Here is a 429,332-nt window from a genome sequence, read left to right as displayed (position 1 = left end):
CCCTGCTGAATTACGGTGGTGCTGACACCGAGGCGTTATCGGGCGCGCACGCCGGGCTCTCGGCTCCTACGGTAGGGGAAACTCAAGACATAAGGCGTTAGATGGAAATTGCGACTCTTGCTGCGAGTTGTTGAGATTTGGAGACCAGAGTGGACAAATGCTGGGCAAACTCACTTGGCGGTTGTGACTCGATGTCGGGTGAGCACATCTTCAGTAACGCCATATTTAAAGCGGGCTGTTCCTGTCCAATTGTCATCGAGGGCGTACGGCGCGTTAGAGGTGGAGAGCCGACTCATGGTGCAGAGAAATCTAACATCCTCTGCCGGCATCACAACTCTCTGCTGAGTCCGCTCGATGCAACAGCGGGACAAATTGCAAAGTTTCAGGCAGCCGCGAACGACGAGAGCTTCAATGGTTCAATCAACATTGAAGGCGAGCTCTTTGAGCGTTGGCTGTTAAAAACTGTTACAAACGTCGCTGCTGCTGGGTGGACCGGCCCAAAAAAATGGCGCCCGTCCGCTGAGATTGTGCAAGCAATTTACGGATACACCAAAGTTCCAGAACGCCTTGGCCTATACAGCGTGGATGGTGTAGACCCGAACCATCGACCGTCAGGCGGGACAACGTTTACACCGCTCCATATGTCCACACCTCAAGGAATGATGCTAGCTGGCGCATACGTGACTATTCACGGTATGCCTTTGTTGGCGGCATTTCACACTCAGCTTGCCCAAAGCCTTGAGGCAGGAGCACTTCCTGGCATGTTGACTCACTTCTCAAGCGAAGGTCTTCGGCACCTACACCATCCAGGGGCTATTGTCATGTCACGGAAGCGTGGTAACCCGGTGATCATTGGTCTGAGCTGGAATGGACTCTTGCGGTATGCGGACGGCACTACCGCTGTTTTTCCTAGGCCATAGCTCACCGGGTTGCCACCTAACAATTCAAGCCGAAGCCGCTTCGCGAGTCGGCTCAATTCAGGCGATAGACCGCTATATGCATCCTCGTTATTTCATTACCAACCATCGGCTTGTGGCTGGCTCTCCAGAGGTGTCCACCTTCGCGTTTGGACGATTCGAGAGCACCGAGCAAGCTGAAGCGGTCGCGTGCAGCAAGTATGGCCAATACGGGTCAACTGTTTTAGCTGTTCGCCAAGAAACAAAAAGCGAGGCAATTGCCTACGTCGCGGGTCGATTCGTTATCCGCACGCTTCGGCTAGTCTTTGGAGCCAGTGTTGCGCTAGCAGCGTATATCTTCCTATGGGGCCCAAATCCCCGCCTAGGTACGGTGCCTTTCGGCCAAATGACTCTAGACATGCTCTTGGGCGGGCTAGTTCGCGGCGCCATGCTCTTAGTGGCAGCCTGGCTAGCATGGTATTCCGCATTCGGCGAGGGGCCTGATGCAAAGTACAAGTAGTGGTTGGCCGCAGAGGCCTAACTGTTCATTCGAGCCGAAGCCGCTTCGCGGCTCGGCCTAATTCAGGAGTTGGACCACACTAGCAATGAACTGGACATCCCTCATGCAATTTCTACAGCAGATCTGGGCAGTCCTCAGCGACTTCGCGAACTCGGCATTTGCGAGCGCTTCCCTGTCTGCTTTAGCTGGTGCCGGTCTGGGTGTATGGGGGGCACAGAGAGTTGCAGAGCGCGGAGCTAGAGGCAAGGAGCTTCTGGAAAGTTTGAGGCAGGCAAATGCGGTAATTGTTCTAGCAACAACAATCGCTAATCACGCTTTCGCACTCAAACGGCAACACATCTCACCGCTGTCTCAGCGGTACTTCAAAGATCGTGACATAGCCCTTGCCTACCACGCCAGCATTCTTAACGGTGGATCTCCGAAGCCAATTTCATTTCAAGCGGAAATGACGAAGATCACACCCGTGACGATACCGCTAGACGCACTTAAGAACTTGGTCTACTCCGCTCAACTAATGCCAGGCCGTGCGCTTGCTCTGGTCGCAATCGTTGAACAGTCCGTATGTGAGCTAACTAACGCCATAGAGATGAGGACAGAGCAAATAGACACGTTCCGTAGCGCAGCTTTGCCTGAGCACATCTTTTTCCAAGATTACTACGGCCTACAGCGTCGCGACGGCGACACAAACTCGATGTACCACGACTCCATGGTCTCAATCACACAGTACACCGATGACTTGGGATTTTTTTCCACTGAGTTGGCAGATGAGATGCAGACCCACGCTGGACTTGTGCGCGATAAGCTTCTCAAATTTCGGAAAGACGTTCCAAAAGTGAGTACGGTTGACTTTTCTCCGGCCCGTGAGTCTGGCCTTATCCCGCCTAGAGAAAACTACGAGTCGTGGCTATCTGGCTTCAAGAAGCAGGATCAGTAGCTGCGGCCTAACGCCTGAGTTAAGCCGCTCGGAGAGTGCATAGCATGCCCAAAGATCTGTCAGCCCAGGAAGCAGCGGGCATCATTGAGTCGGCGTTTGTTCCCCTTCGCTGTGTCGCGGAGCCTTGGGACAATGACTATCGGATTCGGTTCCGCATCTTCGACAGCAATGATAAGCCTATGCTTCGTATGGACGCGGTGCTACGTCCGACGTTCCAGGACGCAAAAAGCCTCGAGTTTTTGCTCAATCAGGTCCGTGGCCGCGTGGCTCGAAAAGGCATAGAGTTGGCGCCGTGGTCGCTGCCCAGCCGGCCCGATCCCGCGGCGGCCTAATGATTCAAGCCGACGGCGCTTCGCGGCGCGACTTATCCTTACGCAGCCCTTCCATTTCAGTAATCACCTGGTCCGCGTAGCGCCAAGTCCAGGCAGCCACGTAGCGAAGCGCTGTATCGCGGATTGAGAAGTCTCGATAGTGCCGCCCACCCTCTAACCAGCGATGGGCTCCGATTACGGTTATGACCCGACCCTCTAAGGGTTGAACGGTAGCCACTGCCGAACCTTGGCCGTCCACCACGATGTTGCGGCCCGCTGGCATAGGCCGGCGGTGTTGCTTCACATGCGGCAACTGCCAGCTAAAGCGCTCGGGCAGCATCGGCAGGTCTGCAGCATCGGGCGGAACGAGGCCAGGATGCTGAGACGGACGTTCACGTCCTTTTGGGGAGGGTTGGACCTTTTGCATATCAGCCGGAATCGTACGCCGCCGCGTCACACATGGTGAGACCGTCCGGCGTATATTCCGCCTCATGTGCTACTCCGCCATGATTCAAGCCGACTACGACCGGTTCTGCCGCCTGCACGGAGCCATCATGAGCTTGGAGGACTTCGCGGCGAACGTCTGGGACGCGCCCAACCGCGAGCGAAAGCGGAAGGACCGCCGGCGTATGCCGAAAGCGATCGAGGATTGGTTCCTGCGACCGCAGCGTGAGAGCTTAGGGCAGGAGATTGGCGAGGCCATACGCGAGGCGCGGGCTCAGGAGCAGGCCGAATTAGCCAGCGACCTGGTCGACCAGGTCGAGCGCAAAGCGCTCAACGAGGCGAAGCTGGCCACTAAGCCGACCAAGACCGCGGCGGAAGAGGTGCGCAAGGCCAGCAATAAGATCACTCAGCTGGAGCGGCGCATTGCCGATGCAGAACGCGTGCAGCTGCTGCCGCGCGACTACCGATTCTTCCCGCAGTGGTGGCTCCCCGTGTTGGTGATGGAGGGCGGCCAGCTGGTGCTCAAGCCGATGCGCTACATGCTACGCAAGCCCGGTTCGCCGGCATCATCGGACTGGATCGAGGCCAAGGCCCTGGCCAATGGCAAGAAGACCCCGCGCCGGCTCAGCGGCACATATAACGCCCGCCGCGACAACCTCACACGCTGGTGGCAAGACCAGTTCGGCCACAAGCACGGCGTGGTGCTGATTGACAGCTTTTTCGAGAATGTTTCACTGCATAAGGTGGAGGGCCGGGAGCTGGCACCAGGCGAGCCCGACGTTGGCGTGGAGGTCCAGTTCACTCCCGAGCCACGCGAACCGATGCTGATAGCGTGCATCTGGGACCACTGGGAGGGGGCGGAAGAAGATCCGTTCGACAGCTTCGCCTTCATCACCGATGACCCGCCGCCGGAAGTCGCCGCCGCTGGCCACGACCGTATCCCGATCCGCTTGCAGCTCGACAACCTCATGCCATGGCTGACGCCGCAGGGCCGCACGGTCAAGGAGCTGCAAGCAATTCTGGACAGCCGGCCCGAAGCATTCTATTGCCATGAGATCTCGCGGGCAGCCTAATCCCGCAGGGTGGCCTTGGGCAGCGCCAGCGCCGACTTCGCTGGTCTGCATACAGGAGAGTCAGCGAGGGCCAACCGCCATGCCTTTAGGCCGAAATTTTGGGATGCCCATCGGAGACGGGTAACAAAGGTAATCAGGAAATCTAACTTGCACTTTTAGCCATAAATTCAATAGGTTAGATGAGTAATTAGAAGGTAATAAAAGGGTAATTTCTTGGTTACCAGATTACCTTTTGGGGAGGTAACCTTTTCCCAGAATCGAGCCCTTACGAATCAACAACATAACCTCGTGCCACCTCCGGGGTTACCTCTGATTACCTCTACGGGTTACCTCCTCTTTTGCCGTTAATTCAATGACTTAGCTACTTTTGGCCGGTGGCGATTACCAGTTACCTCCTTCCGATGGGCATCCAAAAAATCCGGGCCAGACCCGCGGGCGCTGATGGACCGTCAGAACGCATCCGAAAGTGCCCCTTTCGTGCGGGGTTCCGCAGGCTTGCGCGCAGCTCAAGGTGGCCCGCATGGGCGCGCTCTGGCACAGGCGAGCGCATGCCGCAGGGGTGCAGAAAAACCCGGCCACATAGCCCGCAGGCGTGGCGGGGCGACGACTGCGCGCGCCAGGAGCTAGAGTGACCACTAGCCTCTTTGAACGCTAAGGAATTGTTAAATGGACTGGGATGGTGCAAGACGTTTCTTCACCGCAGTGATGGGCAGTTCTGCACTGTGGGGCTTCCTGGGAGTGCTGACGGGCGGCGCGCTGACATGGTGGCAGGCGTCGCGAACTCGCGAGGCGGAACAACATCAGGATCGACAGTACGCGGCAGCGGCCTTGTCAGCCCGCCTGCAGCGCTTTGTATTGGCGTGCGCTGATGCTGCATTCGATGATGGAACGGTGTATGGACGTCCTGCCAGTGAAGACTCTTATTCGCCTCAAACCCCGACGCCGGAATTGACCTACGCCGGCATCGACATCCAGTGGCGTTCCCTACCGGCAGCGGTTGTGGACGACGCGTTCAGATTCGAAATTCGGGTGAGCGACGTTGCGACGACACTGCATGGGATCAACGAGTACGACACCCCGCCGTACGATTTGTACATGTTCGAGCGCAGGAAGCTCTACGCGACCTTAGGCATCGAAGCAGAGGAACTAGATGCTCAGATTCGCGCGGCAGTGAAGATGCCTGGGCGCAAGTCGCCCGGCTCGACATGGTCGAGGTTGAAGGCTGAATTGCATTCCCTTGAGCTAAAGGAGCAGAAGAGAAACAGCAGCCTTGATATAAATCTGCAGCAAGAGGCAGGGAGTCGCCCTTCAGCGACTCCCTAGCAATAGCTGGTTAGAGGGCAGCCAAGCGCTGGCCCGCCACTTCGACATAGTGGTCCGTCATCTCGCATCCAAGCCAGCTGTAGCCCTCCAACTGCGCAGCCACCAGCGTGGTACCGGATCCGGCGAACGGATCGAGGACTCGCCCGCCCTCCTCGCAGATCCGCACCAGTTGCCGCATGAGCGCGGTCGGCTTGCCGGTCATGTGCAGCTTGTCCGCCTTGCGCACGGGTTCACGGATGACGCCGGGCAACACGGGGGCGCGACGCTGCAGGGGCATGCTGCCCTTGCTTCCCCACACCACGTATTCGGCCTGGTTGCGGAATCGCCCGAGTTGCGGCCGCACGCCTTCGGTCTTGTCCCACACGGTGATGCCGCGCCAGGTGAAGCCAGCGCATTGCAGCGCGTCCGTGGTGAGCGGCAACTGGCGCCAGTCGGTGAACAAGCACACTGGCGCCCCTTCCTTGAGCAGACGGGCGCACTCGCTGAGCCACATCACCATCCAACGCAGGTGTGAGCGCTGGTCGCGTTCGTCGCCGGCAAAGTCAGCGTGCAGCGCGCTCTTACCGCCCTGTACGTACTTTTCTGACGGTGGCTTCTGGCGAGCCCCAGCGGTAAGCCCTCCGCTGGCATACGGCGGGTCGGTGATCAGTGCATCGAAAGAGCAGGCCTCAAGGGTCGGCAACAAGGTCAGGGCGTCGCCCTTCAACAGCTGGTTTTTCATTGGTAGAACCTTCGGTAAATCGCTCGCGGCGATCTGTCGGGAGGCTCTGGGCCTTCAAGTGATTGAGCGTGCCGCAGCGCGGGCACTTGATCTGAATCTCGTCATAGCCCTTGGCCCGGGCCAACAGCCGCGCGCACTCGCCACAACGCAGGTTGGACAGGCCGCCGGCGATCATTGCGCCACCTGTGCCAGTTCGAAGGCATCGAAGCGGATCACGTCGTGACCTACCCATTCGTTCAAGCGTTCTAGTCGCCGCTGGATGGCCGCCAGCTCGTTGAAGGCCCAAATGCTGGCCGCCTCACGGATGGAGCCGAAGCCGCCGGCATTCTGCGGCACGATGCCCAGCAACTGGGGCGGGATACGGAGTGATGCCAGCACGTCGTCACGCGTCACGCCTTTGATGCCGGTGAACTCGTCGCGCGCGGCCACTTCGCTGACCGGGATCAGTTGCATGCCATCTTTCTTGCCGTTTGGCGAGTGGAGGAACAGGTTGCGGAAGTTACCCGGCCCGCGCGCACCTTTCAGTGCCGTGCGCAGCGCGTTCACGTCGTCGTCGTTCACGCCCGGATCGTTCAGATACAGGATGAAGCCGGCGTGCGAACCGTTGTTGTAATACTTCCGGCGGAACAGCGTGGCCGACTCATTCAGCAGTGCGGACTGCAGCGCGGCCAGCCATTCGGGCAGGCCGTATATTTCCTGGTCAACGTCGGCTTCCCGCACCTGAAACACCGTCCCCGGCTCAAACGCGTGCACGTCTTTCCAGCTGCGCACCTGAAAGAACGTACCCGGCTCCACGCCGCGCCGCATGTACTTGGCCAGCGTTGGTCGCAGCACCATGGCGCTGCCGAGCATGGAATTGCGCCGCTCCAGGTAGGCCATCCCGAACGTGACCCAATCCGTGGCGAACTGCTCGAAAGCCTCGGCGGTCAGCAGGCGGTGGGGCCGGAACGTGCGCGCCAGCATGTTGACCTTGAAGCGCAGTCCCGACTGCAGGTAGACGTTGGCGCGCGTGGTCTTGGACAGGCCATCCAGCGACACCGGTGGCTCGTACCAGCGACCGTTCTGCCAGCATTCCAGGTACTCAAGGATGCCGCGCGACTCCAGTACGGGCGTCGGTTCGCCGAAGGTGAAGGCTTCCACCCGCCCCAGCGGGGTGACGGTCTCGGTCATTATGCGTAGATCTCCAAGGTGCTGCCGCTGGACTTGGCGTGCGGGCCTTCCAGCGGTTCGTTGTGCAGCGCATGCAGCAATGCCCATGCGAGGTCGGCATGGCCGGTCTCTTCGGTCCGGTTGGCCTTGTAGGTCATCTGGCGGCCACCGGCCGTCATCGTCTTCTTGATCGCCATCAGCGACTGCGTGAGATCGGTCCAGCCGGCGTCGTATTCCAGCCGGCCACTCATGATCACGTCATAGGCTTTCAGCACCAGCCGCGTCTTGACCTCGGGCGAGTAGCTGAAGGTGACCAGGTTAGGGAAGAACGTGCGCACAATCTGCGCCACGCCGGTGCCCATACCGGTGGTGTCGATGCCGATATAGGTCACCCAGTAGCGCTCGGTCACCCTACGAATGAACTCGGCCTGCGCGGCAAAGTCGCCACCCTTGAACTTGTGGCGCTCCAGCACGCGGAAGGTGCCACCCGGATTGCGCGGCGGCGCGATGACCACCAGGCCAGCGCTGTCACCGGTCTCCGCCGGGTCATAGCCCACCCACACCGGCCAGTCGCCGTAGGGGCGCTGCGCGAAGGGCTTGAACTCGCCCGCCCACGCGACCCAGCTGTCCACGCCGCAGCCCTCCAGCAGCGAGAGCGGGAACACACTGGCACTGTCGTCGACGAACTCGCACATCAGCAAGTTGGCGAACGCGTCCGGGCTGTACTCCTCGCGCAGCTCGGCAATGTCGAACAGATCGCAGCCGCGGCGCGCGGCATCCATGATGTTGACGATTTGGCGCCACACCCGGTCCTCGCACGCGCGACCGCGCTGCAGCGCGTCGTGCGAAACATCGATCGACACGCGTTGGTCGGCCGGCTTGCCCCGGTTGCGGCGCTCGCCGGTCCAGAACGAATAGGCCTGGTGCGCCATGCTGGATGGCGTGGAGAAGTAGGTCTTGCGCCACTTCTTGTGCATCGCCATGCCGCTGGCGACTTTGTTCAGCTCGTCAAAGCCGTAGGTCCAGAAGAACTCGTCGAAGTAGAAATTGCCGTGGTAGCCCTGCGCCGTGCGGGCGTTGGTGCCCAGGAAGAACAGCTCGGCGCCGTTGGGAATCACGATGCTGTCGCCACCGCTCAGATCCTTGTCCAACACCTCGCGGACGAACGACTGCATGTAGCCCCGGAACAGGAACGCCTGCGCCTTCGAGGCACTCAGGAAGATCTGATTGCGCCCGGTCTTCAGCGCGTCGATCAGCGCCTCGCGGGCGAAGTAGAACGTGGCGCCAATCTGGCGGGACTTGAGGATGGCGCGCGTGCGCAGGGTGCTGGCCTTGTACCAGTCGCGCTGATAGTCGAAGCACCCATCCAGGAAGGCCTGCTCCAGCCGCTCGATTTCGTCCTCGGTGAACTCGTTCTTGCGGGGCTTCTTCTTGGGGCCGGCGTTGCGATTGGCGATGGCCGGGTTCAGGTCCGTCTCGGTACCACCGCCCTGGTAACGCTGGATCCGCGCCTGCCGCTCCAGTTGCCGGTGCAGCAGGTCGATTTCCTTGAAGTCGCCGCCGCTTTTCTGGTCCTTGAGAATCAGCGTGACCAGCCGCTGCTCCAAGGCACCGCCAATGCGTTCCACATTGTCGGCACGGTCCCACTCGTCACGGGACTTCCAACTGTGTATGGTCTTTTCGTTTTCCCCGGTGGCCTCGGCGATCTCACAGACACGCCAGCCCATCCAATACAGGAACTTAGCCTGTCGGCGGGTATCCATCGGGAGTTGAGCGACCGCGCTATTCACCCCGATAGCGTGACGGCCGCCCTTCACTCCTGACACCCGCCGCCCGCGTATCGCAGGCATTTACATGCTGGCTGCATTGCCGCGGCTTTCCGCGCTGCCGACCATGGCGTATCGCATCCAATCGCGATGCAGCCACCAGTCGAGCAGAGGACAGCATGTCGGCCCAGCCCAAGAAGTTCCGTTCCAAGTTCTTCCGCGTTGCCGTGGAAGGCGACTCCACCGACGGCCGCGTGATTGAGCGCTCGTGGCTGAGTGACATCGCGGCGACCTACAACCCGTCCACCTATGGCGCACGCATCTGGATGGAGCACATCCGCAGCATGCTGCCGGATAGCCCGTTCCGGGCTTACGGCGATGTTCTGGCGGTGAAGACGGAAGAAGTCACCGTCAACGGCGAGAAGAAGCTCGCCCTGTTCGCTCAGATCGAGCCGACCGATGACCTGGTGAAGATGGTCAATGTCAGCAAGCAGAAGGTTTACACCAGCATCGAGATCGGCCCGAAGTTTGCCGGCACGGAAAAACCCTATCTTGTGGGTCTGGGCGTCACCGACTCGCCCGCCAGCCTCGGCACCGAGCGCCTCGCGTTCGCGGCCAAGCACCCCGAAGCCAATCTATTCGGCGAGCGCAAACAGCACGCGGACAACCTGTTCAGTGCGGCCAGTGAGGTGGCGCTGGAGTTCGAGGAAGTCACGTCCGAACCCTCCGCTTTGGATCGGCTTTTCTCGGCGCTGGGCGCCATCGCTGAGCGGTTGAACGGCAGCGCCAAGCCCGAATCCAAACCCGACCCGAAGCCAACGGACGCCGCCGACTTCTCCAGCCTGGCAACGGCGCTGACCGGCATCGCGGACCACCTCAAGACGCAGGGCGACCAGTTCGCTCAGCTGCAACGCGACGCCAGCGAACAGCGCAATCAGCTGCAGGCGCTGCAGGCCAACTACAGCGCCTTGCACACGCAACTGTCGGGCACGCCGTCGGGCACCCAGCCCACGCGCCCGCCGGTGACCGGCCAGCAGGGCAACGCTGCGCTCACCGATTGCTGATTCGTCCCGCCACCGACCTTCGCCCCTTTACGTTTTCCCGGAGACCACACCGCCATGCGCAACAACACTCGCCGCCTGTTCAACGCCTACCTGGCGCAGGTCGCCCAGCTCAACCAAGTCGATTCGGCCACCGTCGTGTTCAACGTCGATCCCGTCGTGCAGCAGAAGCTGGAACAGCGCACGCAGGAATCCAGCGAGTTCCTGAATCGGATCCAGATCATCGGCGTCGAGGAACTCAAGGGCGACAAGGTCGGCATCGGCGTCGCCGGCACCATCGCCGGCCGCACCGACACGACCGGCGCCGCGGTTCGCCAACCGCGCGACGTGGGTCAGACCGATAGCACCGGTTACGAGTGCAAACAGACCGACTTCGACACCGGGCTCAAATATTCGCTGCTCGATGCCTGGGCGCACCGACCCGAGTTCCAGACCATCCTGCGCGATGCCATCGTCAAGCGCCAGGCGTTGGATCGCCTGCTGATCGGTTTCCATGGCACCTCGGCGGCGGCCACGACCAATCGCGAAGCCAACCCGATGCTGGAAGACGTGAACATCGGCTGGCTGCAGAAGTACCGGTCCGACGCCCCGGCCCGCGTGCTGGACACCGGCAAGACGGCCGACAAAGTCATCATCGGTCCGAGCGCGGGGGCGGACTATAAGAACCTGGACGCGCTGGTGTACGACGCGGTGAGCAACCTGATCGACCCGTGGCACCGCCGCGATCCGGGCTTGGTGGTGGTGGTCGGCCGCAGCTTGCTGCACGACAAGTATTTCCCGCTGGTGAATCAAGACCAGCCGTCCACCGAGAAGCTGGCCACCGACGTGATCCTGTCGCAGCGCCGGCTCGGCGGCCTGCAGGCGGCCGAGGTGCCGTACTGCCCCGACAACGCGATCCTCATCACCTCGCTGGGCAACCTGTCGCTGTACTGGCAGATCGGCGGCCGCCGCCGCCACGTCAAAGAGGAACCGGAGAAGAACCGCGTGGCCAACTACGAGTCGTCCAACGACGCCTACGTGGTCGAGGACTATGGCCTGGGCTGCGTGATCGAGAACATCGAGATCGAGGCCTAACCCCTCATGGCCGACAGTCCCGCAAAACGGCACCGCACCCGCATCCTCGCGGCAGCGGAAGCCTTGAGGCAGCAAGCCGGCGCCCTGCGCGCCGGCGGCACCGAGTTCGAGCGGCACATGATGTTGCTGCAAGAACACCGCCTGCGTCTAAAGCAGATCCAGTCGGAGGAAGGCAAGGCCGAGTTCAAGCGCGACGCGCTGCACGAGTACAACGCCTACATCGAAGGCGTGCTGGCGGCCGATGCTGGCAGCCAGGACGAAGTGGTCACCACCGTGATGGTCTGGTGCATCGACGCGGGCCTGTACCAGCCGGCGCTGGATCTGGCCGACTACGTGCTGCGCCACCGGCTGGAAATGCCCGACCGCTTCAAGCGCACCACCGGCTGCCTGATTGCCGAGGAGATCGCCGAGGCGGCGCTCCAGACTCAGGACGGCGATTTCGATCCGGCGGTGATCGCGCGCGCCACGGCGCTGACCGCCGAGCAGGACATGCCCGACCAGGTGCGCGCCAAGCTCTACCTGGCCGCTGGCCGCGCCGTCCTGCGCAACGTGAGCGATGACACTCCTCTCTCCGGCGGCGCCCTGAGGCAGTGCGTGGCCGACCTGAAACGCGCCATCGAACTGCATGGCGCCTGCGGGGGCAAGAAGGATTTGGAGCGCGCCGAGCGCCTGCTGAAGAAACACGCCGCTGCCAGCGAGACCGGCACCCGCGGCTAACCGAGCGTCCCCGCGACCCCGCCGGCTCGGGGCTGATCCGCAACGTCATCTCTCCCGTTGCGGTGAAGCCCCGACCACCGGCGATTTATTCGAGGCTCCATGAGCGGATTCATTGCCAACGGCACCACCGCGCCGGCCACCGACATTGCCAACGGTCCCTTCTGGCCGCCGGTGAAGCCGGACGAGATCCGGGCGCGTATGCGGCTGGACGGCGCCATCGCCGCCGAGCGCCTGCGCGCGGCGGTCGTGGCGGCGATGATGATGGTCAATGATGACCTGGCCGACTGGCGCGCAACGCAGCACGCGGCCGGCTACGGCACGTTGGCCGACGTGCCCACGGAAGCCGTCGATGGCACCTCGCGCCTGGTGCAGCTGTACCAGCGCGCTATCGCCTGCTGCGCGGCGGCCGAACTGACCGAACGCTACCGCTCCTTTGATGCCAGCGACAGCGCCAACCAGCGCGCCGATGACTTGACGCCCTCCATTGATGAGCTGCGCCGCGACCAGCGCTGGGCCATCCGCGACCTGAAAGGCCAGTCGCGCGTCACCGTGGAGCTGATCTGATGCGCGTCCACGCCATGCAGGGCGACACGCTGGACCTGCTGTGCTACCGCCACCTCGGCGCGACCGCGGGCGTCGTGGAGAAGGCGTTGGAACTCAACCCCGGCCTGGCCGATTTCGGTGCAGTGCTACCGCACGGCACTGCCATCGTGCTGCCCGACCTCACCACCGCCCAGACGCCCGCCACGCGGGCGCTGGTCCAGCTATGGGACTGACCAATGGCCGAACCCACCTCCACCTCCTCTATCGCGGTGCTGGCCACCGGTATCGGTCTGGCGGCGTTGCTGCCGGGCATCGACGGCGACGCGCTGGTAGGCGCCTTCGCGGGCGGCACCTTGTTCGTCGTCTCGGCGCCGTCGCTGGGGATCTGGCTGCGCGTCATCTACCTGCTGGTGAGCGTCATCGCGGGCTACCTGGCCACGCCGGATCTGCTTCGGTTCGTGCCGCTCAAGTCGTCCGGATTGGCGGCGTTCTTCGCGTCGGCCGCCATCATCACCATCACGCTGGCGGTGATCGAGAAATGCAAGTCGCTCGATTTCAGCTGGATACGTCGCGGAGGCCCGCCCCGTGCCTGACCTCGTCACCTTCCTCACCTTCGCCGCCTGCAGCGCCATCTGCGGCCGCCTCATGACCTACCGTCGCGCGCCGGGCACGCGCTACCGCATCGGCGTGAGCGTGTGCGCCTGGGGGCTGGTCGCCTGCACGGGTGGCCAAGCGCTGCAGATCTTGCTGATCGGGGCGCGCTCGCACCCCAGCGGGTGGCAACTGGGCGTGCTGCTGGTGCTGGCCGTCCTGTCCTTTCGCGCCCGAGGCAACGTGGCGCGCATCCTCAAGGTCGATTGATGATTACCGCTCCCCTACTCGCTCACATCATGCAGTGCCCACCCGTGCGTGCCGAACGGTGGAACACCGCGCTGGCCGCCGCCATGCGCGAGTTCGGCATCAACAGCAAGCGCCGCGCGGCGCACTTCTACGCGCAGACTGGCCACGAGAGCCTGAGCCTGTCCAAGATCGAGGAAGGGCTGAACTACTCCCAGCCGCGCCTGCTGGAAGTGTTCGGCCAGCGCATCACCCCAGCGGAGGCGCCGAAGTACACGCGCAACCCGCAGGCGCTGGCGAATTTCGTCTACGCCAACCGCGAAGGCAACGGCAACGTGGCCAGCGGCGACGGATGGCGCTATCGCGGGCGAGGCCCCATACAGATCAGCCTGAAGAACCAATACATCGCCATCGGCAAGATGCTGGACCTGCCGCTGGCCGAGCAACCGGATTTGCTGTTCGAGATCACCACCGGCGCCCGTGCTGCGGCAGCGTACTGGAAGCTCAACGGGCTGAACGCACTGGCCGATGCCAACGATACGGTGGGCCTGTCCAAGAAGATCAACCTGGGCAACGCGCGCTCCAAGCGCACACCCGAAGGCCTGTCCGACCGCATCACCCGCACCAACCGCGCCCTCGCCCTGTTGGCAGCCTGACCCATGCCCTCCCCCCGCGCCATCGTGACGCTGCTGATCCTTGCCCTGATCGCTGCCCTGGTCGGCGGCGGCGTCTGGCAGCAGCACCGCATCGACGCCGCCCAGCAGGCTACGCGCGAGGCGCTGGCGCGCGTCAAGGCCGTCGAGGGCGAGCGGGACACCGCGCAGGAGGAAACGCGCCTGGCACGCGCCAACGTGCGTGTGGTGACCCAGTACGTCGACCGCGTGCAGACCGTCTACGTCCAAGGCAAGACCATCACGAAGGAGATTCCCGTCTATGTCACCCCGGAAGCTGACGCCGCTTGCGTTATTCCTGTTGGCTTCGTGCGCATCCACAACGCCGCCGCCGCCAACACCGCCGCGGAACCCTCCACCGGAGATCCTGATGCGCCCGCCCCCGGCCTTACGCTCTCTGCCATCGCCGAAACCGTCGCCGACAACTACACCCAGTACCACGCCCTCGGCGAACAGGTAATCGGCCTGCAGGACTACATCCGCGCGTCCTGCCCGGCGGCGCAGGCCGCACCATGAACAAACCGCAGTCCCTGCGCGACCACCTGAGCGCGGCCGTCGAAGACTTGCGCCGGGATCCGGAGCGCCTGCTGGTGTTCATCGAAGGCGGCAGCGTGGTGTCCACGCTGGCACCGGGCGCGTCGTTCGAGTACCGGTACACGCTCAAGCTGGTGGTGACCGATTTTGGCGGGCACCCCGATGCGCTGATGGTGCCGCTGCTGGACTGGGTCCGCGCCCACCAGTCCGAACTGTTGGCCAACGACCGCCTGCGCGAACAAATCCGCTTCGAGGCCGAGGTGCTGGCCAACGACAAGGTGGATGTGGAACTCACCCTGCCGCTGACCGAGCGGGTGGGCGTGCACCGCCACGCAGACGGTCGCGTGGAGGTGGAACACTTTCCCGAACCGCTGATCGACGGGCCGCTGCCCGCGCGGCACTGGCAGCTATACGTGATGGGCGAACTGGCCGCCGAGTGGGACGCACCGGGTGGATGAACTGCAGCAGTTGGAAGACTGGCTGGCGCCGCTGTTGGCCGACATGGCGCCGGCGGCACGTTCGCGGCTCGCCCGCCGCATCGGCACCGCCCTGCGGCAACACGAGAGCAAGCGCATCGCGCGCCAGGCCAACCCGGACGGTTCGCCCTATGTGCCGCGCAAGGTACCGCTGCGCGCGCGTACCGGCCGCATCAAGCGGGGCGTGATGTTCGCCAAGTTGCGGCAGGCCCGCCACCTCAAGGTGCGCGCCAACCCGAACGAGGTCACGGTCGGGTTCCTCGGCCGGGTGGCGCATATCGCCCGCGTGCATCAAGAGGGCCGCATGGACAGCGTGCGACCGGGTGGCCCGCGCGTGCGCTATGAGCAACGCAAGCTGCTGGGTTTCTCGCCTCACAGCCGCGAGCTGATCCGCGACCTGTTGCTGGATCACTTCGGCGACGTGTAACCCCGGCGCGCACACGCGACCCGAATGGTCGGCGCATCGCGCGCGCAAGACCCTACTCCGGTCCCCTTCCGTTACGGCCGGCATGTCCACCTTCACCGCTGTTGATCTCTCGCGCCTGCCTGCGCCCGAAGTCGTCGAGACCTTGGACTTCGAGGTCATCTTCGCGCAGATGCTGGCCCACCTGCGTCTTCTGGATCCGCAGTTCGATGCCCTGGCCGAATCCGATCCCACCTACAAGCTGCTGCAGGTGGCGGCCTACCGTGAAATGAACGTGCGCCAGCGCGCCAACGACAGCGTCCGTGCGGTGATGCTGGCCTACGCCAAAGGCGCGGATCTCGACCATCTGGGCGCTCTGCTGGGCGTGCAGCGCCACCAGTTGGATGCCGGCGACCCGTCGCAAAGCATTCCGCCCACCTACGAGAGCGACACCGACTTCCGCCGGCGAATCCAGCTGGCGCCGGAGGGCTTCTCTGTCGCCGGACCGGAAGGCGCCTACATCTTCCACGCCTTGAACTCGCATTCCGACGTGCTGGATGCCAGCGCCACCAGCCCGAGTCCCGGCGAGGTCATCGTCACGGTGTTGTCGCGACAAGGCGACGGAAGCGCCGCGCCCGCACTGATTGAGACGGTAGCCGGAGCGCTGGTGGATGACGCCGTGCGCCCGCTCACCGATCACGTCACCGTGCAAGGCGCGGAGGTGGTGAACTACCAGATCGTGGCGCGCGTATACACCTACGCCGGCCCGGACTCGGCGCTGGTGCTGGCCGAGTCCATGCGGCGCCTGGAGGCGTACATCGCCGGATCGCACCGATTGGGCCGTGACGTACCCCTGTCGGGCATCTACTCCGTCCTGCACTCCGAAGGCGTGCAGCGCGTGGAGATCGACCTGCCCGCCGCCGATGTGGTGGTCGACCGCACGCAGGCCACCTGGTGCACGTTGATCGACGTGGCGCATGGCGGCGTGGATGAATAGCCTGCTGCCGCCCAATGCGTCGAAAGCTGAGCGGGCCATCGAGCAAGCGATGGCGCGTCTTGCGGATGTCCCCATGCGTCATCGACACGTGTGGAATCCCGACGAATGCCCCATCGAACTGCTGCCCTGGCTGGCGTGGGCGTTGTCGATCGATGCTTGGCGCAGCAGCTGGCCGGAACACATCAAGCGCTCCCGCGTGCGCAACGCCATTGAGATTCAGAGACGCAAAGGCACCGCCGAGAGTGTGCGTCAGGTCGTGGCGGCCTTCGGCGGCGCGGTGCAACTGCGTGAGTGGTGGCAGCTGGAACCGCCCGGGCCGCCGCACACGTTCGAAATGGTCCTCACCCTGCAGGGCGAAGGCGGCGAGACCGCCACCGCCCAGTACGTCGAGGACGTTATTGCCGAAGTCGAGCGGACCAAACCGGTCCGCTCCCATTTCACTTTCACCCAAGGCCTGCAGGGCATCGGTGGCATCGGCGTGGGCGGTGCAGCCCGCGCGGCGGTGTATCGCCGGTTCTACCTGCAGGCCTTCGACGCCTAGGAGTACGCGTGAGCGGCTTGCCCATCATCCTCACCCCGCAGGGCCGTGCCGCCCTGGTCAATGCGGACAACACTGGCACCTCCGGCCTGCGCATTGCCCAGATTGGCGTGAGCGACTCCGCTGCTGGCGTCGCCGGAGATGTACTGCAAGGCGAGATCAAGCGCCTGGCGACATTCTCCGGCCAGGTGGTGGCCGACGATACCGTTCACGTCACCATTCGCGACGACACCAGTGCGGTCTACGGGATGCGCGCCTTTGCCTTGTACCTGGAGGACGGAACGCTGCTGGCCTGGTACGCCCAGGCCGAGGTGATCTTGGAGAAATCGGCGCAGGCCATCCTGCTGCTGTCTTGCGATATTCAGTTCGCGGGCCTGAATGCCACGGTGTTGGAATTCGGCGACACCAACTGGACCAACCCGATTGCCACTCCGTCCGTCTACGGCGTGCTGAAACTGGCGACGGCGACCGAAGCGATGGCCGGCGAAAGCGGCGTCGCAGCCATCACGCCGGCCACCCTGCGGTTGGCACTGAATGCGCGCTTTGGCGACGGTGCCCCCAGCGGGTTCGTGAAAGGCCTGCTCAACCTCGCCACAGCGGCGCTGTTGCGTGCCGCTCTGGGCCTGGGTAGCGCGTCGCTGCGTAACGAAGGTGCGGGCAATAGCCTGGACGCCGACATGCTGGACGGCCAGCACGGCGCCTATTACCACGACTTCGAAAACCTCACTAACGTTCCTGCGTTCGCGCCAGAAGTTCATGAGCACACGATAGCGAGCGTCACTGGCTTGCAGAGCGCACTGAATGCAAAGGCTGCCGTGGCGCACCAGCATAGCGCCGGTGACATCACCAGCGGCACGCTGGACCTCGCACGAATTCCGGTCATCCCCGCCATCTCGAAGGTTGACGCGATGACAGGCGGAGGCACCGGTGAATCGGCCTGGATACGGCTGAACGCCGACCGGGCCAACGGAGCGGTGGGCGGCTCGATTCGAATCGGCTCCGACGGATCCGTGTACTTCACTTTCAATGACGCCACAACGGTTCGGTTCGATACCGCCGGACAGATGACGAACGGCACCGTGCCCTGGGCGCGCCTGTCTGGCGTCCCCGCGTTTGCGTCATCGGCCCATACGCACACGACTCTGACGCGGGGAAGCTACCTCACCGGCAGCAACTACAACGGCGGCGCCTCAACGACATGGGCCGTCGATGCGACGACGACATCGAACGCTTCGAAGATCGTCGCGCGTGATGCCTCAGGCGACATTCATGCCCGGCTATTCCGTTCCGAGTATGCCTCCCTGAACGCCAATATCGGCGCCATCATGACGCAGGTGAATGCGGGCGGGGCGACGGACAACTACATTCGACCCTCTACGCCCGCACAGGTGAAGGCGGCGCTTGCAATGTCAATCGCAGACGTTGCCAACCTTCAAGCGACGCTGAATGCGAAGGCGACATTGAACGCTGCCGTGACGTTTCAAGATGTCACCGCATCGCGCGGCAACGGAACGGGCGTGATTTACTTCGGCAATGGAAGCCGCTACCTGTATTTTGACGGCAGCAAATACCAGCTCGTATCCGCCCCTTTGTTAGTTGGCGGAACGGTCACGGCGCCCGCTTTTGCGCAGTCATCGAGCCGTAGGTACAAGCGGCGCATCGAAACGATATCCGCGAGCGACGCGTTGACGCTACTGTCCGGCGTTCGTTGGGTGACGTACCGCATGAGGGCGGATGGGAGTCATGCGGCGGGGGCCATTGCGGAGGAACTGGCGGATGGGCCGCTGGATTTTGTTGTCACGCGCACCAACAACGGCGCCCCGGATGGCATCAACTATCAGCCGCTGTTCGTTCTAGCGTGCGCCGCGCTGCGCGGGTTAACTGACCGCGTCTCCGCCTTGGAGTCGAGGGCGTAACGCATGGCGAAGAATTTCACCAGTGGCGGCGTGGACTTCGATGACCTGTTCGACCCGGACATCATGGGCGACGGCCCGGCGGCGCCCTGGCTGACCAGCGGCGGCGTTGCGCTGAAATATGCGGCGCTGTCCTACGGTTCCAAACGCGCCAATGTCGGATTCACGAGTTCGACCGGCGTCGACGTGTCGAACCTATGGGCGGCGAAGGGTTCGGCGGTATACGTAATTGAAGGGCTGCACGGCAAGGGACTGCATGCCTCCGAGCAGGCGCTCACCAATCAACAAACCGTCAGCGCGCAGGTGAGTGTCGCACTCAGAAGCGACGGCACCTGGGCGGTGTTTGGCGCAACGACACGGGGGAGCTTTCCTCAGTCCGCGCCCACCTCCGGGACATGGCTTCCCTCTGGACAGAGTGCGTCGGGTTATCAAGTGCAGTTTGAGGTTGTATCTTCTGGCAGTGCGGATCGCCGGGTCACCACGTCGGCCGCCACCTACCAATCCCTGTCAGCCACCCAGACCGTTGGGTTCGTGTTGCCGGACTTTTCTGCGGTCAATGCCACCGAGCGCAGCGCTTCGGCGACGATTACGATACGGCTTCGCCGCGTATCGACGGGGACTGTTTCCACGACCGTGCTTTCCGCGTACCTGTCGACGACCGGTTACACATAAGCGCGGCCTCCTGCCGTTGAACTGCCCCAGGGCCGCGCGACTGTATAGCCGCGACCTACAACGTGCGCCCGATGCGTCAGCACGGCCAACCCCGCACCATCGTTGGCATGCAACGATCCAGCGATCTGCCGCGCACCTCCAACAATCAGATCCGCTTCGGCACCGTGTCCGACGTGGATCTGGACCGCGGGTTGTGCCGCATCGCCACCGGGGACATCCATTCCGACTTCGTGCCGTGGCTGGTGCCGCGCGCCGGTGAAACCATCGAGTGGTCCTCCCCGTCCGTGGGTGAGCAAGTCGTACTGCTGTCGCCCGGCGGTGATGTCACCGGCGCGGTCGCTCTGCGCGGCCTGTACTCGACCCAGTTTGCGCCCCCCGGCAACAGCGCAACGCTGCATCGGGTCAAGTACGCAGACGGTGCTGTCATCCAGTACGACCACGGCAACCATGAATTGGTCGCCACCCTGCCGGGCGGCGGCAAGGCCACCCTCACCGCCGACGGCGGCGTGACGGTCAATGGCCCCTTCACCGTCAACGGCGACACCACCCTCAACGGCCACACGCAGGTCAACGGCGACGCCGACGTGAGCCAGACTCTGACCGCGCAGACCGACGTGGTCGGGGGCGGCAAGAGCCTCAAGACTCACCCGCACACCAACGTCCAGCCCGGCAGCGGCGTATCGGGACCGCCGCAGTGAGAGGGATGAGCGCCATCGACGGTCGCGTGCTGGAAGGCATCGACCACTTGAGTCAATCCATCGCGGACATCCTGACCACGCCGATTGGCTCGCGTGTGATGCGCCGCGACTACGGTTCGCTGCTGCCCGAACTGATCGACGCCCCGTTCAACGGCGCCACACGGCTGATGCTTTACGGCGCCATCGCCACCGCGCTGATGCGCTGGGAGCCGCGCATCGAGCTGAGCAAGGTCGACGTGGCACCGGGCACCGAGCCCGGCGCATTCACCGTCACCGTCGAGGGGCGCCGAACCGACGTGCCGGCCTCTACCGACTACACCCGCCTGACTCTTCCCCTGACTTTCCGCGCCACCTGACCCGCCCGGAGCATTGCCATGACTGACCAGTACCACCACGGCGTTCGCGTTGTCGAAATCAACCAGGGCGTGCGCCCAATCCGCACCATCTCCACCGCCATCATCGGCCTGGTGGCCACGGGTGCCGGCGCCGACGCCACCGTATTCCCCCTCAACAAGCCAGCGCTGATCACCGACGTGAAAGGCGCCATCGGCCTGAGCGGCGCCACCGGCACGCTGGGCGCGGCCCTGCAGGGCATCGCCGATCAGGCCGACCCGCTCGTCGTCGTGGTCCGTGTGGAGGACGGCGTCGACGACGCTGCCACCACAACCAACGTCATCGGCGCCACCACCGGCGGCAACTACACCGGCCTGCAAGCGTTGCTCGCGGCGCAGGCCCAACTCGGCGTCAAGCCGCGCATCCTGGGCGCTCCCGGGTTGGACACCGAACCGGTCGCGGTCGCGCTGGCCGTGGTCGCCAAGAAGCTGCGCGCCATGGGCTACGTCAGTGCGGGCACCAGCGCCACCAAGGAAGACGCGGTGCTGTACCGCGACAGTTTCGCCGACCGCGAGTTGATGATCATCTGGCCCGACTTCGTGGCCTGGGACAGCAGCACCAGCACCGCCGCGCCCGCCTTCGCCGTGGCGCGCGCCTTGGGCCTGCGCGCAAAAATCGACGCGCAGCAGGGCTGGAACAAGACCCTGTCCAATGTGCCTGTGGCCGGCGTCACCGGCATCAGCCGCGACGTGCATTGGGATCTGCAAGACCCAAACACGGACGCTGGCTATCTGAACGCCGGCGACGTGACCACCCTGGTCAATTTCAACGGCTTCCGCTTCTGGGGCTCGCGCACCTGCAGCGCTGAGCCGCTGTTCGCCTTCGAAAGCGCCGTGCGCACCGCGCAAGTGTTGGCCGACACCATCGCCGAGGGCGTGGCGCTGTTCGTGGACAAGCCGATGCACCCCTCCACCGTCCGCGACATCATCGAGACCATCAACGCCAAGTTCCGCGAGATGAAATCGCTCGGCCTGATCATCGACGCCACCGCCTGGTACGACGAGTCGGCCAACAGCGCCACCACGTTGGCGGACGGGAAGCTGTTCATCGACTACGACTACACCCCCACCCCGCCGCTGGAGAACCTGACCTTGCGTCAGCGCGTCACCAGCCAGTACCTGGCTGACTTCGCCACCCGCGTGACGGGCTGATCACCCGCCGCGCCACGCCCCTTTTTCGGAGAACCCTGCAATGTCCCTGCCCCGCAAGCTCAAGAACTTCAACATGTTCGGCGATGGCGAGAGCTACCTCGGCCAAGTCGCCTCGGTAAAGCTGCCGGTACTGACGCGCGCCATGGAGGAGTACCGCGGCGGCGGCATGAATGGCCCGATCAAGATCGACATGGGCCAGAACGGCCTGGAGATCGAATCCAAGTTCGGCGGCTTCATGCGCTCGGTTCTCCGCCAGTACGGTGTGACGCGACACAACGGCGTGCAGCTGCGTTACGCCGGTGCCTACCAGCGTGACGACACCGGCGCCGTCGACGCCGTCGAGGTGGTCATGCGCGGCCGCCACGAGGAAATCGACATGGGCGATGCCAAGGCCGGCGACGACACCGAGTTCACCGTCAAGACCGCGTGCAGCTACTACAAGCTGAGCGTCAATGGCGTGGTCGAGATCGAGATCGACCTGGTGAACATGATCGAGATCGTCGGCGGCGTGGATCGCCTTTCCGAACAGCGCCGCGCCGTCGGCACCTGACCCCAGCGGCCCGGTCTTGCGCCGGGCCTTTCCTTCCTCCCGAGAGAGCAACCGCAATGTCCAACCAGAAAGCCAACCCCAACGCCACCGCCGCGCCCGCCGCTGACCCGAACTTCGTGGCGCTGGATGAGCCGCTCCGCCGCGGCGATCAGGAGATCACCGGCGTGACCCTGCGCAAGCCGCGTACCGGCGAGCTGCGCGGCGTGCCGCTGGCCCAGTTGCTGCAGCTGGACGTGGGCGCCCTGCAGACCGTGCTGCCGCGCATCACCACACCGACGCTGACCGCGCACGACGTGGGCAACCTCGACCCGGCCGACCTGCTCGCCGTGGCCACGGTGCTGTCGGGTTTTTTCATGACCAAGGCGGAGCGAGCGTCCCTGCCCGCGTAGAGAACGCCATGGCAGACGTGGCGGCCATCTTCCACTGGCCGCCCCCGGTGATGGACGAATGGACCTTGGATGAGCTGATGGCGTGGCGCGAGCGCGCCCGGGAACGGAGCGGAGCGGAGTAGTGGTAATGTGCGCCCATGGTCACCCTAATCCTCATTGCCGCCGTCGCCCTGCTTGTGCTGGGCGTGACGTTCGCGGCGCTGGCGCCGGTCTACCGCCGCATCGGCAACGCCGTACACGGAAAGCGCACGCGCTAATCCCGTTCGGAGCCGCCTGAGATGGGCGGCAACGAACTCAAGCTCTCCGTTGTCCTCGCCGCCATCGACAAGGCCACCGGGCCGTTCCGTCGCATCATGGCCGGCAGCAAGGGCGTGGCCAACGCCATCCGTACGCAACAAAGCGTGCTGCGCAAGCTCAACCACCAGCAGCGCGCCATGGATTCGTTCCGCTCGCTGGAAACGCAAGTGGGCGGCACCTCGCAGGCCTTGCAGGCCCAGCGCCGCCATCTGGCCGAGTTGACCGCCCAATACAACCGGACGGCCGAGCCGAGTAAGAAACTCACGCGAGAGCTGAAACACCAGGCCGCACACCTCGGCAAGCTGGTGCAGCAGGAAGACCGTCAGCGCAACGCGCTGGCCGCGCAGCGCCAGGCATTGGCCGCCTCCGGTATCGACACCCACCGCCTGGCCGTCCACCAGCACCGACTCTCCGGCGAAATCGACACCGCCAACCGCAAGCTGGGCGAACAGAAAGCGCAGCTGGGGCGCCTGCAGCGCGCCTCCGCCACGGCGGCAAAGATTCATCGGGCCGGTATGTCGACGGCGCTCCACGGGGCGGGCGCGGCGTTTGCGGGCCAGCGCGCCCTGCAAGCGGAAATGCTGCCGCTGGCCAAGGCCATGGCCTTCGAGTCGGCCATGGCCGACGTGCGCAAGGTGGTGGACTTCCCAACGCCCGAGGCCTTCCGGCAAATGGGCTGGGACGTGCAGGACCTGTCGCGTCGCTTGCCGATGCTGCCGGAGCAGATTGCGCAGATCGTGGCGGCGGCGGGCCAGGCGGGCATCGCGCGCAGCGAGTTGCTGCGCTTCGCCGAAGACGCCACCCAAATGGGCGTGGCGTTCGACACCACTGCCGAGGACGCCGGCCAGACCATGGCCACCTGGCGCACCGCGTTCCGGATGAATCAGGACGCCGTTGTGCAACTGGCCGACCGCATCAACTACCTGGGCAACACCGGCCCGGCGAACGTGCGGCAGATCAGCGAGGTGGTGAATCGCATCGGCGCGCTGGGCGAAGTTGCCGGCCTGCAGTCCGGCCCACTGGCCGCGCTGGCGTCCACCGTGGCCGGTATGGGCATCCAGTCCGAAGTCTCGGCCACGGGCATCAAGAACATGCTGCTCACGCTGGCGTCCGGATCGGCGGCGACCAAGCGCCAGCGCGCCGCGTTCAAAGCCATCGACGTGGACGCAGTGCAGATGGCCCGCTCGCTGCAGGACGATGCCGGCGGCGCGATCATGTCCGTGCTGCAGAAGCTGCGCCAGCTACCCAAGGCCGAGCAGGCCGCCACGATGACCACGCTATTCGGCCGCGAGTCGATTGGCGCCATCGCCCCTCTGCTGACCAACCTGGAACTGCTGGCTACCAACTTCGACAAGGTGGCCGATGCGCAGCAGTACGCCGGCAGCATGCAAGCCGAGTACGCCGCGCGGGTGGCCACGTCAGAAAACACGCTACAGCTGCTGAAGAACACGGCGCTGGTGATGGCGCAGTCCATCGGGCAAACGCTGATCCCGGACTTCAAGACGCTGGCCACGCGCACCAGCGAAGTCGTGGGCCGCGCGGTGGAGTGGATCCGCGCCAACCCCGAGCTGGTACGTGGCATCGCGCGCGTGGTCGTGGGTGGCACGGCCCTGGTCACCGTACTGGGCGGCCTGCTGGTCGCCGGCGGCTTCGCGGCCATGGCCTTTTCGCAGATCCACCATGCCGTGGCGATCCTGAGCGGCGGCCAAGGGTTCATGTCGCTACTGGGCACCCTGGGCCAGTTGGCCGGGCGCGTATTGCCGTGGCTGCTCAACGGCACCCGCCTGCTGCTGCCGCTGCTGGGCGGCGTCAGCGCACCGGTGCTGGCCATCGGTGCCGCCATTGCCCTCGTCGCCGCGCTGGTATGGAAGTACTGGGAACCCATCAAGGCCTTTATGGTCGGCGTGTGGCAAGGCCTGTCTGACGCCGCAGCGCCAGTGATGGCCGAGCTGCGCACCGCGCTGGCGCCACTGGCGCCGCTGTGGGACATGATCAGCGGTGCCATGGGCAAGGCGTGGAACTGGATTGAACAACTGTTCGCGCCATTTCAAGCCAGCAACGAGCAGTTGCAGGCGGCCACCGGCTACGGCCGCACGTTCGGCCAGATGCTGGGCACGGTACTGACGACCTCGATCGGCATGCTGGTGAAGGGGGTGGGCTGGATGGCCTCGGCCTTCATGACCGTGCACAGCGTGATCGTTCGCGTCATGGGCGGCATCTGGTCTTACGTCCAGGGGGCCTGGTCGCTGGTCACAGGCATCTTCTCCGGCGACGGTGTGAAGATCCGTGCCGGACTGCAGGCGATGTGGTCGGGTATCAACCAGGTCCTCGCCGGCTGGCCAGCCAAGATGATGCAGGCCGGCGTGGACATGGTCACGGGCCTCATCAACGGCATCAAATCGATGCTCGGCAAGGCCGGCGACGCGATCAGCGGTGTGGGCGGCGGCGTGATTACCCGCTTCAAGTCGCTGCTGGGCATCCGCAGTCCGTCGCGCGTGTTCGCCCAGTTCGGCCAGTTCACGATGCAAGGCTTCGCCAACGGCCTCGTGCGCGCGCAGGGCGGCCCATTGCAGGCGATGGCCGGCATGGGCCAGCGTCTGCGGCAGGCGGGCGCCGGTGTCGCGCTGGGCGCGCTGGCAGCGCCTGCGGTCGCCGTCGACCACCGCGAACCGATCACAAGCGTACGGCCGGTTGTCCAGACCGGTGGCGACACTTTCCACATCACGATTCAGGTCGGCGCAGGCGCGCCCGCGCAAGACATTGCGCTGGCGGTGCGCGCCGAGATTGAGCGATTGCAGCGGGAGAAGCAGGCCCGCACCCGCTCCCGCCTGGGCGACTACGAGGACTGAGGCATTCCACATGTTGATGGCGTTGGGCACGTTCGTGTTTTCTCTCCCGCAGCTGGCCTACCAGCAGTTGGAGCGCTCGCTGAGCTGGCGTCACGCCGCCAGTGAGCGCATCGGCGCACGCGCCGCGCACCAGTACGTCGGTCCCGGCGAGGAAACCATCGAACTCAGTGGCATCGTGGCGCCGGAATTCACCGGCAAGCCCGCCTCCCTCGCGCTGCTGCGCCAGCTGGCCGGCGAAGGCCGGCCGCTGGCGCTGGTCACCGGTACCGGCGAGGTGCTGGGCGCGTTCGTGATCACGTCCCAACGCGAGACGCAGACCCTGCAGTTCGATGACGGTACGCCGCGGCGCATCGAGTTTCAGCTCACCCTGCTGCGCACCGATGACGCACAGTCGGCCAATACGGGCGGTGGCGCGTGAGTAGCGTTGCCCCTTACGCGATACCGGCGTGGCGCGTGGTGCTGCCGGGCGTCGACCTGACCGAACGCCTCAAGCCACGGCTGCTCGATCTGACCCTCACCGAATGCCGGGGCGGCGAGGCCGACCAGTTGGAGCTTCGGCTCCACGACCACGACGGCGCGTTGGCATTGCCGCGCAAAGGCGTACTGCTGCAGGCGGCCATCGGCTGGCGGGACGCCGGCCTGGTCGACAAGGGCAGCTTCAAAGTCGATGAGGTCGAGCACAGCGGCGCGCCGGACGTGATCACCGTGCGCGCCCGCAGCGCTGATCTCACTCAACCGCTACGCACGCGCCACGAACGCAGCTGGCACGACACCACGCTGGGCGCCATCTTGCGCAATCTGGCCGGCGAACATGGCCTACAGGCGCGCATCGCCCCGGCGCTGGCCAGTATCGCTATCTCGCACCTGGACCAGACGGAAGAGAGCGATGCCAACCTCCTCACGCGGCTGGCGAAGCGGTATGACGCGGTGGCCACCGTCAAGGCCGGCGCGCTGATCTTCGCTCCCATCGGTGCAGGCACAACTCCCACCGGTAACGTGCTGCCGGGCGCGACCATCACACGCGCCAGCGGCGACCAGCACCGCTATTCAACCGCCGACCGTGATGTCTATACCGGCGTGCGCGCCTATTGGCACGACAAGGCAGAGGCGCAGCGCAAGTCCGTACTGGTCGGCCAAAGCGGCAACGCCAAGCGCCTGCGCGAGTCCTACAGCAGCGAGGCCGAGGCGCGCGAACAGGCGAACGCGGAATGGCAGCGAATCCAGCGCGGCGCCGCGAAGTTCGCCCTCATCCTGGCCCTGGGCCGCGCCGACCTGTACCCGGAACAGCGCATCACCGTGGCGGGCTTCAAAGCCGGCATCGATGGCGAATGGCTGCTGGCGCGCACGACTCACACCATCACCGGCTCGGCGGGGTTTACCACCGCTCTGGAACTGGAAACCATCGTTGGCGCGTAGGCCGGCATCAATCCAGGTGGGCGCCAACACAGTGGGCGATACTCGCTTCGCGTACCGTCCGTGAGTTGCGCGCGATGGCAGTTCGCTATTACCCTCCCTCCGGACGTTTGCCAAGGTAGGCCTGCACCTTCCCTTGGACGCATGCGGCATCACAGCCCGCCGCCGCCGGGCAACGTTTCAGGGGAAAATCGAATGTCTCGCATCAATGCGTTGCTACTAGCAACCGCAGCCACAGCCGTGCTCTGCATGGGTTGCGTACCTGTCAAATTCAAGAAGTCCCAGGTCTCTGTCAAAGGGGATATAGAGAGCACCATCGGTTCGTTGTTCGTGTGGTCAAGTGACGTTTCAGCTGCGATTGCGTATGGTCCCAAGGCCGGTCGCGGTCCCATCTGCATGCAACGTGCGATGACTGCCGGTGCGACTTCGGTTGAAGCCTCAGGGTCTCTCTCTGACGCGGCCCTTAAGCTCGCCGATCCCACGGCCAATGCTGAGGGGAAAGAGCTTGCCGGTGCCGCGCTGGCAGTGAGCAATGCGGTCATGGCCCTCAGCGTGTCCACGGAGCGCACGGCCTACTTGGACACTGGGCTGTTCTATCTCTGCCAGCTGCACGCCAATGGCGCCATGACCTCTCCAGAGTTCGCCAGCGCGGTGGAGAAGCTGATCGAAAAGAGCGCCACCATGCCAACAGCCGCTACGTCGCTGGGTCAGCTCTTCGCGCCGCAGTTGCAGCGCGGGCAGCGAGGAGAGGGAAACGAAGAGTCGTCAACTCCGGCCAAAGACGGGGCGCATGGCACGCCGAAGGCGGAGGGGCCGAAGCCCTGATCAGGCTGCCGCTACTGCCTGCGCCAGCAAGTTTTAATACGAAGGGCCGCCTCAGGGCAGCCCTTCTGCTTTTACGGCCTCGGGCCGCGCGGCTCATCGTCCGGCGGTACCGGCGCCGGTGGCCGGGAAACGTACTGCTCGGCCCGTTGCAACAGCGCACGCGCAGCGCGCTTGCGGTCCAGCAGGATCACGTTGGCGATGCGTGATGCAGGATGAGTGGCCAGAACGGCACTGTTGGCAATCGCCTCCAGCGCTTCGTCCGGGAGCTTAGAAAGCAGCGCCGCCAAGTCCTGCTCGCTCATGAGCAGGGATTGCAGGTAAGCCTCCAGCGTCGTCATCCTTAGCGCACCTGGCATTCGTTGAGGATGGGCGAACTCAGCATGAGGCCGCCACCCACGCACACCACAGCGATCTGCTGGCCCTTGCTGAGACCGGCGGCCACACTCGGATCCAGTCCGCGCGCATGGATGGAAGCAAAATCGTTGGGGGTGCGGATCTCTACGTACGCTTCGTCGGTGAAGTCTTTGCTGATGCCGGCAACGGTGCCTGACACGGCCAGTTGGTTGCCTTTGTACTTGTCGTCAGCGGCCACTTCATTGGCTTCATAGTCGGCGAACAACTTCGCCGCGGTGATCTCCAGCGGCAGCGGTTTGAGGTCAAGACCGGCCGGAGCCTCAACCGCACTTGCCGACGCCGATTCCTGCGCTGCCTTGGCACGTTCGACATAATCCTGGTAGCCGCCGCTGCCACTGATCGCGGCGGCGCCGAAGATCGCCAAGCCGATGAAATAGACGATGGGCGAGACGATGATCGATGCCAGCAACGGCAACAGGCCGCCTACCGTCTTGCCGCGAGCCATGACCACGATGGCCAGTATGAAGGCTACCAGGTTAAGCGGCCATCCAACGAACAGACCGGCGCCTGGAATCGGAATGAGGAACAGCAGCCAAGCGATGGCCAGACAGATCCATGTGGCTTTGACCGGTGCAGTGCGGCTATCTTGAGAAGTAACGGTGTTCATCGATTCCCCTTCTTTTGGTTTGGTAAAAAGCATCAAATGCCGTACCCGCGTCAGCAGGCTTGCCGGCGCGGTAGGCGATATCAGCGATACAGGCGATCAATCTCTACGGCAGCTCGAAGCGTTTGGCTGACGTAGACAATCTTGTCCAAGTGGTCGGCCCACTTGGGGTCGCCCGGATCAATCTGAGTGCGGAGTTCCTCAATCACCATCAGCGCACTTTCCAACAGCCCGCTGCGGCGGTGATTCGTTTGTGTGGCAGTCGAAAGGAGAGCATCCATATTCTTGAGTCCTTGTCGAAGAATGTGCGGCCGACTACGACCGTAGCGACGTGATTAGCGTGCGTAGCCAGTCCGGCAGGGTGGAACCAGAAGAAGGTGTGCGCATGTCGAGTTCAGCATCAATCTTTGCCAGTACTGCTTCCAGCTCGGCGATGGTGTTCTTCCGGCGCTTTGCCCAGGTGCCAGAATAGATTCGGATCACCATCCAGGCTGCGACGGCACTACCGATCAGCATGCCCAGCGAGGTCATGTCCTTGGTCACGGCATCTGCATCTGGCATGTTGGCAACTGCCTGCGGGATCAGCGACCACAGCCAAAAGACAAGAACTGCAAAGATCAGCGTCGGGATCGCTGTATGCGCGCGCCGATAGGTCAGCCGTTTGATAACGGTCTTTCTGACGTCTCTGAGCTGCTTACCATCAATTTCGGCAAGCTGTCGCGGTTGCCCTCCCACATTGATCACAAGGGTGGTGGCAGTCACGCTGCCGTAGATCACCTGACCAATGTTGGTTTCCGGGGGGAGGTTCTTACTTTCCATCTACAGTCCTTGAATGGGGAGCCGATTACATCGGCCGTCTTCCTTGAAAGTTTAGGCAGGACTCAGCGCTTCCTCTTTCTACCGACTTGAATTGTCGCACCAGACTGATCCACGTTGCCTTGGACGACTTGCGCAATGTCGCTTGCAGTGATCGTGTAGGCCGCCTGCGGCGTCGCGGGTGCAGCGGCAAGTGCTGCCATCACCACCTTCTTCACTTCGCTCGATGCCGAACGATATTTGGCGAGTAGCCGCGTCTCATCTGGATCGTGCTGCCCTGTCCGTCGCCCGGTCAGCACGTAAACGATGTCGATACCCGCCAATGAAGCGCCGGCAAGATAGCCGCCACCGGGGCATTGCTCGCCCGATTCGTACTTGAGTTGCGCACGCTTGGACACGTTGCAGACGGTCGCTAGCGCTTCCTGCGTGTATCCAAGCCGCTCCCGCTCTTCTTTCAATCGTCTGCCGAAGTCCATCCAGCCGTCTCCCTTTTTGAATTACAGTTCACCTTGACAGGTGAACAATAGTTCACCATCATTTCGCGCAACTCCACGCGATGGCCCGCGCATGTCCGACCGCAAAGCTCGCCGCAAGGCTTCACCCTTACGCACCGCAGAACAGGCTCGTGCTTGGTTACGGGACAACGGCATCAGCGCCGCACAGTTCGCCCGCGACCACAATCTGAGCCTGGACGCGGTAAAGGAAGTGCTCCTCGGTCGCAGCAAGGCCAACTACGGCAAAGCACACCTCGCCGCCGTGGCGCTCGGAATAAAGCGTAACCCCCAAATCCCCACGCTGTCACCTAAATCTACCCGGACCGGGTGAGGCATGGCTGTCTTCTCTCCGCGCCGCAAGGTCGTTTTCAGCTGCCCCGCTTGCGGTGCACACCTGATCAAGCGCACCAGCTATTTGCTTCATCAATTTCTGCGCCACGACACGTTTGTATGTGACAACCCCGTGTGTAGCGCGGCATTCAGCGGACACACCGAACTCACGCATCTGGCCAGCCCTTCCGGCATGCCGCACGCCCCGCCCTGCGAGCTGCCACGTACCCCCGGCTCACGTCGAGACAAGACGCTCGAAAAATACCGCGATGACGATCTGGCCGCGCGAAAGAGCGCACAGACCGAGATGACGCTGAGCTTGGCGGTAAACGCCGACAACACCAATGGCGGCGACCTTGACGATGATGACGTTGAGGAACCGGTTGCCGATGACCACGACGACTGAGGCCTCCTATGCAGACACGCATCACCCTGGCGGACCTTCCCCGGGAACAGCAGTTATGCCTGACCACCGCCGTGCGCTGTAACGGATTGGTCGCCCGCAAAGTCGGATGGGTTGGCGTGCACTTCCATGACAGGGAGGGTTGCGCCGTCCACCTATCCGGCCCAGTAGCCGCGCTCGTGCGCCGTGGCCTGCTGCAGATGTCGCAGGCTGGCAGCGCGGCCTCTCCGACCGACCACGGCATTGCCGTGATCAACGGCGTCGCCGTCGCGCGCGAGGTACTGGCATGACCCGTTATCGCGACCGCTACGAGATTGGCGCCCGCGTGCGTACGACGCGCGCGTCGGCCAACTTCTTCGCCAAGGGCCAGCACGGCACCGTGATCGCATCTTCTGGCGACGGTAACTACCGGGTGCGTTTCGATAGGGGCGATGCGTGGTGGCTCAATGAAGCCGAATTCAAGCGCATTCCCGAGCGGCGGGCGTCCTACGTGGAGCGGCTGGCGTTGGCTTGGCATCGCATCTTGCGCGGGAGCCGGGCATGAAGCGCCAACTGGGCAAGGTCCATCGCGACGGCTGGGCGACGGCGCAGGCGCCGCGCTTGGTGTCTGGTCAGCAGCTCCCTGACGAACTGGCAATGCCGGCGGTGAAATCCCGTCAAGCCGAGCGCCTGCGCGCCGAGGTCGAGGCGCACATCCAGGGCGGCGGCACGTACCTGGTCATCACCACGCCCACCGCGTCAACGCGGCGGGGGCGTGCATGACGCTGGTCGCTATCGCTTCGCGCCGGCACGCGTCGATGACGCACCGCCGCCAATCACCACGATTCCCCCTTGACACCTTCGCCGGTCGGAGCAACTATTCCCACGTCGCCGCAAATTCGGTGACCGGGATTGGTCTCCCGATTGAGATGCGCGCAAAAGCGCCCATATCCGATGCAGGCGCTTTTTTCATGCCCGGCCTCGGTGCCAGGGCTTGCTGCCAGCCAGTTTATGGTGGGCGGCGCGGTGGGGGCTTCGGCCCCGCCGGGTGGCGCGTCTCCCCGGTAGACCAACTCCGCGTCGTCCACCACCTCCGATTGGTCTCGGCGGTGGCGGACTCCACAACGACATGGAGTACGCGCACCATGAAACAGCACACCTCCGCCACGCCCGGCAACAGCCCGGCACGGCACATCGCCACCTACTTCGGCGCCATCGCCGACACCCTCGACTGGGAATACACCGATTGGCAGGCCCTCAGCGCCCGCCTGCAAGCCAGCGGCACGCCCATTGGCCAGCTGACGCTGCACCAGGTCCATGTGGCCATCACCGGCACCGTGCGCAGCGCGCACAAAGCGGGTGCCTGATGCGCACTCGCTATGCTGCCCAGTACGAACTGGACATCCCTGGCGCGGTCGCCGAGCTGCGCGTTGGCGCCGATGGAACCCTGCGCCTGGATTGGTTCTCCAGCACGCCGGAGCGCTTCCATGTGGCCACCGCACTGTTGGAGCGGGACGCCGTGTCGCTGGCCGGTGACACCGGCCTGAACCTCGGGCCGCTGACGCTGCTGATGCCACCCAAGCGCCTGCGTCTGCTGGCCGACGCATTACACGCGCACGGCTTCACCGGCTGCGCGTGGGCCACGACGGAGGGCGCGTAATGGGCAACGTGACCAAGCATCCCGCCAATGCCCCGCGCAAGCGCCACGATGATGGCCAAATCATCCCCGGCGACGACTACGACCGCCTGTGGCGCGCCCAGCAGGCCGCCATGCTGTTGGCCGCGATTAACAACGACGTGGCCGTGGCGGCAGGGGTCAGCCACGACGCCACCGCGGCCGTTGCCGAGTACATCCGCGACGACATGCTGGAGATTCTCAACCACTCACAGCTGACCAGCGAGTCCCTGTAACACCGCCCCGCAGGCCAGGGCGGTGCGCCAACACCGCTCAGGCCTGACCACCGACGTCAGGAGAGAGAGCCATGCAACACCCCAACACCACCGAGGCGGCAGGTTAACCACCCCATGCAAGAAGATCTGCGCCAGCAGGTAATCCAGCGGCTTGAGCGCGACTACAAGCTCAAGCTGCGTGTCGGCACGACGTACATGCGCGGCGGCACATGCCCGTCGTGCAGCAAGAAAGAGCTGTACTGCAACCATGCCAGCCCGTGGGTGGTGCGCTGCGGGCGCCAGGCCAAGTGTGGCCGCGAAATCCACGTCAAGGACGTCTACGACGATCTGTTCGACGACTGGAGCAATCGCCACCCGACGACCGACGCCAACCCGCACGCTGCGGCCGAGGCCTACCTGCAGCACGCGCGCGGCTTCGACCTGACGCGCGTGCGCGGGCTGTTCACGCAGGAGAACTACTACAACCCCAAACTCAAGGCCGGCAGCGCCACCGTGCGCTTCCCGCTGGAGCGCGGCCAATGGTGGGAGCGCCTGATCGACCGCCCGCACCGATTCGGCAAGATGAAAGCCCGGTTTGCGCCGGGCCAGAGCTTCGCCGGCACCTGGTGGGCGCCGCAGGAGGTCACCGAGCGGCTGGCCGAGGTGCAAGAACTGTGGATCGTGGAAGGCATCTTCGATGCGCTGGCGCACCTGCACCACGGCCAGGACGCCGTGTCGGCCATGTCCTCCAACCAGTTTCCGGAAGGCTCGCTGCGCAAGCTGCTGGAGCTGCGGCGCGGCAACCTGCCGACACTGATCTGGGCACCGGACAACGAGCCGACCGCACGCGACTACCTGCGCAAGCATGTGGCGCGAGCCCGCGCCATGGGCTTCCCCTGCAAGGCCGCGCTGGTCCCGCAGCGCGACCGCAAAGTGGATTGGAACGACCTGCATTTGCGTGCCCTGTCGCACGGCGACAAGGTCGACCAGGCGAAGCAGTGGGCCGACGATGTGGCCGAGGCGCGTTACCAGGGCGACCTGGTGCTGGCCAAGACGGCCAAGGACAAGGCGTTGCTGATCTTCAACCACGACGGCCGCCACGAGTTCCATCTGGAGTTCAAGGCCCGCCTGTGGTGGTTCGACTTCGACAGCAGCCGCTTCGAGAAGGTCAAGAAGGAATTTGTCGGCCAGCACGGCGAAGAGGACATCGACGAACACCTGCCCAAGCTGCAGGCCGCCGCCGCGTCGGTGCGCGAAATCGCCAACTGCTACCCGGAAGCGCTGTATTTCCAACGCAACGAGGTCACCGACGAATCCTGGTACTTCTTCCGGGTGGACTTCCCACACGAGGCGCCCAGCGTCAAGGGCACGTTTACCGCCTCGCAGACGCTCAACGCGCCCACCTTCCGCGACCGGCTGGCCAGCTTCGCGCCGGGCGCCGTGTTCGACGGCACCGCGTCGGAGTTGATCCACGTGATGAAGGACCAGCTGTTCAACATCAAGAAGGTCGACACCATCGACTTCGTCGGCTACAGCAAGGAACACCGCGCGTACCTGCTCGGTGACCTGGCCGTGCGCGATGGCGAGCTGGTGCAGGCGAACGAAGAGGACTACTTCGAGTTCGACAAGCTACGCCTGAAAACCACCCAGAAGTCGATCAAGCTGGAGATTCAGCGCGATGCCGACGGCTACCGCACCGACTGGCTGCCGTGGCTGTGGACCTGCTTCGGCACGCACGGCATGGTCGCCCTGACGTTCTGGTTTGGCTCGCTGTTTGCCGAGCAAATCCGCACGGCCCACAAGAGCTACCCGTTTCTGGAAGCCACGGGCGAGGCCGGCGCCGGCAAGACCACGCTGCTGACGTTCCTGTGGAAGCTGCTGGGCCGCAGCGACTACGAGGGTTTCGACCCGGCCAAGTCGTCGAAGGCCGGTCGCGCCCGTGCGATGGGCCAGATCTCTGGCATGCCGGTGGTGCTGCTGGAAGCCGACCGTAACGAGCCGGACAAGGCCCACGCCAAGACGTTCGAGTGGGACGAACTGAAGGACTTCTTCGGCGGCGGCACACTGGCCACACGCGGCGTGCGCAACGGCGGCAACGATACCTATGAACCACCGTTTCGGGGCACTATCGTGATCAGCCAGAACGCGGCCGTGGACGCCAGCGAAGCGATTCTGACGCGCATCGTAAAGCTGCACTTCAAGCGGCCCGAGGTCACTACGAACAGCCGCATCGCGGCCGACAACCTCAACGCACTGCCGGTCGAGTCCCTGAGCCACTTTTTGATCAAAGCGATCAAGGCCGAGCGCCTGGTGCTGGAGAAATTCGCCGAGCGCGCCCGCTTCTACGAGGCGGCGCTGCGTGAGCGCAAGGAAATCCGTGTCGAGCGCGTGATCAAGAATCACGCGCAGATGCTGGCCCTGTTCGATTGCCTGCGACTGGTGGTGGACATCCCCGTGCCGATGATCGAGGCCACGCGCGATGCGCTGGTGAACATGGCGCTGGAACGGCAGACGGCCATCAACGCCGATCACCCGCAGATCGTGGAGTTCTGGGAGGTCTACGAGTACCTGGAAGGGATGCAGGCCGGGCCGGTGGTCAACCACTCGCGTGACCCCAAGCGCATCGCCATCAACCTCAACGAGTTCTACGCCAAGGCCGCCCACCACTCCCAGCGGCTGGCCGATCTCAACATCGTGCGTGCGCTGCTGCGCAACTCGCGCCGCCACAAGTTCATCGACGCCAACACGGCCGTGAACAGTTACATCCGCGCTGGACAGCCTGATAAGCCGGCCATCGTGAAGTGCTGGGTATTCCAAGCATGAACACCGCGTCCCACCCCGCCGGCGGTTAGCCGGAGAAAGCGGGTCCGGCGGGCGGTGCGCCAACACCTCCCCTCGGGCCTTCCCCAACGAAGCTCAGGAGATGAGAGCCATGCAACAGATGTGCGGGGATGTCCCCACCACCGTTACACCTTCGCCGAGTCCAGCCACCGGACCCGGCGCGAACCCTACCACGCCGGTGGTTAATGGCGTGGATTTTGGCGCCCCCGGCGGCGATTGCCACGCCGAGGTGCACGTCCGCATCGAGCGGAACAAGGTGGTCCTTACCGGCGTGCTGCAGATGGGCGGCCGTGTGGAGGTTGTGAAGTGCTGGCAGCGCCGTGCGGGTCATGGCCGGGGCTGGATAACCAAGACTCCCGACTTCATCCAGTGCGCCGAGGCCCGGCTGAGCAAGGAGCTGGCCGAGTACCTGGACGGGCTGCGCTTTCCGTTCGAGGTGGCCAACCTGCTGCCGCGGCCGGTAACCGCTGCGGGCGTCGAGGCACGAGCGGCCGCCGCGACGGAGGTGGCCCATGCTTGATCTGGTCGCCCTGCTCGCACTAAGCGCCGCGCCAGCCGCTGGCGGTGCGCTCGTCTACCACCTGGTCACCACTCGCGCCCAGAAGCCCGCTCAGGCGGCGCTGGCGGTGGGCCAGATTCCGATGACCGTGCGCCGTCGGCGTGCGATGGCCGTGCGCCGGGAGGTGGCCCATGTCTGAGGCCTTCTGGCGCATGCGCCGAGAACTGGAAGCCGCCCACGCAATCATCGAGCTGGCCCGCTGCACGATGAGTTCCTTCGACCTGAGTCTGCTGGAACAGCGGGTACAAGACGCCAACCTGGCCGGGCGCGACGCGCTTCGCGCCCAGGACCGTACAGCCGCGCTCAGCGAGGCCGATAGCCTGGTGACGGATCGCCCGATCCTGCCTCCGCACACAGCCAGCATGCTGGGGCTGGTGGCCACCCTGATCGCACTTGGCAAGGCCGATGCCATCGCGGCCGCTGAACTTACCCGTGTTGCCAACCGCCTGCGGCGCACGGTCGCGAACTTCGGCGTAACGTTGATCGCAGACGAACGCGCACGCCAGTGCGAAATCGAGGGGTTCTCGCCGGCTGGCGACAGCGGCTACGGCGCCGAGGAGTTGGCGATGGCCGCGGCCTGCTACGCCATGCCCCTGAAGGATCCGCGCCGGACGGATGCCATGTGCTTCAACACGGCGCCCGAGGGTTGGCCGTTCGCCAAGAAGTGGTGGAAGCCGGCGCCCGTCACCAGCGACGGCCAAGGCAACGCCTACGTGGATCCGTCCGCCCGCCTGCGCGAACTGGTGAAGGCCGGCGCGCTGATTGCCGCACAGATCGATGCGCACATCGTGCGGAAGGGGTTGGCATGATCCGCATGTTCCGTCCGACCAAGACCAACGGCATCCAACAGGCCGCACGCATCGGTGCGGCCGTCATGTACTGCGGGGACAGCGAACGCATCATCGGCCAGTTGCAGCCGGTTGCAGCGGTGATCACCGACCCGCCGTATGCCGGCCGCACGCACCGTAATGCCAAGACCAACAAGAAGGGCGCGCGCGACAAGCAACTGGTGACGTTCGATGCGTTCACCGATGCGCAGTTCACGGTCGCCGCTCGCGCTTGGCTGTCGGTCGCAGAGGGCTGGTGCGTGGCGACGTGTGACATGCGCCACGGCCGGCTCCTGTACGACTGGCCCGAGTTCATCCGCCGGGGCATCTGGGTAAAGCAGAATCCCGTGCCGCAGATGACCGGTGACCGGCCTGGCCAGGGTCACGAAGAGATCGCCATCTTGCACGCGGGTAAGCGACGCAAGCGTTGGAATCGCCGTGGCGGTCCGGGGACGTGGATCACGCCGGTCTGCAATAAGGCCAGCGTGCCGACCGAGAAACCGCTGGCGCTGCTTCGCGCCCTGGTCACGGACTTCACCGCCCCTGGTGAAATCGTGTTGGACCCCTTCGCCGGCAGCGGCACCACAGGGGCCGCGTGCCTGGAGCAAGGGCGCGGCTTTATCGGCATCGAGCGCGACCCGGAACGTTTCGCCATCGCGGTGAAACGGCTGCGGGCGGCGGCAAAACAAGGAGGTCGGCCATGACTCAGCGCCAGGTCGACCACGACATGCCCTTGCCCCGCTGCCAGGCAGGGCATCTGGCGCGGCATATCCACGACTGCAGGCAGGCGACCGCTGGCGGCGGCCATTTCATCGAATGCCGGTGCGGCGCCACGAAGAAGTGCCCCGACTTCGACACGGCCCTGCAAGAGTGGAAGCGCATGCATCGCGTCCGCACACCACGACCACCGGCGGGGCCAGCTGAGAACGTGGTGCTGTTCGCCCTGTTCGGCACCGGAGGCAAAGCCCGATGACGGATACCAGCACGGAAGCCCACCGCCGCGCCTGTGAAGCGCGGACGTGGCTGCGCGAGGGCTATGTCACTGAGGCCAAGGTGGCCGAACTCATGCAACGAATCAGCGACAAGCGTGGCTGCGCTGCCGCCAACGAACTGCGCGAGGAAATGCGTCTGCAGTGGAAAAGCCGCCGCGAGTGGTGGGAGGGCGCACCGCTATGACCGAGAAGATCCTCACTTTCGCCGCACTACAGCGCATGTGTCGGCCCACGGGGCCGGCGCCCCGAGCATCCACCGTGGTGCGCTGGGCGGAGCGCCAGCACATCCGCTACAAGTACGATGGTCAGGGCGGCATCTGGACAACCATGGAGGCGCTGAACGCGGCTCTCGGTGTTTCGGCGCGACCGGTCTCCGCCAACGACGAACCGCGTATCGAGGACATGATTGCATGAGGCCTGGACGAAACAGGAAGTTCAATCCCGACATTCCAGCTCACATCGACCAGAACGCACTACCGGTGGGCATCTATTGGAGTGACAACCGATGGTTCATTTACGAACCTCACCCTGAAGGTGGCCGTCCGCGCAAGCGGACGGTGGCCTTCGCCAAGGCGCGGCTGTCGGAGTTGCACGCGATCATGGAGGTGGCTCGCGGCGGCGACAATCGAGGCTCGCTGGGCTACCTGTGCGATCAGTTCGTCAAATCCGGCGAGTTCAACTCGCTGGCCTCGGGCACTCAGAAGGACTACGCGCAGTGCGCAAGCGAGGCCAAAGGATTCGTGCTGACGGATGGGAGCAAATTGGGTGAGGTGCAGGTGGCCCGCCTGCGCGTGCCGGCCATCCAGCGCATGGTGGAGGCCATCGCAACGGGCCGGCAGGCCAGGGGCAAACTGCCGGCACTGGATCCGCGCCCTTCCAAGGCGAATCATGTCCTGCGCTACTTGCGCCGCCTGTTCGCTTGGGGTATTCGGTTCGGCCACTGCGAGCACAATCCGGCTCAAGGTGTTCGCCAGGCGCGCGAGCTGGCCGAGTTCAAGATGCCCGCCCCGGAAGTGTTCGTCGCCATGCTGGAATTCGTGCGAGTGCGAGGTAGCTTGACCGCTCACACTCGCGGGAGCGTTTCGCCCTACCTGCACGCAGTGATGCTGCTGGCGTACAACGTGCGACTGCGCGGCATTGAGGTAACTACGCTCACCGATGCCAACCACACCGAACAGGGCATCCGCACCAACCGCCGCAAAGGTTCGCGCGACAACATCACAGAGTGGAATGACGCGCTGCGCGAGGCTTGGGATTGGCTGGCCAAGTACCGCAAGGAGCGCATGAAAGCGCACGAGCGCCCTATCCCGCTGAAACCGGAACGGCGCCGCCTGCTGGTATCCCAGAGCGGAACACCGCTGACGAAATCCGCATTGGATTCAGCCTGGCAGCGCGCCATCACCATGGCGATCCGCGAGGGCGTCATCGCGGAAGAGGACCGTTTCAGCCTGCACGGCCTCAAGCACCGAGGCGTGACCGACACCGAGGGAAACTTCGGCGATCTGCAGGACAGCAGCGGCCATGTCGCTCCAGCAATGGTGAGGCGTTACGCGCACGACGTGCCGGTGGTGCAACCGCCCAAGCTGCCGAAGGCAACCGGCGATCAGTAGCCGTCACAGGCGCCCGTGGAACATCGTCACGGGCGCGAATTTTTCCGGGAATTTTTCCGGAGCCATCAAAAAAGGCACTTGGGGCTAACCTAAGTGCCTGATGCATATGGTGGGCCGTGAAGGATTCGAACCTTCGACCAAAAGATTAAAAGTCTTCTGCTCTACCGACTGAGCTAACGGCCCATGAAAACCCCGACATTGCGCCGGGGTGTGCATTCTAACCCAGCTGCGGCGCACAGCGAAATCCAGCGGGAAGCCGCCGGTTTGCGGGCGCGCTCAGGCGTAGCGGGTCGGATCCGGCACGTCGGCGTCGGCGAAGCCGGCCGCACGCAGTTGGCAGGCGTCGCAGTGGCCGCAGGCGCGGCCCTGTTCATCGGCGCGGTAGCAGGAGACCGTCTGCGCGAAATCCACCCCCAGCCGCACGCCTTCGCGCACGATATCGGCCTTGCTGAGCTTCAGCAGCGGGGCGTGGATGCGCAGACCGGCGCCTTCCACGCCGGCCTTGGTAGCCAGGTTGGCGAGCTTTTCGAACGCGTCGATGAACTCGGGCCGGCAATCCGGATAGCCGGAATAGTCGACCGCGTTGACGCCGCAGAAAATGTCCGTGGCGCCCAGCACTTCCGCCCAGCCCAACGCTACCGACAGCATGATGGTGTTGCGCGCCGGCACATAGGTCACCGGAATGCCGCCGCCGCCGGCCTCGGGGACCTCGATGTCGTCGGTCAGCGCGGAACCGCCGATGCTGCGCAGGTCCACATGCACGGTCTTGTGCGCCACCGCGCCCAGCGAATCGGCCACCCGCACGGCCGCTTCCAGTTCGGAGGTATGCCGCTGCCCGTAGCGCACGCTGAGCGCATGCACGGCATAGCCCTGCTCGCGGGCGATGGCAACGACGACGGCGGAGTCCATGCCACCGGAGAGAAGGACGACGGCTTTTTTCATGGTAGGTCGTGATTGGTGATTCGTGATTCGCGATTCGGACGAGGCATTGGCTGCCCCTGCAAATCACGAATCACCAATGACCAACCACCGGTCACCTTCCCGGCTCGTCGTCCCACAGCAGTTTGTGCAACTGCATCTGGAAACGCACCGGCAGGCGGTCGGCGACGATCCAGTCGGCCAGCTCGCGCGGCGGCAGTTCGGATTTGCTGGGCGAGAACAGCACGTCGCAGCGTTCGGCCAGGCGGTGCTGGGCGACCATGTCGCGCGCCCATTCGTAGTCGGCGCGGCCGCACAGCACGAACTTGACCTGGTCGCGCGGGGTCAGCAACGCAAGGTTCTCCAGCCGGTTGCGCGCCATTTCCTTGGAGCCGGGGGTTTTCAGGTCCAGCACCCGCGACACCCGCGCATCGACGCCGGTAATGTCGATGGCGCCGGAGGTTTCCAGCGACACGTCGTAGCCGGCATCGCAGAGCCTGCGCAGCAGCCCCAGGCAGCGCTTCTGCGACAGCGGTTCGCCGCCGGTGACGCAGACATGGCGGACGCCGTGACCGGCCACTTCGGCCAGGATGGCGTCGATGTCCCACCACTGCCCGCCATGGAAGGCGTAAGCGGTATCGCAGTACTGGCAGCGCAGCGGGCAGCCGGTCAGGCGCACGAACACGGTCGGCCAGCCGGCCGCGTTGGCCTCGCCCTGCAAGGACAGGAAGATCTCGGTGATCTTCAGCCGATCGCTGGACGACTGGACGATTTCGCTGGGGATGGACGCGGCATTCATCGGCACAGGTTACGCCGCTCGCCGGCGACGCGGTAAGGCGCGCCAATGGCGCGGATGTTCGTTTTCAGGCTGAGCCGGATGCGCCGTGGGCGCGCATGCCCGGGCTGGAATCAGCGGACCCGGCCCAACTGGATGGCGCGCAGGCGGTCATCGGCGGTACGGGCGACATCGCTGCCGGGGTACTGGCTGACCACGCTGCCCAAGGTGCGTTCGGCCCGCTCCACCTGGCCCAGTCCGTACTCGGACAGGCCCAGCTTGAGCAGCGAACCGGCGGCCTTGTCGTGGGTGGGATAGCGCTCCAGCAATGCGCGGAACTGCTGCGCGGCCAGTTCGTAATTCTGGGTGACGTAATAGCTCTCGCCCAACCAGTACAACGCGTTGGGGGCATAGACGCCGTTGGGGTACAACTCGAGGAAACTGGTGAACAACTGTGCCGAATCGACATAGTCGCCGGCCTTGAGCTTGTCGAACGCCACGTTGTAGGCGGTGCGCTCGTCGCCGGCCTGGGCCAGCGCGCCAACATCGCCATGCACGCGCGGAGCGGCGTCCGCGACTGCGGTGGCGGCAACCGGCACCGTTGGGGCAACCGGCGCTGCGGCAGTCCCGCCAGAAGGCACCGCCACCGGCGGAACCGCCCCGGGTACCCCGCCCTCCAGCCGGTTGAGCCGGCCGTCGAGGTCAAGGTACTGGTCGCGGTTGCGCTGCTTGATTTGTTCCAGTTCGTTCTGCAGCAGTTCGATCTGCTCGCGCAGCTGGCGCAGTTCGTTTTCCTGCTGGGTCACCCGGTTCAACAAATCCATGTTGCCCTGGTTGTTGTTGGCCTGGATCTCCAATGCGCTGACGCGGTCGGCCAGGCTTTGGCGTTGCGCATGCGCGGGTGCGGCGGCCACCAGGGCCGCCGCAAGTACCAGCATCGACTGTTTCGTCAGTGCCATCGCTTAAAGATCAGCGGGCGGTGTAGACGATTTCGACGCGGCGATTCTGCGACCAGCAGGATTCGCCGGACTCGGTGCAGACCGGACGCTCTTCGCCGTAGCTGACGACGGTCAGCTGCGAACCGGAACCGCCGTTGGCCTGCAGTGCCGAAGACACCGAGTTGCCGCGGCGTTCGCCCAGACCCAGGTTGTATTCGCGGCTGCCGCGCTCGTCGGCATGGCCTTCCAGGGTGATGCGCGAGGACGGACGGTCACGCAGGTACTTGGCATGGCAACCCATGATGGCCTGGAATTCCGGCTTCACCAGATCGCGGTCCAGATCGAAGTAGACCACGCGCTGGCGCAGGCAGGCATCGGTATCCAGATCGTTGGGGCCGTAGACGCCGGAGGTGGTCGGGCCGGTCGGCGTGGTCGGGGTGGTGACGGTGTCGGTCGGCTGGGTTTCCTTGACGGCTTTCTTACAGCCGGCCAGGACGGCCACGGACAGCAGGGACAGCATCAAGATACGGGCAGTGTTGTTCATGGTCATTCCTTGGGCTTATCGCGGGGAGTGGTGTGGGGACGAGAATTGTAGACGTAATTTTAACGTTTTGTGCGGTAGGGCGACCATGCCGGCTCACGTACATCGCCATCGGCCAGCACCAGGCGCTGGCGGACCCGGCCGTCGGCCGAGACAGCGTACAACACGCCGCGGCCGCCCTCACGCGCCGCATACAACAGCATGCTGGCATTGGGGGCGAAACTGGGCGATTCGTCCAGCGACCCCGGCGACAGCGACGACCAGCGCGGCGAACCCAGGCTGCTGTCCATCAGCGCAATACGGTAGGTGTTGCCGCTGCCCTGCGCCACGGCGATCTTCTTGCCATCGAAGGACACGGTGGGGGTGGCGTTGTAGCTGCCCTGGAAGGTCACCCGGGTCGCCGACCCGCCAGCGGCCGGCACCTGGTAGATCTGCGGACGCCCGCCGCGGTCGGAGGTGAAATAGATGGTGCTGCCGTCGGCGCTCCAGGTCGGTTCGGTGTCGATGCTGGAGGTGTTGGTCAGCTGGCGCAGCTGCTTGCTGGCGATGTCCATCACGTAGATTTCCGGGTTGCCGCTGCGCGACAGCGTCAGCGCCAGCCGGCTGCCGTCCGGCGAGAACGACGGCGCGCCGTTGATGCCGCGGAAACCGGCAACCTTTTCGCGCGCGCCGGTGACGATGTTCTGGATGAAGATGGCCGAGTTGCCGCCTTCGAAGCTCACGTACGCCAGGCGGCTGCCGTCCGGGCTCCAGGCCGGCGACACCAGCGGCTCGGCCGAGCGCACGATGGTCTGCGGGTTGTAGCCATCCGAATCGGCCACCATCAGCGCGTAGCGGGTGTTGTTGCCGCGGCCGGTGGCGGTGACGTAGGCGATGCGGGTCCAGAACGCACCCGGGATGCCCATGATCTTCTCGTAGATGGCATCGGCCATCTGGTGGGCGACATCGCGCATCGCATTGGCGCGCGCGGTCATCGCCAGCCCCAGCAGGCGCTCCTGCTTGGCGACGTCGAACAGCTCGTACTCGACCCGATAGGCGCCCTCGCCACCGTCGACCACCCGGCCGACGACGATGTAGTCCTGGCGCAGCGCGCGCCAGGTGGGGTACTGGATTTCGCTGCCGCGCAGCGGCCGTTCGACGATGCTGGCTTCCGGCAGCGTGCGGAACGCGCCGGAGCGCTCCAGGTCCGCGCGCACCACGCTGGACACATCGGTCGGCGGAGCGGCGGCCGAACCCTGGTACGGCATCGGCACCACGGTGATCGGCAATGCCGAGGCATTGCCGCCGACGATGTCGATTTCCAGCCCCTGCTGCTGCGCCGAGGCGGCGAAAGACAGCATCAGGAGCGTCAATGCGGCGATCAGGCCGGGGATTCTCTTCATCATGGGCAGGTTGTGCAGGGTCGGTTCATTGGGGGTACAAGGGATAGCAGCTTCCGCGTGAACGTTTTCGCAATTATGAACAAAATCGCGGCGCTCAGCGGTCCTGGGCCTGGAAATTGAAGTTCAGGGTGCGCTGGAACACCGATTCGAAACCCCGATACGGCAGCGGCTGGGCGCGCAGCACCGCCGCCTCCACCGAGCGGCGGCCGGCGGCGTCGTAGGGACAGCTGGGATCGACTTCGGCGCTGACCACTTCGCCCCCCGGCAGTTGGCGGATGGTGATGCGGCAGCGCTGGCCCAACGGTACCGAATCCGGCCGCACCCATTGCCGCAGCACCGCTTCCTGGATGGCGGCCGCGTACTGGGCGGTCAGATTGGCATCCGTGCCACCTTGTCCGGGCGTGCCGGGCGATGTGGTGCTGGCGGTGGTCGCCGGCGCGGGCGTGGCGCGCTCGCGGGCGTCGGCCAGCTGGCGCAGCTTCTGTTCGGCCAGTTGCGCCTCGCGCTGGGCCTGCGCACGCTGGCGGCGGATTTCATCGAGCTTCTTCTGCCGGTCCTCTTCTTCCTGCTGCTTGGCCAGCCGCTGCTTGCGTTCGGCCTCCAGCTGGCGCTCGCGCTCGGTCAGGTCGATCTGCTCCTGCCGGCGTTTTTCTTCCTGCTCCTGGCGGGCCTTTTCCTGCGAGATGGCCAGCGCGCTGGCGCGGTCCTGTTCGGTGGTGTCGGGGACCGGAATCCGCTCCTGCGCCTGCTGTTGCTGCTGCACCGGCGAATCCTGCGGCCGCGGCTCGGGAATCGGCTGCGGCGGCGGCACGGTTTCCTCCTCGGCAATCTCCTGCACCGGCGCCGGCAGCGGTTCGGGCTTGGGCGCATCGCGCATGGCCTGTTCGGCCGAACGGATGTCGGCGGTGGAGATCATCAAGGCCGCTTCGACCATCGGCGAACCGGCTGCCGGCTGCATGCTGCGCGACGGCGACCACCACCAGGCCAGCAGGAACAGCAGCGCGACCAGCAGGTGCACGCCGACGGCCAGCAGGACCGGCCGCCACAGATCGTCCTGGCCCAGCGGGGCCTGGCGGGGGAAGGCCTCAGCGTGCATTGCCGCCCGGCTGGCTCATCAGGCCGACTTTCTTCACCCCGGACTGCTGCAGCATGACCATGGTGTCCATCACCCGCTGGTACTCCGAGGCACCGGGGGCGGCGACGAACACCGGGGTATCCGGATTCTGCCCGACGAATGCGCGCAGCTTGGCCTGCAGCATCTCGGCGTCGATGGCTTCGGGCTTGCCGCTTTCCAGCGTCAGCGTGTAGCGGCCGCTGGCGTCGACGGTGACGATCACCGGATCCTTCTGGCTTTCGACCGAACGGGCGGTGGAATCGGGCAGGTCGACGTCCACGCTGAGGGTCAGCAGCGGTGCGGTCACCATGAAGATGATCAGCAGCACCAGCATCACGTCGATGTACGGGACGACGTTGATCTCGGACTTGAGCTTGCGGCGCTTGCGGTGCGGGGCAAAGGCGGCGGTCATGGCGGACTCCGCTTATTCGTCGGCCGAGGACTGGCGCTGCAGGATCGAGCTGAACTCCTCGGCGAAGGTTTCGTAGCGCACCGACAGCCGCTCGACCCGGGTGGTGAAGCGGTTGTAGGCCCAGACCGCCGGAATGGCCACGAACAGGCCGATGGCGGTGGCGAACAGGGCTTCGGAAATGCCCGGCGCCACCGAGGCGATGCCGGCCTGCTCGCCGCTGTTGAGCATGTCGTGCATGGTCACCATGATGCCGAACACGGTGCCGACCAGACCCACGTAGGGCGCGGTGGAACCGATGTTGGCCAGCAGCTCCAGGTTGCGTTCCAGTTGCCCGACCTCGCGCGCATAGGTGGCGCGCATCGCGCGCTGGGCGCCTTCCAACTGGATCCGGCCGTCGAGCTTGCGCTTGTCGCGCAAGCGGGCGAACTCGCGGAAGCCGGCTTCGAAGATGGCTTCCAGCCCGGTCACCACGCGATTGCGATCGGCCGCGCCAGCGTACAGCTTGCTCAGCTCAGCGCCGGACCAGAAGCGGTTCTCGAACTCGTCGGCGCCACGGTCGGCATTCTTGTAGATGCGCGCCTTGCGGAAAATGATCACCCAGCTGATCAGCGAGCCGGCCAGCAGCAACAGCACGATCAGCTTGACCGGCAGGCTGGCCTTGAGCATCAGATCGAAATAGTTGATACCGCTGTTGACGGTGCTGGCGGTGGCTTCGGCGGCGGCGGCGACCGCTTCTTCCGGCAGCGCTTCCACCACGGTGTCCTGAAAGGCCAGGAGCATTGCAATCATCCGTTGTTCCTCAAGGTTTTCGGATTGTCGGTATCGGTTGTGCCAGGGGGCAGTTCGAGCGATTTGAATGCCTGATACAACGCGTCAGGCAGCGCCTGGGGTTTGAATCCCGACGCGGTCAGCGCTGCCACCCGCACCGCGGCGGTCAGCAGAACCTCTTCGCCGCGCCGGATCGACTGGGCAAAGACCACGCTGGCGCGCTTGCACTGGCGCACTTCGACCGTTACCTGCAGCAGGTCGTCCAGCCGCGCCGGACGCAGGAAATCCAGTTCCATCGCACGCACCGCAAACAGCAGATCGTGATCCCGGCGCAAACGCTCCTGGCTCTGATCGTGCGCGCGCAGCCATTCGGTGCGCGCCCGCTCCAGAAAGGCGACATATTGCGCGTGATAGACCACGCCGCCAGCGTCGGTATCTTCCCAGTAGATTCGTGTCGGCCAACTGAATAGCCGTGAACCGGGAATAGGGAACGGGGAATCGGAAGTCAAGGGCAAGGCTCCTGCGGCCGGCTCATTATCGGGAAAAGCGCTGTGTTGGCAGCGGGGTCAGAACAGCTCCTGCGGTTCTCCGTTCCCGATTCCCGGTTCCCGCTTCGGCTGCAAGCCGAGGTGCCGGTAGGCCTTGGAGGTGGCCATGCGGCCGCGCGCGGTACGCACCAGGAACCCCTGCTGGATCAGGTAGGGCTCGACCACATCTTCCAGCGTGCCGCGTTCTTCCGACAGCGCGGCCGACAGCGATTCCACCCCGACCGGGCCGCCGTCGAAGTTGTCGATGATGGTGCGCAGCATGCGCCGGTCCAGCTCGTCGAAGCCCTCCGGGTCGACGTTGAGCATCTTCATCGCCGCGCGCGCGACGTCATGGTCGATCTGCCCGTCCGCCCGCACCTGCGCATAGTCGCGCACCCGCCGCAGCAGCCGGTTGGCGATGCGCGGGGTGCCGCGCGCGCGGTTGGCGATCTCGGCGGCGCCTTCGGCCACGCAATCGATGCCGAGGATTCTGGCCGAACGGCGCACGATCCGGGTCAGCTCCTCGGGCGTATAGAACTCCAACCGCTGCACGATGCCGAAACGATCGCGCAGCGGCGCAGTCAGCAGGCCGGCCCGGGTGGTGGCGCCGATCAGCGTGAACGGCGGCAGGTCCAGCTTGATCGAGCGCGCGGCCGGGCCATCGCCGATCATGATGTCGATCTGGAAATCCTCCATCGCCGGGTACAGCACTTCCTCGACCGCTGGCGACAGCCGGTGGATCTCGTCGATGAACAGCACATCGTGCGGTTGCAGATTGGTCAGCAGCGCCGCCAGATCGCCGGCCTTTTCGATCACCGGGCCGGAGGTGACGCGCAGGCTGACCCCCAGTTCGTTGGCGATGACATGGCTCAGCGTGGTCTTGCCCAGGCCGGGCGGGCCGAAGATCAGCACATGATCCATGGCTTCGCCACGGCCCTTGGCGGCCTGGATATAGATGGACATCTGGTCGCGGACCGGCACCTGGCCCAGGTATTCGTCCAGCCGCCGCGGCCGGATGCTGGCCTCGATGGCGTCGTCCTCGCGGGTGGCGCCGGCGGCGATGATGCGGTCTTCGGTCATACCGCCATTATGCAGGCAAGCGGCGGCGGGCCGTACCGGCACGGCCCCTTTTACCCGCGCATCGGCGATGCGTGGCACAATCCGCGGCCTTTGGCGCAGCCTGCGCAACGGGAACCCCACTTGGCCGCAAGCGGTCTCCAACATCCAGCCAGACTGATACCGCTGGCATTCCTGGCCGTCATCGTCCTGGGAACGCTGTTGCTGATGCTGCCGCTGGCGCGCGCGGACGCCGGCTCGGCGCCGCTGCTGACGGCATTGTTCACCTCGGTATCGGCAGTCTGCGTGACCGGGCTGAGTACTGTCGATACGCCGGTGTACTGGTCTGGCTTTGGTCAGGTGGTGATCCTGGGGCTGTTCCAGGTCGGCGGCTTCGGCATCATGACCGGCGCCACCTTGCTGGGCATGCTGGTCATGCGGCGGTTGCGGCTGGGCACACGGCTGGTTGCGCAGGCCGAGACCCGCAGCCTTGGCCTGGGCGATGTGATGGCGGTGCTGCGGCTGATTCTGACCGTGACCGTGGCGGTGGAAGCGGTGGTGGCCGCGGTGCTGGCGCTGCGGCTGCACTACGGCTATGGCGAAAGCTGGGGCCAGGCGCTGTGGAACGGGATCTTCCAGTCCGTTTCGGCGTTCAACAACGCCGGCTTCTCGACCTATTCGGACAGCCTGATGGGCTTTGTCGCCGACCCGCTGGTGGTGGTGCCGATCATGCTGGCCATCGTGCTGGGGGGGCTCGGTTTTCCGGTGCTGTTCGAACTCAGGCGCGAACACAGGCGCTGGGTGCGCTGGTCGGTACACACCAAGATCACCCTGCTCGGCAGCGCAATACTGATCTTCGGCGGCGCCGCGATGATCCTGCTCTACGAATACGGCAACCCCGGCACGCTGGGACCGCTGGAAGGCGGCGGCAAGCTGCTGGGCGCGCTGTTCCACTCGGTCACCGCACGCACCGCCGGCTTCAACACGGTCGATGTCGGCAGCATGCGGGTGGAGACGCTGGCGGTGAACTACGTGCTGATGTTCATCGGCGGCGGCAGCGCCGGCACCGCCGGCGGCATCAAGGTCACCACGTTCTTCCTGCTGGGCTTCGTGGTCTGGGCCGAGATCCACGCCGGCCGCGATACCACCGCCTTCCGCCGCCGCATCTCGGTCGAAACCCAGCGCCAGGCGCTGACGGTCGTCCTGTTGGGGGTGACCGTGCTGGCCGTGGCCACATTGCTGCTGCTCAGCGTCTCCGAGTTTCCGCTGCACATGCTGATGTTCGAAAGCATTTCGGCCTTCGCCACCGTCGGCCTTTCCACCGGCATCACCGCGGAGCTGCCGCCGGTGGGACAATCGATCCTGATCGTGCTGATGTTCGTCGGCCGCGTCGGCACCATCACCGTGGCCACCGCGCTGGCCCTGCGCAGCAGGCAGACCGCATACCGCTACCCGGAGGAACGCCCCATTGTCGGCTAAGAAATCCACTACTGAAAATGCAGACAGCGTGGTCGTGATCGGTCTGGGCCGCTTCGGCGGCTCGGTCGCCAGTTCGCTGGTGCGGCTGGGCCACGAGGTGCTGGGCATCGACGAAAACGCCGAAACCGTACAACACTGGGCCGATCAGCTGACCCACGTCGTGCAGGCCGATACCACCAACAGCGATGTGCTGCGCCAGCTGGGCATCAAGGATTTCGCGCGCGCCGTGGTCGGCATCGGCAGCGATCTGGAAGCCAGCGTGCTGACCGTGCTGGCGCTGGAGGAACTGGGCGTGCCCGACATCTGGGCCAAGGCGACCAGCGTCAAGCACGGCCGCATCCTGGAGCGCACCGGCGCCCATCATGTGGTCTACCCCGAGGCGGCGATGGGCGAACGCGTCGCCCACCTGGTCACCGGCAAGATGACCGATTTCATCGAGTTCGACGACGGTTTCGCCATCGCCAAAACCGGCGCGCCGAAGGAAGCCTGGGGCAAGACGCTGAGCGAGTCGGCGCTGCGCAGCAAGTACGGAGTGACCGTGATCGCGCTCAAGCAGACCCGCGCCGATCTGACCTATGCCAAGGCCGACACCATCGTCGAACCCGGCGATCAGCTGATCGTCGCCGGCACCGCGGCGCTGGTGGAGACTTTTGCCGCGCTGACCTGAGCCTGGCGGCCCGGACTGTCAATCGGAAGGCAACTGGCTCCAGGGGCAACCGCAAATCCCCCTTTGTAAAAGGCTCTTCTCCCAAGTGCGGGGAACACCTATGTGGAATCCGATAGCCAGGACAGTGCGGGACACGCCGTAAACACCCGCTGCGCGGGCCCGGCCCGCCATCGCAGATGGCGGGCGTTCGGCTGCGCGCGAAGCGGTGCTTCGCAAACGCTTGCCTCACCCTTGTGGGCTCTTCCGCGGCATCCATGCCGCGGACGGTCCCGCACTGCCCTGACCACCGGCTCCTGGACACCGTGGTCGGCGCTCGAAGAACAGCCATCCGAAGTCGCGAGCTGCCATCTGACCAAGGCGACGGCCGGTGGGCTGGGGGTGCGGAGAGCAGGCCAGGGGTGAGTCAAGGCGGTTTGCGCGGCACTGCCGTGCGCCTTGGCGAACGCCCGGCGCGCAGCGCCGGGCCGGTTCGGGCCGCGAAGCGGAACGAGACTGCGGCCCGACGTAAAGACACGAGGTCGTCAGGAGGGCGGAGCACCCCCAGCCTGACGACCGGCGACTCCCGCCGAGGCCAACATCCCCGGAAACGGGAGAAGGACCTTATAAAGGGGGTAGAGCCGAGCCTTTTCCGAATCCCGAGTCCCGAGTCCCGAGTCCCGAGTTTCCCGCCTAGATTTCCACCTGCGAGCCCAGCTCGACCAGCCGGTTGCCCGGAATGCGGAAGAATCCCGTGGCCGGAGCCGCATTGCGGTGCATCAGCGCAAACAGCTTGTCGCGCCAGATCGGCATGCCGCGGCGGCGGCTGGCAACCACGGTCTCGCGGCTGGCGAAATACGTGGTATCCATCGGATCGAAATAGATGCCGCCGCCGTCGCAGCTACGCATCAGCGCGGCCGGCACGTCCGGGGTTTCCATGAAGCCGAAGCGGACGATGACCCGGTAGAACCCGTCGCCGATTTCGTCCATGCGCAGGCGCTTGTGCGAATACGGCACGCTCAGCGTCTCCACGGTCAGGAACACGTTGCGCTCGTGCAGCACCTTGTTGTGCTTGAGGTTGTGCAGCATCGCATGCGGCACCACCCCGGTCTGCGCGGTCAGGAATACCGCCGTGCCCTGCACGCGCACCGGCGGCGCCAGCATCAGGCCGGGCAGGAAGGTATCCAGCCTGATGCCTTCCTTCTGGATTTCGGCGCTGAGCAGTTCGCGCCCGCGCCGCCAGGTGCGCAGCAGGGTGAACACCAGCACCGCGAGTGCCACCGGCACCCATGCGCCATCCAGGAATTTGACGCCGTTGGCAACCAGGAACGACACGTCGATGATGAAGAAGACCACGCACAAAGGAACCACCCACGTCCGCGCCTTCAGCCAGGTGGCCCGGGCCACCAGCGCCAGCAGCAGGGTATCGATCAACATGGTGCCCGAAACGGTAACGCCGTAAGCCGACGCAAGCGCAGTGGAGCTGCGGAACGTCAGCACCAACGCCAACACCGCCCCCATCAGCAGCCAGTTGATTCCGGGAATATAGATCTGGCCGATGGTTTCGTAGGAGGTGTGCTTGATCGCCATGCGCGGCAGATAGCCCAGCTGCATGGCCTGCCGCGCCACCGAGAACGTACCGGTAATCACCGCCTGCGAAGCGATCACGGTCGCAGCGGTGGCCAGCGCGATCATCGGATAACGGGCCCATTCCGGTACGCCGATATAGAACGGATTTCTGACCGCCGAGGGATCTTCCAGCACCAGCGCGCCTTGTCCCAGGTAATTCAGCATCAGCGACGGCAGCACGAAGAAATACCAGGCGTAACGGATCGGGCGGGTGCCGAAATGGCCCATGTCGGCATACAACGCCTCGCCGCCGGTCACCGCCAGCACTACCGCACCCAGGATGAAGATCGAGTGCGAGCCATGGGTCAGGAAAAACCGGAAAGCCCAGATCGGATTGATGGCCTGCAACACCTCCGGGTTGTGGCCGATATTGAAGATGCCGATAGCCGAAAGCGACAGGAACCAGACCGTCGTCACCGGACCGAATACTCGCCCTACCTTGGCGGTGCCGAAGCGCTGGGTGGCGAACAGCGCCAGCAATACCAGCACCGCGAGCGGCACGATCCAGTTGTGCAGCCGCGGCGCGGTCACCTCCAGTCCCTCGATCGCCGACAGCACCGAGATGGCGGGCGTGATGACGCTGTCGCCGAAGAACAAGGAAGCGCCGAAGATGCCCAAGATGCCCACCGCGTACGCCGACCAGGAACCTCTCTGCAGCGTGCGCTGGGCCAGCGCCATCAGGGCCATGATGCCGCCCTCGCCCTCGTTGTCGGCGCGGATGATGATGGTGACGTACTTCAGCGTCACCACGATCATCAACGCCCAGAAGATCAACGACAGCACCCCCAGCACGGTGTCGTGATCGGCAACGAGGCCGTAATGGCCGGAGAACGCCTCCTTGATGGTATAGAGCGGACTGGTACCGATGTCGCCGAAGACGACGCCGATGGCGCCGACGACCAGCCCTGCAAGGCCTGCCTTGCCGTGACCATGGCCGCCGGCGTGGCCAGCTTTTGCTTGTGGGGATTGGGTGGCGGACATGGCTGCCTAGCGTAGCGCGGAGGTTGTGAGAAGGAGCTCTAGATCGGCGTGCGCGTCAGCGCAGCGCCGACTGCAGCGCCTTGCGGATGATCAGGGCGGCATCGTCGCCGTCGGCGACCGCCTCGCGCGCCATGCGCGCCGCTTCGGCCGGCTTGTAGCCCAGCTGCTGCAGGGCGATGACGGCTTCGGACTGCGGATCGTTGGGCAGGCTGGCGCGGCCGGGAAGGCCGCCGGCCAGATCCGCGGCGCGGTCGCGCAGCTCCACCACCATCCGCTCGGCCGTCTTCTTGCCGATACCGGGGATGCGGGTCAGCGCGGTGACATCGCTGGTCTGCACCAGCCGCGCGAATTCGTCCACGCTGACGCCGGACAGCACGGCCAGCGCGATTTTCGCGCCGATACCGCTGACCTTCTGCACGTCGCGGAACAGCCGGCGTTCGCTTTCGTGCAGAAAGCCGTACAGCGATACGCTGTCCTCCTTCTGCGCATAGTGGGTGAACAGCGACACCTCGCGGCCGACATCGGGCAGGTCGTAGAACGTGCTCATCGGCGCTTCCAGCTCGTAGCCGACGCCGCCGACGTCGATCACCAGCCACGGCGGCGACTTGTAGGCAAGGATGCCGCGGAGGCGGCCGATCATGGCTGTACTCCGGGACCGGGGACCGGGGACCGGGGACCGGGGAAAGGCAAAAGCATCGGCAGGTACCGCTGTTGCATAGGTATCGGATCGCATGCGCCGCAGGGCCGGTGGAAGTATTGATTCCGGGTCCCCGGTCCCCGGTCCCCGGTCCCGTCATGCTTCTTCATTTCCTGCTCCACGCTTGGCGTACGTTGACGCCAAGACGATTGGCGGTGGCGCGCACATGCGCATGGGTCAATGCGATCGCCAGCGCATCGGCGGCGTCGGCCTGCAGTTTGCCCTGCAGGCCCAGCATGATACCGACCATATGCTGGATCTGCTGCTTTTCGGCGCCGCCGCGGCCGACCACGGCCAGCTTCACTTCCTTGGCCGCGTATTCGTGCACCGGCAGATCGCGCATCACCACCGCGCAGATCGCCGCACCGCGCGCCTGTCCCAGCTTCAGCGCCGAATCGGGGTTGCGGGCCATGAAGACCTTCTCGATCGCCACTTCCTGCGGCTGCCAGGTTCGGATGATCTCCGCCAGGCCGTTGAGCAGGATCTTCAACCGTTGCGGAAAGTCGTCGGCCCCCAGCAGCACCAGCGCCGTGTGAAAGGCATGCGTCGTCCTGCCCGCCGCATCCACGTCGATGATGCCCACACCGGTGCGCTGCGAGCCGGGATCGATACCGAGGATGCGGATGGAGCCGGGACCGGGAACCGGGGGCCGGGGGCCGGCGGAGGTGGGATGCTGGTAACTGGAGGCCACGACGGGAAATTCGCTGATGGCTCAGGCACGGGCGCGCATGCACGGACCGAATGCCCCGGTCCCTGGTCCCCACTGCCTGGTCCCGGCTTCACGCATATGCATCAGCGCCCAGCTCGGCATTCGAGTAGACGTCCTGCACGTCGTCCAGGTCTTCCAGCATGTCCAGCAGCTTGACCACCTGTTTGGCGGTATCGCCTTCCACTGCAATCTGGTTGTCGGCGCGCAGGGTGACTTCGGCCTGGTCGGCGGCCAGGCCGGCCGTTTCCATCGCGTCCTTGACCGACTGGAAATTCTCCGGCGCGACGATCACATCTATCGAACCATCGTCGGGGTAGACGACGACATCGTCGGCACCGGCCTCGATGGCGGCTTCGGTGATTCGGCTTTCAAACGATGACGCCTCGCCGGCGCCGGGCGCATAGCTCAGCACGCCCAGGCGCTTGAACATGAAGGCCACCGAGCCTTCCGTGCCCATGTTGCCGCCGCACTTGCTGAAGGCGTGGCGGACATCGGCCACGGTGCGCACGCGGTTGTCGGTCAGGCAGTCGACGATCACCGCGACCCCGCCAGGCGCGTAGCCTTCATAGCGGATTTCCTCGTACACCACCCCTTCCAGCTCGCCGGTTGCCTTCTTGATGGCGCGCTCGATCACATCCTTGGACATGTTGGCCGACAGGCCCTTGTCCATCGCCGTGCGCAGACGCGGGTTGTTGGCCGGGTCGCCGCCACCGGCGCGCGCCGCCACACCGATTTCGCGGATGATCTTGGTGAAAATCTTGCCGCGCTTGGCATCTGACGCATTCTTGCGCGCTTCGATCGACGGGCCTCTACCCATGGGTGTTTCCGGACTTGTTAAGAATACAAGAGCGCAATTTTACTCGATTGCGCCGTCCGCGCCGGTTCGCTCGGGGTCTGGCGGCTCAGGGAGCGAGCCCAAGGGCCCGTTCGCTGGCAAGGATGCCGCCGGGCTTACGATTCGCCATTGCGGGCAAAACGCCCTTGCCGCAGGAAATGCCCGGCCTGGTCGGCAGCGGGGCGCGAAAACACCAGTCCGGTATGGCTGGCCGGCACCAGGCAATGGTCGGCCAGGCCGGGCAATCGGGTCTCGGCGACCGCCACGGTACCGTCGGAGGGGCCGTCGAACCGGGTCAGCAGGCGGCCGATACCGCGCGCCACGGTGCCGGCCACCATGCCGATCTCGGTCCTGCCCTGCCAGGGCTGGCAGCCGGTCTGCAGGAACAGCGAGCTGCGTCCCAGCACCTGCGAGGTCCAGCGCCGGCGGCCCAGGCTGCGGGCGGCATCGCTGCCGCACAACGGCGATCCCAGGCAGACCATGCGCGGCACCGGCAACTCCGGCTGCTGCCGCAGCGCCTCCAGGCCGATCAGGCCGCCTAGGCTGTGCCCCACCAGATTCAACGGCGGCGAACCGGACAGACGGCGAATCAACCGCTCGATGGCGATCTCCGGCCCGCCGAACACGCTGGGATAGCCGAACAGTTCGACCTCGAAACCCTGCGTCCGCAACCGCCTGGCCAGCGGCGCCAGCCAGGTTTTGGCGTTCCAGATACCGTGAAGGACAAGTACATGCCGGGGCGGCGCGGAATCTTCGGATGTCATGCCCACAGTCTGTCCGAATCCAAGCTGCCGGGCCAACTTTATCTGTGGGAGCGGCATCTCGCCGTGGGCTTTGGGGCTTTTCGGCACGGCCGCAAGCGCGCGCGGCGGGACCCGCTGCTACGTCCCCTTCGGTGCCGGCTTGGCGGTCACCTGCGCGCCGCTTTCCAGCAGCGCGTTGGGCGCCAGCACCACCAGTTCGCCGGCGGCGATGCCCTCGAGGATTTCGACCTCCGCGCCAAGATTGCGGCCCAGCCGGACCGTACGGAACTCCAGCCGCGAGTCGCCGCCCAGTCGCGCCACCCGCGCACCGCCGGCGCCGGCCATCACTGCCGACAGCGGCACGATCACCGCGGGCGCCGCGCGCGGCACCTGCAGGCTCACCTCGCCGACCATGCCCGCCGGGATGCGTCCTTGCGGGTTGGACAGGCTCAGTTCGACCCGCATGCCGCCGGCATCGGCGGAAATGCTCTGCGCGGCGCGCACCACTTCGGCCTGGAAGTTTTCGCCCGCCAGTTCCGGGAAGCGGACATCGGCCCGCAGCCCGGGCCGCACCTGCAGCACCGCGCCCTGCGGCACGTCCACCAGCACCCGCAACGGGTCCAGTGCGTTGATCTCGAACAACGGGACGGCCGTGGCCGCATCGCCGACCACGCGGTCGCCGCGCTCGAGATTGCGGGCGGCCACCACGCCGGCGAACGGCGCCCGCACCACCTGGAAGGCCTGCCGTTCGCGCGCACTGGACAGGCGTGCCTCGGCCGCCGCCAGCGCCGCTTCGGCGGCATCGCGGTTGGCGCTGCGATCGCTGTACATCTCGCCAGAGACCGCGCCCGACCTGACCAGCACCGCGGCACGCTCGTAGTTGACCCTGGCCAGTTGCAGCGCGGCACGCATCCGGCCCACTTCGGCGGTGGCTTCGCGGACCGATTGATCCACTTCCGGCGCCGAGATTACCGCCAGCACCTGGCCGGCTTCGACCCGGTCGCCCAGATCGACGCGCCGTTCGCTGACGTACCCGGTGGCGCGCGGATACAGCTGCGCCGATTCGCCGGCGACGGCGCGCGCGGGCAGCCGCAATTCGTAATCGTCGGCGGCCGCCCGCGCCGGCACCGTCAATACCTCGGGCACCGCTGCGTCCGCCTGTTCGGCGGCGCTGCGGCTGCAGCCGGCCAGCGCCAGCAGCACGGCGGCAACGAAAATGCCCGCCATCGTCCGGGCCATGGGTAGGGTCTTCTTCATGCTACGGCTCCTGCGCCTGTGGCCTGATCGCCGGCGCTTTCGGTTTGCTGCGCGAAACGCCGGTTATGGCGGCGCCCCAGCACGGCAAGAATGGATGGCACCAGCACCAGCGTGGCCGGAGTGCCGAACAACAGCCCGCCGATCACCGCCCGGCCCAACGGCGCGTTCTGTTCGCCGCCCTCGCCCAGGCCCAGCGCCATCGGCACGATCCCCAGCACCATTGCGCTGGCGGTCATCAGCACCGGACGCAGACGCACCGCGGCGGCCTCGTAGGCGGCCAGTTCCTGGTCGTGCCCGGCGGCGATCAGATTGCGGGCGAAGCTGGTCACCAGCACGCTGTTGGCGGTGGATACGCCGATCACCATCATCACCCCCATCAGCGCCGGCACGCTGAGCGGCGTGCCGGTGACGAACAAGCCGACCGCCGCGCCGGCGATGGCGATCGGCAAACCGGACATCGCCACCAGCGGTTGCAGCCAGGACTGGAAGTTGACCACCAGCACCAGGAACACCAGCACCGCCGCCATCAGCAGGCCGCCGGCCAGTTCACCGTAGGCGCTCTGCATCTCGCCGGCCTGGCCGACGATTTCGATGCGGTTGGCCGGTTTCAGCTGCCGCTGCACATCGGCCACGATTGCGGTCAGGTCCGCGTAGACCGACCCCAGGTCGGTACCCTGCACATTGGCCAGCACGCTGACCGTCGGCGCCATCATCGTACGGCCCACGCTGGCCGGCACGCTGCGCGGCGTTGCCGTGGCGATATTGCGCAACAGCACCGTGCGCCCGTCCTCGCCAATCCGCAATGGCGTGTTGAGCAGGGTGTCGATGCCGGCCAGATCGTTGGGCTGGGCCTGCACCTGCACGGTGTAGGAATTGGCGGTGGCCTGCTCGACCCAGAACACCGGACTGACCGTGCCCGACGAACCCAGCACCGCCAGCACCGCACGGCTGGCGTCCTGCGCGCTGACACCCAGTTGCGCGGCGCGGCTGCGGTCGATGGCGATGTAGTACTCGGGCAGATCCAGCACCTGGCGCAGCATCACGTCCACCGCACCATGCGCATCGCGCAGCCGAGTTTCGATCTGGCGCGCGATGGCCAGATTGCCGGCGGCATCGCGACCGTTGACCCGTACTTCCAGCGCGCCCACCGCCGAGCCGGCCAGCGTCCGGCTGGTGGCATCGGGCGGACGCTCGAACAGTTTCACGTCGGGGAACTTCTCCGCCACCCGCTGGCGGATGGCCGCCAGGTAGCCGGCGCTGGAGCCATGCGGCGTGCGCAGCTGCACCATCACCTCGGCTTCGAACGAGCCGACCACCGCGCTGTCCACCCAGGCCAGGTTGATCGCGTCGGGAATGCCGATCTGCTCGTACACCGTCTGCAGTTCTTCGGCCGGAACGATGCTGCGGATCTCGCGCTGGATTTCCGCCAGCCGCTGCGCGGTCTGCTCCAGCCGGGTGCCGGTGGGCAGGCGCACCTGCAACCGGATCTGGCCGGCATCGACATTGGGGAAATACTCCCGGCCCAGCGACAACGCCGAGACCGCGCCCAGCGCCACCAGCAACAACGACGCCAGCGCCAGCACGCCACCGTGATGGCCCAGCTTCAACAGCAGCGCATGGTGGCGCCCGCGCAAGCCGTCCAGCGTGTGTTCGACCCTGTGGTTGGCCGCCAGCAACCAGCGCTCCATGCGCCAGCGCGGCTGCCCGCGGCTGCGGATGTCGGCCGGCAGCAGCAGATAGCAAAGGACCGGAATCAGCGTGCGCGAAAGCAGGAACGAGGATGCCATTGCGAAGATCACCGCCAGCGCCAGCGGCGTGAATACCCACGCCGACAGCCCGGTCATCAGCAGGATCGGCGTCAGCACGATGCAGATGGCCACGGTGGAGACGAATTCGGGGAACACCACCTCGCGCGCGCTGTCCAGGATCGCGGTGCGCACATCCTTGCCCATCGCCAGGTTGCGGTTGGTGTTTTCCACGTCCACCACCGCGTTGTCGACCAGGATGCCGATGGCCAGCGCCAATCCGCCCAGGGTCATCACGTTGAAGGTATAGCCCAGCAGTTGCAGCAGCGTCACCGATGACAGCAGCGCCAGCGGAATCGCCGACAGCACGATCAGGCTGGAGCGCCAGGAGCCGATGAACACCAGCACCACCAGCGCCACCAGTACGCCCACCAGCAGCGCTTCATGCCGGATCGAGGCAATGGCGTTGTCGACGAACACCGACTGGTCGAAGATCGGTTCGATGCGCATGCCCGGCGGCGCCGAGGCGGCGATCTCCGGCAGCCGCCCGCGGACCGAACGCACGATTTCCACCGCCGAGGCGCCGCCCATCTTGATCAGCGCCACCGACACCGCGCTGGCGCCGTCCATCCGCGCAACATTGGTCTGCAGCGCGCCGCCATCGCGCACCGACGCGACATCGCGCACGTAGATGACGTTGCCGCCGCGGGTGGCGATGGGCAGGTCGAGAAAGCCGGCAGCGGTTTCCGGGCTGGTTTCCAGCGCGATCTGCAGCTCGCGTGCGCCTTCGCGGATGGTGCCTGACGGCAGGGTCGGACTGCCGCGCTCCAGCGCGCCGGTGACCTGGGCCGGGGTCAGGCCATGGGTCTGCAGCGCACGCGGATCCAGATCCACCATGATCTGCCGCGCTGCGCCGCCATAGGGCAGGGTCATGCGGATGCCGGGGATGGACTGGATCTGCGAGCGCAACTGCAGGCGCGCATAGTCGTACAGCTGCGCTTCGCTCAGCGAATCCGAAGACAGCACCAGTTGCAGCACCGGCGTGCTGGATACGTTGTTGCGGATCACCAGCGGCGGCGAGGTGCCCGGCGGCATCCGCCGCAGAATGGTTTGGGAAACGGCGGTGATCTGCGCCAGCGCACGCTCCAGATTGACCCCCGGCTGGAAATCGACCCGCACGATACCGATGCCGTTGAGGCTCTCCGAACGCACTTCCTTGATGTCGTCGACATTGTTGAGGACCGCGATCTCCGAGAACGAGGTCAGCTTGGCCGCCATCTCCGCTGCCGGCAGCCCGCTGTAGGTCCAGATCAGGTTGACCGACGGAATCCCGACCTCGGGCAGGATGTCGGTGGGCATCCTGCGCGCGGACTGGATGCCGAACAGCAGGATCAGGATGGCCAGCACCCCGATGGTGTAGCGGCGGGACAGCGCGTATTGGACGATCCACATGGCGGACGTTTCCTGGAAACGGGGGAGCGGCGGAACCGCGACTCAGCGGTTGAGCTGGGCCATCGACGCGGCGGGATAGCGCGCGCCGACTACCGGCTGTTGCGCCATGACCTCTTCGATCTGGCTGCGTTCCTCGTCGCGCAGCGCGATCGCGGTGGCGGCAACGTTTTCCTGCAATCGTTCAATCCGGCGCGTGCCCGGGATCGGCACCACATCCGGGCCGCGATCCAGCAGCCAGGCCAGCGCCAGTTGCGCCGGCGTACAGCCGCGTGCCTCGGCAATCATCCGCAGCGCGCCGGCCAGGTTGCGGTTGTGCACCATCGCCTCGCCCTGGAACCGCGGCATGCGCCGGCGGAAGTCGTCCCCGGCCAGGTCGTCAACCTGCTGGACCGCACCGGCCAGGAAACCGCGCCCGAGCGGACTGTAAGCAACCAGGCCAGTACCCAGTTCGCGGCAGGCCGGCAGGATTTCCGCTTCGATATCGCGCGTCCACAGCGAGTATTCGCTTTGCAGCGCGGCAATCGGGTACACCGCGGCGGCGCGGCGCAAGGTCGCGGCGGCCGCTTCCGACAGCCCCAGGTAGCGCACCTTGCCGGCTCGGACCAGGCCCGCCATCGCGCCGACGGTGTCCTCGATCGGCACCTGCGGGTCGACCCGGTGCTGGTAGTACAGATCGATGTGGTCCACGCCCAACCGCTTCAGGCTGGCGTCGGCGGCCTGCCTGACGTATTGCGGCCGGCCATCGACAGCGCGCGCCGAAGCGTCATGCGGATCGCGGACAATGCCGAACTTGGTCGCCAGCACCACCTCGTCGCGGCGGCTGGCCAGCAGTTGCGACAGCAGCCGCTCGTTGGCGCCGCTGCCGTACATGTCGGCGGTGTCGAGGAAATTCACGCCGATGTCGAGCGCGTGGTGCAACACGGCCAGCGACTGCGCCTGATCGGCCGGGCCATAGAACTCGGACATGCCCATGCAGCCAAGGCCGATGGCCGACACGGACAGGCCGGAAGCGCCGAGCCGACGGCGCGGAACTGCGGATGCGGAAGGCATCGCGTACTCCGGAGGTTGGGGGAGGAGTACCGGTAAGGTAGATTCCGCGCTGTCGTCGGCGTTAGCTCATTGCTGCGACAAACTTGCCTAATTCTGCAAATCGTCCCCTGCGCGCGTGCCGAAGCCGGCCCGGATGCCGATAATCGGTTCGCACGACTCCCCCCGGACCGGACGCGCAAAGCCATGAGTCCTATGAGTTCCCCCAACCCGATCGCGCGCTATCCGCTGAATGCGCCGCAGACCGAACTGGCCGACCGGATTGCCCGTTTGAGTCCGCACGACGGCGTCCACGACACTCCCCTGCGGCAGTTGCAGACCATCCGCAGGAGCGCACCGACGCCGTGCTTCCCCAGCGTCTACGAGCCGCGGCTGTGCATCGTCGTGCAGGGCAGCAAGATCGCCATGCTCGGCGAGCAGACCTACCGCTACGACCCGCTGCACTACCTGGTCGTATCGATGCCGTTGCCGATGCTGGCCCAGGTGACCGATGCCAGTCCGGAAAAGCCCTACCTGTGCCTGCGCCTGGACATCGAACCGGAACTGATTGCGGATCTGATGCTGGATACTGCCGTCGGCATCGGCAGCGACCCGGCGGCCTGCGCGGCCTACGCCGCACAGATGACGCCGTCGTTGCTGGACGCGGTGCTGCGGATGATGCGTCTGCTCGATACGCCGGAGGATCTGAACGTACTGGCGCCAATGGCGCTGCGCGAGATCTTCTACCGGGTTTTGCTGGGTGATCTGGGCCATCACCTGCGCGACCTGGCGGTCCGCGACAGCCGCCCGCAGCGGATCGCCCAGGCTGTCCAGCTGCTGCGCCAGCACTATCTGGAACCATTGCGGATCGAAGCGCTGGCGCGTGCCGTGCACATGAGCGTGTCGTCGCTGCATCACCACTTCAAGCACGCCACCACGCTGTCGCCGCTGCAATACCAGAAGCAGCTGCGTCTGCACGAGGCGCGCCGGCTGATGCTGGCCGAAGGCCTGGAAGCGGCCGCAGCGGCGCACCGCGTCGGTTACGAAAGCCCGTCGCAGTTCAGCCGCGAATACAAGCGCCTGTTCGGCGCCCCGCCGCGCACGGAAATAGGGCAGCTGCGCGAGGCCTGAGCCGCAATCTCAACGCCGGCGTGGCCGCCGCAGGATGAATTCGTGGTCGCGGGTATTGCCGACCGGGAATTCGTAATCGCCCACCTTCTCGAAGCCGTAGCGCGCGTAGAAGCGCTGCGCGCCCAGGTTCTGCGACCACACGCCGATCCACAGCGTACGCGGACCGCCGCGCTCCAGCCACGCCAGCGCGGCATCGAACAACCGCGCGCCCCAGCCGCCGTTCTGGTGCGATGCCAGCACGTACAGGCGTTTGAGCTCGCCATCGCCGGGCGCTACCTGCGGATGCGGCAGACCGCAGGGACCGGCGGCAGCGTGGCCGACGGCTACGCCGTCCTCTTCCAGTAGCCAGACCGCGTAGTCCGGGTGCGACAGGATGGTGCGCTGCTTGTCGACCGTGTAGGCGTCGGCCAGAAAGGCCTGCAAATCCTCCGCCGGATACAGATGGCCAAAGGTTTCGGTGAACGTGCGCGCGGCCAGGTCGGACAGGACCTGGGCGTCTTCGATGGTGGCGCGGCGGATGGCGAGCATGGCGGAAACCAAATATGGGAGGTAAAAACGGCACGGTGCCCAACAACATAACAACTTCTTCGCCCACGCCCGGGGATGTCGACTTCGGCGGGAGTCGCCGGCCGTCAGGCTGGGGGTGCTCCGCCCTCCTGACGACGTCGTGTCTTTGCGTCGGCCGCAGGCTCGTTCCGCTTCGCGGCCCGAACCGGCCCGGCGCAGCGCGCCGGGCGTTCGCCAAGGCGCGCGGCAGTGCCGCGCAAGCCGCCTTGGCTCACCCATGGCCTGCTCTGCGCACCCCCAGCCCGCCGGCCGCCGCCTTCAGCGCCGGCTTCGGAAAAAGTGGAGATTCCTCAGGCTCAAGCCCCGCGTACAGCAGCTTATTCCTCTTCGTCCTCATCTTCCTCTTCGAGGTCCTCGTCTTCCTCATCCTCTTCTTCTTCGTCGTACTCGTAATCGTCTTCGCCGAAGTCTTCCCCATCCCAGCGGCCCTGGCCGTCGGGGACGAAGGTGACGGCCATTGCGTTCGGCGTGGCGCCCACGCGTACCAGCCAACCACCGAACACACGGGCACGTTCGGTCACCAGGCCGGCGTCCGAACCTTCATTGCCCAATTTTTCCCACTGCAGTGCAAAAGCGAACTCGGTCATGAGACAACTCCGAAAGTGAGACCCCTTGTTGCAAGGGGGCGGCGGGAGCCGCGGAGAATGGGAGACAACACCGGGAGCCGCCATTTCGCGCCTGCGAAATGACGGCGGCATGACCGCCGCTACGGCTGCGCCTTTTCCCGGACCCGGATGTGCACCTCGGCCAGTTGCTCATCCGGAATCGGCGATGGCGCGCCGGTCATCAGGCATTGCGCGGTGGTGGTCTTCGGGAACGGGATCACATCGCGTATCGACTCGGTGCCGGCCATCAGCGCGGCGATGCGGTCGATGCCGAAGGCGATGCCGCCGTGCGGCGGTGCGCCGTACTTCAGCGCGTCCAGCAGGAAGCCGAACTTGGCTTCCGCCTCTTCCGCACCGATGCCCAGCAGTTCGAACACCGCGCTCTGCATTTCCGGCCGGTGGATACGGATCGAGCCACCGCCGATCTCGTTGCCGTTGAGCACCATGTCGTAGCCGCGCGACACCGCCGTCCTGGCATTGGCACGCAGGTCGGCGATGTCGTCCACCGCCGGCGCGGTGAAGGGGTGATGCAGCGCCACGTAACGCTGGGCTTCCTCGTCCCACTCGAACATCGGGAAGTCGGTGACCCACAGCGGCGCCCAGCCGTCCCGCACCAGATTGAAGTCCTTGCCGGCCTTCAGCCGCAACGCGCCCATGAAGTCGGACACCTTGTTGTAGCCGCCGGCGCCGAAGAACACGATGTCGCCATTGCCGGCGCCGACGTGCCTGAGCAGTGCGGCAAAAGCTTCCTCGCTGAAGAACTTGGCGATGGGCGAACTGATCTCGCCGTTCTCGCCAAGCTTGACGTAGGCCAGGCCCTTGGCGCCGAACTTGGCCGCGTGCGCGGCGTATTCGTCGATCTGCTTTCTGGACAGGCTTGCGCCGCCGGGAATGCGCAGCGCGGCCACACGGCCGTCCGGATCGCCGGCGGCGGCGGTGAATACGGCGAACTCGCTGGCCTTGACCAGTTCGGCCACGTCCACCAGTTCCAGATCGATGCGCAGATCCGGCTTGTCCGAACCGTAGCGGCGCATCGCCTCGGCCCAGGTCATGCGCGGGAACTGCGCGTCCAGCTGGACGTCCATCACTTCCTTGAAGATGTCGCGGATCATGCCTTCCACGGTGTCCTGCACGTCGCGTTCGCGCACGAAGGCGAACTCCATGTCCAACTGGGTGAATTCCAGCTGGCGGTCGGCCCGCAGCGCTTCATCGCGGAAGCAGCGTGCGATCTGGTAGTAGCGGTCGAAACCGGCCACCATCAGGATCTGCTTGAACAGCTGCGGCGACTGCGGCAGCGCGTAGAACTCGCCCGGATGCATGCGCGCCGGCACCAGGAAGTCGCGCGCGCCTTCGGGCGTGGCCTTGGTCAGGATTGGCGTCTCGATGTCCTGGAAATCGCGGGCGTCCAACCAGCGGCGCAGCGCCTGCACCAGCTTGATGCGGGTGCGCTGCTTGCGCTGCATATCCGGCGTGCGCAGATCCAGGTAGCGGTACTTCAGGCGGATTTCTTCGCCCGCGTTCTCGTGCGCATGGAACGGCAGCGGCTCGGCCTTGTTGAGCACTTCGATGCGGGTGGCGATGATTTCCACCTTGCCGGTGCGGATCTTGTCGTTGACGCTCTGGCGCGCGCGCACCACGCCTTCGACCTGCAGCACGTCCTCATAGCCGAGGCTGGCGGCCACCTCGAACACCGGTGCGTTGTCCGGCTCCACCGTCACCTGCACGATGCCTTCGTGATCGCGCAGGTCGATGAAACAGACCCCGCCAAGATTGCGTGCAACGTCGGTCCAGCCGCACAGGGTGACGGTCCGGCCGATCATGGCCTCATCGATGAGGCCGCAGAAATGGGTACGCATGGAAGCTCCGCATGTATCGTCCGGCCGCTGCCGGAAGGGTTTAAAACAGCCGCAGGCTGGTCAGGTCCGCCTGCCGCCGCAGGCTGGTCAGGTCCGCCTGCCGCCGCAGGCTGGTCAGGCCCGCTTGCCGCCGCTGGCTGGTCAAGCCGGCTAGTTTACCCTGTGGAACGGTATCCGGCCGCCGTCGGCATGCTTGCGCGGCGTTAACGCAGCCGGACTAAGCTGGCCGCTCCGAGAGGGAGAGCGCCATGAAGATGCCGTTGATGCAGTTCATTCTTGCACTGTCGCTGGCTTTCATGGCCGGCACAGCGTCCGCCCAGGCCCAGCAACGCGCCTACGCGCCGGAAAACCTCCGCAGCCTGAGCGTTGCCGACCAGACCCGGGTCATCAGCCTGGAGTACTCCGAACAATCCAATGGCCGCCGGATTCCGGACGACCAGTTGCGCTTCTATCTGGACCAGATCAGGCAGTCCAACTGGACCTTCAGCCGCATCAAGCAGGACATCGCCACCTCGCTGGGCGGCAACCAGGGCGGCTGGAATCCCGGTTCCGCCGGTTCGGTGCTATGCCAGAGCGACAACAACCGCTATCGCGAATGCCGCACCAACTTCCGCGGCCCGGCGGTGCTGAGCCAGAACGTCTCGCAGACCCGCTGCGTGGAAGGCCAGAACTGGGGCAGCCGCGCCGGCATCGTCTGGGTCGACCGCGGCTGCAAGGGCCGTTTTGTCGAGGGCGCCGGCGGCGGCGGCCAGGCTTTCCGCTGCGAAAGCGACAACGGCCGCTATCGCGAGTGCCGCACCGGTTCCCGTGGCAATGTACGTTTGACCCGGCAGCTGTCCAGTACCCGCTGCATCGAGGGCAGCACCTGGGGCCAGCGCCAGGGACTGGTCTGGGTCAATGGCGGCTGCCGCGGCGAGTTCGTCCAGGCCGGCGGCGGCGGCTGGAATCCCGGCGCCGGCGACTACAGCGTCACCTGCAGCAGCCAGGGCGGCCGCCGCAGCACCTGCGCCTGGAACAGCCGCTATGGCCGGCCGCAGCTGATCCAGCAACTGTCCAGCGACAGCTGCCGCGAAGGCAGCAGTTGGGGTTACGTGGACAACCAGATCTGGGTGGACCGCGGCTGCCGCGCACGTTTCGGCGCCCGGCGCTGAATACGCAACCGGCCGCGGCCAGTTTGATCCGGCTCCGCAGAACCGCGTTTTCTGCGGGAGCGGCCGGCCAGGAAACGGCTCGCTGCCGGCCGCGGGTTCAACTGCCGGCCGGGGTGGCCGGGGTGGCGGCGTCCCCGTCGGCGCTGCCCCACGGCGCAGGCGGCAGCGGCACCTGCGTGGCCAGGTCGAATTCGACCTTGAACAAGCGTCCGCCCGGCCGACTGAGTTCGTAGACAAAACGCCGGTCCGGCTCGATTTCCATCGCCCAGACATTGGTCAGCGAAGCGGTAAGCCCTTCGCGCTCGAACAGGGCGACGGACTCGGCATCGACCGGGAACTCCTGCCGTTGCGCGGTGCCGGCCACGGTGGTCTCGCCACCGTACATCGTCAGCGCGTCTTCGCTGCCGTCCTCGTGGCGATGATCGTGCTTCAACCGCAGACCATCGGCGGTGCGGGTCAGTACCCAGGTACGCGAACGGTCGTCGCCGACATGGAAAGGAACCCGGAGTTCGCGCGTGGGCTCGTCGCAGCCGCGCACATGCATGACCAGCGCCCGGCCTTCGAACGCATCCGGCGTGGTCGGCCGGGGTTCGTTGGCGACGATGCGTCCCGCGAACGCCTGTCCGCAGTGCTGCGCCAGCGCGGCCAGGAACCGGTCCGCAGGCGCCGGCGCATCCTGGGCTGGCGGCGCGGTCGCGGCATCCGGCGGTGAAGAAGGCTTGCAGGCCGCCAGCAGCAGGCTGGCGGCAAACAGGGTCGGGAAGATTGCAATCGGATGACGGTTCATGGCGCCACCCTAACCGCAGCACAACAACGGTATCAAGTCGCCGCTGTGGAGGCCGCTGCGGGCTTGCTTTCCGGTTTGCTTTCTGCCTTCGCCGTCGCTGGCGCCGCTTCGGCCGGCTTGGCATCGCCGCCGGACTTGCTGGCGCCTTCTCCGCCATCGGCCAGGTTGCGCTTCTTGTCGCCGTCCTTCTTGAAGTCGGTTTCGTACCAGCCGCTGCCGGCCAGCCGGAACGCCGGCGCGGTCACCTGCCGCTTGACCGCGGCCTTGCCGCATTCCGGGCAGTTGTCCGGATCGGGATCGGAAAGTTTCTGCAGGCGGTCGAAGGAATGACCGCAGTCGGTGCATTCGAAAGCGTAGATAGGCATCGGAGGGCTCTGAAAGGCTGTAGCGGGCGGCGCGAAAGCGCCATCGCAAAGCGATGGTTCGCATTATTGGGGGCGGGCGGTACGGCTTCAAGATGCGGGACGGCCGACCCGCCCCCGCCGCCGAAAATTTTCTTCATTCCAATCAATATGTTATGATTTCGCCGTGGGAATCCATTCTTCTCCAAGGGGGTCGCGATCCTGTTGCGACTGACGGCCTTGCTGATGGGCGTGGCGCTGCTTCTGACCGGCAGCGGGCTTCTGGGTACCCTGCTGGCGGTGCGCGGCAGCCGCGAGGGCTTTGACGAACAGACCCTTGGGCTGATCATGTCCGGCTACTTCGCCGGCTTCTTCGTCGGCACGTTCTTCGCCCCGCGGCTGATTCGCCGCATCGGCCACATCCGCGCGTTCGCGTTCTACGCCTCGCTCGCGGCGATCGCCGTGATGCTGCATTCGATGTGGCTCAATCCCTGGGCCTGGGGCGGGTTGCGGGTGGTCACCGGCATCGCCCTGGTCGGGCTGTACACGACCATCGAAAGCTGGCTCAACGCCGAGCCCGATGCGCTGCGGCGCAGCCGGGTGTTTTCCGCCTACATGGCGGTCAATCTGTCGGCGCTGGCGCTGGGACAATTGCTGCTGCGTTGGGGCAATGCCGAAGGCGCCAGCCTGTTTGGCATCGCCGCCATCCTGGTCTGCGCCGCCGTGCTGCCGGTCAGCACGACGCGATTGGCGCAACCGGAAGTGCCCGACGTGCCGCACCTGCGTCCTAGCCGGCTGTACCGGCTGGCGCCAGTCGCCACCTTGGCCGCGGCCCTGTCCGGACTGGCGATGGGCGCATTCTGGGGTCTGACGCCGGTGTATGCCGATCGCGTGGGCATGGACGCCGACGGCGTGGCGATGTTCATGCTGACCGCCATCCTGGGCGGCGCGCTGCTGCAATGGCCGATCGGCTGCATCAGCGACGGCCATGACCGCCGGATCGGGTTAGCCATCGCCAGTCTGTTGGCCGCCGCCGTGGCGATGGCAACCTTGCTGCCCGCGGTGCAGGCGCACCGGCCGATGCTGTTTGCGCTGTTCTTCTGCTTCGGCGGGCTGGCGTTTTCGCTGTACCCGTTCGCGGTGGCGCACATGCTGGACTATCTGCCGCGCGAACAGTTGCTGTCGGGCTGCAGCAGCCTGCTGCTGGTGCATGGCATCGGCGCGGCGATCGGCCCGGGTCTGGCCGGCGCCGCGATGCAGCGGCTGGGTCCGCAGGCGCTGCCGCTGTATTTCGCAGCCGTGTTGTCGCTGCTGACGCTGTTCACGCTGACCCGGCTGGTGCGCTTCCGTCGCCTTCGCATCCACCCGGCCACGTTCCGTCCGATGCTGCGCACCACCCCGTCGGCGCTGGAACTGATGCCCGAAACCGAATCACCGTCCACTCAACAGAAGGAAGATCATTGACTGTTTCGAATATCACAACTCATACCTCATCCCCCCGCTCCACCGATACTCTCATCGAGCCACGCCTGATCCTGGCGACCGATCTGGACGGCACCTTCCTTGCCGGCTCTTCCGAAGACCGCTACCGGTTGTACCGCCTGGTCGACCAGCATCCCGAAATCCGCCTGATCTGGATCACCGGGCGCGGCCTGGAAGCGGTGATGCCGCTGCTGACCGACCCGTCCCTTCCCCGTCCCGACTACCTGGTGTGCGACGTTGGCGCCACCGTGGTCGACGGCAAAACGCTGCAACCGCTGCAACCTTTGCAATCGACCATCGATGCACGCTGGCCCGGCGACCAGACCGTGGCCGCGGTCATGCGCCGCTTTCCTGAACTGCAGCGCCAGGACGTGCCGCAGGAGCGGCGCTGCTCCTATTTCTGCGACCCGCAAACCCTGGAGCCACTGCGTTCGGAGATCGAGCAAACCGCGCAGGAACTGGGTTGCGCGGTTCTGTATTCGGCCGATCGCTACCTCGACATCCTGCCGCCCAAGACCGACAAGGGACGCACCTTGACCGCGCTGGCGCGCATGCTGGGCCTGCCGCGCGAGCGCGTGCTGGTGGCGGGCGATACGCTCAACGATCTGTCGATGTACGTGGCCGGCTTCCGCGGCGTCTGCGTCGGCGAATCGGAGCCCGCGCTGACCGATGCCACCGGCTCGCTGTCGGATGTGCTGCACGCCGAAGCGCCCGGCTGCGGCGGCATCCTGCAGGCCATCGGGCATTTCAAGCTGCTGGCCGAAGACGACCCGCACCTGACCGGCATGCCCGAACCGCGCAAGGGCGGCGCCGAACTGGTGATGGTCTATCACCGCCTGCCCTATGAGGAAGTCTTCGAAGACGGCGAAGTGAAGCGTCGCCAGCCGCGCTCGCCCAACGGCATCATTCCGTCGTTGCTGGGCTTCTTCCAGGGTGGGCAGAAGGGCTCGTGGGTCGCCTGGAGCATCGACGATCCCAGGCGCGGCCCGTTCGTCACCCATACCGAGGTCGATGCCCGACGCTACCCCACCCTGACAGCCGCGCGGGTGCCGCTGAGCAAGAGCGAAGTCGACATCTTCTACAAGCGCTTCTCGAAGGAAGCGTTCTGGCCGATGCTGCATGCCTTCTGGGAACGCGCGCGTTTCCGCGAAGACGACTGGAAGGTCTACCTGAAGGTCAACCGCAAGTTCGCCGAAGCCACCGCCGCCGAGGCCGCGCACGGCGCGACCATCTGGATCCACGACTACAACCTGTGGATGGTGCCGGCCTACCTGCGCGAGCTGCGGCCGGATCTGAAGATCGCCTTCTTCCACCATACCTACTTTCCGTCGGCGGACGTGTTCAACGTGGTGCCGTGGCGGCGCGAAATCATCGGCAGCCTGCTGTGCTGCGACTACGTCGGGTTCCACATTCCCCGCCAGGTGGAGAATTTCGTCGATGTGGTGCGCGGTGCGATGCCGGTGGAAGCGGTGTCGAAGGAGAACTGCGCGCCGCGTTTCCTGACCTACGGCTGCGCGGTCGGACTGGATACCATGACCACCTGCCTGAAGGTCGGCGACCGCAAGGTCGGACTGGGCGCGCATCCGGTCGGCACCGATCTGCGCCGGATCCGCGAAACGCTGGCCAATCCCGAGGTGCGCAACAACATCTTCAAGCTGCGCCGCGAAATCGGCGCGCGCAAGCTGGTGCTGTCGATCGAACGGCTGGACTACACCAAGGGCACGCTGGCCAAGCTGGAGGCCTTCGAACGCCTGCTGGAAGCGCAACCGCAACAGCAGGGCAAGGTGACGTTGTTGATGGTATGCGTGCCGGCCGCACGCGAGATGACCGTCTACCGGCAGTTGCAGACCCAGATCGAACAGGCGGTGGGCCGCATCAACGGGCGTTTTTCGCGGCTGGACTGGACGCCGGTGCGCTTCTTCGCCCAGGCGCTTCCGTTCGAGGATGTGGTGGCGCACTACGCTGCCGCCCAGGTGATGTGGATCACGCCGTTGCGCGATGGCCTGAACCTGGTCGCCAAGGAATTCATCGCCACCCAGGGTCTTGAGGGCGGCAATGGCGCGCTGGTGCTGTCCGAGTTCGCTGGCGCCGCGGCCGAGCTCAAGGGCGCGGTGCTGACCAATCCGCACGACCAGGCGGATCTGACCGCCGCCCTGGACCAGGCGCTGTCGATGCCCGAGGAGGAAGCCACCGGCCGCATGCGCCAGCTCTATGGCATCGTCGAGTACCACGATATCGACCGTTGGGGCCAGGAATTCCTGGCCGCGGTAGCCGGCTCAGACCAGATGCTTCACCAGAACGACAGTACCAGCGCCGCAGTGAGCAAGGCGCAGACCGCCATGCCCACGCGCAGCGGCACGGCGATCCTCCAGGAAGCTTCCTGACGTACCGCCGCCAGGCGATCCGGTTCGGGCGCACCGCCGAACCGGATCTGCCAGGCGGCCATCGCCAGACAGCTGAGCGCGAACAGCACGCCGGCCACGATGGTGAAATGCAGCGTCAGCCAGCCCAACTGCGAGCCGACGAACCACAGCAGGCTCAAGACGTGGCCGCTGACCGTGCCGTACAGCGCCGCGCGCGCGCCGATGCGCCGGTTCCACATCGCCATCGCGAATACCGCCACCAGTGGCGGCGTCACATAGGCGAAGGTCTGCTGCAGATAGGCGAACAGGCCCGGGAAGCGGTCGATCTGCGGCGCCCACAGCGCCGCCAGCGCCATCAATCCCAGCGTCAGCATGCGCCCCAGCCGCGCCAGCGCGCGCGTGTCCATGTGCGGACGGCGCGGTTGCACGAAATCGATGGCGATCAACGTGGAGGCCGAGTTCAAGGCCGAATCCACGCTGGACATGATGGCCGCCAGCAGGCCGGCCAGGATCAGACCGGCCACACCGGCCGGCGCATAACGGGAAACCAACTGGGCGAATACTTCATCGCCGCGCTGCAGATCCGGCAGCAGCGCCACCGCCATCGCCCCGGGCAGCACCATCAGGAACAGCGGCAGCAGCTTCAGTGCCGCCGCCAGCAGCGAGCCTCCCGCCGCCGCGTCGATGCTGCGAGCGCCAAGCAGGCGCTGCGACACGTACTGGTTCATCGTCCAGTAGTAGAAACCCAGAATCGGCAGGCCTATCAGCGTACCGAGCCAGGGCAGATCGGGATCGTCGAGCGGGCGGATCAGCGACAGGTGATCGGCCGGCACTGCCGCCACCATCGCCTGCCACGAAAAGTCGAACTCGGAAAACACCATGCCCGCAAGCAACGCCGAACCAGCCAGCAGCACCACGCTCTGCAACGCATCGGTATAGACCACCGCGCGCAGCCCGCCAGCGGCGGTGTAGATGCCGGCGAACAGCGCAATGCCGGCAATGGTCGGCGCCAGCGGCAACTGCGGGAAGAACACCTGCAGCACTACCGCACCGGCATACAGGCTGCCGGCGGTATCCAGCACGATCGCAAGGAATACCGTCACCGCCGACAGGTACTTGCGCATGCGCGCATCGAAACGCTTTTCCAGCAGTTCCGGCACCGTGACCAGCCGGTTGCCCAGCAACACCGGCACCACGAAACGCGCCGCGAACAGCAACACCAGCGCCGCCATCCACTCGTAATTGGCGACCGCAATGCCCGACGACCACGCTGCACCCGGCAGCCCGATCAACGTGGTCGATGAGATGTTGGAGGCGAACAGCGACAATCCCACCATGCCCGCACCCAACGAACGGCCGGCCAGGAACAGATCCTCGCTGTCGGGACTGCGCCGGGACACCCGCACGCAGACCACGACAAGTATTACGACATAGGTCAATAGAACGACGTAGTCGAGCGTGTGCAGCGCTCCCATCTTCCCCGCATCGATTGGATTCCCTTTCCAGGGAAACATGATTCCTCGTGCGGTTCAACCCGCAACACGGCTCCATTTCATGCGAGCATGCCACTCCGTGTCATCAAGTCGCAGGCGTGCGTGCCGAACTCCGGCCTGGATCATCCTGGGGTTGCCATCGCGCTGTGAAGCAAGCGCAGACGCCGCGGAACCGCCTTCGACACCGGCGGTCCATGTGCAGAACTTTCCTGCCGTCAGCGCAATCGCTGAGTTGCGGTATCGTCCGGTCCGACTTCCAACGGAACCCGGTCGCGAACAGCCACAGGCATAGAAGCCACGTCTCCGGCTGGCCCAGCGCTGCCTGGATCCTTGTCGTCGGCCGCATCGGCTGCGGTTTCCGGGATGACATCGGAGTCCGCATCAGCCGCGCTTCCGGCAATTGTCTGCGGGCCTCCGTTTCGCGCGCTCAACCATGCCATCAGCGAAACCGCCTTGGGCGCCTTGGACTTGGCAACTCCGCCGCAGTCCGGGCAATCATCGCTGGCATCATCGATGCCTGACATCCGCAACCGCTCTGATTGATGACCGCGCGGCCAAAAAGAGATATCGGCAACATAGCGCAGACGCGGGATGGCGGCCCTGCCTGGAGTAGTGCGGCGAACGCCCTGATTCGAATCCGCCATGCCTCCCGCCCCGGCCATCATCGACAGAGTCCCCAAGGAGGCGGCAACGCGTGCGGGACTGCCGGGATAGACGAAACCGGACATGCACGCACCGTTCTTGCATGCATAGAACGAGGGCCGGGAAACCACCCGATAGTTGGAATAGGACGGTGCCTGGCCCGGTGGCGGCGCGTACATGGTCTGCGTATAGATTTCCTCAATGCCGTAGTAGCGGTCCATCGTCTTGAGCAGCGGCTTGAAATAGCGAATCCTGCTGGCGCAACCGGAGGCTCCCTGGTTGAAGGCTTCAACGCAACTGCCGACATAACGCGATCCGCTCGAAAACTGGCCGGTTATGCGACGGTCATAGATGCCATCGTTGCTGATTGTCCAGTTGAGCGGGAAAGTCGTTACCGGCAGGCCATGGGTCCTGCTCTCCTCGGTTCCGCTGCCGTTGGAATCGCGAAACAACAGGTACTCGAAGGGACGAAACGTGTAGGTGGGAGCGCCCGATGCGCTGTAGCCGGACTGCCAGTCGCCCACCGCCGCGTCTGCAGGCAGGCTGTCGATGGCTTCGACCATGGTCAGGCTCATGCCAACCATGGTCTGAACTGCGCCTGTGTCATCTCTCCCGCTCGCCAGGTAAAGAACCGGCCCCAGCGAGCGGTATTGTCCCGCAAGGCGCCAGAACGAAGTGTCGGTCTGCGCGTTGACAATGCGCAGCACGCCTTGCGCGGCATCCAACGACCAAGTGAAATCCTCGGTTCCGAAGGCAACCTGCGGCTGCATCTGCTCATCCACGCTCCAGCCGTGCTCCACCGTGTAGCTGGCGGGAAAGCTGTTGATGGCATGCTTGACATAATCGCATTCGGCAAGGCTGGAAGACTGCGACAACCCGCCTACCTGCATGCACATCCATGGCAGCGTTCGGCGCAGCCCAGGAGTACCCGGCCATCCATCGCTACGCGACCAGGCTGCAAGCGCGGTGGAGGACAGGGTACGGTATTCGGTCAACGTCACCGGCGTTGCGCCAGGATTCCAGAGATCAACATCTCTCCACACCGACCGGACGGCCCAGATACTGACATCCTGCCCCAGCGTCAACCGGCGCAGGCTATGGCCCAGAGAAGTTCTCTGGATGATGCCGGGCGATGGCGCGGTCCGGTCATAGGTCCGGACTCCGGCGCCATTGGGCTGAAGGCCGACGACGCCGTCGCTATCCAAGCCGATCGCATAGTTGGGATCGACCAGTGGCTTATTTTCGTGCAAGTCGACGCTGCCATCGGCCTTGCGATGCAGCAGGAACAGATTGCCCGCGGTAAGCGGCATCTCGGCGTAGGGAACGCCGTCGATCATGACCAGCCGGTCGGGGATTTCGGAGATCGACTTCACCGGCGCCGCATCCTGCTGGGCAAAAAGATAGCCTTGGGACGCCAGCTGAAAACCGGATTGCTCGACATAGTTGCGGAAGGCATCCCGCGCCTGCAGCAACTGATAGCCATTGCTGAATCCTGCCGGCAGCGGCCATTCGCCGCTGGCCGCCGCCGACAATGCATACGCGACTGTCTCCAGATCGCGATTGGCGGCCGAACGCATGGCCTGCTCGAACTCGGCGACACTGGCCGCGTCACGCCCGCCCAGCGCAAACCTTACCAACCAGGACAAAGCGGTGCTGTAAGGCGATACCCGCAGCGACGAATGTTCGGCCACCACCACCTGCGAATCGCTGCCAGCCAGCATCCTCAACCGATCCGCGCTGCCGAGCACCGAACGGTAGTGCACGCGAGTGGCCTTGGCCTCGACGATCACCATGTCCAGCGGCGACGGCCGGCCGATATTTGCGGAGTATTTGTTGCCCTGCACCGTGGCCAGATAAGTCTGGCCGCCCACCGTCACGGTGACAGCCAGTCCAGTCGACTGCGGCGCCAGGCCGACGACTTCGCCGGACAATTTCAGTGCCGCGATCGGAATCCTTGGCTGTGAGCCGTTAACGCGAATCGCGGCGGCAGGCGTCGCCGCCGGTACCGGCTGCGATGAGCCGGATATGCGTGTAGACGCCGGAATCCCGCGGAATTCCGGCATCAGCGCTGCGGCAAACGCAGCCACAGAAGCCATGGCCACGACGGCCATCCCTGCCTTGGCAAATCTCATCTTGTTCCCCTGAACGCCATCCGGTCAGGCGACCCGCAATGGCGTTTCCTTTGCCCCCGGAAACGCCGCGGCACACCCCGGCCGGAAGAATCTACACGCAGGCATGGACGGCGTCGATAGCCTCGCTCGCGCTTGGGGGATGCAGCCCGGTTATCCGTGAACCGCCTCCGGCCCGGAGCATGGCTGCCAGCCCGTGCCAGGATTCGAAAAAGGGGCTGCAGCCTGATTCAGGTCGCATCCTCGTACAGCGCCGACCAGGCCTGTTCGGCCTGCTGCAGTTGCTGTTGCAGGGTTTCGCGCTCGCGGCCCAGTTGCGTGAGCCGGTCGGCATCGGAGAACACCGCCGGGCTGGCGAGCGCGGCGTCGGTTTCGGCCAGCCTGGCTTCCAGTTCGGCCACTCGCGCTTCGGCCTGGGCCAGCTTGTGCGGGTTGGGCGGCTTGCGCGCCGGCATCGGCTTGGCCGGCGGCGGTGGCGTGGGAACGGCTTCGGCCAGCTTCTGCTTGGTGCCCTGCGCGGCGGGGCGGCTGCGCAACCAGGCGGCATATTCGTCCAGATCGCCGGCGAACGGTTCGACCACGCCGTCGGCCACGCGCCAATAGCTGTCGCAGACCAGGCCGATCAAGTGGCGATCATGGGAAACCATGACAATCGCACCCTCGAAATCGCTCAGCGCCTCGGCCAGCGCTTCGCGCATTTCCAGATCAAGGTGATTGGTCGGCTCGTCCAGCAACAGCACGTTGGGCTGCTGCCAGGCCAGCAGCGCCAGCGCCAGACGCGCGCGCTCGCCCCCGGAAAAACCATCGACCACTTCGAAGGCGCGATCGCCCGGGAAATTCCATTTGCCAAGGAAGTCGCGGAACGCCTGGTTCGAGGCATCCGGCGAGAGGTCGCGGAAATGATCGACCGGCGATTGTCCTTCGTGCAGCGATTCCACGGTGTGCTGGGCGAAGTAGCCGATGCGCAGATCCGGATGGGCGCTGCGCTCGCCGGCAAGCGGGGCCAGTTCGCCGACCAGGGTCCTGACCAGCGTGGTCTTGCCGGCGCCGTTGGGACCGAGCAGGCCAATGCGATCGCCGGCTTCCAGGCCAAAGCCGACATCGCGCAGAATCACCGCGTCCTGGCCGTAACCTGCCTGCACCTGATTGAGCCGGATCAGCGAGAACGGCAGCCGGTTGGGCTGGGCGAATTCGATACGGAACTCGCGTTCGGCGCGCACCGCCTCGGTGCCGGTCATCTTGGCCAGCCGCTTCATCCGGCTCTGCGCCTGGCTGGCCTTGCTGGCCTGGGCCTTGAAGCGGTCGATGAAGCTCTGCAGATGGGCGCGCTCGGCCTGTTCCTTCTCGTGCGCGATCTGCTGCTGGCGCAGCTGTTCGGCGCGCTGGCGTTCGAAGTCGGTATAGCCGCCGACATAGAGCTTGGCGCCGCCGCCGTGCAGGTGCAGCGTGTGGGTGGCGACGTTGTCCAGAAACTCGCGGTCGTGCGATATCAGCAGCAGCGTGCCGGGGTACTTCAGCAGCCACTGTTCCAGCCACAGCACCGCGTCCAGATCCAGGTGGTTGGTGGGCTCGTCGAGCAGCAGCAGGTCCGACGGCATCATCAGCGCGCGGGCCAGGTTCAGGCGTACGCGCCAGCCGCCGGAGAACGCCGACACCGCACGCTGGTGGGTATCGGCCGGAAAGCCCAGGCCGTGCAGCAGCTTGCCGGCGCGCGCCTCGGCGTTGTAGCCGTCGATCTCGGCCAGGCGCTGGTGCGCGGCCGCCACCGCTTCCCAGTCTTCGCGTGCGGTGGCCTCGGCCTCTTCGCGCAAGACCGCGGCCACCACATCGTCGCCGCCAAGCACGAACTCGATGGCCGGGTCCGGCAGCGACGGGGTTTCCTGGGCGACGCTGGCGATGCGGACCTTGCCGGGCAAATCCACATCGCCCTTGTCGGCTTCCAGTTCGCCGCGCACGGCGGCGAAAAGGCTGGATTTGCCGGTGCCGTTGCGGCCCACCACGCCGACCCGGTAGCCGGCATGCATCGTCAGATCGACGTTGGACAACAACAGCCGTTCGCCACGGCGGAGGGCGAAATTGCGAAGGGAAATCAAGAAAGAACCTGCGGGAAGTGGCTGAAATCAGCGCATTAGTTTATCGGTAGCGGGCCATCACAGGTTTGTTAATAAATTGTTGACTTTCCTGTCATATGCAGGTAATTCAACCATGCTGCGGCGCAAAATTCGATGGGGTGACGCCCCTCGCTGCGCGCAACCGCTCGCTTCCACACCCTCTGGAGTAGCCATGACCCGCAAGCCGTCTCCCCTCGCCATCGCTGTCGTAATGGCGCTGGCCGCTTCCCCCGCACTGGCCCAGGAAGGCGCCAAGACGCTGGATACGCTGATCGTCACCGGCACCCGCGTCTCCGACCGCACCGTCGCCGAATCCACCGCTCCGATCGACATCATTACGCCGGAAAACCTGGCCTCGACCGGCACCGTCGAACTGGCGACCGCATTGTCGCGTGCCGTGCCCTCGCTCAATTTCCCGCGTGCCGCCATCAACGACGGCACCGACGCCATGCGTCCGGCGCAGCTGCGCGGACTGGCGCCGGACCACACCCTGGTGCTGGTCAACGGCAAGCGCTACCACCCCGGCGCCTTGGTCAACGTCAACGGCAGTCAGGGCCGCAGTTCCTCTCCAGTGGATTTGAATTCCATCCCGATTTCGGCCATCGAACGCGTGGAAGTGCTGCGCGACGGCGCGTCGGCGCAATACGGTTCCGACGCCATTGCCGGCGTCATCAACATCGTGCTCAAAGGTTCGGACCAGGGCGGCAGCCTGTCGGCCACCTACGGCCAGTACAGCGCCGGCGACGGCGCCCAGTACCAGTTGCTGGGCGACGCCGGCTTCAAGCTCGGCGAGGTCGGCAAGGTGCATATCGCCGTGCAGGGCGGCCACCAGGACCAGACCGATCGCGCGCGGCCCTTCCTGGGCACGGTAACGCCGACCAGCGCGCCGGCCGGCAAGGTCGTGCAGCGCTATGGCGACCCGGAAGTCGACAATGGTTCGTTTCTCTACAACGGTGAAGTCGGCATCACCGACTACCTGACGTTCTACTCCTACGGCCTGTACACCAAGCGCGAAACGCTCTCCAACGGCTTCTTCCGCCCGGCTGGCGATGCACGCAACATTCCGGAGATCTATCCGGACGGCTTCCTGCCGCAGATCTTCAACACTTCCACCGACGTCAGCGTCTCCAGCGGCATCAGGACCTACACCGACGGCGGCACCAACATCGACATCAGCTACACCTTCGGCTCCAGCGAGCTCGAATTCGACATCCGCAATACGCTCAACCGCAGCCTGGGGCCGACGTCGCCGACCCAGTTCTACGCCGGCGCGCTGGAATTCAAGCAGCATGTGCTGAACTTCGATTTCAACAAACCGCTCGACTGGGGACTGGCCTATCCGCTGACGCTGTCCTACGGCGCGGAGTGGCGCGGCGAGAAGTTCACCATAACGCCCGGTGAGCCTGGTTCCTACATCAATGGCGGCGCGACGTTGCCCACCACTCCCCCCACTCCCACCGCGGCCGGCGCGCAGGTGTTTCCCGGTTTCCGGCCCAGCGACAGCGGCAGCTTCGACCGCAACAACATCTCGGTCTACGCGGGTCTGGAAGGCGACCTGACCGACAAGCTCTCCGCCGGCGTGGCGGTGCGCTATGAGGACTACAGCGACTTCGGCGACACCACCACCGGCAAGCTCACCGGCCGCTACGCCTTCAATGATGCGGTCGCGCTGCGCGCCACCGTGTCCACCGGCTTTCACGCGCCCTCGTTGCAGCAGCAGTACTACCAGACCACCTCCACCAACTTCATCGGCGGCGAGCCGTTCGATCTGGTGACCTTCCGGGTGACCAACCCGGCCGGTATCGCGCTGGGCGCCGAACCGCTGAAGGCGGAGAAGTCCGACAACCTCAGCCTGGGTCTGGTACTGACGCCGATGGAGAACCTCTACGTCACCATTGATGGGTACCGGATCAAGGTCAAGGACAGGATTACGCTGTCGGAGAACCTGATCAGCGCGCCCGTCCGGGAGTACCTCAACGAAAACGGCTTCCCCACAGTAAGCGGTGGACGCTATTTCACCAACGCATTGGACACCACCACCACCGGTGTGGACATCATCGGCACCTATACCTGGAACCTGGCTGCCAGCAAGCTGGACTTCACCACCGGCTACAACTACAACAAGACCGAGATCGATCGCGTCGCCGAAAATCCTGCAGCGTTGGAAGCCATCGATCCTGATGCGCTGCGTTTTGGCCGCGTCGAGCTGGGACGCTTCGAAGTGGGGGCGCCGCGCGACAAGTTCTTCCTCAACAGCATCTGGACCAAGGGCGGCTTCAGCGTCAGCGCCACTGCCACGCGCTATGGCGAATTCACCATACGCAACTCCAACCCGGCGCTGGACCAGACCTTCGAACCGAAGTGGCTGCTGGATCTGTCGTTCAATTACAAGCTCGACAACTGGGACTTCACCCTGGGCGGCGACAATGTGCTCAACGAATATCCGGACGAGAACATCTTCGCAACCTCCACCTCCGGTCAGCTGCCGTATCCGTCGCAGAGTCCGTTCGGCTTCAACGGCGCTTACGCCTACGCCCGCATCGGCTACAAATGGTGATGCGCTGACGCAACTACGCGCGGCTTACTAAAGAAGCCCCGGAAAGCCAGTCTTTCCGGGGTTTTTCTTTGCAAGCGCGGCAAGTTCAACGGCACCGCGGAAACGCGAATCGCATCACGGATACGCATTTTCGACGAGCCATTGCCATCTGCCTGCAAGAAACCGGTGTCAGCGGCCGCGATGCTCGATAGCGCAATAGCCGTTGCAGCAAGCGTCCTGCAAACCGGCAGCCACGAGCGACGCCAAGGCGGCGAATGCGAATCGTTCCGCGCATATCGCCGTGCTAGCGTCGCCATGCCGTCAGCAGCGCTGGCGGCTTGGAGCGCGCTGCGGTCCTGCAGCAACGGCGATGGCGCGCCCCATCCACTCATCCTTTCATTGACGACGGAGTTGGGCATCGATGGCTTACAAAAAGCGTTTGGGGATTCTTGCAAGTGCGGTGGTGTCGATACTGGGCGTGTCTTTCGCTGCACAGGCGGGCGGACGGCCCGACCTGGTGGTCAACGGCCTGAAGGCCGGCCGGCCGCATGTGGCCGGCGAGTTGCTGGTGAAGTATCGCGACGGCGCCAGCACCGCCGGCCGTGAAGCGGTGCAGCACGGTCTGGGCGCGCAAAAGCTGGAAACGCTGCGCGGCGGTACCGCCAGGAAAGGCGAACTGGCGCTGTTGCGGGTGCAACCCGGCCTGGATCTGGCGGCCGCGGTGCAGGCCATCAGCGACGACCCCGCGGTGGAATATGCCGAACCCAACTGGATCTACACCGTCGGTGCGGTCTCCAACGACACCTACTACAGCAACGGGTCGCTGTGGGGCATGTACGGCGATGCCAGCAGCCCGGCCAACCAGTACGGTTCGCAGGCCGCCGACGCCTGGGCCAGCGGGCATACCGACTGCAGCAATGTGATCGTTGGCGTGATCGACGAAGGCATCTACTACGAGCACGAAGATCTGGCCGCCAACATCTGGTCCAATCCCTACGACCCCGTCGACGGCGTCGACAATGACGGCAACGGCTATATCGACGACGTCCGCGGCTGGGACTTCGACGGCGGCAGCAACAACATCAATTCCGGCGGCGCCAACGACGACCACGGCACGCATGTGGCCGGCACCATCGGTGGCGTTGGCGGCAACGGCAAGGGCGTGGCGGGCGTTTGCTGGACCGGCGTGAAGATGATCAGCGCCAAATTCCTCGGACGCCGCGGCGGCACCACCGCCAATGCGGTCAAAGCGGTGGATTACTTCACCGACCTGAAGGTGCGCCACGGCCTGAACATCGTGGCCACCAACAATTCCTGGGGCGGCGGCGGCTTCTCGCAGGCGCTGCAGGACGCAATCGCCCGCGCCGGCAACGCCGAGATCCTGTTTATCGCCGCCGCCGGCAACGATGCCTACGACAACGACGCCACCGCCAGCTATCCGTCCAACTATCCGAACGCCAACATCATCGCGGTGGCGTCGACGACCAGCACCGGCGGCCTGTCCAGTTTCTCGCAATGGGGCAGGACCACCGTGGATCTGGGCGCTCCCGGTTCGGCCATCTATTCGACCGTGCCCAAAACGTCCAAGGGCAAGCTGGTTTCCGGTTACGCCAGTTACAGCGGCACCTCGATGGCAACGCCCCATGTAACCGGCGCGGCGGCGCTGTACGCCTCGACTCGTCCCGGCGCTACCGCCGCCAACATCAAGGCAGCGATCCTCAACAGCACCGTGCCGACTCCGGCGCTGCAGGGCAAGACGGTCACCGGCGGCCGTTTGAACGTAAGCGATTTCTGACCGGCACGCGAGCCGGACCGATGCACTTGGAAAACCCCGGGTCCACCGGGGTTTTTCTTTTCAGCGGCGGTGATGGCCGCAATCCCCGGGCCGGCGCCCACGTTCGCCGTGCCGGTCTCCGCCGTCACGCTGCAAGACTGCCGGAACGCCGGAACGCCGGAACGCAGCATTCGATGGCGCGCTGGCGCCGTTCGCAGTACAACGGTCGCGGTATATCGCACGGCGGCGGCGTGCAGGACTGAACGCGCGGCTCAGCTTCGGATTGCCTCGCCTTTCGGCCATCGGCGACACTGGCATTTCACACCACTGAACGCAGGACCCGATGCAACACGACACCAGCCTCATCGACATCATCGCCGTCGGCCTTGCGGTCGCCTTCGTGCTGGGCGCGCTGGCCAACAGGCTGAAGTTGTCGCCGCTGGTGGGGTATCTGATCGCCGGCATGCTGGTGGGACCGTTCACGCCCGGCTTTGTGGCCGATCAGGATCTGGCCATGCAGCTGTCCGAACTGGGCGTGATGCTGCTGATGTTCGGCGTGGGCCTGCATTTTTCGCTGGAAGACCTGCTGGAAGTCAAAGCCATCGCCATCCCCGGCGCCGTGGCGCAGATCGCGGTCGCCACGCTGCTGGGCTGGGGCCTGGCCTGGGGCATGGGCTGGTCGCCGCTCAACGGCTTCGTGTTCGGCCTTGCCTTGTCGGTGGCCAGCACCGTGGTACTGCTGCGCGCGCTGGAAGACCGGCGCCTGCTGGATACCAGCCGCGGCCGCATCGCCATTGGCTGGCTGATCGTCGAAGACCTGGCGATGGTGCTGGCGCTGGTACTGCTGCCGGCGCTGGCCGGGGTGATGGGCGAAGCCGGCCAGAGCGATGGCGGAGTCGGCAGCGTCGCAGCGGCACTGGGCTGGACCCTGGTCAAGGTCAGCGCCTTCGTCGCCTTCATGCTGCTGGTGGGGCGCCGGGTGATTCCGTGGGTCCTGGAGCGTATTGCGGCGACCGGTTCGCGCGAGCTGTTCACACTGGCGGTGCTGGCCATCGCGCTGGGCGTGGCGTTCGGGTCGGCCAAGCTGTTCGGGGTGTCGTTCGCGCTGGGCGCATTCTTCGCCGGCATGCTGCTCAACGAGTCCGAACTCAGCCACAAGGCCGCCAGCGATTCGCTGCCGCTGCGCGACGCGTTCGCGGTGCTGTTCTTCGTTTCGGTCGGCATGCTGTTCGACCCCGGCATCCTGCTGACCTACCCGCTGCAGGTGCTGGCGACCTTCTTCATCATCGTGGTCGGCAAGTCGCTGGCCGCGTTCGCCATCGTGCGCCTGTTCGGCCACCCCAAGGACACCGCGCTGACCATTTCCGTCAGCCTGGCGCAGATCGGCGAGTTTTCCTTCATCCTGGCCGGGCTGGGCCTGAGCCTGAAGATCCTGCCGCAGGAAGGCCACGATCTGATCCTGGCCGGCGCGCTGCTGTCGATCGTCGCCAACCCGTTCCTGTTCTCGTGGCTGGGAAGGTGGCAGGCCAGAAGGGACGCCGGCATCGCTATCGCGCCGGAGCCCGAACTGCCGCCGGGCCCGTCGCTGGATGTTGCCGATCACGCCATCATCATCGGCTACGGCCGGGTCGGCAGCGAGTTGGCCAACGTGCTGCGCGACCGCGGCGTTCCGCTGATCGTCATCGACGACAACGCCGACCACGTCGCCCGTGCGCACGCCAAAGGCATCCCCGGCATCCGCGGCAGCGCCGCCGCCGACAAGGTGCTGGCCGAAGCGCATCCGGAGAACGCAAAGATTGCGGTACTGGCCATTCCGCAGCCATTGGAGGCCGGCGAGACATTGGCCAAGCTGCGGGCAATCAACCCATCGCTGACCCTGCTGGCGCGCGCGCACAGCGATGCCGAGGTCAAGCACCTGCTCGAACACGGCGCCGACGGCGCGATCCTGGCCGAACGCGAACTGGCGTTCTCGCTGGCCGAGATGGTGCTGTCCACACCGCCCTACCGCGCATTGCGGGTCAAGCCGGTCTAGCGACCGCCGGCCGCGTTGGCTCAACTGGCATTCGACAACCGCTGGACATCCGCCGCGGCGGCCAGCACCTCGGAAAGCGGTTGCGGGGCGGCGTACAGATAGCCCTGCACCCAATGCACGCCGAGCTCGCGCAGGCAGTCTTCGATCTCCGCGTTTTCCACAAACTCGGCCACCGTCGCGGCGCCGAACGCTTCGGCCACCGCCACCGACGCCTGCACCAGCGCATAGTCCTTGCCGCGCGCGGCCACATTGCGGATGAAGGAGCCGTCGATCTTGATGATATCCACCGGCAGTTCCTTCAACCGCGCAAAACTCTGCATGCCGGTGCCGAAATCGTCGATGGCGATGCGGCAACCGCGGCTGCGCAAATCGCCCAGCATCAGGTTGGCCGAGGCCGTGCTGGAAATGGCCGCGGTCTCGGTGATCTCGAAACACAATGCCGACAACGGCAACGGCGAATCGTCCAGCAAGGCGCGCAGCTCCATCCGGAAACTCGTCGATGCCAGGCTCTGCCCGGTCAGATTGACGGCAATCTGCCGGCAATGCGGCAACGCCTCGGGATACTTGCGCAACTGCCGGAACAGCGCCTTCAGCACCGCCAGGTCCAGCTCCGTGCCGCGCCCGGCCGCTTCGATCGGCCCCATGAAACGGGCCGGCGGAATCAGTTCCCCGTGTTCGTTGCGCAGACGGCACAGGACCTCACCGCGCAATTCGCCCGGCTGCGGCCGCACGCCGTCGGGTTGCAGGCGCAGGATCGGCTGGAAGTACAGCACGACGCGTTCGTTGCGCAGGCAGGCCAGCGCCTCGGTCGCATCCTGCATCTGCTGGCGCCGCGAGTGGCGCGACAACGCATCGCCGATTTCGCTGTAGCGCGGGCGGATTTCGCCATGCTGGCGCGCCTCGAAAGCCAGATGCGACGCGGCCAGCAATGCCGCTTCCATCGGTTCCGGCCGCCAATCGGCCAAGGCCGCCACACCCAGATAGGGCAGCAGCCGCAGCGCTTGGCCATCGGCGTCTATTTCGGTGTGCTCCACCAGCGCCACCACGCGTTCCCATAGATCCGCATCGCCATTGCGCGGCAACAGCGCGAACTGGCCGGTGCCCACGCAATAGGTATCGACCAGGCTCTGCAGTCGCCGCGACACCGCCTTCATCGCTGCGGCCTGCGTATCCAGGCCGAAACCGGTCACCAGCGAATCGGTCTGATCCAGCAGCAGGTAGCCCAGCTCCGCACGTTCGGCCGGCGGCTGCCCGGCGCGCTGGCGCAATGCTTTCAGGTTGGGAAGTCCGGTAACGGTGTCGCGCAGGGTTTCCTCCGACAGCCGTCCGGCCAACTCCAGCCGGTCGCGATTGATCGCCCACAGATAGAGCATGGCCACGACCAGCACGCTGACTTCCAGTGCGATATGCAGCAGGTTGAGAAATCCCAGCGCGCTGCTGCCGTAACCGGCGGTACCGGCAGTGGCCCAGACCAGCAGGAAGGCGCTGGCCGACAACAGCGTCATCGCATGGCGCGTCGGCAGCCGCAACACGCACCAGCCCAACACTGCGATCAGCGCGAACCGGTAGTCCATCAGCACCACGGTCGCCTCGACGGCGCCGAAGTGCGAATCGCGCAGCAACAGGGTTGCCCAGACGCTCAGCGCCAGGCCTATGCAAAGCAGAAGCGGCAGCCAGACTCCCCGAATCGGCAGCGGCGGCACCGCCGGGCGCCCACGCTCGCCCCATGCCGCCGCCAGCGGCAACGCGACCACCGCCATCCCGAAGTGCTTGGCAAAGAACGTCTGGAACACCGCATTGAGCGCGACCGCCGGGTTGGACACCACGATGATGCTGGCGCTCAGTGCCGCCACTCCTAGCGGAAACACCAGCAGTCCGATGACGGCCAACCGCAGCACCCCCTGCCGCTGCAGGCGGCCATCGGCCGGCCATCCGATCAGGCGCGCACAGAACAGCGTCCATGCCCATGACAACAGCCACGCACCGCCGCTCCATGCCAGCACCGACGCCGAACCGCCGCCGATGCTCCACTGCCGCACCATCCAGGCCACATAGGCGATGAACGTGACGCCGGCGAAAACGGCGCGGTCGCGCGACAGCAGCGCTATCGCAAACAGCAGACCAGCATGCAAATGAATCAACGAGGCCGGCAGGCGCACGCCCATGAAGGCGATTTCGTAGCTGGCGGGGATCTGTTGCAGCAGCACGCAGAGCGATCCCAACAGGATCAGCCTGCCGTATCGGCCGCGGAACCACGGACTCTCAAGGAATCGAGCGATGGGCATGCATTGGATACAGGCGTGCTTCCCCCAGCACGCCGCTATCCTGACATGAAACCGCCTGAAACCAACAACGGTCGCATCGTTTCAACCGACTGGTTCACAAAAAACGGAACTCCGTCACGGACGCCCCGACGCGGCAGGCCCGGCAGTTTGCCGGACCTGTCCTTTTGCGCGGCGCCCCAACGCCGCAGGCGGACTCAGGAACGCTTGCGGAACTGCAGATGCCCGCCTTCGGCATCGACCTGGATCGCATCGCCGGCACCGAACTCGCCGGCCAGTATCTTCTGCGCCAGCGGGTTTTCCAGCTGCGCCTGGATGGCGCGCTTGAGCGGCCTGGCCCCGTAGACCGGATCGAAGCCGACATTGCCCAGCAGCGCCAGCGCGGCGTCGCTGATCTCCATCGCAATCTGGCGTTCGGCCAGGCGCTTGGCCAGGTAGCGGGTCTGGATACGGGCAATCTCGCGGATCTGCGCCTTATCCAGCGGGTGGAACACGACGATGTCGTCCAGCCGGTTGATGAATTCCGGACGGAAGTGCGCCTGCACCACGCCCATCACCGCGGCCTTCATCTGCGTGTAACTCTCCGGGGTGTCGCCGGAAAGCTCCTGGATCAGGTTCGAGCCCAGGTTGGAGGTCATCACGATGACCGCGTTGCGGAAATCCACCGTGCGGCCCTGGCCGTCGGTCAGGCGGCCATCGTCCAGCACCTGCAACAGGATGTTGAACACGTCCGGATGCGCCTTTTCCACTTCGTCCAGCAGGATCACGCTGTACGGCCGGCGGCGCACCGCCTCGGTCAGGTAACCGCCCTCTTCATAGCCGACATAGCCCGGTGGCGCCCCGATCAGACGCGCCACCGAGTGCTTCTCCATGAACTCGCTCATGTCGATGCGGACCATGGCATCGTTGCTGTCGAACAGGAATTCGGCCAGTGCCTTGCACAGCTCGGTCTTGCCCACGCCGGTCGGGCCCAGGAACAGGAACGAACCGCTGGGCCGGTTGGGATCGCTCAGCCCGGCGCGCGAACGCCGCACCGCGTCGGAGACGACCTTGATCGCCTCTTCCTGGCCGATGACCCGGCCATGCAGGGCGTCTTCCATCTTCAGCAGCTTCTCGCGCTCGCCTTCCAGCATCTTGCTGACCGGGATGCCGGTCCAGCGCGAGACCACCTCGGCAATCTCCTCATCGGTGACCTTGTCCTGCAGCAGGCGGAAGCCTTTCTGCTCCACTTCCTGCGCGTCGCCCAGCTGCTTTTCCAGCGCCGGCAGTTGGCCGTACTGGATTTCGCTCATGCGCGCGTAGTCCTGCCGGCGCTGTGCGGCCTCCAATTCCAGCTTGGCGCGCTCGATCTGTTCCTTGATCCGGGTGGCGCCGGTCAGCGTGGCTTTTTCGGCCTTCCAGATTTCCTCCAGATCGCTGAATTCCTTCTGCAGGCTTTCGATTTCCGATTCCAGATCGGCCAGGCGTTGCTTCGATTGCGCGTCCTTTTCCTTCTTCAGCGCCTCACGCTGGATCTTCAGCTGGATCAAGCGCCGCTCCATCCGGTCCATCTCTTCGGGCTTGGAGTCGATCTCCATGCGGATGCGCGATGCGGCCTCGTCCATCAGATCGATGGCCTTGTCCGGCAACTGCCGGTCGGCGATGTAGCGATGGCTCAGCGTGGCCGCGGCGACGATGGCCGGATCGGTGATTTCCACGCCATGGTGCACGGCGTACTTTTCCTTCAATCCGCGCAGGATGGCGATGGTGTCCTCGACGCTGGGTTCGCCGACGAACACCTTCTGGAAGCGGCGCTCCAGCGCGGCGTCCTTCTCGACGTACTTGCGGTATTCGTCCAGCGTGGTGGCGCCGATGCAATGCAGTTCGCCGCGGGCCAAGGCGGGCTTGAGCATGTTGCCGGCGTCCATCGAGCCCTCGGCCTTGCCGGCGCCGACCATCGTATGCAACTCATCGATGAACAGGATGATCTGGCCTTCGTTCTTGGACAGATCGCTCAGCACCGCCTTCAGCCGTTCCTCGAATTCGCCGCGGAACTTGGCGCCGGCAATCAGCGCGCCCATGTCCAGCGACAGCACCCGCTTGCCGCGCAGTCCCTCGGGCACTTCGCCGTTGACGATGCGCTGGGCCAGGCCCTCGACGATCGCGGTCTTGCCCACGCCCGGCTCGCCGATCAGCACCGGGTTGTTCTTGGTCCGGCGCTGCAGGACCTGGATGGTGCGGCGGATTTCCTCATCGCGGCCGATCACCGGATCCAGCTTGCCGGACTCGGCGCGTTCGGTCAGATCGATGGTGTACTTCTCCAGCGCCTGGCGCTGGTCTTCGGCATTCTCCGATTGCACGCTCTCGCCGCCGCGGATCTTTTCGATGGCCGCTTCCAGCTTGGCCTTGTTGGCGCCCGAATCCTTCAGCGCCTTGCCGGCCGCGCCACTGTCGTCCAGCGCAGCCAGCACAAACCACTCGCTGGCGATGTACTGATCGCCGCGCTGCTGGGCCAGCTTGTCGGTGACATTGAGCAAGCGGCCCAGATCGTTGCCGATGGACAGATTGCCGGCCTGGCCGGAAACCTTGGGCAGCTTGTCCAGCGCCTCGGTCAGCCGCTCGCGCAGCACCGGGATGTTGACTCCGGCCTGGACCAGCAGCGGCCGCGTGCTGCCGCCGGACTGGTCCAGCAACGCGGTCAGCACATGCACCGGTTCGATCAGGTTGTGGTCGCGGCCCACGGCCAGCGACTGCGCGTCGGCCAGCGCCTGCTGGAAACGCGAGGTGAGCTTGTCCATCCGCATCGGGAAAACCTCGGCAAGAAGAGGCCGGCAAGCGCCGGCAGATGCTACCCAGATGCGGCTATGCGGCAGCGTTTCAAGGGGCTCCGGAGACGGGCGGTCAGCCGCAGGCCGGGTCGCGCCCCGTCATTTCCACGCCGGTCCCAGCGACGCCGTCGCTCGAAACGGCTCCTCCAACCCGAATCCATGCGGCGGACAGCCAGGGCTCCACGCCGCGCTAGAACGACACCTCCACCGCCTGCTGCGACCACAGCACCGACTGGTGCTTGGTCGCCTGCTTCCATGCCAGCCGGATCGCCTCGATATCGGCCCGGCGCAGCGGCGTATCCTCGTGCAGGATCACCAGCACCTTCGAATTCAACCGCTCCGGCCCCTGCGCCCCGCGGAACAGCCATTGCCCGTAAGCATCGAACACCGTCAGTCCGTCCGGGAAGCGCGGCGTCACCTCCTTGTCCAGGAATGCGCGCCATTGCGCTTCGCCAATGGCCGAATCGGCGTCGCCCTCGATGCCGACCCCAAAATACAGCTCGCTGCGGATCCAGCCCTGCGCCTGCTGCGGACGAGCGTCATCGCCCTGCAGCGATGAAGCGGCCGCATGCGCGGCGGGCTGACGCGCATGGCTGGCGCAGCCGGCGACCGCCAGGAATGTCGTCAACAACAAGGTTCGCAAGACCATATGGCATTCTCTCCGAAGCGGAATCAAAGCAGGTGCGATCGACGTCATTCCTACAAGGGTTGGTCGAGGAATCTGGCGCGTTGCGCTTCGGTGGGCACATGGCAAACGGTGGTCCCGAACCAGCGGTATCGGTTGCGCGCCACCCGGCGATACAGCCTATCGCGCAGCCATTTCGGCAGCAGCCTCATCGCCGCCGCGCCCCTCCATGGGCCGCCCAGATCGCCCAGGACACGGACGATGGCATCGGTATCGGTCCAAGCGCGGCCGTTTTCCACCAGCAGGAACGAGGCCGGCTCATCGGGGTCCAGGCCATGCGCCGCCAGCAGTGCCCGGCCGGCATCGGTCTGCATGGCGGCAAAGCGATAGCGCTGCCGGTGGTCGCGCTTCAACAGGAAGCGCACCCAGCCATTGCACAGCACGCAGATGCCGTCGAACACGATGATGGGGCCCGCATCGGCCAACCCGGCGCCGTCAGCCGACATCCAGCCAGCCTCGGTAATGGACCAGCAATCCAACGCCCGGTAGCACCGCGCGCACATCGAAACGGTAACGGCCATCCTGCTCGGATTCCCGCGCCCGCACCTCGCCGAACCAGCTCAGGGGTAGCGGAATGCCCAGCGCGTGCACGCGCGCGACCCGCCACGCCAGGGCCCCGCCTTCGACGTCCAGGCGAAAACCGAACCGCGCCAGCCCCAACTGCTCGCACAACAGGCCATCCCGAAACCACAAGCGCGATGGCATGCGGCGGCCACCGATGTGGCGCACCCAGCGCTCGCCCCGGGCATCGGCATCGATCTCGACCAGCAGCGGCCCCCGGCCCGCAGGCGGCAGCCGGGTCGCGGCGGCAAACAGCCGTGCGAGCCAGCCTTTGCCGCGTTCGACCTCCACCTGGCCGGCGTAGCGCTGGCGCCCTTGCCGCAGGTGCAATGCCCGCACGGACGGCGGCAGGTCCGCAAATCCGTCGCCGGCCGCGCGCGGGAACAACGGTCCGCCTATGGCTGCATCCATACCACCGTCGCCATGCGGCCGGTGCGGGCGTCGCGCCGGTACGAATAGAAGCGTTGCGGATCGGAAATGGTGCAGAGGCCGCCACCGGAAACCCGGGTGACGCCGGCCTCAGCCAGGCGCTGGCGCGCGAGTCCGTACAGGTCCGCATTCCAGTGGCCCGGGCGGGTGGCGGTGAAAGCGGACGCCGCGCGAGCGTCGCGCGAAACGAAGGCATCGAACATGTCCTCTCCGACTTCGTAAGCCTGTGGCCCGGCCGCCGGTCCCAGCCAGGCGACGATGCGTTCCGGAGCGACGTCCATGGCCGCCACGGTGTTTTCCAGCACCCCGCCCGCCAACCCGCGCCAGCCGGCATGTGCCGCACCGACTGCGGAGCCATCCTCGGCGGCGAACACCACCGGCAGGCAGTCCGCGGTGAGTATGGCCAGGACCACGCCGGGGGTGGAAGTGACCGAAGCGTCGGCAACGGGTTCGGCCCCCTCCCCTGCTGGCGTAGGAGCGGGGGTGGGGGCGGCAGCGTCAAACCGCAGCACTCCGGTGCCATGCACCTGCTGCAACCAGTGTGGCGACGATGGCAGCGCGAAATGCTGTTCCAGTGCGGTGCGGTTACGCGCCGCTGTCTGTGGGTCATCGCCACAGCGCGCGCCCAGGTTGAAGCTGTCCAACGGCGGCAGCGACCCGCCCAGACCGTGGCGCAGCGTGGTGAAGGCGCGTACACGGGGCGGTACAGGCCAATCCGCCCACAGCGCCGGGCTCATCGTTTGTGCGCCTGGCTGTCGGCGCGCAGGGCCGCCATCAGCGCCAGCATGTCGGCCGGCACCGGCGCGGATACCCGTACCGGCTGCCCGGAAGCCGGGTGGTTGAACTCCAGCGTCTCGGCGTGCAGCGCCTGCCGCTTGAAGCCGCGCAGTGCGGCGACCAGTTCCTCGCTGGCCCCCTTGGGCAGCCGCAGCGGGCCGCCGTACAGCGGATCGCCGACGATGGGGTACTTGATATGCGCCATGTGCACGCGGATCTGATGGGTGCGGCCGGTTTCCAGCCGACACTCCAGCGCGGTGTGCGCGCGGAAACGTTCGCGCAGCCGGTAGTGGGTGACCGCATCGCGGCCATCCTCGCGTACCGCCATCTTCAAGCGGTCGCGCGGGTGGCGGTCGATGGCGGCGTTGGCGGTGCCGCCGGACACCATCGCCCCCACCACCACCGCCAGGTACTGGCGGTGCACCTCGCGCGAGGCCAACTGCGCCACCAGCGAGGTATGCGCCGGCAGCGTGCGCGCCACCACCATGACCCCGGAGGTGTCCTTGTCCAGCCGGTGCACGATGCCGGCGCGCGGCAGCATCTCCAGCGACGGGTCCCGGTGCAGCAGCGCATTGACCAGGGTGCCGGTGGGGTTGCCGGCCCCCGGGTGCACGACCAGGCCAGCCGGCTTGTTCAGCACGAACACCTCGGCATCCTCATACAGGATGTCCAGCGGGATGTCCTCGGGCAGCGCATGGGTCTGGGTTTCCAGCACCGCGTCCAGGCTGGCGACCTGGCCGCCCTGGACGATATCGCGCGGGCGCACCACGGCGCCGTCCAGGCGGGCGTCGCCGGACTTGATCCACTCGGCCAGCCGGGAACGCGAGAATTCGGGGAAAAGCTCCGCCAGCACCGCGTCGAAGCGGCGGCCGGAGGCGTTGTCCGGCACCGTGGCGGTGCGCGGGGAGTCGTGTTCAGGGGTATCTGTCATGCGGGGAGGGCGGCACGTTGGCCGATTGTTCATGGCTTGGGCGGCGCCTAGGCTATCATCGACGCCTTGTTTCCCTGCCGCGGCCCGCCGCCAGCCCATGACCCAGCGCGTCTCTACCCGTTTCACCGCCCCCGCCCGCCTGCTTGCCCTGATGCTGGTCATCGCCGTCACCGGCACCGGCTGCGGCAAGATTTTCAAGCGCGACAAGTCGGCCGAGGAGAATCTGCCGGTCGAGGCCATCTACGAAAAAGCCCATGCCTCAATGATGAACGGCAACTGGGATCGCGCCGAAATCAACTTCCGCCGGCTGATTGCCCAGTACCCCTATGGGCCGTACACCGAGCAGGCGCTGATGGAAACCGCCTACGCGCAGTACAAGGCCGGCAAGCTGGATGACACGGTGTCGACCATCGACCGTTTCATCCGCACCTACCCCACCCACCGCAACATCCCCTACATGTACTACCTGCGCGGGCTGGCCAATTCCGGCCGCGACACGGTGTTCCTGCAGCGGGTATGGCGCCTGGACCCCAGCCGCCGCGATCTGGCCACGCCGATGCAGGGCTACAACGACCTGAGCATCGTCGCCGAACGCTATCCCAACAGCCGCTATGCCGGCGACGCTCGCCAGCGCATGGTGGCGCTGCGCAACCAGTTCGCCCAGCATGATCTGGACACCGCCGTCTACTACCTGCGCCGCGGCGCCTGGGTGTCGGCCGCTACCCGCGCCCGCTACCTGCTGGAAACCTATCCGCAGAGCGCCCACCAGAACGACGCGGTTGCGGTGCTGGCCGAGACCTATACCCACCTGGGCAACGATACGCTGGCCGCCGACGCGCGCCGGGTGCTGCAACTCAACGATCCGCAGCACCCATGGCTGGCCGGCAAGTGGCCGGACTATCCCTGGCAGGTGCGCAAGCTCAATCCGTTCGCCGGCGAGCGTTCGATCAACACCACCGACCGGCGCCGCGACGACTGAGCCGAAGCGCTTGCTGTCGAATGAAGAAAAAGGGCCGCAAGGCCCTTTTCTTTTTCCTTGCTCTTGTAGGAGCGAGGTGAGTCGCGATGAGGCGTTACCGGTTGGCGCGACTTCTCCACAACAATCTTCCCAGCGGCGTCAGAGCGCGTATTTGTTGGTGATCGGATAGCGGCGCTCGCGGCCGAAGGCGCGCTTGGAGATTTTCGGCCCAGGCGCGGCCTGGTGGCGTTTCCACTCGTTGATGCGCACCAGGCGCAGCATCCGGTCGACCACGCCGGCTTCGAAACCGGCCGCGACGATCTCGTCGCGCGACTGTTCCAGATCGACGTAGCGGTACAGGATGGCATCCAGTACGTCGTAAGGCGGCAGCGAATCCTGGTCGGTCTGGTTTTCGCGCAGCTCGGCCGAGGGGGGCCGGGTAATCACCGCATCCGGGATCACCGGCGCGCCGCCAACCGTGTTGCGCCAGCGCGCCAGCGCGAACACCTCGGTCTTGTACAGATCCTTGATCGGCGCATAGCCGCCGCACATGTCGCCGTAGATGGTGGCGTAGCCGACCGCGTATTCGCTTTTGTTGCCGGTGGTCAGCAGCAACCCGCCGAACTTGTTGGAAAGCGCCATCAGGATCACGCCGCGGCTGCGCGATTGCAGGTTTTCCTCGGTGGTGTCGGCGTCGCGGCCGGCGAACAGCGGCGCCAAGGCCTCCATGAAGCCCTTGAACGGCGCCTCGATGGAGACCGTTTCCAGCCTGACTCCCAGTGCCCGGCACTGTTCGGCGGCCAGGTCATTGGACAGGCCGGCGGTGTAGCGCGACGGCAGCCGCACCGCGGTGACGTTGTCCGCGCCCATCGCATCGGCCGCCAGCGCCAGCACCAGCGCCGAGTCGATGCCGCCGGACAGGCCCAGCCAGACCTTCTGGAATCCGTTCTTGGCGCAATAGTCGCGCAGCCCGCGCACGATGGCGCGCCAGGCCAACGCGTCGCGGCTCTCGTCGCCATCGTCCATCCACCGCACGGCGTTGAACCGACGGGACCCGGCATCGAAGTCCACCACCAGCCATTGATCGGTGAAGGCCGCCGCCGCCGGATGCACGACGCCGTCGCCGTCGGAAACGACCGATGCGCCATCGAACACCAGCGCATCCTGGCCGCCGACCACATTGAGATAGGCCAGCGCCACCCCGCTTTCCTTGACCCGTTGCGCGATCAGCGCATCGCGCTCGGCGTGCTTGTCGCGTTCGAACGGCGAGGCGTTGGGCACCAGCAGCAGTTCGGCGCCGGCTTTCGCGGTGCCAGCCAACGGCTCGGCGAACCAGAGATCCTCGCAAATCAACAGGCCGACCTGCACGCCATTGACTTCGAACACGCAGTCGCCGCCGTCGGGGTCGGCATCGAAATAGCGGCGCTCGTCGAACACCGCGTAGTTGGGCAGTTCGCGCTTGCGGTAGGTAGTTTGCAGATAGCCGTCACGCAGCACGCTGGCCGAGTTGTAGACCACGCTGCCGGCCGACTCCGGCCAGCCCACCACGGCGACGATGCCATGCGTGGTGGCCGCCAGCTCATGCAGCGCGTTCTCGCAATCGGAAAGAAAGCGCGGTCGCAGCAGCAGATCTTCCGGCGGGTAGCCGCTGATGGCCAGTTCCGGAAACAGCACGATGTCGGCGCCGTATTCGTCGCGCGCCTCGGCAATCATCGCCTTGATGCGCTCCAGGTTCTGCGCCACTGCGCCGACGGGGAAATCGAACTGGGCCAGGGCGATGCGGAGGGATCGGGACATGTCAGCCTTTCAACCTTCTGGTTCTGCCCCTTCCCCCGCTTGCGGGGGAAGGCTGGGATGGGGGCGAGCGTCCATGGGCCGGCAAAGGAGCCGCGCATGAACGCCTTCAAGATTCGCCATGCTCTCATTATTCCAGAAGCGCAGTACATGGAATCCCTTCCAGACTCCCGAACTCCGCTTGGCCCGCCATCCTGCCCAAACAGAAAGCCGCCCGAAGGCGGCTTTCTGTCGTAGCGAAAGGCGGTAGGACTTATTTCAGCCGTGCCGCAATCGCCGCACCCAGGTCGCCCGGCGAACGGACGATGGTGACGCCAGCCGCTTCCATCGCGGCGAACTTGCCTTCCGCGGTGCCCTTACCGCCCGAGGCGATGGCACCGGCATGGCCCATGCGCTTGCCGGCCGGGGCCGAAGCGCCGGCGATGAAGCCGACCACCGGCTTCTTGACGTGCTTGGCGATGTATTCGGCGCCCTCTTCCTCGGCGCTGCCGCCGATCTCGCCGACCATGATGATGCCTTCGGTCTGCGGGTCTTCGTTGAACAGCTTCAGGCAATCGACGAAGTTCAGGCCGTTGATCGGATCGCCGCCGATGCCGATGCAGGTGCTCTGGCCCAGGCCCACGTCGGTGGTCTGCTTGACCGCTTCATAGGTCAGCGTACCCGAGCGCGAGACGATGCCGATCTTGCCCGGCTTGTGGATGTGGCCCGGCATGATGCCGATCTTGCACTCGCCCGGAGTGATGATGCCCGGGCAGTTGGGCCCGATCAGGGTCACATCCGGGTATCCCTTCAGCGTGTTCTTCACCCGCAGCATGTCCAGCACCGGGATGCCTTCGGTGATGCAGACGATGACCTTGATGCCGGCGTCGGCCGCTTCCAGGATGGCGTCGGCGGCGAACGGCGGCGGCACGTAAATGACCGACGCGTCGGCGCCGGTGGCCTGGACCGCCTCACGCACGGTGTTGAACACCGGCAGTTCGATATGGGTGGTTCCGCCCTTGCCCGGGGTGACGCCACCGACGACCTGGGTGCCGTACTCCACCATCTGGGTGGCGTGGAAGGTGCCCTGCTGGCCGGTGAAGCCCTGCACGATGACCTTGGTGTTCTTGTTGACCAAAACGCTCATGTTGTTTCCTAGTCTCGTCCGGGGCTCAGGCAGCAGCGACGGCCGCAACGGCCTTCTTCGCGCCATCGTTGATGTCGTCGGCCGGCAGGATGGCCAGACCGGATTCGGCCAGCAGCTTCTTGCCCGCTTCCACGTTGGTGCCTTCCAGGCGCACGATCACCGGCACCTTGACGCCCACGTCCTTGACCGCGGCGATGATGCCTTCGGCAATCATGTCGCAGCGGACGATGCCGCCGAAGATGTTGACGAAGATCGCCTTGACCTTGTCGGACGACAGGATAAGCTTGAATGCCGTGGTCACGCGCTCCTTGGTGGCGCCACCGCCCACATCCAGGAAGTTGGCCGGTTCGCCGCCACTGAGCTTGATGACGTCCATCGTGGCCATGGCCAGGCCGGCGCCGTTGACCATGCAGCCGATGTTGCCGTCCATGGTCACGTAGTTGAGGTCATGCTCGGAGGCCAGCACTTCGGTCTCGTCTTCCTGCGCCTTGTCGCGCATGGCGACCAGGTCGGCATGGCGGAAGCTGGCGTTGTCGTCGGAATTGACCTTGCCGTCCAGCACGGCCAGATCGCCATTGGTCAGGATGGCCAGCGGATTCAGCTCGACCAGGGCCAGGTCCTTTTCGTTGAACAGCTTGTACAGGCCCATCATGATCTTGGTCAGCTGGCCCACCTGCTTGGCGTTCAGGCCCAGCTTGAAGCCGATTTCGCGGCACTGGTAGGGCTGCAGGCCCTGCACGAAGTTCACGTCCAGCTGATGGATCAGCTCCGGCGTTTCGGCGGCGACCTTCTCGATTTCCACGCCGCCCTCGGAGGAGGTGATGAAGGTGACGGCCTTGCTGGCGCGGTCGACCAGCACCGACAGGTACAGTTCCTTGGCGATGTCGGTGCCCTCGGAGATCAGCACCGCATCGATGGGCAGGGCAACGCCGGCCGACTGGTAGGTGGCCATGCGGGTGCCCAGCATGGCGGTGGCGTACTGCTTGACCTCGTCCAGGGTCTTGGCCAGCTTGACGCCGCCTGCCTTGCCGCGGCCGCCCGCGTGGATCTGGGCTTTGACCACCCAGAGATCGCCCGGAATGGACTTGGCGGCTTCGACCGCTTCTTCCGGCGTGCGCGCGACGCGCCCGGCCGGGACTGCAATGCCGTATTCGGCAAACAGTTGTTTTGCCTGGTATTCGTGGAAGTTCATGCGTCACCGTGGGTAGGGAACAGAAGTAAAGCAAGACACATCGCCCGAGCCCGGAACCCGTGGAAACACGGCCGGCGGCTCAGGCGAGCCCCCTATTGTCGCCGACCGGGGCGGGAGGCGCAAAACCAGGCGCTCGCGCCCCCTGCCAGCGGCAGGCCGGGTCGCGGACCTGTCTATACTGTGGCCCTCGTTCCGCGGGAAGCACGGGTTTGCGCCAATCGTTGATCCCACGCATCGAATCGGCGCCCGCCCGGGAGCTGTACTTCTTCGCCTTGTACCGGGTGCTGGAAGCCGGCCTGCTGGCGGCGCTGCTGTTCAGCCCGCTGGCCACCATGCTGGGCGAACCCCGCCATCCCATGCTCGGCACCGCGGTCGCCATCGGCTACCTGAGCGCCACCCTGCTGTTCCTGCTGCTGGCCCGGCAGCACCAGTGGCTGACGGTTCTGGTCTTCGTCAGCACCTGCGTCGACATCGCTGCCGCAGTGCTGATTACCCACGCCCTGCCCAGCGCCACCGCCGGCATCGCGATGATGCTGCTGTTCAACATCTCAGCGGCCTCGCTGCTGCTGACCTCGCGCTACCTGGCGCTGGCGGTGACGCTGCTGGCGGTCGGTGGCCTGTTCGGCGAGTTCCTTTGGGCCACCGTCAACGATGCGACCGACCGCTCGCTGGCCGAAGTCATGATGTTCGCCGCGGGCTACCTGGCGGTGGCCTACCTGGCCTTCCAGATTGGCCAGCGCGCGCGCAGCAGCCAGGCGCTGGCGGAAAAACGCGGGGCGGAAGTCGCCAACCTGTTCGAAATCAACGAGTTGATCATCCGGCGCATGCGTACCGGCGTACTGGTGGTCGATGCCGACAACCGCATCAAGCTGGCCAACGAGGCCGCCAGCGGGCTGTTGGGCGACAGCGGCGAAGGCCAGCACGGCGATCAGGCAACGCTGCTGACCAAGGCCGCGCCGGAACTGGCGCGCCGCCTGCAGCTGTGGCGCAACGGCTGGCAAGGCGAAGAACTGCCGCTGCAGCTGTCGCCGGAGCAGCCGGAAGTGCAGCCGCGCTTCGCCCGCCTGCTGGCCGACAGCGAAACGTCGATCATTTTCCTGGACGACGCCACCGTGGTGTCGCGGCGTGCCGAATCGCTGACCCTGGCAGCGCTGGGCCGGTTTTCCGCCAGCCTGGCGCACGAAATCCGCAACCCGCTGGCGGCGATCAACTACGCCGTGCAGTTGCTGGAGGAATCGGACAGCATCGTCGATGGCGACCGCCGGCTGCTGCAGATCATCCACCAGCAATGCCAGCGCACCAACGGCATCGTCGAAAGCGTGCTGGGCCTGGCCCGGCGCGAACGCGCCGTCCCGGAGCATGTGGATCTCAATGCCTTCGTGCGGCGCTTCGTCGACGAATACCAGCAGACGCTGTCCATCGAAACCGACAGCCTGGTGGCGGTGGTCGGCGCCAAGCCGGTCCAGGCGCTGATCGATGCCCGCCACCTGCAGCAGGTGGTGACGGTGCTGGTGCAGAACGCGCTCAATTATGGCCGGCTGCCAGGCGAACCGGCGCGAGTGCGGGTGCGCGTGTTCCAGGCAGAACAGCGGCCGACGATCGACGTGCTCGACCGCGGCCCGGGAATTCCCGAGGGCGTTGTCGCGCAACTGTTCCGGCCGTTCTTCACCACCTCCGAACACGGTACCGGCCTGGGCCTGTATATTGCGCGCGAACTGTGCCGCGCCAACCAGGCCTCGCTGGAATACGTCGCCGTTCCGGGCGGCGGCAGTTGCTTCCGGATAACCATGCCCGGTCCGCACTCACTGCTGCCGGCATGAATCGAACGGCCGCCATCAGCGCGCCCAGGCCGATGCGAACCACGTCACGTCAAACCGGGCTGGCCCTAGCAACGTTTCGCATTCAGCCGTTACACTCAACGCACAGGGGCTGAAGGGGGATTCATGAGCCAAGACCGTAGTGCCCTTATCGTTGACGACGAACGCGACATCCGCGAGCTGCTGGTATTGACGCTGGGCCGGATGGGCCTGCGCATCGATACCGCCGCCAATCTGGGCGAGGCCCGCGAGCTGCTTTCGCGCAACCGCTACGACCTTTGTTTCACCGATATGCGCCTGCCCGACGGCAACGGCATCGATCTGGTCGGCGAAATATCCCGTCAGTACCCGAGCACCCCGGTTGCGATGATCACCGCATTCGGCAATATCGAACTGGCGGTCGAAGCATTGAAAGCCGGCGCTTTCGATTTCGTCAGCAAGCCGGTGGATCTGACCGTACTGCGCGGGCTAGTCAAGCACGCGTTGGAACTGAACAATGCCGAGCGCGCCCCGCCCGTGCCGCCGCCGGAACAGGCCAGCCGCCTGCTAGGCGATTCGGTCGCCATGGCCACGCTGCGCGAAACCATCGGCAAGGTCTCCCGCAGCCAGGCACCGGTTTACATCCTGGGCGAATCCGGCACCGGCAAGGAGCTGGTCGCACGCACCATCCATGAGCAGGGCGCGCGCGCCGCCGGTCCGTTCGTTCCGGTCAATTGCGGGGCGATTCCGGCCGAACTGATGGAAAGCGAATTCTTCGGCCACAAGAAAGGCAGCTTCACCGGCGCCCACGCCGACAAGCAGGGCCTGTTCCAGGCCGCCAGCGGCGGCACGCTGTTCCTGGACGAGGTAGCCGAGCTGCCGCTGCCGATGCAGGTCAAGCTGCTTCGCGCGATACAGGAAAAAGCGGTGCGCCCGGTCGGCGCCTCGTCGGAGGTGCAGGTCGACGTGCGCATCCTGTCGGCCACCCACAAGGATCTGGGCGAACTGGCCAACGATGGCCGTTTCCGCCATGACCTGTACTACCGCATCAACGTCATCGAACTGCGCGTGCCGCCGCTGCGCGAACGCACCGGCGACCTGCTGCAGTTGACCCACGCCATCCTCGATCGCCTGGCCGAGCAGCACGGCCGCAACCCGCCGTCGGTGTCGCCCGACGCGATGGCGGCGCTGGGCCGCTACGGCTTTCCCGGCAATGTGCGCGAGCTGGAAAACATCCTCGAACGCGCGCTGGCCATGGCCGACGGCCACAGCATCGAAGTGGACGATCTGTACCTGCCGCAGAGCAGCAGCGCGGCGAAGAAGTTCAGCGAAGACTTCGACGATGGCGCCGATCCCGGCGGCACGCCGCTGGACGCCGACGCCGCCGGCGCCCTGCCCTCCTACATCGAGCAGCTGGAGCGCGCCGCCATCCAGAAGGCGCTGGAAGACAACCGCTGGAACAAGACCAAGGCGGCCGCGCAACTGGGCATCACCTTCCGCGCGCTGCGCTACAAGCTCAAGAAGCTGGGAATGGAATAGCGGCGTCGCCGCATGCCGGGCGCAGCAGCATCGCGAACAGCTTCTCAGCGGCCGGCAATGGCGATCACATCGTCCAGCAATGCCGCTGCGGTGACGTCGGCGCCCGCACCCGGCCCTTGGATCAGCAGCGGCTGCTCGCGGTAGCGGTCGCTGAAGATGGCCACGCGGTTATCGGTACCGCCGCCGCCGCACAACGGGTGCTCCGGCGCCAGCGCCTGCAGTCCCACGCCCGCACCATCGCGGTCGAAACGGCCAATGAAACGCAGTCTGGCGTTGTCGCGCTGGGCCAGGCCTAGCCGCCCGGCCAGCGGAATATCCAGTTGCTCCAGTGCCGCGTCCACCTGCTCCAGCGGCAGCGCTGCCAGCGTCGCGGGCACCAGCGATTCGACCTGCACCTGCTCGGCCTGCCACGGCAACCCCGCCGCGCGCGCCAGGATCGACAGCTTGCGGCGCACGTCCTCGCCGGACAGGTCGATGCGCGGATCCGGTTCGGTGTAGCCGGCATCGCGCGCCAGACGGACCAGTTGCGAAAACGGCCTCGAGCCGTCGTAGCGGTTGAACAGCCACGCCAGCGAACCGGACAGCACGCCTTCGACGCGATGGATGCGGTCGCCGCCGGCCACCAGTGCGCGCAGGCTGGACAGCAGCGGCAGGCCCGCGCCAACGGTGGCGCTGTCGCCATAGCGCGCACCGGCTGCCTCCAGCGAATGCTGGATCGCCTGCGCGCGCAGGGCACTGGCGCCGGTACCCAGCTTGTTGGCGGTCACCACATGCACCCCGCGCGCAAGCCACTCCGGATGCCAGTCGGCCACGGTCTCGCTGGCGGTGGCATCGACGACGATATCGCCGCCGCGCAGGCCTTCGTTCTCCGCCCATGGCGGCAGCGTCTGGCTGCGGACGGGGGCGGCGACGGCCTGGCCCAGGGCCTGGGCAGGATCTTCCCCGCAGCGATGCAAAGCCCGCGAATTGGCCAACCAGCCGAACGCCGGCAGGCGGACGCCGCGTTCGGTCAGTTGCCGGTAGCGCGCCACGAACGCGCTGCCGACCACGCCGGTGCCCAGCAACGCCAGCCGCGGCGCTGCCGCCACCGGCGCGTCGGCCAGTCGGACGACGGCGCTCATGCGTCGGCGAGTTTGCGTTTGGATTCGGCGGCGGCCAGTTCCGCGCGTGCCAGCGCACGGGACAGGTCCGCCAGCAGGTCCTCGGTCGCCTCGATGCCGACCGAAAGCCGCAGCAGCCCGCCGGAAATGCCGGCCTTGGCGCGGGCCTCGGCCGTCATTGCCGCATGCGTCATCGACGCCGGATGCGCGACCAGGCTTTCCACGCCGCCCAGCGATTCGGCCAGGGTGAAGTAGCGCAGGCCATCGACGAACGCACGCACCGCCGCCTCGCCGCCATCCAGCTCGACGCTCAGCATCGCGCCAAAGCCCTTCTGCTGGCGCGCGGCCAGCGCGTGGCCCGGATGCGAGGCCAGCCCCGGGAAATACACCTGCGACACCGCTGGATGCTGGTCCAGCAGCGCGGCGATGGCATCGGCGTTTTCCTGGTGCACGCGCAGGCGCGCATCCAGCGTACGCAGACCGCGCAGGGTCAGAAAACTGTCGAACGGCGAACCGGTCAGGCCCAGCGCATTGGCCCACCACACCAATTGCTGGTGCAATTCGGCATCGCGCGCCACTACCGCGCCGCCGACCACATCGCTGTGGCCGTTGATGTACTTGGTGGTCGAATGAATGACCAGATCGGCGCCGAATTCGATCGGCTTCTGCAAGGCCGGCGACAGGAAGGTGTTGTCGACCACCGTGATCGCCCCAGCCTTGTGCGCGGCATCGATGACGAAGCGCAGATCGGTGATGCGCAGCAGCGGATTGGACGGGGTTTCGATCAGCACCAGCTTCGGCGATTGCGCCAGCGCATCGGCCAGCGAGCGCGGGTCGGTCAGGTCGGCGGTGATCAGGTCGAAGTGGCCCTTCTTGGCCAGCGCATTGAACAGCCGCCAGCTGCCGCCGTAGGCATCGTGCGGCACCACCAGTTTCTCGCCCGGCTGCAGCAGCGCGTTGAGCACCAGGTTGATGGCGCCCATGCCGGTGGAGGTGACCACGCCGCCGGCGCCGCCTTCCAGTTCGGCCAGCGCCTCGCCCAGCAGGTCGCGGGTGGGATTGCCGCTGCGGGTGTAGTCGTACTCGCGCTTGTTGCCGAAACCGTCGAAGCTGAAATTCGACGACAGCACGATGGGCGGGGTTACCGCGCCGTAGGCGGTGTCGCGGTCGATGCCGGCGCGCACGGCGGCGGTAGCGGCACGACACGGGACTTCTTCGGCGGTTTCGGCAGCCTCGCTGTGGAACTGGCTGGTTTGAAGCTGGCTCATGCGGTTTCTCCGGTGCGCAGGGCGCTGGCGAGGATCGCGTCGATGCGATCGGTTTCTTTCAGGAAGGCGTCGTGGCCGTACGGCGAGCGCAGCACGCGCAGCTGGCCGAGCGTACCCAGCCCTTCGACCAGCGCCACCGAATCGGACAGCGGCACCAGGCGGTCGCCTTCCACCGCGACCACGGTGGTGGGCACGCCGATGGCGGCGGGATCGATGCGGTGCAGATCGATGGATTCGGACAGGCGCACGTAGGCGTTGATGGGGGTACGGGCGACGTATTGCGCGCCGGCAGCGTCCAGGTAATCCTCGGCAGCGCAGCGCACACGGCCGTTGACGATCTCCGGCGCCGCGTCGAAGCGCTCGTCGAACTCCTCCGGCGTGCGGTAGCTCAGCATCGCGAACTGGCGCGCCAGCGACAGGCCCTGTGCATCGGCGCATTGCAATTGGCCCAGCAGCACCGCACGCCGCTGCAACGCGCGCCAGGCCGCCGCGTAAGGATGCGCGCGGTGGGCGCCGCTGACGGCGACCAGATGCTGCAGCCGGGATGGGTGCCGCGCGGCCAGTTGCAGACCCACCAGTGCGCCGTAGGAGTAGCCGACAAAGGCATGCAGCTGGCCGATCGCCAGCGCATCCAGCAGATGGGCGATGGCGTCGGCCTGATCGGCGGTTTCGATGGGGACGTCCAGATGGCCGTCGGCGCCGATGAAGTCGATTGCCAGCAGGCGACGGCGACTTGGGTCGAGCGCGCGGCCGGTGCCGACCAGCGCATTCAGCCAGCCGGATTCGGGGAAGACATCGTTGGCGGCCAGATGGCGGTGCGCGGAAATGCCGCCGGCGACGAACACCACCGGCGCATCGGCCGGGCCATGCAATTCGTAGCGCAGGCGCACCGTCCGGGTGCCGGCGTGCCGCATCGCCAGGTCCAGGACGATCTCGCCGCGGCGCGCGGATGCGTCGTCGTCGCGCTGATACGACAGCGCATCAGCGACGGGCGAGACAGCGGTCGTGGCGGATTGCAGGGCGGTGTTGACGAAGCTCATGGCGGTATCCAATGGGAGTGGCCGTTCGCCTGGTCCAACCTGGCGAAAGGACTACAACCATCGAGCTTCGCGGAGCTCGCGTTCGCCGTGCAGAGGCACGGATCGAACCATCTTTCGGCGGACGCTCGCTTCTGGAAAAAGCGAAATCCCCGCAGGATTTGGCACCTACCACGGCGCTTGCGCGTCGCTGGCTGCCCCGGCATCAAAGGGCCTGTCCCTCCGCCGGTCTCGATGGTGAGGCCAGCTTGCCAGCGCAAAACCGGGATGTCAATCGCTTTATTCGGATAAAGCGATAGAGTTTTGGCCGCCTCCCTCCCGGAGACGGCGGCCATGCCGCATAATTTCCACATGACAAGGAAATTCCTGCCCGGCGCCCTGTGCGCCGCCCTGCTGTCCGCCTGCGCCACCGCCCCTGCTCCCAATGCCTCCCGCCCGCCCGCCCCGAGCGCTGTGACCGCGGCGGACGCGGTGCTGCCGGAAGCCTGGATTTCCGCGCCCGTCGCCGGGGACGAACTGGATTCGGTTGCCGCCTGGCCCACCGAGGACGGCGGGGTCTGGCTGATCGCCACCGCCAAGTCCAGCCACCGCTTGGCCGTCTACGACGGCGACAGCGGTCAGCGCCTGCGCACCTTCGGCGAACCCGGACACGGCCCCGGCCAGTTCAAGCGGCCCAACGGCATTGCCGTGTTCGGCGACGCCGTGTTCGTGGTCGAGCGCGACAACCGCCGCGTGCAGGTGTTCGAACTGCCCGATTTCATCCCGCGCGGCAGCTTCGGCGAGGAGCAGCTGCAGGTGCCCTACGGGCTTTGGCTGCACGAAACCGGGCCCGGCGAGCTGGAAGTGCTGGTTACCGACAGTTTCATGGCCGATTTCAAGACCGGTCTGTTGCCGCCAATGGCGGAACTGGACCAGCGGGTCAAGCGCTTCCGGGTCACCCTGGAAGGCGCCGGCGTGCAGGCCGACTACCTGGGCGCGTTCGGCGACACCGGCGAGGACGGGGCGCTGCGGATGGTGGAATCGATCGCCGGCGACCCGGTGCACGACCGCTTGCTGATTGCCGAGGAAGACCGCCGCGTCGGTTCGACCTTGCGCGAGTACTCGCTGAACGGACCCTACCGCGGCCGCAGCCTGCCTCCTTTCGACGCCGATGCCGAAGGCATTGCGCTGTGGGCCTGCTCGTTCGAGGATGGCTATTGGGTGGCCGTGGATCAGGTCAGTCCCACGCTGTTCCGGCTTTTCGATCGCGCCACGCTGGAGCCCCGCGGCGTCTTCGCCGGCGAGCAGGTCGCCAATACCGACGGCGAGACGGTGCATGCTTCGCCCACCGCCCGCTTCCCGGCCGGCGCGCTGTTCGCGCTGCACAACGATCAGTCGCTGGCGGCGTTCGATCTGCGCGACATCGTACGCGCCCTGCAACTGCGGGACGACTGCGGACGCTGAGCATGGCGATGCGAACCGCTGCAACCATCGCACTGTCCCTGATCCTGCTCTGCACGGGCCTGGCGCCGGCCGAGGCCGCCCGCCTGTACCGCTGGAAGGACAAGCAGGGATATACCCAGTACGGCGATCGTCCGCCGGAGGCCGGCGATCTGGCCGCCGACGGAGTGGATGTGATCCGCTTCCGCAATCCGCCCAGCGCGCTGGTCCGCCTGCGCCTGGAGAACAAGGGATTGCGCTACCAGGCCTGGGCCGACAATCTGATGCATGGCCCGGTCGAGGTGCAGTTGCGGTTCAAGCGCGACCGCAACGTGGTCGGCCGGCCGGCGTTGCCGGCGCGGGCGACGGTCCCGGCGCGCAGCAGCGTGCTGGTGGCCGACATCGTGGTGACCGACCCGATGCGCGGCGGCGATTTCGAATTGCTGCTGGATGCCCTGCCCGGCGACCCGGCCGCCCATCCCCAGGACTACGACTACCGGCTGCCGTTCGACTACGGCCGCGTGCGTGTCGATCAAGGCCCGGGCGGCAGCTTCAGCCACAGCGATGCGCAGAACCTGCATGCGATCGATTTCGCGGTGCCGGAGGGGACCTCGATAGTCGCTGTCCGCGAAGGCGTGGTGATGCAGGTCGAATCGGATTTCGACAAGGCAGGGCTGAATCGCGAGAAATTCGGCGGTCGCGCCAACTTCATCCGCATTCTGCATGCCGACGGCACGATGGCGGTGTATGCCCACCTCAAGCCCGAGGGGGTACAGGTGCGGGTCGGCCAGTATGTGCGCAAGGGCCAGTACATCGGCCTGTCCGGCAACACCGGTTTTTCCACCGCGCCGCACCTGCATTTCGCCATCCAGGTCAACCGCGGCATGCGGCTGGAGTCGATTCCGTTCCGCATGTTCGGCCCGCTCGGGCAGCTGAAGTTCCCCAGCCAGGAGCCGCCGGCGCCGGCGGCAGCCCCGCGGGCGCTATAATCGCCAGCTTCCCGTTCTCCAGTCGCGCCCGCGCGGGCGCCATCGCCATGTCCGCTGCTCCGATGTCAGCTGCTCCAATGCCAGGTGTCCCCGCCGAAGCCGCGCGCCGCCGCACCTTCGCCATCATTTCCCACCCCGACGCCGGCAAGACCACCTTGACCGAAAAGCTGCTGCTGTTCGGCGGCGCCATCCAGATGGCCGGCTCGGTCAAGGGCCGCAAGGCCGCGCGCCATGCGACCTCGGACTGGATGGCGCTGGAAAAGGAGCGCGGCATCTCGGTGACCTCGTCGGTGATGCAGTTCCCCTACGAAGGCAAGATCGTCAACCTGCTGGACACGCCCGGCCACGCCGACTTCGGCGAGGACACCTACCGGGTGCTGACCGCGGTCGACTCGGCGCTGATGGTGATCGACGTGGCCAAGGGCGTGGAAGAGCGCACCATCAAGCTGATGGAAGTGTGCCGCCTGCGCGATACGCCCATCATGACCTTCATCAACAAGCTGGACCGCGAAGGCCGCGACCCGATCGAGCTGCTGGACGAAGTGGAAAGCGTGCTGGGCATCCAGTGCGCACCGGTGACCTGGCCGATCGGCATGGGCAGCCGCCTGAAGGGCGTCGTGCACCTGGTCAGTGGCGAAGTGCATTTGTACGAACCCGGCCGCAACTTCACCCGCCAGGATTCGACCATCTTCGCCTCGCTGGACGATCCCGGCCTGGAAGCCAAGATCGGCGCCGAGATGCTGGCCCATCTGCGCGATGAGCTGGAACTGGTGCAGGGCGCTTCGCATCCCTTCGACCTGGACGCCTATCGCGCCGGCCGGCAGACGCCGGTGTTCTTCGGCTCGGCGGTCAACAACTTCGGCGTGCAGCCGCTGCTGGATTTCTTCGTCCAGCACGCGCCACCGCCGCAGCCGCGTGCGACCACCACGCGCAGCGTGCAGCCGGTGGAGGAAAAGCTGACCGGCTTCGTGTTCAAGATCCAGGCCAACATGGACCCGCAGCACCGCGACCGGGTCGCCTTCATGCGGGTGTGTTCGGGCCGGTTCACTGCCGGCATGAAGACCTTTCACGTACGCAGCGGCAAGGAAATGAAACTGGCCAATGCGCTGACCTTCATGGCCAGCGACCGCGAAATCGCCGCCGAGGCCTGGCCGGGCGATGTCATCGGCATCCACAACCACGGCACCATTTCCATCGGCGACACCTTTACCGAAGGCGAAGCCATCAGCTTCACCGGCATCCCCAACTTCGCGCCGGAACTGTTCCGCCGCGCGCGCCTGCGCGATCCGCTCAAGCTCAAGCAGTTGCAGAAGGGCTTGGCGCAGCTGTCCGAAGAAGGCGCCACCCAGTTCTTCCGGCCGTTGATGAGCAACGATCTGATCCTGGGCGCGGTCGGTACGCTGCAGTTCGACGTGGTCGCCTACCGGCTCAAGGACGAATACGGCGTGGAAGCCAGCTTCGAGCCCATCGGCGTGGTCACCGCGCGCTGGGTGCGCAGCGGCAACGCGAAGAAGTTCGAGGAATTCCGCGACAAGAACGCGATGAACCTGGCGCTGGATGCGGCCGGCCAACTGGTCTACCTGGCGCCCACGCGCGTCAATTTGCAACTGGCGCAGGAACGGGCGCCGGAGGTCAGCTTCCACGCCACCCGCGAACATGCCCACACCGTGGCCATCGATTGAGCTGGCCGCCCTCCTCGTCTTCCTCTCCTCATGTCTGCCGTGGGAGCGACGTAAGTCGCGATGAAGCGTTACCGATAATGCTTCATCGCGCTTACGTCGCTCCCACAATGGGATCGCCCCGCCCGTTGCGGCCGACTCCCGGCTGAAAGCCCCGCCAGGGTGCGGATGCGGGAAATGATGCAATGCGGTAACGTCGCCGCATGAGCCCCGACTCCTCGCCCGCCATGAACTCCCACGACCCCCATGCCGTCCGCCGGGCGGAGATCCGCGACGAAATCGCCAGCGCGTTGACCCACGGCCTGGGCGCGGCGGCAGCGCTGGCCGGCGGCGCGGTGCTGATCACGCTGACGGCGCTGCATGGCGATGCCTGGCAATTGGGCGCGGCCATCGTATTCGGCGTGACCTTGCTGCTGCTGTACACCGCCTCCACGCTGTACCACGCCATCCAGCACCCCATCGCCAAGGCGCGGCTGAAGGTGTTCGACCATTGCGCCATCTACCTGCTGATCGCCGGCACCTATACGCCTTTCACGCTGATCGGCCTGCGCGGGCCATGGGGCTGGAGCCTGTTCGCCGCGATTTGGACGCTTGCCGTGGCCGGGGTGGTTTTCAAGCTGTTCTATACCGGCCGCTTCAAGCTGCTGTCGACCATCATCTACATTGCGATGGGCTGGCTGGTGATCGTGGCGATCAAACCGCTGCTGACCTCGCTGGATGGCTGGACGCTGGGCTGGCTGCTGGCCGGCGGCGTGTTCTACACCCTGGGTACGTTCTTCTACCATCGCGAATCGATCCGCTACTCGCACGCCATCTGGCACCTGTTTGTCATTGCGGGCAGCGTCTGCCATTACGTGGCCGTCACCGAACAGGTGTTGCGGCCCCGGCTGCAGGGCGGCTGAACGGTACCAGCCTCGTAACTGAACCGTCGTTGCCGCTCACCCTGATGCGTTGACGCGGCTTTCGCAGGCCCTGAACGCCGGCCTTCTATATTGGCCGCATGGACAGCACGCGTTCCAGCAAGACGCGTTTTCTGCGCAGACCTCCTTCCCGGCGGGCTCTCCTGCTGCTGGCACTGGGCGCCGCGGCGCTGATTGCGTTGTGGGTCCTGTTCGACTGGAACTGGTTCAAGGGCCCGCTGGAAAGCCGGGTCAGCGCGCAGACGCAGCGCGAGTTCCGTATAGCGGGCAATCTGGACGTGGATCTGGGCCGCGTGACCACGGTTCGGGCCGGGCAACTGCGTTTCGGCAATGCGGCCTGGTCCAAGGAGCCGGTGATGGCGGCCGCCGAACATGCCGAGCTGGACATCGAAATCTGGCCGCTGATCTTTCGCCGCTCCGTGCGCATTCCGGAAATCCGCCTGGTCAAACCCTTGCTGCGGCTGGAAACCGGACCCGAAGGCAAGGGCAACTGGATCTTCGGCGACGATGATGGCAGCGGCACGCCGCCGACTTTTCGCAAAATATGGATCGAACAGGGAGCGCTGCGCTTTGTCGATGACAGGCGGAACACCGACATCCGCATCGACGTCAACAGCCTGCCTCCGCGCAGCAACGACAGCGCACCGGCCGTCACGCTGAAAGGCGGCGGCCGGTGGGCCAACAATCGTTTCACCGTATCCGGTCGCGCCGAATCGCCGCTGGAACTGCGCAACAGCGACAAGCCCTACCGCATCGATCTGCGCGCCAGCGCCGGCGCCACCCACGCCCACGCGCGTGGCGAGCTGGTCGATCCGTTCCGCTTGCGCGACTTCGATCTGCGCATGGCGCTGTCCGGGCAGAACATGGAAGATCTGTACCCGCTGTTCGGGCTGGCCATTCCCGCAACCCCGCCGTACCGCTTCGATGGGCGCTTCCGCCGCGATGGCCAGATCTGGCGCTATGACCGCTTCAATGGCGTTGTCGGCGACAGCGACCTGGGAGGAACCGCCATCATCGATACCAGTGGCGACCGCCTGCTGCTGAAGGCCGATCTGGCATCCAAACGCCTGGATTTCGACGACCTGGCCGGTTTCGTCGGCGCGCCGCCGCAGAGCGGCGGCGGCGAAACCAGCAATGACGAACTCCGCGCGCAGGCAGCACGCGCGGCCGCGGACACCCGCGTGCTGCCGGATACGCCATACGATCTGACCAAGCTGCGTTCGATGGACGCCGATGTCCGCCTGCGTGCGCAGCGCATCCTGGCGCCATCGCTGCCGCTGGACGACATGGACGCCCATCTGCGGCTCGAAGCGGGTCTGCTGCGGTTGGAGCCGCTGAATTTCGGCGTCGCCGGCGGCGATATCCGCTCCAACATCCGCATGGACGCACGCAAGCAGACCATCCAGACGCACGCGCAAGTGGCATTGCGCGGGCTGGATCTGGGCAAGCTGTTTCCCGACGCCGAGCTCACCCGCGACGCGGTGGGCCGCATCGGCGGCGATATCGCCATCCGCGGCACGGGCAATTCGGTCGCTGCCATCCTCGGCAGCGCCGACGGCGATATCGCTCTAGGCATGGGCCGCGGGCAGATCAGCAACCTGCTGATGGAACTGGCCGGGCTGGATATCGCCGAAGCGCTGAAGTTCCTGCTTACCAAGGACCGCGTCATCCCCGTCCGCTGCGCCTTCGGCGATTTCGCGGTCGACGACGGTCTGATGCGGGCCCGTGCGCTGGCGTTCGATTCGACCGACACCATCATCGTCGGCGAGGGCAGCATCAATCTGAAGGACGAATCGCTGGACCTGTTGCTGCGCCCGCGCCCGAAGGACCGCAGCATCCTGTCGCTGCGCTCGCCGCTGGTGGTCAGCGGCACGTTCAAGAATCCGTCGTTCCGTCCGGACTTCAAGCGCCTGGGCCTGCGCGGCGCGGCGGCGCTGGCGCTGACCACTATCGCACCGCCGGCGGCGCTGCTGGCGACCATCGAAACCGGGCCCGGCGAAGACAGCGGTTGCGGCGGCAGCTACGCGAAATAGTCCGGCCGGCGCCTTGGGCAAGGCCGGTCAGCTGGCGATATAGCGCTGCAGCTGTTCCAGTTCGACCTGCTGATCCTCGATCACCGCCTTGACCAGGTCGCCGATCGAAACCACGCCAACCACCTTTCCGGATTCGATCACCGGCAGATGACGGATCCGGTTTTCGGTGACGATTTGCATGCAACGGTCGACAGTATCGTTGAGACCCACCGTCACCACCCGCGCGGTCATGATGTCGCGCACCGCCGTGTCTGCCGACGAGCGGCCATGCAGGACGATCTTGCGGGCGTAGTCGCGTTCGGAAACGATGCCGGCCAGCTGCGCGCCCTGCATCGCCAGCACTGCGCCAATCCCTTTCTCCGCCATCAGCTTGATCGCCGTCAACACCGAATCATCCGGGCTGACCGCGAAGACCTCAGGGGGTTTGCCTTCCAACAGCTGACTTACCGTGCGCATGGGAGCCTCCGTCCGAACTGGGCTGTTGCCCAGAGGATACTCCTCCGGCAGCCGGTTGCCATACGTCGACCAGGTACAGCGGGCGCTGCTTGGATTCCTCGTACAACCGGCCCAGGTATTCGCCGATCAGACCCAGCGCAACCAGCTGCACGCCGCCCAGGAACAGGATCACGCTCATCATGGTCGGCCAGCCGGCCACCGCATCGCCCCACAGCATCGCCTTGATCACGATCCACAGCGCAAACGCGAAGGCGACCAGTGCCGTCAACACCCCAAGATAGGTGGCCGCGCGCAGCGGCGCGGTGGAAAAGCTGGTGATGCCTTCCAGGGCGAAGTTCCACAGCCGCCAAAAGCCGAAGTTGCTGCGGCCGGCCAGCCGCGCCTGGCGCCGGTACGGAATGGCGATCTGATTGAAACCGACCCAGCCGAACAACCCCTTCATGAAACGGTGGCGTTCCCGCAGTTGTTTCAATGCGCTCAGCGAACGCGGCGACAGCAGGCGGAAATCGCCGGTGTCGGCCGGTATCGGCGTTTTCGACAGCCGACCGATGAAGCGGTAGAACCCATGCGCGGTCGCCCGTTTCAGCCAGCCCTCGCCTTCGCGCTGGATGCGTGTGCCGTGCACATCGTCGTAGCCTTCGCGCCAGCGTGCGACGAACTGCGGAATCAGCTCCGGCGGGTCCTGTCCGTCGGCGTCCAGAATCATCGCCGCCCCCGCTTCCACCTGGTCCAGACCGGCGGTCAGCGCCGCCTCCTTGCCGAAGTTGCGCGACAGCCTCAGCAATGCCACCCGGCTATCGGCCTGGGCGATCCGCTGCAGCACGGCCCAACTTGCGTCGGTGCTGCCATCGTCCACATACAGGACGCGGCCTTCGATGCCGTCCAGTTGTTCCAGCGCCGCGGCGATCCGCGGATGCAGTACCGGCAGTGCCTGGGCCTCGTTGTGCGCGGCAATGACCACGGTCAGGCGTTGATTCGTCATGGCTCGGTCATTCCAGGGTTTCGAGATAGCCGGTGCCGCCGATCTGCCGGGCCTGCCGCTGTATCCACTGGCTGCGCCGTTGCACGTAGGGACCGGGGTTCCGGGCATCGTACCGGCGCGGAGACGGCAGCACCGCCGCCAGCCGCGCGCTTTCGGCGGCGGACAGGGCGGCGGCGTCCTTGCCCCAGAAGTGCCGGGCGGCCGCCTGCGCACCGTAAACGCCATCGCCGAACTCGGCGACATTGGCATAGACCTCCAGAATCCTGGTCTTCGGCCACAGCAGTTCGATCAGCAGCGCATACCAGGCTTCCAGTCCCTTGCGCACCCAACTGCGGCCCTGCCACAGGAACAGGTTCTTGGCCACCTGCTGGGTGATGGTGCTGGCGCCGCGGACTTTGCGCCCTTTGGCGTTGTTGATGCGGGCCTTCTCGATGGCCTGAAGGTCGAAACCATGGTGGTGGGCGAAATTCTGGTCCTCGGCCGCCACCATCGACAGCGGCAGGTGGGGCGAGATTCGCTCCAGATCCCGCCATTGGTAGGCTACCCGGAACGACCGCTGCCCCTGCCCCCAGGCCTCGGCCTGACGGGCCAGCATGAACGCCGTGAACGGCGGATCGACGAACCGCAGCACCGCAACCTGCAGCGCGCTGGCGGCGGCGAAAAGGAAGGGCAACGCCAGCAGCCAGCGCAGCCAGCGGCGAAGGCGCCCGGAACCTCCCGCGTTTCTCCGCGCGTTCATGCCTTCCCCGGCTTGAGGCGGGCATCGTTCGTCCCCATGCTATTGGCCTTCGTCGTTGCGCATCGGCGTCATTATGCCGATGCCATCGCTTATCCCGCATACCCAACCCCGGATTTCCCGTGACCGCGCCCCCGACCGATCGTCTGACCCGATTCCTGCTGCCCCAGGCAGGCGTCCGCGGCGTCAGCGTGCATCTGCACGACACCTGGCAGACCATTCTTGCCCGCGCCGACTACCCGGCCGCCGCCACTGAACTGCTGGGCGAGGCCTGTGCAGCGGCCGCGTTGTTCACCGGGCATACCAAGGTGGACGGCCGGCTGTCGGTGCAACTGCGCAGCCACGGCGCGTTGCGCACGCTGTTTGCCGAATGCACCGCCGCCGGGACCATCCGTGGCATCGTCCAGCTGACGCAAGGCCAGGATGCGCCGCGCGACCTGCGCCGTCTCGGTCAGGACGCGCTGCTGGCCATCACCATCGAAAACCCGGGACTGGACCCGCGCGAGCCGCAGCGCTACCAGAGCCTGGTGGCGCTGCAGGCGGGCAGGCTGGCGGAAGCGTTCGAAGACTACTTCCGCCAGTCCGAACAGTTGCCCACTCGCCTGCTGCTGGCCGCCAACGGCCAGCGCGCAGCCGGCCTGATGCTGCAGAAGCTGCCCGGCGACGAAGGCGACGCCGACGGCTGGATCCGTACCGGGGCGCTGTTCGACACGCTCGGCGAAGTGGAGTTGCTGGACACCCCCCCGGCTCTGCTGCTGCACCGGCTGTTCCACGAAGAATTGCCGCAAATCCTGACCGAGCGCCCAGTTCGCTTTGCCTGCTCTTGCTCACGCGAACGGGTAGCCGGCATGCTGCAATCGCTGGGGCAAGAGGAAGCCACAGCAGCCCTGTCCGATGGCATGGCCGAGGTGCGTTGTGAATTCTGTGGACAGCGCTACCTGTTCTCCGCTGAAGACATCGGGGAACTCTTTGCCCTACCGCCGGTCGGAATTTCTGCTCCTGACCGGCTTCAGTAGCCGTCGCACAGGGGATTGCGACACCCCGGGGACTTGTTAAGGAAACATAAATCGCATAGCATCGGTTCCCCTTCAGCAGGGGAACTCCGCCCGTCAAACGGAGTCTGAAGCCAGCCATGAACCTGCGTTGCCTCCGATTGCCATTCGCTGTGTTGCTCGCCTTGGGCGTGGCGGCGGGCGCGCATGCGCAATCCAGGACCCAGGCCAAGCCTGCTTCCGCCCGCAACGCCACCGCACTGCCTGTCTGGAACAACACCAGCGGCGAAGTCGAAGCGGTGCTGCTGCTGGAACCCACCGGCGAATCCACCGCAGGCGCCCGCTGGCGCTTCGGCAGCAACACGCTGACCACCGCCTTTGGCCTTAGTGCTGGCGACGAACTGGGCCTGGTCTGCAATCGCCAGAGCGGCATTGTGGGCAGCATCGGCAATCTCGCCAGCCATTGCATGCTGGCCACCCTGGGCGACGGCGACGACAACAACCCGCTCAGCCAGCGCGCCAGCGCTGGCGCGGCGCTGGCGCGCCCTGGCGGCCGGCTGGGGCTGTCGGTCGGCACCGGCCGCGACACGCTGCCCGCCTGGTTGTCGTCGGGCCGCAATGCCGGCAACCGCATCGAACAGAGCGATCTGGCCGTGTTCGGCCAGAAGGACATCGGCACCGAAGGCTTCGTTTCCATCGGCGGCACCGTCGCCCGTGCCCGGTTGGTTTCGCCCGCCGATGTCCCCGCCCTGGCCGACAACTGGAACAGCAAGAGTCTGAGCATCGGCGGCGGCTACGGCCCATTCAGCGCCAACATCATCGGCCGTGTCGTCGATGTCCCCGGCCAACCCGGCAAATGGGAAGGCCTGGGCCTGGGCGTCACCTGGCGCACCCCCTGGAGCGGCCAACTCACCGTGGGCGCCGAAAACGTCGTCACCCGCGGCAAGAATCCATTCTCACTGAATAATGAGAATGTCGACGAAGGCACCGTGCCTTACGTTCGGTACGAGCAGGACCTCTGAGGCGGGACATACCCTGCCGTAGGGTCGGAGCACCCGCTGCCTTCTCGTTGGCGTCGTAGCGCAGCATTGCAGGCATCCCCATTGGGTTAACTCGACCCCGCGGCCGCGGTGTCAAATTTACGTCGTTATTCTTAAATCTTTACAAGACTTTAATTCCTCTCCGAATCCGACTAGTATCCGGTCACCCCTCACTTTGCAGCTTTCAACGTTTGGTTGTGCTGAGGGCTACCTAAGTGTTCACCCCTATTCGGGAGAGAGAGAATGAACTGCAACACCACCAAACTCCGTGACGCGATTACCTTCGCGCTTGCGGTCGGAACAGTTTCGTCCGCAGGTATTGGCGCTGCCATTGCCCAGGAAGCAACGGAAACAACCACGCTGGACCGCATTGAAGTTACCGGCAGCCGCATCCGCCAGGTCGAACTTGAGAACGCGCAGCCGGTCCTGACGATCAGTCGCGAAGATATCCAGGCCGGTGGCTTCAACACCGTTGCCGACATCCTGCAAAACATCAGTTCCGCGGGCAATCCAACCTTCAGTCGCACCTCGCCGCTGACGGCCAACCAGGAAGCCGGTGGCCAATACATCGACCTGCGCAACCTCGGGGCTCAGCGCACCTTGGTGCTGCTCAATGGCAAGCGATTGGGCATCAGCCCCGATGGTTTCCAAGACGTTTCCACCATACCGTCTGTCGTGGTTGAGCGCATCGATGTCCTGAAGGACGGCGCTTCCTCTATCTATGGCTCCGATGCCATGGCCGGTGTGATCAACATCATCACTCGCCGGAACTTTGAAGGCGCCGAAGCCAATGTCTACTTTGGCCAGTACGACGAGGGCGATGGGCAGAAACAGACCTACGACTTCATGATCGGCATGGCAGGCGATCGCGGTTCGCTCACCATCGGGGCCGAGTACCACAAGGAAGACGGTGTCTGGGCTCGCGACCGCTGGTTTACCAACGACAGCTATCCGGGCTACCCGCAGTACAGCACCACGGTCGTCGGCCAGTGGGGCAATTGGCGCGTCGGCAGCACCGGCCCCTGGCAGGTCGCCGATCGTGGCAGCGATGCGCTGGGTCCCGGTGGTTGGCACAACCAGACGGCGGATGACACCAGCAAGCCGAGCGACCAGATGCATACGCTCACTCCGCTCGAACGCCGTTCACTGTTCGTCAGCGCAAACTACGATTTGACGGATAAGGTCCGTTTCGTTACCGACCTGGGCTACACCAAACGCCAGTCGTTCCGTCAGATCGCCGGTTATCCGACCCAGTCCCAAGCTGCCGCCATCCAGGCCCCAATGTCCGCCGCCAGCTATTTCAACCCGACTGGCGGTACCGACCCGGTCAACTGGCGTCGCCGTGGATGGGAAGTGCCGCGCACCACGGACACCAATCAGACCACTTGGCGCTTCACCGCGGCTTTGGAAGGCTCGTTCAACATCGGTGACCGGTATTTCGACTGGGATGCCGGCTACATGTACAACGAGAACGACCTCCAGATCATCAACAACGGCAACCTGTATATCCCCAACATCCGCCTGGCGGTGGGTCCGTCGTTCATGAATTCTCAGGGCCAGATCGTCTGCGGTACCCAGGGCCAGAACGGGGCGCCGGACAGCGTCATCGCCGGTTGTGTGCCGTGGAACCCGTTTGCCGGCTTCGGCACTGGCGCAGTGGCCAACTCGCTGGAGGATCCAGCAGTGCAGGCGTTCCTGTACAAGCAGGAACACGCGCTGGGCAAAACCGAGACCAACAACTACTTCGCCAACTTGACGGGTTCGCTGTGGACGCTGCCGGCCGGCGACCTGGCCTTCGCGGTGGGTGTCGAACACCGCAAGGAAGAAGGTGGCTTCACTCCGGACGCCATTGCGCAGTCGGGCAACTCCACCAACTTAGCTTCTGGTCCGACCTATGGTTCATACTCGCTGGATGAAGTCTATGCCGAGTTGAACATCCCGATTCTGGCCGACCTCAGCTTCGCCAAGGAACTGTCCCTGAGCGTGGCCACCCGTTACTCGGATTTCGACACCTTCGGCGACACCACCAATAACAAGTTCGGCCTGAAGTGGCGTCCGATCGACGATCTGCTGGTCCGGGCTACTTGGTCCGAGGGCTTCCGCGCCCCGACCATCGGCGACCTGTACGGCGGCACTACGGACACCTTTACCACGGGCTTCCGTGACCCTTGCGACAGCGTTTTTGGAGACGCCGCCGGTTCGCCCCGCTGTCTCCAGGACGTGCCTGCCGACTACCGCCAGCTGAAGCAGGGCTTCGAAGTCACCGACACACCCGCCGCCCAGACTCCGGTACCATTCCGCTCGGGTTCCAACCCCTTCCTGGAACCGGAATTCTCCAAGTCGAAGACCGTCGGCTTCGTGTACAGCCCCAGCTTTGCACAGGGCCTGACCGTTGCACTGGACTGGTGGAACATCAGGATCAACAACACGGTCGTTTCCGATCACCCGAACGACATTCTGAGCGACTGCTACGTGGCGCTGATCGAAAGCCGTTGCGGCCTGTTCTCGCGTGATCCGGCCCTCGGCAACATCGTCACCAACTTGTCGTATGGTGGCCGCAATGCCGGCTACACCGAGACCGAAGGTTACGACCTGGATCTGAACTACGTTCTGGATACCGACTACGGTCGATTCAACGCGAAGTGGTCAACGACCTACGTCAGCCTCTACGAACTCAAGTCGACCAATGATGCAGACACCGTCCCGGAACAGAGCAACGGCATCGCGGACAACAACGGCGTCAATTTCCGCATCCGCTCCAACCTGAACCTGGGTTGGACTCTCAACGATTTCGGCGTCACCTGGGGCATGCGCTATAATTCCGGCGCCAAGGAAGAGTGCTTTTTCGACGAGCATTGCTCGCACCCGAATTACCAGGCCCCATGGACTCAGGGCTCAGTCGTTCCAATGAACCGTGTTGGCTCGGTCACCTTCCACGACCTGCAGGTAAGCTGGTCTGCCCCATGGAACGCACGGATCGCGATCGGCGCCAACAACGTATTCGGCAAGGATCCACCGATCTTCTTCACCAGCCCGGCTTCTGGCTTTTCGTTCTACGGCGGTCACGACCTGGGTCGCTTCCTCTACGCCCGTTACCAGCAGAAGTTCTGATCCTGCTATAGCATCAGAGGTTGTTTGCATCGACTACAGCCCCGCAAGGGGCTGTAGTTTTTTGCCGCCAGAAAAGAAGCCAGCCACGTGCTCTCAACACCGGTGAAGTCCCGGGTTAGGCGCAGTGCGAGTTCGAATGCGACCTTGGGTTCGATCTGCCGCGGCCAGTGTTTGGCACAATGCGGGAAGCATGCATGACTCATCACACGGCCGATGCCCGCATGACAGTCCTCAGTGGATGCGATTCAACGACTACAGGAATTCATCAGATGCATCCGGATATTCAGCAGGCGATCGTCGCCCTGCAGCAGTGCCGCTGGGAACAAGCCGGAGCGTTGGCAGCCAGAGTACTGGACAGCTCGCCGCAGGATCCTGACGCGCATTACATTGCCGGCGTGTCACTGCTAGAGCGCAATGAAAACCTCTCAGCGTTGGGCCACCTGAAACGGGCAGCGGCACTGGACGGCTCTCGCATGGAATTCAGACTGCTCCTAGCCCGGACCCATGCTTCGCTACAGGACTATGGCGCAGCGCTGCAGGAAGCCGAGCGCGCAATGGAAAGGGTGGCCCCCGGAGACGCCCTGGCTCACGACACTCTTGGCGTGATCTTCAGCCAATGCCATGCTCACGCCAACGCATTGATTGCATTCCAGCGTGCGGTCGGCATCACGCCGACGAACGATGGATTCAGATTCAACCTGGGTACGACCCTGACATTCTTCGGCAGACTGGAGGAAGCCGAACACGAACTCGAAGCCTGTCTGGCCATCAACCCTCATCATTGGAGGGCACATCATTCTCTGGCACAAATCCGCAAGCAAACCATTGCCTCCAATCATATCCCGAGGCTTTCCAGGCTCATTGCCGGTGTAGTCGGCAGAGTGACCGCCACAACTTACTTGAACATGGCCTTGGCCAAAGAATTGGAAGACATAGGGGAGTACGAAAAAGCCTTCAACCACTACTCCATTGGCAAGCATACGCCAAAATCTCTGCTGGGATATTCGAGGGAGCGAGAGAACGCGTTATTCAACGCGCTGGCCTGCAACTTCCCATGGGCAGAAGCAGCCTTGTCTCCCACAGGTTGCAGCGAGGAAGGGCCGATCTTCATAGTCGGCATGCCCCGTAGCGGTACCACGCTGGTGGATAGGATCCTGTCCAGCCATCCGCTTGTACATTCAGCCGGCGAACTGCACTGCTTTCCCTCCGCCTGGAAAAGGGCACTAGGTGGGCCAGGATTCGAGATGTTCAATCCCGAACACATTTCCAAAGCCACGGATATTGACTGGGAGAGATTGGGAGCAGCCTACTTGGCCAGCACCAAGCCACTAGTGGGCTCGTCCCCATTCTTCACCGACAAGCTTCCGCACAACTTCATGTACCTGGGGTACATCGCCATGTCGCTGCCAAACGCGAAAATCGTGTGCGTGAGGCGCAATCCCATGGACACTTGCCTAAGCAATTTCAGACAGCTATTCGCACCCGAATCTCCGTATTTCGACTATTCCTACGATCTAATGGACACGGGCAACTACTACATTCTGTTCGATCGGCTGATGGCGCATTGGGACCAAGCCCTCCCCGGCAGGATATTGCAAGTTCGCTACGAATCTCTGGTCGAGGAGCAGGAGGCAAACATCAGGAAATTACTTTCCCATTGCAACCTACCTTGGGATGAGGCCTGTCGACGCTTCGAGAAAAACGCCGCACCAGTTGCCACCGCCAGTGCCGTACAGGTACGCGAAGGTATCTACCGTTCAGCCCTGGGCAGATGGAAGCGCTACGGCACGCAGATGGACGGCCTCAAACAGATGCTGATGGATTCGGGCATCTCTTGTGAATGAAGCTCTCGAACGACATCACCAGTCTTCCATAGAGTCGCAACGGGCGTTTTGACTTTCGATTCACATGGCGATTGAATCACGTCGAATCCAGCGTTCATCGAGCACGCCTACGATCTGTCGGACGAGGATGTCTGCGTGCGCTGGTTGGAGAACCCGTACTGGCAGCTCTTCACCGGGTGGTGTTCCAGACGAAGCTACCGTGCAACCCGAGTTCGCTCACGCGCTGGCGTCAGCGGCTGGGCGAGGTAGGGATGGAAGAGTTGCTGGCGCAGACGATTGCTGCGGCACGGTCGATGAAGGCGGTCGATACCCGGGAACCGTCGCGGGTGATGGTGGATACCACGGTACAGGAGGAAGGCCATCACCCACCCGACCGATAGCCGGCTGCTGGAAATGGCGCGCAAGAAGCTGGCACTGCTGAGCCGGCGCAACGGGATAAGGCTGGGCAGGCCTACGACCGTGAAGCTTCCGGTCTGGCCAGGAAGGCCGGGCGGCACGCGCACGCGCGCCGGTTCAAGCGGATGCGTCGGGCGTTGCGCGCCAGCGCACACTGCTGGGCCGAGTGACCCGGGATATCGGGCGGCAGTTGGACACCCTCGATGCAACCACCCTCGACCAGATGCAGGTCTGGCTGGAGCAGGCTGAGCGGGTCCGGAGCCAGCGTCCGAAGGACAGCGGCAAGCTGTATGCGCTGCACGCGCCGGAGGTGAAGTGCATCGGCAAAGGCAAGGCGCGCAAGCCGTACGAGTTCGGTGAAGGTGGGCATTGCCGTGCCCCGCCGGAAGGGGCTGGTGGTCGGCGCACGGAGGTTTGCAGGCACCCCATGCGACGGCCACATGCTGGAAGAACAGCTTGAGCAGCTCGGGCTCGTTAGCGGGCAGAAGCCGAAGACGGCGGTCGTGGATCCTGGCTATCGCGGCCGCGAGGTCGAAGGGGTCACCATCCTGCACCGGGGCAAGCCGAAACCGCCGCGAAAGCGTGCCGCGGGACCAGGCCGTGAAGCTGAATGGGTAATTGGCCGCCAGACGAGCTTGTCACGGGCAGGATCGAGGTCTGCCAGACAGACGCAGCACGCTCCGAGCCAGACTTGACCGGGCCTGCGAATCAAACCATGAGTCGCACCAGCGAATGTGCACCAGCACCGCGGCGTCGGCAGTTCGATCGAATCCTCCAATAGCGGGCAGGTCGCGAGTCCGCCTGTTCGGCTCGTCTGGCCACAGACCTCATCCGTCACAACCCCGGTCCCAGGCATTCCAGCATCGCGCTGCGCTGCAGCAGGCCCCTGCTCCAGCTATCAAGCCCCGCCGTTGAATCACCATACCCTTGACCATGACACCCTCCCGCCGCCGAGCTAAAGAGTGCAGCCTAGCTTGGCCAGCGACCGGCCTGATCTTTTGCATGGGCAATCTTCTGGGGCCACGCGGTGCGCCAACCTAATCGCTTTTACTCCCTGAACGGTTCGGGTTCATAAAATCGGGAATGAGTGCTCAAATGCTATGAATTATGGAGATTAACGACACTTTAATTCTTCTGAAACCAAGTCTATGATTGGGAAACCTGGCTTCTTGGCGGCTGCATTTGGACTGCCGGCCAGGCATCCCTAGGCACTAGACTCACTCGGAGAGAGAATGAACCAGAAGACCACAAAGCTGCGCGAGGCGATCAGCTTCGCCCTAGCTGTGAGTACGGCCAGCATCGCCAGTACGGGGGCCGTATTCGCACAGGAAGCCAGCAACGAAGCGAAGACTCTGGACACCATCGAGGTTACCGGTTCACGCATCAAGCGCGCAGACATGGAAACCTCCAGCCCAGTGTTCACGATTGATCGCCAGACTATCGAGAATTCCGGTGCTGCAACCGTAGGCGAATTCCTGCAGCGCAGTCCAGCCATCTCTGGCGCAGCTACCAATCCACAGGTGAACAACGGTGGCGGCGCGGGTGCGGCCACCGTAGATCTGCGTGGCTTGGGCGTGAACCGGACCTTGGTCCTAGTAGATGGCAGGCGTTGGATCGGTACCGTTTCCAATGCCAACGGTGCTGTCGATATCAACTCCATCCCGATGGGCCTAATCGAACGTGTTGAGATTCTGAAGGACGGTGCTTCGGCGATTTATGGATCAGACGCCATCGGCGGCGTAGTCAACTTTATCCTTCGCAAGAATTTTGATGGGCTGGAAGCCAGCGCTTTCTATGGTGTTTCTTCACGTGGCGACGCCAATACGGAACGCTATGACGCCATCTTCGGCATGACGGGTGAGCGCGGGCGACTGATGCTCGGTGCCAGTTACGACCAAGAAGATTCAGTCAGCGCCGCTGACCGCGCCTATTCCAGCCAACCCTACCAGCTGTATGCCGGTGAGCATGGCATTGGCGGTACCAGCCGCATCCTGACCGGCCGCTATGTCGTGCCGCGCTCCGCCGCCACTGGCGTGGATCTTACCGATCCAAATTGCGGAGCCGGATCCAATGTAGTATTGACCCGCATCGATGGCAGTCCCGGCTCGTCGCAATCGGACTTCCGCTGTTTCAATCCCTCCGCTGATGTCTACAACTTCCAGGCTGACGGCAACCTCAACCTGACGCCGCAGGAGCGCACTGCGCTGTTCTTGAGCGGAAACTATCAGATCTCGGACAACGTAGAGGCCTTCCTACTCGGCTCCTGGTTGCGCACGGACTCTGCTTTCTTTATCGCACCACTGCCGTTCGATGGCCGTGCCGCTGTAGATAATGTGCCGATCAGCGCGGACAGCATCTACAACCCCTTCGGTGTAGACATCACCGACGCCCGCCTGCGCCTGCGCGACTTCATTCCGACTCGTACCACACGTTTCGAGACAGAAACGTACCAGATCACGGCCGGCCTTCGTGGAGCATTCGGCGATAGTAGCTGGACGTGGGACGCGTCGTATGGCTACGGTCGCACTCCTCAGTCTTCGACGGTACGTGGTTACCTGTACAGCCCCGCCTTGACCGAGGCTCTGGGGCCTTCCATGATTGACCCTGCAACCGGCAACCCGATCTGCGTCCGTACTCCAGGTGACGCCGCAACAGCCATTCCGGGTTGTTTGCCCGTTAACTTTATGGGACCTGCACCGGATCCGAACACGCCCGCTGGCCAGGCGCAGTTGGCCGCGCTGGATTTGATCAATCCGACCATCCACAACACGAATGAGAATGTGCTGAAGGTCTTCAGCGCAAACGTCACCGGCGATTTGTTTGAACTTCCCGCTGGCATGATGTCATTGGCTGTCGGGGTGGAGAGGCGAGAGGAATCAGCAAGTTCCTCCAGCGATTTCCTGACCATCATTCCGCCGGGCGAAACAGTCTGTAAGATCACCCAGGAAGCTTGCACCTTCGGCGACATCAACGGTTCGTTCGACGTCAACGAAATTTATGCCGAAGCGCTGATTCCTGTGCTCTCTGACATGCCTTTCGCCGAGAAGCTGAACGTATCTCTGGGCACCCGCTATTCGGATTATTCCAACTTCGGTGATACGACCAATTCCAAGATCGGCGTGGAATGGAAGCCGGTTTCCGATCTATTGGTTCGCGCCACGTATGCAGACGTATTCCGCGCTCCGACCATTGGCGACTTGTTTGCACCTACCGTCCCCAGCGCAAATACCTACACCGACCCTTGCAACGGTTACACCGGTCAAGCGACGGCGGACCCTCGTGCTTGTGCCGGGGTACCCACCGACGGCTCCTTCCGCCAGAGCAACAGCCAAGTCACCTCGTTCCAAGTTGCCAATCCCAATCTGCAGCCTGAGCAGGGTGACGTGCTGACCTACGGTTTCGTCTACAGCCCAAGTTGGCTTGAAGGCTTCAGCGTGACGGTCGACTACTGGCGTGTGAAGCTGGATGACTTCATCACCAACTTGCCCGAAAACGTAATGCTGAACCAGTGCTATAGCTTCGGCCGGTTCTGCGATACCTTCGTTCGCGATGATAGCGGCGATGTTGCACAGATGACCAATCTCATCGGCAACTTCGGTACGATGAAGACGAGCGGCGTCGACATTGGTCTGCGGTATCTGTTCCCGGAAACCTCATGGGGCAGGTTCAGCTGGAACTTGGACAGCACCTATCTGGCTGAGTACGACGTACGGCTATTGGCTGGTGACCCGAGCAGCGACGTAGGTGCCTTCCCGGGTATTCCGGAAAGTAGTGGACTGGCAGGAACTTTCGTCGACTCGACCTCTTCTGGATTCGGTAACTTGGCCCGCTGGCGCGCCCTCAACGACATCAGTTGGAGGCTTGGTAATGTTAGTGCCAGTTTGACGACTCGTTACGTGCATCATGTCTATGAAGCACCGGATGTGGCAGACGTTACCGAGCCTGGTTATGTGGCAAAGCGTCGCGTACCATCGTTCACTCAGACCGACTTCCAGATCGGCTATCGGTTCGAAGGTCTGAACAACAGTTCGATCCAGATCGGCGTGCGGAACCTCACCGACCGTCAGCCGCCACTGGTCTATTCTGGTTTCAACGCCTCCACCGACATGCGGACCTACGATGCCATCGGCCGGTTCTACTGGATGCGCTGGACAGCCCGTTTCTGACGGGCTGAAGAAGCAGACGACCGCTGCGGTAGATGCCGCAGCGGTTATGTCCAGTGCACCGACGCTGCGGCATTTTGTCCGCTGCTATGACGACAATCTGCCGGCGGACCTTTGCCGCCGGCTGATCGACTCATTTAATACGCTGGCGCGCTTCCAGGTACGCAATGGTCGCGGCGTGCGTCCGGGACTGGAGAACAGTGCCTGGACTGAACTGGATGTCAGTCGTTTGTCCGATAATGCGTTCCTGGCTTTCTTTCGATCGCAGATCAGCGAACAACTGAAGCGCTACAATCAGGACGTCGGGCTGCCGATTCCTGTGCCGGACAGCCCATTGCTTAGTCCGCTAATTCTTAAACGCTACAACGCGGATGGTGAAGAACAATTCCAGACCCACTTTGATTCGATCAACGAAGTTTGCGACCGCTATCTAGTGTTCCTCTGGTATCTCAACGATGTGGAGGATGGCGGCCAGACGTGGTTTCCTGGATTGGACATCAGCGTGTCGCCACGTGCCGGACGGCTACTGATGTTTCCACCGTACTGGATGTACGCGCATCAAGGCCTGCCTTCTCCAAGCCAGGACAAATACATCCTGTCCACTTACCTACGTTTCCCGCAGCATCATTCCAGGCTATAGCCGTAGCGCTCCGCCCAAGGACGCAACAGGCCGAGCGTACGTTCGCCGAAATATCGCCGGTAGCGCTGCCAGCGGCCGATCGCTGACGAATTGACTGGCTGTATCACCTGCGAATAGCTGGGGGTATTAATTCGTCGATCGCGATGAGCCGCCTTCATGCTGAAGTCATCCTGCGTAGCTGTCCGCGCAAGTGACAAAAAGGCCATCACACGGTCCAACTGACCGTGAAAATCCGTCACCAGATCCTCGTAGCGCAATGTATGCACCGGCATGGGCGTTCTTGATATCTGCGATTCCCAATGCTCCATTGCGGCCGCATATGCCTCGGCCGTTGTTTCAATGGTTCGAAAAACAAGCGCCCCACCATTCATTCCAAATGCCTGCATATGGCAGCTGAGTACGCAATCACAGGGGTGGCGTAGCAGCAGCAACCAGACGCTTCTGGGAAACAGCCGCGCTACGTACGGCACTCGCGTCAAATAGAGTGGGTACTTGTCCACCAGCCTTCCATGCGGCACGACATGCCGCTCCACCTCCCGCCAGTAGATGCTCCGGGCAGTATGAAGTACTGCGGGATCGAGGCCATCCAATGCATCAGACAGGCTCTGGTCGCGCCAGCGGGGCAACCGCCACAACTCGGCAATGGCAGCCTCCAGCGCTGGCCGTTCGTCCAGCACACTCAGGGCTGGATGGGCATCAAGTACGCGCTCAAGCAACGTCGTGCCAGAGCGCGGAAATCCGACCAGGAATACTGGGTCTTGTGCAGTCCCATCCTCGATAGGCATCTGCCAAGCTACGGGCGCATCATGTTCGACCCGCTCTTTCAGCCATCCTAGAACGTCGTAGCGCGACACATTTGGAAAGCGCTGTTGGAACGCCACTTCCGCCTGCTCGTGCGCAATAGCAAGCGCGGCCATGCAAGCGTCAGGTTGGTCCGTACCGTCATAGCACTTGGCCAACTCAAAGTGGATCTGGGCCATCATTGCGCCTCCCGATGCAAGCGCTCTCCCCTGCTCCAGCAACACGGCAGCACCTGCACCGTCTCCCAATCTTCGTCGCAGCCTTCCCAGCGCCAATGCCTTCATGGCATCGATAGGTGCCTGGGCGACCGATTTGTGCAGTAGCAGCGCTTCAGCTTTGTCAAGGCGATTCAGCCGTTCGAATAACAGCCCCAACTTTATCCGTGACTCCACATCATCTGCATCCGCAATGAGCAAACGTTGGTATGCAGCTACGGCTCGTTCATCATCGCCTGCCTGCGCCAACAGCCATGCCAACACTCGCCGTTGCTCCTGTGTCAGCGCATCCTCTTTCAAGGACCCAACAAGTCCCTCTATCCGGTCGAAGTATTCCAGTTCGGCCAAGCATTGCGCGTACGCCAGACGCACGTCCACTGCATCAGGCTCCAGCGCATGCGCCTCAGCCAGCAGTTCTCGTGCCTGATCGAACTTCGCGCAGGCGAGCAAAGCCAAACCATATCCAAGCAAGTAGGCGGTCCCCTCTGCACCCATTGAATGTGCCCGCTCGAATGCTTCGACGGCTGCCTGTGGATCTCCCACCTCAAGACAGGCGTTACCAAGATTGAGCAAGTGCACCGGTTCGTGCGCCTGCTGCCGGGCAAGTCTCGCGAATATCTCCCGCGCCTCCTGTGGGCGTGCCTGTGCCGCAAGGCTGAAGGCAAGCAGGCTCAGCCACGAAGCGCCCACATCCCCATTCTGCATGTCCGCTAGCGCTTTTCGCGCCAGCATTTCGACCTGGCTGTACCGCCCCTCGTGAAATAGCGCCTCTACTCCTTCGATTTTCACACCTCGACTCCCCGTATCCCGAATGGAGACATCCTTTACTCCGTCAACTGCATTCTGTTGGCCAGCAAACGAGCGTGCGTTGAAGCTATCCGATACGCATTTCCGACAACATTCGTAATCTCATGAACATGACCGTAGCTGGAGCATTTTCATTTCAAGTATTGATTCGTCGCCCTCGCCAGGCCGGATTCCTTCGAAACAACACGCCTTTCCCTTCTCCCTTTGGGAGAAGGTGACGGACAGGGACGGATGAAAGAAGAAAATGTCCGCTTGCAAAAAACGCGAATAGTGAATCAATGCCATTCCCTCATCCACCCTTTGGACTCCTTGCCCCAAAGGGAAGGGGGCGGCTCCAGACGATATGTTATGGCCTGAAACGAAAATGCTCTAGCGCTACCAGGATAGCGGGGAACGGTCTATAGAGATGCTACTCCACCCGCACCTCCGCATTCCCCGAAAATGTGGTCACGCTGATGTCGCCGTCGCCGCTGCCGTAGCGGGTCTGGAAGCTGGAACCGGGGCCGCGGCGCTTTTCGATGGTGACGCCGGTCGCCTTGAGCCGGCCGCTGAAGCTTTCGCCGCGCACCTGTGCGGATGCGTCGCTGGGCAGGCGCAGGGTCAGGTTTCCGCTGACCGATTCCATCTTGATTTTGCCGTTGGTCGCCAGCCCCGTGGAGACGTTCGCGCTGCCGCTGACGGTGCTGGCGCTCAGTTCCTTGACGCGCTCGCCGTTGACGGCGACCAGGATGCTGCCGGAGACGGTTTCGGTGCTGATGTCGCCGTTGAGGCGGCCTTGCAGGCGGATGTCGCCGCTGACGGTTTCGGCAACGACGTCGCCGCTGTTGAGGGTCAGATTGAGGCTGCCGCTGACCGCCTCGATATCGGCCTTGGCTGGTGCGCCAATGGCGATCACATCGCCGCTGACCGTGTCGATGGAAAGCTGGCGCGGGGCGACGCCCGAAACGTCGACGTTGGCGGATACCGATTCGATGTCCAGTTCGGCCCGGACCGGCACGGTCAGGCGCAGATCGGTGGAGCCGGCTTGCCTGCCGCCCCAGCCGCTGCCCCTGGGGTACTGCACCCGTACCAGCAGATGCCGGCGGTCGCCCTCGACCACCAGCTTTTCGACGCCTTCGCCCAGCGTGCCGGTGATTTTCACTTCATCGCGGTCCCAGGCGCGGACTTCGATGCGGCCTTTGACGTTGTCGATATCGATACGCCCGCGTGCATCCAGTGGGCGGGTCTGGTCGATGGCACTCTGCGCGATGGCATCGGGGGCCAATGCGGTTGCGGTCAGCGCCGCGGCAACAAGCAGGGAACGGAACATGGTGGAGTCCTCAAGTCATCACGGCGCGCTGGGTCAGCGCCAGGCGCCGCGCGTAGGTGCGCCGCAACTGGTCCAGCAGGAATCGGGCATTGGGATCTGCATCGATGGCGCTGCGGATCTGGGCGGCGCTGCGATCCAGCGCCGCCAGCGCGGGGGCGATTTCCGGTGGCGTTCCGGCACTTTCCAGTTCGGCCACGGCGCCCTGGTAGTCGCGCGTCAGTGAAGCGGCTTCGCGTTGGAGCAACGGTTCGGCATGCGGTTTCATCACCCCCAATTGCCAGGCCAGACCCAGCGCCAGCAGCGCGGAGGCCGCCATCGCCCAGGGCATGATGCGATGGGACCGGGTGATCGGTTCCACCGGCTGGATGGGCGACTGCGGCGCCTCGGCGATACGGGCCGCGATATCCGGCCATAGATCGCGGGAAGGCGCCATGTCCTCGCGCATTGCCCGTAGGCGCCAGCGCAGCGATTCGTCTTGCGTGTTCATGCTTCTACTCCCAAACGTTCGCGCAGCAGGTGGCGTGCGCGGTGCAACTGGGCCTTGGAACTGCCCACCGCCATGCCCAGCTCGCCGGCAATCTCTTCGTGTTTCCACCCTTCCACGTCGTACAGCACCAGCACCGCGCGGGCGCGCGGCGGCAGCGCCGCGACAGCGCGCTCCAGGTCCAGCGACAGCGCAGTACCCTGCCCGGCCGAGTCGGGCGTACCGAAATCATCCAGCGCTTCATCATCGTCATCGAAACGAGGCAGGCTGCGCCGGCTTCGCAGTTCCATCAGCGCGGTGTTGACCGCCAGCCGGTGCAGCCAGGTCGCGAACGCGCTTTCGAAACGGAATTTCGGCAGCGCCTGCCAGGCGCGCACGAAGGCTTCCTGGGTCAGGTCCTCGGCGCGCACGCCCTGCCCGCCCACCAGCCGCACGATCACGCCATGCACCCGGCCGGCGTGACGGCGATATAGGCGCTCGAAAGCCGGGACATCGCCGGCCGCCGCCGAACGCGCCAGCGCGGCATCGGTTTCGGCGGCCGCCTCGGCGGCGGTCGTATCGGTCATGAAGTCGCTCACGGCTGGGTTCAGCATAACGACTTGGATGTCGCTGCGGGCCGCGTGGTTTAAACGGTCATCCGGATTTCGGCGCGGGAATGGACCGGTTCCGGTAATGCCTCTTCCGGCAGGCCGGCGCCGCACCGCCCACCGAAACAGCGCCAGGGAAACGGTCCCCGACCTGCGGCTATCGCGGCGGTCCGGACCGCGATAGCCGGGCGCGCTTCAACCAGCCAGCAGGGCGGCGATGCGCCGCTGTTCGTCCTTCAGCGCCTGCGGGGTGCGCGCGCCGAACTCGGCCAGGAATTGGCCGATACCGTCGAACTCCGCCCGCCAACCTTCCTGGTCGAACCAGAACAGCTTGACCCGGGCTTCGTCGGACAGCGACAGGTCCTGCAGATTGAGCGTATCGGCGTCGGGCAGGTAGCCGATGGGGGTTTCCACCGCTTCGGCCTGCCCCTTGACCCGTTTGATCATCCATTCCAGTACGCGCAGGTTGTCGCCGAAACCCGGCCACAGGAACTGGCCGTCGTCGCCCTTGCGGAACCAGTTGACGTGGAAGATCTTCGGCAGCTTGGCGCCGGCCTGGTCGAACGACAGCCAGTGCGCGAAATAGTCGGCGAAGTTGTAGCCGCAGAAAGGCTTCATCGCCATCGGGTCGCGGCGCATCACGCCAACCGCGCCGGTGGCAGCAGCGGTGGTTTCCGAGCCCATCGCCGCCCCCACCAGCACCCCGTGGGTCCAGTCGCGCGCCTCAAACACCAGTGGCACCAGCGAGGCGCGGCGGCCGCCGAACACGATGGCCGAAATCGGCACGCCCTGGGGATCTTCGGCTCGCGGCGAATAGCTGGGGCATTGCCTGGCCGAAACGGTGAAGCGCGAGTTGGGATGCGCGGCCGGGCCGTTGACCGGGTCGAACGAGCGGCCCTGCCAATCCCGCTTGGGCGTGCGCTTGTCCAGGCCTTCCCACCACGGCTGGTTGTCTTCGGTCACCGCGACATTGGTGAAGATGGTGTCACGGCCGATACTGGCCAGCGCGTTGGGATTGGACTTTTGCGAAGTGCCCGGCGCCACGCCGAAAAAGCCTGCTTCCGGGTTGATCGCATACAGACGGCCGTCGGCACCGGGGCGCATCCAGCAGATGTCATCGCCTATCGTCCATACCTTCCAACCGGCCTGGCGATAGCCTTCCGGCGGAATCAGCATGGCCAGGTTGGTCTTGCCGCAGGCCGACGGGAACGCCGCGGCGATGTAATGGGTCTCGCCCTGCGGGTTCTCGATGCCGACGATCAGCATGTGCTCGGCCAACCAGCCTTCGCTACGGGCCTGGTGCGAGGCGATGCGCAGCGCATGGCACTTCTTGCCCAACAAGGCATTCCCGCCATAGCCGGAGCCGTAGCTCTTGATGGTCAGTTCCCCGGGGAAATGCATGATGAAGCGGCGGTCCGGATCCAGCTCGCCGATGGAATGCAGGCCCTTCACGAACGCGCCGCCAGCCTCGCCCTCCCGCTCGATGCGCGCCAGCGCCGCAGCGCCCATGCGGGTCATGATGCGCATGTTGGCGACCACATAGGGCGAGTCGGTAATCTCCACGCCGCAGCGCGCCAGCGGCGAATCGATGGGCCCCATGCAATAAGGCACCACGTACAGGGTCCGGCCGCGCATGCAACCGGCGAACAGCGCATCCATCTTCGCATGCGCCTCGGCCGGGGCCATCCAGTGGTTGTTGGGGCCGGCGTCTTCCTGCTGGGGTGTGCAGACGAAGGTCAGATGTTCGACCCGCGCCACATCGCTGGGACTGGAGCGGTGCAGCCAGCTGTTGGGATGGGTGTCGGCATTGAGCGGCAACAGACTGCCATCGGCCTGCATCTGCCGGACCAGCGCGGCGTTTTCGGTGTCGCTGCCATCGCACCAGTGGATGCGGTCGGGCTGGGTCAGTGCGGCGACTTCGGCCACCCAGGCATTCAGGGCCTCCAGCCGACTGCCCTGGGAATCCGTCTTGAATAGGTCGACCGCTGCGTTCATGCCTTGCCCTCGAAGGTGAGACCAAAATGATACCAATGTCCCAAGCCAATAACGAGGACAACGATGAACGGCCAGTCAGCAGGTCACCTCGAGTAGGGGGAAAGGGCGCCGCTAGGAGATCTATTGCTGCCGTGGCCGGCGATACGGCTGGAACAGCTGCAACAGCCACGGCTTCTGCGCCAGCACCAGGCTGACGCCGATGCGTTCTTCGGCCGGCAGCGTGGCGTCGCGCGCCAGCAATGCATCGAACTCGCGGGCCACTTCCTCCAGCCGCTGCCGCACATGCCTGACCCCTTCGATGCTCAGCGCGCCGCTGAGCAACAGCAACGCGTCCTGCTCGCCATCGAACGGGTCAGCGAAGTAGTCGGTCAGCAGCGTGTGGCGGAAATAGCGCTCCATCGGGCCATCGGCACGCCAGCGGAAATTGCGTGCGGTCAGCGCCCTTCCGCGATTGCCCGGCATCAGTTCGATGATGCCCAGCCGGTCCAGCTTGACCAGCAATGCGGTCCATTGCGCCGGGGTGAAGCCGAAATGCGCCAGCGCATCGGCCTGTCGCCAGCGGTTGAGGGTCAGGAACAATGCCAGCAGCAGCGCTGGTTCGCCAACCAGCGCCTGCTCCTGGGCCTCGCTGAGCTGGGCCATGGCCTTGCGACCGCGGCTGGCCTCGGCGCTCAACTCGGCCAGGCCCACGTCCAGCGCATCGCAGATCTGTTCCAGCCGCTGCAGGCTCATCGCCCGTCGCGAAAACATCCGCTTGACCGCCGCTTCGCTAAGCCGGATCTGCGCCGCCAGATCCCGATAGGTCATGTCCTGCGCACGCAGACAGCGCTTCAACGCATCGATCAGATCGACAGAGACCGCCATGGGTATCGTATTCCTATACTGGTTGTTGCATCAGAGCTTACCTCGTCGACGCTCGTTGCAAGCAGATGACACCGGCCCCCATTCTGCGGCGTCCAAGGAGGAACCCGTATGGCCAGCACGACATCCCGTCCCGTTCCATTGCTGCTCGCCTTCGCCGGCTGCCTGTTGACAGGCTGGTCGGCCCCGGCCGCCAGCGTCCCGCAATCCGATGGCGCCAGCCGCCATTCGCAAGCGAGCCTCGCCGCGTCGGTGGAGGTGCCAGTGGCCATCGTGCATGCGCTGGGGCATGGCGCTTCGGCGGTGGTGTCCGGCATCGGCGCAGCGGCCGGCAGCGTGGCGGTCACGATCTCAGTGGCCGGCGCGGGTGCCTCGTTCGTGGTCTACCTGTCGGTGGACGCCGTGCGCCGGCTGGGCATCGCGGTCGGCACCGCGGTCAGCGTCGCTGCAGTGGCGACGGGCTGGATCATCAGCGCGGCCGGCGAAGCGCTGTGCTTTATCGCCAACGACAGCGTGCGCCCGCATATCCACAGCCATCGCTACGGCGGGTGAGCCATGGCACGCACTTGCTCCGCGATGCTGCTGTCGGGTCTGTTGCTGATGGCTGCGGCAGCCAACGCAGGCAACGGCTGCCAGCAGCAGGAAGTCGCGCCGCACAAGCTGGAGGCTGCGGCACGCACCGCATTGCTGGCGGCGGCGGCACTGGATGAGGTCGATGCGCCGGTCGCATTGATCGCACGCGTCGGTACCGACCTGTCCAAACAAGGCCTGGTCTACAGCCATGCCGGCTTCGTCGTGCGCGACCACGCGCATGGCCGCTGGACGGTGGTGCACCTGCTCAACGAATGCGGCAGCGACCGCTCCGGGCTCTATGCGCAGGGACTGGTGAACTTCTTCTCCGATGATCTGGTGAACCAGGATCTGCGCATCGTCTGGTTCAAGCCGCACGCGGCGGAACGCCTGAGCGAACGCCTGAAGCAGATGCCGCGCCACAGCCTGCACCATCCGCGCTACAACCTGATCGCACGTCCCGGCAGCGGCGACTATCAGAATTCCACCGCCTGGCTCGTCGAGATGATGGCGTCCGCACTGGCCGACCGCGCCGTGTACGACCGCGCCACCGCCTACGCTTTCGCCCGCAGCGACGGTTTCCTACCGGACACGATTCACATCCCCTATTCCAGGCGCGTACTGGGCGGATTGCTCTCGGCAAATGCCGATTTCACCGACCATCCGGTCGTCACCCGGCTATCGGGTGACTACCCCGTCATCACCGTGCGTTCAATCTTCCGCTACCTGGATCGGGCCGGATATGTGGAACGGCAGGAAGAATGGCGCGGCGGCAAACGACAAGCGCAACCAGGACCCGCGTAGCTCCGACCTCTTTCCTGACCTGTGGACACCCCATGTTCCTGACCCTGCTCGCCGTCACCCTGCTGTTGTCCGCCACCGTCGCCTGGGCGGTCAGTCGCGCATTCTCGCAATCCATCGAACGCATTCTCAGCCGCATCATCGCCGACAGCATCAGTGCGGCCTGGCTGCAGTACATGAAGTTCGCAATCCTGGTGGTCGGCATCTCCTCCGGCGTGCGCATCCATGAGCTGGAGCGCTATATCACCGCCCCGCAATGGGCGGAGAAAGCGAAGATTATCGCGTTGACTCCGGAACGCTGGGTGCTGGAGGTCTACCGTACGGTGATCGAGACTTTGCAGGGTATCGCCTGGATGCTGCTGGCGTTCTTCGTGGTGGCCCTGCTGGCTTACGTGGTGGCGAGGCTGTCTGAACTGAAGCGCGGCGGCGGTGCGGTGGTTCCCGCGCTCAACGGAACGCCCGACCTGCCGTCATGAACAAGCCGGCGTTGCGCGATGGCTAGGCCGGAATCAACGTCGAGATCACATGTTCCAGGTAAGCCTCGAATTCCTCATGCGTCATGCGCGGCTGCTGCAACTGCAGCGACAGCTGCAGGAAGCCTACGTAGGCTGCATAGGTCAGCCGCGCGCGATGGTAGGCATCGGTCCTGCCCAGGCCGGCCTGCCGGAACGACGCGATCAGATAGTCCATGCGACGCTGCGAAACGCGGTCGATCACCGGCTGCACCGCAGGGTGGTCCAGCGCCTTCAGCAGTTCGCTGTAGATGATATGCGGCTTCACTTCGTGACCGACCAGTTGGAACAGCGCACGCAGGCGCTCACGCGGGTCGGGGACTTTTTCCAGGCTTCCGAACACGCTTTCCTGTTCCACCACCTCCCAGCGCTCCAGCGCCGCCTGCAGCAAGGCGTCGCGCGACGGGAAATGCCAGTAGAAGCTGCCCTTGGTCACGCCCAGCCGGCGCGCCAGCGGCTCCACTGCCACCGCCGATACGCCTTGTTCCGCGATCAGATCCAGCGCGGCTTGCGCCCAATCCTCCGCGCTCAGGCGCGCGGTGCGGGGGGAGGTCGGTTGGTCTTCACGGGCGGCAGGCGTGCTCATAACCGCATTTAACCATACGGCGAGGTTTGTTGCGGTACGTTTGCTGCAACGCAACACAAAATCTTCAAAATCAAATGCTTGCGTTGCTTCACTGGGCAATAAACCGATTGACTACTCTAAATCCGGATGCCCATACTAGACCGTATGGTGACATCCCTTCCTCCTGCTGAGCTCCTGGCCAATTCGACACCGGCAACCAGCGTTCCGCGCACCGGCCTGATCGGCGCCGATGGCTTGAAGCTGTCTGCAGGAACATTCCCGGCGGCCATTCCGCTGCAGCCGCAAACCCGCCTGCTCTATGCCCATGGCTTCGGCCAGACCCGCAACGCCTGGCAACGAACCGGTAGCGCACTGGCCGCGAAGGGATACTCAGGGCTGGCTTACGACGCGCGTGGCCATGGCGAATCGCAGCGCAACGCGCCGGATCAGCCCTACAGCGGCGACCAGTTCGCCGACGATCTGATCATCGTGGCAGGCGAATGCTCACCGGCCCCGGTACTGGTCGGCGCTTCGATGGGCGGCCTGTTCGGACTCATCGCCGAAGCGCGCTGGCCGGGCCTGTTCAGCGCCATGGTGCTGGTGGATATCACCCCTCGCTGGGAATCGGCCGGCATGCAGCGCATTCTCGGCTTCATGACCGCCTTCCCGGAAGGCTTCGATTCTCTGCAGCACGCCAGCGACGCCATTGCCGCCTATTTGCCGCACCGGCGCACGCGCAAGTCGCCCGAAGAACTGCGCGAACTGTTGCGCGAAGGCGATGACGGACGTTGGCGCTGGCATTGGGACCCGCGCCTGGTCGACGAACTGGCGCGCGACAGCGAACAGCACCAGGACGCCATCGCGGAAGCCGCACGCGGTATCCGCTGCCCGATACTGCTGATCAGCGGCGGCCGCAGCGATCTGGTCTCGGAGCAGACCGTCGAGGAATTCAGGACGCTGGCACCGCATGCGCGCCACGTCCATCTGCCGCAGGCCACTCATATGGTGGCCGGCGACGACAACGATGCGTTTACCGCCACCGTGCTGGAATATCTGGCGGATCTGCGCACAACCAGCGCCACCATCGAATCCGGCTTCACCGAACCCGCTGCCACCGAATCCGTCCCCGGAGCAAGTCCATGAGCATTGTCGCCCCTTTTATCGCCTTCCTGCTGGTCGGCGCCTTTGCCGCCTACCACCGTCTGCGGCTGGCGTACTGGGCGGCCATCACCGCAACTCTGCTGGTCGCCTGCTGGCTGGTGGGCGCCAACCCGATCGCCACGGCCATCGCCGCAATCTTCGTGGCATTGATTGCGGTGCCGCTGCTGATTCCGGCCATCCGCAAGCCACTGATCACTTCGCCACTGCTGAAGTTCTTCCGCAAGGTGCTGCCGCCGCTGTCGCAGACCGAGCGCATTGCGCTGGAAACCGGTTCGGTTGGGTTCGAGGGAGAACTGTTCACCGGCGACCCGGATTGGAACAAGCTGCTGAACTATCCCAAGCCGCAGCTCACCGCCGAAGAACAGGCGTTCCTGGACGGCCCGGTCGAAGAGCTGTGCCGGATGACCAACGACTGGGAAATCACCCACGTCCACGCCGACCTGCCGCCGGAACTGTGGGACTTCATCAAGAAGAACAAGTTCTTCGGCATGATCATCCCTAAGGCGTACGGCGGCCTGGGTTTCTCGGCGCTGGCGCATCACAAGGTGATCCAGAAGATCGCCTCGGTTTCCAGCGTGGTCAGCTCCACCGTCGGCGTGCCCAACTCGCTGGGCCCGGGCGAGCTGCTGAACCACTACGGCACCCAGGAGCAGAAGGACTACTACCTGCCGCGCCTGGCCAGCGGTCAGGAAGTACCCTGCTTCGGCCTGACCGGACCGTTCGCCGGTTCCGATGCCACCTCGATTCCCGACTACGGCATCGTCTGCAAGGGCGACTGGAACGGCGCCAACGTGCTGGGCGTCAAGCTGACCTTCGACAAGCGCTACATCACGCTGGCGCCGGTCGCCTCGCTGATCGGCCTGGCCTTCCGCATGTACGACCCGGATGGCCTGATCGGCGATACCCAGGACATCGGCATCTCGCTGGCGCTGCTGCCGCGCGACACCCCAGGCGTGGAGATCGGCCGCCGCCATTTCCCGCTCAACTCGCCGTTCCAGAATGGTCCCATCCACGGCCGCGAGGTGTTCATCCCGCTGAGCCAGTTGATCGGCGGCGTGGAGATGGCCGGCAAGGGCTGGAACATGCTCAACGAATGCCTGGCCGTGGGTCGCTCCATCACCCTGCCTTCCACCGCCAGCGGTGGCGCCAAGGCCGGTGCGGTGGTGACCGGTGCCTATGCGCGCATTCGCAAGCAGTTCGGCCTGTCGGTCGGCCGCTTCGAAGGCGTGGAGGAAGCGCTGGCCCGCATCGGCGGCAAGGCCTACGCGATCAGCGCGCTGTCGCAGGCCACGGCGGCGGCGGTGGACCGCGGCGACGTGCCATCGGTGCCGTCGGCGATCGCCAAGTACCACTGCACCACCATGAGCCGCGAAGTCATCAGCGATGTGATGGATGTGATCGGCGGCAAGGGCATCATCCTGGGGCCGCGCAATTTCGCCGGCCGCAGCTGGCAGGCCGCGCCAATCGCCATCACCGTGGAAGGCGCCAACATCATGACCCGCAGCCTGCTGATCTTCGGTCAGGGCGCGATACTCTGCCATCCATGGGTGATGAAGGAAATGAAGGCCGCGCAGAACCCGGACTTCAAGGCCGGCGTGGAAGAGTTCGACCGCAACCTGTTCGGCCATATCGGCTTTGCGATCTCCAACGCGGTGCGCTCGTTCTGGTTCGGCCTGACCGGCGCCAAGATCGGTTCGGCGCCGGGCGACGACTACACCCGCCGCTACTTCCGCAAGCTGGATCGCTATTCGGCCAACCTGGCGCTGATGGCCGACGTATCGATGCTGACGCTGGGCGGCAAGCTGAAGTTCAAGGAGTCGCTGTCCGGCCGCCTGGGCGATGTGCTGAGCCACATCTACATGACCAGCGCCATGCTCAAGCGCTACCACGACGAAGGCGCGCCACAGGCCGATCAGCCGCTGTTGGCCTGGGCCTTCCACGACAGTGTGCACAAGATCGAACTGGCGCTGTCGGCCGCGCTGCGCAACTTCCCGATCCGTCCGGTGGGTTGGCTGATGTGGGCGCTGATCTTCCCATGGGGCCGTCGCGCCGAAGCGCCCGGCGACCGCCTGGGTCACCGCGTGGCGGCGCTGCTGATGGCGCCCAACGAAGCACGCGAACGCCTGGCCCATGGTGTGTTTCTGACCCCGTGCGCCAACAACCCGGGTGGCCGCATCGCCAGCTATCTGGCTACCGCCATCGCCGCCGAGCCGGTGGAGCGCAAGTTCCTGAAGGCGCTGAAGACCAAGGGCATCGAGGCGTTGGACTACGGCGCGCAACTGGACGAAGGCGTGCGCGAAGGCTGGATCACCGTGGAGGAGCGCAAGCAGTTGGAAGAGCTGCGCGCCATCACGCTGGAAACCATCACCGTGGATGATTTCGACGTGCATGAACTGCGTGCTGCCAGCTACTACGATCTGCCGCAGCACAAGCGCCAGCCGCGCGAAGCGGCCTGATCGCCGCTCCCCTTGCGAAGCAGGGGGAAGGTCGGGAAAGGGCAAGCCGGAGCCAGGCGTGTTTCCGAAAGGAAGCCGCATCGGCTGCGGCGTCCGCTTCGCATGCTCGATGGATATTCCATTTCGGCCGGGAACAATCCCGCCCCCGGACTCAACCCCTTCCCCCTCCCCTGCTGCGCAAGGGAGGGGCCTGAAAGCGAGCCTCCGATGAGCGCCAACGTCCTGAAGATCTACCGCAAGCTCAGCCGCAAGCCGTTCGGCAACTGGATGTTCTCGCGCCTGATCTGCTTCAAGGCACCGTACTTCGCCAGCATCCGGCCGCGCATGATGCTGTTGGAACCCGGTCGCGGCGAGGCGGCCATCGCGCATCGCCGCAGCGTCACCAACCACCTCGGCACCGTGCACGCCATCGCCTTGTGCAACCTGGCCGAATTCATCGGCGGGCTGACCACCGATGTCAGCATTCCGGCCTCGATGCGCTGGATTCCCAAGGGCATGACAGTGGAGTACCTGAAAAAGGCGGTCGGCACGATGCGCGCCGTCGCCACGCCGGAGTTCGTACCGCAGGACTCTTCCGAGGGCTACGAACTGCCGATGCTCGTGTCGATCAGCAACCCGCAGGATGAGATAGTGTTCCGCGCCCGCATTTCGATGTGGGTGTCGCCGAAACCGCGTGCCAGTTGAGGCGCTCCGAACGGTCGGAGGGCCGGCATGTCCAAACAACTGTTGATCCAGCTGGCGGGACTACACAGCTTTGGCTTCGCGCTGTTCCATCTGGCGTTCTGGAAGCTGTTCCAATGGCCTCGCGCTCTTTCTGAAACCAATGTCGCCACCCGCGCAGTCACCCAGATTCTCAATCTGCGGCTGATTTACGTTTTTGCCGGCGCCGGCGCCGCATGCCTCGTTTTTACCGATGATCTGCTACGCACGCCGCTAGGCAATGCGCTGCTGGGGTTCATGTCGCTGTTCTGGGTTGGCCGCACCATCGAACAGTTCGTATTCCTGCGCATCAATAGACCGTTGGTGCACATACTGACCGCGCTGTTCGTACTGGGCGCGTTGCTGTTCGCGCTGCCGCTGTTGTCCGGGTAGCGACTCCGCCATGCCGGGCAGGCAAGTCGCTGTGGGCTCTGCTGACGGACTGTTGCGACTGACATCACTCCTACAAGAGCGGGCTGGTTCAAAAGGCCACCAGCACAGCCGCCATTGCCGCAATGGCCGGGACGCCCTGTACGAAAAAGATGCGCTTGTTGACGCTGTATGCGCCATAGAGCGCAGCGACGATCACGCAGCCCAGGAAGAACAGCACCACGTTCCACTGCGCTGTGACCAGGCCCCATACCAGGCCGGCGGCCAGAAAGCCGTTGTAAAGGCCCTGATTGGCGGCCAATACGCGGGTGATTTCCGCTTTGTCCGGTGTGTTGCGGAAGGTCTTCAGCCCCAGCGGCTTGGTCCAGAAAAACATTTCCAGCACCAGGAAGTACAGGTGCAGCAGCGCGACCAGCAGCACCAGTGCACAGGCAAGCAAACTCATGCGAATCTCCCCACGCGGATTTGCGGCAAGCATAGCGCCAGTGGGCGGCGGCGCCCAGAAACCTGCTCGCATATCTGCGTCCCGGCGGCTTTCAACCGCAGGAATGGCTACCGCAAACCCTCCATATGGAAACCCGGACCTTTCCTGGCATGGCTCGATGGCAGGCACCGCACCGCGGGAACGCCACGGCTCTCGTACCCCGCCGCAGATCGCGTTGCTACGGCTTGGCGCTCGCATGCCAGGCTTTCAGCACCTCGGCCTCGCGTTCGGGGGAAATACCGGCCTTGGGTTTGGCGCGGCGTTCTTCCGGCAACGATAGCCACCATTGCAGCGTGTCGCGTACGGTGGCTTCCAGCGGCCGGTACTTCAGCCCCGCCGCCTGCGCGCGGACCGTGCTGCGCAGGCCGAATGCCGCGTATTCGCCGGTCGGCGGAATCCAGGCTGGCATGTCCTGCCAGGCGCTGACCTGTTGCTGTTCAAGGAAACCGGCCGGCACCCAGGTCACGCTGGAGCTGGCTGCTGCCGGCTGCTCGCAAGGCGCACGCACGCACTGGATCCGGTTGGCCTCCGTAGCGGCCTTCTGGCAGGCCGCCAGCACGGCGCCCATCGTCAGCTTGCCGGCCGGCGCATCGGCATTGAAGACATCGAAGTTGCGGGTCTCGAACAGATGGACGAGGAATTCGGCCAGATCGCGCACGTCGATGACCTGGGTTGGATTATCGGCCGCACCTGGCGCAAGAATCTCGCCACCGCGCGCCGCGCGCGCCGGCCAGTAGGTGAAGCGGTCGGTGGTATCGCCGGGGCCGACGATCAGGCCGGGCCGGACCACGGTGGTACGGCCGGGCAAGGCCGCTTCTGCCGCCTGTTCGCACAATGCCTTCAGGCCGCCATAGGTTTCGCCGGTGATCTCGGTGACGGTAGGGTCCGCCAGCGTGGCCACCGCCGCGGTTTCGTCGGCATGGGGCGTGCTGTTGTCGGCATAGACCGAAATGGACGAGATGATGAGGTACTGGCCCACGCGCGGGGCCAGCAGTTCGGCCGAGCGCTTGACATCGGCCGGCAGGTAGGCGGACGTATCCAGTACCGCATCCCAGCGCCGCTCGCCTTCCAGCGCCGCCAGATCGCTCTTGCGGTCGCCCCTGAGTTGCTCGATGTCCTGGAACTCCTCGCCGCTGAAGCGGGTGGGATTGCTTTTGCCGCGGTTGAACAGGGTCAGCTTGTGGCCGCGGTTGCGCGCGGCCTCGACGAAATGCGGGCCAAGGAAACCGGTACCGCCCAGGATCAGAATGTCCAGCGGTCCGGCGGATTTCCGGCCAACGGCACGGGCGGCGCCGGGCAACGCCATCCAGGCGGCGGCAACGGAACCGGCGGCCAGGAAGTCGCGGCGTGAAGTCATAAGAAACTCCGGTAGGCGCCGCTCAGGCGGCGCGTTCGGAAGGCAGCTTGGACTCCTCGCGCAGCAGCCGCCATGCGCCGAAAGTCATGCCGGCGGCGATCAGCAGGCCGGCCCCGAACACCACGTTGGAACCGAACGCCGACAGCAGCTTGTGCAGCCAGACGAAGCTCAGGTCGCCGCCCCGGTAGACGACCGTATCGATCGCCGCGCCGGCCTTGTAGCGCCACTCGCGGCCAACACGGGTATAGATGGTTTCACGCGCCGGCTTGGCCAGGCAGAACTCGCTGCTGCGCGTGACCACCTGGACGATGGCCACGATCATCGGCAGCGGCGAGGCCGACAGCACCGCATAGCCCAGTATGATTGCAGCGCCGGGAATCAACAGGGCTGGGGCGATGCCGAAGCGCGACATCAGCCATCGGGTCACCAGCAACTGCACGGTCAGCGTCAGCGCGTTCACCGCAAGATCGATGCTGGCGTAGTAGGCGGTCGCGGCCTGCGCATCGGGATAGAACTTGCGCACGATCGCTGCCTGTTCGTTGTAGAGCAGCGTGCCCACGCCCACGCCCATCACCACCAGCACCGCCATCCAGCGCAGCAATGGCTCGCGCGCTACCAGCTTGAGGCCGGCCAGGATCTCGCCGCCCATCGGGACCTCGCCGCTGGCGGTGCGGCGCTCCTGCTCGCGTGCCACCGCCCACAGACGCAGGCGCAACAGGCAGACGATGCAGGCGAAAAGAAAGCCGGCCGACACCAGCATCAGGTTCGCAATGCCGATGCGTTCGACGAAGGTGCGGGTGAGGATGGGACCGAGAATGGCGCCAATGGTCCCTGCCGCGCCGATGTAGCCGTAATACCTGCGCGCCTCGGCGTTGCTGTACACATCGGCCATGAAACTCCAGAAAACCGCCACCGCGAACAGATTGAATACGGTAATCCACAGGAAGAACGCCATGCCGCGACCCGGCACCCCGCTGTCGAACAACACATAGAACACCAGCAGGGTGGCAATGAAGAAGCCGTATACCGCCGGCAGAAACACGCGCCGCGGGTAGCGGCTGACCAGCCAACCGTAGGCCGGCTGCAGCAGCAGCATGATGATGAAGGTGCAGGTGAACAGCACCTGCAGGGTGAAGTCCTTCAGCGCCATCCCGCGCGCGGCGAAGAACTCGATCATGGCCGGCGGGAAGATCGCCTGCACGTCGGCCGAGGCTCCCATCGCCTCGCGCACCGGCCGCAGTACGTAATAGCCGCTGAGCAGGCAGAAAAAATACAGGAACGACCAGAACAGCGGTGGCGACTCGCGCAACGCGGCGCGGAACCGTTCCAGCGCGTGCGGTGTGCCGGCTGAAGCGTTCAAGCGGGCACCCTGCCCCTGTTTTGGTGATTGTCAGCCCACATTCGCGCGCAACCTCGCCGTCGTTACGCGCGCACGGTATCCGATGCACTGCAACATCGCCAGCGGTTTCATGGCCCGCCGTGTTCCAGAACCATGCGTTTGCGGCGGTTCGAATGCGTACGGCATCGCGCCGAGCATTTGCTCTACCCCCGCCGGCTAGCTTCGGCCGGTCTTCGGAACAGGTTGCTGCGTGTACGACATCATCATCATCGGCGCCGGTTCGGCCGGCTGCGTGCTGGCCAACCGCCTGTCCGAAGACCCGAATTGCCGTGTGCTGCTGCTGGAAGCCGGCCCGCGCGACTGGCACCCGTTCATCCACATGCCGGCCGGGCTGGCCAAGCTGGTGGGGCAGAAAGGGGTGAACTGGAATTACGACACCGCACCGGAGCCGCAACTGGGCAACCGCCGCCTGTGGTGGCCGCGCGGCAAGGTACTGGGCGGTTCCAGCTCGATCAATGCGATGTGCTATATCCGCGGCGTTCCCGCCGACTACGACGACTGGGCCGGCAACGGCGCCGAGGGCTGGGGCTGGAACAGCGCGCTGCCGTACTTCAAGCGCTCCGAGCGCAACGCGCGGGGAGCCGATGCGCTGCATGGCGGCGATGGCCCGTTGTACGTCTCGGACCTGCGTTACACCAATCCGTTGTCGGCGGCGTTCGTCGAGGCCGGAGCGCAGGCGGGCTACGCGCGCAACGATGATTTCAACGGCCCCCACCAGGCCGGTTTCGGCTTCTATCAGGTCACCCAGAAGGACGGTGCGCGCTGCTCCAGTGCGGTGGCCTATCTCAATCCTGCCCGCGGCCGGCCCAATCTGCATATCGTCACAGGCGCGCTGGTGCGGCGCGTGCTGCTGGAAAACGGCCGTGCCATCGGCGTGGCCTATGCCCGCCGCGGCCGCGAGATCCAGGTCCGTGCCGAACGCGAGGTGCTGCTGTGCGGCGGCACGATCAATTCGCCGCAGCTGTTGATGCTTTCGGGCATCGGCCCGGCTGCCCAGCTGCGCCAACATGGCATAGGCGTGCAGGTGGACGCGCCGCAGGTCGGGCAGAACCTGCAGGACCACCTGGACATCTGCACCTTGCAGCACTGCACCCGACCCGTCAGCTACGACCGCACCAGCGAAATCAGGACCGCCCTGGACTACTTCCTGCGCGGGCACCGCGGCCCGGGCAGCAGCAACATCGCCGAGGCTGGCGCGTTCGTGCGCTCGCCGCTGGCGCCGGACGGGCGAGCCGACATCCAGCTGCATTTCGTCCCGGCGATGCTGGACGACCATGGCCGCAATCGCCTGGCCGGCGACGGCTATACGCTGCACGCATGCTTCCTGCGCCCGCGCAGCCGCGGGCGGATAACCCTCGACAGCGCCGATCCGCGCGCTGCGGCCCGTATCGAGGCGAACTATCTGAGCGATCCGGAGGGCTTCGACCTGAAGATGATGGTCGAATGCGCCCGGTTGTCGCGCGAGCTGTTCGCGCAAGCGGCCTTCGACGATTATCGCGGCGCGCCGATTTTTCCGGCGCGCATGGACCTGTCCGATGCCGAACTGGCCGACTTCGTTCGCGCCAAGGCCGAGACCGTCTACCACCCTGTGGGCACCTGTCGGATGGGCAGCGACGACGGCTCGGTGGTGGATGCCCAACTGCGGGTGCGCGGCGTCGATGGCCTGCGCGTTGTCGACGCTTCGGTGATGCCGGCGCTGATCGGTGGCAATACCAACGCCCCGGTCATCATGATCGCCGAGCGCGCCGCGGATCTGATCCGCGGCAGGACGCCGCTGTAGGGCTCAGGACGGCTGACTGTAGGAACGAAGTAAGTCGCGATGGGCTTTCCCATGAGAGCTTCATCGCGACTTACGTCGCTCCTACAAAGGGGGGGCGACGCTCAGCCTAGCTCCGCTCCAGCATGGCCGGCAGCGGGCAGTGCAGCACGCCGCAGATGGTACGCAACAGCTCGGCCTCGGCCACACTGACGCGGCCATCGTGGCTGACGGCGGCGGTAATGGCTTCCACCATCACCTGCTTGGCCAGCGGGTCCAGCGCGTCCAGCGGCTCCCACACCTCATCCAGCGCCTGCACGCCCTGGCCAGGCGGCGCATACGGCATATGATCGCGCGGCAATATCCGTTGCAATCCGGCCAGGTAGGCGCGTTGTGCTTCTGCCGGTTCCGCATGACCGGCCTGCGCCACCACCGCCAGCAGAATCGCGAACTCGCGCTTGACGTTGCCCGGCTTGCGCCGTCCGAAACTGGCATAGCGCGCCGGGTCCAGCGATTCGCGCAGTTGCACCTGCAACAGCCGCGCCAGGCAGTATTCGAACAGCGACACCTGGCCATCGGCATGCACCACCGCTTCCACCGTGTCCAGGAACGTTTCCAGTTGCGGGCGCGGGCGCATCCGCAGGACCGGAAACACCAGTGCGGCCAGCGGCAGCCGCAGCATCGGATGCAATGCCTGCAGTTGTTGCTGGCGCAGCTCCGCGGCCTGGCGGGCGATGGCCTCGCCCATTCGCGACGTGATTTCGACGCGCTGTTTGCCGGCGATTCCCTCGCCATCGTCCAGCAGCAGCGCCAGCAACAGCGGCATCGCCTGATCGCGCTGGCGGGCCAGCGTGCGCAGCGCCGGGGTCAGCGTTTCCACCAGCGTGTGGGCACGGCGATAGTCGTCCTGGGCCGGCGTGGCCACCTGCGCGGCCACCATTGGCGGGGTGATGTCGAGCGAGTGCATGGTCGCCGGCAGCGGCTGCGGCATCGCTACCGGCCGCGATGAAGGCTGGGCCGGGGCGAATCCCATCGCGATGTCTTCCTGCAGCCCGTCAGGCGGCGCCACCGACCAGCGCCGCGACAGCTCCTGCAACTGCTGCGGGTTGAACAGCGGGTCAAGCTTGCGGATGCGCTCGATCAGCGGCGGATGGGTGGCGAACAGGCTGGAGAACGCCACGCCTTCGCCGAACAGCATATGGCTGACCTCCTCGGCCTTGCCCTTGTCGCTGAGCTGCGAACCCTCGTGCAGGCCGCCGATCTTCTTCAGTGCGCCCGCCAGGCCGACGGTCTGGCGGGTGAACTGCACCGCCGAGGCATCGGCCAGCATTTCGCGCTGGCGGCTGACACCGGCCTTGATCATGCGGCCGAAGAACAGGCCGATGCCGCCGACAATCATCGCCACCAACGCGACGATCAATACCGCCTGGCCTTCCCGGCCGCGTCCGGCGCGGCCGTAGATCAGTACGCGCTGGCCGATGATGCTGAGCATCATGATGCCGAACAGCACGCCCATCAGGCGGATGTTCAGGCGCATGTCGCCGTTGAGGATATGACTGAATTCGTGGGCGATGACGCCCTGCAGTTCGTCGCGGTTGAGCCGTTCCAGCGCCCCGCGGGTCACCGCCACCGCCGCATCGGAGGGCGAATAGCCGGCGGCGAAGGCGTTGATGGCGCTCTCATGCTCCAACACATACAGCTTGGGCGCGGGAACCCCGGAGGCGATGGCGATCTCCTCGACGATGTTGCGCAGCCGGCGCAGCTGCGGGTCGGAGGTGTTTTCCGGCACCTCGCTGCCGCCCATCTGCAGGGCCACCGTCTCGCCGCCGCCGCGCAGCGACGCCAGCCGGTACAGCGAGCCCAGGCCGATGACGGCCACCGTGGCCAGCGTGGCGAACGCCAGCAGGCCCACCATCGAGCCGCCGCTGGCGCCGCGCAGGCCGCCGAACACCACCACCACGGCCACGTCCACCGCCACCACGATGCCCAGCACCGCCAGCGCGAACAGCACGATCATCCGCGTGGAACTGCGGCGCGCGGCCGCCTGGTGCTCGAAGAAGTTCATCGGAAAGCCGGGAGTGGAGAATCGGGAGTCGGGAATCGGGAGGAGGCCGGTGCCATGGATGGTTCAGGGCAATCCCGAAGCGCGGCCGAAGCCAGCCAGGTGCTCCGCCGATTCCCCATTCCCGATTCCCGGTCGCTCAGAACTGCACTTTCGGCGCTTCGCGCACTTCCGCCTTGTCGGCCGGAATGTCCAGCAGCGCGGCCGGGGTGAAGTTGAAGGCGCCGGCGATCAGGCTGGCCGGAAATACCTCGCGCTTGATGTTGTAGGCCATCACCGCGTCGTTGTAGGCCTGGCGGGCGAACGCGACCTTGTTCTCGGTGCTGGTCAGCTCTTCGGTGAGCTGCATCATGTTCTGGTTGGCCTTCAGATCCGGGTAGGCCTCGGCGATGGCCAGCAGCCGCCCCAGGCCCGCATTCAGCTGGCCCTGGGCGGCGGCCAGTTGCGCCATGGCCGCCGGATCGCCCGGATTGGCCTTGGCCGCGGCCAGGCCGGACTGCGCCGCCGACCGCGCGGCAACCACCGCTTCCAGCGTCTGCCGCTCATGGCTCATGTAGGCCTTGGCGGTTTCGACCAGATTGGGAATCAGGTCGAAACGGCGCTGAAGCTGAACGTCGATCTGGGCGAAGGCGTTCTTGAAGGCGTTGCGGGCCGTAATCAGGCCGTTGTAGATGCCGACGCCCCACAAACCGACGACCACGGCCAACCCAATGACAATCATCAACAAGATGAACAAGATGGACATGGAACTTCTCCCCGTTTGTGCAATCAGAAAGTGCGGAGCTATTATCCGGACAGCTACAGCTTACGCAGGCCACGCGCACGATGAAAGACAAGCTTATCCGGTGCAGGCTGCAATCGGTGCGCATGGGACTGGCGGGCATGCTGCTGCCGCTGGCGCTGTCGTCCACCGCACAGACGCCGTCCAACTGGAATCCCTCGCCGGTCGCTTCCGCGCCGCACTACGAATCGCCGACCCAACCGCGCGCCTACCAGGTTGCGCTGAGCCAGCAACGCGTGCTGCCGCCGGCGCAGGGATTCGATGTGCGCATGTTCGAGGCGATGGCCGAGGAGCTGACCTACGGCCACCGCGTACCGGGCCTGGCGATGGCGATCGTGCAGAACGGCCGCGTGCTGAGCGCCCGTGGTTACGGCGTGACCGATGTGGTCAATCCGCAGCCGGTGGATTCGCATACCGTGTTCCGGCTCGCGTCGCTGTCCAAGGCCTTCGCCGGCACCATGACCGGACTGCTGGTTTCCGACGGTTCGCTGCGCTGGGACAGCAAGGTCAGCGATTACGTGCCCGGCTTCCAGCTCAGCGACCCATGGGCGACGCGGCGAGTCACCGTTGCGGATCTGCTGAGCCATCGGGTCGGGCTGAAGAACTACAACGCCTTCGACAGGGATATCGAGGCCAATGCCGAGTACTACCACGTTTCGCAGAAGCTGTCCTCCGCGCCGCTGACCTGCGCGCCGGGGCAGTGCTATGCCTACCAGAACGTCGCCTTCAGCCTGATCAGCGACGTGGTGTTCGCCGCCAGCGGCAGCTTCTACGAACAGGCCGTCGAGCGCAGGCTGTTCAAGCCGCTGGGCATGAACGATGCCAGCATGGGTCTGGCCGGCATCCAGAGCAGCGCGAGTTGGGCGCGCCCGCATGTGCGCAGCCGCAACGGCTGGGTATCGCTGACGCCCAAGCCCACCTACTACCGGCTGGCGCCCGCCGCCGGCGTCAACGCCAGCGCCAGCGACATGGCGCAATGGCTGCTGGCGCAGACCGGCCATCGCCCCGACGTACTGCCGGCGCCGCTGCTGGCCACGCTGCATGCGCCAATCATCGCCACCCCCAGCGAAATGCGCGCCGGCTGGCGGCGGGAGCGGATCTATTCGGCCAGCTATGCGCTGGGTTGGCGCGTGTTCGACTACGGCGGACAGAAGGTGGTTTTCCATGCCGGCGCGGTGCAGGGCTACCGCGGCCTGGTCGCGATGGTGCCGGAACGGGACCTGGGCGTGGCAATCCTGTGGAACGGCGACAGCAACGTCCCTTCCGGACTGTTGCCGACCATCCTCGACAAGGCCCTGGGGCTTCCGCTTCAGCCGTGGCTGGATACGCCGCTGACCGATGAGCTGCTGATGGCCGGGCCCGCCGCGCCGGTCAACGACAGCGGCAGATCAGCAACCCGCGCCGCCGCCTCTCCCGATTGAATCGAGCTGCCGGCACCGGCAGCCTGGTTCATCGCGGTTCGCTTTCCAGCAGCGCTTTCAGCTTCGCCAGGCCTTTTTCGTAGTCGCCACCCACCATCTTTTCGAACAGCAGCCCCATCCAGCGCGCGAACGGGTTGAAACCGTGTTCGGTATCGAAACTCCACGTCAGCCGGGTGGCGCTGCCCTCCGGGACCAGCGCATAGCTGGCGGTGGACGCATCCCCGCCGAACTCCAGCGCCACCACGATACGGCTGTGGGGAACGCTTTCGCGGATGGTCTGGCTGCCGCTGCCGACCGAACGGTCGCCAACCCAGCTCATCTTCGCGCCCACGCCATGGCTTGGACCCTCGAATGTGTAGGCCGCGTCCGGGTCGTACTCTGCCCACGGCGACCATTGATTGAAGCGCTGGAACGAGTCGAGCACGGCAAACACCTCCGCCGGCGGCCGCTCGATGACGGTGGTCCGTTCGACATGCGTACTGGCCGGAAGCAACAGGCCGCCAGCCACCAGCAACAGGCCCAGCAGCAACAGAATTCCCAGCAACCATTTCAACAGTTTCATCGCTCCGCCCCTTGCGGCCTGCCCGTAGAACCTGCGGCAAGGCTACACCGCCGGCCATAAAAAAACTCCCTCCCCGCTGGGCACGGGGAGAGAGTCTGATGGATACGGCTAATCGGGGCTGGCTTAGATCAGCGGAGCCGGGGTTGCCGGCAGCGCGACCGGGGCCGCTTTCTTTCGGGCTTTCTTGGCAGGCTTCTTGGCGGCCTTCTTCGCAGCCTTCTTGGCTGGCTTCTTCTTGGCTACTTTCTTGGCAGCCTTCTTGGCGGTTTTCTTGGCAGCCTTTTTGGCGACCTTCTTGGCTGGCTTCTTCTTGGCTACTTTCTTGGCAGCCTTCTTGACCGACTTCTTGGCGGCCTTCTTCGCCGGCTTCTTGGCTACTTTCTTGGCAGCCTTCTTGGCGACCTTTCTCACCGCCTTCTTGGCCTTGGCGACCTTCTTGGCGACCTTCTTGGCGGCCTTCTTCACTGCCTTCTTGGCTGCCGATTTCTTGGCGACCTTCTTGGCGGCTTTCTTGGCGGCCGGTTTTTTCTTCGCAGCTTTCTTCGTTGCCATGTGATGGCTCCTCGTCAATGAACTATGGATTGTTACGTCTGCTTACAGCATTTCTGCCCGGAGGCAGGCCCAGTTGCAAGAGCGCCGCGGGAGTCGGACCCGCAGGCAGCCGCCGGCACGCCAGGCGCACCGGTACGGATTGGATAGGGGCCGGCACCGCCGAATCATGGCCCCTCACATATACGAAAACACCCGCGTCGCAGAGCGGCACGGGTGCGTTGTCGGAAGCGAAATGCGTTTTCTCGGGGGAAGCGAGGCCTGCGTCCACCATGGCTTTGGCTTGGACGGTTGGCGCTATTGTCTCTCGCGCTGTCGTGTTGATCCGGCTCACTCGCTTTCGCAGGCATCTTCTGCTGGGCGAAACCTAATCACGCTTTTTCAAGGTGTCAACTGTTTTGCGAAACTTTTTTTTACCGCGTCGACGGCAGCTACCGGTCGTCCGCCCATGGCGAAGGCGCGCTGCGCGTGCGCCTTCGCCGAACGCGGCCGCACCCGCATCTTCGCGCAGAAAAAAAACACCTATAAAACTAGGCGTTTTTTATTTTCCTTTCGGCACAACGCGCCTTGCCTACGGCTGGCGCTTGCTTGTGCCGCTACTTCGCCAGGCCGCTTCGGCGTCCTAAACGGCAGCTAAAAAAAAAGTGATTTCCGATTGCCGATTTCGCGTCGCACAAGCCCGATTGCGCGAATTTGCGCGAACTTTTTTGCCTTCGCGCGGCACTGCCGGCAGGTATCGATGCGCGCGAGTCGCATCCCGATCCGCATCGGCGGCGGCGGCGGCGACACGCCGGCGCGAGTTTTTTGACGCCCGCAAACCGGGCGTCGCATTCGCTACCGGCGCTGTTCGACGCTGGCGGGTTGAACCATGCCGTCCGCAAACGCCCGGCTCCGATGCGAGCCATTCGCATGCGCGCAAAGCCGACGCCAAGGCGGCATCGAGGCATGCGGCGCAAACCGGTGGCTCAACGGCAGCCGGATGCATTCGCCTACCGTTCGTCGGCAGGCACGGCGCCGCCGTGGGCAGGATTCGGAAAGCGGCCATCGCCGGCATACGCCGCAAAGCAAACCGGCCGCACAAGGCGGCCGGTCGTGGCGCAGGAAGACCCTGGGATTTCAGTCTTCGTCTTCGAGCAACTCGGCGTAGTCGTCCGGCCCCAGCAGATCGTTGATCTGGTCCGGGTCCTCGATTTCCAGCACAAAGATCCAGCCTTCGCCATAGGCGTCTTCGTTGATGGTTTCCGGCTTGTCGGCGAGCGCGGTGTTGACCTCGACCACGGTGCCGGTGAGCGGGCTGTAGACGTCGGAAGCGGCCTTGACCGACTCGACCACCGCGCTGGCGTTGCCGGCTTCGATGCGGTCGCCGACGTTGGGCAGTTCGACGTAGACCAGGTCGCCCAGCAGGCCTTGCGCATGGTCGGAGATGCCGACCGTGACGCGGCCGTTGCCTTCAACGCGGGCCCATTCGTGGGATTTGAGGAATTTGAGATCGCCGGGAATCTCGCTCATGTTGGCACTCCGGTTTTTGCGTGTGGGCGGGGAACGGGTGGGTAGTTTAGCGGAGTAAATCGCCGGGGGAAGGCGGCAACGGATTTCAGTGGGCGCGGTAAGGGGGGCGGGCGCTCTGCAGCGCCTGCCCGAGCATCTCGATGCGGTCCTGTCCCCAGAACGCTTCGCCGGCCAGCACGTAGCCGGGCACGCCGGGCAGATCCGCGGCAGCGGCCGCTTCGGTATTGGCGCGGTAGGCGGCCTGCACCGCTTCGCCCGATGCCAGCGCCAGCACGGCGTCGGCATCATGGCCGGCCCTGGCCAGCAGTTCGGCAATCGTTTGCCGGTCGGCCAGGTTGCGTTCGTCCACCCACACCGCACGGAACGCATCGCGGATATAAGTTTCGGGATCGCGCTGCAGCCGGGTCAGCGCGATCGCCGCGCAGTCGGCCAGCGAACCGTCGACCGGAAAGAATGCCGGATGCAGGTTCAGCGGCAGTCCGCGGGCCTGCCGCCAGCGCTGCAGTTCCAGCAACCGGTAGCGCTGGCGCGAAGGCGTCCGTTGCCCCAGCGGCACTCCGCCAGCGGCAGCGAAGACTTCCAGCAGGCGCACCGGCCGGTAGGCCACCGTCGCACCGTGGCGATGCGCCAGGTCAAGAAAGGCCGCATGGCCCAGATAGGCGTACGGCGATACCAGGCTGAAGTAATAGTCGACTTGCGCGCCCGCACTCACTCAAGCACTCCCGGTTGCGGCTGGCCCTCGCGGACGAACGGGAACTTGACCACGCGTACCGGCACTTCCCTGCCGCGGATGTCCACCCGCACGTCGCCGGGAGCGCCGGCCGGCACGCGCGCGAACGCGATCGCCTTGCCCAGCGTCGGCGAGAAGGTACCCGACAGGATCTCGCCCTCGCCATTGGCGGTCAGCACTTTCTGGCCATGCCGCAGCACGCCTTTTTCGTCCATCACCAGACCGATCAACTGGCGCGGCGCACCGGCAGCCTTCTGCCGTTCCAGCACGCTGCGACCGATGAAGTCGCGGCCTTCGTCCAGCGCGACCGTCCACGCCAGCGCCGCTTCGTAGGGCGTCGCCGATTCATCCATGTCCTGGCCGTACAGGTTCATGCCGGCTTCCAGCCGCAGCGTGTCGCGCGCGCCCAGGCCGGCCGGTTTGACGCCGGCTTCCAGCAACGCATTCCAGAACGCCACCGCACTGGCCTGGGGCAATACGATCTCGAAGCCGTCCTCGCCGGTGTAGCCGGTACGGGCCAGGAACAGCGGCACGCCATCGCCGGTGACCGCTTCGATGGCGGCGAAGCGGCCGAGCTTGCCGGCGGCTGCGCGGTCGGATTCGCGTAGCAGCGTCTGCACCTTGGCGCGCGCGTTGGGGCCCTGTACCGCGATCATCGCAAAATCCGACCGTTCGCCGACCTCGACTTCGAAGGCGGCCGCCTGCTGCCGGATCCAGGCCAGGTCCTTTTCGCGGGTGGCGGCATTGACCACCAACCGGAAGAAGTCGTCGGCCATGAAATAGACGATCAGATCGTCGATGACTCCGCCCCGCTCGTCCAGCATGCAGGTATACAAGGCCTTGCCCGGACTCTTCAGCTTGTCCACCGAGTTGGCCAGCAGCCGGCGCAGGAACTCGCGCGTGCGCGCCCCGCGCAGATCGACCACGGTCATGTGGCTGACGTCGAACATGCCGGCATCGCGACGTACCTGGTGGTGCTCTTCGATCTGGGACCCGTAGTTGATCGGCATGTCCCAGCCGCCGAAGTCGACCATCTTGGCGCCGAGCGCGCGGTGGGTGTCGTTGAGGATGGTCTTCTGGATCATGACGGGTTCCCGGCTCAAAGACCGGCATTATCCCAGATGGCGCAGGCGCGCGCCGCAGCGCCGCGTCAAAGGCCGAAGTAGGCTTCGTTGATGCAGTCCACCTTGCCCGCCGCCGGCACGAATTTGCCGCTGGCCAGATCCAGCCGGCGCGCCCAGGCGACCTCGGTCAGGAACTCGTGTGCCGGGTCCTGGCGCACGACCGCCGCCAGCATGCCGTCGTCATGGCCATCGACGCGGCAAGTGCCGGTCTGCAGATGGAACTGCTCGCCGACCTTGGGATAGGGCTGGGCATCGGTGATCTCCCACAACGCCTGCTGGCCGTCGCGGCCGGCCAGGCGGGCGGCGACGATGTAGCGCGGCGCCGGTTCGGCATCGGCGTCGTCCGCCGCCTCGGCCAGCAACCCGATCGAATAATCGCAAACGCGATCATAGTCGCTGGAATCGGACAGGCAGCTGCCGCCGATGTCCTGCAGTCCGTCCGGATACGGCGGTACGGTGCGGCCAACCAGCCCGCTGGCCCATCCGGTCGCCGGCACCGCGGCGAGCAACCACCACAGGCACCAACGCATCTAGGCCTCCTGCACCTTCAGCGTCATCCCATCCACGGCGATAACCCGCACCGGCGTGCCTGCCGGCAGATCGGGACCCTGCACCACCCAGTACGCATCGCCCAGCTTGACCCGACCGCGGCCGCCAGCGATCGCCTGATCCAGCGGCGCGACCAGGCCGATCAACTGTTCGGCGCGGCGGTTGAGCAGCGGCTTGTCGCTCTGCCGCGCATGCGCGCGGAACCATTTACGGTAGATCTGGATCGAGACGAAGCTCAGCACGACGAAAGCCGCCACCTGCGCCAGCAGCGGGATTCCCGGGATCAGCAGCACGCCCAGGAACAGCGCGACCGCGGCAAAACCCATCCACAGCATGAACGCGCCCGGTGCCAGCGCCTCGGCCGCAAACAACAGCAGCGCTATCGCCGCCCAGCTGACCACATCCCAGCGCATGGCTCAGCCTCCCGCCCGCGGCGGCACGCGCGGCGGCGCGGCCTGCTGCTTGCCCAGCGCCTCCTTGGCCAGTTCGGCAATGCCCGCGATGGAACCGATGATGCCGCTGCTTTCCATCGGCATCAGCACGAACTTCTGGTTGGGTGCGGTGGCCAGTTCCTTGAAGGCCTCCACGTACTTCTGCGCAATGAAGTAGTTGATCGCCTGCACATCGCCCTTGGCGATCGCGTCGGACACCATCTCGGTCGCCTTGGCCTCGGCCTGGGCCAGGCGCTCGCGCGCCTCGGCATCGCGGAACGCGGCTTCCTTGCGACCCTCGGCTTCCAGCACTGCGGCCTGCTTCTCGCCGTCGGCGCGCAGGATTTCCGATTGCCGGGACCCTTCGGCTTCCAGGATCTGCGCGCGCTTTTCGCGCTCGGCCTTCATCTGCCGGGCCATCGAGTCGATCAGATCGCGTGGCGGCTGGATGTCGCGGATTTCGATGCGGTTGACCTTGATGCCCCACGGGTTGCTGGCCTGGTCGACCACGTTGAGCAGCTGCGCGTTGATGGTTTCGCGGTTGCTGAGCGACTCGTCCAGGTCCATCGAACCGATCACGGTACGGATATTGGTCTGCACCAGCGCAATGGTCGCAATCTCCAGGTTGGACACTTCATAGGCGGCCTTGGCCGCATCGAGCACCTGGAAGAACACCACGCCATCCACTTTCACCACCGCGTTGTCCTTGGTGATGACCTCCTGGCTGGGCACGTCCAGCACCTGCTCCATCACGTTGACCTTGCGGCCGACCCCATAGACCACCGGGATCAGGAAGTGCAGGCCCGGGGTCATCGTGTGGGTGTACTTGCCGAAGCGCTCCACCGTCCACTCATAGCCCTGCGGCACCATCCGCACCGCCTTGAACAGCACGATTACCCCGGCGAACAGGATGATGAGCGCCAGAAAACTTGTCTCGAACATGCCAACTACCCCTTCCTTTCCCTAGATATGGAGCGAGTATAGACGTACGCCAGCGGCCGGGATCCGGTCCGGACGCCGACGGTTGCGACGGTTTTGCCCGGTGCCGCATCCAGAGAGATACATGCCGCCCGTCTCCAGCTTCGCCATCGATGTACCCGACACCCTGCTCGACCGCGCCCGCGGCGGGCGGCAGGACGCGTTCGAGCAGATTTACCGCCGCTTCGAACGCCCGGTCTTCACCCTGGCGCTGCGCATCTGCGGCGACCGCGAAGAGGCTGCTGAAGTACTGCAGGACACCATGTTGAAACTGTTCCATCACATCGGCGACTACCGCGGCGGCAGCCCGTTCTGGGGCTGGCTGCGCCAGATCGCGGTCAACGAGGCGCTGATGCGGTTGCGGCGCCAGCGCCGGCTGGTGGCGGAAATCAACGTCGAAGAAGACGAGTTGCCCGGCGACAGCGGTCCCCTGCCGCCAGCCGCGGCCGATGCCGCACTGCTGCAGCGCGCGCTGGCGAAGCTGCCGGCCACCACTCGCAGCGTGCTGTGGCTGTATCACGCCGAGGGCTATACCCATGAGGAGATTGCCGGCCTGATGCAGCGCACGCCCAGTTTTTCCAAATCGCAACTCGCGCGCGGCACTCGCCGCCTGCGCACACTGCTGCAAATCGAGGAACCCGCCCATGCCTGATGCCAATGCCCCTATCGATGTCCCCGGCGACTGGCAGCAGGCGCTGGCCGCACTGCCGCTGGAGTCGCCGCCGCCCGGCGGCTGGGACCGCATCGCCGGCCGGTTGCCGCCGGTGCGACGCCGCCACCGGCGCTGGCCGGTTGCGATGGCGGCTGCCGCAACGCTGGCAACCCTGGCCGTCGTGCCGCTGCTGTGGTGGAGGGCTTCGCCACCGGCACCCACTGCGCCGGTGGCGACAAACCCGGCCGGCCCGCGGCCGGCAACCGAGACCGCCGCCGTTGCCGCCATGCCGGAACCGGCGGCCGAACCAGCATCAGCGTTGTCGCCGGCGACTGCGACGGAACGATTGGCGGATTCCCGCGGCAATCCGCCCGCGGCTGGCGCGACCGCCACGCCGGCGCCGCAGCGGACTACGGACCGGCCGGCGCGCGCCGCCGCGGCCGCCGATGCGCCGGCCACCGGCGACAGGGCGGTGGCCGGCACCGAACCGGCGCTGGAGGCGCTGTACCTGGAGTCCGCGCATCTGGAATCCCTGTTGGCCCAGATGCAGGACGAGCGTGTCGCCAGCGGACCGGCGATGGCGATGACCGTGGCGCTGCAGGACCGCATTGCCGTCATCGATCACGCACTGTCGCAGCCAGGCAGCGACGTTCCGCAGCGCGAACTCTGGCAGCAACGCGTCGATGCACTGCGGCAACTCGCCGGCCTGGAGGGGACCCAGCGCTGGCTGGCCGCCAGCGGCAATGCCGGCAGCGACAGCCTGCATATCTATTGAACCGAAAGCGCACCAGTCATGAGGTCAGCATGAAACTTCGCCACTCCTTTCTTTCCGTCTCGCTGCTGTCGGCCAGTCTGCTGTCGGCGGGCCTGTTGCTGGCGCCGGCCGTGCGCAGCCAGGACACCGCCGACGCCACGCGCCGGCAGGAGCTGGCCGCCGCCCGCGCCGAACTGCAGCGCGCCGCCAAACGGGTCGCCGAACTGTCGGGCGGCGCCGGCCGGCGCGGCGCGGCGATGGCGTTCGAGCGCAGCATCGAACGCAAGCCGGTCATCGGCGTATTGCTGGCGCCCGACCCCGAGGCGGGCGTCCGCGTCACCGGGGTGACGCCGGACAGCGGCGCGGCCAAAGCCGGCCTAAAGGCCGGCGATCAGCTGCTGCGTATCGGCGGCAAGGCCATCCAGGGCGATAGCGGCGAGCAGCGCAGCGAACGCGCACGCGCCGAACTGGCCGACCTGAAAGCCGGCTCGCCGATTTCGCTGACCTATCGCCGCGATGGCCGCGAGCGCACCGTCCAGGTCGTGCCGGAAATCGGCCAGCCGGTGATGGTGTTCAACTTCGGCAATGATGCAGTGGCTGCGCTGGATGCGCAGGCGCTGGCAGAGCAGGTCCGCGGCAGCCTGGCCTCGCTCGACGAACTGGACATCGACATCCCTGCGCTGACGCTGGGCATCGTCCCGGAAGTGCAGCAGGAGCTGCAACGCCTCGGCAACCCCGCCTGCAATGGCAAGGACTGCCTGCTGCCGGCGCTGACCGAAGCGTTCCGCTGGAACGGACTCAATCTGGCGTCGCTGGATCCGCAGCTGGGCCGCTACTTCGGCGCCGACCGCGGCGTGCTGGTGCTGTCGACCGGTCCGGAACTGGAAGGACTGCAACCTGGCGATGTGATCCGCAAGGTCGATGGCAAGCCGGTATCCACACCGCGCGAGGTGATGAATGCCTTGCGCGGCCGTCCGGCCGACAGCCAGTTGGGAGTCGAATACCTGCGCGACCGCCGCGCCGGCAATGTGCGCATCACCATTCCCAAGGCAATGCCATTGCGGATTCCATTGCCTGCTGTCCCGCCCGCGCCGCCTGCACCGCCGGCACCACCGGTTGCGCCGAAGCCGGCGGCGGCGCCAAGCGCGGGCTCGCTGCCATCCGCTCGCATCACCCAACGGATGTCGATTGCCGCTGGCAGAGCGCTTTGAACAGAGCCGGAACGATCAGAAGCGAACAACCAGAAAGCTGTCCATTCCCCTACTCCCCCGCGGCCCGCGGGGGCTTTTTTTTTTGGGGGGGGGGCTCCTCCAGCGAGAAAAGTCTTTACGAGGAGGTCGGTGGCCATCGGTTCCTGGACAGGTTTCCGGGTTCGGGAAAGAAATTCCGAAGCCTAAAAAATTTTTGTGGGAGCGAGGTAAGTCGCGATGAGGCTATACCGGGAAAGCTTCATCGCGACTTACGTCGCTCCCACAGGGAGGCTCTACTTCCCCTCACCCTCAAGAAAGGCGATTCCTTCCGAAGAGCAGGCTCGAAGCGCGTCAGCGCGCCGCCGACGCCGCCGGCGCAGGTTCGACCCATTGTTCGAACACGGCAGCGATGTCGGCATCGGCGACCGATTTGCCGGCCTGCACATCGCCGGCCTGGGTGAACAACGGAACGATCATCGCCATGCCGTCGACCTTGGTCTTCAGGTGCACGCCTGGGGCCTGATCCAGGTAACGGTCCCAGTGGCCGCGCACCTTGGCCCAGTAGTCCCGGGTCGCATTCCAGTAATCGTAGGCGGGCCTGAAGTCGGTTTCGCTGGTCTTCTGGTAGTCGTTGAAACCGAACTCGCGCGCGATCTCCTCGTGGCTGCCATCCGGCTTGCGCAGCACCTTGGTGTTGAACTGCTCGTGGGTCCATCCGTTGGGCGTCAGGGTGTGCCGGTTGACCACCGACAGCGCGTTGTAGTCGCTGCGCTTGGTGTATTCGCGCCGCGGCAACGGCCGCCAGCTCGGGTCGCTGGTCCAACTGGCGATGCCGTTGGCGTATTCCCAGCGCCCGCTGCCGCAGTAGCGCGGCGCATCGCTGACTTCATAGACGCACTGGGTCCAGGCACCGTCGGCGAGGCCGGCCGGAATGGCGCGCACCTGCCAGGTCTGATCGGCGGTGAACTCGAAGCGTTGCCGCGCCTGATACGTCCAGTCCTGCCGCCAATGCTTGGTGACATGGCCGCTCTTGGGATCGACCAGAATGTGCTGCAGCACGATTTTCTTCGGTACGCCGTCGACCGATGAATCCTCGACGACGATGACGGTCTCGTCGCCGCCGCTGCGCATCGCCGGCTGGCGCTGGTAACCGGGCTTCAGCAGCACGGTTTCGTCGAACGCGAAGTCGACCAGGTATTCGCCCTGCATCGCCAAGATCGACCGGCGATCGCGGGCAGCATCGTCCGCCCCGGGCGATGCGGCAAGGACGGGCGAACAGATGCCCAGCAGGGCGGACATGGCTAGCGGCAGTTTCATGGTTGCGTTCTCTGGTTGGGGATGACCCAGGTGCCGGCGTTGCCAGCATCGGGAGTTGAGGTTGTTCGCGCGGATGCCGTACGCGCCGCAGCGCCTGCGCAACAGCAGTCGTCCACCGGCAGTTCCCCTTCGGAGCCTTCGGCCAGCAGGATGCGGCGGGCGGTGGTCGCGCCCAACGGCGATATCCGCGCAGGGCTGGCGGCCAGCGCCCACGGCCCGGCCGGGTTGTGCAACAGATGCAGACGCAATGCGGACGCGCGCCATTTCTCGCCGAGCAGGCGACCGGCCAGCCTTCGCCACAGGCGCTCGCCTATGCCGCCGGCCGCTTCCGCTTCGCGGCAAGGCGGCAGCGTCGCCAGCAACCTGTCCCAGGCCAGAAAGTCGCTGTCCGGCAACAGGTACAGGCGCCAGCAACAACGGCCTTCGCCATCGAAGAACAGCAGGCTTTCGCACAGGCCGTCGCTGTCGACGCCGGCGCGCACCTCCGCACGTACCGCCTGCGTCCAGCCGCTCAGTTCACCGCCATGCTGGGGCCGGTACAGGCACAGCACCGTGCCCAGTGCGGCCAGCAGCTGCGGTTTCGGCAAGTCCGGCGGCGTCTTGGCGGCGGCGCCGGACGCCTCTGCCCGCAACACGCCGGCCATCGCCGCTACCACTCCACCGACAGGCTGGCGGACAGGTTGCGGCCGGGGCTGCTGTAGCGATCCAGCACGGCACTGCCGGCGCTGACCAAGGCGATGTCGCCGGCATCGAAGTACTTGCGGTCGGCCAGATTGAAAACGCCAACGTTGAAGCGTGCGCCGGGGGCGAAGTTCCAGTGCGCGAACAGATCCAGCACCGCATAGCCGCCCTGGCGGTAATACTGCTCCGCGTCGGAAACCCGACGCTTGCGGTCGACGAAGCGGCCGGCCAGTTCCGCACCCCAGACGCCGCGCCCGTACGCCAGTCCCAGCGTCGCGGTCAGCGGATCCACACTGTCCAGCGGCACGTCATCGGTCTTGTCCTGCCCGCGCGACCAGGCCGCCGCGCCGCGCAGCGACCAGCCATCCCAGGTTTCGGACAGCCTGCCCAGATCGACGCCGGCTTTCAGTTCGGCGCCGTAGATTTCCGCCTCGGCGATGTTCTGCGACTGGTAGACCCACAATCCGTCCGCGTTGCGTCCGATCAATCGCATCGAGTCGATGAAGTCGTCGTAGCGGTTGTAGTAGCCGGCCAGGCTGGCGTAGACCGCTCCGCCCGAGAAGCGCAGGCCAAGTTCCACCCCGTCGCTGGTTTCCGGCTTCAGATCCGGGTTGGCGATGGCGGTGTAGCCGAACATGACATTGGTGAAGCCGATGTTGACATCGTTGTACGGCGGCGAGCGGAAGCCGCGCGCATAGCCGCCGAACAGCGACCAGTCGCCGTTGAAGTGCCAGACCATGCCCAGCTTGGGCGACACGCTGGTCTCGCTGACATCGCTGGCGGCGACGCCGGGATTGTCCTCGGCGAAGATGTTGTCGACCTCCGGCTTCAGCCGGTAATGATCCACGCGCACGCCCGGCACCAGGCGCAGGCGGCCGTCGGCGAATGCGATTTCGTCCTGCACGTACAGCGCCGCGGTGGTGGTCTTGCTGATCGGGAAGTCGCGTACCGGAAACACGTCCGGCAGCATCGCAGGCGTGCTCGCGCCGGTCAGCGGGAAGGTGCGCAGGCCGTCGCGCTTCTGCCGCGTTTCGGCCCGGGCGACGTCCAGTCCATAGGCCAGATCGTGCTGCGCGCTGCCGGTGGAAAAGCCCTTGCGGACGTTGGCCTGCAGGCCGTATGTGCGCTGGTCGAAGTTGAATTCGCGCTCCCTGATGTCCCGCAGGGTCGGTGCCGGCAGGGTGCGCTCCTCGCGCGTGTACTGGGTGGTCTCGCTGTCCTGGCGGTAGATTTGCCAATCCAGGCTGTCGGCGAAACCGGCTCCGACCGCATCCATCTCGTGCGCGAACGATGCGCGGGCGCGTGTCTGGCGGTCGCGCGCGGTCTGCGAGTCCACCCACGCGGTGGCCGCGGGCTGCTCGGCGCGGTTGGTATGTGCGGTCAGCACATCCGTGTCGGTGCTGTCCTCGTTGCCTTCCACGGTCAGCTTGAACCGCTGGCTTTCGCTGGGCGCGAACACCAGCTTGGTCAGCAGGCTGCGGCCATCGCGCTCCTGCGGGTTGGGCCGGGTGCGCGCGGCGCCGACGCCGCCGACATCGCCCTGGTTCTCGGTTGCCTTGCCCTGGCGGTGGCCGACCGCCACCAGACCGCTCCAGCGCTCGCCGCCGAAGGCTGCGGTAGCGCCGCCGAACAAACCGTCCCAGCTGCCTTCGTAGCCCAGCTTGAAACCGAAGTAGGCGTCCTTGCCGTCCTTCAGGTAGTCCGAAGGATCCTTGCTGATGAACGAGACCACGCCGCCCAACGCATCGGAGCCATACAGCGAACTGGTCGGCCCGCGCACGATTTCCACGCGCTTGAGCGTATCCAGATCGACGAAGTTGCGGTTGGCGTTGGAAAAACTGCCGATGGAGAACGCGTCCGATACCGGGATGCCGTCGGTCTGGATACGTACCCGGTTGCCTTCCAGCCCGCGGATGCGGAAACCGCCCAGACCGAAGCGGCCGAAGCTGGAGGTCACCGACACGCCCGGCTCGTAGCGGACCAGGTCCTTGATGTTGCGGATCAGCCGGTCGTCCATCTGCTCGCGGTCGATCACATCGACCGTGTTGGGCACATCGGCGACGGCGCGTTCGGTGCGGGTGGCGGTGACCTGCACGCGGTCGAATTCGTGCATTGGCGCGTCGGCGGCATCGGCAGCGGTATCGGCCCGCGCAGTCGCGGCCAGCGCCAGCCACAGGGCCGACGTCAAAAGGGTATAGCGCATCGCTTTCACGGTTCCTTGGCAGATTGCCTGGCGGGCTGGCGTGACGATGGCTGGCGCCCAGGGGGAGAGATGACTTGGCCGGTCGCACCTGGACCGACGACTGCGGTCTTTGCCGCAGTCGGTGGTGTGGCGACCTGCCGGACCTACTTGGTCAGAATGAGCTTGTCGTTGCTGGTGTGGCGCAGCCGGTAAACCCGGTCGCCGTGGCGGATCAGGATCTCGCGGCGGCCCTTGAGCAGGCTGTCGCTGTCCAGGGCCTCATCGGCGGGTTGCGGTTGCGGCGCGCTGCGGGCGCGCAGCGACAGGGTTTCGGCAGTGGGCAGATGGGTGATGCGTGCGGTCATCCGGGTAGCTCCGTGGCGGAACGGATTCAGATGATAATGATTCTCATTACTTAGTCAATAGTCGCCCAGCGGCAGCCCGGCAGGCGGCAACTCAGCCGACCGCCGCTTCCAGCCGCGCCCAGACGGCATCGTCATAGCGCTGCACCAGATCCAGCGCCGACAGGTTTTCCAGCAGTTGCGGCAAGCGGCTGGCGCCCAGCACGACGGTCGACACGTTCGGATTGCGCAGGCACCAGGCGATCGCCAGCGGGGCCGGGCGTTCGCCGACCTCTGCGGCCACCGCGGCAAAACCGCGGGCGCGCTCGAGCCGGCGTTGGCCGCTGTCGCCGACGACCAGCTTCTGCAGCCAGCCGTGTTCCGGTTCGCCGAGCCGGGTCTGCGTACCGAAATCCTGGTCGTACTTGCCGGTCAGCAGCCCCGAGGCCAACGGCGACCAGGTGGTCGTACCCAATCCCAGTTCGGCGTACAGCGGGGCGTATTCCAGTTCCACCCGCTGCCGGTGCAGCAGGTTGTACTGCGGCTGCTCCATCGTCGGCCGGTGCAGATGATGGGCACGGGCGATCCTGGCCGCTTCGCGGATCTGCGCCGCCGGCCATTCCGACGTGCCCCAGTACAGCACCTTGCCCTGCCGGATCAGATCGTCCATCGCCCATACCGTTTCCTCGATGGGCGTGTCCGGGTCCGGACGGTGGCAGAAATACAGATCCAGATAGTCCACCCGCAGCCGCTTCAACGCCGCGTGGCAGGCTTCGACCACATGCTTGCGCGACAGCCCGCGCTGGGTTGGCGCCGGGCGATCGACCGCGCCGAAATAGACCTTGCTGGAGACGCAGTAGCTATCGCGCGGCATGCGCAGTTCATGAAGGGCATCGCCCATGACCCGCTCGGCCTCGCCATGCGCATAGGTTTCGGCATTGTCGAAAAAATTGACGCCGTGGTCGCGCGCGGCGGCGATCAGTTCGCGCGCCCGTTCGCGGTCCACCCGGTGGCCCAGGGTCATCCAGGCGCCGAACGACAGTGCGGACAATGGCAAACCGGACGAACCCAGGCGGCGGTACTGCATGGCGGACTCCACGGCCGGCGGCGGCGCGTCACGATGGAATGAGAAGAGTTTACCCACGCCTGCAGCCGGGCTTGTACAATGCGCGCTCTTCCTTCCGGGGAGTAGCCCATCCGTTGCGTGCGGGACCGTGCGTCAACATACTTGGCCATCGCCATGGCGTACGGGATCGAAGCGTAAAGCTTCCATCGGGCAAGACCGAAGGCAGACGCTGCGTGTCCCGGGCCGGGCTGCGCGGCGTTTGCCTTCGCTTACGCGAATGCCCGGCCCCGGAGCTGTTGATGCTTTCCCTGCAAGCCTTGCTGGTTTCCACCGGCACGGTCGCGTTGGCCGAAATCGGCGACAAGACCCAGTTGCTGGCGCTGCTGCTGGCCGCGCGCTTCCGCAAACCCTGGCCGATCGCGCTGGGCATCCTGGCGGCAACGCTGATCAATCACGCCATTTCCGCCTGGCTGGGCGCCGGCCTGTCGCGCTGGCTGTCGCCCGAATGGCTGCGCTGGGGCGTGGTGGCCAGCTTCCTGGCGGTGGCCGTCTGGACACTGAAACCGGACAAACTGGACGAAAAGGACGCCGCGCTGCCGGCCTTCGGCGCATTCACCGCAACCTGCCTGGCGTTCTTCCTGGCCGAAATCGGCGACAAGACCCAGGTGGCAACGGTGTTGCTGGCGACCCGCTACGAGCCGCTGTGGCAGATCGTCGCCGGCACCACGCTGGGCATGCTGTTGGCCAATGTGCCGGTGGTATGGCTGGGTCATCGTTTTGCCGACCGGCTGCCGCTGCGGCTGGCCCACGCGGTGGCGGCGCTGGTCTTCCTGGCGCTGGCGATCTGGGTCGGCTGGAATGGCGTCTAGAGCCGGCACGCAATTGCTTGATTGTTCGGCCCGCAAGCGCCGCGCCGCCGTTCAGGAAGGGCGGCCGGCGCGGCCTGCTAGACTGCGACGCTTCGAATAACAACAACGCGCTGCGGGGAATCCATGCTGGAAGTTTTGGGGCGGATTGGCTTCGGTCTGTTCGGGCTGGCGGTGCTGCTTGCCATTGTCTGGCTGTTTTCCAGCAACCGCCGTGCGGTCGACTGGAAGCTGGTGCTGACCGGGGTGGCGTTGCAGATCGTCATCGCCTGCTTCGTGCTGCTGACGCCTTTCGGCGCCGCGGTGTTCGACGCGCTCAGCGCCGGCTTCGTCAAGCTGCTCGGCTTCACCCTGCAGGGCAGCCGGCTGATCTTCGGTTCGCTGGCCGATCAGACGCTGGTCGGGCAGACCTTTGCGGTAGGCGCCGGCGATACCGAACCGGGGGCCTACAAGAAGTACGGTTTCATCTTCGCCTTCCAGGTGCTGCCGACCATCATCTTCTTCGCCTCGTTCATGAGCGTGCTCTACCACCTGGGCATCATGCAGGCGGTGGTCAAGGGCATGGCCTGGGGCATCACCAAGGTGATGCGGGTCTCCGGCGCGGAAACCCTGAGCGTCTGCGCCAACGCCTTCATCGGCCAGACCGAGGCGCCGCTGGTGGTCAAGCCGTACATCGCGGGCATGACCCGCTCCGAGCTGCTGACCCTGATGGTCGGCGGCATGGCCACGATTGCCGGCGGCGTGCTGGGCGCCTACGTCTCGATGCTGGGCGGCGGCGACCCGGTGCAGCAGGCCTATTTCGCCAAGCATCTGCTGACCGCCAGCATCATGGCGGCACCGGCAACGATGGTGATGTCCAAGATTCTGATGCCGGAAACCGGTACGCCGCTGACCCTGGGCAAGGTCGACGTTCCGGTGGAAAGGACCACCACCAACGTGATCGACGCAGCCGCTTCCGGCGCGGCCGACGGTCTGAAGCTGGCGCTGAACGTCGGCGCGATGCTGCTGGCGTTCACCGCCCTGATCGCGCTGATCAACGCGCCGGTCGGCTGGCTGGGCGAGATTACCGGCGTCAACGCCAACCTGGGCCGCGAACTGGATCTGTCGGTGATCCTGGGCTACGTGCTGGCGCCGCTGGCCTGGGTGATCGGCGTGCCGTGGTCCGATGCCATCGATGTCGGCGGCCTGATCGGCACCAAGGTGGTGTTGAACGAGTTCTTCGCCTATGCGCAGTTGTCCGGCATCCAGGGCGGAATGGAGCGCAACTCGGTGCTGATCGCCACCTATGCGCTGTGCGGCTTCGCCAATTTCAGCTCCATCGCCATCCAGATCGGCGGCATCGGCGGACTGGCGCCGGAGCGCCGCCACGACCTTGCCAGCCTGGGGCTGCGCGCGGTCCTGGGCGGCACCATCGCCACGCTGATGACCGCCACGATCGCCGGCGTGCTGTCGCATCCGGTCTGATGTTCTGTTGCCTCTACCTGTCAGGAAATTCTGAGTGATGAGTTCGGTCGTCGTCGTAGGTTCTTTCAATGTTGATCATGTCTGGCGCTGCGATTCGCTGCCGGCGCCTGGCGCAACCATCATCGGCCGCTACAGCACCGGCCCGGGCGGCAAGGGGTTCAACCAGGCGGTCGCCGCGGCCCGCTCGGGCGCAGCCACCACGTTCCTGTGCGCGTTGGGCGAAGACGCCGGCGGCGCAATGGCGCGCGCGCTGGCCGGTGAGGATGGCTTCCAGCTGACCGCCGAAGGCAGCGACCAGCCAACCGGCTCCGGCGGCATCTATGTCGACGCGCATGGCCGCAACACCATCGTGATCGGCCCCGGCGCCAATGCCGCGCTGAGCGTGGATTTCATCCAGCAGCAGCGCGCCGCCATCGGTGCTGCGGCAGTGCTGCTGGCGCAGTTGGAGTCGCCGGTGGAAACCATCGAGGCGGCGTTGATCAGCGCGCGCGAGGCCGGCGTGCTGACCGTCCTCAACGCCGCTCCCGCCAACGCGCCCAGCACCATCGGCGTACTCAAGCATGCCAACATCCTGACCCCCAACGAAACCGAATTCGCCGCCCTGCTGGCGCGCCACGTCGGCGAGCGTATCGAGGCCGACGACGTGGCCACGCTGGATGGCGGCAGCCTGCATGCGCTGTGCCGCAAGCTGCTGCCTGATGGCACGGTGGTGGTGACGCTGGGAGCGGTGGGCGTCTACGTTTCGCACGCCGACGATGCGCTGCGCGGCGATAGCCAGGCTTACTACCGGATCGCCGCCGAGCAGGTGCAGACCGTCGACACCACCGGCGCCGGCGATGCCTTCAATGGCGCCCTGGCGGCTGCGCTGGCGGACAACCCGGCGGCCGCGTTCGCCCAGCATGTGCGCTTCGCCAACCGCTACGCGGCCCTGTCCACCGAACTGCCCGGCGCCGCCCAGTCCATGCCCCGGGCCGCCGATGTGGCCGCGCGCTTCGGCGGCTAGGCCGCAACGTGTCAGGTCGTAGCAGATCCGCCATCCCGGCGCAGGCCCGGACCGGGCGCCCTGCGTTCCGGACGGCAGTGGGTTCGACCAACCATTCGGCTGTCAAAGGCCGACAGCCGAATGGCTGGTCATGCCGGTGGATTATCGATTTCGCGTAAGCGTCGAAACGAAGATGCCCTGGTTATTGTCGGGGGGAGCGTGAGCGGCCGGGAAGAAGCGCAAAGCGCACATCCAGCCGCTGAAAGGCGGTTTCAAGGCCGTTCTGACGAGGATTAGGGATTTCCGCAGCTTGGTGGATGCATCACAGCTGGCGACCCGTTAATTTGATAACGATTCTCGTTTACAATGGCGCGGTCTCTTTATCGACCCTTCGTTGCCATGACCGCCCCGCTTCCCCGCCTGCTCACCGTCGCCATCGCCGCCCTTCTGGCCCAGAACGCTTCCGCGCAGTCCCCGAGCGATGCGACGCAGCTCGACCGCGTCACCGTCTCGGCCAGCACCAGCCGCGTTCCCGATTCCGAAGCCGCGCTGCCCAACACCATCACCATCATCGACCGCGCGCAGCTGGAGCAGCAGCTGGCGCTGACCCAGGACCTGTCGCAGGTGCTGGCCAACCTGATTCCCTCCTTCACCCCCTCCCGCCAGAAGCTGACCAACGCCGGCGAGACCCTGCGCGGCCGCAAGCCGCTCTACCTGGTCGACGGGGTACCGCAATCCACCCCGCTGCGCGAAGGCGGCCGCGATGGCCACACCATCGACGCGGCGATGATCGAGCGTATCGAAGTGATCCACGGCGCCAACGCGCTGCAGGGCCTGGGCGCTTCGGGCGGCATCATCAACATCATCACCAAGCGCGCACCGCGCAGGGACGGCGAAAGCTTCCAGGAAGTGCACCTGTCGGCCAGCGCCGCGCTGCCCAACGAAAGCGACAGCGCCGGCTATCGCGCTTCGTACCTGTTCGGCACCCGTCGCGGCGCATTCGATTTCGTCGGCGGCGCGTCCTATGCCAGCGAAGGCCTGTACTACGACGGCGACGGCAACCCGCTGGCGATCAACGCGGTACAGGGCGATCTGATGGATTCGCGCAGCCACAACCTGTTCGCCAAAGGCGGGTGGAACCTGACCGACGACCGCCGCCTGCAGCTGACCGCCAGCCGCTACCAGTTGCAGGGCAACAACGACTACGTGGTGGTCGACGGCAACGCCGCTGCCGGCGTTCCGGCGACCTCCCGGCGCGGCGATCCGGAAGGCGAAGGCCCGCGCAACCGCACCACGTCTGTGGTGCTGGACTACGCCGACAGGTCGCTCGGCGGCGGCTACCTGCAGGCGCAGGCGTACTGGGTCGACTTTTCGGCGCTGTACGGCGGCAGCGACTGGGAGGACTTCTGGGGCGACGGCCGCGACCCGAACTGGTACGACCAGTCGCAGAATACGTCCGAAAAACTCGGCGGCAAATTCAGCTGGTCGCGCGGCGATCTGTTCGGTCTGCGCCTGCGCGCCACGCTGGGCCTGGACCTGGCCCGCGACACCACCTCGCAGGAACTGGTCCGCGCCGACCTGAACTGGGTGCCGGAAACCACCTACGAGTCCTGGTCGCCGTTCGTGCAGGCCGAGTGGTGGCTGACCGACACGGTGATGCTGACCGGCGGGCTGCGCTATGAGCACGGCAAGCTCGAGGTCGACGACTACACCACCATCCCGGCCAACAACGGCGGCAGCCAGTTCGTGCAGGGCGGCTCGCCGACCACCAGCGAAACCCTGCCCAACGTCGGCCTGGTCTGGGAAGCCACCGATGCGCTGAAGCTGTACGCCTCCTACGCCGAAGGCTATACCGTGGCCGATATCGGCCGCGTACTGCGTGCCGTGACCGCTGCGGGCAGCAGCGTCGACAACCTGGTCGACCTGTCGCCGGTCATCGCCGACAACCAGGAAATCGGCCTGGACTACGACGACGGCCGCTGGCTGGTGCACCTGGCCGTGTACCGGTCGGATTCGGATCTGGGTTCGCGGCTTGATTTCGATGCCGCCACCCGGACCTACAACGTCGCCCGAGAACGCACCGAGATAAAAGGCCTCGACGGCAGCGTGGCCTATCAGGTGCAGGACGACATGCGGGTAGGCCTTGCCTATGCCCGCACCCGCGGCCGCTATGACAGCAACAAGGACGGTCGCGTCGACAGCGACCTGCCGGGCATCAATGTCAGCCCCGACCGCGTGACGGCCTTCTGGGAACTGGCGTTTTCGCCTGCGGCCAACCTGCGCCTGCAGGCCAGCAAGGCGTATGACCGGGACTTCGATACGCTCAATTCGCAGACCGGACTCGTCCGCAGGACGGCCAGCTTCGACGGCTATACCACAGTGGATCTGCTGGGCCGCTTCAGATTGCCGCTAGGGACATTGAGCGTCGGCGTCGAAAACCTGTTCGGCGAGCAATACGTCAACTACTACTCGCAGGTCACGCCGCCGCGCAACGACACCTACACCGCCGGCCGCGGCCGGGTGCTGACAGTGGGCTGGTCGCACCGGTTCTGATCGCAGTCCACCAATGCCCCGCATGTTCCAACGCCAGGCCAGCCACATCATTCCAGCGCGTCGCCGTTTCCGCGCCGCGCTGAAGTGGCTGCACCTGTGGGTGGGCCTGGTTGCCGGGCTGGTATTCGCAGCGGTGGCGCTGACCGGGACGGTGATGGCATTCCAGCGCGAGCTGCTGCTGTCCGCGCAGCCGCAATGGACACAGCAGCCGGTTCCGTCGCTTGCCGTACAAGGCGCCGCGTTCTCCCGCATCGTGGCCGAATGGGAACCGCAGGGACTACGCTCGGCGGACCTTCCCTCGCAGAAGCTGCCGGTCTGGCAGGCGTATTTCCCCGAGGGAGTACGCCGCTACTTCGATCCGGCCAGCGGCGAGCTGCTGCTGACCCGCAGCACCGACAACGACTGGGTTTTGTGGCTGCGCGATCTGCATACGCACCTGCTGGCGGGCCAGGCCGGCGAACAGGCGCTGGGCGTATTCGGCCTGGTCGCGTTGTTCCTGCTGTTGTCCGGCCTGTACCTGTGGTGGCCGCGCTGGCGTGCGCTGGCGGCGAGCCTGCGCTGGTACGCGCAGCCGCCGGCACGCCGCTGGTTCAGCTGGCACCGCAGCGGCGGCGCGCTGTTGCTGCCCTTGCTGCTGCTGGTGACCGCGACCGGTGTGGCGATGGTTTATCACGATGCCGTACGCGGTTCGCTGCGCGTGATTTTCGCCGACGGCCCCGAAGCGGTGCCGCCAGCGCCGATCGCCAGGACGCAGCAGCGCATCGACTGGAGCGCGGTACTGCAAACCGCCCAGGCAGGCCTGTCCGCTGGAGAACTGCGGCGGATCGCGCTGCCGAAGGCCGGCGATGCGCTGATATCGATCCGTTACCGCGCTGCGGAAGAATGGCACCCCAACGGGCGCAGCGTGATCTGGCTGGACCCGTACCGCAACCGTGTCGTGCAACGGCATGACGCCACCACCCAGGGACTCGGCGCACGCATCGATGAAACCATGTATCCACTGCATGGCGGTTTTGTCGGCGGGCGCCTGTGGCAGTGGACGGTCGCGCTGTGTGGACTCGCGCCGCTGTTCCTGTGGCTGACCGGGCTGCTGTTCTGGCTGGCGCGCCGCCGCCGCGGCTGAACGGCGCGATTTCGCCCGAAGCGCCGGAGGGCGGATAATGGCGGCATGTCGCCCCCCGCCTTCCATATCGGTCCCTACCGCATCGACCCGCCGGTGCTGCTGGCGCCGATGGCCGGCGTCACCGACAAGCCGTTCCGGCAGCTGTGCAAGCGGCTGGGTGCCGGCCTGGCGGTGTCGGAGATGACCATCAGCGATCCGCGCTTCTGGAAAACCGAAAAATCGCTGCGGCGCATGGATCATGATGGCGAACCGGCGCCGATCAGCGTGCAGATCGCCGGCACCGAGCCGCAGCAACTGGCTGAAGCGGCCCGCTACAACGTCGATCACGGCGCGCAGATCATCGACATCAACATGGGTTGCCCGGCCAAGAAGGTCTGCAATGCCTGGGCCGGTTCGGCGCTGATGCGCGACGAGCCGATGGTGGCGCGCATCCTGGAAGCGGTGGTGAAGGCGGTCGCCGCGCCGGTCACGTTGAAAATCCGTACCGGCTGGGACTGCGATCATCGCAATGGTCCGGCCATCGCCCGCATTGCCGAGGACTGCGGCATCGCCGCGCTGGCCGTGCACGGCCGCACCCGCGATCAGCAGTACACCGGCGTGGCCGAATACGACACCATTGGCGAGATCAAGGCTGCCTTGCGCATCCCGGTCATCGCCAACGGCGATATCGATTCGCCGCAGCAGGCCGCTTACGTGCTGCGGAAAACCGGCGCCGATGCGGTGATGATCGGCCGCGCCGCGCAGGGACGGCCCTGGATCTTCCGCGAGGTCGCGCACCATCTGGCCACCGGCGAAACGCTGGCCCCGCCGCCGCTGCAGGAAATCCGCGATCTGCTGCTGGGCCATCTGCAGGCGCTGCATGCGTTCTACGGCGAACCGCAGGGCGTACGCATCGCGCGCAAGCACCTGGGCTGGTACGCCAAGGACCGTCCGGAACACACCGAAGCATTGCGGACCTCGTTCCGTGCGGTGGTCAACCGCGCCGAAAACGCAGACGCCCAGATCGCACTGACCCGCGATTATTTCGACGCATTGATCGCCGGCACCCTTCCGGGCTGGCCGATCGCCGCCTGAGCCGGAGGCCCCAATGAGCGACAACCCCACGTCCGCCGCCTATCTGCACGGTTTTTCACCGGTGGAACAGGCACGACTGATCAAACAGGCGCGGCTGCTGGAGTCCACCATCTTCAACAGCATCGACTACACCGGGGTAAAGCAACTGCTGGAAGTCGGCAGCGGCGTCGGCGCGCAGACCGAGATCCTGCTGCGGCGGTTTCCCGACCTGCGGGTCAGCTGCGTGGATCTGAACGATGCGCAACTGGAGGCGGCGCGGCAGAACCTGGCGCAGATGCCCTGGTTCGAGAATCGCTACCGCCTGCAGCAGGCCGACGCCACCAATCTGCCGTTCGCCACGCGCGAGTTCGATGCCGCATTCCTGTGCTGGGTGCTGGAGCATGTGCCCTCGCCCGCCCGCGTGCTCAACGAGGTGCGGCGCGTGCTGTCGCCTGGCTCGCCGGTCTACATCACCGAGGTGATGAATTCCTCGTTCTTCCTGGATCCGTATTCGCCCAACGTCTGGCGCTACTGGATGGCATTCAACGATTTCCAGTACGACAACGGCGGCGATCCGTTCGTCGGCGCCAAACTCGGCAACCTGCTGCTGGCCGGCGGCTACCGCGAGGTGCAGACCGAGATCAAGACCGTGCATTTCGACAACCGCGAACCGGGCCGGCGCAAGACCATGATCGCGTTCTGGGAGGAACTGCTGCTGTCGGCCGCCGAGCAACTGGTGCAGGCCGGGCGGGTGACCCAGGATGTGGTGGACGGCATGCGCCGCGAAATGAACGATGTGCAGAACGACCCGAACGCGGTGTTCTTCTATTCGTTCGTGCAGGCGCGGGCGACGGTGTATTGAATGGCGAGATGAAGGGCTAGAAACGAGGAACGAGAAACGAGTGAAAGGAAGAGCGTCTGGCTTCTCCCGCGGAAGGGACCGCTACTGCGGGTTTGATTCGGCTTGGGCGGTATCGGCGTCGCCCTCCACTGCCGGGTAACGGGATGCCACTTCGCGGGGCGGATCGACAGCAGTACGGAATGGCTGCTCGGACGGATTCCATATCCGCTGCCACATCGCCGCCAGCAACGCCCGCAACCCGCCGGCGCCGGAGACCGGCGTCGACCACGGCAACTGCAGCGGCGGGATCGCCTGCCATTTGTCCGCATGCCGCTGCGCCACCGCAAACTGGAAGCTGTAGTCCGGTTCCAGGCCCATGCGCAGGTCCGACAGCACCAGACGCTCATCCTGTACCTGCGCGCGCATGAAACCGCGGTTGAACCAGGCAAGACGCCGCACGGACGGAATGTCCCGCGCTTCCAGCAATGCCTGGGTGTTGGACGGATAGCCGCGGAACTTCATTGGCCCGCGATCGGCGACCACCGAATACTCGGCCTCCACATAGCCGCCGGGCGTCATCGCCACCACCCGCCACAGCAGCGTATTGAACGGCATCGGTACCGAGAAGCGCGGCGCGTCGGCCAGCCCCATGGCCGCCAGCGAGCGGCCGGCTTCGCGCTCGACCACGCCCTTGGCCAGCAACGACCAGCCCAGGTAGGCGCTGCTCAGTATCAGGCCCGCGACGACCGCGCGCTGCGCCAAGCGCTTTTCACCGGCAAGCCACGCCACGATGCAAGCAAGCAGCAACCACACCGTGTATGCCGGGTCGATAATGAAGACGCTGGACCACATGGTGGGCGGCGGCATCAGCGGCCACCACAGCTGGGTGCCATAGACCGTGAACGCATCCAGCAGCGGATGCGTGACCAGCGCCGCCTGGATGGCCCAGAACCAGCGCCGCGGCGACTCCGCCACCCGTCTGCCACGCAGCTTGAACAGCCACCAGATCAGCCAGCCGATGATTGGCAGCACGAACAGCGAGTGGCTGAAGCTGCGATGCACCGTCATCAGCGTTACCGGATTGTCGGTGAACAGCAGGATGGGCAGGCTGTCGAGATCGGGCAAGGTACCCAGCGCGGCACCCGCCAGCAGTGCGGCCCTGCGGTGGCGGGCGGGAGCGATGGCGGCGGCGACCGCAGCGCCGAGAACGATCTGGGAAAGGGAATCCATGCCCTAATCCTAACAGCGCTGCCTCTTCCACGGCTGTGGGAGCGACGTCAGTCGCGACCGCTGCCCCCTGTGAGCGCGTCTGGAAGGTCCACGGTCGCGGCTATGAATCTTTGCACACGGTTCAACAGGCGCGGATCTACACGGATGGAAACCATCGGGCGACTTTCGAAGGTATCCCATCATGGCAGTCGCGACTGACGTCGCTCCCACAACAGGACGCAGCATGGCCGACGCCGATCACGCCGCGCGCGGCAGCTCCGGCGCCACCAGCCGCAGCCGCGCCGGCACGACTTCCAGCACCTGCCCGGTATGCGACAGCAATTGCAGGCTGCCGTCGGCTTCTTCGCACAGCGCGGTCAGGCTTTCGACCCAGTCGCCGTCGTTGGCGTAGATCAACCCATCGCGCTGGAACAAGGCCGCGCGATGGATATGACCGCAGACGATGCCATCCAGCCCGCGGCGCTGCGCATCGTCCAGCCCGGCCTGCACGAACCGGCCGATGTAGCGTTCGGCGGCATCGCTCTGCCGCTTCAGGTACTCGGCCAGCGACCAGTAGCGCAACCCCAGCCGGCGGCGAATGCGGTTGGTGATGCGGTTGCCGGTCAGGATACGGTAGTACAGCCAGTCGCCGAAGCGTTCCTGCAAGCCGCCGAAGTGGGTGATGCCGTCGTAGTCGTCGCCGTGGGTCACCAGCAGGCGACGGCCGTCGGCGGTGGCATGGATGGCGCGGCGGCGCACCTGCATGGCCGGCAGCATCAGGCCGCAAAACCGGCGTATCGGGCGGTCGTGATTTCCCGGCACGTAAATCAGTTCTGTCCCGTTGCGCGCCAAGGCGTGCAGGTTCTCGATCACCCGATTGTGCGCGGCGTCCCATGCGGCCCGGCGCTGCGACATCCACCACAGGTCCACGATGTCGCCCACCAGGTAGAGACGGCGGCAGTGCAGGCCGGCCAGGAAGTCGGCGAACTCGGCCGCGTGGCAATGCTTGGAGCCCAGGTGGACGTCGGAAACGAAGACCGCGCGCTTCATCGGAGAGGTCGCGGTCCGGGGATTCATGCCGGCACCGCCTCGGGCGAAACCGGCCCCAGATAGCGCGCGCGCTTCCTGGGCCGGATGCGCTGCAGATCCACTTCGATCAGCCCGTCGATGGAATCGCTGAAGGCCGGATCCACGCCGAAGGCCAGGAAGCGCGCACCGCCAGGTTCGCACAGCTCGATGTACTGCTTGTAGAGCATCGGCACCGCGGCGCCGAGCGTATCCAGGTTGGCCTTCAACACGCGGAAAGCGGTCTCGGCATCCAGTTGGCCGAACGAAGGCGGTGCGGCGGTATAGCGGAACGGACGGCGCGAAACCGCCTCACCGCTGCGGTCGCCATAGTATTGCGCGTAGTAGCCGACGATCTGCTCGCGCGCGTGCAGCGGCAACGCCGCACTGATCGACACGGCGCCAAACAGGTAACGGATACGCGGATACCGGCGCAGATAGGCGCCGATGCCCTGCCACAGATAATCGATGCTGCGGCCGCCCCAGTACTCCGGCGCGACAAAACTTCGCCCCAGCTCCATTCCCTGCGCGACACGCGGCAGCGCATCGTCGGCGTAGCGGAACAGCGAAGCGGTGTACAGGCCTTTCAGACCGTGTTCGGCCAGCACCGGTGCGCCTCGTGCGACGCGATAGGCCCCGGCGATCTTCCGCGCCTGCGCATCCCACAGCACGATGTGTTCGTACCAGGCATCGTACGGGTCCACGTCCATCCGCTTGCCGGTGCCCTCGCCCACTTCGCGGAAAGTCAGCTCGCGCAGGCGGCCGATCTCGCGCAGCAGCGGCGAATCCGACGCCAGCCGGCCCACGCAGATGCGCTTGCCGTCGGCGGTGGAGCCCAGGCATTCCAGCGCCTCCACCGCGTCATTCAGCGCGGCGCGATCCACTTCGCGCACCAATGGCTCCGGACCTTCCGCCGCGGCTTCGCCGGAGCGGCCTATGGCGTACAGCGCGCGCCGCACCTGCGCGACGGCGGCATCGGCATCGGCCGCATCGTCGATGCGCATCGGCTGTCCCACGCGCAGCGCGATGCGGCGCTGGCTGCGCTTGAACATCTCGCGCGCCAGCAAGGCCGTCCCGGCCGGCTTCAGCAAGGCCGAAGCGCCGTAGAAGAAGACCGAATTGCGCGCCTGCACCCGTACCGGCAGCACCGGCGCGCCGGTATTGCGGGCAAAGCGCAGGAAGCCCTTGCGCCAGCGCGTATCGGTCACCCCGCGCGGCCCCAGCCGCGAAACCTCGCCGGCCGGGAACACGATGACGCATTGCTCGTTTTCCAGCGCCTGTTCGATGGCGCGCAGGCTTTCCGCACCGGGATTGCCGCCGAGGATGCGCACCGGCAGCAGCAGGCCGCGCAGGTTGTCGATGCCGGTCAGGAAGTCGTTGGCGACGATCTTCACGTCGCGGCGGATGCTGCCCACCAGGTGCAGCAACGCCATCGCATCCAGCGCGCCGGAAGGATGGTTGGCCACGATCAGCAACCGACCGCTGTCGGGAATGCGCCGGCGCTCGACATGGTCCACCGCGTAACGCAGGTTGAGGAAGTCCATCGCCGCTTCCAGAAACTCGAAATCGCGCAGGTGCGCGTGCGCTTCCAGGAAGCCGTAGGCGGCATCCAGTCCGGACCACCGGCCCAGCGTCTTCAGCAGCGGGCGGGCCACCCAGGCGCGGCGGCCGCGGAACCACTGCGGGTAGCGTTCGGCAATCTGTTGTTCCAGCGGGCGCATGTCGGTCGGCAAGGGCGTCGGCGGGTTTCGCCGCGCAGCCTGCGCCGGCTCGGCGACACGCCGATTGCGGTTTTGCGGCAGGCATGTGACAACGGCGGTCTGCGCCTCCAGCCCCCGGGCCTTAACTCCGCCGCAACCCTGAACGGGGCAGAATGCATGCTCCGCCCCGCGCGTGTATCATGCGCGCCCATCTTTCTATCCGAATCAAGGGATATAAGCCCGATGTCCAACTACCTCTTCACCTCCGAATCGGTCTCCGAAGGCCATCCGGACAAGGTCGCCGACCAGATTTCCGACGCCGTGCTGGACGCCATCCTGACCCAGGACAAGCGCGCGCGCGTGGCCTGCGAGACGCTGGTCAAGACCGGTGTGGCCATCGTGGCTGGCGAGATCACCACCTCGGCGTGGATCGATCTGGAGGCGCTGACCCGCAAGGTGATAGTCGACATCGGCTACGACAGCAGCGAAGTCGGCTTCGACGGCGAGACCTGCGGCGTGCTGAACCTGATCGGCAAGCAGTCGCCCGACATCAACCAGGGCGTGGACCGCAAGAAGCCGGAGGAACAGGGCGCCGGCGACCAGGGCCTGATGTTCGGCTACGCCACCAACGAGACCGCCGACTACATGCCGGCGGCGATCCACTTGTCGCATCGCCTGGTCGAACAGCAGGCCAAGGTGCGCAAGAAGAAGAACTCGCCGCTGCCGTGGCTGCGCCCGGACGCCAAGAGCCAGGTCACCCTGCGCTACGAGAACGGCAAGGCCAGCGCCATCGACGCCGTCGTGCTGTCGACCCAGCACGATCCGGGCGTCAAGCAGAAGGATCTGATCGAAGCGGTGCGCGAGGAAATCCTCAAGCCGGTGCTGCCGGCCAAGTGGCTGCACAAGGGCACCAAGTTCCACATCAACCCGACCGGCAAGTTCGTCATTGGCGGGCCGGTGGGCGACTGCGGCCTGACCGGGCGCAAGATCATCGTCGACACCTACGGCGGCTGGGCCCGCCACGGCGGCGGCGCGTTCTCCGGCAAGGACCCGTCCAAGGTCGACCGTTCCGCCGCCTACGCGGCGCGCTACGTGGCCAAGAACGTCGTGGCCGCCGGCCTGGCCGACCGCTGCGAAGTGCAGGTCTCCTATGCCATCGGCGTGGCCGAGCCGACCTCGATCTCGGTGACCACCTTCGGCACCGGCAAGATCGACGACCACAAGATCGAAAAGCTGATCCGCAAGCATTTCGACCTGCGTCCGTATGGCATCATCCAGATGCTGGACCTGATCCATCCGATGTACCAGTCCACCGCCGCCTATGGCCACTTCGGCCGCAAGCCGAAGGAATTCAGCTATACCGACGGCGCCGGCAAGCAGCACACCGCCACCGCGTTCTCGTGGGAAAAAACCGACCGCGCCGACGCGCTGCGCGCCGACGCCAAGCTGAAGTAAGCCGCGGCCCGCCCCACGGACGTAAACGAAGGGCCGCACTGCGGCCCTTTCGTTTTTTCAGCGCCCGCCGGCAATCACGGCCACGGCCCGGCATCGGAGCGCATCTGCTCGTGCAGGATGCGGCGGATCTCCAGGATCGCCTGCGGCGTCTCCTGCACGCTGTGCCAGGAGACGATTGCCTTCTCCGATTCGGCGCCATCCAGATGCGCGCTGCGGTAGGGCACCAGGCCGTCGTCCGACTCGGCCAGCGGCACCGACGGATCGCGATGTCCGACGATGGTGTGGTAGCGCACTCGCCGGGAAATCGGCAGGTCGGCGGTGGCGCGGATGAAAGGATCGGTATCGCGCAGGTTGTCGATGCTGGTGGGCGGCACGAACCTGGTGCCGTCGCCGCCCTGCTGGTCCTGGCCGGACAGGTCCTGCAGCACATCGCCGAAGCGTTCCAGCAGCGTTGCCGGCAACCGCACCAGACGCCCGACGAACCTGCCCAGCCCTCCCTCCGCCCGCGGCGTGCCGCGATGCGGCGCGGCGATGAAGATGGCGCGGTCCACCTGCGGCAGCGGCTGGAAATGCAGCACGGGCTCCAGCTTCCTGCGCACATGTTCGCCGCGTTCGCCCTGCAGGCGCGTTCGATGTTCGGCCAGCAGCGACTGCCAGATCGCCTCGCCCGAGGAAGACACCAGCAGGCGGCCGATCACCCCGCCCATGCTGTGTCCGATCAACACCATGTTGCGCGAGGCCGCAGCGTTGCCGTCGGGGTCGAAGCGATGCAGGGTGCGCGCCACCAGATCCTGGATCTCGGCGCGGTTGAACGCGATCGGCGCATTGGTCGGGTAGTACACCTGCCAGATCTGGTAGTGCCGGCGCAGCGCCTCGTCGCCCATGATCTCGTTGGCCACGTTGACCCAGGCCTCCGGGCTGCTGGCCAGGCCGTGCAGCATCAACAGGATGCGGCGGTCCGGGTCGTAGGGCTGCATCAGGTACAGATGCGCGCGGTCGATGCCGCGCTCGCGGCCCAGCATCGATCGCAGCGACTGGGCCGCAAAACCGGACTGCGCCAGCCACAGGCCATAGGCCGCGGTGAAGTTGCCGGCCAGCGGTACGCGCTGCCCGTGCAGCACCACTTCATCCTGGCGATACGGGTCGTAGGGGACCATCGTCACCGCATGGGTATGCAGCACTTCCCCCAGCGAGGCGCCTTCGAACTTGAGCAGCACCGTGGCCGGCGCATACGGCATCTCGCTGAAGGACGGCTGCCCGCGGCGCCAACGCGGCGATCCGTTGGCGGGCTGCTGCAGCGCAAGTCCGGCCGGGTCGCCCACCGCTTCGGGCGACACCTCCGCCACCAGTTCGGCGCCGAAGCCGTCGCGCCGGTAGCTGCTGCGCAGCCCGTCGAAGCGCAACGACGACGCCGCGACGATCGCCTGCGGCTGGTTGCTGCCGCCCGGCAGACGATAGGCCGATAGATCGACCCGCACCTGCCATGGCCCCACCCGCGCGCTGTCGCCATCCTGCGGGCCGGCCGTGCGCGAACGCGCGAACAGGCTCGCGACCACCTGCTGGGTGGCGTAGTTGTAGTAGTCGCGCACCTGGGTCTGACGGTCTTCGAACGCGCGTTCGCCCGGGCTGCGCTCGCTGAAGAAAAGATAGGCGTAGGCATGGCGCGCCGCTTCCAGCCACGCCTGCAGCGCGGCATCGCTCATCTGCGCCGGCTTCTTGCCGGTCAGCGCGATGGCTCTGGCCGTCCACAACTCCGACTGCGCGGCAAGCCGGCGCTCGGCGGCGACGCCCTCCACCTGGTCCAGCTGCTGAGCGCAGACGGCGCTGTCCGGCCGGCAGGTCTTCGGTTCGATACCGGCCACCCGCAACGTCTCCAGACCGCTCTGGCTGAGCTTGCCGGTACTCAGCACGTCGCCGCGCGTCATGGCGATGTAGTCGCCCGGACCGCGCGACTGCACGGTGACCATCGCGCAGCCGCCCAGCAGCATCGGCAGCGCCATCGCCGCGGTCAATGCGCTCAGGGTCTTCCGGATTGCCCGCATTCGGCTCATCGCAAGCTGCATGCCGGCCGCAAACGTGCCTGCCATGGCAAGCCATGCATGCCGCGTGTCGGGTGCAGACGCATGGGCGCTAATGGATAACCCGCCCCTGCCCGCCGGCTCCGCAGCACTTCTTGTACTTCAGGCCGCTTCCGCAGTTGCAGGGATCGTTGCGGCCCGGCTGCGGCTCGCGACGGGCAGGCTGGGGCCGCAGGTCCTCCAGCCGTTGCAGGTTCATTTCCAGCAGTATCGCCGGCAGATCCATGCAGGCCTCGAAGCGCTCCTGGAAATCCATCGGTTCCAGTTCGGGCAGATCCATTTCCAGCGCGTGGTCGCGGTCTATCACCGCCAGCGCCGCAATCAATTCCAGGTCATCGGCGATGTCCTCATGCGTCTCGGCCCATGCCGCCCAATGCTCCTGCCGCAGCGAAACGCCCTGCAGAAATCCGCTGGCCCAGCCGAACGCAAACGGGAAATCGTCGGGGATATCCGACAGGTCCGGCTCATCGGTATCCTCGCCTTCGCCATCGTCCTTCTCCGGCAGCATCAGGCAGGGTATCAACATCGCCTCGATTTCAGGGCTTTGCTCCTCGGCCGAGGCCTGCACGCGCCAGACGATGTGATTCCAGAAACGGATGATCCTTTCGAACGCGCCCTGCGCCTGTTCGACATCCTGCCACTGCCCTTTGGGCCAGATGAAGGGCAGGTACTCGCTAGGCATGACCAGCGCCGGTCCCACCACCAGGGCCGACAGGAACCCGTCCAGGATTTCCAGCGTCATGCCATCGCGCGCCTGCGCATGCTCGCCGAGGAACCAGGACAGTTCGTCCAGCTCCGCTTCGGTCATCGGTTCCATCATTGTTCTGCCACCAGCGCTGAAACTGCGGATACCCGGATGATACGTGAGTCCTGCAATGCACGGCAGGCAGCGGTGGCCCACCCGTGGCCGGATCCCGGGACAGGCCGTGAACTTTTGCGTAAGTCATCGCAAAGCCCGCAACACGCGCCAACGGCCGCATTCTTTTGGTCTACCATCGGCCGATGGGGAACCGAACCGACCGCCGACCGATCGCCGCGCGCGCCAGCGGTTGGGCGCAGAAACTCAGCGCCGCGCTGGCGCAATCGTCCATCACGCCCAACCAGATCTCGCTGCTGAGCGTTTTTTTTGCCGCCATCGGCGCAATGATGCTGGCGTGGTCGCCCAACCTGGCCGGGCTGCTGCTGTGCGCGGTGTGCGTACAGCTGCGGCTGCTGTGCAACCTGCTGGACGGCATGGTGGCGATGGAAGGCGGCAAGCAGACGGCGACCGGCGCGATCTTCAACGAGTTTCCGGACCGGGTTGCCGACTCGCTGCTGATCGTCGGCCTGGGCCACGCCGCGCAACTGCCATGGCTGGGTTGGCTGGGGGCGCTGCTGGCGGCGTTGACCGCCTATGTGCGCGTATTCGGCGGCAGCCTGGGGCTGGCGCAGGATTTCCGCGGGCCGATGGCCAAGCAGCACCGGATGGCGGTGCTGACCGCCGCCTGCGTGCTGGCCATCCTCGAGCGCTGGACCATCGGCAGCAGCTACAGCCTGCTGGTCGGCAGCATCGCCATTGCCGCCGGTTCGCTGCTGACCTGCGTCGGCCGTACCCGCGCCATCAGCGCGCAGCTCCGCTCCGGTCGCTGAGATGCTGTCGCGTCTGCTGGCGGCGACGGTCAAATTGTTCATCGGTGCCTATCCGCGCTGGCGCGGCAGCCAGCCCTCGCCGGCCCAGCGCATCTATTTCGCCAACCATGGCAGCCATCTGGACACGGTGGCGCTGTGGTCGGCGTTGCCGCCGCCGCTGCGCAGGCATACCCGGCCAGTGGCCGCTCGCGACTACTGGGGCAACGGGCTCCGCGAGATCGTCGCCCGGCGCGGCTTCAATGCGGTGCTGATAGAACGCGACCGCGACAAGTGCGATGGCGACGCCCTGCAGCCGCTGTACGACGCCCTGGATGCCGGCGATTCGCTGATTCTGTTCCCGGAAGGCACCCGCAACCATGAGCCGTTGCCGCAGCCGTTCAAGTCCGGCCTGTTCCACCTGGCCCGGCGCTATCCGCAGGTCGAGTTGATAGCGGTCTACCTGGACAACACCCGCCGTTGCCTGCCCAAGGGCAGTCCGGTGCCGGTGCCGCTGGTGTGCACGGTGCGTTTCGGCGCTCCGGTGGCGTTGCGGCCGGACGAAGACAAGGCCGCGTTCCTGCAGCGCGCCTGGCAGGCGGTGGCGGATCTGGCATGAATTTGTCGGCCGCCACCGTGCAACTGGACAGCTTTCTGCAGGCGGCCATCGCGCGCGCGCCGATGAAGTTCTGGTGGGTCATTGGCGGGGTGATCGCGCTGCTGCTGGTCGCCAGCGGCATCGGCTGGCTGCTGGGCCGGCGCAAACCCGGCGCGGTCGTCGACAACCTCAATGCGCGCATCCGCGCCTGGTGGGTGATGGCGGCGGTGCTGGTGGCCTGCTTCCTGCTGGGCAAGGTCGCCACGCTGGTGCTTTACGGCCTGCTGTCTTTCTTCGCGCTGCGCGAGTTCGTCACCCTGACCCCCACACGGCGCGGCGATCACCTGGCGCTGTGCCTGTGCTTCTACGTCGCCATCCCGCTGCAGTACTGGCTGATCGGCACCGATTGGTACGGCCTGTTCGTCATGTGCATCCCGGTCTACGGCTTTCTGCTGCTGCCGGCGGTATCGGCGCTGTCCGGCGATACCGAGCAGTTCCTGGAGCGCAACACCAAGATCCAGTGGGGGTTGATGCTGACCGTGTACTGCCTGAGCCACGCGCCGGCGCTGATGCTGCTGCGCATTCCCGGCTACGAAGGGCAGAACCTGATGCTGCTGTTCTATCTGCTGCTGGTGGTGCAGCTGAGCGACGTGCTGCAGTACGTGTTCGGCAAGCTGTTCGGCAAACGCCTGCTGGCGCCGCTGGTCAGCCCGTCGAAGACGGTGGAAGGCCTGATCGGCGGCGGCCTGTCGGCGGCCGGTATCGGCGCGGCGCTGTGGTGGATCACGCCGTTCACCCCGCTGCAATCGGCGCTGCTGTCGCTGCTGATCGTGCTGTGCGGATTCCTGGGCGGATTGGCGCTGTCGGCGGTCAAGCGCAGCCTGGGCGCCAAGGACTGGGGCGAGATGATCGAAGGCCATGGCGGTATCCTGGACCGGCTGGACTCGGTGGTGTTCGCCGCGCCGGTGTTCTTCCATGTGGTGCGTTACGGGTTCCAGTAGGGCGAAGCTTGCTCCGCTGCACCGCCGTCCGCTCCAGGCAGCGCACGCTGCAAGGGCTGCGCGCCGGGTCTGCGGGTATGCAGGCAAGGAAGAACGAGAACGTATGCGGAACACGCAACTGGGCGGTAGCGCCGCCAGGCGCGTCCGCAGGTCTGGCGCGGCGCGGTACAATGGCCCATGTCCTTGATGCAACTCCAGCGGGTCGACTTCAGTGTCGGCGGGCCGCTTCTCCTCGAACACGTCGACCTGAGCATTGAACCCAACGAGCGCATCTGCATCGTGGGGCGCAACGGCGCGGGCAAATCCACGCTGATGCGGCTGCTGGCCGGTGAACTGAAAGCCGACGACGGCGAGGTACGCCAGCAGAACGGCGTCATCGTCGCGCGGATGGCGCAGGAAGTCCCGCAGGATACTAGCGGCACGGTGTTCGACGTGGTCGCCGAAGGCCTGGGCGATCTGGGCCATCTGCTGGCGCAGTACCACCACGCGCTGCACGACGGCGATATGGACGCGATGGGCGAGGCGCAGGCGCAGATCGAGGCCCAGCACGGCTGGGATCTGGACCGTCGCGTCGAGCAGGTGCTGAGCAAGCTGGAACTGCCCGAAGACGCCGACTTCGCCGCCCTGTCCGGCGGCATGAAGCGCCGCGTGCTGCTGGCGCAAGCGCTGGTGCGCAAGCCGGACATCCTGCTGCTGGACGAGCCCACCAACCATCTGGACATCGATGCCATCGCCTGGCTGGAAGGCTTCCTGAAGCAGTTCGAGGGCAGCATCGTCTTCATCACCCACGACCGCAGCTTCCTGCGTTCGCTGGCCACCCGCATCGTCGAGATCGACCGTGGCCAGGTCACCAGCTGGCCCGGCGACTACGACAATTACCTGCGCCGCCGCGAGGAACGGCTGCATGCCGAAGCGCAGGAAAACGCCCGCTTCGACAAGCTGCTGGCGCAGGAGGAAGTCTGGATCCGCCAGGGCATCAAGGCGCGCCGCACCCGCAACGAAGGCCGAGTCACCGCACTGAAGGCGATGCGCCGCGAGCGCGCGCAGCGCCGCGAACTGTCCGGCAACGTCCGCATGGAAGTGGCCAGCGCGCAGAATTCCGGCAAGAAGGTCATCGAAGCCAAGGGCGTCACCCAGGCCTACGACGGCCGCGTGCTGCTGGACAACGTTTCGGCGACGATCCTGCGCGGCGATCGGGTCGGCATCATCGGGCCCAACGGCGCCGGCAAGTCGACGCTGCTGAAAATCCTGCTGGGCGAACTGGCCCCGCAGCAGGGCGAAGTGACGCTGGGCACCGGCCTGCAGATCGCCTACTTCGATCAGCATCGCAGCAAGCTGGATGAATCGCTGACCGCGCTGGAAAACGTCGGCGAGGGCACCGACTTCGTCGAAATCAACGGCAGCCGCAAGCACATCATCGGCTACCTGCAGGACTTCCTGTTCTCGCCCGAACGCGCGCGCGCGCCGATCACCCGGCTGTCCGGCGGCGAACGCAACCGCCTGCTGCTGGCCAAGCTGTTCGCGCAGCCGTCCAACCTGCTGGTGATGGACGAACCGACCAACGACCTGGACGTGGAAACGCTGGAACTGCTGGAAGAACTGCTGGCCGACTACAAGGGCACGCTGCTGCTGGTCAGCCACGACCGCGAGTTCATCGACAACGTGGTGACCAGCACCCTGGTGCTGGAAGGCCAGGGCCGGCTGGCGGACTACGTGGGCGGCTACAGCGACTGGGTGCGGCAACGGCCGGCGGCGCTGTTCGCGACCGAACCGGAGCCGGCGTCCAAGCCCGTCGCCGCTCCCGTGACGGCCGTCGCCGCCGCAGAACCCAGGCGCAAGCTCAGCTACAAGGACGCGCGCGAACTGGAACAGCTGCCGGCCAGGATCGAAGCGCTGGAAACCGACATCGCCCGGCGCACCGAGGCGATGAACGACCCCGCCTACTACCAGCAGGACGCCACCGCCCTGCTCAAGGCCAACGAAGCGCTGGCCGCTTTGCAGGCCGAACTGGACACCGCCTACCGCCGCTGGGGCGAACTGGACGGCTGATCGGTCTGTAGGAGCGACATCAGTCGCGAGCTCTTCCCTCCCCATCGCGATACGCGTAAAGGCTCGCGCCGGGGCGGCGCTCCTACGGGGAACGGCGCCTATGCTGTTCAATTGTTTCGGTCGCGACTGACGTCGCTCCCACAAGAAGCGCTCGGCAATACCGGCTCAGCCGGTGTTCTGCACGCCCTGCGACACGCCGTTGATGCTGGCCACCAGCACGCGCAGCAGGGTGTCGTCTTCGCGGCCGCTGTCGCGCCAGCGCTTGAGCAGATCCGCCTGCAGCACGCTGATCGGGTCGATGTAGGGATTGCGCAGCCGGATCGACAGCGCCAGCCGCTGATCGTGCTGCAGCAGCCATTCGTTGCCGTTCAACTTCATCACCCATTCCAGCGTGAGCGCGTGTTCGCGCTGGATGCGCGGGAAGAACTCGTCGTGCAGCGGGCCGGCCATGCGCGAAAACATCTGCGCGATGCTCAGGTCGCCCTTGGCCAGCACCATCGAGATATCGTCGAGGAAGGTCTTGAAGAACGGCCAGTCGCGGGCCATTTCGTGCAGGGTTTCTTCGCCGCCGGCCTCGACCACCGCCTTCAGTCCGCTGCCCACGCCGTACCAGCCCGGAATCACCGCGCGCGCCTGGCTCCAGGCGAACACCCATGGAATCGCACGCAGATTGGTCAGCGCCGCATCCTGGCCCAGCCGGCGCGAGGGCCGCGAACCCAGCGTCATCCGCTCGATCACGTCGATCGGCGTGGCATTGCGGAAATAGTCCATGAACCCCGGCGCATCGACGAAGGCGCGGTAGGCCTTGGTGCTTTCCGCAGAAACCCGGTCCATGACCTCGCGCCACGGCGCCTCGCGCGGTTCCGGCGGACGCGGACGCAGGCTGGACACCAGCACCGCACCGGTAGCCTGTTCCAGCGAGCGCAGCGCCAGCGCACGGATGCCGTACTTGCGGTGGATGACCTCGCCCTGTTCGGTGACGCGCAGCCGTCCGTCCACGCTGCCGCGCGGGGACGCATCCACCGCGCGCGTGGTCTTGCCGCCGCCGCGGCTGATGGACCCGCCGCGGCCGTGGAAGAAGGTCAGCTTGATGCCCAGTTCGTTGGCCGCCTGCAGCAGTTCCACCTGGCCGCGCTGCAGGCCCCAGCGCGAGGCCGCAATGCCGCCATCCTTGCCGCTGTCCGAATACCCCAGCATCACCATCTGCACGTTGCCGCGCGCGGCCAGGTGGGCGCGGTAGACCGGGTCGGCCATCAGGTCGCGCAGCGTGTCCGGGCCGTGCTGCAGATCGCCCACGGTTTCGAACAGCGGTGCGATATCCAGCGGCACATGGCCATCGCCATCGACCAAACCGCCGCGGCGCGCCAGCGCCAGCACGGTCAGCACGTCGGCGCGGTTGTGCGCCATGCTGATGATGTAGGCGCCCAGCGCCTCGGTGCCGTGGCGCTGGCGGGCGTCGGCCAGGGTGGCGAACACGGCATCCAGACGCCGGTTGGTCTCGTCGTCGGCCGCCGGCAACGGCTTTTCGCCGCTGGCATAGGCGCCCAGCAGCGTGCCGCGCTCCACCGCATCGCGCGATTCCCAGCCATCGTCGCCCAGCGCCGCGGCCACCGCACGCGCATGCACGCTGGATTCCTGGCGCACGTCCAGGCGCGCCAGGTGGAACCCGAAACTGCGCACGCGCCAGGCCAGCCGGCGCACCGCGAACCAGCCGGCATGGATGCCGCGGTTGGCTTCCAGGCTGCGCAGGATCAGATCGACATCGTGCGCGAATTGCTCCGGCGAGCCGTAGCCTTCCGGGCGGTCTTCCAGCGTGGCCTGCAGGCGCGCGCGCATCAGATCGTTGAGCAACCGGTACGGCATGTCGCCATGGCGCGGGCGCGACTTTGCGGCGGCTTCCGGCAACAGCGCGCGGTATTCCTCCAACCGTGCCAGCACTTCCGGCGAAACGCCGACGACAGACGTGGACTGGCTGAGCAATGAGGTCAGCTGCCACAGTTCCTTGCGGTAGCGGGCAAGAATGGCCGTGCGCTGCGCCTGCAAGGTGGCGGCAATGGTGCCGGCGTCGACATTGGGATTGCCGTCCATGTCGCCGCCCACCCAGGTGCCGAAGCGCAGCAGCCGCGGCAGATGCGTGGTGACCTCAGGCGCCGGGCCGTAGACCTCGGTAATGGCGTTTTCCAGCGTTTCATACAGCACCGGCATGACCCGGTACAGCACTTCGATCAGATAGAAGCCGACGTGCTCGCGCTCGTCCTCCACGCCCGGACGCACCGGCGAGGAATCGGAGGTCTGCCAGGCCGAGGTCAGCGCCATGCGGAAGCGCGCGATGTCGGTGGCGCGCTCGCCGGGCGTGCGCTGGCCATCCAGATCGTTGATCAGGCTGGCGACCATCAACTGTTCTTTTTCCAGCAGCGCGCGGCGCACGGCTTCGGTCGGATGGGCGGTGAACACCGGCTCGATGTCGATCCGCGGCAGCCACTGCGCCAGTTCGTCCAGGGTCACGCCCTGGGCTTTCATCTTCAGCAGCGCATCGTGCAGGCCGTCCGGCTGCGGCGTGCGGCTGCCGGTGCGCTGGTAGTCGCGGCGGCGGCGGATGCGGTGCACCCGCTCGGCAATATTGACGACCTGGAAATAGGTGCTGAAGGCGCGGATCAGCGATTCGGCTTCCGCCGGCGGCAAACCGGCCAGTTGCCCTGCCAGCGACTGCGGCGGGGCGTCGGTCTGGCGGCGGGCGATGGCGGTCGTGCGTACGCGTTCGACTTCCTCCAGGAATGCCGGCGAAACCTGTTCGGCCAGCATGTCGCCAACCAGCGCGCCGAGGCGGCGGACATCGTCGCGCAACGGCGCATCGGGCGGAGCGAACTCGAGACTGCGGGGTTCATTCATTGCGACAGACTGGCGGGCGGTCGGAGGGGATTCCGAACATAACCCAATCGGGCCGTCTTTTGTGCACCGCCACATGCGATGGCGACCGGTTTTGCCCGTTGTCCGGCAAGACAAGCCCGGGCAGCGGGAATGGTGCGCAAATGGTACGGAAACGACGCACCTGCGGCGCCGTTTCCGCGCACCGTCCGCTCAGCGCGCCACGGCGGAAGGCGCCGGCGCGGGCTGTTTCAGATAGGTCTCCAGCCAGCGATTGGACTCGGCCAGCATATGCAGGATCGATTCGCGGGCGCGGTAGCCATGCGATTCGTTGGGCAGCATCACCAACCGCGCGTTGCCGCCCAGGCCCTTGATGGCCGCATACATGCGTTCGCTCTGGATCGGGAACGTGCCCGAGTTGTTGTCCTGCTCGCCATGGATCAACAACAACGCATCCTTGATGCTGTCGGCATGGTTGAACGGCGACATCGCGCCATAGACATCGCCGGCCTGCCAGAAATTGCGTTCCTCGGCCTGGAAACCGAACGGCGTCAACGTGCGGTTGTAGGCGCCGCTGCGGGCGATGCCGGCCTTGAACAGCCGCGTATGCGCCAGCAGATTGGCGGTCATGAACGCGCCGTAGGAATGCCCGCCGACCGCGATGCGCTGGCGGTCGGCCACGCCGCGGCGCACCACTTCATCGACTGCCGCCTCGGCGCTGGCAACCAGTTGCGGCACGTAGGTGTCGTTGGGTTCCTTGTCGCCTTCGCCGACGATGGGCACCGAAAAGTCGTCCAGCACCGCATAACCCATGGCCAGGAACGCCTGCGGGCCCCAGTAGCCGACCGCGTTGAAGCGATACGGCGAGTCGGTCACCTGGCTGGCGGCCTCGGCCGATTTGAACTCGGACGGATAGGCCCACATCAGCATCGGCAGCGGACCGTCGCGCCTGGCATCGTAACCGGGCGGCAGATACAGCGTGCCGGTCAGATCGACACCATCGCCGCGCTTGTAGCGGATCTGTTCCTTGCTGACGCCTTTGAGTTGCGGCGTGGGGTGCGGGAAACGGGTCAGCGCGCGCGGCTCGGCTTGCGCCTGCTGCAGATCGCGCACGTAGAAGTTGGCCGGCTCGTCCTGCGATTCGCGCGCGGTCAACACGCGCTGACCGGCGCTGTCGAGCACGGCGTGCGGCGCTTCGTAGTACGGCGGCTGCGAATGGAACAGGCGCACGCTTGCGCCATCGCGCAGATCCACGCGGTCCAGGAACGGGCGGTCGCCTTCCGGCGATGCGCCGTCGCCGCGGCGGAAGATGCTCTCGCCATCGGCGATCAGCAGGCGGGACTGGCCGTTCTCGTCGACGACGGTGACCGGCCTGCCGGGATCGTTGTAGCGGTCCTCGTACGAGCCATCGCGTATCAGTTGCGGGTCGCGGTCGGCGTGATCCGGCGCGATTCGCCATTCCCTGACCTGGCGGGTTTTCCACCAGTATTCGCTCAGCAACGCCAGCTCGCCGCCGCCCCAGTAGATGCCGCCGTAGCGCATGCCCAGCCGCGCCAGCGTGACCGGCGGGCGCTCGAACGGCGCCGCCTGCATCAGCACCGCATCGCGGATGTCGGCGTTGCGGGCGGGATCGCCGCCGTCCTGCGCCTCGGCCCACACCAGCGTAGCCGGTGCGTCGCCGCGCCATTCGATGTCGCGTACGCCGGTCGCCACGGCGTCGTTGCCGGTGGGCAGTCCTTCCACCAGCGGCAGCTTGGCCACCTCATGCACCAGCCGCCCCTGCAAATCCAGCACTTCGATACGGCGCGGGAAACGGCGATACGGCACCAGATACGAGAATGGCCGCTCGATGCGCTGGTTCAACAGGTAGCGGCCATCCGGCGAGGCTTCCACCGACAGCGTCAGCGCCGGCACGCCGAGTCTGGCCACGTTGCCGGCCAGATCCACCAGCGCCGTCTGCGAGCGCAGGTAATGCTCGAACAGGCGCGCATCGGTTTCGTTCTTCAGCAGGTCCTGGTAGGTGCGTATCTGGGTGACGCCGTTGCCCGACTGGGTCTGCTGCGTATTGGGGCCAACGGGAATGCCGCCATCGGAAGCCGGCGCCTCGCCCTGCCCCTCCGGCAGCAGCTGCACCAGCAGGCGCTGACTGTCAGGCATCCAGCGATAGCCGCGGCCGGCCACCGTGTTCAATGGCTGCGAAATCAACCGCCGCGCACTGCGCGCTTTGACGTCGATCAGCCACAACTCGTTGCTGCCGCGCCTGGCGTCGACCTGGTTGAAGGCGATGTAGTTCTGATCCGGCGACCAGCTGGAACTGGCCACCGACAGCGGCTGTGGCAGTCCCTGGATGCGGATTTCCTTGCCTGATGCGATCTCCAGCAGCCACAAATCGCTGCCGAACGAGAAGCGGCTCTGTGCGTAGGTGCGCGGATTGATGCGCAGGCCGGCCAGCTTCAGCTCCGGCTGGGCCACCACGTCGATGCCCGGCAGCGAAGGCGTCTGCGTCAGCGACAGCAGATCGCGGCGGGGACTGATGGCCAGCTGCGGCGGCCGCGGCGCATCCACCAGCGCCTGCAGCGCCGGCGGCGGCAATTCGTAACCACCGGCAGCGGACGCAGCAGCCAGCGCCGGGGCTTCTTTTGCCGGGATGGCCGCGGACGGCAGCGCCAGAAGCAGGAACAACCACAGCAAACACCGGGAAATGGGCATGGTCAATGCTCGGCTTTCAGAGAATCGGACCGGAAGGGTAACCGCAGACCTGCCCTGCCGGCCTGGGCCAGCGGTCATACCTGGCCATCCCTTCATCCGGAACAAGCGATATAATGGCGCGCCTCGCCGAGGGGCGCTGCGACCGCGGGAACTACGCCACGGCCAGGCTCGGCAGGACTTTTTTGTAACGGCGCCCGGTCAAGAATGCGAGTCCGCTCGCCAACTTTCCGGAGCTACATATGAACGCCGTACGCCAATTCTCCGCCGAAGGCGACTACAAGGTCGCCGACATCTCCCTGGCCGAATGGGGCCGCAAGGAGATCGACATCGCCGAGCACGAAATGCCCGGCCTGATGTCCATCCGCAAGCAATACGCCGCCGCCAAGCCGCTGAAGGGCGTGCGCGTGACCGGCAGCCTGCACATGACCATCCAGACCGCCGTGCTGATCGAGACGCTGGTGGACCTGGGCGCCGACGTGCGCTGGGCCTCGTGCAACATCTTCTCCACCCAGGACCATGCCGCCGCCGCCATTGCCGCCACCGGCACCCCGGTGTTCGCCTGGAAGGGCGAAACGCTGGAGGAATACTGGGACTGCACGCTGGATGCGCTGAATTTCGGCGGCGGCAAACTCGGTCCGCAGCTGGTCGTCGACGACGGCGGCGACGTCACCCTGCTGATCCACAAGGGCTACGAGCTGGAAAACGGTAGCGACTGGGTCAACACCGCTTCCTCCAGCCACGAGGAACAGGTCATCAAGAACCTGCTCAAGCGCGTGCACAAGGAGCGTCCGGGCTACTGGACCGACGTGGTCAAGGACTGGAAGGGCGTCTCCGAAGAGACCACTACCGGCGTGCACCGCCTGTACCAGCTGGCCGAAGCCGGCACGCTGCTGGTGCCGGCCATCAACGTCAACGACTCGGTCACCAAGTCCAAGTTCGACAACCTGTACGGCTGCCGCGAATCGCTGGCCGACGGCCTGAAGCGCGCGATGGACGTGATGCTGGCCGGCAAGGTGGCCGTGGTCTGCGGCTACGGCGATGTCGGCAAGGGCTCGGCGCACAGCCTGCGCGCCTACGGCGCCCGCGTCATCGTCACCGAGATCGACCCGATCTGCGCGCTGCAGGCGGCGATGGAAGGCTTCGAGGTCAACACCGTCGAAGACACGCTTGGCCAGGCCGACATCTACGTCACCACCACCGGCAACAAGGACATCATCACCATCGACCACATGAAGGCGATGAAGGACCAGGCCATCGTCTGCAACATCGGCCACTTCGACAACGAAATCCAGGTCGATGCGCTGTACAACCTGCCGGGCGTGCAGAAGATCAACATCAAGCCGCAGGTGGACAAGTTCGTATTCGCCAACGGCAATGCGATCTTCCTGCTGGCCGAAGGCCGCCTGGTCAACCTGGGCTGCGCCACCGGCCACCCCAGCTTCGTGATGTCCAACTCGTTCTCCAACCAGACCCTGGCCCAGATCGACCTGTGGGCCAACAAGGACGTCTACGAAAAGACCGTCTACCGCCTGCCCAAGCATCTGGACGAAGAAGTCGCCCGCCTGCACCTGGAAAAGATCGGCGTCAAGCTGACCAAGCTGACCAAGGAACAGGCCGACTACCTGGGCGTGCCGGTCGAAGGCCCGTACAAGCCGGACCATTACCGCTACTGAGCGGATTGGCTGTTACGGATGAAACCGGAACGGGCGCCGAAAGGCGCCCGTTCTTTCGTTCAGCGGTAGCTCGCTTTCGACTCTGCAGCACCGCCGCCGCCATGACCGAATGCCCCACCCTCCATCGAATCGTCGACAGCTCCACGCAATCACATCCATCGCGATATAGCGATATAATTCCCGCCAATCCTGTCCGAACCGCGCCCATGCCAGCCATCAGCTTCGAGTTCTATCCCCCCAAGACCGACGAACAGCGGGCGCAGTTGGACCGCACCGCGGAGAAGCTGAAGGGGTATGCGCCGGAATACGTTTCCTGCACGTTCGGGGCCGGCGGCTCGACGCTCAGCTACACCTCCGAAACGGTGCGCCATCTCAACCAGAAGCACGGTTTCATGGCTGCGCCGCACCTGTCCTGCGTGGGCGGCAGCCGCGAGGAAATCCGCGAACTGCTCAAGCTGTACCGCGCCATCGGCTGCAAGCGCATCGTCGCGTTGCGCGGCGACCTGCCCTCGGGCATGGGCCACCCCGGCGACCTGCGCTACGCCTCGGATCTGGTGGCCTTCATCCGCGCCGAGCACGGCGACAGCTTCCACATCGAAGTGGCCTGCTATCCGGAAACCCATCCGCAGTCCGAGGATGCGCTGGCCGATCTGAAACACTTCAAGGCCAAGGTCGATGCCGGTGCCGATGGCGCCATCACCCAGTATTTCTACAATCCCGACGCCTATTTCCATTTCGTCGATGCGGTACGCAAGCTGGGGGTGGACGTGCCTATCGTCCCGGGCATCATGCCCATCGCCAACTTCACCCAGCTGCGGCGCTTCTCCGAGGCCTGCGGCGCGGAAATCCCGCGCTGGATCGGCAAGCGTATGCAGGCCTACGGCGATGATGCCGACAGCGTGCGCGAATTCGGTGCCGACGTGGTCGCCCGCCTGTGCGAACGGCTGATCGCCGGCGGCGCACCCTCACTGCACTTCTACACGCTGAACCTGGCCAAGCCCACGCAAAACGTGCTTGCCCGGCTTGGCGGGTAGCGGGCATTGCTGCGTGGCTGAACGCACGGGCACTTCCCCGCTCGTTCCGATGACGCAGGTGGCCGGCGTCGGGTAGTCTGAGCGGATGCTTCGCGTCCTGTTGCCGCTGTTCCTGCTTTGCATCTGCTCGCTTGCGCCGGGAACCGCGGCACTGGCCCAGAATCCGATCAAGCGCTGCACCACGATGACCGGCGAAACGGTCTATACCGACAAGCGCTGCGAGGACGTGGGCGCGATGGACCGCCTGCCCGATGTCGGCGCCGCCGGCGGTGCGGTGTCGGGAGGCCACCTCTACCGTGGCGGCTGCTCGCGCACGCTCAGCGACCTGGTCTATCAGATCACCGCCGCCATCGATGCGCAGGACGTCAACCGGCTGGCCGGCGTCTACCAATGGGGCGGGATCTCCAACAGCGCCGCCAACCGCATCCTGGACCGGCTGGAAGCCATCGTGCAACGGCCGCTGGTCGATATCGTGCCGGTGCGTCCCGAACCTGCCCCGATCATCGACGAACTGGGCAATGTCATCGACCAGAATAGTGATGGTTACTATCCGCAGACCCAGCCGCAGCGTCCCGTCGGCCTGCGGCTGGAGCAGACCCTGAAGAACGGCAGCACGCCCTCCAGCACCGTCCTTGGGTTGCGGCGCAGCTACAACTGCTTCTGGATCACGTTGTAGGCACGTATGGGGGCGAATGCAGGAGCGACGTGAGTCGCGATGGGCCGTTTCCGTGAAAGCTTCATCGCGACTCACGTCGCTCCTACAAGGGATTCCGGTAGTGGCACAATGGGCCGTCACCGAGGAGCGCAGCCATGCAATTTCCCGAGAAGATCTGGCACAACGGCGCCGTCAAGCCATGGGCGGAAGCCACCACCCACGTCATGGCGCACGCCATCCACTACGGCTCTTCGGTGTTCGAAGGCATCCGCGCCTACGAAACCCCGAAAGGCACGGCGATCTTCCGATTGGACGATCACAACCGGCGCCTGTTCCAGTCGGCCAAGATCTACGACATCCAGATTCCCTACACGCTGGCCGAGATCAACGCCGCATGCAAGGAAATCGTCCGCGTCAACGGCTTGCGCAGCGCCTATCTGCGGCCGGTGGTCTTCCGCGGCTATGGCGGCATCGGCATCGCCGCCGAGACCCCCATCGATGTGGCGGTGGCGGCCATGGCGTTCGGCCGCTACCTGGGCGAAGGCGCCACCGAGAACGGCATCGACGCCTGCGTTTCCAGTTGGCAGCGTTTCGCGCCCAACACGCTGCCGGCCGGCGCCAAGGCCGGCGGCAACTATCTGTCCGGACAATTGGTCACCCGCGAGGCGCGCCGGCACGGCTATGGCGAAGGCATCGCGCTGGCGTCGACCGGCCTGCTCAGCGAAGGCGCCGGCGAGAACCTGTTCCTGGTCTTCGACGGCGAACTGCATACCCCGCCAGCCAGCGCGTCCATCCTCAGCGGCATCACCCGCAACTCCATCATCCGGCTGGCGCGCGACAACGGCATCAACGTCATCGAACGCGACCTGCCGCGCGAATACCTGTACCTGTGCGACGAGCTGATGATGTGCGGCACCGCCGCCGAGATTACGCCGCTGCGTTCGGTCGACGGCAAGCCGGTCGGCGACGGCAAGCCCGGACCGGTCACCCAACGGATCCAGCAGTTGTTCTTCGGCCTGTTCGACGGCAGCACCGAGGACCGCTACGGCTGGTTGGATTATCTCTGACTGTGGAGCCGCACTTGCCAGGGGCTGTTGCCGTTTCCCAAGCAGGCCGCTCTTCGCTGTTGCGTGGGACGCGAAGCGCCGGAACCAGACAGCTTGTGGGAGCGGTGTGAGTCGCGACCGGAAACATCGATGTCGCAACTCACCGGTGTCGGCACGCCGGCGTCACTCCCACAGAATCGCTTTTCGATCCGTGCACGCCAAACAAGGAGCGGCTCCGCCATCAGAAGCGGGCATCGCTCCGACGTAGAGCCGATCTTGCCCGGCTCCTCGGCGCCCTCTGCCGACACGCGAAATTCAGCGGAGCGAAATCCGCTCCACGCATTTCAGCTTGCGCCGACAGCTTCGCCATCGGCGGAAAAGCGCAGCATCGCAACCACGCCCTTGTGTTCGCCCGGACGCACGCTGACCTGCCAGCCGTAAAGGTCGCACAGCCGGCTGACGATCGACAGGCCGATGCCGCCGCCCTGCGAATGGCCGGCATGGGTGCCGCGATAGCCGCGTTCGAACAGGCGCGCGGCGTCTTCGGCGCTCAGGCCCGGGCCGGAATCGATGACTTCCACGCCGTCGGGCAGCAGCTTCACCACCACGTCGCCTTCCATCGTGTACTTGACCGCGTTGCCGATCAGGTTGCCCAACGCCACCGACAGCACCGTTTCCGGCGCATCGACGGTCAGTTCGCTATGGCCTTCCACGCGCAGCGTCAGCGCTTTTCCGCCCAGTTGCGCGCGGTGCGCTTCCAGCAGTTGTTCGGCGACCTTGGCCACGTCGGTGTTGCCGTGGCCGCGTTCGTTGCGCGACAGCAGCAGCAGCGCGCTTATGAGGTCCGTGCACTGCTGCTCGGCGCGCTGGATGCGCTGGATGCGGGTCCTGGATTTTTCGTCCAGATCCGGGCGCGACAGCATCAGCTCGACGGATCCGCGGATGATCGCCAGCGGCGTGCGCAATTCGTGGCTGACGTCGGCGTTGAACTCGCGGTCGCGCTGGACGACTTCGGTCAGGCGGTCGGAATAATCGTCCAGCGCTTCGGCCAGCTGCCCGACTTCGTCTTCCGGAAAGTGCGGGGCCAGCGGTTGCGGGTCGCTGCTGCCGCGATAGGCGCGCAGGCGCCCCGCCAGCTCCGAAACCGGACTCATCACCCGCGATGCCGCCCACCAGCCGACCAGCAGCGACAGCAGGCTGAACAGCAGTACCGAAATATAGAGCGCACGGTTGAGCTGTTCCTGCCCGCGCAGCGTCTGGCTCATGTCGTAGGCAAGGAAGAACCAGGCATCTGGCGTCTTGCGCACCGCCAGTTTGTAGGAAAAGGAATCGCCGTTCTCGTCCACGCCGCTGAGGTTGTGGATGCCGTCCTTGAAGTCGTACCAGTCCGGCTGCTCCAGCCGCAGCCGTTCGAAACCGTCCGGCCGCACGATGCGCGCACGCATCTGCTGCACGGGCAGGTCCACGTTGTCCGGATTGATGGTGTAGCGCCGCCAGAACTCGTCGATGTTCCGGTTCATCACGTCTTCGACCAGTTGATCTTCCACGCGCTGCCTGGCGTAGTCGGTCAGATAGGCGAACAGCGCCGTCAGGCCGGTGCCCAACAGCACGAAAGACAGGATGATGCGGGTGCGGAGCCGTCGGCGGAAGCGGCGGTGGCGGCGCTGGCCGGTCGACTCAGCTGCTGGCATCTGGCGCGGCGATTCGGTATCCAATGCCATGCCGGGTCTGGATGAACGGCGTGTCGAACGGCTTGTCGACCACCGCGCGCAGGCCATGGATGTGCACGCGCAACGAATCCGAATCCGGCAGTTCCTCGCCCCAGACCCGGGTTTCCAGCTCCTGCCGGGTGACCACGGCCGGCGAGGCCTCCATCAGCGCCTGCAGGATCTTCAGCGCGGTCGGATTGAGCTGCAGCAGCTTGCCCTGGCGCCGCACTTCCAGCGTGTCCAGGTTGTATTCCAGCTCGCCCACTTCCAGCACCCGCGTCTGCACGCCCTTGCCGCGGCGCGACAACGCGTTCAGGCGGACTTCGACTTCCTGCAGCGCGAACGGCTTGATCAGGTAGTCGTCGGCGCCGGAATCGAAACCGGCCAGCTTGTTGTCCAGCGTATCGCGCGCGGTCAGCATCAGTACCGGGGTCTGTTTGCGCGCCTCGTTGCGAAGCTTGCGGCAGACCTCCAACCCGTCCATGCCCGGCAGATTCAAATCCAGCACGATGGCGTCGAACTCATGCACCACCGCCAGGTGCAGGCCGGTCACGCCGTCGGCGGCAAAATCCACCGTGTGGCCCCGTTCTTCCAGGTAGTCGCCGAGATTGGCGGCGATATCGCTGTTGTCTTCTATGACAAGAATGCGCATCAGGCCTTAGCCTCCTTTATTGTGAATGCCGGTCGGCCGCACCGTGCCCCAACGCTGGGGTTGTGCCGATGCCCGACCATGCTTGTGCGGCGATGAAGTTGCCGGAATCAACCGCCACATCGTTTCATACCTTGCAACGAATAAGGGATCGAATTTAGCCAGCGCCCGGCGCGCCAGCAAGTGCGGTATCGCCGCAGCCATTCCCGCGGCGGGCCGAAGGCAATAAAAAAGCCCAAGCGGGTGGTCGCCCGCTTGGGCCAAGTAAAGCCCCGATTACCGTAATCCTGTGCTTTCCACTGGATGCCACTGGGAGGAACGCAGAGCTGCGGTCCGGACAAGGCTACGCAGGCTTCGATTAAACGACCGTTAAAGGCGATGTTAATTTACCGTGAAATTCCGGCTCCGGTCACGCTGGAGGCTGAATCCGCCCTATTCAGCATGGGCGGCCACGTAATCCACGATGCGCCCGGCGACGTCGGTGCCGCAGACAGCCTCGATGCCCTCCAGCCCCGGGGTGGAGTTGACTTCCAGCACCAGCGGCCCGCGCCGCGACCGGATCAGATCCACCCCGGCGATGCCCAGGCCAAGCACATGGGCGGCACGCACCGCCATGGCCTGCTCATCGGCGGTGGCGGCCACCGCCTCGGCACTGCCGCCGCGGTGCAGGTTGGAACGGAAATCCCCCTCCGGTGCCTGCCGCCGCATCGATGCCACTACCTGTCCGCCCACCACGAAACAGCGCAGGTCCGCGCCTTCGGCCTCGCCGATGAACTCCTGCACAACGAAGTTGGCGTACAGGCCGCGCAACGCTTCGACCACGCCGCGCGATGCGGACGGCTTTTCGGTCAGCATCACCCCCGCCCCCTGGGCGCCTTCGGTGAGCTTGATCACATGCGGCGGCGGACCCAGCATCGACAACAGGTCCACGGTGTCGTCCGGGTAGTCGCCGAAGACCGTGACCGGCAAGTCGATGCCCTGCGCCGCCAGCAACTGATGCGCGCGCAGCTTGTCGCGCGCGCGCAGGATGGCATCGGAAGGATTGGGCGCATAGCTGCCCATCAGCTCGAACTGCCTCAACACCGCGGTACCGTAACGGGTCACCGATGCGCCGATGCGCGGGATGACCGCCGAATAGCCGGCGATGGGCCGGCCCTTGTAGTGCATGCCGAATCCGTCCGAGGCGATCCGCATGTAACAGCGCACCGGATCCAGCACCCGCACCGAATGCCCGCGTTCGCGCGCGGCCTCGACCAGCCGCCGGGTCGAATACAACTTGCTGTTGCGGGACAGGATGGCCAGTTTCATGGGCATGGCGGGGAAGTTCCAGCGACGACAGCGTGCCATACCAGCGCTGCGCCGGCATGACAGCCGGGCAACGCAACGGAAGAAATCGGGAGTGGAGCGGGTGAAGGGAATCGAACCCTCGTCAGTAGCTTGGGAAGCTACAGCTCTACCATTGAGCTACACCCGCTGGGGAGTGCGCAGTCTATTCCGCGCCCGGACCCGGACGCAATGCGGCGCCGTCGCAACGGCGCCGCAGGCTTATCCCGGCAAGGTCAGAAGCTGCCGCTGACGGTGGCGAACACGCCGGAGTTGCTGCCGCCCTTCTGGTTGACGGTGGTGTTGAGGCCGATATCGGCGTCCAGGCCGAACAGCCGGGTGCGGGCGCCCAGCACCACGGTGCCGTAATCGCGGTCCTTGTCCAGGCCCGGCACCGCGTACGGCGCCATCCCCGGCAGCGTCTGCACCTGCGCGAACACTTCCTCCGGCGGCTTCTCGAACTCGCGGTCCACGGTCAACCGCGCATACGGACGCACATGTTCGTTGATCGCATAGCTGGCCTGCCAACCGATGCTGCCGATCAGCGAATCGAAGTCCTGTTCGCCATGCACCAGCGCGGTCGAGGACGGGTTGCTCTCGGTATAGCCGTCCACCTTGATCCGCTGCGACAGCACGCTGGCCACCGGGCCGTGGCGAAGCAGGCCCTCGCCGAACTGGTAGCCGGCGCTCAGGCCGATGCTGAGGTTGCTGCCGTCCGGCGAACCGCTGTGGCGGCGCGTGGCCGTCCCCAGTTGCACGTCGCGGTCCACATCGTAGGACAGCCAGCTGTAGCTGACCTGCCCGTTGACCCAGACGTTGTCGCCATACCAGCCGGCAAAGCCGCCCAGGGTGGCATCGGACTCGTCGAAACTGCCGCGGCGCAGGCCGAAGTCCTGCTTGTTGCGGCCATAGCCGGCAAAGCCGCCGAACACCATCGCGCCGCGCGACCAGTCCACGCCGAAGGTGCCCGCCGGGCCGGCGCCGTCGAAGTCGTCGCCATGGTCGTAGCGCAGCATGTCGCCGCGCAGGTCGCCCCACCAGCGCATGCCGTCGGCCTCGGGCTTGCCGCTGACGTGGTGGGCAACGCGCTCGGCGCGGCCGCGGCCGATGACCGATGCGGCATACGGCAGCACCGCAATCTGGCGCGGCCCTTCCAGTATCGACAGCGCGTACTGCGACAGCATCCGGTGGGCGCCGGTGGTCGGGTGCACGCCGTCGGCGAACAGGTAGTTTTCCGCCGCACTCGGGACAACATAGTTGGCCGGGCTGCAGGTCAGCGAGGATTCGATGTTGCAGGCCGTGCCGGTCACGTTGACGAAGCCGTAGGTGGCCGGAGCGGCCACGACCTCGCGCAGGAAGCTGAAGGTATCCACCGGGATTACCCGCAGCCCCGCCGCCCCCAATCCGCCATAGAGCGCGTTGTTATAGGCCATCGCCAGTTGCGTTCCCGCAGCCGCGCCGGCCGCGCCCTGCGCCATGAACTGCGGGGTCTGCCCCAGGTCGGGGATATTGGGCACCAGCACGTAGCGCGCGCCGTTCTGCTGCAGCGCGCCGACGATGCCGACCTGCGTGGTCACCGCAGAAGCAATCGTCGTCAGCGGCTCGCCGCCGGCCACCGCGAACAGATCGTTGGCCCCGCCCCACACGGTGTAAAGGGCGTTCGGGTCCGCGCGGCCGCCATTGGCGGCCAGATAGGTGCTGACCTGGGTCGCCAGCGACGGCACCGGCCCGAGCGGGCTGGTGCGTTCGACATTCAAACGCGAACCGCCGACGGCGTAGTTGTCGCCGCCCTGGTTGGCGCTGGTGGCGTCGGTACCGTAGTAGTCGGCCAGGAATTCGGCCCAGACCAGACCGGGATTGGTGCTGAAGCGGCCCAGAATTGCCGCCGACGGCCCGCCGACCTGCACCAGTCCCGGCCGGAACGAGCCCGAGTCGGTCAGGCTGTCGCCGAAGAACACGGTCTTGGAATAGGGGTTGTCCTGCGCCAGCGCAGGCATTGCCGCCAGCGCCAGCGACAGGGCCAGCAACGAACGAACAGGGCTTTTCAGCGATTTCATGGTCTCTCCGGGACTTGAATGGAACAACTTGAATGGGACGCTTGGACCGGCGCGGTAGCCGCCGCGCTCTGCCGTACGGCTGCGCATGGCGGGCATGGTTTCACCAAGCTCCCCCGCATTCACGCTGCAACGCGTCAATGCGCAACGCGCCTCCGGCCGTGATGCGCGATGGCTGGCGAACGGCGACAATGGCGGCATGAACATCCAGCTCAATGGCCAATCGCGGCAGATTCCGGCCGCAAGCACGCTTTCCACCCTGCTGCTGCAGGAAGGCCTGGCCGAGCGCCGGGTCGCCGTGGAGGTCAACGGCGAAATCGTTCCGCGCGGCCTGCACGGCTCACATGCGCTTCACGAAGGCGACCGGGTCGAGATCGTCCACGCGCTGGGTGGCGGCTGAAACGCCGATGTCGCGCGGTTTTCGGCGATAATCGCCCGATGCCCCACGATACCCCTACCGACCCGCTGGTGATTGCGGGAAAAACCTACCGTTCCCGCCTGCTCACCGGCACCGGCAAGTTCAAGGATTTCGAAGAAACCCGGCTGGCCACCGAAGCCGCCGGCGCCGAAATCGTCACCGTCGCCATCCGCCGCACCAACCTGGGCCAGTCGCCCAACGAGCCCAACCTGCTCGACGTGCTGCCGCCGGACCGCTACACCATCCTGCCCAACACCGCCGGCTGCTACACCGCCGACGACGCCGTGCGCACCTGCCGGCTGGCGCGCGAACTGCTGGATGGCCACACCCTGGTCAAGCTGGAGGTGCTGGGCGACCAGAAAACCCTGTACCCGGACGTGGTGCAGACCCTGGCCGCCGCCGAGACGCTGGTCGCCGACGGCTTCCAGGTCATGGTCTACACCAGCGACGACCCCATCCTGGCGCGCCGGCTGGAGGACATCGGCTGCGTGGCGGTGATGCCGCTGGCCGCGCCGATCGGCTCGGGCCTGGGCATCCAGAACAGGTACAACCTGCTGGAAATCATCGAGAACGCCAAGGTGCCGGTGCTGGTCGATGCCGGCGTCGGCACTGCGTCCGATGCCGCCATCGCGATGGAACTGGGTTGCGACGGGGTGCTGATGAACACCGCCATCGCCGGCGCGAAGCACCCGGTCCTGATGGCCAGCGCAATGCGCAAGGCGGTCGAAGCCGGCCGCGAAGCCTTCCTGGCCGGGCGCATCCCGCGCAAGCGCAATGCCTCGGCGTCCAGCCCGATCGATGGGCTGATTGGGTGAGCCGGCGCGCTTGCGAGCCACAGGCTCCCGCGCCGGCGACCGCCCGGCCACGAATGGCCGGGCCGGATGTTCCGAAGAACGCATGGTCGCGCCAAGGATGGCGGACGCATCCTCCGCTGCGCAAAGAAAGAGATCTCAGTTGACCGACCCATTCTCCAGCCCTGGCGCCAAGACCCCGCCCAAGCCGTTCACGGTGACCGAGGGCCGGCGCGAGGTGCGCAGCTTCGTACTGCGTCAGGGCCGCTTCACCGAAGCCCAGCAGCGCGCGTTCGATACCCAGTGGCCGCGCTACGGGCTGGATTACACCGGGCAATTGCGCGATTTCGACGCGGTATTCGGCCGCCAGGCGCCGCGGGTGCTGGAGATCGGCTTCGGCAATGGCGAGGCCTTGCGCTATGCGGTGGCCAACGACGCCGGCCGCGACTACATCGGCATCGAGGTGCATGCCCCCGGTGTGGGCCGGCTGCTCAATGCGCTGGCCGAAGACGGCAGCGATCATGTGCGCCTGTACCACCATGACGCGGTGGAAGTGCTGCGCAACGAAGTGGCTGACGGCGCGCTGGACGAGGTACGCATCTACTTCCCCGACCCCTGGCACAAAAAACGCCACAACAAGCGCCGACTGATCCAGCCCGAATTCGCCGCACTGCTGGCAGCCAAGTTGCGCAACGGCGGCCGCTTGCATGCGGCCACCGACTGGCGGGACTATGCCGAACAGATGTGGGACGTGCTGGACGCCACTCCCGGCCTGCGCAATCGCGCCGGCCCGCGCGGCCATGTGCCGCGTCCGGACTGGCGCCCGCAGACCCACTTCGAGACCCGCGGCCAGAAGCTGGGCCATGGCGTGTGGGATCTGCTCTATGACAAGCAGTGATTGGTGATTGGTGATTGGTGATTGGTGATTGGTGATTGGTGATCACGATTGAAAATTAGGCACTCCATCTTTGCGCGTTTCAGTCCCGTGGCCGCTGCCATGGAAGTCCGCCGCATGCGCTTTTGCGAATCGCCAATCACCAATTACCAATCACGAACCACGAATCGCGCATCACCAATCCCCAATCACGAATCACGGCTGCCGTAATGGAAAACGCGCTGACGCTGACCAACGACATGAAGCTCGTCCTCGGGCTGGTCGGGTTCACGATGGCGATGTTCCTGTTCGAACGCATCCGCGCCGACCTGGTCGCGCTGGTGGTGCTGGTGGTGCTAGGGCTGACCGGCCTGATCGCCCCGGAGGAAATCTTCGGCGGCTTCTCCGGCAACGCGGTGATGAGCATCATCGCCACGATGATCCTGGGCGCCGGCCTGGACCGCACCGGCGCGCTGAACCGGCTGGCCTCGTGGCTGCTGCGGCGCGGCCACGGCATCGAGCAGCGGCTGATGCTGATGACCACGGCCATCGCCGGCCTCAATTCCTCGTTCATGCAGAACCCGTCGGTGATGGCGTTGTACCTGCCGGTGGCCTCGCGGCTGTCGTCGCGGACCGGGCTGTCGCTGCAGCGGCTGCTGTTCCCGATTGCGGCCGCCATCGTGATGGGCGGGGCGCTGACCATGGTCGGCAACTCGCCGCTGATCCTGCTCAACGATCTGCTGATCTCGGCCAACAACAACCTGCCGTCGGGCATGGCGACGCTGGAGCCGCTGCGGATGTTCGCGCCGCTTCCTATCGGCGTGGCGCTGCTGGCGGCGTCGCTGCTGTATTTCCGCTTCTTCGGCGACAAGAAGCTCAAGGACGATCCCGACAACGGCGTGGTGACCCCGGCGCGTACCGAAAGCTACTTCGCCAGCACCTACGGCATCGAAGGCGACGTGTTCGAACTGGTGGTCACCGCCGAGAGTCCGCTGGTGGGCATGTCGCTGGGCGAGGCCGAGGCGATGCACGACGCCCCGCTGATGCTGGCGCTGCAGACCGGCAACGACACCCGGCTGGCGCCGCCGGCGGACATGCGCATCTGGGTCGGCAGCGTGCTGGGGGTGATGGGCGCGCGCCAGGCGGTGGCCGATTTCGCGCAGAACCATTTCCTGCGCATGTCGTCGCGCCTGCGCCACTTCGGCGACCTGTTCAATCCCAGCCGCGCCGGCATTTCCGAAGCGGTGATTCCGCCGACTTCCAAGTTCATCGGCAAGACCGCCCGCGACCTGCGCCTGCGCAAGCAGAGCGGCATCAGCCTGCTGGCGATCAACCGCGACAAGAAGGTCATCCGCGAAGACGTGCGCACGGTGACCCTGCGCGCCGGCGACATGCTGGTGTTCCACAGCATCTGGCAGGATCTTGGCCAGGCGGCGGAAAGCCGCGATTTCGTGGTGGTGACCGACTACCCGAAAGGCGAGCAGCGCCCGCACAAGTTCAAGATCGCGATGAGCATCTTCGCCATCACGGTGGTAATCGCGCTGACCTCGCGGCTGCCGGTGTCGCTGACGCTGATGACCGGCGTGGCCGGCATGCTGCTGACCGGCGTGCTGCGGATGGATGAAGCCTACGCGGCGATCAACTGGAAGACCGTGTTCCTGATGGCCGGGCTGATACCGCTGGGCTGGGCGATGGACAGCAGCGGCGCCGCGGCCTGGGTCGCCGGGCACACGGTGGAGCGGCTGCCGGAAGGCATTCCGATCTGGGCGCTGGAGATCGCCATCGCGCTGCTGACCACCGCGTTTTCGCTGGTCATCAGCCATGTCGGCGCCACCATCGTGATGGTGCCGATGGCGATCAACCTGGCGCTGGCCGCCGGCGGCAATCCCACCGCGTTCGCGCTGATCGTGGCGCTGTCGGCGTCCAACAACCTGATGACCGCCTCCAACCCGGTGATCTCGATGATCACCGGCCCGGCCAACTACACCTCGCGGCAGCTGTGGCGCGTCGGCGGACCGTTGTCGCTGACCTATACGCTGGTGGTGGTGGTCGCCGTCAACATCATGTTCTGGTGGGGCGGACGGGCGGGATAATCGCGGCGCTCCTACAACAGCCGTACCTGACCATCGACCACTTCGACGGCCACCGGGCGCAGCGCATCGCCGCGGCAGGGGCCGGCCACGCAGAGGCCTGCCTCCAGTTCGAACGAAGCGCCATGCGCGGCGCAGATCAGATGGCCCTGCTTGTCCTTGAGAAACTTGCCCGGGGCCCAGTCCAGCCGCCGGCCCGCATGCGGACAGATATTGAGCCATGCGCGGACCTGCCCGCCCTGGCGGAAAAGCAGCAAGGACTCGGCATCGTCGCCAATGGTGGCTTCAATCTCGGCGAAACCGCCATCCTCGATGTCATTCAGCGCCAGCAATCGCATCGGATTTAACGAAGTTCTCACACAGTCATGTTTCTGTCACCCGATACTGCCGCACCGGCCCCGTCCGCATTCTGACACGACGTCCCCCGATGTTCGCCCGACAGTTCCATTTCAACAGCTTCCGTTCCGCCTTTGCGCCGCGCAAGCCGCGCCATCCGTTGCTGCGCCTGGCAGTGGGATTGCTGGGCCTGGCGGTGCTGTGCGTGCTGGTGTTCGTCAGTGTGTTCGTTGGCGCAGCGATGATCGCCGCCGGATTGCTGTACAAGCTGTTCCGCCAGCGCGGCAAGCCGGTGGCGCGCCAGGGCAGCGTGGTCGACGGCGAATACCGCGTCGTCCGCAAACCGGTACTGCCGCTGTCGCGATAAACCGGCCGGCCGCGCCCGCGCCCACTGAGGCCATCGGCCCTCTCAGCCGCAAACGCGTCGCAACGCGCCCGTGCGGTGAACAATGTGGTGTTGGCGTGATTTCTCCCGAAAACGCACTTCGGCCTACGCCGCGGCCATGCTTCCCCTAAACTCTGTGCCCTCGCCCGCACCGAGCCGCCCATGACCGACATCATTCCTGCCCCGCCGCAGCCGCGCGTTCCCGTCCGCGGCGGAAACGCTTTTCCGGTCCGCCGCATCTTCTGCGTCGGCCGCAACTTTGCCGATCACGCCCGCGAAATGGGCGCCAGCGCACCGGCTTCGAAGGCCGACCGCGGCCAGCCGGTGTTCTTCCACAAACCGGCCGATGCCATCGTCACCGGCAATGCCGATGTGCCCTACCCGCCCGGCACCCAGGACCTGCACCACGAAGTCGAGCTGGTGGTGGCGCTTGGCCAGGATGCGCCGGCCGGCCCGTTGTCGCGCGAGCAGGCGCAAGCGCTGGTGATCGCCTACGGCGTCGGCCTGGATCTGACCCGCCGCGATCTGCAGGCCGCGGCCAAGGCCAAGGGGCTGCCGTGGGATACCGGCAAGGGCTTCGATCATTCGGCGCCGATCAGCGAACTGGTGCCGGCCAGCGAGGTCGGCGAACTGGACGCGCGTACGCTCAGCCTCAGCGTCAACGGCGAAATCCGCCAGCACGGTTCGCTGGCCGATCTTATCTGGGACGTGCCCGACATCCTGCATGAGCTGTCGCTGCTGTACGCGCTGCGCGCCGGCGATCTGGTGTTCATGGGCACACCGGCCGGCGTGGCGGCGCTGAAGCCCGGCGACCGCTTCAACGCCCGGCTTGAAGGCGTGGCCGAACTGCTGGGCGCCATCGTCGCCTGAACCGGTTGTGCGATACGCTTGCGCCGCGGCCATCCGGCCGCGACCGTCCTCGGTTCGGAACGCGCCAGATTGCTGCGGCCGAATCCCCTTTCCGTAAAGCGGCAAGACGCCCGGACTATCATCCGGGCACCGCATCCATAAGGAGACAGGCATGGGAATGATCAGCGAGTTCAAAGAGTTCGCGATGCGCGGCAACGTCATCGATCTGGCCGTGGGCGTGGTGATTGGCGCCGCGTTCGGCAAGATCGTCACCGCGCTGGTGGACAAGATCATCATGCCGCCGATCGGCCTGCTGATCGGCGGCGTCGATTTTTCCAAGTGGGTGTGGACGCTGAAGCAGGCCGGCGTGGATGCGGCGGGCGAGGCGGTGCCGGCCGTGGCCATCGGTATCGGCGAGTTTCTCAACACGCTGATCCAGTTCGTCATCGTCGCGTTTGCGATCTTCCTGGTGGTCAAGGCCATGAACCGTCTTGCCCGCAAGCAACCGCCGCCGCCGGCCGCGCCCAGCGAAGACATCGTATTGCTGCGCGAGATCCGCGATTCGCTGAGGAAATAATTGGCACACAGCATTCCCGGACATCAACACCAACGGCACAACAACGGCGGCCGCGGGCTGCTAAGCTCGCGGCTTCGTCTTTCCGGGAACCCTTCATGCGCTTTGCTCCGCTGCTGCTCGCCCTGGGCCTGACCGGCTCCGCTTGCGCCGCCTCATCCGAAGCCGGCAAATCCGAAACCCAAGCTTCCGAAACCCATATCCCCGATGCCGCACTGACTGTCGCCGCGCAATTGCGCGAACAGGCGCTGGCCGACGGCACCGGCTGGCGGGTCGTTGAATCGCTGACCACCGAAATCGGCCCGCGCCTGGCCGGCAGCGAGGCCGACGCGCGCGCGGTGGCATGGGCGCAGGCCAAGTTCAAGGCGCTGGGCTTCGACAAGGTGTGGTTGGAGCCGGTGACGTTTCCCAAATGGGAACGCCGCAGCGAAAGCGCGGCGATCGTCGGCAAGCATCCGCAACCGCTGACCGTCACCGCGCTGGGCGGCAGTCCGGCCGGCACGGTGGAAGCGGAAATCGTGCGCTTTCCCGATCTGGCCGCGCTGGAGGCGGCGCCGGAAGGTTCGCTGGGCGGCAAGATCGCCTTTGTCGACTATCAGATGAAGGCCGCGCGCGACGGCAGCGACTACCGCAACGGCGGCGCGATCCGTTCGCGCGGTCCGTCGGCGGCGATCCGCAAGGGCGCGATCGCATTTCTGATGCGTTCGGCCGGTACCGACAACCACCGTGTCGCCCACACCGGCATCACCCGTTTCGACGACGGCCTGACGCCGGTGCCGGCGGCGTCGCTGACCATCCCCGATGCCGACCAACTGGCGCGCCTGCTGGCCCGCGGGCCGGTACGCGTGCGGCTGGCGCTGGATTGCGGCTGGGACGGCGAATACACCTCGCAGAATGTCATCGGCGAAATCACCGGCCGCGAAAAGCCCGACGAAGTCGTGCTGATCGGCGCGCATCTGGATTCCTGGGACCTGGGTACCGGGGCCATCGACGACGGCGCCGGCATCGGCATCACCATGGCCGCCGGCCACCTGATCGGCAAGCTCAAGCACGCGCCCAGGCGCAGCATCCGCGTGGTCGCCTTCGCCAACGAGGAACAGGGCCTGCATGGCGGCAAGGCCTATGCCGAAAAGCACATCGGCGCCATCGGCAAGCACCAGATCGCCGCCGAAAGCGACTTCGGCGCCGGCCGCATCTATGCCTTCAACACCGGCGCCCCGGCGCATGCGCGCAAGGCGACCGAGCAGATCGCACAGGCGCTGGCGCCGCTGGGCATCGAGTACGCGCCCGGCCAGGGCGGCGCCGGTCCGGACATCAGTCCGTTTGCCGCCAAGGGATTGGCCTGGGCCTGGCTGGCGCAGGACGGCAGCGACTATTTCCATCTGCACCACAACGCCGACGACACCCTCGACAAGATCGACCCGCAGGCGTTGGCGCAGAACGTGGCCGCCTACACGGTGTTCGCCTATCTGGCGGCGGAGGCCGATGGCGATTTCGGCAGCGCGTTGAAGGCGGATCCGGCGGCCAGCGAGTAAGCTAGGCGCACCCGCCGCTCACGACGGATCCACGATGCCAAAACGCGCACGCCAGGCCGGCAACGCGGTAACCATCCTCGATGTGGCCAGACACGCCGGCGTGTCGCCGATGACCGCGTCGCGCGTCATCAACGACAACCCCAATGTCGGCGAAGCGATGCGCGAGCGGGTGCTGGCGTCGGTCAAGACGCTGGGGTACCGGCCCAACCTGGCGGGCCGGTCGCTGCGTACTTCCAGCACCGCGCGCATCGGCGTGCTCTACAGCAATCCCAGCGCCGCCTACCTCAACCAGTTCATGCTCGGCATCCTGGAACAGAGCAGCCTGAGCGGCAGCCAGGTGCTGATCGAAAAATGCAGCGGCATCCGCAGCCAGCGCGCGGCAACCCAGCGCCTGCTGGACGCCGGCGTCGACGGCGTCATCCTGCCGCCGCCGCTGTGCGACTCGGCGCAGACCCTGCAGGAACTGGACGAGCGCCAAATCCCCACCATCGCGGTGGCGACCGGCGCGCCGCAGGAGGGCGTCGGCTCGGTGCGTATAGACGACTACCAGGGCGCGCGCGCGATGACCCGCTACCTGCTGGACCTGGGCCACCGCGATATCGGTTTCATCAAGGGCGATCCCAAGCACACTCCAAGCGCGTTGCGCGCGGCCGCCTTCTTCGACACGATGGCCGAAGCCGGCATCCAGGTGCCGGCGGAGCATGTCGCGCAGGGAATGTTCACCTACCGCTCCGGCCTGGCCGCCGCGGCCGAACTGCTCAAGCGCAAACGCCGCCCTACCGCCATTTTCTCCAGCAACGACGACATGGCCGCGGCCACCATGGCGGTCGCGCATGGCATGGGTTTGCGGGTACCCGAAGAGCTGACGGTCGTCGGCTTCGACGACACCCCCGTGGCCACTACCGTCTGGCCCGAGCTGACCACCATCCATCAACCGGTGACGGCGATGGGACGTACTGCCGTCACCCTGATGCTGGAAGAGATCCGCCGCAACCGCAGCGGCCGTCCCAAGGCGCAGGTCCACCAGGTCATGAAGTACACGCTGGTCAAGCGCCAGTCGTCGGCACCGCCGGCACGCTAGGTTTCGGCGGTTCTCCTGCCTTTCCGGACCGGCGGCATCTGCTGTCGCCGGCAATCGTGGTAACCTTACCACGACCGTCATGCAGCGGCGTGCAGCCATGGCCGGCGGCCCGTTCGGCCGCTGCCGGATCACTTACTGGAGCGAGAGTCTGATGCAAAGCGAGCCCGTTTCCGACCTGCCATCGCCAGATTTCCGTTCGCGCGATTTCCTGCTTGGCCACATCGCCGACACCATGCGTTTCTACCACCCGCGCTGCATCGACCCGCGCGGGGGCTTTTTCCACTTTTTCCGCGACGACGGCCAGATCTACGACGCGCATACGCGCCACCTGGTCAGCAGCACGCGCTTCGTCTTCAATTATTCGATGGCCTACCAGGCGTTCGGCGACGCCGCCTATCGCGACGCGGTGGCGCACGGCATCGATTTCCTGCGCCGCGTCCATCGCAACCCGGTCAGTGGCGGCTATGCCTGGGTGTTGCGCGATGGCGAGGTCGTGGACGCGACCAACCATTGCTACGGCCTGGCCTTCGTCGTACTGGCCTATGCCAAGGCGGTCGAAGCCGGCTTCGCCGAAGCGGCCGCCTATCTGGACGAGACCTGGGATCTGATGGAACGGCATTTCTGGGAGCCCGCATACGGACTGTACGCGGACGAGGCTTCAGCCGACTGGGAGCTTTCGCCGTATCGCGGCCAGAACGCCAACATGCACGCCTGCGAGGCGTGGCTGGCGGCGTACGAAGCGACCGGGCAGAAGCGCTTCCTCGAACGCGCCGCATTGCTGGCCGACAACATGACCAATCGCCAGGCCGCGCTGTCCGATGGCCTGGTCTGGGAGCACTACCGCAGCGACTGGAGCGTCGACTGGGAATACAACTTCGGCGACCGCAGCAACATCTTCCGCCCTTGGGGCTACCAGCCCGGACATCAGACCGAATGGGCCAAGCTGCTGCTGATCCTGGACCGCCACGCCCCGGCCGAATGGCGCCTGCCGCGCGCACGCGCGCTATTCGATCGGGCCATGGCGCTGTCCTGGGACGAGGCGTTCGGCGGCATGGTCTACGGAACCGACCGCGAAGGCGGCTTCTACGATGAGGACAAGTACTTCTGGGTGCAGGCCGAGTCGCTGGCCACCGCCGCGCTGCTGGCCAGCCGCACCGGCGAACTCCGCTACTGGGACTGGTACGAGCGGCTGTGGGAGTACAGCTGGCAGCATTTCGTCGACCGCCAGCACGGCGCCTGGTACCGGATACTGCACCGCGACAACAGCAAGTACAGCGACGAAAAGAGCCCGGCCGGCAAGACCGATTACCACACCATGGGCGCCTGCTACGAAGTGCTGAGAGTCCTGTAAGGGGACTGCACGCAGTAAGCCGAGCTGGTTCGCCGCCGCCTTCCTGATCGCCTCGGGCGGAGGTGTTCATCTGGCTGAAGCGCTTGCTGCGCCAGTTGTAGGCCGCCCGCCTGCGGCTAGTCCTGCCGGTACCAGAGGATGGCGTTGGCCTGGTGCTTGGATTGCCGCCGGTCGGCAGGGGTTGCCGCCGATGTCCTTGCCGTCGGTATCGGCACCGGAATAGGCGTAGTCGACGTTGACGCCGAACCCGCTCCGCCAGCCCGGCAGGAAGTCGAAAGCTGCGGGTAACGATGGCGTCGCGATCTAGCTGGCAATGCTTGGCCTTTACGGTACCTGGCCCGGCGCGGCGGCCTGCTTGCCCCTGCTTTCCAGCCATCCCATGCGCACCAGCAGGCCGTAGCCTGCGATGCATGCGTAGCAGGCCACCGGTACCAGCAGCGCCAGCGCCAAGCCGACCTGATCGGCCACCACGCCAGTCAGCAGCGGCACCACCGCGCCGCCGACGATGGCCAGGCACAGGATGCCGGAACCGCCTGCGGTGTCTTCGCCCAGTCCGTCGATGGACATGGTGAAAATGGTCGGGAACATCACCGAATTGAACAGGCCGATCGACAGGATGGCGACGGCGGCAGGCAGGCCTTCCAGCACCACGCCCGCCAGCAGTCCCAGGCAGCCGGCGCTGACGGCGCATACCGTCAGCACTACGCCGGGCGCAACGAAGCGCAGCACGTAGGAACCAATGAAGCGGCCCACCATCGCCAAGCCCCAGTACACGGAGATCAGATTGCCCGCCGCATGTTCGGAGGTGGTGGCGCCGACCATGATCAGGTAGTTGACCAGGGCGCTGCCGATAGCGACTTCGGCGCCCACGTACAGAAAGATCGACAGCGCACCCAGGCTGAGCCGCGGGTGGCCCAGCAGGCGGAAATAGTCGCCGTGCCCCACCGGACGCACCGACGGCATCGGCGAGCGCCGCACCCACCAGCACACCGCCGCCAGCAGCACCAGCACCGCGGCAATGATCATGTACGGCAGGCGCACATGGCTGGCCTGCTCCACCCGGAAGGCCTCCAGCGCCGCAGCGCTGAGTCCTGCTTCGGGTTCGGCGACACCGGCAGCGAGGATCATCGCCGAGCCGAACAACGGGCCGATCATGGTGCCTACCGAGTTGAACGCCTGGGCCAGCGTCAGCCGGCTGTGCGCGCGGGCCGGATCGCCCAGGCCCGCCGCCAGCGGATTGGCCGCGACCTGCACGATGGTGATGCCGGCGGCCAGCACGAACAGCGCTGCCAGGAACGCCGGATACCAGCCCATCGAAGCGGCTGGCGAAAACATCAGGCAACCGCCGGCCATTATCAGCAGCCCCAGCACGATGCCGCGCAGGTAGCCGATGCGGCTGATCAACAGGCCGGCCGGGATAGAGACGATGAAATAGGCCAGGAAGAAACAGAACTGGGTCAGCATGGCCTCGGCATAGCTGAGCGAGAACGTGGCCTTCAGCTTCGGAATCAGCACGTCCACCAGCACGGTGCAGAAGCCCCATGCGAAGAACAGCGTGATGACCAGCGGCAACAGCCGCGTCGAGGCGCGCCCGGTCACCGCATCGGCCGCGTTGCCGACAATACCGCCACCTTCGTGCATTGCATTCTCCAATCGTTTGCCGGGTCGTCCGCGTTGGACGACCGCCGGTTTACCGTATTCCGCGCCAGCCTGACCGGCTGGCGCAGGTTTGCGCTTGCATCAGTACATCGCCGTGAAAATCGCTGGCCAAGCCGGTTCCACGTTGCATCCGCGCAGCTTCGCCCGGCGCCGTCGGCGAAAGCTTACGGCACCTGCCCGGATGCGGAATCACAGGATTGTCTTGGTCGGCCGCTGGCAGCGGGCATTCGATCGTGGCGCGGTGCCGCTGCGCACGCGCCGAGGCTGCCGCCAGCTGGGCGGGCGATGCTGCCAACGTCGGCAGGCCGGCGGATCGGCCCTTGTTCTTCAGCATCAGACCCTCCCAAGCCCTTATGCCGCTTTATGCGCTTTGGTAACGTTACCCAATAGATCTGGCGATTACAACCGGCGGCGGCGGCGTCCCGGCATGAAGACCTGTTCATGTTCTTTCGCCATCTTTCGCAGGAGCGTGCCGGGTCTGTGGCCTGGCGTTGGCAGCCTTCCTGAACTGCTCTCGCCGGGCCTCTGCTGAGCCGTTGAAGATTGCGGTGCCGCCGCCGGTTCGCCACCCAGCCGGGGAACACGCGATCGCACCTTCGCTGTTGGGGCCGGAACTGCAGTGGCTCAGATGCTGCCGCTGCAACGCGCCGAACCGGATTGGCTGCGTGCTTCTATCGGTGGGATTGTCGCCATTGCGCCAGCAGCACCGCCGTGGCCGCGGCAACGTTGAGGCTCTCGACCGCGCCAGTGCCGGGGATGGACAGGCGCAGGTCGCAGGCGGCGGCCAGTTGCGCATCCATGCCCTCGCCTTCGGCGCCCATCACGTAGATCAACCGCTGCGGCAATGCCGTGGCGAACAAGTCGGTGCCGCCGCGTACGACCGTCGCAGCCAGCACGAAACCCGCGCCGCGCAGCTGCGCGATGGCGCCGGCCTGATCGCCCATGCGCACCAGCGGCACCTGTTCGGCGCCGCCCTCGGCCACCCGCGCCGCGGCGCCGGACAGCGCCAGCGGCGATTGCTGCGGTTGCAGGATGGCCTTGGCACCGAAATGCGCTGCCGAGCGCAGGATGGCGCCGAAATTGTGCGGATTGCCGACGCCGTCCAGCCAGATCGCCAGCGCCGGCCCTGCCGGCAGATCGCGCAGCCAGTCGGCCAGCGGCGCCGGCTCGGCTTTCAGCACCTCGGCAACCACGCCCTCGTGATGGGCGCTGGCCGCCAGCTTGTTCAGATCGGATTCCTCGACCACCCGGTAGCCGACCCGATGCTTGACGCACCAGGCCAGCAGCGGTTGCAGCTGCGGAATGCGGTAGTCGGCCAGGTACAGCTTGCGGATGGCCTGCGGCCGCCGCGCGAAGACCGCCTGCACCGCGTTGAAACCGTACAGGCGCAGCTCGTTCCTGCTCGCCGCCGCCGGCCGCGCCGGTTCATCGCTGGACAGCGGGCGCGGTTTGACCGGCGCGCGCGCGCGGCCTTCGCCGCCGGGTCTGCTGTTTTTCCAGGGGTCGTTCACGTCAGTCCCGCTTTTCCCAGAACTTCGCGTTCCTGATGCCCAGCGCCTGCGGATCGAATTCCGGTTCCTTGCCCGCCTTCTTCTGCGATTCGTAGTCCTTCAGCGCCTTCAATGCCGGCCGCTGCAGGATCAGGATGGCGATGATGTTGAGCCAGGCCATCATGCCCACGCCGATGTCGCCCAGCGACCAGGCCGTACCGACGCTGCCGATGGCCGCATAGGTCACCGCCGCCATGATGCCGATGCGCAGCAGGAACACCAGCCACGGCCGGTGCACCTTGCGGTTGATGTAGGTGATGTTGGTTTCGGCCATGTAGTAATAGGCCACGATGGTGGTGAAAGCAAAGAACAGCAGCGCCAGCGCCACGAAGATCTGGCCGAATCCGGGCAGTACCGACTCCACCGCGCTCTGCGCAAAACCCGGTCCATGCACCACCCCCTGCAATTGCTGGACCAGATATCCGGTATGCAGGCCGGTGGCCGGATCGATGGGGCTGGCCGGGTCGTAGACGTTGTACATGCCGGTGGACAGGATCAGGAACGCGGTGGCCGAGCACACCAGCAGCGTGTCCACGTAGATCGAGAACGCCTGCACATAGCCCTGCTTGGCCGGGTGCGAGACCTCGGCGGCGGCGGCGGCGTGCGGGCCGGTACCCTGCCCGGCCTCGTTGGAATAGACGCCGCGCTTGACGCCCCACTGCACCGCCAGGCCCAGCACCGCGCCGAAGCCAGCCTCCATGCCGAAGGCGCTCTTGATGATCAGCATGAAGATTTCCGGCACCTGCTGGATGTTGATGAACATCACCACCAGCGCGACCAGGATGTAGGCCAGCGCCATGAACGGCACCACGATTTCGGCGAAGCGGGCGATGCGCTTGACCCCGCCGAAGATGATGAAACCCAGCACGATCACCACGCCGGCCGCGGTCACCGCCGGTGCGATGCCAAAGGCGTTGTTGAGGCCCGAAGCGATGCTGTTGGCCTGCACGCCCGGCAGCAGGAAACCAGTGGCGATCACGGTCACCACCGCGAACAGCCAGGCGTACCACTTCAGCCCCATCGCCTTTTCGATGTAGTAGGCCGGGCCGCCGCGGTAAAGGCCCTTGTCGTCCTTTTCCTTGTAGATCTGCGCCAGCGTCGATTCCACATACGCGGTCGACGCGCCCAGGAACGCCACCATCCACATCCAGAAAACCGCACCCGGCCCGCCGAACGCGATGGCGGTGGCGACGCCGGCGATATTGCCGGTACCGACCCGGCCGGACAGCGACATCGCCAGCGCCTGGAACGAGGACACGCCGGCTGCGGAGGACTGCCCGGTGAACATCAGCCGGATCATTTCCTTGACCCCGCGTACCTGCATGAAGCGCGTGCGCAGCGAGAAGTACAGCCCGGCGCCCAGGCACAGGACGATCAGCGGCGTGCTCCAGATGATGCTGTCGAGCAGGCCGATGATGCTTTCGAAGGTCAGTTTTTCCACGCGGCGTTCTCCAGAAGCGGGGCGCATGCCGGCACGGCATGGCAGGACGAGCCCGATTGTCCCTGATCGGCGGCGGCTTGGGGACCCGGAACTGCCGGTCCCACGCTCCAGGCGGGTTTTGGCGGGACGCTCCCGCAGGTCTTCCCATGCCCTCCGAAGCCGGTTGTCTCGCTTGACCAGCCATTGGGCTGTTGAACAACGCCGAAAAGGTTCTTCTCCCGTTTCCGGGGATATCGGCTTCGGCTTCGGCCTCGGCAAGAGCCGCCGCCTGACGGGCTGGGGGTGCTCCGCCCTCCCGACGATGTCGTGTCTTTAAGTCGGGCCGCAGACTCGTTCGCGGCCCGAACCGGCCCGGCGCAGCGCGCCGGGCGTTCGCCAAGGCGCGCGGCAGTGCCGCGCAAACCGCCTTGGCTCACCCATGGCCTGCTCTCCGCACCCCCAGCCCGTCGGTCGTCGCCTTTCGCGAGATGGCAGATCGCGACTTCGATAGGCCTTGCTTCAAGCGCCAGCCAAGTGTCCAGAAGCCGGTGGCCAGGGCAGCGCGGGACCGTCCGCGGCATGGATGCCGCGGAAGAGCCTGCATGGGTGAGGCAAGCGCTTGCGAAGCACGGCTTCGCGCGCAGCCGAACGCCCGCCATCTGCGATGGCGGGCCGGCCCCGCATCGCGGGCATTCACGGCGTGTCCCGCACTGTCCTGGTCACCGGATTCCATAGCCATTCCCCACGCTTGGGCGAAGAATCTTTTTCAAAAGGGAGACAACCGGCTTCGGAACAACGTGGGGAAACCTCAGGCGGCGGTAAAGCTTCATCGCGACTCACGTCGCTCCCACACAGTCGGGAAAAAGAAAGAACTTGTTGGAAACCTCAGGATTACGCGGGCTCGTTCCGCAGCAGCCGCGAGAAGATCCTCAAATCATGCAGCCCGTCGGCCTTGCGTACGGCGGCGCGGAGGATGCCCTCAGGCTGGAAATCGTTCTTCAGCAGCACCCGCGCCGAGGCCGGGTTGCTGTCCAGCACGCTGGCCTGTAGCCGCGTCAGATTCAACGATTGCATCACCCAGGGCACGTAGGCGGCCACGATACGGCTCATCAGTCCCCGGCCCCAATGGCGCTGACCCAGCCAATAGCCCAGTTCCGCACCGTGGCTGCGCTCGCCGCGCCCGGGGTGCGCGCCTATGCCGCCGCAGGCCTGGCCGTCGATCTCGATGGCCAGCACCGGGTCGGCCAGATTCACCACCTCGCCGCGCAGAAACGCCTCGCCGTCGGCGCGGGTATAGGGATGCGGAAAGCGGGAGCTGAGCCCGCGCGGAACGCGCTCATCGTTGGCGTGCAGCAGCAGCGAATCGAGATCGTCCCCGCGCCATGGCCGCAGTACGAAGCCGTCGCCGACGATGCGCACGTCCTGCAGCGCAGGCGGCGACGCCGGCTCAGCCATGGCCGCCGACCGGAGGCGTGGCCTCTTCCAGCTTGGCCAACTCGTGCGCCACCGCCTCCGGCGAGCGCGTGAACGGCGCCAGCAGCGCGTAGAACGCCGGCACCACGAACAAGGTCAGCAGCGTCGAGAACGCCACGCCGAAGATCACCACCACACCGATGGTGGCGCGGCTGGCCGAACCCGGGCCGCCGGCCAGCACCAGCGGCACCGCGCCCATGATGGTGGCGGCGGCGGTCATCAGGATCGGACGCAGGCGCACCGCCGATGCCTCGGCGATGGCGTCATGCACACTGCGGCCGTCGTCGCGCAGCTGGTTGGCGAATTCGACGATCAGGATGCCGTTCTTGGCGGCCAGTCCGATCAGCATCACGATGCCGATCTGGCTGAACAGGTTGAGCGTGCCTCCGGTGACCCAAAGGCCCAACAGCGCGCCGAACAACGCGAACGGCACCGTCAGCATGATCACGAACGGGTGGATGAAGCTCTCGAACTGCGCGGCCAGCACCAGGTAGACGATCAGCAGCGCCAGGGTGAAGGTCAGCAGGATCGCGCCGCCGGCCTCCTGATACTCACGCGACTCGCCCTTCCAGTCGATCTGCGCGTAGTCGGGCAATTCCTCGGCAACGACCTGCCGGGTCCACGCCAGCGCCTCGCCCATCGTATAGCCTGGCGCGAGCCCGCCGCTGATGGTGATGGCGCGCAGGCGGTTGAATCGGTTGAAGCTGCCGGGTTCGGCGATCTCGCTCAGCGTCACCAGGTTGGACAGCGGGATCAGCTGATCGCCGCTGCCGCGCACATAGGTGTTCTCCAGATCCGCCGGCGAGGCGCGGTTGTCGCGGCCGGCCTGCAGCATCACATCGTATTCCTCGCCGTTGTCGACATAGGTGGTGACCTGGCGCGAACCCATCATGGTTTCCAGCGTGCGGCCGATCTCCTGCACCGATACGCCCAGGTCGGCGGCGCGGTCGCGGTCGATGTTGACCCGCATCTGCGGCCGGGTTTCCTTGTAGTCGGAGTCGATGTCGACCAGGCCGGGATTCTCCTCCATCCGCACCATCATGCGGTCGCGCCACTTGGCGATTTCCTGGTAGTCCGGCCCGCCCAGCACCAGCTGGTAGCGCTGGCCGCGGCTGCCGATCAGGCCGCCGGGCACGTTGGCGCGCGCCTGCACGCCGGGCAGCTTGGCGAATTCCCGGCGCAATTCGCTGACCACCTCTTCGGTGCTGACGTCGCGCTGATGCCAGTCCTGCAGGAACACGATGACCTGCGCGGTATGCATTTCCTCGCTGGCGCCCCAGCCGCGCGGCGCGCGCGAGTTGGCGCGCTGGACCGGCTTGTCCTCGCCGATATAACCGGCCAGCACCCCTTCGACCTGTTGCAACTGGCCAACCGTGTAGTCGAAACCGGCGCCTTCCGGTCCGTCGACCATGACGAAGAAACGGCCGCGGTCCTCGGCCGGCGCCAACTCGCTTGGCACACGCCAGACCAGCAGGATGGCCAACACCGCACAGACCGCCATCGTGGCCAACATCATCGCCAGGATGCGCCGGCCCGGCAGCGCGACCAGTCGCGAAATGCGCTGTCCATAGCCGCGGCTGATGCGGCCGAGCTGGCGGTTCATCCAGGCATTGAAGCCGGTTTCCTTGCCGTGCGGGCGCACCAGCTTGGAGCACATCATCGGGGTCAGCGTCAGTGCGATGAACGCCGACAGCGCCACCGCGCCGGCCAGCGCCACCGACAGTTCGCGGAACAGGCGGCCGCTGTTGCCTTCCATGAAGCCCACCGGCAGGAAGACCGAGACCAGTACCGCCGTGGTGGCGATGACCGCGAAGGCGACCTGGGCGGTGCCGCGGCGCGCCGCGACCAGTGGCGGCTCGCCCAGGTCGGCGCGCCGCTGCACGTTTTCAAGCACCACGATGGCATCATCGACCACCAGGCCGATGCACAGCACCAGCGCCAGCAAGGTCAACAGGTTGATCGAAAAACCGAATGCGTACAGCGCGATGAATGCCGCCACCAGGCACACCGGCACCGTCACCGCCGGAATCAGTGCCGCGCGCAGGCTGCCCAGGAACAGCCAGATCACCAGCACCACCAGCGCAATGGCTTCCAGCAGCGTCCAGTAGACCCGCTTGATGGAGGCATCGATGAAGACGGTGCTGTCGTAGGCGATGAAGATGTCGGTGCCTTCGGGCAGCGTCTGCTGGATGCGCTCGGCTTCGGCACGCGCCGCCCGCGCCACGTCCAGCGCATTGGCGGTGGACGTGCGCACGATGCCCAGGCCCACGTTGGGCACGAAGTTGCTGCGCAGATAGGCGCGCCGCTCCTGCGGACCGAGTTCGACTTCGGCCACATCGCCCAGCCGCACCACGTAGCCGTCATCGCCCTTGCGCAGCGGAATCTGCTTGAACTGCTCCGGCTGCCGGTAGCCGCGCTCCATGCGCAGGGTGAAGTCGCGGGTCAGCGATTCGATGCGTCCGGCAGGCAGTTCGATGTTCTCGGTGCGCAGCGCGGTTTCGATATCGCCGGCAGTGATGCCGCGCGCCGCCATCGCGTCGCGGTTGAGCCAGATGCGCATCGCATAGCGCTGGCCGCCGCCCAGTTGCACCCGTGCCACGCCATCCAGCGACGACAACCGGTCGACGATGTAGCGGTCGGCGTAGTCGGTCAGCTCCAGCGTGTCCATGGTGTTGGAACGCATGTTCAGCCAGACGATGACATCGGCGTCGGCTTCGACCTTGGCGATCTCGGGCGGATCGGCTTCGTCGGGCATCCGGTCCATGACCCGGCTGACCGCATCGCGCACATCGTTGGCCGCCGCTTCGATGTCGCGGGTCAGGCGGAACTCGATGGTGATGTCCGAGCGCCCGTTGCGGCTCTGCGATTGCAGGGTGTTGATGCCCTCGATGCCGGACAGCGCGTCCTCGAGGATCTGGGTGACCCGGGTTTCGGCCACCGCCGCCGATGCGCCCGGATAAGTGACCTGCACCGAGACGATGGGCGGGTCGATGTTCGGCAGCTCGCGCAGGGTCAGCCGCAGGAACGACATGATGCCCAGCACGATCAGCAGCAGGCTGATCACCACCGCCAGCACCGGCCGCTTGATCGAGATGTCGGACAGCTTCATCGCTTCAGCCCTGCCGTGCAGGCTGCGGCGCCTTGCCGGCGCCATTGCCATTGCGCGGACGGGGTTCGGCTTCGGCTACCTTGACGCCCGGCCGCAACTTGCCGGTGCCGTCGACAACGATGCGCTCGCCAACGGCGATGCCCTGGGTGATTTCCACTTTGCCCTCGCGGCGCACGCCGGCGCTGACCGGCGCCTGCTCGACGCTGCCGTCGGCCTTGACCCGGTAGACGAACAAATCGCGCCCCACCTGCACGACCGCGATTTCCGGAATCACCAACGCCTGCCGCTCGGGGCGGAACAGGCGCACGTCCATCAGCATGCCCGGCCGCAGATCGCGGTCCGGATTGGGAAATTCCGCGCGCACGGTGACCGCGCGCGTGCCCGGATCGATCCGCGCATCGATCGTCTGCACGGTACCCTCGAACTGGCGGCCGGGATAGGCGGCCGCGGTGGCGGTGACGGTATTGCCGATGCCGACCGAAGCCAGCGCCGCCTCCGGTACCTGGAAGTCGACGTACATGCGCGAGATGTCGTCCAGCGTGGCGATGACCGTGGTCGGCGTAATCAGCGAACCGGGGCTGACCTGGCGGATGCCCAGCACACCGGAGAACGGTGCGCGCACCGAACGGTCACCGATCTCGGCGCGCATCTGCCGGACCCGCGCCTCGGCCGTATTCCTCAACGCCAGTTGCGTATCCAGCGCCGAGCGCGCGACCAGTTGCTGATCGGCCAGTTCCTTCTGCCGGCGGTACAGCTGATCGGCTTCCAGATAGGTGGCCTGCGCCTGCACCAGCGCTGCCTGCTGGGCGTCGCCTTTCAGCGTGATCAGGCGCTCGCCGGCGCTGACGTCCTGGCCGCTTTCGAAGTGCACTTCCTGCACGATCTCGCTGACCTTGGCGGTCAGGGTCACCGATTCGCGCGCCTTGGCGGTGCCCAGCGCCTGCAGCGTGTCGTTCCATGCCGTGGTCTGCACCACCTGGGTGGTGACCGGGATTGCGGCGGCGGCGGCGGCGGGCTGGGCCGATCCGTTCCTGCCGCAGGCGGCAAGCGACATCGCCAGCACCACAGCACAAGCCGCGCGAATCCCGAATCCGCTGAACATGGACAACCCCGTAATTATCGTTACCCGGAGTTTACCGGTCCGGCGTGAACGCATGGATTGCCCAATGCGTTGACAGGGCCATGACTAAAGACCCTTGCGCATCACCGGACCCGCGCCGCGCACCTCGAAGCGCTGCGCCCGCGTACCGCCGCATGGCATTGTCCGCGCCGGCTGCCGGCGGCACCGACGCAACCCTGGCAGAGACGGCGCGGCGAGCATACCGCACCGTATCGCTGCGGTGGCGTGAAGATCAGCGCTTTTCCAGATCCAGCGCCTGCAGCACCTGCAAGGCCAGTTCTTCCGGGGAGTGGGCGCCGGCATCCAGGTGCAGCTCCGGCGACTCCGGCACCTCGTACGGCGAGTCGATGCCGGTGAAATTGGGAATCTGCCCCGCCCGCGCCTTGCGGTACAGCCCCTTCACATCGCGCTGCTCGGCCACGGCCAGCGGCACGTCGACGAAGATTTCCACAAACTCGTCCTGGGCGAAACGCGCGCGCGCCATCCGCCGCTCGGCGCGGAACGGCGAGATGAAGCTGACCAGGACGATCAGGCCGGCATCGGCCATCAGCCGGGCCACCTCGGCGACGCGGCGGATGTTCTCGACGCGATCCTCGTCGGTGAAGCCGAGATCGCGGTTGAGGCCATGGCGGACGTTGTCGCCATCGAGGATGAAGCTGTGGTAGCCCAGCGCGTGCAGGCGCTTGTCGACCAGATTGGCGATGGTCGACTTGCCGGCGCCGGACAGCCCGGTGAACCACAGCACCTTCGGCGTCTGCCCCTTGATGCGCGCACGCGCGGCCTTGTCCACATCCAGGTGCTGCCAGTGCACGTTGCCGGCGCGGCGCAGCGCGAAGTCCAGCGTGCCGGCGGCGACGGTCGCATTGCTCTGGCGGTCGACCAGGATGAAGCCGCCGAGCGTGCGGTTCTGCGCATACGGCGCGAACACCACCGGCTCATCCAGGCTCAGATTGCAGTAGCCGACCTCGTTGAGTTCCAGCCGCTTGGCGGCCAGATGCTCCTGCGTGTTGACGTCGATGCGATGCTTGATTTCGCTGATGCTGGCCGACACCGTGCGGGTGCCTATCTTCAGCCAGTACGGCCGCCCGGGCAGCAACGCGGCATCGTCCATCCACAGCAGATGCGCGGCGAACTGATCGGCGACTTCTGGCGGGTCGCCGGCGGCGGCGATGACATCGCCGCGGCTGATGTCGATTTCATCGGCCAGGGTCAGCGTCACCGCCTCGCCGGCACCGGCGACGGCGACTTCGCCGGCCGGTCCCAGCACCTGGGTCACCCGCGAACGGCGCGCCGATGGCAGCACCACCACCTCGTCGCCTGGCCGGACCTGGCCGGCCGCCAATGTGCCGACGAAACCGCGGAAGTTCTGGTGCGGGCGATTGACCCATTGCACCGGCAGGCGCAGGCCGCTGCCGGTTTCCGGCACCTCGATCGCCACCGTCTCCAGATGCTCCAGCAGCGCCGGTCCGTCGTACCACGGCGTGCGCGCCGAACGCTGCGACAGGTTGTCGCCCTCCAGCGCCGACAGCGGAATGCACTGCACGTTGGCGATGCCCAACTGCGCGGCCAGTTCGCGGTAGCGCTGCTCAATGTCGTCGAACACGGCCTGATCGAAGCCGACCAGATCCATCTTGTTGACCGCCAGCACCACCTGGGAGATGCCCAGCAGCGAAACGATATAGCTATGCCGGCGAGTCTGCGGCAGCAGGCCCTTGCGCGCATCGACCAGCACCACCGCCAGGTCGGCGGTGGAAGCGCCGGTGGCCATGTTGCGGGTGTACTGCTCGTGGCCGGGGCAGTCGGCAACGATGAACTTGCGCCGCTCGGTATCGAAGTAGCGGTAGGCCACATCGATGGTGATGCCCTGCTCGCGCTCGGCGGCCAGGCCGTCCAGCAGCAGCGCGTAGTCGATCTCGCCGCCGCGGGTGCCGTGGCGTTTGCTGTCCGAGGCCAGCGCGGCCAACTGGTCGTCGAACAGCCGCTTGCTGTCGTACAGCAGCCGCCCGATCAGCGTGCTCTTGCCATCGTCGACGCTGCCGCAGGTGATGAAGCGCAGTAGCGGTTTGGATTCGTGCTGCTTAAGGTAGCTGGCGATGTCGGATGATCGGGACCCGGGACCCGGGACCCGGGACCCGGAAAAACCCGGCGCTCCCCGACCGTCGCTGTCGCTGTCGCCGTCCCCCGGTCCCCGGTCCCCGGTCCCCGGTCCCGTCTTCGTCACGCCCATCAGAAATACCCCTCCAGCTTCTTCTTCTCCATCGACGCCGTGGGATCCTGGTCGATCACCCGGCCCTGCCGCTCGGACGAGGTCGTCACCAGCATCTCGGCGATGATCGCCTCCAGCGTGTCGGCCTGCGATTCGATGGCCCCGGTCAGCGGGTAGCAGCCCAGCGTGCGGAAGCGCACCTGCTTCACCATGGGCACTTCGCCGGCGCGCAGCGGCAGCCGCTCGTCGTCGACCAGGATCAGCGCGCCGTCGCGTTCCACCACCGGGCGTTCGGCGGCGAAGTACAGCGGCACCACCGGGATGTTCTCGCGATAGATGTACAGCCAGATGTCCAGCTCGGTCCAGTTGGACAGCGGGAACACGCGCACGCTTTCGCCGCTGTGGATGCGGGCGTTGTACAGATTCCACAGTTCCGGGCGCTGGTTCTTGGGATCCCAGCGGTGCTTGTCGCTGCGGAACGAGAACACCCGTTCCTTGGCGCGGGATTTCTCCTCGTCCCGCCGTGCGCCGCCTATCGCCGCGTCGAAGCGGTAGTGATCCAGCGCCTGCTTCAGGCCCTGGGTCTTCATCACGTCGGTGTGCACGGTGGCGCCGTGGCTGATCGGGCCGATGTCCTGGGCGATGCCGTCCGGGTTGATGTGGACGCGCAGATCCACGCCGGTTTCGGCGGCGCGGCGGTCGCGGAAGGCGATCATCTCGCGGAACTTCCAGCGCGTGTCCACATGCAGCAGCGGAATCGGCGGCGGCGCCGGCGCGAACGCCTTCAGCAGCAGGTGCAGCAGCACCGAGCTGTCCTTGCCCACCGAGTACAGCAGCACCGGGTTGCGGAAGCCGGCCGCGACCTCGCGCAGGATGTGGATGCTTTCAGCCTCAAGGCGGTCGAGGTGGGACAACGGGGCAGCAGCGCTCATCAAGGATGCGTCGGGAACGTCGGTAGGGGGAGATTATCAGCCAGGCCGGCCCGGGCCGCTCCGCTGAGGACGCCGAGTATTCCTGCCCGCGCCTACCTTATAGAAATAAGCGCAGGCGATAAGTCCATAACCAGATGTCCTTTCTGAACGCGTCGATGCCTCTCTAGCATCGGTGCTCCACTCTTCAGATGGACCCGGCTGATGACCGCAGCATCGCCCACGCTGGCCCCCAGTCCCCTGCCCGACGAACGCAAGGCCTTGCTGGCGCGCGTGGTCGAAGGCCTGGATGGCGCCTCGCTGTGGTGGCTGTCCGGCTATGCCGCCGGCCTGGCGCAGGCGCATGCGGCCCCGCACCTGGCGCTGCTGCAGGGCCTCCCCCAGCCCAGCGCGCCCGCCCAGGCCGGCCAGCGCCTGACCGTGGTCTACGGCAGCCAGACCGGCAATGCCAAGCGCACCGCCGAAAAGCTGGCCCACGATGCCGAAGCCGCCGGACTGGCGGTGCGGCTGCTGCGCGCCGATGCCTATCCGCAGCGCGAACTGGCCAGCGAGCGCCTGCTCTACATCGTCATCAGCACCCAGGGCGAGGGCGACCCGCCGGACGACGCCATCGGCCTGGTCGAGTACATCGCCGGCAAGCGCGCGCCCAAGTTGCCGGAGCTGAAGTACGCGGTGCTGGGGCTGGGCGATTCCAGCTACGCCGATTTCTGCGGCATCGGCCGGCGGCTGGATGCGCGCCTGGCCGAACTCGGCGGCCAGCGCCTGTTGCCGGCCGGCGAAGCGGATCTGGACATCGAAACCGTCGCCGCGCCCTGGCGCGAACAGGCCCTGGGCCATGCCCGCGAATTGCTGAAGAGCGCCGCCGCGCCGCTGGCCACGGTCACCCCGCTGCGCCCAGCCGCCGCCGCGCCGGCATGGTCGCACGACAAGCCGTTCGCGGCCGAACTGCTGCTCAACCAGCGCATCAGCGGCCGCGATTTCAAGGGCAGCCGGTTCCAGCAGTACGGGCCGGCCAGCAAGGATGTGCGCCATATCGAACTGTCGCTGGAAGGTTCCGGCCTGCACTACGAACCCGGCGATGCGCTGGGCGTGCGCCACCGCAACCCGGCATCGCTGGTGGACGCGGTGCTGCAGACGCTGCAGCTGGATGGCGATACCGCGGTGTCCGAGGCTGGCGACACGCTGCCGTTGCGCGAATGGCTGGCGGCGCGGCGCGAACTGACCAAGCTGTCGCGGCCGTTCCTGGCCAATCACGCCGCGCAATCGCGCGCCGACGAATTGAACGCGTTGCTGGCGCCGGACCGCAACGCCGAACTGGCCGCGCTGCTCAACAGCCACCAGCTGATCGACGTGCTGCGCCGCTGGCCGGCCGGCTGGGACGCGCAGGCGCTGGTCGCCGCGCTGCGTCCGCTGACCCCGCGCCTGTATTCCATCGCCTGCAGCCGCAAGCGGGTCGGCGAGGAAGTGCACCTGACCGTCGACGTGCTGGGCTACCAAGCCTTCGGCCACCCCCATACCGGCGCGGCCAGCGGATTCCTGGCGGCGCTGGAAGAAGGCGCCAGCGCGCCGGTCTACATCGAGGTCAACGAACGCTTCCGGGTACCGGCGGATGCCTCGCGCGACATCATCATGGTCGGCCCCGGCACCGGCGTGGCGCCGTTCCGCAGCTTCGTGCAGGAACGCGCCGAGACCGGCGCCAGCGGCCGCAACTGGCTGCTGTTCGGCGCCCAGCATTTCAACCGCGATTTCCTCTACCAGACCGAATGGCAGGACGCGCTGCGCAGCGGCGAACTCCACAGGCTGGATTTGGCCTTCTCGCGCGACCAGCCCGAGAAAATCTACGTGCAGGACCGCCTGCGCGAACGCGGCCGCGACGTCTACGACTGGCTGCAGAGCGGCGCGCATTTCTATGTCTGCGGCGCCATCGCGATGGGCAAGGACGTGCATGCCGCACTGACCGACATTGTGTCGCAGCACGGCGGCGTGGATGCCGATGGCGCTGCCGAGTACCTGGCTTCGCTGCAGCGGGAGGGGCGATATGCGCGCGATGTCTATTGAATGTTGGGGACCAGGGACCGGGGACCGGGGACCCGGAGAAGCGGCGACCCTTGCCGTTGCATCTGCCCTTGCTCTTCCCCGGTCCCTGGTCCCTGGTCCCTAGTCCCTGGTCCCGCAAATGAGCCATTCCGTAGAAGACATCAAATCCGAAAGCAAGCGCCTGCGCGGCAGCCTGCTGGAGAGCCTGGCCGATCCGGTCACCGGCGCGCTGCGCGAATCGGACCAGACGCTGATCAAGTACCACGGCAGCTACCAGCAGGACGACCGCGACATCCGCGACGAACGTCGCCGGCAGAAGCTGGAGCCGGCCTACCAGTTCATGATCCGCACCCGCACGCCCGGCGGCGTGGTCACGCCGGAGCAATGGCTGAAGCTGGACGCCATCGCCACCAGGTACGCCAATCATTCGCTGCGCATCACCACCCGCCAGGCGTTCCAGTTCCATGGCGTCATCAAGCGCGAACTGAAGGCCACCATGCAGGCCATCAATGCGGCGCTGATCGACACGCTGGCCGCCTGCGGCGACGTCAACCGCAACGTGCTGGTCGCCGCCAATCCGCTGGAATCGCGTGCGCATGCGCAGGTGCAGGCCTGGGCGGCCAGGCTGTCCGAGCACCTGCTGCCCAACACCCGCGCCTACTACGAGATCTGGCTGGATGAAGAGCGCGTGGCCGGCAGCGGCGAGGAGGACGAGCCGATCTACGGCGCCACCTACCTGCCGCGCAAATTCAAGATCGGCTTCGCGGTACCGCCGGTCAACGACGTGGACGTGTTCGCCAACGACCTGGGCTTTATCGCCATCCTTGAAGATGGCGAGCTGGCCGGCTTCAACCTGGTCATCGGCGGCGGCATGGGCGCCACCCATGGCGATCCCGAAACCTATCCGCGCATCGGCAACGTGGTCGGCTTCCTGACCCCGGAGCAGCTGCTGGATGTGGCCACCGCCGTGGTTACCACCCAGCGCGACTACGGCAACCGCGAACTGCGCAAGCGCGCGCGCTTCAAGTACACCATAGACGACCACGGACTGGCCTTGATCGTGCAACAGATTGAAAGCCGCGCCGGCGTCTCTCTCCAGCCGGCGCGCGCTTTCGTTTTCGAGCACAACGGCGACCGCTATGGCTGGGTCGAAGGCGAGGATGGCCGCTGGCACCTGACCCTGCACCTGTTCGCCGGCCGCATCGCCGACCGCGCCAATGCCCCGCACCTGACCGGTCTGCGCGAAATCGCCAACGTCCACCGCGGCGAATTCAGGATGACCGCCAACCAGAACCTGGTCATCGCCGGCGTGCCCGCCAGCGAGCGCGAGCGCATCGATGCGCTGGTGCACAGCCACGGCCTGGACAGCGGCCAGCACCTGGGCAGCGCGCTGGCGCGCGCGGCGGTGGCCTGCGTGGCGCTGCCGACCTGCGGCCTGGCCATGGCCGAAGCCGAGCGCTACCTGCCCGACTTCACCGCCAAGCTCGAGCCGCTGCTGGACAAGCACGGCCTGCGCGATGCCCCCATCCTGCTGCGCATCTCCGGCTGCCCCAATGGCTGCTCGCGCCCGTACCTGGGCGAAATCGCCCTGGTCGGCAAGGCGCCGGGCCGCTACAACCTGATGCTGGGCGCCGACCACCGCGGTCAGCGCCTGAACACGCTGTACCGCGAGAACATCACCGAACCGGAAATCCTTGCAGCGCTGGATCCGCTGCTGGGCCGCTACGCCGGCGAGCGCGAAACCGGCGAGGGCTTCGGCGACTTCCTGCACCGCAGCGGCATCGTCGCGCTTCCGCCCTACCCCACACACCGACAGATCGCACTGGAACTGCACGCATGAGCGCCCCCGCACCCGCCGTTACCTCACAGGACAGCGACCGCATCGCCGAGGCGAACGCGCTGCTGGAGTCGCAAACGCCGCAGCAGCGCATCGCCTGGGCGCTGGAGAATGGCGCGGCCAACCATGCGATGTCTTCCAGCTTCGGCGCGCAGGCTGCGGTGCTGCTGCACATGCTCACCCAGCAGAAGCCGGACATCCCGGTCATCCTGATCGACACCGGCTACCTGTTCCCGGAAACCTACCGCTTTGCCGACGAACTGCACGAACGGCTCAAGCTCAACCTGCAGGTGTTCCGTCCGCTGGTCAGCCGCGCCTGGATGGAAGCCCGCCACGGCCGGCTGTGGGAGCAAGGCGTGGTCGGCATCGAGCAGTACAACAGCCTGCGCAAGGTCGAGCCGATGAAGCGCGCGCTGAAGGAACTGGGCGTGCAGACCTGGTTCACCGGCCTGCGCCGCAGCCAGTCCAGCACCCGCGCCAATGCGCCGGTGCTGCAGCAGCGCGAAGGCCGGCTGAAGGTCAATCCCATCGTCGACTGGAACGATCGCGATATCTGGCAATACATGAAGCAGCACGATCTGCCCTACCACCCGCTGTGGGAAGAGGGCTATGTCTCCATCGGCGACTTCCATACCAGCAGCCGCTGGGAGCCGGGCATGCGCGAGGAAGACACCCGCTTCTTCGGCCTGAAGCGCGAGTGCGGCATCCATATCGACGTGTAGTTGGAGGCTGGGAATCGGGAATCGGGACTGGAGACCGGGGACCGGGGACCGGGGACCGGGGGAAATTTTCGCAATGGTTGTTGCGCCACCAACCGTTCGGAAAATTCCGACAGTTGGCAGGCGGGATCGCCGACAACGATTTCGGCGTTCGCCGGATAGCCGCAGGCATGGAGTTTGGCGAACCTGTGAATGCGGCATGACCCGCATTCGGCGCTCAGAGTCGCCGCCCAACCAACCATTCAAGGAAGAACTTCATGACCAGGAACGGACGCATCCGTTTTTCGCTCGCCACCGGCCTCGCGCTGCTGCTGGCAGCAACCGCGCACTCCCACGCGGCTCCGCCGCAGAGCTTTTCCGGCCCCTTCGTCGACACTTCCGCCTACCTGCAAAGCGACGCCCATATCGATGCCTGGTACGGCATGACCTGGGCGCTCAAGCGCAACTTCGATGAGATCTGCGGCGATACCTTCTGCGAGGGCGAGTTCAGCAACATCGAATCGCTGCGCTACCGCTGTTCGGTGCACCGGGTCAGCGGCCGCATCGGCAGCTGCGTCTGGGTATTTGCCGCCAGCAATGAAGAAATCGAGCCGGCCACGGGCAAGATCGGCGTGCAGGAAGGCTTCTGGCACTGCCGCACGCCGCTGCCGGCATACACCACCATCGAGGAACTGCTGACCGCGCTGGCCGGCGAGCAACCGTTGTACGCGACGCTACCCGGATCAAGCCGGTCGATCTTCGATGGCCTGATCGACTGCCTCTGATCTCCGGCGGGGCGGGCAGGCACCATTGCCTGGGTGCCTGCCCGCCGCGGCTGGCGGCTTGTCCCGGCGCCGGGCCAATGCCGCAAACCCGTCGCCCGCGCCGTTGCCTGCAATGCGTCGGCAACTGCCGCACCCACGCCGCAAGGCGCAGCGCCAGCCAGCGGAACTGCCGCGTCGTTGCCGCCGCGGCGACCGGCAAGCCATGGTTCCACACCACGGTTTATCCGCTCCATCGCCGTTTCCGGCGTTTTGTCGCTCCGGCCAACACAGCGCCGGAAGAGGCCGTTATGCTCCCCGGCATTCCAAACGCCGGTACCCGCCGTGTTCGCCAGTCTGTTCCTCGTCACCCGCATGCTGATCGCCTGGACCGTCGCCATCATCGTCGCCGGTTTCGTCTGGAGCGGTCTGTTCAGCGGCATGAATCGGGGACCGGGTTGGTTCTTCGGCCTGTTGGCGATGCTGGTGATGGTGTCGGTGCTGTTCAGTACCGTGTCGCATCTGCGCCGGGTCTGGCTGATCGCCGGCCGCCTGGACAGCGACATCCTGTCCAGCCGCCAGCGCCGCCAGATCGAAGTGCCGTTCGAGGCCGGCGAAACCTTCGATCTGCTGGATGCCGCGCTGCGCGAGCTGCCGCGCAGCGAGGAGATCGAAAGCGCCCGCGACAGCCTGCAGGTGAGCGCGCGCATCCGCCGCGTCGATCCCTATGCCAACAAGCCGCCGTCGCGCTTCAACGTGTTCGCCCGTTTTGCGGTCAAGCGCAACCAGGTGCTGGCCACGGTGACTCCGCGCGATGGCACCAGCAGCATCACCCTGATCTGCGGCCCCGATGCCGACGCCTGGACCGACCTGTTCACGCTGGACGACGGCACCAACCTGGAAAACGTCGAAGCGATCACCCGCGCCATCACCCGCCGCGTTGCCGACCGCCGCCGCGGCGAAAAAGCCGCCAGCCAACAGACGGTGACCGAAAAGGAACTGACCGTGGCCAAGCTGAGCCTGCTGCACGCCCAGGTCGAACCGCACTTTCTCTACAACACGCTGGCCAGCGCGCAGTTGCTGACCCGTACCGACCCGGCGCGCGCCGACCAGATGCTGGGGCACCTGATCCAGTACCTGCGCCGTTCGCTGCCGCGCACCGAGGACTCGCTGTCGACGCTGGGCGAGGAGCTGGAACGCGCGCGGGCCTATCTGGAAATCCTCAAGATCCGCATGGGCTCGCGGCTGAACCTGCAGATCGAAGTGCCTGACGAGCTGAAGCCATTGCCGTTCCCGTCGATGATGCTGCAGACCCTGGTGGAGAATTCCATCAAGCACGGGCTGGAGCCAAAATCCGGCGGCGGCACCGTCTGGATCCTGGCGCGCGCGCACGACGACGATGTCTCGGTCACCGTTGCCGATGACGGCCTGGGCTTCAACGCGCAGAGCAGCGGCACCGGCATCGGCCTGAAGAACGTGCGCGAACGGTTGCGCCTGGCCTATGGCGCTGCCGCCTCGTTCGCCATCGTCTCCAATTTCCCCAGCGGCGTGGCCGCGACCATCACCCTGCCCGCCGGCACCGCAGGAGCCCACAGCCATGCTTAAGTGCGTCATCGCCGAAGACGAGGAACTGCTGCGCACCGCGCTGGCGGCGACGCTGCGCGAGGTATGGCCGGAACTGGACATCGTTGCCGAATGCGAGGACGGAGCCGCGGCGCTGGAGGCCATTGCCGAGCACCAGCCCGAGGTGGCCTTCCTGGACATCCGCATGCCCGGCCTGACCGGCCTGGAAGTGGCCGGCGCGCTGGCCGAGACCAGTCCGCACACCCAGGTGGTCTTTGTCACCGCCTACGACCAGTACGCCATCGATGCCTTCGAACAGGGCGCGGTCGACTACCTGCTCAAGCCGATCGCCCGCGACCGCCTGGCCGCGACCGTGCAGCGGTTGCAGGCGCGCGCCGCGGCCGGGCAGTCCGGCGCCGGCGCGCTCGACGCGCTGTTGCGCAGGCTGTCGGCGCATCTGCCAGGTTCCGCGCGCGAGCCGCTGGTATGGATCACCGCCAGCGCCGGCCGGGAAACCCGCCTGATCATGGTGGAGGACGTGGCCTACTTCCAGGCCGACAACAAATACACCGTGGTGATGACCGCCGATGGCGAGGCGCTGCTGCGCAAACCCATCCGCGAACTGCTGGATACGCTGGACCCCACCATCTTCAAGCAGATCCACCGCTCCACCATCGTCAACCTGAAAGCCATCGCATCGATTGCGCGCGAAGACAGCGGCAAGGGCAAGGTCCGGCTGAAGACACGGCCGGAAACGCTGACCGTCAGTCAGCCGTTCATGACCCTGTTCCGCAACATGTGACGGAAGGACGTTTCGCCGGCGGGCGCCTGCGCCCGTCTTCCGAGAAACCATCGAGGTATTGGCCATGCGCATCATCGTTCCGGCAATTTCCGCCCTGCTGTCGCTGGCCGGTTGCCACGAGAAACCCAGCGTAACCAGCGAAGTCCGTTCCAGCCGCGATGGCGTGGCCACGCTGCACAGCAGGGCCACATTGAAGGACGGCTCTGCCCGCTTCCAGTGCCTGCGCAGCCAGAGCGGCCGTTGCCATTACCTGGTGTTCGCCGAAGGCTGCCCGGACGTCTCGGCGGGAGAATCGCCAACGGCCGACTGCGACGTGAAGCCGGTGGACAGTTTTTCGCTGGTACCCGGCGACGAAAAGCAGTTGCCCGGCCTATCGCGCGATTTCCGTCATTGCGTGGATGCCATGGCCATGCCGGCGGCGCCGCAGTGCCTGAACTGAAACCAAGCGCCCACCCAATCGCAGGCTTCCTTCTACGTCAGTGCGAAGGTTTTGCAGCAACCTGCAGCGTCCTGCCGCCGCACCCCATGCATTTTCGATAGATCTGTCCGCGGCGGTTCAGGCGCGGTCGCGACATCAGCCCGCCGCAGGCGCAGCGCAGCTCGCGCCCGCGCGCCCAGCGCCATAGCCGCCAGCTGGCGTGCATCGCCCAGATCATGCCGATCAGGATTGCCAGCAGGAACGACAGCGAAGCCAGCCGCGGGGAGAAGAATCCGCCGAACATGCGCTGCGTACGCGCGATCGTTTCGGCAGCGACCAGGCCGCCGACGACGATCAGCACGGCCGGAGCGTACATGCGCAGCACCATCTTCGAAATCAGCTTCATCCCACTGCCCCCACCTGCCGGCGCGCACCGACGCCCGCAGTAAAGCGCGCGCGGCGACGGGATTCAACTGGTGATGGTCTGGGTCAGCGATTCCCAGCTCGGCGGCTGCGGCCAGTCGGGGGCCTGATTGCCGTCCAGCACCCGCCGCAGGTCGCGGCGGTCCACCTGCGGCGCCAACACGTGCACCAGTTCCAGTGCGTAATCGCGCAGCACCCGTTCGCGCGGCAGCACCGCCCAGGCAATGCATTCGGCCACTTCCTTCGGCGCCGGCCAGGCGCGCAGATCGGTATCGCTGGCATTGACCGCCATCTCGGCCAGCAGCCCTACGCCCAGCCCGGTGCGCACATAGGTCTTGATCAGGTCGGCATCCAGCGCCGTCAGCGCGATGGTCGGCTCCAGGCCGACGCTGGCGAAGGCGCGTTGCAGCGAGGACTCGGGCCGGGTGGAGGATTCGTAGCTGATCAGCGGCTGCCGGGCCAGTTCGCGCATGCCCGGCACGCTGCCGGCCTTATCCAGCGCATGCCCGCGCGGCACCAGCACCAGTCGCCGCCAACGGTACAGCGGTACCGCGATGCCGGCCTGCGGCTCGTCGCCGGCGGTGCTGATCACCGCGATATCGGCATCGCCCTGGCTCAACAGGTCCAGCGCCTGGCTCTCTCCGGCCTGCTGCAGATGCACGCTGACCTGCGGATAGTCGCGCTTGATGCGGGCGATGGCTGGCGGCAGCACGAAACGCGCCTGGGTGTGGGTGGTGGCCAGGATCAACTGGCCCTGGCTTTCGCGGCGCTGGTTGGCCGCATAGGTGCGGATGTTGTTGGCTTCGGCCAGCACTGCGCGGGCGCGTTCGATCACCTCGCCGCCGGCCGGGGTAATCGCCTCCAGGCTGCGCCCTTTGCGTACGAACAACAGAAAACCCAGTTCGTCTTCCAGTTGCTTGAGTTGCTTGGACAGCCCGGGCTGGGTGGCGTGCACGCGCGCGGCCGCCAGCGTGATGTTCAGATCGGCATCCGCAATGGCGACCAGGTAGCGGAGTTGGGTCAGCGTCATCGGTAGGGAGTCTCTGGCGACGGGCGCATCGGCGTCTGCGCCGGGCGCGTCACGGGATGGTCCATGAATGTAGAGGATTTAGCCGGACCGTAGCTGCCTATCCTTATAACTGCAAGGAATATGGCAACAGGACATCGTCATTTCCTTGCCCCTGCGAGCCGGCGTTACGGTCATCGCCCCCGTCGATCATTCCTTCCATGACCGCACCGCTGTTCCCGCTATTTGCCGATCTGCGCAACCGCGCAGTGCGGGTCGTCGGCGGCGGTGCCGTGGCCGAACGCAAGGTCGAGGCGCTGCTGCGGGCCGGGGCACTGCCGCGGGTCGGCGCCCCGGTCCTCAGCGCCCGCCTGCAGGCATGGCACGACCAGGGCCGTATCGAATGGCAGGCCGGCGAATTCGGCGAAGACTGGCTGGACGGCGTCTGGCTGGTCATAGCCGCCACCGATGACGCCACCGTCAACCGGAGCGTGGCCACCGCCGCCGAGGCGCGCCGGCTGCTGGTCAACGTGGTCGACGATGCCGAGCTGTCCAGCTTCCAGGTGCCGGCGGTGGTGGACCGCGGCGCCTTGCAGATCGCCATCTCCAGCGGCGGCGGCGCGCCGATGCTGGCGCGGCACCTGCGCAAGCGACTGGAGATCCAACTGGACGACGCCTGGGGCGAGCTGGCCGCCCTGTTCGCCCGCCAGCGCGAGCGCATCCGCGCGCGCTTCCCGGATCCGGGCCAGCGCCGCCGCTTCTTCGAGCAGTTGCTGGCCGGCCCGTTGCCGCGGCTGTTCCGGCAGCGCCAGCAGGCGCAGGCCGAAGACCTTTTCGAAACCTCGCTGCGGCAGACCGCCACCGCGCCGGCGCAGGGCTCGGTCACCCTGGTCGGCGCCGGACCCGGCGATCCCGGCCTGATCACGCTGAACGCGTTGCGCGCGATGAACGAAGCCGACGTGATCCTGCATGACCGCCTGGTCAGCGACGACGTGCTGCAGCTGTCGCGCCGCGATGCCGTGCGCATCGAAGTCGGCAAGTCCGCGCAGGGCCACAGCGTGCGCCAGGAGCAGATCCACACGCTGATGCTGGAGCACGCCCGCGCCGGCAAGCGGGTGGTGCGGTTGAAGGGCGGCGATCCGTTCGTGTTCGGCCGCGGCGGCGAAGAGCTGGAATTCCTGCGTGCGCACGGCATTCCTTATGAAGTCGTACCCGGCGTCACCGCCGCGCTGGCCTGCGCCGCCTATGCCGGCATTCCGCTGACCCACCGCGATCATGCGCAGTCGCTGCGCCTGGTCACCGCGCACTGCAAGGACTCGCAAGACACTTTGGACTGGGCCGCGCTGGCGCAGGAGCGGCAGACCCTGGCGGTCTATATGGGCGTGGCCGGGCTGGACAACTTCCGCGCCCGCCTGCTCCAGGCCGGTCGCGCGCCGCAGACCCCGTTCGCGCTGATCGAAAACGGTTCGCGCGCCAACCAGCGCGTGGTCACCGGCACCCTGGCCGATCTTCCCGACACCGCGCGTTGCCACCAGGTACGGTCGCCGGCGCTGCTGATCCTGGGCGAGGTCGCCGCGTTGGCCGGCACCCTGCACTGGTTCGGCGCCGCTCCGCTGCACGCCGCACCGCCACATTCCGCCAACCTGCAGGCCCCTACACTGCCGCAGGCCGCCTGACCGCTTCCGACCCGGAGATCCGCATGGCCATCTACGACAACATCCTCGACACCATCGGCCGCACGCCCGTGGTCAAGTTGCACCGCGTGGCGCCCAGCCACGTCAGCCTGTACGCCAAGATCGAATCGTTCAATCCCGGCGGCTCGGTCAAGGACCGGCTGGCGCTGGCAATCATCCTGGACGCCGAAGCCAAGGGCCTGCTGAAGCCCGGCGACACCATCGTCGAAGCCACTTCCGGCAACACCGGCGTGGCGCTGGCGATGGTTGCCGCCGCGCGCGGCTACAAGTTCGTCGCCACCATGGTGGAGACCTTCTCGATCGAGCGCCGCAAGCTGATGCGCGCCTACGGCGCGAAAGTGATCCTGACCCCGGCCGCCGAGCGCGGCAGCGGCATGGTGCGCAAGGCCGAGGAACTGGCCGCCAAGCATGGCTGGTTCCTGGCCCGCCAGTTCGCCAACCCGGCCAATCCGGCCTACCACCGGCAGACCACCGCCGCCGAAATCCTGCGCGATTTCGCCGGGCTGCGGCTGGATCATTTCGTCACCGGCTGGGGCACCGGCGGCACCCTGACCGGGGTCGGCGAAGTGCTGCGGGTGGCGCGGCCGGAAGTGCGCATCACCGCCTCCGAGCCGGCCGGCGCCTCGCTGCTGCTGGGCAAGGAATGGCAGCCGCACAAGATCCAGGGCTGGACCCCGGATTTCGTGCCGGAAGTGCTGAACCGCGATGTGGCCGACGAGATCCTGCCGGTCACCGATGCCGACGCCATCGCCACCGCGCGCCGGCTGGCGGCCGAGGAAGGCATCTTCGTCGGCATCTCCGCCGGCGCCACCGTCGCAGCCGCGTTGCAGGTCGCCGAAAAGGCCAGCGAAGGCTCGGTGCTGCTGGCGATGCTGCCCGACACCGGCGAGCGTTATTTCTCCACGCCGCTGTTCGAAGGCGTCATCGAAGGGTCGGACGACGACTGGCTGGCATCGCTGGGCGAGGCCGCCCTGCCCTGAGACGGCGCCTGCGGAAGGCAGCTATCGCCAAGGGCTTCGCGCAGGGCGGGCCCTGGCCCGCCATCGCCATTGCCATCTTTCGGCCGCTCCCGCCAATCATCGAAACCGTTGTCGCGCGGCGGCGGTGCCAACCAGACCCGCCATCGCGTTCAGGGATAGCAGGCCAGGGCCGGCCTGCGCGCTGCGAACCAGAATCGAGCTGCTGCACATGGACGAACGCGTGCGCGATCGCAGGCACGAAGCGGCTTCCGGATCCGGGTGCAGGTAGCGCGTGGCGCAAAGCGCCTCCGGCCCGATCTGCACGCCGGTATCGGGAGAAGCCGCAAGGCGGGTCACCGTGCCGGTTTCGACGAATCTTCCGCCGGCGCGCCCGCTTCGCAGTCGCGCGTCCACGTCCATTCCAGCTTCTGGCCGGCATCGCTGCCATCGTCCACGCGCGCATGCAGGGTGTCCGCGTCCACGCGGCGATAGATCACCCGGCGCGGAAAATCGTGCGCGGGATTGGCGAAGACAATCCTGTCCGCGGCCGCGCTGTCGACCGGGAACGCTACCGCATCCTTCCCGTTGGGTTGCGCCAGGAACACCCAGCGGCCGTCCTGCCGGGCGATACGCATGAACTCGAACCCCGCTGCCCGGCCGTCGCGCGTGTCGCGATGCATGCCCAGCAGCAGATCGCCTCGCGGGGCCATCCAGGTCTCCTCGCTGAAGGTCTTGCCCTGCACGCCGCACCAGTGGCCGGCCAGCCACGCCAGTTCTTCCGCACCGGCCAACGGCGAGGCCAGCAGGAAGCATGCGGCCAATCCTGCAACGATGGTTCGCTTCATGCTTCCTCCTTGCTCCCGGTGATGCCTCAGTACATCGGCCTGCCGTCGCTGTCCGTGGTCACGGTGCAGATTTCGACGATCGTCCAGATGTACATCGGAATCCAGAGCAGCCAGCAGGACAGCACACTGATCAGCAACTGGATCAAGCCCTTCTGGTTGTAGCCGGCATAGAAATTGTGGATGCCCGGCAGGCCTATCAGACCCAGCAGCGCGCCGAACAGGATGAAGCTGGTGCGGTTCTTCCCCTGTGCCACTGCCTGCGGGAAATACCCTGTCGCCACACCGCATTGCGGGCACACCACCGCCTGGTCCACCACTGCTTGCCCGCATTGCCTGCAGAACATGTCGCTCCCCTTCGTATCGATGGCGAACGGTAGCAGGTCGCGGTACCGGAGGCGACTTTCCGTTGCCGCAATAAACTTGCGGCGAGCGGGGCAACAGGTCCGGCGCAGGATTGCCGGGCAGCCGGGACCGGTCGCGTTTCACGCCGCTGCAGGGATGCCGCTACAAAGAACGGTTCTGGCTTTGCCGCGTTGCGCCGTATGCAACGCCCCGGTATTCAGCGGCGTCCGCGCGCCGGCAACGGCAAATCGCGACTGACCGCCGGCTCGTCCACGCGCAGATATTCGATGGTATCCACCGGGCCCCAGAAGCGCAGCCGGTCTTCGCCCACGCCTTCCGAACCGTCCGGAAATTCGGCCAGCCGCCGTCCGCCGGCGTCGCGGGCCAACAGGGTCTCCTGCTTGCGCGCCTTGGCGACATCGGCCCTGCAGGCCGCGGCAATGCCCACATAGCCATTGCCGAGATCCTGGAAGCAACCCGCTTGCTCCAGCCGCTGGACGACCGGCCCGATCCGCTGCGGACAGATCGCCCGGACCGCGACCGGCTCGTCGCCGAATGCGCTGCGATCCAGCGCCCAACCGACCCAACCGGGATCGCCCGAGCGGAAGAGATCGTTACGGCTGCGCCGCTCCACCCCATAAACCGGGCTTCCCGTCGACGACAGCGGCCGCGCTTGGCAGAACCTGGCGGCGGCATCCTGCAAATTCCCGCGCAGCGGCACCAGCACCTTGTAGCCGGCCTGGTCATCGACCAGCGTGTCGAAGGCTTCCAGCAGCGCCTGTCCGGTTACCGCCGCTGCCGGCGCACCCACCGGTTCGCTGGCGTGGCGGACGCCGATCAGCGCGCCGCCTGCAAACAGGTCGGAGCCATTGGCGAAGATCCAGGTATCGGGTTGCCACTGCAACGTGTAGCGGCGCAATTCGATCGCGGCAATGGGTTCTGCCGTTATCACCCGGTAGCGCGGGTTGCTGTACCGCGAAGACAGCGGCGGCGGATTTTCTGGCGCCGGCTGCAGCAAGTGCTCGCCATAGGGAATGGCGACATGGCGAATCGGCGTGCCCTGCGCATCCAGCGGAGCGATCACCCAGATGTCCTGTTCGCTCCCGGCCGAAGCGGCATGCTTCAGCTCGACCCAGCGCTCCGACCACTCAAGCGTCGGTGACGATGGTCCGGCCTGCTGGCCGCGCGCGATCACTTTTTGCTCTTGCAGCTGGTGCCCGCCCAGTTCCAGATCCAGCGCGATGGTCGCCAGTCCGTCCAGCGCCTCTGCCTGCAACGCTGGCGGCAGCCGGAACGGGAACTGCTCGTCGCGCTCGTCCAGGTCCAGATTCTCCTGGCCGGCTGTCAGTTCGAACAGGCGGTTGGGAATGGCCTCGATATCCGGCAACGGCTCGCCATTGGCATCCAGCAGGCGGGCATTCTTCAAGCGCATGAGGAAACGTCGCGGCCACTGGCCCGCCGCAATCACGTCGTACTGCCCGGACAAATCGATCCGCGGACGCGGATGGCTTGTCTCATCGATACGGAAGATCAATCCCCCGCGGATGCGTTTCCATTCGGCTTCCGGCAGGCCGGCGATCGCCATCTGCTTCAGATGGCTGTCCAGATCCCGCAGTTCGTCGGCAGGCACCGCTTCGCCGCGGAATTCGGGCGACGCCAGCAGCACTTCGAAATGCTCCCGGTAGGCTTTCCAGTCGGCCGCATCCCATTGGGTGGCGGTCATCGCCACGGCATGCCGCTGGCTGATGGCCAGCATCCGCAGCTGCATCGGCTCGCTTTGCCCCGGCACCAGGCCGTCGGGCAGCGACAATGTCAGCCGTGCCTCCACCGGCATGCCCGAGTCACGGCGCAGCACCTGGTAGCCGGTCAGCGCGGCGCCCTCGGACGAGCTTGCCTGCATCTCCAGTTCCACCTGCTGCGCATCCAGCGCAGCAACCCGCATCGTCCACGCCAGTTCGCCCAATCCCGGGACTTTCTGCGTTTCGCGCAAGCGCTGGCCGACACTCAGCTTTTCCGGCAGCGCGAACGGGCGCACGCCGACCGCGTCGCCGATGCGCGCCAGCGCCTCGCGCACCTGCGGTCGGTGCCTGGCCAGCGCTTCCAGCGCCTGCGGGTCCGCCGCGCCCACCGAAACGACGCGGCCCGATCTGTCCAGGCGGGTCTCGATGCCGCTGCCCAGAAACGCCGCCATCGCCGCATCGTCGGCATAGTCGGCGTCGAGCTTGTAGGAATCGCCGCGCTGGCCGTAGCCGGCATCCAGTTTGAACCACACCGTGCGCGCGCGCAGGCGGCTGCCGTTGCCGTCGGAGCGCAACGTCACCGGCATCAGCGCCTGCTGGGTGATCAGCGCCTGGCCGCTGGCCGGGCCGATTTCCTGGCGGACGAAATACGCATCGTCGTAGCTGGCGGCCGCAGCGTTGCCGGCGAATCCCGACAGCGCCAACACGATGGAAAAAACATGACCCGCCGGACGGCGGAACCGGGTGCGATCCATATGCACGTTTCCCTGTAGTTGCTGCAGTGACGGTGAAAACAAAACGCCGGCACAAGGCCGGCGTTTTTTGACGCTGGGATTATCCCATCACGCCGACACGGGCATCAACCTTCCCACTTGCCCAGCGCGGCCAGGCCGTTGTCCTTGGCGCGCGCGTAGACGGTGGACTGCGCCTTGGCGAAGTTGCCCTTCAGATCCTGCGACCACAGCTTCAGTGCGGCCTGCTGCATGGCGCGGCCATACGAGAACGACAGCGGCCACGGCAGATTGCCGAGCTGGTTCATCGCATTGAGATGCGCAGTGGCATCTTCATCGCTCTGGCCGCCGGACAGGAACACGATGCCCGGCAGAATCGCCGGCACGGTGCTCTTCAGGCACATCACCGTGGCATCGGCCACTTCGTCCACGCTGGCCTGCTCTTCGCAATCCTTGCCCGGCACCACCATCGATGCCTTCAGGATGGTGCCCTCCAGCATCACGTTCTGTTCGTACAACGCGCCGAACAGCGAACGCAGCGTGGCTTCGGTGACTTCGTAGCAGGTTTCGATATCGTGGCTGCCGTCCATCAGCACTTCCGGCTCCACCATCGGCACCAGGCCCTGTTCCTGGCACAGCGCGGCATAGCGCGCCAGCGCATGGGCATTGGCCTCGATGCAGGTGCCGGAGGGGATGTCATCGCCGATGGTGATGACCGCGCGCCACTTGGCGAAGCGCGCGCCCAGCGCGTAGTACTCCTTCAGGCGCTCGCGCAGGCCGTCCAGGCCCTCGGTCACCAGCTCGCCCTGGCAACCGGCCAGCGCATGGGTGCCCTTGTCGACCTTGATGCCGGGAATGATGCCGTTGGCGGCCATGTACTTGGCGAACGGCACGCCGTCCTTGGTGGACTGGCGGATGGTTTCGTCGAACAGGATGGCGCCGGAGATGTAGTCGCTCAGCTTGGGCGTGGTCAGCAGCAGTTCGCGATAGGCGCGGCGGTTTTCCTCGGTGTTTTCGATGCCCACGCCGGCGAAACGCTTGGCGATGGTGCTGGTGGATTCGTCGATCGCGATGATGCCCTTGCCCGCGGCGACCATGGCCTGGGCGGTTTCGGCAAGCTGTTCGATGCTCATTAGGTGTCCTGACGGCGGCAGCGGGGAATACCAATTATAGCCCGCCGCGGCGTCAGCATTCCGTCAAGCGCCGGCCATAAACCGGGCCGGCATCGTTGCGGCGGTCTTCGGCACCCGGGGAAGGGCACCGAATGCCGGTGTCAGCCGACCGTGGCATACAAGCAATGGCCGGTCTGTCGTGCGCTTGCCTTCCGGTTCGGCCGGCCGCTGCCTTGAAGTCCGCTGGCCCGGGTAACGACAGCCCGCCAAAGCGGGCCGCCGGGCGGGTTACAGCTCGCCCAGCCCCTCGGGCTTGCCATCGCTGCCGATCTGCAACAGACGCAGCGTGTTGGTGGCGCCGTGCTGTTCCATGTGATCGCCGCTGGTGAAGATCACCCGGTCGCCCTCATCCAGCAGCTGGCGATCGCACAGGCAGCGCAGCGATTCGCGCGCGGCTTCGCGCGGGGCCAGCCCGCGGCTGTCGAAGGCGATCGGAAACACATCGCGCATCATCGCCATCCTGCGGCGGGCGCCGTCATGGCGCGAAAACGCATAGATCGGCGCGCTGGAGCGGAACCGCGACAGATAGCCGGCGGTGCCGCCGGATTCGGTCATCGCCACGATCGCGCGCACCCCGATGTGCTCGGAAACGAACATCGCGGCCATCGCGATGGCCTGATCGGCGCGCACCAGATTGCGCGGCGCCTTTTCGAAATCGGTATCCATCTCGAACTGCTTTTCCGCACCCAGGCAGATCCGGGCCATCGCCTCCACCGCCTTGACCGGGTAGCTGCCCGCCGCGGTTTCCGCCGACAGCATCACCGCATCGGTGCCGTCGATGACCGCGTTGGCCACGTCAAGCACTTCGGCGCGGGTGGGGATGGGGCTGTCGACCATCGACTGCAGCATCTGCGTGGCGGTGATCACCACCCGGTTGCGGGCCAGCGACTCCTTGATGATCTTCTTCTGCAGGCCGGGCAGTTCGGCATCGCCGATTTCCACGCCCAAATCGCCGCGCGCCACCATCACCACATCGCTGGCGTCGATGATCTCGGCCAGGTTGTCGATGGCCTCGGTGCGTTCGATCTTCGACACCAGCGCCGCGTCGCAGCCATGCTCGCGGGCGATGCGGCGCGCATCGTTCATGTCCTGCGCGTTGCGGCAGAACGACACGGCGATGAAATCCACGCCAATCTTGGCGACGATGCCGATCAGTTCCTTGTCGCGCTCGGTCAGCGCGCCCAGCGACAGACCGCCGCCCTGCTTGTTCAGCCCCTTGCGGTCGGACAGCGTGCCATCGTTGAGCACGGTATTGACGATGCGTTCGCCTTCCACCCGCACCACCTGCAACTGCATCAGGCCATCGTCCAGCAGCAGCACGTCGCCGGGCGCGACGTCGCCAGGCAGGCCCAGATAGCTCACCCCGACCTGCGATGCGTCGCCGGGCGGCGCATCGGCGCTGGCCACCAGATCGAAGCGGTCGCCGGCCTTCAGCTGCACCTTGCCCTCGGCGAAACGCTCGACGCGGATCTTCGGGCCTGGCAGATCCGCCAGGATGCCGACCTCGGCACCGGCGCGCTGCGCGGCGGCGCGCACCGCGGCGGCGCGCTTGGCCTGGCCGGAAGGATCGCCATGCGAGAAGTTCAGCCGCACCACGTTGACGCCTGCGCGAAACAGTTCGTCCAGCACGCCCGGCGGATCGGTGGCCGGTCCGAGGGTGGCGAGGATCTTGGTGCGGCGCTGGCGTGGTGCGGTCATGGTTTGTCCCTTGAAAACCCGGCAAAGCTACCACAACGCATCGTGACTGCGATGACCTGAAAAGAATAAAGCCGCAATCCGTTTCGCCCTGTCCAGGGACAACGACCGCACGCGTCGAAGAATCGGCAGAAAACGGCTTGTTTCCAGCGCTTTCCCGCATCCGCCGCACTGGTATTTTTTTGGTCTCGAATCGCGCGCCCGTGCTGCGGTCGCACACATGACCGGTTGCGCATCTGCGCGCTTCGCCTGTCCCGGCTGCTGGGCACCGGGCCCCGCTCCGCCAGGGCCTGCTGTTGTTCCGATGCCGCCGCCGGACCCTGGCGGGCCACCGCGTTCAGGCCGCCAGCAGCGCCGGCAGTTCCTGCGGATGCTGGGCCAGCCGTACCGCGCCTGCGGTGCGCAGCTCGGCTTCGTCGCCGAAGCCCCACAGCACGCCGATGTTGCGCATGCCGTGGTGGCGCGCGCCTTCGATGTCCATGCGCCGGTCGCCGATCATCCAGCACTGTTCCGGCGCAACCGACAACCTGCGCATGGCCTCGGCAATCAGATCCGGTTTGAAGCGGCGCTCGCCGTCGTCGCTGGCGCCGACGACGTCCTCGAAGCAGTGGCCGAACGGCAGGTGTTCGGCGATACGGCGCGCGAAACGCTCGTTCTTCGACGTCACCACCGCCACCCGGTGACCGGCCGCATGCAGGGTTTCGACCGTTTCGCCGATACCGGCATAGATCGTGTGCTCGCTCCAGCCGCGCCTGTCGTAGCGCTGCCGGTACAGCTCCAGCGCCTGCGTCACCAATGCCGGGTCGTCGAGTTGCGATTGGAAGCTGTCGCGCAGCGGCGGACCGATCCATCGCCGCAGCTGCGACGGCACCGGTCTGCCCAACTGCGAGAAGGTGTGCTCGATGCCGGCAACGATGCCCGGCTCCGAGTCGATCAGGGTACCGTCCATGTCGAAGAACAAGGTTTCCCGCATCACTGGCCGCGCGCCTGCAGCGCCGCCACCGCCGGCAACGTCTTGCCTTCCAGGAATTCCAGGAACGCGCCGCCGCCGGTGGAGATGTAGCTCACCTGGTCGGCGATGCCATACTTGTCCACCGCCGCGAGCGTGTCGCCGCCGCCGGCGATCGAGAACGCCTTCGATTCGGCGATCGCGCGCGCCAGCGTTTCGGTGCCCTTGCCGAAGGCGTCGAACTCGAACACGCCCACCGGCCCGTTCCAGACCACGGTGCCGGCGGCCTTGATCAGCTCGGCATAGCGCGCGGCGGTATCCGGGCCGATGTCCAGGATCATGTCGTCGGCGCCGACGCCGGCCACCGGCCTCACCGACGCCGGCGAATCGGCCCTGAATTCCTTCGCCACCACCACATCGGTAGGCACCGGGATGTCGGCGCCGCGCGCCTTGGCTTCGGCGTCGATTTTCCTTGCCGTATCGATCAGATCGGCTTCGTACAACGATTTTCCGACCGCATGGCCTTCGGCGGCGATGAAGGTGTTGGCGATACCGCCGCCGACGATCAGCTGGTCGACCTTGCCGACCAGGTTGGACAGCAGTTCCAGCTTGGTCGAGACCTTGCTGCCGGCCACGATGGCCAGCAGCGGCCGCGCCGGTTTCTCCAGCGCCAGCGCCAGCGCGTCCAGTTCGGCCATCAGCAGCGGGCCGCCGGCTGCGGTCTTTGCGAACTTGATGACACCGTGGGTGGACGCCTGCGCCCGATGTGCGGTACCGAACGCATCCATCACGAACACATCGCACAGCGCCGCGTACTTCTTCGCCAGTTCCTCGTCGTCCTTGCCTTCGCCGGCATTCATCCGGCAGTTTTCCAGCAGCACCAGCTGGCCCGGGGCGACATCGACCCCATCCACCCAGTCCTTGATCAGCGGCACGTCGGCGCCGAGCAGTTCCGACAGCCGCCGCGCCACCGGCGCCAGCGAATCGGCTTCGCTCCAGACCCCCTCCTTCGGCCGGCCCAGGTGCGAAGTCACCATCACCGCCGCGCCTTTTTCCAGCGCCAGCTTCAGCGTCGGCAGCGACGCGGTGATGCGCTGTTCGGAAGTGATGCGGCCCGCGTCGATCGGCACGTTGAGATCTTGCCGGATCAACACGCGCTTGCCGGACAGGTCGAGGTCGGTCATTCGGACGATGGACATGGGCATTCCTGAGGGGGAGACAGGCGCCTATTGTCCGGGCTGGGCGCGGATGCGGCAAACCCGCGATTGGGCGCCGGATGCACCGGTGGGGCGGGCCGAAAGAGGGTTCTTCCTTTCAAGTGTGTGGGGGGGGGACATCCATGTGGAATCCGATGACCAGGGCAGTGCGGGACACGCCGTAAACACCCGCTGTGCGGGGCCGGCCCGCCATCGCAGATGGCGGGCGTTCGGCTACGCGCGAAGCGGTGCTTCGCAAGCGCTTGCCTCACCCCTGTAGCTCTTCCGCGGCATCCCTGCCGCGGAAGAGCCCGCACTGCCCCGGCCACCGGCGCCTGGACACCTGGCTGGTGCTGGAAGAAAGGCTTTACGAAGTCGCGAATCTGCCAACTCGCGAAAGGCGCCGGCCGGCGGGCTGGGGGTGCGCAGAGCAGGCCACGATGGCCTGCGGCCCGACGTAAAGACACGACGTCGTCAGGAGGGCGGAGCACCCCCAGCCTGACGGCCGGCGGCTCTTTCCGGAGCCGAACTCGCCGAAACCGAGCGCTTCGGAGTGGGCGAAGAAACCTGAAAAAAGGAAGATTCAGAGGGATTTGCTTTGGGCTGTTGTGACGCCAGGTGCCGTGCAAGTTCTCCCCTCACCTCTCTTTCAGATGTTTTAACCGCCCAATGGGGTCAAGGGGAGAAGCAAACGCAGCGTCAACTGAATCCCTGAAAGAATTTGTGGGGAGACCTCAGATCTGGGCCTGCCCTGCGTCATTCGGCGGGCTTCTTCAGCAGGCTGAAGGCCAGGCCGGCCACCAGCGCGGCGCCGCCAATCAGCAGCGCCCACAACAACCAGGCCTTCCAGTCGCGCGGGGGTTCGATCGGGCGTAGCGCCGCGGCGCCGGCAAGTTCGGATCCGGCGCCCACCGTTGCAGCCGCCGGTTGCCAATCCACGCCATGCTGGCGCCGCAGCGCCTCCATCGTCCGCCCCAGCGGTGCCGGCGCGCGCACCGCGCGCGCGCTGCCGGCCACCAGCGCATACGGCGGTTGGCCCTCGGTCATGAACACCAGCACTTCCGGGCGGTATCCCAGCCGCAGCACCGGCGCCTTGCTGTCGCCGAGCGGCGCGCGCGCCGACAGCCGCCAATGGCGGTCGCGCAGGACATCGCGCAGAGGCTCGGGCATCGAACGCTCCGCACGTTCGCCGCTGCCCAGTTGGTAGGCCACCCATGGGCCGGCACGCTGCTGCCAGGGCATGTCGGCCGCATCGCGGCTTTGCAGCGTCCATTCGGCGGTGCTGTTGCCCGGCAGGACCACATCGGCGCGTTCCATCGGGAAACGCCCATCCAGTTCGAACTCGAAGTACTCGCGCCCCTGCTCGACGCTGCGGCGTCCATTCAACGCCTGCCATTGCCAATCCGGCGTGCCTTCCGGCGGCACCAGCTCCGCACGCACCGCCGTAATCGCAGGCACCGCGCCAAGCGCCAGCGGCAACAGGCGCAGGTAACGGAAGCGGCTGGCGAACTCGATCCGTCCGTGGCGCAGATTCTCGCCGCCGCGGCGCAGGTCCAGCAGCGGCGCGGCTGCCTCCAGCGTCTGCCAGCTGCGCAGATCGTCGCTGCCCTGCACGCGCAGGGTCTGTTCGATGGCCGCACCGTTGGACGCCCATTCCAGTTCCAGCGCGCGAATCGGCCGCTCCACATCCGAAGCATCGACCAGCCAGCCCGAACGCCTGGCATTGGCGGCCCCGCGCTGGCTGACTTCAGTGGTCACCCGGCGCACCGCGCCGTCGGCATCGCGCTCGGCGATCAAGGCGATATCGGCGCCGCTGCCGGCGGCGGCGGCCGGCAGCGGGAACCAGCGCAGATCGCGCAACGGCAGCGCCGGGTCCAGCGGCCGTTCGGCGCTGAACAGCGCCGCAGGCACCGGTTGCCCGCTGCCGTCGACCACATCGATATCGCCCAGATCGGCGCGCTGCACCTGGCGATAGACCGCTTCCGGAAGCGCAACCTTCTGCATGCCGCTATCGGCGTTGGCCAGTTCCAGCCGCCATTGCCACGCGTAATCCTCGCGCGCGGCCGCCAGCGCCATCAGGGGCAGCAATGCCAGCAACAGAGCGGTGGATTTCTTCATGCGGCGGTTTCCTCGGTATGCGCACGCGGCGGCGCCGGCGCCAGGTAGCCGACCACGGTGCACAGCAGGCCATAGGCGATGAACGAGGCGATGCCCAGCACGTTGCCCAGGTTACCGCGATCCACCAGCACCAGCTTGATCAGCACCACGCCCATCAGCACCGCGCCGGCCAGCCACAGGCCGCGATGCTCGCGCCGCGAACCGACCACCCAGCCCAGCACGCCCAGCACGCTCCAGACCACGGTCAGGCTGGTCTGCGCCAGGCTGGTGGACAGCAGCGACTCGTTCCAGCGCACGCCGCCCCAGTGATGGACCGTATGCAGCACGCTGGAGGTGATGAAGACGAACGACACCGCGGCCAGTTTCATCCAGCGGATCGAGCGCAGCATCCGCGGTGCCGATTCGGACCAGAACCAGCATGCCGCCAGCGCCAGGACCGACAACTGCGCCAGTTCCAGCGGATTCAGCAGCGGCAGCCACGGCAACGGCGCACTGCCGCCGCTGCTGGTCAGCGCAAACAGCCAGCCCAGCGACAGCACCAGGAAATACGCCGATTGCAGCGCGGTGCGGGCGGCGTCGAAACGCGTCCCCAGCGGCTGCGCCAGCCACGGCCAACGGAACAGCGACAGCGCGGCCACCGCCAGCCACGGCAAGCCGATGCCCAGCACGCGCCAGCCTTCGGCAAGTTCGAAGCGATCCGCCAGGTAGGCGAACAGCAGCGACAGCACGAACGGCCATACCAGCCACCAGACGAACTGCGCGGCCACCGCATACCCATCCGGATGGGCACGCAGGCTGACCAGACTGCGCAGGCCCAGTACCGCGAATGCCGCCCAGGCCAGGATGCCGGCGCCTGCAAACGGTTGCCCGTGCAGCCAGGACTGCGTCAGCGCCAGCGGCACGGCCACCGCCAGCGCGCCCAACGTGGTCATCGCCAGGACCGCGTCCGGACGGCGGCGATGCACTTCGGCGGCCAGCCAGCCGGTCACCGCGGCGAACGCCAGCAAGGCATCGGCCTGCTGGTCGCGTGCGATGAAGCGCTCGATCTCGTTGATGCCGTTGCCGAGCCACCACAGCAGGCCCCACAGATAGTAGGGCAGCGCCAGCATGTTGTTTCCGTGATCGCGGCAGGCCCACGCGCTGGCGAACGCTGCCAGCGCGATCAGCAACGCGCCCATGAACACCGGGTTGGCGATTGCGGTCGCGGCGTAACCTGCGCCTATCGCAAACGCCAGCGCGGCAGCCAGTTGCAGGCCCGCTCCGGTCAACTGCGGCAGCCAGCGCTGCTGACGCAGGCCCAGCCAGACCAGCGCGGCGCCTTCCAGCGCGAACACGCAGGCCGTGGCCTGCGCCGACAGCGCCAGCGGTACCGACAACGTCGCAAACCCCACCGCCAGCAATGCATAGGACTGGCCCAGCGCAGCGAAGTTGAGGCGGCGCAGGAAGGCCCATGCCAGCCCCGCGTACAGCGCGCCCAGCCCCAGCGCGCAGAACGCCAGCGGCAAGCGGTCGCCGCGCAGCAAACCGGCCTGCAGCGAGAAAGCGATCAGCGGCGTGCCGAACACCAGGCAGCCGTCGATGAAGTCGCGCCGGCTGGCCGGCTGCCGGCGCGCGAAGAACATCGGGATCAGCAGGTAGAACGCGAAGAACAGCAGCAGGAACGGTTCGGTGCTGGCGAACTTGCGCGGCTGGTAATCCAGCACACCCCACAGCGTGCCGATACCGAAGGTGAAGACGAAGCCCAACAGGTTCAGCACCCGCCACGAACGCCACCAGGCGATGCCCAGAATGGCCGCATTCAACACCGCGTAGTAGGAGAACAACGCGACATGGTTGCCGCTGCCGGTGGACAGCCAGATCGGCGCCAGGAAACCGGCCAGGATCGCGAACACCGCCAGCGCCTTGGCGTTCTGCAGCACCGCCAGCATGCCGGCGCCGGCGATCAGCACCACACTGAGCGCGAACGCCGCGCCGACGGGCATCATCCCGTGCATCTTGAAGGCGGCGAACACCGTCAGCAGCAGTACGCCGATCGCGCCGCCCTGCAGGCTGAGCGCAAAGATCCGGTTGCTGTCGCGCTTGCGCCAGGCAAACCCCAGCGCCGCCAGCGCCGCAGCAGCAATGCCGGCCAGCCGCAGTTCGATCGGCACCACCAGCAGGCCCTGGTCGCTGGCGTATTTCAGCAGCGCCGCCACGCCGGCGAACAGCACCAGCACGCCGATCTTGACCGGCACGTTGCCGACGGTGAACCAGCGTTTCACCGCGCGCGCGGCGCGGGTAAGGATGTCCGGCCGCGACGGCGGCACGGGCTGGCGCGGGCCTTGCTGCGGCTGCGATGGCCTTGGCGGCACCAGTGGCAGCGGAGAATGGGACGTGCCGGCCGGACCGGCCGAGGCGGCGGTTTCCGGCAGTGGCGGCGGCGAAGCCACGGTAGCTGGCGGTGGCGCGGCTGCGGACGTCGGCCGGGCAGGCTCGCGTTCCTGCGGCACCGGCACGGGAGGGATCTGCGGCGTGGCTGCGGCCTGCGGGCGCGCCGTTTCGGCGCTGCGGGCCGGTGCGGGGCGGTCGCTGGTGCGCAAGCGGTGGACTTCGGCCTCCAGCGCGGTCACGCGCCTCTTCAGTCCGCTGATCGCCACCAGTGCCGCGATCATCAGCACCGGTACCGCCAGTACCGCCAGTCCAACCAGTAACAGGATCCCCGTCAGCTCATCCATTCCATGTCTCCACTGCGTCTCCCGCTGACGGAAGCCAGCCGGCCGTTCCAATCGATTCGAAACCGGCCCGAATCGATCCCCGCCCCTGCCCTCTCCCGCGATGCGATGGGAGGAAGAGGGAGTCGCTCAGCTATTCGAAGGCCCCTTCTGCAAGCGGCAACCGAAGCAGCCTCATGCAATCCCCCCGCTTTTGCAAGATTGTTCGTGCCGGTACCGTAAAGCTGCGCCAACGGTAGCGAAATGCGATACCGGATGCCAGATACGACAGGAGCGCCGCAAGGGCGCTCCTGCCGGGACAGCGATGGTTCGGGCCGTTTACTTGCCGGCGACCACGCGCACCATTTCCAGGCACTTGGTGGTGAGCCTCACGGGGCGTCGCACCACTAGCCGGCTGCGACGACCTTCACCATTTCCAGGCACTTGGTGGTGAGCCTCACAGGGCGTCGCACCACTAGCCGGCTGCGACGACCTTCACCATTTCCAGGCACTTGGTGGAATAGCCCCATTCGTTGTCGTACCAGCTGACCAGCTTGACGAAGGTGCCGTCCAGCGCGATGCCGGCATCGGCATCGAAGATGGAGGTGCGGGTATCGCCGCGGAAATCGGTGGCGACCACCTTGTCTTCGGTATAGCCCAGCACGCCCTTCAGCGCGCCTTCGCTCTGCGCCTTCATCTCGGCGCAGATCTCGGCGTAGGTGGCCGGATTTTCCAGCTCGCAGGTCAGGTCGACCACCGACACATCGCTGGTCGGCACGCGGAACGACATGCCGGTGAGCTTCTTGTTCAATTCCGGAATGACCACGCCGACCGCCTTGGCCGCGCCGGTGCTGGACGGGATGATGTTCTCCAGGATGCCGCGGCCGCCGCGCCAGTCCTTGTTGGACGGGCCGTCGACGGTCTTCTGGGTAGCGGTGGTGGCGTGCACGGTGGTCATCAGGCCGCGCTTGATGCCCCACTTGTCGTTGAGCACCTTGGCGATCGGCGCCAGGCAGTTGGTGGTGCAGGACGCGTTGGAAATGATCGCCTCGCCCTTGTAGGTCTTGTCGTTGACGCCGTAGACGAACATCGGCGTGTCGTCCTTGGACGGCGCCGACAGGATGACTTTCTTGGCGCCGGCATCCAGGTGCTTCTGCGCGGTGGCTTTGTCCAGGAACAGACCGGTGGACTCGATGACCACTTCGGCGCCCACTTCGTCCCACTTCAGATTGGCCGGATCGCGCTCCTGGGTCAGACGGATCTTCTTGCCGTTGACGATCAGGGTATTGCCTTCGACCTTGACCTCGCCCTTGAAACGGCCATGCACGGAATCGTACTGCAGCATGTAGGCCAGGTAGTCCGGCTCCAGCAGATCGTTGATGGCGACGATCTCGATGTCGCTGCCGAAATTCTGCACGGCCGAACGCAGCACGTTGCGGCCGATGCGGCCGAAGCCATTGATACCAACCTTGATCGACATTGCTCAAAACTCCTGCGGCCGCGCAACACGCGGCGGGGTTGACGGGAACGGCATTCTAGCAGGGGCCATGCAAAGCCGCCGTCGACGCCGGGCGTGGCGGGCAGATCGGCGATTGATCCTGATCAAGGCGCCGGGCCGCGCAGGGGCGGAAACTGCGCCCAGTTCCTAACCCCGAGCCATAAAACATGAAAAAGTCCATCATCGCAGCCTCCCTTGCCGTCGCGCTGGCCGCCAGCGCCCTGCCCGCCCTGGCCCAGTCCCAGGGCGACTGGACCCTGGGCATCGGCGTCCACCAGGTCAACCCGAAATCCGACAACGGCAGCCTGGCTGGCGGCACCCTGCCGCTGGACATCGACAGCGACGTCAAGCCCACCATCACCTTCGAATACTTCCTGCGCGACAACCTGGGCCTGGAAGTGCTGGCCGCACTGCCATTCAAGCACGACATCTCCATTGACGGCGTCGGCACCGTGGGCAGCACCAAGCACCTGCCGCCGACCGTATCGCTGCAGTACCACTTCAACAGCAAGGGCACGGTCTCGCCGTTCCTCGGCGCCGGCCTGAACTACACCACCTTCTTCAGCGAGGACACCCAGGGCGCGCTGGAAGGCGTGGATCTGAAGCTGGAGGATTCCTGGGGCCTGGCCGCGCATGCGGGCATCGATTTCAAGGTCGGCGAACGTGGCGCCATCCGCGTGGACGTGCGCTGGATCGACATCGACACCGACGTCAAGGCCGATGGCGTCAAGCTGGGCACCGCCAACATCGACCCGCTGGTCTACGGCGCCGCATATGTCCTCAAGTTCTGAGTAAAGCATCCATCGTGTTGGGGGGATGGGCCATGTCGGTTAAAGTGACCGGCATGGCCCGACTCATTGCATCGCTGCTGGTTGTTTGTCTGCTGTTGCCCGCGCCGGCCCGTGCCTGGGGTCCGGTGGGGCATCGCCTGATTGCGCGGCTTGCCGAAGCCGATCTTTCGCCGCAGGCGCGCGCGCAGATTGCCGAACTGCTGGCCGGCGAAGCCGATCCCAGCCTGGCCGGCATCGCCAACTGGGCCGACGAACTGCGTGCCGACGATCCGGATCTGGGCAGGCGCAGCGCGCGCTGGCACTACGTCAATATCGGCGAACATCAATGCGGGTACGAAGCCGCACGCGACTGCCGCGGCGGCCATTGCGTGGTCGAGGCCATTCGCGAACAGGCCGCCATCCTTGGCGACCGCGGCAAAGCGAAAACGGAGCGGTTGCAGGCGCTGAAGTTCGTCGTCCACTTCGTCGGCGACGCGCATCAGCCGCTGCACGCCGGCTATGCGCGCGACAAGGGCGGCAACGACTTCCAGATCAACATCGACGGCGAAGGCAGCAATCTGCACCGGCTATGGGACAGCGGACTGCTGAAGACCGCCGGACTCGATGAAGACGCCTACCTCAAGCGGTTGCAGGCCATGCCGGCCGGTGTCGATACGGCTTTTCTGACAGCGGCCGCGCCGGTGCAGTGGGCCCAGCAATCGTGCGCCCTGGTGCTGCAACCGGGTTTCTATCCGCGCCGCGCCAAACTGGACCCGGCTTACGTACGGCATTACCGGCCGGTCGCCGAACAGCGCCTGCGGCAAGGCGGCGCGCATCTGGCGCAACTGCTCAACAGCGTGCTCGGCTCGTCCTGACGCAACTGGGAGTCAACTGTATGACTTCTCCGTTTCTCCGTTCTTTGCTCGCGGTAGCGCTGGCGCTGCTTTCGTCGGGCCTGCTCTCGTTGGGTCCGTCCGCGCCGACGGCGCAGGCTGCCGAGCGCCAGCCCGGCCTGACGGTGTTCGCTGCCGCCAGCCTGAAGGAAGCGATGGACGAAGCGGCGACCGCCTACCAGCGCAGACAGGGCGTTGCCATACGGGTGTCGTATGCGGCCAGCTCCACGCTGGCCCGGCAGATCGAACACGGCGCGCCGGCGGACGTGTTTTTCTCGGCGGACCTGGAATGGATGGACTATCTGCAGCAGCGCGGCAACGTCGATCCCGCCGCACGGCACAACCTGCTGGGCAACCGGCTGGTGTTGATAGCTCCGCGCAATCGCGCGGCAAGCGTGGACCTGCAGCGGCCCGGCGCGTTGGCGGCAGCGCTCGGGAAGGGGCGCCTGGCGGTGGGACAGACCAGCAGCGTGCCGGCCGGCAAATATGCGCGCGCCGCACTGCAATCGATTGGCGCATGGGACAGCGTGCATTCGCGATTGGCAGAATCGGACAGCGTGCGCGCCGCGCTGATGCTGGTGGCCCGCGGCGAAACCCCGCTGGGCATCGTCTACCGGTCCGACGCCAGCGCAGAACCGGCCGTACGCGTGGTGACGACGTTCCCCGCCGACAGTCATCCGGCCATCATCTATCCAGTGGCTGCGCTCAACGGAACGGGCAAGGCCGCGGCTGACGCATTCGTGGACTGGCTGTCTTCGCCGGCAGCGCGGCCGATTTTCGAACGGCGCGGCTTTGCCGTGCTGCGGCGGGACTGAACCTTGTTCGGGTTTACCCCGGAAGAACTGACCGCGGTCGCGCTGAGCCTGAAAGTGGCCACGGCCGCATCGCTGGCCAGCCTGCCGTTCGGCGTCGCGCTGGGCTGGCTGCTGGCGCGCCGGCGGTTTCCGGGCAAGGCCTTGCTGGACGCGCTGGTGCATCTGCCGTTGGTGCTGCCGCCGGTAGTGATGGGCTACGCGCTGCTGATGCTGCTCGGAACGCAGGGGCCGCTGGGCGGATGGCTCGAACAGCATCTGGGCATCGTCTTCGCGTTCCGCTGGACCGGCGCGGCCCTGGCCTGCGCCGTGATGGGTTTCCCGCTGATGGTGCGCGCTATCCGCCTTTCGCTGGAAGCCACCGATCGCCGCCTCGAACAGGCCGCCTCCACCTTGGGTGCCGGCCCCTGGCGGGTGTTCTTCACCATCACCCTGCCGCTGGCCTGGCCGGGCCTGATCGCCGGCACCGTGCTGGGGTTCGCCAAGGCGCTGGGCGAGTTCGGCGCCACCATCACCTTCGTTTCCAACATTCCTGGCGAAACCCAGACGTTGTCGTCGGCGATTTACGGGCTGATGCAGGTGCCCGGCGGCGAGTCGGGCATCTGGCGGTTGGCCGCGGTGGCGGTGGCGATCTCGCTGGCGGCGCTGCTGCTGTCCGAGTGGCTGGCGCGCCGGCATCGCGGTAGCGAGGAACACTGATGCTGCGGCTGGATATCGAACTGCGGCGCGGAAGCTTCCAGCGCCGGATACGGTTGGAGTCGGACGCGCGCGTCACCGCGCTGACCGGTCCTTCCGGCGCCGGCAAGACCACCGTGCTCAATGCCATTGCCGGCCTGGTGAAACCGCACGCCGGGCGCATCGAGGTGGATGGGCGCTGCCTGTTCGACAGCGCGCAACGCATCGACGTGCCGGTGCATCGCCGCCGCATTGGCTACGTGTTCCAGGACGCGCGGCTGTTCCCGCACCTGGATGTCCGCCGCAACCTGCTGTACGGCCGGCATGGCCACAACCCGACGCCGCAGTTCGGCTTCGATGCGGTGGTGGAACTGCTGGGCATCGGCGCCCTGCTGGCGCGGCGCACCGCCAATCTTTCCGGCGGTGAGGCACAGCGCGTGGCGATGGGCCGCGCACTGCTGTCGCAGCCGGCGCTGCTGCTGTTCGACGAACCGCTGTCGGCGCTGGACCAGGCGCGGCGCGAGGAACTGATTCCCTACCTGCAGCGCCTGCGCGACCAGACCCGGCTGCCCATCGTCTATGTCAGTCATCATCCGGAGGAAGTGCGGCGGCTGGCGGACGAGATCCACACGCTGGACTGAGCCGCTAGCCGCAGAACCGTTTTCCGTAGGAGCGACTTAAGTCGCGACCGGGGTCGCTCCCGCAAGGTTGGACGTGTCCCGGCTAGTCCGTGTCTGCGGACTCGATTGCTGTGACGGCGAATCTGCCGCCAAAGCACCCAGCCGCTGCGACAACAGACTCCGCTTTACGACACGTTCAATGCGGTGCTGAAGCGACCTTGCGCTCGCCGTTTCTGACTTCGAAGGTGAACGCATACGACAGGCTCACCGGCACGACGCGCGCTTCCGTCACAGCACCACTGCAACCCCGACCATTCCAGTCGCGGTCGCGGGTGGCGGCATCGGGATAGCTGCAGAACATGGCCGGATCGAACCGCCATTGGCGCACGCGGGCCAACGCAGCGGCATACAACGGTGCCGCTTCCTCCGCCATCGCGCAGCCGGTACCCGGTTGCGGCTCCGGCCTGCCCACCGCACCCGCCTCATCGACCACGAGGGAAATGCAGACCGTGGTCGGCGGCAGTTCCCGTCGCAGCGGATAGTCCGGCGGAAAGTCCGGTGGCGGATTGGCATGCGGTACAGGAAACACGAACGCCTGATGATCCTGCATGGCGTAGCTGGCCGCACCTTCGGGCAGGAACATCCGCTGTCCGACGGTCGTCGTACGTGTGGCGCAACCGCTGCAGGCCGTCAGCAGTAACGCAATCATGCACAGCCGGATCATTGCCGCAGCGCTGCTTTGCGGTTGCCGCAGTAAATCTGCCTGGGCGGTTGCGCGTCTGTCCGGATCGCGTCGCATTCCATTTCGCTGATATCGGCAACATCGACATCCACAACGCTCCAGTCGTAGGCATTTTCATCGATCCCCAAGGGAACGGGTGGCGCCTGCACCGGCGGCGGCGCCTGGAAATCGATAGGCACCCTTACCCATCCCTGCACCGGTTTGCCGTCCTTCAGCGCGGGCGAGAAAGTCCAGCGCCGAACCGCCTCTATCGAGGCGGCATCGAAAACGCCCGCCGGCTGCGAATTCTCCACTCGCACGTCCTTGGCCTTGCCATCCGCTCCCACCAGGATCCTCAACAGCACGCTACCGGAAATTCCCTGTCTGGCGGCGTCCGCAGGATAGTGGGGCGGCGGAAGGTGCGGCGCCGGCGTTGCGCCATCCGCGACGGCGGTCTGCAACGATGCGACGGAAAGGATCGGCGCGCCGCTGCCGGCAGGATCCTGCGCAGTCTGCAGTACGCCCTGACCTGTACCCGATGGCAGCCGAGATGGCTGTGCGGCCCACGCGATGGCAGCGGCGGTGAGGATCAACAATAAGGCCACGGACTTTCCCGCCAGCGTGCGGCGGCGGCCAGGCAAAGGACGTTTCAGCATGGCGATGCGCTCCTTGAGCGAATGACGGGTGTTCCAGTGGCATGCCAGCGGCACCACCCGCGCCGCCAGTTGGGTTTTCAGCATGGCCTCGCCGTAACCGCGGCGTTGTTGCGGAAAGCGCGCGATGACCGCCTGGTCGCAGGCCAGTTCCTGATCGTGGCGGAAGCGTTGCGCCGCCAGATGGAGAAGCGGGTTGAACCAGTACACGCAACGCAACAGGGCCAGCACCGCATTGACCTGAAGGTCGCCGCGGCGCAGATGCACGCGCTCATGTTCCAGTACCAACTGGCGTTCCTGCTCGTCGTAGCGCCAATCGAAATCCGCCGGCACGACGATGCGAGGGCGCAGCAATCCCACAACCGCAGGCAGCCCCTCGCTGACGCCTGCCTGGATCAGGCCATCGGCGCGCCGGCAGGCCGGACCCAACCAGCGGCGGAAGCGGCGCTGCTGCCAGATCTGCAGCGCAAGCACCGCCAGCACGCCTGTTATCCAGGCGCAGACAAGAACGGGTTCGTAACCAGGGTACGCGGCTACATCCGCTACCGGCGTTTGCGCCATGGCGAGTTGCGCACGCAGCGGAATCGCCTCGGCCGGGCCGACCCTGGCAGGCAGCAGCACCGCCAGTTGCGCAATGGGCACCAAAGCCCAGAGCAGGTAGACAATGCGTGCGCCAAAGCGCGACCCGATCCAGCCGCGCAAGGCCATGACCAGCACGATGGCCGCGCTGCTGGCGAGTGCGGTTTCCAGCAGGACGTGCAGGATCGCCTTACTCATCGTCCAGTTCCTCCAGCAGCTTCTTCAACTCGGCGATATCGGCGGCAGACAGCTTCCCGCGTTCGCTGAAATGCGCGACCAGCGGCGCGACGCGGCCACCGAACAGGCGCTCCAGCAGGCCTTCGCTCTGCTGCTGCACCCAGGCTTCGCGCGCCAGCACGGGCGAGTACAGGTAACGGCGGCCCTGTTTCTGCGCCCGGATGGCACCCTTGTTGAGCAGGCGGTTGAGCAGCGTCTTGACGGTCGGCTCGGCCCAGCCGGTGCGTGGGGACAGGGCGGCGACCACGTCGTCGGCAGCAAGCGGGTGGGATTGCCACAGCACTTCCATGACCAGGGCTTCTGCTTCGCTGACCGGCATAGTGATTACATCCGTAATTTTTGTTGATTACGCGCGTAATCGTTCGTCTTGTCAACCCCCGTCGTTGCCGTTGGTCGGCATGTCGGCCAACATCGTCGCCATGACTGTCCTACTGGAAAGCCTCGACGACGCCGTCGACTTCATTCTCCAGCACTCCCCGGCGACGCTGCGCATGGGCGCACCGCTGGGCATCGGCAAGCCGCACCGGCTGTTGAATGCGCTGTATGCGCGCATCGAAGCCGACGCCAGCCGACGCTGGCATCTGTACACCGCGTTGTCGCTGGATCCCCCTGCGGGCGGCAAAGGCCTGGAAGGGCGCTTTGTCGGGCCTTTCGCGGAGCGCCATTTCGGTGCCGGCTTTCCGCGCCTGGCCTATGTGCAGGCGATGAAACGCGATGCGCTGCCGGCGCATATCCAGGTCGAAGAGTTCTACATGCAATCCGGCGGCCTGATGAATTCGGCCCAGGCGCAACGCGGCTACGCCAGCCTCAACTACACGCATGTTGCGCGTGCCCTGGGCGAACGCGGCGTCAATATCATCGTGCAGAAAGTCGCACGCGAACCGGCAAGCGGCCGGCTTTCGCTGTCCTGCAACACCGATCTGACCCAGGACGCGGTCGAGGCCATCGTCGCCCGCGGCCTGCCGCGTCCGCTGCTGGTGGCCGAGATCGATCCGCTGTTACCGTGGATTGGCGGCAGCGCCGTGGTGGAAGCGGATTATTTCGACGCGGTGGTGACGCCGCCGGGGCCGTATCCGCAGCTGTTCGGCCTGCCGCGCCAGCCGGTTTCGGATACCGACTACGCCATCGGCCTGTACGCCAGCACGCTGGTGCGCGATGGCGGCACCCTGCAGATAGGCATCGGCGCGCTGGCCGACGCGCTATGTCATGCGCTGGCGCTGCGCCATACCGACAACGGCACCTACCGGCGGGTGCTGGCGGCATTGGACCCCGATATCGAGCGGCACCCCACGGTGATCGCCAGCGGCGGGCTGGAACCGTTTGCGGCCGGCCTGTACGGCTGCAGCGAAATGATCAACGAAGGCTTCAAGCGCCTGGTGGAAACCGGCGTCATCCGCCGCAAGGTGGTGGACGATGAATTGCTGATGCGCCGTATCGCCGACGGCACCGCCAACCTGGGCGACCAGGCACGGCTGGAACGCGATGGCGAATACCTGCATGGCGCGTTCTATCTGGGCTCGCCGGAGTTCTACCAATGGCTGCGGCAGTTGCCGGACGACCAGCGCCGCGCCATCGGCATGCGCCGGATCAGCGAGGTCAACCAGCTCTACGGCAGCAACGAGAACCTGGAACGGCTGCAGCGCCGCGACGCACGCTTCTTCAATTCCTGCATGATGGCGACCGCACTGGGGGCTGCGGTTTCCGACGGGCTGGAGGACGGCCGCATCGTTTCCGGCGTCGGTGGCCAGTACAACTTCGTGGCCATGGCGCATGCGCTGGACGATGCGCGCTCGGTGCTGATGTTCCGCGCGGTGCGCGACGACGCCGGCAGGCCGCAATCGAATGTGCGCTGGAACTACGGCCATACCACCATCCCCCGCCATCTGCGCGACATCTACATCAGCGAGTACGGCATCGCCGATCTGCACGGCCGCTGCGATGAGGATTGCGTGACGGCGATGGCGGCCATCACCGACACGCGCTTCCAGTCAGAGCTGCTGGATACCGCCAGGCGCTCGAAGAAACTACGTGGCGATTTCGCCGCAGCGCCCCGCTGGCGGGAAAACACGCCGCCCCACCTGAGCGCGAAGCTGGCGGCGTTCCGCCGCGACGGCACCCTGCCCGATTACCCCCTGGGCAGCGATTTCACCGGGGTGGAACAACGTTTGGTGAAGGCACTGGGTTGGTTGAAGGCCAGCACCGCAACGCCACGGACGAAGCTGGGCACCGTGCTGCGTGCGCTTTCCACTTCCAGCGACGACGCCGAAGCCATGCAACGCATGGGACTGGCCTCCCCCGCCAGGTTCGGCGAACGTCTCGAAGCCAAACTGCTGGCGTTTGGGTTGCGCGAGACTCGGCCGGGCCGGGGCAATGCGCAATAACCGGGTTTCAAAACAAAGAAGCCATGGCGCACTGTCGCGTGCCATGGCCCCTGCCTGCATCGGTTTTCGGCTTTCTGCCACCTCAGAGGATTCCGAACCCTCTGAAGGCTGCGGTCGGGGCTGACGCCCCTCCTGCAGGCGCCGGTCAGCCCAGCGCCTTCGCCGCTTCCACCACCTTGTCGACGGTGATGCCGAAGTGCTTGTACAGCGCATCGGCCGGCGCGGAAGCGCCGAAACCGGTCATGCCGATCACCGCGCCGTCCAGGCCCACGTACTTGCGCCAGAAATCGGTGATGCCGGCTTCCACCGCCACGCGCTTGCGTACCGCATTGGGCAGCACCGACTCGCGATAAGCCGCGTCCTGCCGGTCGAACACGTCGGTCGACGGCATCGACACCACCCGCGTCTTGACGCCTTCTGCATCCAGCACCGCCTTGGCCTGTACCGCCAGGCCGACTTCCGAACCGGTGGCGATCAGAATCACGTCCGGGGTGCCGTCGGCACCGGCCAGCACATAGCCGCCGCGGGCGATATCGGCCACCTGCGCCTGGCTGCGCGGCTGATGCGCCAGGTTCTGCCGCGAGAACACCAGGCAGCTGGGGCCGTCCTTGCGCTCGATGGCGGCGCGCCAGCACACCGCCGACTCCACCGCATCGCAGGGACGCCACACGTCGTTGTTGGGGATGTAGCGCAGCGAGGCCAGGTGCTCGATCGGCTGGTGGGTGGGACCGTCCTCGCCCAGGCCGATGGAATCGTGGGTATAGACGTGGATGTTGTGCGCCGGAATCAGCGCGCTCATCCGCACCGCGTTGCGCGCATAGTCGCTGAACACCAGGAAGGTGGCATCGAACGGAATGAAGCCGCCATGCAGCGCCAGGCCATTGCCGATCGCGGTCATCGCGAACTCGCGCACGCCGTAGTACACGTAGTTGGCATCCGGGTCGTCGGTTGCGACCGACTTGCTGGCCTTCCACAGGGTCAGGTTGGAATGCGCCAGGTCGGCCGAACCGCCGATCAGCTCCGGCAGCAGCGGCGCGAACGTCTCGATGGCCATCTGCGACGCCTTGCGCGAGGCGATGGTCGGGCCGTCGGCCTGCAGCTTGGCGATGTACGCATCGGCGGCGGCAGCGAAGCCTTCCGGCAGTTCGCCGTGCGAACGGCGCGAGAGTTCGGCCGCTTCCTGCGCATACTGCGCGGCGTATTTGTCGAACAGCGTGTTCCACTGATCCTCGCGCACCAGACCGCTGTTGCCGGCGCGCCAGCCGTCGTAGATTTCCTGCGGAATCTCGAACGGCCCATAAGGCCATTCCAGCGCCTTGCGGGTGGCTTCCAGTTCATCCATGCCCAGCGGCGCGCCGTGCGAGGACTCCTTGCCGGCCTTGTTGGGCGCGCCAAAACCGATCGTGGTGCGGCAGCAGATCAGCGTGGGCTTGTCGTCGGACTTCAGCGCGGTCTCGATGGCGGTCTTGATTTCGACCGGGTCATGGCCGTTGACGTTGCGCACCACCTGCCAGCCATAGGCCTCGAAACGCGCCGGCGTGTCATCGGTGAACCAGCCAGCGGTATTGCCGTCGATGGAGATCTTGTTGTCGTCCCAGAACGCGACCAGCTTGCCCAGGCCCCAAGTGCCGGCCAGCGAGGCGGCTTCGTGGGAAATGCCTTCCATCAGGCAGCCGTCGCCCATGAACACCCAGGTGCGGTGATCGACGATGGCGAACTCGGGGCGGTTGTAGCGCTGCGCCAGCAGTTTTTCGGCCAGTGCGAAACCCACGGCGTTGGCAAAGCCCTGCCCCAGCGGCCCGGTGGTGGTCTCCACGCCCGGGGTTTCATGGCGTTCCGGATGGCCGGCGGTCTTGCTGTGCAACTGGCGGAAGTTCTTCAGTTCCTCCAGCGGCAGGTCGTAGCCGCTCAGGTGCAGCAGCGCGTACTGCAGCATCGAACCATGGCCGTTGGAAAGGATGAAACGGTCGCGGTTGAACCAGTGCGGGTTGTTCGGGCTATGGCTCAGGTAGTCGTTCCACAGCACCTCGGCAATGTCGGCCATGCCCATCGGCATGCCGGGATGGCCGGACTTGGCGGCTTCGACCGCATCGGCGGCGAGGAAACGGATGGCATTGGCAAGCTGGCGGCGGCCAGGCTTATTGGAGGCAGGCGTCGTCATGGAGTGGGGCTGTTGGGAAGCGACCGCGGGAATACGGGCCGCCCATTGTCCCACAGTCATTGCTCCCGACTGAAATGGCCTTCTCCGAGCCTGGCTAGAAAAAGATCTTCTCCCGTTCCGGGGATAACGGCTTCGGAAGCAGGCGTCGTCCCGACCGGAACATGCTCCCCGGCTCGGTCAGCCATCCATGGCTGACTCGCCGCCGCAGGCCCGCTTTGCGGTCCGGCCCGGCGCAGCGCGCCGGGGGTTCGCACAGGCGCGCGGCAGTGCCGCGCAAGCCGCCTGTGCTCACCCCTGGCCTGCTGTCCGCATGCTCCGGTCGGGACGCCGCATCGGTAATTCGTTGTTGCTGTTTCTGTCGATCGTCGCCGAAGCACTGTTGGCCGACGTCAGACAGAGCCGCGTCCTGGCGACCGGGAACCGCGCAGAGCGCCACGGATGGCGCGCGCCCGAGTCAGGTCAGGGTGAGGGCGGACTGCTTGCGCGGCATCGCCGCGCGTCCGCGCGAACCCGGCGCGCTGCGCCGGGCCGGACCGCGAAGCGGCCTGATCGAGGGTAAAGCGGCTCCCGGTCGCCAGGATACGGCGGCCGTCCGGAGCCCGCACGAGCGATCCCGTAGTGCGTCCCCTCACATCGGGGAAAAACCTAAAAAACAAGAAGATTCAATCGCTTGGCCAGGAAACGGGGTTTGCTGCCGGTACCAGACTGGCGGCCGGACCGCGACAGCGTCAATGTCAATCCGCGCCGGCAGGGGCCTGGGTCGGCAACACGCCCCTTTCTCCTCGCGCAATCACCACCGCACCGACCATGTCGCCGGTGACGTTGACGGTGGTCCGGCACATGTCCAGGAAGCGGTCCACGCCCAGGATCAGGCCGATACCCTCCGGCGGAATCCCGAACATCGCCAGGATCATCGCGATCACCGGCAGCGAACCGCCCGGCACGCCGGCGGCGCCGATGCCGCCCATCACGCACAGGCCCAGAATCGTGATCTGCTGGACGATGCTCAGATCCACGCCGTAGAACTGGGCCAGGAACAACACCGTCACGCCCTCGAACAGCGCGGTGCCGTTCATGTTGGCGGTGGCACCCAAGGTGCACACGAAGCGCGACACCGAACGCGGCACGCCCAGGCTTTCCTCGGTGATCTTCAGCGTGGTGGTCAGGCTGGCGCTGGACGAAGAGGTCGAGAATGCGGTCAGGATGGCCGGCTCGGCGCGCTTGAAGAACTGCAGCGGCGACATCCGCCCCAGGAACCACAGCAGCAATGGCAGCACGATGAAGAAATGGATGCCCAGCGCCGTCACCACGGTGCCGACAAAGCGCGCCAGTTGCACCAGCACCTCGAAGCCCAGCCGCGCGGTGATGGTGAACAGCAGCGCGGCCACCGCGTACGGGGCCAGCCGGATCACCCAGCCGATCAGGGTCAGGCAGATTTCGTACATGCCCTGGCAGACATCGACAAAGCTGCGGGTCGCCTTGCTGCGGATGACGGTGGCGGCAATACCGATCATCAGCGCAAAGAACATCACCGCGATCAGGTCGCCACTGGCGGCCGCGGCTACCGGATTGCGCGGCACGATGTTGAGCAGCAACTGGATGCCCGAGGGCGCCTCCCGGCCCTTCTGCGCAATCTCGCTGCCGCGCTCCACGCCCTGCGCGATCAATGCGGCGCGCACGTCCTCCGGCAAGCCGACCCCGGGCTGGAACAGGTTGACGGTAATCAGGCCGATGGTCACCGCAAGGGTGGTCACCAACATGATCCAAAGCAGCGTCTTGACCCCGATACGGCCCAGCGACTGCGGGTTGCCGATTTCCACCACGCCCAGCACCAGCGCCGAAAAGATCAGCGGAATCACCAGCATGAACAGCAGGCGCAGGAACAACTGCCCGATCGGGTCGGTGACGTAGGTAGTCACCGTTTCCAGCCAGCCCGCATCGGCGAAGTAGAGGTTTGCGATGACCCCGGCCACTGTGCCGACCCCAAAGCCGATGGCCATTTTCCAGTGCAGGGGCATCGACTTCTTACCGGAAACCATCGATTCGGACATGCGCACGACCCGGGAAAGGAAGCCGGCAGCTTAGCAAACCGCAGGACGGTCGCCGGGCCGGCCCGGGGTTACCGCTGCGGATACAGCGGCGGCAGCGGCGAGGTTTCCGGCGCGGTCGCCGTCCGCCATACCGGCCCCTTGCGGAATGCCTCGCGGATGGCGCTGCGCGCGGCGCTGGCGTCGCCGCCGGCCCAGCAGGCGCGGCGCAGGTCCTCGATGGCATCGCGCTGCGAGGCCTGCTGCAGGCGCGCGGCCAAGGCATCCAGATCCCGGGCGGGCGGCGCCGCAAGTCCGCATAGCACCTGCCCTACCTCGACCAGATCGGCGCCGTCCAAGGCGCGCTTCAGATCGGCCAGGCTGTGGGTGGCGGCAGCAGGCGCTGCGTGCTCGCCGGCAACGGCGGCGCGGCGTGCGGGCACGATTGTCCGCCGCTGCAGCGCCCAGACCAAGGTCGCCAGCCACAGCAGCGCAAAACCTGCCGCCAGCCACCGCCAGGGGCCGGCATCGGCCGGCGACGCTTCGGGCCCCAGCACCAACGCATTGCCGGTTCCGCTGGCACCGGCTGCGGCGGCATCGGGCGAGGCGGCCGCCGGCGCGGCGAAACTTCCGCTGCCGGCGGCCACCGTCAGCTTCAAGTCGGGCAACGACGCGGTCTGGGCGCTGCCGGCGCGCACGTCCCACCAACCCAGCGACGGACCCGGGATGAGCAACGGCCCGGCCTGGTTCGGCACCACCGAATAGCGCCGGGTCAGCCTGACCTGCGGGGTCCCGCCGGCGAAGCTCTCGTCGTACTGCGGCGGCTCGGCGAACACCTGCGCACCGGGCACCGACGGCGACGGCAACTCCGGCAGCTGCGCACGGATTGCGCCGACCGCCAGCACTTCCACCGTCAGCGTCGCCGCCTCGCCGGCGCGCAGCGTCTGCGGCGCAGCAACGTAACGCATGCGCAGATCGCGCAACGGCAGCCACGGTTGCGGCGCATTGGCCGGCTGCGGGCGCACCTCGAGCGTACGCGCGCTGCCGGCGGCGCGCATTTCGCGACTGTTGCCGCCAAGAAAATCGTCCATCCAGCCGCCGGCGCCACGGCCGACGAAACGCGGCGCCGGCAACGTCATCGGACCGCTGCGGTCGGGCACCAGCAGGAAGCGCCGTTCCACCACGTTGTAGCGGCGGCCATTGATCTCGCGGCTGGACGTGATGTCATCGCCGATTTTCTGCAGCAAGGCGCCTTCGGGCGTATCCAGATCCAGCTGACCCGACGCCAGCGGCACCGCATAGTGCAGCCGCACCGACACGCCGACCGCCTGTTGCACGTACGGCTTGGCGTCATCGACGACGGTTTCCAGAAACACCCGCGCATCGCCGCCGTTGGCGGGAGATCCCGGCGCCGCCGTGACCTGCAGCGTCAATGGCGCGGTGCGCTCGCTGCCAACCCGCAACGACGGCAGCGTCAGCTCGCCCGCGCGTTTTGGCGTCAGCGTAATCGCATACAAGGTGCGGCTGGTCATCTGTCCGTTGACCAACCGCACCGAACGGCTGCTGGACTGATCGCTGAGTTCGAAATCGTCCATCAGCGGGGTCAGGTCCGGTGCCGCCGAGGCCAGTCCGGTCTCGATGTTCAGCGTCACCGCTTCGCCCAGCGCGACCTGCGGCTGTTCCAGCCATGCGCGGGTTGCCGCCTGCGCGGACGGCAGCCCCAGCCAGCACGCCGCCACAATCATGAGCGTGACGATGATGTTGCGCTTCATTGCCCTTCCCTCAACCGGCGCTCGTATTCCAGCCGGAACTTCGTTTTCAACAGCCCGCCCGGGTCATCGGGCACCCGCCGCAACCAGGCTTCCACCGCCTGGCGCTGCTCGCGTTGCTGCGGCGTTTCTGCGGCGTTGGCCGGTTCCGCTTTTGCATCGCCTTGGCCAGTCTGTCCGGCCGCCTGCGCCATGGCCTGCTGCATGCGTTCGCGTTGCGCGGCGTCGGCGGCCTGCTGGGCCTGGGCATCCTCCGGTGGCTCGGGTTCCGGCTTGGACTCGGTCGGACTGCCGGCCGGTTTGGCCGGTGCCTGGTCCGACCGCTGTCCGGATTCGGAAGGACGTTGCTGCGGTTCGGCCGGGGATGGCGGCGCGGGTTCGGTTTGCCTCTGGTCCTGGCCGGGTTGCGGTGGCGACTGGCCATCGCCCGGCGGTTTGTCTTGGCCCGGCTGCGGTGGCGGCTTCGAAGATCCGCCTCCTGGCGGTTGCCGCTTGCGCGCCGCATCGACCGCGGCGCGATTGGCGACGGCATCTTCCATGCCCGGCCGCTGCTGCAAGGCCCGGTCGTAGGCGGCAATGGCCTGGTCGTACTGGCCCTGCCTGGCCAGTGCGTTGCCCAGGTTGTACCAGCCCTCGGCGGTTTCGATGCCATTAAATGCCTGTTCGGCGGCTGCAAAATCGCCTTCGCGGTAGGCTTGCGCGCCCTGTTCCAGACGTTGATGCGCCTGCTGGTCGGGACGCTGCCACCAGTCGTTCCCGGCGGCGCTGGCCGCAGGCGCCAGCGGCAGCAGCGCGCATGCCAGCAGCACCGGCAACGCGCCGCCGCGGCGGAATGCCAGCAGCGCCAGCAGCATCAGCGGCGGCAGCAGCCAGTAGCCTTGATCCTGCCAGGCACCGCCGGTCTGTTCCGTCGCAGCGCCGGACTGCGCCTGTTGCGGTTCCAGCACGCCAAGCTCGCGCAGATCGCCGTCCTCGCTGGACAGTGGCATGTAACGGCCGCCTCCCGCCGAGGCAAGTGCGCGTAGCGAGGCCGCATCCAGGTTCGCCCGCGCAATGGCGCCCTCGCCGGTTCGGTACGGCGCGCCGGCCGCGGTCCCCAGACCCAGCGCGGAAACCCGGAATCCCTGCGCGGCAGCGGCGGCGGCGGCTTTTCGCGCATCGCCGTCGGCCTGGTCGGTCAGCAGCAGGATGTCGCCGCGTTCGAACTGCCCCTGCCGCAGCAGGCGCACCGACCAGGCGATGGCCTTGTCCGCGCGCTGCCCCTCCACCGGCATCACTTCCGGCGACAACGCGTCCAGGAACAGCGCCAGATTGGCGACATCGTCGGTCAGCGGCGCCACCGTGAAGGCCTCGCCCGCATAGGCGACCAATGCCACCTGGCCGCCGTTGCGCTGGCGCAACAGCGCGTCGATTTTCGCGCGCGCCTGCAACAACCGCGATGGCGGCAGATCCGGCGCGGTGATGCGTTGGGAAAGATCCAGCGCAATCACCAGCGGGGACTGCGGCTGCCACAGCGGTTGCGGCGCCTGCCGCCAGCTCGGCCCCGCCAGCGCGGCGACCGCCAGCAGCCAGGCCAAGCCGATCCATGGGAAATTCGAACGCAAACCCGGCGCCCGTTCCAGCAGGTGCGCCAGCAGGTGCGGGTCCACGGCTTGGCGCCAGACATTCTCGCGCCGCCGCCGCACCCGCCACAGCGCCCATAGCAGCGGCAAGGCCAACAGCGCCCACAGCCAGTGCGGACGGAGAAAATGCAATGACTGCCACCAGGCCATCATCGCTGCCGCCCCGGCCAGGCCAGGCCCAGCAAGCCCACCAGCAGCGCCAGGGCCAGCGGCCACGAATAGCGTTCCAGCTGCGGTCGTACCGCCTCGCCCGGGCGCAGTACCGGTTCCAGCCGGTCCAGTTCCGCGTAGATGCCGGCCAGCTCGGCGGTATCGCGTGCGCGGAACGAACGGCCGCCGGTCTGTTGGGCAACCTTCTTCAACGTGGCTTCATCGATTTCTTCGCCACCGCCGCCCGGCAACGGCATCGGCACACCGAAGATCGACATCATGCCGCCGTCGCTGCCGAAGGCGATGGTATGCACGCGCACGCCTTCTGCCTTGGCCAGTTCGGCAGCTTTCAACGGCTCCAGCGCACCAGCGGTGTTGACGCCGTCGGTCAGCAGGATCAGCACGCGCTGGCCTTGCGGCTGATCGCGCAGACGCTTTACCGCCAGGCCGATGGCATCGCCCAGAGCGGTTTCGCGACCGGCCAGGCCGACCACGCTGTCGCGCAGTTGTTCGCGCACCGAATCGCGATCCAGCGTCAGCGGCGTCAACGCATACGCGCGCTGACCGAACACCAGCAGGCCGACCCGGTCGCCCTGGCGCCGGTCCAGGAAGTCGGCCAGCACCGCCTTGGCGGCGGTCAGGCGGTCGACCACCGCCCCACCCAGCTCCATGTCGGCTTCGCTCATGCTGCCGGAAAGGTCCACCGCCAGCATCAGATCGCGGCCCTGCTGCGGTGGCGCTATGGCTTCGCCCCATTCCTGCGGCCGGGATATCGCCGCGCACAGCAGAAACCACAACAACCACAACCAGGCCGCGGTGCGGCCGCGCCTGCCCATACCGCCGGAACGGGTTATCGCTTCCAGTTGTCTGCCGTATGGCACCCTGAGCGCATCGGAAGAACTGCGTCGCGCCGGCAGCAACCAACGCGCCAGCCACGGCAACGGAAACATCAGCCATGCCCACGGCCAGGCGAAGCCGGCAAACGCGGGATAGATCTCATTGAACGCCGGCAGCGTCATCGGCGCCCCGCCATCAGTTGCAGGAAGCGCCTACGCGCCAGCGCGCGAAAGCGCTCAAGCGCCCCTTCATCGACGACCTGCCGCCAGTAACCGCCCTCCAGCACGATGCGGCCGGCGCCGGCCGAGAATCCGCCGGTTTGACCATCGAGAAAACGCAGCCAATCCTCGCCCTGCAACCTGTCCGCCTTCGGATCGACACGGCGCGCGGCGCGCCGTAGCAATTCGGAAATCGCCGCGATCTGCTGCACCGGCCCGGGCTGAGCGCACGCTTCCTCGAACAGCCGCTGCCAGCGCCGGCGACGGCGGCGACGCAACCACCACCAGCCGCCAAGCGCCACCAGCACCGCCAGCGCAGCGGCAAACAGCAGCCACCATCCCGGCGCCGGCGGCCATGGCGAAGGCGCCGCCGGAACCTGGACATCGCGCAGCACCAGGGTCGTGACGAACATCAGGCCACCTGCGGCTGCGCACCGCCCAACAACGGCAGCCAGGATTCGCTGGCGGCATCGGTCTGCAGCGAATAGACGCGCACGCCACGCCGCGGCAATGCCTCCAGGGCGGCTTCGAGCGGTTGCAGGAATTCGCGCTGCCAGCCCAGCCGCGCGCCCGGCTGGGCAAGATCCAGTTCGACCCGGCGGTCGCCCAGTGCGAACGGCAGCAATGCCTGCGGCGGCTCGCGCTCCAGCGGGTCGGTCAGCAGCAGCACCACGACTTCATGGTGCGCCGCCAGCGCCGGCCAGCGCGTCGGCGGAATCCGCGCGATGCTGCGCGGGTCTGCCAGCACCACCAGCCGCGACCCAGGCCGCAGCAGCCGGCCGGCATGATCCAGCGCCACCTGCAAGCCGGTGTCGTCCAGCGGCGGCCGCGCATACCAGCGCACCAGCGCATCGAGCACGCGCAGTGCGCCGCGCGGACCGGAAGCCGGAGGCACCGGCGGCTCCTGCGCACTGCCGCGCAGAATCGCCACCCGGTCGCCATCGCGGACCGCCGCCCACACCGCTACCGCGCCGGCGCGCGCGGCCTGCACCGACTTGAATCGGACACGGGTGCCGAAGTACAGCGTCGGCGCGGTATCGGCGACCACCAGCGTCAACCGTTCCCGTTCGGCCTGGAACAGCTTGGTATGGGTGCGGCCGCTGCGCGCGGTCAGCCGCCAGTCGATGTGGCGCACGTCGTCGCCGGCCACATACTCGCGCGACTCGGCGTATTCCATGCCGCGACCGCGCAGGCTGGACTGTGCAGGGCCGGCCATGTTGTGGCGGCCCTTGCGCGCCGGCGGGCGGCGCTGCGCAACCGCACGCAAGGCCACCAGTTCGGCCAGGGTGGGCTGGATGCCGTCGCCGGCGGCAACCGGCGGTAGCGCAGCGGTGAAGGTGGAGGAGGACGATACTGCCATCGTGCATCAACCTACCGAAGAGGCTGCCGCCAGCCAGGCTGGCTGAGCATGCTGGGAAGCTGCGGCTGGCGGCGGCCCATTCCCGAATCCCGAGTCCCGAATCCCGGCGTCAAGGCAGCGGAACGATATCGAGCAGCATGGCGACCAGCTTGTCGCCGTCCCAGCCCTCGGCCGTGGCCTCATAGCTGGGCAGCACGCGATGGCGCAGCACATCCGGCGCGATGGCGCGGACATCCTCGGGGGTGACGTAGTCGCGCCCGGCCAGCCAGGCGCGCGCGCGCGCGCAGCGCTCCAGCGCAATCGAGCCGCGCGGGCTGGCGCCCCAGGCGATGCGCCGCGCCAGTTGCGGGTCGTAGCGGCCGGCATCGCGCGATGCCAGCACCAGTTCGATCAGATAGCGTTCCAGTTGCGGTGCAACGTGCAGATCCAGCACCGCCGCGCGGGCGGTGAACACGTCCTCGACCGGCATGCGTTCCAGCAGTGCCGCTGCCGGTTGCAAGGCGTCGCGCGCACGTTCGCGCGCCAGTCGCAGGATTTCCGCTTCGGCATCGGCTTCCGGATAACCGATGCGCACATGCATCAGGAAGCGATCCAGCTGCGCTTCCGGCAGTGGGAAGGTGCCTTCCTGCTCGATAGGATTCTGCGTGGCCATCACCAGGAACAGCTGCGGCAATGGATAGGTATGCCGGCCGACCGTGACCTGACGCTCGCCCATGGCCTCCAGTAGCGCCGATTGCACCTTGGCCGGAGCGCGGTTGATTTCGTCGGCCAGCAGGATGGGGTGGAAGATCGGGCCGGGCTGGAACTCGAACCGCCCTTCCTGCGGCCGCCAGACCTCGGTGCCGGTCAGGTCCGCCGGCAGCAGGTCCGGGGTGAACTGCACGCGGGCAAAATCCGCCTGCAGTCGCGAGGCCAGCGCGCGAATTGCCGTGGTCTTGGCCAGCCCCGGCGCGCCTTCGACCAGCAGGTGGCCATCGGCCAGTAGCGCGATCAGCAGCCGCTCGACCAGCTCGGCCTGTCCGACGATGGTCTCGCAAAGGCCATCGCGCAGGCGCTGGAAGGCCGAATGCAGGCGCGTATCCGCCTGCGAGGATTGGGTTGCTGGAGACGCGGCCGCGGTCGGGCCGTCCATCGTGGAATCGTCTGGATTGGCGTTCATAGGCCGATTCTGACCGATGTAAGCCGATTTGGTTCATCGCGCTGCCGACAGGCCAATCTGCAGTTCAGCCGATACAAGCGCCTGGCAGGCCAGTGGAATGACGAAGATGGGCCGCAATGCGGCCCATCAAGCTACTCAAGAAAAACAAAAGTCAGCGCTTTGTCAAGGGCAAACCTGACCGATTTGCGCACGACAAGACAGCCCTCCCCCAACAGGGTATGACCCGTTGCAAAGAAGAGACACAGTACCTGCACCGCTAGTGACTATCGATTGCCCCTGCGATAAAGAACCGTTAAATCCAGGAGACTGGATATAGCATCTCGAAGTGGAACCCCCTCCCGATGCCTGTGTACATTCGACGACCGCGGGTGATTTGATTGCCGCGAAGTCCTGGTTGGAGCTGCCTGCCCTTGAAGAGGCAGTAATAGTTTGTTCTGGTGAACATGCTGTGTCATCAATCCGCGCAGAACAAGACAGAGACCCTCCCACAGGGTATGACCCGGTGCAAGAAAGAGACACGTTACCGGCACCGCTAGTGCCTATCGATTGCCCAGCCATTATAAGTCCGCTCCATCCTGGGGATTGGATAAAGCATCTCGTGTTGGTGCCTCCCGATGCCTGTGTGCAGGTAACCTTAGCAGATGACGCTACAGTCGCATTCCCTGAAGTCGAATTACCATTCCACGCCCTGGCACTAATCGTTTGAGTTGCAGCACTAGCAGTATTTGCGAAAAAGAATCCCGCAATTAGTACGAGGGATGAATAGAAAGAGACCTGACTTTTCATTATTCGCTCCTTGATTAAACAGCTTGTGTGTTGACCAGAGGTGCCGCTCCCACTCACGGACCGCGATTAACCCTTCGCTACCCGCAGCACCTTCGGCGTAACGAAGATCAGCAACTCGGCTTTTTCCTTGCTGCGGCCCTTCTTCTTGAACAGGTTGCCGAGGAACGGGATATCGCCCAGGAACGGTACCTTGGAAATGCTGCTGCGGTCAGTGAACTCGTAGACGCCGCCGATCACGACAGTCTGTCCATCGTCGACCAACACCGCTGTGTTGATCTCGCGGCGGGCCAGCTCCGGCACCTGGCCGAAGTCGCCGAGATCGATAAAGCGGATGACCTCATCCTTCTTGACGTTCAGCGACAGGAATACGCGGTTGTCGCTGGTAATGGTCGGGGTGACCTTCAGTTCCAGCAGCGCTTCCTTGAACTGCACGGTCGGCGTTGCGATGCCGGTGCCGCTGCCGGTCACGGTCAGGTAGCCGACTTCGCGACCCTGCTTGATCACCGCCTCGCGCTGGTTGGTCGTGACCAGGCGCGGATTGGAGATCACTTCGCCGCGGCCTTCTTCCTGGAGCGCCGACAATTCAAGATCCAGACTGAAATTGTTGCCAAGCAAAGTATAGGCGATTGCACCGGCCGGATTACCGCCTGACGTGAAACCACCCGCAGGCAGGCTGACATTGAGTCCTCTACTATCAAAATCACCGTTCTCGATGATTTCCTGGTTGGACCCAAGACCACCGCCGATGACCTGGGTACGATCACCGATTCTACGACCCGATACACCAAAACGAGCACCAAGATCGCGTGCAAAGCTATCGGTGGCGATAACGATGCGCCCCTCAATCAGCACCTGATCCACCGGACGATCAATCACCGCAATCAGCTCGCGCATCTGCGCGACCTTCTTCGGGATATCGCTGATCATCAGCGTATTGGTGCGCTCGTCGGCAACGATGCGGCCGCGCGAAGACAGGAAACCATTCTCGTCCTGGCTGCTACCGCTGCCGCCACTGCCGCCGCCGCCGCTGCTGCCGATACCCTTGGCTTCGGTAAGCGCCTTGAAGATGGCCGAAGCGTTGTGGTAGTTGACCTGGATGTAGTCGGTGATCAGATCGACGCGGTTCTCGATGGCGATGCGCGCGTCTTCCTTGTCCTGCTCGAACTTGGCCAGCTCCGGTTGCGGCGCCACCCAGACCACACCGCCCTCGCGGCGCTTGTCCAGGCCCTTGGCGCGCAGCACGATGTCCAGCGCCTGATCCCACGGCACGTTGACCAGACGCAGCGTCACATTGCCCTGCACCGTGTCCGACGCGACGATGTTGAGGTTGGACTCTTCGGCGATCAGCTGCAGTACGGTGCGCACCGGCACGTCCTGGAAGTTGAACGTCACCGGACGGCCGCTGTAGGGACGGGCGGCGGCCTGGACCTGGGCGGCAGCAGCGGCAATCGTCGAGCTTGCGGTGGCCGAACCGACCGCCTGTTGCGCGGCACGCGGCACGATCTCGACGACATACTCATTGCCGGTCTGATAGGCCAGCGATTCGAATGCGCCGTTGGTGCTCAGCACCAGCTGCGTGCCGTTGCCCTTGCTGTGCGCATCGACGCGCTGCACCGGGGTGGCGAAATCGACCACGTTCAGCTGCCGCTGCAACGACAGCGGCAGTTCGGCGTTGCCGACATCGACAATGACATTGTCGCCCTGGTTGCGCAGATCCGGGCTGGCGCCCTCGCCGTTGAAGCGCAATATCAGACGTCCAGCACCGTCCTCACCCCTGCGGAAGTCGATGTTGGACACCGACACCGCAGCGGACTGGCCCTGTGCCTGTCCATTGGGCGCAGCAGCCTGCGCGGGGCCGGTCGGCGAAGCGGCGCTGACGGTGCCGGCGGCAGCCAGCAGGCCGATCGCCAATCCCAGTGAGCAGAGCCGGAGCATGGCCAAAGGCCGTGCAGGCCGCAGGCGTTGGGCGTTCGAAGCGGTCATCGTGTATCCCCTAATCATTGATCTTCAAGCGCAATCGCCGCCGGACGTTCCAGCCAGCCACCCGCGCCGTCCGGCACCAGTTCCACAAGTTCTATGCCATCTTCCCGGACGGCGGTAACGCGACCGTCGCTTTGCCCCAAGTAGGCGCCCGGCCGGACCCGGTGGGTCACCTTGTCCGGCGCCATCACCAGCGCAATCAGGCCCGGCCCACGCCCCAGCGTGCCGACCATGTCCAGACTGTCCAGCGGGTACTGCTCCAGCGTTTCCTTGCGGCGGTTCGGATCCGGCCGCAATCCGCCTGCATCGCTGTTGCTCCAGGCGTTGCTGAACGGATCGCGCATCCCCTGCGCCGCATACTCGAAGGTTTCGAACTGCTGCATGACCGGCAACGGATCCAGCGGCGGCGCCGGACGCGCGCGTACATCGGCAACCCATTTCTGCAGGTTGGGAGCATCGCCCGGCGTGCTGGTGATGCCGCGCCCGCATGCGGACAGCATCAGAATCACGCACAGCGCCACGCCTGCGCGGACGAGTTCATGCTTGCCCGGATTCATGCGCCACCTCCCGCTTTCGCCGCTTCGGCAGCCTTTTTCTCCTGCTCCGCGGTCTCTTCCTCGTCCAGGTAGCGGTAGGTCTTGACCGTGCCCGACAGCTCCAGCGCACCGCGGCTGGTGATGCCGGTCTTGCTGTCCTTGGGCTTGAGCGAGATGTCATGCATGGTCAGGATGACCACGCGCGGCAGCGAGGCGACACCGCTGACGAAGGCGCCGAACTGGTGGTAGCTGCCAACCATGCGCAAGGCGATGGGCTTCTCGGCGTAGAACTCCTTCGGCGATTCCGGACCCGGCTGGAACAGCTCGTTGGCCAGGCCGCTGGACAGTGCGGTCTGCGAGATGTCGATGATCAAATCCGGCATTTCGGTCCGGCTGGGTAGCTGGCGCAGCATCTGCTGCAGCACCTGTTCCATTTGCGCCAGTTGCTGCTTCAGCGGTTCCAGGTTGGAGGCCCGCCCCTGCTTGTCCTCGAAATCGGCGCGCAGCTGGCTTTCCTGGCGCTCCAGGCCCTGCAGCTCCTCGCGCTTGCCCTTGATCAGCAGGAAATAGGCCAGTATCAGGATGAACAGACTGATGATCACGCAGAAACCGATCTTGGCGTTCTGCGGCCACGCGCCGATGTTGTTGAAGTCCAGATTCTTCAACGAAGTCTTTTTCTGGCTCATTATTCGCCCTCCGAGGCGGCCGGAGCAGTGCCAGCCGATGCCGGTGCCGTTCCTTCAGCCGCTGGCGCGGGTGCCGTGGTCGCAGGTGGTGCGGCCGCAGGCTGCGCCTCGGCAGCAGGAGCAGACTCCACCGCAGGCGTCGCCGTAGCCGGGTCGGCGGGCGCGGCGCCTTCGGCCTCGAGCAGCGGTTGCTCCCCTTCCGGCGTCGCATTCGGATTGGCCAGCAGCACCTTCAGGTTGAACATGTACGGCAGCGCGCGGCTGTCGCTGACCAGGGCATTGCTCTTGGCGTCCTTCTCATCGGCCTTGGCCTCGATGATGGACAGATCCGGACGGGTCATCCAGCCGGAACCTTCCAGGTTGCGCATGTAGGCGCTGACGCGCGCGTTGGACTGGGCGCGGCCTTCCAGGGTCAGGATTTCGCCTTCCTGCTTGATGTTGGACAGCGCCACGCCATCGGGGATGGTGCGCACCAGCGAATCGAACAGATGGACCATCTGCGAGCGGTTTGCCTGCAGTTGTTCGATGACTTTCTTGCGTGCCAGCAGGCGGTCCTTCTGCTTGTCCAGCGCCTCGATTTCCTTGATCTGGACCTCGACCTTGGCGATCTCGTCCTTCAGGAACTGGTTGCGCACATTCTGGCCGCTGATCTGCTGGTCATAGTGGAACCAGATCAGCCCGGACAACAGGAAACCGATGATCGCCGCGGCGCCCAGCATGGCGTAGAACTCGCGCTGACGCTGCTCGCGGCGCTCGGCGCGCCACGGGAGTAGGTTGATTCTTGCCATCAGTCAAAGCTCCTCAAAGCCAGGCCGGTGGCGATCATCAGGGCCGGGGCATCCTGGGCCAGGGCATGCGCCTGGACACGGGGGCCAAGGGTCATCTGGGCCAGCGGGTTGGCGACGATGGTCGGCACGCCCAGCTGCTCTTCCACCATTTCGGGCAACCCCGGCAGCGCGGCGCAACCGCCCGCCAGCACCACCTGATCGACCCGGTTGAACTCGCTGCCCGCGTAGAAGAACTGCAACAGGCGGCTGATCTGCTGGACGGTGGCTTCCTTGAACGGCTCCAGCACTTCGATTTCATAGCTTTCCGGCAGCCCGCCCTGGCGCTTGGCCAACCCGGCTTCCTCGTAGGTCAGCCCGTAGCGGCGCATCACCTCGTCGGTCAGCTGCTTGCCGCCGAACACCTGTTCGCGGCTGTACAGGCTGCGCCCGCGGCGCAGCACGTTGAGCGTGGTCATGGTGGCACCGATATCGATCAGCGCGACCACACCGTCCTGCGGGACCGGCAGGTCGTCGGCCATCAGCGCGAAGGCGTTCTCGACCGCGAAGGCCTCCACGTCCATCACCTTGGCGGTCAGCCCGCCGAGCTCCAGCGCCGACTGGCGCAGCTCGACATTCTCCGAGCGCGAGGCGGCCAGCAGCACCTGCAGCATCTCGGGGTTGTTGGGCATCGGGCCCAGCACCTCGAAATCCAGGTTCACTTCCTCGATCGGGTAGGGAATGTAGTTGACCGCCTCCAGCTCGACCTGGGCTTCCAGGTCGGCCTCGTCCAGTTCGGCCGGCATCGGGATGATCTTGGTGATCACCGCCGAACCGGCGACGGCAGCCGCGGCATGCTTGGCCTTGCTGCCGGCGCGGGTCACCGCGCGGCGTATGGCCTCGCCTACCGCCTCTACCTCGACGATGTTCTTTTCCACCACCGCGTTGGGCGGCAGCGGCTCCACCGCGTAGTGGTCCACGCGATAGCGGTTACCGACACGCGACAGCTGCAGCAGCTTGACCGCGGTCGAACTGATGTCGACGCCGATGAGCGGCGACTGGCTTTTTGGGATTAGCCCCACGGTCTTTCCCCTTCCGACGGGCACTGGACGGACTTGCGTGCGCCACATTAATAACTAAGTTTTTACGCTTGGCAACCGACGTTTTCGTGGCTGTGCTGCTTGTCACGTTTCTCGAAGGTTGTCGCCCAAGCCCCTGTTTCCCCCGGGAACGCCTTGGGCGGTCCCATCTCTAATCTATACTCTGCCATAACAAATTCTGCAATCGGAAAGCACTGGATGCCCCGTTTTCGTCGCTTATTGCGCTGGACCTTGATCACGTTTATCGCTTTTTCCCTGCTGGGCCTGGCCGGCCTGGGGGCGCTCTACTACGTGGTGGCGTCCAAAGTCCCCGATGTAGAGTCCCTGCGCAATGTCGAGCTGCAGGAACCCCTGTACGTCTACGCCAGCGACGGCAAGCTGATTGGGCTGTTCGGGGAGACCCGGCGCTACCCGGTCAGCATCCAGACCGTCCCCGAACGGGTCCGGCAGGCCTTCATCGCCGCCGAGGACGCGAACTTCTACCACCACCATGGCGTGGACCCCAAGGGCATTTCCCGCGCGGTCTGGCAGACCCTGACCAAGCGCGGGGGCCGGGTGGCCGGCGGCAGCACCATCACCCAGCAGGTGGCCCGCCAGTTCTACCTCAGCTCGGAGTACAGCTATACCCGCAAGCTGGTCGAAATGATGCTGGCCATGCAGATCGAAAAGGACCTCAGCAAGGACGAGATCCTGGAGCTATATCTCAACAAGAGCTTCTTCGGCAACCGCTCCTACGGCGTGGTGGCGGCGGCCGAGTACTACTACGGCAAGCCGCTGGATCAGCTGACGCTCGCCGAGACCGCCACCCTGGTCAGCGCGCTGAAGTTCCCTTCCAGCGGCAACCCCATCAGCAACCCGGTCCGCAACCACCAGCGCAGCGCGTACGTCATCGACCGCATGCTCGAGGACCGCTATATCAGCGCTGCCGAGGCTGCACAGGCCAAGGCCGAACCGATGCACGCCAAGCCGCATGAGCGGCCGGTCGAAGTGTATGCGCCGTACGTGGCGGAAATGGTCCGCCAGGAGATGATCGCCCGTTTCGGCGGCGACATCCTGACCAAGGGCTACCACGTCACCACCACCATCGATGGGCCGCTGCAACTGGCCGCCGACCAGGCCGTGCGCAGCGGCCTGAGCCTGTACGACCGCCGGCATGGCTGGAACGGGGTGGAACGGCACTTCGACGTGGCCGATGATGCCGATGCCAAAGCCCTTGCCTCGCACCTGAGCGGGATTCCGGCCCAGGCCGGGCTGGTTCCGACCATCGTCGCGAGGACCGGCGGCGACGGCAGCGTCACCGTGGTGCGCGCCAGCGGCGACGAACTGACCCTGCCTGCGGCGGCCAGCAAGTGGACCGGCAAAACCCCCGCGCAGTTGTTCAAGCGCGGCGACCTGGCCCGCGTCTCGGCCGGCAAGGAAGTCGGCGAATTCGTCATCGACCAGATCCCGCGCGGCCAGGCCGCGCTGGTGTCGCTGGATGCCGAAAACGGCGCGCTGCGGGCCATGATCGGCGGCTACAGCTTTGCCGGCAACAAGTTCAACCGCGCCACCCAGGCGCGCCGCCAGCCAGGCTCCAGCTTCAAGCCTTTCCTCTATGCCGCGGCGTTCGAGAAGGGTTTCAACCCGGCCTCGATCGTGCTGGATGCGCCGGTGGTGTTCCGCGACCGCCGCGGCCATATGTGGCGGCCGCAGAACGACGGCGGCGGCTTCCGCGGCCCGATGCGCCTGCGCGAGGCGCTGGTGCAGTCGCGCAACCTGGTCTCGGTGCGCCTGCTCGACGGTATCGGCGTGCCGTTCGCGCGCCAGTACATCAGCCAGTTCGGCTTCGATGAGGCCGAGCTGCCGCCCAATCTGTCGATGTCGCTGGGCACGGCCTCGCTGACGCCGATGTCGATGGCACGCGGCTATGCGGTGTTCGCCAACGGCGGTTCGCGGGTCACGCCCTGGTTCATCGACGAGGTCAAGGATCGCGAAGGCAATGTGATCTTCAAGGAGAATCCGGCGGTAGCCTGCCGCAGTTGCGGCCACAACAACGGCGCTACCGCGTCCAGCAATGCCAATGTCGTCGACGGCTTCAATTTCGGCCCCGCGCAGTCGGCCGCACCGGAGCCGCTGAAGACGTCCGAGCCGGCGCAGGCGCAGAAGCCGGCCGACCCGGATGCGGTGATCGCGCCGCGCGCGATCGACGAGCGCACCGCCTACCAGCTGGTTTCGATGATGCGCGATGTGGTGCAGCGCGGCACCGGCACCGCCGCCAGGGTGCTGGGGCGCGAGGACGTGGGCGGCAAGACCGGTTCGACCAACGAGCACCGCGACGCCTGGTTCGCCGGATTCGGCGGCACCTACGCCACCGTGGTCTGGGTCGGGCGCGACGATTTCCGTTCGCTGGGCTACCGCGAATACGGCGGCAAGGCGGCGTTGCCGATCTGGATCGACTACATGCGTGCGGCGCTGAAGGACAAGCCGGTGGCGCTGAACGAGCCGCCCGCGGGCATGGTCCAGGTCAATACCAACGGCGTGACCGAATGGGTCAAGGCGGAAGACCTGGATCGCATCCAGCAATACGATTTCGGCCTGGAAGACGCGGTGCCGGACGAATCGGCGTTCGACATCTTCTGAGGACCGGCTCAACGTCGGTCCGACCGGTGGCGGCGCGGTGCCGCGGCCACCGGTTCATGAAACTTCGTGTACATTCGGGCCAGGTTTCGACGCGGAGGCTCCCCATGCACCACGCCCGCCAGCATTCCGAAACCCGCACCCGCGAACGCCGCCAGCGGCTGGCCCATGAGGCCGCCCGGCTGATGGCCGAAGGCGGCATCCGCGACTTCCACCAGGCCAAGCTCAAGGCGGCCAGCCGGCTGGGCATCCACGACGACGCCTCGCTGCCGCGCAACCGCGAAATCGAACAGGCCCTGCGCGAATACCAGCGACTGTTCCACGGCCAGGCGCATACCGCAGGCCTGCGCACGCGCCGCGAAGCCGCCCTGCGGGCGCTGGCCTTCTTCGAAGCGTTTTCGCCGCGGCTGGTCGGCCCGGTGCTGGACGGCACCGCCGACGCCCGCTCGCCGGTGCATCTGCACCTGCACAGCGACGACCCCGAGGCGGTGGCGCGCTTCCTGGAAGAACACCGCATCCCGGCCGAGTCATCGACCCGCCGGCTGCGCATGGACCGCGAACGCGTCGCCGACCTGCCGGTATGGGTGTTCAGCGCGGAGAACCTGAGCTTCGACCTGACCGTCCTGCCGCATAACGCATTGCGCCAGGCGCCGCTGTCGAACATCGACGAGAAGCCGCTCAACCGCGCGTCGGCGGCGCAACTGCGGCAATCCCTGGCCGACGAGGAAATCGCCGGCTACGAGGCCGGCTGAACCCAACCCGCGGCCGCTGTCCGGTCGTCGCCGCCTTTTCCGGTTCAATGGCTGCAGGTTCCTGGGTGTCAACCACCCCGGGGGGGCATGTGGACGGTTCCAGCGGATACGGCCAGCGCTTGGTCCGCATCGCCCGTGAAGCGATGGAGTTCCCCGTGCTCCGGCAAATCGCGCGTCCCCTGTATCGACGCTACTTCCGGCGCCCGTACCCGCACGGGAACCTGTACTACGGCATATTCCCCAGCTATGCGCAGGCGCTGGCACAGGCGGCGGGATTCGCCTCCCCGCAACTGCCCTCGCACTACGATGTGGACGCTGCCGGACGGCTGTATCGCTCCCAGCTCCAGCAGGTGCGGATCTGCGACTACGCTGCGATGTTCTGGCTGGACCGCATGCTGGCTGCCGGGGTACGCCGGGTGTTCGATCTCGGCGGGCATATCGGACAGGCCTATTACGGGTTCGGCAGGTACCTGCGGTTTCCCGAGGATCTGGACTGGTGCGTGCACGACGTGCCCAAGGTGATGGCCAGCGGACGACAGTGGGCATCGGCCCACGACGCCGGCAAACGCCTGCGTTTCGACAGCGACGCGCTTGATGCCGACGGCACCGACCTGCTCATCAGCAGCGGTGCGCTGCAGTACCTGGACTACACGCTGCCGGAGCTGTTGGCGAAGCTGGGAAACCCGCCTGCCCATGTGATTTTCAATCTGACGCCGATGCATCCGCAGGCAGGGTTCTTCACCTTGCAGAATCTGGGTATCGCCATCTGTCCGTACCGCGTCATCGGCATACCGGAAATGACCGAACGGATGGCCGATCTCGGCTACCGGATACGCGACCGCTGGGAACTGCCCGAACGCGCGCTGCGAATCCCCTTCCATCCCGACTACACGATCGATCGCTATTACGGATTCTATTTCCAGCGAAGCGTGTAGGGTTCCGTAAGCCTTCTTCTGCCGGCGCGGGGATGTCCGGGGCGCGTTGGCGCAGGGAAGGAAACGCTCGTCGAAGCGGCAAGCCGCCACGCGCGCAAAAGGCCGCAACCGGCAGGACGGAGGCGGCCGAACCCAGGAACGGGAGCAGAAAAAAGGAAACGCCCCGCAATGCGGGGCGCCTGGTTCCCTGCGGCGACGCAACGGCTCAGCGCTGGTCGATGCCCTTGTAGTCGCGCACATCGTAGCCGGTGTAGATCTGGCGCGGACGGCCGATCTTGGCTTCCGGGTCGACCTGTTGTTCCAGCCAGTGCGCGACCCAGCCGGCGGTACGGCCTATGGCGAACATGACGGTGAACATCTCGGTCGGAATCTTCAGCGCCTTGTAGATGATGCCGCTGTAGAAATCCACGTTGGGGTACAACCTGCGCTGCACGAAGTAGTCGTCCTTCAACGCGGCTTCTTCCAGCCGCATCGCCACTTCCAGCAGCGGATCGTCCACGCCAAGTTCACCCAGCACCTTGTGGGTCATCTCGCGGATGATCTTGGCGCGCGGGTCGAAGTTCTTGTAGACGCGGTGGCCGAAGCCCATCAGGCGGAAGCCCGACTCCTTGTCCTTGGCCTTGGCCACGGCCGATGCGACGTTCTTGGCATCGCCGATCTCTTCGAGCATCTTCAGCACGGCCTCGTTGGCGCCGCCATGGGCTGGCCCCCACAGCGCGGTGATGCCGGCAGCGACCGACGCATACGGATTGGCGCCGGTGGAACCGACCAGACGCACGGTTGAGGTCGATGCGTTCTGTTCGTGATCGGCATGCAGGATGAACAGCAGGTCCAGCGCCTTGGCGACCACAGGGTTCATCTCCAGCGGTTCGCTCGGCACCTCGAACATCATGTGCAGGAAGCGCTCGACATAGGCCAGATTGTTGCGCGGGTAGCGGATCGGCCAGCCGATGGAATAGCGGTAGGCGGCGGCGGCCAGGGTCGGCATCTTGGCCAGCAGGCGGATGGCGGCCAGGCGGCGCTGTTCGGGATCGTTGAGATCCAGCGTGTCGTGATAGAACGCCGACAACGAGGCGACGGTGCCGGCCAACATCGCCATCGGGTGCGCATCGTAGTGGAAGCCGCCCAGGAAGTTCTTCAGCGACTCGTGCATCATCGTGTGATGCGTGACTTCGTGATCGAATGCGTCGAATTCGGCCTTGGTCGGCAGTTCGCCGTTCATCAGCAGGTACGCGACTTCCAGGAAGCTGGACTGCTGGGCCAGTTGCTCGATCGGGTAGCCGCGATAGAGCAGCACGCCGTTGTCGCCATCGATGTAGGTGATGGCCGACTTGCAGCTGGCGGTGGCGGTAAAGCCGGAATCGTAGGTGAAAAGACCGGTTTCCCTGGTCAGCCTGGAAATATCAACGCAGTCGTTGCCAAGCGTGGGTTTCAGGATCGGCAGATCAACCGATTTGTCGCCTGCGGTCAGCGTGACCTGGTCAAGTTCGGACACAGTGTGCGCTCCTTACATGGGAAGCGCCGGCCCGCAGGGCGGGCGGCGTGTGAGGGGAGTCCACGGCATGAACCATGGATAACCCAATTATCGCACACGCCTCTTGGAGCCGTCGCTCGAATGCAGGCCATAGCAGACCAAAGCATAAGAGCCCGGCAGGCTCGGGAATCTCGCAGACGCTCGGATCCGCAAACGCAAACGGCCGCGCCCAGGGCGCGGCCGTAGCTCTGCGCAAGGCAGAGGAAAATGCGTATCAGCGCGCGTAGCGCTTCTGGAACTTGTCGATACGGCCGCCGCTGTCGATGACCTTGTGCTTGCCCGTGTAGAACGGGTGCGAAGCCGAGGAGATTTCGATCTTGATCAGCGGGTACTCGTTGCCGTCTTCCCACTTCACGGTTTCCTTGCTGCCCAGGGTCGAGCGGGTCAGGATCTTGAAGTCGGAGGTCACATCGTGAAACACGACGGCGCGGTATTCGGGATGGATGTCGGCCTTCATGGCGGGCACACCGTGTTACGGGAAGGGAAGAGCGGCATTTTAGCCCGCCCTTCCCTGCCGGCGCAAGACCCGGCACTGACGCGGCCGGGAGCCGGTTTTCAGCCGGCCGCCAGCGCCGCCTGTATCAGGGCCTCGAACCGGGCCTGATCGTAGCGCATCAGGAGGCTGGCCTTGTCCGGGCGGCCGCCTTCCCGCCGCCAGTCGACCACGGTGGCGCCGCGGGCATGGCTGCCCTGCAGCTCAACGGCCAGCGGCCGATCCAGCAGTTCCAGCGCGCCCTGAGGTTCCAGCGCGAACGCCATCGCCAGCGCGTCGGCCGCGTACCAGTAGTCGCCGCGGCGGTCGATCGACCACAGCCGGGTCTTCTCCGAGATGCCGGCATAGAAGCGGGCGCGCGCCGAATCAGCCTTCAGCCAGTCGACCACCTTGTCGTGGTGCAGGCCATGGGCGATGGTGGCCTCCCAATCGGCCAGTTCGAAGCGTTCGAACGCCTCGAACACGATATGCGCCGCTTCCGGGTCAAAATAGATGTTGAACTCGGCCGCCGGGGTGATGTTGCCGTGGCCGGTCACCGCACCGCCCATCACCACGAAACGGGCGACCCGCTGCGGCAGGGTCGGATCCAGCTTGAGCGCCAGCGCGATATTGGTCAGCGGGCCCAGCGCCACCAGCAGCAACCGGCCGGCGTACTGGTGCGACAGCCGCAGGATGGCCAGCGCGGCGTGTTCGGCCTCGGCCTTGCGGGCCGGTGGCGGATAGCCGATGTCGCCGAACCCATCCAGCCCGTGCACATAGCCGGCATCCGGCGAAGCGTGCAGCAGCGGCACCGGGGTACCGGCGAATACGGGCACGTCCGCGTTCGCGATTTCGCACAACTTCAACGCGTTGCGGACGGTGTGCTCCAGGCCGACATTGCCGGCGGCGATGGTCAGGCCTACGACGTCGTGGCGGGCATCGTTGAACGCCATCAGCAATGCCAGGGCATCGTCCACGCCCGGGTCGGTGTCGATCAACAGCGGAATCTTGTCGCTCATCGGTGCTCTGTCTTCCTGTACTCGGCCCGCGAGTCTGGCATCGTTGCGTGGCGAGCGGAAGACGGCAGAGGCTGGAGGATTGCCGGAGCCGCGACGGATTGCCGGCAAGTCTTGTCGCGACCCGCATCGTTGCTACAGAGAAACTCCGGCCGCGCGTTATGCCGATGCATAACGCGCCGCGCCGCCGACCCAGCGTTCGACCAACCTGTCGGCAGTCGCCGGCGATTCGGCCAGCAACCGGTCGGCCAGATCCCGCACCTGCGGCAGCAGGCCGGCATCGCGCGCCAGGTCCGCAACCCGGAATGCGGCCAGTCCGGTCTGGCGCGTGCCCAGCAGTTCGCCTGGCCCGCGCAATTCCAGGTCTTTTTCGGCAATGAGGAAGCCGTCGTTGGTCTGCCGCAGCGTCTGCAAACGCTGCCTGGCCATCATCGACAACGGCGGCTGGTACAGCAGCACGCAGCTCGATGCCTTGGCGCCGCGCCCGACCCGGCCGCGCAGCTGGTGCAGTTGCGCCAGACCCAGTCGCTCGGCGTTTTCGATGATCATCAGCGAAGCGTTCGGTACATCGACGCCGACTTCGATCACGGTGGTGGCCACCAGCAAATCGGTATCGCCCTGTTTGAAGGCGCGCATCGCCGCCTGCTTTTCCGCCGCCTTCATCCGCCCATGCACCAGCGCCACGCGCAATTCCGGCAAGGCGGCCGAAAGCTGTTCGAACGTGCTTTGCGCAGCCTGCGCTTCGATGCGCGTCGTGGCGTTGCCGTTGCCGCCGGGTTTACCGTCTTCCTCGCTGTCATCGATCAGCGTGCAGACCCAGTAGGCCTGGCGGCCTTCGGCGCAGGCGCTGCGGATGCGCTCGATCAGTTCCGGACGGCGTTCGGCGCTCAGTGCCACGGTCTGCACCGGCGTGCGTCCCGGCGGCAGTTCGTCGATCGCCGAGACATCCAGATCCGCATAGGCGGCCATCGCCAGGGTGCGCGGAATCGGCGTGGCGGTCATCACCAACTGATGCGGGACTGCCAGCTTCGCCGCGCCCTTGTCGCGCAGCGCCAACCGCTGGTGCACGCCGAAGCGATGCTGTTCGTCGACGATGGCCAGCGCCAGGTCATGGAACACCACCGCTTCCTGCATCAGCGCATGGGTGCCGACCACTACCTGCGCCGCGCCGGAAGCCACTTCCTCCAGCACCCGCGCCCGCGCCTTGCCGGTCACCTTGCCGGCCAGCCAGGCCACCCGGACGCCCAGCGGCTCCAGCCAGCCGCGCAGGTTGGCCAGGTGCTGTTCGGCCAGCAGCTCGGTCGGCGCGGCCAGGGCGGCCTGCTTGCCGGCTTCCACCGCCAGCATCGCCGCCAGCGCGGCGACCACGGTCTTGCCGCTGCCGACATCGCCCTGCACCAGCCGAAGCATCGGCGAAGGCTGCTTCAGATCGGCGCGGATCTGTTTGAATACGCGCTGCTGCGCACCGGTCAACTGGAACGGCAGCGCCGCCAGCAGCTCCGCCGCAAGCCGGCCACGGCCGGCCAGCTTCGGCGCGCGATGCTGCTGCAGGGCGATGCGCTGGCGGCGCAGGCTCAGGTGGTGGGCCAGCAATTCCTCCAGCGCAAGCCGGCGCTGGGCCGGGTGCGTGCCCAGCGTCAGCGCGCCCAGATCGGCGTCGCGCGGCGGGCGATGCATCGTCAGCAGCGCATCGCGCAACGAGGGCAGGCCCAGCCCCTGCAGCATCGCCGGCGGCAGCAGTTCCAGCACGTCGGTGCCCGGCAGCTTGTCCAGCGCCTGAGCGATCAGCTTGCGGATGGTCGCCGGACCGATGCCTTCGATGCTCGGATAGACCGGATCCAGCGCCTGCCCCAGCGCGGCATCCTCGGCATCGCCGAGAACCCGATAGCTGGGGTGGACGATTTCCAGCCCATGCTGTCCCGGCTTGGGCGTGCCGTAGCAGCGGACCCGGGTGCCCACCGCGAACTGCGCCACCTGCGCGGCGCGGAAATGGAAGAAGCGCAACACCAGGGTGGAATGCGATTCGTCGCCAATGGCCACCCGCAGCACCGGCCGGTAGCGGAAACCGCGCTCGACCGCTTCCACCCGCCCTTCCACCTGCGCCGGCTGGCCCGGGCGCAACTGCCGGATCGGGGTCAGCGCAGTGCGGTCCTCGTAACGCAGCGGCAGGTGCAGCCACAGGTCCTGCAGCGTCAGCAATCCGCGCGCCGCCAGCTTCTCGGCCACGCGCGGCCCCACGCCGGGCAGGTGGCTCAGCGGTTGCAGGGAAAGTCCGACGGCGGCGCCGTCTTGTCGTATCGGCATTGCTAGGGCCTGTTAACGCTATTGGGACAGGTCACGCCGGCACTGAGTGCGTGCGGGACAAGGAAGAACGAGGAAATGTATGTCGATACACGCCCGAGTGATGACGCGGTACCGTGCGCACTCAGTGCCGGCCCCCTATCAAGTATGGCCAAGTACGGGGCAGGCTCTTCGGGTTGCTTTCCAGCGCTCGCCAGGCGGCCGCGCGCGGCTTGAACAGGCGGCCAGCCTGCCGCTGCGCCGCGCGCAATCACCTGACAACCGCTGGAAAGCAACGTGACCTGTCCCAATAGCGTTAACAGGCCCTAAGCATGCCGGGATTGGCGAAAAACAAAAAGTTTTTCTCCCAAGTGCGGGGGGAACGTCTATGTGGAATCCGGTGGCCAGGGCAGTGCGGGACTCGCCGTAAATACGTCCTTGTAAGCTCTTCCGCGGCGTCCATGCCGCGAACGGTCCCGCACTGCCCTGGCCACCGGCTTCTGGACACCTGGTCGGCGCGCGAAGTACGGCCTTCCGAAGTCGCGATCTGTCATCTGTCCAAAGGCGACGCCCGGCGCGCTGCGCCGGGCCGGTTCGGGCCGCGAAGCGGAACGAGCCTGCGGCCCGACGTAAAGACACGACGTCGTCAGGAGGGCGGCCCCCCCCCAGCCTGACGACCGGCGGCTCCCACCGAAGCCGACATCCCTGGAAACGGGAAAAGAACCAGACAAAAACCCCGACGCTGGCCGCGCCGGGGTTTCGGCTACGGGAGAAGATACCGGCGCAGCTTCTGGCAACTGATGGCGTCAGAACTTCAAGCTGACTTCCATGCCGTAGGTGCGCGGTTCGCTGACCACCGCGCCGACCGTGCCGAACGCCTCCCTGCCGTAGACGTTCAACTGGGTGACGTAGCGGTTGTCGAACACATTGTTGCCGTAGACCGCCCAGTTCCAGTGGCCGTCCGGCGATGCCCAGGCCAGGCGCACGTCGGTACGGTTCTGCGACTGACCGGTGGAAAAACCGGGGAAACTTGCGCAATCGCCCGAATCCCGGTTGTAGTCGTTGCCGCGGCAGGCGCCGCGATAGGCGTGCCGCAGCGCCAACCGCAGGTCCCCGGCAGTGCCCAGGCGCCAGTTGTAGTGGCCGCCGATGGCCGCCGACCAAGACGGCTCGCCGGTGGGCTGGCCATCCAGATCCAGCAGACCGGCGGCAGTGTCCACAGCGTAGTCCTTGTACTCCGAGTCGATGTACGCCGCATTGAAATCCAGGCCGAACGCATCGGTGACCTGCCAGCGCAGATCGAAATCCACACCGTAGGCTTCCACATCGCCGGTATCGATCACGAAGCGGGGAATGGTGCTGGTGTTGTCCAGCCGGATCGACTGGCGGTTGTCGTAGCGGTAATGGAAGACCGAGACGTTGTAGGCCAGCCGCGCCTGCGGCAGCGCGTGCTTGATGCCGACTTCCGCGTTCCACACGTCCTCGTTGTCGAATTCGCTGCCGATCTGCAGGGCGTTGAATCCGCCGGCCTTGTAGCCCTTGGCCAGCGAGGCGAAACCCATCAGATCGTCGGTGAAGTGGTAATCGACGACGAAACGCGGGCTCCAGTCGCTCCAGGAATCGCTGGCGCGATTGAGCACGCCCTTGTTCATCATCGCCGGCGGGTCGATGAAGGCCAGGTCGAACACGAACATCTCTTTCGGCACGCCCACCAGCGCGAAGAAGCCGGCTACCTCCAACGCATCGAGGGTGGCGTCCAGGGTGGGCGCGCTGCGCTGGTCGTTGAACCAGCTGAAGTCCTTTTCGTCGCGCGTGTAGCGCAGGCCGAAGGTCAGGTTGAGCTTGTCGTTGACGTGCCAGATGACATCGCCGAAGCCGGCATAGGCCTTGGTCCGCAGCGTATTGCGGAAGGTCTCGTTCCAGTCGTGCCCGAGCAGGCTGAGCGGAATGCCGTTGGCGGCCAGCACCTGCGAGAAGAAACCGAACAGGGTGCCGTCCGGCGTCGGCGCCAGACCCAGGTTGGCCACCGCGGTGTCGACCGCGGTGCTGGTGGTGTTGACTTCGCTGGTCTGGCTGGCCGCTTCCTCGTAGTAGCTGACGCCTGCCACCCAGTCGAAACGGTCGCTGGCGCCGCTGAACTTGAATTCCTGGTACTTGTTTTCGTTCGACTCGCGGTTGGTCGTGTCCAGGTACAGGTAGGGCCGGTTGGTGCCATCCTCTTCCACCCGGTTCAGCGAATCGAACTGTCGCCAGGCGGTGGTCGAGGTCAGGTTGCCCCAGCCCATGGCGTGATCGACGATCAGCGTCACCCCGTCGAAGGTGCGCCACTCGGCGCTGGCGCGGGTGTCGTTGAAAGTGCCGATTTCGCGCGGGTCCAGATAGCTCGATGGGTCGGCCGGCGCCGACGGAAGGCCCGGAGTTGGCGGCAGCGGCACGATGCCGGTGGTCGGGCGCCCGCGCTGGTCCAGGTTTTCGTGATCCCAGCTGATCAGCGCGGTGGTGTTGTCGCCCAGGCCCAATTGCCAGCCCGCGCGCGTCGCCCAGACGTTGTCGCCGCCCAGCTCCTTGCCGGTGGCCGCATCCTGCACCCAGCCATCGCTGTGGTTGATGAGCCCGGTCAGGCGCAAGGCGGAGCGATCGCCAGTGGCCACATTGGCCATCGCTTCCAGGTACTGCTTGCCGTAGTTGCCCAGGCGCAGCTTCACCGCCGCTTCGGTCTCGCTGCCGGGGCGCCGGGTGATGATCGACACCGCGCCGGCCGCCGTGTTGCGGCCGAACAAGGTGCCTTGCGGGCCCTTCAGCACTTCGATGCGCTCGACATCGGTCAACGGCAGCAGGATGCCGCCGCTGCGGCCGGTGTAGACGCCATCGATGAACACGCCGACGGCCGGATCGGTGCCGATGCCGAAGTCATCGGTGCTGATGCCGCGCAGCGCGATTTCCGGCTGGGTGGGCTGCACGCTGTTGATGCGCAGGCCCGGCACGAAACTGTCCAGGTCGCCCATGTCCTCGGCGGTGACGTCCGCGATGATCTGCTCGTTGAGCACCTGCAACGCGATCGGCACGTCCTGCAGTTCCTGCTCGCGGCTCTGCGCAGTCACCGTGATGGCGTCCAGGGTAACGGCGTCGGCCGTTGCCTGCTGGCCCCAGGCTGGTCCCGCCGCCGCCAGCAGGGTGCATCCTCCGAACAAGACACGACGCATGCCGATGATCAGATCGCGTTGCTTCAGTTCCATCACTCTCTCCCAAGAAGCGGTGTGTGCGCTGACCGCTTGCTGGCGGCCGCAGGTTTCGGTTCTCTTTCCCGTTCCGCCGACTGTTGCGCTAGCTGTCGCAGGCGCCCTGTTGCTGCTCTATCCATTGCCGGATCAGCGCCACGCCCTCGCGGTGGATCACCGAACGGCCCAGCTCGGGCATCATCACCGCCGGATCGTCGCTGTCCATGCGGAAGGCGAGGATCGATGCGTCGGCATCGCCCGGCACGATGCCGTAAAGGCGGCCGCCGGTACCCTTGCCGGCGGCGATGGGCTGCTTGCAGAACCCCAGCTTCAACCTGTCCCTGGTGGCGGCATCCAGCGACATGCCCGAGGTCAGCGCCGGGCCGGTCGGGCTATGGCAGTGGCCGCAATTGATATCCAGGTAGGCGCGCGCGCGGTCGTCCAGGCTGGCATGCGTATCGGTCCAGTCCGCGGCGCGCGGCGCCTGGCCGGCTTCCGGCGCGCCGTCCAGATAACCGCTGCGCGACCAGCGGAGCAACTGGTTCTCGCGGCCATCGGCGTAGTCGAAGTCGCGATTGAGGTGCCTGGCCTTCGGCCCGATCGGGGCAATCTGCCGCGAACGGTTGTCCGTGGCATGGCAGCCGGCGCACTGGTTCTGGTCCGGCACCTGGTAGGCCACCTCTTCGCGCTGTCCCTGCGCATCGATCAGTTGCAGCGGCAGCAATGCGCCAGCACGCTGCAGCACCGCGTCGTTCTGCTCGTCATTCCAGACGTAGGGCAATGCCAGCCAGCCCTGCTCGCGCCGCACCAGCAACCGGGTCTCGATCAGGCGCACCCGGCGCAGATCCAGCGTTTCATCCTGCAGCCCACCGTCTTCCGGCGCCTGCCGGGCCACCAAACCGCCGTCCCAGCGCGCGCCCTGCGGCAAGGCATAGTAGAAAGTCTTGCTGATGATGGTGCCGACCGGAAATTCGAAGGTTTCGTTTTCGCGGTATTGCGCCGCCTGGCCTTGCGGCATCCACACGGTGCGCAGCTTCAACGCGTAGTCGCTGAACAGCGGCGAGTTCAGGTCGTAAGGGAGCACGCCGGGATTCAGCCGCAGACGCTGGTCCTGCAGCGTCAGCAGCTGCCATTGGCTCAGCCGCTGCGGCTGGCCTTCGGCAAAAAAATGCACCTGCGGCTGCGGTCGGCAGGACGCCAGAGCCAACAGCGCCAGCATCAGCGCGACGATGCGCCTGCCGCCCTGCGCCATTGCTCAACCCCGGCCCAGGTCCACCGCCGGCAGCGGCGGCAAGCGGCAGTCGAACGCGCGCGCATCCTTGCCGGGATTCTTGTAGCCGCCGGGCCCGTCGGCATTGATCACACCGCTGACATCGTGCAGGCAGATCTGCGGGCCGCCGCCTTTCTTCTTGTCGACATAGCCGTCCCACAGCACGTCGGGAAAACGTCCGCGCAGACCGTACATCGCCACCTTCAGCGCCTTCAGATCCAGCCCGTCGGGCGATCCGCCGCCGCCGGACAGCTGGTTGCCGTGCACATGGATGCGTTCGGGATACGGATCGAAGGTCTCGGACTTGCTGGAGTCCTTGTAGCCGGTGGAATAGACGCTGGAGATGATGATGTTGGCGGTGTCGTTGTCGGCGATGCGGTTGTTGAAGATTTCGATATCGTCGTTGGAATTGACCACGATGCCCGAACCGGCCGGCACGCTGGCTACCGGGGTGCCCTTGGCGCCGAAGTTGCCGGTATTGTTTTCGAATACCTGGTTGTCGAACACGCGGATGTTGCCACCCTGCTGCGACAGCCCCGGCATGTTGAACACCAGGATGCCGCCGGTGTTCCTGGTGGCGATGTTGTCGTAGACATCGGCATTGATGGTGTTCTCGATTTCTATGCCGGCCACATTCAGCTCCGCGCGGCTGCGGCGCACGATGACGCCATCGGACTGGCCCACATAGATGCCGGCATCGGAGGCGCCAATGGCCACCGAGTCCTCGATCAATACGTTCCTGGTCAACACCGGGTAGAGGCCATAGGCGCCGTTCTTGGTACTGGGACCGCCGGTCCACTGCACCTTGACGCCGCGGATGGTGACGTTTTCGGATTCGCTGATCTTCAGCCCGTCGCCCCTGGAGTCCTCGATGGTCAGGTGCTCGATGGTGAAATCGTCGCCGTTGACCAGCAGACCCTCGGCGCCGGCCTTCTGTCCCTTGAAGCTCAGTACGCTCTTGTCCATGCCGGCGCCGCGCAGGGTGACGCCGTCGGCGCGCAGGGTCAGGCTGTGGTCGAAGGAGAAGCGTCCGGGCGGAATCTCGATAACCTCGCCCGGTTTGGCGTCCAGCAGCCGTTCGTGCAGGGTCCGCGCAAAGTCCGCCGCGCCGGCCGGCACCGCCGCCGTCTCCGCTTCGGTGCCGCTTCGCCCGCAGCCGGCCAGCGCCAGCGCCACTCCCAAACCCCAAAGCCCTCGCCGCATCTCGCGCTCCCCGGTTGGCCGGCGCCGGTACGGCCCGCCGCCTGACGACAGGCAAGTCTTGCCCCGGGGCGGCACCGCACAGGAGGGCAGGAGCGGCATACTAGGGGGGGCAAAGCGGACAAGCTGGGAGCGTGCTTCGATGCATCGCAATTCCACGGGCAACGTCGACTGGCGGCTTTCCATCGCCAACCTGCCGACCAATATGCTGTGCGGCCTGGTGCTGCTGGCGGGCGAACTGGGTGTGGGCTGCGAAGACTGGTTTGCCGGTATGCGCCTGAGCGTGAACGAAATCCACGACCCCAGCGCGCGTGTTTCCTATCGCCAGGCCAGCGAGATCATCCGGCGCGCGCTGCGCGCCTTGCCCATCGACGATGTGGGGCTGGTCGTCGGCGGCAAGCAGAATGGGGGAAATTTCGGCCTGCTGGGGCTGGCGATGAAGACCGCCCCGACCTTCGGCGAGGCGGTTTCGATCGGCCTGACCTATCAGCGCGCCAACGGTCCGTTGATGGAACTGGCGATGCTGCCGGCCGGCGAGGATGCGGTGACCATCACCGCCACCGCACCGGAGAGCAGCGCGGATCTGCTGCCGTTCCTGTGCGAGGAAATGTTCGCCAGCGTGCTGATGCTGGCGCGCGAACTGGCCGGTCCCGAGTTCAATCCGCTGCGCCTGGATTTTGCCTACCCGCCGCCGGCCTATGCGCAGCGCTACACCGAAGTGTTTCGCTGCGAAGTCCGCTTCGAGCAGCCGCGCAACGGCATGATGGTGGCGCGCAGATGGCTGGATCTGCCGTTCCAAAGCTACAACCCGGTGACCTCGCGGCAGGCGCTGGCGATGTGCCGCGCACAGCTGGAGGCCGAATCCGGCTGCGGCGAAACCACCGCCGCAGTCGAGCGGCAGTTGCGTCCGCGCCTGCACGAAAACCCGCAGATGAGCGATGTAGCCGCCTTGCTGCACCTGAGCGAACGCACCCTGCGGCGCCAGCTGGCCGCCGAAGGCACCAGCTTCACCGCCATCCACGACCGCATCCGCAGCCAGCGCGTACTGGAGCTGCTGCATACGCCGCAGCTGACCATTTCGCAGATAGGCAATCAGGTCGGCTTTACCGACGTGCGCGAATTCCGCCGCGCCTTCAAGCGCTGGACCGGTCTGACCCCGAGCGAGGCGCGGGCGCGGATGGCCTAGCGTTTCTTCAGTCGATGACCATCACCGCGTCGACTTCGAACGCGGCGCCCTTGGGCAGGCCGGCCACCTCGATGGTGGAACGGGCCGGGAACGGCGAAACGAAGTACTCCTGCATCACCGCATTGACCGCGGCGAACTCGCCCAGATCGGTCAGGTACAGGCCCAACCGGACGATACGGTCCAGCGAACCGCCGGCCGCTTCGGCCACCGCCTTCAGGTTGTCGAACGCACGCCGGGCCTGCGCGCCGATATCGCCTTCGACCAGCGCGCCGGTAGCCGGGTCCAACGGAATCTGCCCCGAGAAATAGACGGTATTGCCGGTACGGACCGCTTGCGAGTACGGGCCGATGGCGGCGGGAGCGTGGTCGGTCTGGATGATCTGGCGTGTCATGGGAATTCCTGTGTACGGCATTCCTCGCATTCTAAACTGTGGGAGCGACGTGAGTCGCGAACCGGCGCCGGAAAAGCTGTCGGAGTGGTGCCGGCATACCGGCACCGGTCGGTCGCGACCGGAAAACTTGCCGCGCACTGGCGGTCGCGACTGATGTCGCTCCTACAGGAGACTGAGTCCTGGCTTGCGCCTACTGCCGGCGCACGCCATGGACCACGTTGAGGCGGCGCAGCCGGCGCATCACTTCGGCCAGGTGATTGCGGTCGCGGACCTGGATGGAGAATCGCAACACCGCCACGTTGATGTCGCGTTCCAGGTATTCCACCCGCTCGATGTTGGACTGGCTCTTGGCCACCGCGGCGGCCACCTGCGCCAGCACGCCAGGGCGGTTTTCCACGTCGATCAGCAGCGAAGCGTCGTAGTCGCCGGTGACGCTGGCGTCCCAGGCGATCGGCACCCAGCGCTCGGGCGACTTGCGGAACTCGCTGACGTTGGGGCAGTCCAGCCGATGCACGACGATGCCCTTGCCGGCGGTGTGGTAGCCCATGATCTCGTCGCCCGGCAGCGGCTGGCAGCAGTTGGCGAAACTGACCACGCCGCGCTCGCTGCCGTTGATCAGGATCTTTTCCTGCGAATGGCGCGAATGGCCGCCGCTGCGCAGCTCGGCGAACGCGGTCAGCGCCTGCGCCGCCTGCGCCGGCATCCAGTTGCCCAGCGCCACATCGGCCAGCAACGCCTCCAGACGCGGGTAGCGGTGCTCGGTCAGGAACGCGTCCAGCCGCTGCTGCGGCAGCCGCTCCAGCGAACTGTCCAGCGCTTCCAGTGCGCGGTCGAGCATGCGATGGCCCAACTGCACCGCGTCCTCGTGCTCGAGCTGCTTGAGCTGGTGGCGGATCGACGTGCGCGCCTTGCTGGTGACCACGAATTCCAGCCACTGCGGTTTGGGCGCGGCGGACTTGGCGGTGATGATTTCCACGCTCTGGCCGCTGGCCAGCTTGGTGCGCAGCGGCACCAGTTTCCTGTCCACCCGCGAAGCCACCGCCCGGTTGCCGACGTCGGTATGCACCGCGTAGGCGAAATCGAGCGCGGTGGAATTGCGGGGCAGCGCCAGAATCTTGCCCTTGGGCGTGAACAGATAGACCTCGTCCGGAAACAGATCGACCTTGACGTTGTCCAGGAACTCCAGCGATGAGCCGGCCGCGCGCTGGTTTTCGATCAGCTCGACGATCCAGGCGTGCGCGCGGCTTTGCGCGCTGTTGGGGCTTTCGGCGCCGAACTTGTAGGTCCAGTGCGCGGCGATGCCGCGCTCGGCGATCAGGTCCATCTCGGTGGTGCGGATCTGCACTTCGATCGGCGAACCGTAGGGGCCGAACAGCACCGTGTGCAGCGACTGGTAGCCGTTGGCCTTGGGGATGGCGATGAAGTCGCGGAAGCGCCCGTCCAGCGGCTTGTACTGCGCATGCACCGCGCCGAGCGCGTGGTAGCAGGTCGGCACCGTGTCGACCACCACCCGGAAACCGAACACGTCCATCACCTGATCGAAGCTTTTACCCTCCCCGCGCATCTTGTTGTAGATGCTCCAGGGCGTCTTGATGCGGCTGACCAGCCGGTGCTCGATGCCTTCCTTGGTCAACCGCTGCGACAGATGCGCCTCGATCTGCGCCATCGATTCGCGCCGCACCACCGGCTGGCTGCGGATGTGTTTTTCGATGATGGCGTGGCGCCAGGGATGCATGGCGCGGAAACCGAGATCCTGCAGCTCGGACTTGACCAGGTTCATGCCCAGCCGCTGGGCGATGGGTGCGTAGATCTCCAGCGTTTCGCGGGCGATGCGCTGGCGCGCCTCGGCGCTCTGCGCGCCCAGCGTGCGCATGTTGTGCAGGCGGTCGGCCAGCTTGATCATGATCACGCGCAGATCGCGCGACATCGCCAGCAGCATCTTGCGGAAACTTTCGGCGGCCGCTTCCTGGCGGTCGCGGAATTTCAGCTTGTCCAGCTTGGTGACGCCTTCGACCAGCTCGGCCACCGACGCGCCGAACTCGGCGGCGATTTCCTCGCCGGTCAACGGCGTGTCCTCGATGGTGTCGTGCAGGATCGCCGCGATCAGCGTCTCGGCGTCCATGCCCAGTTCGGCCAGCACGCGGGCCACCGCCACCGGATGGGTGATGTAGGGCTCGCCCGACTTGCGGGTCTGGCCGATATGCGCGGCGGCGCCGACTTCCCACGCGCGCCGCAGCAGCGGCAGCTGTTCCGCCGGCAGGTAGCTGGCCGCCTGTTCGAACTGGCGAACATACTCCGGCGCCGTTTCGTCTTGCGGCGAAGCGGGTTTGCGGAGCGCTTTGGCGGTGCGGCCTGGGTTCATGCCGCCAGCCTATGCCAGACGCAGGACAACGGCAATTGACGGGTACGAAAAAGCCCGCTGACGCGGGCTTTTTCTCTGGCCGGTTTAGCGCCGGCTCACAGTCAGTCGTCGCCCTTGGACAGGTCGTCGTCGGCGACCACTTCAGCGGCGGCCCACTCCAGCGCCTCGCGCTCGGCGCGCTCGCGCTCGGCCTTCTCGACGCGGTCGATCAGATCGTTGTCGATCTTGCGGGCGGCGATTTCGCGCAGCGCCAGCACGGTCGGCTTGTCGGCGCTTTCGCTGTTGTCGATGGTCGGCTCGACGCCGTTGGCGAGCTGGCGGGCGCGCTTGGCGGCCATCGTAACCAGGTCGAAACGGTTGTTCACAACTTCCAGGCAATCTTCAACGGTGATGCGGGCCATACGGGCTCCCGGCGACCCGGGGGCCGCGCAGCGAATAGGGAAAGGGCCGGCGATTGTAGGTGCGCGGGGGCGAGAGCGCAAGCCGGCCTTTCAAAATCAATGACTTGGGACGGACGCAAGCCTGGAAAGCGGCTTTTCGACACGGATTGGAGCCAACCAAAGCGGAGCGGACCGAATCGAGCGGAACTGGGCAGGGGCACGGCCGGCCAAGCCCGCCCGGCTCTGCAAAGCACGACTCGAACCCAGTGGCAGCGGTGCCGGCACCGGCCAGTCGCAACATCGTACTTCCAGCGCGGCTCACGCCGCTCCCACAAGGCAGCGAGCAGCCATGGTCGCTTCCGCTCCGATCGGTCGCGAAAAAGTCTTGCTCGTCGGCCAGCGTCCGCGGACAGCTACGCCAGCAATGTCCGCAGCAACTGCTCGTGACGGATCTGCTGGGCTTCGCGGCGCAGCCGGCTGGCGATGAAGATGGCATGCATCTCGCCGACGGCCTTGTCGAACACGTCGTTGACGATGACGTAGTCGAATTCGTCGTAATGCGACATTTCCTCGCGCGCGGCGGCCAGCCGGCGCTGGATGGTCTCCTCGCTGTCCTGCCCGCGGGTCCGCATGCGCTGTTCCAGCGCGTCGCGCGATGGCGGCAGGATGAACACGCTGACCGCGTCGGGCACCTTTTCGCGCACCTGGCGCGCGCCCTGCCAGTCGATTTCCAGCAGCACGTCCTTGCCGGCGCACAGCTGCGGTTCCACCGATTGCCGCGCGGTGCCTTTCCAGTCGCCATGCACCTGTGCGTACTCGAAGAAATCGCCGGCACGGATCATGCCCTTGAACTCGTCGGCGCTGATGAAATGGTAGTGCTGGGCGTGGCGTTCGCCAGGGCGCGGCGCACGCGAGGTGAACGAAATCGACAGCGCGATGCCGGGATCGCGCTGCAGCACCGCATTGACGATGCTGCTTTTGCCGGCGCCGGACGGCGCAGCGACGATATAGAGGGTTCCGCGCATGGTCGTCAGGAACGAGTGCGAAGGAACGAGGAACGAGTGGCCATTGCCGCCTCGGTCGGATCTGTTTTCATCGCCGCACCTTCCCCACTGGTTGCTCGTTCCTCATCACTCGTTACTCGATGTTCTGCACTTGTTCGCGGATCTGATCGATCAGCACCTTCAGTTCCACCGCCAGGTTGGTGGTGCGGGTATCGACCGACTTGGAACCCAGCGTGTTGGCCTCGCGGTTGAACTCCTGCAGCAGGAAGTCCAGCCGCCGGCCGACCGGTTCGGCCTGCTTGAGCACGCGGCGGATCTCCTTGACGTGGCTGTCCAGCCGGTCCAGTTCTTCGTCCACGTCGAGCTTTTGCAGCCACAGCACCAGTTCCTGCTCGACCCGGCCGGGGTCGGCCGGCTGCGACAATTCCGCCAGCCGGGCTTCCAGTTTCTGCCTCTGCCCGCTGCGGATCAGCGGAATCAGCTCGCGCACGTCGGCCGCGCGCGCGGCGACCGCATCGACCCGCTCCAGGATCGCCTCCGCCAGCTTCTCGCCTTCGCGCTCGCGCGCGGCGACGAACTGGTCCAGCAGCGTGTCCAGCAGCGCCAGCGCCCCGGCCTGCAGCGCCACCGGATCCACCGCCTTGCTCTGCAGAACGCCCGGGAACTGCAGCAGGTCGGTCAGCTCGGTACGCAGGCCGGGGAAGCGTCCCGACAGGTCCAGCGCCAGTTCCGAAAGCTGCGCCAGCGTACCGATGTTCAGCTGCAGGCTGCCCTCGCCCTCCGGGCTGCGCAGGCGCAGGCTGAAATCGAGCTTGCCGCGCGAGACCCGGGCGGCGATGCGTTCGCGCAGCGCCGGCTCCAGCGCGCGCAGTTCCTCGGGCAGGCGCAGGCCCAGCTCCAGGAAGCGGTGGTTGACCGCGCGCAACTCGCAGGCCAGCGTGCCGCCCTCGGTGACGCGTTCGGCGGCGGCGAAGGCGGTCATGCTGCGAATCATGGGAAGTCCATAACGTACCAAAGCGCGAATGGTAACCTAGCAGCCTGCCGGACTTTGGCAGGCCGGGCTGCAAATCCGCCTGCGCGGCCCAGTTTCCGCCGATTCCCGACCAGGAGATCCCGCTCTTGGCCTGGGGATCGTCAAGAAACTGACCTCGCGCAATCGTCTTCGCCTCGACCCCCAAAGCCCGACAGGCTGCCAGCGCGTCTCCGGGAACCCAGACTGCCGGTTCCCGCCTGCCCCCACTCCTGCTCCGGATTACTCGATGTCATTGTCCCGTCCCAGCGGCCGCGCCGCCGATCAGATGCGCCCGATCAGCATCCAGCGCGGTTATACCCGCCACGCCGAAGGCTCGGTGTTGATAAGTTTTGGCGGCACCCGCGTGCTGTGCACCGCCAGCGTCGACAACAAGGTGCCGGGCTTCCTGCGCGGCAAGGGCGAAGGCTGGGTGACCGCCGAGTACGGCATGCTGCCGCGCGCCACCCACAGCCGCAGCGACCGCGAGGCCGCACGCGGCAAGCAGGGCGGCCGCACGCTGGAGATCCAGCGCCTGATCGGCCGCGCGCTGCGCGCCTGCGTGGACCGCGGTGCGCTTGGCGAGCGCACCATTACGCTGGATTGCGATGTGCTGCAGGCCGATGGCGGCACCCGCACCGCCGCCATCACCGGCGCCTATGTGGCGCTGGTCGATGCGGTGAACTGGCTGAAGGCCCGCAACGACATCAAGCCCGGTAAAGGCGGGCGCGACCCCATCCACGGCGCGGTGGCCGCGGTTTCGGCCGGCATCTACCGCGGCGTTCCGGTGCTGGACCTGGACTATGCCGAGGACAGCGACTGCGACACCGACATGAACATCGTGATGAACGATGGCGGCGGTTTCATCGAGCTGCAGGGCACCGCCGAGGGCCACGCCTTCCGCCGCGACGAACTGAACGGGCTGCTGGCGCTGGGCGAGAAGGGCATCAATGAGTTGTTCGCCGCCCAGCGCGAGGCGCTGGCGGGATGATGTCTTTCCCGTAGGAGCGACGTCAGTCGCGATAGGCCTTCTCAGTAAAGCTTCATCGCGGCTGACGTCGCTCCTACAGAAAAAACCTGCAACCGCCCTGATGCCATGAAACAGACCCTCAGCCTGATCACCCTGGTGGTCGACGACTACGACACCGCCATTGCCCACTACACCGGCGCGCTGGGCTTTGCGCTGCTGGAAGACACCGACCTGGGCGGCGGCAAGCGCTGGGTGCGGGTCGCGCCGCGCGGCAGCAGCGAAACCAGCCTGCTGCTGGCCGTGGCCGGCAACCAGGCCCAGCGCGCCCGCATCGGCGACCAGACCGGCGGGCGGGTCGGCTTTTTCCTGCAGACCGACGATTTCTGGCGCGATTACCACGCCATGCGCGCCAACGGCATCGCGTTCCTGGAAACCCCGCGCGAGGAAAGCTATGCCACGGTCGCGGTGTTCCAGGACCGCTACGGCAACCGCTGGGATCTTCTGCAACCCAAGGAACCGGCATGAAACTGGTACTGGCCTCCTCCAACCACGGCAAGCTGGAAGAACTGCGCGGCCTGCTGGCCGACGCCGACATCGAACTGATCGCCCAGTCCGACCTGGGCGTGGCCGACGCCGACGAAACCGCCACCACCTTTGTCGAGAACGCGCTGATCAAGGCGCGCCACGCCAGCCAGCTGACCGGCCTGCCGGCGCTGGCCGACGACTCGGGCATCTGCGTGGATGCGCTGAACGGCGCGCCTGGGCTGTATTCGGCCCGCTACGCGGGCGAGCACGGCAACGCCAGCCGCAACATCGACAAGCTGCTGGACGCGATGAAGGATGTGCCCGACGGGCAGCGCGGCGCGCATTTCTATTGCGTGCTGGTGCTGCTGCATCACGCCAACGACCCGCAACCGCTGATCGTCGAAGGCCAATGGCACGGCCGCATCCTGCACGCGCGCCGCGGCGATGGCGGCCACGGCTACGATCCGGTGTTCTTCGACCCGCAGCACAAGCAGTCCGCGGCCGAGATGGCGCTGGACCTGAAGAACCGGCTGAGCCACCGCGGCAAGGCGCTGGCTGCGCTGCGGCAACGGCTGCAGGCCGGCGCGCGGTAGACTGCCGGCATGTTCGCGGCGATCTGGGAATACACGGTGCGGCCGGAAGCGGCCGACGCGTTCGAGGCCCTGTACGGCCCCGGCGGCGAGTGGGTGGTGCTGTTCCGCGAACACCCCGGCTACCGCGGCACCGAATTGTTGCGCAGTGAGATCCCCGACCGCTACCTGACCATCGACCGCTGGGACAGCCAAGCCGCATACGACGCGTTCCTGGCGGCGGAAAAGCCGCGCTATGCCGCCCTCGATGCGCTCGGCGACGCGCTGACGCTGGAAGAGCGCCGCATCGGCCGCTACACCGCAGCCGGCTGACTTCATCCCATGCTGACGCCCCCGCCACTGTCGCTGTACGTCCACCTGCCCTGGTGCGTGCGCAAATGCCCCTACTGCGATTTCAACTCGCACCAGGGCAAGGGCGCGCTGCCGTTCGAGGACTACATAGACGCGCTGATTCGCGACCTGGACCTGGACCTGCCGCTGGTCTGGGGCCGTACCGTGCACAGCGTTTTCTTCGGCGGCGGCACGCCCAGCCTGTTTCCGCCGGAAGCCATCGACCGTTTCTTGCAGGCCGCCAGCAGCCGCCTGCGCTTCGCCCCCAGTTGCGAAATCACCCTGGAAACCAACCCCGGCACCGCCGAGCACGGCCGTTTCGACCGCTACCGCGCTGCCGGCGTCAACCGCATCAGTTTCGGCATCCAGAGTTTCGACGACCAAAGCCTGAAGAAACTCGGCCGCATCCACGACAGCCAGGAAGCCGAGCGCGCAGTCAAACTGGCGCAGGATGCCGGCTATGACAATTTCAACCTGGATCTGATGTATGCGTTGCCCGGGCAGACCCTGGCCATGGCCGAACGCGATCTGGAGCGCGCCTTCGCCCTGCAGCCGGCGCATATCTCGCATTACCAGCTGACCCTGGAACCGAACACGATCTTCTTCGCGCGCCCGCCGCAGGGCATTCCCGACGACGACCATGCCTGGGACATGCAGGAGCATTGCCAGGCGCTGCTGGCCGATGCCGGCTTTGGCCATTACGAGGTCAGCGCCTATGCCCGGCCCGGCCGGCAATGCGCGCACAATCTCAATTACTGGCGCTTCGGCGACTACCTGGGCATCGGCGCCGGCGCGCACGGCAAGATCACGCTGGGCGCCGAACAGGCGATCCTGCGCCGCTGGAAGGTCAAGCATCCCACCGCCTACCTGGACCGGGCCGGCACCACGGCATCCCACGGCGGCGACGAGCGCGTCGCGCCGGAACGCCGCCCGTTCGAGTACATGTTGAACCTGCTGCGCCTGCACGAAGGATTTTCGCTGAGCGCGTTCGAAGCCGCCACCGGCCTGCCGCGCGCGGCCATCGCACAGCCCCTGCAGACCGCCCTCGCCTCCGGCTGGCTGGAAACGGCCGGCGAACGGGTGCTACCGACCGCACTGGGCCGCCGCTTCACCAACGATGTGGTGGAGTTGTTCCTGCAACCCTGAGGCAAACGCGGAAGCCCCAGTTGCGCCGACGTGCGGGATGTTGCCAGCGCACAGGCATCGCGGCGGCAGTCCCGCTGCAGGGCCGCCGCCGCTGACGCGGTGAAATGCTGTGCAGACGGGCCTTGCTATGATAAACCTCGCCCATACAAGGAAAGGCTTCGCACGCAACCGATGTCCACCGCGCGACCCGCATCGCCATCCGCGTCTCCGGCCACCATCGCCAGCGCATCGCTGCCGCCGCGCGTGCGCAAGATCCTGCAGGACTTCTTCACCCATATTTCACCTGACATCATCAACGCGCTGAACGGGATGCTGCCCGCGTTCGAACAGCAGTTGTTCAAACAGGCCGAACTGGCGCGCAGCAACCATCGCCAGGCCGAGCAACTGGCCAATCTGCGTACCTTCCAGCGCAACAGCGGCGAACTGGTGCCGCATTTCATGTTCGCCCTGGAAGCCGAACTTGCGCGCATCCGCCTTCCTCCGGCCAGGCCCAGCGATGCGCACGCCCCGGTGGAGTTCCGCACGCTGACCCTGGTCGAAGATGCGGTGATGGACCGGGAAATCGTGCTGCACGACATCGGCCGCCGCCACGAGGCCCGTGCCGCTACCGCGGTGCTGCTGCTGGGCCAGCGCTTCGGCGTCCTGGCAGGAACCCCCGCCTTCGACGCCGAGCGGCTGCCGGTGGGTCCGCAGGCGCTGTGCCGCTTCTTCCTGCATGCGGCCGAAACGCTGGAACTGGATCTGGAATCGCAGTTGCTGCTGTTCCGGACGTTCGACCACAAGGTGATGTTGAACTACAACGAGTGGGCCGAAACGCTGAACCAGTACCTGTCGCAGGCCGGCGTACTGCCGGGGCTGATCTTCATGCCCCGGCGGGTCCGGGCGCAGGACAGCGCCGCCGCGCCGGCACGCCACCCCGGCAATGCGGGCGGGCCGCGCCCGTTGACCGGCTGGCAGGGCCAGGCCGTGCCGTCGTGGCATCAACTGACGCCGCAGGCGCTGCAGGCCGAATCGGCCGCAATGCCTGCCGGTGCCGGCAGCGGCCAGGCACCGCCAGAGCCGCACGCCGGCGCTTCGGTCCCCGGCCCGGGCGGCAATGAAGAGGTGGCTTCTTTCGCCTCGCTGCAGCAGTTGCTGTCGATGTACCGCGATGCCGCCGGCGGCAGCGGTGCCGGCGGCGACACCCATCCGGGCGCTGCGGTGCCGGCGGGCAGTCCCGCCGCCAGCGCCGTTGCCCGGGAACCTGGAGCCTCGACACTGGGCGGCGTGCGGCCGTCCGATTCCACCGCTGCCGACGCAACCGGTACCGCGCCGCCGGTACGCAAACTGCTGTCGACGCCGGCGGTACTGGACGCATTGAAATCGCTGCAGCAAACGCCGCAGGCGCAGGAGCCGGGACAGCCGCGGCGGCGCGTGCAGGATCTGCAGCAATCGCTGCTGCAGCAGGTGCGCAGCGAACACGGCCCGCAGGCCGCGCTGGCCAGCGCCGACGCCGACACCTTTGAGCTGCTGGGCCTGCTGTACGACCAGATCGAGCGCGAAGTGCAACAGGATGCGCCGGCCGCGGACCTGCTGGTGCAACTGCAGGTGCCGGTGGTGCAGGCGGCGCTGCGCGACCGCGAATTCTTCCTGCGCGCCCAGCATCCGGCGCGCGAGCTGCTCAATGCGGTAGCCGAATCCGGCGCCACCTGGCTGGACCCGGACGAAGTCGATCCGCAGTTGGCGCACAAGCTGCACGAAGTGATCAATGATGTCGTTGCCCGCTACGACGGCGATGATGGGGTATTCGATCAGGCCAACCAGAGCGTGCAGCAGCACCTGCGCGTAGCGGCCCGCAAGGCCGAGCTGGCCGAGCGCCGCCACGTCGAGGCCGCACGCGGCAAGGACCGCCTGGAAGTCGCCAAGCAGCGCGCCGCCGAAACCATCCAGACCGCGCTGCGCGACCACGAGCAGAAGCCGCAGAAGTTCGTGCAGGCGTTGCTCAACCAGGCCTGGGCCGATGTGCTGACCTTGACCCTGCTGCGTAATGGCGACCAGTCCGACGAGTGGCACCAGCAGTTGCAGACCACCCTGCAGATCGCCGCTGCCACTACCTCGGCCGGGCAGGCAAACCCGGATCCGGAACTGTCCACCCGCATCGAGAAGTCGCTTACCCAGGTTGGCTACCACGACGACGAAGCCGCCGCCATCGCGCGCCGCCTCTCCAGCGCCGAGGGCGACGACGAAACCACCTCGCGCACCGAATTGACCGCGCGGCTGAAGGCGCGCGCGCGGGTGGGCGAACAATCGGCGGCCAGGAAAAAACCGCCGCACCCGCGCACCGAGCGCGAACAGGAATGCTACGACTACCTGCGCACGCTGCCGTTCGGAACCTGGTTCGAGTTCGCCCGCAACCAGCAGGGCGACATGCAGCGGCAGCGCCTGTCCTGGTTCAGCCCGATCACCGGCAATGCGCTGTTCGTCAACCAGCGGGGCCAGCGCGTCGGCGAACACTCGCTGGACTACGTGGCCCACATGATGGCGCAGGGGCAGGCGCAGGTGGTCACCGAAGACAAGGGGCGGCTGATCGACCGCGCCTGGAATGCGACGCTGAAGGCGCTGCGCAGCCTGACCGGCACCGCCAGCAACGGGGCGGCACCCACGGGAGGCGCAGCATGAAGGAATTCCGCCGCGCGCGCCGCCGCAGCGTTCCCGAACCGGTGGCGGTGCTGGACACGATGACCGAACAGATCATCGGCCGGCTCGGCAACGTTTCCGAATCGGGAATGCTGCTGGTCGCCAGCAGTCCTGTCGTCGATGACGGCCTGTACCAACTGCGCTTCCACATCCACGACAGCCGCGGCCGCGAGATTCCCATCGAAGTCGGCGCGCATGTGCTGTGGTCGGCGCAGGCCAATACCCCCGGGCAGTCGTTCGCGGGACTGCGCTTCCTGACCATCGACCCGGCGCCGCTGGCGGCGTTGCGCGAATGGGTCAACGCACCGGGCGCCAGTACGCGCTGAGCGCCGCTGCCTGCGCGGCAGGCATTGCGCGAGACCCGGGAACGCGAGCGCCAGGCGGTCTTCCGCGCCCCACCACCGACGCGCCGGCCTAGCTGCCATCTTGCGCACTGCGCCGGCACACGGATTGCGGCAAAATTGGCGTTCATCCGCACGAGCCACCGCCATGAACGCAAGCATTCCCCCCGGCGTCGACGTCGCCTCCCTGTATGCCGGGCATCTGGCCACCATGAAGGCACGCGCGGACGAAGCGCTGGCGCGTGGCGGCTTCGATCACCTGGTCGTCCCCAGCGGCACCCAGCACTACCAGGTGTTCGACGACCGCGACTATCCGTATGCGGTCAACCCGCAGTTCAAGGCCTGGCTGCCGTTGACCCGGGTGCCGCACAACTGGCTGGTATACAGCCCCGGCCAGCGGCCCAAAGTCATTTTCCACCAACCTTTCGATTACTGGCATGTGGTGCCGGACGCGCCCAGCGGCTGGTGGGTGGAGCACTTCGACATCCACATCATCCGCAAGCCGGATGAAGCGCTGGCGTGGCTGCCCAAACCTTCGACCCGCTGCGCCATCCTGGGCGAACCGCAAAGCGCGCTGGGAGAATACGTCCCCAACAATCCCGAGCCCACGATCAACTACCTGGAATACCAGCGCTCGTACAAGACCGCGTACGAAATCGCGATGATGCGCCAGGCGCAGCGGCTGGCGGTGCGCGGCCATCGTGCGGCGGAGGCGGCGTTCCGCGAAGGCAAGAGCGAGTTCGCCATCCACATGGCGTATTGCGCCACGGTCGGTCAGGACCTGGGCGAACTGCCCTACAACAACATCGTGGCGTTGAACGAGCATGGTGCCGTGCTGCACTACCACGAATTTCACCGCACGGCGCCCACCCCGGTGCGCAGCTTCCTGATCGATGCCGGGGCCAGCTTCCATGGCTACGCCAGCGACATCACCCGCAGCTATGCGCAGCATGCCTCCGGCGAGTTCCAGGCCATGATCGACGCGGTCGATGCCGCCCAGATCGCCATGACTGCCCAGGTGCGCGCCGGCGTCGACTACAGGCAGTTGCACATCGATGCCCACCTGAGCCTGATGGGCATCCTGAAGGATTTCGGCGTCATCACCGTATCGCCGGAAGCCGCGCTGGCCACCGGCGTCAGCGCCGCCTTCTTCCCGCACGGCCTGGGTCATCCCATCGGCCTGCAGGTGCACGACGTGGCCGGCTTTGCCGAAAACGATCGCGGCGGCAGGATCCCGCGCCCGGACGGCCATCCCTACCTGCGCATGACCCGCATGCTGGAGCCCGGCATGGTGGTCACCATCGAGCCCGGCATCTACTTCATCGACATGCTGCTGGACGAAGTGAAAAAGAACGGCCACGCCGGCAGCGTGGACTGGGCGCGGGTGGACGCCTTCCGCCCCTACGGCGGCATCCGCATCGAAGACGACGTGCTGTGCACCGAAGGCGAAGCCGACAACCTGACCAGGCTCGCGTTTGCCGAGGCAGCCTGAGACGCCGCGCCGGATTGTCTGCCGGCGCGCCGGTTCCGCGCTGGCCGACTCGCTTCGGACATTCCCAATGGCCCGTCGGCCGGTACCATCCTTGAACTTCAGGGCAGTTCGGAGTTTTCCTTTGGCAACGGGAAGATCACCAGGATTGTCGACCGCAGCTGATCGCACCCCCAATCAGAGTCGGCGCCGTTTCCCGGCCGGCCTTGGCCACAGCAGGTTCCAATGAAACATCTCATCCAGCCGATACAACTCGATGCCAGCGCCGAAGCATTGCTTGCGGAAAATGATCTGCCCGTCTCCGACCTGCAGGGCAATTCCAGGATCGTGCTGTTTGGCTGCATCAGCGGCGCGCAGTTCTCCGGCATCGTGGGGTTGGAGCTGTATGGCGACGTCGCGCTGCTGAGGTCATTGGCGGTATCGAAAGCCGCGCGCGGCAACGGCCTTGGCAATGCCCTGGTCGCGCATGCCGAGCGGCATGCCGCGCAGCAAGGCGTGCATTCCCTCTACCTGCTCACCACCACGGCCTCCGGTTTTTTCGGCAACCTTGGCTATCGCTCCGCGGCGCGCGAAACGGCGCCCGCCGCCATTGCCGCGACACGCCAGTTTTCGAATCTCTGCCCGTCCTCGTCCGCCTTCATGGTCAAGGCGCTTGGTAGTTGACCGTACAGAGCTCCCGATGCCCAAACCTGCTCCCGTTCCCGATCTGACCCCCGGCCGCTATCGACACTACAAAGGCAACGACTATGAGGTTGTGGCCGTAGCCCGGCACAGCGAAACGCTCGAACCGGTTGTCGTCTATAAAGCGCTCCATGGAGACGGCGGCCTCTGGGTCCGCCCGTATGCCATGTTCTGCGGGGAGGTGGTCGTTGACGGCCATCCGGTCTGCAGGTTCGCTCCCATTGCACCAGACATGGCCGCAGACGGCTCCATATGACCATCACCATCGACAGCATGCGTGGGCGGACCGCGTCTGCGCTTTCGAGTGGCCCATGACGCTTGACAAACCGATGAGTCCTTCACGCAAGCTGGCCGCGATCAAGGCCTTCCATACCTTGGTTTGGGCCTTCTTCGCCGGCTGCATCCTTGCCATTCCGTTTGCGGTTTACTTCACCCGCCTGCGCATGGCGGGCGTGCTTATCGCCATCGTCTTGGTTGAGGTCATGGTGATTGCGTTCAACCGCGGCCGTTGTCCGCTCACGGCCGTTGCCGCTCGCTATACCCAGGATCGGGCGGACAATTTCGATATTTTCCTGCCGGTATGGCTGGCCAGGTACAACAAGGCCATCTTTGGTTCACTCTTCGTCGGGGCGCTGGTATATACGCTGATCGTATGGGCCCGCAACCAGGGAGTCTGACGATCCACCCGCCTTAGTGTTCCGCAGGTCATGGGGTATTGATAGGACCCCTACCCGGCAACGGCCCGAGCACCGGTCGGCCTGGTACAGGCATCAATTCAGTGGGAGCGCACTGTGTACGATTTCAAGTGGTCCGATTCCGAGAAGAAGCTGTCGCGCCGGGTGTTCGATGCAGCGCTGCAGGCGGAGCTTGCCGAGATCGTCGCGGACTTCAAGGCCAAGGCCTCGGCTATCACGACGGCGCGTGAGATGTGGCCGCTTGAGCAATTCCTTGCCCAAAGTGCCCGTGAAATAGACCGGAAGTACGATTACCGCTATTCGCGGCTTATCGGTGTCTTTGCCACGTTGCTTCGCGAGGGCCGCATCAGCGAGGAACAGCTTCAAGGCCTGTCCGAGGAAAAGCGCTGCTGCATCCGGAGGCTCGCTTCGCTGTAACCGGAGCCAGGCGCCATCGATCCGTCCCGGGAAAGCGGAGCGCGGATTGCGCAGGAGCGCTTCCGGCTGCGGCATTGCCGCCGCAACCGGTAGCGGCCTGCGCCGCCCTGCAGGACGCCGCCTTTCGACTGGCCGCTCCTGCAATCACTCGCCGGTGCCGGGTTCCACGTAGCGTTCGTGCAGTTTCACCGGCGCGCGCGCGGCGTCGGTGCTGCGCTTGCGGATCCACAGGTTGATGAGTTCCACGAACACCGAGAACGCCATCGCCGCGTAGATGTAGCCCTTGGGAATATGCTGGCCGAATCCATCCGCCATCAACACCAGCCCGATCATGATCAGGAAGCTCAGCGCCAGCACCTTGACGGTGGGATGGCGGTCGACGAATCCACCGATGGGGCGTGCGAACACGATCATGAAGCCAACCGAGATCAGCACCGCCGCCACCATCACCCAGATTTCCTTGACCATGCCGACCGCGGTGATGATGGAATCCAGCGAGAACACGATGTCCAGCAGCATGATCTGCACGATGACGCCGCCGAAGGTCGCCGCAGCCGTGGCCTTCACTTCTTCCGAGGCGCCTTCCAGCTTCTGGTGGATTTCGTGGGTGGCCTTGCCGATCAAAAACAGACCGCCGCCAATCAGGATCAGATCCCGCCAGGAAAAATCGTGGCCGAACACTGCGAACAAGGGGTTGGTCAGGCCGATGATCCAGGCGATGGAAAACAGCAGCGCGATGCGGGTGACCGCCGCCAGCAGGATGCCCAGCCGGCGCGCCTTGTCGCGCTGCTGATGCGGCAGTTTGCCCGCCAGGATGGAGATGAAGATGATGTTGTCGATGCCCAGCACCAGTTCCAGTGCGGTCAGGGTGGCCAGAGCGATCCAGATTTCCGGATTGGCGAGCGATTCGAGCATGTGACAGGGCCAGTGGTGTTGTCGGGGAAGGGAGCGGCGCAGGCGGCGGCCGCAAACGGGCCGACTATAGCGGAGAACGCCTGTTGGCGGCGGGTGCGCCATGGGCTTGCGGCGGGCATGTAATGGAACCCGTGGCAACGATGCGGGAGCGGCGTCCCCGCCACGAGCGCTTTCCCGCAGATGATGCGCCAATCCGATGAAGAGTTCGCGGCCGGAAGGCCGCTCCTACAGCCAACCGGACCGCCGTTAGAGCGTGTTATGACCTTTGGGATGAGATGCGTTGCGCGCCAGCGCCGTTGCAGCAAGGCGTCCGGCGCGGTCCTTGGGTGGTGCCCAAGGCAAGCCGGGCAACGCGGCTGCGGCGGCGCTGGCGCGCAACCCTTCGGGAAGGCCGCTGTCGCGGCGCCATGCCGCGTTGCACGCCTTGGCCAGGCCACCAGCCTGACCGGCGGCGTGCGCCTTGCCTGGCACCGCGACAGCAGCCTTCGCACTCACCCCAAAGGCCATAACACGCTCTATGCGTGGGCGGCCGCCATCTCGGCTTCGATTTCATCGGCGCTGCGCGCCAGCGCATCGGTCAGCACGCGGTGGCCGGCCTCGGTGATCAGCACGTCGTCCTCGGTGCGGATGCCGATGCCGCGCCACTGTTCGGCCACGCCGGTATCGTCGGCGGAGACGTAAAGGCCGGGCTCGATGGTGAACACCATGCCCGGTTCCAGCAACCGCGACTGACCGTCGATGCGGTAGTCGCCGACATCGTGCACGTCCAGTCCCAACCAGTGGCCGGTCTTGTGCCGGTAGAAACGCCGGTAACTGCCATCGGCGATGTTTCTTTCCAGCTTGCCTTTCAACAGGCCCAGGCGCAGCAGGCCCTCGGTCAGGGTGTGGACCGCGGCATCGTGCCCGGCCTCGTACGGCTTGCCGGGCATTGCCTGCGCCAGCGCGGCCGCCTGCGCGGCGCCGACCAGATCGTGCAGCGCGCGTTGCGCCTTGCTGAAACGGCCGTTGACCGGAAACGTGCGGGTGATGTCGGCGGCATAGCCGCGGAACTCGGCGCCGGCATCGATCAGCACCAGATCGCCGTCGCGCGCCTGCGCATTGTTGGCGCGGTAGTGCAGCACGCAGGCGTTGCCGCCGGCGCCGACGATGCTGCCGTAGGCGGGCCAGGCATCGCTGGCGCGGAAAACGCGCTCCACGTCCGCCTGCAGTTCGTATTCGTGAATTCCCGGCCGGGCCGCGCGCATCGCCGCGCGGTGCGCCTGCACGCTGATATCGGCGGCCTGTTGCATCAGCCTGATTTCGTCCCTGGATTTGAACAGGCGCAGTTCGTGCAGCAGATGGCCCAGTTCCAGGAATTCGTGCGGCGGTTGCGCACCCTGCCTGACCTGCTCGCGGACGTGCCGCACCCAGCCGATCAGCTTGAGATCGAAGTCGGCATCGCGGCCGAAGTGGTAGTAGACGCGCGAACGCCCTTCCAGCAGTCCCGGCAGGATTTCGTCCAGATCCTCGATGGGATAGGCATCGTCCATGCCGAAATCCTCGACCGCTCCCTCCTGCCCGGCACGCGGTCCATCCCAGCCTTCGCGTTCGGGATCGCGTTCGCGGCAGAACAGGATCGCCTCGCCATGCCTGCGGCCGGGGACCAGCACCAGCACCGCTTCGGGTTCGGGAAATCCGCACAGGTACCAGAAGTCCGAATCCTGCCGGTAGGGGTAGTGGGTATCCAGGCTGCGCACCCGCTCCGGTGCAGCGGGCAGCACCAGAATCGCGTCATTGCCGGCCAACCGCATCAGCTGTTTGCGGCGGCGGGCGAACTCGGTTGCGGAAATGCCGGTCAGCGCCTTCATGCAATCGACCTGGTTAGGGCCTGTTAACGCTATTGGGATAAGTCACGTTGCTTTCCAGCGGCTGCCAGGTGGTTGTGCGGGGTGCAGCGGCAGGCTGGCCGCCTGTTCCAGCCGCGCGCAGCCGCCTGGCGACCGCTGGAAAGCAACCCATGGGGCCGCCACTGAGTGCGTGCGGTACGGCGTCATCACTCGGGCATGTATCGACTATCGACATACACTTTCCTCATTCTTCCTTGTCCCGCACGCACTCAGTGGCGGCGTGACCTATCCCAACAGCGTTAACAGGCCCTAGTTCAAGCTCTGCCGGTGGCGCGGCCCCATCACGCAGTCGCCATGCAGCAACAGCGCGGCGACGCGGACGAATTCCTCGATTTCGGCCAGGGCATCTTCATCGTCTTCATCGTCGCTGCTGTCCGGCGCCGCCTGGGCCAGGCGGGCCATGTCCTGCAGCGCTTCGGCGCCTTCGTCGGACAGCGGCGGTTTGGCGCCGGCGGCAAGCCCGAACCCGCCCAGAAAACCGCGGCACCAGGCGAACACCGCCTCGGCACGCTCGTTCAACGAGGCGTCGGCCCCCGGCAGCAAAAGCTCGAAACCGAAGCTGCGATCTTCCAGTTGCGCCACCGTGGCGGCCCGCAACTGGTCCAGCGCATCGCCGCTTTGCGGTGCCGGCAGTTGCGGATCGGCCAGCACGCTGGCGGTCCAGTCCTGCGCGTCGCTGCCGCCGCCGGCCAGCCAGCCGGCCAGCGCGCCATGCAGTTCGGACGGGTCGGTACCCAGCGCCCCCTGCCGGGAAGCCTGGGCAACGTCATCAAAAGAAGGAAGCTCAGCCATGGCTCAACGCGATCCGCGCCGGAATACGGACAAGATGCGAAGTGTAGCAACGAAAACCCCGGACACGGCTTGTTGTGCGGTTGCGGCCATGCCTAAACTCGACAATCCTTGGCTATATACGCGGCCAATCGTCCTCTCCATGCCCATTGCCCTCGTCGCTGCAGTTTCCGCAACGGCCTTTCCGGCTTCGCCCTTGTGGCCGCGGCTGCCGCTCATCCTGTTGGCCGGCGCGGCGCTGTTGGCGGTGATCGCCATCGCCACCCGCCGCCACTGGCAGCCCTGGCTGAAGACGCGCCGGCAACCTGTCGAAACGCTGCGCAGCGAAGCGTTGCGCGTGCGCGACGAGCGGCTGAAGCTGGCGCTGTGGGCTTCGGGCGAACAATTCTGGGATTACGATCTGATCCAGCGCAAGCTGTACCGGATGCGTACCGAGGAAGTGTCGGCGCAGGCGGCGGACATCACCGTGTCGACCCGCCATGGCGAAGTGCCGCCGATCCACCCGGAAGATCTGCCGCTGGTGATGGAGCGCCTGCGCGTGCACCTGCAGGGGCGCACGCCGCTGTTCATGTCCGAGCACCGGATGGACCTGCACAACAACGGCCGCTGGGCCTGGATACGCGCGCGCGGGCGCGTGGTCGAACGCGACGCCGACAGCCGCCCGATCCGTATCGCCGGCACCGCCCGCGACATCACCACCAGCCGCAATGCCGAGTACGAACACCGGATTGCCGATGAGGTCATGCGCAGCATGAACGAAGCGGTCGCGGTGCTGGACTGGGCGCAACAGTACGTCACCATCAATCCCGCCTTCACCCGCATCACCGGCTACAGCGGCGACGAGATCGTCGGCCAACCGGCCAACATGCTGGACAGCGGCCAGCACGACGAGGCGTTCTTCGACCGCATGGAAGCCGAACTCCAGCACACCGGGCACTGGTCCGGCGAGGTCTGGAAGGTACGCAAGGACGGCGAGGAAATCCTTTGCCGCATCGAGACCAACGTGGTTCCGGACGCGTGCGGCGAGCGCCAGCTGTATGTGCAGGTGCTGACCGACATCACCGAACAGAAACGCGCCGAGCAGGAACTGCGCTACCTGGCCAACTACGACACTCTGACCAGCCTGCCCAACCGGTCGCTGCTGTCGGAGCGGCTGTCGCGGGCCATCGTGCGGGCGCGGCGCGAACACGGCCATGTCGCCGTGCTGTTCATCGATCTGGATCGCTTCAAGGACATCAACGATTCGCTGGGCCACGCCACCGGCGACCGCATCCTGCGCGCAGCGGCCGCGCGCGTACAGCAGACCGTCGGCGCCGAGCACACGGTGGCGCGGTTGAGCGGCGACGAGTTCACCGTGGTGCTGGAGGACCTGGATTCGGTCGGCGACGCCGAGGAGGTGGCCCAGCGCATCATCGAGGCGTTCAAGTCGCCGCTCAACTTCGGCGAACGGCTGGAGATGTCGGTGTCGCCGTCGATCGGCATCAGCCTGTACCCGCAGCACGCGCAGGTGCCGACCGAACTGCTCAAGCACGCCGACACCGCCATGTACCAGGCCAAGGCGATGGGCCGCCACACCTACAAGGTGTATTCGGAAACGATGGACGAAAAGAACCGCCACCGCGCCATCCTGGCCAGCGCGCTGCGGCGGGCGCTGGACCGCAACGAGCTGTCGCTGGCCTACCAGCCGCGGCTGGCGCTGGCGCAGAACCGCATCACCGGGGTGGAGGCGCTGCTACGCTGGCAAAGCCCGGAGTTCGGCGAGGTTTCGCCGGGCCAGTTCATCCCGTTGGCCGAAGAAACCGGGCTGATCCTGGAAATCGGCGCCTGGGCGCTGCGCGAGGCCTGCCTGACCCTCAAGCAATGGCACGCCAGCGGCCTGGAACAGCTGACCGTATCGGTCAACGTGTCGGCCAATCAGCTGCAGCGCGGCGACCTGCCCGAACTGGTCGCGCGTACGCTGGCCGAGACCGGCATCGCCCCCGCCCGGCTGGAACTGGAACTGACCGAAAGCGTGATCATGGCCGACCCCGAACAGAACGCCGACACCCTGCGCGCCTGCCGCCGGCTGGGCATTTCGCTGGCCATCGACGACTTCGGCACCGGCTATTCCTCGCTGGCCTACCTGAAGCGGCTGCCGCTGACCACGCTGAAGATCGACCAGGAATTCATCAGCGACCTGACCCACGACAGCGACGACGAAGCCATCACCAGCACCATCATCACGATGGGCCAGTCGCTGGCGCTGAGAGTGGTGGCTGAGGGCGTGGAAACCTACGACCAGTACGAATTCCTGCGCAACCACGGCTGCGACGAGGTCCAGGGCCACTGGGTCTCGCAGGCGCTGACGCCCGAGCAGTGCCTGCGTTTCATCCGCGAATACTACCCCGGCTCGGGCGTCCGGGCGGCCTCCTGAGCGGTAGACCGGCGCCATCGCTTGACCGCCTGCCGGCTGCATGCCTATCGTGGCCGCCATGAACAACGCCGACGCCATCGAACAGCTGCGCAGCCTGGCCGCGCGTATCCAGGAACTGGCCGATCGCTGCCAGCGGTTGACCGACGAGAACCGCAGCCTGCGCCATCAGCAGGAACAACTGGTCGGCGAGCGTTCACAGCTGCTGGCCAAGAATGAACAGGCACGTTCGCGGGTGGAAGCGATGATCACGCGGTTGAAATCACTGGAGCAGCATACGTGAGCGTCAACGAGCCGGTCAGCGTGCATATCCTGGACCGCGAATACACTGTAGGCGTGGAAGCCAGCGAACGTAGCAGCCTGATGGCGGCAGCCAAGCTGCTGGACAGCAAGATGCGCGAGGTGCGGGGCAGCAACCGCATGGCCGCGGTCGACCGGGTCGCGGTGCTGGCCGCGTTGAACCTGGCGCACGAACTGCAGCAACTGCGTGATGAACAGCATGCCCGCGACAGGGAGCTGACGCGCACGCTGGGCGATCTTCACCACAAGCTCGACGCCCTGCTCGACACGCCGCGCTGATCCGGCCGCAAGGCGCAAAAAGCCCGTAAAAAATGGCCTTCTCGTTGCGGCATGGCCAGCGCCAACTGAATCCCCGCCGACGAACGGGCTATGCAATTCCGGCGATGCCGCTATACTGTTTTCGCGTCCTCTGCTGTGAACGACAGCGCGCGCAAACATTCGCCTTGTCCCTTAATTGCGACCACGGGGAGGCAACGGAAGCCGGGAGTGCATGTCTGCCTAGCAGCGGAAAGCCCGATGGCCCCCAAGCCTTCCCACTTGAACCCCGGGTTCAAGGTCGTTTCGCGAGCATCGGCATGGCGGAGGACGTATTTTTTTATCTGCTGCGAGAACCGTGGGAGCGACTTGAGTCGCGACCGGAGCTCTGTTCCGCGCATTGCGTTTGATCGCGCTTTTGCCGGTTCTTTTCCCTGCTTGCCGTGGCGGCGCGTCCGGCGGCATGGCAGCACAGGAAGAATTCCGGCGCACCTCAGATCCATGGCGGTGACAGCGGCGTGAGTCGCGATGGCGCCTCACGCCAACGAGAAGCATCCGGCAAATTCGTCCGTGCCGCCGCAGCGGCCATTTCCCTGCAAATTCCCGCAAGCCGCATCGCAGCGGCAGCCGTGGCCAGACCAAACTCCCAGCCGCCATCCCGAAGACCGTAGAATGCCGCGCATGAATCCGTCCTGCGCGCCACCCCAATGACCACTGACCGGAACGCGCTGCGCCGCGATCTGCGCCAACGCCGCCGTTCGATTCCCGCCGCCGAGCGCATCGCCGCCGCCGACGCGCTGGCCGACCGCCTGCTTGCCCTGCCATTCGCGCCCCAGTCCGGTTATGTGGCCGGCTACTGGTCGATGCAGGGCGAAATCGGACTGCACAGCTGGCAGGTAAGGCTGCCGAAGCCGGTGATCTACTGCCTGCCGGTGCTGCACGAGGACAGGTGCCTGCGCTTTGCGCCGTGGCGTCCGGGCGATGCGCTGGTGACCAACCGCTACGGCATTCCCGAACCCGATGTCGCCTCTTCGTCGGCGCTGGATGCGGCCGCGATGGCGCTGGTGGCCATGCCGCTGGTGGGATTCGACGCGCACGGCCAACGGCTGGGCATGGGCGGCGGCTGGTACGATCGCAGCTTCGCGTTCCGGCAGTCGCAGGCCGCGCCACCGTGGCTGGTCGGCGTGGGCTTTTCGGCGCAGCGCATCGAGCCGCTGGCGGCCGAGGCCTGGGATGTGCCGGTGGACGCCATCTGCACCGAACGCGACACCCTGCTGTTCGCCCGCTCGCCCGCCGGATCTCCCGCATGACCGCACGCAAACGCTACTGGCTGATGAAATCCGAACCGGACACGTTCTCGATCGACAACCTGCGCAAGGTCGGCACCGAACCGTGGAACGGCGTACGCAATTACCAGGCGCGCAATTTCATGCGCGACGGCATGCAGGTCGGCGACGGCATCCTGTTCTACCACTCCAATTGCACGGTGCCTGGCATCGTCGGCATCGCCAGGGTCGCCAGTGCCGCCTATCCGGACCCGACCCAGTTCGACCGGAAGAGCGACTATTACGATCCCAAGAGCCGGCCGGAGGAACCGCGCTGGATGCTGGTGGACGTGGCATTCGAGCGCAAGCTGGCGCGGACCATCGCGCTGGAGGAAATCAAGCAACATGCCGATGCGTTGGGCGAAGGCTTCGCGCTGACCCAGCGCGGCAACCGGCTGTCGGTGATGCCGGTGACCGCGGCGCAATGGAAGTACCTCCTTTCCCTGGAATAACCCATGTCCCAGAACGAAGCCAAACGCCTGGCCGGCGAAAAAGCCATCGAATACGTCGAGGACGGCATGATCGTCGGCGTCGGCACCGGTTCCACCGTGGCCTACTTCATCGACGCGCTGGCCGGCGTCAAGGACCGCATCAAGGGCGCGGTGTCCAGTTCCGAACAAAGCACCGCACGCCTGCGCGCGCACGGCATCGAGGTGATGGAACTCAACCACACCGGCAAGCTGGCGCTGTACGTCGACGGCGCCGACGAATGCGACGGCTACAAGCGGCTGATCAAGGGCGGCGGCGCGGCGCTGACGCGCGAGAAGATCATCGCCGAAGCCAGCGAGACCTTCGTCTGCATCATCGACCCGGCCAAGCAGGTGCCGGTGCTGGGCAAGTTTCCGTTGCCGGTGGAAGTGATTCCGATGGCGCGCAGCCTGGTGGCGCGCGAAATCCTGGCCATGACCGGCGGCCAGCCGGTCTGGCGCGATGGCGTGGTCACCGACAACGGCAACTGGATCCTGGACATCCACGGCCTGTCGATCGTCGACCCGGTGGGCATGGAGCGGGATATCAACCAGATCCCCGGCGTGGTCAGCGTGGGCCTGTTCGCGCGCCGTCCGGCCGACGTGGTCATCGTCGGCGGACAGCCGCCGCGGGTGCTCTAGGCATAACCGGGGCGGCGCTGCCTGGTCGCGCCGCTGCCCCATCAGGCATGGCTTGGCGGTGGCGCGTGCGGGCGCGCTATCGTTTTCCCAGCGCCCGCACCAGTTCCCCAATCAGTTCGCGCTGTTTGACCGGCAATGCCAGAAAGGCATCGATGACCTGACGTTCGCGAGCGCCCGCCGCCGCTGCCGGCCAGGCCGCCCGCGTTTCGGCCACCCGGCGCTTGCCGGTGCCGAAACGCAGCGCATGCGGTTCCACCCCCAGCACCGCCGCCAATACCTGCAGCTTGTCCTGTTCGGGCATGGAACGGCCGCCAAGCCAGCGCGATGCCGACTGGAACGTGACCGAACGGCCGCGATAGTGCGTATTGAACAGGCGGAACAGCACGGCCGGCCGCGGCTCGTAGCCGGCCGCCTGCATCGCCTCGGCCAAGCGGCGGGAGAATTCCTGGCGTTCGTTGCTCATGGTCCGGCACGTTACGGAGCACGTTCGCCGCGAATTCACTATTTGCGCTCATTGTGATTAACTTATCGCTTCCAATCAATGGAAGCGATTGGTCCACTGCCATGGCCGCAATCCGCAAACCCTTCCTGCAGCCAGCGCCAACGGCGCCGGGCAACGCGCACGCGATGCGTCAACGCACATCTGCCGGCCAGTTGCGGATTGCGCCATCACCGGCCTGCTTCGTCAGGGACGACAGCGCGCGCGCAAAGCGCCGGCGCTCCGCGGCGAATTTCCGCTATGCCCGCCCATCTCAAGGAGAAGCGCCATGGTTCCATCGCGCCTAGCCGACGCAGCGGAAGCCTCGTACCGCCAGGAGGCCTACCGGCAAAACTATGCCGAGATCCTGCAGCAGCACCGGGACCCCGGGGTTGCCGTGGCGGAACTGTTCCTGTTCCGGTTCTGGCTGTCCGCGCACACCTGTCAGCTGTGCGCGCACCGTCGCGCGGCCGACCAGAAGGCGCTGTCGGCGCCGGCCGTTGCCACCGTGCCGCCTCCCGGCTGGCGCGCGCCCAAGACTGTGGAGGGGGTGGACGTCGAGGCGGCGCTGGGCGCCGGCATCGCCACGCTGCTGGAAAGCCGCTTCGATCTGTACGACCGCTTCTTCGCGCTGGGCCGCAATACGTCGGATCCGCTGGGGCTGAAGGCGGTCTCGCTGGCGCTGGCGTGCCAGTTGTTCGAGCAGCCGCCCCCGGCCGTTCTTGCCTACCTGACTGCGAAAGCCAGGGAGCAGTTCATCGCTGTCTCCGGCGCCTGCCAGGCGGACGATGATGACCCGGCCAGTCGTTGAACGGCAACGCCACGGCCAGGTCAACCGTGAAGCCGCCAGGGGTCGGCGCAGCCGCTCTGCGGCCGGGCGCCGGAGTCCTGGCGGCCTTGACGCGGGCCACCGCTTGACCGAAGGTGCGGCGTCGCCAATGGAGCCATCCCCATGCCGTTCATCCGCTGTCTGTTGCCCGCCCTTCTGTTGCTGCTCTGCGGCTGCGCCAGTGCCGGCGACAGCTGGGTGGAGCTGGCCGGCGAGCGCTTCCAGGTGGAAATCGCCAACGACGATGCCGCGCGCGCGCGCGGACTGATGTTCCGCGACGAGCTGGCCGCCGGTACCGGCATGCTGTTCATCCACGAACGCGAAGAACCGCAGGCGTACTGGATGAAGAACACCCGCATTCCGCTGGACATCCTGTACTTCGACAATGCGCGCAAGCTGGTGGCGCAGCAGCGCGACGTGCCGCCGTGTTCGGCCGGCAACGCCTGCCCGTCCTATCCCAGCAAGCGGCCGGCGCGTTATGTGCTGGAACTCAACGCCGGCGAAGCCAAACGGATGAAGCTCGAAAATGGCGCGGAGCTGCGCTTCGGCGGGGACATTCCAACCCCGCAAGGGCAGCCGTGAAAGACGATCCCGCATCGAACGACCGCGCGCAGCTTCACGTAAGCGGCTGATTCGCAGGGGTAGGCCGGCGACGCTGCCGGCAACGTGCAGGACGCGCTTTTCCCCACCGGCCGGCAGGGCTTGATTGTGCCCGCGATTGCCCCCAATCTTCGGCCATGGGGGCTCGAATGACATTGCCGGATTGGAATTCGCTGGCGACGCAGGCCGACGAAACCCTGCCGCTGCTGGAAACCGCGCTGCTGATTGCGCGCGACGAATACCCGCAGTTGGATGCCGACCTGTACGACACCCTGGCGCAAAGCCATGCCGAGCATCTGCGACCGGAAATCGAGGCCATCGAAGCATGGCCGTTGAAGATGGCGGCGATCAACCGCCACCTGTTCGATGAACTGGGCTATAGCGGCAACCACGACGAGTATTACGACCCGCGCAACAGCTACCTGAACGAGGTGTTCGAGCGGCGTCTGGGCAATCCGATTTCGCTGGCGATGGTGCAGATGGAAGTCGCGCGCCGGCTTGGCGTGCCGCTGGACGGGGTCTCGTTCCCCGGCCATTTCCTGGTGCGGCTGCCGGTGGACGACGGCCTGCTGGTGATGGACCCGTTCAACGGCGGCCGGCCGCTGGGCGTGGACGAGCTGCGCGAGCGCGCCAAACCGCACCTGGGCGGCGACATTCCCGACGACAACGCGCTGCTGCACATCCTGGACCCGGCTTCGCACCGCGCCATCCTGATCCGCATCCTGCGCAACCTGCACGGCGTCTACGCCGAGCGCGAGGAATGGGACCGCGCCGCGCGCAGCGCCGACCGCGTGCTGAAGCTGGCCCCGGATCAGCCCGAAGCGCTGCGCGACCGCGGCCTGGCCTATCTGCATATCGATCACCGCCACGGCGCCCGCCACGATCTGACGCGCTATCTGCAGTTGGCACCGGAAGCCCCCGATGCCCATGCCTTGCATGAGCGCCTGGTGGAACTCAACGCCGGCGGCGCCGCGCGGATGCATTGAAGCCGGTCTAAGGGCTGTTGCCGTTTCCCGAGTAAGCCGCTCGGGAAACGGCAACAGCCCTTAGTGTCCCTGTAGGAGTGGTCCCGGCATGCCGGTGCCGGTGTGTCGCGATGAGGCTCTACCGGTAACCCGTCGCGACTTACGTCGCTCCTACAACAGCAACGGAGCGGCGGCCCCCTAGTCGGCCTCGATCATCTCGAAGTCGTCCTTGGTCACGCCGCAATCCGGGCAGGTCCAGGTATCGGGGATGTCCTCCCAGCGGGTGCCGGGGGCGATGCCCTCTTCCGGCAGCCCGGCAGCCTCGTCGTAGATGAAGCCGCAGACCACGCACATCCAGGTGCGATAGGTGGTGGCGGTGGTGTCGGTCATCGGATAATACGCAGGCGGGGGACTGCCATTGTCCCACTCATCCCTTTCCACCGGAAGTTTTGCCGATGAATTCCCACTGGCCGCAGCCCGGGCCGGCGCCGCGCGGCCTTTACCTGGTCACCCCGGACCAGGCCGACACCGACCGCCTGCTGGCGCGGGTGCGGCCGCTGCTGGCCCATGCGACCTGGCTGCAATACCGCAACAAGCAGGCAGGCCGCGCCCTGCGGCACGAACAGGCGTCCGCGCTGCAGGCGCTGTGCGCGCAGGCCGGCGTGCCGTTGATCGTCAATGACGACGCGCATCTGGCCGATGCCATCGGCGCGGCCGGCGTGCACCTGGGCGAGGATGACGGCGACATCGCTGCCGCGCGCGCGCTGCTGGGGCCGCAAGCCATTGTCGGCGCGTCCTGCTATGACGAACTGGCCCGTGCGCAGCGTGCGGTAGCCGCCGGCGCCAGCTATGTGGCCTTCGGCGCTTTTTTTCCTACCCAAAGCAAGCTCACGACCCGTCGTGCCGACCCGCAGCTGCTGGCCCAAGCCGCCGCACTGGGCGTGCCGCGGGTGGCGATAGGCGGGATAACCCCGGACAATACGCCGGCATTGATCGCCGCCGGCGCGGATCTGGTGGCGGTGATCGGCGGTGTGTTCGATGCGCCGGATCCGGTGGCCGCGGCCCGCGCCTACCGCGAATGTTTCACGAAGCCATGACTGCCCTGTAGGAGCGACGTGAGTCGCGATGAAAGGTCGGTAAAGCTTCATCGCGACTCACGTCGCTCCTACAAAACGCTCTCTTGGATGGAACACTTATGAACCACGACCAGTCCCATGCCCTGTTCGCCCGCGCCCAGCAGCTGCTGCCCGGCGGCGTCAACTCGCCGGTGCGCGCGTTCAAGTCGGTCGGCGGCGAGCCGTTCTTCGTCCAGCGTGCCGACGGCGCCTGGCTGTTCGATGTGGACGGCAACCGCTATATCGACTACGTCGGCTCATGGGGGCCGATGATCGTCGGCCACAACCATCCTGCGGTGCGCGAGGCGGTGCAGGCGGCAATCCAGAACGGCCTGTCGTTCGGCGCGCCGTGCCCGGCCGAGGTGGCGATGGCCGAGACCATCACCCGGCTGGTGCCGTCATGCGAAATGGTGCGGATGGTCAACTCCGGCACCGAGGCCACGCTGTCGGCGATCCGGCTTGCGCGCGGCGCCACCGGCCGCAACCGCATCGTCAAGTTCGAAGGCTGCTACCACGGCCATGGCGATTCGTTCCTGGTCAAGGCCGGCAGCGGCATGCTGACCCTGGGCGTGCCGACCTCGCCGGGCGTGCCGGCCGGGCTGAGCGAACTGACGCTGACGCTGAGCTACAACGATGCCGACGGCGCCACGCAGTTGTTCGAACAGTACGGCAACGAGATCGCCTGCCTGATCATCGAGCCGGTGGTCGGCAACGCCAACTGCCTGCCGCCGCGCGCGGGCTATCTGCAACATCTGCGCGAATTGTGCACGCAGCACGGTGCGCTGCTGATCTTCGACGAAGTGATGACCGGTTTCCGCGTCGCCCTGGGCGGCGCGCAGGCGCTGTACGGCGTCACTCCGGATCTGACCACGTTCGGCAAGATCATCGGCGGCGGCATGCCGGTGGGCGCCTATGGCGGCCGCCGCGAACTGATGCAGCAGATTGCCCCGGCCGGCCCGATCTACCAGGCAGGCACGCTCAGCGGCAATCCGGTGGCGATGGCCGCGGGCCTGGCGATGCTGGAGCTGATCCAGGCGCCGGGTTTCCACGACCGGCTGACTGCGGCAACCCACGCGCTGTGCGATGGCATGGAAGCGGCTGCGGACGCGGCTGGTGTGGCGCTGACCACCACCCGCGTCGGCGCGATGTTCGGCCTGTTCTTCACCGACCAGCAGGTGGACACCTATGCGCAGGCGGTGGCCTGCGACACCGCCGCGTTCAACCGCTTCTTCCACGCCATGCTGGAGCGTGGCGTCTACCTGGCGCCGTCGGCGTTCGAGGCCGGCTTCATGTCGGCCGCGCACGATGAAGCGGTGCTGGCGCAGACGCTTGACGCCGCGCGCGAAGCGTTCAAGGCGGTGGCGGCCGGATGAAGCCGCGCATCCGCCAGCTGCTGTTCGACTTCGACGGCGTGCTGGCGCATTACCAGCACGAATTGCGTATCGCGCACCTGGCGGCGTTCGCCGAGTGCCAGCACGAGCGCGTACGCGAAACGCTGTTCGACTCCGGCCTGGAAACCGAGTACGACGGCGGCCTGATCGATACGGCCACGTACCTGGCGCGGCTGGGCGACGGCATCGGTACGGCGGTCGACGAGGAAATCTGGATCGGCTCGCGCATGGCCGGCAGCCGCGCCGACGAAGGCGTACTTGCGCACATCGGCGCACTGGACCCTGCCTTGCCGTTGGGCGTGCTGACCAACAACGGGCTGCTGATGGCCAACGCCATCGCGCGCATCGTCGCGCCGGTGTTCCCGCGCCTGGACGGCCGCGTGCTGTGCAGCGGCGGACTGCAACTGCGCAAGCCGGACACCGCGATCTACGCGCGTGCGCTGGAGCAGTTGGGCTGGGAGGCCGGCACTACGCTGTTCGTCGATGATGTGTTCGCCAACGTGCAGGGCGCCCGCAGCGCCGGCCTGCATGCGGAAACCGTCGGCGATGCCCGCGCGCTGGGCAGGGTGCTCAAGCGCTACGGACTGGTGTGATGCATCTGCTGCAGGAGCGACGTGAGTCGCGACCGAGCGCCGACGATAGATACGAAGCGATAGTTCGCTAACCGACGCGTAGCGGCGTGTCGATCACTGCGATGGTGTTCCTGCCGCGCGGTCGCGACTCACGTCGCTCCTACGGAGTGGACGTTCATTTCGCCGCGAAGGCGCGCAATGCGGCGTGCAGGCGCTTCAGGCCTTCGGCGATTTCCTCGTCGCTGATGTTCAGCGCGGGCACCAAGCGCAGCACGTCGGGGCCGGCCTGCAGCAGCAGCAATCCCTGCGCGGCGGCATGATCGAGGATCTCGCCGGCGCGCCCGGCGTATTCGGGCTTCAGCACCGCTCCCAGCATCAGGCCGCGGCCGCGCACCTGGGCGAACAGGTTCAGTTCCTGATTGAACGAATCCAGCCCCTGCCGCAACGCGGCGGCCTGCCGCGCCACGTTGTTGGCGATCGCCGGCGCGGCCAGCTTGCGCAACGCCACCCGCGCCACCGCCGCGGCCAGCGGATTGCCGCCGAAGGTGGTGCCGTGCGCGCCGAACTGCATGACCTCGGCGACCTTGGGCCCGGCCAGCATCGCGCCGATCGGAAAGCCTCCGCCCAGTGCCTTGGCCAGCGTCACGATGTCGGGGACGACTCCGTCCTGCCAGTGCGCGAACAAGGTGCCGGTGCGGCCCATGCCGCTCTGGATTTCGTCCAGCGCCAGCAATGCGCCGTGGCGATCGCACAGCTCGCGCACCGCGGCCAGGAATCCCGGCGCCGCCGGCATCACTCCGCCCTCGCCCTGCACCGGCTCCACCAGCACCGCGGCAACGTCGCCGCAGGACATGGCGATTTCCAGTTGGGTGAGGTCGTTGAAATCGACATAGCGGAAACCGGCGGGCAGCGGTTCGTAGCCTTCCTGATACTTCGGCTGCGCGGTGGCGGTGACCGCCGCCAGCGTCCGTCCGTGAAAGCTGCCGCGGAAGGTGACGATGACCCGGTGATCCGGCGCGCGGCCCTGGCTGGCGGCCCAGCGACGGATCAGCTTGATCGCCGCCTCGTTGGCCTCGGCGCCCGAGTTGCACAGGAACACCCGCGAGGCGAAGCGCGATGCGGTGACCAGTTCCTCGGCCAGGCGCAGCGGCGGCTCGCTGTAGAACACGTTGCTGGTGTGCCACAGCTTGCCGGCCTGCTCGGTCAGCGCGGCGACCAGATCCGGATCGTTATGGCCCAGGCCGCACACTGCGATACCGGCCGACAGATCGATGTACTCGTGGCCGTCGCGGTCCCACACCCGCGCGCCCTGGCCGCGCTCCAGAATCACATCGCGAGGCCGGTACACCGGCAGGTAGTATTTTTTTCCGGTGGCAAGCAGGTCTGGGGTGTTATCGGCGGTCATGGCGGAAGGACATCGGCGGCAGTTCGCCGGCCATTGTCGCCGATCGCGCGCCGCTATGCGGCACAATGCGGCTACGCAGCAAAGGAGACTTGTCCATGCGCCTGTTGTCGGCTCCCCAGCTCAATCCGGCCAGCGAAGACGGCTGGCGGCGGCGCTGGTTCGACATCATCTTCCGCCACGACACCCCGCCGGCGCGCAACTTCGACCTGCTGCTGGTGCTGGCCATCGTAACCAGCGTGACCGTGATCGTCGCCGACAGCGTCGCCGACATCCACGCCCGCTACGGCGGCTGGCTGTACGCGCTGGAGTGGGGGTTCACAATCCTGTTCAGCGCCGAATACGCGCTGCGGCTGGCCACGGTGAAGCGGCCGCTGCGCTATGCGCTGAGCATCTGGGGCGTGATCGACCTGCTGTCGATCCTGCCGACCTACCTGTCGCTGCTGCTGCCGGGCAGCCAGAGCCTGCTGGTGGTGCGCGTCCTGCGCATCCTGCGGCTGTTCCGCATCCTCAAGCTGACCCAGTACGTCGAGGAAAGCGGCGTGCTGCTGGGGGCGCTGTGGCGCAGCCGGCGCAAGATCCTGGTCTTCGTCAGCACCGTGCTGACGCTGGTGGTGATCTTCGGTGCGCTGATGTACCTCATCGAAGGTCCGCAGCACGGCTTCACCAGCATTCCCACCAGCATGTACTGGGCCATCGTGACGATGGCCACGGTGGGTTTTGGCGATATCGCGCCGCAGACCACGTTCGGACGGCTGGTGACCTCGGTGCTGATCCTGATCGGCTACAGCATCATCGCCGTGCCCACCGGCATCTACACCGCCGAGCTGGTCAGCAGCCTGCGCGAGGCGGAGGCCGACCGCGGCCACCTGGACCGCCGCGGCTGTCCGGACTGCGGGCTGGAAGGGCATGAGCCGGAAGCGCTGCACTGCCGCCACTGCGGCCACCCGCTACCGGCGCCGACGCCCTGACCGCATCACTCGGAAAACGCGATCTCCGCCGCTGGCAGGGCGCGGATTTGCGGTCCGAAACTGACGATCTCCGGCAGCGTGGCATTGTGGTGCGCACGGATCAGCGCCGCGCTGGCGTGCGGCTTGTCGTGGGTGGTATGCGCGTCGGCGGCCAGAATCACCGCGTAGCCGTGCGCGGCCGCGCTGCGCGTGGTGGTGTCGACGCAGAACTCGCTGGCGTAGCCGCAGATCACCAGTTGTTCCACGCCCGAAAACGCCAGCACCTCGTCCAGCCCGGTGCGCAGGAACGCATCGGGCGTGGTCTTGCGGATATGGTGATCGCCCGGCTGTACCTGCAGTTGCGGATGCAGCGCCCAGGCGGGCGAATCGGCCTCCAGGCCGCCAGCGCGTTCGTGCTGGACGAAGATCACCGGTGCGCCGGCGGCGCGTGCGCGCTGCGCCAGCTGGTTGATACGCCCGATAACCGCATCGGCATCGGCAGGACGCGGCTCGGGGTCGAACAGTCCGCATTGCACATCGATCACAACCAGGGCGGAATTCATGCTTACCTGCGGGTTGGGGAACGGGCTACCAGCTTCCGGTATTCGGCATCGAAAGCCAAGGCTCCTGCGGCGGCAAGCGGTCGCCTTTCTGCAACAGTTCGATCGAGATCAGATCCGGACTGCGCACGAATGCCATGCGCCCGTCGCGCGGCGGCCGGTTGATGAGCACGCCCTGCGATTGCAGGTGCGCGCAGATGGCGTAGATATCGTCGACTTCGAAGGCCAGATGGCCGAAGTTGCGCGCATTGCCGTAATCCTCCGGCGGCGATCCATCGGCCGGCGGCCAGTTCCAGGTCAGTTCGATCTCCGCCTCGGGATTGGCCGGCGCGCCGAAATACACCAGGGTGAACCGGCCTTCGGCATTTTCGATGCGCCGGGTCTCGGTCAGGCCCAGGCCTTCGGTGAAGAAGCGGCTAGTGGCGTCCAGGTCGTGGACGCGGATCATGGCATGCAGGTATTTCATGGCGACCTCATTGGAGTGGTGATTTGCGCGGGCGGTTCACGCGGCAACGGCGCAACCGTATCGGTGCGGACGCGCGCAAGCGGAAAGGCGGGTCCCTTTCGCACCGCGAGGAGACCGGATGCCGACATCAGCGCTGTTCCCGGCAGTATGGATGCAGTTGCGCCGCCAGATCGTCGAGCCGGGCGCGCGACGCCGGCGGCGGCAGGCCGCCCGGATAGAGGCGCAGCAATCCGTCCCGGTGCAGGCGCGGTTGCAGATGCAGATGGAAATGCGGCACCTCCTGCCCGCCCGCCTGGCCGTTGGATTGCCACAGGTTGAGTCCGGGCGGATCGAAGCAGGCGCGCAACGCCTTGGCCACACGCACGGCAAGCTGCATCACCTCCGCGGCGGTGCCCGGTTCCAGCGTATAGATGGTTTCCACATGTTGCCGCGGTATCACCAGCACATGACCGGGCACCGGCTGGCGGAGGTCAAGAAAGGCGATGGCCTGCGCGGTTTCGGCAACCAGGCTGGCCGGTGCGGTACCGGCGGCAATGGCGCAGAACGGGCAATCCGTCATCACGCGTCCACAAACAGATCCGGCAGCAATGGCTGCGAAGGATCCACGGCGTACTGCGAGAAATCGTCCATGCCAGCCTCGCGCAACACCGTCTCGTCGATCAGGAACCGGCCGAAGAACCCGGCCGCCGGCCGCACCAGCACCGCATGCGCGGCATCGGCGACGATGTCCGGCTTGCGGCAGCGCGGAATCTCCACGCCGGGAATCATGTTGAGCGCGTCGGTGGCGATGATGGTGCGCGGCCATAGCGCGTTGACCGCCACGCCCTGCGGGCCGAATTCGCCAGCCAGGCCCAGGGTGACGAAACTCATGCCCATCTTGGCCAGCGTATAGCCGGTATGCGGCGCCCACCATTTGGGATCCAGCGACGGCGGCGGCGCCAGCGTCAGGATGTGCGGGTTGGGCGCCTGCAGCAGATACGGCAGGCAGGCCTGCGCGCACAGGAAGCTGCCGCGCGCGTTGACCTGGTTCATCAGGTCGAAGCGCTTCATCGGCGTGTCCAGCGCGCCGGCCAGCCAGATGGCGCTGGCGTTGTTGACCAGGATGTCGATGCCGCCGAAGGTGTCCACGGCGGCCGCCACCGCCGCACGCACGCTGTCCTCGTCGCGGATGTCGCACTTCAGCGCCAGCCCCTGCCCGCCAGCGGCGGCGACCGCCTCGGCCGCGCTGTGGATGGTGCCGGGCAGCTTGGGATTGGGCACCGACGACTTGGCCGCGACGGCGACATTGGCGCCGTCACGCGCGGCCCGCAGCGCAATGGCCAGGCCGATGCCGCGCGAGGCGCCGGTGATGAAGAGGGTTTTGCCGTGCAGCGTCGCCATGCTGGCTCCTTTGGGGTAAACGGTGAATGGCGAAGTCGGCTGCTTCGCAGCCTGTGAAGGGAAAGCCAACAGCCAACGGGTTCAATGCCTCGCAGCGCCATCGGCGCGACTTTACTATCGACCCTTTACCGCTCAGGGTTTCGGCCCCTGCCCTTCATTGTCTTCCCACTTCAACAGCTTGCGGGTGACGAAACGGTAGACCGGCTTGCCGGTGCGGAACCAGGCATCGCGCAGCCAGGAATGGCGCTTGAGCAGGCGCCGTTCGACCGGGGTCAGCGCCTGCGGGCAGTACATGCGCTTGTGTTTGAGCAGGTGGCGCAGATCCTCGCGCGCCAGCAGCCGCATCCAGCGCGAACGCGGCCGCCCGCGCACCGCCAACTGGAAATCGATCACCGCCGGACTGCCGTCGGCCAGCACCAGCCAGTTGGCTTCCTTGGCCAGGTCGTTGTGGGCGATGCCGCGGCGGTGGATCTGCTGCAGCAGCCGGCGCGCGGCGTGGAAATAGGCGACATCGCCGCGCGGCGGCCGCTGGTACATCGCATCGCCTTCCATATAGCTGCGGTCCAGCCGCACCCCGTCCCAGCCCAGCAGTTGCGGCGTGGCCGGCTGTCCGGCCAGTTGCCGCAGCGCCAGCGCCTCGCGCCGGGCCAGCCGCCAGGCCGGCAGCCGCAGCCACCACGGCGAGGCCGTCAGGTCGCGGCGCACGAAAACCCCGCGCCCGTCGCGCATCAACGCGATGCGGCCGAAGCTGTCGGCTTTCAGGGCGGCGATTTCAATCGGTTGCGTCGATGCTTTCACCGCCACAGTTTACGCGCGCCGCCGCTGCGACGGACGGCTGCCAGTCACCCGGCCCGCCTATAATCGCCGCCAATGAATTCCTCCTGGTTCGATAACCTGCTGGCCTGGATCAGCGCGCATCCGGTGGCCGCAGGCGCGGTGATCTTCGCGATCGCATTCTGCGATGCGGTGATCGTGCTGGGAACATTGGTCCCGGCGCTGCCGCTGATGTTCGCGGTGGGCGTGCTGATTGGGCTGGGCGAACTGTCGGGACCGTACGCCTTGCTGTGCGCCGCGGTGGGCGCGTTTGCCGGCGACGCCACCAGTTTCTGGGTGGGCCACCGCTGGGGGCCGCAACTGCGCAGCCACTGGCCGTTCAGCAAGTACCCGCAGTTGCTGGGCCGCGGCGAGCTGCTGTTCCGCCGCAATGCCCTGAAAAGCATCCTGATTGCGCGTTACGTCGGTCCGATACGGCCGTTCGTGCCGGCGGTGGCCGGCATGCTTCGGATGCCGCTGCGCCGCTACGTGCCGGCCAGCGGTTTTGCCGCCCTCTCGTGGGCGGCGCTGTTCCTGCTGCCGGGCTGGATGCTGGGGCATGCCTACGATGCGGTCGCCGCGGTCGCCGGCCGGCTGGGGCTGGTGCTGGGGCTGCTGCTGATCGTGCTGGCGCTGGCCTGGGCGATGGTGCTGTACACCTACCGTTGGTTCGCCGCCCACGCCGACGCGCTGCTGGCGCGGGCGCTGCGCTGGTCGCACGCGCATCCGGTGCTGGGACGGTACTCGGAGGCGCTGTTCGATCCGCGGCGGCGCGAATCGGTGCCGCTGGCGCTGCTGGCAATCCTGCTGTTGGCCATCGTCTGGGTATGGTTCGCGTTCCTGGTGCTGGTCATCGGGCACGGCGAACCGCTGACGATAGACCTGGCGGTACACGAGCTGATGCTGGCGCTGCGCAACCCGCTGGCCGACTACCCGCTGGCGGCGGTCGCCTCGCTGGGCGACGAGCAGGTGCTGACGCCGGCCGCGCTGCTGGTGCTGCTGTACCTGGCCTGGCGCAAGCGCTGGATGGCGGCGGCGCACTGGCTGGCGGCGCTGGCGTTCGGACTGGCGCTGACCGCCTGGCTGGGCGCATCGGTGGACATTCCCAAGCCGCCTTCGGTCAGCAGCGGCTTCGGGTTTCCGTCCATTGCGGTCACCATGGCCACCATCACCTTCGGCTTTTTTGCGGTGCTGATTGCGCGCGAGCTGCCCGGCCGGACCCGGGTCTGGCCGTACCTGGTCTCCGGCGTGGTGGTGGCGCTGATCGGCTTCGCCCGCATCTATCTGGGCGCGCACTGGCTCAGCGATGTCATCGGCGGCATGTTGTTCGGCATCGTCTGGTTGCTGATCCTGGGCATCGCCTATCGCCGCCGGATGGTGCGTTCGTTCTGGATCAAGCCGCTGGCCTGGCTGTTCTATGGCGCGTTCGCCGCCGCCGCGCTGTGGCATGCGCCACGCAACATCGCGCCGATGCTGGCGCAGTTCCAGACCCCGGTCGTACTCCAGACCATGGATCTGCGGACGTGGTGGGACGATGGCTGGCAGCGATTGCCGGCGCGGCGCAATGAATTCGACGACGAGCAGCGCTGGCCGCTGGATGTGCAGGTGGCCGGCCCGCTGGCACCGCTGCAGGCCAGCCTGGAAGCCGACGGCTGGCGGGCGCAACCGCAGGCCGGCTGGGAGCAGGCACTGACGCTGCTCGATGGCGATCTGCCCGACCAGCAGCATCCGGTGCTGCCGGCCACGCTGGATACCGAGGCCGAAAGCCTGCTGATGCTGCGCAACGGCGAACGCCCGGACGAACTGTTCGCGCTGCGGTTATGGCGTTCCAACCGGTTGCTGCAGCCCGGCGCCGAACCGGTCTGGATCGGCAGCGCCCAGGTGCTCAAGCACCAGCGCGCGTTCGGCCTGTTCGGCTTGTGGCGGCCGCTGCGCGAGGCTCCCACCGCGTTGGAAGCGGTCGCCGCCGCCACTGCCGGTTTCGAACACGCGATCGCGCCGCATCCGCAGTCGCAGCTGCCGGTGCTGCGGTTGCGCACGATAGGCGAGGAACCCTCAGAACCCGTTCCCGATCCGTCGTGAGCGAAGGCAGAGCCTGTCCGGTACCTGATACGGGGCAGGCCATGGCGGAGCGGAGCAAACGCAGCGCAGCAGGAGCGTGAACAGGTTCTCAGGCGATCAGTGACAGCAAGCGATCCAGGCGCGCATGCGGATCGTCTTCCTGCAATACGCTCAGCCGCTGGGCGGCCGTTATCGGCAGCAATTCGGCCAGCCGCCAGCCGACCCAGGCGGCATGATCCATCTGCGTCGGCGTCACCGCGATGGCGGCATCGCCGATCTGTGCCAGCAGGGTCTGCAGCAGCGTCGCCAGCAGGCCGTGTTCGGGCCGCAGCACGTCGTCCGGGTCCAGCGCGCGCCACTGCACATCCGCCGTCACCAGGCCGTTGTCGCGTATGCGCGTGCGCTGCACATGGAAGCGGCGCTTGCCGCGCAGGCGCAGCGTCAGCAACCCGTCCGGTCCGGTGTCGAAATCCTCGATGACCGCCTCGGTGCCGAATGCCGCCGGCGTGGCCGGCGCGCCGGCCTCCTCGCCCTGCAGGATCAGGCAGACGCCAAAACCGCGGCCGCTGCGCCCGCAGTCGCGCACCAGATCCAGATAGCGGCGCTCGAATATCCGCAGGCTCAGCGCCGCGCCGGGCAGCAGCACGGTGTGCAACGGGAACAACGGCAGGTTTTCGTCGGAAGGCATCAGGCGCAGTTTACGGCCGCGCCCTGGTTTGTGAAGCAGACGTATTCGGCACGGCACGAACCGGCGGCCACCCTGCCGGATGGCCGCCGGTCATAACGCCAATGGCAGGACTCAGTGACCTACGGCCTTGCGCGCATTCACATGGCCGGCGCCGAACGTCTCGTCGTTGCCCGGCTTGCACAGATCGTCGGCCGAAGCGCGCAGGATCCGCGCCACTTCCGAAGGCGCTAGCTCGCCGCCATGCTTGCCGATGATCAGCGCGGCAACGCCGGAAACATGGGGCGCGGCCATGCTGGTGCCCGCGGACCAGCCGTAGCCGCCGGTGCCGGAGGTGGTGCTGAACACCATGTCCCAGACCCAACAGGCGCGAACGATTCCCTTGAAGGTGCAGTCTTCTTCGCCCGGATAATCGTAGTTGCCGCCCGGTGCGCCAAAGTCGATCGCCGACTGGCCGTAATCGCTCAGGCCAATCCATCGCGACCGATGCGGTGCGCCGGCGGCTTACCGCATCCTACGTTGGCTACGTTGGCGGCGAACCGCGCCGCATGCCGCCGGTAGGATGCGGTGAGCAAAGCGAGCCGCATCGGTCGCCGGAAGGCACCCACAAGCGCCAGCAATCTACGCGCGCGCCTGCAACTCCGCCAGAAACCGCCGCGGCGCGCCGTCGAAGCCGCCGTTGGACATGAACACCACGTGGTCGCCGGAACGGACCAGCGCCGCCAATGCGGCGATCAGCGCATCGGCGTCCGGTACCGCGCGCGCGTGGCCGCGGATCGCCGCGATGACCTTGCCGGCGTCCCAAGGCAGCTCGGGCCGTTGCAGGAACACCACCGCATCGGCGCTGTCCAGCGAAGGCGCCAGTGCGTCGGCATGCGCGCCCAGCCGCATCGAATTGCTGCGCGGCTCCATTGCCACCACGATGCGCGCGTTGCCCACTTTGGCGCGCAGGCCCTGCAACGTGGTATGGATGGCGGTCGGGTGGTGGGCAAAATCGTCGTAGACGGTGATGCCGCCGGTTTGGCCGATGACTTCCATCCGCCGCTTGACGCTGCGGAACTGCGCCAGCGCCGGCAGCACGCTCGCGATGTCGACGCCCACCGCATGCGCAGCCGCCAGTGCGGCCAGGCCGTTGAGCACGTTGTGCCGCCCCAGCAGCGGCCAATGCACCTGGCCGATTTCGTTGCCGTTGTGAAGCACGGCGAAAGCGCTGCCGTCTTCGTCGATCAGCCGCGCGCTCCATTCCAGCGCGCTATCGGACGCGCTGCCGTGAAGCCCGAACCGCTCCACCGGCGTCCAGCAGCCCATCGCCAGCACTTCGGCCAGATACGGATCCTGGCCATTGACGATCAGGCGGCCGCGCCGCGGCACCGTGCGCACCAGATGATGGAACTGGCGCTGGATGGCCGCCACATCCGGAAAGATGTCGGCGTGGTCGTATTCCAGGTTGTTGAGGATCGCCACCAGCGGCCGGTAGTGGACGAATTTGCTGCGCTTGTCGAAGAATGCGGTGTCGTATTCGTCGGCCTCGACGATGAACTCGCGCCCCTTGCCGATGCGCGCCGACACGCCGAAATCCTCGGCCACCCCGCCGATCAGAAACCCCGGTTCGCGGCCGGCCGCCTGCAGCAGGTAGGCCAGGATGGTGGTGGTGGTGGTCTTGCCGTGGGTACCGGCCACCGCCAGCGTGTCGCGGCCGGGCAGGACATGTTCGGACAGCCACTGCGCGCCGGAGGTGTACTTGCGGCCGGCATCCAGCACCGCCTCGACCGCCGGGTTGCCGCGCGACAGGGCATTGCCGACGATGACCTCGTCGCAATCGACGGCGATGTTCTGCGGCAGGTAGCCCTGGGCCAGCGCGATGCCCAGCGTTTCCAACTGGGTCGACATGGGCGGGTAGATGGCCTGGTCGCTGCCTTCCACGCCATGCCCCAGTTCGCGCGCCAGCGCCGCCACGCCGCCCATGAAGGTGCCGGCGATGCCCAGGATGTGGAGTTTCATTGAGGGCCGGGAATGGAGAGTGGGGAGTAGGGAATGGAAGGCCGCGTTGATCTGCGGCAACGGTATCTTGCGAATGTTCCGTGGGCAGAAGCGGGACAGGGCACCGATTCCACCATTCCCGATTTTCTATTCCCCATTCCCGGCTTCACCCAATCAGCCCACTTCCTTGGCCGGCGCCAGCGCTTCCACCAGCCGGCTGAATACCTCATCCAGCGAGCCGACACCGTCGACGACGGTGAGCTGGCCATGCTGGCGGTAGAACTCGATGACCGGAGCGGTCTGGTTGTCGTAGACCTTCAGGCGGGTGCGGACCGATTCCGGGCTGTCGTCGGCGCGGCCTTCGGCGGCGGCGCGGCCGGCGATGCGCTCGACCAGCAGTTCGGTCGGCACTTCCAACTGCACCGCGTAATCCATCGGCTGGCCGATCTTCTGCAGCAGCGTGTCCAGCGCATCGGCCTGGGCCAGATTGCGCGGATAGCCATCCAGGATGAAGCCATTGGCGGTGTCCGCACGGCTGACCCGCGATTCCAGCATGCCCAGCAGGATGTCGTCGGACACCAGATCGCCGCGCGCCATCACTTCCTTGGCCTGTACGCCCAGCGGGCTGCCGGCGGCGACTTCGGCGCGCAGCAGATCGCCGGTGGAAATATGCGGAACCTGCAGGTATTCCTTCAGACGCGCCGCCTGAGTGCCCTTGCCCGACCCGGGTGGGCCCAGTAGAACCAATCGCATTGTGCTACTCCCGAACTAGAATCCTGCTGGCGGCCGGCGGCGTTCAGGCTCACGCCACGCCCACGCTGCACCGCGTCATATATGTGAAGCTTACCGCATCCCCGCTACCCGGATCGAACCGAATATGGCCAACGGCACCCTACTTTATGCGCAGTCCGGCGGTGTCACCGCTGTCATCAACGCCTCCGCGGCGGCCGTCATCGGGCAGGCGCGAGCCCGCAAGGTCAAGGTACTGGCGGCCCGCAACGGCATCCTCGGCGCGCTGCGAGAGGACCTCATCGACACCTCCAAGGAATCGGCCGCCGCCATCCGCGCGCTGGCGCATACGCCCGGCGGCGCGTTCGGATCGTGCCGCTACAAGCTCAAGTCGCTGGAGGCGGACAAGGCCAAGTACGAACGGCTGCTGGAGGTCTTCAAGGCCCATGACGTACGCTGGTTCCTCTACAACGGCGGCAACGACTCGGCCGATACCGCGCTGAAGGTGTCGCAACTGGCCAAGGCCTTCGGCTATCCGCTGACCTGCATCGGCGTGCCCAAGACCGTCGACAACGATCTGGCCGTCACCGACACCTGCCCGGGCTTCGGTTCGGCCGCCAAGTACACCGCGGTGTCGGTGCGCGAGGCTGCGCTGGACGTGGCGGCGATGGCCGAAACCTCGACCAAGGTGTTCGTCTACGAAGCCATGGGCCGGCACGCCGGCTGGCTGGCCGCCGCCGCCGGCCTGGCCGGGCAGACGGCGGATCAGGCCCCGCACATCATCCTGTTCCCCGAGCGCGCCTACGACGAGGCTGCGTTCCTGGCGCAGGTCAAGCAGGTCGTCGCCAGGGTGGGCTGGTGCGTGGTGGTGGCCAGCGAAGGCATCCAGACCGCCGACGGCCGTTTCGTCGCCGATGCCGGCGGCGGCAAGGACTCGTTCGGCCATACCCAGCTCGGCGGCGTGGCCTCCTATCTGGCCGGGCGGGTCAAGGACGAGCTGGGCATGAAGGTGCACTGGACCCTGCCCGACTACCTGCAGCGTTCGGCCCGGCATATCGCCTCCAAGACCGACTGGGAACAGGCGCAGGCGGTCGGCAAGGCCGCGGTGCAGTTCGCGCTGAAGGGCCAGAACTCGGTGATGCCGGTGATCGTGCGCAGCTCCGACGCGCCGTACCGCTGGAAGATCGAAGCCGCGCCGCTGACCAAGGTGGCCAACCACGAAAAGAAGATGCCCAACGGCTTCATCCGCAAGGACGGCTACGGCATCACCGCCGCCGCGCGCAAGTACCTGCAACCGCTGATCCGCGGCGAAGCCTACCCGCCCTACGGCAGCGACGGGCTGCCCAAGTACGTGGCGCTGAAGAACGTGGCGGTGAAGAAGAAACTGCCGGCGTGGGAAGGCTGAGCGCTGCCCCGTTCGCCGCATTCACCGGGAAAGGCATGACCATTCGCATCGTCCGCCTGGGCTCGCCCCGTCTGAAAGAGGAAGGCCTGCGCATCGGCACGGTACGTCGCCCGCCGCGCGGCGTACCGAAGTCCGAGTTCGCCGCGCAGGACTGGTACGACCTGTGGTATCCCAATCTTGCCCCCAGTGCGGACCTGGTGAAACAGGCGCAGGGCGCGAAGACACCGAAGGAGTGGGCGGCTTTCGCGAAAGAGTACCGCGCCGAGATGGCCATGCCTGACAACGCGCGTACGCTGGACCTGCTGGCCGCGCTGTCGCACCAGACGAACTTCTCCGTGGGTTGCTACTGCCAGGATGAAGCGCGCTGCCACCGCTCGGTGCTGCGCGAGCTGTTGCGGGAACGCGGAGCGCGGTTGCAGTCCGAAACCTGATCGGGCAGAACCGCCGACGGACGAATCGCAACGGCCGTGCGAACGGCAGCGGCACGGGCCAGATCGCGGTTTGCCGACCGCAGCCGAGCGACGCTGCGCCGAGCGACAACAGCACCCGCTTATTCGCGCCCGTCCAATGCCGGCGAGTACGGCACCGGCAACAACAAGCGGTCTTCAATCCCGCCTACCATCGGGCCTTGCGCTCGCGTGCGGGCCTTGATGTCGGACCATTCCTGGTCGGCCATGAAAGCGGCCCACTGCTTCTCCTGCGTGGCCTGATCGGGCCATTCCAGCAGATAGACGAACTCGGTGCGGTCCTGGTGACGGGTTTCCCACATCGCCAGGATGCGGAAGCCGTGGCGGGCCATGATGCGCGCGGCGTGGTCGCGGAAGCGATCGTGGAAAGCGCCCTTGGTGTCTTCGAATATCTCGTAGATGCGCAGTTGATGGATGGGCGATGGCTGTGCCGGCTGCGCGTAGGCCCTGGCAGGATGCCAGGTGCACAGGAGCAGGACGGCGGGCAGCACCAGCATCATCGTGCGCAAAGCGGCGCGTATGCCGGGGTTGGCAATGGAGGTGGCAAACAAGCCGTGCGAGCGCATGCACGCGTCTCCTGACAGAGGGGGAGTGCCATTCTCCCTATCTTGCAACAACCGCTGCACACGCCTCGTCGCGGATGCGGCACGTTTCGCCGCGTACGCCCGCGCTTGGCAGCAGATTGCAGAATCGTCATGCCAGGCGAGTGGTACCAAGGTGGCGGTTCGGGTTGCCGGCGAGGCTTGAAGGTTGCGGAGATTCCGCTGCCTTGCACTGGCGCCCCAGTTGGCGGCGCCCCCTTTATGAGCTAGCTTTAGCGCAACGGGGAGAGGGGACAACCATGGGGCAGATACGGCTGCAGCTGGCGGCCTGCGCTTTCGGCTGGCTGATCATCGCCAACGGCATGGCGCAGGACATGGCATCGCAATCCGCCCATGTGGCGACTGAAGCGCAAAGCGCGGACGAGCGAACAGCGGAAATCGGGGCTTGCTGTCCGTTGGCCGAAGGCACACCGCTGGTGCTGGAGCTGCTGGACCCCATCAATTCCGCCAGCTCCAAGCGTGGCGACCGTTTCCGCCTGCGGCTTGCCGAAGCGGTGCTCTTCGACGACACCATTGCCTTGCCTGCCGGCATCGAGGGCGTCGGCGAGGTCGTCCATGCCGAACGTTCGCGTGGCGGCGGCAAGCCAGGCGAGCTGCTGCTGGCCGCACGCTACTTGTCCTATCGAGGCCAATCGATAAAGTTGCGCGGCCTAAAGCTCGGCGGCAGCGGCCGCGATACCAGCCACGTGGCATTGGCGGTAGCCACTGGTGCCGGACCGTTCGCACACTTCATTCGCGGCAAGGAAATCGAGATACCTGCGCAGACGCTGGCTTCAGCCAAGCTGGGGGAAATGCTGCGGTTGCCGCCTGCGGAAGAATCCGGCGGTGCGGCCATCACCGATCCGATGCAACCCGACAAAGCTGGAACGGAAACCCTTAGCGAAGATTCTTCACCGCCAACGCAACCTCAACAGGAGTAATTTGAATGCTTGTCACACTTAGCCGTTCCATTCTATGCCTTGTCCTGCTGATGCCTGCCATCGGTCTGGCCCAGCAACAAGCCGAGCCCGAAACCCCGGCGGTGGTCGGCGATGTAGCGCCCACCATCGATTCTGCTGAGCCGGAAGCGGTTGCTGACGAAGTGGCGGATGAAGCCGCAGATGCAACAGAGCAGGAAGCGGAGGTTTCATCCGGCACTGGCATGATTCCAGCACCGCCTGAGGGCAAAGGCCAGATCGTTTTCTTCCGCGAAAAGAAATTCGCTGGCGCGGCAATTCGCTACAAGGTGCGCGAGGGAGAAACCGAGTTGGGAAAACTGAGCAGCGGCACCTACTTCGTCCATGTCGCCGAGCCAGGTCCGCATGAATACACCGTCCATTCGGAAGCCAAGGACATCCTGAATCTGGAAGTGGAGCCTGGGGAAACCTATTACGTCATCGGTTCGGTCACCATGGGCTTCATGGCGGGACGGCCCAATCTTTCTCCGTCCGACGAAGCCGTCTTTTCCGCCATGTCGAAGCAGCTGAAAGTCGCCAAGTAGGCCAAGCGCCTGCCGTTCTGCCGACCATGGCGGAAAACGATCCACCTCCAGCGCAGAACCGGATCAGGTCCTGGACTTTTGGGGGAATCGTCGGTACTTGCATGAATGTCGTGGGAGCGACGTGAGTCGCGACCGGGAGTCATCATGTCGCGACTCACGTCGCTCCTACGGCGTTCAAAAATCTCTCCTGAACCCTAACTCTAGGGACAAGCCTCGCCTTCCACCGTCATCTGCGCGGCATACATCGGTATCTGCGGTTGTTGGCCGGCGGCGGCCTGCTGCTTGGCCTCTTCCAGGTAGATGCGTGCCTGACCCTGGCCGTCCAGCGCCGGCGTCGCCGTCGCCACCGGCTTGCGCCAGACGCGGACGACCGCCTGCTGGGCCGGGCAGGCGGCGCTGGGGATGCGGATCAGATCGTTGAGTTTCCAGCCGGCCGCTTCCGAGGGCTGCGCCTTGGCGAAGTCGACGAAACGCGCGCGCGGCTGGCACTGCGGGCTGATGCGCACCACCGCGAAGCGATAGGGTTCGGCGCCATCGCCGGTGAAGGCGCCTTCGATGCGCGCGCAGGCTTCCGGGATCTGGCGCACGGTGTGCACGGCGCCGACCGCCTGCGCGGTGGCCGCCGCCTCGCGCTTGATCTCCGGCACAGGCTCGGCCGCGGCCAGGGACAACGGCAACAACAGCACCAGGGCGGCGCAGACGGAAAAGGGGCGCATCGCGGGCTCTCCTTTGGGCGTTGGGGCCGCAAAGGCTGTCATGCGGCGACTGAACCCAGCCGCCACGTCTGGCGGCGCAGCCGCCTTCGGTTCATACTCGGGTCGGCTCCAGGGATTGTCTGAACAGGTCGGAACACATGCTGCCGCCATCGCAGCGGTGGGCGTACTCAATCGTTCAACAGGCTCCACCGGGATTGGGTTCCGATGTTCATGCGTTCGCTGGACAACATCCATCCACCTTGGGAGGGGTCATGCTGGAACAATACGGTTTGACGCTGGCGCTGGTCTGCGCGGCAGTGGCGATTCTTTACGGCATCATTTCGGCACGCTGGATCCTGAAGCAACCCGCCGGCAACGCGCGGATGCAGGAGATCGCCAACGCGATCCAGGAAGGCGCCAGCGCCTATCTCAACCGGCAGTACACCACCATCGCCATCGCCGGTTTCGTGTTGTTCCTGCTGGTCGGTTTCTTCCTCAGCTGGCCTACCGCGGTCGGGTTCGCGCTGGGCGCGGTGCTGTCCGGCGCAGCCGGCTACATCGGCATGAACGTGTCGGTGCGCGCCAACGTGCGTACCGCCGAAGCCGCGCACAAGGGGCTCAGCGCGGCGATGGACGTGGCCTTTCGCGGCGGCGCCATCACCGGCATGCTGGTGGTCGGGCTGGGCCTGCTGGGCGTGGCCGGCTACTACCTGGTGCTGGGCTGGATGGGCATCACCGGCGAGGATGCGCTGCATGCGCTGGTCGGACTGGCGTTCGGCAGCTCGCTGATTTCGATTTTCGCGCGCCTGGGCGGCGGCATCTTCACCAAGGGCGCCGATGTCGGCGCGGACCTGGTCGGCAAGGTCGAGGCCGGCATTCCCGAGGACGACCCACGCAACCCGGCGGTGATTGCCGACAACGTCGGCGACAACGTCGGCGACTGCGCCGGCATGGCCGCGGATCTGTTCGAGACCTATGCGGTCACCGTGATCGCGACGATGCTGCTGGGCAGCCTGATGCTGTCCGAAGTCGGCCGCAACGCGGTGCTGTACCCGCTGGTGCTGGGCGGGGCTTCGATCATCGCCTCGATCATCGGCGCATTCTTCGTGCGGGTGAAGCTTGGCGGCTCGATCATGGGCGCGCTGTACAAGGGCGTGATCGTCTCGGCGGTGCTGGCGGCGGTCGCGTTCTACCCCATCACCACCGCGCTGATGGCCGACTCGCCGTATGGCGCGATGGGCCTGTACGGCTGTGCGCTGGTCGGGCTGGTGCTGACCGGCGTGATCGTGTGGATCACCGAGTACTACACCGGCACCCAGTTCAAGCCCGTGCAGCATGTGGCCGCGGCATCGACGACCGGTCACGGCACCAACATCATCGCCGGCCTGGGCGTGTCGATGAAGTCCACTGCGCTGCCCGTGGTCGCGGTATGCGCGGCCATCCTGATCGCGTTCTGGCTGGGCGGCCTGTACGGCATCGCCATTGCCGCCACGGCGATGCTGTCGATGGCCGGCATGATCGTCGCCCTGGATGCCTACGGCCCGATCACCGACAACGCCGGCGGTATCGCCGAGATGGCCGAGCTGCCGCCGGAAATCCGCAACATCACCGATCCGCTGGACGCGGTGGGCAACACTACCAAAGCGGTGACCAAGGGCTATGCCATCGGCTCGGCGGCGCTGGCGGCGCTGGTGCTGTTCGCCGACTATACGCACAACCTGCAGACCGCCAATCCGGGCGTCAGCTTCACTTTCGACCTGTCCAATCACATGGTCATCATCGGCCTGCTGATCGGCGGGCTGATTCCTTACCTGTTCGGTGCGATGGCGATGGAAGCGGTCGGCCGCGCGGCAGGTTCGGTGGTCGAGGAAGTGCGCCGGCAGTTCCGCGAAATCCCCGGCATCATGGAAGGCACCGGCAAGCCGGACTACAGCAAGGCGGTGGATCTGCTGACCAAGTCGGCAATCAAGGAAATGATCATCCCGTCGCTGCTGCCGGTGGCGGTGCCTATCGTGGTCGGCCTGTTGCTGGGGCCGCAGGCGCTGGGCGGGTTGCTGATCGGCACCATCGTCACCGGCCTGTTCGTGGCCATTTCGATGACCACCGGCGGCGGTGCCTGGGACAACGCCAAGAAGTACATCGAGGACGGCCATCACGGCGGCAAGGGCAGCGAGGCGCACAAGGCCGCGGTCACCGGCGACACCGTCGGCGATCCGTACAAGGACACCGCCGGCCCGGCCATCAATCCGCTGATCAAGATCATCAACATCGTCGCGCTGCTGCTGGTGCCGGTGCTGCCGGTCGATGGCTGGCTGGGTTCGGCGACCGCGGCAACCACGACGCATGCGGCCGCGATGTCCGCGGATGATGCATCATTCGTCGCCGATGGCCGGCTGGGCAAGGTGTATTTCGACACCGGTTCGGCGGTGGTGCCGGCCGATACCAGCGCGCGCTTGTCCGGCGTGCTGGGAACGCTGCATGCCAACACCGATGCCCGCGCGCGCATTTCCGGCTATCACGACAGCACCGGCGATACGGCGGTCAACGAGGAACTGGCCAGGCAACGCGCGCAAGCCATCCAGCAATGGCTGGTGGTCAACGGCATTGCCGAAGCGCGCATCGATCTGGACAAACCGGCGGTCACCACCGGCGACGGCAGCGCCGACGAGGCGCGGCGGGTCGAGGTCAAGGTCGAATAGCGCGAGTCAGGTGCTGCACGTCGTACCACCGTAAACCAGATAGCGGCTTCGGAAGGAGTCGCCGCCCGGCGGGGCAGGGGTGGCTCCGCCCTCATGTCGGCCGTCCTGCCTCAAACTCGGGCCGTGGGCCCGTTCCGCTTCGCGGCTCGGACCAGCCCGGCGCAGCACGCCGGGCGTTCACCAAGGCGCGCGGCAGTGCCGCGCAAGCCGCCTTGGCTCATCCATGGCCCACTCTCCGCCCCCCCCCGCCCCGCCGGTCGTCGCCTTTCGCGGAAGTGAACGTTCGCCACTTCGAATGGTTAGTTCCTGAGCACTGGCCGCCTGTCCAGAAGCTGGTGGCCCGAGCGTTGCGGGACCGTACGCGGCATGGATGCCGCGTAAGAGCCTACATGGACGTATTTACGGCGTGTCCCGCAATGCTCGGGCCACCAACTTCCACGTAGACGTTCCCGCACTTGGAAGAAGAACCAAAAAAAAGCCGGTGGTCGCTTTTTTTAACCCCACATCGCACTCACGACAGCGCATCGGCCAGGATCTTCTGTCCGGCCGCGACCGCCGCTTCGGCTTCTATCTTCTTCTGCGCTTCCTGCGCCAGCATCGCCGGGCAGCGCGACATCATGTAGTCGACGTCGAAGTTGAGCTTCTCGACCAGGAAATCCACGAACGCGCGCACCTTCGGCGACAGCATGCGCCCGCCCGGGAACACCGCGTTGAATTCCAGGTCCGGGCCGACCCAGCCGCCCAGCACGCGGCGGACCACGCCGCTTTCCATGAACGGCTTGATGGTCACATCGCTGGCCAGCATCAGCCCTTCCCCGCACAGCAGGCCGCCGACCAGCACCGACGGATCATTGGCAACCATGATCGGATGCACGGCGAATTCGCCGTGCTCCTTGCCGTTGCACAGCTGCCAGCTGGCGCGGCCGTTATGGCGGGTATTGCTGACCACCAGCGTGCGGTGATGCTGCAGATCGTCCGGATGCAGCGGTTCGCCGTGACGCTCGATGTACTCGGGACTGGCGAAGATCTGGGTGCGGAAGGTGGCCAGCTTGCGCGCGACCAGCGCCGAATCCGACAGCGACCCCAGATGCAGCGCCAGATCCACGCCATCGCCGATCAGGTCCACCTTGTCGCTGGTCAGCACCATTTCCACCCGCACCTCCGGGTGCACGCGATGGAATTCGCCCAGCAGCGGCGCCACCCACGAAATCCCCGCCGAATACGGTACGGTGAAACGCAACCATCCGCGCGGGCCGCCCTGCAACTGGCCGACCGCGCTTTCGGCCTCTTCCAGCTCGCGCGCGATGCGCTGGCAGTGTTCGTGGTAGACCGCACCGGCCTCGGTCAGGCCCAGCCGGCGCGTGGTCCGGTGCAACAGCTGCGCGCCCAGCCGCGCTTCCAGCTCCTGCACCTTGCGGCTGACCGTGGTCTTGGGAAGGCCCAGCGCGTTGGCTGCGCCAATGAAGCTGCCCTGCTCGACCACCTTGACGAAGATCAGGGTGTCGTTGAGATCGTGGCTCATCGGGGTACTCCGACAGGGGCGGACCGAATTGGACCGCCAGCGGGATTATTATTCCCCTAAATCCGGACTAATCAAGTCCCAGTTTTGGGCATAACGTAGCGGCCTGTCATTGCTGGCCCGTCTCCCCCATGCCGCTGTCGTCATTCTATCGCCGCTTTGCCCGCGCAGAATCCTCAGCCGATTCGGCGGTTTCTTTGTGCCTCTCCTCGTCGGAACGCCGGCCGGACCTGACTGCGCGGGATCCCTCCCCCTCCCGTCGCAGCCAGGCCGGCGGCGCGCCGTGGCAAGAGCCGGTGGGTTTCGCTTACCCGGCGCTTTTCGGGATTATCCCGCCACCGGGAGTAAAAGTCCCATGAATGGGATATTGATGGCCACCCGCACCGGCGTCGCCCCGGTTCGCAACCCGCTGTCTCCCCGTGTGCACCGGCATGCTGGTGCGCGCACTGACAGCGCCGCCAGCGACAAGGCGGGGAATCGGGCAATCCAGGCGCTGAGGACGCTGCTGCGGCACGTCTTCCGGTCAAGCTGGGCAATTCCTCAAGCCGCTGCGAATACCGATGCCGGCATTGGCCCCACCGGCTCCGGCCGCGGTCTTGCGTTGGCGCTGGGCCAACCCGGCGATGGCGATGCCGAACAGGATTGTGCAATAGCCAAGCAGGATCCGGATATCGCATCGGCCGGTCACGCACGCAGACTTTCCTCCATCGCCGGTATCCCGCCCGGCAACGCCATCGAAGGAACCGCCGTGTCGATCGCCGCCCTCCCATCCCAGCTGCAGAATCCGACAGCCACCGGCCGTGCGGCCGGCTGGCGCTGGTGGCGGGCGCTGTCGCGGATGTGGCGCGGCACTACGGCAACCGAAACAACCGAGATCCGCTTCGTGCCGCCTGCGCGCCCGTTGCCATCGTTGGGATTTCGCGAGTTCACCGCACCGCGCCGCCTGCAGGGCGGTGGCGCATTGCGGCTGCGCACCAAGGCGGCCGGCCGCATCGCTGCGTTCGATGGCCTGCAATCAAAGCGGGGCCGGCAGCGATGAGCGGCGGCATCCTCCATCCCGAATCGCTGGTGCTCGGCGCCAGCGGCACGGTCGGCTTTGGCGTGGTCGGCGCATTGCTGGAAGCCGGCAGCCCGGTGCTGGCGCTGGGCCGCGACGGTCCGCGCATGCAGGCGTTGGCCCAGCATTTTGCCGAAGAGCCTGCGCTGTCGTTGATGACCTCCGGCTGCATCCAGGACGATCGCGATGCCGCTGCGCTGGTCGCCACCTTGCGCAAGCGCAAGCGGCCGCTGCGCGCGGTGTTCGCCAGTCTCGGCAGCGCGCCGGAAAGCGGGCGCCTGCTGGACCGTCCCAGCCGCCTGCTCAGCGACAAACTGGAGCGGGACCTGATTCCACACCTGGCCGCCGCCCGCCATCTGCTGCCGCTGCTGGCCGAATCCAACGAGACCGCGCACTACATACTGATCGGCGGACCGCATGCCGAACGCGGATGGGCCGGCTACGGCCATGCCTCGGTCGCCGCATCGGCGCTGCGGATGCTGGCGCAGGTGCTGCACGAAGAAGCGCAGGCGTTGGGCGTGCGCGTGCAGATGCTGTCGGTGGATCATCCGATCAGCACGCCGGCCAACGCATGCAATGCCTGCGCCGAATGGCCCAGCGCGCTGGCGGTCGGCCGCTGCGCGGTGTCGCTGCTGAGCTGTCACGAAGCGCCCAAGCCAATCGTCAGATACAACGCGGCCCGCGCTCAGCCCCCGCTCAGCACGCTGTTTTCCGACTACACGCCGGCAAGCGCGCACGGGTAGCCGCTCGGGCGACGATGCATCCGCCGCTTGACCTGAAGTTTACTTAAGGTCCCAGACTTCGCAGCCAGTTTTTGCAACCCCTCCCCTTCCCCACTACGAGATGCCTCCGATGAACCTGTCCAGATCTTTTGCGCCGCGCACGCCGCGGATTCTCGCTTTAGCCGCTTTCAGCGCGTTGGCCATCGCCGTCATCAGCGGCTGCAGCGGCCAGGCCAGCGAGGGCGGCCATCCGCCCGCGCCGGAAGTCAGCGTCGCACCGGTGCTGATCAAGGAAATCAGCCAGTGGGACGAGTTCAGCGGCCGCGTGGAAGCGGTCGAAACCGTGCAGCTGCGTCCGCGCGTGTCCGGCTACATCGACAAGGTCAACTACGTCGAAGGCCAGGAGGTGAAGAAAGGAGACGTTCTGTTCACCATCGACGACAGCAGCTATCGCACCGAACTGGCGCGCGCGCAGGCGGAACTGGCGCGCGCGCGCACCCAGGCCGAACTGGGCCGCAGCGAGGCTGCCCGCGCCAAGAAGCTGTCCGAGCTGCAGGCCATTTCCACCGAGGAGTACGAACAGCGCCGCGCCGCCGCCGACCAGGGCGGCGCCAACGTGGCCGCAGCGCAGGCCGCGGTGAACGCAGCGCGCCTGAACCTGGAATGGACCCGGGTGCGCGCGCCCATCGACGGCCGCGCCGGCCGCGCACTGGTCACCGCCGGCAATCTGGTCAGCGCCGGCGACGCCGCCAGCGTGCTGACCACGCTGGTGTCGCTGGACAAGGTGCATGTGCATTTCGACGCCGACGAGCGCAGCTTCCTGCGTTATGCGGAAATGACGCGCAACGGCGAACGCCCCAACGAGCGCGACGGCAAGGTGCCGGTGCAGGTGGGCCTGGTCAGCGAGAACGGCTTTCCGCACCAGGGCCTTGTCGACTTCCTGGACAACCAGGTCGATCGCAGCACCGGCACCATCCGCGCACGCGCCCTGCTGGACAACAGTGAGCGCCGCTTCACTCCCGGTCTGTACGCGCGCGTGCGGCTGCTCGGCAGCGGCCAGTTCAATGCCGTGCTGATCGACGACAAGGCGGTGCTGACCGATCAGGACCGCAAGTACGTCTACGTGGTCGACGACAAGGGCCAGGCGCAACGCCGCGACGTGACCCTGGGCCGCACCGCCGACGGCCTGCGCATCGTCCAGCACGGCCTGAAGTCCGGCGATCGCGTGGTGGTGAGCGGCGTGCAGAAGATCTTCTTCCCCGGCATGCCGGTCGACGCCAAGGCGGTGGCGATGGGCGGAACCGAGCCCGCACCCAAGGTAACGATGAAGTAGCGCCCCTCCCCTGCCAAGGCAGGGAAGGCCCGGGCAGGGCCGCGCGCCATGCGCAGGTTTGATGGCGCCGACCCAACCCTCTCCCAGCCCCGTATCGACTACGGGGCAGACCCTGCCCCTGCCTGCTCAGGGGCAGGTCTAGAAGCGTTTACTTTCAACTTTTCAGGAACCCCCCATGGACTTTTCCAGATTCTTCATCGATCGGCCGATCTTCGCCGCGGTGTTGTCGATCGTGATCTTCGCCGCCGGCCTGATCGCCATCCCGATACTGCCGATCGGCGAGTACCCTGATGTGGTGCCGCCATCGGTGGTGGTGCGCACGGTGTACCCGGGCGCCAATCCCAAGGTCATTTCCGAAACGGTGGCCACGCCGCTGGAAGAAGCGATCAACGGCGTGGAGGACATGATGTACGTCAAGTCCGTCGCCGGCTCCGACGGCGTGCTGCAGCTGACCGTGACCTTCCGTCCCGGCACCGACCCGGATGAAGCGGCCGTGCGCGTGCAGAACCGCGTGGCGCAGGCGCAGGCGCGCCTGCCCGAGGACGTGCGCCGGCAGGGCGTGACCACGCAGAAGCAGTCGCCGGTGTTCCTGATGGTCGTGCACCTGATATCGAAGGACGGCAAGTACGACTCGCTGTATCTGCGCAACTACATGCGCCTGCACGTCAAGGACGAGCTTGCGCGCATCCCCGGCGTGGGCGATGCGCAGCAGTTCGGCGGCGGCGACTACGCCATGCGCCTGTGGCTGGATCCGGACAAGGTGGCCGCGCGCGATCTGACCGCCAGCGACGTGCTGCGCGCCGTGCGCGAACAGAACGTGCAGGTCTCGGCCGGCCAACTGGGTGCCGAGCCGATGCCCAACGGCAGCGACTTCCTGCTGCCGATCAACGCCAAGGGCCGCCTGGAGACCGTGCAGGAGTTCGGCGACATCGTGCTCAAGAGCGGCAACGACGGCGAGATCGTGCGGCTGGCCGACGTGGCCCGTATCGAACTGGCCGCTGGCGACTACACGCTGCGCGCACGGCTGGACGGCCAGAACGCCTCGGCCATCGGCATCTTCCAGGCGCCCGGCGCCAATGCGCTGGAAATCCGCGACGCGGTGGTGGCCAAGATGGACGACATCCGCAAGACGCTGCCGCCAGGCGTGGACATCGTCTCCATCTACGACACCACCATCTTCGTTCGCGACTCCATCAAGGCGGTGATCACCACGCTGCTGGAAGCGACCCTGCTGGTGGTGCTGGTGGTGATCCTGTTCCTGCAGACCTGGCGCGCCTCGATCATTCCGCTGCTGGCGGTACCGGTGTCGGTGGTGGGCACGTTCGCCGTGCTGTACCTGCTTGGCTATTCGATCAACACGCTGACGCTGTTCGGCCTGGTGCTGGCCATCGGCATCGTGGTGGACGACGCCATCGTGGTGGTGGAGAACGTCGAACGCCATATCGAACACGGCGCCACGCCACTGGAGGCCGCGCACCTGGCGATGAAGGAAGTCTCCGGCCCGATCATCGCCATCGCGCTGGTGCTGTGCGCGGTGTTCGTGCCGATGGCCTTCCTGACCGGCGTCACCGGCCAGTTCTACCAGCAGTTCGCGGTGACCATCGCCATCTCCACGGTGATCTCGGCGATCAACTCGCTGACCCTGTCGCCAGCGTTGGCGGCCAAGCTGCTGAAGCCGCACGACGCGCCGAAGGACCGCCCTGCGCGCATCATCGACCGCCTGTTCGGCTGGCTGTTCCGTCCGTTCAACCGCTTCTTCAAGCGCAGCTCCGAGCGCTATGAAGGCGCGGTGTCGCGCGCGCTGGGCCGTCGCGGTGCGGTGTTCGCGGTCTACGCGGCGCTGCTGCTGGGCGCTGGCGTGATGTTCCAGGCGGTGCCAGCCGGTTTCATTCCGGTGCAGGACAAGCTGTACCTGATCGCTGGCGTGAAGATGCCCGAAGGCGCTTCCATCGAACGCACCGACGCGGTGCTGAAGAAGATGGCCGCCATCGCCAAGGAGATCGAAGGCGTGGAGAGCGAGGTGGCGTTCCCCGGCCTCAATCCTCTGCAGTTCACCAACACGCCCAACAACGGCGTGGTGTTCTTCACCCTCAAGCCGTTCAACGAACGCAAGAACAGCGCCGAGCAGATCACCGCCGAACTGAACCAGAAGTTCGCCAGCATCCAGGAAGGCTTCACCTTCGCCTTCATGCCGCCGCCCATCCAGGGCCTGGGCAACGGTTCGGGCTGGTCGCTGTTCATCGAGGATCGCACCCGCCTGGGCTATGGCGAACTGCAGAACGCGGTGCAGGCGTTCCAGGGCGCGGCAGCGCAGACCCCTGGCCTGGGTTATCCGATCAGCAGCTACCAGGCCAACGTGCCGCAGCTGGATGCCGAGGTCGACCGGGTGAAGGCCAAGGCGCAGGGCGTGCCGCTGACCGATCTGTTCGACACGCTGCAGACCTACCTGGGCTCGGCCTACGTCAACGACTTCAACATGTTCGGCCGCACCTGGCAGGTGATCGCGCAGGCTGACGCCTCGTTCCGCGACGATGTCGAAGACATCTCCAATCTGCGCACCCGCAACGCCAACGGCGAGATGGTGCCGATCGGCAGCATGGTGAACATCAAGCAGACCTACGGTCCGGACCCGGTGATCCGCTTCAACGGCTATCCGGCCGCCGACCTGCTGGGCGACGCCGACCCGCGCGTGCTGTCCTCCGGCGAAGCGATGGCCAAGGTGACCGAACTGGCCCAGCAGGTCCTGCCCACCGGCATGGGCATCGACTGGAGCGACCTGAGCTATCAGCAGGCCACCCAGGGCAAGGCCGCGCTGGTGGTGTTCCCGCTGGCGGTGCTGCTGGCCTTCCTGGTGCTGGCCGCGCTGTACGAAAGCTGGACCCTGCCGCTGGCCGTGATCCTGATCGTGCCGATGACGCTGCTGTCGGCGTTGCTGGGCGTGTGGGCCACCGGCGGCGACAACAACGTGTTCGTGCAGGTCGGCCTGGTGGTGCTGATGGGCCTGGCGTGCAAGAACGCGATCCTGATCGTCGAGTTCGCCCGCGAGCTGGAACTGCAGGGCAAGAGCATCGTCGAGTCGGCGCTGGAAGCCTGCCGGCTGCGCCTGCGGCCGATCATCATGACCTCGGTGGCATTCATCGCCGGCACCGTGCCGCTGGTGCTGTCCACCGGCGCTGGCGCCGAAGTGCGCTCGGTCACCGGCATCACGGTGTTCGCCGGCATGCTGGGCGTCACCCTGTTCGGCCTGTTCCTGACCCCGGTGTTCTACGTTGCGCTGCGCAAGCTGGCCAACCGGCCGCTGGTATCGCACGGTCCGGCGCCGCATGCCGCGGCCGAATCGGCCACCGCGCACGTTTGATTCTTCCCTCAAGGAGTTACCCATGAACAGTTCTTCAAAAATCGCGCTGGTCACCGGCGCCACCCGCGGCATCGGCCGCGAAACCGTACGCCAGTTGGCCGAAGCCGGCGTACACACGCTGCTGGCCGGCCGCAACCGCGAGAAGGCGGTGCAAGCCGCGCTGGATCTGCAGGCCCAGGGCCTGCCGGTGGAAGCGATCACGCTGGACGTGACCGACCCGGCCAGCATCGCCGCGGCCGCCAGCGAGGTCGAACAGCGCCATGGCCGGCTCGACATCCTGGTCAACAATGCCGGCATCCTGGTCGACGATCCGTCCAGGCAGGTGTCCGAACAGTCGCTGCAAGCGTGGCGCACCACCTTCGACACCAACGTGTTCGGCCTGATCGCAGTGACCCAGGCGTTCCTGCCGCTGCTGCGCAAGTCCGCCGCCGGCCGCATCGTCAACGTGTCCAGCGCACTGGGATCGGTGGCATTGCACAGCGACCCGTCTTCGTTCATCTACGACTTCAAGCTGCCTGCCTACAACGTGTCCAAGAGCGCGGTGAATGCATGGACGGTGCAACTGGCCTACGAGCTGAAGGACAGCGGCATCAAGGTCAACACCATCCATCCAGGCTACGTGAAAACCGATATGAACCATGTCGAAGGCGAACAGCGCGGTGAGCTGGACGTGCCCGACGGCGCCCGCACCAGCGTGAGGCTGGCGCTGATCGACAACGATGGTCCTACCGGCGGTTTCTTCTATCTGGATCAGGTGCTGCCATGGTGATGCGCACGCTGGTAGCCGCTATCGCCACGGTCTTGCTGGCCGGCTGCATGACGGTGGGACCGAACTACGCCGCACCCGAAACCGCACCCGCCGAACTGCAGAGCGTTGCCGAAGCCGGATTCGACCAGGGCCACCCCATCGCCAACTGGTGGGGCCAGTTCGACGACCCGGTGCTGGACCAACTGGTGCGCGAGTCGCTGTTGGCCAATCACGACGTACGCATTGCGGTAGCGCGGGTCAACGAAGCGCGCGCGGTGTTCAGCGAACGCCGGCTGGATCTGGCCCCGCATGTCACCGCCGCTGTCGAAGGCACCCGCAGCAAGCAGCCGGTCGAAGGCGCCGGGCGCGTCGAGACCGACACCTACACCGCCGGCTTCGACGCCGGCTGGGAACTGGATCTGTTCGGCCGGGTCAGGCGTTCGGCCGAGGCGGCGTACGCGGACCTGCAGGCGCAACGCAACGATCTGCATGCCGCCCAAGTCACCGTCGCCGCGGAAGTGGCGCGCAATTATTTCGAGTTGCGCGGCACCCAGAAGCGGCTGGACGTTTCCCGCCGCACGCTGGTCAATCTGGGCGAAACCCAGCGGCTGACCGAATCGCGCTTCGATCTGGGCGCCGGCAGCCAGCTGGACGTGCAGAACAGCCTGGCGCAGGTAAAATCGGTGGAAGCCGAAGTGCCGTTGCTGGAAGCGGCCGAAGCGCAATCGCGGCACCGGCTGGCGGTGCTGATCGGAAAGCGCCCGGGCGAACTGGACACGCTGCTGAGTGCGCCGCAGCAGGCGCCGGCCTTCGCCAAGGCCCTGCCGATCGGCGACACCACCCAGCTGCTGCGGCAACGCCCCGACGTGCGCGCGGCCGAGCGCAGACTGGCCGCCGCCACCGCCCGGGTTGGCGTGGCCACCGCGGATCTGTTTCCACGGGTCAGCCTGCGCGGCTTCATCGGTTTCCTGTCCGGCGGCTGGAGCAATCTGGTCGATGGCGACAACCGCGCCTGGTCGGTGACGCCCTCGATCAGCTGGGCCGCATTCGACATCGGCAGCGTGCGCGCACGCTTGCGTGCCAGCCAGGCGCAGGCCGACGGCGAGGCGGCTCAGTACGAGAAAGCCGTGCTGGGCGCACTGGAGGACACCGAGAACGCACTGCTGTCCTATGCCAAGCGGCAGGCACAACTGAAACTCCGGCTGGAACAATCCGTTGCCGCAACGCGCGCCGCGGAACTGGCCGAAGTCCGGTATCGTGCCGGCTCGTCGGACTTCCTGACCCTGCTGGACGCGCAACGCTCGCAACTGACCGCCGACGATGCGCTGGCGCAGGCCGAGGCCGGCGTCAATATCGGCGTAGTGGCGATCTACAAGTCGCTGGGCGGCTGGGGCGAGCAGGACGTTGTGCCGGCTCTGGCGGCTCAGCCCTGAGCTTGTGCGCAAGCCGAACCGATGAACGATAATGCGCCGTTTGCCCGATCCGGCAGCGGCGCCCGATTCCCCCTTTCCCCTCCGAGTGATGCAAGTGTTTTTGTCAGCCCCTGTTAGCCGGCCGGACGCCGGTCCTGCTCGCCTTCCCCTGTCGTTTCGTCGCCATCGCCTGGCGCGCCTGCTGATGCCGCTGGCGATGGCCTTCGCGTCGGTGCCTGCCTTCGCCCAGCAGACCGACGATTCGCGCTACAGCGCATGGTTCGTGCAGGCCGGCGTTTCCGAGAACAACCAGGCGCTGACCGTTGGCGCCACCCGCGACTGGCGCTGGCAGAAGCAGTACCGGCTGGGCCGGGTCACCGGCTACTGGGAAGGCGCGGTCGGTCGCTGGCTGGTCAATGGCCGCGGTTCGCACGATGTCACCCAGGTTGGGCTGACGCCGGTGCTGCGCCTGTATCCGCAAGCCTGGCAGCCGGGTTGGTTCATCGAAGGCGGAATCGGCGCCAACGTCATCTTCCCGACCTACGACGATGGCAAGAAACGCTTCAGCACCACTTTCCAGTTCGGCGATCATCTTGCCGTCGGCAAGCGCTTCGGACAGCAACGGCAGCATGAATGGGCGGTGCGCTTCCAGCATTTCTCCAATGCCCGCATCGAACGCCCCAACCCGGGCGAGAACTTCCTGCAGCTGCGCTATTCGCGCCAGTGGTAGGGCTGACGCCGGCGAGTGCACCGACGAAGCGGGCGCATCCACTGGATGCGCCCGCTTCACGTTCACGGTTTGCGGTCAATTAATCGGCCGAAGCGACGCTGAGCGCCGACGCATCGACCCGGGTAACGCCATCGATACCGCGGGCGACTTCGACCGCCTTGTCGATCTGGGCCTGGCTGCTCACGCTGCCGGACAGATGGACCTGGCCGTTGACGGTTTCGACCTTGATATCGAGGCCCGATACGTCCTCGGTGGCCAACAGATCGGCCTTGACCTTGGTGGTGATCCAGGTGTCGTTGACCGGTTGTTCGGATTTGCTTCCGGCCTCTTCGCTCTCCGGCGGGTTCGCCAGCGCGTTGCCAGCGGCAAACGACAGCGCCAGGGAAAGCGTGCCGACCAACAGCGGACGCGAAACCATGCGGTAGTTTTTCATGCTTGCGTACTCCTCAATGTAGGACCACGCGGGCAGTGTCTGCGCGCGCGCGTACAACACCGGTGAAGAACGCTTTAAGTTGCCGTATTGCGTACTGTGCGATTCAGCGTCATCACAGTTGGATGAAAACCCATCCTGCGCCGACTATCATGCAGGCACAGCAAGAGCATGGGCCCGGCAATGAAGACTCTCCAGGTGGCGCTGATCGGCTATGGCTTTGTCGGCAAGGTTTTTCACGCCCCGCTGATCGCGCATACCGAAGGCCTGAACCTGCATACGGTCGTATCGCGACAACCCGACGTGGTGGCCGCCGCCTTTCCGCAGGTTCGCATCGTCGCCGAGGCCGATGCCGCATTCGCGGATCCGGCGGTAGATCTGGTCGTCATTGCCGCGCCGAACAGCGCGCACGCGCCACTGGCCGAAGCTGCGCTCCGGCACGGCAAGCATGTGGTGGTGGACAAGCCGTTCACGGTGACGCTGGCGGAAGCGCAAAGCGTGCTCGCCCATGCCGAGCGTTCCGGACGCGTGCTGAGCGTGTTCCAGAACCGCCGCTGGGATGCGGACTTCCTGACCGTTCGGAAATTGATCGCCAGTGGCCGGCTGGGCGAGGTCGCCGAATTCCACTCCCATTTCGATCGTTTCCGGCCGCGGGTGGCCGACCGCTGGCGCGAGCGCGACGAGCCGGGCGGCGGGCTCTGGTTCGATCTGGGCCCGCACCTGCTGGATCAGGCGCTGCAGTTGTTCGGCATGCCGCAGGCGATCTTCGCCGACCTGGCGCAACAGCGCGCGGCGGCCAAGACGGTCGACTACTTCAACGTGCTGCTGCGCTACCCGCGCCGCCGGGTGGTGCTGCATGCCGGTTCACTGGTGCCTGCCAGCGGTCTGCGCTTTGCGGTGCATGGCACGCGCGGCAGCTACCTCAAGCACGGGCTGGACGGGCAGGAGGACCGCTTGCGCGCCGGCGGCATGCCCGGTGAGCCCGGCTGGGGAACGGATACGCAGCCGGGCCAATTGACCGTCGACGAGGGCGGCACATTGCGGACGGGGTCGGTGGCAAGCGTGCCTGGCGACTATCGCGAGTATTACCGGGGCATGCGCGCTGCGATCATGGATGGGCGGCCGCCACCGGTGACGCCGCAGGAGGCGTTGGAGGTGATGGGGTTGATTGAGATGGGCATTCAGAGTTCGCTGGAGCGCAGGGAGATTGCTCTGTAGCTTCGGTTCTCCGACGGTTTTTATCTATTTTTTCCGGATCTGATTGAGAACTATCGCTAAGTCTCTGGCGTACTGAAGATGGCCTTACATCTTTATCGCTCGACGGGGAAAACAACAGCAAAAGCTTTCGCACCTCAAGGTGCGAAAGCTTTTCAACTCGCTACGGCTCCAAGAACCTTGGCCCCGGTCCCTGCTCCCCCACCTCATCCTTCGGATTGCGCAACGGACAATTCTTCAGCGACAGGCAGCCGCAGCCGATGCAGCCGTCCATCTGGTCGCGCAGGCGGGTCAGGCGCGCGATGCGCTCGTCCAGATCCGCGCGCCAGCGCGAGGACAGCTTCTGCCAGTCCTGCGCGGTCGGCGTACGCGCCTCCGGCAACGACGACAGCGCCTGCTGGATGTCCGCCAGCGGGATGCCGGTACGCTGCGCCACCTTGATGATGGCGACCCGGCGCAATACCTCGCGCGGGTAGCGGCGCTGGTTGCCGGCGTTGCGCCAGCTGTGGATCAGCCCCTTGGATTCGTAGAAATGCAGCGTCGACACCGCCACCCCGGCGCGCGCCGCCACTTCCCCCACCGTCAGCTCCATCTTCATTCCCGTGCATGCGGCCTTGCCCATCGCCACCTCGCTTGACCTTAAGATTGGTTGAGGTTTTAACCTGCCCGCTCCCATTCCGGCAACCCCTGATTTCATGAACGACAAATTGCGACTGGCGATGATCTATGGCAGCACCCGTGAAGGCCGCTTCTGCGACATCGTGGCCGACTGGACCGCGGCGCAGATCGCCCGCCGCGACGAGTTCGATCTGGATCGCATCGATCCGGCGCTGCTGGATCTTCCCGACCGGCACGGCCGCCATGGCACTCCGGATCTGGTCAACCTGCAGCAACGCATCTGGCGAGCCGACGCATTCGTGGTGGTGACGCCGGAGTACAATCACGGCTATCCGGCGGCGTTGAAGTTCGTGATCGATTCGGTGCAGGGCCATTGGCAGGCCAAGCCGGTCGCGTTCGTTTCCTACGGCGGCAGGAGCGGCGGCCTGCGTGCGGTCGAGCAGCTGCGGCAGGTGTTTTCCGAACTGCATGCGGTCACGGTGCGCGATTCGGTCATCTTTCCGATGGCCTGGAACCGCTTCGGCGACAATGGACTGCCGCACGACGCCGAAGCCAGCGCCGCGGCCGGCGCCGGCATGCTGGCCCAGTTGGCCTGGTGGGCGCACGCGCTGCGGCAGGCACGCGCCGGATGGCCCTATCCCGCCAGCTGATTCCGCGCAGGCGTTTCCCTTCACCGCGCGCCCTTGGTGCGCAAACAGGCAATCACATGTTCCGATTCTTCGAAACGCGGGTGAACCCTTATCCGCAGGGCGAACCGACCACGCCGCCGCGGAAGCTGGCCGCGTTCCTGTACCACTACTCGCGCCCGTTGCTGCCTTGGCTGCTGCTGATGTCGGCGCTGACTGCGGCCATCTCGGTGCTGGAGATCACCTTCTTCAACTTCATGGGGCAGCTGGTCGACTGGATGGGCGCAACCGACCGCGCTGCGTTCTTCGACGTTCATGGCCGCGCGCTGGCCGGGATGGCGGTGCTGGTGCTGGTCGCGTTTCCGCTGGTGGTCCTGGGGCAGTCGCTGATCATGCACCAGACCATCTTCGGCAATTACCCGATGATTGCGCGCTGGCTGTCGCACCGCTATCTGCTGCGGCAGAGCCTGGCGTTCTTCCAGGACGAGTTCGCCGGCCGCATCTCGCAGAAGGTGATGCAGAACGCGCTGGCGGTGCGCGAAGCGGTGACCAAGCTGCTGGACGTATTCGTCTACGTGATCGTCTATTTCACCGGCACCATGCTGCTGGTCGGCAGCGCCGACCCGTGGCTGATGCTGCCATTGGGCCTGTGGCTGCTCGGCTACCTGGCGATCCTGGTCCAGTTCGTGCCGCGGCTGCAGAAAGTGGCCATGGCCCAGGCCGATGCGCGCGCGCTGATGACCGGGCGCATCGTCGACAGCTATACCAATATCCAGACCATCAAGCTGTTTGCGCATACCGACCGCGAGCAGGACTACGCGCGCGATGCGATGGACGGATTCATGCAGACCGTGCACCGGCAAATGCGGCTGGTGACGCTGCTGACGTTCACCCTGCACACTCTCAATGCGCTGCTGCTGGCCGGCATCGGCGGCATTTCGGTCTGGGCCTGGCAGCAGTCGGCCATTTCGCTGGGCTCCATCGCCGTGGCGATCGCGCTGGTGATGCGCATCCGTTCGATGTCGCAGTGGATCCTGTGGGAAGTCGCCGGCCTGTTCGAGAACATCGGCACCGTACAGGACGGCATCGGCACCATCGCCCAGCCGCTGGCCATTGCCGACGCGCGCGGCGCCGGGGAGCTGACGGTGGAACGCGGCGAAATCCGCTTCGAGCAGCTGCAGTTCCACTACGGCCGCGAGGCCAAGGTCATCGACGATCTGTCGCTGACCATACGCCCGGGCGAGAAGGTCGGCATCGTCGGCCGCTCCGGCGCAGGCAAGTCGACCCTGGTCAACCTGCTGCTGCGCTTCTACGACCTGGAGGGCGGACGCATCCTGATCGACGGCCAGGACATCTCCCGGGTCACCCAGGAATCGCTGCGCCGCAATATCGGCATGGTCACCCAGGACACTTCACTGCTGCACCGCTCGATCCGCGACAACATCCGCTACGGCCGGCCCGACGCCGACGAATCCGCGGTGATTGAGGCGGCGCAGCGCGCGCATGCCGATGGGTTCATCCGCACGCTGGCCGACCCCAAGGGCCGTACCGGCTACGACACCCAGGTCGGCGAACGCGGCGTCAAGCTGTCCGGCGGCCAGCGCCAGCGCGTGGCCATCGCGCGGGTGTTGTTGAAGGACGCGCCTATCCTGGTACTGGACGAAGCCACCTCGGCGCTGGATTCGGAGGTGGAAGCGGCCATCCAGGAGCAGTTGTACACGCTGATGGAAGGCAAGACGGTGATCGCCATAGCTCATCGGCTGTCGACCATTGCCGTGCTGGACCGGCTGGTGGTGATGGACGAAGGCCGCATCATCGAGACCGGCAGCCACGAGGAATTACTGGAACGCGATGGCCTGTACGCGGCGCTGTGGCGCAGGCAGTCCGGCGGCTTCATCGGCGTGGAGTTGGAAGAGGTTTGAACCGGGGACCGGGGACCGGGCAAGGCTCAGGCTTCACTTCCTCCTTTTCCGGCGCTCTTCAACAACCGATTGGCTGGTCAAGGGGGATGACCCACCATTCGGCGGTTGAAAAGCATTTGAGGGGGATTTGTTTTGTTCTTCAAAAGAACAAAAGCAAAACAGCAAATCCCCCACCCGATGGCGCGGGTACCTGTGTGCTTTTAAAAAGGCTCTTCTCCCAAGGCGGGGAACATCCATGTGGAATCCGATGGCCAGGGCAATGCGGGACACGCCGTAAACACCCGCTGCGCGGGCCCGGCCCACCATCGCAGATGGCGGGCGTTCGGCTGCGCGCGAAGCTGTGCTTCGCAAACGCTTGCCTCACCCCTGTGGGCTCTTACGCGGCATCCATGCCGCGTACGGTCCCGCATTGCCCTGGCCACCGGCTTCTGGACAACTGGCCGGCGCTCGAAGAAAGGCCTTCCGAAGTCGCGATCTGTCAGCTGCGCAAAGGCGACGGCCGGCGGGCTGGGGGGTGCGGAGAGCAGGCCATGGAGGGCCTGCGGCCCGACGTAAAGACACGACGTCGTCAGGAGGGCGGAGTACCCCCCAGCCTGACGGGCGGCGGCTCCTACCGAAGCCGAGCTCCCCGGAAGTGGGAGAAGAACCCTAGAAAAAGTGGCTGTCTGGCCTCGCTTCCTGACTCCAGCTTGGAAGCGGGCCATCTGGCTGCCTTTTCCTATCCCAACCAGCCGCGCGCTGCCGCCTTGCGCGAGTATCCCAACAGCAACAGCGCAATCACGATCAGCACCGCCGGCATCACCAGCCCTGCCGGACCGAAGGCCTGCCAGGCTGGCGTGAACAGGTAGGCCGAGATCATCTGCACCAGCAGGCCAAGCAGCGACACCGTAAAGAACAGCACCGCCCAACGCTTCTTCAGCAACAGGCCGAGCGCACCGAGCACGCCACCGAACACCGCCACCGCGAAGGCGATGTTCAACCAGGCCGGTGTGGCTTCGTACACCTGGCGCTGCTCGGCCGGCATCGCCGCCAGCGCTTCCGGCGTCATCATCATCTGCATGGCGAACATCGCCACGCCCAGCAGATTCCACAGCAACGCCAGCACCGCAACCACCCAGAAGCTCTTCGGACGCACGGACGAATCGACAGTAGCCATCATTTCCTCCCCAGGACGCGATTGAACCGCCGCCGAGCATACGCCTGTCGGCGCAGGCGTTTGCGTAAGCCCGGTTATCATTTTGCCCGCAGGCTTATCGCGGCGTCACCCGCCAGATCGCGTTGCCGACATCGTCGGCCACCAGCAGAGCGCCTGCGCGGTCGATGACCACCCCGACCGGCCGGCCGCGCGCATTGCCCTTGCCGTCAAGAAAGCCAGTCAGCACATCCTGCAACTGGCCCTGCGGCCGGCCATCGGCGAACGGCAGGTAGACCACCTTGTAGCCCACCGGATCCCTGCGGTTCCACGAACCATGCAGGCCGATGAAGGCACCGCCGCGGTAGCGTTGCGGCAGCAGCTCGCCGGTATGGAACGTCAGTCCCAGCGCCGCCACATGCGCGCCCAGCGCGTAGTCCGGCGCAATCGCAGTAGCCACCAGATCCGGACGCGGCGGCTTCACCCGCGCATCCACATGTTGGCCCCAGTAGCTGTAGGGCCAACCATAGAAGGCACCTTCGCGCACCGAGGTCAGGTAGTCCGGCACCAGTTGGTCGCCGATCTCGTCGCGTTCGTTGACCACCGTGTACAGCGCACCGGTCTGCGGTTCCCAGGCCAGGCCGACCGGATTGCGCAAGCCGGAAGCGAACACGCGGCGGGCGCCGGTAGCGGGATCGATTTCCAGCACCGCGGCGCGGTCGGTTTCGTTGTCCATGCCGTTTTCGCCGACGTTGCTGTTGGAGCCCACGCCCACGTACAGACGGCTGCCGTCGGCGCTGGCGACCAGGCTCTTGGTCCAGTGGTGGTTGATCGGCCCGCCCGGCAGATCGGCGACCTTCACCGGCGCGGTAGCGATGCGGGTGTCGCCCTGGCGGTAGGGAACCCGCACTACCGCATCGGCGTTGGCGATATACATCCAGTCGCCGATCAACGCCATTCCGAACGGCGAAAACAGATCCTGCAGCAACACGCTGCGCGTCTCCGCGATGCCGTCGCCGTCGGCATCGCGCAGCAGGGTGATGCGGTTGGCGCTGGGTACGGCGGCGCCGGCCTTCTTCATGGCGCGTTTCATGAACCAGCCGCGCAAACCGCCCGGTTCATCCGGTTTCGGCGGCGCATTGGTTTCGGCCACCAGCACGTCGCCGTTGGGCAGCACGTACAGCCAGCGCGGATGATCCAGATCCCGTGCGAACGCCTGCACCGCCAGGCCTTCGGCCGGCTGCGGCGCGGCGCCCTCCGGCCAGCCGACGGCAGGTGCGATGTTGACGGTGGGAATGCGCTGGCGCTTGGCGGGCGGCAGTACCGGCTCCGGTCCGGTTTCGCCGAGACCGCTGACCGGCTGTCCGGAGCAACCGGCAGAGGCAAACGCGAGTACGACGATCGCAACGATGCGATTCCAGCGGCGGCTCCAGCGTGGCATGGCGATTCCTGATGCCCGGATCGTTCATCAAGCTAACCGGGGCGGCGGTAAACACCGCGTCAACGGCGACGGCCGCGGAATTCGCGCAGTGCTGACATTAGAGCGTGTTATGAACTCTGGGATGAGATGCGTTGCGCGCCAGCGCCGTTGCAGCAAGCCGGCCGGCGCCGTCCTTGGGTGGTGCCCAAGGCCAGCCGGGCAACGCGGCTGCGGCGGTGCTGGCGCGCAACCCCCGTATCAAGTACGGGGCAGGCTCTTCGGGAAGGCCGCTGTCGCGGCGCCATGCGGCGTTGCACGCCTTGGCCAGGCCACCAGCCTGACCGGCGGCGTGCGCCTTGCCTGACACCGCGACAGCAGCCTTCGCACTCACCCCAAAGGCCATAACACGCTCTAGAGCGAATAGTTTGAAAGGAATCACTCCGGAGAACGGCATGCACGGTACCCCCAAACCCCGCGACAACCGCCAAAGCGATCCGCAGAAATCCGACACGCCCGACAAGTACCGCAACGACAAGGCGCAATGGAAAGCGCCGGATCAGCCCGACCACACCGGCACGCGCGGACGCCGCGACCCGGAAAAGGACTACCCGGGCGTCCACGACGGCAGCAAAGACCGCTGAGCCCCGGCCTTGTCCTCGCCGCTCAGGCCTCGTTTTCGGCGCTGACGCTCAGCTGCGGCGTGCCGTCCCGGTCCAGCCGCAGGCGGATCTGGATGGGGCGGCAGCAGACCTGGCAATCTTCGATATACGACTGCTCTCCGGCGGAGTCGTCGACAAAGACGGTGATCGTTTCGCCGCAGTACGGGCACACGATGTCCTCGGCAGGCAACGACGCCATCGCTACGGGCCCTGGCGCATCGCCTGTCTCAGGCCGAACCCAGCGGAAAGATGTCGCGCACCTGGTCCAGCCACAGGTAATGCGCCTGTTCGGGATGTTCCAGATCGTCCAGCCGCAGCACCGCGTTGATGCCTTCCTGGCCATCGCTGGTGCGGAAGATCTGCGCGCTGGGACGGGTGGCGACCACGCCGCGCAGGGCGCTGCCATCGTCCATCGTCAACTGCACGATGGCCTCGTCCGGCAACGCGGCGATATTGGCTTCCAGCAGGGCGACATCGGCGGCCTGGGTGAACACGCGGTCGGGTAGCTGCAACTGGCTCATGGCGGCATCTCCTGTGGGGATGCGGCGACGCTAACGCCTGAAACGTAAGAGGCCGTGAATGGCGGTGCCGGCCACACGGCGATGCGAGCCCCGCGCGCCGGGAATGCGGCAGGCCCTGCCCCACCGCGCCCTCATCGCCGCCGCAACAACACCAGCACCGCTTCGGCGGCCGCTTCCGACGAAGCCGGATTCTGGCCGGTGACCAGATGGCCGTCGGTGACCACATGGCTCTGCCAGTCGCCAGCGCGGCTGTAGTGGGCGCCGTTGTCGGCCAGCATGTCCTCCAGCAGGAACGGCACCACGTCGGTCAACCCCGCCACCGCCTCCTCGCTGTTGCTGAAGCCGGTCACATGCTTGCCCTTGACCAGCGGCTCGCCCAGCGCGCCCCGCGGATGGCGCAACACCGCCGGACCATGGCAGACCGCCGCGACCGGCTTGCCGGCGGCGAAGGTCTTCTCGATCAGCGCGATCGAATGCCGGTCTTCGCACAAATCCCATAGCGGGCCGTGCCCGCCGGGGTAGAACAGCGCATCGATGTCCTCATCCGCCACCTCGGCCAGCTTGCGCGTCTGCGCCAGCGCCGCCAGCGCTTCGGCATCGCCATTGAAGCGCACAGTGGCCGGGGTCTGCGCGTCCGGCGCCTCGCTCTTGGGATCCAGCGGCGGCTGCCCGCCCTTGGGCGAGGCCAGCACCACCTCGGCGCCGGCATCCTTGAACACGTAATACGGCGCGGCGAATTCTTCCAGCCAGAATCCGGTGGGCTTGCCGCTGTCGCCAAGCCGATCATGCGAGGTCAACACCATCAGGATTTTCATGTTCCGCTCCGTGCCGCGCAAACGCGGTCCATCCGCTTCCGATCTCCTTAGTAGCAGCCGCACCGCTAAGCTTTCGTGACCGCGCCGAAGCGGCGGCGCTGCCGGCTATCCCTGCTTGATGGCGTGGCCGCCGAATTGGTTGCGCATGGCCGCCAGCAGCTTGTCGGTGAACGAATCGTCATCGCGCGAGCGCAGCCGTTCCAGCAGCGACAGCGTGATCACCGGCGCGGCGACGTTCAGCGCGATCGCCTCGGCGGCGGTCCAGCGGCCCTCGCCGGAATCCTCCACATACGGCGCAATGCCGGCCAGGGAAGGGTTCTTCTTCAACGCATCGGAGGTCAGATCCAGCAGCCAGGAACGCACCACGCTGCCGTTGCGCCAGATTTCGGCGATCTGGTGCAGATCCAGCGCGAATTCCTGCTTGTGCTGCAGGATCGCAAAGCCCTCGGCGTAGGCCTGCATCAGCCCGTATTCGATGCCGTTGTGGATCATCTTGCTGTAATGCCCGGCGCCGCTGGGCCCCACCCGGCCCCAGCCGCTGTCCGGTGCCGGCGCCAGCGTGGCGAACAACGGGCGCAGGCGTTCGACTTCGGCTTCGCCACCGCCGATCATCAGGCTGTAGCCTTCGCTCAGTCCCCACACGCCGCCGCTGGTGCCGCAATCGACATAGGCGATGCCCGCGGCGGCCAGTTCGCCGGCGCGGCGCTGGCTGTCCTTGTAGAACGAATTGCCGCCGTCGATCACGGTATCGCCCGGCGCCAGCAACGGCAGCAGCGCGGCCAAGGTGTCATCGACGATCTGCCCGGCCGGCACCATCAGCCACACCGCGCGCGGCGCAGCCAACGCGTCCACCAGTTGCCGCAGCGATGCGGCGGCCTGGATGCCGCGCCCGGCAGCCTGTTCGCGCGCCGCCTCGCCGGGGTCGTAGCCGACAACCTGGTGCCCGCCACGGACCAGCCGCTCGGCCATATTGGCGCCCATCCGGCCCAACCCGATCATTCCCAGTTGCATATGCATTCCTCACCGATTGTGTAGGCCCGAGCCTACCCCAGAACCCGATGGCGCCGTGGCAACGCCGTGCCAAGCCGGCACATCCGGTCACTGCCCGCACCTGCCGTTCCGCACCGCCATGCGGAGTAGACTGGCGCCTGTCGACGCTCGCAATCGGTCGCGCCGCAACGGAGCCGTTGCCATGCAGGTACTTGTCACCGGAGGCAGCGGCTTCATCGGCCGCGCACTATGCCAACAGCTGTTGCAGGCCGGGCATCATCCGACCGTGCTGACCCGCGACGTCCGCGCCGCCGCCCACCGCCTGCCCGGAGTGCGGCTGATCGGCGCACTGGACGAACTGGAACGCGCCGACGCCGCGGTCAACCTGGCCGGCGAATCGCTGACCGCAGGCCGCTGGAATGCCCGCCGCAAGCAGGCGTTCCGCGATTCGCGCATCGGCACCACGCAGCGCTTGCTGGCCTGGCTGCAACAGCGGCAAACGCGGCCGGCGGTACTGGTTTCGGGATCGGCCATCGGCTACTACGGCCCGCGCGACGACACGCCGCTGGACGAAACCGCCGCACCCGGCAACGACTTTGCCGCGCGGCTATGCCGCGACTGGGAAACCGAGGCGGCCAAGGCGGCCGGACTGGGCGTACGCGTCTGCCTGCTTCGCACCGGCATCGTGCTGGGCGCCGACGGCGGCGCGCTGGGCAAGATGTTGCCGCCATTCCGGCTGGGCCTGGGCGGTCCGATGGGCAGCGGCCGCCAGTGGATGAGCTGGGTGCACCGCGCCGATCTGGTGCGGCTGATCCTGTGGCTGCTGGAAAGCCAGGATGGCAGCGGCGCCTACAACGCCACCGCGCCGCATCCGGTGACCAACCGGGAATTCGCGCAGACGCTGGGCCGGGTGTTGCGGCGGCCGGCACTGCTGACCACGCCGGCGCCGGCATTGAGATTGATGTTCGGCGAGATGGCCGACCTGCTGCTGACCGGCCAGCGCGTGGTGCCGCAGCGCGCACAGGCGCAGGGTTTCGAATTCGCTCATCCGCAGCTGGAGCAGGCGCTGCGCGATTTGTTGGCGTGACGGCCTGCGCCTTGCAGAACCAACTCGCTACCGGTCGTCCAGCAGGAAGTTGCAGATCATCCCCGCGCAGCCACCGCTGTCGAGATCCAGAATAGGCGAGTGGCCGGCATGGCCGCGCGGGAATGGCGCATGCGGAGGAAGCAGGAACACCACTGCGTTGGCACCGGACAGGCCATCGGGAATCACGAAGTCCCTCTGTATCAGATAAGCAGTGCCATGACGCGTGAACTCGTCGAACCGCTCACCGATGCGGCGCCCGCTGGCCACGGCATAACGTTGTTTCCAGCGTTCCAGGTCGCTTGATGTCGCCAGCCGTATCTCGCCGCGGCGCAGCGCTTCGGCCAGGCCGGCTGCGCCGTCGCTGCGCCGGCCCGCGATGTCTTCTGTCGGGTCCGGTTGCGCCGTCGGCCGCTCGGCATAGCGGGCCAGCAACTGGGCTTCGGTCACCGTGGGCGGCGGCAATGGGCGCGGCGCGGGCGCAACAAGCGCCGGCACTGGTGCAGGCATCGGTGTTGGGGCTGCCGCTGTAGCGGCGGGCGCGATCGTCACCGGCGCATCCGCTGGCGGAGCCGGCACAGCTTCAATCGCCGCCTCGCCATCAAGATCAAGCATGTTCCGCAGCGGCGCATAGTGGGCAACCAGACCGTAGGCAGCCGCGGCCAGCGGCACCAGCAGCAGCCAGGAGTACTGACGGCTTGATGGCGGTGGCTCCTGCGCTGGCAGCCAGCGGCCGCGCAGCGGTGGCGTTCTTTCCTTGCTCATTCTTGTTGTCCCTGACCGGCATCCTGGACAGGAAAATAGCAGAATCCGACTCTCCCAGCGGGGCGGATTGCACCGTTCTTCATCGCATGCCCACAGGCCCGTAACGTCCGCGCCGATAACTTCGGGCTCGAGCACGCTGAAGGAGAACATGTCATGGCCGCCACCAAGAAGCGCGTCAATCCGCCGCAGCGGCAACGCCGCCAACCCGGCCGCCAGAGCGCGATGCATCCGCAGCCGGAAACCATTCGCGACAGCTATCGCGGCAGCGGCAAGCTGGCCGGCAAGGTGGCGCTGATCACCGGCGGCGATAGCGGTATCGGCCGCGCGGTGGCGGTGCATTTCGCCCGCGAAGGCGCGGCGGTGGCCATCGCCTATCTGTCCGAGGACGCCGATGCCGCCGAAGCGCAGCGACTGGTGGAAGCCGAAGGCGTGCGCTGCCTGCTTGTCCGCACCGATCTGTCGACACCGGCGAATTGCCAGAAAACGGTCGACAAGACCGTCGCGAAACTGGGTGCGCTGGACGTGCTGGTCAACAATCATGCCCAGCAATACCCAGTCGAACAGGCCGAAGAACTGACGCCAGCGCGCGTGCGCAAGACCTTCGAGACCAACCTGTTCTCGTTCTTCTATCTGGTCGATGCGGCGCTTCCGCACCTGCCTGACAACGGCTGCATCATCAATACCGGCTCGATCACCGGCGTGCGCGGACACGCCACGCTGCTGGACTACGCGGCAACCAAGGGCGCCATCCACGCGATGACCTTTTCGCTGGCATCGTCGCTGGCCGATCGCGGCATCCGCGTCAACGCGGTCGCGCCGGGTCCGATCTGGACGCCGCTGATACCGGCCTCGTTCGATCGCAAACAGGTGGCCGAGTTCGGCTCCGACACGTTGATGAAGCGGCCCGGGCAGCCGTCGGAAGTCGCGCCGGCCTATGTCTTCCTGGCCAGCGACGATGCCAGCTTCATCACCGGGCAGCTGATCCACATCAACGGCGGCGGACACATCTCGGCCTGACGCGGCGACGGCCGGCGGTGGCCAGCCGCGTCACGGCAACTCGACGGTGCCGCGGCCGACATCGCGGCCGCCTTCCTGCACCAGGAAGCCGAGCTTGTCGCGCGGCAGAGTGACATCTTCGCGGCAGCGCCCGCTTATCCGATGGCTGTCGCCGGGCGAAAATGCGGAGACCGGCTGACTCATGTCCAGCACGCAGACCACCTCGGTCGGCGCAGCGTCGAACAGCAGGGTTGGCCGATAGTTGGCGGGGAAAGCCTCATGCGCGCTGCCGGCTTCGCGCGGCGCCATCGTCACCATTGCGACAAACGGCTGCTCCGCCTGCAGGATGACGGTATCGGCTTCGGTGTCTGCGGGCGCTGGGGTCGCGACCGCAGCGGCCGGCGGCGTCGGCTCGGGTGGCTGGCTGGATTCTTCGCCGCAGGCGGCGATCAAGCTCATGGCAAGGGCCAGCAAAACGGCACGGGCGGATCGATGCGCGAACATGCGGATATCCTCGGATGGAGCCGCCTGATTATCCGCATCCGCGGTGAACGCCATGTGCCGCCAGGCGGCGGGCACGGCTGTCTCCGGAGGCAGCCGCCACCGGCTAACATGCCGGCATGAACAGTGAACAGATGAAGGCGTTCTGCGCCGCGTTGCCCGGCGCCACCGCAACCCTGCATGGGCCGCCGGCCAACATCCTGACCTATGCGGTCGGCGGCAAGCGATTCGCCCACTTCAAGACCAGCGATCCGGAACGGTGGCGTTTCAGCTTCAAGGCAAGTCCGGAGCGCTTTGTCGAACTGACCGACATCCCCGGCGTCAAGCCGGCGCGCTGGCTGGGCCGCTACCGCTGGGTGACGGTGGTCGACGTGCGCACGCTGCCCGAGGCCTATCTGACCGAACTGGTGCGCTGGTCGTACGAGGCCGCGCTGGCGACGTTGGGCAAATCGCGGCAGGCGCAGATCCGCGCTGGTTGACCCGCGCCGCGCCGCGTTTGCCAGGCAAGGGGCAACCGCCGCACGGTGCGCGTCCCGGGAGCGCCCGCGCCGCCCTTGCGGCGGCGGCCCCGTCAGTTGCCGCCCAGATAATCCGACTTGCCCAGCGGAACGCCGTTGCTGCGCAGGATGGCGTAGGCGGTGGACACATGGAAATACAGGTTCGGCAGCACGAATCCGAACAGGTAACCGCGGCCATCGAAGCGCAGATCGCCGCGGCTGCGGGTGGGCAGCAGCACTTCGCGCGTTTCGCTGCCGTCGATCTGTTCGGCACTGAAGCTGCCGAGGTATTCGATCGTCCGATCCAGCCGCGCATACAGTTCATCGAATCCGGTTTCGGTATCGTCGAAACGCATCGACTCCACCCCGGCCAAGCGTGCGGGGGCGAACTTTGCCGTATCGGTCGCAATCTGCACCTGCCGCAGCAACGGCAGCATGTCCGGATACAGCCGCGACTGCAGCAATACGGCTGGGTCGTAGCCCTGCGACTGCGCATGCGTCTGGCCCTTGCGCAGGATTTCGCGCAGGTTGCGCAGCGCACGCTGCAATACCGGAACCGAGGCCTGGTACATCGAAAGCGATTCGCTCATGGGTCGTACGGATAGTGGCGGGAGCGGCAAGCTTAGCCAGTAGCGGCGGATGCGATTAGCCATGCATTTCGGGAGAGACCATCCCAAAACACCTGCGGATTTTCCGCTCCGCGCGCGGCACGCGCCGCGCGCGATGGTGCAACGGTTCGATGCCTGGTTGCGTTCCACTGACGGGAAGCTGCGTCGCCTGTCTTCGCATTTGAAACCACCGCATCGCGCCCATCTATGGCCTGCAACGATGGCTGCGCCGGCATTCCGCCGGGACCCGTCGTCGAATCCATCGCCGCTCCCTTCCCCCGCGTTGCGATGGCTGATGCAGGAGTTTGCAATCCATGAACAAGAACAACACGTTGCTGTCCACCGCTCTGATTGCCGCCCTCGCCGGCGGTGCCGTCTTTGGCGCCCAGGCAGCGGAAGACCGGGGCTTCTACGCCGGTGCCGGCGCTGGCCAGTCGCTGGTCGACGAAGGCAGCTACGACGACGAAGACACCGCGTTCTCGGTGTTCGGCGGCTATCAGTTCAACCGCTATTTTGCGCTGGAAGGCGGCTACGCCGATCTGGGCAGCCTGGAAAGCGATGGCGTCGGCCGCGATCTGGAAGCCAGCTCGGTCTATCTGACCGCGGTCGGCATCGTGCCGTTCACCGAGAAGTTTTCCGGCTACGCCAAGGCCGGTTTCCAGCGCTGGGACCTGGACGCCGGCATCCCCGCCCTTACCGGCACCGGCGATGACAGCGGCACCGACCCCACCTACGGTGTCGGCCTACAGTACCGCTTCAACGGCAACGTAGCGTTGCGCGGCGAGTACAGCCGTTTCGAGATCGAAGACGCCGATGTCGATCTGGCGCAGGTGCAGGTGCGCTTCGACTTCTGAACCGGCGCCACAGGCAGGGCAAAGGCCGCCGGTGCGCTGGCGGCTTTTGCCTGGGTGGCGCTGCGGGTTTAGCATGCCCCGACCTTCCAACGCAGTCCTGCAGCCATGTCCCGCTGGCAAGATCTGATTCGCGATGTCGCCGACTTCCCCAGGCCCGGCATCCTGTTCAAGGACATCACCCCGGTGCTGGCGGATGCGGACGGGTTCGAGGAAGCCGTGGAAGCCATGGCCGAGCCGTGGCGCGGCATGGCGCTGGATGCGGTGATTGGCGTGGAGTCGCGCGGTTTCATCCTGGGCGCGGCGCTGGCGCGCGCGCTGGGCACCGGTTTCGTGCCGGTCCGCAAGCCCGGCAAGCTGCCGGGCGCCACCCTGACCGCCGAATACGCGCTGGAATACGGCAGCGACCGCCTGCAAATCCGCACCGACGCGCTGCCGCCCGGCGCACGCGTCATCGTCGTCGACGATGTCCTTGCCACCGGCGGCACCCTGCGCGCGGCGGTGGCGCTGGCGCAACGGCAGGGCGCGCATGTGCTTGGCGCTGCAGTGCTGGTGGAACTGGGTTTCCTGCAGGCGCGCGACCGCTGGGACGCTGCATTGCCGCTGCGGGCCGCCGCGACATTCTGATTAGCGCTTGGGCCTGACCGGCGGCGTGCGCCTTGCCTGACGCCGCGACAGCAGCCTTCGCACTCACCCCAACGGCCATAATACGCTCTAGTCGCGCACCACAGTGATGTATGCACCGGTGCCGATCACGCGGAACGTATCGCTGTCCACCCGCTGCAGGGCGCTGCCGTCTTCCAGCTGGTAAACCGGCGCAGGCTGCGCTGCCGCCGCCGACGTGCGGCGCTCGTTGTCGCCTGCGCGGCGCAGCACGTTGACCTTGCAACGCGTGCCGGCCTGATCCTGGGCGAAGAAATAGTCGGTGTTCATGCCTTTCTCCTGGGCCACGGGAGGCCAAGGTACGCCGGCTTTCGTTAACTTGCCGCTAGAGGGATGTGCAGAAATCGATGCGCGGCGCGGCCGATCCGGGCTTTCCCGCGCGTTGCCAGGCGCTACGGGCTTGCGGGATTTCCCGGGCCGGAGACGCCGCCGTCCTCTTGCCGCCGCCGGCGTCCGAGCGCGTACCGGCCCGGGCCGCGGGCGCTGAAGTAGAACCCGAGCATCGCCAGCACGCTGGCCGGAAACGCCGCGCGTATGCCGGCGTGCGCGTCGACCATCGCCACCGCCACGATGAAGTTGGCGGCGCAGAAGATTCCCGCCGTGCGGAAGCCCAGGCCGGAGATGAAGGCCAGGCCGCACAGGCACTGCACCCATACCGACAACGGCGCCAGCAGGCTGGGGTACGGGAAGCGGTGATAGGCCAGAAACGCGGCGAACTCGGACATGCGCTCGGCGCTGGCGATGTTGTCGGCAACTCCCCATACCAGGAAACCGCCAACCAGTACGCGCAGCGCGGCCAGCGCCAGATCCTCCCACCATTCCATGCGCTGCCGGCCGCGCGGAAGCGATGTGGCGCTGGCGCTGATCATCGGCAAATCGTCCCCTCCGCTGCACATGGCAGACGCATTCCATCGGAGATGGCGAGTATCCCGCCGGTCGCCGGGGTTGCAATACCCGCCGCCAAAGCCGCCCATCCGTGCATATCCATCTGCCTGCTGGCGCGCAGAATCGAAAGTTAAGGATTCGTAATTTCTTCAGGCCGGCCCAGCCGCGCTTCCGTTTCCTTTTCTGGAGTCACGAATGTACAAGCTCACACTCGCCACCGCGGTCCGGAGGGCGTTGCTGACGTCCGCCAGCCTGGCGACCGCCCTGCCCGCCGCCCACGCGCTAGCGCAACAGGGCGAGCCCGGCGGCGCGAACCAGGCCACCACGCTTGACCGCATCGAAGTCACCGGCACCCGCATCCGCCAGGTCGACACCGAAACCTCGCAGCCGGTGCTGACCATCAGCCGCGGCGATATCGAAAAGCAGGGATTCGCCTCGGTGGCCGACATCCTGCAGAACATCAGCGCGGTCGGCACACCGCCGATCAGCCGCGCCCAGCCGCTGTCCTCGGGAGAAGCGGTCGGCGGTACCTTCATCAGCCTGCGCGACCTTGGCGCACAGCGCACCCTGGTGCTGCTCAACGGCAAGCGGCTGGGCATCACCACCACCGGGCTGCAGGATATTTCAACCGTGCCGGTGGCTGCGGTGGAGCGCATCGAAGTGCTGAAGGATGGCGCCTCGTCCATCTACGGGTCCGATGCCATCGCCGGCGTCATCAACATCATCACCCGTTCCGGGTTTGAAGGCGCCAGCGTCGGAGCCTACTTCGGCCAGTACGGCGAAGGCGACGGCGATACCACCATCGGCGACTTCGTGATGGGCTTCAGCGGCGACCGCGGTTCGTTGACCATCGGCGCCGAATGGGCCGACGAGAAGCGGGTGGCCGCTGCCGACCGTCCGTATTCGCGTTACCCGCGCTCGCACTACCACCCGGACGACGGTTGGACGCCGGTGGGCCAGTACGGCGGCTTCGCCGTCACCAGCGCCTTCCCGTTGCCGGGATTCGCCAACGGCCGCTATGTCCTGCGCGAAGGCGGCGATCCGCGCAACCCGGCCGACTACCGCCCGCAGAACACCAACTCGCAGCAGACCGACGACAAGACCAATACCAACCTGCAGACCGATCTGCGCACTCCGCAGGAGCGCCGCGCTCTGTTTGTCGACGGCATCTACGACATCGCCGACAACGTGCGCTTCCGCACCAACATGATGTACAGCATGCGCGACAGCCTGCGCCAGATCGCCGGCTATCCGTACCAGGCACTGGCCTTTGACACGCCGATGTCGGCCGACAGCTACTTCAATCCGCTGGGCGTGGAAATCGACAACTGGTGGCGCCGCACCTGGGAGATCCCGCGCCAGACCCGCGCCGAACTGACCACCTATCGTTTCAGCGGCGTCTTCGAGGGAAGCTTCGAACTGGCCAATCGCTTCTTCGACTGGGATGTCGGCTATCTGTACAACGAGAACAAGCTGGTGCAGACCGGCACTGGCAACATCAACCTGACCGCCCTGCGCGCGGCGGTTGGTCCGTCCTTCCTCAATAGCGACGGTGTGGTCCAGTGCGGCACGGCGGCAGCCCCCATCCCGCTTTCGCAGTGCGTGCCGTACAACCCGTTCCTGCCCTTTGGCGATACTCGCGCCGGCGGCCTGACCGGCAACCAGGCGCTGCAGGATTTCCTGTTCCCGACCTCGCACGCCACCGCCAAGACGGAAACCACCGTCATCACCGCCAACCTGGCCGGCACCCTGTTCGCACTGCCGGCCGGCGACCTGGGCTTTGCGATAGGCGCGGAAAACCGCAAAGAGGAAGGCAGGTTCAGCCCCGACTCGCTGGTGCAGAGCGGCAACACCACCGATCTGGCCAATTTCCCCACCGGCGGCAGCTATACGGTGGACGAAGTCTATGCCGAGTTGCAGATTCCGCTGCTGTCCGATCTGCCCGGCGCGCGCGAACTGAGCCTCAACGTGGCAAGCCGCTACTCCGACTACGATGCCTTCGGCGATACCGTCAACAACAAGTTCGGCTTCAAGTGGAAGCCATTGGATTCGTTGATGATCCGCGGCACCATCGCCGACGGTTTCCGCGCCCCGACCATCAATGATCTGTACGGCGGCGGTTCGCAGACCTTCGACACCTATACCGATCCCTGCGACACGGTCTATGGCGCGTCGGCCAGGAGCGCGGCGGTCCGCGCCAGCTGCGCCGCCGGACTGCCGTCCGGCGTCAATCCCGATACCTTCCGCCAACTGGCCCAGGGCTTCGTGCCGACCACCAATGCCGCTGCGCAGACGCCGGTGGCCTTCATCACCGGTTCCAACCCCGATGTGAAGCCGGAAGAATCCACGTCCAAGACCCTGGGCGCAGTCTGGAGCCCGGGCTTTGCGCAGGGCCTCAACCTGGCGCTGGACTGGTGGGAGATCCGGGTCGAGAACACCATCATCAACGACACTGCCAACCTGATCCTCAACGACTGCTACATCAGCAACATCGCCTCCCGCTGCACCGCTTTCGAGCGCGACCCGCTGACCGGCATCGTGACCAACCTGAAACGCACGCCCATCAACGCCGGCTATCGCGAAGTGGAAGGCTTCGATTTCGATGTCGCCTACCGCCTGCCCACCGACAGCTGGGGCAATTTCGCCATCCAGTGGACCAGCACCTACACCAGCCGCGACGAACTGGTCACCACCAAGGACCCGGTGACCCATCCCAATCCGTTCACCGGCGTGGGTTTCGCAAGCACGGTCACGGGCACGCACTTCCGCATCCGCTCCAATCTGAACTTGAGCTGGGAGTCAGGCGCGTGGGGCGCCAGCTGGACCGCGCGCTATTTCTCCGGGCTGAAGGAGCAATGCCTGAGCGTGACGCAGTATCCGGATGAGTGCACCGATCCGGCCTACCGCGCGCCCAACAACCAGGGCGTTTCGGTGCAGTCGGCCTACAACCGGACCGGTTCCAACACCTTCCACGATCTGCAGCTGCGCTGGAACGCGCCGTGGAACGCCACCGTCTCGGTCGGCGCCAACAATGTGTTCGACCACGTAGGACCTGTGCTGTACAGCCAGCCCAGCGCGAACGTCTCGTACTTCGGCGGCTTCGACATCGGACGTTTCATGTACATGCGCTACGTGCAGCGGTTCTGACCGCAGCCTGCTGCGTCGCAGCGCACTCGATGGTACGGTCCCGCAAGGGGCCGTACTGTCTTGCCCAGGCGCTCAGGCCAGGCCGAACGCGCTGCGCACCACCTGGCGGTAGCTGCGCCCGGTACGCAATACCGCGCCTTCGCGCAGATGCAACAGATACTGTCCGCCGCCGCCGGACTCCAGGCTGTCCACCGCATCGATGCGAACCAGCGCCGATCGGTGCACGCGCACGAACCTGGAAGGGTCCAGCCGTTCCGCCAGTTCGGCAATCGTGCCGCGCAGCAGGTAGTCGCGGCCGCCGACATGCAGTTCGACATAGTTGGCCTGCGCGCGCGCCCAGCTCAGCTCTTCCACCATGATGACCCGCGTCCGCCGACCCACCGATACCGCCAGGCGGGCGGCATAGTCCGTGCGCGGCGGCACGGCGCTGGCCGCCAGCTCGGGCGCACGCACCCGGTTCCGTACCCGTTCCAAGGCGGCATGCAGGCGATCGGCCGAGAAAGGCTTGAGCAGATAATCGGCGGCATCCTCGTCGAAGGCATGCACCGCATGTTCGGCGTAAGCGGTCACGAAGACGATCTGCGGGCGCGCGCCCGGCAGCGCCTGCAGCACATCGAAACCGTCCGCATCGGGCATACGGATATCCAGGAACACCACATCGGCGGCGGTGGACCGCAGTGCGCCGATGGTCTCGCGCGCGGATGCGCACTGCGCCACCACCTGCACCGCATCCATCTGCCCGAGCAACCGCTGCAGGCGCGCGCGCGCCAGCGGTTCGTCGTCGGCAATCACCGCTCGCAGCGGGCGATTCATGCCGCCAGTTCCAGTGCCCGGAGAGGCAGCCGGACCCGCGCGACGGTACCGTCGTCGCCGGCGGTACGGGTCAGCTCGAAGGCGTGGTTCTCGCCATACAGCGCGCGCAGCCGCGCACGCGTGTTGGCCAGCCCAATGCCGTGCCCGTTGCCGGGCTGGGCCGGATCCGCCTGGCCATCGTCATGCACTTCCAGTACGAGCTCATCGCCGCTGCGCCTGACCCCGACCACCACGCGTCCGGGCTGCAGGCGTGGCGCGATGGCGTGATGGATGGCGTTCTCCACCAGCGGCTGCAGCAGCAGACGCGGCACCGGCACCGACAGCAGGCTGCGATCGATTTCCCAGTGCATATGCAGGCGATCGCCCAGCCGCATCTTCTCCAGATCGACATAGCGCTCCAGCAGCGCCAGTTCCTCGCGCAAGGGAACCTGCTGCACGCTCGAGCGGTCCAGGCTGGCGCGCAGCAACTGGCCCAGCGATACCAGCATCCGGTCGGCGGCGGCGGGGTTGCGGTGGACCAGTTCGGACACCGAGTTCAATGCGTTGAAAAGAAAGTGCGGATTCAGCTGGGCCGACAGCGCCTGCAGCCGCGTCTGCATCAGACTGGCCTCCAGTTCGACGGCATGGCGCTCGCGCTGGTTGGAACGCTCGTAGTAAAGGAAGGCGTGGGCGACGCCGACGATCAACCAGCCAATCAGGAAGTTCTTGGCCACGCTGGCCGTCAACACCAGCGAAAACTCCGGTAATTCGGCGTACCAGCCGATCCAGCGGTTGAGCGCGTATACCGCCAGCGCACGCAACAGGATGATCGCCAGCACGGCCATGGCGTGCAGCAGCACCGGCAAGGCGATGCGGTCGCGTCCTATCGGAAAACGCTGCACCAGGGCAAGCAGGCCCACGGTCAGCGGCACCCACAGCCAGGCGCTGGCCAGCCCGGTCCGCAGCGCATGTCCGATCTCCAGGCCCGTCCCGGGCGCGGCGGCATTGCGCAGAGTGAGCGTTTCGACCGAAAGCACCACGCCGAACAGCGTCCAACCGGCAAAGACGGTCCACCACAGCAGGGACTTTCGTCGGAACATGCCGGCAGGCTAAGCAGATCGCCTTGCCGGCGCAACCGCGCTGGTGTCGTTGGTCCCTGCAGATGGACGGTTGGTCCCGGCCGGGTTGAATCCGCACATCGTCGCGATCAACGTTGGCGCATCCGAACGCAGTGGGAGCACGTATGTACTTCGACCGGCCAGCGACCGCGACGCCTGCCTGCGGCGATTTCTCCCCGGCCTACGACAACCGCCTGCCGGCCGCGGCAACGGCCATCCCGCCCGCGCTGGCGCTTCGCTATTCGCGGCTCAGGCTGGGGGAAGCGCTGTCGCCGGAAATGCGTCATCCGGATGTCCTGCATCTTGTCCATGGCAGCGAACGCGGCGCGCGGTTGCGGGTCCCGCGGGATTGGCTGTCGGTGTCGTTGCCGCTGGGCGCACAACTGCGAGTCGATGCCGAAGAGCTGGGATGGCCCATCGAGCGAGGCAGCGTGCTGGTGTGGCGGGGCGCGGTCCAGCTGGCGTCCGGAAACGGCGGGCACTGGCTCAGTCTGTGCGGGTCGCCGCAGGCCTGGCATCGGGCGGGAGCGGATGCGGGCCTGCTGGGCGAGTTGTTCGCCGACGAGGGTCGTTGCCCGCCCCTGCTGGCCCGGTTCCTGGTGCGGATGGCGCAAGCGCTGCGCAAGGCCGACGGCACCGGCGTGGCGGCGCCCGAGCTGCTGGCCGGGGCATGCGTGCTGGTACACGAACAGCAACGGCCGCTTCGCGAGCTGCTGCCACGGTGTTCGGGCCGTACGACCGCCGCCCGCAGGCGCACCCTCGCGCGCTTGCTGCGCATACAGCACCTGATCCGCAGCCAGATCGGCCGGTCGCCGGATATGGCCTGGCTGTCGCGCCAGGGCAACTACTCCACCTGGCACCTGAGCCGAATCTATCGCGCCGCGTTCGGGCATACGCCCAGCGAGTATGCCGCGCGCCTGCGCTTGCAACGCGCGCTGCACCTGGTGCGCGACACCGCCCTGCCGTTCTGCGAAATCACCGAAGCCTGCGGCTTCGAAAGCCAAAGCTCGTTCTGCCGCGCATTCAAGCAGTTTTCCGGAATGACCCCTGGCGCTGCCCGCAGCGCGGCAATCCGCTCGCGTGCCGCCGCTGGAATCCCCTGCTGAACCGGCCCGCGATCATCGCTTCTGCGGTGGTAGCGGCTTCGGCCGCGGGAGCGCCCATTCCTGCCAGACCCATCGGGCCGCTTGCCGACACGCGCTGGCTACGCGTACGCGATGCCGCCTGCGCTGCAGGTTTCGCGCTACCGGAGCGCAATGCATCCGTGCCTGTTGACCTCAACCGCGCTTGAGGCCGGAAGCTGCGCGTCCACCCAACTTCCGGAGTACCCCGCGATGTCGCCGCCGTCCGCACCACCGCAGGAGCCGATGCTCCGGTTCCGCAATCCCGCAGGCCTCTACGACCCGGTCCCCAACGGTTATTCGCACCTGGCCATCGTGCGCGCACCGGCGCAGCTGATCCTGGTCGCCGGCCAGGGCGGCGAAGACGCCAACGGCCAGCTGCCGGCCGACTTCGCCGGCCAGGTGCGGCAGGCCCTGCAGAACCTGCAGACCGCCCTGCGCGCCGCCGGTGCCGGCCTGGGCGATGTGGCCCGGATCACCGTACTCATCGTCGACCACAGCGAAGAGCGGCTGCATCAATTCGGGCAGGCGTGGCAGTCGCTGCTGGGCGACCTGCCGCCGCCGCCCTGCACGCTGATCCCGGTGCCGCGGCTGGCGCTGGATGGAATGCTGTTCGAGATCGAGGCCACCGCGGCAACCTCGCCCTGAGGCACGGCTCGTCGGCGGCAATGCCCGCCGGCGGGTTCCCGGGCCGGCCGGGAGCCGTCAGGACAGTGCCCGTTCAATATCCTGCAATGGCGAATTGGTCAGCGTCTTGGCGATCTCGCCAATCATCCGCTGCTGGGTTTGCTTGTGCAGCAGCGGCCGCATCCTGCCCAGCGTCTGCGGGTCGGCCACCAGCACCAGATGCGTGTATTCGTCCTTCAATGCGCCGTTGTTCAGGCCGATGGCCAGTTGCTTGGCGAAGGTGGCCTCGTTGATCTGCTGGCCGCTGGATTCGGTAGGCACGCTGCCGGCGGGGCCGTCATCGTCCATGTTCATCAGCTCCAGCATGTCCTGCTGCTGCAACGTCAATGTCTTGCCATCGCCGATATTGCGGAACACGCGCGCGCCCGCGCCGTCGGCCACCACAACGACGGTTCCGGCTGGAATTCTTTGCATGCTGCGTTCTCCCGTGTGAGGACTGCGCCGCATTGCCGTTCAATGCAGACGCCTGCGAGTATAGGAAGACGCTTGTTACGCCGATGATTAGGGCGTGTCGCTTGCCCGCTGCCGCGGAAGGACAAGGTATAGCGATGTCCACGGTCCGTGAAGGCAGCGCTGAAAAAGGCCGGACCCCGGTGTTGCCCTGACGCGCATCGGCACAGGTCCTATCCCAGGCGCGCCGGCGGCCCCTGGTCCGGCAGCAGCGCCCGGCGCAGCGCCGCTTGCGCGAGCAGGCGGGTGGAATCGAGCGTGGGCAACGGCGAATTGCCGTCATGCATGAGCAGCGGTATTTCGGTGCATCCGAGCACCACCGCGTCGCAGCCTTGTTCCCGCATGCGGCCGATGACGTGCTGGAAGTAGGCCACCGCGTCGGGCTCGAATACGCCGTACACCAGATCTTCCATGATGATGCGGCTGATCTCGGCACGTTCGTCGGCGCCGGGGCGCACCAGTTGCAGTCCGTGCGCGGCGAACGTTCGCGGATACACCTCGCCGTCCACCAGCCACTGCGTACCGGTCAGGCCCAACCGGGCGAAGCCGCGCGTTACCGCCTCCTCGGCCACCACTTCGGCGATATGCAGCCATGGCAGCGGCGAGCGCGGCGCCACGTAGTCCATGGCGCGATGGATGGTGTTGTCGGGGCAGATCAGGAACTCGGCGCCGGCGCGGGCCAGCTTGTGCGCCGACGACAGCATCAGCTCGCCAACAGCCTGCCAGTCGTCGCGGTCGATGCAGGCCACGTAGTCGGCCAGCGAATGCGAATGCATCGACAGTTCCGGATGCGCGTGCGGACCCAGCCGCCTGGCGCCCTCCAGGCAGACGGTGCGGTAACACAGTGCCGCGCCTTCGGCGGAACAGGCGACGATACCGATGTGCTGAGGCATGGGCTGTTCGCAGCGATGGCCTGGCCCGCATTCTTGCCGCTAGCGGCGCCGGTTGCCAAGCCTGCCGGCAGCAGCGCCCGCCATCCGATTGCCGGTTCGCAGGCGGCGGGCACCGCGGTGCCCACCGCTCCTCCGGCTGGCCGCTGCTGCGTACTATTGCGCAGCTACAGCATCCTCTTGCGCGCCTGTTCGGCGCGCGATGCGCCGATGGCGGTCTCGACATGCTTGACTTCTTCCGGCGGCGGCAGCACCGCCGGCATGCCAAGCGACTGAATCCACAGTTCCCGCGTCCAACCCTGGGTGTGGTAGAGATGATGGTCCTCATCCTGCTCCACCGCATCGAACGCGGCTTTCAGGACTTTGGCGTGCTTGCCGCCGGCCTCGGCCACCCGGCCGATCAGCGCCCAGTTCTGGTGATCCTTGATTTCGGCCAGTACGACGCACTCGGCGGCGACCAGTTCGGCCGCTGCCGGCTCGGCGTTCTCGATCGCCATCTCGATGGCGGCGACCAGCGATGCGCCGTGGTGGGCGACGACCATCCGGCCCGGGCTCTGCTCTTCGGTATCCATGCCAAGCTCCTCGAAAACCCGCGTCAGCACCTGCTCGTGGGTCCGGGTCTGCTGCAGGTATTCCTGCCATTCCTGCAGCAGGTCTTCGTTCTGCGCCGCCTGAATGGCTGCGCTGTAAACCTTGATGCCGCCACGCTCGGTTTCCAGTGCCTGCAACAGCAATTCGTGCACCTGGGGCGCGTCGGTCCGGGTCGCTCTGGCCATTGGGGGTAACTCCCTTGCGCTTGCTATGGGCTTACGGTTGTAGACCGCCATGCGCAAATTCCAAGTGAAGTTTTCGTCGCCGCCGCATGATTCCTTGCCGGCGCGACGATCCGGCAGCGGCGCCATCCGCGCCGCGGACGACGGCACGGGCCGGGTCATCCGCGTTGCGGCTGGCCCGGACGTTCTAGAATGGTCGCCAGCCCGCCCGGCGGCCGGCAGAACCGGAAAACCGATGATCAACAATGACGTGCTGCGAAGCATCCGCTACATGCTTGACCTGAGCGACAACAAGGTGGTCGAGATCACCCGTCTGGCAGATGCGGACTTCCCGCTCGAGCGCGCGGACGTGCAGGCCTATCTGAAGCGGGACGACGAGGATGGCTTTGTCGCCTGCAGCGACCGCGTGCTGGCGCACTTCCTGGACGGCCTGGTTTTCCACCACCGCGGCCGCGACGAAAGCCTGCCGCAGCGGCCGGTAGAGACCCGCATCACCAACAATGTGGTGCTGAAGAAGCTGCGGGTAGCGTTCCAGCTGAAGGACGTGGACATGCACCAGATCTTCCAGGACGCCGGCTTTCCGGTCTCCAAGCCGGAACTGTCGGCGCTGTTCCGCCAGCCCGGGCACAAGAATTTCCGGCCCTGCGGCGATCAGTTGCTGCGCAACTTCCTGAAGGGCCTGACGTTGCGCCTGCGGAACGGCAGTTGAAACCAGTCGGGCAAGGCGCCGAATGTAGAGTTCCGCGCGCCGGAAGACGCCGCTCCGCTCAACCGCCGGGCCGCTCTACCAAGGCGGCCAGTTTCTTCGGCGCCAGCAGGCAATAACTGTCGGCAACGAGATCGGCGATCTCGTCCCAATCGGTTTGCGCGTCGATCGCGATACCGGCGATATCGGGCCACCACACCGGCTTGAAGAATGGACGGCGGGTAAACCGTGGCGCATCCAGGCGTGCGCTGGAGCGGAAGGTCAGCACGGTGATTGGCCCGTCACTGCCTGCGGCGCGGGCGTAGGCCGGTGGCCAACCTTCCGCCACCACCAACACATGGGCAAAGTTGTGCTTGCGTACCATCCAGCGCGTGCCCACCCATGCCTGCTCTTCATAGGCCTGCGGAAACTCCAGGCAAATCGCCCTGAGCCTGGTCAGGATTGCTGCTGCGACGTGCATACGTTCGGACATTGCTCCCTCCCGTCGTTCTCCGTCTCCGGCGCATCATAGGGGAATCCATCCTCACCTAGGCGCCGGCACCGGAAAGCCCGGCCCGCGGCGCATCGGGAGATTCCTGAAGCGTTCCCGCGCCGCAATGGCGGCGCTCTTTCACGCTCCCTGCATCGGATCTGGCGGCAAGCTGCGCGCTCAGGCGATGCTGTCCCTCTCCGCGCTGTCGATCCGCGCCGCTCCCCATCGTCGTTGCCATGAGAGCCTGCGCCGAGCGGCTCGCCCATCTGTCAGGAGCCCATCATGTTGCAGGATCATCCCCTCTACGCCTATCTGCCCGCGAACGATGTGACGCGTGCGCGCGAGTTCTACGAAACCCGATTGGGGTTTACGCCCGAAGAGGAACAGGCCGGCGGCGTCACCTATCGTTTCGGCGAAGGCACAGCCTGCTTTCTGTATCCGACGCCCAATGCCGGCACGTCCAAGGCCAGCCAGGCCTTCTGGCAGGTCGAGGACGTCGAACGCGAAGTCGCCGAGCTGAAAGCCCGCGGTGTGGTATTCGAGCACTACGATATGCCCGGTGCTGTTGCCGGCAGCGACATCGTGACCGCCGGCGGCGCGAAGGCGGCGTGGTTCAAGGACACCGAAGGCAACATCCTTGCGCTGATCCAGCCGATCTGAAGCAACGGCGCATCTCGCGGCCGCGGGCTGCCGCGGGACAAAGAGGTATCCGCGTTCGCGGTTTTGTCCCAGGGCAATGCCGTATCTCAGGTGCGTCTTGCATGCATCATCACAATGCCAGCCGCGATACGTGGGCAGTCTTGAGGTACCCCGCGGCCTGCCGCAGGGGCGTTTGCCGCGCAGGCGGTTGGCCGATGCTATAAATCCGCTTCCATCCACCCGGGAGCCATGCCATGGAAACCGAAGAACTGCATCGCGGCCGCCTGATCGATCACATCCAGCTTGTGGTGCGCGACCTGGCCGCCAGCCAGGCCTTCTATGCCGCGGTGTTCGATGCGCTGGAGATTCCGATGGGCGGCACCGGCGACGATTATTTCTGGGCCGACGAACTGTTCGTATCCACCGCCTACAGTCCGGCCGCGCAGGGCGAACTGACCGGCCGGCATCACCTGGCCTTCCAGGCGCAGGACCGGGCCATGGTCGATGCCTTCCACAGGGCTGCGTTGGCCAGCGGCGGAACCGACAACGGCGCACCGGGCGAGCGCCCCTATCATCCCGGCTATTACGCGGCCTTTGCGCTGGACCCGGACGGCAACAACATCGAAGCCGTCTTCCACGGCCAGGCCCAGCGCAGCGCCGACTCGGTGAAGATTACGTTCTGATTTTTCGGCAGCAGCCATGCGCCAAGGCGGATGGCCCATGACTTGTTCTTTCAAGCCGCTGGTGCCTTGGGGAAAGTGGTTCAGGCCAGCAGCCAGCAACCGAACACCGGACCGGCGCTGTAGCCCTTCTCCGGTTCGATGCGGATGCGCAGGGTTTTTCCGCGCAAGGCCGTTGCGGGAATCGGGTAGTCCACATCGACGAAGGCGTTTCCGCGGTTGCCGTCGAGCGTCTCGAAGGCGATCTGCCGGCCGTTGGCCAGGATCCGGAACCGGCGCCGGTAGTCCCCGCCCCAGTAGCGCAGCCGCAGCGACAGCGGGCCCGGCGCCGAACGCAGATCGAACTCGATGTAGCCGCCGGTGCGGGCGTCGCGGCCTTTTCGGCGGCGATAGGACAGATCGTAGGAACTTTCGCTGCGCAGGCCATGCGCTTTTTCGGAAGACTCATCGCCCAACTGGATGCTGTCCAGCGCCTGCGCGTCCAGTTGCGCGGTCGCCTTGGCTTCGGCCTGCTTCGCAGCCGAAGCCTCTTGCCATCCGGCCGGGTCGAGCAGCTTGAAGTAAACCGCGCTGCGGCGATCATGCTGGGCATAGAACGGAGCGAAGCTCAGTGGGCCGGGGCGCGTCACCGTCGGTGCCAGGTAGTGCCCCGGTTCGCCTTGCGGCTGGAAACCCAGCAGCACGTCACCATCGGCGACCAGCACCGGGTCCGGCGCGTCGTAGGGCTGCGTCGATGCCCCCAGGTCGGCCGCCATAACCAGCGGTCCACGCAGGATTGCCACCGTATGCGGATCGTCGGCGGTCGCCTCCAGGCGCAGGTCCAGCGGCAGCTCAAGATTCAACGTGTCGCCCGCGCGCCAGCGTCGTTCTATGCTGGCATAGCCATCGGCCAGCTCAGCCTTGACGGCGCGCCCGTTGAGTTTCAGCATCCAGCCCGCGGCCCAAGCCGGAATCCTCAAGGCGATGCGTGTCGGCACGCGCGCCGACGTCTCCACCACCCGCAACGCGGCGGTGCCGCCCAGCGGCAAGGTGCTGTCCAGCTCCACCACCATGCCCCGCTCGGCCCAATCGAGCTTCGACGGAATGTAGAGGTTGACGAACAGCGTGTCCTGGCCCTGCCAGTAGATCGAATCGCCGAACTGCGCATGGCTCTCCATGCCGGAACCGACGCAGCACCAGAAATCGTCGAACGGCTTGGAGAAGCTGCGCGCTTGGCCCGACATCAGCGGCATCATATAGGCGAACATGCCGGTTTCCGGGTGCTGCTGCGCCATCACATGGTTGAGCAGCGCGCGTTCGTAGAAGTCGAAGTACGAGGCCTGCGGCGTCCACTGGTACAGGTGCCGGGTCAGCTTCAGCATGTTGTAGCTGTTGCAGTGTTCGCAGGTCTGCTCGGTGATGAATTCGGAGATCGAATCCGGCGTCTGGAAATATTCGCGGTCGGAATGGCCGCCGATCGCGTAGGTGTGGTGCGCGACCACGGTATGCCAGAAGAACCGCGCCGCCGCGGCCGGCTCCGGGTCGCCGGTCAGCTCAGACTGGCGGGCCATGCCGATCAGCTTCGGTATCTGGGTGTTGGCGTGCAGCCGCGCCAGCTTGTCCTGCTGGGCGACCAGCGGGTCCATGACCTCGCGATGGCGTAGGCGCTCGGCCAGTTTCAACCAACGCGCATCGCCGCTGCGGGCATGCAGCTCGGCGAAGGATTCGTTGAGTCCGCCGAATTCGCAGCTCAGCACCTGCTGCACCTGGTCGTCGTCGAGTTTCGCGAACACACCGTCGACGTAGCCACCCAGCTTTTCGGCCACCTGCAGCGCCTGCGCGTTGCCGCAATGCGCGTGGGCGTCCAGCAGTCCGGCGAACAGCTTGTGCCAGGTGTACAGCGGCGCCCAACTGCCGTTGAGGTAGAACGATGCGGGCCGGATATCGCCACCCACGATCTCGTCGAACAGCACGCGGCCGTTCTCGATCTCGCCCGCTTCGTTCTTGCGGGTGAATCCGGCGACATAGCCGTCGCCGCTGTGATCCTGGCACAGCGCCAGTTCGGCGACGATGTAGTCCGCCCGGCGCCGGCATTCTGGATCTCCGGTCTGCGCATGCATCAACGACAACGCGCTCAGGTAGTGCCCCAGCGTGTGCCCGGCGATGGTGTCCGCCTCCCAGCCGCCATACACCTGTCCCTTCGGTTCCAGGCCGGAATGGCGGCGGAAGTTGTGCAGCAACCGGTCCGGTTCGAGCGAATACAGGTAGCGGCGGTTGGTCTGCAACGAGTCCAGGAACAGCGAAGGCTTCAGGCGCACGTCGCGCAGCGCGAACGGCCTGACCCGGTGCGGCGCCGATGCGGCCGCTTCCAGCGGAAACCGGGCGAAGCCGGCTGCGGCGGCCAACGCGCTCCAGGCGATGAAACGGCGCCGCGAAAGATGGAGATTCATCGGAAAGTCTGCTCCCTTGTTGAAACGCCGCCGGCGCAGGACGCGCGCAGGCGGCGAGTGGACCCTCGGCGGGCGGGCTGCGGCGCCCGCCCAACCTGTCGGTTCATAACTTGTTCCAAGTCTGTCGCGAGCGCAGCCAGAACCTGCCCTGTACCTGATACGCGCCAGATGGCAAGCACGGTAAAACTCCGAACAGGTTCTCAGAACGTCACGGTCACCCGAGCCCACAGGTAACGGCCCAGCACGTCGTACGTGGTCACGTCGGTATTACCGTTGTTGGCGTTGTTGTTGTAGTACAAGGGCGGCTGTTTGTCGCCCAGATTGTCCACGCCCACGTCGACCCGGGTATGCCAGTCGCTGAAGTCGTAGCCGCCCTGCAGGCTGTGGTAGGTGTAGGCGCCGATTGCGCGTTCGACCGCCGGCACCGCGGAGTCGGCCGAGAGATTCTGCCGCGCATCGGTGCTGCCGATCGATGTGTGCCCGACATAACGGACGCGCCAGCCGGCACTCCAGGGCCCCTGGCTCCAGTTCAACGTGGCCAGCGCGCGTATCCGCGGGAAGTTGCCGTAGGAGTAGGTGTACTTGCCGGCGTTGTGGATCACCACGGTGCCCGGATCGCTCGGGTCGGGGTTGATGTCGTAGCGGGCGACATAGGTGCCATTGAGGCTGGCGGTGAAGCGGCCCCAGGCGGTTTCCGGCAGGCGGTAGTTGGCACCGAAGTCCACGCCCTTGGTCCACAGCTGGCCCAGGTTCACCGTCGGCTCGCCGATGTAGTAGATGGTGCCGTTGTCGTTGCGGTGGATCAGCGGGCAGAACGCGCTGGCGGAGTTGGCGTAGCACTGGTTGAGGACGGTCTGCGCCGACACCGTGGCGATGGTGTCCACCAGGTTGATGCGCCACACATCCGCGCTCAGCGACAGGCCTTCGGCCCATAGCGGATCGTAGACCACGCCGAAGTCGTAGGACTTGCCGGTTTCCGGCTTGAGGCCGTCGTAGCCGGCCACCAGTGCGCCGGACGTGCGCGCGGATACCTGCGGATCGGCCTGCTGGTAGCTGCCGTCGGTCGGCACGTTGGCGCAGGCGACGTCATTGCCGCCGGTGTAGCCGTTGCAGGGGTCGATGGCCGAGGCTGCGTCGCCGCCGATGCCCGCGTACAGTTCGCTGATGTTCGGCGCGCGGAACACCTCCGACACCGTCCCGCGCAGCAGCAGGTTCTCGATGGGCCGCCACTCCACCGCCAGCTTGCTGTTGGTGGTGCTGCCGACCGAGTCGTAGTCGGAAAAGCGCGTGCCGATGGACAGGTTGAGCGAATGCACGAAGGGTACATCGCCCAGCAGCGGGATCAGGGTTTCGGCGTAGGCTTCCTTGACGCTGAAGCTGCCGGTGAGCACCGTCGTACAGAACTCGATGATGCCGCACAGTCCTTCCAGATCGGCCACCGCCAGTTCGTCGGTACGGGTCGAGGTGCTTTCCTTGCGGTAGGACACGCCCACCGCAAGGTTGACGGTGCCGGCCGGGAGGTCGAACAGGTCGCCGTTGGCATTGGCCTCGAACTGCTTGACGGTGTAGGTGCTGGTGGCGACCGGGTTGACCACGATGGCCTGCAGGGCTTCGACGGTGGCCGGATCGTTGGTATTGAAGATGTTGATCGGCGTGCAGCCGGCGATCACGTTGCCGGCGGTGCCGCACTTGACCACGCCGTCGCTGTCCAGGAACGATGGTCCGACCGCCTGGTTGAAGGCCGCATAGTTCAGGAAGCCGTTGTTGACCGATTTCTGGCGGACCCGCCCGTAGCCGGCGTTGACGTCCCACTGCCAGGAGCTGTCGCCGAATCCACCGCGCAGGCCGGCGTTGGTCTGCAGGTTGTAGGTGTTGTACTCGTATTTGCGATTGCCTAGCGACACTAGACGGGTATTGAACGTGTTGTAGGTGGTGCCGGTGGCGCGGTCGGCGCCGAAGTTGATGCCGAACGGGTTGTAATAGCTGTCCGCCGATACCAGGAAGTTGTCACCGATGGCGAAGATCGGCACCGGCGCGATGACCGACGCCGAGTGGGTCTTGGTGAAATAGGCGCTTGCGTAGGCCTCGACGCTGTCGGTCACGCGATAGCTGCCCAGCACGAAGGCATTGGTGCGTTCCTGCGGCGTCTGGATCAGATTGAACGGTTGATAGTTGTAGGAATCGGCGGTGGCGTCGTAGCAGTGGTAGTCGCCCTGCGAAGTCGGGCCGGCGCCGGTGGCGCTGTCCAGCGTAACCCGGGAACAGCCTGCCGCGTCGGCCAGCGCCGCCGCTTCGGCGGAGCCATCGTTGAAACTGATGGTGCCGTAGGGCGTGGCCGACGAGCCCTGCTTGACGGCTTCGCCGTTGACCAGATTTAGCGCATCCCTGGAGAACGCGCGCTGCGCCGCCGACACCTCGTCAATCTTGTGGTACGACACCCCGCCAACCAGACTGGCCCGGTCCCAGGCATGGCCGGCAGTCAACGAATAGTTGCGGCGAACGCCGTCGCCGCGGGTGGTCTGGCCGTAGTCGGCGCTGGCCTGCACGCCCTCGAAGCGATCGCGCAGGATGAAATTGACCACACCGCCAATGGCGTCGGAGCCGTAGACCGCCGAAGCGCCGTCGCCCAGTACTTCGACGCGTTCGACCATCGAAGCCGGAATGCTGTTGACGTCGTTGTAGGCCAACCTCACGCCATTGACCAACACCAGCGTGCGCTTCTCGCCCAGGCCACGCAGCGAAATGGCCGAGGCGCCGGTGCCGCCGCCGTTGTTGACGTTGGGGTTGGTGGCGTTGCCGGCGATGGCCGGCAATTCCTGGATCAGATCGCCCAGCGTCGCCTTGCCTGTTGCCTCGATGGCCTCGCGGCTGATGGTGGTCACCGGGTTGGCGGTTTCGGTATCGACGCGGCGGATACGCGAGCCGGTGACGGTCACGCTGTCCAGGGTCCTGGTGGCATCGTCGGCGGCCGGCGCTTCCTGCGCTTGCGCGGCGCAGGCGGCGACCAGCGGCAGCGCGACGGCAATGGCCTGCACCAGCGGCCTGCGCGTGCGTGGAATGGCGAAAGAACGGGAAGCGCCACGATGATGCGTGGGGTTGGACGACAACAGTACTTCGGCGGACCGCATGGGTGTCTCCTCGACGACTCGGTTGGGCTGTTTTGGGATTCTTCTGGGTAAAAGGCGCCCCTGCCGGCCTGGGCCAGCACAAGAAAAACGCCTGAAATCCGCCGCACACGGCTTTTGCGATGCGGGGCAAAACTGCTGTCGCCGGCCTGCCGCGTCTTTGCGCGCGCATGGCCGCATTGCTGACCCCCGGTGGCGGGCGGCAGCGATCGAATCGCCGCGTCGCACACCTTGCGCCATCGTCGAAGACGGCCGGCACCTACGCCTGCTGCCGCTCCCGAGGGCATTGGTTGTTCGTGTCACCTCCGGCGTTCATGTTTAGGTTGGGGCCGCCATCCATGCCGGGTGCGCGATGTCACGCGTTGGTCATGGGGCCGGCTTAATCTCATCGTGCATGCGCGATGGCCCGCGCGTCTTGTCGCAAATATCGTTCCTGGGTGCGGAATACGGCATGTTTTCAGGCATGCTGCCGCGGCGTTGCTTCTCCCGGACGCCTGCGCATTCAGGCATAGAAGGCTTGCAGTTCGATGCGCGTGCCGGGGCGCCCGGCGATCGGTAACGCATCCCCGCGCCTTCCACCCGGCGTCGCTTCCACGCCGTCCACGAATGCCCTAACCAACCGCTTTCCAGTTGGAAGCCGCAGGCTGAGCCAGATGCCGTCAGGCGCGGCGGCGGGCAGATCGACATGGCCGTCGATGCGCTGGGCCTGCGCGTCGGCGCGCAAACGCAAGCCGACCTTGCCCCAGCGCGTGGGCGCGCCGGCGATGGCGATCTCCTGGCCGCTGGCCAGCCACTCGCGCGGCACCGCGCGCGCCAGGTGCAACTGCTCACCGGCACTATCTTCGAACACCAGCATCCAGCGCAGCAGCAATGGAATGGTCAGCTGCGCCGGCATGCAGAACAGCGGCATGCCGCCGGTGATGCCGCTGACCTCGCCCGCCGTCCAGCCGCCGCGCGTATGCGCGTGGTAGCGGTGCGCGTACAGGAACAGCAGGTATTCCTCGATGCGGTCCAGGCGCAGCAGCTGTTGCGCATAGCCGTAGGAAATGAAACCGAGCAGATCCCGCGATTCCGGGCTGGGCGGCGCGATGTTGGCCACCACCCCAAGGCTGGTGCCGCCGTGGCCGCGCACGCAGTCGATCACCAGGTTGGCCAGGTCCTCCGGCAACACGTCGGCCTGCAGCAGCTCGGCGTAGACGCGGTGCGGCCATCCCTGTTCGCTGGGGCTTTCCTGCAACAGCGACTGGCGGAAGGTCAGTTTGGCGCCAGGCAGCGGACCGATGTAGGGCGGCTTCAGATCGTGGCGGATATTGGCGCGTAGTGTGCGCTCGGTCTGCACGCTCAACTGCTGCGCGCGCCCATGCCAGCGCTTTGCGGTGGCCGCTGCGCCGGTACCGCCGATGCGCGGCCAGACCGGCGCGATATCCGCCAGCCCGCGCGCCGCCAACGCGCTGTTGGCGTAGTACGGCTTCCACCACAGCGTGGGATCGGGAAACAGGCAGGCATCGGATTCGTTCCAGCCGTGGATCAGGCCGTGGCCCGGCGCATTGGCTGGCAGTTTCAGGCTCTGCTCGTGCAGATCTTCCAGTATCTGCGCCGTGGCTTCGATCTTGCCGCGGTGCTTGCGCAGCAGCGCGGCATCGCCGGTGTAGCGCAGGTAGCGCGCCATCAGCGACAGAATCAGGCCGAACTGGCCGACCTCAGGCCCGCGCATGTTGGGCATGCCGTCGGCCTGCACGAAATCGTTGAAGTAGCCATCCAGCACCGCCGCGGCCTGTTCGAAGCGGCCCCACTCCAGGTTGGCGTACAGCGAGCTGGTGAAGGTGTCCTGGAAGCCGTCGTACTCGTTGCCGTAGTAGTCGCGCTCCACCGCGCCGTACTTGGGGTAGGTGCCGCCGGGGCGAACCACCAGCTCGCGCGCGAAGGCGAAGCGCGCCATGTCGTTCCAGCTGGGGTCCGGCAGGCTGGCCTGCACGGTATCGCGCAACAGCTGTTGCCAGTAACCGGCAAAGCGCAGCAGCCCGCGGTAGAAGTCTTCGGCCGTCGCGCTGCCGCGTCGCGGCGGGAATTCCGGATAGCTGTGCGTGTAGATCGTTTTGGTCGCCCTGCCGTCTTCCACCAGCACGCTGCGATGCCAGGTCTGCACGATAAAGCGGTCCTGCGCGCGCACGTCGGCGAACACCAGCAGGTCGTAGTGGCGGTTGGCCGATGTCGGCAGCACCTTGTGCACCGCCGGCATCCAGCCGCCCAGCAGCCCTTCATGGCGGCGCTTGATCAGCGGCACGTCGCCAAGTTCGGCGAAGGCATGCTCGGGCCGCCAGGTGCGGCTGCGGCCGTTGGGCAGGATCGGCATCGTGTCCAGCGCCTCGCGGGTGCCGACGAAGGTCGTCCACGGCCAGCGCCCTGCGTGGTCCTTGGGATCCAGCAGCGAGGCCGGCGGCGGCGCGGCATCGCGCACTTCCTGTTCCGACGGGTCGCCATCGCGCAGCAGATGGTCGGCCAGCAGATCGGCATCGGCCAGCGCTACCTCGGCCAGCTTCATGCCGAAATACGGCGGCTGGTCGCTGGGAAATGCGGCTTCGGTACGTTTGCCCAATGCCAGCATGCCCGCGGCACTGACGAAGCTGATCGCGCCCTGCGGCGTGCGCAGGTCTTCGTACACGGTCCAGTCGATCCCGTCCTCGCGGAATTCGCAGACGCGGGTGTGGCCGTGCAGGCCGGTTTCGTCCACGGGTTGCAGCACCGGCTTGGCCAGCACTGCAGAAGCGGCTGCCGGCGCTGGCGCAGGCGCCGCAATACCGTCGATGGCCAGGCCGGAACCGGCCGCCGCGGTGGCGGCCAGGCCATGTTGCAGGAACTGTCTTCTATCCATTGCAGCGCTCCGGTACGTTGCTTGCCAGTGCGGCCATGCTGCGGCACGCATCCGGTGGTGTCTTGTCGGTGGCCGCATACCTGCATGCGGAATTTCGCACAGAACAGCGCTTGTCCGGAGTGGCCAAGCGGGCGCCGCCATGCTCAATGGATGCCCACGGTGACCTTCAGTACATAGGGGTCGCGGCTGCGGAAGTTGAGGCCGTAGTCGGTCTCATCGCCGTTCAACCAGCGCACGGTACGCCACTTGCCGTCCACGTAATGGCCCTGCTCCACCTTCAGCAACTGTCCGTACTTGCCATCGTCCGCGTCGCGCACGAATTCCACCCGCCCCTGGAAGCCGGTGACCAGGAACACGTCCGGTTCCAGCTGCACCACCAGCACGCGGCCGGCGTGGTCGGCCGTGCCCGGCAGGATCGCCGGCGCGTCGCCCCACATCGGCGCACCAAACGACACCCGCGCCTGCCACTGGCCGAAGCGCAGGACCTGCTGCGGCGCGCCCGGCTTTTCCACCGCCGCCTGCAGGCGTCCTTCGAACGCGGCGCTGGCCAGCACGCGCTGCATCGGCGCCAGCAATCCGAAGCCGGCGGCGTGCGCGTCGATCGCCGCACGGTTCTCCGGCGTGTCCTCGTTGCCGTCGATGCCGAATACCGAAAAGCCCAATCCGCCCTTGCCCAGCACATAGAAGTGGTACGGCGCGGTGGCGGCCTCGAAGCCGGTTTCCGACACCCAGGCCGGGTTGTCCGGCCGCGCATACTGATCCACGACCTTGGTGTATTCGTTGTAGTCGTTGGTGTAGATGTCGGTGCCGATGAAATCGATGGATGGGGTGACCGCCCGCCACAGATCGAACACGTTCCAGGTCGCGCCGCCGCTGGGATAGTCCAGCCCCGGATATTTCTTGCCCTTGTAGCGCAGCCAGGTATTCACATAGAGCGGCAACGGATTCTCGGCCCTGCCCGCCGCTGCCACCTGTTCGATATAGACGGCGTTGCTGTAGGCACTGAAGGCCTCGGCGGCATCGGCGCCGAAAACATCGGTCCAGGTACCGGCCGGTTTGTTCAGCGCGCGGACCACCGCTTCTGGCACGGCACCGCGGAACGCGCGCTCGCCGGCTTCGCCGTGGTCGCGCACGGTGCCGATGGCGCCGGGCTCGTTCTGCACCTGTACCAGGATGACGGTGTGGGTGCCTTCGTCGACCTTGCGCAGGTGGCGCATCAGTGCGGCGAAGGCGCGCTTGTCCGCGTCCACGTTGGCCTGCGCATGCGGCGACAGCACGTCCACCGGCACGCCGTTGGCATCCAGCATGCGCGGATAGGTGACGCGGTCGCGCTTGATCCATTCGGGCACGTAGTGCATCTGCCCGTTCTTCCAGCTGCCGAACCACAGCAGCGCCAGGCGCAGGCCGCGCGCACGCGACTGCGCGATCAGCGCGTCGATGTTGGCGTAGTCGTAACGGCCGGGCTCGGGCTCGAACTGCTCCCAGTACACCGGCGCCTCCAGCGTATTGGCGTGCAGCGCGTCCACGTCCTCCAGCGCCTGCGGCAACACCTGCGGCCAGGCGCTGGAGTTGTGCAACTGCGCGGCCATGATGCTGTAGGGCGCGCCATCGACGAACAGCGCATGGCGGCCGTCGCGGCTGACGAAGCGCGGCATCTCGGCGGCAACGGCAAGCGCCGGCAGCAGCGCCGCAAGCAGGCAGGCAATGGCGCGCAGGAAAGACATCGGTTGCGGCGGCTTTCCGAGTGCTCCGGTTCCGGTCGACCGCCCTGGATTACAGAGACCCTCGCCTGCACTGCTCACCAAGCGCTGCCTACTCGCCATCGTCTTCCTCCAATGCCAGTTCGTCCGCACGCAACCCGGTGCGCGCGCCCCAGTGATAGATGAAGAACGCGATCGCCGACACGCTCAGCGTGTCCCAGGGATGGGCGATCCAGCCCGTGCCGCCGAAGGTGCCCAGGTAGGACACCACCAGTACCAGCGCGAAGAACACGATCAGCCACAGCGAGCACTGCACCTGGCGCAACAGCCGCGCGCGCCCCGCCGCCGCGGGCAGCTTGTAAAGCACATACAGCACGAACATCGCGATCTGCAGGCCGAGCAGCCACGACAGCGTTTTCCAGGTGGACCAGTAGACGATCAGCGCGGCGACGATGAACGACAGCGGGCCGAGCACCGCCATGCCGCGCAGGTGGAACGGTCTGGGCAGCTCCGGCGCGCTGCGGCGCAGCGCGGCCACGGTGACCGGCGCCACCGCATAGCTCAGTACCAGCGCCGCCGATACCACCTGGATCAGCGTCTCCCACGACGGGAACGGCAGGGTCCAGAATACCGACAGCGCGAAGCTCAGCCACAGCGCCGGGCGCGGGATGCCGGATTTGGCGTCGACTCGCGTCAGCACCGGCAGGAAGCCGCCGCTGCGCGCCCAGCCATAGATCACGCGCGGGGTCGCGTTCATGTAGATGTTGCCGGTGCCGCTGGGCGAGATCATCGCATCGCAAATCACCAGCGCCGCCAGCCAGCCCATGCCCAACACCAGCGCGATGTCGTGGTACGGCAGCGAGAACGTCTTGCTGATGCCGTCCCAGCCCTGCGCCAGCTGCTCGGTCGGGATGCCGCCCAGAAACGCCAGTTGCAGCAGCACGTAGATGATCGTGGACAGCACCACCGACAGGATCAGCGCGATCGGGATGTTGCGCTGCGGATCGCGCACCTCGCTGGCCACCGACACGATGGGAGTCAGCCCGAGGTAGGCGAAGATGATGCCGCCGGCCGAGATCGCCGCCGCCACGCCGGTCGCGCCCGCCGGCGCGAATCCCTGCACGTGCAGGTTCTGCGGGTTGAAATGCGCCATCAGCATCACGATCACCAGCACCGGTACCAGGAACTTGAACACGCTGACGATGTTGTTGGCGGTGGCGAAGGTCTTGACGCTGAAGTAGTTGAGCAGAAAGAACACCACCAGCAGCGCGAACTGCAGCAGCCAGCCGCCCAGGCTGGGGTGGGTGCTGGCTGCCTGGTTCAGCGACGGGAACCAGGCCGCGGCGTACTGGCGCGCCGCCTCTGCCTCGATCGCGATCAGGCTGGAGAACGCGATCAGGGTGATGAAGCCCATCATCCAGCCGAGTAGGTTGCCGTGCGAATACTCGGGGTAGCGCACCACCCCGCCTGCGCGCGGCAGCGCCGCACCCAGTTCGCAGTAGATCAGGCCCAGCAGCAGCACGGCCACGCCGCCGACGATCCAGGAAATGATGCCGGCAGGACCGGCGATCGCCGAGACGTGGCTGGCCGCGAACAGCCAGCCGGAACCGAAGATCGAACCGAGCCCGATGAAGGTCAGGTCGGTCAGGCTGAGACGCTTTTGGAACTTGCCTTGTGGAGCCATGGTTCCCCCGATGGAAAGATCGCGGTCGACAGCGCTGCAGCCGGGTGTCGCGCGTCTGCAGGAATGGGTGTTGCGGTCAGTGCGCGCCCGCTGCCGCCGGCGGCTTGCGGCGCTCGTCGATGTAGCGGTCTATGCGTTCTTCCAGTACCGGCAGCGGCACCGATCCCAGCGCCAGCACGGCGTCATGGAAGCCGCGCAGGTCGAAGCTCGCGCCCAGTTCGGCTTCGGCCTTGGCACGCGCGCGTTCGATTGCGATCTGGCCGATGTAGTACGACAACGCCTGCCCGGGCCAGGCGATGTAGCGGTCGACCTCGGTGCCGATCTCGTGCTCGCTCAAGGCGGTGTTGTCGCGCATGAAGGCCACCGCCTGCTCGCGCGTCCAGCCCTGGTGATGGATGCCGGTGTCCACCACCAGCCGGCAAGCGCGCCACATCTGGTAGGTCAGGTAGCCGAAGGTTTCGTAGGGGGTGTCGTACAGGCCCATTTCCACGCCCAGCTTCTCGCTGTAAAGAGCCCAGCCTTCGCCGTAGGCGGAGATGTAGGTGTAACGGCGGAAATCCGGCAGGCCTTCGTGCTCGGCGGCCAGCGACATCTGCAGCGAATGGCCGGGCGAGGATTCGTGCAGGGTCAGCGCCGGCAGCGTGTACAACGGCCGCGACGGCAGGTTGTAGGTGTTGAGCCAGTAGGTGTCCAGGCCGCCGCGCCCGCCGGTGTAGAACGGCGCCAGATCCGGCGGCACCGGCTGGATGCCGAAGCGCTGGCGCGGCAGCAGGCCGATGTAGCGGCCTATCTTGGCGTCGACGCGCTTGGCCAGCCAGGCCGCGCGCATCAGCAGCTCGTCGGGCGTCTTGGGATAGAACTGCGGATCGGTGCGCAGGAAATGCAGGAACTCGGCGAAGCTGCCCTTGAAGCCGGTCTGCTGGATGGTCTGCTCCATCTGCGCGCGGATCTTGGCCACCTCATCCAGACCCAGCGAATGGATCGCATCCGGCGCCATGTCCAGGGTGGTGAACTTGCGGATCTGCGCGCGGTAGTAGGCGGCGCCGTCCGGCATCGCATCGGCCGCCAGCGTGGTGCGCGACTGCGGCAGGTACTCGTCGCGGAAGAACGCCAGCAGTTTGCGGTAGGCCGGCTGCACCGAACCGGCGATGGCCTGGGCCGCCGCGGTACGCAGCCGGGCCTGTTCGGCCGCAGGAATCGTCGCCGGCATCTGCTTGAACGGCGTGTAGAACAGGTTGTCTTCCAGTTTCGAATCGGCCACTTCGGCAATCGACGTATCGCGCCCGGCCAGGGTCACCCGCGGCACGCTGAAGCCACGTGCCAAACCCGCGCGCATATTGGCGATCTGTTCGTCGAAATAGCGCGGAACGTCGGCCAGTTGCGCCAGGTAACGGCGATAGCTTTCGGCATCGTCCAACGGCCGGCGCGCGGTGAAGCCCAGGTTGGTCCAGAACGCGGTATCGCTGTTGAACGGCATCTCCCAGTCGCGCAGGCGCTGATCGGTCAGCAGGCTTTCGATCTGCTGGTGATAGACCGCGTAGTTGACCGGGTCTTCGCCGCTGAGCTCGGCGACCGGAATCGCCTCCAGCTCTTCCAGCACCTGGCTCCAATAGCGCTCGCGCTCGGCTTGCGCGGCGGCATCGACGCGCGGCAGGCGGTCGGCCGGCTTGCCCTGGCTGTCCTCGTCGTCGGCGCCGGCAAACTGGCTGCGGCGCCAATCCCATTCGCGTTGGTAAAGCGCCTTGAAGCGCTCGCCGGCGGATGCATCCGCGGCGGATGCGGAATCGGTGACAATCGCCGCGGCGATCATGAAGACGGCGAACAGGCAGCGGTTGGCGAAAGGTTTCATCGCGGCTCCGTGGCGGCCGTGGAAGGGGATGGCGGCTGGCCGGCCTGGACGGCAGCCACCCACGCCTCGACACGCCGGCTCAACAGATCCAGCGGCATCGCGCCGCCGCCGAGGACCTGGTCATGGAAGGCGCGGATATCGAAGCGCTCGCCCAGTTCGCGGCGGGCCCGTTCGCGCAGGTCCAGCAGGTGCAGTTGGCCCAGCTTGTAGCCCAGCGCCTGCCCCGGCCAGACGATGTAGCGGTCGGTTTCGGCCTGGATGCTGGGCTCGTCGTCGGAGGGATGGGCGTGGAAGAAATCGATCATCTGCTGCCGCGTCCAGCGCTTGGCATGCACGCCGGTGTCCAGCACCAGGCGGTTGGCGCGCAGCAGTTCGCCGCACAGGCGGCCGTAGTCGCTGTAAGGATCGCGGAAGAAGCCGATCTCCTTGCCAAGACGCTCGGAGTACAGCGCCCAGCCTTCGATGTAGGCGTTGTAGCCGCCCTGCTGGCGGAACGCCGGCAGCGGCAGCGTCTGGGCAAGCGAGATCTGCAGGTGATGGCCGGGCACGCCTTCGTGATAGGCGGTGGTCTCGATGTTGTTGAGCGTGCGATGGGCGAAGTCCCCGGTGTTGACCATCACGATGGCCGGACGCGAGCCTTCCGGCGTGCTCTGCCAGTACTCCGCGCCGGGCGCCCCGTTCTCGCGGAACGCGGACATCGAGCGCACCTCAAGCGGCACCTGCGGCAGCGCGCCGAACAGCTTGGGCAGTTCCGGCTGCATCGCCGCGATATAGCCGCGATAGCCATCCAGTATCTGTTCGCGCGAGCGGGCAAAGCGGGTGCGGTCGGCAGCTACTGCCGAGCGGAATGCAGCCAGATCCGAATAACCCAGCGACCTGGCGATGGCGGTCATCTCGGCTTCGATGCGCGCCACTTCCTGCAAGCCCGTCTGGTGGATCTGCTCCGGCGTTTTGTCGGTGGTGGTCTGCGTACGCACCTGGAAGCGGTAGCGGCGTTCGCCGTCGGGCAGCGACCAGACACCTTCGTTGTCGCGGCCCTGTGGCGCGTATTCCCGGTCCACGAAGTCCGCCAGCTTGCGGTAGGCCGGGCGCACCTTGTCGTCCACCGCCTCGGCGTAGGCGGCGCGCAGGCGCGCGCGCTCTGCTTCGGGGATCGCATCGGGGAATTGAGCGGCCGGTTTGGCGAACGGATTGTCCAGACCGGCCGGCGCGGCAATCGCGCGCGCCTGGTCCGGAATCTTCCGCAACAGGTAGCGCGGCTGCACCAGGCCGTCTTTCGCGCCCTGGCGCGAGGTCTCGATCAACTGGTCGATCAGCGCGGGCACCGCGTTCAGACGCGCCAGGTAGTCCTGGTAGTCCTTCAGCGTGGCGAACGGAAACGACGCCGCGTGGCCGGGCAGCGCCAGATGCACGCCGCCGACCGGCTCCAGCGGCATCTCGTGGTTCTTCAGTTCGATGGCTTCAAGACGGTCGCGCAACTGCCGCAGCATCATCTCGAGGCTGAGCCGCTCCTGCTCGCCCAGGCCTGCGGAGTCGATGGCGTCGAAGCGCTCCAGAAAGCCCTGCGTCGCCCGCCGCTCGGCTTCCACCGCCTGCAGCGAATAGTCGGTCCAGCGGTCGTTGTAGCGGGTGTCGCCGATGATGCTGGCGAACTCGGGACTGCGCCGGAGCTGGTACTCCCACTGTTCGGCCAGCAGATTGCCCAGCGCCTGGCTGCGGGCCTGCGCGCCTGCCGTCTGTCCGGCCGGCGCGGTTTGCGGTTGCTGGCAGGCGCCCAGCAGGCCGATCGCGATCAGGCCGGCGATGAGGAAGGGAATCGGCTTCATGGCGCGTTCTCCGGAATCATGTCGGTCGCGGCAAACTCATGCGAACGGCTGGTCGATGGCGGGCGATGGCGGGGTGAACCAGGCCGCGCCCTCCTCGGTGACGTGGAAGTGATCCTCCAGGCGCACGCCAAAGCGGTCCGGAACGACGATCATCGGCTCGTTGCTGCAGCACATGCCCGGTTCCAGCGCGGTGGCGTTGCCGCGCACCAGGTACGGCGCTTCGTGCACGCTCATGCCGCAGCCATGGCCGGTGCGGTGCGGCAAACCCGGCAACCGGTAATCCGGGCCCAGGCCGGCGCGTTCCAGCACATCGCGCGCGGCGCGGTCCACCGCTTCGCAGGCGACGCCGGGGCGCACCGCGGCAAAGGCGGCCTGCTGCGCGGCCTGTTCCAGATCCCAGATGCGCTGCTGGTCGGCGTCGGCACGGCCGAAGATCCACGTGCGGGTGATGTCGGACTGGTAGCCCTGCACGCTGCAACCGGTGTCGATCAGCACCAGTTCGCCTTCGCGCAGATGCTGCACGCCGGGGATGCCGTGCGGGAACGCCGTGGCGTGGCCGTACTGGACGATGCAGAACGTGGAGCCGTTGTCGGCGCCCAACGCGCGATGCGCGGTGTCGATGAAGCGCACCAGCTCATCGGTGCCGATGCCTTCGCGCGCCAGGCCAGCCGCCAGCCGGTGCACCTGCAGGGTCATGTCGCAGGCCTGCTGCATCAGCGCCAGTTCGGCCGGCGACTTGCGCATGCGGCAGCCGTCGACGATGGCGGTGGCATCGATCACCCCGGCGGCGCCCAGATGGCCGGCCAGGCCGGTGGCGATGGCGAAGGCGGCACCCGGATCCAGCGCCAGCGTGCGCGCGCCGCGTTCGCGCATGGTCTGCGCGACCAATGCATAAGGATCTTCGTGTTCTTCCCACAGCCGCTTCTCGGCCGGGATTTTCAGCACCGCATCCAGCGAACCTTCCTCGAACGCCGGGCAGACCAGCACCGGGTCGCCGGACCGGGTCAGCAGCATCGCGACCAGGCGCTCGCTGGCGCCCCAGGGCACGCCGGTGAAATAACGCAGCGACGTGCCCGCGCCTATCAGCAGCGCGTCTGCGCCTTGCGCGCGCAGCAGGCGGCGCGCGTGCTCCAGGCGCTGCTGGTACTCGTCCGGCTGGATCGGCAATGCCCGATGCGGCAATGGCGCCAGTTGCGCCATCGCCTGCTCCAGGTCGAGTCCGCCGATCTGCGAAGCAGCGCTCATGATGCCGCTCCGACGTCGGCGGTGGTCCAACCGCCATCGATCAGGCGCGGCACGCCGCCGGGATTGCGGTCGCGCAGCTCCGGCGGCAACAGCGCATCGGGCACGCCGTCATAGCTGTGCAGGGCGGCGAAGCGGCGGATCGCCGCCGGCATGCCGACCGAAGTGAAACCGGGATGGCCGGTGCTGGGGAAGGGACCGCCATGGTTCATCGCCGGGCTGACCGTCACGCCGGTCGGCATCTTGCTGGCGATCAGGCGGCCCACGCGCGGGCGCAGCGCGGCGGCGATGACCGTCCACGCCGCATCGTCGCTGCCATCGGCGGCGCGGTAGAGCGTGCCGGTCAAGTTGCCTTCGAACCCGCGCGCCAGCCTGGCCATTTCGTCGGCGCCGGATGCGCGCACCAGCAGGCTGACCGGACCGAAGACTTCGGTCTGCAATGCGCGCGGGTTGGCCAGGAAAGCGGCGGCATCCACGCACAGCAGCGTCGGCGCGTGGCGGTAGCCGGGACCTTCGACCGCATTGCCGCTGGCTAGCACCTGCGCGCCGGCATCGCGCAGTACCGACAGCCCCTGCCGCAGATGATCGAGCACGCCCTGCGAGAACACCACGCTGGGCGCGGCCGCCGCGAAGTGCGCGCTGGCGGCTGAGACAAAGGCATCGCCCACCGTACCCGCGGGCACGATCGCGATGCCCGGATTGGTGCAGAACTGGCCGCTGCCCAGCGTGCAGGAGGCAAAGAATTCCTGCGCCAGCGCCTGGCCGCGTTCAACCAGCGCGCCCGGCAGCAGGAACACCGGATTGACGCTGGACAGTTCCGCATAGCACAGCACGCCGGCCCGATCCGCCGCGGCCTTCAATGCCAAGCCGCCGCTGCGGCTGCCGGTGAAACCAATGGCGCCCAGCCGCGCGTCGCCGGCCAGCGCCAGACCCAGCGCATTGTCGAAGTGGTAGAGCATCTGCACCGCCGCGGCCGGCAGGCCGGTCTTGACCAGTGCGGCATGCGCCAGTTGCGCCAGCCGCTGGCTGGTGGCCGGATGCGAGGGATGCGCCTTGGCGATCACCGGGTTTCGCGCAGCGATGGCCGAGGCGAAATCGCTGCCGGCGATGGCGTTGAACGCGAACGGAAAATTGTTGGGTCCAAAAATCAACACCGGCTTGGACAGCGGCGCCAGGTGCGCTCGCAGGCCGGCGCTGGTGTCGATCACCGGCTGGGTCCAGCCGTAGCCGCGCACCGCCCTGGCGGCCTGCCGCAACTGGCCGCTGGTGCGCGGCAGTTCGTTGCCGCGCAGGCGGGTCGGTGCCGGCAGCGCGGTTTCCGCATGCGCCAGCGCCACCAGCGTATCGGCGTCGGCATCGATGGCGTCGGCATAGACGTCGAGGAAGGTGGCTATCTTCTCCGGCGCAGCGGCAGCCAGTTCGTCGGCCACCGCCACGGCGGCGGACAACGCGGTTTCGACGTCGGCCGGGCCGCAGACCGGGAACGACGGGCCGATCTCATCGCCGGTGCCAGGGTCGCGTGCGCGGAAGACGCCAAGCGATTCCCGCGCCGGCAGCCATTGGCCGGCGATCAGCAGCGGTTCGGCGGCCAGGCTCATCTCAACGCCCCGGGTATGCGGCGATGGCGCGATCGATGACCTTCAAGGCCGCTTCGCGTTCGTCGCCTTCCAGCACCAGCCGCGGCGCGCGCACGCGTTCGCTGCCCAGACCGACCTTTTCCTGCACCAGCTTGATCAGCTGCACGAACTTGGGCACGGTGTCCAGCCGCAGCAGCGGCAGGAACCAGTCGTAGAGTTCCTTGGCCGCCGGATAACCGCCGTCGCGCGCCAGTTCGAACAGCTTCACCGACTCCTTCGGATAGGCGTTGACCAAACCGGCAATCCAGCCCACCGCACCCATGGCCAGGCCTTCGACGATGGCATCGTCCATGCCGACCAGCAGTTCCAGCCGACCGCCGACAAGTTCCTGGATGGCGGCAAAGCGGCGCACGTCGGCCGAGGATTCCTTGACCGCCTGCAGGTTGGCGAATTCGCTGGCCAGCTCGGCGATCTGCGCGGGGCTGAAATCGGTCTTGTAAGCGACCGGATTGTTGTACAGGATCACCGGCAGATGTGTGGCGGCGATCACCGCGCGCACATGCGCGCCCATCTCGCGCCAGTCGGTGGAATACACATACGGCGGCAGCACCATCAATCCGCCGCAGCCGATCTCCTTGGCCGCCTTGGCCAACCGTACGGCCTCGTCGGTGGACAGCGCGGCGATGCCCGGTACCACCGGCGCACGGCCGTCCAGCGCCTTCACCAGCGTCTTCAGGATCGCGATCTTGTCCTCGAAGCTGAGCGTGGCCGCCTCGCCCAGCGAACCCAGCGGCACGATCGCGGTGCAGCCGGCATCGATCAGCGTGCGCGCATGCTCGGCCAGGAAGGCGTGGTCGATCTGGCCATCGGCGGCGAACGGAGTGGTGATGGCGGGCAGGACGCCGCGCCAGAAGGAGGCATTGCTCATGGAAGTACACCTTGCGAGTCGGTTGAAAAGGATTCGGCCAGCGTTGCCAGCCGCAGGGGAAACAGCGGCGGCCGGCGGCCGTCGTCGTGGTTGTCGCCAAGGGGGAAGTCGCCGGGGGAAAACAGGCCCAGCTCGGCCAGCGCCGAGCCGCAGATGCGGCCCTGGCAGGCGCCCATGCCGCAGCGCGTGGCCAGCTTGGCGTCGCGCGGGTTGGTAAAACCGTGCAGCGCCGACAGCGGGACGTCCTCGCAGCGGCAGACCAGCGTTTCCGGCGTGGCCAGCGCGCGCACGCGCGGCGCCAGCGCAAAACTGCGCTGCAGCTGGCCGGCGAAGGCGCGCGCATGCCGCCGCTGCGGTCGCAGCGCGACCGCGGCGGCGCTGGCGCCGGCGGCGTGATGACCGGCCATCCGGCCTTCGATCAGGGCGGTATCGCACCCGCCGATGCCGCAGGTCTCGCCGACGGCGTAGATGCGTTCGACGCTGGTGCGCAGCGCATCGTCCACCGCCACCTGCGCGTGCGTACCACTGCGCTCCAGGCGGCAGCCCAGCAATTGCGCCAGCTCCACATTCGGCACCAGGCCGTAGCCCACCGCCAGCTGATCGCATTCGATCCGCTCGACCCCGCGCGGACCTTCCACTTCCACCGCGGTCAACCGGTCTTCGCCCAGCGCGGCACGCACCAGCGTCCCAGTGCGGTAAGGAACGCCCAGCAGGCGCGCGCGCAGCGCCAGCGCCTGCGCTGCCTTGCCCGGCCAGCGCGGCAGGCGCGCGGCGAAAGCGAACACCTTGCGCCGTGGCGCCTGTTCCGCAATGCCCAGCACCTGTGCGCCATGCGCGCGCAAGCTCGCCGCCGCCGCCAACAGCAACGGCCCGCTGCCCGCCACCAGCACGCGTTTTCCGGCCACCGGCCAGCCCTGCTTGGCCAATGCCTGCGCACCGCCGGCCCCGGTCACGCCGGGCAGCGTCCAGCCGGGGAACGGCAGCAACAGCTCGCGCGCGCCGGTGGCCAATACCAGCGCCTCCCAGTCAAGCCAGCGCGCGCCCTGCGGGCCGTCGACCCGCAGGCTGCGCTCCTGCGCCATCAGCACCTGGGTCTGCGCCAGCCATTCGATCCCATCGGGCAGCGATTCGATCAACCTGCGCGCTGCGCGTGGCGACGGCAATGCGATGTCGCCGCGCCAGACCTGGCCGCCGGGCTGCGCCTGCGCATCGATCAGGCCCACCCGCGCGCCATGGCTGGCCGCCGCATGCGCCGCGGCAAGACCCGCCGGACCGGCGCCGATGACCAGCACGTCGTAGTGCGCGCGCGGCTCAGGCATCGGTATGCACCTGCATGCCATCGCGCGCCGGCGTGACGCACGCGCGCAGCAGATCGACGCCGTCGATGGCGACCCGGCACTCGAAACAAACGCCCATGCCGCACAACGGCGCGCGCGGCTGGCCCGTGCACGAGCGGCGAAAATGCGGCGCCACCCGAGCGATGGCGGCGGCCACATTGCTGCCGGCGGGCACTTCGACCGCCTGCCCGTCGACATGCAGGTGGATGCTGCCGGCAATACTCATGCCGCCACCCGCGCCGGTGCGTATGGCGCCGGTTCGATGGCGGTGGCGCGGCCAAGCATCAGATCCATCAACAACCGCGCGCTGCCCAGCGCAGTGGTCACGCCCAGCCCTTCATGGCCTGCGGCCACCCAGACATTGCCCCGCTCCGGCACCGCGCCCAGATAGGGCCGGCCATCGGGCGTGGCCGGACGCAGGCCGGTCCATACACGGATCGCCTGCAGATCGCGCAGCATCGGCAGGAAGGCGAAGGCGCGTTCCAGCATGCGCCGCAGCAGCGGACCCGAGACGGCGCGGTCGGTCGCATCGAACTCGCGCGAGGAACCGATCAGCAACTGTCCGGTCGGACGCGGCTGCACGTTGAAGGCCACGCTGCTGTCGGCATCGCCATGCGCGCTGTCGGCGTAGCCCAACTCCAGCAACTGGTGGCGCACCAGCGCCGGATAGCGGTCGGTGATGACCAACTGCCCTTTGCGCGAACGCATCGGCAACTCCGGCAGCAGTTGCGGCAGCGCGCATCCGGTGGCAACCAGCACCGGCCCCGAGAGACGGCTGCCGTCGTCCAGTCCGACGCCATCGCCGGCCAGCGCCACCGCACGCCGGCCGGCGAACAGCTGCGCGCCGTTGGCGCAGGCGCGCGCGACCAGGTGGCGTGCCATCCGGGGCGGATATACCACCGCTTCGGCCGGTGCCAGCATGCCGCCCGCCAAGCCTGGGACGAGTTCCGGTTCGCGCAGGTACAACTCCTGCGCATCGACGGCGCGCGCCTGCAATCCGGCCGCCTGCAGCCGCGCGATTTTCGCGGGCAGGCGCGCCATCTCAAGGTCGTTCCGCGCCACCCACAACGTGCCGCAGCGGCTGAACTCGGCTTCGGCCAGTTCGCAATAGCTGTCCCACAATCGCAGCGAATACGCCGACAGCGCCAGTTCGGCCGGGTCGTCGTCCATCGCCACCAGGTGCCCCATCGCCGCAGCGGTGGAGCCGCCGCCGATGGGGCCGGGTTCGACAATCGCCACACGCAAGCCTTCGCTGGCCGCCGCCTCGGCGCAGGCCGCGCCGACGATGCCGGCGCCGATGACGATCAGATCGTAGGTCTTCATCCCGCGTCCGCGTCGCCGGGACCGATGCCCCAGGCAAACGGATCGCCCGGTTCGATCAACAGCTGCGAGCGGGCGGTGAGATAGGCCTGCCCGGTGATGCGTGGCGCAATGCCGCGCGCGGTGGCCGTATACACGCCTTCGAATACGCTGCCCAGGATGCCTTCCTGCCGCCAGACCTGCCCTTCGGCCAGCTTGCCGTCGGCAGCCAGGCAGGCGAGCTTGGCGCTGGTGCCGGTGCCGCAGGGCGAGCGGTCATAGGCCAGGCCGGGACACAGCACGAAGTTGCGGCCATCGGCAGCATCCGCGGGCGATGGACCGTTGATTTCGATGTGGTCGATCTCGCCGCCCTCGGCACCGGCAATGCCGGCGGCTTCCAGCGCCTGCCGGATCGCTTCGGTGTAGGCGGTCAGCTCGCGCTCGCGTTCGAACAACAGCGGCACCGGCGTCCGGTCGGTGATGAAAAACCAGTTGCCGCCCCAGGCGATATCGCCGCGCACCATGCCGTAACCGGGCACTTCAACGGCAACGCCGGCGGCATGGCGGTAGCTTTCCACATTGTCGACCGAGACCCGACCATCGCCATGCAGTTCCACGCCCACCGTTCCCACCGGCGTCTCGATGCGATGCCGGCCCGGGCCGATACTGCCAAGCTCGGCCAGCGTGCGCACCACGCCGATAGTGCCGTGGCCGCACATGCCCAGGTAGCCGACATTGTTGAAGTAGATCACGCCGGTGCAGGCATCGGGATCGTCGGCCGGCAGCAGCAGCGCACCGACCATGGTGTCCGAACCGCGCGGTTCGCAGGCCAGCGCACTGCGCCAGCGATCGAACTGCAGGTGGAACCGTTGCCGGCGTTCGGCCAGCGTACCCCCGCCCAGATCCGGAAAGCCGGCCACTATCACCCGGGTCGGTTCGCCGCCGGTATGCGAGTCGATGACGTCTACAGTATGCATAGCGCATGCTCGCCGTCGGGCACCATCGCGGTCTAGCAATGGATGGTCCGCACGAATGCGGAAATTTGCATAATCGCTGGCGGTACGGAAAAACCGGAACAGGACCTGCTGGCGCACCCGGGCGAGGTAGGATATGACTGGAACGGCAGATGCGGAGCCGCTTGGAGCGTTCCGGCCGGCATCGGACAAATCGGGAAAATCGCCGATTCGTCGCGATGCCCGACGCTTGCACGGATGTGCGACACAAGGAGGATCACTACCCATTGGGCCGTCGGCCGAGCCGGCAAGGCGGCCGTACCGACAGAGACACCGGACTATGGATGTAACGATTTCCGCCGACGAACTGCAGACCTTGTTCGATGCGTTGCCGGATGTGGTGTTCTTCGCCAAGGACTGCGAGGGGCGCTACACCCATGTCAACCTGACCTTGGTCGCGCGCCTGGGCCTGAAGCATCGCGGCGATGTGGTCGGGCGCACCGCGCTGGAACTGTTTCCGCTGCGGTTGGGCGGAAGCTACATGGTGCAGGACCGGCATGTACTTTGCGGCGAAGTCATCGAGAACCAGCTAGAAGTGCATCTGTTCCCGAATCGCATCCCGGGCTGGTGCCTGACCTTCAAGCGCCCGCTGTGCGTCAACGGCGAGGTGCGCGGGCTGGTCGGCATCTCGCGCGATCTTGGCCAGCCCGACAGCCGCCACCCCACCTACGAACGCCTCAGCCGTGCGCTGGAACACATGCAAGCCCACTATGGCGAAAGCCTGCGCGTGCAGACGCTGGCCGATCTGGCGGAAGTATCGGTGTCGCAGCTGGAGCGCCATTTCCGGCGGGTATTCCAGATCACGCCGCAGCAATTGCTGACCAAGCTGCGCATCGAGGCGGCGATGCGGCTGCTGCATGGCGAGGACTCCATCGCGTCCATCGGCCTGGCCTGCGGCTTCGCCGATCAGAGCGCCTTCGCGCGCCAGTTCAAGACCATGGTGGGGATGACGCCGCGCGACTACCGGGCAATGAACCGCAGCGGCGCCACTCCGTTACCGGACTAGGGCCCACGCCGCCGCGCTATGCGATCGCGGCGGCATACGCGCCTGGTGCCGTGTCGGAAACCAGCGCGCGCGACGCGAACTGCTGCTCGTCCGCGCTCAGCGCCGTAAGAAACTCCACCTGCCCGCCGGCATAGCTGGCCACCGCAACGCCATCGCGGTACAGCACGCGCGCGCCGGGCACGCGCGACACCCGGCTGCCTGCGATCAGCGAGCCCAGCAGGTTGGCCGGATCGGCCGCAGACAGACGGACGAAGCCGCCATCGGGCGGGCGCCGCCGGACCTGGCGCATCAGGCCGACCGCATCGGGCAACGCGAACTGTTCGCCGGGAATGCCGGCGATGAAGCGGCCGCCGCGGATTTCGCCGCGCGCTTCCAGGCGCTGGTAGACCCGCACCAGATCGCGCCACGGCGGAAGCCACGCCGCCTCGCGTTCCAGCAGCCGCCAGCACACCACGCCGTAGCGGCGCAGCAGCGTGCGGGCGATATGTTCGACAGCTTCGGGCGACTTGCCGGCGCCATCGGCCGAAGCGTCGGCGCGGCGCCGGATCAGCGCCCAACGGCCGGCATCCTGGATGCCGAACAACGCCACGCGGCGGCGATGGCGCGAGGATGAGGGCGCGCGTTTCGATGCCGGCACCAGCAGCGCGCGCAGGCCCGCATAACTGTCGCAATGGATGCGGCCGCGGATCACCAGTTCCGACAACGCGTCTTCCAGTTCGGTGCGCAGCAGATGCGCGCCATCGGCAATCTCGTCGAAGAACGAGGCGCCGTGCTGCGCCAGGAAGTCGGCCACACGCTGGGCGCGCGAACTGAGGCCGCTTTCTTCGCCACAATCCGGTGCCAGCCGCGTCCACAGCGGCGCGGTCCGGCGCGGCAGCAACAGGATGGGGGTGGAGCGCAGCGAGCCGCCGCCACGTCCGCTGCTGCCTTCGCTTGCGTTGGGACGCAGGCGCGTCCACAGGGTGCGGCCGGCCGTGCACAGGTCGTCCAGCCAGCTGATCGAATAATCCTTGACGCGCGCAGGCAGCAGTTCGGTCTCCCAGATCGCCGCCGGCGCCTCGAAGCCTTCCAGTTGCGCCAGCACGCCGGCCAGCGCCTCCGGCCCGCTGACGCGTGCCGGTTCGGCCACGCGCTGCCAGTCGAACAGGAAGCGGGCGAAATCGCGCGGCTCCACCGGTTCTATCTCGCGCCGCAGGCGCTTGAGCGTATAGCGGTGGATGCGCGCCAGCAGGTGGCGTTCGCACCACTCCTGGGCCGGCGCGTCCGCGCTGAAGCGGCCCTGCATCACATAGCCTTCGCTCTGCAATGCCAGCAGCGCGGCTTCCACTTCCTCCTGCGGCAGGCGCAATGGTTCGGCGAGTCCGGCCACAGGCGTGGGGCCCAGCGCGGTCAGCCGCGAACGCAGCAATTCGCGCAGCGCGCCTTCGCGCGACCAGGCGACCCGCGCGAACTCGGCAGGCGCGGCGATTTGCGGCTGCAAGGCGGCGCCGGGATACAGCACGGCCATCTGCGGGAGTTGTTCGGCCGCCACCCACAGACCGGCGTCGCCTGCAGCCAGGAGCAATCGGGCCGCACGGCCATTTTCGGCCAGCATTCCCAGCCAAACCGGCCAATCGGGCTGGCGCGCGGCTTCCTGATCGGTGAGCACGCCGAGTCCGGTCAGCGCTTCATGCACCTCATCGGGATTGCGGGCTTGCGGCCAGGCTTCCTGGCGCACCGCCTCGATGGCTTCAGGATCCAACCGGCCCAGATCGTCGGTATTTTCCGGATCGGCGTAGCGGCGGCTCTGCACGGCCTGGGTGCGGCGCTCTTCCAGCGGCGCGTCGTCCAGGTAAGCGTACGGCCGCGCGTTCAAGGCTTCGGCGGCGAGCGGCGAAGGCGCGGGAATATCGCGCGCAATCACTTCCACTTCGCCTGCTTCCAGGCGCCGCAGCAACTGCAGCCAGCCGTCGGCGTCCATGGCCTCGTGCAGGCAATCGTGCAGCGTCTGCCCGACCAGCGGATGGTCGGGCACCTCGCGTTCGCCGACCAGGTTTTCGGCGCAGGCCACCTGGTCGGGAAATACCGTGGCCAACAGATCTTCGGACTTCATCCGCTGCAACTGCGGCGGCACCTTCTTGCCGCCGACAAAGCGCGGCAGCGCCAGCGCAGTGGTGGCGTTCCAGCGCCAGCGCACGCCGAACAGCGGCGCGTCCAGCAGCGCCTGCACCAGCACATCCTGCGCGGAGGCCGAATGCAGGTAGCGGAAGACTTCGATCAGCGGAAAGCTGTGGCTGGTGGAAAGCGACAGCACGATGGCGTCTTCGGTCGCCGCGGCCTGCAGTTCGAAATTGAACTTGCGGCAGAAGCGCTTGCGCAGCGCCAGGCCCCAGGCGCGGTTGAGACGGCTGCCGTAGGGCGAATGGATCACCAGCTGGGTGCCGCCGGATTCATCGAAAAAGCGCTCCATCACGATGCGCTGCTGGGTGGGCAAGGCGCCCAGCGCGGCGACGGCCTTGGCCAGGTAATCGGCGATCTGGCGCGCGGCTTCTTCGTCCAGGCCCACTTCGGCGGTCAGCCACCGGACCGCGGCATCGGTTCCGTGCGCGGACAGTTGCTGTTCGATGCCGGCACGCAGGCGCGACACGCCGTGCGAGAGTTCGTCGCTGCGACCGGGCGCCTCGCCCAGCCAGAACGGGATGTTCGGCGGTGCGCCCCTGGCGTCCTCCACCCGCACCCGCCCCGGTTCCACCCGCAGGATGCGGTAGCTGGCGTTGCCCAGCTGGAAGACGTCGCCGGCCAGGCTTTCCACCGCGAAATCCTCGTTGACCGTGCCGATCTTGTGCGCGTCCGGCTCCAGCACTACGGTGTAGTCGCCGGTCTCGGGAATGGTGCCGCCGGACATCAGCGCCGTCATCCGCGCACCCTTGCGCTCGCGCAGGCGGTGGTGGACCGCGTCGCGATGCACATAGCCCGCGCGCGGGCCGCGGCGGGTGGTGAAGCCTTCGGCCAGCATCTTCACCACCGCGGCGTAGTCCTCGCGCGACAGCTGCGCATACGGCCAGGCGCGGCGTACCAGCGCGAACAGCTCGTCTTCGTCCCACTCGCGGCTGGCGGTTTCGGCGACGATCTGTTGCGCCAGCACGTCCAGCGGCGCGAGCGGAATCCGCAGCGCGTCCAGTTCGCCGCGGCGCACGCAGTCCAGCAGCGCGGCGCATTCGATCAGTTCATCGCGCGACTGCGGAAACAACCGCGCTTTCGGAATGCCGCCCACCGCGTGCCCGGAGCGGCCCGCACGCTGCAGGAAGGTGGCGATGGAACGCGGCGAGCCCAACTGGCAGACCAGGTCCACATCGCCGATGTCCAGGCCAAGCTCCAGCGACGCGGTCGCCACCAGCACCTTCAGATCGCCGCGCTTCAATCGCTGTTCGGCGTCCAGACGCGCCTCGCGCGCCAGGCTGCCATGGTGCGCGGCCACCGCATCCTTGCCCAGCAACTCGCCCAGGTGGCGCGCGGCGCGCTCGGCCATGCGCCGGGTGTTGACGAACACCAGCGTGGTGCGGTGCCCGCGCACCAGTTCCGCGACACGGACATAGACCTGTTCCCACTGGTCGTTGGACATCACCGCGCCCAGCGGCGTTGGCGGCAGTTCCAGCGCCAGATCGCGCCGCTTGCCGTAGCCGATGTCGACGATTTCGCAATCGGGCCTGCCATCAGCCACCGCGCCGGCGCCAACCAGGAACCGCGCCACCTCGTCGATGGGCTTTTGCGTGGCCGACAGGCCTATCCGCGTCAGCGGCCGTCCGCACAGCGCTTGCAGGCGCTCCAGCGACAGCGCCAGGTGGCTGCCGCGCTTGCTGTCGGCCGCCGCATGGATCTCATCGACGATGACCGTGCGCACCGGCGACAGCATGGTCCGGCCGGAAACCGAGCCCAGCAGCACGTACAGCGACTCCGGCGTGGTGACCAGGATGTGCGGCGGCTTGCGCAGGTTCTGCTGGCGCTCCTTCGGCAGCGTGTCGCCGGTGCGCACGGCGGTGCGGATTTCCACATCCGGCAAACCCAGGCGCGCCAGTTCGGCGCGGATGCCGGCCAGCGGCGCTTCCAGGTTCAGGTGGATGTCGTTGGACAACGCCTTCAGCGGCGACACATAGACCACGCTGGTTTCGTCGGGCAGACCGCCGGGCTGCTGCAACCCCTGCCGCACCAGCTCGTCCAGCGCCGCCAGGAATGCGGTCAGCGTCTTGCCCGAACCGGTGGGCGCGGCCACCAGCGTATTGCGTCCGGCGCGTATCGCAGGCCACGCCGCGGCCTGCGCCGGCGTGGGGCCGGGAAACGTGCGCCGGAACCAGTCGGCGACGGCGGGATGGAAAGCGGTCAGCGGCATGAAGAGCGATGCTCTAGGAACAAGGAATGAGGAACGAGGAACGAGGAGTGAGGAGTGAGGAGTGAGGAGTGAGGAGTGAGGAGTGAGGAGTGAGTGGGAAGCGGGCCGGGGCTCGGCTGGCGGTCCTGGCTATCGGCGTCGCGTGGCGCCGGACAGAGATGAGGGTAATACGCGGCAAGCCAATTTACCGAATGTGAACATCAGCTGCGCGAATCGCTTCACCATGCTGACAGCCACCGGAACGGAACTCCCGACCGATGCGACGGCGTTCAGGGTTTGACCCTTCAGTTCTGTCGGATCGGCCGAAATGGATACCATGAGGGCAGTGGGCTGACGGGAAGGGAGGGCCATGCTGGTGCAACGGCTGCGCGCGGACTTCAAGCTTGCGGTGGTGATGCTGTTCGGCATCATCACGATACTTGGGGTAACCCCTTTCGCCATCTACCGCTTTGCCAGCGGCGCCCCGCTGGTCGGCGCCATCGATCTTGCCATCGTGCTCAGCATCAGCGTGGGTGTCGGCTATGCCTGGCGCACCGGCCGGACCGGCGGGACCACGCTGTTTCTTGCCATCATCTACACCGTCGGCTGCGTCGCCGTTGCCCACCTGATCGGAGTCGCCGGGGTGCTCTGGACCTATCCGGTGCTGCTGGCCAACTTTCTGCTGGTCCGCAGCAGCTATGCGGTGGCCGTGTCGGCACTGGCGGTGCTCGGCGTGGCCACCTGCGATCCGTTGCTGGCAAATCCCGCGCATCAGGTCGTCTTCATCGCCACCGCGTTCGTGGTCAGCCTGTTCGCCTATGTGTTCGCCTCGCGAACGGAAATGCAGCGGCTGCAACTGGAGGCCGTCGCCGCCCACGACCCGCTGACGGGCGCCTACAACCGGCGCGGGATGGGTGCCGAGCTGACCATCGCCATGGCCGGCAGCATCCGCACCCGCTCGCCGCTGGGGTTGCTGGTGTTCGATCTGGACCGCTTCAAGCTGGTCAACGACCGTTACGGACATGAAGCCGGAGACCTGGTGCTGGTGCGAATTGCCGACCTGGTGCGCGGCTCCACGCGCATCGGCGACCGGTTTTTCCGCCTGGGGGGCGAAGAGTTCGGTTTGCTGGTCCCCGGCGTGGACAGCGGTTCGCTCGCGGCGGTCGCCGAGACCTTGCGTGCCGCAGTGGAGCAGGAAATCCATTGCGGCGACCAGCCGGTGACGATTTCCATCGGAGCCACGCTGTTCATACCCGGCGAATCGGCGGCCGATCTGCTGGCGCGCGCCGACGAAGCCATGTACCAGGCCAAGCGCGAGGGCCGCAACCGGGTGGTATGCCGCATCCCCGGCGAACACTACCCGCCATCATCCGCAGCGGCCGCCGCGCACCTGCGGCACCGTCGGCATCCGGCGCAGGCGGGCACAAGCGCAGAAGCCAACGAACGCAGGATCCCGTAGGGCAGGCCTGGCCTGAGGTAGCCCCACATTTTTCCGAAGCCAGTCGTCCCCCTTGACCAGCCAGTGAGCTGTTGAAAGACGCCGAAGAGGGTTCCTCGTTCAAGTGCGGGAAACGCCTACCTGGAACTCGGTGGCCAGGGCAGTGCAGGACACGCCGTAAACACCCGCTCTGCGGGGCCGGCCCGCCATCGCAGATGGCGGGCGTTCGGCTACGCGCGAAGCGGTGCTTCGCAAGCGCTTGCCTCACCCCTGTGTGCTCTTCCGCGGCATCCATGCCGCGGACGGTCCCGCATTGCCCTGGCTACCGACTTCTGGGCACTTGGCTGGCGCTCGAAGAAAGGCGTTCCGAAGTCGCGCTCCGTCATCTGCCCCAAAAGTCGCTGGCCGGCGGGCTGGGGGCGAAGATCTGGCCAGGAGTGAGCCAAGGCGGTTTGCGCGGCACTGCCGCGCGCCTCGGCGAAGAAGAATTGGTGGGAATACCTCAGGCCTTAGCCCGACAGACAAGCCGCCATGCTTCATGACGCTTTCCCCAATCCACCGCATGGGAGCCACGACTCCGGCGGCAATGCTGCTGCGGCCCGGAAACCCAACCGCCCGGTTCTGGACAACCACGGCGGTACGGTTGTGGTGTAATCCGGCGCACCCCGGCTACCGGAGATTCCCATGCCCCAGCCACCCCGCCAAAAGGCCAGCGACTTCGACCCGGAAGTGCTGCGCCTGTTCGACCAGTACGTGCACGGCCAGATCGACCGCCGCGGTTTCCTGCTCGGCGCAGCGCGCTTTGCGGTGGGCGCCGCCGGCGCTGCCGGCCTGCTGGCCGCGCTGAATCCGCAGTTCGCCGCCGCCCAGCAGGTCAAACCCGACGATGCCCGGCTTGCGGCCGAGTACCTGGAATTCCCGTCGCCTGCCGGCTACGGCAACTCCCGCGGCTATCTGGTCAAGCCGGCGAAGGCCGACGGACCGCTGCCGGTGGTGCTGGTGGTGCACGAAAACCGCGGCCTCAATCCGCACATCGAAGACATCACGCGCCGGTTGGCGCTGGAAGGCTTCATCGCCTTCGCGCCCGATGCGCTGTTCCCGCTGGGCGGCTACCCGGGCGATGAGGACGCGGCGCGCGCGCTGTTCGGCAATCTCGACCAAGCCAGGACGCGCGAGGACTTCCTTGCCGCAGCGCAGATGCTGCGCGGAATCGCCGGCGGCAACGGCCGGCTCGGCGTGGTCGGCTTCTGCTACGGCGGCGGCATGGCCAACTTCCTCGCCACCCGCCTGCCGGATCTGCAGGCGGCCGCGCCGTTCTACGGCAACGCCGCGCCGCTGGAGGACGTGCCCAACATCAAGGCCGAACTGCTGGTGGTGCTGGCCGAACACGACGAACGCATCAACGCGGCCTGGCCGGAGTACGAAGCCGCACTGAAGCAAGCCGGCGTGCGCTACGCGCTGTTCCAGCCCGCCGGCACCCAGCACGGCTTCAACAACGACACCACGCCGCGCTACGACGAAGACGCCGCACGCGAGGCCTGGCGCCGCACGCTGGAGTTGTTCAACCGTACGCTGCGTGGCAATGCGGATCTGGGTTCGCCCGCTTAGCCGCCTGGACGGTCGCGACTTGCCGGTCAGACCGGTCAGGGAATGCATGCTCCCGTCGCAACGACGGAACGTGCAGCCCCTAGGATTTCAAGAACGCCAACAGCTCGGCATTCAGTTGTTCCTTGCTGGTGTCGCCCAAACTATGCGTTCCGCCCGGGTAGATCTTCAGCGTGGCGTTCTTGACGAGCTTCGCCGACAGCATCGCCGATGCTCCAATCGGGACGATCTGATCGTCGTCGCCATGGATGATCAACGTCGGCACGTCGAACTTCTTCAGGTCCTCGGTGAAATCCGTTTCGGAAAACGCCTTGATGCAGTCGTAGGCATTCTTGTGCCCCGACAGCATGCCCTGCATCCACCATGACTGGATCAGTCCCTGCGACACCTTGGCACCAGGGCGGTTGAACCCGAAGAAGGGGCCGCTGGCGACATCCAGGAAGAACTGCGATCGATCCGCCAGATAGGCAGCGCGGAATCCATCGAAGACTTCCATGGGCAGGCCGCCGGGATTGGCTTCGGTCTTGAGCATGATCGGCGGCACCGCACCCATCAGCACGGCTTTCTTTACCCGCTGAGTGCCATGGCGACCGATATAGCGGGCGACTTCACCGCCACCGGTGGAGTGGCCGATCAGCGTGGCGTCTTTCACGCCGAGATGGGCGAATAGTTCCGCCATGTCGTCGGCATAGGTGTCCATGTCGTTGCCATCCCACGGCTGGCTGGAGCGTCCGTGGCCTCGTCTGTCGTGGGCGATGCAGCGGTAGCCGTTGGAGGCCAGAAAAAACATCTGCGCTTCCCACGCATCGGCGCTCAACGGCCAGCCATGGCTGAAAGTGACGATGGGACCGGTGCCCCAGTCCTTGTAGTAGAGCTGGGTGCCGTCTTTGGTGGTGAAGGTGGCCACGGTCGTGTTCTCCTGCGTTCGGATTGGGGAAGGATTGTTTGCGGGCACGCGGGTAGCAGCGGCCAGAGCGTGCAGCGGAATCGCAGCGGATGCTGCCAGCGAAGCGGCGCCGATCATCAGATTGCGGCGTGTTGCGTCCATCTCGGATGGGACCTTCGACGTCTTCATCACGCCATCTCCGAGACGGCGCGCGAATCGGCCAGGCCGCGCTGCAAGCACCGCAGCCGAACCACCTGCGCAATGGCGCCTGCCAGGAAGACCACGAAAGCGATGCCAATGGCTTTCTGCAAGTTCGGATCGTCCGGACCGGTGGCCCACGGCGCGCCAACCGGCAACCGCGTGGAGGTTTCCGTGAACGCCGGAATCATGTGAAAGAACAGCGTCAGCGAGTACGAAATCGTTTCGACATACCGACCTAGCCGGCCGAACGCCCTGCTGTAGCCTGCGACCCAGGCGATGCCCAGCACCAGCAGCGTGACGACGCCCAGCGCGTGCGGCGCGCCGAAGCCGCCATGCTGGAAAATAAAGAACCCAGTCAGGCAGGTCAGCACGGTAGTGGCCACGTAGGTCTTGCCCAACCCGTTGCGTGGCGAAATCTCCCTGTCGCGGAACAGCGCAGCCAGCGCCGCGGCAACGGCGATCAGGCTGATGGCGGTATGGATGATACCCACTGTGGTCAGGCCGAGCATGGTGCTTTCCGCAAGGAGTGAAGGAATTCGTCGGTGTAACGGCTCCACCGGCACCAGGCCGCTGCGAGCGCGCGGAAGGGATTGAAGTCCGCCGGTATCGAGCGACGGGTACAGCGCCGACTGTTCAGGAGCCTGCCGCTCTTCGTGAAAAGCGGATTGCACAATCGTGCTCAACGAAACCTGTTTCGCCCAGATTTGCTCGGGGTTGAGCGATGTAGATAGCCCGGCTCCATGACCAGGGATGAGCCCCTGCCGGTCAAACGGAGTTTGTTTATGACTCCCCGGCAATTCCATGGTCACCATGCAACCGGAGCGACGATCAACCGGGCAAGATCGGCCCTATGCGAAGCGCAATGTCGGATTGGACCGCGTTCAAGTCTCGATGATGCCGCGTTTGAGCGCGATGGTTACCGCATGCGTGCGGTCGCTGGCGGCCAGTTTGGAAAGGATGCTTTTCATATGCGCCTTGACCGTTTCTTCGGAAATGCCCAGCTGGACAGCCACGCGCTTGTTGGCGTTGCCGCCGGCCACCTGCCTCAGCACCTCTATCTCGCGCGCGCTCAGCGCCTCGCTGGAGGCATATTCGGCGATCTCTTTGGCGATTTCGGCAGGAACGCGCTTTCCGCCCGCATGCACCTGCCGGATGGTGTCGACCAGTTCCTTGCGCAGCATGCTCTTGAGCAGGTAGCCGGACGCACCGGCCTTGAACGCACGCAGCGCCTGGACATCGCCGTGGTAAGTGGTCAGCACCACGATGCGTGCCGAAGGCGAACGCTCACGGATTGCGGCGATGGCATCGATGCCGTTCATCGCCGGCATCTGCAGATCCATCAGAGTGACGTCGGGGTGATGAGCGGCGAACTGCTCAACCGCCTCGATGCCGGTAGCCGCTTCCGCCACCAGTTGCATGTCCGGCTGGCCGCCGATCACCGCGGCGATGCCTTCACGCAGCAGCGGATGATCGTCGACCACCATGATGCCTATACGGTTGCCGGTCGTCTGCACAGTCGCTTCCTCATACGTTGGCAAAGCATACGCCTCGCCGCTCAATCGCGGTCACGGCGGCCGAAAAGCGCGCGCAGCCCTTTCCAGCGCGATGCTTTCAGGCAGGGCCGATAGGCGGAGTCGGCGGGTATTCTGAGTTCCACTTCGGTTCCGGCGCCGGCCCGGGACCAGATGCTCAATCGTCCGCCGATCCGGGCGGCCCTTTCGCGCATGCCCGAAAGGCCCCAGTGCCCGGGCCTGCCGCCCTCCAGCACTTTGGCGTCCACACCGCGTCCGTCGTCCACGAAGCGCAGCCGCAGTTCGTCACGGGCATAGTCGATCTCCACCTCGATGGTGCCAGCGTCGGCGTGGTGATAGGCGTTGAGCAGAGCCTCGCGCCCGATGCGGAATATCTCGTCGCGCACCAGCGGGTCCAGCGCCTGCGCCAGGCCCTTGGTCGCAATGCGGAACGTGGCCGGATGTTCCTCCGCAAGCTCTTCGGCAACCTTGGAGAACACTTCCGACATATCGCCCGAATACTGCGTGGAGGCACGCAGATCGAGTACCCGTTCGCGCCCTTCCACCAGCACCTGGTCGGCCCGATCCAGCGCACTCTCCATTGCCATGCGCGCCGGGTCGCGCGGCGGTATCGTTTCGGCGACCGCCTGAAACCGCAGGATCAGCCCATGAATGCTTTGCAACAACGTATCGTGCAATTCGCGCGCGATGCGCTCGCGTTCCATGTGGCGCTCGTGCAAACGGGTGCGGATGTGCAGGCCGAGCTGGCGCAGGCGCAGCAGGTACAGCAGCCATAGCGCGCCGGTGCCGACCAGCACGCACAACAACACGAACCATCGGCTCTGGAAGAACGTCGGCGCAATACTGAAATCCAGGCTCGCGCCCTGCTCGTTCCACACCCCATCGTTGTTCGCGGCGATGACGCGGAAGCGATAGTCGCCGGGGCCCAGGTTGGTGTAGAACGCCTGGCGGCGCGTGCCCGCGTCCTGCCAATCCGCTTCGACGCCTTCGAGCCGGTAACGGAAACGGTTGCGCTCGGCCAAGGTCAGGCTGGTGGCGGTGTAATCGATCTCAACGCGGGTGGTGCGTTCTTTCAACCTGATCGGCGCGCAGGACGCCTGCACCATGCCATCTGCCGCCAACGAACGAATGGACACCATCGGCGGCCGAGGATTGCGGTGGATGCGGGTCGGGTCTATCCACGCCGCGCCCTGGTTGGTGGCGAACCACAGCAAGCCGTTGTCCGTCCTGATGATGGTCGAAACCGCATGGGATTGCACGGCGATACCGGGCAGTCCGTCTTGCGCGTCGAACAGCGTGTAGAGCGGCTCGTATCCGGATTCGGTCACAGCCCGGCGCAGCTCCGTCGCGGCGATGCGAACAGCACCCCGGTTGCCGTTCAGCCACAGATCGCCCTCGGGCGTTTCGGCAATGCCAGTGATGCCCGTGAATTCGCTGCCCGGCTGCTGCAGCGAACGGAACCTGCCGCCGTCCAGCAACGCGATGCCTTTTTCGCCGGCTACCACCACGTTGCGCTCGCTGGCGCTGATAGCGGTGACGTTGCCGACCCGCAGGCCTTCCTGCTCGCCATAGCTGCGGCTTGCGCGCGCGTCCGAGCTCGCCACCCGGCTTCCGGCATAACCCAGCCACATGCCGCCGCGCGCACCCGCCGCCAGCACGCTCGGCAGCGCATCCGGCAGAACCTCCACCTTGTTCCAGGTTCCATTGCGGTAGCGATAGACTCCTTCGCCATCGAGCGACAGCCACGCAACACCGGTTCGGTCCGATCCCAGCGCACGGATTTCGTGCGCGGTCCGGTTCCCTGGCAATGCAATCTGCCGGCGCTGGCCGCCGTGCAATCTCCATAGCCGTTCGTATCCCACCAGCCAGAGCACGCCGTCGGCGCTTTCGTGCGCGGATGTTATGCGCGGCAGAGAGTGCATGACCGCTTGCGTGGTCCTCCCGTCGGTACGGAACAAGGTGCCACCGCCAACCAGGGCGACCGAGTCGCCGGCGCCGCTGGTCAAACCGTATCCCAGATGGGCAAACTCGGCCACTTCCGCCAGCGCAACGACGTTGTTGCGGCGAAAACGGTTGAGCCCAAGATTGGTACCCACCCATACATTGCCTTCGTTGTCCTCCAGCACCGGCACGGCCATGTCGGAAGTCAGGCCCTGGCGTTTGGAATACGCCTCCACTCCGGTTCCCCCGCCCCTGGCGCTCTGCTCCGTGGCGCCGGCAGGGAAAGGCACCCGATAGACGCCGCCGCGCTCGGCCTCCGTTCCCCACAGGCTGCCGTCGCTGTGGAACAGCATGCGCTTGGACTGCAGCGTTGCCAGTCCGGGCACCAGCCGGTACGCGGGCTTGGCGGATTCACTGGCAACCGGACGCGTTCCATGCAGGCTGTCGGAGATCCAGACGCTGCCATCCGGCGCTTCGGCCAGTACGGCGTACGGCGCGGAACTCACGCCAGTACGTGCGAACGCGCGGGCTCCTGGCCTGGCATAAACCACGGTGTCGCCCGTGGCGACCCATAGCGTGCCGCGGGAATCCACCAGCACCCAGTCCGCGTGCGTCCAAGGATAGTTCCAATCGGCGCCGACGGTATGCCAACGCCCATCGCGGAAACGCGCCAACCCGTGCACCGTCGCGATCCAGATGGTTCCGTCGTTGCCGCGGGCAATGCGGTACACCGCCCCGTCCGGCATGCCGTTGCCCGGTGGGTAGTGCACGATGCGGTCCGGCGTCATCACGCTGGCGCCGCCAGCGTAGTAGCCGATCCAGGTTTCCTCCGCGCCGACAATGGTCAGCGCGGTGATGTTGTTCGACAGCAGCTGCGCGCCAGCCGGCGGCTCCCGGCGCTCGAACCGGATTCCGTCGAATCTGAACAGCCCGCTGCCCGTGCCCAACCAGAGAAACCCGTCCGGCGCCTGAGCCAGCGCCCAGATGTCGGCAGGGGCGCCTTCGCGGATCGTCCAGGTGCTGTGGTGGAAGCTGGACAGGCCCTGATCCGGTTCGATCGCCATTGCCGGGACGCACATGGCGATGGTCAGCATACCCGCATGCAGGCACGTGAGAATCCATCGGTACGGCAACGTGAGCGAAAGCATCTGCAGCGATTTGTCCAGGTAGGCCGGGGGTGCTTCGACGGAAAGACGCGATCGGCCACCGGTTGGCTGAAGCGGTCCTTCTCCAGGACGCAATCGTACGGACTGCGCCACGCTGCGTCAGCGTACCTACCCTTATGGGGGAGCGGGTCGTCACCCGGATCGGGGTTTCGGCCAGTCGGTGGCTGCCGGCATCCTGTTTGCGCAAGCGCAGCCAACGGCACCGCAGCGTCGTGACATGCGCCGTTGGCAGCAAACGCCCAATGCCCTGTCCGATACGGGAACACATCGTGCCAGAAGCCGCCTCTTCCTCCAGTCCGGTTCAAGCGGCCGCAGCGGCTCCCTGCGCTGCCGAACCGCATACCCGGATCGCATCCCACGGCCTCAGCGCGCGTGCGCTGGAGCGGACCCTCGCCTATATCCACGAGCATCTCTGCGAAAGTTTCACGCTGGCCGATCTGGCACGCGCAGCCTGCATCAGCCGCTTCCATTTCGCGCGGATGTTCCGCGTCAGCGTCGGCAGCAGCCCGATGGAGTACGTACTGAAAACGCGCATGGAAGCGGCCAAGCGGATGCTCGTCCGCGGCGACCAGAAGATCGCCGCGACCGCCGCCGCGCTCGGCTTCTTCGACCAGAGCCACTTCACCCGCACTTTCCGCCGCTTTACCGGAGTGTCGCCGCGCGCCTTCTCGCGCCTGCATCCGCATTCGGGGTCCGAAGACCCCGCTTGCCGTTTCGGCCGCGCGTCCTTCCATCGCTAGTCGGAGCCCGCAGCGCGCACAACGCATGCGCGCGGCCAATCCGTCCGATTCCGCTAAACAATTCCTACCGCAAGGAGAAACCCCAATGGCCAAGGCCACCACCGCCGCCGCCAAGCTGCTGCTGAGCCCGCAGGACCATACGCTGATCCTGATCGACTTCCAGTCGCAGATGGCTTTTCCGCTGCGTTCGATGGATGTCGCCCTGCTGCGCAACAACGTGGCGCTGGTGGCCCAGGGTGCGGCAGGGTTCAAGGTGCCGACCGTCGTTACCACGGTGGCGGCGGCGAGTTTCTCCGGCCCGCTGTTTCCGGAGGTGCCGGCGGCGTTTCCCGACGCCACCGTGTATGACCGCACCAGCATGAATTCCTGGGAAGACAGCCAGATCACCGGCCAGGTCAATGCCATCGGCAAAGCGCGTATCGTGCTTGCCGGCCTGTGGACCAGCGTATGCATCGTCGGTCCGGCGCTCAGCGCACTGGAACAGGGCTTCGAGGTGTATGTGATCACCGACGCCTGCGGCGACGTCAGCGATGAGGCGCACGAGCGCGCGGTCACCCGCATGGTCCAGGCCGGCGCGTATCCCATCACCAGCCTGCAATACCTGCTGGAGCTGCAGCGCGACTGGGCACGCGGCGAAACCTATGGTCTGACCACGGGCATCGCCAGGAGCCACGCCGGCGGCTACGGGCTTGGCATTCAGTACGCCAAATCGATGTTCGGGGGCGAGGAAGGCCACTGATGGCGCGGTCGCGCTCTGACCATCGCATGACGGAAACCGCTGCAGGCGCTCCCGATGATCGATGACCCCAACCGTCGCCGGCTGTTGCAGGGCGTGGCGGTAGCCTTCGCTTCCGGTCTGGCAGGCCGCGGCATCGCTTCGGGCATGGAGGGCAAGATGGCCGACCTTATCGTACGCAACGCACGCGTCACCACGCTGCATCCCGAGCTTGCTTCCGCGAGCGCGCTGGCGATCGCCGACGGCAGCATCGTCGCTGTCGGCAGCGACGCCGAGGTGATGGCCTACGCGACACGCGCGTCCCAAGTAATCGATGCGCAGGGGCGGCGCCTGATTCCAGGCCTCAACGACAGCCACACCCATCTGATACGCGGCGGGCTCAACTACAACATGGAGCTGCGCTGGGACGGCGTGCGCTCGCTGGCCGACGCGATGGCAATGCTGAAACAGCAGGTCGCACGTACTCCCGCGCCGCAATGGGTGCGGGTGGTCGGCGGCTTCAGCCAGCACCAGTTCGTCGAGAAGCGGCTGCCGACGCTGGACGAGATCAACGCGATCACGCCGGACACGCCGGTATTCCTGCTGCATCTCTACGATCGCGCGCTGCTCAACCGCGCCGCGCTGCGCGCGGTGGGCTACAGCAAGGACAGTCCGGACCCGCCCGGGGGCCGGATAGAACGCGACAAGGCCGGCAATCCCACCGGTCTGCTGCTGGCCAAGCCCAACGCGCTGATTCTCTATGCAACGCTGGCAATGGGTCCGAAGCTTCCACCGGAATACCAGATCAATTCCACCCGCCATTTCATGCGCGAACTCAACCGGCTGGGCATCACCTCGGTGATCGATGCCGGCGGCGGCTTCCAGAATTATCCGGAAGACTACGAGATCATCCACAAGCTGCATGCCGACGGCGAACTGACCGTGCGCATCGCCTATAACCTGTTCACCCAGAACAAAGGCGGCGAAGTCGCCGACTTTCAGCGCTGGACGCAACTGCTGCGGCCGCGCCAGGGCGACGACATGCTGCGCCACAACGGTGCCGGCGAGATGCTGGTGTTCTCCGCCGCGGATTTCGAGGATTTCCGCGAACCGCGCCCGGACCTTCCCGACGGCATGGAGGGCGAACTGGCCGACGTGGTACGCCTGCTGGTGCAAAATCGTTGGCCTTTCCGCATCCATGCCACCTACGACGAAAGCATCTCGCGCGTGCTGGATGTCTACGAACAGGTCGACCGCGAGGTTCCATTCGACGGCCTGCATTGGATCGTCGATCATGCCGAAACCATTTCCGAACGCAACATCGACCGCGTGCGCGCGCTGAACGGCGGCATCGCCATCCAGCACCGCATGGCATTCCAGGGCGAGTTCTTCGCCGACCGCTACGGCACCGACATGCTGAAGCGCACGCCGCCGGTACGCCGCATGCTCGCCGCAGGCGTTGCGGTCGGCGCCGGAACCGATGCCACCCGCGTGGCCAGCTACAACCCCTGGATATCGTTGTATTGGCTGGTCAGCGGCCGCACCGTGGGCGGTATGCCGATGTACGGCGACGACAACCGGTTGCAGCGCGAGGAAGCGTTGCGATTGTGGACCCATGGCAGCGCCTGGTTTTCCGACGATCAGGACCGCAAAGGCCGCCTGGCGGTGGGACAACATGCGGATTTTTCGCTGCTGTCGGCCGATTTCTTCAGCGTGGAAGAGAAGGCTATCAAGGACATCACCAGCGTGCTGACCGTGGTCGGCGGAAAGATCGTGCACGGCGATGAAGATTTCTCCCCGCTGGCTCCGCAGCTGCCGGCGCCTATGCCGGATTGGTCGCCGGTCAACCGTTTCGGCGGCTACCGGGGCGGCAGCCTGGCGCAGGCCAGCGCTGCGTTCGCGTCTGCGCACCTCCATCCGCACGGCCAGACGTGCGCCATGCACGGGCATGGGCATGCCTCGCAGCGCCAAACGCCCAGCCGCGACGTGCGCGGCTTTTGGGGTGCGCTGGGCTGCTCCTGCTACGCGTTCTGACATGGGAAACCAGCCATCCGCCGCACTGCCTCCCGGCCCCTGGGCGCCGTTTTCCCAGCCAACCTTCCGCGCACTGTGGTTGGCGATCCTGGTCGGCAACATCGGCACCTGGATGCACGATGTCGCGGCCGCCTGGGTCATGGCCGAGCGGACCGGTTCTGCGCTTTGGGTCGCCGCAGTGCAATCGGCAACCACCTTGCCGGTCGTGTTGCTGGCGCTGCTGGCCGGAACGCTGGCCGATACCGTCGACCGCCGCAAATACCTGATCGCCGCCCAGCTATGGATGTTCGGCATCGCCACACTGTTGGCGTTGCTGGCGCAGGCCGATCGGCTGGAGCCGTGGTCGCTGCTTGCGCTCACCTTCGCGTTGGGCGCCGGCGCGGCCATGGCCATGCCGGCACAGGCCGCGGCCACCTCGGAACTGGTCCCGCGCGAGATGCTGGCGCCTGCGGTTGCGCTGAATTCGGTGAGCATGAATATCGCGCGTTCGGTCGGTCCTGCCCTGGGCGGTTTGGTCGTGGCGCAGTTCGGTGCGTCCTGGGCATTCGCCATCAATGCGTTGTCGTTCCTCGGCGTGGTGGTGGTGCTATGGCGCTGGAAACGCGCGCCATCGCCATCGCTGCTGCCTCCGGAACGCTTCGGGAGCGCGCTGCGCGCCGGCCTGCGCTACGCTTCGCACGCCAACGTATTCCAGTCGGTGTTGGTGAAGTCGGCCAGTTTCTTCGTGTTCGCCAGCGCCCTGCCTGCGCTGCTGCCCATCGTGGTGCGCAAGGATCTGGCCGCCGGTTCCGGAACCTATGGCTCCCTGCTGGGCTGCATCGGCGTCGGCGCCGTCCTGGGCGCACTGTTGCTGCCGAAACTGCGCATGCGGATGGATCACGACCGCCTGGTGCTGGCGGCGTCGCTGCTTTGTGCGTTGTCGCTGTTGGGCCTGGCGTGGATACGCCAACGCGAACTGCTGTTTCCGGTGATGCTGTTGAACGGGCTAGCGTGGATCAGCGTGCTGTCGTCGCTGCAGATCGCGGCGCAGACGTCGGTGCCGCCATGGGTGCGCGCGCGGGCGCTATCCCTGTACATCGTTGTGTTCGCCTCGGGCATGGCCGCCGGCAGCCTGCTGTGGGGAGCGGTGGCGCAGCGTTGGGACACGGCTTTCGCGCTTACGCTGGCGGCAATCGCAACCTTGCTTGCCTCGGGATGGGCGCTGCGCTTCCGCCTGGGCGCGGCCGATGCGCTGGACATCACGCCTTCGGCGCACTGGCCCGAACCGCTGCTGTCTATCCCGCACGACCAGGATCGCGGCCCGGTCCTGGTCACCGTGGAATACCGCATCGCGCTGGAGGACCGGGTCGCGTTCCTGGAGCGCATGCAGTGGCTGGGCCGCAGCCGCCGCCGCGATGGCGCGGTGCAATGGGGCGTGATGGAAGACACCGCGGCGCCCGGCATCTATCTGGAGTACTTCCTGGTCGCCTCTTGGCTGGAACATCTGCGCCAGCACGAACGCGTTACCGGGGAGGAGCGTCGCCTGCAGGACGTGCTGCGCCGCCTGCATATCGGCGATGCCCCACCGCAGGTCAGGCATTTCATCGGCGGCGCACCTGCGATCCACGCCCCGCTTTCCGGAACCCACTCCGACATTTAGAGCGTGCTATTCACTTTTGGATGAGATGCGCATGAACTGGAAACTGCTGCTCGGCATCGCGCTTGGTTTCGCCATAGGCTTTGGCTGTCGCGCGTCAGGCATACCGGTGCCTGCACCGCCGCTGCTGGTAGGCGCTCTGCTGGTGGTGGCGATGACATCGGGATATCTGCTGGCGGAAAGATGGCTGACGCGCCGCGCCGCTGCGCATGTCGCCGACTGCGGTGGCCCGACCGGACAAACCGCCGGTAGGGTACAGCGATGACGGTGTCGCTATTCGGCCTGTTTTTGGCGTTGCTGATCGGCATCGGTTGCAGGCTGCTGGACATTCCCTTGCCCGCGCCGCCGAAGCTGCAGGGGGCGCTGCTGGTGGTCGCAATGACGCTTGGTTTCCTCGCCGGCGATTTCGTTTTCCGCTGAGGCAGGCGCCTCCATGCCTCAGGGGCTGTTGCCGTTTCCCGAGCGGGGCCGCGTCATCGCCCGGGCGTTGACCAACGTCCGCGTCCTCACTCTTCCTTGCCTCGAACACGCGCAATTGCGGCGCGGCCGGCTCGGGAAACGGCAATAGCCCCTAGCGCAGCACGATCAGCAGCACGCCGGTGATGGCCAGTATGGCGGTCCAGATCTGACCCGGCATCGCAGCACGCGACCAGCGGCGATGCATGGCGATGCCGCGGCAGGCGCCGGCGGCGGCGATGCCGGTCATGACCAGCATCGCCGCCATATGGACACCGACTACCGCCAGCGCCAGGGCCAGCGAGCCCGACGCGGTGATCGCGCGGGCCGGATCATTGGCCAGGCACAGCGGCACCAGCGCAGGTACCAGCATCAGCCCCGCCCCGTGCGCGGTGGCCATCAGGAACGACCAAAGCGCGATGCCGGCATGGCTGGCGTGCGTGCCGGCAGGCGTGCGTTGCCTGGTGCCGGCCAGCCAGCGGTACGCAGCCACGCCAACCAGCAGCGCGCCGGCGGCGGCGTGGATCCGGCTGCGCTCCATCGATACTCCCAACGAGAAGACGTAAGCCACCAGGGCGATCGATACCGCGTGCCCGATGCCTATCGGCAGCAGCGCACGCCAGGCCTGCCTGCTGTCGCCCGTCTGCGCGCCGCGCGCGGCGGCGAACATCCAGCCGTTGACCGGGCTCAGGCCATGCGCGGCGCCGAGTCCGGCAATCGCCAACCACGGCCACAGTTCCGACATGGCGCAATCATCCGGCTCAGCGGATCGGCCGGATCAGCGCTGTCCGGCGCAGCACGAACCGGCGGCCGGTGCCGCGGCCGCAGGATCGGTCCCGTAGCGGTCGTGGTGGCGCACCCACTCCATGCCGTAGCCCAGGCCATCCTCATCGCGCCCCTTGGGCGTCAGGTCCAGCAATGCATAGGTGTGCATCATCACTTCGACCCCACGCCCATAGCGAGAGTAGGTGTGGAAGACTTCGCCCGCATCATCCTTGCAGAACACGCTGATGCCGGGCGCCTCTTCATGCGGGAACGGCTGCATGACGTAGTTGTAGTCGACCTTGCCCGAAGACATTTCGTCCTCGCTGAAGTTGACGCCGAAGTCGTGGTTGAAGTCGGTGCCATGGGAAGAGACCCATTTGAACCGCCAGCCCATGCGCTGCCGGAAGCGCTCGATATCGGCCAACGGCGCGCGCGAGATCGCCAGAAACGTAGTGTCGCGTTGCGCCAGATGCACCGTCGCACCGTCGTTGTGGTCAGCCATGTACGAACAGCTCTTGCAGCCCTGCTCCCAGCCCGGCGCGAACATGAAGTGCTGCACCAGAAGTTGGCGGCGGCCGTCGAACAGTTCGGCCAGCGTGCGGGGACCTTCCAGCGTGTCGAAGACATACAGCTTGTCCACGCGCACCCACGGCAGCGCGCGGCGCTCGCGCGCAATTCGGTCATGCAGGCGGGTCAGCTCCTTCTCACGCACCAGCAGTTTGTTGCGTTCGGCCAGCCATTGATCCTTGGACACGACCGGATGATGGGCGGTAGCAGGTTCGGAAGCGATAGCGTTCATGTTGTTTTCCTCAGTGATGGTGTTGACGGTGCGCTCTCCCACTCCGGGAGCCGCTTTGTCCGCGCACAGGCGTTGCGTGAGAGGGCGGGCACGCGCGGATTCGGTTATCAAACCGAAGACGTCCCGATCGGGGCGGTTCGCCCTGTGCCGTGGACGGAATCGGATGTGCACGGGTACTTTGGCGTCCGCCAGCCGGGCCAGCGCTTCCCGGCTGCGGCCGGCTGTCGGCAATCAGGCCGTGGTGCGTTTCGGGCGCCGCACCGCGCGAACCTTCCCGGCCCCGCCGCCGCCGCAATAGAACAGGTCCGCGCCGTCGGATTCGAGCCCGCTGACGCCAACGCCTTGCGGCATCTGCAGCCGCTCAAGCACGGCGCCGCTGTGCGGATCGATGCGGCGGATTTCGCTCTCCTCGTCCTCCCAGGTGCCGTGCCACAACTCGTCGTCGACCCAGGTCACGCCGGTGACGAAGCGATTGGATTCGATGGAGCGGATGACGGTGCCGGACTCCGGATCGACCTGGTGGATCCTGCGACCGCGGTACTGGCCCACCCACAGGCTGCCCTCGGCCCAGGCCAGCCCCGAGTCGCCGCCGTTGCCTGGCGCCGGAATCGACTTGATCACATCGCCAGTGGCCGGATCGATCTTGTCGATGCGCGTTTCGGCAATCTGATAGAGATAAGTGCCATCGAAGGCGGTGCCGGCATCGGCGGCATGTTCCAGCGTGCGAGTCGGTTCGCCGCTTTCCGGATCGAAAGCGAGCAGCTTGTCGCCGATGGCCGCCCAGACATGGCGGCCATCGTGGGTGACGCCTCCCACGCTGTCGGCGCCGGCGAACGGACCGTATTCGCGGACGATCTCGGCCGTATGCGCTGTCGCCTGGGACTTGTCTGTACTCGGGTTGCGCTTCATGGCTTGGCCTCCTTTGCGCCGGGAGCGACGCTGCAGGGCCAATCTACCCGGGCGGGAGCGCAGTGGGGAGTAACAAGATCGTCGTGAATCCCGTCAGCGGCGGCGCCAGCCAGCGCTGCGCCCGTGCGCGTCCGAACGAGCGCACCCGTCCGGCGGCTTCCAGCTCGGCCAGTGCGCGTTGCACGGTGCGCTGGCTGGCCCCCAGCGCCAGTGCCAGCGCCGATGTGGACCAGGCGGCGCCGTCGGTCAGCAAGGCTTGCAGCGACGCCTGCTCGCCGTCGATCGGCGGCACCAGGACGACGACCTCCCGGCGTACGCGCGGCACCAGCGCAAAGCCGCGGGCGGTGGCTTCGATGGTGGCCAGCGGCGCGATCAGCCTGCGCAACCGGCCAATTTCCACGCGCAAGCGCGCGCGATGGGTCTCATCCGGATGGCGGCTGCGGAAGGCGCGCATGATCAGCCCATCGCGCTCGACATCGCCGGGCCAGCCTTCGGCCAATGCGCGCGCCAGGGCGAACAGCACCGGCCTGCGCGCCAGCGGACACCACGCATCGCCTGTGCGCAGGCCGCGGTGGCAGGCATCGACAACCAGCGCACCGGCAGCGAGCCGCGCTTCGATCTCGTCCAGCCGCAACGGCCGCTCGTGGCCGCCGTGGATGTGCCGCGCCGCAGGACGTTCGAGCGCGGTGCGCGCTTCGGCGGCTTCGGCCAGCAGCGCCGGTATGCGCGCGCGCTCTGCGGCCTCGTACGCGCGGTCCAGCGCCGCGCGCGCCGGCGCGGTGCGCAGCGTCCGCAATGCGATCTCGGCTGCGGCCAGCCCCGCCACCGCCGCCAGCGCCGGCGGCAGGCCGCGCGTATCCACGCAAACCAGCGCGGCGTCGGCGTCTTCGATGCGGCCCAGCAGCAATAGCCGTCGCACTGCGATCAGCCGTGCGTGCATGGCATTGGCGCGGTCGGCGCGCGCTTCCAGCGTCGCGGCCGCGGCTGCCAGCGCGCGCGGCGAGCTGCCGAAATCGCGCATCGCCAGCGCCACCTCGGCCTCGGCCACCACGCAACGCGCGCGCGCCAGAACCCCGCGGTCGCCAAAGCCGCGCGCCGCGCGCCGAAGCAGCTCGCGCGCACGCGGGTGTTCGCCCAACTGGGCCATGGCAATGCCGCGCAGCGCAAGCGCGGGCGGGTCATCGCGCAGAGCGATGCGCTTGAGGGCGCCGAGCGGATCGCCGGCAGCGAGCGCGCGAGCGGAAGCGGCAATCAGGGAGTCCATGGCGACAGGCTAACTCGCCGCGCAGCTTCGCGCCTGTGGCGCCGTCTGGCCAGGCGCTCGCCGGAACCGCTCTCGGCAAGCGCGCATTGCCGCCGCGTACCGGACTCGGGAAGCTGCGGCCTCATGCCGTCCGGCCGCGACCCGGCGCCATCACCGCGTGGCAACGCAGACGCGCTACGCAACGCGGACGGCCGTCAGAGTCCGTGGACCGATACTTGTTCCGAAACCGCGGCTACGGCAGCGGGACAACGAAATCGCAGAGGTTCCCCGAGGTGGGGACCGGCTTGGCACCGAACGATGTGTACAGCTTGATGGCGCCGCTGTTGTCGGCGCGTACGCCCTGGAACACGAGCTCGCTGCATCCGCACTGGCGCGCCTTCGCCCGCAGCTCTTCAAGCACGACCGTGCCATAGCCTTTCGAACGATGAGAGCGGGTGATTTCGATCTTCGCAAGAACGAACCGGGAGCCCGGCTGGAACCATCCGTGCGCCCTGCCGCCCAGCCGGTTCTTGACCCAGGCCTGAATCACGTAATGGTGGCGCTCGCCGCTTCGTCCGTAATGCCAGTCTGCTTTGAGTTGTAGTGAACTGG

The 429,332-nt window shown here is 66.2% G+C and carries 388 protein-coding genes, 2 tRNA genes, 1 other RNA gene, 4 pseudogenes and 2 riboswitches (1 of these 397 running past the window's edge); of the genes and pseudogenes, 193 read left to right on the top strand and 202 right to left on the bottom strand.

Annotated elements, in window-relative coordinates; translation table 11 throughout:
• Nucleotides 1-149 precede the first annotated feature (149 nt).
• The 5 genes from CRO39_RS20880 to CRO39_RS20470 all read left to right on the top strand — a co-directional run bounded on the left by CRO39_RS20880 (nucleotide 150) and on the right by CRO39_RS20470 (nucleotide 5,501).
• Nucleotides 150-920 carry a hypothetical protein gene (locus CRO39_RS20880; RefSeq protein ID WP_162125862.1) on the top strand — a complete coding sequence of 257 codons (771 nt, stop codon included), beginning with the start codon at nucleotides 150-152 and terminating at the stop codon, nucleotides 918-920.
• A 581-nt stretch (nucleotides 921-1,501) separates the two neighbouring features.
• Nucleotides 1,502-2,350: a hypothetical protein gene (locus CRO39_RS20475; protein ID WP_141400748.1), complete on the top strand. Its 849-nt coding sequence runs from the start codon at nucleotides 1,502-1,504 to the stop codon at nucleotides 2,348-2,350.
• A 44-nt stretch (nucleotides 2,351-2,394) separates the two neighbouring features.
• On the top strand, nucleotides 2,395-2,682 hold the full coding sequence (locus tag CRO39_RS07750) for a hypothetical protein (RefSeq protein ID WP_097121283.1): 288 nt from the start codon (nucleotides 2,395-2,397) through the stop codon (nucleotides 2,680-2,682).
• Between the two features lie 485 nt (nucleotides 2,683-3,167).
• Nucleotides 3,168-4,178, top strand: coding sequence for an SOS response-associated peptidase family protein (locus CRO39_RS07745; protein WP_162125861.1), 1,011 nt, complete (start codon nucleotides 3,168-3,170; stop codon nucleotides 4,176-4,178).
• Between the two features lie 666 nt (nucleotides 4,179-4,844).
• Entirely contained in the window at nucleotides 4,845-5,501 is a 657-nt protein-coding gene (locus CRO39_RS20470) for a hypothetical protein (protein WP_141400747.1), read from the top strand.
• A gap of 10 nt (nucleotides 5,502-5,511) precedes the next feature.
• Here the strand turns inward: CRO39_RS20470 and CRO39_RS07735 are convergent, their stop codons facing one another.
• Genes CRO39_RS07735 through CRO39_RS07720 form a run of 4 tightly spaced genes read right to left on the bottom strand, consistent with a single transcriptional unit; the run spans nucleotide 5,512 to nucleotide 9,221 of the window.
• Nucleotides 5,512-6,222: a DNA-methyltransferase gene (locus CRO39_RS07735; RefSeq protein WP_097121280.1), complete on the bottom strand. Its 711-nt coding sequence runs from the start codon at nucleotides 6,220-6,222 to the stop codon at nucleotides 5,512-5,514.
• Nucleotides 6,170-6,397, bottom strand: coding sequence for a Com family DNA-binding transcriptional regulator (locus CRO39_RS07730; protein WP_097121279.1), 228 nt, complete (start codon nucleotides 6,395-6,397; stop codon nucleotides 6,170-6,172). Before CRO39_RS07730 ends, CRO39_RS07735 begins: the two co-directional genes overlap by 53 nt.
• Nucleotides 6,394-7,392, bottom strand: coding sequence for a phage portal protein (locus CRO39_RS07725; protein ID WP_097121278.1), 999 nt, complete (start codon nucleotides 7,390-7,392; stop codon nucleotides 6,394-6,396). The genes CRO39_RS07730 and CRO39_RS07725 overlap by 4 nt, the downstream gene beginning before the upstream one ends.
• Nucleotides 7,392-9,221, bottom strand: coding sequence for a terminase ATPase subunit family protein (locus CRO39_RS07720; protein ID WP_097121277.1), 1,830 nt, complete (start codon nucleotides 9,219-9,221; stop codon nucleotides 7,392-7,394). The genes CRO39_RS07725 and CRO39_RS07720 overlap by 1 nt, the downstream gene beginning before the upstream one ends.
• 95 nt (nucleotides 9,222-9,316) lie before the next feature.
• Between CRO39_RS07720 and CRO39_RS07715 the strand changes: the two genes are divergently transcribed.
• The 25 genes from CRO39_RS07715 (at nucleotide 9,317) to CRO39_RS07595 (ending at nucleotide 28,138) form a co-directional block, all read left to right on the top strand.
• The gene (locus tag CRO39_RS07715) at nucleotides 9,317-10,201 is read left to right on the top strand and encodes a GPO family capsid scaffolding protein (RefSeq protein ID WP_097121276.1); all 885 of its coding nucleotides are present in this window, start codon (nucleotides 9,317-9,319) and stop codon (nucleotides 10,199-10,201) included.
• 54 nt (nucleotides 10,202-10,255) lie between these two features.
• Nucleotides 10,256-11,272, top strand: coding sequence for a phage major capsid protein, P2 family (locus CRO39_RS07710; RefSeq protein WP_097121275.1), 1,017 nt, complete (start codon nucleotides 10,256-10,258; stop codon nucleotides 11,270-11,272).
• A gap of 6 nt (nucleotides 11,273-11,278) precedes the next feature.
• Nucleotides 11,279-11,989: a phage terminase small subunit gene (gene gpM, locus CRO39_RS07705; protein WP_097121274.1), complete on the top strand. Its 711-nt coding sequence runs from the start codon at nucleotides 11,279-11,281 to the stop codon at nucleotides 11,987-11,989.
• 99 nt (nucleotides 11,990-12,088) lie between these two features.
• Nucleotides 12,089-12,553, top strand: coding sequence for a head completion/stabilization protein (locus CRO39_RS07700; protein ID WP_097121273.1), 465 nt, complete (start codon nucleotides 12,089-12,091; stop codon nucleotides 12,551-12,553).
• A complete protein-coding gene (locus CRO39_RS07695) occupies nucleotides 12,553-12,765 on the top strand; it encodes a tail protein X (protein ID WP_097121272.1) in 213 nt (70 codons plus the stop codon). The genes CRO39_RS07700 and CRO39_RS07695 overlap by 1 nt, the downstream gene beginning before the upstream one ends.
• Nucleotides 12,766-12,768: 3 nt before the next feature.
• A complete protein-coding gene (locus CRO39_RS07690; protein WP_097121271.1) occupies nucleotides 12,769-13,125 on the top strand; it encodes a putative holin in 357 nt (118 codons plus the stop codon).
• The gene (locus tag CRO39_RS07685; RefSeq protein WP_097121270.1) at nucleotides 13,118-13,393 is read left to right on the top strand and encodes a phage holin family protein; all 276 of its coding nucleotides are present in this window, start codon (nucleotides 13,118-13,120) and stop codon (nucleotides 13,391-13,393) included. The genes CRO39_RS07690 and CRO39_RS07685 overlap by 8 nt, the downstream gene beginning before the upstream one ends.
• Nucleotides 13,393-14,025, top strand: a complete 633-nt coding sequence (locus CRO39_RS07680; RefSeq protein WP_097121269.1) for a glycoside hydrolase family 19 protein — start codon at nucleotides 13,393-13,395, stop codon at nucleotides 14,023-14,025. The genes CRO39_RS07685 and CRO39_RS07680 overlap by 1 nt, the downstream gene beginning before the upstream one ends.
• Nucleotides 14,026-14,028: 3 nt before the next feature.
• A complete protein-coding gene (locus CRO39_RS07675; RefSeq protein ID WP_425479666.1) occupies nucleotides 14,029-14,556 on the top strand; it encodes a hypothetical protein in 528 nt (175 codons plus the stop codon).
• Entirely contained in the window at nucleotides 14,553-15,032 is a 480-nt protein-coding gene (locus CRO39_RS07670) for a phage tail protein (protein ID WP_097121268.1), read from the top strand. The genes CRO39_RS07675 and CRO39_RS07670 overlap by 4 nt, the downstream gene beginning before the upstream one ends.
• Nucleotides 15,025-15,477: a phage virion morphogenesis protein gene (locus tag CRO39_RS07665; protein ID WP_097121267.1), complete on the top strand. Its 453-nt coding sequence runs from the start codon at nucleotides 15,025-15,027 to the stop codon at nucleotides 15,475-15,477. Before CRO39_RS07670 ends, CRO39_RS07665 begins: the two co-directional genes overlap by 8 nt.
• Nucleotides 15,478-15,559: 82 nt before the next feature.
• Nucleotides 15,560-16,450, top strand: coding sequence for a baseplate assembly protein (locus tag CRO39_RS07660; RefSeq protein WP_097121266.1), 891 nt, complete (start codon nucleotides 15,560-15,562; stop codon nucleotides 16,448-16,450).
• Nucleotides 16,443-16,991, top strand: a complete 549-nt coding sequence (locus CRO39_RS07655) for a phage tail protein I (protein WP_097121265.1) — start codon at nucleotides 16,443-16,445, stop codon at nucleotides 16,989-16,991. Before CRO39_RS07660 ends, CRO39_RS07655 begins: the two co-directional genes overlap by 8 nt.
• An 8-nt stretch (nucleotides 16,992-16,999) precedes the next feature.
• Complete coding sequence (locus tag CRO39_RS07650) at nucleotides 17,000-18,904, top strand: tail fiber domain-containing protein (protein ID WP_141400746.1); 1,905 nt, start codon at nucleotides 17,000-17,002, stop codon at nucleotides 18,902-18,904.
• Nucleotides 18,905-18,907: 3 nt separating this feature from the next.
• Nucleotides 18,908-19,573 carry a hypothetical protein gene (locus CRO39_RS07645; protein ID WP_097121263.1) on the top strand — a complete coding sequence of 222 codons (666 nt, stop codon included), beginning with the start codon at nucleotides 18,908-18,910 and terminating at the stop codon, nucleotides 19,571-19,573.
• Nucleotides 19,574-19,680: 107 nt separating this feature from the next.
• Nucleotides 19,681-20,271 carry a phage baseplate assembly protein V gene (locus tag CRO39_RS07640; protein WP_097121262.1) on the top strand — a complete coding sequence of 197 codons (591 nt, stop codon included), beginning with the start codon at nucleotides 19,681-19,683 and terminating at the stop codon, nucleotides 20,269-20,271.
• Nucleotides 20,268-20,627: a GPW/gp25 family protein gene (locus CRO39_RS07635; protein ID WP_097121261.1), complete on the top strand. Its 360-nt coding sequence runs from the start codon at nucleotides 20,268-20,270 to the stop codon at nucleotides 20,625-20,627. The genes CRO39_RS07640 and CRO39_RS07635 overlap by 4 nt, the downstream gene beginning before the upstream one ends.
• Before the next feature lie 18 nt (nucleotides 20,628-20,645).
• Complete coding sequence (locus CRO39_RS07630; protein WP_097121260.1) at nucleotides 20,646-21,815, top strand: phage tail sheath subtilisin-like domain-containing protein; 1,170 nt, start codon at nucleotides 20,646-20,648, stop codon at nucleotides 21,813-21,815.
• 40 nt (nucleotides 21,816-21,855) lie between these two features.
• A complete protein-coding gene (locus CRO39_RS07625) occupies nucleotides 21,856-22,365 on the top strand; it encodes a phage major tail tube protein (protein WP_097121259.1) in 510 nt (169 codons plus the stop codon).
• A 56-nt stretch (nucleotides 22,366-22,421) separates the two neighbouring features.
• The gene (locus CRO39_RS07620) at nucleotides 22,422-22,754 is read left to right on the top strand and encodes a phage tail assembly protein (protein WP_097121258.1); all 333 of its coding nucleotides are present in this window, start codon (nucleotides 22,422-22,424) and stop codon (nucleotides 22,752-22,754) included.
• A gap of 8 nt (nucleotides 22,755-22,762) precedes the next feature.
• Nucleotides 22,763-22,876: a GpE family phage tail protein gene (locus CRO39_RS07615; RefSeq protein WP_097121257.1), complete on the top strand. Its 114-nt coding sequence runs from the start codon at nucleotides 22,763-22,765 to the stop codon at nucleotides 22,874-22,876.
• 156 nt (nucleotides 22,877-23,032) lie between these two features.
• Nucleotides 23,033-25,900 carry a phage tail tape measure protein gene (locus CRO39_RS07610; RefSeq protein ID WP_097121256.1) on the top strand — a complete coding sequence of 956 codons (2,868 nt, stop codon included), beginning with the start codon at nucleotides 23,033-23,035 and terminating at the stop codon, nucleotides 25,898-25,900.
• A gap of 10 nt (nucleotides 25,901-25,910) precedes the next feature.
• A complete protein-coding gene (locus CRO39_RS07605) occupies nucleotides 25,911-26,318 on the top strand; it encodes a phage tail protein (protein WP_097121255.1) in 408 nt (135 codons plus the stop codon).
• A gap of 35 nt (nucleotides 26,319-26,353) precedes the next feature.
• On the top strand, nucleotides 26,354-27,316 hold the full coding sequence (locus CRO39_RS07600; protein ID WP_238394663.1) for a phage late control D family protein: 963 nt from the start codon (nucleotides 26,354-26,356) through the stop codon (nucleotides 27,314-27,316).
• A gap of 192 nt (nucleotides 27,317-27,508) precedes the next feature.
• A complete protein-coding gene (locus CRO39_RS07595) occupies nucleotides 27,509-28,138 on the top strand; it encodes a hypothetical protein (RefSeq protein WP_141400745.1) in 630 nt (209 codons plus the stop codon).
• Nucleotides 28,139-28,209: 71 nt separating this feature from the next.
• Here the strand turns inward: CRO39_RS07595 and CRO39_RS07590 are convergent, their stop codons facing one another.
• The 5 genes from CRO39_RS07590 to CRO39_RS07570 form a co-directional block, all read right to left on the bottom strand.
• Nucleotides 28,210-28,476, bottom strand: a complete 267-nt coding sequence (locus CRO39_RS07590; protein ID WP_097121252.1) for a hypothetical protein — start codon at nucleotides 28,474-28,476, stop codon at nucleotides 28,210-28,212.
• 2 nt (nucleotides 28,477-28,478) lie between these two features.
• Nucleotides 28,479-29,159: an OB-fold putative lipoprotein gene (locus CRO39_RS07585; RefSeq protein WP_217991840.1), complete on the bottom strand. Its 681-nt coding sequence runs from the start codon at nucleotides 29,157-29,159 to the stop codon at nucleotides 28,479-28,481.
• Nucleotides 29,160-29,239: 80 nt separating this feature from the next.
• Nucleotides 29,240-29,437 carry a hypothetical protein gene (locus CRO39_RS07580; RefSeq protein ID WP_097121251.1) on the bottom strand — a complete coding sequence of 66 codons (198 nt, stop codon included), beginning with the start codon at nucleotides 29,435-29,437 and terminating at the stop codon, nucleotides 29,240-29,242.
• A 34-nt stretch (nucleotides 29,438-29,471) separates the two neighbouring features.
• Nucleotides 29,472-29,975, bottom strand: coding sequence for a hypothetical protein (locus CRO39_RS07575; protein ID WP_097121250.1), 504 nt, complete (start codon nucleotides 29,973-29,975; stop codon nucleotides 29,472-29,474).
• A 62-nt stretch (nucleotides 29,976-30,037) separates the two neighbouring features.
• Nucleotides 30,038-30,448 (bottom strand): helix-turn-helix domain-containing protein, encoded by a 411-nt coding sequence (locus CRO39_RS07570; RefSeq protein WP_097121249.1) that lies wholly within the window; start codon nucleotides 30,446-30,448, stop codon nucleotides 30,038-30,040.
• 91 nt (nucleotides 30,449-30,539) lie between these two features.
• On the opposite strand from CRO39_RS07570, the gene CRO39_RS07565 reads away from it, so the two are divergent.
• From CRO39_RS07565 to CRO39_RS07490, 17 genes are all read left to right on the top strand, one after another.
• Nucleotides 30,540-30,797 (top strand): DNA-binding protein, encoded by a 258-nt coding sequence (locus CRO39_RS07565; RefSeq protein ID WP_097121248.1) that lies wholly within the window; start codon nucleotides 30,540-30,542, stop codon nucleotides 30,795-30,797.
• A gap of 3 nt (nucleotides 30,798-30,800) precedes the next feature.
• Nucleotides 30,801-31,202 carry an ogr/Delta-like zinc finger family protein gene (locus CRO39_RS07560; protein WP_097121247.1) on the top strand — a complete coding sequence of 134 codons (402 nt, stop codon included), beginning with the start codon at nucleotides 30,801-30,803 and terminating at the stop codon, nucleotides 31,200-31,202.
• Nucleotides 31,203-31,210: 8 nt separating this feature from the next.
• A complete protein-coding gene (locus CRO39_RS20465; RefSeq protein WP_141400744.1) occupies nucleotides 31,211-31,489 on the top strand; it encodes a hypothetical protein in 279 nt (92 codons plus the stop codon).
• Nucleotides 31,486-31,743 carry a hypothetical protein gene (locus tag CRO39_RS07555; protein WP_097121246.1) on the top strand — a complete coding sequence of 86 codons (258 nt, stop codon included), beginning with the start codon at nucleotides 31,486-31,488 and terminating at the stop codon, nucleotides 31,741-31,743. Before CRO39_RS20465 ends, CRO39_RS07555 begins: the two co-directional genes overlap by 4 nt.
• On the top strand, nucleotides 31,740-31,961 hold the full coding sequence (locus CRO39_RS07550) for a hypothetical protein (RefSeq protein WP_097121245.1): 222 nt from the start codon (nucleotides 31,740-31,742) through the stop codon (nucleotides 31,959-31,961). Before CRO39_RS07555 ends, CRO39_RS07550 begins: the two co-directional genes overlap by 4 nt.
• A gap of 362 nt (nucleotides 31,962-32,323) precedes the next feature.
• Entirely contained in the window at nucleotides 32,324-32,545 is a 222-nt protein-coding gene (locus tag CRO39_RS07545; protein WP_097121244.1) for a hypothetical protein, read from the top strand.
• Nucleotides 32,545-32,838: a hypothetical protein gene (locus CRO39_RS07540; RefSeq protein WP_097121243.1), complete on the top strand. Its 294-nt coding sequence runs from the start codon at nucleotides 32,545-32,547 to the stop codon at nucleotides 32,836-32,838. Before CRO39_RS07545 ends, CRO39_RS07540 begins: the two co-directional genes overlap by 1 nt.
• Nucleotides 32,838-33,089 carry a hypothetical protein gene (locus CRO39_RS07535; RefSeq protein WP_238394662.1) on the top strand — a complete coding sequence of 84 codons (252 nt, stop codon included), beginning with the start codon at nucleotides 32,838-32,840 and terminating at the stop codon, nucleotides 33,087-33,089. The genes CRO39_RS07540 and CRO39_RS07535 overlap by 1 nt, the downstream gene beginning before the upstream one ends.
• Before the next feature lie 114 nt (nucleotides 33,090-33,203).
• Nucleotides 33,204-35,891, top strand: a complete 2,688-nt coding sequence (locus tag CRO39_RS07530; protein ID WP_097121242.1) for a toprim domain-containing protein — start codon at nucleotides 33,204-33,206, stop codon at nucleotides 35,889-35,891.
• 109 nt (nucleotides 35,892-36,000) lie between these two features.
• The gene (locus CRO39_RS07525) at nucleotides 36,001-36,429 is read left to right on the top strand and encodes a hypothetical protein (RefSeq protein WP_238394661.1); all 429 of its coding nucleotides are present in this window, start codon (nucleotides 36,001-36,003) and stop codon (nucleotides 36,427-36,429) included.
• Nucleotides 36,422-36,607 (top strand): hypothetical protein, encoded by a 186-nt coding sequence (locus tag CRO39_RS07520; RefSeq protein ID WP_097121241.1) that lies wholly within the window; start codon nucleotides 36,422-36,424, stop codon nucleotides 36,605-36,607. Before CRO39_RS07525 ends, CRO39_RS07520 begins: the two co-directional genes overlap by 8 nt.
• Nucleotides 36,600-37,277: a hypothetical protein gene (locus CRO39_RS21080; protein ID WP_202926331.1), complete on the top strand. Its 678-nt coding sequence runs from the start codon at nucleotides 36,600-36,602 to the stop codon at nucleotides 37,275-37,277. The genes CRO39_RS07520 and CRO39_RS21080 overlap by 8 nt, the downstream gene beginning before the upstream one ends.
• Complete coding sequence (locus CRO39_RS21335; RefSeq protein WP_097121240.1) at nucleotides 37,274-37,999, top strand: DNA-methyltransferase; 726 nt, start codon at nucleotides 37,274-37,276, stop codon at nucleotides 37,997-37,999. Before CRO39_RS21080 ends, CRO39_RS21335 begins: the two co-directional genes overlap by 4 nt.
• The gene (locus CRO39_RS07505; protein ID WP_097121239.1) at nucleotides 37,996-38,268 is read left to right on the top strand and encodes a hypothetical protein; all 273 of its coding nucleotides are present in this window, start codon (nucleotides 37,996-37,998) and stop codon (nucleotides 38,266-38,268) included. Before CRO39_RS21335 ends, CRO39_RS07505 begins: the two co-directional genes overlap by 4 nt.
• Nucleotides 38,265-38,471 carry a DUF7696 family protein gene (locus tag CRO39_RS07500; RefSeq protein WP_097121238.1) on the top strand — a complete coding sequence of 69 codons (207 nt, stop codon included), beginning with the start codon at nucleotides 38,265-38,267 and terminating at the stop codon, nucleotides 38,469-38,471. Before CRO39_RS07505 ends, CRO39_RS07500 begins: the two co-directional genes overlap by 4 nt.
• On the top strand, nucleotides 38,468-38,701 hold the full coding sequence (locus CRO39_RS07495) for a hypothetical protein (protein WP_097121237.1): 234 nt from the start codon (nucleotides 38,468-38,470) through the stop codon (nucleotides 38,699-38,701). Before CRO39_RS07500 ends, CRO39_RS07495 begins: the two co-directional genes overlap by 4 nt.
• Entirely contained in the window at nucleotides 38,698-39,897 is a 1,200-nt protein-coding gene (locus CRO39_RS07490; protein ID WP_097121236.1) for a site-specific integrase, read from the top strand. Before CRO39_RS07495 ends, CRO39_RS07490 begins: the two co-directional genes overlap by 4 nt.
• A 107-nt stretch (nucleotides 39,898-40,004) precedes the next feature.
• Here CRO39_RS07490 and CRO39_RS07485 read toward each other — a convergent pair.
• The 11 genes from CRO39_RS07485 to ruvB form a co-directional block, all read right to left on the bottom strand.
• Nucleotides 40,005-40,080, bottom strand: a tRNA-Lys gene (locus CRO39_RS07485).
• Nucleotides 40,081-40,173: 93 nt separating this feature from the next.
• Nucleotides 40,174-40,866, bottom strand: coding sequence for a 7-cyano-7-deazaguanine synthase QueC (queC, locus tag CRO39_RS07480; RefSeq protein ID WP_274382267.1), 693 nt, complete (start codon nucleotides 40,864-40,866; stop codon nucleotides 40,174-40,176).
• Between the two features lie 64 nt (nucleotides 40,867-40,930).
• Nucleotides 40,931-41,614 (bottom strand): 7-carboxy-7-deazaguanine synthase QueE, encoded by a 684-nt coding sequence (queE, locus tag CRO39_RS07475; RefSeq protein ID WP_097121234.1) that lies wholly within the window; start codon nucleotides 41,612-41,614, stop codon nucleotides 40,931-40,933.
• A gap of 110 nt (nucleotides 41,615-41,724) precedes the next feature.
• Entirely contained in the window at nucleotides 41,725-42,549 is an 825-nt protein-coding gene (gene ybgF, locus CRO39_RS07470) for a tol-pal system protein YbgF (RefSeq protein ID WP_097121233.1), read from the bottom strand.
• Nucleotides 42,550-42,559: 10 nt separating this feature from the next.
• Nucleotides 42,560-43,072, bottom strand: coding sequence for a peptidoglycan-associated lipoprotein Pal (gene pal / locus CRO39_RS07465; RefSeq protein ID WP_097121232.1), 513 nt, complete (start codon nucleotides 43,070-43,072; stop codon nucleotides 42,560-42,562).
• Nucleotides 43,073-43,131: 59 nt separating this feature from the next.
• Nucleotides 43,132-44,451 (bottom strand): Tol-Pal system beta propeller repeat protein TolB, encoded by a 1,320-nt coding sequence (gene tolB, locus CRO39_RS07460; protein WP_097121336.1) that lies wholly within the window; start codon nucleotides 44,449-44,451, stop codon nucleotides 43,132-43,134.
• Nucleotides 44,452-44,545: 94 nt separating this feature from the next.
• Nucleotides 44,546-45,547: a cell envelope integrity protein TolA gene (tolA, locus tag CRO39_RS07455; protein WP_097121231.1), complete on the bottom strand. Its 1,002-nt coding sequence runs from the start codon at nucleotides 45,545-45,547 to the stop codon at nucleotides 44,546-44,548.
• Entirely contained in the window at nucleotides 45,537-45,977 is a 441-nt protein-coding gene (gene tolR / locus CRO39_RS07450) for a protein TolR (protein WP_097121230.1), read from the bottom strand. Before tolR ends, tolA begins: the two co-directional genes overlap by 11 nt.
• 12 nt (nucleotides 45,978-45,989) lie before the next feature.
• Complete coding sequence (gene tolQ / locus CRO39_RS07445) at nucleotides 45,990-46,766, bottom strand: protein TolQ (RefSeq protein WP_097121229.1); 777 nt, start codon at nucleotides 46,764-46,766, stop codon at nucleotides 45,990-45,992.
• Entirely contained in the window at nucleotides 46,763-47,254 is a 492-nt protein-coding gene (gene ybgC / locus CRO39_RS07440) for a tol-pal system-associated acyl-CoA thioesterase (protein WP_097121228.1), read from the bottom strand. Before ybgC ends, tolQ begins: the two co-directional genes overlap by 4 nt.
• 57 nt (nucleotides 47,255-47,311) lie before the next feature.
• Nucleotides 47,312-48,352, bottom strand: coding sequence for a Holliday junction branch migration DNA helicase RuvB (gene ruvB / locus CRO39_RS07435; RefSeq protein ID WP_097121227.1), 1,041 nt, complete (start codon nucleotides 48,350-48,352; stop codon nucleotides 47,312-47,314).
• A 120-nt stretch (nucleotides 48,353-48,472) separates the two neighbouring features.
• Between ruvB and CRO39_RS07430 the strand changes: the two genes are divergently transcribed.
• Nucleotides 48,473-49,807: a TrkH family potassium uptake protein gene (locus CRO39_RS07430; RefSeq protein ID WP_202926330.1), complete on the top strand. Its 1,335-nt coding sequence runs from the start codon at nucleotides 48,473-48,475 to the stop codon at nucleotides 49,805-49,807.
• Nucleotides 49,797-50,474 (top strand): potassium channel family protein, encoded by a 678-nt coding sequence (locus CRO39_RS07425; RefSeq protein ID WP_097121225.1) that lies wholly within the window; start codon nucleotides 49,797-49,799, stop codon nucleotides 50,472-50,474. The genes CRO39_RS07430 and CRO39_RS07425 overlap by 11 nt, the downstream gene beginning before the upstream one ends.
• A 669-nt stretch (nucleotides 50,475-51,143) precedes the next feature.
• Here the strand turns inward: CRO39_RS07425 and CRO39_RS07420 are convergent.
• The 8 genes from CRO39_RS07420 to CRO39_RS07385 all read right to left on the bottom strand — a co-directional run bounded on the left by CRO39_RS07420 (nucleotide 51,144) and on the right by CRO39_RS07385 (nucleotide 61,548).
• Entirely contained in the window at nucleotides 51,144-53,060 is a 1,917-nt protein-coding gene (locus CRO39_RS07420; RefSeq protein ID WP_097121224.1) for a potassium transporter Kup, read from the bottom strand.
• A 55-nt stretch (nucleotides 53,061-53,115) separates the two neighbouring features.
• Nucleotides 53,116-53,700: a Holliday junction branch migration protein RuvA gene (ruvA, locus tag CRO39_RS07415; RefSeq protein WP_097121223.1), complete on the bottom strand. Its 585-nt coding sequence runs from the start codon at nucleotides 53,698-53,700 to the stop codon at nucleotides 53,116-53,118.
• 163 nt (nucleotides 53,701-53,863) lie between these two features.
• Nucleotides 53,864-54,382 carry a crossover junction endodeoxyribonuclease RuvC gene (gene ruvC / locus CRO39_RS07410; protein ID WP_097121335.1) on the bottom strand — a complete coding sequence of 173 codons (519 nt, stop codon included), beginning with the start codon at nucleotides 54,380-54,382 and terminating at the stop codon, nucleotides 53,864-53,866.
• A gap of 154 nt (nucleotides 54,383-54,536) precedes the next feature.
• Nucleotides 54,537-55,283: a YebC/PmpR family DNA-binding transcriptional regulator gene (locus CRO39_RS07405; protein WP_097121222.1), complete on the bottom strand. Its 747-nt coding sequence runs from the start codon at nucleotides 55,281-55,283 to the stop codon at nucleotides 54,537-54,539.
• A 134-nt stretch (nucleotides 55,284-55,417) separates the two neighbouring features.
• The gene (locus CRO39_RS07400; RefSeq protein ID WP_097121221.1) at nucleotides 55,418-56,065 is read right to left on the bottom strand and encodes an esterase/lipase family protein; all 648 of its coding nucleotides are present in this window, start codon (nucleotides 56,063-56,065) and stop codon (nucleotides 55,418-55,420) included.
• Nucleotides 56,066-56,182: 117 nt separating this feature from the next.
• Nucleotides 56,183-57,301: an efflux RND transporter periplasmic adaptor subunit gene (locus CRO39_RS07395; RefSeq protein WP_097121220.1), complete on the bottom strand. Its 1,119-nt coding sequence runs from the start codon at nucleotides 57,299-57,301 to the stop codon at nucleotides 56,183-56,185.
• Nucleotides 57,298-60,498: an efflux RND transporter permease subunit gene (locus tag CRO39_RS07390; RefSeq protein WP_097121219.1), complete on the bottom strand. Its 3,201-nt coding sequence runs from the start codon at nucleotides 60,496-60,498 to the stop codon at nucleotides 57,298-57,300. The genes CRO39_RS07395 and CRO39_RS07390 overlap by 4 nt, the downstream gene beginning before the upstream one ends.
• Before the next feature lie 42 nt (nucleotides 60,499-60,540).
• The gene (locus CRO39_RS07385; RefSeq protein WP_097121218.1) at nucleotides 60,541-61,548 is read right to left on the bottom strand and encodes an aldo/keto reductase; all 1,008 of its coding nucleotides are present in this window, start codon (nucleotides 61,546-61,548) and stop codon (nucleotides 60,541-60,543) included.
• A gap of 192 nt (nucleotides 61,549-61,740) precedes the next feature.
• On the opposite strand from CRO39_RS07385, the gene CRO39_RS07380 reads away from it, so the two are divergent.
• Nucleotides 61,741-62,655 (top strand): AraC family transcriptional regulator, encoded by a 915-nt coding sequence (locus CRO39_RS07380; protein WP_097121217.1) that lies wholly within the window; start codon nucleotides 61,741-61,743, stop codon nucleotides 62,653-62,655.
• A gap of 9 nt (nucleotides 62,656-62,664) precedes the next feature.
• Here CRO39_RS07380 and CRO39_RS07375 read toward each other — a convergent pair whose 3' ends face one another.
• The 3 genes from CRO39_RS07375 to aspS all read right to left on the bottom strand — a co-directional run bounded on the left by CRO39_RS07375 (nucleotide 62,665) and on the right by aspS (nucleotide 65,683).
• On the bottom strand, nucleotides 62,665-63,183 hold the full coding sequence (locus CRO39_RS07375) for a GNAT family N-acetyltransferase (RefSeq protein WP_097121216.1): 519 nt from the start codon (nucleotides 63,181-63,183) through the stop codon (nucleotides 62,665-62,667).
• A 356-nt stretch (nucleotides 63,184-63,539) separates the two neighbouring features.
• Nucleotides 63,540-63,809, bottom strand: a complete 270-nt coding sequence (locus tag CRO39_RS07370) for a DNA primase (protein WP_097121215.1) — start codon at nucleotides 63,807-63,809, stop codon at nucleotides 63,540-63,542.
• A gap of 119 nt (nucleotides 63,810-63,928) precedes the next feature.
• Nucleotides 63,929-65,683, bottom strand: a complete 1,755-nt coding sequence (gene aspS / locus CRO39_RS07365; RefSeq protein WP_097121214.1) for an aspartate--tRNA ligase — start codon at nucleotides 65,681-65,683, stop codon at nucleotides 63,929-63,931.
• A gap of 248 nt (nucleotides 65,684-65,931) precedes the next feature.
• On the opposite strand from aspS, the gene CRO39_RS07360 reads away from it, so the two are divergent.
• Nucleotides 65,932-66,834 (top strand): DUF3011 domain-containing protein, encoded by a 903-nt coding sequence (locus tag CRO39_RS07360; protein WP_097121213.1) that lies wholly within the window; start codon nucleotides 65,932-65,934, stop codon nucleotides 66,832-66,834.
• Between the two features lie 97 nt (nucleotides 66,835-66,931).
• Here CRO39_RS07360 and CRO39_RS07355 read toward each other — a convergent pair whose 3' ends face one another.
• Together CRO39_RS07355 and CRO39_RS07350 are read right to left on the bottom strand one after the other, a co-directional pair.
• Nucleotides 66,932-67,621, bottom strand: coding sequence for a hypothetical protein (locus tag CRO39_RS07355; RefSeq protein ID WP_097121212.1), 690 nt, complete (start codon nucleotides 67,619-67,621; stop codon nucleotides 66,932-66,934).
• A gap of 32 nt (nucleotides 67,622-67,653) precedes the next feature.
• Nucleotides 67,654-67,986 carry an FmdB family zinc ribbon protein gene (locus tag CRO39_RS07350; protein WP_097121211.1) on the bottom strand — a complete coding sequence of 111 codons (333 nt, stop codon included), beginning with the start codon at nucleotides 67,984-67,986 and terminating at the stop codon, nucleotides 67,654-67,656.
• 198 nt (nucleotides 67,987-68,184) lie between these two features.
• Between CRO39_RS07350 and CRO39_RS07345 the strand changes: the two genes are divergently transcribed.
• Together CRO39_RS07345 and ggpS are read left to right on the top strand one after the other, a co-directional pair.
• Nucleotides 68,185-69,426, top strand: a complete 1,242-nt coding sequence (locus CRO39_RS07345; protein ID WP_097121210.1) for an MFS transporter — start codon at nucleotides 68,185-68,187, stop codon at nucleotides 69,424-69,426.
• 65 nt (nucleotides 69,427-69,491) lie between these two features.
• A complete protein-coding gene (gene ggpS, locus CRO39_RS07340) occupies nucleotides 69,492-71,828 on the top strand; it encodes a glucosylglycerol-phosphate synthase (protein ID WP_097121334.1) in 2,337 nt (778 codons plus the stop codon).
• Here the strand turns inward: ggpS and CRO39_RS07335 are convergent.
• The 3 genes from CRO39_RS07335 to CRO39_RS07325 all read right to left on the bottom strand — a co-directional run bounded on the left by CRO39_RS07335 (nucleotide 71,735) and on the right by CRO39_RS07325 (nucleotide 78,164).
• The gene (locus CRO39_RS07335; protein ID WP_097121209.1) at nucleotides 71,735-73,282 is read right to left on the bottom strand and encodes a sodium:solute symporter family transporter; all 1,548 of its coding nucleotides are present in this window, start codon (nucleotides 73,280-73,282) and stop codon (nucleotides 71,735-71,737) included. The two genes, ggpS and CRO39_RS07335, sit on opposite strands and share 94 nt — an antisense overlap.
• A gap of 233 nt (nucleotides 73,283-73,515) precedes the next feature.
• Nucleotides 73,516-76,074: a hypothetical protein gene (locus CRO39_RS07330; protein WP_141400743.1), complete on the bottom strand. Its 2,559-nt coding sequence runs from the start codon at nucleotides 76,072-76,074 to the stop codon at nucleotides 73,516-73,518.
• 227 nt (nucleotides 76,075-76,301) lie between these two features.
• Nucleotides 76,302-78,164: an ABC-F family ATP-binding cassette domain-containing protein gene (locus CRO39_RS07325; protein WP_097121207.1), complete on the bottom strand. Its 1,863-nt coding sequence runs from the start codon at nucleotides 78,162-78,164 to the stop codon at nucleotides 76,302-76,304.
• Nucleotides 78,165-78,354: 190 nt separating this feature from the next.
• Between CRO39_RS07325 and CRO39_RS07320 the strand changes: the two genes are divergently transcribed.
• The 3 genes from CRO39_RS07320 to ybaL all read left to right on the top strand — a co-directional run bounded on the left by CRO39_RS07320 (nucleotide 78,355) and on the right by ybaL (nucleotide 84,524).
• Nucleotides 78,355-80,739, top strand: coding sequence for a TonB-dependent receptor plug domain-containing protein (locus tag CRO39_RS07320; protein ID WP_097121206.1), 2,385 nt, complete (start codon nucleotides 78,355-78,357; stop codon nucleotides 80,737-80,739).
• Between the two features lie 418 nt (nucleotides 80,740-81,157).
• Nucleotides 81,158-82,513 (top strand): S8 family peptidase, encoded by a 1,356-nt coding sequence (locus CRO39_RS07315; RefSeq protein WP_244904255.1) that lies wholly within the window; start codon nucleotides 81,158-81,160, stop codon nucleotides 82,511-82,513.
• Nucleotides 82,514-82,835: 322 nt separating this feature from the next.
• Nucleotides 82,836-84,524, top strand: coding sequence for a YbaL family putative K(+) efflux transporter (ybaL, locus tag CRO39_RS07310; RefSeq protein WP_097121204.1), 1,689 nt, complete (start codon nucleotides 82,836-82,838; stop codon nucleotides 84,522-84,524).
• A gap of 20 nt (nucleotides 84,525-84,544) precedes the next feature.
• On the opposite strand, the gene CRO39_RS07305 is transcribed toward ybaL, so the two are convergent.
• The 7 genes from CRO39_RS07305 to rluD form a co-directional block, all read right to left on the bottom strand.
• Entirely contained in the window at nucleotides 84,545-86,809 is a 2,265-nt protein-coding gene (locus CRO39_RS07305; protein ID WP_097121203.1) for an EAL domain-containing protein, read from the bottom strand.
• 194 nt (nucleotides 86,810-87,003) lie between these two features.
• Nucleotides 87,004-89,589 carry an ATP-dependent chaperone ClpB gene (gene clpB, locus CRO39_RS07300; RefSeq protein ID WP_097121202.1) on the bottom strand — a complete coding sequence of 862 codons (2,586 nt, stop codon included), beginning with the start codon at nucleotides 89,587-89,589 and terminating at the stop codon, nucleotides 87,004-87,006.
• 214 nt (nucleotides 89,590-89,803) lie between these two features.
• A complete protein-coding gene (locus tag CRO39_RS07295) occupies nucleotides 89,804-90,262 on the bottom strand; it encodes a DUF3574 domain-containing protein (protein WP_097121201.1) in 459 nt (152 codons plus the stop codon).
• 50 nt (nucleotides 90,263-90,312) lie between these two features.
• The gene (locus tag CRO39_RS07290) at nucleotides 90,313-90,744 is read right to left on the bottom strand and encodes a thiol-disulfide oxidoreductase DCC family protein (RefSeq protein WP_162125858.1); all 432 of its coding nucleotides are present in this window, start codon (nucleotides 90,742-90,744) and stop codon (nucleotides 90,313-90,315) included.
• A complete protein-coding gene (locus CRO39_RS07285; RefSeq protein WP_097121199.1) occupies nucleotides 90,734-91,270 on the bottom strand; it encodes a DUF4166 domain-containing protein in 537 nt (178 codons plus the stop codon). Before CRO39_RS07285 ends, CRO39_RS07290 begins: the two co-directional genes overlap by 11 nt.
• Nucleotides 91,255-92,025 carry a peptidoglycan editing factor PgeF gene (gene pgeF, locus CRO39_RS07280; protein WP_097121198.1) on the bottom strand — a complete coding sequence of 257 codons (771 nt, stop codon included), beginning with the start codon at nucleotides 92,023-92,025 and terminating at the stop codon, nucleotides 91,255-91,257. Before pgeF ends, CRO39_RS07285 begins: the two co-directional genes overlap by 16 nt.
• Complete coding sequence (rluD, locus tag CRO39_RS07275; protein ID WP_097121197.1) at nucleotides 92,022-92,996, bottom strand: 23S rRNA pseudouridine(1911/1915/1917) synthase RluD; 975 nt, start codon at nucleotides 92,994-92,996, stop codon at nucleotides 92,022-92,024. The genes pgeF and rluD overlap by 4 nt, the downstream gene beginning before the upstream one ends.
• Before the next feature lie 97 nt (nucleotides 92,997-93,093).
• On the opposite strand from rluD, the gene CRO39_RS07270 reads away from it, so the two are divergent.
• Nucleotides 93,094-93,975, top strand: a complete 882-nt coding sequence (locus tag CRO39_RS07270) for an outer membrane protein assembly factor BamD (protein ID WP_097121196.1) — start codon at nucleotides 93,094-93,096, stop codon at nucleotides 93,973-93,975.
• 138 nt (nucleotides 93,976-94,113) lie between these two features.
• Here the strand turns inward: CRO39_RS07270 and CRO39_RS07265 are convergent, their stop codons facing one another.
• A complete protein-coding gene (locus tag CRO39_RS07265) occupies nucleotides 94,114-95,751 on the bottom strand; it encodes an NAD+ synthase (RefSeq protein WP_097121195.1) in 1,638 nt (545 codons plus the stop codon).
• A gap of 96 nt (nucleotides 95,752-95,847) precedes the next feature.
• Here CRO39_RS07265 and CRO39_RS20875 point away from each other — a divergent pair, with 96 nt between their 5' ends.
• Nucleotides 95,848-95,985: a hypothetical protein gene (locus tag CRO39_RS20875; RefSeq protein ID WP_162125857.1), complete on the top strand. Its 138-nt coding sequence runs from the start codon at nucleotides 95,848-95,850 to the stop codon at nucleotides 95,983-95,985.
• Nucleotides 95,986-96,001: 16 nt separating this feature from the next.
• On the opposite strand, the gene sucD is transcribed toward CRO39_RS20875, so the two are convergent.
• Together sucD and sucC are read right to left on the bottom strand one after the other, a co-directional pair.
• A complete protein-coding gene (gene sucD / locus CRO39_RS07260; RefSeq protein ID WP_097121194.1) occupies nucleotides 96,002-96,874 on the bottom strand; it encodes a succinate--CoA ligase subunit alpha in 873 nt (290 codons plus the stop codon).
• A gap of 25 nt (nucleotides 96,875-96,899) precedes the next feature.
• Nucleotides 96,900-98,066: an ADP-forming succinate--CoA ligase subunit beta gene (gene sucC, locus CRO39_RS07255; RefSeq protein ID WP_097121193.1), complete on the bottom strand. Its 1,167-nt coding sequence runs from the start codon at nucleotides 98,064-98,066 to the stop codon at nucleotides 96,900-96,902.
• 209 nt (nucleotides 98,067-98,275) lie between these two features.
• Between sucC and CRO39_RS07250 the strand changes: the two genes are divergently transcribed.
• Entirely contained in the window at nucleotides 98,276-99,886 is a 1,611-nt protein-coding gene (locus CRO39_RS07250; RefSeq protein ID WP_097121192.1) for a sensor histidine kinase, read from the top strand.
• A 123-nt stretch (nucleotides 99,887-100,009) separates the two neighbouring features.
• On the top strand, nucleotides 100,010-101,401 hold the full coding sequence (locus CRO39_RS07245; protein ID WP_097121191.1) for a sigma-54-dependent transcriptional regulator: 1,392 nt from the start codon (nucleotides 100,010-100,012) through the stop codon (nucleotides 101,399-101,401).
• A 44-nt stretch (nucleotides 101,402-101,445) separates the two neighbouring features.
• Here the strand turns inward: CRO39_RS07245 and CRO39_RS07240 are convergent, their stop codons facing one another.
• Genes CRO39_RS07240 through metX form a run of 3 tightly spaced genes read right to left on the bottom strand, consistent with a single transcriptional unit; the run spans nucleotide 101,446 to nucleotide 104,809 of the window.
• Nucleotides 101,446-102,522 carry a homoserine dehydrogenase family protein gene (locus CRO39_RS07240; protein ID WP_097121190.1) on the bottom strand — a complete coding sequence of 359 codons (1,077 nt, stop codon included), beginning with the start codon at nucleotides 102,520-102,522 and terminating at the stop codon, nucleotides 101,446-101,448.
• Nucleotides 102,519-103,769, bottom strand: coding sequence for an O-succinylhomoserine (thiol)-lyase (locus tag CRO39_RS07235; RefSeq protein ID WP_097121189.1), 1,251 nt, complete (start codon nucleotides 103,767-103,769; stop codon nucleotides 102,519-102,521). The genes CRO39_RS07240 and CRO39_RS07235 overlap by 4 nt, the downstream gene beginning before the upstream one ends.
• Nucleotides 103,766-104,809: a homoserine O-succinyltransferase MetX gene (gene metX, locus CRO39_RS07230; protein ID WP_097121333.1), complete on the bottom strand. Its 1,044-nt coding sequence runs from the start codon at nucleotides 104,807-104,809 to the stop codon at nucleotides 103,766-103,768. Before metX ends, CRO39_RS07235 begins: the two co-directional genes overlap by 4 nt.
• A 104-nt stretch (nucleotides 104,810-104,913) precedes the next feature.
• Nucleotides 104,914-105,047, bottom strand: a riboswitch (SAM riboswitch).
• Between the two features lie 110 nt (nucleotides 105,048-105,157).
• Between metX and CRO39_RS07225 the strand changes: the two genes are divergently transcribed.
• From CRO39_RS07225 to CRO39_RS07205, 5 genes are all read left to right on the top strand, one after another.
• Nucleotides 105,158-106,249 carry an NHL repeat-containing protein gene (locus CRO39_RS07225; protein ID WP_097121188.1) on the top strand — a complete coding sequence of 364 codons (1,092 nt, stop codon included), beginning with the start codon at nucleotides 105,158-105,160 and terminating at the stop codon, nucleotides 106,247-106,249.
• Between the two features lie 8 nt (nucleotides 106,250-106,257).
• Nucleotides 106,258-107,214: a peptidoglycan DD-metalloendopeptidase family protein gene (locus CRO39_RS07220; RefSeq protein ID WP_238394726.1), complete on the top strand. Its 957-nt coding sequence runs from the start codon at nucleotides 106,258-106,260 to the stop codon at nucleotides 107,212-107,214.
• 77 nt (nucleotides 107,215-107,291) lie between these two features.
• Nucleotides 107,292-108,896 carry a peptide chain release factor 3 gene (locus CRO39_RS07215; protein ID WP_097121186.1) on the top strand — a complete coding sequence of 535 codons (1,605 nt, stop codon included), beginning with the start codon at nucleotides 107,292-107,294 and terminating at the stop codon, nucleotides 108,894-108,896.
• A 200-nt stretch (nucleotides 108,897-109,096) separates the two neighbouring features.
• Nucleotides 109,097-109,795: a PAQR family membrane homeostasis protein TrhA gene (gene trhA / locus CRO39_RS07210; protein ID WP_176520168.1), complete on the top strand. Its 699-nt coding sequence runs from the start codon at nucleotides 109,097-109,099 to the stop codon at nucleotides 109,793-109,795.
• A gap of 98 nt (nucleotides 109,796-109,893) precedes the next feature.
• Nucleotides 109,894-111,846 carry an AsmA family protein gene (locus CRO39_RS07205; RefSeq protein WP_097121184.1) on the top strand — a complete coding sequence of 651 codons (1,953 nt, stop codon included), beginning with the start codon at nucleotides 109,894-109,896 and terminating at the stop codon, nucleotides 111,844-111,846.
• 27 nt (nucleotides 111,847-111,873) lie between these two features.
• On the opposite strand, the gene CRO39_RS07200 is transcribed toward CRO39_RS07205, so the two are convergent.
• From CRO39_RS07200 to mtgA, 3 genes are read right to left on the bottom strand one after another with little or no spacing between them, the layout of a single operon-like run.
• Nucleotides 111,874-112,302: a CBS domain-containing protein gene (locus CRO39_RS07200; RefSeq protein WP_097121332.1), complete on the bottom strand. Its 429-nt coding sequence runs from the start codon at nucleotides 112,300-112,302 to the stop codon at nucleotides 111,874-111,876.
• On the bottom strand, nucleotides 112,262-113,284 hold the full coding sequence (locus CRO39_RS07195) for a glycosyltransferase family 2 protein (RefSeq protein ID WP_097121183.1): 1,023 nt from the start codon (nucleotides 113,282-113,284) through the stop codon (nucleotides 112,262-112,264). Before CRO39_RS07195 ends, CRO39_RS07200 begins: the two co-directional genes overlap by 41 nt.
• A gap of 7 nt (nucleotides 113,285-113,291) precedes the next feature.
• The gene (gene mtgA, locus CRO39_RS07190) at nucleotides 113,292-114,023 is read right to left on the bottom strand and encodes a monofunctional biosynthetic peptidoglycan transglycosylase (RefSeq protein WP_097121182.1); all 732 of its coding nucleotides are present in this window, start codon (nucleotides 114,021-114,023) and stop codon (nucleotides 113,292-113,294) included.
• Between the two features lie 119 nt (nucleotides 114,024-114,142).
• On the opposite strand from mtgA, the gene hslO reads away from it, so the two are divergent.
• The 7 genes and pseudogenes from hslO (at nucleotide 114,143) to CRO39_RS07155 (ending at nucleotide 126,206) form a co-directional block, all read left to right on the top strand.
• Nucleotides 114,143-115,036, top strand: coding sequence for an Hsp33 family molecular chaperone HslO (hslO, locus tag CRO39_RS07185; RefSeq protein WP_097121181.1), 894 nt, complete (start codon nucleotides 114,143-114,145; stop codon nucleotides 115,034-115,036).
• 152 nt (nucleotides 115,037-115,188) lie between these two features.
• Entirely contained in the window at nucleotides 115,189-116,034 is an 846-nt protein-coding gene (locus tag CRO39_RS07180) for an XOO1806 family protein (protein ID WP_176520172.1), read from the top strand.
• A 261-nt stretch (nucleotides 116,035-116,295) separates the two neighbouring features.
• Entirely contained in the window at nucleotides 116,296-119,163 is a 2,868-nt protein-coding gene (locus CRO39_RS07175) for a TonB-dependent receptor domain-containing protein (protein WP_097121180.1), read from the top strand.
• 269 nt (nucleotides 119,164-119,432) lie between these two features.
• Nucleotides 119,433-121,007: a tetratricopeptide repeat-containing sulfotransferase family protein gene (locus tag CRO39_RS07170; protein WP_097121179.1), complete on the top strand. Its 1,575-nt coding sequence runs from the start codon at nucleotides 119,433-119,435 to the stop codon at nucleotides 121,005-121,007.
• Nucleotides 121,008-121,100: 93 nt separating this feature from the next.
• Nucleotides 121,101-122,032: pseudogene (locus CRO39_RS21190) on the top strand (IS5 family transposase); the annotation flags it as partial.
• A 603-nt stretch (nucleotides 122,033-122,635) separates the two neighbouring features.
• Nucleotides 122,636-125,569 carry a TonB-dependent receptor plug domain-containing protein gene (locus CRO39_RS07160; protein WP_097121177.1) on the top strand — a complete coding sequence of 978 codons (2,934 nt, stop codon included), beginning with the start codon at nucleotides 122,636-122,638 and terminating at the stop codon, nucleotides 125,567-125,569.
• Nucleotides 125,570-125,615: 46 nt separating this feature from the next.
• Nucleotides 125,616-126,206 (top strand): 2OG-Fe(II) oxygenase, encoded by a 591-nt coding sequence (locus CRO39_RS07155; RefSeq protein ID WP_097121176.1) that lies wholly within the window; start codon nucleotides 125,616-125,618, stop codon nucleotides 126,204-126,206.
• Here CRO39_RS07155 and CRO39_RS07150 read toward each other — a convergent pair.
• From CRO39_RS07150 to CRO39_RS07125, 6 genes are all read right to left on the bottom strand, one after another.
• Complete coding sequence (locus CRO39_RS07150; protein ID WP_097121175.1) at nucleotides 126,191-128,011, bottom strand: tetratricopeptide repeat-containing sulfotransferase family protein; 1,821 nt, start codon at nucleotides 128,009-128,011, stop codon at nucleotides 126,191-126,193. The two genes, CRO39_RS07155 and CRO39_RS07150, sit on opposite strands and share 16 nt — an antisense overlap.
• A 427-nt stretch (nucleotides 128,012-128,438) precedes the next feature.
• Nucleotides 128,439-129,338, bottom strand: coding sequence for a DUF4097 family beta strand repeat-containing protein (locus CRO39_RS07145; protein ID WP_097121174.1), 900 nt, complete (start codon nucleotides 129,336-129,338; stop codon nucleotides 128,439-128,441).
• Nucleotides 129,339-129,348: 10 nt separating this feature from the next.
• Nucleotides 129,349-129,825, bottom strand: coding sequence for a hypothetical protein (locus tag CRO39_RS07140; RefSeq protein WP_141400742.1), 477 nt, complete (start codon nucleotides 129,823-129,825; stop codon nucleotides 129,349-129,351).
• A complete protein-coding gene (locus CRO39_RS07135; protein ID WP_097121330.1) occupies nucleotides 129,822-130,388 on the bottom strand; it encodes an RNA polymerase sigma factor in 567 nt (188 codons plus the stop codon). Before CRO39_RS07135 ends, CRO39_RS07140 begins: the two co-directional genes overlap by 4 nt.
• 216 nt (nucleotides 130,389-130,604) lie before the next feature.
• Nucleotides 130,605-132,404, bottom strand: coding sequence for a phosphoenolpyruvate carboxykinase (GTP) (locus CRO39_RS07130; RefSeq protein ID WP_097121172.1), 1,800 nt, complete (start codon nucleotides 132,402-132,404; stop codon nucleotides 130,605-130,607).
• Nucleotides 132,405-132,524: 120 nt separating this feature from the next.
• Nucleotides 132,525-133,268, bottom strand: a complete 744-nt coding sequence (locus tag CRO39_RS07125) for a helix-turn-helix domain-containing protein (RefSeq protein WP_097121171.1) — start codon at nucleotides 133,266-133,268, stop codon at nucleotides 132,525-132,527.
• 108 nt (nucleotides 133,269-133,376) lie between these two features.
• Here CRO39_RS07125 and CRO39_RS07120 point away from each other — a divergent pair, with 108 nt between their 5' ends.
• Genes CRO39_RS07120 through CRO39_RS07110 form a run of 3 tightly spaced genes read left to right on the top strand, consistent with a single transcriptional unit; the run spans nucleotide 133,377 to nucleotide 135,112 of the window.
• Nucleotides 133,377-133,817, top strand: a complete 441-nt coding sequence (locus tag CRO39_RS07120) for a hypothetical protein (protein WP_141400741.1) — start codon at nucleotides 133,377-133,379, stop codon at nucleotides 133,815-133,817.
• Between the two features lie 3 nt (nucleotides 133,818-133,820).
• Nucleotides 133,821-134,639, top strand: a complete 819-nt coding sequence (locus CRO39_RS07115) for a DUF2145 domain-containing protein (protein WP_097121169.1) — start codon at nucleotides 133,821-133,823, stop codon at nucleotides 134,637-134,639.
• Nucleotides 134,640-134,671: 32 nt separating this feature from the next.
• Nucleotides 134,672-135,112, top strand: coding sequence for a hypothetical protein (locus tag CRO39_RS07110; RefSeq protein WP_097121168.1), 441 nt, complete (start codon nucleotides 134,672-134,674; stop codon nucleotides 135,110-135,112).
• A 22-nt stretch (nucleotides 135,113-135,134) separates the two neighbouring features.
• Here CRO39_RS07110 and CRO39_RS07105 read toward each other — a convergent pair whose 3' ends face one another.
• Nucleotides 135,135-135,734, bottom strand: coding sequence for a TetR/AcrR family transcriptional regulator (locus CRO39_RS07105; protein ID WP_097121167.1), 600 nt, complete (start codon nucleotides 135,732-135,734; stop codon nucleotides 135,135-135,137).
• 144 nt (nucleotides 135,735-135,878) lie between these two features.
• On the opposite strand from CRO39_RS07105, the gene CRO39_RS07100 reads away from it, so the two are divergent.
• From CRO39_RS07100 to CRO39_RS07085, 4 genes are all read left to right on the top strand, one after another.
• The gene (locus CRO39_RS07100; RefSeq protein ID WP_097121166.1) at nucleotides 135,879-136,856 is read left to right on the top strand and encodes an alpha/beta fold hydrolase; all 978 of its coding nucleotides are present in this window, start codon (nucleotides 135,879-135,881) and stop codon (nucleotides 136,854-136,856) included.
• Nucleotides 136,853-139,330, top strand: coding sequence for an acyl-CoA dehydrogenase (locus tag CRO39_RS07095; protein ID WP_097121165.1), 2,478 nt, complete (start codon nucleotides 136,853-136,855; stop codon nucleotides 139,328-139,330). Before CRO39_RS07100 ends, CRO39_RS07095 begins: the two co-directional genes overlap by 4 nt.
• 207 nt (nucleotides 139,331-139,537) lie before the next feature.
• Nucleotides 139,538-140,014 (top strand): hotdog fold domain-containing protein, encoded by a 477-nt coding sequence (locus tag CRO39_RS07090; protein WP_097121164.1) that lies wholly within the window; start codon nucleotides 139,538-139,540, stop codon nucleotides 140,012-140,014.
• Between the two features lie 27 nt (nucleotides 140,015-140,041).
• The gene (locus CRO39_RS07085) at nucleotides 140,042-140,422 is read left to right on the top strand and encodes a hypothetical protein (protein ID WP_097121163.1); all 381 of its coding nucleotides are present in this window, start codon (nucleotides 140,042-140,044) and stop codon (nucleotides 140,420-140,422) included.
• An 88-nt stretch (nucleotides 140,423-140,510) separates the two neighbouring features.
• Here the strand turns inward: CRO39_RS07085 and CRO39_RS07080 are convergent, their stop codons facing one another.
• The 3 genes from CRO39_RS07080 to CRO39_RS07070 form a co-directional block, all read right to left on the bottom strand.
• Nucleotides 140,511-140,864, bottom strand: a complete 354-nt coding sequence (locus CRO39_RS07080; RefSeq protein ID WP_097121162.1) for a DUF1304 domain-containing protein — start codon at nucleotides 140,862-140,864, stop codon at nucleotides 140,511-140,513.
• A gap of 217 nt (nucleotides 140,865-141,081) precedes the next feature.
• Complete coding sequence (locus tag CRO39_RS07075) at nucleotides 141,082-142,260, bottom strand: NAD-dependent epimerase/dehydratase family protein (RefSeq protein WP_141400740.1); 1,179 nt, start codon at nucleotides 142,258-142,260, stop codon at nucleotides 141,082-141,084.
• Between the two features lie 22 nt (nucleotides 142,261-142,282).
• A complete protein-coding gene (locus CRO39_RS07070) occupies nucleotides 142,283-143,620 on the bottom strand; it encodes an NTP/NDP exchange transporter (RefSeq protein WP_097121161.1) in 1,338 nt (445 codons plus the stop codon).
• Nucleotides 143,621-143,849: 229 nt separating this feature from the next.
• On the opposite strand from CRO39_RS07070, the gene CRO39_RS07065 reads away from it, so the two are divergent.
• On the top strand, nucleotides 143,850-145,439 hold the full coding sequence (locus CRO39_RS07065) for a GMC family oxidoreductase (protein ID WP_097121160.1): 1,590 nt from the start codon (nucleotides 143,850-143,852) through the stop codon (nucleotides 145,437-145,439).
• A 106-nt stretch (nucleotides 145,440-145,545) separates the two neighbouring features.
• Here the strand turns inward: CRO39_RS07065 and CRO39_RS07060 are convergent, their stop codons facing one another.
• Both CRO39_RS07060 and CRO39_RS07055 read right to left on the bottom strand, forming a co-directional pair.
• Complete coding sequence (locus tag CRO39_RS07060) at nucleotides 145,546-147,480, bottom strand: M48 family metallopeptidase (protein WP_097121159.1); 1,935 nt, start codon at nucleotides 147,478-147,480, stop codon at nucleotides 145,546-145,548.
• Between the two features lie 136 nt (nucleotides 147,481-147,616).
• Nucleotides 147,617-148,222 (bottom strand): LemA family protein, encoded by a 606-nt coding sequence (locus CRO39_RS07055; RefSeq protein ID WP_097121158.1) that lies wholly within the window; start codon nucleotides 148,220-148,222, stop codon nucleotides 147,617-147,619.
• Nucleotides 148,223-148,302: 80 nt separating this feature from the next.
• Between CRO39_RS07055 and CRO39_RS07050 the strand changes: the two genes are divergently transcribed.
• Nucleotides 148,303-149,679, top strand: coding sequence for a serine hydrolase domain-containing protein (locus tag CRO39_RS07050; RefSeq protein ID WP_097121157.1), 1,377 nt, complete (start codon nucleotides 148,303-148,305; stop codon nucleotides 149,677-149,679).
• A gap of 28 nt (nucleotides 149,680-149,707) precedes the next feature.
• Here CRO39_RS07050 and CRO39_RS07045 read toward each other — a convergent pair whose 3' ends face one another.
• The 8 genes from CRO39_RS07045 to CRO39_RS07010 form a co-directional block, all read right to left on the bottom strand.
• Nucleotides 149,708-150,241: an SRPBCC family protein gene (locus CRO39_RS07045; RefSeq protein WP_097121156.1), complete on the bottom strand. Its 534-nt coding sequence runs from the start codon at nucleotides 150,239-150,241 to the stop codon at nucleotides 149,708-149,710.
• 123 nt (nucleotides 150,242-150,364) lie between these two features.
• A complete protein-coding gene (locus CRO39_RS07040; RefSeq protein WP_097121155.1) occupies nucleotides 150,365-150,793 on the bottom strand; it encodes a histone in 429 nt (142 codons plus the stop codon).
• Between the two features lie 1,113 nt (nucleotides 150,794-151,906).
• The gene (gene gcvH / locus CRO39_RS07035; RefSeq protein ID WP_097121154.1) at nucleotides 151,907-152,299 is read right to left on the bottom strand and encodes a glycine cleavage system protein GcvH; all 393 of its coding nucleotides are present in this window, start codon (nucleotides 152,297-152,299) and stop codon (nucleotides 151,907-151,909) included.
• An 85-nt stretch (nucleotides 152,300-152,384) separates the two neighbouring features.
• On the bottom strand, nucleotides 152,385-153,011 hold the full coding sequence (locus tag CRO39_RS07030) for a 2-hydroxychromene-2-carboxylate isomerase (RefSeq protein WP_097121153.1): 627 nt from the start codon (nucleotides 153,009-153,011) through the stop codon (nucleotides 152,385-152,387).
• Nucleotides 153,008-154,114, bottom strand: coding sequence for a glycine cleavage system aminomethyltransferase GcvT (gene gcvT / locus CRO39_RS07025; protein WP_097121152.1), 1,107 nt, complete (start codon nucleotides 154,112-154,114; stop codon nucleotides 153,008-153,010). Before gcvT ends, CRO39_RS07030 begins: the two co-directional genes overlap by 4 nt.
• A gap of 65 nt (nucleotides 154,115-154,179) precedes the next feature.
• Nucleotides 154,180-154,683 (bottom strand): hypothetical protein, encoded by a 504-nt coding sequence (locus CRO39_RS07020; RefSeq protein ID WP_097121151.1) that lies wholly within the window; start codon nucleotides 154,681-154,683, stop codon nucleotides 154,180-154,182.
• The gene (locus CRO39_RS07015) at nucleotides 154,684-155,115 is read right to left on the bottom strand and encodes an NfeD family protein (RefSeq protein WP_097121150.1); all 432 of its coding nucleotides are present in this window, start codon (nucleotides 155,113-155,115) and stop codon (nucleotides 154,684-154,686) included. It lies immediately after the preceding gene.
• A 3-nt stretch (nucleotides 155,116-155,118) separates the two neighbouring features.
• On the bottom strand, nucleotides 155,119-156,075 hold the full coding sequence (locus CRO39_RS07010; RefSeq protein WP_097121149.1) for an SPFH domain-containing protein: 957 nt from the start codon (nucleotides 156,073-156,075) through the stop codon (nucleotides 155,119-155,121).
• 121 nt (nucleotides 156,076-156,196) lie between these two features.
• Between CRO39_RS07010 and CRO39_RS07005 the strand changes: the two genes are divergently transcribed.
• From CRO39_RS07005 to CRO39_RS06995, 3 genes are read left to right on the top strand one after another with little or no spacing between them, the layout of a single operon-like run.
• Nucleotides 156,197-156,763, top strand: a complete 567-nt coding sequence (locus CRO39_RS07005) for an RNA polymerase sigma factor (protein ID WP_097121148.1) — start codon at nucleotides 156,197-156,199, stop codon at nucleotides 156,761-156,763.
• Nucleotides 156,756-157,538: a hypothetical protein gene (locus CRO39_RS07000; protein ID WP_097121147.1), complete on the top strand. Its 783-nt coding sequence runs from the start codon at nucleotides 156,756-156,758 to the stop codon at nucleotides 157,536-157,538. The genes CRO39_RS07005 and CRO39_RS07000 overlap by 8 nt, the downstream gene beginning before the upstream one ends.
• A gap of 29 nt (nucleotides 157,539-157,567) precedes the next feature.
• A complete protein-coding gene (locus tag CRO39_RS06995) occupies nucleotides 157,568-158,728 on the top strand; it encodes a PDZ domain-containing protein (protein WP_097121146.1) in 1,161 nt (386 codons plus the stop codon).
• 330 nt (nucleotides 158,729-159,058) lie between these two features.
• Here the strand turns inward: CRO39_RS06995 and CRO39_RS06990 are convergent, their stop codons facing one another.
• The 5 genes from CRO39_RS06990 to CRO39_RS06970 form a co-directional block, all read right to left on the bottom strand.
• On the bottom strand, nucleotides 159,059-160,024 hold the full coding sequence (locus tag CRO39_RS06990) for a DUF6607 family protein (protein WP_097121145.1): 966 nt from the start codon (nucleotides 160,022-160,024) through the stop codon (nucleotides 159,059-159,061).
• Nucleotides 160,021-160,668 carry a ChuX/HutX family heme-like substrate-binding protein gene (locus CRO39_RS06985; RefSeq protein WP_097121144.1) on the bottom strand — a complete coding sequence of 216 codons (648 nt, stop codon included), beginning with the start codon at nucleotides 160,666-160,668 and terminating at the stop codon, nucleotides 160,021-160,023. The genes CRO39_RS06990 and CRO39_RS06985 overlap by 4 nt, the downstream gene beginning before the upstream one ends.
• A 5-nt stretch (nucleotides 160,669-160,673) precedes the next feature.
• Nucleotides 160,674-162,908: a TonB-dependent hemoglobin/transferrin/lactoferrin family receptor gene (locus CRO39_RS06980; RefSeq protein ID WP_097121143.1), complete on the bottom strand. Its 2,235-nt coding sequence runs from the start codon at nucleotides 162,906-162,908 to the stop codon at nucleotides 160,674-160,676.
• 143 nt (nucleotides 162,909-163,051) lie between these two features.
• Entirely contained in the window at nucleotides 163,052-163,252 is a 201-nt protein-coding gene (gene hemP / locus CRO39_RS06975) for a hemin uptake protein HemP (protein WP_097121142.1), read from the bottom strand.
• A gap of 91 nt (nucleotides 163,253-163,343) precedes the next feature.
• Nucleotides 163,344-164,315, bottom strand: a complete 972-nt coding sequence (locus CRO39_RS06970; RefSeq protein ID WP_097121141.1) for an aldo/keto reductase — start codon at nucleotides 164,313-164,315, stop codon at nucleotides 163,344-163,346.
• 278 nt (nucleotides 164,316-164,593) lie between these two features.
• Between CRO39_RS06970 and CRO39_RS06965 the strand changes: the two genes are divergently transcribed.
• The 7 genes from CRO39_RS06965 (at nucleotide 164,594) to CRO39_RS06935 (ending at nucleotide 173,197) form a co-directional block, all read left to right on the top strand.
• Nucleotides 164,594-165,163, top strand: a complete 570-nt coding sequence (locus tag CRO39_RS06965; protein WP_217991839.1) for a TMEM165/GDT1 family protein — start codon at nucleotides 164,594-164,596, stop codon at nucleotides 165,161-165,163.
• A 123-nt stretch (nucleotides 165,164-165,286) separates the two neighbouring features.
• Nucleotides 165,287-166,624, top strand: a complete 1,338-nt coding sequence (locus CRO39_RS06960; RefSeq protein WP_097121140.1) for a NupC/NupG family nucleoside CNT transporter — start codon at nucleotides 165,287-165,289, stop codon at nucleotides 166,622-166,624.
• Between the two features lie 37 nt (nucleotides 166,625-166,661).
• Nucleotides 166,662-167,627 carry a ribokinase gene (locus CRO39_RS06955; protein WP_097121139.1) on the top strand — a complete coding sequence of 322 codons (966 nt, stop codon included), beginning with the start codon at nucleotides 166,662-166,664 and terminating at the stop codon, nucleotides 167,625-167,627.
• A 378-nt stretch (nucleotides 167,628-168,005) separates the two neighbouring features.
• Nucleotides 168,006-170,159 (top strand): TonB-dependent receptor, encoded by a 2,154-nt coding sequence (locus tag CRO39_RS06950; protein WP_162125886.1) that lies wholly within the window; start codon nucleotides 168,006-168,008, stop codon nucleotides 170,157-170,159.
• 22 nt (nucleotides 170,160-170,181) lie between these two features.
• Nucleotides 170,182-171,282 carry a PepSY-associated TM helix domain-containing protein gene (locus CRO39_RS06945; protein ID WP_097121137.1) on the top strand — a complete coding sequence of 367 codons (1,101 nt, stop codon included), beginning with the start codon at nucleotides 170,182-170,184 and terminating at the stop codon, nucleotides 171,280-171,282.
• Nucleotides 171,283-171,327: 45 nt separating this feature from the next.
• Nucleotides 171,328-172,356 carry a tRNA dihydrouridine synthase DusB gene (gene dusB, locus CRO39_RS06940; protein ID WP_097121136.1) on the top strand — a complete coding sequence of 343 codons (1,029 nt, stop codon included), beginning with the start codon at nucleotides 171,328-171,330 and terminating at the stop codon, nucleotides 172,354-172,356.
• A gap of 13 nt (nucleotides 172,357-172,369) precedes the next feature.
• The gene (locus tag CRO39_RS06935; protein WP_097121135.1) at nucleotides 172,370-173,197 is read left to right on the top strand and encodes a class I SAM-dependent methyltransferase; all 828 of its coding nucleotides are present in this window, start codon (nucleotides 172,370-172,372) and stop codon (nucleotides 173,195-173,197) included.
• A gap of 81 nt (nucleotides 173,198-173,278) precedes the next feature.
• Here CRO39_RS06935 and CRO39_RS06930 read toward each other — a convergent pair whose 3' ends face one another.
• The 3 genes from CRO39_RS06930 to olsF form a co-directional block, all read right to left on the bottom strand.
• Nucleotides 173,279-174,406, bottom strand: a complete 1,128-nt coding sequence (locus CRO39_RS06930; RefSeq protein WP_097121134.1) for a metal-dependent hydrolase — start codon at nucleotides 174,404-174,406, stop codon at nucleotides 173,279-173,281.
• 237 nt (nucleotides 174,407-174,643) lie between these two features.
• Nucleotides 174,644-175,462: a UDP-2,3-diacylglucosamine diphosphatase gene (locus CRO39_RS06925; RefSeq protein WP_097121133.1), complete on the bottom strand. Its 819-nt coding sequence runs from the start codon at nucleotides 175,460-175,462 to the stop codon at nucleotides 174,644-174,646.
• Nucleotides 175,459-177,171 carry a bifunctional ornithine lipid synthase OlsF gene (gene olsF, locus CRO39_RS06920; RefSeq protein WP_176520171.1) on the bottom strand — a complete coding sequence of 571 codons (1,713 nt, stop codon included), beginning with the start codon at nucleotides 177,169-177,171 and terminating at the stop codon, nucleotides 175,459-175,461. The genes CRO39_RS06925 and olsF overlap by 4 nt, the downstream gene beginning before the upstream one ends.
• Before the next feature lie 222 nt (nucleotides 177,172-177,393).
• Here olsF and metK point away from each other — a divergent pair, with 222 nt between their 5' ends.
• On the top strand, nucleotides 177,394-178,605 hold the full coding sequence (gene metK / locus CRO39_RS06915) for a methionine adenosyltransferase (RefSeq protein ID WP_097121132.1): 1,212 nt from the start codon (nucleotides 177,394-177,396) through the stop codon (nucleotides 178,603-178,605).
• A gap of 74 nt (nucleotides 178,606-178,679) precedes the next feature.
• Here the strand turns inward: metK and CRO39_RS06910 are convergent, their stop codons facing one another.
• Both CRO39_RS06910 and CRO39_RS06905 read right to left on the bottom strand, forming a co-directional pair.
• Nucleotides 178,680-180,647, bottom strand: coding sequence for an esterase/lipase family protein (locus tag CRO39_RS06910; RefSeq protein ID WP_097121326.1), 1,968 nt, complete (start codon nucleotides 180,645-180,647; stop codon nucleotides 178,680-178,682).
• Between the two features lie 88 nt (nucleotides 180,648-180,735).
• On the bottom strand, nucleotides 180,736-181,491 hold the full coding sequence (locus tag CRO39_RS06905) for a UPF0149 family protein (protein WP_176520167.1): 756 nt from the start codon (nucleotides 181,489-181,491) through the stop codon (nucleotides 180,736-180,738).
• A gap of 194 nt (nucleotides 181,492-181,685) precedes the next feature.
• On the opposite strand from CRO39_RS06905, the gene CRO39_RS06900 reads away from it, so the two are divergent.
• The 4 genes from CRO39_RS06900 to CRO39_RS06885 all read left to right on the top strand — a co-directional run bounded on the left by CRO39_RS06900 (nucleotide 181,686) and on the right by CRO39_RS06885 (nucleotide 185,936).
• Nucleotides 181,686-182,312, top strand: a complete 627-nt coding sequence (locus CRO39_RS06900) for a CDP-alcohol phosphatidyltransferase family protein (RefSeq protein WP_097121130.1) — start codon at nucleotides 181,686-181,688, stop codon at nucleotides 182,310-182,312.
• 1 nt (nucleotide 182,313) lies between these two features.
• A complete protein-coding gene (locus CRO39_RS06895) occupies nucleotides 182,314-182,907 on the top strand; it encodes a lysophospholipid acyltransferase family protein (protein ID WP_097121129.1) in 594 nt (197 codons plus the stop codon).
• Nucleotides 182,908-182,969: 62 nt separating this feature from the next.
• On the top strand, nucleotides 182,970-183,887 hold the full coding sequence (locus CRO39_RS06890) for a phosphatidate cytidylyltransferase (protein ID WP_162125890.1): 918 nt from the start codon (nucleotides 182,970-182,972) through the stop codon (nucleotides 183,885-183,887).
• A gap of 177 nt (nucleotides 183,888-184,064) precedes the next feature.
• Nucleotides 184,065-185,936 carry an ATP-binding cassette domain-containing protein gene (locus CRO39_RS06885; protein ID WP_097121127.1) on the top strand — a complete coding sequence of 624 codons (1,872 nt, stop codon included), beginning with the start codon at nucleotides 184,065-184,067 and terminating at the stop codon, nucleotides 185,934-185,936.
• Between the two features lie 165 nt (nucleotides 185,937-186,101).
• Here the strand turns inward: CRO39_RS06885 and ppc are convergent, their stop codons facing one another.
• Nucleotides 186,102-188,825 (bottom strand): phosphoenolpyruvate carboxylase, encoded by a 2,724-nt coding sequence (gene ppc, locus CRO39_RS06880; protein ID WP_097121126.1) that lies wholly within the window; start codon nucleotides 188,823-188,825, stop codon nucleotides 186,102-186,104.
• 189 nt (nucleotides 188,826-189,014) lie between these two features.
• Nucleotides 189,015-191,510 (bottom strand): S9 family peptidase, encoded by a 2,496-nt coding sequence (locus tag CRO39_RS06875; protein ID WP_097121325.1) that lies wholly within the window; start codon nucleotides 191,508-191,510, stop codon nucleotides 189,015-189,017.
• Between the two features lie 122 nt (nucleotides 191,511-191,632).
• Nucleotides 191,633-191,713: riboswitch (S-adenosyl-L-homocysteine riboswitch) on the top strand.
• A 36-nt stretch (nucleotides 191,714-191,749) separates the two neighbouring features.
• Here CRO39_RS06875 and ahcY point away from each other — a divergent pair.
• From ahcY to CRO39_RS06855, 4 genes are all read left to right on the top strand, one after another.
• Nucleotides 191,750-193,183, top strand: a complete 1,434-nt coding sequence (ahcY, locus tag CRO39_RS06870; RefSeq protein ID WP_097121125.1) for an adenosylhomocysteinase — start codon at nucleotides 191,750-191,752, stop codon at nucleotides 193,181-193,183.
• 206 nt (nucleotides 193,184-193,389) lie between these two features.
• On the top strand, nucleotides 193,390-194,217 hold the full coding sequence (gene metF / locus CRO39_RS06865) for a methylenetetrahydrofolate reductase [NAD(P)H] (RefSeq protein WP_097121124.1): 828 nt from the start codon (nucleotides 193,390-193,392) through the stop codon (nucleotides 194,215-194,217).
• Nucleotides 194,218-194,302: 85 nt separating this feature from the next.
• Nucleotides 194,303-194,893, top strand: a complete 591-nt coding sequence (locus CRO39_RS06860) for a hypothetical protein (RefSeq protein ID WP_097121123.1) — start codon at nucleotides 194,303-194,305, stop codon at nucleotides 194,891-194,893.
• A gap of 134 nt (nucleotides 194,894-195,027) precedes the next feature.
• A complete protein-coding gene (locus tag CRO39_RS06855) occupies nucleotides 195,028-195,939 on the top strand; it encodes a branched-chain amino acid transaminase (RefSeq protein WP_097121122.1) in 912 nt (303 codons plus the stop codon).
• Nucleotides 195,940-196,262: 323 nt separating this feature from the next.
• On the opposite strand, the gene CRO39_RS06850 is transcribed toward CRO39_RS06855, so the two are convergent.
• From CRO39_RS06850 to CRO39_RS06830, 5 genes are all read right to left on the bottom strand, one after another.
• The gene (locus CRO39_RS06850) at nucleotides 196,263-197,609 is read right to left on the bottom strand and encodes a sensor histidine kinase (protein WP_097121324.1); all 1,347 of its coding nucleotides are present in this window, start codon (nucleotides 197,607-197,609) and stop codon (nucleotides 196,263-196,265) included.
• A complete protein-coding gene (locus tag CRO39_RS06845) occupies nucleotides 197,596-198,279 on the bottom strand; it encodes a response regulator transcription factor (protein ID WP_097121121.1) in 684 nt (227 codons plus the stop codon). Before CRO39_RS06845 ends, CRO39_RS06850 begins: the two co-directional genes overlap by 14 nt.
• A 429-nt stretch (nucleotides 198,280-198,708) precedes the next feature.
• Nucleotides 198,709-199,584 (bottom strand): 30S ribosomal protein S6--L-glutamate ligase, encoded by an 876-nt coding sequence (gene rimK / locus CRO39_RS06840; RefSeq protein WP_097121120.1) that lies wholly within the window; start codon nucleotides 199,582-199,584, stop codon nucleotides 198,709-198,711.
• A gap of 92 nt (nucleotides 199,585-199,676) precedes the next feature.
• Nucleotides 199,677-199,750 (bottom strand) — tRNA-Gly (locus tag CRO39_RS06835).
• A gap of 85 nt (nucleotides 199,751-199,835) precedes the next feature.
• Entirely contained in the window at nucleotides 199,836-201,656 is a 1,821-nt protein-coding gene (locus tag CRO39_RS06830) for an autotransporter outer membrane beta-barrel domain-containing protein (protein WP_097121119.1), read from the bottom strand.
• A gap of 196 nt (nucleotides 201,657-201,852) precedes the next feature.
• Here CRO39_RS06830 and thiS point away from each other — a divergent pair, with 196 nt between their 5' ends.
• The 4 genes from thiS (at nucleotide 201,853) to CRO39_RS06810 (ending at nucleotide 205,829) form a co-directional block, all read left to right on the top strand.
• A complete protein-coding gene (thiS, locus tag CRO39_RS06825) occupies nucleotides 201,853-202,053 on the top strand; it encodes a sulfur carrier protein ThiS (protein WP_097121323.1) in 201 nt (66 codons plus the stop codon).
• Nucleotides 202,054-202,091: 38 nt separating this feature from the next.
• A complete protein-coding gene (locus CRO39_RS06820) occupies nucleotides 202,092-202,886 on the top strand; it encodes a thiazole synthase (RefSeq protein ID WP_097121118.1) in 795 nt (264 codons plus the stop codon).
• Between the two features lie 139 nt (nucleotides 202,887-203,025).
• Nucleotides 203,026-203,760: a tRNA (guanosine(46)-N7)-methyltransferase TrmB gene (gene trmB / locus CRO39_RS06815; protein WP_097121117.1), complete on the top strand. Its 735-nt coding sequence runs from the start codon at nucleotides 203,026-203,028 to the stop codon at nucleotides 203,758-203,760.
• Between the two features lie 206 nt (nucleotides 203,761-203,966).
• Complete coding sequence (locus CRO39_RS06810; RefSeq protein WP_097121116.1) at nucleotides 203,967-205,829, top strand: SLC13 family permease; 1,863 nt, start codon at nucleotides 203,967-203,969, stop codon at nucleotides 205,827-205,829.
• Between the two features lie 11 nt (nucleotides 205,830-205,840).
• On the opposite strand, the gene CRO39_RS06805 is transcribed toward CRO39_RS06810, so the two are convergent.
• Nucleotides 205,841-206,164 (bottom strand): Rieske (2Fe-2S) protein, encoded by a 324-nt coding sequence (locus CRO39_RS06805; protein ID WP_097121115.1) that lies wholly within the window; start codon nucleotides 206,162-206,164, stop codon nucleotides 205,841-205,843.
• Between the two features lie 89 nt (nucleotides 206,165-206,253).
• Here CRO39_RS06805 and CRO39_RS06800 point away from each other — a divergent pair, with 89 nt between their 5' ends.
• The 6 genes from CRO39_RS06800 (at nucleotide 206,254) to CRO39_RS06775 (ending at nucleotide 211,937) form a co-directional block, all read left to right on the top strand.
• Nucleotides 206,254-206,529, top strand: coding sequence for a hypothetical protein (locus CRO39_RS06800; protein WP_097121114.1), 276 nt, complete (start codon nucleotides 206,254-206,256; stop codon nucleotides 206,527-206,529).
• Between the two features lie 180 nt (nucleotides 206,530-206,709).
• Nucleotides 206,710-207,417 (top strand): fumarylacetoacetate hydrolase family protein, encoded by a 708-nt coding sequence (locus tag CRO39_RS06795; RefSeq protein WP_097121113.1) that lies wholly within the window; start codon nucleotides 206,710-206,712, stop codon nucleotides 207,415-207,417.
• Nucleotides 207,418-207,568: 151 nt separating this feature from the next.
• Nucleotides 207,569-207,973 carry a large-conductance mechanosensitive channel protein MscL gene (mscL, locus tag CRO39_RS06790; protein WP_097121112.1) on the top strand — a complete coding sequence of 135 codons (405 nt, stop codon included), beginning with the start codon at nucleotides 207,569-207,571 and terminating at the stop codon, nucleotides 207,971-207,973.
• A gap of 95 nt (nucleotides 207,974-208,068) precedes the next feature.
• Nucleotides 208,069-209,505, top strand: a complete 1,437-nt coding sequence (locus tag CRO39_RS06785; protein ID WP_097121111.1) for a M28 family peptidase — start codon at nucleotides 208,069-208,071, stop codon at nucleotides 209,503-209,505.
• Nucleotides 209,506-209,539: 34 nt separating this feature from the next.
• On the top strand, nucleotides 209,540-210,586 hold the full coding sequence (locus CRO39_RS06780; protein WP_097121110.1) for a LacI family DNA-binding transcriptional regulator: 1,047 nt from the start codon (nucleotides 209,540-209,542) through the stop codon (nucleotides 210,584-210,586).
• Between the two features lie 151 nt (nucleotides 210,587-210,737).
• Complete coding sequence (locus CRO39_RS06775; RefSeq protein WP_097121322.1) at nucleotides 210,738-211,937, top strand: AGE family epimerase/isomerase; 1,200 nt, start codon at nucleotides 210,738-210,740, stop codon at nucleotides 211,935-211,937.
• Nucleotides 211,938-211,980: 43 nt separating this feature from the next.
• On the opposite strand, the pseudogene CRO39_RS21180 reads toward CRO39_RS06775, so the two are convergent.
• From CRO39_RS21180 to cysD, 10 genes and pseudogenes are all read right to left on the bottom strand, one after another.
• Nucleotides 211,981-212,216, bottom strand: a pseudogene (locus CRO39_RS21180) (hypothetical protein); the annotation flags it as partial.
• 45 nt (nucleotides 212,217-212,261) lie between these two features.
• Nucleotides 212,262-213,578 carry a sugar MFS transporter gene (locus CRO39_RS06770; RefSeq protein WP_097121109.1) on the bottom strand — a complete coding sequence of 439 codons (1,317 nt, stop codon included), beginning with the start codon at nucleotides 213,576-213,578 and terminating at the stop codon, nucleotides 212,262-212,264.
• A gap of 49 nt (nucleotides 213,579-213,627) precedes the next feature.
• Complete coding sequence (locus CRO39_RS06765; RefSeq protein WP_097121108.1) at nucleotides 213,628-213,930, bottom strand: hypothetical protein; 303 nt, start codon at nucleotides 213,928-213,930, stop codon at nucleotides 213,628-213,630.
• A 337-nt stretch (nucleotides 213,931-214,267) separates the two neighbouring features.
• The gene (locus tag CRO39_RS06760) at nucleotides 214,268-215,107 is read right to left on the bottom strand and encodes a TrmH family RNA methyltransferase (RefSeq protein ID WP_162125889.1); all 840 of its coding nucleotides are present in this window, start codon (nucleotides 215,105-215,107) and stop codon (nucleotides 214,268-214,270) included.
• 1 nt (nucleotide 215,108) lies between these two features.
• Nucleotides 215,109-216,578: an alanine/glycine:cation symporter family protein gene (locus tag CRO39_RS06755; RefSeq protein ID WP_238394685.1), complete on the bottom strand. Its 1,470-nt coding sequence runs from the start codon at nucleotides 216,576-216,578 to the stop codon at nucleotides 215,109-215,111.
• 879 nt (nucleotides 216,579-217,457) lie between these two features.
• Nucleotides 217,458-218,021 (bottom strand): GNAT family N-acetyltransferase, encoded by a 564-nt coding sequence (locus CRO39_RS06750; RefSeq protein WP_097121106.1) that lies wholly within the window; start codon nucleotides 218,019-218,021, stop codon nucleotides 217,458-217,460.
• Nucleotides 218,014-221,148, bottom strand: a complete 3,135-nt coding sequence (locus CRO39_RS06745; RefSeq protein ID WP_097121320.1) for an efflux RND transporter permease subunit — start codon at nucleotides 221,146-221,148, stop codon at nucleotides 218,014-218,016. The genes CRO39_RS06750 and CRO39_RS06745 overlap by 8 nt, the downstream gene beginning before the upstream one ends.
• 4 nt (nucleotides 221,149-221,152) lie before the next feature.
• Nucleotides 221,153-222,250: an efflux RND transporter periplasmic adaptor subunit gene (locus CRO39_RS06740; RefSeq protein ID WP_097121105.1), complete on the bottom strand. Its 1,098-nt coding sequence runs from the start codon at nucleotides 222,248-222,250 to the stop codon at nucleotides 221,153-221,155.
• Nucleotides 222,251-222,500: 250 nt separating this feature from the next.
• Nucleotides 222,501-224,489, bottom strand: coding sequence for a sulfate adenylyltransferase subunit CysN (cysN, locus tag CRO39_RS06735; protein ID WP_425479663.1), 1,989 nt, complete (start codon nucleotides 224,487-224,489; stop codon nucleotides 222,501-222,503).
• A gap of 5 nt (nucleotides 224,490-224,494) precedes the next feature.
• A complete protein-coding gene (gene cysD, locus CRO39_RS06730) occupies nucleotides 224,495-225,406 on the bottom strand; it encodes a sulfate adenylyltransferase subunit CysD (RefSeq protein WP_097121103.1) in 912 nt (303 codons plus the stop codon).
• Nucleotides 225,407-225,607: 201 nt separating this feature from the next.
• On the opposite strand from cysD, the gene CRO39_RS06725 reads away from it, so the two are divergent.
• The 7 genes from CRO39_RS06725 (at nucleotide 225,608) to CRO39_RS06695 (ending at nucleotide 233,540) form a co-directional block, all read left to right on the top strand.
• Nucleotides 225,608-227,461 (top strand): assimilatory sulfite reductase (NADPH) flavoprotein subunit, encoded by a 1,854-nt coding sequence (locus CRO39_RS06725; protein ID WP_097121102.1) that lies wholly within the window; start codon nucleotides 225,608-225,610, stop codon nucleotides 227,459-227,461.
• Between the two features lie 118 nt (nucleotides 227,462-227,579).
• On the top strand, nucleotides 227,580-229,280 hold the full coding sequence (gene cysI / locus CRO39_RS06720) for an assimilatory sulfite reductase (NADPH) hemoprotein subunit (protein ID WP_097121101.1): 1,701 nt from the start codon (nucleotides 227,580-227,582) through the stop codon (nucleotides 229,278-229,280).
• Entirely contained in the window at nucleotides 229,277-229,999 is a 723-nt protein-coding gene (locus tag CRO39_RS06715) for a phosphoadenylyl-sulfate reductase (RefSeq protein WP_097121100.1), read from the top strand. Before cysI ends, CRO39_RS06715 begins: the two co-directional genes overlap by 4 nt.
• Before the next feature lie 254 nt (nucleotides 230,000-230,253).
• Nucleotides 230,254-230,760 (top strand): hypothetical protein, encoded by a 507-nt coding sequence (locus CRO39_RS06710; RefSeq protein WP_097121099.1) that lies wholly within the window; start codon nucleotides 230,254-230,256, stop codon nucleotides 230,758-230,760.
• A gap of 321 nt (nucleotides 230,761-231,081) precedes the next feature.
• On the top strand, nucleotides 231,082-232,341 hold the full coding sequence (locus CRO39_RS06705; RefSeq protein WP_097121098.1) for a sensor histidine kinase: 1,260 nt from the start codon (nucleotides 231,082-231,084) through the stop codon (nucleotides 232,339-232,341).
• A complete protein-coding gene (locus CRO39_RS06700; RefSeq protein WP_097121097.1) occupies nucleotides 232,334-233,101 on the top strand; it encodes a LytR/AlgR family response regulator transcription factor in 768 nt (255 codons plus the stop codon). The genes CRO39_RS06705 and CRO39_RS06700 overlap by 8 nt, the downstream gene beginning before the upstream one ends.
• A gap of 64 nt (nucleotides 233,102-233,165) precedes the next feature.
• Nucleotides 233,166-233,540 (top strand): hypothetical protein, encoded by a 375-nt coding sequence (locus CRO39_RS06695; protein ID WP_097121096.1) that lies wholly within the window; start codon nucleotides 233,166-233,168, stop codon nucleotides 233,538-233,540.
• 37 nt (nucleotides 233,541-233,577) lie between these two features.
• Here CRO39_RS06695 and CRO39_RS06690 read toward each other — a convergent pair whose 3' ends face one another.
• Entirely contained in the window at nucleotides 233,578-233,925 is a 348-nt protein-coding gene (locus tag CRO39_RS06690) for a hypothetical protein (protein WP_097121095.1), read from the bottom strand.
• A gap of 63 nt (nucleotides 233,926-233,988) precedes the next feature.
• Nucleotides 233,989-234,972, bottom strand: coding sequence for a LysR family transcriptional regulator (locus tag CRO39_RS06685; protein WP_097121094.1), 984 nt, complete (start codon nucleotides 234,970-234,972; stop codon nucleotides 233,989-233,991).
• A 197-nt stretch (nucleotides 234,973-235,169) separates the two neighbouring features.
• Here CRO39_RS06685 and cysG point away from each other — a divergent pair, with 197 nt between their 5' ends.
• Together cysG and cysK are read left to right on the top strand one after the other, a co-directional pair.
• Nucleotides 235,170-236,624 carry a siroheme synthase CysG gene (gene cysG, locus CRO39_RS06680; protein ID WP_097121093.1) on the top strand — a complete coding sequence of 485 codons (1,455 nt, stop codon included), beginning with the start codon at nucleotides 235,170-235,172 and terminating at the stop codon, nucleotides 236,622-236,624.
• Between the two features lie 23 nt (nucleotides 236,625-236,647).
• Nucleotides 236,648-237,622, top strand: a complete 975-nt coding sequence (gene cysK / locus CRO39_RS06675) for a cysteine synthase A (protein WP_097121092.1) — start codon at nucleotides 236,648-236,650, stop codon at nucleotides 237,620-237,622.
• Nucleotides 237,623-237,718: 96 nt separating this feature from the next.
• Here the strand turns inward: cysK and CRO39_RS06670 are convergent, their stop codons facing one another.
• The 11 genes from CRO39_RS06670 to gap form a co-directional block, all read right to left on the bottom strand.
• Nucleotides 237,719-237,958 (bottom strand): hypothetical protein, encoded by a 240-nt coding sequence (locus CRO39_RS06670; RefSeq protein WP_097121091.1) that lies wholly within the window; start codon nucleotides 237,956-237,958, stop codon nucleotides 237,719-237,721.
• Nucleotides 237,955-238,446 carry a DUF6265 family protein gene (locus CRO39_RS06665; RefSeq protein ID WP_097121090.1) on the bottom strand — a complete coding sequence of 164 codons (492 nt, stop codon included), beginning with the start codon at nucleotides 238,444-238,446 and terminating at the stop codon, nucleotides 237,955-237,957. Before CRO39_RS06665 ends, CRO39_RS06670 begins: the two co-directional genes overlap by 4 nt.
• Before the next feature lie 26 nt (nucleotides 238,447-238,472).
• On the bottom strand, nucleotides 238,473-238,790 hold the full coding sequence (locus CRO39_RS06660) for a TM2 domain-containing protein (protein ID WP_097121089.1): 318 nt from the start codon (nucleotides 238,788-238,790) through the stop codon (nucleotides 238,473-238,475).
• A gap of 215 nt (nucleotides 238,791-239,005) precedes the next feature.
• Nucleotides 239,006-241,282 (bottom strand): hypothetical protein, encoded by a 2,277-nt coding sequence (locus CRO39_RS06655; protein WP_097121088.1) that lies wholly within the window; start codon nucleotides 241,280-241,282, stop codon nucleotides 239,006-239,008.
• Nucleotides 241,283-241,386: 104 nt separating this feature from the next.
• Complete coding sequence (locus CRO39_RS06650; protein WP_097121087.1) at nucleotides 241,387-242,391, bottom strand: class I fructose-bisphosphate aldolase; 1,005 nt, start codon at nucleotides 242,389-242,391, stop codon at nucleotides 241,387-241,389.
• A gap of 267 nt (nucleotides 242,392-242,658) precedes the next feature.
• On the bottom strand, nucleotides 242,659-244,128 hold the full coding sequence (gene pyk, locus CRO39_RS06645) for a pyruvate kinase (RefSeq protein WP_097121086.1): 1,470 nt from the start codon (nucleotides 244,126-244,128) through the stop codon (nucleotides 242,659-242,661).
• Nucleotides 244,129-244,462: 334 nt separating this feature from the next.
• On the bottom strand, nucleotides 244,463-245,101 hold the full coding sequence (locus CRO39_RS06640) for an HAD family hydrolase (RefSeq protein WP_097121085.1): 639 nt from the start codon (nucleotides 245,099-245,101) through the stop codon (nucleotides 244,463-244,465).
• Complete coding sequence (locus tag CRO39_RS06635; RefSeq protein ID WP_097121084.1) at nucleotides 245,098-246,273, bottom strand: phosphoglycerate kinase; 1,176 nt, start codon at nucleotides 246,271-246,273, stop codon at nucleotides 245,098-245,100. The genes CRO39_RS06640 and CRO39_RS06635 overlap by 4 nt, the downstream gene beginning before the upstream one ends.
• 753 nt (nucleotides 246,274-247,026) lie before the next feature.
• A complete protein-coding gene (locus CRO39_RS06630) occupies nucleotides 247,027-248,388 on the bottom strand; it encodes a DUF3999 domain-containing protein (protein ID WP_097121083.1) in 1,362 nt (453 codons plus the stop codon).
• Complete coding sequence (locus CRO39_RS06625; RefSeq protein ID WP_097121319.1) at nucleotides 248,385-251,093, bottom strand: DUF2339 domain-containing protein; 2,709 nt, start codon at nucleotides 251,091-251,093, stop codon at nucleotides 248,385-248,387. The genes CRO39_RS06630 and CRO39_RS06625 overlap by 4 nt, the downstream gene beginning before the upstream one ends.
• Before the next feature lie 460 nt (nucleotides 251,094-251,553).
• Nucleotides 251,554-252,558 (bottom strand): type I glyceraldehyde-3-phosphate dehydrogenase, encoded by a 1,005-nt coding sequence (gene gap / locus CRO39_RS06620; RefSeq protein ID WP_097121082.1) that lies wholly within the window; start codon nucleotides 252,556-252,558, stop codon nucleotides 251,554-251,556.
• Nucleotides 252,559-252,743: 185 nt separating this feature from the next.
• Between gap and CRO39_RS06615 the strand changes: the two genes are divergently transcribed.
• The 5 genes from CRO39_RS06615 to modC are packed head-to-tail and all read left to right on the top strand — an operon-like array spanning nucleotide 252,744 to nucleotide 256,367.
• Entirely contained in the window at nucleotides 252,744-253,367 is a 624-nt protein-coding gene (locus CRO39_RS06615) for an OmpW/AlkL family protein (protein ID WP_097121081.1), read from the top strand.
• A 53-nt stretch (nucleotides 253,368-253,420) separates the two neighbouring features.
• Nucleotides 253,421-254,221 (top strand): S1/P1 nuclease, encoded by an 801-nt coding sequence (locus tag CRO39_RS06610; protein ID WP_097121318.1) that lies wholly within the window; start codon nucleotides 253,421-253,423, stop codon nucleotides 254,219-254,221.
• Nucleotides 254,222-254,241: 20 nt separating this feature from the next.
• Entirely contained in the window at nucleotides 254,242-255,054 is an 813-nt protein-coding gene (gene modA / locus CRO39_RS06605; RefSeq protein WP_097121080.1) for a molybdate ABC transporter substrate-binding protein, read from the top strand.
• 3 nt (nucleotides 255,055-255,057) lie between these two features.
• On the top strand, nucleotides 255,058-255,750 hold the full coding sequence (modB, locus tag CRO39_RS06600) for a molybdate ABC transporter permease subunit (RefSeq protein WP_097121079.1): 693 nt from the start codon (nucleotides 255,058-255,060) through the stop codon (nucleotides 255,748-255,750).
• Complete coding sequence (modC, locus tag CRO39_RS06595) at nucleotides 255,750-256,367, top strand: molybdenum ABC transporter ATP-binding protein (protein ID WP_097121078.1); 618 nt, start codon at nucleotides 255,750-255,752, stop codon at nucleotides 256,365-256,367. Before modB ends, modC begins: the two co-directional genes overlap by 1 nt.
• Before the next feature lie 175 nt (nucleotides 256,368-256,542).
• Here the strand turns inward: modC and CRO39_RS06590 are convergent, their stop codons facing one another.
• Genes CRO39_RS06590 through CRO39_RS06580 form a run of 3 tightly spaced genes read right to left on the bottom strand, consistent with a single transcriptional unit; the run spans nucleotide 256,543 to nucleotide 258,855 of the window.
• On the bottom strand, nucleotides 256,543-257,055 hold the full coding sequence (locus tag CRO39_RS06590; protein WP_141400739.1) for a hypothetical protein: 513 nt from the start codon (nucleotides 257,053-257,055) through the stop codon (nucleotides 256,543-256,545).
• An 11-nt stretch (nucleotides 257,056-257,066) separates the two neighbouring features.
• A complete protein-coding gene (locus tag CRO39_RS06585) occupies nucleotides 257,067-258,497 on the bottom strand; it encodes a TonB family protein (RefSeq protein ID WP_097121076.1) in 1,431 nt (476 codons plus the stop codon).
• On the bottom strand, nucleotides 258,490-258,855 hold the full coding sequence (locus CRO39_RS06580) for a BlaI/MecI/CopY family transcriptional regulator (RefSeq protein ID WP_097121075.1): 366 nt from the start codon (nucleotides 258,853-258,855) through the stop codon (nucleotides 258,490-258,492). Before CRO39_RS06580 ends, CRO39_RS06585 begins: the two co-directional genes overlap by 8 nt.
• A gap of 100 nt (nucleotides 258,856-258,955) precedes the next feature.
• Here CRO39_RS06580 and CRO39_RS06575 point away from each other — a divergent pair, with 100 nt between their 5' ends.
• Nucleotides 258,956-260,917, top strand: coding sequence for an acetyl-CoA hydrolase/transferase C-terminal domain-containing protein (locus tag CRO39_RS06575; RefSeq protein ID WP_097121317.1), 1,962 nt, complete (start codon nucleotides 258,956-258,958; stop codon nucleotides 260,915-260,917).
• A 145-nt stretch (nucleotides 260,918-261,062) separates the two neighbouring features.
• Here CRO39_RS06575 and tkt read toward each other — a convergent pair whose 3' ends face one another.
• The 13 genes from tkt to CRO39_RS06510 form a co-directional block, all read right to left on the bottom strand.
• On the bottom strand, nucleotides 261,063-263,078 hold the full coding sequence (tkt, locus tag CRO39_RS06570) for a transketolase (protein WP_097121074.1): 2,016 nt from the start codon (nucleotides 263,076-263,078) through the stop codon (nucleotides 261,063-261,065).
• Between the two features lie 734 nt (nucleotides 263,079-263,812).
• The gene (locus tag CRO39_RS06565) at nucleotides 263,813-265,129 is read right to left on the bottom strand and encodes a dicarboxylate/amino acid:cation symporter (protein WP_176520166.1); all 1,317 of its coding nucleotides are present in this window, start codon (nucleotides 265,127-265,129) and stop codon (nucleotides 263,813-263,815) included.
• A 68-nt stretch (nucleotides 265,130-265,197) separates the two neighbouring features.
• Nucleotides 265,198-266,877: a BatD family protein gene (locus tag CRO39_RS06560; RefSeq protein WP_238394486.1), complete on the bottom strand. Its 1,680-nt coding sequence runs from the start codon at nucleotides 266,875-266,877 to the stop codon at nucleotides 265,198-265,200.
• Nucleotides 266,874-268,649, bottom strand: coding sequence for a VWA domain-containing protein (locus CRO39_RS06555; protein WP_097121073.1), 1,776 nt, complete (start codon nucleotides 268,647-268,649; stop codon nucleotides 266,874-266,876). Before CRO39_RS06555 ends, CRO39_RS06560 begins: the two co-directional genes overlap by 4 nt.
• A complete protein-coding gene (locus tag CRO39_RS06550) occupies nucleotides 268,646-269,665 on the bottom strand; it encodes a vWA domain-containing protein (RefSeq protein ID WP_097121072.1) in 1,020 nt (339 codons plus the stop codon). The genes CRO39_RS06555 and CRO39_RS06550 overlap by 4 nt, the downstream gene beginning before the upstream one ends.
• Nucleotides 269,662-270,114: a DUF4381 family protein gene (locus CRO39_RS06545; protein WP_097121071.1), complete on the bottom strand. Its 453-nt coding sequence runs from the start codon at nucleotides 270,112-270,114 to the stop codon at nucleotides 269,662-269,664. The genes CRO39_RS06550 and CRO39_RS06545 overlap by 4 nt, the downstream gene beginning before the upstream one ends.
• Nucleotides 270,114-271,061, bottom strand: a complete 948-nt coding sequence (locus CRO39_RS06540; RefSeq protein WP_097121070.1) for a DUF58 domain-containing protein — start codon at nucleotides 271,059-271,061, stop codon at nucleotides 270,114-270,116. The genes CRO39_RS06545 and CRO39_RS06540 overlap by 1 nt, the downstream gene beginning before the upstream one ends.
• A gap of 109 nt (nucleotides 271,062-271,170) precedes the next feature.
• Entirely contained in the window at nucleotides 271,171-272,220 is a 1,050-nt protein-coding gene (locus CRO39_RS06535) for an AAA family ATPase (protein ID WP_097121069.1), read from the bottom strand.
• 852 nt (nucleotides 272,221-273,072) lie between these two features.
• Nucleotides 273,073-274,989, bottom strand: coding sequence for a type IV pilus secretin PilQ (locus tag CRO39_RS06530; protein ID WP_097121068.1), 1,917 nt, complete (start codon nucleotides 274,987-274,989; stop codon nucleotides 273,073-273,075).
• 14 nt (nucleotides 274,990-275,003) lie between these two features.
• Nucleotides 275,004-275,543 carry a pilus assembly protein PilP gene (locus CRO39_RS06525; protein ID WP_097121067.1) on the bottom strand — a complete coding sequence of 180 codons (540 nt, stop codon included), beginning with the start codon at nucleotides 275,541-275,543 and terminating at the stop codon, nucleotides 275,004-275,006.
• The gene (locus CRO39_RS06520; protein WP_097121066.1) at nucleotides 275,540-276,208 is read right to left on the bottom strand and encodes a type IV pilus inner membrane component PilO; all 669 of its coding nucleotides are present in this window, start codon (nucleotides 276,206-276,208) and stop codon (nucleotides 275,540-275,542) included. The genes CRO39_RS06525 and CRO39_RS06520 overlap by 4 nt, the downstream gene beginning before the upstream one ends.
• Nucleotides 276,208-276,996 (bottom strand): PilN domain-containing protein, encoded by a 789-nt coding sequence (locus tag CRO39_RS06515; RefSeq protein ID WP_097121065.1) that lies wholly within the window; start codon nucleotides 276,994-276,996, stop codon nucleotides 276,208-276,210. The genes CRO39_RS06520 and CRO39_RS06515 overlap by 1 nt, the downstream gene beginning before the upstream one ends.
• Nucleotides 276,996-278,054, bottom strand: coding sequence for a pilus assembly protein PilM (locus CRO39_RS06510; protein WP_097121064.1), 1,059 nt, complete (start codon nucleotides 278,052-278,054; stop codon nucleotides 276,996-276,998). The genes CRO39_RS06515 and CRO39_RS06510 overlap by 1 nt, the downstream gene beginning before the upstream one ends.
• Before the next feature lie 216 nt (nucleotides 278,055-278,270).
• On the opposite strand from CRO39_RS06510, the gene CRO39_RS06505 reads away from it, so the two are divergent.
• From CRO39_RS06505 to CRO39_RS06495, 3 genes are all read left to right on the top strand, one after another.
• Complete coding sequence (locus tag CRO39_RS06505) at nucleotides 278,271-280,691, top strand: penicillin-binding protein 1A (protein WP_097121063.1); 2,421 nt, start codon at nucleotides 278,271-278,273, stop codon at nucleotides 280,689-280,691.
• A gap of 104 nt (nucleotides 280,692-280,795) precedes the next feature.
• Complete coding sequence (locus CRO39_RS06500; RefSeq protein ID WP_097121062.1) at nucleotides 280,796-281,440, top strand: hypothetical protein; 645 nt, start codon at nucleotides 280,796-280,798, stop codon at nucleotides 281,438-281,440.
• 155 nt (nucleotides 281,441-281,595) lie between these two features.
• Entirely contained in the window at nucleotides 281,596-282,375 is a 780-nt protein-coding gene (locus CRO39_RS06495; protein WP_162125632.1) for a methyltransferase, TIGR04325 family, read from the top strand.
• A 205-nt stretch (nucleotides 282,376-282,580) separates the two neighbouring features.
• Here CRO39_RS06495 and CRO39_RS06490 read toward each other — a convergent pair whose 3' ends face one another.
• The 7 genes from CRO39_RS06490 to CRO39_RS06460 all read right to left on the bottom strand — a co-directional run bounded on the left by CRO39_RS06490 (nucleotide 282,581) and on the right by CRO39_RS06460 (nucleotide 293,368).
• Nucleotides 282,581-283,870, bottom strand: a complete 1,290-nt coding sequence (locus tag CRO39_RS06490) for a citrate synthase (protein WP_097121060.1) — start codon at nucleotides 283,868-283,870, stop codon at nucleotides 282,581-282,583.
• A gap of 253 nt (nucleotides 283,871-284,123) precedes the next feature.
• Nucleotides 284,124-284,366: a type B 50S ribosomal protein L31 gene (locus CRO39_RS06485; protein WP_097121059.1), complete on the bottom strand. Its 243-nt coding sequence runs from the start codon at nucleotides 284,364-284,366 to the stop codon at nucleotides 284,124-284,126.
• Between the two features lie 98 nt (nucleotides 284,367-284,464).
• Entirely contained in the window at nucleotides 284,465-285,400 is a 936-nt protein-coding gene (locus CRO39_RS06480; RefSeq protein ID WP_097121058.1) for a nucleoside hydrolase, read from the bottom strand.
• Between the two features lie 156 nt (nucleotides 285,401-285,556).
• The gene (recG, locus tag CRO39_RS06475) at nucleotides 285,557-287,701 is read right to left on the bottom strand and encodes an ATP-dependent DNA helicase RecG (RefSeq protein ID WP_097121057.1); all 2,145 of its coding nucleotides are present in this window, start codon (nucleotides 287,699-287,701) and stop codon (nucleotides 285,557-285,559) included.
• A gap of 782 nt (nucleotides 287,702-288,483) precedes the next feature.
• Nucleotides 288,484-290,913 (bottom strand): TonB-dependent receptor, encoded by a 2,430-nt coding sequence (locus CRO39_RS06470; RefSeq protein ID WP_097121056.1) that lies wholly within the window; start codon nucleotides 290,911-290,913, stop codon nucleotides 288,484-288,486.
• A gap of 88 nt (nucleotides 290,914-291,001) precedes the next feature.
• Nucleotides 291,002-292,147, bottom strand: coding sequence for an SO2930 family diheme c-type cytochrome (locus CRO39_RS06465; RefSeq protein WP_097121055.1), 1,146 nt, complete (start codon nucleotides 292,145-292,147; stop codon nucleotides 291,002-291,004).
• A 3-nt stretch (nucleotides 292,148-292,150) separates the two neighbouring features.
• Nucleotides 292,151-293,368: a parallel beta-helix domain-containing protein gene (locus CRO39_RS06460; protein ID WP_097121054.1), complete on the bottom strand. Its 1,218-nt coding sequence runs from the start codon at nucleotides 293,366-293,368 to the stop codon at nucleotides 292,151-292,153.
• Between the two features lie 139 nt (nucleotides 293,369-293,507).
• Here CRO39_RS06460 and CRO39_RS06455 point away from each other — a divergent pair, with 139 nt between their 5' ends.
• Complete coding sequence (locus tag CRO39_RS06455) at nucleotides 293,508-294,551, top strand: AraC family transcriptional regulator (protein WP_097121053.1); 1,044 nt, start codon at nucleotides 293,508-293,510, stop codon at nucleotides 294,549-294,551.
• Between the two features lie 7 nt (nucleotides 294,552-294,558).
• On the opposite strand, the gene CRO39_RS06450 is transcribed toward CRO39_RS06455, so the two are convergent.
• From CRO39_RS06450 to CRO39_RS06430, 5 genes are all read right to left on the bottom strand, one after another.
• A complete protein-coding gene (locus CRO39_RS06450) occupies nucleotides 294,559-294,942 on the bottom strand; it encodes a RidA family protein (protein WP_097121052.1) in 384 nt (127 codons plus the stop codon).
• Nucleotides 294,943-295,132: 190 nt separating this feature from the next.
• Nucleotides 295,133-297,304: a RelA/SpoT family protein gene (locus CRO39_RS06445; protein WP_097121051.1), complete on the bottom strand. Its 2,172-nt coding sequence runs from the start codon at nucleotides 297,302-297,304 to the stop codon at nucleotides 295,133-295,135.
• Between the two features lie 101 nt (nucleotides 297,305-297,405).
• Nucleotides 297,406-297,705: a DNA-directed RNA polymerase subunit omega gene (gene rpoZ, locus CRO39_RS06440; RefSeq protein WP_097121050.1), complete on the bottom strand. Its 300-nt coding sequence runs from the start codon at nucleotides 297,703-297,705 to the stop codon at nucleotides 297,406-297,408.
• 392 nt (nucleotides 297,706-298,097) lie between these two features.
• Entirely contained in the window at nucleotides 298,098-298,709 is a 612-nt protein-coding gene (gene gmk / locus CRO39_RS06435; protein ID WP_097121049.1) for a guanylate kinase, read from the bottom strand.
• A gap of 112 nt (nucleotides 298,710-298,821) precedes the next feature.
• A complete protein-coding gene (locus CRO39_RS06430; protein WP_097121048.1) occupies nucleotides 298,822-299,682 on the bottom strand; it encodes a YicC/YloC family endoribonuclease in 861 nt (286 codons plus the stop codon).
• 265 nt (nucleotides 299,683-299,947) lie between these two features.
• Between CRO39_RS06430 and rph the strand changes: the two genes are divergently transcribed.
• The 12 genes from rph to CRO39_RS06370 all read left to right on the top strand — a co-directional run bounded on the left by rph (nucleotide 299,948) and on the right by CRO39_RS06370 (nucleotide 309,557).
• A complete protein-coding gene (gene rph / locus CRO39_RS06425; RefSeq protein ID WP_097121047.1) occupies nucleotides 299,948-300,688 on the top strand; it encodes a ribonuclease PH in 741 nt (246 codons plus the stop codon).
• Nucleotides 300,689-300,793: 105 nt separating this feature from the next.
• Nucleotides 300,794-301,192: a VOC family protein gene (locus CRO39_RS06420; RefSeq protein ID WP_097121046.1), complete on the top strand. Its 399-nt coding sequence runs from the start codon at nucleotides 300,794-300,796 to the stop codon at nucleotides 301,190-301,192.
• A complete protein-coding gene (rdgB, locus tag CRO39_RS06415) occupies nucleotides 301,189-301,785 on the top strand; it encodes an RdgB/HAM1 family non-canonical purine NTP pyrophosphatase (RefSeq protein WP_097121045.1) in 597 nt (198 codons plus the stop codon). Before CRO39_RS06420 ends, rdgB begins: the two co-directional genes overlap by 4 nt.
• A 9-nt stretch (nucleotides 301,786-301,794) precedes the next feature.
• A complete protein-coding gene (locus CRO39_RS06410; protein ID WP_097121044.1) occupies nucleotides 301,795-302,094 on the top strand; it encodes an antibiotic biosynthesis monooxygenase family protein in 300 nt (99 codons plus the stop codon).
• A 9-nt stretch (nucleotides 302,095-302,103) separates the two neighbouring features.
• Nucleotides 302,104-303,258: a radical SAM family heme chaperone HemW gene (hemW, locus tag CRO39_RS06405; protein ID WP_097121043.1), complete on the top strand. Its 1,155-nt coding sequence runs from the start codon at nucleotides 302,104-302,106 to the stop codon at nucleotides 303,256-303,258.
• 171 nt (nucleotides 303,259-303,429) lie between these two features.
• Nucleotides 303,430-305,916, top strand: a complete 2,487-nt coding sequence (locus tag CRO39_RS06400) for a DUF1631 domain-containing protein (RefSeq protein ID WP_097121042.1) — start codon at nucleotides 303,430-303,432, stop codon at nucleotides 305,914-305,916.
• Nucleotides 305,913-306,260: a PilZ domain-containing protein gene (locus CRO39_RS06395; protein WP_097121041.1), complete on the top strand. Its 348-nt coding sequence runs from the start codon at nucleotides 305,913-305,915 to the stop codon at nucleotides 306,258-306,260. The genes CRO39_RS06400 and CRO39_RS06395 overlap by 4 nt, the downstream gene beginning before the upstream one ends.
• A 163-nt stretch (nucleotides 306,261-306,423) precedes the next feature.
• Nucleotides 306,424-307,767 carry a Xaa-Pro dipeptidase gene (gene pepQ / locus CRO39_RS06390; protein ID WP_097121040.1) on the top strand — a complete coding sequence of 448 codons (1,344 nt, stop codon included), beginning with the start codon at nucleotides 306,424-306,426 and terminating at the stop codon, nucleotides 307,765-307,767.
• Nucleotides 307,768-307,989: 222 nt separating this feature from the next.
• Nucleotides 307,990-308,427 carry an arsenic resistance N-acetyltransferase ArsN2 gene (gene arsN2 / locus CRO39_RS06385; protein WP_097121039.1) on the top strand — a complete coding sequence of 146 codons (438 nt, stop codon included), beginning with the start codon at nucleotides 307,990-307,992 and terminating at the stop codon, nucleotides 308,425-308,427.
• Between the two features lie 16 nt (nucleotides 308,428-308,443).
• Entirely contained in the window at nucleotides 308,444-308,701 is a 258-nt protein-coding gene (locus tag CRO39_RS06380; protein ID WP_097121038.1) for a DUF1653 domain-containing protein, read from the top strand.
• A gap of 55 nt (nucleotides 308,702-308,756) precedes the next feature.
• The gene (locus CRO39_RS06375; RefSeq protein ID WP_097121037.1) at nucleotides 308,757-309,122 is read left to right on the top strand and encodes a hypothetical protein; all 366 of its coding nucleotides are present in this window, start codon (nucleotides 308,757-308,759) and stop codon (nucleotides 309,120-309,122) included.
• A gap of 114 nt (nucleotides 309,123-309,236) precedes the next feature.
• Nucleotides 309,237-309,557 (top strand): hypothetical protein, encoded by a 321-nt coding sequence (locus CRO39_RS06370; RefSeq protein WP_097121036.1) that lies wholly within the window; start codon nucleotides 309,237-309,239, stop codon nucleotides 309,555-309,557.
• 144 nt (nucleotides 309,558-309,701) lie between these two features.
• Here the strand turns inward: CRO39_RS06370 and CRO39_RS06365 are convergent, their stop codons facing one another.
• The 3 genes from CRO39_RS06365 to CRO39_RS06355 all read right to left on the bottom strand — a co-directional run bounded on the left by CRO39_RS06365 (nucleotide 309,702) and on the right by CRO39_RS06355 (nucleotide 313,150).
• Nucleotides 309,702-310,472: a TerC family protein gene (locus CRO39_RS06365; protein ID WP_097121035.1), complete on the bottom strand. Its 771-nt coding sequence runs from the start codon at nucleotides 310,470-310,472 to the stop codon at nucleotides 309,702-309,704.
• Between the two features lie 515 nt (nucleotides 310,473-310,987).
• Nucleotides 310,988-312,319 (bottom strand): aminopeptidase P N-terminal domain-containing protein, encoded by a 1,332-nt coding sequence (locus CRO39_RS06360; RefSeq protein WP_097121034.1) that lies wholly within the window; start codon nucleotides 312,317-312,319, stop codon nucleotides 310,988-310,990.
• A 288-nt stretch (nucleotides 312,320-312,607) separates the two neighbouring features.
• Entirely contained in the window at nucleotides 312,608-313,150 is a 543-nt protein-coding gene (locus CRO39_RS06355; RefSeq protein WP_097121033.1) for a UPF0149 family protein, read from the bottom strand.
• A gap of 139 nt (nucleotides 313,151-313,289) precedes the next feature.
• On the opposite strand from CRO39_RS06355, the gene CRO39_RS06350 reads away from it, so the two are divergent.
• From CRO39_RS06350 to rpiA, 7 genes are all read left to right on the top strand, one after another.
• Complete coding sequence (locus CRO39_RS06350) at nucleotides 313,290-315,560, top strand: putative bifunctional diguanylate cyclase/phosphodiesterase (RefSeq protein ID WP_097121032.1); 2,271 nt, start codon at nucleotides 313,290-313,292, stop codon at nucleotides 315,558-315,560.
• Between the two features lie 58 nt (nucleotides 315,561-315,618).
• The gene (locus CRO39_RS06345) at nucleotides 315,619-315,840 is read left to right on the top strand and encodes a TIGR02449 family protein (protein WP_097121314.1); all 222 of its coding nucleotides are present in this window, start codon (nucleotides 315,619-315,621) and stop codon (nucleotides 315,838-315,840) included.
• On the top strand, nucleotides 315,837-316,136 hold the full coding sequence (locus CRO39_RS06340; RefSeq protein WP_097121031.1) for a cell division protein ZapA: 300 nt from the start codon (nucleotides 315,837-315,839) through the stop codon (nucleotides 316,134-316,136). The genes CRO39_RS06345 and CRO39_RS06340 overlap by 4 nt, the downstream gene beginning before the upstream one ends.
• Before the next feature lie 124 nt (nucleotides 316,137-316,260).
• Nucleotides 316,261-316,446, top strand: a non-coding RNA gene (ssrS, locus tag CRO39_RS06335) — 6S RNA.
• Between the two features lie 373 nt (nucleotides 316,447-316,819).
• Nucleotides 316,820-317,422: a 5-formyltetrahydrofolate cyclo-ligase gene (locus CRO39_RS06330; RefSeq protein WP_097121030.1), complete on the top strand. Its 603-nt coding sequence runs from the start codon at nucleotides 316,820-316,822 to the stop codon at nucleotides 317,420-317,422.
• Nucleotides 317,419-317,889 (top strand): EVE domain-containing protein, encoded by a 471-nt coding sequence (locus CRO39_RS06325; RefSeq protein ID WP_097121029.1) that lies wholly within the window; start codon nucleotides 317,419-317,421, stop codon nucleotides 317,887-317,889. Before CRO39_RS06330 ends, CRO39_RS06325 begins: the two co-directional genes overlap by 4 nt.
• 3 nt (nucleotides 317,890-317,892) lie before the next feature.
• Complete coding sequence (gene rpiA, locus CRO39_RS06320; RefSeq protein WP_097121028.1) at nucleotides 317,893-318,546, top strand: ribose-5-phosphate isomerase RpiA; 654 nt, start codon at nucleotides 317,893-317,895, stop codon at nucleotides 318,544-318,546.
• Between the two features lie 76 nt (nucleotides 318,547-318,622).
• Here the strand turns inward: rpiA and CRO39_RS06315 are convergent, their stop codons facing one another.
• Nucleotides 318,623-319,009: a transcriptional regulator gene (locus CRO39_RS06315; protein ID WP_097121027.1), complete on the bottom strand. Its 387-nt coding sequence runs from the start codon at nucleotides 319,007-319,009 to the stop codon at nucleotides 318,623-318,625.
• A 304-nt stretch (nucleotides 319,010-319,313) separates the two neighbouring features.
• Here CRO39_RS06315 and CRO39_RS06310 point away from each other — a divergent pair, with 304 nt between their 5' ends.
• From CRO39_RS06310 to CRO39_RS06300, 3 genes are all read left to right on the top strand, one after another.
• Nucleotides 319,314-319,835 (top strand): hypothetical protein, encoded by a 522-nt coding sequence (locus CRO39_RS06310; protein ID WP_097121026.1) that lies wholly within the window; start codon nucleotides 319,314-319,316, stop codon nucleotides 319,833-319,835.
• A gap of 141 nt (nucleotides 319,836-319,976) precedes the next feature.
• Nucleotides 319,977-320,435, top strand: a complete 459-nt coding sequence (locus CRO39_RS06305; protein ID WP_097121025.1) for a DUF192 domain-containing protein — start codon at nucleotides 319,977-319,979, stop codon at nucleotides 320,433-320,435.
• A gap of 155 nt (nucleotides 320,436-320,590) precedes the next feature.
• Nucleotides 320,591-321,439 (top strand): SirB1 family protein, encoded by an 849-nt coding sequence (locus tag CRO39_RS06300; protein ID WP_097121024.1) that lies wholly within the window; start codon nucleotides 320,591-320,593, stop codon nucleotides 321,437-321,439.
• Nucleotides 321,440-321,616: 177 nt separating this feature from the next.
• Here the strand turns inward: CRO39_RS06300 and CRO39_RS06295 are convergent, their stop codons facing one another.
• The gene (locus tag CRO39_RS06295) at nucleotides 321,617-321,808 is read right to left on the bottom strand and encodes a rubredoxin (RefSeq protein ID WP_097121023.1); all 192 of its coding nucleotides are present in this window, start codon (nucleotides 321,806-321,808) and stop codon (nucleotides 321,617-321,619) included.
• Between the two features lie 65 nt (nucleotides 321,809-321,873).
• Here CRO39_RS06295 and thiE point away from each other — a divergent pair, with 65 nt between their 5' ends.
• From thiE to CRO39_RS06280, 3 genes are all read left to right on the top strand, one after another.
• Nucleotides 321,874-322,515, top strand: coding sequence for a thiamine phosphate synthase (gene thiE, locus CRO39_RS06290; protein ID WP_097121022.1), 642 nt, complete (start codon nucleotides 321,874-321,876; stop codon nucleotides 322,513-322,515).
• A 98-nt stretch (nucleotides 322,516-322,613) separates the two neighbouring features.
• Nucleotides 322,614-323,906, top strand: a complete 1,293-nt coding sequence (gene hemL, locus CRO39_RS06285) for a glutamate-1-semialdehyde 2,1-aminomutase (RefSeq protein WP_097121021.1) — start codon at nucleotides 322,614-322,616, stop codon at nucleotides 323,904-323,906.
• Entirely contained in the window at nucleotides 323,903-324,517 is a 615-nt protein-coding gene (locus CRO39_RS06280) for an HAD-IA family hydrolase (protein ID WP_097121020.1), read from the top strand. The genes hemL and CRO39_RS06280 overlap by 4 nt, the downstream gene beginning before the upstream one ends.
• A gap of 154 nt (nucleotides 324,518-324,671) precedes the next feature.
• Here the strand turns inward: CRO39_RS06280 and CRO39_RS06275 are convergent, their stop codons facing one another.
• The gene (locus tag CRO39_RS06275; RefSeq protein ID WP_097121019.1) at nucleotides 324,672-325,901 is read right to left on the bottom strand and encodes an acetylornithine transaminase; all 1,230 of its coding nucleotides are present in this window, start codon (nucleotides 325,899-325,901) and stop codon (nucleotides 324,672-324,674) included.
• A gap of 95 nt (nucleotides 325,902-325,996) precedes the next feature.
• Here CRO39_RS06275 and CRO39_RS06270 point away from each other — a divergent pair, with 95 nt between their 5' ends.
• On the top strand, nucleotides 325,997-326,869 hold the full coding sequence (locus tag CRO39_RS06270; RefSeq protein ID WP_097121018.1) for an ion transporter: 873 nt from the start codon (nucleotides 325,997-325,999) through the stop codon (nucleotides 326,867-326,869).
• Between the two features lie 5 nt (nucleotides 326,870-326,874).
• Here CRO39_RS06270 and CRO39_RS06265 read toward each other — a convergent pair whose 3' ends face one another.
• From CRO39_RS06265 to CRO39_RS06245, 5 genes are all read right to left on the bottom strand, one after another.
• Nucleotides 326,875-327,411 carry a cysteine hydrolase family protein gene (locus CRO39_RS06265; protein ID WP_097121017.1) on the bottom strand — a complete coding sequence of 179 codons (537 nt, stop codon included), beginning with the start codon at nucleotides 327,409-327,411 and terminating at the stop codon, nucleotides 326,875-326,877.
• A gap of 25 nt (nucleotides 327,412-327,436) precedes the next feature.
• The gene (locus CRO39_RS06260) at nucleotides 327,437-327,874 is read right to left on the bottom strand and encodes a VOC family protein (RefSeq protein ID WP_097121016.1); all 438 of its coding nucleotides are present in this window, start codon (nucleotides 327,872-327,874) and stop codon (nucleotides 327,437-327,439) included.
• A gap of 127 nt (nucleotides 327,875-328,001) precedes the next feature.
• Complete coding sequence (locus CRO39_RS06255; RefSeq protein ID WP_097121015.1) at nucleotides 328,002-328,433, bottom strand: HIT family protein; 432 nt, start codon at nucleotides 328,431-328,433, stop codon at nucleotides 328,002-328,004.
• On the bottom strand, nucleotides 328,433-329,254 hold the full coding sequence (locus CRO39_RS06250; protein WP_097121014.1) for an SDR family oxidoreductase: 822 nt from the start codon (nucleotides 329,252-329,254) through the stop codon (nucleotides 328,433-328,435). Before CRO39_RS06250 ends, CRO39_RS06255 begins: the two co-directional genes overlap by 1 nt.
• Before the next feature lie 132 nt (nucleotides 329,255-329,386).
• Entirely contained in the window at nucleotides 329,387-330,052 is a 666-nt protein-coding gene (locus CRO39_RS06245; protein WP_274382245.1) for a protein kinase family protein, read from the bottom strand.
• 72 nt (nucleotides 330,053-330,124) lie between these two features.
• Here CRO39_RS06245 and CRO39_RS06240 point away from each other — a divergent pair, with 72 nt between their 5' ends.
• Complete coding sequence (locus CRO39_RS06240) at nucleotides 330,125-332,149, top strand: bifunctional DedA family/phosphatase PAP2 family protein (protein WP_097121013.1); 2,025 nt, start codon at nucleotides 330,125-330,127, stop codon at nucleotides 332,147-332,149.
• Between the two features lie 88 nt (nucleotides 332,150-332,237).
• On the opposite strand, the gene CRO39_RS06235 is transcribed toward CRO39_RS06240, so the two are convergent.
• From CRO39_RS06235 to CRO39_RS06220, 4 genes are all read right to left on the bottom strand, one after another.
• A complete protein-coding gene (locus CRO39_RS06235) occupies nucleotides 332,238-332,816 on the bottom strand; it encodes an LON peptidase substrate-binding domain-containing protein (protein WP_097121012.1) in 579 nt (192 codons plus the stop codon).
• Nucleotides 332,817-332,927: 111 nt separating this feature from the next.
• Nucleotides 332,928-333,281, bottom strand: coding sequence for a S8 family serine peptidase (locus CRO39_RS06230; protein ID WP_274382248.1), 354 nt, complete (start codon nucleotides 333,279-333,281; stop codon nucleotides 332,928-332,930).
• A gap of 153 nt (nucleotides 333,282-333,434) precedes the next feature.
• Nucleotides 333,435-334,814 carry a UDP-N-acetylmuramate:L-alanyl-gamma-D-glutamyl-meso-diaminopimelate ligase gene (mpl, locus tag CRO39_RS06225; RefSeq protein WP_097121010.1) on the bottom strand — a complete coding sequence of 460 codons (1,380 nt, stop codon included), beginning with the start codon at nucleotides 334,812-334,814 and terminating at the stop codon, nucleotides 333,435-333,437.
• 153 nt (nucleotides 334,815-334,967) lie between these two features.
• Entirely contained in the window at nucleotides 334,968-335,546 is a 579-nt protein-coding gene (locus CRO39_RS06220) for an adenylate kinase (RefSeq protein ID WP_097121009.1), read from the bottom strand.
• Between the two features lie 124 nt (nucleotides 335,547-335,670).
• Here CRO39_RS06220 and CRO39_RS06215 point away from each other — a divergent pair, with 124 nt between their 5' ends.
• Nucleotides 335,671-336,927: a 6-phosphofructokinase gene (locus CRO39_RS06215; protein ID WP_097121008.1), complete on the top strand. Its 1,257-nt coding sequence runs from the start codon at nucleotides 335,671-335,673 to the stop codon at nucleotides 336,925-336,927.
• A gap of 35 nt (nucleotides 336,928-336,962) precedes the next feature.
• Entirely contained in the window at nucleotides 336,963-337,358 is a 396-nt protein-coding gene (locus tag CRO39_RS06210; protein ID WP_097121007.1) for a DUF488 domain-containing protein, read from the top strand.
• A gap of 119 nt (nucleotides 337,359-337,477) precedes the next feature.
• Here CRO39_RS06210 and CRO39_RS06205 read toward each other — a convergent pair whose 3' ends face one another.
• Nucleotides 337,478-337,960, bottom strand: a complete 483-nt coding sequence (locus CRO39_RS06205) for an NIPSNAP family protein (RefSeq protein ID WP_238394487.1) — start codon at nucleotides 337,958-337,960, stop codon at nucleotides 337,478-337,480.
• A 203-nt stretch (nucleotides 337,961-338,163) separates the two neighbouring features.
• Between CRO39_RS06205 and CRO39_RS06200 the strand changes: the two genes are divergently transcribed.
• Both CRO39_RS06200 and CRO39_RS06195 read left to right on the top strand, forming a co-directional pair.
• On the top strand, nucleotides 338,164-338,916 hold the full coding sequence (locus CRO39_RS06200) for a hypothetical protein (protein WP_141400738.1): 753 nt from the start codon (nucleotides 338,164-338,166) through the stop codon (nucleotides 338,914-338,916).
• A gap of 5 nt (nucleotides 338,917-338,921) precedes the next feature.
• On the top strand, nucleotides 338,922-339,476 hold the full coding sequence (locus tag CRO39_RS06195; protein ID WP_141400737.1) for a hypothetical protein: 555 nt from the start codon (nucleotides 338,922-338,924) through the stop codon (nucleotides 339,474-339,476).
• A gap of 200 nt (nucleotides 339,477-339,676) precedes the next feature.
• Here the strand turns inward: CRO39_RS06195 and CRO39_RS06190 are convergent, their stop codons facing one another.
• Entirely contained in the window at nucleotides 339,677-340,192 is a 516-nt protein-coding gene (locus tag CRO39_RS06190) for a hypothetical protein (RefSeq protein ID WP_097121004.1), read from the bottom strand.
• Between the two features lie 251 nt (nucleotides 340,193-340,443).
• On the opposite strand from CRO39_RS06190, the pseudogene CRO39_RS06185 reads away from it, so the two are divergent.
• Together CRO39_RS06185 and CRO39_RS21175 are read left to right on the top strand one after the other, a co-directional pair.
• A pseudogene (locus tag CRO39_RS06185) lies at nucleotides 340,444-342,468 on the top strand (sodium-translocating pyrophosphatase); the annotation flags it as partial.
• Nucleotides 342,469-342,525: 57 nt separating this feature from the next.
• Nucleotides 342,526-342,870 carry an OmpA family protein gene (locus tag CRO39_RS21175; protein ID WP_238394501.1) on the top strand — a complete coding sequence of 115 codons (345 nt, stop codon included), beginning with the start codon at nucleotides 342,526-342,528 and terminating at the stop codon, nucleotides 342,868-342,870.
• Between the two features lie 511 nt (nucleotides 342,871-343,381).
• Here the strand turns inward: CRO39_RS21175 and CRO39_RS06180 are convergent.
• The gene (locus CRO39_RS06180) at nucleotides 343,382-344,392 is read right to left on the bottom strand and encodes a LysR family transcriptional regulator (RefSeq protein ID WP_097121002.1); all 1,011 of its coding nucleotides are present in this window, start codon (nucleotides 344,390-344,392) and stop codon (nucleotides 343,382-343,384) included.
• Nucleotides 344,393-344,744: 352 nt separating this feature from the next.
• Between CRO39_RS06180 and CRO39_RS06175 the strand changes: the two genes are divergently transcribed.
• From CRO39_RS06175 to CRO39_RS06145, 7 genes are all read left to right on the top strand, one after another.
• The gene (locus CRO39_RS06175; RefSeq protein ID WP_141400736.1) at nucleotides 344,745-345,428 is read left to right on the top strand and encodes a hypothetical protein; all 684 of its coding nucleotides are present in this window, start codon (nucleotides 344,745-344,747) and stop codon (nucleotides 345,426-345,428) included.
• Nucleotides 345,425-346,189: an SDR family oxidoreductase gene (locus CRO39_RS06170; protein ID WP_097121000.1), complete on the top strand. Its 765-nt coding sequence runs from the start codon at nucleotides 345,425-345,427 to the stop codon at nucleotides 346,187-346,189. Before CRO39_RS06175 ends, CRO39_RS06170 begins: the two co-directional genes overlap by 4 nt.
• A 109-nt stretch (nucleotides 346,190-346,298) precedes the next feature.
• The gene (locus CRO39_RS06165) at nucleotides 346,299-347,501 is read left to right on the top strand and encodes an efflux RND transporter periplasmic adaptor subunit (RefSeq protein WP_097120999.1); all 1,203 of its coding nucleotides are present in this window, start codon (nucleotides 346,299-346,301) and stop codon (nucleotides 347,499-347,501) included.
• 175 nt (nucleotides 347,502-347,676) lie between these two features.
• Nucleotides 347,677-350,859: an efflux RND transporter permease subunit gene (locus CRO39_RS06160; protein ID WP_097120998.1), complete on the top strand. Its 3,183-nt coding sequence runs from the start codon at nucleotides 347,677-347,679 to the stop codon at nucleotides 350,857-350,859.
• A gap of 22 nt (nucleotides 350,860-350,881) precedes the next feature.
• Complete coding sequence (locus tag CRO39_RS06155; RefSeq protein WP_097120997.1) at nucleotides 350,882-351,628, top strand: SDR family oxidoreductase; 747 nt, start codon at nucleotides 350,882-350,884, stop codon at nucleotides 351,626-351,628.
• Nucleotides 351,622-353,040, top strand: coding sequence for an efflux transporter outer membrane subunit (locus CRO39_RS06150; RefSeq protein WP_097120996.1), 1,419 nt, complete (start codon nucleotides 351,622-351,624; stop codon nucleotides 353,038-353,040). The genes CRO39_RS06155 and CRO39_RS06150 overlap by 7 nt, the downstream gene beginning before the upstream one ends.
• Before the next feature lie 100 nt (nucleotides 353,041-353,140).
• On the top strand, nucleotides 353,141-353,749 hold the full coding sequence (locus tag CRO39_RS06145) for an acyloxyacyl hydrolase (RefSeq protein WP_217991838.1): 609 nt from the start codon (nucleotides 353,141-353,143) through the stop codon (nucleotides 353,747-353,749).
• A gap of 79 nt (nucleotides 353,750-353,828) precedes the next feature.
• On the opposite strand, the gene CRO39_RS06140 is transcribed toward CRO39_RS06145, so the two are convergent.
• Nucleotides 353,829-354,182, bottom strand: coding sequence for a BON domain-containing protein (locus tag CRO39_RS06140; protein ID WP_097120994.1), 354 nt, complete (start codon nucleotides 354,180-354,182; stop codon nucleotides 353,829-353,831).
• Between the two features lie 180 nt (nucleotides 354,183-354,362).
• Here CRO39_RS06140 and CRO39_RS06135 point away from each other — a divergent pair, with 180 nt between their 5' ends.
• The gene (locus tag CRO39_RS06135; protein ID WP_097121311.1) at nucleotides 354,363-355,397 is read left to right on the top strand and encodes an oxidoreductase; all 1,035 of its coding nucleotides are present in this window, start codon (nucleotides 354,363-354,365) and stop codon (nucleotides 355,395-355,397) included.
• Between the two features lie 160 nt (nucleotides 355,398-355,557).
• On the opposite strand, the gene soxR is transcribed toward CRO39_RS06135, so the two are convergent.
• The gene (gene soxR, locus CRO39_RS06130) at nucleotides 355,558-355,992 is read right to left on the bottom strand and encodes a redox-sensitive transcriptional activator SoxR (RefSeq protein ID WP_202926236.1); all 435 of its coding nucleotides are present in this window, start codon (nucleotides 355,990-355,992) and stop codon (nucleotides 355,558-355,560) included.
• 97 nt (nucleotides 355,993-356,089) lie between these two features.
• On the opposite strand from soxR, the gene CRO39_RS06125 reads away from it, so the two are divergent.
• On the top strand, nucleotides 356,090-356,662 hold the full coding sequence (locus CRO39_RS06125; RefSeq protein ID WP_097120992.1) for an NADPH-dependent FMN reductase: 573 nt from the start codon (nucleotides 356,090-356,092) through the stop codon (nucleotides 356,660-356,662).
• A gap of 56 nt (nucleotides 356,663-356,718) precedes the next feature.
• Entirely contained in the window at nucleotides 356,719-358,560 is a 1,842-nt protein-coding gene (locus CRO39_RS06120; RefSeq protein WP_097120991.1) for an ABC transporter ATP-binding protein, read from the top strand.
• 718 nt (nucleotides 358,561-359,278) lie between these two features.
• Here CRO39_RS06120 and CRO39_RS06115 read toward each other — a convergent pair.
• Both CRO39_RS06115 and CRO39_RS06110 read right to left on the bottom strand, forming a co-directional pair.
• Complete coding sequence (locus CRO39_RS06115; protein ID WP_141400735.1) at nucleotides 359,279-359,716, bottom strand: hypothetical protein; 438 nt, start codon at nucleotides 359,714-359,716, stop codon at nucleotides 359,279-359,281.
• A 94-nt stretch (nucleotides 359,717-359,810) separates the two neighbouring features.
• Entirely contained in the window at nucleotides 359,811-361,154 is a 1,344-nt protein-coding gene (locus CRO39_RS06110; protein WP_425479668.1) for a PQQ-dependent sugar dehydrogenase, read from the bottom strand.
• A 410-nt stretch (nucleotides 361,155-361,564) separates the two neighbouring features.
• On the opposite strand from CRO39_RS06110, the gene CRO39_RS06105 reads away from it, so the two are divergent.
• Nucleotides 361,565-361,753 (top strand): hypothetical protein, encoded by a 189-nt coding sequence (locus CRO39_RS06105; protein ID WP_097120988.1) that lies wholly within the window; start codon nucleotides 361,565-361,567, stop codon nucleotides 361,751-361,753.
• Nucleotides 361,754-361,775: 22 nt separating this feature from the next.
• Here the strand turns inward: CRO39_RS06105 and CRO39_RS06100 are convergent, their stop codons facing one another.
• The 4 genes from CRO39_RS06100 to gnd all read right to left on the bottom strand — a co-directional run bounded on the left by CRO39_RS06100 (nucleotide 361,776) and on the right by gnd (nucleotide 364,118).
• On the bottom strand, nucleotides 361,776-361,970 hold the full coding sequence (locus CRO39_RS06100) for a CPXCG motif-containing cysteine-rich protein (RefSeq protein ID WP_097120987.1): 195 nt from the start codon (nucleotides 361,968-361,970) through the stop codon (nucleotides 361,776-361,778).
• Between the two features lie 28 nt (nucleotides 361,971-361,998).
• Nucleotides 361,999-362,292, bottom strand: coding sequence for a DUF3247 family protein (locus CRO39_RS06095; RefSeq protein ID WP_097120986.1), 294 nt, complete (start codon nucleotides 362,290-362,292; stop codon nucleotides 361,999-362,001).
• A gap of 131 nt (nucleotides 362,293-362,423) precedes the next feature.
• Entirely contained in the window at nucleotides 362,424-363,107 is a 684-nt protein-coding gene (locus tag CRO39_RS06090) for a type 1 glutamine amidotransferase domain-containing protein (protein ID WP_097120985.1), read from the bottom strand.
• 105 nt (nucleotides 363,108-363,212) lie between these two features.
• Nucleotides 363,213-364,118: a phosphogluconate dehydrogenase (NAD(+)-dependent, decarboxylating) gene (gene gnd / locus CRO39_RS06085; protein WP_097120984.1), complete on the bottom strand. Its 906-nt coding sequence runs from the start codon at nucleotides 364,116-364,118 to the stop codon at nucleotides 363,213-363,215.
• A gap of 181 nt (nucleotides 364,119-364,299) precedes the next feature.
• On the opposite strand from gnd, the gene CRO39_RS06080 reads away from it, so the two are divergent.
• On the top strand, nucleotides 364,300-365,184 hold the full coding sequence (locus tag CRO39_RS06080) for a TIGR01777 family oxidoreductase (protein ID WP_097120983.1): 885 nt from the start codon (nucleotides 364,300-364,302) through the stop codon (nucleotides 365,182-365,184).
• 27 nt (nucleotides 365,185-365,211) lie between these two features.
• On the opposite strand, the gene CRO39_RS06075 is transcribed toward CRO39_RS06080, so the two are convergent.
• On the bottom strand, nucleotides 365,212-366,096 hold the full coding sequence (locus CRO39_RS06075; RefSeq protein ID WP_141400734.1) for a hypothetical protein: 885 nt from the start codon (nucleotides 366,094-366,096) through the stop codon (nucleotides 365,212-365,214).
• 3 nt (nucleotides 366,097-366,099) lie between these two features.
• Here CRO39_RS06075 and CRO39_RS06070 point away from each other — a divergent pair, with 3 nt between their 5' ends.
• Nucleotides 366,100-366,963 carry an SDR family oxidoreductase gene (locus CRO39_RS06070; RefSeq protein WP_097120981.1) on the top strand — a complete coding sequence of 288 codons (864 nt, stop codon included), beginning with the start codon at nucleotides 366,100-366,102 and terminating at the stop codon, nucleotides 366,961-366,963.
• A 30-nt stretch (nucleotides 366,964-366,993) separates the two neighbouring features.
• On the opposite strand, the gene CRO39_RS06065 is transcribed toward CRO39_RS06070, so the two are convergent.
• Nucleotides 366,994-367,500 carry a hypothetical protein gene (locus CRO39_RS06065; protein ID WP_097120980.1) on the bottom strand — a complete coding sequence of 169 codons (507 nt, stop codon included), beginning with the start codon at nucleotides 367,498-367,500 and terminating at the stop codon, nucleotides 366,994-366,996.
• Nucleotides 367,501-367,562: 62 nt separating this feature from the next.
• Here CRO39_RS06065 and CRO39_RS06060 point away from each other — a divergent pair, with 62 nt between their 5' ends.
• Nucleotides 367,563-367,922 (top strand): MmcQ/YjbR family DNA-binding protein, encoded by a 360-nt coding sequence (locus tag CRO39_RS06060; protein WP_097120979.1) that lies wholly within the window; start codon nucleotides 367,563-367,565, stop codon nucleotides 367,920-367,922.
• 92 nt (nucleotides 367,923-368,014) lie between these two features.
• Here the strand turns inward: CRO39_RS06060 and CRO39_RS06055 are convergent, their stop codons facing one another.
• Nucleotides 368,015-368,530 (bottom strand): DUF1993 domain-containing protein, encoded by a 516-nt coding sequence (locus CRO39_RS06055; RefSeq protein ID WP_238394488.1) that lies wholly within the window; start codon nucleotides 368,528-368,530, stop codon nucleotides 368,015-368,017.
• A gap of 332 nt (nucleotides 368,531-368,862) precedes the next feature.
• Here CRO39_RS06055 and CRO39_RS06050 point away from each other — a divergent pair, with 332 nt between their 5' ends.
• Together CRO39_RS06050 and CRO39_RS06045 are read left to right on the top strand one after the other, a co-directional pair.
• Nucleotides 368,863-369,402 carry an outer membrane beta-barrel protein gene (locus tag CRO39_RS06050; protein WP_097120978.1) on the top strand — a complete coding sequence of 180 codons (540 nt, stop codon included), beginning with the start codon at nucleotides 368,863-368,865 and terminating at the stop codon, nucleotides 369,400-369,402.
• A 105-nt stretch (nucleotides 369,403-369,507) separates the two neighbouring features.
• Nucleotides 369,508-370,026 carry an adenine phosphoribosyltransferase gene (locus tag CRO39_RS06045; RefSeq protein ID WP_097120977.1) on the top strand — a complete coding sequence of 173 codons (519 nt, stop codon included), beginning with the start codon at nucleotides 369,508-369,510 and terminating at the stop codon, nucleotides 370,024-370,026.
• 87 nt (nucleotides 370,027-370,113) lie between these two features.
• Here the strand turns inward: CRO39_RS06045 and CRO39_RS06040 are convergent, their stop codons facing one another.
• On the bottom strand, nucleotides 370,114-370,332 hold the full coding sequence (locus CRO39_RS06040) for a hypothetical protein (protein ID WP_097120976.1): 219 nt from the start codon (nucleotides 370,330-370,332) through the stop codon (nucleotides 370,114-370,116).
• Between the two features lie 122 nt (nucleotides 370,333-370,454).
• Nucleotides 370,455-370,931: a DoxX family protein gene (locus tag CRO39_RS06035; protein WP_162125637.1), complete on the bottom strand. Its 477-nt coding sequence runs from the start codon at nucleotides 370,929-370,931 to the stop codon at nucleotides 370,455-370,457.
• A 211-nt stretch (nucleotides 370,932-371,142) separates the two neighbouring features.
• On the opposite strand from CRO39_RS06035, the gene CRO39_RS06030 reads away from it, so the two are divergent.
• Complete coding sequence (locus CRO39_RS06030; RefSeq protein ID WP_097120974.1) at nucleotides 371,143-374,094, top strand: TonB-dependent receptor plug domain-containing protein; 2,952 nt, start codon at nucleotides 371,143-371,145, stop codon at nucleotides 374,092-374,094.
• 72 nt (nucleotides 374,095-374,166) lie between these two features.
• On the opposite strand, the gene CRO39_RS06025 is transcribed toward CRO39_RS06030, so the two are convergent.
• Together CRO39_RS06025 and CRO39_RS06020 are read right to left on the bottom strand one after the other, a co-directional pair.
• Nucleotides 374,167-374,907, bottom strand: a complete 741-nt coding sequence (locus CRO39_RS06025; RefSeq protein ID WP_097120973.1) for a LytR/AlgR family response regulator transcription factor — start codon at nucleotides 374,905-374,907, stop codon at nucleotides 374,167-374,169.
• The gene (locus CRO39_RS06020; RefSeq protein ID WP_097120972.1) at nucleotides 374,904-375,986 is read right to left on the bottom strand and encodes a sensor histidine kinase; all 1,083 of its coding nucleotides are present in this window, start codon (nucleotides 375,984-375,986) and stop codon (nucleotides 374,904-374,906) included. The genes CRO39_RS06025 and CRO39_RS06020 overlap by 4 nt, the downstream gene beginning before the upstream one ends.
• 143 nt (nucleotides 375,987-376,129) lie before the next feature.
• Between CRO39_RS06020 and CRO39_RS06015 the strand changes: the two genes are divergently transcribed.
• Both CRO39_RS06015 and CRO39_RS06010 read left to right on the top strand, forming a co-directional pair.
• Complete coding sequence (locus CRO39_RS06015; protein ID WP_097120971.1) at nucleotides 376,130-377,110, top strand: helix-turn-helix transcriptional regulator; 981 nt, start codon at nucleotides 376,130-376,132, stop codon at nucleotides 377,108-377,110.
• A gap of 261 nt (nucleotides 377,111-377,371) precedes the next feature.
• Nucleotides 377,372-377,773, top strand: a complete 402-nt coding sequence (locus tag CRO39_RS06010) for a RidA family protein (RefSeq protein ID WP_244904254.1) — start codon at nucleotides 377,372-377,374, stop codon at nucleotides 377,771-377,773.
• A 57-nt stretch (nucleotides 377,774-377,830) separates the two neighbouring features.
• Here the strand turns inward: CRO39_RS06010 and CRO39_RS06005 are convergent, their stop codons facing one another.
• From CRO39_RS06005 to CRO39_RS05995, 3 genes are all read right to left on the bottom strand, one after another.
• Nucleotides 377,831-378,226 carry a host attachment family protein gene (locus tag CRO39_RS06005; protein WP_097120970.1) on the bottom strand — a complete coding sequence of 132 codons (396 nt, stop codon included), beginning with the start codon at nucleotides 378,224-378,226 and terminating at the stop codon, nucleotides 377,831-377,833.
• Between the two features lie 209 nt (nucleotides 378,227-378,435).
• Entirely contained in the window at nucleotides 378,436-379,155 is a 720-nt protein-coding gene (locus CRO39_RS06000) for an aspartate/glutamate racemase family protein (RefSeq protein ID WP_097120969.1), read from the bottom strand.
• Between the two features lie 164 nt (nucleotides 379,156-379,319).
• Entirely contained in the window at nucleotides 379,320-380,054 is a 735-nt protein-coding gene (locus CRO39_RS05995; protein WP_217991837.1) for a hypothetical protein, read from the bottom strand.
• Between the two features lie 106 nt (nucleotides 380,055-380,160).
• Here CRO39_RS05995 and CRO39_RS05990 point away from each other — a divergent pair, with 106 nt between their 5' ends.
• Nucleotides 380,161-380,634, top strand: coding sequence for a YehS family protein (locus CRO39_RS05990; RefSeq protein ID WP_097121308.1), 474 nt, complete (start codon nucleotides 380,161-380,163; stop codon nucleotides 380,632-380,634).
• Nucleotides 380,635-380,692: 58 nt separating this feature from the next.
• Here CRO39_RS05990 and CRO39_RS05985 read toward each other — a convergent pair whose 3' ends face one another.
• On the bottom strand, nucleotides 380,693-381,103 hold the full coding sequence (locus CRO39_RS05985; RefSeq protein ID WP_097120967.1) for a hypothetical protein: 411 nt from the start codon (nucleotides 381,101-381,103) through the stop codon (nucleotides 380,693-380,695).
• A gap of 282 nt (nucleotides 381,104-381,385) precedes the next feature.
• Here CRO39_RS05985 and CRO39_RS05980 point away from each other — a divergent pair, with 282 nt between their 5' ends.
• A complete protein-coding gene (locus tag CRO39_RS05980; protein ID WP_097120966.1) occupies nucleotides 381,386-381,763 on the top strand; it encodes a VOC family protein in 378 nt (125 codons plus the stop codon).
• 233 nt (nucleotides 381,764-381,996) lie between these two features.
• Nucleotides 381,997-382,425, top strand: coding sequence for a VOC family protein (locus tag CRO39_RS05975; RefSeq protein WP_097120965.1), 429 nt, complete (start codon nucleotides 381,997-381,999; stop codon nucleotides 382,423-382,425).
• A gap of 80 nt (nucleotides 382,426-382,505) precedes the next feature.
• On the opposite strand, the gene CRO39_RS05970 is transcribed toward CRO39_RS05975, so the two are convergent.
• The 14 genes from CRO39_RS05970 to CRO39_RS05905 all read right to left on the bottom strand — a co-directional run bounded on the left by CRO39_RS05970 (nucleotide 382,506) and on the right by CRO39_RS05905 (nucleotide 405,267).
• Nucleotides 382,506-384,851 (bottom strand): glycoside hydrolase family 127 protein, encoded by a 2,346-nt coding sequence (locus tag CRO39_RS05970; protein ID WP_097120964.1) that lies wholly within the window; start codon nucleotides 384,849-384,851, stop codon nucleotides 382,506-382,508.
• Between the two features lie 200 nt (nucleotides 384,852-385,051).
• Nucleotides 385,052-387,979 carry a TonB-dependent receptor gene (locus CRO39_RS05965; protein ID WP_097120963.1) on the bottom strand — a complete coding sequence of 976 codons (2,928 nt, stop codon included), beginning with the start codon at nucleotides 387,977-387,979 and terminating at the stop codon, nucleotides 385,052-385,054.
• A 499-nt stretch (nucleotides 387,980-388,478) separates the two neighbouring features.
• Nucleotides 388,479-390,848 (bottom strand): Tat pathway signal protein, encoded by a 2,370-nt coding sequence (locus tag CRO39_RS05960; RefSeq protein WP_097120962.1) that lies wholly within the window; start codon nucleotides 390,846-390,848, stop codon nucleotides 388,479-388,481.
• Between the two features lie 143 nt (nucleotides 390,849-390,991).
• Nucleotides 390,992-392,572, bottom strand: a complete 1,581-nt coding sequence (locus CRO39_RS05955) for a DUF5597 domain-containing protein (protein ID WP_141400733.1) — start codon at nucleotides 392,570-392,572, stop codon at nucleotides 390,992-390,994.
• An 88-nt stretch (nucleotides 392,573-392,660) separates the two neighbouring features.
• Entirely contained in the window at nucleotides 392,661-394,232 is a 1,572-nt protein-coding gene (locus CRO39_RS05950) for an APC family permease (RefSeq protein ID WP_097120961.1), read from the bottom strand.
• 76 nt (nucleotides 394,233-394,308) lie between these two features.
• Nucleotides 394,309-396,042: a DUF885 domain-containing protein gene (locus CRO39_RS05945; RefSeq protein ID WP_238394502.1), complete on the bottom strand. Its 1,734-nt coding sequence runs from the start codon at nucleotides 396,040-396,042 to the stop codon at nucleotides 394,309-394,311.
• 35 nt (nucleotides 396,043-396,077) lie between these two features.
• Nucleotides 396,078-397,907: a DUF885 domain-containing protein gene (locus CRO39_RS05940; protein WP_097120959.1), complete on the bottom strand. Its 1,830-nt coding sequence runs from the start codon at nucleotides 397,905-397,907 to the stop codon at nucleotides 396,078-396,080.
• Nucleotides 397,908-397,943: 36 nt separating this feature from the next.
• Nucleotides 397,944-399,152, bottom strand: a complete 1,209-nt coding sequence (locus CRO39_RS05935; protein WP_097120958.1) for a M24 family metallopeptidase — start codon at nucleotides 399,150-399,152, stop codon at nucleotides 397,944-397,946.
• Nucleotides 399,149-400,747, bottom strand: coding sequence for an aldehyde dehydrogenase family protein (locus CRO39_RS05930; RefSeq protein WP_097120957.1), 1,599 nt, complete (start codon nucleotides 400,745-400,747; stop codon nucleotides 399,149-399,151). Before CRO39_RS05930 ends, CRO39_RS05935 begins: the two co-directional genes overlap by 4 nt.
• Before the next feature lies 1 nt (nucleotide 400,748).
• Nucleotides 400,749-401,654, bottom strand: a complete 906-nt coding sequence (locus CRO39_RS05925; protein ID WP_097120956.1) for a dihydrodipicolinate synthase family protein — start codon at nucleotides 401,652-401,654, stop codon at nucleotides 400,749-400,751.
• Nucleotides 401,651-402,973 carry an FAD-dependent oxidoreductase gene (locus CRO39_RS05920; RefSeq protein ID WP_425479662.1) on the bottom strand — a complete coding sequence of 441 codons (1,323 nt, stop codon included), beginning with the start codon at nucleotides 402,971-402,973 and terminating at the stop codon, nucleotides 401,651-401,653. Before CRO39_RS05920 ends, CRO39_RS05925 begins: the two co-directional genes overlap by 4 nt.
• Nucleotides 402,966-403,217, bottom strand: coding sequence for a (2Fe-2S)-binding protein (locus tag CRO39_RS05915; RefSeq protein ID WP_097120954.1), 252 nt, complete (start codon nucleotides 403,215-403,217; stop codon nucleotides 402,966-402,968). Before CRO39_RS05915 ends, CRO39_RS05920 begins: the two co-directional genes overlap by 8 nt.
• Nucleotides 403,214-404,314 carry an NAD(P)/FAD-dependent oxidoreductase gene (locus tag CRO39_RS05910; protein WP_097120953.1) on the bottom strand — a complete coding sequence of 367 codons (1,101 nt, stop codon included), beginning with the start codon at nucleotides 404,312-404,314 and terminating at the stop codon, nucleotides 403,214-403,216. The genes CRO39_RS05915 and CRO39_RS05910 overlap by 4 nt, the downstream gene beginning before the upstream one ends.
• Nucleotides 404,311-405,267, bottom strand: a complete 957-nt coding sequence (locus tag CRO39_RS05905) for a proline racemase family protein (protein WP_097120952.1) — start codon at nucleotides 405,265-405,267, stop codon at nucleotides 404,311-404,313. Before CRO39_RS05905 ends, CRO39_RS05910 begins: the two co-directional genes overlap by 4 nt.
• A gap of 316 nt (nucleotides 405,268-405,583) precedes the next feature.
• Here CRO39_RS05905 and CRO39_RS05900 point away from each other — a divergent pair, with 316 nt between their 5' ends.
• Nucleotides 405,584-406,309 carry an AraC family transcriptional regulator gene (locus CRO39_RS05900; RefSeq protein ID WP_097120951.1) on the top strand — a complete coding sequence of 242 codons (726 nt, stop codon included), beginning with the start codon at nucleotides 405,584-405,586 and terminating at the stop codon, nucleotides 406,307-406,309.
• Between the two features lie 16 nt (nucleotides 406,310-406,325).
• On the opposite strand, the gene CRO39_RS05895 is transcribed toward CRO39_RS05900, so the two are convergent.
• Nucleotides 406,326-410,675 carry a DEAD/DEAH box helicase gene (locus CRO39_RS05895; RefSeq protein WP_097120950.1) on the bottom strand — a complete coding sequence of 1,450 codons (4,350 nt, stop codon included), beginning with the start codon at nucleotides 410,673-410,675 and terminating at the stop codon, nucleotides 406,326-406,328.
• A 349-nt stretch (nucleotides 410,676-411,024) separates the two neighbouring features.
• On the opposite strand from CRO39_RS05895, the gene CRO39_RS05890 reads away from it, so the two are divergent.
• Both CRO39_RS05890 and CRO39_RS05885 read left to right on the top strand, forming a co-directional pair.
• Nucleotides 411,025-412,113: a GGDEF domain-containing protein gene (locus CRO39_RS05890; protein WP_097120949.1), complete on the top strand. Its 1,089-nt coding sequence runs from the start codon at nucleotides 411,025-411,027 to the stop codon at nucleotides 412,111-412,113.
• A 663-nt stretch (nucleotides 412,114-412,776) separates the two neighbouring features.
• Nucleotides 412,777-413,700, top strand: a complete 924-nt coding sequence (locus CRO39_RS05885; RefSeq protein ID WP_097120948.1) for a dienelactone hydrolase family protein — start codon at nucleotides 412,777-412,779, stop codon at nucleotides 413,698-413,700.
• Nucleotides 413,701-413,779: 79 nt separating this feature from the next.
• Here CRO39_RS05885 and CRO39_RS05880 read toward each other — a convergent pair whose 3' ends face one another.
• From CRO39_RS05880 to CRO39_RS05865, 4 genes are all read right to left on the bottom strand, one after another.
• Entirely contained in the window at nucleotides 413,780-414,772 is a 993-nt protein-coding gene (locus CRO39_RS05880; RefSeq protein WP_425479661.1) for an alpha/beta fold hydrolase, read from the bottom strand.
• Complete coding sequence (locus CRO39_RS21070; protein WP_202926238.1) at nucleotides 414,772-415,596, bottom strand: DUF2306 domain-containing protein; 825 nt, start codon at nucleotides 415,594-415,596, stop codon at nucleotides 414,772-414,774. The genes CRO39_RS05880 and CRO39_RS21070 overlap by 1 nt, the downstream gene beginning before the upstream one ends.
• A gap of 69 nt (nucleotides 415,597-415,665) precedes the next feature.
• Entirely contained in the window at nucleotides 415,666-416,268 is a 603-nt protein-coding gene (locus CRO39_RS05870) for a response regulator (protein WP_097121305.1), read from the bottom strand.
• A 71-nt stretch (nucleotides 416,269-416,339) separates the two neighbouring features.
• Complete coding sequence (locus tag CRO39_RS05865) at nucleotides 416,340-419,351, bottom strand: sensor histidine kinase (protein WP_162125639.1); 3,012 nt, start codon at nucleotides 419,349-419,351, stop codon at nucleotides 416,340-416,342.
• A gap of 251 nt (nucleotides 419,352-419,602) precedes the next feature.
• Here CRO39_RS05865 and CRO39_RS05860 point away from each other — a divergent pair, with 251 nt between their 5' ends.
• The 6 genes and pseudogenes from CRO39_RS05860 to CRO39_RS20235 all read left to right on the top strand — a co-directional run bounded on the left by CRO39_RS05860 (nucleotide 419,603) and on the right by CRO39_RS20235 (nucleotide 424,968).
• Nucleotides 419,603-420,163: a helix-turn-helix transcriptional regulator gene (locus CRO39_RS05860; RefSeq protein WP_162125640.1), complete on the top strand. Its 561-nt coding sequence runs from the start codon at nucleotides 419,603-419,605 to the stop codon at nucleotides 420,161-420,163.
• An 85-nt stretch (nucleotides 420,164-420,248) separates the two neighbouring features.
• Nucleotides 420,249-420,902 carry a hydrolase gene (locus tag CRO39_RS05855; protein ID WP_097120944.1) on the top strand — a complete coding sequence of 218 codons (654 nt, stop codon included), beginning with the start codon at nucleotides 420,249-420,251 and terminating at the stop codon, nucleotides 420,900-420,902.
• Nucleotides 420,903-421,058: 156 nt separating this feature from the next.
• On the top strand, nucleotides 421,059-422,912 hold the full coding sequence (locus tag CRO39_RS05850) for an amidohydrolase (RefSeq protein ID WP_097121304.1): 1,854 nt from the start codon (nucleotides 421,059-421,061) through the stop codon (nucleotides 422,910-422,912).
• 1 nt (nucleotide 422,913) lies between these two features.
• Entirely contained in the window at nucleotides 422,914-424,551 is a 1,638-nt protein-coding gene (locus tag CRO39_RS05845; RefSeq protein WP_102047687.1) for an MFS transporter, read from the top strand.
• A gap of 31 nt (nucleotides 424,552-424,582) precedes the next feature.
• Nucleotides 424,583-424,744, top strand: a pseudogene (locus tag CRO39_RS20240) (DUF1427 family protein); the annotation flags it as partial.
• A gap of 65 nt (nucleotides 424,745-424,809) precedes the next feature.
• On the top strand, nucleotides 424,810-424,968 hold the full coding sequence (locus tag CRO39_RS20235) for a DUF1427 family protein (protein WP_102047686.1): 159 nt from the start codon (nucleotides 424,810-424,812) through the stop codon (nucleotides 424,966-424,968).
• Between the two features lie 151 nt (nucleotides 424,969-425,119).
• On the opposite strand, the gene CRO39_RS05840 is transcribed toward CRO39_RS20235, so the two are convergent.
• The 5 genes from CRO39_RS05840 to CRO39_RS05820 all read right to left on the bottom strand — a co-directional run.
• The gene (locus CRO39_RS05840; protein ID WP_097120943.1) at nucleotides 425,120-425,749 is read right to left on the bottom strand and encodes a hypothetical protein; all 630 of its coding nucleotides are present in this window, start codon (nucleotides 425,747-425,749) and stop codon (nucleotides 425,120-425,122) included.
• A gap of 33 nt (nucleotides 425,750-425,782) precedes the next feature.
• A complete protein-coding gene (locus CRO39_RS05835) occupies nucleotides 425,783-426,568 on the bottom strand; it encodes a DUF899 domain-containing protein (RefSeq protein WP_097121303.1) in 786 nt (261 codons plus the stop codon).
• 231 nt (nucleotides 426,569-426,799) lie between these two features.
• Nucleotides 426,800-427,477: an NHL repeat-containing protein gene (locus tag CRO39_RS05830; RefSeq protein WP_097120942.1), complete on the bottom strand. Its 678-nt coding sequence runs from the start codon at nucleotides 427,475-427,477 to the stop codon at nucleotides 426,800-426,802.
• A gap of 43 nt (nucleotides 427,478-427,520) precedes the next feature.
• A complete protein-coding gene (locus CRO39_RS05825; RefSeq protein WP_097120941.1) occupies nucleotides 427,521-428,741 on the bottom strand; it encodes a helix-turn-helix domain-containing protein in 1,221 nt (406 codons plus the stop codon).
• Nucleotides 428,742-428,973: 232 nt separating this feature from the next.
• On the bottom strand, nucleotides 428,974-429,332 hold the 3' portion of the coding sequence (locus CRO39_RS05820; protein ID WP_162125641.1) for a GNAT family N-acetyltransferase. 73 nt of this gene lie beyond the right edge of the window; 359 of the gene's 432 nt are visible here — the last part of the coding sequence; its start codon lies beyond the right edge, outside the window — the gene reads right to left on this strand; the stop codon is at nucleotides 428,974-428,976.

Origin of the sequence: Pseudoxanthomonas wuyuanensis (assembly GCF_900215535.1) — a bacterium.
Classification (GTDB): Bacteria; Pseudomonadota; Gammaproteobacteria; order Xanthomonadales; family Xanthomonadaceae; genus Pseudoxanthomonas_A; species Pseudoxanthomonas_A wuyuanensis.
This window is presented reverse-complemented; position numbering and strand designations above follow the sequence as displayed.

Bases quoted from the DNA above. Each gene is read 5' to 3' on its own strand.
- CRO39_RS06210 (WP_097121007.1), top strand. From the start codon at position 336,963: ATGACCATTCGCATCGTCCGCCTGGGCTCGCCCCGTCTGAAAGAGGAA.
- gcvH (WP_097121154.1), bottom strand. From the start codon at position 152,299: ATGAGCGAGATTCCCGGCGATCTCAAATTCCTCAAATCCCACGAATGG.
- CRO39_RS07675 (WP_425479666.1), top strand. From the start codon at position 14,029: ATGCCCTCCCCCCGCGCCATCGTGACGCTGCTGATCCTTGCCCTGATC.
- CRO39_RS07630 (WP_097121260.1), top strand. From the start codon at position 20,646: ATGACTGACCAGTACCACCACGGCGTTCGCGTTGTCGAAATCAACCAG.
- CRO39_RS06770 (WP_097121109.1), bottom strand. From the start codon at position 213,578: ATGCACGAAGGTGGCGGTATTGTCGGCAACGCGGCCGATGCGGTGACC.
- CRO39_RS07220 (WP_238394726.1), top strand. From the start codon at position 106,258: ATGCGAACCGCTGCAACCATCGCACTGTCCCTGATCCTGCTCTGCACG.
- CRO39_RS06395 (WP_097121041.1), top strand. From the start codon at position 305,913: ATGAAGGAATTCCGCCGCGCGCGCCGCCGCAGCGTTCCCGAACCGGTG.
- CRO39_RS06295 (WP_097121023.1), bottom strand. From the start codon at position 321,808: ATGACCGACACCACCGCCACCACCTATCGCACCTGGATGTGCGTGGTC.
- CRO39_RS05845 (WP_102047687.1), top strand. From the start codon at position 422,914: ATGGGAAACCAGCCATCCGCCGCACTGCCTCCCGGCCCCTGGGCGCCG.
- CRO39_RS06530 (WP_097121068.1), bottom strand. From the start codon at position 274,989: ATGACCGCTTCGAACGCCCAACGCCTGCGGCCTGCACGGCCTTTGGCC.
- CRO39_RS07420 (WP_097121224.1), bottom strand. From the start codon at position 53,060: ATGTCCGCCACCCAATCCCCACAAGCAAAAGCTGGCCACGCCGGCGGC.
- CRO39_RS06565 (WP_176520166.1), bottom strand. From the start codon at position 265,129: ATGTCCGAATCGATGGTTTCCGGTAAGAAGTCGATGCCCCTGCACTGG.
- CRO39_RS06960 (WP_097121140.1), top strand. From the start codon at position 165,287: ATGCTGGAAGTTTTGGGGCGGATTGGCTTCGGTCTGTTCGGGCTGGCG.
- CRO39_RS06310 (WP_097121026.1), top strand. From the start codon at position 319,314: ATGGTTCCATCGCGCCTAGCCGACGCAGCGGAAGCCTCGTACCGCCAG.
- sucC (WP_097121193.1), bottom strand. From the start codon at position 98,066: ATGAACTTCCACGAATACCAGGCAAAACAACTGTTTGCCGAATACGGC.
- CRO39_RS07175 (WP_097121180.1), top strand. From the start codon at position 116,296: ATGAACTGCAACACCACCAAACTCCGTGACGCGATTACCTTCGCGCTT.
- CRO39_RS06035 (WP_162125637.1), bottom strand. From the start codon at position 370,931: ATGATCAGCGCCAGCGCCACATCGCTTCCGCGCGGCCGGCAGCGCATG.
- trhA (WP_176520168.1), top strand. From the start codon at position 109,097: ATGAGCCCCGACTCCTCGCCCGCCATGAACTCCCACGACCCCCATGCC.
- CRO39_RS06325 (WP_097121029.1), top strand. From the start codon at position 317,419: ATGACCGCACGCAAACGCTACTGGCTGATGAAATCCGAACCGGACACG.
- CRO39_RS07075 (WP_141400740.1), bottom strand. From the start codon at position 142,260: ATGACTTCACGCCGCGACTTCCTGGCCGCCGGTTCCGTTGCCGCCGCC.
- metK (WP_097121132.1), top strand. From the start codon at position 177,394: ATGTCCAACTACCTCTTCACCTCCGAATCGGTCTCCGAAGGCCATCCG.
- CRO39_RS06400 (WP_097121042.1), top strand. From the start codon at position 303,430: ATGTCCACCGCGCGACCCGCATCGCCATCCGCGTCTCCGGCCACCATC.
- CRO39_RS06540 (WP_097121070.1), bottom strand. From the start codon at position 271,061: ATGGCAGTATCGTCCTCCTCCACCTTCACCGCTGCGCTACCGCCGGTT.
- CRO39_RS05890 (WP_097120949.1), top strand. From the start codon at position 411,025: ATGCTGGTGCAACGGCTGCGCGCGGACTTCAAGCTTGCGGTGGTGATG.
- CRO39_RS06550 (WP_097121072.1), bottom strand. From the start codon at position 269,665: ATGACGCTGCCGGCGTTCAATGAGATCTATCCCGCGTTTGCCGGCTTC.
- CRO39_RS07580 (WP_097121251.1), bottom strand. From the start codon at position 29,437: ATGGATGCTCTCCTTTCGACTGCCACACAAACGAATCACCGCCGCAGC.
- CRO39_RS06165 (WP_097120999.1), top strand. From the start codon at position 346,299: ATGAACCTGTCCAGATCTTTTGCGCCGCGCACGCCGCGGATTCTCGCT.
- arsN2 (WP_097121039.1), top strand. From the start codon at position 307,990: ATGAAACATCTCATCCAGCCGATACAACTCGATGCCAGCGCCGAAGCA.
- CRO39_RS07375 (WP_097121216.1), bottom strand. From the start codon at position 63,183: ATGCTCGCCATCCGCCGCGCCACCATCGAAGACGCCCAGGTCCTGTCC.
- CRO39_RS07020 (WP_097121151.1), bottom strand. From the start codon at position 154,683: ATGCGTTGGTGCCTGTGGTGGTTGCTCGCCGCGGTGCCGGCGACCGGA.
- CRO39_RS21335 (WP_097121240.1), top strand. From the start codon at position 37,274: ATGATCCGCATGTTCCGTCCGACCAAGACCAACGGCATCCAACAGGCC.
- CRO39_RS06990 (WP_097121145.1), bottom strand. From the start codon at position 160,024: ATGAAACTGCCGCTAGCCATGTCCGCCCTGCTGGGCATCTGTTCGCCC.
- CRO39_RS07700 (WP_097121273.1), top strand. From the start codon at position 12,089: ATGAGCGGATTCATTGCCAACGGCACCACCGCGCCGGCCACCGACATT.
- CRO39_RS06955 (WP_097121139.1), top strand. From the start codon at position 166,662: ATGAGTTCGGTCGTCGTCGTAGGTTCTTTCAATGTTGATCATGTCTGG.
- CRO39_RS06800 (WP_097121114.1), top strand. From the start codon at position 206,254: ATGTTCGCCCGACAGTTCCATTTCAACAGCTTCCGTTCCGCCTTTGCG.
- CRO39_RS06805 (WP_097121115.1), bottom strand. From the start codon at position 206,164: ATGCGATTGCTGGCGCTGAATGACATCGAGGATGGCGGTTTCGCCGAG.
- CRO39_RS07045 (WP_097121156.1), bottom strand. From the start codon at position 150,241: ATGAAACTGTTGAAATGGTTGCTGGGAATTCTGTTGCTGCTGGGCCTG.
- CRO39_RS07215 (WP_097121186.1), top strand. From the start codon at position 107,292: ATGCCAGGTGTCCCCGCCGAAGCCGCGCGCCGCCGCACCTTCGCCATC.
- CRO39_RS06355 (WP_097121033.1), bottom strand. From the start codon at position 313,150: ATGGCTGAGCTTCCTTCTTTTGATGACGTTGCCCAGGCTTCCCGGCAG.
- CRO39_RS07715 (WP_097121276.1), top strand. From the start codon at position 9,317: ATGTCGGCCCAGCCCAAGAAGTTCCGTTCCAAGTTCTTCCGCGTTGCC.
- CRO39_RS06375 (WP_097121037.1), top strand. From the start codon at position 308,757: ATGACGCTTGACAAACCGATGAGTCCTTCACGCAAGCTGGCCGCGATC.
- CRO39_RS07080 (WP_097121162.1), bottom strand. From the start codon at position 140,864: ATGAGTTTGCTTGCCTGTGCACTGGTGCTGCTGGTCGCGCTGCTGCAC.
- CRO39_RS05970 (WP_097120964.1), bottom strand. From the start codon at position 384,851: ATGAATCTCCATCTTTCGCGGCGCCGTTTCATCGCCTGGAGCGCGTTG.
- CRO39_RS06775 (WP_097121322.1), top strand. From the start codon at position 210,738: ATGCAAAGCGAGCCCGTTTCCGACCTGCCATCGCCAGATTTCCGTTCG.
- CRO39_RS06215 (WP_097121008.1), top strand. From the start codon at position 335,671: ATGGCCAACGGCACCCTACTTTATGCGCAGTCCGGCGGTGTCACCGCT.
- CRO39_RS07555 (WP_097121246.1), top strand. From the start codon at position 31,486: ATGACCCGTTATCGCGACCGCTACGAGATTGGCGCCCGCGTGCGTACG.
- pyk (WP_097121086.1), bottom strand. From the start codon at position 244,128: ATGACCGCACCACGCCAGCGCCGCACCAAGATCCTCGCCACCCTCGGA.
- CRO39_RS06000 (WP_097120969.1), bottom strand. From the start codon at position 379,155: ATGCCTCAGCACATCGGTATCGTCGCCTGTTCCGCCGAAGGCGCGGCA.
- CRO39_RS07590 (WP_097121252.1), bottom strand. From the start codon at position 28,476: ATGACGACGCTGGAGGCTTACCTGCAATCCCTGCTCATGAGCGAGCAG.
- CRO39_RS06485 (WP_097121059.1), bottom strand. From the start codon at position 284,366: ATGAAGGCCGACATCCATCCCGAATACCGCGCCGTCGTGTTTCACGAT.
- CRO39_RS07130 (WP_097121172.1), bottom strand. From the start codon at position 132,404: ATGAACGCAGCGGTCGACCTATTCAAGACGGATTCCCAGGGCAGTCGG.
- CRO39_RS07145 (WP_097121174.1), bottom strand. From the start codon at position 129,338: ATGTTCCGTTCCCTGCTTGTTGCCGCGGCGCTGACCGCAACCGCATTG.
- gcvT (WP_097121152.1), bottom strand. From the start codon at position 154,114: ATGATCCAGAAGACCATCCTCAACGACACCCACCGCGCGCTCGGCGCC.
- CRO39_RS06905 (WP_176520167.1), bottom strand. From the start codon at position 181,491: ATGACCGAAGCGGAGCTGGACGAACTGTCCTGGTTCCTCGGCGAGCAT.
- CRO39_RS06050 (WP_097120978.1), top strand. From the start codon at position 368,863: ATGAACAAGAACAACACGTTGCTGTCCACCGCTCTGATTGCCGCCCTC.
- CRO39_RS06330 (WP_097121030.1), top strand. From the start codon at position 316,820: ATGACCACTGACCGGAACGCGCTGCGCCGCGATCTGCGCCAACGCCGC.
- CRO39_RS05865 (WP_162125639.1), bottom strand. From the start codon at position 419,351: ATGCTGACCATCGCCATGTGCGTCCCGGCAATGGCGATCGAACCGGAT.
- CRO39_RS07585 (WP_217991840.1), bottom strand. From the start codon at position 29,159: ATGAACACCGTTACTTCTCAAGATAGCCGCACTGCACCGGTCAAAGCC.
- CRO39_RS07730 (WP_097121279.1), bottom strand. From the start codon at position 6,397: ATGATCGCCGGCGGCCTGTCCAACCTGCGTTGTGGCGAGTGCGCGCGG.
- CRO39_RS07290 (WP_162125858.1), bottom strand. From the start codon at position 90,744: ATGTCGGCTGACGGCGCCGGGTTGGCCGATGCGGGCCCCATCATCGTG.
- CRO39_RS07010 (WP_097121149.1), bottom strand. From the start codon at position 156,075: ATGTTCGAGACAAGTTTTCTGGCGCTCATCATCCTGTTCGCCGGGGTA.
- CRO39_RS06525 (WP_097121067.1), bottom strand. From the start codon at position 275,543: ATGAATCCGGGCAAGCATGAACTCGTCCGCGCAGGCGTGGCGCTGTGC.
- CRO39_RS07560 (WP_097121247.1), top strand. From the start codon at position 30,801: ATGGCTGTCTTCTCTCCGCGCCGCAAGGTCGTTTTCAGCTGCCCCGCT.
- CRO39_RS06860 (WP_097121123.1), top strand. From the start codon at position 194,303: ATGCTTCGCGTCCTGTTGCCGCTGTTCCTGCTTTGCATCTGCTCGCTT.
- CRO39_RS07570 (WP_097121249.1), bottom strand. From the start codon at position 30,448: ATGGACTTCGGCAGACGATTGAAAGAAGAGCGGGAGCGGCTTGGATAC.
- CRO39_RS06450 (WP_097121052.1), bottom strand. From the start codon at position 294,942: ATGACACGCCAGATCATCCAGACCGACCACGCTCCCGCCGCCATCGGC.
- CRO39_RS06930 (WP_097121134.1), bottom strand. From the start codon at position 174,406: ATGGATTCCCTTTCCCAGATCGTTCTCGGCGCTGCGGTCGCCGCCGCC.
- CRO39_RS06935 (WP_097121135.1), top strand. From the start codon at position 172,370: ATGAGCGACAACCCCACGTCCGCCGCCTATCTGCACGGTTTTTCACCG.
- CRO39_RS06095 (WP_097120986.1), bottom strand. From the start codon at position 362,292: ATGAGCCAGTTGCAGCTACCCGACCGCGTGTTCACCCAGGCCGCCGAT.
- CRO39_RS05885 (WP_097120948.1), top strand. From the start codon at position 412,777: ATGCCCCAGCCACCCCGCCAAAAGGCCAGCGACTTCGACCCGGAAGTG.
- CRO39_RS07140 (WP_141400742.1), bottom strand. From the start codon at position 129,825: ATGAACACGCAAGACGAATCGCTGCGCTGGCGCCTACGGGCAATGCGC.
- CRO39_RS06150 (WP_097120996.1), top strand. From the start codon at position 351,622: ATGGTGATGCGCACGCTGGTAGCCGCTATCGCCACGGTCTTGCTGGCC.
- CRO39_RS06100 (WP_097120987.1), bottom strand. From the start codon at position 361,970: ATGGCGTCGTTGCCTGCCGAGGACATCGTGTGCCCGTACTGCGGCGAA.
- CRO39_RS07115 (WP_097121169.1), top strand. From the start codon at position 133,821: ATGGCACGCACTTGCTCCGCGATGCTGCTGTCGGGTCTGTTGCTGATG.
- CRO39_RS06455 (WP_097121053.1), top strand. From the start codon at position 293,508: ATGCATCGCAATTCCACGGGCAACGTCGACTGGCGGCTTTCCATCGCC.
- CRO39_RS05990 (WP_097121308.1), top strand. From the start codon at position 380,161: ATGATCAACAATGACGTGCTGCGAAGCATCCGCTACATGCTTGACCTG.
- CRO39_RS06345 (WP_097121314.1), top strand. From the start codon at position 315,619: ATGAACAACGCCGACGCCATCGAACAGCTGCGCAGCCTGGCCGCGCGT.
- CRO39_RS07265 (WP_097121195.1), bottom strand. From the start codon at position 95,751: ATGTCCCGATCCCTCCGCATCGCCCTGGCCCAGTTCGATTTCCCCGTC.
- CRO39_RS06305 (WP_097121025.1), top strand. From the start codon at position 319,977: ATGCCGTTCATCCGCTGTCTGTTGCCCGCCCTTCTGTTGCTGCTCTGC.
- CRO39_RS07710 (WP_097121275.1), top strand. From the start codon at position 10,256: ATGCGCAACAACACTCGCCGCCTGTTCAACGCCTACCTGGCGCAGGTC.
- clpB (WP_097121202.1), bottom strand. From the start codon at position 89,589: ATGCGGATGGACAAGCTCACCTCGCGTTTCCAGCAGGCGCTGGCCGAC.
- CRO39_RS06155 (WP_097120997.1), top strand. From the start codon at position 350,882: ATGAACAGTTCTTCAAAAATCGCGCTGGTCACCGGCGCCACCCGCGGC.
- CRO39_RS07615 (WP_097121257.1), top strand. From the start codon at position 22,763: ATGGCAGACGTGGCGGCCATCTTCCACTGGCCGCCCCCGGTGATGGAC.
- CRO39_RS05855 (WP_097120944.1), top strand. From the start codon at position 420,249: ATGGCCAAGGCCACCACCGCCGCCGCCAAGCTGCTGCTGAGCCCGCAG.
- CRO39_RS07055 (WP_097121158.1), bottom strand. From the start codon at position 148,222: ATGTCCATCTTGTTCATCTTGTTGATGATTGTCATTGGGTTGGCCGTG.
- CRO39_RS07405 (WP_097121222.1), bottom strand. From the start codon at position 55,283: ATGGGTAGAGGCCCGTCGATCGAAGCGCGCAAGAATGCGTCAGATGCC.
- CRO39_RS20235 (WP_102047686.1), top strand. From the start codon at position 424,810: ATGACGGTGTCGCTATTCGGCCTGTTTTTGGCGTTGCTGATCGGCATC.
- soxR (WP_202926236.1), bottom strand. From the start codon at position 355,992: ATGAAGATGGAGCTGACGGTGGGGGAAGTGGCGGCGCGCGCCGGGGTG.
- ppc (WP_097121126.1), bottom strand. From the start codon at position 188,825: ATGAATGAACCCCGCAGTCTCGAGTTCGCTCCGCCCGATGCGCCGTTG.
- CRO39_RS06765 (WP_097121108.1), bottom strand. From the start codon at position 213,930: ATGCTGAAGAACAAGGGCCGATCCGCCGGCCTGCCGACGTTGGCAGCA.
- CRO39_RS05940 (WP_097120959.1), bottom strand. From the start codon at position 397,907: ATGAAGCCGATTCCCTTCCTCATCGCCGGCCTGATCGCGATCGGCCTG.
- CRO39_RS07195 (WP_097121183.1), bottom strand. From the start codon at position 113,284: ATGACGAATCAACGCCTGACCGTGGTCATTGCCGCGCACAACGAGGCC.
- CRO39_RS20470 (WP_141400747.1), top strand. From the start codon at position 4,845: ATGGACTGGGATGGTGCAAGACGTTTCTTCACCGCAGTGATGGGCAGT.
- CRO39_RS06585 (WP_097121076.1), bottom strand. From the start codon at position 258,497: ATGAGTAAGGCGATCCTGCACGTCCTGCTGGAAACCGCACTCGCCAGC.
- CRO39_RS06270 (WP_097121018.1), top strand. From the start codon at position 325,997: ATGCGCCTGTTGTCGGCTCCCCAGCTCAATCCGGCCAGCGAAGACGGC.
- CRO39_RS20465 (WP_141400744.1), top strand. From the start codon at position 31,211: ATGCAGACACGCATCACCCTGGCGGACCTTCCCCGGGAACAGCAGTTA.
- CRO39_RS07640 (WP_097121262.1), top strand. From the start codon at position 19,681: ATGCAACGATCCAGCGATCTGCCGCGCACCTCCAACAATCAGATCCGC.
- CRO39_RS06280 (WP_097121020.1), top strand. From the start codon at position 323,903: ATGAAGCCGCGCATCCGCCAGCTGCTGTTCGACTTCGACGGCGTGCTG.
- cysG (WP_097121093.1), top strand. From the start codon at position 235,170: ATGACCGCACCGCTGTTCCCGCTATTTGCCGATCTGCGCAACCGCGCA.
- modC (WP_097121078.1), top strand. From the start codon at position 255,750: ATGCTGCGGCTGGATATCGAACTGCGGCGCGGAAGCTTCCAGCGCCGG.
- CRO39_RS05955 (WP_141400733.1), bottom strand. From the start codon at position 392,572: ATGTCTTTCCTGCGCGCCATTGCCTGCCTGCTTGCGGCGCTGCTGCCG.
- CRO39_RS07330 (WP_141400743.1), bottom strand. From the start codon at position 76,074: ATGAGATTTGCCAAGGCAGGGATGGCCGTCGTGGCCATGGCTTCTGTG.
- mtgA (WP_097121182.1), bottom strand. From the start codon at position 114,023: ATGAACGCGCGGAGAAACGCGGGAGGTTCCGGGCGCCTTCGCCGCTGG.
- CRO39_RS07005 (WP_097121148.1), top strand. From the start codon at position 156,197: ATGCCGCCCGTCTCCAGCTTCGCCATCGATGTACCCGACACCCTGCTC.
- CRO39_RS06545 (WP_097121071.1), bottom strand. From the start codon at position 270,114: ATGTTCGTCACGACCCTGGTGCTGCGCGATGTCCAGGTTCCGGCGGCG.
- CRO39_RS06005 (WP_097120970.1), bottom strand. From the start codon at position 378,226: ATGCAAAGAATTCCAGCCGGAACCGTCGTTGTGGTGGCCGACGGCGCG.
- CRO39_RS06695 (WP_097121096.1), top strand. From the start codon at position 233,166: ATGCGCATCATCGTTCCGGCAATTTCCGCCCTGCTGTCGCTGGCCGGT.
- CRO39_RS07545 (WP_097121244.1), top strand. From the start codon at position 32,324: ATGAAACAGCACACCTCCGCCACGCCCGGCAACAGCCCGGCACGGCAC.
- CRO39_RS06500 (WP_097121062.1), top strand. From the start codon at position 280,796: ATGCACCACGCCCGCCAGCATTCCGAAACCCGCACCCGCGAACGCCGC.
- CRO39_RS06560 (WP_238394486.1), bottom strand. From the start codon at position 266,877: ATGAAGCGCAACATCATCGTCACGCTCATGATTGTGGCGGCGTGCTGG.
- pgeF (WP_097121198.1), bottom strand. From the start codon at position 92,025: ATGAGCCCGGCGCTGTGGGCGGATTGGCCTGTACCGCCCCGTGTACGC.
- queE (WP_097121234.1), bottom strand. From the start codon at position 41,614: ATGAATGCCGCGTCCATCCCCAGCGAAATCGTCCAGTCGTCCAGCGAT.
- CRO39_RS07125 (WP_097121171.1), bottom strand. From the start codon at position 133,268: ATGGCGGTCTCTGTCGATCTGATCGATGCGTTGAAGCGCTGTCTGCGT.
- CRO39_RS06725 (WP_097121102.1), top strand. From the start codon at position 225,608: ATGACCGCAGCATCGCCCACGCTGGCCCCCAGTCCCCTGCCCGACGAA.
- CRO39_RS06690 (WP_097121095.1), bottom strand. From the start codon at position 233,925: ATGAAGCTGATTTCGAAGATGGTGCTGCGCATGTACGCTCCGGCCGTG.
- CRO39_RS06300 (WP_097121024.1), top strand. From the start codon at position 320,591: ATGGGGGCTCGAATGACATTGCCGGATTGGAATTCGCTGGCGACGCAG.
- CRO39_RS05935 (WP_097120958.1), bottom strand. From the start codon at position 399,152: ATGAGCGCTGCTTCGCAGATCGGCGGACTCGACCTGGAGCAGGCGATG.
- CRO39_RS06650 (WP_097121087.1), bottom strand. From the start codon at position 242,391: ATGAGCATCGAACAGCTTGCCGAAACCGCCCAGGCCATGGTCGCCGCG.
- CRO39_RS06220 (WP_097121009.1), bottom strand. From the start codon at position 335,546: ATGCGATTGGTTCTACTGGGCCCACCCGGGTCGGGCAAGGGCACTCAG.
- tolQ (WP_097121229.1), bottom strand. From the start codon at position 46,766: ATGATTGCAATGCTCCTGGCCTTTCAGGACACCGTGGTGGAAGCGCTG.
- CRO39_RS07535 (WP_238394662.1), top strand. From the start codon at position 32,838: ATGGGCAACGTGACCAAGCATCCCGCCAATGCCCCGCGCAAGCGCCAC.
- CRO39_RS06985 (WP_097121144.1), bottom strand. From the start codon at position 160,668: ATGGCCGGCGTGTTGCGGGCAGAGGCGTCCGGCGCCGCCGCCAAGACG.
- CRO39_RS06190 (WP_097121004.1), bottom strand. From the start codon at position 340,192: ATGCGCCCCTTTTCCGTCTGCGCCGCCCTGGTGCTGTTGTTGCCGTTG.
- CRO39_RS07370 (WP_097121215.1), bottom strand. From the start codon at position 63,809: ATGACCGAGTTCGCTTTTGCACTGCAGTGGGAAAAATTGGGCAATGAA.
- CRO39_RS05945 (WP_238394502.1), bottom strand. From the start codon at position 396,042: ATGATCGCCGCGGCGATTGTCACCGATTCCGCATCCGCCGCGGATGCA.
- CRO39_RS06010 (WP_244904254.1), top strand. From the start codon at position 377,372: ATGCTCCGGTTCCGCAATCCCGCAGGCCTCTACGACCCGGTCCCCAAC.
- CRO39_RS06710 (WP_097121099.1), top strand. From the start codon at position 230,254: ATGACCAGGAACGGACGCATCCGTTTTTCGCTCGCCACCGGCCTCGCG.
- CRO39_RS06410 (WP_097121044.1), top strand. From the start codon at position 301,795: ATGTTCGCGGCGATCTGGGAATACACGGTGCGGCCGGAAGCGGCCGAC.
- CRO39_RS06350 (WP_097121032.1), top strand. From the start codon at position 313,290: ATGCCCATTGCCCTCGTCGCTGCAGTTTCCGCAACGGCCTTTCCGGCT.
- CRO39_RS06170 (WP_097121000.1), top strand. From the start codon at position 345,425: ATGAGCGGCGGCATCCTCCATCCCGAATCGCTGGTGCTCGGCGCCAGC.
- CRO39_RS06430 (WP_097121048.1), bottom strand. From the start codon at position 299,682: ATGATTCGCAGCATGACCGCCTTCGCCGCCGCCGAACGCGTCACCGAG.
- CRO39_RS07670 (WP_097121268.1), top strand. From the start codon at position 14,553: ATGAACAAACCGCAGTCCCTGCGCGACCACCTGAGCGCGGCCGTCGAA.
- CRO39_RS07235 (WP_097121189.1), bottom strand. From the start codon at position 103,769: ATGAGCCAGCTTCAAACCAGCCAGTTCCACAGCGAGGCTGCCGAAACC.
- CRO39_RS21175 (WP_238394501.1), top strand. From the start codon at position 342,526: ATGTCCGCGGATGATGCATCATTCGTCGCCGATGGCCGGCTGGGCAAG.
- CRO39_RS07155 (WP_097121176.1), top strand. From the start codon at position 125,616: ATGTCCAGTGCACCGACGCTGCGGCATTTTGTCCGCTGCTATGACGAC.
- CRO39_RS07200 (WP_097121332.1), bottom strand. From the start codon at position 112,302: ATGCGCACGGTAAGTCAGCTGTTGGAAGGCAAACCCCCTGAGGTCTTC.
- CRO39_RS07495 (WP_097121237.1), top strand. From the start codon at position 38,468: ATGACCGAGAAGATCCTCACTTTCGCCGCACTACAGCGCATGTGTCGG.
- CRO39_RS07320 (WP_097121206.1), top strand. From the start codon at position 78,355: ATGACCCGCAAGCCGTCTCCCCTCGCCATCGCTGTCGTAATGGCGCTG.
- CRO39_RS06665 (WP_097121090.1), bottom strand. From the start codon at position 238,446: ATGAAGCGAACCATCGTTGCAGGATTGGCCGCATGCTTCCTGCTGGCC.
- CRO39_RS06715 (WP_097121100.1), top strand. From the start codon at position 229,277: ATGAGCGCCCCCGCACCCGCCGTTACCTCACAGGACAGCGACCGCATC.
- recG (WP_097121057.1), bottom strand. From the start codon at position 287,701: ATGCCGATACGACAAGACGGCGCCGCCGTCGGACTTTCCCTGCAACCG.
- ruvA (WP_097121223.1), bottom strand. From the start codon at position 53,700: ATGATCGGCCGCCTCCGCGGCATCCTTGCCTACAAGTCGCCGCCGTGG.
- CRO39_RS06970 (WP_097121141.1), bottom strand. From the start codon at position 164,315: ATGCAGTACCGCCGCCTGGGTTCGTCCGGTTTGCCATTGTCCGCACTG.
- CRO39_RS05930 (WP_097120957.1), bottom strand. From the start codon at position 400,747: ATGAGCCTGGCCGCCGAACCGCTGCTGATCGCCGGCCAATGGCTGCCG.
- CRO39_RS07660 (WP_097121266.1), top strand. From the start codon at position 15,560: ATGTCCACCTTCACCGCTGTTGATCTCTCGCGCCTGCCTGCGCCCGAA.
- hemL (WP_097121021.1), top strand. From the start codon at position 322,614: ATGAACCACGACCAGTCCCATGCCCTGTTCGCCCGCGCCCAGCAGCTG.
- CRO39_RS06965 (WP_217991839.1), top strand. From the start codon at position 164,594: ATGCTTTCCCTGCAAGCCTTGCTGGTTTCCACCGGCACGGTCGCGTTG.
- CRO39_RS07645 (WP_097121263.1), top strand. From the start codon at position 18,908: ATGGCGAAGAATTTCACCAGTGGCGGCGTGGACTTCGATGACCTGTTC.
- CRO39_RS07550 (WP_097121245.1), top strand. From the start codon at position 31,740: ATGAAGCGCCAACTGGGCAAGGTCCATCGCGACGGCTGGGCGACGGCG.
- CRO39_RS07245 (WP_097121191.1), top strand. From the start codon at position 100,010: ATGAGCCAAGACCGTAGTGCCCTTATCGTTGACGACGAACGCGACATC.
- CRO39_RS06465 (WP_097121055.1), bottom strand. From the start codon at position 292,147: ATGGCGCAGGGCGGCAGGCGCATCGTCGCGCTGATGCTGGCGCTGTTG.
- CRO39_RS07610 (WP_097121256.1), top strand. From the start codon at position 23,033: ATGGGCGGCAACGAACTCAAGCTCTCCGTTGTCCTCGCCGCCATCGAC.
- CRO39_RS06610 (WP_097121318.1), top strand. From the start codon at position 253,421: ATGGCCCGACTCATTGCATCGCTGCTGGTTGTTTGTCTGCTGTTGCCC.
- CRO39_RS20875 (WP_162125857.1), top strand. From the start codon at position 95,848: ATGAACGCCTTCAAGATTCGCCATGCTCTCATTATTCCAGAAGCGCAG.
- CRO39_RS07270 (WP_097121196.1), top strand. From the start codon at position 93,094: ATGACCCAGCGCGTCTCTACCCGTTTCACCGCCCCCGCCCGCCTGCTT.
- CRO39_RS07400 (WP_097121221.1), bottom strand. From the start codon at position 56,065: ATGACATCCGAAGATTCCGCGCCGCCCCGGCATGTACTTGTCCTTCAC.
- CRO39_RS07490 (WP_097121236.1), top strand. From the start codon at position 38,698: ATGAGGCCTGGACGAAACAGGAAGTTCAATCCCGACATTCCAGCTCAC.
- gpM (WP_097121274.1), top strand. From the start codon at position 11,279: ATGGCCGACAGTCCCGCAAAACGGCACCGCACCCGCATCCTCGCGGCA.
- CRO39_RS05880 (WP_425479661.1), bottom strand. From the start codon at position 414,772: ATGAAGACGTCGAAGGTCCCATCCGAGATGGACGCAACACGCCGCAAT.
- CRO39_RS06480 (WP_097121058.1), bottom strand. From the start codon at position 285,400: ATGAGCGACAAGATTCCGCTGTTGATCGACACCGACCCGGGCGTGGAC.
- CRO39_RS07380 (WP_097121217.1), top strand. From the start codon at position 61,741: ATGAGTTCCCCCAACCCGATCGCGCGCTATCCGCTGAATGCGCCGCAG.
- CRO39_RS05965 (WP_097120963.1), bottom strand. From the start codon at position 387,979: ATGCGGTCCGCCGAAGTACTGTTGTCGTCCAACCCCACGCATCATCGT.
- CRO39_RS05835 (WP_097121303.1), bottom strand. From the start codon at position 426,568: ATGAACGCTATCGCTTCCGAACCTGCTACCGCCCATCATCCGGTCGTG.
- CRO39_RS07160 (WP_097121177.1), top strand. From the start codon at position 122,636: ATGAACCAGAAGACCACAAAGCTGCGCGAGGCGATCAGCTTCGCCCTA.
- CRO39_RS06175 (WP_141400736.1), top strand. From the start codon at position 344,745: ATGAATGGGATATTGATGGCCACCCGCACCGGCGTCGCCCCGGTTCGC.
- CRO39_RS07750 (WP_097121283.1), top strand. From the start codon at position 2,395: ATGCCCAAAGATCTGTCAGCCCAGGAAGCAGCGGGCATCATTGAGTCG.
- CRO39_RS07135 (WP_097121330.1), bottom strand. From the start codon at position 130,388: ATGACCGATACGACCGCCGCCGAGGCGGCCGCCGAAACCGATGCCGCG.
- sucD (WP_097121194.1), bottom strand. From the start codon at position 96,874: ATGAGCGTTTTGGTCAACAAGAACACCAAGGTCATCGTGCAGGGCTTC.
- CRO39_RS05900 (WP_097120951.1), top strand. From the start codon at position 405,584: ATGGATGTAACGATTTCCGCCGACGAACTGCAGACCTTGTTCGATGCG.
- CRO39_RS05910 (WP_097120953.1), bottom strand. From the start codon at position 404,314: ATGAAGACCTACGATCTGATCGTCATCGGCGCCGGCATCGTCGGCGCG.
- rdgB (WP_097121045.1), top strand. From the start codon at position 301,189: ATGAAACTGGTACTGGCCTCCTCCAACCACGGCAAGCTGGAAGAACTG.
- CRO39_RS06025 (WP_097120973.1), bottom strand. From the start codon at position 374,907: ATGAATCGCCCGCTGCGAGCGGTGATTGCCGACGACGAACCGCTGGCG.
- CRO39_RS07385 (WP_097121218.1), bottom strand. From the start codon at position 61,548: ATGCCTTCCGCATCCGCAGTTCCGCGCCGTCGGCTCGGCGCTTCCGGC.
- rpoZ (WP_097121050.1), bottom strand. From the start codon at position 297,705: ATGGCCCGCATCACCGTTGAAGATTGCCTGGAAGTTGTGAACAACCGT.
- CRO39_RS05960 (WP_097120962.1), bottom strand. From the start codon at position 390,848: ATGGATAGAAGACAGTTCCTGCAACATGGCCTGGCCGCCACCGCGGCG.
- CRO39_RS07000 (WP_097121147.1), top strand. From the start codon at position 156,756: ATGCCTGATGCCAATGCCCCTATCGATGTCCCCGGCGACTGGCAGCAG.
- CRO39_RS06685 (WP_097121094.1), bottom strand. From the start codon at position 234,972: ATGACGCTGACCCAACTCCGCTACCTGGTCGCCATTGCGGATGCCGAT.
- CRO39_RS21080 (WP_202926331.1), top strand. From the start codon at position 36,600: ATGTCTGAGGCCTTCTGGCGCATGCGCCGAGAACTGGAAGCCGCCCAC.
- CRO39_RS06580 (WP_097121075.1), bottom strand. From the start codon at position 258,855: ATGCCGGTCAGCGAAGCAGAAGCCCTGGTCATGGAAGTGCTGTGGCAA.
- CRO39_RS05870 (WP_097121305.1), bottom strand. From the start codon at position 416,268: ATGGTGGTCGACGATCATCCGCTGCTGCGTGAAGGCATCGCCGCGGTG.
- tolB (WP_097121336.1), bottom strand. From the start codon at position 44,451: ATGAAGAGAATCCCCGGCCTGATCGCCGCATTGACGCTCCTGATGCTG.
- CRO39_RS07575 (WP_097121250.1), bottom strand. From the start codon at position 29,975: ATGGAAAGTAAGAACCTCCCCCCGGAAACCAACATTGGTCAGGTGATC.
- CRO39_RS06240 (WP_097121013.1), top strand. From the start codon at position 330,125: ATGAATTCCTCCTGGTTCGATAACCTGCTGGCCTGGATCAGCGCGCAT.
- CRO39_RS05950 (WP_097120961.1), bottom strand. From the start codon at position 394,232: ATGGCTCCACAAGGCAAGTTCCAAAAGCGTCTCAGCCTGACCGACCTG.
- CRO39_RS07110 (WP_097121168.1), top strand. From the start codon at position 134,672: ATGTTCCTGACCCTGCTCGCCGTCACCCTGCTGTTGTCCGCCACCGTC.
- CRO39_RS06015 (WP_097120971.1), top strand. From the start codon at position 376,130: ATGTACTTCGACCGGCCAGCGACCGCGACGCCTGCCTGCGGCGATTTC.
- CRO39_RS07505 (WP_097121239.1), top strand. From the start codon at position 37,996: ATGACTCAGCGCCAGGTCGACCACGACATGCCCTTGCCCCGCTGCCAG.
- rph (WP_097121047.1), top strand. From the start codon at position 299,948: ATGTCATTGTCCCGTCCCAGCGGCCGCGCCGCCGATCAGATGCGCCCG.
- pal (WP_097121232.1), bottom strand. From the start codon at position 43,072: ATGAACAACACTGCCCGTATCTTGATGCTGTCCCTGCTGTCCGTGGCC.
- CRO39_RS06090 (WP_097120985.1), bottom strand. From the start codon at position 363,107: ATGAAAATCCTGATGGTGTTGACCTCGCATGATCGGCTTGGCGACAGC.
- ybgF (WP_097121233.1), bottom strand. From the start codon at position 42,549: ATGGCACTGACGAAACAGTCGATGCTGGTACTTGCGGCGGCCCTGGTG.
- CRO39_RS06995 (WP_097121146.1), top strand. From the start codon at position 157,568: ATGAAACTTCGCCACTCCTTTCTTTCCGTCTCGCTGCTGTCGGCCAGT.
- CRO39_RS06820 (WP_097121118.1), top strand. From the start codon at position 202,092: ATGCCCCACGATACCCCTACCGACCCGCTGGTGATTGCGGGAAAAACC.
- CRO39_RS05840 (WP_097120943.1), bottom strand. From the start codon at position 425,749: ATGTCGGAACTGTGGCCGTGGTTGGCGATTGCCGGACTCGGCGCCGCG.
- CRO39_RS06250 (WP_097121014.1), bottom strand. From the start codon at position 329,254: ATGGCGACGCTGCACGGCAAAACCCTCTTCATCACCGGCGCCTCGCGC.
- CRO39_RS07285 (WP_097121199.1), bottom strand. From the start codon at position 91,270: ATGGATGCAGCCATAGGCGGACCGTTGTTCCCGCGCGCGGCCGGCGAC.
- CRO39_RS07500 (WP_097121238.1), top strand. From the start codon at position 38,265: ATGACGGATACCAGCACGGAAGCCCACCGCCGCGCCTGTGAAGCGCGG.
- CRO39_RS06140 (WP_097120994.1), bottom strand. From the start codon at position 354,182: ATGAAAAACTACCGCATGGTTTCGCGTCCGCTGTTGGTCGGCACGCTT.
- CRO39_RS05915 (WP_097120954.1), bottom strand. From the start codon at position 403,217: ATGAGTATTGCCGGCAGCATCCACCTGCATGTCGACGGGCAGGCGGTC.
- CRO39_RS07625 (WP_097121259.1), top strand. From the start codon at position 21,856: ATGTCCCTGCCCCGCAAGCTCAAGAACTTCAACATGTTCGGCGATGGC.
- CRO39_RS07305 (WP_097121203.1), bottom strand. From the start codon at position 86,809: ATGCCCATCGCTCGATTCCTTGAGAGTCCGTGGTTCCGCGGCCGATAC.
- CRO39_RS07205 (WP_097121184.1), top strand. From the start codon at position 109,894: ATGGACAGCACGCGTTCCAGCAAGACGCGTTTTCTGCGCAGACCTCCT.
- CRO39_RS06845 (WP_097121121.1), bottom strand. From the start codon at position 198,279: ATGCGCATTCTTGTCATAGAAGACAACAGCGATATCGCCGCCAATCTC.
- CRO39_RS07605 (WP_097121255.1), top strand. From the start codon at position 25,911: ATGTTGATGGCGTTGGGCACGTTCGTGTTTTCTCTCCCGCAGCTGGCC.
- ruvB (WP_097121227.1), bottom strand. From the start codon at position 48,352: ATGACCGAAGACCGCATCATCGCCGCCGGCGCCACCCGCGAGGACGAC.
- CRO39_RS06080 (WP_097120983.1), top strand. From the start codon at position 364,300: ATGCAGGTACTTGTCACCGGAGGCAGCGGCTTCATCGGCCGCGCACTA.
- CRO39_RS06445 (WP_097121051.1), bottom strand. From the start codon at position 297,304: ATGAACCCAGGCCGCACCGCCAAAGCGCTCCGCAAACCCGCTTCGCCG.
- CRO39_RS06900 (WP_097121130.1), top strand. From the start codon at position 181,686: ATGGGGAACCGAACCGACCGCCGACCGATCGCCGCGCGCGCCAGCGGT.
- CRO39_RS07060 (WP_097121159.1), bottom strand. From the start codon at position 147,480: ATGAACTTCTTCGAGCACCAGGCGGCCGCGCGCCGCAGTTCCACGCGG.
- CRO39_RS06785 (WP_097121111.1), top strand. From the start codon at position 208,069: ATGCGCTTTGCTCCGCTGCTGCTCGCCCTGGGCCTGACCGGCTCCGCT.
- CRO39_RS06910 (WP_097121326.1), bottom strand. From the start codon at position 180,647: ATGCGGGCAATCCGGAAGACCCTGAGCGCATTGACCGCGGCGATGGCG.
- CRO39_RS07120 (WP_141400741.1), top strand. From the start codon at position 133,377: ATGGCCAGCACGACATCCCGTCCCGTTCCATTGCTGCTCGCCTTCGCC.
- hemP (WP_097121142.1), bottom strand. From the start codon at position 163,252: ATGACCGCACGCATCACCCATCTGCCCACTGCCGAAACCCTGTCGCTG.
- rimK (WP_097121120.1), bottom strand. From the start codon at position 199,584: ATGAAACTGGCCATCCTGTCCCGCAACAGCAAGTTGTATTCGACCCGG.
- CRO39_RS06045 (WP_097120977.1), top strand. From the start codon at position 369,508: ATGTCCCGCTGGCAAGATCTGATTCGCGATGTCGCCGACTTCCCCAGG.
- CRO39_RS06850 (WP_097121324.1), bottom strand. From the start codon at position 197,609: ATGCCAGCAGCTGAGTCGACCGGCCAGCGCCGCCACCGCCGCTTCCGC.
- CRO39_RS07725 (WP_097121278.1), bottom strand. From the start codon at position 7,392: ATGACCGAGACCGTCACCCCGCTGGGGCGGGTGGAAGCCTTCACCTTC.
- CRO39_RS06515 (WP_097121065.1), bottom strand. From the start codon at position 276,996: ATGGCAAGAATCAACCTACTCCCGTGGCGCGCCGAGCGCCGCGAGCAG.
- CRO39_RS07105 (WP_097121167.1), bottom strand. From the start codon at position 135,734: ATGAGCACGCCTGCCGCCCGTGAAGACCAACCGACCTCCCCCCGCACC.
- CRO39_RS05925 (WP_097120956.1), bottom strand. From the start codon at position 401,654: ATGAGCAATGCCTCCTTCTGGCGCGGCGTCCTGCCCGCCATCACCACT.
- CRO39_RS07595 (WP_141400745.1), top strand. From the start codon at position 27,509: ATGTCTCGCATCAATGCGTTGCTACTAGCAACCGCAGCCACAGCCGTG.
- CRO39_RS21070 (WP_202926238.1), bottom strand. From the start codon at position 415,596: ATGGTGACCATGGAATTGCCGGGGAGTCATAAACAAACTCCGTTTGAC.
- CRO39_RS06780 (WP_097121110.1), top strand. From the start codon at position 209,540: ATGCCAAAACGCGCACGCCAGGCCGGCAACGCGGTAACCATCCTCGAT.
- CRO39_RS06615 (WP_097121081.1), top strand. From the start codon at position 252,744: ATGAAAAAGTCCATCATCGCAGCCTCCCTTGCCGTCGCGCTGGCCGCC.
- CRO39_RS07100 (WP_097121166.1), top strand. From the start codon at position 135,879: ATGGTGACATCCCTTCCTCCTGCTGAGCTCCTGGCCAATTCGACACCG.
- rluD (WP_097121197.1), bottom strand. From the start codon at position 92,996: ATGACAGATACCCCTGAACACGACTCCCCGCGCACCGCCACGGTGCCG.
- thiE (WP_097121022.1), top strand. From the start codon at position 321,874: ATGAATTCCCACTGGCCGCAGCCCGGGCCGGCGCCGCGCGGCCTTTAC.
- ybaL (WP_097121204.1), top strand. From the start codon at position 82,836: ATGCAACACGACACCAGCCTCATCGACATCATCGCCGTCGGCCTTGCG.
- CRO39_RS06885 (WP_097121127.1), top strand. From the start codon at position 184,065: ATGTCCTTGATGCAACTCCAGCGGGTCGACTTCAGTGTCGGCGGGCCG.
- CRO39_RS06575 (WP_097121317.1), top strand. From the start codon at position 258,956: ATGACTGTCCTACTGGAAAGCCTCGACGACGCCGTCGACTTCATTCTC.
- CRO39_RS07390 (WP_097121219.1), bottom strand. From the start codon at position 60,498: ATGTGGATCGTCCAATACGCGCTGTCCCGCCGCTACACCATCGGGGTG.
- gap (WP_097121082.1), bottom strand. From the start codon at position 252,558: ATGTCGATCAAGGTTGGTATCAATGGCTTCGGCCGCATCGGCCGCAAC.
- CRO39_RS05825 (WP_097120941.1), bottom strand. From the start codon at position 428,741: ATGGACTCCCTGATTGCCGCTTCCGCTCGCGCGCTCGCTGCCGGCGAT.
- CRO39_RS07095 (WP_097121165.1), top strand. From the start codon at position 136,853: ATGAGCATTGTCGCCCCTTTTATCGCCTTCCTGCTGGTCGGCGCCTTT.
- mscL (WP_097121112.1), top strand. From the start codon at position 207,569: ATGGGAATGATCAGCGAGTTCAAAGAGTTCGCGATGCGCGGCAACGTC.
- CRO39_RS06950 (WP_162125886.1), top strand. From the start codon at position 168,006: ATGACCGCCCCGCTTCCCCGCCTGCTCACCGTCGCCATCGCCGCCCTT.
- CRO39_RS07695 (WP_097121272.1), top strand. From the start codon at position 12,553: ATGCGCGTCCACGCCATGCAGGGCGACACGCTGGACCTGCTGTGCTAC.
- cysI (WP_097121101.1), top strand. From the start codon at position 227,580: ATGAGCCATTCCGTAGAAGACATCAAATCCGAAAGCAAGCGCCTGCGC.
- CRO39_RS06655 (WP_097121088.1), bottom strand. From the start codon at position 241,282: ATGGATCGCACCCGGTTCCGCCGTCCGGCGGGTCATGTTTTTTCCATC.
- CRO39_RS06630 (WP_097121083.1), bottom strand. From the start codon at position 248,388: ATGAAGAAATCCACCGCTCTGTTGCTGGCATTGCTGCCCCTGATGGCG.
- CRO39_RS06520 (WP_097121066.1), bottom strand. From the start codon at position 276,208: ATGAGCCAGAAAAAGACTTCGTTGAAGAATCTGGACTTCAACAACATC.
- CRO39_RS06365 (WP_097121035.1), bottom strand. From the start codon at position 310,472: ATGCTCGAATCGCTCGCCAATCCGGAAATCTGGATCGCTCTGGCCACC.
- CRO39_RS06195 (WP_141400737.1), top strand. From the start codon at position 338,922: ATGCTTGTCACACTTAGCCGTTCCATTCTATGCCTTGTCCTGCTGATG.
- CRO39_RS06205 (WP_238394487.1), bottom strand. From the start codon at position 337,960: ATGCGCTCGCACGGCTTGTTTGCCACCTCCATTGCCAACCCCGGCATA.
- CRO39_RS07525 (WP_238394661.1), top strand. From the start codon at position 36,001: ATGCAACAGATGTGCGGGGATGTCCCCACCACCGTTACACCTTCGCCG.
- CRO39_RS06120 (WP_097120991.1), top strand. From the start codon at position 356,719: ATGTTCCGATTCTTCGAAACGCGGGTGAACCCTTATCCGCAGGGCGAA.
- CRO39_RS07085 (WP_097121163.1), top strand. From the start codon at position 140,042: ATGTCCAAACAACTGTTGATCCAGCTGGCGGGACTACACAGCTTTGGC.
- CRO39_RS05995 (WP_217991837.1), bottom strand. From the start codon at position 380,054: ATGGCGCCGCTGCCGGATCGTCGCGCCGGCAAGGAATCATGCGGCGGC.
- CRO39_RS06115 (WP_141400735.1), bottom strand. From the start codon at position 359,716: ATGGCTACTGTCGATTCGTCCGTGCGTCCGAAGAGCTTCTGGGTGGTT.
- CRO39_RS20475 (WP_141400748.1), top strand. From the start codon at position 1,502: ATGAACTGGACATCCCTCATGCAATTTCTACAGCAGATCTGGGCAGTC.
- CRO39_RS07170 (WP_097121179.1), top strand. From the start codon at position 119,433: ATGCATCCGGATATTCAGCAGGCGATCGTCGCCCTGCAGCAGTGCCGC.
- olsF (WP_176520171.1), bottom strand. From the start codon at position 177,171: ATGCGCCCGCTGGAACAACAGATTGCCGAACGCTACCCGCAGTGGTTC.
- CRO39_RS06255 (WP_097121015.1), bottom strand. From the start codon at position 328,433: ATGACGGATTGCCCGTTCTGCGCCATTGCCGCCGGTACCGCACCGGCC.
- thiS (WP_097121323.1), top strand. From the start codon at position 201,853: ATGAACATCCAGCTCAATGGCCAATCGCGGCAGATTCCGGCCGCAAGC.
- CRO39_RS05830 (WP_097120942.1), bottom strand. From the start codon at position 427,477: ATGAAGCGCAACCCGAGTACAGACAAGTCCCAGGCGACAGCGCATACG.
- CRO39_RS06470 (WP_097121056.1), bottom strand. From the start codon at position 290,913: ATGGAACTGAAGCAACGCGATCTGATCATCGGCATGCGTCGTGTCTTG.
- CRO39_RS07225 (WP_097121188.1), top strand. From the start codon at position 105,158: ATGACAAGGAAATTCCTGCCCGGCGCCCTGTGCGCCGCCCTGCTGTCC.
- CRO39_RS07720 (WP_097121277.1), bottom strand. From the start codon at position 9,221: ATGCCTGCGATACGCGGGCGGCGGGTGTCAGGAGTGAAGGGCGGCCGT.
- modA (WP_097121080.1), top strand. From the start codon at position 254,242: ATGACTTCTCCGTTTCTCCGTTCTTTGCTCGCGGTAGCGCTGGCGCTG.
- CRO39_RS07355 (WP_097121212.1), bottom strand. From the start codon at position 67,621: ATGAACCGTCATCCGATTGCAATCTTCCCGACCCTGTTTGCCGCCAGC.
- CRO39_RS06555 (WP_097121073.1), bottom strand. From the start codon at position 268,649: ATGATGGCCTGGTGGCAGTCATTGCATTTTCTCCGTCCGCACTGGCTG.
- CRO39_RS06795 (WP_097121113.1), top strand. From the start codon at position 206,710: ATGACCGACATCATTCCTGCCCCGCCGCAGCCGCGCGTTCCCGTCCGC.
- CRO39_RS06660 (WP_097121089.1), bottom strand. From the start codon at position 238,790: ATGTTCTGCAGGCAATGCGGGCAAGCAGTGGTGGACCAGGCGGTGGTG.
- CRO39_RS06260 (WP_097121016.1), bottom strand. From the start codon at position 327,874: ATGAAATACCTGCATGCCATGATCCGCGTCCACGACCTGGACGCCACT.
- CRO39_RS06460 (WP_097121054.1), bottom strand. From the start codon at position 293,368: ATGCGGCGAGGGCTTTGGGGTTTGGGAGTGGCGCTGGCGCTGGCCGGC.
- CRO39_RS06275 (WP_097121019.1), bottom strand. From the start codon at position 325,901: ATGACCGCCGATAACACCCCAGACCTGCTTGCCACCGGAAAAAAATAC.
- CRO39_RS07565 (WP_097121248.1), top strand. From the start codon at position 30,540: ATGTCCGACCGCAAAGCTCGCCGCAAGGCTTCACCCTTACGCACCGCA.
- CRO39_RS05850 (WP_097121304.1), top strand. From the start codon at position 421,059: ATGGCCGACCTTATCGTACGCAACGCACGCGTCACCACGCTGCATCCC.
- CRO39_RS07240 (WP_097121190.1), bottom strand. From the start codon at position 102,522: ATGAGCGCCGTCGTCCGACTGGCCGACGCGCCGGTGGCGGCAGCGCCG.
- CRO39_RS05895 (WP_097120950.1), bottom strand. From the start codon at position 410,675: ATGCCGCTGACCGCTTTCCATCCCGCCGTCGCCGACTGGTTCCGGCGC.
- CRO39_RS07360 (WP_097121213.1), top strand. From the start codon at position 65,932: ATGAAGATGCCGTTGATGCAGTTCATTCTTGCACTGTCGCTGGCTTTC.
- CRO39_RS06895 (WP_097121129.1), top strand. From the start codon at position 182,314: ATGCTGTCGCGTCTGCTGGCGGCGACGGTCAAATTGTTCATCGGTGCC.
- CRO39_RS06810 (WP_097121116.1), top strand. From the start codon at position 203,967: ATGGAAAACGCGCTGACGCTGACCAACGACATGAAGCTCGTCCTCGGG.
- CRO39_RS06125 (WP_097120992.1), top strand. From the start codon at position 356,090: ATGAACGACAAATTGCGACTGGCGATGATCTATGGCAGCACCCGTGAA.
- mpl (WP_097121010.1), bottom strand. From the start codon at position 334,814: ATGAAACTCCACATCCTGGGCATCGCCGGCACCTTCATGGGCGGCGTG.
- ahcY (WP_097121125.1), top strand. From the start codon at position 191,750: ATGAACGCCGTACGCCAATTCTCCGCCGAAGGCGACTACAAGGTCGCC.
- CRO39_RS06135 (WP_097121311.1), top strand. From the start codon at position 354,363: ATGAAGACTCTCCAGGTGGCGCTGATCGGCTATGGCTTTGTCGGCAAG.
- CRO39_RS06700 (WP_097121097.1), top strand. From the start codon at position 232,334: ATGCTTAAGTGCGTCATCGCCGAAGACGAGGAACTGCTGCGCACCGCG.
- CRO39_RS07350 (WP_097121211.1), bottom strand. From the start codon at position 67,986: ATGCCTATCTACGCTTTCGAATGCACCGACTGCGGTCATTCCTTCGAC.
- CRO39_RS07735 (WP_097121280.1), bottom strand. From the start codon at position 6,222: ATGAAAAACCAGCTGTTGAAGGGCGACGCCCTGACCTTGTTGCCGACC.
- metX (WP_097121333.1), bottom strand. From the start codon at position 104,809: ATGAGCTTCGTCAACACCGCCCTGCAATCCGCCACGACCGCTGTCTCG.
- CRO39_RS07040 (WP_097121155.1), bottom strand. From the start codon at position 150,793: ATGGCAACGAAGAAAGCTGCGAAGAAAAAACCGGCCGCCAAGAAAGCC.
- CRO39_RS06070 (WP_097120981.1), top strand. From the start codon at position 366,100: ATGGCCGCCACCAAGAAGCGCGTCAATCCGCCGCAGCGGCAACGCCGC.
- CRO39_RS07295 (WP_097121201.1), bottom strand. From the start codon at position 90,262: ATGGTCTTGCGAACCTTGTTGTTGACGACATTCCTGGCGGTCGCCGGC.
- hemW (WP_097121043.1), top strand. From the start codon at position 302,104: ATGCTGACGCCCCCGCCACTGTCGCTGTACGTCCACCTGCCCTGGTGC.
- CRO39_RS06060 (WP_097120979.1), top strand. From the start codon at position 367,563: ATGAACAGTGAACAGATGAAGGCGTTCTGCGCCGCGTTGCCCGGCGCC.
- CRO39_RS07090 (WP_097121164.1), top strand. From the start codon at position 139,538: ATGAGCGCCAACGTCCTGAAGATCTACCGCAAGCTCAGCCGCAAGCCG.
- CRO39_RS07690 (WP_097121271.1), top strand. From the start codon at position 12,769: ATGGCCGAACCCACCTCCACCTCCTCTATCGCGGTGCTGGCCACCGGT.
- CRO39_RS06030 (WP_097120974.1), top strand. From the start codon at position 371,143: ATGTACAAGCTCACACTCGCCACCGCGGTCCGGAGGGCGTTGCTGACG.
- CRO39_RS06740 (WP_097121105.1), bottom strand. From the start codon at position 222,250: ATGTTCAGCGGATTCGGGATTCGCGCGGCTTGTGCTGTGGTGCTGGCG.
- tolA (WP_097121231.1), bottom strand. From the start codon at position 45,547: ATGCACGCTGAGGCCTTCCCCCGCCAGGCCCCGCTGGGCCAGGACGAT.
- gmk (WP_097121049.1), bottom strand. From the start codon at position 298,709: ATGCGCGGAACCCTCTATATCGTCGCTGCGCCGTCCGGCGCCGGCAAA.
- CRO39_RS05905 (WP_097120952.1), bottom strand. From the start codon at position 405,267: ATGCATACTGTAGACGTCATCGACTCGCATACCGGCGGCGAACCGACC.
- CRO39_RS06875 (WP_097121325.1), bottom strand. From the start codon at position 191,510: ATGCCCATTTCCCGGTGTTTGCTGTGGTTGTTCCTGCTTCTGGCGCTG.
- CRO39_RS07050 (WP_097121157.1), top strand. From the start codon at position 148,303: ATGAAAGACAAGCTTATCCGGTGCAGGCTGCAATCGGTGCGCATGGGA.
- CRO39_RS07540 (WP_097121243.1), top strand. From the start codon at position 32,545: ATGCGCACTCGCTATGCTGCCCAGTACGAACTGGACATCCCTGGCGCG.
- pepQ (WP_097121040.1), top strand. From the start codon at position 306,424: ATGAACGCAAGCATTCCCCCCGGCGTCGACGTCGCCTCCCTGTATGCC.
- CRO39_RS05985 (WP_097120967.1), bottom strand. From the start codon at position 381,103: ATGTCCGAACGTATGCACGTCGCAGCAGCAATCCTGACCAGGCTCAGG.
- CRO39_RS07395 (WP_097121220.1), bottom strand. From the start codon at position 57,301: ATGAAGAAGACCCTACCCATGGCCCGGACGATGGCGGGCATTTTCGTT.
- CRO39_RS06160 (WP_097120998.1), top strand. From the start codon at position 347,677: ATGGACTTTTCCAGATTCTTCATCGATCGGCCGATCTTCGCCGCGGTG.
- CRO39_RS06040 (WP_097120976.1), bottom strand. From the start codon at position 370,332: ATGAACACCGACTATTTCTTCGCCCAGGATCAGGCCGGCACGCGTTGC.
- CRO39_RS05980 (WP_097120966.1), top strand. From the start codon at position 381,386: ATGTTGCAGGATCATCCCCTCTACGCCTATCTGCCCGCGAACGATGTG.
- CRO39_RS07015 (WP_097121150.1), bottom strand. From the start codon at position 155,115: ATGCGCTGGGATGTGGTCAGCTGGGCGGCGATAGCGCTGCTGTTGTTT.
- CRO39_RS06020 (WP_097120972.1), bottom strand. From the start codon at position 375,986: ATGTTCCGACGAAAGTCCCTGCTGTGGTGGACCGTCTTTGCCGGTTGG.
- CRO39_RS07530 (WP_097121242.1), top strand. From the start codon at position 33,204: ATGCAAGAAGATCTGCGCCAGCAGGTAATCCAGCGGCTTGAGCGCGAC.
- CRO39_RS07335 (WP_097121209.1), bottom strand. From the start codon at position 73,282: ATGGGAGCGCTGCACACGCTCGACTACGTCGTTCTATTGACCTATGTC.
- cysK (WP_097121092.1), top strand. From the start codon at position 236,648: ATGGCCATCTACGACAACATCCTCGACACCATCGGCCGCACGCCCGTG.
- CRO39_RS06380 (WP_097121038.1), top strand. From the start codon at position 308,444: ATGCCCAAACCTGCTCCCGTTCCCGATCTGACCCCCGGCCGCTATCGA.
- dusB (WP_097121136.1), top strand. From the start codon at position 171,328: ATGTCGCCCCCCGCCTTCCATATCGGTCCCTACCGCATCGACCCGCCG.
- CRO39_RS06055 (WP_238394488.1), bottom strand. From the start codon at position 368,530: ATGAGCGAATCGCTTTCGATGTACCAGGCCTCGGTTCCGGTATTGCAG.
- CRO39_RS06830 (WP_097121119.1), bottom strand. From the start codon at position 201,656: ATGAAATCGCTGAAAAGCCCTGTTCGTTCGTTGCTGGCCCTGTCGCTG.
- CRO39_RS05975 (WP_097120965.1), top strand. From the start codon at position 381,997: ATGGAAACCGAAGAACTGCATCGCGGCCGCCTGATCGATCACATCCAG.
- CRO39_RS06075 (WP_141400734.1), bottom strand. From the start codon at position 366,096: ATGTTCTCCTTCAGCGTGCTCGAGCCCGAAGTTATCGGCGCGGACGTT.
- CRO39_RS06360 (WP_097121034.1), bottom strand. From the start codon at position 312,319: ATGAAGGCGCTGACCGGCATTTCCGCAACCGAGTTCGCCCGCCGCCGC.
- CRO39_RS07655 (WP_097121265.1), top strand. From the start codon at position 16,443: ATGAATAGCCTGCTGCCGCCCAATGCGTCGAAAGCTGAGCGGGCCATC.
- CRO39_RS06105 (WP_097120988.1), top strand. From the start codon at position 361,565: ATGCACGGTACCCCCAAACCCCGCGACAACCGCCAAAGCGATCCGCAG.
- CRO39_RS07620 (WP_097121258.1), top strand. From the start codon at position 22,422: ATGTCCAACCAGAAAGCCAACCCCAACGCCACCGCCGCGCCCGCCGCT.
- CRO39_RS06590 (WP_141400739.1), bottom strand. From the start codon at position 257,055: ATGATTGCGTTACTGCTGACGGCCTGCAGCGGTTGCGCCACACGTACG.
- CRO39_RS06180 (WP_097121002.1), bottom strand. From the start codon at position 344,392: ATGAGCCACGATCTCAACGACACCCTGATCTTCGTCAAGGTGGTCGAG.
- CRO39_RS06505 (WP_097121063.1), top strand. From the start codon at position 278,271: ATGCCCCGTTTTCGTCGCTTATTGCGCTGGACCTTGATCACGTTTATC.
- CRO39_RS06855 (WP_097121122.1), top strand. From the start codon at position 195,028: ATGCAATTTCCCGAGAAGATCTGGCACAACGGCGCCGTCAAGCCATGG.
- tolR (WP_097121230.1), bottom strand. From the start codon at position 45,977: ATGACCGCCGCCTTTGCCCCGCACCGCAAGCGCCGCAAGCTCAAGTCC.
- CRO39_RS06890 (WP_162125890.1), top strand. From the start codon at position 182,970: ATGAAGTTCTGGTGGGTCATTGGCGGGGTGATCGCGCTGCTGCTGGTC.
- CRO39_RS06420 (WP_097121046.1), top strand. From the start codon at position 300,794: ATGAAACAGACCCTCAGCCTGATCACCCTGGTGGTCGACGACTACGAC.
- CRO39_RS06235 (WP_097121012.1), bottom strand. From the start codon at position 332,816: ATGCCTTCCGACGAAAACCTGCCGTTGTTCCCGTTGCACACCGTGCTG.
- CRO39_RS06635 (WP_097121084.1), bottom strand. From the start codon at position 246,273: ATGTCCATCGTCCGAATGACCGACCTCGACCTGTCCGGCAAGCGCGTG.
- CRO39_RS06065 (WP_097120980.1), bottom strand. From the start codon at position 367,500: ATGGCGTTCACCGCGGATGCGGATAATCAGGCGGCTCCATCCGAGGAT.
- gnd (WP_097120984.1), bottom strand. From the start codon at position 364,118: ATGCAACTGGGAATGATCGGGTTGGGCCGGATGGGCGCCAATATGGCC.
- CRO39_RS06925 (WP_097121133.1), bottom strand. From the start codon at position 175,462: ATGAATCCCCGGACCGCGACCTCTCCGATGAAGCGCGCGGTCTTCGTT.
- metF (WP_097121124.1), top strand. From the start codon at position 193,390: ATGCCAGCCATCAGCTTCGAGTTCTATCCCCCCAAGACCGACGAACAG.
- cysD (WP_097121103.1), bottom strand. From the start codon at position 225,406: ATGAGCGCTGCTGCCCCGTTGTCCCACCTCGACCGCCTTGAGGCTGAA.
- rpiA (WP_097121028.1), top strand. From the start codon at position 317,893: ATGTCCCAGAACGAAGCCAAACGCCTGGCCGGCGAAAAAGCCATCGAA.
- aspS (WP_097121214.1), bottom strand. From the start codon at position 65,683: ATGCGTACCCATTTCTGCGGCCTCATCGATGAGGCCATGATCGGCCGG.
- CRO39_RS06315 (WP_097121027.1), bottom strand. From the start codon at position 319,009: ATGAGCAACGAACGCCAGGAATTCTCCCGCCGCTTGGCCGAGGCGATG.
- CRO39_RS06980 (WP_097121143.1), bottom strand. From the start codon at position 162,908: ATGCGCTATACCCTTTTGACGTCGGCCCTGTGGCTGGCGCTGGCCGCG.
- CRO39_RS06750 (WP_097121106.1), bottom strand. From the start codon at position 218,021: ATGGCTGAGCCGGCGTCGCCGCCTGCGCTGCAGGACGTGCGCATCGTC.
- CRO39_RS06745 (WP_097121320.1), bottom strand. From the start codon at position 221,148: ATGAAGCTGTCCGACATCTCGATCAAGCGGCCGGTGCTGGCGGTGGTG.
- CRO39_RS07745 (WP_162125861.1), top strand. From the start codon at position 3,168: ATGATTCAAGCCGACTACGACCGGTTCTGCCGCCTGCACGGAGCCATC.
- tkt (WP_097121074.1), bottom strand. From the start codon at position 263,078: ATGACGACGCCTGCCTCCAATAAGCCTGGCCGCCGCCAGCTTGCCAAT.
- CRO39_RS06265 (WP_097121017.1), bottom strand. From the start codon at position 327,411: ATGAATTCCGCCCTGGTTGTGATCGATGTGCAATGCGGACTGTTCGAC.
- CRO39_RS06945 (WP_097121137.1), top strand. From the start codon at position 170,182: ATGTTCCAACGCCAGGCCAGCCACATCATTCCAGCGCGTCGCCGTTTC.
- CRO39_RS07520 (WP_097121241.1), top strand. From the start codon at position 36,422: ATGCTTGATCTGGTCGCCCTGCTCGCACTAAGCGCCGCGCCAGCCGCT.
- CRO39_RS07680 (WP_097121269.1), top strand. From the start codon at position 13,393: ATGATTACCGCTCCCCTACTCGCTCACATCATGCAGTGCCCACCCGTG.
- CRO39_RS06535 (WP_097121069.1), bottom strand. From the start codon at position 272,220: ATGAACGCCAATCCAGACGATTCCACGATGGACGGCCCGACCGCGGCC.
- CRO39_RS05920 (WP_425479662.1), bottom strand. From the start codon at position 402,973: ATGCCTGAGCCGCGCGCGCACTACGACGTGCTGGTCATCGGCGCCGGT.